This is a genomic window from Psychrobacter sp. JB193 (genome assembly GCF_002285555.1).
Taxonomy (GTDB): Bacteria; Pseudomonadota; Gammaproteobacteria; order Pseudomonadales; family Moraxellaceae; genus Psychrobacter; species Psychrobacter alimentarius.
Genome location: NZ_NRGY01000002.1, coordinates 1 through 461,373 on the forward strand (window position 1 = coordinate 1; position 461,373 = coordinate 461,373).

Here is a 461,373-nt window from a genome sequence, read left to right on the forward strand (position 1 = left end):
CGTAGCGCCAATGGTAGTGTGGTTCGCCCATGTGAGAGTAGGTCATCGTCAGCTCTCTATTCTGACTAGCCCCTTGATACTAACGTATCAAGGGGCTTTTCTTTGCGCGTCTTTTTCAAGCATTTAAACACTCTACGTATTAGGTTCTATTCAGACGAAATAGCTAAACTGAACAATGATGTGAAAGAATTAACTAAACAAAACTCTATTTTATCCAACAAAGTTGGTCAGTATACAAAGGTAACTAACTCGTCTGAATTTGATGAACTAGAAAAAATTCTTAATTCAATAGAGGTGAAAATTCCACCTAATATTATCGATGGGCGAGAAAATGTAATTCAAACTTTATTTGTTCTATTTGAAACTGTTCAAGAGACTCTTGTTACTGGTGTAACAAATCAAAGTCAGCAACATGAATCAGTATATTTTTTATATAATAACGTCTGTCCTAAGCTGAAAATTCATGGGCTAGTTCAGAATGAAAAAGTTGCTAGCGTACGATGGAGAAGATTTTCTATCACTAAAAAGGGACAAGATTTTTTAGCATATTTAGAGAAGAAAAAGTTAACTAGCTGATAGAAACTCAATCGGATGTTTGAAAGTATAAAACTACCTGACTATTATTACTTCGTTTGGAATATTTAATTATATTTCTATTGAATAGAGAAAAAAGTATGGAAAAAACATGGGCGTCTGGAGCTTTAGAGCTATTAAAACACGCTGATTCGCATATTGAGCTTAATACAGCTTTTGACAGTAGAATGGCATTCATTAGCATCGACAACTCTGTCGAAACATCAATTCGAGTATTTATGTCTCTACCTGAAAAAATATCAGGCATAAAATTCCAAAGAAAAGAAGTAGAAGAAGCTGGAAATAGCTTTCCTAAAATGGTGGAGCTAGTTTTTCACAGAGCTCAATCTAAGCTTTCTGGTTTAAATGATAGTGATATAGAGCACTATCATAGAATAAGAAACCAGCTATATCATAATGGTACTGGCTTAGGAGTGGATCGCCGTTATCCTGTTGCTTATAGACAAATAGCAGCGGTTCTTCTAGATAATCTTTTCGGTATAAAAGCGGTGTCAAGAGAAGCCGAAGCAACACTCGAAAACCTAATTTTACTTTTTAATGAAGTAGAAACGTTAGTTCGTGAAATATTTAATTATTCTAATATTGACACTGATCATACCTTTAAATGGGAAATGGCTATGAGAGCTGGTGTTTTAGAAATTACAGATATTAATCAATTGACAGAGCTTAGGATAATTCGAAATACACAAGTTCATTCAAAAGCCGAAAATATTGATAGAGAGAGAATTAAGTTGGGTGTGCAAATAGCAGAAGACTTAATACAGAAATTAAAATCTTGATCTATCCTTTCAACTACGAGTTCATTATATTTATTCTTTAACATAGGGTTTCTAGGAATATTTTTTATTTGAAACCATATAAATCCTCAAAACAACTCACCCACCTCAAACTCTTCCTCAAAATCAAATCCTAACTGCTCATTTTTACGCTGTCTCATTTGCTCAATACGCTGTTTACGACCTACAATAAGCCGTAATACCTCTCGACGCTGTTCTGTCGTCATTTCATGCCAAAATTGGCGCTCAGGACGACTGCGCAAGCAACCAAAGCAATAGCCTTTTTTATTGCTTTGACAGACACCAATGCAAGGGTTGTCTATGTCAAACAGCTCAAACTGTGGGTTCATGGCGGCTCCATCGCTATTACGGTCATTCCTTTGACTGGCGCAAACTATTGTCATAGTCCTATTATGTCGCAAATACCGAATAATAGTGTGCCGTTTTATTGTTACTATGTTTACTGGGCGGATGTTATGCTGACGTCACAGACATTATAAAACAATCACAATAAGTCGAATAAGCGAGATGATATATGAACCTCATTTATATTCATGGATTGGACAGCGATGCCAATTCTACCAAAGGCAGATTATTAGAAGCGTATTGTCAGCAGTATTATCCTGATATCCCCGTATTACGCCCTGATTTGAATCAAGCGCCTGAGCACGTTTTTGAGCACATACTATCATTAATAAAAAATGCCACTAATAAAAACCAAAGTATTGAAGGCGCACCATTTGCGTCTAACAACACCGTACTAATAGGCAGCTCGTTAGGTGGATATTTTTCTACCTTGGTCAGCAATCATACGGGTTGCCCAGCACTATTATTAAATCCCAGTACGCAGCCTCACATCACGCTACAACGATTTGCCAATGAAGCTATACCATCTAATAGTGACGCCAGTGGTAGCAAAGATACATCGTTCGACGATTATGTTCTACATTCGACGACAGGTGGCTGGGATATTACCAATGCTGATTTGCAATGGTTTGCGAATCATCCGTTATCGACGGTGAATCATCCAGACAAAGTGGCGGTACTGATTAAAGAAGGTGATGAATTGTTAACTCCTGAGTTGGCCAAAGACTTCTATCAAGAGCAAGGTGCGGCAGTGACGGTGCAGGCGGGCGGCGATCATCGATTTAGTGATTTTGGTGAGCAATTACCGATGATACTTAAGCTGATACAGCAGTTGGTCTAAAATCGCATCAAATAAATAGACGACATTATATGACGTGAGCGACTGACTATTACCGTTAAGGTCGCTATTTTTCGTTATAATGGTTCAATAGAATCAATCGCACATGAACAATTAAGGATGCATTTGTGAGTCAATATAATGCGCAATCGTTAGAAGTTTTAGAAGGACTTGAGCCAGTTCGTCGTCGTCCCGGTATGTATACCGATACCACACGCCCAAACCATCTAGCGCAAGAAGTCATTGATAACTCGGTCGATGAAGCATTGGCAGGTTATGCCAAAACCATCAAAGTCCAGCTGCACGCTGATGGTTCATTGTCTGTCGAAGACGATGGTCGCGGTATGCCGACCGATATTCACCCTGAGTTTAATCAATCTGGTATTGAGTTGATTTTGACCCGCTTGCATGCGGGTGGTAAGTTTTCGACTTCCAATTATGAAGTCTCAGGTGGTCTACATGGCGTAGGTATTTCGGTCGTCAATGCGCTATCGACACGCGTCGAAGTGACGGTATGGCGTGACAGCACGCAGTTTGATATGGCATTTGAGAATGGCGCGCCCGTGACACCTTTGACGGAAGCGGTCAGTTCAAACAAACGCAAACGCGGTACCAGAGTCCATTTTTGGGCCGATGGTAGCTTCTTTGATACGCCCAAATTTAATGTCAAACAGCTTAAGCATAATTTAAAGGCCAAAGCAGTTTTGGCGGCTGGGCTGACGATTGAGTTTGTGGATGATATCAACGATGAAAAAGTCGTTTGGCAGTTTACCGATGGCGTGGTTGAGTATCTAAACGAGCAACTAGATGGGCTTGAAACGTTACCGCAAGCGCCGTTTTATTATAATCATGAAGCCAAAAACGGCGCACGTGCAGGCATTACTTTTGCGTTATCTTGGTTGCCTGAGGGCGGTACACCGATACAAGAAAGCTATGTGAACTTGATCCCAACGGCGCAAGGTGGTACGCACGTCAATGGTCTGCGCACGGGTATCTTGGAAGCATTGCGCGAGTTTTGTGATATCCATAACTTGCTGCCTCGTAGTGTGAAATTGACGGCAGAAGATGTGTGGGACGGGGTGAATTATATCTTGTCTTTGAAGTTTTCAGAGCCGCAATTTTCTGGTCAAACCAAAGAGCGCTTGTCTAGCCGTGAAGCAGCTGGCGCGGTACAGACACTGGCAAAAGACGCGTTTAGCTTGTGGCTGAACCAACATGCCGATATGGGGACGCAAATTGCCGAGCTGGCGATTAACAAAGCAGGTCGTCGTCTCAAATCTGCCAAAAAAGTCGCCCGTAAAAAAATCACGCAAGGTCCTGCGCTACCGGGTAAATTGGCCGATTGTCGCGGTGATCTACGCGATGGTGCTGAGCTGTTTTTGGTCGAAGGTGACTCTGCTGGCGGTAGTGCCAAACAAGCTCGTGATCGTCATTATCAGGCGATATTACCCCTGCGTGGTAAGATTCTTAATACGTGGGAAGTCTCGTCAGATACGGTTTTGTCTAGCCAAGAGATTCACGATATCGCCATTGCAATCGGTGTTGACCCAGCCTCTGATGATTTGTCAGAGCTGCGCTACGATAAAGTTTGCATCTTAGCCGATGCTGACTCTGATGGCTTGCATATTGCTACACTGATTTGTGCATTATTCGTCAAGCATTTCCCAGCATTGGTGGATGCAGGTCACTTATTTGTCGCTATGCCACCGTTGTACCGAGTAGATGTGGGCAAAGATGTGCATTATGCATTGGATGAGTCTGAGCTTGAGCAGATTTTGGCAAATGTACCGGGCAATAAAAAAGCACAAATCACGCGCTTTAAAGGGCTTGGCGAAATGAGTGCCGATCAGTTACGTGAGACCACCATGAACCGTGATACACGGCGTTTGGTTCAGTTGGACATGGACGATATGGTATTAACCAATGGCATTATGGATATGCTATTAGCAAAGAAACGCGCGGCTGATCGCAAGACATGGCTTGAAAGCAAAGGCAACTTAGCAGATATATCATAAGTACGATTAGAGGCCTGTTTTTCATTCGCTTACGACTGATAGGTGTTGAGTGATTTAACCTAGCGTTCCATAAACCAATGAATAATAAAACCTATAAAATTCAAGGTAGTAGTTTAGGCTTGATGGTATGATACAGTTATCTTTTACTATATGGTGCCATCATGACATCAAAGGTTTTGAAACGTTCTAAAGTATTGCCTAAGCTCAGTAGAGCGCAGTTGGGCGATAAAATTCCCAAACGTGGTGGCAAAGTGACACCAGTGGTCGCGTCTGCCTTACAAAAAATGGCTGGCTGGCGCAATGTGGGTGAGATTCCAAATATTCCGCAAGCAGTGGTCTTGGCGCTTCCTCACACCTCTAATGTCGATGGTATCTATGCGATTCCAGGTTTGTTTGCCTTGGATCTGAACATAAGTATTATGGCGAAGCATACCTTGTTTAAAATACCCGTCTTCGCTCAGCTCTTACATTGGGTAGGAGTCATTCCTATCAATAGAGGCAATAAAGGGTCAGTACTGCAAGCAAGTATTGATAAATTTAAGACAGGTAAACCCCTGTTTTTAGGATTGGCACCAGAAGGTACGCGCCAATATACTGAAAACTGGAAAACAGGATTTTATTATTTGGCAGTCGGTGCAGGAGTGCCTATTTTACCAGTGGCATTGGACTACAACACCAAAGAAGTTCGTTTTTTATCGCCTGTCTATCCTAGTGGCGATATCGATGCTGACCTACCAAAAATCTATGCTCAATACAAAGGGGTTATACCCAAGCACCCTGAGCGTTTATCGCAGCCGCTACAAGATATGAATAACTCGCCTGATTAAAAAAGATGGCTACGGCGTTTCATAGCAGTGATTATGTAGTTGTGAATTGCTTATTGTCCAATCGGTAAAAAAAGCCCTTGATATCATAAGATCAAGGGCTTTTTTATTAGATCTGCTTTGTTTTGATCATCAAAACTTGAGCAACTTGCCTAAAAATTTGGCTGACCATTTGAAGCACTTACCCCGCCATCAACAGGCAGATTGACACCTGTAATCATAGAAGCGTCATCGCTGGCTAAGAAAGTAATGACTGCTGCGATGTCTTCGGGCGTTGCCAAACGACCAAGAGCCGAGCGAGCGAAGAACTTATCCTGTTTTGATTCGTTGTCTTGAATTGCCGTGGTCATATTCGTCTTAGTCACGCTTGGATTGACCGCATTCACACGAACGCCGTCAGGGCCATGATCTAACGCTAGAGTACGCGTTAGGTTGGTAACGCCAGCTTTGGCAGCATTGTAGGCAGCCATGTTCCAATCACCACCCATACCTGACAGTGAGGAGACATTAACGATATTGCCTTTGGTGGCTATGAGGTGCGGCATGACTGCTTGAGAGACATAAAAATTCCCGTTCAAATTGATATTGATGGCAGTATTCCAATCTTCAGTAGATAAATCTGTTATCTTACCTTGTATGGCTTTGCCAGCATTATTGACCAAAATATCGATTTTTTCAAACGTATCTATCGCGGCTTGCACCATTTCTTGCACTTGGCTTTGTACGCTGATATCACAGGTAACGCACAAATAATTATCAGTATGAATCCAAGTATGATCTTCTGGAAACTCTTTGGCGGTTTCCTTTAACGTTTCAGCTGTGCGCCCTACCAAAACGACGTTCGCGCCTTCTTGGGCGAAGCGGATGGCGGTTGCACGACCGATACCCGAACCCGCTCCTGTTACGATCACGGTTTTTTCTTTAAAACGCTTCATCATTGTCAATCCTTGTTATTATATGGTATTCGTGAAATAGGCTTAATAAATGTACCTGAAAAAAGGGCTTGGGCGCAGTTTATAATCTGTAAGTCTGCATCCGATGTGTATTATTCTCACACTATCATAGCGATGCACTCTTATAAAGGTGACATTGTTCCATAAAACTGAGGCATTTTAACTTTTAAGCTTCTGGCAAGCGCGCTATAGTCATTAAGGCAAGCTGGTCAAACAGGGCGCTTCATGAAGCAGCTATAAGCATAGTACGTAATATAGTCTCTTGCTTACGCCATTACCTACAAACTAACGTGTTTATTTGACAATAAAGGGTTGAAAACGTGTCTTATTCGACTACTGCGATATCTGATCAGTATGATATCGCTAAAGAGTTGACTTGCTATTTGCAGTCAACTGCCATTGAGATTTCTTTGGTCAATATGGATACCATTGAGCGTCAGTACGGTGCTCACTATGTTGCTCGGCAATACTTGTACCAGTTATTATCAGGCAAGCTGTCGGTGCTTGAAGTAACCTTGTCCCTACCTTTGGACAGTAGTATTGCAAAGATTGAGGCTGCCCGCTTAGCAACGCTAAAAGCCGCCACAGTTTGGCAAAAAAGACAGAATAAGCAGAGCGAAACGGCCACTCATGCTGTTTTGGTTATGGACATTCATCTGACTGATGACAACAGAGAAAATGAGAATGGGATTAGTGATGACCAAAAATATAAAAATCAACGCGTCAAACATCATTTTGGTGCGCGCTATTTTATGGAGCAGTTGGTTTTAGATACAAACGATAGCGTACAGCGACTACAAGTTTTTAACTGGCATGATTGGCACTCAATATTGGAAGCACTACAAGCACCATGTGAGTTGTGGCGATTTTTGGATTACCATTTAGATCAGCTAGAGAACGCTATCAATGGTCAAGTATCAAGCTTTGAAACAGAAACAGCGCTCGTCACCCAGTTCTTAAACCGTCCTGCCCTATTTACCCCAGCAATCGTGCTAGACAATGCACTCATTAAATATAATATCCAAGATGAACCCAATCCAGCTTTGACCTCGATGACGCTTGCTTATAAAAATCAAAGCGTAACCGTACAGATGTATCATCAGCACTTACAACAAGCAGCACATCTATGGTCGCAGCTTAGTGCCCAGATGATAGAAGCGTCAAGAGAAAAACATATAGGCAATGATGATAAAGCGGTCTTAGCTAATGAGGTTACCCATTGGCAACAACAGTTGTTGGACGAGTCGTTATTTTCGCGTCATGAATTGGTTCGTACCTTGTATAAACACCCAAAACAAGAACCAAGACTGCAGCAGACAGGGTATGTGGTGCATCAACATTCTTACGAAAGTTTGGGGCGACATTATGTATTGATCTTTTATGGACAAGATGCAGAAGGGCACCACAGTAAAAAAACGATTCAACCAAATCTTTCAAAGATTGCTCAAGATGTTGCAATCCGTTTGCCAATCGCTGAACTTCATCATGTCATTGTGCTTGGTATCGAGTTTATTAAGGAAGCTGAGGATACTTTTATAGATATTGATTTGTGGATTCAACCCGTCAATGCCATGACTCAGCGCGAGCGTCAATTAACCAAGCAGCTACAGCAATTTAAAAAGCAAACTCTTAAATAATAAAGTTGAATGTGACGATTTACTTTAAAGACATTTGAACTTCTCTCTACCCATAAAAAAAGACAGCCTAAGCTGTCTTTTCCGTATTTAGTAGTAAAAATAGCAAATGCTTATTTGTTATTAATATCGTCATCAAGACCGTTATTAGGCAATAAGTGATCATCACCAACGATATCATTATTAACGGTATTGTTGTTACCGATAGTCGTGTTATCAAGGCTGCTATTACCAAAGCCACTAGTACCAATATTGTCATTGGCGATATCATCAGTATTTACGTTTGTAGTATCAACGATATCTGTGTGTACATTGGTAGTCGACGTACTTGTCGTAGAGGCAGACAGCGTATTTTCACGAACTGACTCAGCAAATTTTTCTTGAGTTGACTTGTTTGTCTGAAGCGTCGATTTTGCTTTTGCTTCGTCTGTTTCTTTATCCATTTTGTCTTGCATTTTGCGTAAGAAACGAGCAGCTGCTTCTTGACCACCAAGACCAAATGACAATGCGAAAGCCACGGCTACAGCGCCTAGTGTTAAACCAAATGCTAGGTTGACGATAGAGTCTGCAATACCCATTGCTTTTAGACCCATGGCAAGTACTAAGCCCATGATCAATACACGTACGATATTCGCTAAGAACTGTGAACCTTGCTCAGAACGCTCAACAACACCAGCGATGACATTGGCAAGCCAAAAACCGATGAAAAGAACAATCGCGCCTAAGATGATATTGGCACCAAAAGCGATAAACATGGTAATGATGCCAGAGATAGCAACAAAACCTAGTAAGTCAGCAGCAGCGATGGCAGCAAACAACATTGCAAAGAAAATGATGGCATAACCAACGAGGTCAGAGACTTTCTGACTGCCCATCGTTTGTTGTAGACCAACTTTTGCAGGTAATTGGTTGATTTCAGTGTTTTCGAGCAGGCCTTTGATGATGTTGGCGACCATACGTACAACGTAGAAGGTCACTACTAAAATGGCTACTGCCATGAAAATGTTTGGTAAGGCTTCCATGATTTTGTTTAGCATGTTCGTCGCAGGACGAGCAATGACTTCGATTTTTAATGCATTTAACGCAGCAATGATAGTTGGGATAATAACGACTAAGAAAGCCAATGAACCAGCGATGTTCGGTAAGCTGTTCTGCTCATTCAAACCTGCTTTTGTCGCAAGTGCTTGTACATCAAAGGTAGAAACTAGGTTGGTCACGATACCGCGTACGATCTTGGCAATGATATAACCAACAACGAAGACGACACCAGCGATTAAGATGTTAGGAATAAAGTTAAAGATTTTATCAACCATATTTGTCAATGGAGCAAAGAGACCGTTAAGCTCTAATTGACCAAGTACCATGGTCAAAACAACCAATAAGATGAACCAATAAACCATGTCAGCAATGGTGCTGCTCATTGGTTTTACGCCAGCTTTTTCGCTTAAACGTTCATCCATTGAGGTTTTCGCCAAAGCTGCATTGATAGCTGTGCGAGCCACAGTCGCCACAACCCAACCAATAACACCAACTGCAATAGCCACAATAAGATTAGGAATAAACATTAATACTTGGTTGACCATGTTTGCAAATGGTGCCGAAATAGAGTTTAAATTTAATTGGCTAAGCGCCCCTGAAATAGCAATGATAAAGATAAACCAGAAAACAACCTTAGAGATAATGCCCTCAAGATCGTAGGTTTTACCCGTTGAGGAGTTCATACGTTGGTTCAAATTGACTTTAGACAATACACCGCGTACAAGTGCTGCAACGCCAAGTGCCACAAGCCAACCGATAATGAAAATCAAGATAGCGCCGATAATGGAACCGATAGGCCCACCAAGATAACCATTGAACGATGTATACATTGGATTCATCTTATCCTCCTTTAATCATCATATAAAAGCTGCCAAACAATATTGCATATTCCATTATTATTGAGCGAATCCATTACATAGATGGTTATGATAAATAGTATTTTTTGAGTTAATTATGCAATGACATTATAATTTTTGAAGATAAAGCTCTATCAGAGAATATTGTTCTACCTTGTGTTAACTGCTTCACTACCAAGACTTCAATAAATAAGATAAAAGCTTACACTCGGTTACTTATCACTTTAACTAATTTAGCTTATCTGATGTATTAGTGGATTTAAAGATAGAAAGCTTAACGTGTTGCTGTATTTGTGTGATAACTTGTTATCGTAAGAAGAAATATTAACATAGACTGTACATTAGCCCGATAATTTCGTGTCAAATATGGCTCCTAAAACGTAGATTTGATATGATGGCAAACAAATTAATAGATACCATTTTATAACTCGAGAAATCCTATGAAAAAAATCACTACTTTAAGCGTTAGTGCCCTTGCCAGTGCAATGTTGTTGATTACTGGTTGTAGCACGAACAATGGCAATCAAGAAACAGCAGCGAAAAGCGTTTCAATTACCGAGCAAAGCCCAGCCACTGAAAAAGTTGGTTATAGTTTGGGTTATATGATGGCGGAAGGTAATAAAGAAGCCGTGCAAGACTTAGATCTTGATACGTTTGAGAAGGGGTTCCGTGACGGCTACGAAGGCAAAGAATCTGCATTGACGCAAGAGCAAATGCAAGAAGTATTGACCGCGTACCAAAAAGAGCAAGAAGAGAAGTTTGTTAAAGACATGGAAACCAAAGCAGCAGAGAACAAAACCAAAGGCGCTGCATTCTTAGCAGAAAATGGTAAAAAAGAGGGCGTGAAAACCACGGCGTCTGGTTTACAGTACAAAGTTATCACGGCTGGTACGGGTAAATCACCAAAAGCGACGGACGTGGTTGAAGTCAACTACGAAGGCAAACTGATTGATGGTACAGTCTTCGATAGCTCTTATGAGCGCGGCGAGCCAATCGAGTTCCCATTAAATCAAGTCATCGCTGGCTGGACGGAAGGTCTGCAGTTGATGAAAGAGGGTGGCAAATACGAGTTCTATATCCCAGCAGATATCGCTTATGGCGAAGCTGGTAACGCTGGTATCGAGCCTAACAGCACGCTTATCTTTACTGTTGAGCTATTAAAAGTAAAATAAAACGCCAATCAGTATGTAGCAAACACAAAAAAGCCTTCATTGTTATGAAGGCTTTTTTATGACTATAATAGTCAGTTCAAAATAAAATCGATACGTTAATAGCAACGTGCTACTGGGTGAATTTTTCTTGTTTGCTGTTTGCTGTTTGCTGTTTGCTGTTTGCTGTTTGCTGTTCGCGGCCGTGACAGAGGCTGCAAAAAATTTACCTCAGCAGCACTGTATCGGTTTTAGAGTAACTCGGCTATAAAATGTTTTATACGCTGACGTCAATTATAGGTTCTTTTGGAACACTTTTGAGTTGCGACCGTTATGATACTTCTCTAAACGTGCAGCTGGCAGCGCACTAGCATCCACTTCTTCAAAGCCTTGTTCAACGAACCAATGAGCAGTACGAGTGGTCAATACAAACAACTTATGCAGACCGTGACTGCGTGCTTGTTGCTCTAAGAATGCCAACAAATCGGCGCCGCGACTACCACTTCTATAATCAGGATGGACAGCGACACAGGCAACTTCTGCTGATGAAGCATCTAGCGGATGCAAGGCAGCACATCCCAAAATCATACCGTCACGTTCGATGACGCTATACTGATCAATCTCTTGTTCCAAGCGCTCACGCGAGCGGCTGACCAAGATTCCTTGCTCTTCTAGCGGTGATAGCAGCTCGATAAGACCAACCACGTCATCAATATCAGCACGACGAATCTCTTCGTAAGGGTCGTGACTGATCAAGGTACCAGAGCCGTCACGTGTGAATAACTCTTCTAGTAAGGCGCCGTCTTTAGCGTAAGAGATGATATGCGTACGATGAACCCCTTGACGACACGCCAAGCTGGCACAATTTAAGAAATAATTGATTTCGCAGTTCAAGTCACGATCTCGTAAAAAGCGATCCACTTCGTTTGGTATCATCTCGCGCAGCAATCGATCATCATCATTGATACCGGTTTCTTCACCTAAGAATATCAACTTATCCGCACCAAGTGCCACAGCAGCACTTAGAGCAACGTCTTCTGCTAATAAATTAAAGACTTCGCCAGTCGCTGAATAACCCATTGACCCCAAAATAACAATATGGTCGTGCAGTAAATTATTTTTAATGGCTTCAACATCGATAGAGCGAACTTCGCCTGTCATCTGATAATCCACACCATCACGAATACCATAAGGGCGTGCGGTCACAAAATTACCTGAAATGGCATCAATGCGTGAGCCGTACATGGGTGAATTGGCCAGTCCCATCGACAGCTGGGCTTCGATCTGCAAACGAATCGCCCCAACGGCTTGTAAGATAGCAGGCATTGCTACCCTTGGGGTAATACGAATATCTTGATGCAGTGGAGAGGCGATACCCGTACCATCTAAATTATTCTCGATTTGCGGTCGTGCCCCATGTACTAAGACGAGCTTAATACCTAAGCTGTGCAGTAAGGCAAAATCATGGATAAGCGTACTAAAATTGGGATGATTGACCGCCTCTCCACCAAACATAATCACGAACGTTTTGCCGCGATGTGTGTTGATATAAGGGGCAGAGTTACGGAACCAATGGACGTAGTCAGGGTTAATTTGTGGCATAGCACTAGTAGTCATAGTAGAGGCAATAGTTGTTTGAATAAAGAAAAGGCGTGGCAAAAAAATGCCAATCGCTAAAGATTTACCATAGCAAAAAACACCGTTATGAGCTATCTTTTATTTCAGTCGTATTCATCAATCTGTATCGCTGATAGACTATATACACAACCGCTACACGGGGTTAGTGTACGTACAAACGCTTTTTGCTATGCTAAACACTATTATTTTGCCGATACCGACCAAACCACAGATCGTCACGTCGATAACAAGGTCTCTACACGGTCCAAAATATATTAAAAGCGATTCAAGCTTCACCAGCCGCGTTTTACCGATATATTAACTAGGGATAATGAAAACCATGAAAAAAAGTAACCAATTTGCTAGTCCATTTAGTGCTTGGAGCGGCCATCGCTTGTTTCACGTTGTTGCTGGTACCCTTATCGGGGCGATGGTGGTGACGCAAGCCTCGGCAATGTTACCAACGCCAGAGCAAGCTGTTGATGGTTCGGTTGCTATGCAATCATCGGCTAATACAAACAGTCGCTCAAGCGCGCAAGCTGTCAATAGTAAGATTACAGCCTCGTTAATTAGCACCGACTCGAATGGTCAAGAAGTCTTGGTTCCTGTTAATGCCAGTACACGATTGCAGTCAGGTAATGTGTTAGAGTATCAAGGGTATTTTACCAACACCAATGCGGATAGAGTCCGTAAAATGACCGTAACGATGAGTATCCCTGAGCAAGTAGAACTACTGCAAACCGTTTCTCCTGATTTTCCTTATGGCAGTGCAGATGGTAATACCTTTGCTCGTATGCCTTTGCGTGGAAAAGTAGACAATAAATTGCAAGAAATTCCACTAAAGTACTATAAAGCAGTGCGCTGGGACCTCGAAGGCGTTGGTCTTAATGACACAGTCGTGGTGAAATATCGTGCGCGCGTTAAATAAATCTAGCATTTGATGTGAGGGTGTATTGCATTGTCATTAACGCTGTACTTACTCAAATATAAAAAGCACCACAGTTTATAGCTGCGGTGCTTTTTTAACACCTAGGCTTTTTAGCTGTTCTGTTGATGAATAGATCAGAGAGTCGCGTATTTGCTTGCTGATTTTTGTTTGATGAGCTGTTTAATGGCGGGAATGTGTGGTGCAGTTGCTTGCATGCCGGCTGTGATCAGTGCACGACGTTGGCTGGTATCAATTGAGCTTATGTGAGAAACCTGAGGAGTGATGACAACATCCGCACGATCACGCTCATGACGCATAGATAAGAGGTGAGTATTACTCGGCTGTGCGGCGATACTATTCTCCATAAACCCCCAAACGCTACTGAGGGAATTTAGTGTGGGCAGTTTGTTGGTACCAGAAGTCTGTTTTTGCGTTTCAACAGCTGTCACGTCAACCGCGATAATAATATCAGCACCCAAATCATGCGCACTATCTACTGGCACTAGGCTCACGACACCGCCATCGATGTATTTTTTGCCGACAGTTTCAGGAATGCGAGGGGCAATAAAAATATTGGGTACGCTACAGGACGCTTGTACAGCGAGACCTGCGTCCCCTGTGGTAAATACCGCTTTTTTTAAGGTGTGTTTTTCGGCAGCAACGGCAGCAAAACGGATGGGGAAGTTTTCGATGGTTTGCCCGCCCACCTTGGTATTGATAAAGTTTTTGAGTTTGATACCTTCGACAAAACCTTGGTTTGATAAGACAAAATCAGTCAATTCGCTATCAGTTGTGGTTATTGCCAAGCGTTCAAGCTGGGCTGGTGTGTAGCCGCTGGCATATAAGCTACCGACCAAACTGCCGACGCTGGTACCGACGATGAGGGTCGGTGTAATGCCTTGCTCTTCTAATGCTTTGATGACGCCAACATGCGCAAAGCCTTTCGCACCGCCACCGCCCAATACCAAAGCCACCCTTGGTGCCTCTGCGGCCTTTATTAAAGACGCAGAATTAGTCGTTGCAGGATCTAGTGTGCTGCAAGCACTCACAGGCAATATTAACATTGCCAGTATACTCAGACGTATTAGCGCTGCATGACGCTGGTAGTGACGATAGATGGGAGCAAACATAAAAAAGACCTTATATAATTGCCATTATGTAGAAAAGAAGGCATCAGTTATTGGTATGATATAAATGACTGATTTGTCTTTGAATATTTATGAAGCAGTATTACTAAATAGGTGACAATAAGCAATCATACTAACCTAAAAAATACGGCCAACAGCATCACATTCGCTTAGTCCATGAATTACGGTAAGATGTATCTTATATAGAAAAACCTATTACCTTTATCCATCATATTGTTAGGATCGTCGATGTCTGTTAGTCACTCGTCCATTCATTCATCAGACTATACTAGGTCTGATTTGCCTGTCTCAGCACTAGACATGCCAGTGACTGCGCTGGCAGGCGTTGGAACAAAAGTCGCTGAACAGTTGGCACAATTGAACATCAAGCGCGTGTTTGATTTGCTACTGCATTTACCTCGGGATTACGAGGATCGAAGCCGCTCGCTGTCCATTGCTGAGGTTGAACATGGGCAATCCGCATTGATTACGGGACGGGTCGTGCATGTCGATAATAAACGCAGCGGAATGACCGTTGTGATAGATGATGATACTGGCACGATCTCTTTGCGGTTTTTTAAAGTATATCCAGGTCTTGCCCAAACGATGAGTTTGGGGTCGCGACTACAGCTGTTTGGCGAAGTTAAGGTAAGCCGTTACGGTAAACAAATGAGCCATCCTGAATATCAAATCATGACGGATGGTATCGCTGTGACGAATACGGGTTTGCAGCCCATTTATCCAAGCGTCAAAGGCTTACATCAAAATAAGCTGCGTACATTGATTAAACTGGCTTTACAAACCGTTCGCAGTCAAGGTTTGCCGATGACGTTGTTAACGGCGGCAGATTTTTCAGTGGTCGCTGATTTGCCATTGGTGCCTTTTGAACCGACGAAGCCATTCGCAATAGAGTCTGAGTATTCAGAAGATATCTTTTCTACATTGGCACGTAGTGTGCCAGACCATAATGTCAATAATATCTATCCTGCGGCTGATGATAGCAATCAAAATATCAATCCTGAAGCGGTTAAAGTAGCCAATAGCAATGTCTATAATTTGACGATATTTGAAGCTTTAGTATTACTGCACACGCCGCCCACTTACACCGATGCTCGCCAACAATATAAGCTGTTGGCACAATTAAGTGCGCGCACGCATGCGGCTTGTCAGCGTTTGATCATTGAAGAGTTGGCGGCCCATCAGCTGAGCTTACTATACCGTCGTCAGCAATTGCACCAACACAAAGCACCTAAGTGCGCGACCAAAAGCGCGCTTGCTGATGCGTTGTTTGGTGCATTGCCGTTTGATCTAACGGGTGCGCAAAAAAGAGTCATGAAAGACATCACTGCTGATATGGCACTCTCAATCCCCATGCTTAGGCTGGTACAAGGTGACGTGGGTGCTGGTAAGACGTTGGTTGCCGCAGGGGCAGCAGGGTATGCGCTTGATAGCGGCTGGCAAGTGGCGGTGATGGCACCAACAGAAATCTTGGCAGAGCAGCATCTGCTCAACTTTAAAAACTGGTTTGAGCCATTGGGCATTGGTGTGGGCTGGCTTGCTGGTAAACAAACGGCAAAGCAGCGCCGCGAAGCATTAGAAGCGGTGAGCGACAACACAGTACAGGTGGTGGTTGGCACGCATGCGCTGTTTCAAGAACAAGTACAGTTTGCCAAATTGGGCTTGGTCATTATTGATGAGCAACATAGATTTGGTGTCGAGCAACGCATGGCATTGACCAATAAGGGCGTGGCCAAAAGTACGCCGCATCAGTTGATCATGACCGCGACGCCAATCCCGCGTACGCTGGCGATGAGTGTTTATGGTGATATGGATACCTCAATCATTGATGAGTTACCACCTGGACGAACCCCAATTACGACGGTCACCATTGATCGCAATCGCCGTGACGATGTGATTGAGCGTATTGCCATTAACTGCGAAGCGGGTAGGCAGGCGTATTGGGTTTGCTCGCTAGTAGAAGAGTCTAGTGTGCTGGACGCGCAAGCGGCTGAAGCGACCTATGAGGATTTAAATGAGCGCTTAGATATTCGCATTGGACTGGTACACGGCAAGATGAAGTCCGCTGAAAAACAAGCCATCATGCAAGCGTTTAAAGCGGGCAGCCTAGATTTATTGATTGCCACCACGGTTATCGAAGTTGGGGTTGATGTGCCCAATGCGTCACTCATGGTCATCGAAAATGCCGAGCGTTTGGGATTGTCGCAATTGCACCAGTTGCGCGGCCGAGTGGGCCGTGGTTCGACCAAGAGCTATTGTGTCTTGCTATATCAAAAGCCCTTGTCTGAGACGGGAACGGAGCGCTTAAATGTGCTGCGTGACAGCACAGATGGTTTTGTCATTGCGCAAAAAGACTTAGAACTGCGTGGACCGGGTGAGCTGTTGGGTAAACGCCAAACGGGTAACGTCGGATATTATTTGGCTGACCTGATTCGTGATGAGCAATTATTTGCCATTGCTCAGCGTCTGGCCAAGCATTTGATTGTAGACCCTACACGCAAAGCAGATGTCAGCCAACTTATTCATCGCTGGATGCCAGAGGCCAGTCGTTATACCAATGCTTAAAATGACTGGCAGTGTCAGTGGCTTATATCAAATGGCTTATATCAAATGGCTGGTATTAAATGGCTGGTACTAAATGATTAGTCGTAGAGTTTTGGTCACTAGGCTACTTCAAAACCCTAGCTCTAATGATCGGTTAGTTTCACATTTTTTGATAATACTGATCAGTGTGTGATGAACAATTATCATCAGTATTGTCTTAATGAACCTAGATCAATTTTACTGACTTCCTTGCAACCCACTAAGTGACTATTGTTATATACTATTTAGACATCTAAAAAGTTTGACTCAATCAATTGATTGATTAATAATAATCCATGACAAAATTATCCGAAATTGACTTTGAAACCGCGCTTGATCGAGTCGAATCTGAGCCGCATAGTAGCGCCGCCTCAATTTTACGATGCGCCGAAACGCTGTTCTCGACGAAAGGCTTTAAAGCGGTTACTACTCGAGACATTGCAAAAGCATCTGGCAAGAATATCTCCACCATCCACTTTCACTGGCAAAGTAAGCAGTCGCTGTATGAAGCGGTCTGTAGAATGCATGCTCGTCAGCTGTTAGCTTTTGTATCCCAAACGGAAGCCGCGATTGCAAATAGCACACTTGAGCCTACCCAAGCGTTAGAGCAGTGGATCGATAAAACTTTGGATTTACTGATTGAGAATCCAGCAATTGCTAAGCTCGCGTCACAGAATATCTCAGTGCAAAACAACCCAGAAATGGTGACTTTATTTGAACATGACATTCAAGTATTGGCACGATTTCAAGGCTATCTGTCCACATTTCTTGGTCCCACTGACGATCATACTAAGCCATTGCGCCTGTTCACCTTGCTTTATTTTACCATCGGTATGTTTACTGACTCGTCGTTACAACAAGCCACGCTTGGCGGTTCGATTTATGAACAACCAGAATTACAACAACAACTTAAATCGTTTGCAAAAAGTTTCGCAATGGGCTTATTGCAAAAAGAAAGCGCGCTAACCCCTAATTTGTAGGGTGTTTTGACCCGTGACTGTTTTTTAGTAATTGTTTAAGTGAGTGTTTAAAGGCTGCTTTTATTATTATCCGTATTTATAGAGAGTGATCATGAGCGATCTTAAAGAACCCAATCCCAAGTCATCATCTGATTCTGAACTACCACCATACCGTCAATCTGATGCCAATACTCACAAGTCTTCTGCAAAGATGCCACTGTGGCTATTACCCGTACTGGTAGGGGTGCTTATTGTTGGCGTTTTGCTTGGCAAGTACTGGGGCGGTAATGATGAAGAAGGAATGGATGGGTCAACAACCTCTGCGACTGAGCAAAATGACGGTTCCAATACCGGCACTGCTAGTGAGGAGCCAGCTGTACTATCGGTAGAAACAGTGATGCCCAATCAAGACGATATTGGCGCGACCTTAAGTGCTGATGGAACGATCAATGCCAAAGACACGGCGAATGTCAGTGCCAAAGTAAATAGTGTTGCCATTGAGCAAATATTGGTTGAAGAAGGTGATCGCGTCAAAGTGGGTCAAGTGTTGGCCATATTTGATACGGAGGCCATGCAGCAGCAAGTCTTGCAGGCAGAAGCTGATGTGGCAGAAGCGGAAGCAACGCTTGCCAATGCTAGCGCTGATGCTGTCCGCGTTCTGCCACTGATAGATATCGACGCGATCAGCAAACAAGAGGCGGATCGTTATCGTACGGCTGAGGTAAAAGCTCGCGCTGCATTGCAGGCGTCAAAAGCGCGTCTGAGCAATCAGCAATTGACACTAAAAAATGCCAATGTGGTTGCGCCTGTCAGTGGCGTTATCAGTGAAAAAATGGCTGAAGTTGGTATGGTCGCTGGTGGTGAGCCTTTATTTACGATTATCAAAGGTGGCGTTCTGGAATGGCGAGCAGAGATTGATCCCAAACTGGTCAGCGACATTCGTATCGGTACACCGGTACGTGTCAGTTTGCCAGACGGTGATTCAGTCATGGGGCAGGTGACTCGTATTGCACCGACCGCCGCTGACAACCGTCAAATTACCATTTATGCCAGTTTAGCCAACAATGCCAAAGTACGTGCAGGCATGTTCCAAACGGGAGAATTCCTATTGGGCAGTACCAGTACGCAAACCATACCGAACAGCGCCATCGTAAGTAATGATGGCTACGATTATGTGATGCTGGTGACCAACATAACGACGCAAAACGGTAAGACCATGGGTCGTATCAAGCAGCAGCGAGTGACGTTGGGCGAACGACTTGGAGACAATGTGGCGATCACAGAGCCGCTACCTAATGATAGCCAAGTGGTGAAGCAAGGCGGTAGTTTCTTAAATGATGGAGACTTGGTACGTCTCATTACCACTATGGGTCTAACCAACAATCAAGCAGATACCACAACCAATAACTCAACTGGCACAGCCACGCAGGCGCGCGTATGAGCTTAAACGTCTCCGCTTATTCAATTAAAAACCCGCTGGTCGCCATTTTGTTGTTTGTGCTGCTGACATTGGGCGGCATCTATGGCTTTATGAAAATGAAGGTGCAGCAGTTTCCAGATATTGACTTGCCAGCGGTCGTGGTCACGGTGACCTTACCAGGCGCTGCCCCTTCACAGCTGGAAAACGATATTGCAAAAAAGGTAGAAAATAAGCTTACCAGTATTGAAGGTGTCAAGCATATCAGAACGACGCTACAAACGGGCGCGGCCACCATGGTCACTGAGTTTGTGTTAGAAAAAGACATTCAAGAAGCTGTCGATGATGTGCGCTCGGCAGTCGGTGAGGTGCGGGGCGATCTGCCCGCAGCTGCCAATGACCCAATCATTACCAAGGTTTCGACTGCCGGGTTCCCTGTAGTGACTTACTCTGTTTCGGCTGAAAACATGAGTGTGGAGGATCTGTCTTGGTTTGTTGATGATACTGTCACCAAGCGTTTGTCCGATATTCCGGGTGTCAGTACGGTCGGCCGTATTGGCGGACTGCAACGCGAAATCACCGTTGCCGCTGATCCAATAACGCTCAGTGGTTTGAAGTTTTCGATTGCCCAATTATCGGATCAAATAGCGGGTATTCAGCAAGACAGTTCAGGCGGTGAAGCTGAAGTGGGCAAAACCACTCAGACCATTCGGGTACTTGGCGCTGTTGAGCGCGCCAGCGAGCTGAATGATTTGCAATTGGCTGTTCCGACAGGGGGCACGCAAGCACTGGGGCGTATGGCACAAATTACGGATGGTGCTGCTGACCCAAGCTCTATTGCCAAGCTGGACGATAAAACAGTGGTGGCATTTAATATCACCCGATCACGAGGGGCGAGTGAAGTTGATGTGATGGCACTGGTCGATGCAGAATTGGCAAAGCTCACGGCAGATGAAGGCAACATCACTATTGAAAAAGTCTACGATCGAGCGACGCCCATTTCTGAGGACTATGAAGCGTCGTTACGTATGCTGATTGAAGGTGGTCTATTAGCAGTCGTGGTAGTTTTCTTATTCTTACGCAATATTCGAGCCACCATTGTAGCCGCCGTTGCGTTGCCGCTGTCTGTCATACCTACTTTTTTGGGTATGTACCTATTTGGCTTTAGTCTCAATATCATATCGCTATTGGCATTGTCATTGGTGATTGGCGTATTGGTTGATGATGCGATCGTCGAGGTTGAAAATATCATTCGCCACCTTCGCATGGGTAAGACGCCTTATGAAGCAGCGATGGAGGCAGCTGATGAAATTGGCCTAGCGGTCGTCGCTACTACCTTTACTCTGATTGCCGTATTTTTGCCAACAGCCTTTATGGGCGGGATTGTGGGGCAGTTCTTTCGCCAGTTTGGCTGGACGGCAGCCCTATCGATTTTTGCGTCACTAATGGTGGCACGTTTAATCACACCAATGATGGCCGCTTATATCCTGCGCCCAGAAAAAAAGCATATTGAAAAACAAAGCGCGCTGATGGGTTGGTATCTTAAAATAGTAGGGTGGACACTGCATCATCGTTGGATCACGATAGGCGCAACACTGATATTATTTGTGGCTTCTTTAACACTGGTGAAGTTATTGCCCACGTCTTTTATTCCTGATAATGATATCGATCAAACCCGTGTGGAGATTGAACTGACGCCTGATGTAGCGTTGGCAGATACTGAGCGAGTTGCTGCGCTAGCAAGCGAGCGTATTTTGGCGATGCCTGAAGTGACGCATATTTTTTCTTCCATTGGCGAAGCACAGGCCACGATGGACTCAAGCTCAAGTGGTGGCAGCAAAGCAGAGAATATCGCAGGATTAGATATTGTATTGGCGCCAAGAGCCGAGCGAGCATCTAAACAAGAGATTGAACGAAAAATTAGTCGTGTGTTGTCAGCAGTACCTGGTGCGCGCTTTACCGTTGGTCTATCAAGTGGCGGTGAGAGTGGTTATAACTTCTCTATGACCAGTACCAATCCGCAGTTACTTGAACAGACTGTTCAGCAAGTTATGTCGGAGATTCGAGCATTGCCTAGTGCAGGTTCAGTGACCAGTGACCGCAGTTTGCCGCGACAGGAGCTTACTGTTACGCCAGACAGGCTTGCAATGGCAGATAAGGGCGTGACCACGCAAGATATCGCAACGACATTACGGATCGCGACCGTTGGTGATTATGAACAGCGCTTGTCCAAACTCAATCTAGACACACGGCAGATTCCTATCGTTATTCGTCTGCCAGATGTTGCCAAGCAAAACGTCAGTCAATTAGAAGGGTTATACGTTCCTAGCGCTGCACCAGCAGGACAAGGTGTGCGTGTAGGCGAGGTCGCTGACCTTGATTTTGGTACAGGGCCTGCACAGATCAGCAGGCTTGATCGAGAGCGTGCGATTAGTATTACGGTTCAGCCGGCAAATGGCGAGCTTGGGGATTTGGTGCAAGCAGTCAAAGCGGTCCCTGCTATGCAGACATTGCCGTCATCGATTACGATTATTGATCAAGGTCAAGCAGAGAACATGGCGGAGCTATTTAATGGTTTTATCATCGCTATGTCGGTAGGGGTGGTTTGTATCTTAGGCGTCCTTATTTTGCTATTTGGCCGTATATTGCAACCATTTACTATTTTAATGGCGCTGCCTCTCTCGATTGGCGGTGCTTTTGTGGGCTTGGTTATTACTAATAGTAGTCTCTCAATGCCATCCATGATTGGTTTTATTATGCTGATGGGTATCGCAACCAAAAACTCTATCTTACTGGTCGATTATGCCCTGATTGCACAGCGTCGTGGTTTGGCACGTTTTGAGGCGATTGTCGATGCTTGTCGTAAACGTGCGCGTCCCATCATTATGACGACCATCGCGATGGGTGCAGGTATGTTGCCATTGGTATTTGGTTGGGGAGATGCTGACCCTACGTTTAGACGTCCGATGGCAGCAGCTGTGTTGGGCGGGCTTGTGACGTCTACCTTATTGAGTTTGGTCGTGATTCCAGTGGTTTATACCTTGATGGACGACCTATCAGGTTGGTTTGCCAAATGGCTTGTGCCAAGTGGAAAACCAAGTGTTACTACCGAAAAATAAGCTAGCTAGAGAAGTGAGAGCGTCAGTAATGCTGGTTCAATTGTAATGACAGGACGATACTTATCAATGAAGTCTGATCCTGTCATTGCTATATAATCAAATGGAGAGACTGACCATCACATAGGATGTGATTGACCCAAACTGTACTACCACAAAGGAATGTCATCATGTACCGATTTTTATCTTTAAGCACTATACGCTTTTATCATAAAGCGCTCACTGGTTTATTACTAAGCGCATGGGTGGTGGGAAGTAGTCATGCTGCTACTATTTACCATATAGATCCCACGCATACTAATGTACGCTTCGCGATCGACCACTTTAAAACCTCTACCAACACTGGCGGTTTTTATAACTTAACAGGTCAGTTAGAATACGATCCAGAGGCCAATATAGGCAATGTCTCGCTTATCATTCCTTTGAACAGTTTGATGACAGGCGACAAAGCCTTTGATATAGCGCTTAAAAGTGCAGATTTTTTTGATATCGAAAAATTTCCACTGGCTCGTTTTGAATCCACCAAATGGCATTTTCAGAGGGATAAAAATCGTCCAGTGGTCACCAAAGTAGACGGTATGCTCACGCTACATGGTCAGACCAATCCAGTGACTTTAACGGCTACAAAGTTTAACTGCTATTTTAGTTATATATTGAAAAAATCGGTGTGTGGCGGTGACTTTACAACCACTATTGATCGGACAAAATGGGGAATCAGTAAATATACCTTGTTAGGTATCACTGAAAAGGTTGATTTGACCATTCAGATTGAAGCAGCAAAGCAGCAAAGCAGTAACTATTAAGCTCACTCATATTGAGCAATATATAAAACATGAAAAAGCCGAGACTTATGGCCTGAGTCTCGGCTTTTTTAGCACATGATAGTGAATTACTTTCTAAACAAATATTTCAATATCAGCAATAAGCCGACTAGTAATTTACATTAACGGTCACCGTGTCAGAGTAGCTGGCAGGTTTAACATCAGCGTTTGGAACAGTCACGTAGACGGTATGCAGTTGCACAGTACCACTGCCTGTACCAAGGAGTCCATTGGTTAACGTATCATAGGTGTTACCGTTATTACCCCATATCGTGTCCGTCGGGTTTGAAAATAATTGATAGGGAAGTTGATGGGTTCCACTTTCGGTATCAATCATAACACCTTGACCATTTATATTGCCATTAGCGGGCGCTAATCCAATATTATAAGGCGCGCCATTGGTACAGGTCATATCAATGGCGCTGTTGTTGCTACCTGTAAAACTGGTTGCGCTTGCTGGATGGCTACCAAGAGTAATATTAGAGGTAGCGTTAATCTTGCACGCATTAACAACAGTAGCCTGTACTTTAAATGGGAACTGACTTTGTTGATAAGATTCTGTTTCGCATCCAATCGGCGTTGAATCGGCGGTGGATTGATATGTTAGTATTGTGTGATTACCGCTAAAATCATTACTATAAACGCCCTGCATGGCTAATGTATTGCCAAAGCCTGGCAACAAAGCGAACTTAATAACGACGCTGTCAGTAAACGTTGCATTGGAAGCAATAAAAAAAGGTGGCGGCTGGTAAACAGAGTCATTATCCTCTCCCCAGAACGAACCATCTGGCAATGTCATAGCAAAAGCCAGCTTAGCATTATTGGATGCAGTCAGATAGCGTGGGTTCAGAGAAGTACCATTGTCATTATTACCAACCCCAAGGCAGACCGAAACATATTTACTCGATTCGGTATTGTTAGTGCAGCTGTAGTTTAAAGTGGCAGTAATTTGGGCATCGTTGGCATTGACTGGAGTAATAGTATTACTGATATTGACAGTATTCGTACTCATGCTTGCTGTGCAAGTAGTGTCAGCCTGTGCATTATTTATCGACAACCACAATATGACTGGTATTACCAAGAAGCTGTAACGCCATTGAAAAATATTTATCATGGTTGTTCCTTTTGACAAATGAAAGGACCAATGAGAGGGATCTCATCACCTTGCTTGAAATAATCGAATCCAACAGTGCAAATCTCACCAGAGGGCGTCGTCACCTCAAGTACATTGTGCTCATCGATCGTGTCGAGATATACCTCGCCATCAAAACCAATAACAGTCGAGGGTACTTCTGTGTTGGTCATCAACCGTACTTGGCTGCCAAGAGGCAGTGGTTGGTTACTACTGTCTGTTAGAAGCACAGAGGCTGCGCGCACTGGCGTGATGCCAAAAGTAACGAATATACCTGCGCGATCTGTAGGTGTGGCATCGATACTCACCTTATCGATACGTAAATCAGCAGGCAGCTCTAAGGGGTTAATACCGATTTTATTGTCTTGGTAAGCATTCAGTGGTGATACCAATAATAAGCCGCGGCTATTGGTCGTACCAATAGGACTGTTTTGCAATAATACTGGCACATTGGCAATGCCTCCTGTTGAGATGACAGCAAAGCCGTTGTTGATTTGACGCGCCGCAAACAGACCACCGCCCATTTTAACCAGCGCACCGCTAGCACTCGCATAGCTTGCACGGTTGTTGGCATTGCTACTGATACCTGCTTGTACTCGGCCATAACGCCCAAGGTAACTTAACTCTGCAAGACCACCTGTACTGTCGTCTCTATCAGCACTCTCTTCTAGACGGTGCTGCGCTTGTGCTCGCCAGCCAAAGCCACTTGCACTTGGCGCAGGCCGTGATATATCAGTTGCAAAGACAGTGCTGTCATCGGTGTACTGCACACTATTATTCAGTGAGATATTACGATCTAGGGAAAAAGAGGCGCTCAAAAAAGCGCTGTTATTATTGGAATCATTGACATCGTGATTATAATTGGCGTTTAAGCTGAGTCGTCGACCAAATGACTTCGACCAATAGGCACTGGCAAATTGTGTGGTCTCGCGCTCAACTTGTGCTACTTGGTTATAACTGACACCAAAACGTCCTAAAGATTGCGTACTATAACCCGCTGAGACTTGCTCACTTCGGCGAGCAGGGGCAGAGCCGTATTGCGTACCCACATCGCGGTAATTGCCGTTAGTACCGGTAGCTCCGAGACCAATATTGAAACGACTATTATTCCATGAATAATTTGCACTGTATTGCAATCCGCTTTGGCTCCGATTTTCGCTGCCTGCTAATGAGACAAACAATATACCGCCTGACCTACCAAGTAACCACGTACCACCAACCCCTGCATTACTGAGACCACTGGTCACTTCGGCATGTGTTTCTGCGGTAAAGCGGTTATTCACGCCATAACGCCATGTGCCACTTGCTGCCACATCATCACTGTAATCAAAAGAATGAATGCCATAGTTCTCACGCACAGCACCAATCTCCACCGACCAGTCAGAAAGCCCAGGTTGCAACAAGCGATGTGCATCATATAAAGAGAAATTCAGTGTTGTAGATTGTCCTAGTGCGTCAGTTACGACTAGCTGAGCAGTACCTGCACCGCTAAAGCTAGGAGCAGTATTGAGTTCAAATGGACCAGCAGGTACGTCACCACTATATTGTTTTAGGCCGTTTACATAGAGTTCTACTGCCGATGGTAATGTGGCTTCACCAAAAAATAAAGGCAATGGCGTGGTTGAGCGGTAGGGTTGAAGATCAAAGTTGGTACCGATTTGTAGACCGCCCAAACGCGTCGATCGTGTCCAGGATAGAGCGCCTGTAAGAATATCACCTGCACGGACGGTGATGAGCTTGTCTGGAAAAGACTGGCTCCAATTGGTATCTAGGCGAACGCTTCGATTATTCCAATCACTACTGCCACTAATGGTTGCCGCGTGATTGGCAGTTGTGAGTGCAGTCGAGCTGAGCACACCATGCTGATTAAAGGCACGTATTTCAGTATAAGCACTAAGACTTTTGGCACTATTCTCAGTTTGCGTACCATAGACATTATAATTGAGTAACATACCAGGGGAAGCAGTGGGCTGCGGACGCTTGTTGATACGCGTACTGCGGACGGTAGTGTCCAAATTGAGCATGGCTAAAGGTGCGACGAGATTGAGTGTTTGCTGGCGAGCATTATAGTCAGCTTTTAGATTAGGTAAGTTATTGAGTGCTATGATGTTGGTGGCATCTGAGGGAATGATAAACCCAAGTTTTTGCAGAATTTGGGTACTTGCCCAAAGCTCATCGTCACGGTAGTAAAAATGCGTTAAACCTGCGCTCGCACCATTTAGCGTGACATCTAGATAGAGATCTAGTCCAGCTTCATCATCAGAATTGTAGCTGTCTAGGTTAAGTTGGGAGAGTTCAGTATTGTCAGTCTCTGTAGGAGCAGTGTCTGTAGAAACCATGTTTGTAGCAGCAATGTCATTCAGTTCTACAGCGTGGCTAGCAGATACTGCCACGCACTGTAGAAAAATTACATTAACGAGTGGACGTATCCATCGTGACGTCTGGCGTTGTCTGAGTACCATTCATCATAACCTTGAATTTACCACCCGATGTCAGGACAGAGGACGGTATATTCAGCGTCCAATTCATAGTGGCACTAGGTAGCACATACCCTAGTAGCCCTGGATTAATAACCGTACTATTACCTGCTGTATCCACAAAGCTTAGACCAGCCAATTGAGCATGGCCATTGCCACGGTTGCTTACACGCAAATTTACCTTTTTGCCATCAGGTTGTAGATGAGTGCTCCACAGCAATTGTGGACTGGTCTCGGTGACGCCCACTGCCTGCACAAAGACGGGTAGAGAATAGCTTAGCGCAAATTGTAATCCCGTCGTTTGTTTATCAGACTTGATGGGTAGCTCATTCACCAAGACACGATAAGCATCCTCTACAGCGCCTGAACCTTGCGGTGGTGCCTTTGCACGGATAATTCGAATAAGTTGTTTTTCACCCGGATTTATCTCAATCATCGGCGGGCTGGCGAGCAGTCCTCGTGAAGGTGTCAACTGATCGCCTTGCTCATCCTGTAACCACTGATACACACGCACTTGCGCACGTACCTTATCGTTACCAGAGTTACTAAGTGTCAGACCACTGGCATTCTCGCGAGCTTGTAAGCTCAAAGAGATAGGGGATACCTGTAAGCCACTTGCTACGGCTAAACTAGAGGACAGTAGCAATGCGGAGATCAGCAAAGGTTTTGCGATATAGCGTAGGCAAAGATTATGCATAAATATTAGTAAGCTACTGAAACTGTGACAGTATCACTATAAACATCTGGCAGAACCGTAGTAATGTCTCCTGTCAATTTTGCATACACTGTAAAGTCTTGTCTTTCAGAGGTACCTGTACCTGTACCACCTGTTGTCTCCTCTCCACCTATTCCCGCAGTCCAAACATTATTGCCATCTGCGTCAGTAGCCAACTGATAGGCTATTGTATTTGTATTAGTCTCAGTATCAGTTGGTTTCAAAGTGCCTGTACCAGAAGCCCCACCTGTTGGTAACATCGCAATACTATAAGGAGTACCTAAAGAACAGGCAACACTTAAGGCACTATTTCCAACTGGAGCAATAGCGTCAGCTCTAGCACTTAAGCTAATATTATTGCCTGCTATTACTGTACAGCTCTTTTCAACTGTCATTTGGACCTTGAAGCTACTATCAACGTTAGTATCAAGGGCAGCACTCGCAGAAACAGAGGCAAATCCGCCAATAGTTAGTAGAGCAGCGGTCATTAAGGTTTTATTAAATTGCATGGTAATTCTCCAGTGGGTATCAAGTGTTGAGACAATGATTAAGAAAATATTCAAATGAGGATTAAACAGTGCTATATCGGTCGATAGAAATTACATTAGTCTGATATTTCTAGTCTACAGTTGTAAGTTGTTTATCTATGGGAATTCAGTTTTTATATATAAATGTAAACCGTCTATCCAAAATATTAACCGTTTGTCTGTTTTATTATTCAATTGTAATACAGGCTATACCTAATTGCACGTTAAATATTTGATTTATATTGAGAATATGTACTGAACCAAAGTAGCGCTACATTAGAAGAATATCTAAAATTCAATTATTTTTTTTCTATTAAAATCTTAAAGTTATGAAATATATCTGTCATTACCGTTATATTTATTACCGTATTTAACTTCCTTTATGAAGGACTGAATACTAGATAGTAAAATATAAAGAGAGTGTAAACGACAAACGGTATTATTTTGAGAATAAAAGGACGGCTTTGTAAGAAGTAATTAAAAATTAGCCAAATTATGACCATTAAAAAGTGTTCATTTCTAGGTTTTTAAATAACGAAGATAGGGGGTTCCCAGTAGAGCATTTATGGGCTAAATACACCATCACATATTTTAAGAGACATGTGTAAATGTGCCATGGGGAATGGCATATATAGGTGAATGTTTCTACTAAGCCATCATTATTTCATCAGACAACTTGCATATTTATCATTCATAAAAAAACGGTGGCCATACATAGAGTATGACCACCGCCGGAGAAAACGAATAAGCAGACTTGCGATAGATTAAACAGCAGTCTTCTTAAAGCGCTTACGATACATCTTACGAATAATTGGCATGAATATCATGACGACTACAAGACCCCATAGTGACACAGTGATTGGGCTACTCCATAGAATAGACATCTCACCTTGTGAAATAGAGAGAGCACGACGTAGATTAGACTCCATAAGCTCTCCTAGTACATAGCCTAGAATAAGGGCTGATAGAGGGAAATGCAGTTTACGTAAGAAATAACCAAATATACCAAGTGCTACCATGAATACCATATCAAAAGTCGTGCTATTGATAGAGTAGACACCAACAAAACTGATGGCAGCAATTGATGGAATCAAGATATAGTTTGGTACGTTCAGTAGCTTAGAGAAGAAACCTACCAAAGGAATGTTCATGACCAACAAGATAACGTTACAAATAAACAGAGAGGCGATAAGACCCCAAACGATATCTGGCTGTTCAGTGAATAGCTGTGGACCTGGCGTGATATTATATAAAGTCAACGCACCCATCATCACCGCTGTTGTACCAGAGCCAGGAACACCTAATGTCAACATCGGTACAAATGAACCACATGCTGATGCATTGTTAGCCGCTTCTGGTGATGCAACGCCACGTAGATCGCCTTCGCCAAATTTGCCACTGTCGCCAGCAATTTTACGTTCACTAGCGTAGGTCATTGCACTCGCAATCGTCGCGCCTGCACCAGGCAAAATACCAACGAAGAAACCCATTGCACCACTACGTAACATGGCACCAACGGTAAAGAGAAACTCTTTTAGGTTGAATAAGCTACGCTTACCTTGCGCAACTAATTTACCACCAGTAGTGGTTCTTTCGAGCAAAATCAAGATTTCGCTGACACTGAAGAAACCAATAACGATCGTTGTGAATTGGATACCGTCAGATAGGTTGACTGAATCAAAAGTATAACGATAAATACCAGTCACCGCATCGACACCGACAGTCGCCAGACCCAAACCGATTAACGCTGATACAGCGGTCTTAATAGGTTGATCACCGACCAAACCGCTCAAACAGCAAATCGCGAATACCATCAATACAAAGTATTCAGCAGGGCCAAAAGACACCGCCCATTTAGCTAATAGAGGTGCGAACAAGACCACACCAATAGTCGCAATCGTAGAACCAATAAACGAGGCAACCGCAGAGATGGACAAGGCAATACCTGCCTTACCTTGCACTGCCAGCGGATTACCATCCAATGAAGTCATAACCGCTGCAGCAGACCCCGGTACGTTCAGTAGAATGGCAGAAATACGACCACCATACTCACAACCAAGATAAACCGCTGCCAGTAAGATAAGCGCACTCTCTGGTGGCAGACCAAGAGCAAATGCGAAAGGTAGTAGAATTGCCACACCATTAATCGGGCCAAGGCCAGGCAACATACCCACAACAGTACCAATAAAAGCGCCGATCAGCGCAATCAGTAAGTTTTTGGGCAACATCGCTACGCCGAAACCGTGCATCAAAAAATCAAAAGTTTCCATAATAGCTATCCCATTATTCCTGATAATATCCCAAGTGGCAGAATGACGTCCAAAGCCATGTCAAATAAGACATACAGGGCGATACTGATCACAACTGAAAAGATAAGGCTTTTAACAGGGTTGCCAGCAAATAATAAACCAACCGCAAAACACATCAGTGTGGTAGCAACAACAAAACCTAAAGGCTCAAATATCAAACTATAGATCAGCAATACGCTGACACACAGAACAAGATTTCTAAGTACGACCTTGTTATAGCCTAAATCGATGATTTTGGTAAATCGCGCTGGACGAAAGGCAATAACTAAGGTCAAAAGTGCCATCAGTGAAAAAATTAAAATAGGATAGGGCCGAGGGCCGATGGGATCATAGGCAATAGGAGCAACGTAACCAATAGCTAAATAGACCAAAAATAAGCTAAATAGTCCCATTAATCCAGAAAATGCACGTTCCATTGTCATAGAGGTATTCCTTAAATTCTAAAATAAGAAGGTTGAGAGATGTCTCATCTGTCAACCTTCGATAAATACTATAAAATTCAGTATTCAATCATTAAGGGGATATAGTCTGAGTAGTGCTACTTAGCTGCAGCATCAACAAGACCGTACTCAGCAGACAACTCACGCAGCTCACCTGTACGCTTATAAACATAGGCTTCAAGCTCTTCACCCGTCATAGAGAAAGGTAGTAGCTCTTGCTGCTCGCGTAATTCGGCAAATTTTGGATCGGCAAGCATCTTATCGAAGCTCGCTTTCCACCAGTCATAAGCAGCAGGGCTGACATCTGGACCCATGTAATAACCACGGACGACTGGCCAAGTAACGTCATAGCCTTGCTCTACGGCCGTAGGAACATCAGCCATACTGCCACCCAATCTTTCATCTGCAAACACAGCCAATACGCGTAATTTGCCAGCAGTGGCTTGTGGCATGATCTCAGCAATACCTGCACTCACAACAGTAACATGGTTGCCCATTACCGCTGTGATGGCTTCACCGCCACCTTCCATCGCTACATAAGTCATATCGCTTGGGCTAACACCAACGGCTTTGGCCAAAATTGCCGTTTGCATCCAATCCTGACCGCCAACACTACCACCAGCGGCAAAACTAACTGCTTTTGGATTTGACTTAAGCTCAGCGACCAATCCTGCTAGATCTTTGATAGGTGATTCAGCATTGACAGCGATAGCGCCGTAGTCAGTACCAACACCTGCTAGCCACTTCACGTCTTTTTCAGTAAATTTACCGAATTTTCCTTGCGATAAATTAAGGATAGAGCCAGTAGAGAAGGCAACGATAGCGTCTTCATTGCTGCGGTCATTGGCAACAATTTTGTTGTAAGCAACAGCACCAACGCCGCCTGGCATATAAGTGACTCGCATTGGATCTGTCAAGATGCCAGTGTCTCTAAGGCCTGCTTGAGCAAGTTTACAAGTCAAGTCAAAGCCGCCACCTGGTTTTGCTGGTGCAATACATTCTGGACGTGAAGGACCAGAAAACTCATCTGCGCTTGCAGTTTCGTTTGCATTGTTACAGGCGGTAAGAGTTAGTGCAGAAAGGCCAAGAGCCAGATAGGATAGTTTGTTCACACGACACTCCTTGTGTGTATTTTTTCAGTAAAAATCAATAAAATTTTGATTCAGGCAGGAAAGTTATTACATAAAATCTTAATGCAAGATTCATTTGGATTAACAAATTTTGTGACAAGATAACTTTCAATGTTATGCAAAAGTAACAGAATATTTTACGAATGACAAGAAACATATGTATGTATGTATGAATATTATTTATAGGGAGTCAATCGAAAAGTGAAACAACCCAAGTCATTGAACCATTCAATAATGGTCAAAATAATTTACTTTTTCTATATGATATAAAGCACAAGAGACTCGTCAATCATTATAAATGTATTTTAAATCAGTTATTTACGACTGATGTGCTGAAAAAATGCACAATGCAATGACGGTATTTTTTGATACTGATTGGTTTGCAATTAGTGGTAGGATACCGCGATTGAGTATGGGACTATAGACGACATGACCTGTAAACTGGCAGTTACTCTAATTTTGAAGATGCTAAGATAGCAACAGCCAACCAGTTTAGAATGTAAACAAGTTGGTGTTATTGGTGGTCAATATCTGTGCTGCCAATTCGTCGCAATTTATAATTTTTTTGAAAGTGGTCAGCGCTTTGGTAAAGTTGATTTGGCTCTCATTTTGAGTATGAGGCCAATCACTACCCCAAATCAGATGATTTCTCATATTACGTTGCATTAATAATTTAAGAGCGTCTTTAGCGTTTTGGATACCTATCTCATTTCCCAACCGATAATATCCAGATACTTTGACCCAGTGCTTCTCAGGCTCAAGCATATCTAACAGTTGAAGGAATTCCTGATCTTGTACACCTTTGATAGGATTAAATCGACCAAAATGATCAATCACAATATTGAGTCTGTATGGCTTCAGTATTGGTAATAACTGGATCAAATAAACAGGCGGTGCCTGAATCTCTACTTGCCAATTTATGTCGGCCAACTGTGATAAAAAAGCTTTCCACTGCGGACTAGTGAGATCAGGACAAGTGATGCCAAACAGGTTGATACGTATGCCAACAATGCCTTGCTTATCTAGTGATCGCAATGTAGAAGCGTCTGTGGTGTTTGATAGTACAGCAATACCTCTAAGACGCTCAGGATACTTTGAAAGAGCGGTTAACATATAACTGTTATCCGTGCCCAAAAAGCTTGGCTGAACCAACACTGCTTTATGAAAGCCATGTCTATCGAGCTGTTCAATATAACTTTCTACGCTGGCCGTATAAGTGGGTCGATAGCGCGCAGTCGTTGGAAACGTATCATGGTGTAAAAATACATGTGCATGAGCATCCATGTAATCCATATAAATCTCTTTTTTAGTAGCAGTTAAAACACGATTTGGATAAATAAAATCGCTATTATGCCAACAACAATATCTAAAGGTACGGCTTTAAACAACAAAATATGTAAAAGCTTATTTTTATCGATGTGTACTTGTGCTGCTCCTAATATTAGACTGCCGCCTGATGAAAAAGGCGAGATCGATGAGCTTTGAGCCCCTATTACGATACAGATAAATAAGAAAAAAGGGTTTAAACCAGAGGCCACAGCCAAGGCTGGTACCATAGGAAATAGCGTAGGAGCAACGACCCCAAGCGTACTGGCAAATATCGACATAATTGCACTAATAATGAACAATAAAGTGGGTATCAACCAAATAGGTACGTTGGTACTGAGCCATTCTGTTAGCTCGTAAATTACCCCTACCTCCACACCCAAACTGATTAACATACCAACGCCGCAAATCATAATGAGCGTATGCCACGGTATTAAGGCAATCACTGTTTTTTCATCACCCAGCTTCAAAACCAAACTTACTAAAGCGAAAAAAATAGCGATAAAACCAATATCTATTCGAGCGTTCAAAAACTCAATCGTGTCTACATTTGGTATGAGTAGGTTTGAAATAGGCACAATAAGTACCGTGGCCATCATAATGAAAATTAGCATGATAGATTTTTTTTGTTTGCTATCGAAAGGTTTTGGTACGATGGTTTGAATTGCTATTTTGCTAGATTTGGCATTGATAGAGCTATAAATACCCAATAGAACCACAGGCATCAAAAAGGTTGCAGCAAATATTCCTAAACCGTAAGTAAAGGTATTGTCATTTGCCACGCCAGCGCCACTCATAAGCTCTCGAAAAATGACACCGCTCTGTGAGGTAATAAAATTGGCACCTGCGAGCGCCCCATAGTTCACCGACAAGGTGGCAATAATAATATTTAAATTGGTTCTTTGAGATAACAATAAAATCATTGGCGCCATAGTAGCGAGCACGGTGTAATAGCCGGCTCCCAAAGCTGCTACAATCGTGGCGGCAAAGAAAATAGCCAACGGCAAAAATGCCGGAAAATGTCGACATTTATATATCAAATGTTCACACAGTTTTTCCAAAGCACCATTGGCAAGAGAGAAGTTGTAGAAGAGAGTCACTGCCAAAATAACGAAGAAAATTTTGAGTGGCCATAGTTTAATAACTTCATAAGCACTTAGCTGCATACCAAAGCAACCGATCAGGTATGAAAATACGATAGCAAATAAGCCAATATTGATTTTCGTTTTGTAGCCGAGCGCAATAGATATCACAATGGCGGCTATAATGTAGAGAGTCATGACTACTCCTTGACCTTAACTGTATGAATTCTATAAAAATCCATAGCAATTTTTATGGATTAAAGAGCATCACGATAATATTGACAAATAGCGTTCTAGATTAGAAAATCGTACAAGCTTTAAAAGTGCTATTGATTGAGTGAAATAATAGCAAAAAAGCACACGTTAATTAGATAAGATTGCCTATAAAAACCCAATCGAGTATTAACATTAAAATGATACATATTAAATTTGTTTAGGGCTTAAGATAGTGTCATCAAATAAGTTCTACTTTTGGGATTCTAACAACGCTCAACGAGATTAAGCAGCCTTTAATACTCTCTTTATTGTGGTGGAAAAAATGTTAACAAACTTCAAACAATTCAAGATGCCACGGTATGAGCAAGTACGCTGGCATATTCAGACTTTGCTAACAGAAAGTAAATGGGATGAAAATACCGCACTACCTACCGAACAGGAATTTGCAGATAAATACCAAGTATCGGTAGGAACGGTTCGTAAAGCCGTCGAGAAGCTGGTAGAAGAAGGGGTCCTCATGAAGCAACAGGGCAGAGGTACTTTCTTAAAACGACCAAATTTTGAAGGTTCGTTATCAAGGTTTTTCAAATTCCGTGATAAAGATGCTTGCTATGTCGTACCCACGGGTGTGGTCAAAAAGGCTGTAACAATAGAAGCTGTCGATGCCATCAATAAAAAATTAAACATCAGTAAAAACAAAGAACTCATTTATATAGAACGTGTACGTATCGTCGAAAATACGGTCATGTTGAGTGAAAGAATCTGGTTACCCAAAAGTATGTACCAGCCTTTTGTAGGCTTGGCGCCCGAAGATTTTGAAAATCTCTTATATCCTTTTTATTACAAAACGTGCGGACAGTTTGTCTCGTCTGCTGTCGAAAAACTCTTTTTTATCACCGGGCATGTCGATTCTTATTTAGGCAATGAGGCACAAGAAAATTTGGTTAAGGTATGCCGCGTTGCTAAGAACCTAAAGGGTGATCCAATCGAATACAGAGAGTCGTACGGATTGGCAAAAGATTTCAGTTATGAAATAAATATCAACTAGTCATAGTCAACTATAATGCATTGGATATGACTTGATCACCAGTATGATCCTAAGTTTATAACTGGACAGCTTAGGGCAGGATTAAAATAACTAATGACACAAGATACCTATTAATATGAGTTATCTTGCTGCCTTTTGTTATAAATAAGCGATTACTGACTATTATTTCTTCTACATTCTATCTTTAATCAGATTTTTACTCCTCAAATACACTGTCGATACCACTCTGATTTTCACGCTACCGAGTTTAACTTTATTTCTAACATGAATTGTATTCATCTTTAGTTAAAGTTAAGTCGTTTTTATTCATGTATTGATTCAGGCATAATTCCCTTATACAAAAATTTGGTTTCATATTTGATTATAAGGTAGTGAATTGCCATGAGTAACAATTTTACTTGTTCAATTTCGAGCATCCGTTTTGATGAAGACTATCATCCTGCAGACAGCACACGTTTAACCACGAACTTTGCCAATTTGGCTCGCGGTGAGCACCGTCAAGAGAACCTACGCAGGACGCTTAGAATGATAAACAATCGTTTTAACGCGTTGGCGCATTGGGATAATCCAACAGCGGACCGCTATTCTGTAGAAGTTGATATTGTTTCTGCAAACATGGACATCGAGGGCAATGGAGATACTTTTCCTGTCATTGAGACGCTGAAGACGACCATTGTTGATCATAAAGACAACAAGCGTATCGACGGTATGATTGGCAATAGCTTCTCGTCTTATGTACGTGATTATGATTTTAGCATCGTACTGCCAGATCATTTCGACAAAAACCCAACCTCACCGCCACCTGAACATTTCGGTGACCTTCATGGCAAGCTATTTCAGTATTTATTGAACTCAAAGGCTTACCAAGCCAATTTTAGTAAAAAGCCTGTGATTTGCCTGAGTGTTTCCACCAGCAAAACCTATCACCGTACCAACAATCAGCATCCTGTATTGGGGGTGGAGTATAGACAGGACGAATATTCGTTGACGGATGATTACTTCCACAAAATGGGTTTGACCGTTCGTTACTTTATGCCTACGGGCAGTGCAGCGCCGCTCGCGTTTTATTTTGCAGGCGATTTGCTGAGTGATTACACCGATCTTGAGCTGATTAGTACGATTAGTACGATGGAGACGTTTCAAAAAATCTATCGCCCTGAAATCTACAATGCCAACTCTACTGCAGGTGAAGTGTATCAACCCAGTCTTAAGTATCAGGATTATTCACTAACGCAGATTGTGTATGATCGTGAAGAGCGCAGCCAATTGGCGGTGAAGCAAGGAAAGATTACTGAAGAGCAGTTTATCAAGCCATACCAGTCCATTCTTGAGCAATGGGCGGCAAACTACTCTGTCGAAAAAGAGAGGGTTAAAAAGCACGCTGCTTAATACGCCAAAGTGGCCGAAATAAGACACTCCCAATATATAAAAAATAAATAGATAAGAGATACATTGAAAATGAAAATATTATTACCGACGTCGACCGCTGGCAGCTTACCGAAACCCTCTTGGCTTGCCGAACCTGAAAAGATTTGGTCACCTTGGGCTTTAGAAGGTGAGCAATTGGTTGAAGCCAAGCAAGATGCGTTACGTTTGTCACTGCAAGAGCAGTTGCATGCAGGCGTCGATATCGTCAGTGATGGTGAGCAGACCCGTCAGCATTTTGTCACCACCTTTATTGAACATCTCGATGGCGTCGATTTTGAAAATCGTGAGACGGTTCGCATTCGTAACCGTTACGATGCCAGTGTGCCATCAGTCGTTGGTGACGTAAGTCGCCAAAAACCTGTATTTGTAGACGATGCCAAGTTTTTACGTCAGCAGACCGACAAGCCAATCAAATGGGCACTGCCAGGTCCAATGACGATGATTGACACTTTGTATGATGGGCATTATAAAAGCCGTGAAAAATTGGCGTGGGAGTTTGCTAAAATTTTGAATCAAGAAGCCAAAGAATTAGAAGCGGCTGGCGTGGATATCATTCAGTTTGATGAACCTGCGTTCAATGTGTTCTTTGATGATGTAAACGACTGGGGTATTGCCACATTAGAGCGCGCCATCGAAGGCTTAAAGTGCGAAACCGCTGTGCATATTTGCTATGGTTACGGCATTAAAGCCAATAACGATTGGAAAAAAACGCTGGGTTCAGAGTGGCGTCAATACGAACAAGCATTTCCCAAGCTGCAACAATCAAAGATCGATATTGTGTCACTTGAGTGTCAAAACTCTCATGTCCCAATGGATTTGATTGAGCTTATTCGTGGCAAAAAAGTAATGATTGGTGCCATCGATGTGGCAACCAACACCATTGAAACACCAGAAGAAGTGGCAAACACGCTACGAAAAGCCTTACAATTCGTGGATGCAGATAAGCTTTACCCGTCGACCAATTGCGGCATGGCACCGTTGTCTCGCGACGTGGCACGAGGCAAGTTAAAGGCGCTAAGCGCTGGTGCTGAACTGGTTCGTCAAGAGCTGGCGCGCTAAGCGTACGATGCGCGATAAATTTAGGACATATATGATGATTGAAGCCAGTGATTTTAGAAATGCGATGGCGCGGCTTGCGACAGCGGTCAGTGTGATTACCACAGAAGGGGAGTCAGGCGCACACGGTTTTACTGCCTCCGCCGTTTGTAGTGTCAGCGATAACCCGCCAACCTTACTGGTCTGTATGAATCAGGCGGCGCGCTCACATGGTCATTTCGTTGATCATAAAACCTTATGCGTTAATGTGCTGAGCGCGAGGCATGAGTCGCTATCCAATACTTTTGCGTCCAAATTATGCTCTAAAGAGCGATTTGAACAAGGCGTTTGGGGCACGTTGGTCACAGGCGCGCCCGTTTTAGCAGACGCGCTGGTCAGCTTTGATTGTGAGATTGAGCAGGTGCAGGCAATGGGCACGCACAGTATTTTTATGTGCCGCGTCGTTGCTATCAAACATGCTGAGCGAGAAGGCGAGGCAGACGAAAGCTTGGTCTATTTCAATCGCGCATATCATCAAGTGGGTCAAGTCGAAAGCGCTTAATCACACCTTTTCATCCTCTAACCAAAAGTAACGATTCTGTGGAACTTATCATCTTTTTAATCATTGGAGCAGTAGCAGGCTTTGCAGCGGGCCTGTTCGGAGTGGGCGGTGGCACGATCATCGTGCCACTGTTATTCATCGTCTTCACCCAAATGGACTATAGTCCCGATACCGTCATGCATTTGGCGCTAGGCACCTCGCTGGCAACCATCATCGTCACCTCTATCAGCTCGCTCATGGCGCACAATAAAAAAGGCGCGGTAATGTGGCCTGTGTTTAAAAATCTCACACCAGGCATGGCGATTGGCTGCTTTTTTGGGGCAGGTATTGCAGGCGCACTCTCAGGCACTCATCTTCAGCTCATCGTAGGTACATTTTTACTTTGGGTGGCATTTAACATGTTCACTGGCGGCAAAAAGCGATTGGCTACTGATGTCAGCGCTGCCGATACTTTATTGCCGTCAACGCCCAAGCAACTAGTGGCTGGAGCGGGCATTGGTGTAGCGTCGGCTATTTTTGGTATTGGCGGTGGCAGTTTAACCGTGCCGTATCTCACGCGTTATGGCGTGGTGATGCAAAAAGCAGTGGGCACGTCTGCTGCTTGCGGTCTACCCATTGCCATTGCAGGCGCACTTGGTTTTATGGTCTTTGGAATGAAAGATCACGTCGATATTCCCAATGCGATCGGCTTTGTACATATTTATGCTTTTTTTGGGATCAGCGTCATGAGCTTTTTCACCGCAAAAGTGGGTGCAAAAGTCGCGCATCAATTATCGCCAACATTATTAAAAAAATGCTTTTCGGTACTGCTTATGATGGTGAGCTGCTTTTTCTTATATAAAGGGTTGTTTTGAGTATTTCGATACGTGTATTTCAAACCCGAAGACTGCTAAAAGCATTGTACTGCTAAGAATTATTTATAGCTTGAATTGATTAATAGCACAAACTGGATGGTTCCCTTAAGCTATAGACTATTGAAACTGATTTCAGCGAGTTAAAGTATTGATACTGTAGATCCAATATTTCGACTACTTTGAAATAAATTTTTAAGACAAATGCTAAATTTTACGCTGCTTAATCTTTAGCACTCTCTACCCAAGAAAAAGCTTCCAGTATACGCATCCATTGATTGTCCAACCCCGCTTTTAGCAATAATGGCTCACCAGTGACGGGATGATTAAGTGCCAAGGTCTGAGCATGTAATAGCATGCGCGTACAGTCATAGTGGTTACGAAAAAATCGTGTCTGCCGTATATCGCCATAACTGGTATCACCGATGAGAGGATGAAAGACATGTTTCATGTGCCGTCGCAGCTGATGCTTTCGTCCAGTCTCAGGCCTCAAGCGCACAAGGCTATAGCGGCTCGTATCATGTTTTTTTGATACCGAAAATGGCAGCTCAACTTGTGCCAAGCTTTGCCAATGAGTGACGGCTTCTTGAGCAGGCTTGTCCCAATCGGCAAATTTATCAGCAATGGCATCGGGTTGAAAGCTTAATGCATAGTCAATGCTACCTTGCTCTGGCATAAAGCCGCGCACCACGGCTAAATAGTGCTTGGTAACGCTGTGTTCGGTAAACGCCTCGGTCAGGATACGCGCCACGGCTGAGCTTTTGGCAAACAACAGCACGCCTGATGTTGGCTTGTCTAGACGATGTACCGGAAATACATGGCAACCGACGGCATCACGAGTGAGCTGCATCGCAAAGCGCGTCTCGCCTTTATCCAGCCAACTGCGATGCACCAATAAACCTGCTTCCTTATTGATCGCGACCAAAAATTCGTCTTCATAGATGATTTCTATTTGGTCGGCGCTATCGTTTTCGATATCTATATTTCCCGTGCTCATGCTGTCGCTGCCATAATGATATAAATAATTGATATTTTGCCCATTCGCCATATACAAAAAATCCTTCGTCATCTTGGAACATCAGATGGCGAAGGATTCATCACAGTACAGTAGTATGACAGACAATCACTCAGTAAGACAAGTCATTAATTTATAAAAAATATATGAAAATCAATAACTTATACTATTCGACCGTCACTGACTTTGCCAAGTTACGCGGCTGGTCAACGTCCGTGCCACGCATCACTGCCACATGATACGATAATAGTTGTACGGGTACGCTGTAGACAATAGGCGCTAGCGTTTCGCACACATCAGGCACATGCACCACGTGCAAACGGTCTTCTGCCACCATTTGACTGGCTTCGCTAGCGAATACAAACAATTCACCGTGACGAGCATGTACCTCTTGCATGTTGGCTTTTAGCTTATCAAACATGCTGTCTTTAGGCGCAAGCACAACGATAGGCATATCTCTGTCAACCAACGCCAAAGGACCATGTTTTAGCTCGCCTGCGGCATAACCTTCTGCATGGATATAAGAGATTTCCTTAAGCTTTAACGCGCCTTCTAAAGCGATCGGGAACTGTAATCCGCGACCTAAAAATAAGCAACTTCTCTTATCTTCAAAGTGCTCACTCATCGCTTGAATAGGTGCATCTAGGTGTAAGCTGGCATACAACTGACCTGGTAGCTGCTGTAACTCATCAATCAGTGTCGTTAGATGCTCTTGAGTCATACGCTGCTGAGTTGACCCTACTTTTAAGATTAATAGCATCAAAGCGACTAATTGGGTTGTAAATGCTTTGGTCGAAGCGACTCCAATCTCCGGGCCGGCAAGCGTTGGTAAGAAAATATCAGTCTCACGCACAAGCGACGAGGTAGGCACGTTACATAATGCCAAACTGACCAAACCTGCTGGCGTATGCTTTTGAATATCACGTAAGGCTGATAAAGTATCCGCTGTTTCGCCTGATTGTGAAATACAAATCACCAGTGAATTGTCAACCACAACTGGATTGCGATAACGGAACTCACTGGCCACTTCAACCGAACAAGGCACACGGATCAGGCTCTCAAACCAGTATTTTGCAACCAAACCTGCGTGATAGCTGGTGCCGCAAGCAATAATTTGTACGTTACGGATACCTGATAGCTGCGCTTCATGGCGCTGCAAAAAATCATCGCGCAATTTGACTGTTTCGCCATTGTCTACCGCCATCTCGATAGTACGAGCGACTGCATCTGGCTGCTCATAGATTTCTTTGAGCATATAATGCTTAAATTCACCTTTATCGGCATTATGCTGTGTCGCGTCAATTTCATGTATTTGACGTTTCACTTCCACACCATCGGCAAAGATTTGAATGCTTTTACGAGTCAGCTTGGCAATATCGCCTTCTTCTAAATACATAAAGCGATTGGTGACAGGCAGTAACGCCAATTGATCTGAAGCAATAAAGTTCTCGCCAATACCCACGCCAATGACTAATGGTGAACCAAGACGTACGGTAATCAGTTCTTCAGGACAGTCAATATGTACAATACCTAGGGCAAAGGCGCCATGTAACAACGGAATGACCTTACGAACCGCTTCTAGTAAGTCAGGCGTTTGCTTATAAATATCATGAATCAGATGCGCAACGACTTCGGTATCTGTCTGTGAGGTAAACTCGTAGCCTTTAGCCACTAATTCTTTTTTAAGCTCAGCGTAGTTCTCAACAATACCATTGTGAACCACAGCAATTTTACCTGAAACGTGAGGGTGTGCGTTACGCTGCGCTGGTTCACCATGAGTCGCCCAGCGTGTATGAGCGATACCAATATGACCGTCGAACAGTTCTGGATTGGTAGCTACCGCATCAACTAGAGCCTGAACTTTACCTACTTGACGTTCGCGATGCAGTTCGCCATCACGGATGACAGTCAAACCGGCAGAATCATAGCCTCTGTATTCCAGACGTTTGAGACCTTCTAGTAAAATATTGGCGATATTACGCTCAGCAACTGCCCCTACAATTCCGCACATGGCTATTCCTTACTTTTAATTTTCGATATATAGTGATGAGTCAGTCAATAAATCGTATGAATGATTATTGGGTATCAATAGAATAATAGTTCTATAAAAACGATGAAGCAGCACCACAAAGATTGCCGTACTGCTTAACTGCCAACTGGTATTAATGTCGTGATTAATGACCTAGCTATTTTTTAGCTGGTCTTTGATAATGCTCTTTTTGAGTTTGACGAGCGCGCCCAAATGCTAAGGCGTTAGCATCGACATCTTTGGTAATCACTGAGCCTGCCGCTACTGTCGCAGTTTCACCAATCGTCACTGGCGCAACCAGACTGGCGTTAGAACCGATAAACGCATTGTCGTTAATAAGAGTGGGTGATTTGTTAATACCGTCATAATTACAAGTAATCACACCTGCACCGATATTCACGCCTGTACCAACGGTAGCATCTCCAATATAGCTGAGATGATTTACCTTACTACCTTGACCAATTATGGATTTTTTGATTTCAACAAAGTTACCGACTTTACTGTTATCGGACAATACTGTCTGAGGACGTAAGTGGGCAAACGGACCAATATCGACACCTGCACCTATATCGGCACCATCGATGACACAATAAGGTTTGAGGTGACACGCATTGCCAATTTGGGCGTTTTTAATGATACAGCCGGCTTCTATATAGACATTGTCGCCTAATGTACAATCGCCTTCGAATACCACACCGACATCTACAAACACGTCTTGGCCTGCAGTCAACGTCCCTCGAATATCAACACGAGTAGGGTCAGCAAACTGGACACCCGCTTCTTGCAAATCAGCAACCAACTTGCTTTGCCAAGTGCGCTCCAAACTGGCAAGCTGTTGACGGTTATTCACGCCTTCAATCTCAAACGTATGCTCAGGCTCGATCGCAGCAATAGTAATCCCATCAGCGACGGCCATTTTGACAATATCTGTCAGATAATATTCTTGCTGGGCATTGTCGTTAGACAGTTCCGGTAAGTATTTATGCAATAAAGCATTATCGACACAATAGATACCGCTGTTAATTTCTTGAATGTTTTGCTCATCAGCGTCAGCGTCTTTTTGTTCGACGATAGCCGTGATATGCCCTTCTTTATTGCGTTTGATACGGCCTAATCCAAATGGATTATCTACCGTCAACGTCAGCATAGACATACCGTCAGTATTAGCAGTTTTCAATGCGGATAAGGTTTGACAGCTTACTAATGGCACATCACCGTATAGAATCAGACTTTGGCCCTCTTGTGGCAAGTCAGACAAAGTAACTTTGACGGCGTGCCCCGTTCCCAACTGTTCGGTTTGAGCAACCCAAGTAATGGAAGAATGCTCATATTGAGTGGTGATTTCTGATTTTACTTGGTCACCACCAAAGCCATGGACAATGATCGTCTCATCCACCGTCAGCTTGTGGCAAGTGTCTAATACATGACCAAGTAATGATTTGCCAGCCAAAGTTTGAAGGACTTTTGGCTTGGCCGACTGCATGCGTGTGCCTTTACCAGCCGCTAAAATAATTACAGAAAGGGGAGATGTCATAATAACTCTTATGAATGTAACAAAATATAATATTCGATTATAGCGCAAATGTTTGTTTGGAATGATGTGATGACGTTCAAGCTTTGTAACTTAGCACTATAAAAAAATGTATGTAGCAATACTTAAAATCATCAAACTTATTCGTATCTCATAACCACTAAAGAGAAAAAACCATCATCACAATTATCCACACGATGAGCGCCATCACTCCTGCAATAATATCATCGAGCATTACACCCAGACCGCCAGCGACCTTTCTATCAGCCCAACCAATTGGTGGCGGTTTAATGATATCGAAAAAGCGAAAAAGTACGAAAGCCAAGAGCAAAGCAGCAAGGGAAGACGGCTGCGAAATATACTGCCAAAAATTATCAGCCGTCACGCTCATATAAGAAAAAGGTAATAAGGTAAGCCACATGCCTGCCCATTCATCCCAAACAATATGAGGGTCATCATGCCCTTTCATCAGCTCAGAAGTACGGCCACAGATCCAAATACCAATAAAGCAAGACAAAACAGTAATCAGCAAAAATGGTAAAAATCCAAGGCTTAATAGAGGTATGGCGACAATCAAACCCCCTATCGTTCCCCAAGTACCAGGTGCACGGCGGGGCAGACCACTACCTAAACCAAGCCCAAGCCAATAGACCATACGATCGAGCATGCTGGCATTTCTTGGGAGAGGCGGGCAGTCATTAGCTTTACGAATATCGGGCTTAGATAAATCATGGTCGATCATGGGTTAACCTGTAAAGTGTTGGTAACCAGTAAGCGTAGGCCATGTGGTAAATGGCGCAGGATGGGTTGGGGTGACTGATTGCCCTTGATAATAAAGCTCAGGGCACATAGGTATTTTGGCGTCTGCAGTAGCGCCTACGTCATCTGCTATTGCGATAACATCACCAATATAGGTAACAGGGACGGTGCTGGCAGGAGGAGTAACATGAGCTGGCAACGTAAAAGCCAATTCATAATCGTCACCACCAGCCAATTGACACAGTAAACGCTCAGATAAATCAATGGCTAATAAGGACGTGCTACTGGGTAACTGCTCTAGGTTTAAACGGATATTAACAGCGCTTTGCTGACAGATATGTCCAAGGTCTTGGTATAGACCATCAGAGATATCTATCATCGCAGTGGCACCGATTTTTGCTAAAGCAGCTCCCAATGCAATGCGCGGCATCGGCATGTGCAGACGATGTGCCAATGCCATGCCCTGAGTATTATCAGGATATTGCAAGGCATAACTGGCGTCGCCTAAAGTCCCTGATACATATACTTTATCACCAACCTGCGCCCCTGAGCGGTAAACAGCTGGCGTATCTTTTGCTAATACGCCTTGAGCGCTGACACTGAGTACTAGGCTATCGCTGCGCGTGGTATCACCACCGATTAGGGTAACTCCAAATAGCTGGCAGGCATGAAACAAGCCTTTGGCAAAGTCACTTAACCATTGTTCATTTGCAAGTCGTTTAGGCAAGGCCAATGCGAGTAAAATACTGTGCGGCGTTGCACCCATGGCAGCAATGTCTGAGACATTAACCGCCACTGCTTTATAACCAATGGCAAAGGCAAGCTTATCAATTTGATCCCAGTCAGCACTAAAGTGTCGACCTTGAACGAGGGTGTCAATGCAGCTGACCAAACGCGAACCTGTAGGCAATGCCATGACGGCAGCATCATCACCAATACCTTTTTCAAGGCCACTTGATAGGGGCTGTGCCGCTTGCATCTGTAAAAATATGCGCTCAATCAGCTCAAACTCATTCATAATCAGTCTTGGCTTTTGGCGTCAGCGTCTTTTTTATTCGCTTTAAATTCACTGATATTGGCACTGGCTTTGCTAGCGCTATTGCGTTTGACGCTGGCATTATTGGCGCTGATACGCGGTTTGTTGGATGCCGTTTGTTGGTTGTCGCTATTGGTTTCAGTGGCTTCTTCTACAGCCGCTGTTTCAGGAGTATCGACTGTTTGAACTTCAGCCTGTTTAGCAGCTGCTTTTTGCGACGTTCGCAGATTGGCTTTGGTATCGGCTTCTATTTCAATGACGCGCAGTTCCACGGCCATTCTATCAAGTACAGCATTGATCAATTTGTGTGCATCAGTGGCACCAAAATGATTGTTCAATTTCATTGCTTCATCAAGGATGACTTTATAAGGAATCTCAAAGCGATTCTGTAGCTCATAAGCACCAATAAGCAAAATAGCGTGCTCAACCGTATCTAATTTGTTGATGTCACGATCAAGATGTTGGCTAATGAGCGCATCCAGCGTCTCAATTTGCTCTGGGATATCGCGCATCATTTCATGATAGTAGCCGATATGTACCGTGTGCATGGCGTTGGTCGCACGTGTACGGGCAGCGATATCGTGTGGGGCATTGGCTTTCCAACCAAGCTTGCCATCTATGTCGAAGCGGCGATCAGTAACAAGCCATTCGTATAGACCTTGCATGGCAAAACGTCTTGCCTTACGGATAGCGGTGTGACTGGTCTTGTAAGAAGACTCACTCATATCAAAGGTTTGATCACCCGCACTGCTGCTGGCTATGCGAGTAGCTTCAGCTTGTGGATCGTTGTCTTGTGCGGTTTTTGCAGCGCTGATAGCGCGCTTGAGTTGGTCAGTCATAGGGGGTCTGTACCTAAATTTTGAGATAATACCTATTTAAAATATAAATCAACAACGTGCGTCATCATGGTCGGCAAGCGTTCCACTCATAGTACTTTTACTGATTTGAGTGAGGTCTTTATATTTTAAAAAAGGATAGAAATACGGTGAAAATTCAATAAACAACCAGTTGTTAGTGCTGGCTAATGTTATGTGAATGCGGCTATTATCAAAAAGCCGCATCAGTAAAATTTACATCAGACAATATCAATCTTATTAAACATATAATCTTGTTCTCAATAAAGATGACTTTATTCAAACAAACTAAGCGACGTCGCTCTCATCGTCAATGTCTAACTGTGACAATACGGCAATCATTTCTAAAACAACCATAGCCGCTTCTGAGCCTTTGTTACCCGCTTTGGTACCAGAACGCTCAATGGCTTGCTCGATACTGTCAGTCGTCAAAACACCGTTTGCGACGGGGATATTATAATCAATGGCGACACTGCTCAAGCCTTTTGCAGACTCGCTTGCAACAAAATCAAAGTGCGGCGTGCTACCACGGATAATCGCGCCTAAAGCAATAATGGCATCAAAACGATCTGATTCAGCAGCGCGCTGGGCAACCAACGGCAACTCAAATGCGCCCGGCACACGGATAACCGTAATATTGCTACCCAAAACGCCATGACGTAGTAACGCATCAATGGCACCATCTACCAGTGATTCGACGACAAAACCATTAAAACGACCGACCACGATACCGATACGGGCATCGGCATTTTGATGCAAATTACCATCGATATGGGTCACGTCATTGCGTTGCTGTTGTAAATTTGACATAAAAAATCCTTTGCCTGATTGGCGTTCAATGGAAATATAAGAGGGAACAGAGCGTTAAATATAGTAATAGATTCAAATAGCTTGTTTGATTGTCTGGTCATTCATGAATGAGTCGTCGCAAAAACAGGCAGTTAAATGAACAAAAATAAGTGGTTAGTACTATGATAACATTTTTTATGATTTATTGGCATTTTACCAATGTCTTATAAGCGCATCTGTATGCCTTGCGATGCCATATACTGTTTGGCCTCTAAGACCGTATATTCACCGAAGTGGAAAATACTGGCGGCAAGCACGGCATCTACGCCGCCCTCTAAGACGCCTTCGGCCAAATGTTGTAAATTACCAACGCCGCCCGAGGCAATAACAGGGACATTGACTTGGCTGGTGATGTGTTGCATGAGCGCCAAATCATAGCCTTTTTTAGTGCCATCGCCATCCATTGAGGTGACCAACAATTCGCCCGCACCCAGCTCTGCCATTTTGCGCGCCCAAGCGACGGCATCAATGCCTGTGGGTTTGCGTCCGCCATGGGTAAAAATCTCCCAACGTGGCATGACAATACCATCAACAGTTATATCCTCGACACGCTTGGCATCAATCGCCACCACGATGCATTGATTGCCAAATTTTTGCGCCGCTTCACCAACAAATTCAGGCGTAAACACAGCGGCTGAATTGATCGCGACCTTATCCGCACCAGCATTCAACAAATTGCGAATGTCAGCGATTTTACGTACGCCGCCACCGACGGTCAGCGGAACGAATACCGTCTCAGCCATGCGCTCGACAGTGTGATAGGTGGTGTCACGCTCATCGTTGGTGGCAGTAATATCCAAAAAAGTAATCTCATCCGCGCCCTGCTCGTTATAGCGTTTGGCGACTTCAACTGGATCCCCTGCGTCTTTGATGTCGACAAATTGGACACCTTTGACCACGCGGCCATTATCCACATCAAGACAGGGAATGATACGTTTTGCTAGCATAAAACCGCCTATTAATTCGTGCAAGAATACAAAGATGAATCGTATAAAATGCTATGATACGCGTAACTATTTTACAAAACAAATGCAAAGGTTGCTTATGTGTCAACTGCTCGCTATGAACAGCAAAAATCCTGCTGATATTGGTTTCTCTTTTGCTGGTTTTCGGGCTCGTGGTGGACTGACCGATGATCATATTGACGGCTTTGGAATCGCTTATTTTGAGCCGACAGGATTGCGCCTTTACTACGACAATCGTGCGGCGATGGACTCTCCGCTTGCCGAATTGGTCAGTCAAACCCGAGTGAAGGCGGCCAATACTATTGTCCATATTCGTAAGTCAGATGATCAATTGTTATGTAATGCGCATCCCTTTACCCGCGAGATTTGGGGCGAGGCTTGGGTATTTTCTCACAACGATAAAATGACCATTAGAGATGCCTCAGATAGCGACCCCATTAATCAAGCAACAGGCAAACAAGGTAAATCTGGTCATTATATTCCAGTAGGCGATACCGATTCAGAATTTGCCTTTTGCTACTTACTCAATCAGCTCAAAGACCGTTTTGAGCATAAGCCTGATTCACAAACGCTGTATGTGTTTTTAACAGAGCAGTGCCGTTTTTTGGCGAATTACGGATTGTTTAATTGTCTGCTGTCCAATGGCGAGTGGATGCTTGCTTATGCCGATACCCTATTGTTTCATATCACTCGTCAAGCACCATTTGGTTCAGCGTCCCTCATCGACGTAGATGTAACCATGGATTTTGAAACGGTCAATGACGCCGATGATGTTATGACAATCCTTGCCACTACGCCGCTCACAGATGATGAGGAATGGCAACAGCTTGCCGTCAACGAGTGCATCATTTTTGCCGATGGTCATAAGGTTTACCAAGACTTGCCTAAATCGCCTGTTTATTTGTCGATTGAAAAGGGCTTAGAGATTGCAAAAAATGCCTAGTCTATGTGCCAGCTAACGTAATCATGGCTTATCGCCATTTTATGTAGTATCAACCAAATTATATAGGGTAGGTGGTTGCCAAAGCATCTTATTGATATTTAAAATTTGCTTATCAGCGACGTAATGGTCACTATTGCCATCTGTCGCCACGTTTATTTTATCCAAATTGAATGTATTATTTTACGCGCTATTTTTACCATTTAACTATTTCTACCATTTAACGATTACAAGTGAGATGTTATGTCTGTCTATACCCAGTTAACCGATGACCAGTTTGCCGCCTTTTGCCAAAGCTTTGGCGTGTCGTTTGCGCGTGCCATTCCTATTACGCAAGGTATCAAAAACTCTAACTGGTTTATTCAGACGACTGACGATGTAGATGGCCAGCACTCCTACGTATTTACTTTATTTGAAGAGCGTCCACCTGCTGATATCGAAAAGATGGCCGTTATTCTCAATCAGTTGAATGGTAAGTTACCTGTGGCCGCGCCATTGGCTGTTATCGAATTGGATGCTGCTAAAACGGATAACGATAAACGCTATGTCATCCATTATGAAGACAAGGCCATTACGCTTGTTCCTTGCTTGGCGGGCACGCACCCAGAGCAAACCACGCAAGCGATGTGCCATGAGATTGGAGCCGCTCTAGCGTTGCTACATGAGACATTGCAAGCACTACAACCGAGCGAGCAATATGGCGTACCTTTGTATCCATGGGCGGATGTACGCGACCGTGAACGTCAGTTTATGCCAAGTGACGAAGCCAAATTGATGAGTGACATTTGGCGCGCTTATACAGACTTACCGCTTGCAACCTTGCCAAAAGGCTTGTGTCATCTGGATATGTTTGCGGATAACACGCTTTGGCATCTACAAAAAGGGGAGTCTCGTCTGACAGGACTGTTGGACTTTACTGAGGTTAGTTCCGAGCACTACGTCATGGATATTGCCATTACTATTAATGACTTTTGTACGACGTGGGGCGATGCCGAACAAGGCGAGTCGGTGAATTTTGATCGCAGTAAAATGGCGGCGTTTTTACAAGGATACGAGTCCAAGCGACTACTTGGTGATGATGAAAAGCGTGCCTTACCAGTGATGCTAGCCAAAGCGGCGGTTATCTTTTGGTTATTGCGCCTAAACGTCATTCATTACAATCGTACTGAAGGACGCACTGGCGATAATATTATGGTCAAAAATCCAGACTTGATGAAACGCCTTGCGGCTTATCATTGGTCACATGTGGAAAAAGCGCAAAATACGGTTTTTGTTCTTGAACATGCGCTCTATAAAGACGATGACAAAAATAATGATGTTGAAGATTATAAATTAATAGGTGTATTTGCGACTGAGCAACAAGCGCAAACCGCAATGTCTCAGTTAAAAATGCAGCCTGGTTTTAAAGACTATCCCAATGGTTTTCATATTGATGCTTACCCACTTGGTCAGATTAATTGGTCACAAGGGTTTAATTTTTATTAAAGAACTTGTTTTTTAAGCAATCGTTTTCAAAGAATTTAAAAGGATTTTATCATGACCGATCAAATTGATAACTGGCACAAATTGGCGCGCTACGATACCAATATGCAAGGCGAGCTGCATGCCAACTTGCTGCGTAATAATGATATTACGGTGTCGCTACAGCCGCTTAGTGCCATGCCCGGCATGAATTCAGGCATCGTACTATGGGTTCAGGACACTGAGCTGGCAGAGGCTCAGCGTATTTTGAATAGTATTGATACAGAGGGAGAAACGACTCCCTATGAGATGTTTGATGAGTCGACAGAAACTGCTCTAAACGCGACTGTGAATCCTGCAAAAGACAATAACAACGGCGGTACTCCATAAATGTGTCAACTCTTAGGAATGAACTGTAATACGCCAACCGATATTGGGTTTAGCTTCGCAGGTTTTCGCAAGCGCGGCGGTATGACCGACAGTCATGAAGATGGCTTTGGTATTGCGTTCTTTGAGCGTAGTGACTGCACTAATAATAATGATTCGACAAATGCGTCAACGGGATTGCGATTGTTTCACGACAATCGTCCCAGCCATGAATCCCCTGTAGCCGATCTGGTTAATAACTATCCTATTAAAGCAATGAACGTTATCGCGCATATTCGTAAAGCAACTCAAGGCCAAAACTGTTTGGCAAACACGCATCCTTTTGTCCGTGAAGTGTGGGGCGAGCAGTGGGTATTTGCGCATAATGGGCAAATGAATAGCGACTTCATTAAACGCTGTCAACGTCTGCAAGACAACGGCAATGCGTCACATTGCCAACCCGTTGGTTCAACCGATTCTGAAATGGCGTTTTGTTATCTGGTCAATCGTTTAAAAAGCAGCTTTAAAACCCGTCCTGACGATCAAACGCTGTTTAATTTTTTGACCACACAATGCCGCTATCTGTCTGCCAATGGTTTGTTTAATTGCCTGATATCTAATGGCAGATGGCAAATGGCGTATGCAGGCAGCTTATTGTTTTATCTCACACGTAAAGCGCCATTTGGCGAAGCCAAACTCGCTGATGATGATATGGCGATTAACTTTGGCGATGTGACCACAGACACGGATAAAGTGACTATCTTGGTGACTGTCCCACTGACTGAAAATGAAAAATGGCAGCAATTGGCCGTCAATGAGTGCTTAATATTCCAAGATGGCGATGTGATTTATAAAGACAGCCCAAGCCAGCGCAAGTTTTTGACCATTGAGGAAGGTATTGCGATTGCACGAGCCGTTGGGGCGAGTGTTTAGGTAGGTTGTTAACCCAAATACTCCCCACAACAGCGCTTAAACTTCTCACCAGACCCACAAATACACGGCTGTTTTTGCGTGACCGTCATTGCAACCGTAGGATCTAAAAAATACCAGCGCGCATCATTAGTAGCTTTGTCTTTCACCTTTACAAAGGCAGACAGTTCATGATGCGCCTGCATGCCATCTACAGTATTAAAATACGCCTTAAACTCAACCTGTGCGTGTCTTTTACCTAGCTTTGGTGTGTGCTGCACAATCTCCAATCCTGCCCAGTTTGTCTCTTTTGCCCAATTCTCAATCGACTTGATACTCAGTAATGCTTGCTGCGTGGGTAGTGTGGTTTTGACGATATAATCTGGCTTGACCAATACAAACGCACTGTAGCGCGTGCGCATGAGACGCTCGGCAGTCTCTGCCTTTACCGCGCCTAATTCGTCCATATCTGCATTAGAAAACGCATCATGATAAGGCTGACAGCATTCTTGATACGTGAGCGGCGAGCCTATTTCTAATAACGGATTGATTTGGCAAGGGCAAGTTTGGGTAGAAGATGGTGTAAAAAGTGACATAGCGTACTCTAATGATTCGTATTTATATGGTTGATTTATTCTATAACAGCCACGATGTAACTATGGTCAAAATATCTCAAAAGCGCTACGGTACTGCTGATATCAATGTTTGCGGCCTATGTCTGCGCAGGCACAGCAAGCAAAAAAAATGATATTAGCAGTGCATGATGTTTTGATCGTCAAGCATCATCATGGTCTCTCACGCAGCATATCTTCTACGATGTCAGGCAGAATGCCCACTTTTAATTGTGTCCACGGTGCTGGATCTCGCAGCTGTTGCCAAAAAGGTTCAAAGGGCGGCGTCAGATACAGCAGCATAGCCAGTACGGTATAGATTAATAAGTACCACCACTTATCTTTATGCTGATAAAACTTCATCGCCGTACCGGATGAGCGCTTCATTTTCATGTTGGATAAATTGACGCTATACAGCTCATCTAATAACAAATGTACCAGCGCACCGCCAAATAAAAATAAACCATAAAACCAGCTGGCAGCCAGGGGAAGCTGCAGACCATAATAGCTAAGACAGGTGAGTCCCAGTCCCAGTATCGCCATATAAGGCACAGAATGGATCACGCCTCGATGCACCGTCATATTGGTAAAAACAGCAAAAACGGTATAACGCATAAAACAATAGCCAGCCAGCCACAAAACAATCAATGACAATAAACTCAGCTCACTGCGCCAATGCATAACTAGACCAAAGGCAAAAATAAAAGAAGTAATATTAAAACCAAGTTTAATCGGTGTTGAGTTGTCGGAATCCAAATCGGGCAAAAGCCCGCCGATGGTACCCAGCGCCACGCACATCAAAAATCCTGAATCGTCAACCAACCCTGCTTTATAAACCGTTAAACTCAGCGTACCACTCACCATAAATGCGGTGTTTAAATGGGTATTAAAATTTGCCATAGACACTCATCAATAAATAGCGCTCAAAAAGACCTTTCGAGCGGCTCATCTAGCTGTAAAAAAGCGCACCATGATACCATAGACCAGCCATACGTCTAATAGGGATCGCTCATATGACCGCGACTGATTTACCTTTCAAAATACCTTCTCATACCTCCTTTAGTCATTTACCTATACTTGATGAGCAATTTGCTGAGATTGATTGGCAAGCGCCATGGCTCAGCCACTTAAACCAGCTAAAGTATATTGGCGATGCGGTAAAAGGTTTAACTGAGACAAATGGACAAGACAGTCCTACCGCGCGTGATGGTCAGCCAATCGACATCATCGCTGATATATTAAATAATTCCTTGATGCTGCGCTGCGACGGCGTACAAGAGGATTTGCCGACCACCAAACCAACTCAAAACGCACAAGTGCAAACGCTCACATTCGTCTCACAAAATGCGTTACCTGAAGGCGAGGCTTATGAGCATTTTATCGCGAAGACAGGCAATATACCCACGCGTGATAATTTGCATGACTTGTTTAATGGCAGTATTTGGCTCACGTTTCCGAAGACCAAAGCGCTGCTAAATCACTACCACATGCTAGAAATTGCCGCGCAGGGTATTGGGCATAGTCGAGGACGGGTACGCGATACTATTACTGTCTTTGATGAAAATGGCGCAGTGCTGGTCACGTCTGATAGACGCATTGGTAAAGGATTAAAAGCGTTTGATTGGCAAGCAAGTTTGGTTGCGTCGCGTGCGCAGTGGGACAATCCAACACAAGTGAATCGCCATGCGCAAGCGGCTGTCTATGTTTTTGGTCATGCGCTGCTGGAGCAGTTGGTACAACCCCGCAAGCCCTTATGTGCGCATAGTCTCGTTATTTATGTGACACAGGGTTTCTTTGCATTGCCATTGTCTGAACGCATGAATTATTTAGACCGTACACTGGCTCAGCAGATGGATGAGTTACTATCGCATAATGAGGTTACGCCGCGTCATTTATCTCCATTACCGATCTTGGGTGTGCCGTATTTTTGCTCTGAAAACGAGCACGCTCACTTTTACGATGACGCTTATGTCTTTCGCAGTGGACGTCGCCAAAAAAGTAAAAGGTAAAGCCTCTAAATACTTATCAAAAAAGTGTTAAACCATTGTACCGTTTACGATTGTGCCACGATTTGACAACGTCTAAGCGTTCACAAAGTATGGGATGTTTGTTATGGTAAATAGAGGTATCGTTAAGCACTAATAAGTACGTTTGTGGTATTACTGCAAACGCCTATCTCTATTTTAAGTAATGCTCTGTCAATTACTAAAAGTCATTTTTAGTAAGCAACAAAGTCTTTAGCTATATAGCCACCAATCATCCGCATAAATGCCTCACGGTTTATGTGCAGAATCCATAACAACGATAAGGAAGCTACCATGAGTGATATTTTTAATGTAAAAGATACGATCTCGGTCGATGGCAAGGAACATGCCTATTACAGTTTGCCAAAGCTGACCAAAAACTTTGAAAACATCAGCAAACTGCCGTTTTGCATGAAAATCGTCTTAGAGAATTTATTGCGCAATGAAGATGGTGGTCAATCTGTCGGTGAAAACCATATCGAAGCGGTTGCAAATTGGGATGCAGGTGCCGAAGCGTCAAAAGAGATCGCCTTTATGCCAGCCCGCGTCGTATTGCAGGATTTTACGGGTGTGCCATCGGTCGTCGATCTGGCAGCCATGCGTGATGCGGTGGTCGAGCTGGGCGGTAAAGCCGAGCAAATCAATCCGTTTATTCCAAGTGAACTGGTCGTTGACCATTCTGTACAAGTAGATGCTTATGGCCGCGAAGATGCGCTAGATTTAAACGAAAAAATCGAATTTAAGCGTAATAATGAGCGCTATGAGTTTTTGCATTGGGGTCGTAATGCCTTTGAAAACTTCGTTGTCGTACCGCCAGCGACAGGTATTGTCCATCAGGTCAACCTTGAGTATTTGGCACGTGTCGTAATGGCAGCAGACGTAGACGGTGAGCTGACAGCGTATCCTGATACGGTATTTGGTACGGATAGCCATACAACGATGATTAATGGTATCGGTGTGCTTGGTTGGGGCGTGGGCGGTATTGAAGCGGAAGCGGCGATGCTTGGTCAACCCTCCTCAATGCTCATTCCACAAGTAGTCGGTTTTGAATTGACAGGTAAGCTGACCGAAGGGGTCACAGCAACAGATTTGGTATTGCGTGTGGTTGAGATGCTGCGTGCCCATGGTGTGGTTGGTAAATTTGTTGAGTTTTATGGTGAAGGTCTACACAGTATGCCGCTTGCCGATCGTGCTACTATTGCTAATATGTCGCCAGAATACGGCGCCACTTGTGGTATTTTTCCGATTGACCAAATGGCCATCGATTATTTGCGCCTGTCTGGACGTGAGGAATCTCAAATTGAGCTGGTCGAAAAATATGCCAAAGCGCAAGGCTTGTGGCATGATGCGGATACGCCAGCAGCGACGTATTCAAGCAAGCTAGAGCTGGACTTATCGTCTGTCCAGCCAGCACTGGCAGGTCCTAACTTACCGCAACAACGTATCAACCTGTCTGATATGCACGAAAAATTTGGCGAAACGTTAGCAAAAATGACCAAAGACCGCAAATCAGAAGTCGAAGGTAAAGTGCGTTTCGACCAAGAAGGCGGTGAGCAAGAGCAAGCCGAAACTTTGGCAGCGAAGCCAAAAATGGATAATAGCCAAGATGAAGGTTATCAGCCTGCAAAAGGGGTGTTTTCTACCGTCAGTATCAACGACAAAGACCATAAGCTACGTGATGGCTCAGTGGTGATTGCCGCGATTACCTCTTGTACCAACACCTCTAACCCAGCAGTTATGATTGGCGCTGGCTTGGTGGCAAAAAAAGCGGCGGCAAAAGGACTCAAAGCCAAACCTTGGGTCAAAACCTCATTAGCGCCTGGCTCTAAAGTGGTGACTGATTACTTAGAAAAGACTAAGTTGATGGATGAGCTGGAAAAAACAGGCTTCTACTTAGTTGGTTATGGTTGTACGACTTGTATCGGTAACTCAGGGCCGTTGCTTGAAAGTATCGAGCAGGGTATTGAGGAAAACGACTTGGTTGCTGCTGCCGTACTGTCTGGAAATCGCAATTTCGAAGGCCGTATTCATTCACATGTCAAAGCCAGCTATCTGGCGTCACCACCGCTAGTGGTTGCTTATGCGCTGGCAGGTACGGTCGATATCGATATGACAACGCACCCAATCGGTCAAGATCAAGAGGGCAATGATGTCTATCTAAAAGACATCTGGCCAACGTCAGAAGAGATTAACGAGCTGATAGCCAATAATATTGATGCCGATATGTTCCGCAAAAACTATGGCGAAGTATTTGAAGGCAGCAAAGCGTGGAACGCCATCAGCTCAGCTGACAGCCAGCTGTACCCGTGGAGCGAAGAATCTACTTATATTAAAAACCCACCGTTCTTTGACGGCATGACTATGAAGCCAGAAGGTATTCCAGATATCGAAGGTGCACGCATCTTAGGTCTGTTTGGTGATTCGATCACCACCGATCATATCTCACCTGCTGGTAATATTGATCCTGACTCTCCAGCAGGTAAGTACTTGAAAGAGCGAGGTGTGATGCAAGCTGATTTTAATAGCTATGGCTCACGTCGTGGTAATGATGCGGTCATGACACGTGGTACCTTTGCCAATATTCGTATCAAAAACACCATGATGAATGGTAAAGAGGGCGGTTATACCTATTATTTCAAAGGTGACAGTGCCACGTTGCAAGATGGTAAAGAGATGGCCATCTATGATGCAGCAATGAAGTACAAGGAAGATAAGTGTCCGCTAGTAGTATTGGGCGGGGCTGAGTACGGTTCTGGCTCTAGCCGTGATTGGGCGGCTAAAGGTACGATCTTGCTTGGCGTAAAAGCCGTATTGACCAGCTCGTTTGAGCGTATTCACCGCTCTAACCTCGTCGGTATGGGGGTATTACCATTGACCTTTAAAGAGAGCGAAAATGCTGAGACTTACAAGCTCGATGGCTCAGAGGTGCTCAGCATCACAGGCCTCGACAATGGTGAGAGCAAGACCGCAAGCGTCACCGCTACCCGTGCTGATGGTTCGACCGAAACGTTTGACGTCAACGTCATGCTACAGACGCCAAAAGAGCGCGAGTACGTACGTCATGGCGGCGTATTGCACTATGTGCTACGTCAACTAGCGGCCGAGAGTAAAGAAGCAGTGCAATAGTTCATCAAACTTCATATAGATAAAAGGCCTCGATCATCATGATTGAGGCCTTTTTTATAACGCACGCTTTTGTCTCTGATTACTTCAGTACTCAAGCCTTCTCAGTCAATAACTTAATTCCTAAGCCAAAAAAGACAAGTCCGCTTACTTTATTTAATATGGCTTCAATAGAAGGTTTTTCTCGTAATTTTTTGCTGAACCGAGCTGCCAATAATGCCAAACATGAGCACCATATAAAACCCGTGGTCGCAAAGGTCAGTCCCAATATTAAAAATGACAGCATGCCATAAGCGTAATTAGGATCAATAAACTGAGGAAAAAAAGCGATAAAAAATAAGGCAACCTTCGGATTAAAGACGTTGGTCAAGACCCCTTGTTTATAAATTTGCCAACCCTCTATCTTGCTCTGCCTAATGACATCTTTGTCTTGAGGCAGACTGCTTGCTATCGAGGAGGATTGTTTGCTAGTAAGCATTTTGAATCCTAAATAGCATAAGTAACCTGCACCAAGATATTTGACAATCATAAAGACAGTGGGAGAGCTGGCCAATAAAACGGACAATCCTAACGACGCCAACAAAGTATGGATCAAACTGCCCGTGGTGATGCCCAAAACAGAATAAAGCCCCGCACTTTGTCCTTGAGAGACACTACGAGTAATGATGTACATACTATCTGTGCCAGGAGTAAGGTTGAGTAAAATAGCCGCGAGGATAAACCCTAGATAGTTTTCAATACCGAACATAGCCAACCACATCCTTAATAGCGCCAATCGTCATCATTGTTTAAGACCTGAGAATACGAGTCATAAAATCTCCAATTGTATCGATAGTAACGAGTATTAAATGAGTTGGCAATAAGGTTTATAATCATGGATTACTGAAAGTAGAAATAAAATATATGCTAAAAATAATAACCATAAAAAAGCCCAATCACCAATGATGATTGGGCTTTGCTTTATTTTCAGTGAATACGCTATCAGTGTCGCTTTGATTTTTTACCAAATATCTTAGCGAACGTTGTCATTTAGCGTAACCATAGGCTTGGCTAAGCGATATTTTGAAGCGGCACTTCTTGCGCCCATAGTGGCAGCAATGAAGGTCAACAACGTGCTGATTAACCAAAATAGACCACTATATAATGCTGCTTTACGGGCAACATCTTCAGCTTGCTGTAGTCTTTGCTCAGCTGCTTGTCTTGCTTCTGCAATCGTCTGCTCAGTTTTCATTTTGTATTCGTTAAATGACTGTTGGACTTCCGTACGAACCTGAATCGCTTCTGCTTCACTCAAACCTTCTTGTTGCAAACGAGCGATAAATTCAGGACCTTCTAAAGTCTGTTCAATAGATTCCATGCGTTGTTTTGCATAGTCATCAATGTTGCGCCATGTATCTAGATCAGTGAAGTCCATTTCAGCAACTTCATTTTTAGTACCATTTACGAGATCTTCGACCACACGACTGGTCGCTGCAACCTGCTGTTGATCTAAATTTTGCGTGTTTTTTGCAACCATAGCTTGGATATCTTGTTCGCTGATATCACCTGATACGCGCTGGTAAATCTCTTGTGCTTTTTGTTGTACGCCTTCATTTTGTGACGCTTGACCAGCGGCTGCTGTGCCAGCGGCAGCAGCGCCACCAGCTGTTTTAGCGACTGTACTCACGGTACCACCTACGACATTACCTGCTGATGCCAAAATACCAGTGGCACTACTGAGTGTGAAAAAAGTGGTCAATAAGACGATTAAAGCCGCCGTCAACATACCCGTTAGCGTAGCATCTTTTGGATCAATGTCTGTACCATCGCCAAATAGAGCTTCAGGCGCTGAAAACTTGATCGCAAAATAACCTGCCACAAACGCACTGACCAATGCGGTAATAGCTGCATAAATACCACCAGCAATACTAGTACCTTTTAAATCAAACGGTAAAAATGAGCTGAGTACCAAAGCGAGAGCAATCATCGCCATGACGACAATCATTCCCATGACAAGACCGGCGATGACACCGCGCCACGATGGACGACGTTGAGGGGTATAAGTAGATAACATAACCATTCCTTTTAAAAATCACTAATTATTCGTTATTTGTTTAGATTTTTTACTATATAGACAACAAAATTTTTTATAAATTCGGTTTTGCCAAATATTATCCATAGTGAATATAGGGCAATCATAAGGAAAAATTAATGAGATTAATAATGCTATTGAGTAGGAAAACACAAGTATTTTGTAGTGGATTGTTAAACTAGGTGAAAAAATCGACGGTATGTAAGAACGTGTAAATTACCTAAATAAGGTATTTAAACGACTATTGACAACTATGGACAGTCGTCTAGGAAATTAAAGAGAGTTAAAATGGGACTGTACAAATTTAAGCCATAAAAAAAGCCCAGTCACAAAATATGTGACTGGGCTTTTTTAGTGTTCGCTTACTAGTCTTATCTGATGCAGAGCAAAAGTGCTAACAAGTGACGCCGAATAGTGGCGTCCCCAGGGGGATTCGAACCCCCGTTACCGCCGTGAAAGGGCGGTGTCCTAGGCCTCTAGACGATGGGGACGCATAGAGTGTCATAACCAATGGTTATAACGGTACTTCACAATATCAGATAGCTTATCTATTAATAGAGCAAGCCTTGCCTAGGTGCTGATACTGTTCTACTAGCGAGTATTTATGATGACGCTTCAGTAATACTGAGCGTTGCTATAAATAAGTATGGTGGAGCTAAACGGAGTCGAACCGTTGACCCCTTGCATGCCATGCAAGTGCTCTACCAACTGAGCTATAGCCCCTCGCTAAGAGTGAGCACATTTTAGGGAAGTAAGGGGGGTCTGTCAACACTTATTTTAAAAAAAGTCATAAATATGCAAAAAAAAGTTTTTTAGCCTATTTCAACTGCTCGATAAGCTGAAATTAGCGTGGATTTTGCTTGAGAGCGATCTCTTTAATGGCTTTATCGGTGTAAAACTCTTCTTCGCTGCCATCAGAAAAAATAATGGCACCGCATTCAGTTGGCATATATTGACCACCCTTTTCTCGGATTGTTCTTATACCTTTGAAGCCAATGATGTCATATTCGCCTAATTTATCTAGATTATGCTTGGTGTAGCCGCAGTAAGTGCTGTATATCCATTTTAAGTCTTCAAAATCCTGACCCTCTGTCAGAGTAAGTTTTGCATCATAAAGCTCCTTTACGATGGCATCATAGTATTTCTGCGCTTCTTTGAGCGTATTAAATACATAATCTTTACTTTCTATCGTGACGGTTTTGGCTGCCATATTTGTTTCCAGTTAAAAGGTTTGATAAAAGATGTTTAATAATATGAGGGTAATAGTTACTAACAACGAAAAAAGGGTCAGAGATGGCCTGACCCTTTTAAATACGACAAGTTTAGCTAATTGATTATTTAGCAGATCAATTATTCAGCAGCTGCCAAAAAGTCTGGCAACTCTGCTGCTTGCTTCTCTAATTTTTTCAGTTTCTTTTTGCCAAGACCGCCCAGTATATCAACAGCATGACGCAAGCGAGTCAGGGTCATATCAGCACCAATTATCGCCATAGAGTTCATGACGGGCGTTGATGACGTGTTACCAGCAATCGCGATAAAGAACGGCGCCATAAAGTCACGCATCTTAATATCAAGATGGGCGGCTAGACCTTTTAAAGTGGCATAGATATTTTCTTCTGACCACGTTGGTAAGGTTTCAAGTTGCCAAAGTGCTAATTGTAGCGTCTCGACGATTTGCTCAGGCGTCAGCGTTTTATGCGCAAAGCTCTCAGCAGTGATCTCAGGTAAGTTTTGGAAATAAAAGCCACCCCAGTTGACGGCATCAGACAGTAGCTCAATACGTGGTTGAATCGCGGCGGCGATAGCGGTCAATTTATCGCTGTCATTGGCCCAAGCAAGAATTTTATTTTTGAGCTCTTCAGGGGTGAGGGCGCGTAGCCACTCGCTATTTACCCAGTTGAGTTTTTCGATATCGAAGATAGGGCCGCCAAGCGATACACGCTGAATATCGAAGCTCGCAATCATCTCATCTAAGGTGAATTTCTCAGCTTCATCAGGCATCGAGTAGCCCATACGACCAAGGTAGTTGAGCAATGCCTCAGGCAATACGCCTGCATCACGATAGTAAGTGATGGAGGTTGGATTTTTACGCTTAGACAGTTTTGATTTGTCAGGGTTGCGCAGGAGTGGCATGTGGCAAAGCGTTGGCATCTCCCAGCCAAAATACTCATAAAGCAGTTGATGCTTGGGGGCAGAGTTGAGCCATTCTTCGCCGCGCATCACATGAGTGATTTCCATCAAATGATCATCGACGACATTAGCCAAGTGATACGTTGGCATACCATCGGTTTTTAGCAGCACTTGCATATCCACTTGTGTCCAAGGAATCTCAACCGTACCGCGAAGCATGTCTTGTACCTGACAAGTGCCTTCGGTTGGCACACGCATACGAATGACGTGTGGTTTGCCCTCATTGACCAACTGTGCGGTTTTCTCTGGGGCAAGGTGGGCACAGCGACCATCATAGCGCGGCGTCTCGCCATTAGCCATTTGCTCAGCGCGCATAGCGTCTAGCTCTTCACTGGTACAAAAACAGCGGAATGCATGATCCTTTTCTATTAGAATCTCAGCGTGCTTTTTATAAATATCACTGCGCTCGCTTTGGCGATAAGGGGCATGTGGGCCACCGATATCTGGGCCTTCGCTCCAATCCAGACCGACCCAATGTAGGGCATCTAAAATCATTTGTTCAGACTGTTCAGTCGAGCGAGTTTGGTCAGTGTCTTCGATACGCAAAATAAACTCACCGCCATGCGCTTTGGCAAAGGCTAAGTTGAAAAGAGCGATGTAAGCTGTCCCTACATGCGGAAAACCAGTAGGCGATGGGGCAATACGAGTACGGACAGGACGCTTGCTGTTAGTAGTAGATGGTGTCGAGGTTTGCATCATAAAAATCTCAGAATATGGTGATTAAAGAAAAGTGACAAATAAAACGATGAATAAGGAAGATGACTAAAAAATACAGGCGAAAGAATAGAAGTCAACGTGAAAAAATAGCGTAAAATATGCCGTTAGTATAACAGACAGATGGGATATTTTTAACGAAAAGCCCGTCTAGCGCTTGACTACCTGCGTATCCTTGCGATAATAATGCTCAGTAAGTCATAACTTGTTTATTTTCATCTGATTTTTTACTATTACTGGCCAATATGGTCATCATCTACTGAGTTGTTTGTGTCCCTATCAAAGTCTAAATCAAATACCAACGCCAATCCTTCCTTAGTCACTGATCATTCTGAGTCAGAGGCCAGTCCGTCTGCTGTCGAAAAACAGACGGATCACATGCTGATTCAAGCGTCGATTCAAGACCCAGCCACATCTGACGAGGTGGATTTTGTCCACGATGCTGTGCTACTGCCAGAAACCGTCGCAGCGGTATTGGGTGTCAAATCCTTACCGACGCAAAAAGATGAGTCAAAACCCCAAAAAAGCTTACAAGTAAGCGGCGTCTATGTGGATGCAACGTTTGGGCGAGGTGGTCACAGTCGCTTACTACTCAGCCAGCTTGCAGATGATGCACGGTTGATTGTTTTTGATAAAGACCCGACCGCCATCAGCGTTGCCAACGCGCTGGCAAGCGAAGATAAGCGCGTACACGTGGTGCATGACAGCTTTGCGACATTGACGACCAGTTTGGCAGCTCTCGGTATCACACAAGTCGATGGATTGATGGCGGATTTGGGTATTTCCTCTCCGCAAATCGATGACGGTAGCCGAGGTTTTAGTTTTATGCGGGATGGCGCGGTTGACATGCGTATGGACACCAGCCGCGGTCAATCCGTTGCTGAGTGGCTTGAGTATGTCGATGAAGAAACCTTAGCCAATGTGTTGTATGAATTCGGCGAAGAGCGTCATAGTCGCCGTATCGCTCGTGCCATCAAACAGATGGAGAGCTATGACTCAACGCTTGCACTCGCAGAAGTGATCAAGGTGGCGCATCCTAATTGGCAGCGCGGCAAACATCCGGCCACGCAGAGTTTTCAGGCCATGCGTATTTTTATCAATAATGAGCTTGGCGATGTTGACGACTTTTTAGCACAAAGCATACCGCTTTTAAAAGCAGGCGGACAGCTGGCAGTGATTAGCTTTCATTCATTAGAAGATCGCCGTATCAAGCAGTTTTTGCAGCGTCATAGCAAAGGTCAGTATCCAGAAGATGAGAATTTGCCAATGCCGCCTAAACGGCCGCGTTATTTTAGTAAACCCAAACGCGTGGGCCCGAGCAAGGCTGAAACCAGTCGAAATTCGCGCGCTCGAAGTGCTTGGTTACGAATGGCAACTCGTACAGACAGTGATTATGTCATCGACGATGCACCATAAACCGTCAATAAATTAACTGACGTAATGGACAGTTGGTTTTTTATGAGTGGTATATGCCTAAATGTTTCAATGATTACGCTGCTGTTAAAAAGCTGTAAACATTATCTGCTAGGCTCGGCGTTTACTTTTGCATTTGGCTGTATATGTATTGATGGTGCGGATAACTGACAAGGGTTCTTGACTCGCAACTGGTTATCGCTTTTTATATTTTAAGTTCACTTTTTTGAGATCGTCATGGCAATATCTGACAAAACCACAAACCGTCGCGCCGCAATACCTCCTAATGCCGATATTGGCGAATTATTTGTGCGCCGATTCAATATGGTCAGTATTTATGTCGCCATATTATTGCTGCTAGCGGCGGCTATTATTTGGAGTGGAATTAAAACTGCCGAAGGCATTCAGCAATACCATCAGGATTACAAAGCCTTGCAAGATATGAAAAAACAAGAGCGAAAACTGCAAATCGAACACCAGCGCCTATTGATTGAACAGCAAACGTTTAGTGCAACTCCGCAAATTGCCAGTCGTGCCGTCGCTGAGTTGGGTATGTTCTCTCCTATGCTCGAAGATAAGTTGATTATCCAGCCAGGCGTGGCAGGCGTAGTAGCACCAGCCGAGACGACAGAATCTACCGAGGTGGCGACTAATGATTCAGATATCGTTGGCGAAGGACGAGTAAGCAATGTACCACCTGCTGTACCTGCGGAGACGGGGTCTGCCGAGACAAATGATGTAACATCTGAGGTTGCTCCAAGCGATGCCGACCTAACGGAGGCAGGACAATGAGCGACAAAAAACCCAATACCAATAATAGTAAAGCTGCCTCAAAAAACACCAGTAAAAAAGCTGCCAGTGGTAAAGTTATTAAACCTTTGCGCCGTACCAATGCTGCTAAATCTGGTCAAGCAGGCGGTAAGTCCGGTCCTAAAGCCACCAATAGCCGTAAAGAAAGATTATTTGGTCGTCTCAAAAAAGATGATGAACAGGGCGCCTATACCAGTGTCAAAAACCAAAAAAGTAAAAGAGGGTTTTTGGGTAAAGCGTCTGGTGCCTCTTCTCGTGGCGGCTTTGAGCAGGATAAAAACCGCTTTCGCATGATTTGGGTCATCTCTTTGGTGATTTTGGGTTTGCTCATCGCCCGTGCTTACTATTTACAAGTTGCCAATGCTCAGTTTTATCAAGACAAAGGCAATGAGCTGATCACTAGTGTGCGTACGCAAAAATCCTATCGCGGTATGATTACCGATCGCAATGATTTACCATTGGCCATTAGTGCGCCTCTTGCGACCGTGACATTTAGTCCGCACGATTACGCACGCGAATACTATGAGCTCAAACGCATTATCCTGACCAATCCTGATAGTCCAAAACTGGTCGCGCGTATGCAAAAACGATTAGACAATATGGATTTAACCAAATTGGCAGCGGCGGCTAATATTTCGGTCGAAGAGCTAAAAAAAGTCACTGCCATCGATACCAGTGTCGATGTGACAGATGAAGAGGCGGTCAAAGCTGCCTTACCAAAGGGTGCTGGCTCTCATTATCTGCCCCTTTTGAACAAGGTGACGCCAGAGATTGCTCAAAGCGTCAGCTCGCTTGATTTCCCTGGTGTCTATGAGAAAAACTTCTTCCAGCGTTATTACCCACAGCCGCAACCAAACTCTCAGCTTTTGGGTTTTATGGGGCAAAACTCTACCGATCCTGAAGGTGGTTACGAAGGACGCGCAGGGATAGAACATCAATACGAAACAGATCTGTCAGGCTCAGACGGTAAAGTCTTGGTACTCAAAGATGCCAAACAAAACAGCCTAAAAGAGCTGAAGCAGATTGAACCTGAAATTGCTGGCAAAGATGTGGCATTGACCATTGATTCACGCTTGCAGTATTTGCTTTATAAAGAGTTAGAAAAGGCAGGACGTGTCCAAAAAGCGCGTTGGTCTACGGGTATGATCGTCGATGTACAAACGGGTGAGGTACTGGCTTTATCTACATGGCCATCATTTAACTCTAATAATTTGAATGAGATGACGGGTGAAAATCAGCGTAACCGTGCACTCCTCGATGTTTTTGAGCCAGGTTCGGTGATGAAGCCGTTTACCGTTGCGACAGCCTTAGATTCAGGTAAGTATACGACGACCTCTTTGATTGACACCAATCCAGGCTCTATTCGTGTTCGTGGTTACACCATTCGCGATCATAACAATTTGGGTCGTATTAACTTGGCAACCTTGTTACAGAAATCCAGTAACGTGGCGTCAACCAAAATTGCTCTATCGCTACCACCCGAAGCCATCACCAATATGCAAAGACAGTTTGGTTTTGGCAAAAAAACACCGCTACAGTTTCCAGGTGAAGGTAGTGGGCTTATTGTCACACCAAAAGAGAAAGAGACGTCAAGACGGGCGACAGTCAGTTATGGATATGGCCTACAAGTGACGCTGGCACAAGTAGCACAGGCTTACTCAGCACTGGCTGCAGGCGGCGTTATGCATCCATTGACCCTCATAAAAGATGACAAGACCAAGCCGAGCAAACGTATTATGGCCCATGAGCAGGCGATGTCTATTGTACAGATGATGGAGAGTGTCACCGAAACAGGTGGTACGGCCAAAGCCGCCGCTATTGATGGCTATCGGGTGGCGGGTAAAACAGGCACATCGCGCCGTATCAACCCAGAGGGTGGCTATTATTCGGATCAATATCGTAACGTCTTTGCCGGTATGGTGCCTGCATCAAATCCAAGATTGGTGGGTGTGATGTTGATTGAAGACCCACGTGGTCAAATGTACGCAGGTCTAACTGTCGCACCCGTTTTTCATAATGTGATGAAAGAAGCACTACGTTTATATAATGTGCCGTTGGACAAACCGTTAGAAACGAAAGCCAAGTAGGTATTGGTAGTCGGTTTTTAAATGTTTAGCCATTCATTCTTTGATTTGTTTCAACTGTTTAGGATTTGCCAATGACCGTGTCTACTTCATCGCTAAACCGCACTACTGTCACCTTGCAACAATTGGCCGAGTCCAGTAATAAACACAGTTTGCAGCAAACCCTAACAGCGATGATCGCCGCATTCGTGCAGCCTCCATTGGCACAGACATTATCGACACAAACTCGCCGCAATCCACAAGAATCAATTGCGGCTATTCCCTTCCATAAGTTTTGTTTGGACAGCCGTCAGCTCAAAAAAAATGATGTGTTTGTCTTATTAAAAAGCCAAACACTACACAGTCAAAAAAGTCGTGACTATCTGATACAAGCGGCCAACAGTGCCGCATTTATCTTATCTGAAATCGATCCTATTGCTTTACTGACAGCAACCGATATAAATACGTCTTCACTAGCAGATGATTCGCAATCGGTTGCACAGCAGCAACTCATCGCGCTGCCTTGTCCCGTCTTATACGTGCCCAATATTAGAGATTTTTTTGGCGATTTGATTCAGGCGCGTTTGCAGTATCAGCAACCAGTGGCTTTGCCAGCAGTTGTAGCCGTTACGGGCACCAACGGTAAAACCACCATCAGTCAACTGGTCGCGCAATTGGCGCAATTGATGGGCATGAGTAGTGCCGTCATGGGTACAGCGGGCAATGGTAAGCTTGGGGCGTTGGTGCAAGCCAGTCACACGACAGGGGATGCGTTAGCCGTCCAGCAGTTTTTATACCAAATGGGGCAAGAAAATGTTGATCTATTGGCGTTGGAAGCGAGTTCGCACGGTCTTGATCAGCAGCGCTTACAAGGTATGCCGGTGTCAGTGGCGATTTATACCAATTTGAGCCGTGATCATTTGGATTATCATGCGGATATGGCAGAATATGCTGCTGCCAAAGCTAAGCTGTTTGATAAAACACATTTTCCAGAGTTGACCCATGCCATTATCAATCTTGATGATGAGCATGCACAGATTATGCTAGATATGGCGTACACCAGTGCTTTAACCGTCTGGACATACAGTTTAAACCCTACTAAAAACGCAACCTTTGTCGCCGCTACTATCAATCCGAGTTTACAAGGGGTTGAGATTGCTGTGCGCTATCACGTCAGTAATAATACTGGTGATGTTCATCTTGATAGTACGGGTTCTAATCAGGACCAAACCAACACCATCACTGTCGTAAGTCCATTGTTGGGCCGCTTTAACGTGGCCAATTTGCTGGCAGCCATTGCCGCAACAGTGGCGCTTGGGTCAGACATTGACCATGATATCAAGCGTATCGCAGCCGTTGTACCGCAGTTACAAGGCGCTGTTGGGCGTATGCAGCGCGTACCATCCAATCAGGGCTGTTTTATTGTGGATTATGCGCACACGCCTGACGCTTTACAACAAGTACTCGCCAGTCTTAAAACCCATTGTGATGGTCAGCTATGGGCGGTATTCGGTTGTGGTGGCGACCGTGACGCTGGTAAGCGCCCATTGATGGCGCAAGCGGGCTTGGCAGGTGCGGATCAAATCATACTCACAGCGGACAATCCTCGTACTGAAGATCCGAATATGATTTTGCAAGACATGCAAGCTGGCATGAGTGCTGAGCAATATCAGCGCACGCATATTGAGCCTGCACGCCAAAAAGCGATTGAGTACGCTGTCCAACAAGCCGCCGCCGCCGATATTGTAGTCATCGCTGGTAAGGGACATGAGACTTATCAAGAAATCAATAACGTGCGTTATGATTTTGATGACAGTGTTGTCTTACAAAATGCACTTCAGCAAGCGGGACGAGTATAAATCATAGCGGTTGCAGTTGCGTTTTAATTTTTTCTAGAACACGCCCATTACATGCAAGTCAGTACATACAAATCAGTACATTCAAATATAAGAAACAAGTAGTCATCATATAAGGTAACCACTATGACAGCCGACAACGATAACACCATCCAGTCACAAGGGCTGTATGTTTGGCAGGCAGACAATTTGCTTGCGGCCACACAGTCGCTTAATGGACATTGGCAACTACCAGAAGTCCAAGTAAACGCAGGTCACGCAGAGTCAGCAAACCACGGAGCAATCAGTAATCGCATTGCCACTGATACGCGTACCATAAAAACGGGTGATATCTTTTTGGCATTAAGTGGTGACAATTTTGATGGTCATCATTACATCAATATGGCAGCATCAAAAGGGGCGGTCGCTGCTATTGTCTCTCGTCCTATTTCTACCAGTATTCCACAGCTGGTTGTGAGTGACACACGATTGGCACTTGGACAACTGGCCGCTTATCGTCGTCAGCAGCACAAAGATTTGACCGTTATCGCCATCACAGGCTCTAGTGGCAAGACGACTTGTAAAGAGATGCTTGGTAGCATTTTTGGTCGATTGGCACCCACATTGATTACCCGTGGCAACCTAAATAATGATTTAGGTGTGCCGATGATGCTCCTTGAGTTATCAGATCATCATCGTTACGCTATTTTAGAGCTGGGTGCCAATCATATTGGCGAGATTGCTTATACGACTGAGATTGTCCAGCCTGATGTCGCTTGTATCTTGAATATTGGCACGGCACATTTGGGTGAGTTTGGCAGTCGTGAAGGTATTTGCCAAACCAAAGCAGAAATTTATCACACCTTAACAGACACGCAGTTTGCTATCGTTCCTGATAAAGACGATTTTACCAACCAGTTACGCCGTATCGCTGAACAATATACTTCACATGTTATCGGGTTTGGTAATACCGATGTGAGTGCCAGTCATTTGGACGTAGAGCCTGAACGCAGTGAATTTAAGCTACATATCGGTAACCAATTGCATGACATCAATTTGCCACTCGCAGGCGAGCACAATGTCAATAATGCGCTTGCTGCTGCTGCCTGTGCTCATGCATTAAACATTGATGCAAAAGATATCGTCATTGGCCTTGAGAATTCGCGCCCTGCCAAAGGTCGTTTGAACAGCCAGCTGCTTGGTATGCATCGCTTGATCGATGATACTTATAATGCCAATCCTCATTCGGTACGTGCCGCTGCAAAAGTATTAGCCGCGCAGACGGGTATACAAGTCATGGTATTGGGTGATATCGGTGAATTGGGTGAGGCGGCAGTGAGTGAGCATCAGAGTTTAGGTCGTACCATTGCGACCACGGGGATAGATGTATTGCTTTGTGTGGGTGAGTACGCGCCTTACACAGTGGCAGGGGCGCAAGAGATTGCCAATATCAATGCACATGCGTTCGCTGATAAAGACCATTTATTACAATATTTGCAGCCGTATTTGCAAGCGCAGCAAGCTCAGACTTGTACCGTGTTATTCAAAGGCTCTCGTTCCATGCAGATGGAAACCCTTATCAATGCGCTAGTCGAGGAGTAGGCGGTGTTAGTTTGGTTGTTTGGCTGGCTTGGTCAGTATTATACGCCGTTTTCGGCAGTTTCTTCGTTGACGCTACGCGCGCTACTCGCGGTTATTACCGCACTTGCCTTTAGTATGATCTTTGGCGGACGTGTCATTAAGCATCTACGCTCGCTCAAATACGGACAGGCGATTCGTGACGATGGCCCGCAGTCGCATTTGGTCAAAACGGGTACGCCAACCATGGGCGGCGTGTTGATTCTCAGTGCCATCGGTATATCGACGTTGCTTTGGGCACGCTTGAACAATCCCTATGTGTGGATTTTGCTGGTAGTGATGGTCATTTTTGGGGCAGTAGGTTGGGCAGATGATTGGCTCAAAATCAAATACAAAGACCCCAAAGGCTTAATCGCCCGCAAAAAATATTTTTGGTTATCGATAGGGGCGTTATTTGTTGGCGTGTCTTTATACTATATTGCCACACTACAACCTGATATCAATACCACGCGCGAGATGCAGGATCTGTTATTACCGATCTTTAAAGATTGGATGATTCCATTTTCAGTCGTACCCTTTGGTATTGGTTTTATCATTTTTACGTATTTTGTGATCAATGGTGCGTCCAATGCAGTGAACTTAACTGACGGTTTGGATGGCTTGGCTATTTTACCAGTGGTACTGGTGGCAGCTGGTTTGGGTGCCATGGCATATGTGTCAGGTGACGTGCGTTTTGCTGATTATTTACACGTGCCTTACATCGCTTACAACTCTGAGGTAATCATTGTTTGTGGGGCTATGATTGGAGCAGGATTGGGCTTTTTGTGGTTCAATGCTCATCCAGCACAAGTGTTTATGGGTGATGTCGGTGCATTGGCACTTGGTGCGATGCTAGGTACAATTGCGGTCATGACACGCCAAGAAATTGCCTTTGCGATTATGGGTGGTTTGTTTGTCGCCGAAGCCTTATCAGTGATGCTACAAGTGGGTTCGTATAAGCTACGCAAAAAACGTGTCTTTCGTATGGCGCCGCTACATCATCATTTTGAAGAAATTGGCTGGAAAGAAACCCAAGTGGTGGCACGATTTTGGATCATCGCCATCATACTGGTTATTCTTGGCCTAATGACGTTAAAACTGCGTTAAAAGTGCCTCACCAATACCGTCTAGATTGATAAAAAATCGACAGTGATATCGGTTATTTAAAAGCCGCCTCAATCAGCATTGAGGTGGCTTTTTTTATCCACGCTTTTATTACTTAGGTCGCGCAAATTTTGTTAAAATGCCAGCCATATTGCTACGATTTTGAGATGCTTGTGTCCTTATTTACCTGTCCCCTTTGTCACTCTCCTATGCAGCCTGCACCAAATACTTGGCGCTGTGACGGTAGCCTAAATCCCAAACAGACTGCCCATACTTTCGATGTGGCACGGCAAGGTTATGTCAATCTATTACCAGTACAACAAAAAAAGTCCAAAGCGCCAGGTGATAGCCAAGCCTCTATCGAGGCGCGTAAACGATTTTTGAACGCTGGGCATTATCAAGTATTGCAGGCTTTGATTGGCCAACAGATGCAACAGCTATTGGCAAAAAGGGGAGTAGGAGATGAAACGGGTAAAACCCCTGTCAATTGGTTAGATATTGGGTGCGGTGAAGGCTATTACACTCAGGCGATGACACAACTGGAATCAGGTCTCATCGACAATTTGATCGCCGCTGATATCAGTAAGCCTGCATTGGTTGAGCTTGCCAAGGTAAGTAAGACAATAGGTAAGCTTTGGTATCAGCAGGATAAAGACACCTCTGCTAGCACAACCATTATTTATCCATTGGTGACAAGCGCGGCAAACCTACCGCTCAGTGCTCATAGTATGAAAGGTATCAGTAGTATCTTTAGTCCAATCTTACCAAGAGCATTTGCTGAAGTATTAAGTGATGATGGCTATTTGATCATTGCAAAACCAGATGCAGGACATTTGGCATCGATGCGTGAAGCATTATTTGATGACGTGCGTGAGCATGACTCTGACAAGTTTTTACAAGAGCTGTCTTCTGAATTCACTCTCATACATACGCATCGTGTCAGTCATGAGCTGACTTTATCCGCCAATGACTTAAGTGATTTAATGACAATGACGCCATATGCTTATCGTGCTAAAAGCGAAAAAAGACAAGCGCTATTAGACGTTGTTGCAAGACAAGCATTTAGTACCGAAGCAAAATTTGTGGTTTACGTTTTGCAAAAAGCACCTAACCTATCAGACACTATTACGTATTTATCATAATGGTGCGTCCTATTTTTCATAATGTATGAATCTTACCGTTTATGATATTTAGCCATAAACGATAGCACTACAATTTTGTTCAACGAAGTCTACATTTTGAAAAGTGGCAAATAATTCGGCTACTTTTTAACATATCTGTAAAAGGTTCAACGCTGCAAACGATACATTCGTTACGTTTTATTAGCATAAATCACTTAGACATCAAGATTAACACTGTGTCATCATCCTAATCGAAATAAACATTTTATTAAGAGTGTCATTACTAATTCATGACATCATTTAACTGAATAATTGTCTTCAAAGGATATTTGGAGACCTATTAGGATACTATTATGAAAAAAACATCGATTATGAAAAAAACATCAACGTTAAAAAAATCGCTAGCGGTGGTACTCAGTGTCGCAACCATTAGTATGGCTTCTGTTTCAGCCAGCCAAGCGGCTACTTCTATGAGCGAGATTGCCGCTGCTTCACAAAGTAAGATCAGTCTAGAGCAGGCACTTACCCTTGCTAATAAAGCAGTTAAAGGCGACATTATTAGTGTAGATTTTGATCAAGAAGATCGTGCAGAAAACAGTCATTATGACATTAAAATGATTGCCAATAATAATGAACAAGAAGTAAGAGTGAATGCCAATACAGGAAAAGTCACAAAAGATGAGACAGAGCGTCTAGATAAAGAAGATTTGGCCGAATATAACATCATGAAACAAGCAAAAGTCAGCTTATCTCAAGCCATAAAGAACGCCAATAAAACGTTGAAAGGAACGGTTCTTGAAGCTGAATTCGACATGGATTTTGGCAAGCCCGTTTATAAGATTGAGATTGGCAAAGGCAACCAAGTCCATAAAGTGGTTGTCGATAGTATGACTGGTAAGATTACGAGCAGTCAGGTCGATAATGACGATTAATACTTAACGGCTCATATTGCTTACGGATTGCCCCAAACTGCTTTTACGAGTGGTTTGGGGCTTTTTAGTGTCAGCTTAACGATTCTGTCTAAACACATGATCGATACTATACTATTTAAGTCATATTTAACTTAAGTCACATTCAACGAAACAGCATCTAATCAAAACTTATCTAACCAAATGATAGTTAAAGTAGGTTTATGTGTCCGCCTGAATTGCTGTTTTAAGCTGACGAATGACTGAGCTGAGTAGCATCTCATCAATATCAGTCATAGCGTTCAACCCATAATCATAAGTCTTTAGGATCATTGCTTGTTGGTCTTGTGATAAATGGACAGTGACATCTTTACTGACGACCAGATGCCTATAGTCTTCTATGGTCTTTTTGTCATTACTCATTGTTAGCTCCTATTTCTCATTTGAAACTTTGCTTTATCCTGATATTTTATGATTTTTTTAGCAACATATTAGCTGAAACTTTATTAAACTCTGATGACATGAGTCAGTATTTTTTATGAGTGGCGATGCATCTCTATCGAGGGTGTTTAAAAAATTTAAGCAGTTATATTGGCTGTCACAATGACGATGCTTTACAACCATCTTAACTGATAAATATTTAAGAGCACGATATTTTTTACGTTTACAGTAAGAGAATATTAAAAAACTGATATGTATGACGGCATCGAGTCAGTTAATTCTGTAGGCTTTTTAAGACGCGCAAATCTCTTAATAAGCAAAACCTTTTAACAAGCACCATCACGAGATCAGCTCAAGCTGCTAGCAACAATCGAAACCTTTCTTCATCTTTCATAAATCTAATTAACGCTCAAATCACTTATCATTTTTGTTGTGGATAGAGCCGCGCTTTATCGCGATACGTTATTTTATTTAAGAGTAAATAACGCATCTTCAACCACCATTCATACCAATTTAGATGGAAATAACAATGAAAAAGATAATGATAAGTTCACTTTTAGCGATCACTACGTGTTTGACAATAACTAGTCAAGCCAATGCTGCACCGCACTTTACTGACCATCATACCGAGCAGGTAAAGCACCAAAAAGCGGGTGCAGGAGTCAATAACAAGTACAAACATGTCAAACATAAACCAGCTGTCTCACACCATAATCCAAAAAAAATAAAAGCAGCGCACAGCGTAAAAAGCAAATATCAAGGTAAACATATCGAAGGGCATCGTACCTAATCGTTAAATATAAACCATAAAAAATGGCCCCTATTTAAGGCGCCATTTTTTATTTTATTCTTAGTTCAAGGTTTTATGGGGGTAAACAGTATTGATGACAGCTATAGTAAGAATTATCTGCTTGTAAAGGTCACTGTGTTCGTCCCATTATTAGAAGGTTGGCTGATCGTCACTTTACTGGCTAAAATATCGCCTTGAGCATTTATTTTGTAGCATTCTGATGAGGTACCTTCAGGATCCATATCAAGCAGCAAATTGCTCGACGTATCTATACAGAACCACGCCGTATTATTGCTATCCCGCGTTAGAGACCAGCCTTGGTTATAGGTGCCTATCTTTTTGCGCATGCTGCGATCAGCGTAAACGTTTTCGGTAATTAGTGGACTAGAAGCACCAACCGTTGCCATTTTTGGAATGGCTGTCGTTTGGTTTGATAGGGAGTATTTGCCTGTACTGTCAGTAAAACCGTGGAAGACTAATGGGTCTACCGTAAAGTAGTTGATAGCGACAGACTGATTCGTCACTTGGTTGTTTACCTTATTAATGGTATTAATTTCCGTGCCTTGCACAGTCTTATTATTGTATGTCATCTGACCTTTGGGAGTGACTTTAATGTCTGCTGAAGCAGTTTGGTTGCCGACGGTGGCGACCAAACTTTCACTGCGTGCTTTGGTATAAATATTAAGCAGCGTAGCCTCTACGGGGTATTGAGTCACTACGTTATTTTGATTATTGCCCGTTGTTCCGCCATTCATACCTGTTGCACAAGCACTCAAGCTCAAGGCTGCCAGTGTAAATAATCCAAGTGTTTTCATGATTTGATTCCTCAGTGCGTTTAAATAAATATTATCAATATCCACTATAATCGAATTCATGAACGATGACATCTGCCAAGCACTTTAGACATTGCTATTATTACATCACTATAACAACCAGTAATTTTTCAGTACTTTAAGGCAGCGTAAACATCTATCAATTCTGTCAATCAGGCCATCACTATATCTTTATGACATAACTATTGGATTAGGTAGACGCGTTGAAGGTAGAAAATTAATCAAGCCAAAGAGAAGCCATAAGCTTTATGTCGAAAGAATTAAAGAAGTATGAGATAGAGGATAAAACAAGAGAGAATAGCAGAAAATATAAGATTGGCGGTGAAGGAGGAAGTCGTACTTTTTGTATAAGTATCTGATTTTAAAGGAAATTTTATTTATATTTATTGGTATAGACCAACTATTAGACCAACACTTTCTAAGTATTGGATGCGAGACAAATAACGGGATTTATATCTTGACTAAGTGTAACTAAATATTTCTAGGACGATATTTGGTTTTAAACGTATACTATCATTAAAAAAGCGTTTTTTGCTTCATGATATTTTAATATATCATTAATATATGAATTGAGCTACAGCACTAATAGAGCATACTTTCAACAGTAAAGTGATAGAAAAATTCAGGTTTAACCTTGAGTATGGATCTCGTATTGTGTACGGATAAAAAATTACTTTACTGATTCTATCCTCAACGCTGATGCTATAAAGGACTCATACTGCGTTAAAAGTCTTGTTAAGGTATTAATCTTATCCTTAATTTAAGCAGTATCTAGAAACATTTTAGCCATCAGCAGTATCTATTTTTTCATTCTATATAGTCTTCAATAAGCTTGCCGCCAAAAGAAATCCTCTACAAGAAAAGACATTAAGAAGTTCATTATTATCAAAAAATTAAGTCTTTTCTACAACTGAGATTAGTATTAGGTTCAGCTTTGTAAAGGCTCAAAAAACATTACACTCGTTTCAGTAGGTGCATAAGGCTTATTGTCAATATTCTTAGGAATAACGACCATTTCTCCAGAATTTACTTCTACAGTCTTGTCTCTTAATATAATAAATAATTGTCCTGATAATACATAAAATAACTTGTCCTCATGTTCATGACGATGCCACTCGTATTCGCCTTCTAATTTGGCTAGCTTGACGGTTAATTGATTAAACTGTGCGATATCAGTAGGTTTCCAGACCTCTTTAATATTATCAAGCTCGTTTTTTATATTAGCTATCAGCAGACTCATTATTACTCCATATTAGTAGGTTAGTTACAGCTATTTATGTATAATTGATAATCATTTACATTAAAATGATTGTTTGTTGCTATTTACTTTAAGATTCAGTAACCCACTATTTATCCAAATAAAACGATTCTTATCTGGATATATCATAAAACGTCTACTATCTACTCGCTTAAACCACCTACTAAAACATCGTGATTATATTAATATGGCAGACCTAAATAAATTTTATGATCATTATCAGGATAAATATTGGGCTTTTGATCGCTCTGATTCTGATTATTTGATTAAACGTCCAATCTATAATGGAGGTTTTGGCTATGGCGATCTATTGAGCTTACATAACGGTATCGTGCTAGGTCGAAACTGTATTACTAATAGCCAACCTTTGGCTGAGCCCGCTGCACCATTTTCTTGTGATGTGGGTATGCACTTGATTGTAGATGCGAACTATACTTTGCATGCTAGTAATTTACGTGCTGATACAATCATTCACTCACAGCAAATTTGGCGACGATCAGGAGATTTTGGCAATATAAGCTCTACTGTTGATACTGAGTATTTGCAAAAACCATCCATAAATAGTCATGTAGTATCGATCGATTTCAATCAAGACTTATTATCACGTTGGGCAGAAAGCTTCGCTCTACCGACATGGCTATTATCATCTAACCAAGATCCTGAAATGATCCAAGTTAGACTATCAAATCAGCCACGCTTACTTGCTCGTGCTGCTTATATTCTCTCATTACCTTGCCGTACGTTGAGTGATCGATTAACTTTAGAAAGTCAAGCCTTACTCCTCTGCCAAGATATACTAGGCATACAGGATACATCAGGCCAATTAATGAACCAAAGAAGTCAAATTGATCAGGCAGTCGACATCATTCGCCAAGAGTACAGTAATAAACTAACAATCTCCTTGTTGGCCCAACGAGTGGGTATAAATGAGTGCTACCTAAAGCAACAGTTCAAACAACAAACGGGTAAAACAATTGGTAGCTTTATCCGTGAATTACGTATGCAAGAAGCAATGCGTTTGTTGTTAGATGAATATAAGAGCGTTCAAGAAACTGCATGGTATGTTGGATATCATGATCCTAGCAATTTCAGTAAGGCTTTCGCCAAATTTTATGGCGTTACACCCACACAACTTATCTAGTCAAACTATTTCTGTCAAGCCGCTACTATTCCCAAAAATCCGCTAAATAGCCATTAGCTATATACAACTTATTTAAGCCAATCCTATATTGCGCTTGAGCTCATCTAATCTTTTAACTTTAGTAAATGATTAGGTGCCGTTCTGAATAATTTCCTTTATTCACGGTATAACTTCCCAGTTTCACCTTATATTCAACTTACCTATTCAAATAAGCATAGTATGATTGATTCTCATTTATATGTTGGTGACAAAAATTCTAGCAACGAGTTTTATAGACTGTTGATGATATGTTGCAGCGTAATAAAAAGTTATTCGTATCCATATAAGTAAGAAGAATCTCAATAATGCGCTCACTATTTCTGTTGCTTATTTTACTCTGTGTCACTTCTTTAATGTTGGGGTCAAAGCAGACATCAATTATCGCGCTTTTTAATTTATCAAGTGACGCATGGTTGACTCTAATGGCCAGCCGTATACCACGGTTAATTGCGCTCATACTGACAGGGGTAGGTTTGTCTGTCAGTGGGGTTATTTTGCAGCATATTGTTCGTAACAAATTTGTTGAACCAGCAACTTCAGGCGGTTTGGATGCAGCCAAACTTGGTATTTTGGTCTCGCTTACTATGCTCCCTAATGCTAGTACGAGCAGTAAAATGATCTTTGCGATGATTTTTTGTTTTACAGCAAGCTTACTTTTTATTCTTATTATTAGCCGTATCAAATTTAAAAGCTCGGTACTCATTCCTGTCCTTGGTTTGATGTATGGCAGTGTGCTGAGCTCAGTAGCGGAATTCTATGCCTACAGAAATAATATTTTGCAAAGTATGCAGGGATGGTTATTGGGAGATTTTTCAAGGGTTGTGCAAGGTCATTACGAGCTGATTTATATTATTTTACCCATCATTATTTTGGCTTATGGTTATGCTCATCGCTTTACCGTCTTGGGTATGGGTGAGGATATGGCTGCAAGTCTGGGACTGGGTTATGCATCAACAGCCGCCTTAGGCCTTGTATTAGTCTCAGTCACGGTGGCCGCTTCAGTCATTACCATCGGTGCCATACCTTTTGTGGGGTTAGTTATTCCAAATCTGGTCGCTCTAAAGTACGGAGAAAACCTGTCACGGACATTGCCAATTGTCGCCTTAGGTGGTGCTTGCTTATTACTGATATGCGATGTTCTTGGAAGATTGATTATTTATCCTTTTGAGGTTCCCATTGGTCTTACGGCTGGCGGGGTGGGCGGTTTGATATTCCTTGTGTTAATCATGAGGGGTGTCAAATGAGTGCAACTGTGAAGATTCGAGTAACCTTGATACTCATTATATTGTTGGCTTTTGTTTTTTTGTTTATAGGATCTGGGCTAGATTTTGACTACTTAATTCCTAAGCGCTTAATGCGCCTAGCTACTATCGTTCTCGGAAGTATTTGTTTGGCTTTTTCAGCTGTCGTTTTTCAGACCGTTGTTGGTAATCGTATTCTGGCACCTTCTGTAATGGGCTATGAGGCCGTTTATCTACTATGGCAAGTGTTGCTACTTTTCGTGATGGGCACGAATGGTCTGATGATCTTGGGTGTCAGTGGTAACTTCATCGTATCAATTATATTGATGCTGATATATTCGTGGGTACTCCATCACTGGCTCTTTCCGCAATGTAAAAATGATGTCTACACATTGTTGTTATTTGGATTGGTATTAACGATGGTCATCGGTACGATTACGCAATTCATTCAACTTCGCATTAGCCCTGGTGAGTTTTCGATTTTTCAGGGCTTAAGCTATACCTCATTTAACCGGTCTCAGCCACAAACCTTGCTTTATGGAACGTTAGCGGTAACCACCGTACTTTGGGTTAGCCGTAAAACCTTACCTGTCTTAGATGTGATGGCTCTCGGCCGTGAGCAGTCGCTGTCTCTTGGGGTAAACCACCCTAGATACGTCAAATTATATCTGGCTTTAATTGCTATTTTGGTGGCTGTTTCAACAAGTTTGATCGGCCCTACGGTATTTATGGGCGTGTTCGTTGCCAATATCGCTTATGCGCTTGCAGGAAGTAATCATCATAAAGTCACATTACCCATCGCTTGTGCCATTACTATTGCCATCTTTCTAATGGCGCAAATCTTGGTTGAGCATGTTTTTAATTATAAAACCAGTGTCAGTATTCTCGTCAATCTTGTAGGTGGCATATATTTTCTCGCGCTGACAGTCCGCACTAGAGGCTTTACATGATTACCATTAACGATGTCCATAAAAGCTATGGCAAAAAAACGGTTCTTTCTGACATCAGTCTAGAATTTGAGGCAGGCAGTGTGACTTCTTTGATTGGTCCTAATGGCGCTGGAAAGTCCACCTTGTTGATGATAATGGCTAGGTTGTTGGAGCCAAGTAGTGGTCATGTGGCCTTTAAAAATTGCAACATTCGTGATATTCGCACTTCTGAATATGCACATCATGTGTCAACACTGAGGCAGTCTCCAGGTTTCAACCTACGATTGACTGTGGAGGAGCTGATTTCCTTTGGACGCTTTCCCTATAGCCGTGGTGCCTTAACTAAAGAAGATCGAAACATTATTGATGAAGCTATTGATTTTTTGGCATTAGAACCATTGCGCCATGCTTATTTGGACGAGTTGAGTGGAGGTCAGCGACAAATGGCCTTTTTGGCGATGACCATTGCGCAACAGACGGATGTGTTGCTACTAGATGAGCCGCTAAACAATCTTGATATGAAGCATGCGGTACAAATCATGCAAGCCTTACGTCGTTTATGTGATGAACAAGGACGGACGGTAATTTTAGTGATTCACGATATCAATTTCGCTGCCAATTATTCTGACCATATTGTGGCTTTGAAAAATGGTGAGCTGAGCTTTAGTGGGTTGTCTGAACAGGTCGTGACAGAGTCCAATTTGAGGGAATTATACGATCTTGATTTTGAAATTATTCGTAGTGAACGTGGTTGCTTATGTAACTACTTCAATTTATCAGGGGTAAAAGTATGAATTTAAATAAGAGAGGCTGGGTTTGGATAATAGCTATTTCGGCAGCTGTATCAATGCAAGGATGTGAAAAACCATCTAATGAACAGACACAGGCGTCACAAAAGCTTGAAAGACCTATCACGATTGAGCATGAGCTTGGGACGACAGTGGTTACTAATCAGCCACAGCGTGTCGCGGTATTAGATATGAATGAAGTTGATTTTTTGGATCAACTGAATGTTCCAATTGCAGGAATGGTCAAAGATTATATTCCTCACTTTCTTGCTCAGTACAAAGAGGATGCCTCAGTAGAAGATTTGGGCGCTATTGTTCAGCCAAATATGGAACGTATCCATGCGCTACATCCTGACCTGATTTTAATGACGCCACTTCATGCCGCTAATTATCAAGAGCTGTCAGAAATTGCACCAACCCTACATTTTGATGTGAATTTCAATAACAGTCAGCAGCATATAGCCACTATTAAAAGTCACTTACTAACACTGGGTCGTATTTTTGATAAAGAAGTGTTGGCGCAAGAAAAAGCTACGCAGCTAGAGACGAGAGTCAAAGAAATTCAAGATTTCACGAAAAACCGTCCGGAGAAAGCATTGGTTGTTTTACATAACAATGGAGCTTTTAGCAATTTTGGGCTGCACTCACGCTATGGTTTTATTTTTAACGATTTGGGTGTCAAACCCGCGAGTACGATTGTAGAGACTAGCCTACATGGACAGCCGATTTCTAGCGAATTTATACAGCAAGCAGATCCTGACATCATCTATATCGTCGACCGTACTGCGGTTATGGAGCATCGCGCGACCATCAGCCCTGATGACGTGAGCAATCCGTTACTGCGTCAAACCAAAGCATGGAAAAACGGCCACGTTGTGTTTGTTGATGCCGATGCATGGTATATCACTGCAGCCAGTCCGACCTCGTTGAACATTATGATGGATGATGTGTTAAAGGGTTATCAGACGACCTCTTAAAGACATCAATGTATCACGGATACTATCGTTGATCTAATTTAAGAGTGGTACAAGGCAACTGAGTACAGATGTATATGTCATATTTCAAGCGAGGTTAACGCTGTAACGCTTTTATAGTGGATTGACTATATCAGATAATTAGTATTGCCAAGAAAGGCAGGCAAGTTGCTCAATCGAAGCTAAAATAAGTTATTTTTTAGCTTCTTTATGTAAATAGTTATCATTTGTATTTTTATTATCATTATTTTTTATTAACTTAATACTTATTTGTTTATCAAAACGACAGGATATCGCTATGTCTCAACTTCAACAACATTCAAGCCAACACCCCAACGTCAAGCAATCTTTCACAGAGCACAAACCATTTTTTGTTCTCAATTATTTTGTCTCAGCAAAACTGGCACTTTTATGTGGGGCAGCTGCTGGTACTGTATTTTTGGGTATGCCCGCCGCTTATGCCCAGACCAACGGTACGCCAGTCAGTAGTACACAAGCCACTGATATGACCATTACTGCACAAAACCAGAGCACAGAAGCGGATCAAGACCTACCAACGGTCACACTACCAGCAATCACGGTTGAAGCTGACGTTGAGGAGAACTCTAACTATGCTGGCGGGCAGGTGACATACACCAATAATATGGGATTTTTGGGTAATAAAGACTTTTTAGACACGCCATTTAGTGCCATCAGTTACACCGATAAATTCATCGCTGACCAACAAGCGGTAGATATTACCGATGTTATTGCTGCAACGGATCCCGCTGTTTATACCAGCGGTGCCAGTGGAGAGAGTCTTGAAAGTTATTATATTCGTGGTTTTGCGTCGAGTAGTAATGATGTGACCGTCAATGGATTGACTGGTATGGCACCTTACTATCGTAGCTCACCTGAAATGTTTGAGCGTGTTGAGGTGCTCAAAGGTCCATCAGCAATGCTCAATGGCATGTCTCCCAACGGCTCTATCGGCGGTTCTGTCAACCTAGTCACCAAACGAGCAGGGGATGAGCCGCTGACACAGCTGACCACTAGATATCTATCAGACTCACAATTGGGCGCGCATGTCGATATAGGTCGCCGCTTTGGTGAAGACAAGCAATTTGGTGTTCGTATAAATGGGGCTTATAGAGAGGGTGATAGCGCCGTTGATGATCAAGAAAAGCAAGCGCAATCAGCAGCTATTGCACTGGACTGGCGCGGTGAGCGTGCACGAGTATCCGCCGACCTTTATACGACAACAGACCATGTGGATGGGCCGACTCGAGGAGTTACATTAGCATCAGGTGTTGATATTCCTAGTGTTCCAGATCCAGATACATTATTAAATCCCAGTTGGGCCTATTTTGAGACTCAAACCAAAGGGGCCATAGGACGCGCTGAATTTGATATCAATGACCAATTGACAACGTATGCCTCCATGGGGGTAACCAAATGGAATTATGACGGACTCAGTGCAGATAATGCTCAGATATCTAATACTGATGGAGATATCAGTACCACCGTTGGATACGTAGGCGATGACAACGAAAGACAGTCGTTCGAAGTCGGCTTAAATGGTCAATTCCAAACGGGCAATATTGGACACCAAATAGCAGTCAATGCCACCCGCTATGAAGAGGAATACAATTTGTATGCAGCAAGATTCCGTGGTGTCAGTGTTGATACCAATATCTACGACCCTGTGTGGGGATCCAGACCTGATTTAGATCTGAATCCGCCACTTTTAACTGCGACAGACACCGAATTGACCAGCTATGGCATTGCAGACACGTTATCGTTTGATCAGGATAAATACCAACTCACCTTAGGGGCTCGCTATCAACAGCTAAAAACAGAACAAACAGGCGGCATGTTATCAACAGGTGCCAAATATGATGAAAATGCCGTAACGCCGTCAGTGGCGCTCTCAGTAAAGATAACCGACCAGACGTCTTTGTATGCAAATTACATAGAAGGACTAAGTAAAGGAGATACAGCACCAACAGATGCAGAAAATGCTGGCGAGATATTTGCGCCTTATAAGACCAAACAAAAAGAAGTCGGTATAAAAATCGATCTTGGTAATTTCTCTCATACTCTAAGTGCTTATGAAATCGAAAAACCCAACAGTTATACCGATACCGATACCAATATTTTTTCTTATGCTGGTGCTCAGCGTAATCGAGGCCTGGAGTGGGGCGTGTTTGGCTCGCCTGCTGAAAATGTACGCTTAATGGGTGGTATCAGCTATATTGATGCTAAGTTGACTAAAATGAGTGATGGGGTTAACGAAGGCAACCAAGCGGCAGGTGTGCCAAAGTGGCAATCTAAAATCGGCGTAGAGTGGGATTTACCTCTCGTAGAAAATTTGACGCTAACAGCAAATGCAAATGCGGTGTCTAAACAATATCTCGAAAATGACAATATACAGTCCCTACCAGGTCGCACTATATATGGTGTGGGTGCGCGCTATTTGACTTCTGTTAATGACAAACCACTGACACTGCGCGGTAGTGTCGAAAACGTGATGAATAAGGCCTATTGGACAACGGCACATTACAACGATTTGGCCATAGGTGAGCCGCGTACGTTCTTGCTGTCAGCAACGATGGATTTTTGATTTATCGAATATCCATCTAATTGTTTAGGGTATGTCCTTATTTTTAATAATATTGATGAAAATGAGGATATGCTTTCTTGCAAAGTCTGTCTCTGACGCTATTATTCACTCATATAAGCTATTATCTCAAAACCATCTGGTGTGGAGTAAGTAAAATTCAACTCACTGTTTAATAAATCACCTTTACTATTAATTCTATAATATTGATCGACTGTGCCATCAGGCTCGCTACCGACTAACAGGTTCTCTGAGCTTGTAATACGAAGCCAAGCAGTATCTCTAGTCGCTTGTGTTAACGACCATGCTTGAGTAAATTTTTCCACTTGTTGGCTTTTACTACTATCCGAATAGACGTTTTCTGTAAGATAAGTACTTGAATCGCCAACACTTGCTACCTTGGGGATAGCCGCGCTTTGAGTCGCTATAGAATACTCGCCTGAATCTTTGGTAAAGCCATGAAAAACCAATGGATCTAAAGTAAAATAGTTTACGCCTACTGATTTATCAACGACCTGTCCTTCGACTTTACTAACCGTAACTACTTCGGCACTCTGTACCTGCTGATTATTGAATACAGCTGTACCTTTGGGCATGACTGTAAATTCTTTTGCCATTTTTAGACCATACATAACAGTAGACAGATCTTCACTACGCGTTTTTGTATATATGTTATTCATTGCAGTCTCAACCGGAAATTCAATCACGGTTTGATTGCTGTTATTACTCGTTATCCCTGTACTCATTGCTGTTGTGCAAGCGCTTAAACTTAAGATTGCCACTATCAATAATGATAAATTTTTCATTATCTAATCCTTAAATTATAAATAGGTAAATGTTATATAATTTTAATTAAATTACATAAAAAAATAGCGCCTACGTTAGGCGCTATTTTTTCCATTGCTTTGTAAAAAAGATAACAATTATTCTTTAGTAAACGTGAACTGATATCAAAATTAGGTGTTAGCTATATACACAGCTAACTTTAATAATTGGTTTTGATTTGTGCTTCAAAGAATTTAGTCGCTACATCGTTATATAGATTACAGTAGACTTCTGCGATATCAGGATTTGTGTTTTCTTTTTCTTGAACACCTTTCTGATGATAAGAAGCATCATAAATTAAGCCTTCGTATAGAACAGCAGCAACGATATCGCCATCCTCATTGGTATATCTTACTGCTTGCAATTCGTTGTTGTTTCCGACTTTTTCTTTGACGAGATCGGTAACAGTCTGATTTTTTCTCTCCTTAGCAATCCACTGCTCAATGGTCATACTACCTTCATCATCGCCATCATCAAAAGTATAGAAGTCTTGATCAGGGGTTTCTTGCAATATGTAGCATTTAGAGCCACTAGGAAAAGTAGCATTAAAGTTATCAGGAAAATAATCTAAATCAGTGGCTATACCGGTTGTCGCATCGCGTGGTTGCTTGCCTATACCAGTAATATCAAGCGTCATAATGTCATAAGTAGAATTGAAAGTTGAACCCTTTGACTGGACTTTTAGCTTAAACGTATCGCTATCAACGAAGTTGATTTTATAGAACTTACTGTCGAATTCTTCAGGAACATCGGCAAATAAGTTTTTACCGATATAATACTCTATGTAAGTGTCGCTTCTGCTGTCTTGGTAGGCAGTAGGCGAGCTTCCTAAAACAGTAGAGATTGTTGCAATTAAGCCGTCGTTACTGATTCTGTAGGCAAGCTTTCCCCAACCCGATTGATATTTATTATTTATCACTTCACTGAAAGGATCAAAAGTTGCATATTTCAACTCATTATTGACGATAGGACCATCGTTGTTGCCATTATCTGTGCTTGAATTTGAGTCGTCATCGCCGCACCCTGTCAGTATTAAGGTACTTGCCAAGACTATCCCCGTATACAGCTTATTCATTTTCATATTGTTACCTTTAGTTAGATTGTAGTAATAATTGAATCATAAACAAAGTCAGGTTTTATTGCAAAACAAATATTTAGTTTTAACAGCAAAGTCACAATGCCATCTAGCTCTGCTCAATATCCAATCTTTTACCAAGAAACCTTACGTCAATCATTCATTTTATTATTAGCCACTAATTACTGCCGACTGTGACTTATTCGCTTCGGTAATGTACGTTATACTCCTAGCAAAGCGAATTGATTGTAATATCCTCAATCTATATAAAAAATCATACCCTTTAAAGTATCTAGGAATCATCAATGCCCGCCAGCCAAATCAATCAAGACGATATTAATAAAGCCGTATGGAACGCCTGTGACACCTTTCGTGGGGTCATCAGCGCCGATACTTATAAAGACTTTATCTTAACCATGCTGTTTCTCAAGTACTTATCAGATGTTTATAAGGATGAATACATCAAGCTGGTTGAGCAGTTTGGTGACAACCCAGAACTAATCCACGCCATGATGTCCAAGCAGCGTTTTGTATTGCCTGAAGGAGCAAGCTTTTGGGACTTATACGAGCAGCGTCATCAGCCAGGCAATGGTCAACGTATTGACGAGGCGTTACACGCGATTGAAGAAGCTAATGGTACTAAGCTCAAAAACGTCTTCCAAGACATCAGCTTTAACACTGATAAACTGGGTCAAGAAAAGCAAAAGAATGAGCTACTACGCCATTTATTAGAAGACTTTGGCAAAGACATCCTGAATCTAAGTGCTGAGCGTGTCGGTAGTTTGGACGTGATTGGTAATGCTTATGAGTACCTAATCAAGCACTTTGCCGCCAGTAGTGGCGCGACAGCTGGTGAGTTCTATACGCCACCAGAGGTATCGAACTTACTAGCGACTATTCTTGAGCCTGTCGAAGGTGATGAAATCTGTGATCCTGCCTGCGGTTCGGGTTCGCTACTCATCAAGTGCGGGGCGATGGTACGCAAAAACTCAAATTCTAAGAAGTACGCGCTATACGGTCAAGAAGCCATCGGCTCGACATGGGCACTGGCCAAGATGAATATGTTCCTACACGGTGAGGACAACCACCGTATCGAGTGGGGCGATACCATCCGTAATCCGCTGCTACTGGACAAAGACGGCAAGCACTTATTACAGTTCGATGTGGTGACGGCTAATCCGCCGTTTTCACTGGATAAATGGGGTCATGACGATGCCAGCAGCGATCCCTATGGCCGCTTCCATCGCGGTGTGCCGCCCAAGACCAAAGGCGACTATGCCTTTATCAGTCATATGATTGAAACGTTGAAACCCACCACTGGTCGTATGGGTGTGGTCGTACCGCATGGCGTGCTGTTCCGTGCGTCTAGTGAAGGCAAAATCCGTCAACAACTCATCGAAGAAAACCTGCTCGATACGGTAATTGGCTTACCCGAAAAGCTGTTCTTTGGGACGGGTATTCCAGCCGCTATTTTGCTGTTCAAAAAGAATAAAACCGATGACACCGTACTGTTCATTGATGCCAGTAATGAGTTTAAATCCGGCAAAAACCAAAACCAGCTTACTGATGACAATATTGCTAAAGTCATCGAAACCTATAAAGCGCGGGAAAGCGTTGATAAATACGCGTATCTAGCGAGCTTTGATGAGATAGCGGATAACGACTTTAATCTAAATATTCCACGTTATGTTGATACGTTTGAGGAAGAGGCGGAGATTGATCTGGACGCGGTGCGTAGTGAGCGTCTGGAGTTAAAGGTTGAATTAGAGAGTTTAGAAACTGAGATGGCAGAGTTTTTAAAGGAGTTGGGTTATGGTGCCTAATGGTTGGGAGAAAACTGACCTTACTCACTTAATTAATATTAAGCATGGGTTTGCATTTAAGAGTGAATATTTCCGAGAAACAGGTGACCACATACTTTTAACACCTGGTAGCTTCTATGAAAAAGGAGGCTTTAAAGATCAGAAGGATAAAACTAAATATTATATTGGTGAAATTCCTGATTCATACCTACTTTCTAAGAATGACTTATTAATTGCTATGACCGAGCAAGCTTCAGGTTTGCTCGGTAGTGCTTTATTTGTGCCTGAGCAAAACATCTATCTTCATAATCAGCGACTAGGTAAGATTGAAATTAAAGCAAAAGAACGAATAGATTTAAACTTTCTATACTTAATGTTCAATTCTCCCCTTGCTCGTAAACAAATATCGGAGCAGTCTACAGGTACTAAAGTTAAGCATACTTCACCTGATAAATTAAAATCTATAATTTGTTTGCTTCCGCCTTTCCCAGAACAACAAAAAATCGCCAAAATTCTATCCACTTGGGATAACGCGATTGGCGCGACTGAGCGTTTGATTGAGAATAGTACCCAGCAGAAAAAAGCGTTGATGCAGCAATTGCTGACGGGTAAAAAGCGCTTACTTGACGAGTCAGGGAAAAGGTTTGAGAGTGAGTGGGAAGAAAGAGCAGTTTCAAGCTTGGGCAAGATTTATTCAGGAGGTACGCCTAGTACATCAAATACTGGATATTGGGATGGCGATATAAACTGGATTACACCCACTGATATTACCAAACAAGATAGTCGTTATATAAACTCTAGTCTAAGAAAAATAACGCTAGAAGGGCTAGAAAATAGCTCAGCTAAGCTAGTGCCAGCAGGTTCATTGCTTATTTGTACCCGTGCAACAATTGGTGCAATGGCAATTACTTCTCATGAGATGTGTACTAACCAAGGCTTTAAAAATATCGTTCCTAATAGCAAAACCAATATTGAGTTTGTATATTACCTTCTAACGTATAACAAGCACAGAATGATAAGCAAAGCGAGTGGTTCAACCTTCTTGGAGCTTTCGAAAACTTCATTTGAAAGTATGAAGTTTAATATACCAGCCATCAAAGAACAACAAAAAATCGCCACCGTATTAACCAATACCGATAAAGAAATCGAGTTGCTTAAGCAGCAATTGGCTGATTTGCAGCAAGAGAAAAAGGCGTTGATGCAGGTATTGTTGACGGGTAAGAAGCGGGTGGTGGTTGATGGCTAGTATTACTGAGCTGGGTATAAATGGTATTGCAGAACACTATGAGCAATATGGCTTTTGGGTGACTTTATGTATTATCGCTATAGGAATACTCAGTCCTATATTATTTAACCCTCAAAAACTTAAAGAGTTTTTTGATGTATTTTCTTATATAAGAAAAGGCAGCACTAGAGATAAAGAGAAGGCTTTAGAATCAAGCTACTTAGACCCATTAACACGAAAAAGTATTCAAGAGAAATTATCTGAAGATCACTTTTATCAGGCAGTAGGCTTGAGAGTTGACTATTATCTCCGCCATGTGCTTCTAGCCCTGTGTGAGTATTCACAAGGTGAAATTACCTTATCTAATATCAAGAGATCGAGACTAAATCTATCTTATAAGAATAATAAGCTTGAAGTATCTATATCAAAAATAGAAAGAATTGAACCGCCCCGAGATTGTCGGAGACTCAACTTTCTGAGAGAATACGACAATGAAAACACGAAACTATACCCCTGAAATGAAAGAGCGTGCGGTTCGCATGCTCATTGAAGCCAAAGACGAATATCCTTCCACATGGTCTGCAATTCAAGCCATTGCCCCTAAGATTGGCTGTACGCCTGAAACCTTGCGGTCATGGTATAAGAAGCACATCGATCAAACCATACCTGCTAATGTTCAAGCTCAAAGCCAAGCCGAGCGCATCAAAGCGCTTGAACGTGAGAACAGAGAATTAAAGCAAGCTAATGAGATTATAAGGAAAGCAGCTGCTTTTTTCGCCCAGGCGGAAATAGACCGCCCACCGAAGTGATGATCAAATTTATTGATGAGAATAAGTCAGAATATGGGACCCAAGCCATTTGTAGAGTCTTGCCGATTGCTCCATCAACCTATTACCGTGCTAAAGACTTGGAGAGCTGCCCTGACAAGCGCTCATTACGCAGTCAACATGACGACTTCTACATCAGTGAAATCAGGCGCATCTGGCAGGACAGCAAGTGCCGCTACGGTGCGCGTAAAGTCTGGCAGCAAATGAAGGCTGACGGCAGTCATGTGGCTCGTTGTACGGTAGAGCGGTTAATGAAGCAGCATAGCATGCAGGGGGTTTGGCGCGGTAAAGGTAAGATAACCACCAACAGCCGTGATGACCAGAAGCGCGCTGATGATTTGGTCAATCGCAACTTTAGCGCACGCCACCCTAACCAGCTGTGGGTGGCTGATTTTACCTATATCAAGACGACAAGCGGCTGGGTTTATACTGCTTTTATCATTGACGTGTTTGCTCGCGCTATCGTGGGCTGGAAGGTATCTAATCGTATGAACACCGATATGGTGATGGCAGCACTAAACCAAGCAATAGCAGATAGAAATAATCCAAAAGATGTGATTCATCATAGTGATCGCGGGGTTCAGTACTTGTCTATCCGCTATACAGACAAAATGACAGATTCTGGTGTGATCGCCTCTGTTGGTACAACGGGTGATTCATACGATAATGCGTTGGCTGAAACGGTTAACGGGCTGTATAAAACGGAGGTGATTGATTATTTAAAACAGCAGTGGCAAGGTGTGAATGATGTTGAATTAGCAACCCTTGAATGGGTGGACTGGTTTAATAAAAAAAGGCTGCATAGTGCGATTGGCTATGTGTCACCTTTTGAGTTTGAGAAGCGGTATTATGATAATCTTAATCTGTTAGGCATTGCTGCTTAACTTGAATAAACAGTCTCCGATATAGTCGGGGCGGTTCAAATATTTAGTAAAATTTCTTTTATAATTTTCATTATATCTACTTTGTCTATCGTTGCTTTATTTTTATATACTATATTTTTAATAATTAATACAGGTGTTTATGTATTATTTACTGAGTATACATCTGTTTTTTATACCCTCTTGCTTTATATTTTTTTAATGGTATTTACGTCCTTTAATTCTTTGGGTACCTATTTGGAATTAAAGAGTTCGGAAAAAATAGAAAAATACTTAAAAGAAAACCCGATTTTTAATAGCGAACATTTGGTCAGATATCCCTTTTCAGCTTTGACAGTAGAACAAAGCGATACAGGAAATTAAGGTCGCTAGTATTAAATGTAAATATCTTAATCAAATTCGCCTGCAACTTCCATGCTATAACTTTTGAATAGCTAGACGGTTTTTTTGCATTAGCTTATTAGATTAGCTGATTATGATAAGACTAAATAAGTTGCTGCTATACTGGCTTCAATGCCGTTTGCAAAGACACATCATACAATCGTGGATGATAAAAATGGAAATACAAAAGCTACAGCTAACCAACTTAGGACGTTTTGATAAACTAGAGGTAGACTTTGCGCCGACTGAAGATTATCCGTCCAATGTGACGGTATTCATTGGCAATAATGGTGCAGGCAAGACCTCAATATTGGATGCATTAGCGACTTCGTTGAGCTGGTTTGTTGCTCGGTTACGTACTGAAAAAGGTAGCGGTACGCCCATTGATGAGCTAAATATCATCAATAATGCGCCAGCTGCGAGTATTTCATTGCAACTTTGTGATGATATTCAAGCTAGAAGTGAAGCAATGCTTTCATCGTATCAATGGACACTCGTTAAAACTCGAAAAGGGCGTAAAAATGAGCGTGCCAGTAACTTGAGCCAACTCTCGAAGCTGGTAGATAAGTATCGCCAGCAGCTTACTGACAGCGATGGTGCAAGCCTGCCTTTGATTGCTTATTATCCCGTTGAGCGCTCAGTGTTGGACATTCCGTTAAAAATTAAGAATAAGCATAACTTTGATCAAATAGATGGCTACGACAGTGCGCTCAATCAAGGCGTAGACTTTCGACGGTTTTTTGAATGGTTTCGTGAGCGTGAAGATATTGAGAATGAGGAGCAAAATAGAAGTTCTAGCAGAGTTATAACAGAATATATTGAAGACTTTGCTAAGGTGGAGGATATGGTTTTTGGTAATAAAGAGAGACTCGACAGTTTAGATAAGGAAGATATAGAGTCTGTCTTACAAAAGTTTGAACGCATAAATAGATTTTCAACTTCTTTAAAGAAAATAGAATATGAACACCAAGACAAACAACTAAATGCCGTTAGAACCGCTATTACCGCGTTTATGCCTAACCTTAGCAATATTCGCGTACAGCGTAAGCCGCGTCTACATATGGCTGTTGATAAAAATGGTCAGTCGCTAAACGTTCTACAGCTCTCGCAGGGGGAGAAGTCGCTGATGGCATTGGTGGGTGATATCGCTCGGCGGCTAGCAATGATGAATCCTGAACTGGATGATCCACTGCAAGGTGATGGTATTATCTTAATAGATGAAGTCGATATGCATTTGCACCCTAGCTGGCAGCGCAATCTGGTACAGCGCTTTACAGATACTTTCCCTAAGTGCCAAATAGTATTAAGCACGCATTCACCTTTAGTGATTAGTGACCAAAAAGACATCTTGGTGTATTTGTTGAATAATGGTGAGATTGGCGCGCTGCCTCCTTTATATGGAGAAGATGTCAATACGGTATTGCTAGAGGTGATGGATACCGACATTCGTGATCATGACATTAACGAACAGCTTGGTAACCTTTTAGATGCCATACAGGATGCTGATATTGTCACTGCAAAGACCTTGATAGAGACGTTAGAAAATGAGTTGCCATCAGGAAACATGGAGCTTGCTAAAGCAAGGTTGCTACTTCGCAAGAAGGAGTTGCAAATTGCGAAAAATAACTAAGCAAGTAGGATTTGAGCCACAAAGTCTTACTCGCTGGAAGCGCGCAAACCCTCAAGGAAATTACAACGATTTGACTAAAGTAGAAAGAAAAGATATTCGATCTGCTTGTGCAATAGAGCAGTTTTACCTCTGTGCCTACTGCTGCAAACGTATCTCAGGGGATGGCAAAGACTGTATGAATGAGCACGTCTTAGCCAGACGAATCGCACCGAATCGAAGTCTTGATTACACCAATATTGTTGCTAGCTGTAAAACACCCAAGCAATGCGATGATGCGCACGGTTCGCAGCCATTACCGCTTACGCCGTTTGATGCTGAATGTGAAACAGATATTAGATTTAAGCTAAGCGGAAGAGTTGAAGGGGCGACTGCTGATGCCACAGAAACCATTCGAGTATTACATTTAGGCAATGATAATAAATCTTTGGTCGAGCAAAGAAGACAGTTTGTGCAAGCCTTATTATTAGGAGGTGGCATCGACCCTGATGATGTTATAGACGATAGCGACTTGATCCAAATGGTGATTGATGATTTAGCACAGCCACAAGATGGCAGACTTGAAGCCTTCGCACCGATTGTGATAAATGTTTTGCGCCAATGGGTGGCTTAATAACTAATAGTACGATCAACTTCTAAAAGGAATTTGTCTCAAAAATTCATATTTTAAATTTGCTGACCACGCTGGACTATAAGTTTATACCGTAGAAGTTGTTGACGGGTAAGAGGCGGGTTTTAGTTGACAGGGAGTTTGCTTGATGGAAGATAGTCCTCGAATAAGTAATGAAATACTAGAGAAAAATTTAGAGAGAATAATAGGCTTTGTTGCGAACTGTGATAGCAAAGTATCCTACTTACTCTCTGCTGTAGGAATTATTCTTACTATCCTATTTACTGTAAAGCCTACAAATCTCAACTTTCTGAAATCAGCTCTAAATAGTGATGAGACGAATGTACTCATTGGATTTAGTGTATTAACAATTATCTTGTCTTCATTTTATTTTCTACAAGGGGTATATCAATTATCACAAGCATTAACAGCACGAACAAAAATACATTCTGAGAATAGCAGCTCTATGATCTTCTTTGGTGCGATATCAGCTCAAGCAGGTAGTCATGACTACCTACAGAATATCGAGAAGAATGAGTATAGCTATAGAGAGGATTTAGCTTGTCAGATATATATTAATTCCAAAATATGCACAGAGAAATTTGAAAGATATAACAAAGGCTTCAAACTTATTCTTTTTAGTCTACCGTTCCTTGTAATTTCTTGGTGTTATCTATTTTAAATTAGGAGAAAACATTGTCTGAATATGATTATAAGCAGGGAAAGAATAGAGTTGATTCTATCCTCGATAACTATATGGAAATAGAGGAAAAAGATAGGCTTCCGAGTGATGATAACTTTACTTTTGAAAATGGTTACATCTCATGGGTAACTGCCATATTTGTTGATATAAGAGACTCCACTTCTTTATTCTCAAATAATGACGAACCTACTGCGAAAGTAGTTAGAGCTTTTACCTCAGAGATTATCGAAATTCTTAGAAATGATGAAAATATTCGCGAAATAGGTATTCGTGGTGACTGCGTTTATGCTATTTACACTACTCCTAAACAATCCGATATTTTAGAATGTGCTAACAAAACTTTTTATGTAAATACCTTCATTGATATGTTTAACAAACTACTTAATGAAAGAGGTATGAAAAAAATACAAGTAGGGATAGGTATAGCTACAGATAAAGAATTAGTAGTCAAGACTGGTAGAAAAAATACTGGTATCAATAACAAAGTGTGGATAGGCAAAGCTGTAACTGTTGCTTCTAACTTATCGTCTCATGGTGACAAGGATGGATACAAACGTTTAATGTATTCTAAAATTACCTATAATAATATTATAAAGGGATTACAGGGTAAAAATGCAGATAAAGATGTGGATAGCTGGTTCACTTACAAAAGCGAGTTAAACGCCTATGAAGCAGGAGTTGTTAAGAAGAAATTCAATGACTGGATAAAAAATGACTTTGGTGAATAAGAATTGACCTACGTGAATGCATTCAACTTTCAAGCAGAAATCAGCTCAAAGCTTCCTACTTTAATCCCAATCACTAGTGCTGGACTGTTAGCTTATATCTCAGAATCTATTTAAAAGGTAAAAAGCGGTTGGTGGTTCAATAGCAATATAAACATAGAATACGGTTGGTTTTTATATCTCACTTAAAAGGAAATTAGTAAATGGCTCAAGTTAATTTTGTGATGGTCAGAAGCCCTAAACTTATTAAAAATAATCAGATTGGCTATGGTTGGGCGAGCGTTAATTTTTCTCAATTTGAGACTGTCAAAGATTTAATTGAGCAAGGGTTTCAAGGCATCGATAGAGGTCGACAAACCAACCAAATAAAGCGCTATTTTAATCTTAAGCAAGGTGACTATGTGATTGTTCCTTTTTCTGGAGCAGTTGCTATTGCGGAAATAGCTGGTGAGAAAAGTTATCAACCTGTTACCGAAGGCATTCAATATGGGGAAAATAGAATATCTGTCAGATATCTAAAGCATAAGGATGGTTACTTTATCCCTAGAGGTAACTTATCAACTGCCCTCCAAAACAGACTTAAAATACGCATGACTGTTTGTGATTTGAATGAGTTTTCGGACGAGTTATACAAGCATATAGAATCGGTTAAGAACGACAAGCTATATACATGGAACAACGAACAAGAACTTAAAATACAGCAAAATACTGAGAAATTTAAAGTTGATCTACTATCTAGATTGCGCAGTAATAAAGATATAAACCTTCAGTCTGGTGGCATTGGTCTTGAACACCTTATTAAGGAAATCTTGGAAGCTAAAAACTACACTGCACGTATACCTGCGAAAAATGAGAAATCGGGCATACAAGATGTCGATGTCATTGCGACACGTTTTTCAGAGTTCTCAGAAAAGAAGGAAGGCATTTTTATCCAAGTAAAACATCATGAAGGTACAACAGGCAATCGTGGTATCAGACAAGTGGCAGAGTACGAGATTAATGAAGATGACTATACGCACATTGATAGAGTTCTCATCACAACAGCGGAATTTAAAAATACCGATTTTGCAGAGTTGCATGATGTAACGGTGCTAGCAGGCGCAGATTTCGTAAACTGGATATACGATAATCTTAATCTGTTATCAGATGACAGTCTCTCATCACTCGGGATATCGAACCTACCTACGTTGCTATAACAAAGATAAAAGGTATGTGCGACATGGGTTGTATAAACCGTCATAAGTATTCATAGATATCGAGTGATCGTACGGATGTCAGTCGCTAATGTTAACTTCTAATAATAATTTATTAAGTTCAATCAAAGGAACAGTGAAATGGATATGGACATTACGGCAAAAACATTCGATGGACAAGGTGGGCGTGATGAGTTTCAACGTAAAAGTATCGCTGATAAAGCTATTAAGCTTTTAAAGTCTGATATAGATATTTCACCAATGGTTATCGATGGTAGTTGGGGAACAGGAAAAACTGAGTTTTGCCATAAACTGATCAATCTAATGAAGGAAGATGAGACACATAGCATAATTTATATTGATGCTTTTAAAGCTGATCATATTAATGAACCTTTAATGACTGTACTGGCAGAAATCATTAAAACCTTACCAGAAGATTCTAGACGTGAGGGTTTTATAAAAAAGATATTACCTGCTGTAAGGTTTGGTATTAAGGCGCTCGCTAAAGCTGGTGTATCTCACTTACTCAGACAAGACTTTGCCGATGTGGCAGAAGACTTTACTGATGAAATTGAAGAAGCGACTGATAAAGCAATCGATGCTACGGCTGAATTAATATTAAAAGAACATATAGAAGCAGAGAAAAATCTAAAGACTTTACAAGCTGCTTTGACAGAAATTGCATCTAATAGCCCAATTGTTATATTTATAGATGAACTTGATCGCTGTAGACCTAGTTTTGCAATTGATATGCTTGAAATTATTAAGCATACGTTCGATGTAGAAAATGTTAGTTTTGTGCTTATTACTAATACTCAGCAACTCAAAGCCTCGATTAATCATTGTTATGGTCAAGCAGTGGATGCACAGCGTTATCTAGATAAGTTTGTAAAATTTAGGTTTGAGTTATCCTCTCTTTCTAGTAGGAGCTATCATTCTCCTGTTTTAGCTTCTAAACAGCATTTTTTCAATCTAGCGTCAGAAAAAGAATGTTTACCTAATGAATATTTAAACGATAATTATTTTCAGGATGCTATTGAAGACTTAGTCCGATCTCGAAGTCTATCTCTTAGAGAGATAGAGACACTGATCCTACATATACAAATTGTACAAAGCCTTTCTGAATCAGAAACATTTTCTGAAAGAAAATATTTTGGTTATAAGCTGCTTCGATTAATCGGTGTCTTATTAGTATGTTATAAGCCAGAGCTATTAGATCAAATTAAAAAAGGGGTTGTTGATGCAAAGTCATTGGGTGAATTCTTAGGAGTTAAAAAGCTTCCTACTTTTGAATCAGGCAGAGGTGTACCAAAAGCCTTTGAGGTTATTATGTTTATTCTAGCTAAGGAAAGTACTGAGAACGCTGAACAGTACAAACCATCGGAAGAAAATGAAGTGTTTTGGAATTCCTTTGAAAATAGATTTATGGGAGACCACTTTGTTCCTCAGAGAGCAATTAATCAAATTATAGAAACAGCAAATATAATGGCTTTTGAGTAATAGGTTTGAATTATGGCTACATTGAATTTCCAAGAAGAATTCAGCTCAAAAATCCCTGCCTTAACCTTGCTCACCACGCTGGGCTACGAATTTATCCCACCAAGCCAATGCAGTGCCATGCGCTCAAAAGTGGCTTCAAATAAGGCCACCAATCAAGTAGTGTTATTGCCTATTATGCGTGCGTTTTTAGCCAAGCAAACTTTTACATTTGAAGGTCAGGCGCATCCTTTATTAGACAGCGCCATTGATAAAATCATGCACGAGCTAAACCCAGCGATGAACTTAGGGCTGCAGGCAGCAAACGAGGCGCTTTATAACGCCATGCTTTATGGCGTGACCGTGACTGAGTTTATCGACGGTAAAAAAACCTCACAAACTATTGCTTTGATAGACTGGAATCATATTAGCAATAATAGTTTTCACGTTACCGAAGAGCTGGTGGTACTCAATAGCGAGGGTACAAACAGCCGTAGACCCGATATCGTCTGCTTTGTGAATGGTCTACCGCTGGCAGTGATCGAAGCCAAACGCCCTGACTCCAGTAGAGAGTGGCAATCGACCAATGCTCAAGCGGTGTCCCAGCATATTCGCAATCAAAAGCAAAAAGAAATTCCACATCTATTTGCCTATAGCCAGTTATTGCTAGCGGTCAATGGTAATGACGGTCTGTATGCCACCTGCGGTACGCCTGAGAAGTTTTGGGCAAAATGGGTTGAGGAAGAGATCTCTGAGCCTGAGTTTGCCCGTTTAAAAAACCAAACGCTCAGTCCTGAGCAGATTGAGAATCTGTTCGCTCATCGTCCTGTCTCTATTACAGATGAATATAAATCACTGATTGCTGGCGGTGATCTGGTCGTTACCGATCAAGACCGCCTAATTGTTAGCTTATTACAGCCACAGCGTTTGCTTGAGATGACACGCCTATTTACCTTGTTTGATAAAAAGGCTGGCAAAATTGTTGCCCGTTATCAGCAAGTCTTTGGCATCAAAGCCTTGATTGATCGCATTAGTATCTTTGATGAAAAGGGCAGTCGTGAGCTATGCTGAAAAAACTATAGAACCAAACTTGGTAAACTAAGTGTATTCACAGGAGTTTATCATGACTAAGAAAGTCAGAACCTACAGTGCAGCTTTTAAAGCTGAAGCCGTCAAAAAGATAGCAGATAATAATGGCAATGTTTCAGCGACTGCAAAGCAGCTAGGTATAGCGATGCAGACCTTATCTAACTGGCAGAATAAAGCGAATGAAGGCAAGCTTGTCGGCACTAAGCAATATGATCCTGAACTCATGGCCATTATAGAAGAGAATAAACGTCTTAAACGTGATCTCAAGGTTGCTCAGGAGGAGCGAGACATTCTAAAAAAGGCGACGGCGTACTTCGCGAAGCACAGTTGATGAAGTACGTCTTTATCAAGGATAACCAGAAAATATTTAGCATCACCTGCATGTGTCACGTATTAGATGTTAAGCCATCAAGCTATTACAACTGGATAAATCGTGGCATCAGTAATCAGCAGATCCATCGCAATCAGTGTGAGTTGCTAGTCAGAGTGGCTCATGATGAGACTAAGCAGCGCTATGGCTATGAGCGACTGTATGCTTACCTTACAGGGCAAGGATATGCCATAAGTAAGTATATGGTTAGACGTATAAAGGAAGAATGCGGCATTAAATGCCGTCGTCACAAGCGCTTTAAAGTCACCACCAACTCTAATCACAACAAGCTGGTCTATCCAAACCGTCTAGAACAGAAATTTAATGCCAATCGTCCTAATGAGGCTTGGGTCAGTGACATCACTTATATTTGGACAAATGAAGGTTGGCTATACTTAGCAGGTGTTAAAGACCTATATACTAAAGAGCTCGTCGGCTATGTCATCAATAAGCGCATGACCGCTGATTTGGTATGCCGTGCACTTAATATGGCAATCAAAAACAAGCGACCTAGCCAAGGGTTGATTTTACATTCTGACAGAGGCAGTCAGTATTGTAGCAATGAGTATCATAAGATCATTAAGTGCCACCAATTTACAGGCTCGATGAGTGGTAAAGGCAACTGCTTTGATAACGCGCCCATAGAGAGCTTCTGGGGCATATTAAAGAATGAGCTGGTGTATCACCAAGACTATAAAACAAGATTCGAAGCCATCAACGATATCACTAAATATATTGAGCTTGAGTACAACCAAACTAGAATTCAAAAGGGCTTGGGCTATAAAACGCCAAGACAGGTGTGGTTTGACTATTATCGTCAGGCTGCGTAATTAAAATCTCCCAAGTTTAGTTGTACGGATTTGACGGCAGGGGTCAATATTCTCATCAGTGAAAAACAAGCAAGATGGACAAGCATTAAGACAAGTGCTTGCACCAAAAATGCAGGAAATCGATGGCAGAGTAGTCGATACCAAGCTCAAAGAACGTGACGACTTTTATGCGGTTTTGACCACGTTTTCTAACGCTATGAAAGTTGCCTTGCAGTCAGCGTCTTTCTTTGAAGATGCCTCGTTTGGTGGCAAGCGTGATCGTTATAAACAAGATCTAAAAGCTTTCATCAATTTACGTAAGCAAGTACGCGCTGATGCCGACGAAACCATTGATTATGATGAGTATGAAGCAGATATTTGCAGCTTACTCGATAAGCATATCGCAGGGCTTGAGGTTAGCGAAGCCAAAGGTGTTTACCTAGTAGACAATTTAGGAAAAAATGCTAAGCCTGAGGCGATGAGTGATGATGAAGCGCGTAACCAAACAGATAAAATTACTGGTCGTGTGACCAAGATGATTGAACAAGATCTTGCGGGTGATCCTTATGCCCAAGAGTATTTTTCAAAATTACTTAAGCAAGCAATTGCTGATGCCAAAGCCATGTTTGATGCACCAGTGAAGCAGTACATGATGTTTGCTGACTTCGAGCAAGCCGTAAAAGACCGCGACGTCGCTGATGTACCAAATAGCTTTATCGATGGTAATGGCAAATTAAACAAACATGCTCAGGCGTATTTTGGTTTGTTTAAGCATTTGTTTGATGCTGATTTCTTAGTGGATAAAGCGTTAGATAACGATAAGCTTGTCACTTACGCCTTTGAGATTGATAAGATTGTTAAGACAGCAGTGGCTGAGTATTCTATTAATCCAGCAGAAATTGAAAATGCGATTAATAGACGCTTATTGCCAATGTTATTTGCTGACCTAGGTATCGATAAAGCGCAGCAGCTCATTGAAGCAGTACTAAAGATTACCCGACTTGGGCTTTCAAGAGAAACAAAAAGCACGAGAGAGGCAAGCCGCTCAAAAGCAGACAGAGGGTAGGTAGTAGGCAATGACTGAGAATGGCATTTTTTATTATGGTCAAGATAAAATTGACTACGAAATCGTGCGTAAAGAAGTAACGTATAAAGCAACAGCATGTCAGTCTAAAGCTGACATTCTGACCACTGAAAAAAGCAAACCTCGCAAAATTGTGATTAAAGTACATCCTGATCAGCGTGTGGTCGTTACTGCGCCTATTGATGCTATAGATGAGATGATACATGACGCGATGATGAAGCGTGCGCGCTGGATATGGCAAAACCTACAGGACTTTGCTAAGCAAAAAAGCCATGTACTGCCTAAGCGTTATGTCAGCGGTGAGACTCAGTTTTATCTGGGTCGTCGTTATGTGTTAAAAGTGATAACCGATGCAAAAACTAACGATAAAATAAACAGTACGGTGAAGCTCAGTTGCGGTAAGTTACATGTAGAATTGTCTCAAAGTGATTCTGAATTAGACGCTGAAAAACGAGCGGTTCTCGTGAAAAGCTTGATTGATAAATGGTATAAAGATAAATTCACTTCGGTCTCTAGAGAGAGGTTTGAAGCCTTAATACATAAGGCCTCATGGGTAAAAAATAATCCTTCATTGAAGTTAATGATCATGAAAAAACAATGGGGAAGCTGCTCAACTAAAGGCAATTTAATCCTTAATCCGCACTTAGTCAAAGCGCCAAAAGAATGCATTGATTATGTGATACTGCATGAGCTGTGTCATATCGCCGAGCACAATCATAGTGAACATTTTTGGCGCTTATTAACGCAAGTAATGCCGAATTGGAAAGAGGTAAAAGCGAGGCTTGATGGGATGGCTGAGCTGTATTTGAATGAGTAAAATTTGGGGTTAAATAAAAACTAGGTCAAAATAATTCAAGGCGATTCTTTAGGCAGGTATCCAACTATATAAACGAACTTTACAGAAATTTTGCAATAAGCTATCAAAAATTTACTTGAAAGAATAGTCTAATCATTTGATACTAACTCCTTATTTAATGGATATAAGGAGATTTTAATGAGTGGCCCATATGACGATGATGAAGAATTAAGTATTGAAGAGCAACAGTTGAGAAATGACATTGCTCAAAGAAAGGCTGAGCAATCTGTCTGCGAGGATTTCGAATATGATGATAGGACTTTCGCTGACACAGAAAATAGATAAATTATTATAGTGTTTACATTAAACCTCATACAAACTCAGTGAGATTTTAAATTGTCACTTTTTTAATAATTTAAATGGAGTGAGGAAGCTTACTGAGGTTTGGATTGGGATCTATAATAATGAAAGATCTCACGATTCGCTCAATGATATGATACGTTTTGAGTACAGACAGGTGGGTTAACCATTCTATGATTATTTTGTTTTAAGAATGAAGGGTTTACAAAAAATGTTTGATGAGTTTAATAGAAAAGTTAACCCTATTCATAAGCTAATGTATAAAAATGTTACAGAGAGTCAAAAATTAGTTGAGATTAGAGACTGGCTTCTTCCTATGCTAATGAGAATGGTCAGGTGATGGTACCCGACACTTAAGTACTAATATCAAAAAATACAATTTTACTGTATTCAATCATGATTCTGAATACAGCTAAGATCCTTTCTATGAATTATTCCAACTTATTACATGCGGAACGGTATTCAAAAACTGCTTAATTGCTTCAGGCAGTTTAGCTAGTAAGTAGCTATCTATATAGATATAGTCGAGATTTTTAAGATTGCAAATAGTAAGAGGCAATTCAGCTAGTTTATTATTCCCAAGATGAAGTTCTTTTAAACTTGCAAGCTGACCAATACTATCGGGTAGCTCAACTAGTTGATTGTTGCATAAAGTTAGCTTTTCCAAATTATGTAATTTACCTATACTGTCAGGTAAGGTGGTTAATCGATTGTCATATGCAATGAGCTCTTTTAAGTTACTTAATGCACCAATACTTTCAGGAAAATTAATCAAAGCATTCTCGCCTAATTCAAGCTTTTCTAAGCTGATCATCTTTCCAATGCTTTGGGGGAGTTCCGCTAAGACATTGTATTCAATATTTAGATCTTTTAAATTAATCAGCTGACCAATACTCTCAGGTAGTTCTTTCAGTTTATTAGACTTGACTACTAGCCATGTTAAGTTAATAAGCTCTCCAATGAAGTCAGGTAGTTCAGAGAATTTATTATCTTCAATATCCAATCCCTTTAGTTTGCTAAGCTGTGCTATCTCTTCGGGCAGTTCAGTCATGAAGTTTTCCGTCAAAATCAAATACTCAAGATTTCTTAGCTGACCTATATTCTCATTTAATCGCACAAGCCAATTATATTGAACAGCAATACGATTTAGGCTAGGTAGCTCAGTAATGACTTCAGGCAAATAGGTAATGACTGGTGAATACGGATTCCACATTTCATGTCTATAGATATTCAGGGTATCTAATTCGAGCAAATCTTTTTTATTCCGTGGTACTTCGTCCTCAGTTAATTGAAACTTGTCAGCCCATTCCCAAATCTGCTCAATCCAGCCTTTCTCAGTAGTAGGATCGTCAATAATAACGTTAGACTTACTTATAAACTCATCAGCAAGTTTATAACACTCATTTACAGTGATACTCTTGGTTTTTAGTAGTTCGAAAGCTATATATTCGCGTTTAGTGAGTTGCATAATTTACTAATCTCAGTATAGCTAAGCAGCAAGGTTTTTTGGTGGATTTTGCTACTTGCAAGATTTAATTATTTATTAGGTTCTATATGCTTAAAAATCTGAAAAAATTTATAGGCTGTTCTAAGTGAGTACATAGCGGTAACTAGAGTAGCACCAATAGAGATTAAGAATATAAAGGATTGTCGAACTGTAACCATCAATGCTACTAGATAGATGGCTATACTAATGAAATACAGTAATGACAACAACTTACTACTCATCAAGAGGTTATTGTAATGACCTGATTTCACCATATTTTTAATCAAACGCTTGTCTATTAAGCTTATAACAATTGCCATTAGAGTAAGAACAAACCCTAACATTGTGCCAAATAGAGTAATCAAAGTTTTTAACACTTCATTTATCATTACAGAAGAAGTGCTAAGAATTTCATTGTATAAAAAAGCACATAAAGCAACTGAGATGACTAAGCTCAGAGCTAACCATTTTATTGTTTCAGCATACTTGTTCGATTTCATCTAGCTTCCCTAGATAAGCAGTCACGATCTTATCGTATATAACACTCGGTTGAAGAGCGTCTTTAGTGTACGAATAGGTTTCATCTTTATAGACTATTTTATCAGCAATAAGATCTATTAAATCGTATTTTCCGTCAATGTCTTGAGTCTTTACGACAGCTCGTGTCGGGTTGAATGATAATAGATTACTAATATTTTCAGAGGCTTTTGAGATCATTCCACGCTCGCTTTTACGTAAGTCAAGACCGATTTGCATTTTTAAAATGTCTCCTCCTGAATCATCAACAGCTTTCATTGCTTTATCAGACCATAGTTGGCCGTTGTTTGTTGCTTGAGCTGAACTAATAGGCACAGAAAAATCTATTGCTACTACTGTTCGGTTCTGAAGTATTTGGTTGAGAGAGCCAGCAGTTATTAATGGTGAAACTATAACATCCCTACAAAATGCTTCTGACAAACAGCTTTCTAGTCTTTTATAATGATTAGCGTGTACGTTTCTTATATAGCCAATTACGCTATATTTAGGAAAGAAAACAAGGTGGTTGGTTTCTAATTTACCTTCACCTTTGGTATAGCTTAATTTTTTAGCAGCTGCTCCAACCTTACCAGTCTCAATGATCTCATCAGTTCTTATTTTTCTGAAAGAGCCACCGTAGTATTTTGCTTGTATCAGATTAAAATCGTAAAAATCTCTATCATACTGATCTTTAAACCCAAAAGACTTACTCACTATTGAAGCGAAATAATCTTTCAAGGTTTTAGAGTTTTGTGACTCTTCTTTTTTGAAAGTTACTTTGTAGAATTCAACTGAAGTAGCCATATTTACCCTTTATCTGATTTAACATCTATTTTTTAGTTGATGATATTCTTACGAAAAATTGTTTGGTACAAGATGTGCTAGCTTAGCATAAACAAAACCAGCCAATACACTGCTTTCGCACAATTGACAGCGTATAATGGATAAAACAAAACTATTCAAGCCTAACTAATTTTAGCGTTCCTACTATGCCTAACCACTATCAAAATCTTGTCCTAAAGCTTATCCAACAACCAACCGAACAAGAGTGGCTTGAGTTTAAACATAACTTTCATAGTCCTGATGAGATCGGTAAGCGTATATCTGCGCTTGCCAATGGCGCTTGTTTGGCTGACAAGAAGTTTGGCTACTTGGTGTTCGGGGTGGAGGATGGCACACATAACATTATGGGTACAAACTTTAGCCCGAAGACAAAAAAAGCCAAAGGCAACGAAGACTTAGAGCATTGGCTAGTGAGCCGTTTAAGCCCCAAGATCCATTTCACCATCCATGAGCTAAGGATTGATGGTAAAGCGGTAGTACTATTCGAGATTCCAGCAGCTACCGATACGCCCATTAGTTTTTTGCATGAGCCTTACATTCGTATTGGTAGCTTCACAAAACTGCTTAAGCAATACCCAGATCAAAGCCGTAAGCTGTGGCAAAATCGAGCGGATGACTGGAGTGCTGAGATTTGTCACGATGCAACGCTTGAAGACCTTGATCCTACAGCCATTGTTGTGGCCAGACAAGTCTTTGCTGATAAGAACAAACGTTTGGCTGAGGACATAAAAGGATGGGATGACATCACTTTTTTAAATAAAGCCAAAATTACCATTCGCGGTCAGATCACCAATACCGCTATCATTTTATTAGGGCGTTACGAATCCACGTATTTTTTAAGCCCAGCGCAAGCGCATATCACTTGGATTCTAAAAGGCATTGATGGCATTGAAAAAGACTATCAACATTTTGAACCGCCGTTTTTGTTAGCCTTGGATGAGGTTTATAACAAAATCCGTAATCTAAATTACCGCTACATGCCTACTGGTACGCTATTTCCTGAAGAGGTGCAGCAGTACGATCCTTATATCATCCGTGAAGCATTAAGTAATGCCATTGGTCATCAAGATTATCGACTAGGCGGACGTATTACGGTGGTCGAAAAAGAAGACTCAACGCTGGTGTTTCAAAATAGTGGCGAGTTTATTCCTAAAACCATCGATAATGTCTTATTGCAAGATGCGCCTGAGGCGAGCTATCGCAATCCGTTTTTGGTCAATGCCATGGTCAATTTAAATATGATGGATACCATCGGTAGTGGCATCAAAAAAATGTATCAGATTCAATACAAGCGTTTTTTTCCTTTGCCAGATTATGACTTAACCCATGAAAGAGTACGTGTAAAATTCACAGGTAAAGTGCTTGATCAAGAGTATGCCAAGCAGCTAGCCACAGTCGATAATCTTGCATTACACGACATTATAGCGCTTGATAAAGTACAAAAAGGTCAAGCGATCACTGAAGACGAAGCAGAAGCACTACGTAAAAAATCACTGATAGAAGGGCGTAAAAATAATTATATGATTGCTGCTGATGTGGCGAGGCATACAGAGCAGCAGGCAGAGTATATGCAGATGCGTGGCTTAGATGACATGCATTATCAAAGCTTGATTATAGAGTACCTCAAGACGTTTGAACGAGGTAGACTAGCTGACTTTGATAAGATGCTGACTAATAAATTACCACAAGTATTAGATGACAAACAGCGCAAACATAAAGTGCGTAACCTATTACAGAAAATGCGCCGCGATGGTTTAGTTATATCTAAGAATCAAGTCTGGTACCTTGCAGCTAAACCTAGCTAGATGCAGCTAAACCTAGCTAGATGCGGCTAAACCTAGCTAGATGCGGTTAAAGATAGCAAAAAAATAAGCCGCGTAGTTCGGCTTATTTTCTATCCTTGATCAGTGAATCCGAGCAGCTATCTTGCTCTCAATCCATTCAGCGACTTCACTTTCAACCCACGCTACACGACCTTTTGAAAGCTTTACTTGGACAGGGAAGGTAGGATCGTAGCGTTTAGATCTCTTGTCTAGCATATCGTAAATCGTAGTACTGCTAAGCGCTGTATAATGCATTACCTGCTTGAGCGGTACCATGCGAGGTATCTGTAAAGTTCTAGATATTGATACGTTTTTCGGTATGCTCTCGTTCGAATTTTCCATTACTTGCTCCTTATAAGTTAATGAGAAATTTTTTCTCATACAGTTACGGAGTCCCATATTTTTTTACGGCATCCCATACCGTCCGGCTTCTAACTTTGACTCAGACAATAAAAAAGAGCGGAATCAATCAGCTCTTCTTTATGTCGCATATCCGTACAATTGCTTTAACTTACCGCTGTCACGCTTTTTCGTAGTCCGTGCTCGATGCTCGTTATGTTCTGAGTGGCTAACCCATTTTGATAGTTTCCCTGCTGAGTACTACTCACATTCTCTGTCTCCATCGGATAAAACTCTTCAGCCACATCCAGCAGACCATCGCTATCAATCTCAAAGCATGAGTTTACGTAACCTTGTTTGGCGGCTGCCTCCAATGCCGCTTGATCAAAGCCGTGTTCGCTAAGCTCACGATCAATGACCCCAGCATCTTGTACGGCTTGCTTTAAAGTCACATCATCACGTAGCGTTAGATCGACAAAGTAGATTGGCGTACGATAGCTTTGCGTGGTGCTTTTGCCTCGTAAGGTGAGTTGTAGTGGTAGACATGACAGCTTATTGCCTGATACGGCGGCAAAGTAACTTAAGCGTGCTGCCAGCGTTCTAATACTATTAAAGCCAGTCGTGCGAAAGATAAACGTACCAAGCTCATCGTCCTCAGATAAATTCACGTAAAGACGGCCATAAGGCTTACAAGCACCTCCCTGTGCCAGTGGACAACGGTCAGGTGACGCACAAGGAAGCGTTTCGATCCCTTGGCTGGTTCGACGTTGACAGCTCTCACCATCGCCCACACATAGTGGCCGACCTGTTTGTCTGTCAAATAGCGTATATTCTGCTCTAAGATTAAGCTCAGGATCGTTAAACAACATACGCACTGGTATTTGTCTGAGCTTACCGTCGTTATTTGCACGCAGCTTTTCATCAAGTGGATGGTTGACCCAGCCATCTTTGTTTTGAACTTGGCTAGTAATCGTAAATTGATCGTCTTTAGCAGGGAGACGCTTGCCATCTTTTTCAATGACACGGCCAATGCTGATGCGACCTAATACGGGCGGGGTAATCGTTAGACCTTTAATCATGGTGATATTCCTTATGTGTTTAATAGATTGTGTTTAGCCATAAAAAAGCCCACCTGTGATAGGTGGGCTTTATGTGCTTGCTTGATTCGATTTGATTGGTTGATTGCTGTGTTGATGATTGAGTAACTGATGGCTTAGTCATTAAGAATGACAAAGCGTCTGTTACCTTGCTTGGTTTTACCAAACTGCGCGAGCAATTCAGGATGCGCCTTGATGACAGCCTTGCTATCAAGACCGACACTGTCTTTCGAGCGCTTCCATGAGATCGCACCTTTATCAAAGACAGCGACTTCATTATCGGCAATTAGCGTTTGTAGCTGATGCTTGACTTGATCATGACGTTCTCCTAGCTCTTGCATGTAATCACGGTAGCTAAGCAATTGCTCAAACAACTTGTTAGCGCCAGCGTCTTCGCGCAGATCAACCTTGCTTGAGGGTTTAGGATTTGGATAAAGCAGTTTTAATGCTCTCGCTGCTGACTCAGAATGATCAGGGGTTGGCGGAGTGTCTGTTTCTACGTATTGCCAGAACAGACGCTCATGCTCTATGATAGATTCAATCAAGCGATCGTCACGATCAACTTTATAAATCTTGGCCTCGTGGCCACAAAGCAGTACACAGATATGAGCAGCAGTTTTGCCTGTCACTGCCAATTGATGCTGAACTTGGCACGTGACGTACAACGGCACGCCATGTTTCCATAGCTTGGCCCCATGTTCACCTGCGGTTTTACACTCCAGAATCTGTACCTCGTCATTGCCTGTAATGGCATAGTCTAAATTCGCCAGCATAAAAGCTTTATCAAGATCAGGATGCTGCAAGACAGCATTGACGCGGCGTACTTTATTGCCTGTCTGCTCTTGATAGTATTTCGCGACCATGGGTTCAAGCGTATTGCCCCAGTAGAGTGGCGAGTAGCCCTCGATGCCGTTATTACCACTGGTATCAATGTTTGAGTCCATGCGTCCTGTTTTGATCATCCATAATTCCAGCATGGACAAGTAAGGATGGATACCACAAGCGGCAGCAGCATCAGAGCTGCCAATGCCTTGCTTGCGTACCTCAAGCCAATCTTCACGGCTTAAGTCTTTGGTGTTGACCAAACGCTTAGCGGTGGTTGATGTCTTTGGTTGAGCAAGTTTACTAATGACTTCATTTTGCTTTAGCATGACTTCTGCTGGTTTGCCCTTGGTTTTAGGTTTAGCAGTTCGAGACGCTTTACCTGTCATGACTGAACGTTTGGGTTTCGGCTGAACCCTATTTGTATTGTTTAATGCGATCAGGTTCATGGTGAACTCCTTTAGTAGATTTATTCTTGGTGATCTGTATCTGTAAATGTGCCTTGCTTAATTGACGGCATAAAAAAACCACGCGCAAAGGCGTGGTTGATTTAAGAGATAGGTAGAGTGGCTAAGCGACTAGGCAATCAAGCGTAGTGCTTCCTCTAAGCTTTTGTCTTTAAGCTTAGCACCAGCCCCAAACCATGCTGAGTCAAGGCGATGATCTTGCGACATCGCACGGCGTTCATGATCAACAAACTCTGTCATCGCATTCAATAAACCATAAGCCGTGTCTTTAGCTGACGACAGATCCGCACCGCGACCTTGACCATTAAACATATTCATCACCTGATTCATCGCTTTAGCATTAGGAACAGCATCCTTTTCTTTCTTGGCCGTATTAAACAGAATCAAGCCATCATCTTTGACATCATTAAACACACGGTTTAAGTAGTTGGCTGCTTCTGCTTGCGTGACGCGCCTATTGGTTAATTGCTTCATCTCATAGTTAAACGCATCCCATTGGCTGACGGACACGCCTAATTGACGTTTGACCTTTTTTGCATCAAAGGTCGTACTATGCGGTACTTTCACCACACCGCCATTACCATTAGCCAAGCTGATCGCTAAGGTGTTATTACACACCACGCGAATATTAGTGAACTGAGCTGTGGTCGCAAGCGTGCCATCACAAGCGGTTGCAAGGAGCAGATAGCCATGACTGACATCACCGCCACGTAGTGTTGCTGATTGTCCCGTACGAGCGAGTGCCCAGAACTTACGTCCTTCTTTAAGCACACCTGCGGTTTCTAACTCAAAGTCTGCTTGCTCTGTCAGATCACGATAAAACTCTAAAATCTCACTTGGTTGCACTTCTTGGTAGCGCTGACTCACCACTGATAACGGCTCAAGCGTGTCTGAGCGATACAGCACCTTGTTATTGTCATAAGGCATGATCAGGTTTTGACCTTTATCATTGGTTGCCATGTAGCTCACATCTGAGGACTCAATACGCCAATCCATTCCAGCCTCACGTGCCCAGACTTCAATAGGCTGCTTGGGGGATAACTTGTTGCCAAGACCGTGCCATGGTGTTTCTCCAACGTATGCCATACTTTCGATTAAATGTGCCATGAGTATTGCTCCTTTATGGTTCGATAAAATAAGTGGTTTGATAATTAAGTGAGTAAATAAATGAGAATGTCAGACGCTAAAGGTATGCTGACAGGTACTGCACAAATAGCGCGGCATAATAGGCGCTTTCAGTAAGGGCGGCTGGACCAGCCGTTGTTGTGTCAGATTGATCACGGTGGCAAGTGCGCCACCTGCAACCATGCCTATCATTGGATTGATCTTGTAGTACTTGCAGACGCTCACGCCCAGACTGACTAATAGCTTGGGTGAGCACAGATGCTCTGACATGCTTTGCATACTGGTATCTGTATTCTCTAAAACGTGTGCTGAATGACAATGGGGACAGATAGGTTTCATAGGATCTCCTTGATAGTGGCGCATAAAAAAGGCCTGCTATAAGCAGACCTTGATTAGGCATTTAGAGGTAGACGGATAAATTAGCAATGGCTACTTATCTCATCTCATGGCGATACTGTATATCTAAAATTATTTTACTATTGGTGGTAAGCCTCTACGTTTCGATGTTCTATAAACACCATGACCGAAAGTACGCATATTTGGTAGCCACAATTTAAGCTGCTGCTCATTCTTGTTTGGCTTCGTTAGGTATAAAGCTGACGCTACTGCGTTTTCTACTTCCTGAGGATTATCACGATGAATCATCCCGATACCTAATTTGCCATATTGCTTATACTTCTGCTTACGCTTTGGATCGTGATAGCTATAGTACTCACCTAGACCACCAGTGATGGCTTTCCATTTCTCACCCACTTCTTTGGCAATGTGCCAGTCGTTCTGTCGCTTCGATCCATCATACATAAGTAACAAATGACAGTGTAGTCCACCATTGATTCCTCCTTGCTCAAGAGCCCAAGCATTGCCTTGCAGATGCTCAAAGCAACCCTTTGTTTTACCAATAAGCTCTCTCAACTTGTTCATGTGACAGTAGAAATCCTCAAGACTAACGAGATGGCTCGTTTCTTGTGCATATTTTAAATCTATACGGATAAATAGCAGCCTTGAATAGTGGGTGATCAGATTATTAACGTAGCCATGTAACTTTCTTTTATTTTGAGATTCTTGGTAAGTGAACGCATTTCGTTCATTCTCAATATCGTTTTTATAACATGACAGCGTGGCGATGAATCGCTGGGTTTTATCATGATCCCAAATCACATTTTCTGGATAGGTATCGCCAACGACAGCTTGCGTACTACTAAAAAATGCCACGACTGCTTGTGAATAAATTAGATCAGAATTTAGATGATTCATGAACGGGTAGTACAACCCGTTCAGTTTATCCATGATCTCGTTAAAACTGATGATGTTTGCCAGTATGTCCGTGACCAGATTATGAACGTTTGCGACAACTAGCGGCTGGTTTAGGTGTGAGTAAGACATGATAAGGTTCCTATGAAGTTGGTTTCATAGGGTGAGGTAAGTCTGTATTTTTATATTTCGATGGGTAGATGGATCAGTGCTAAGCGATAGGCGCTTAGCTGGAATAATTAGATAAGCTTAATAATAATATACATTACCCATTAAGAGCGGGCTGCTAGAGAGCAGACTTTTTCTTGTGTGCTTGGAGTGTTTTTTTTAGATCCGATAGCAGATCCCTGTCTGCGTTGGAGATTTTTTCAGGTGGAGTTAGCTGACTGTGGATGTTGAAACGTGTCATCAAGTGTCCTTATTTAGTGCTGAGATTATCTGTTCCAACGAGCATAGGTAGCGCTTAAACGCAGTGTTGATGTTGAGATAAAGCAATCCAAATTTAGTGCTAGGACGAAGTTTACATACAAGGTATAGTTAAAGCGGAAAGTGAAAGAATAAATTCAGTCTATTTTAAGGTAAGAAAGGACATAGGACTGCTCACGCCCCTACATTAGGGAGTTTTAAAGTACCAGATACGTAGTTTTTTCCTACTAAAACAGACTATATACCTACTTTTTAAGAGTTTTTTTGAAGGAAATTTGGCTATGACAGACGCTAATGACACAAATTATAATGATGCAAACTTCGTTTGTACTGATGATCAGTTTAACGATGACTCCGAAGTCTCAGTCGAAGAAAGTGGAGAAGGTACTACAGCTTTAGCCACTACAGTTGATAATAATGAGGTCGTAACAGAAGACCATCATCAGTCAATTAGCAGATTAAATCAGGAATTGTTAAACCAAGCTAATGCATATCATTTGGCCCAACAATATAAATTTAATACTGATTTATATTTTTATCATTTAAACCAAAACTGGAAAAACTCAGAGGACTTTTATAAGACGATTGGACGTTTTAATGAGGAAGAGTGCAAGAGCTTGGTATTTGCGCACAATATGTATTTGGGGAATTTATCAGCTAATATTGATTTAGATAAAGGGGCCTTCAAGTCTATTTTGCTAAGTATCTTTGAATCCCAACAATATCCAATCCCATATTTTCATGAGTTGATGCGGTTTAAAATTAACAATCAACTACCAGATAGTTTGCTCAACTGGATCAAAGATGATCTCCGTAGCGCTCTGCATATTGCTTATTTAGTTCAAGGTATTCTTTACAATAAGACTATGGTTGGAGGTAATGAATTAGTTGCACACATTTTAAATTATTTAAAGTATGAGATCATTCATTTCAATTACATCCCACTCATTTTACCGTATTATGCAAATCATGTAGACGTAAACAGCTATCCGTTGATAGGTACTATTGAAACAGTTAAGTCCAACTATTTTAGAAATCGTACTGATAGAGAAATTAAGTGGCTCAAGGATGATGATAGCAATCAAATTGAATGGGCTTATAATTATCTGAGCTCAGACAAGAGAGACTATCTTGTACTTCAGAATATTTTCATACCCACCTCTCTAGAAGACAAGTACAATTTAATCTTAGCGAGTCTTGATGTCCTATCAAATGTAGAATACACATATGAGACTTATACTCAAGATATAAATATAAACGACTCTACAATTGATCTTGAGTCAATAGCAGAAATATCATATAGAGCTAAAATCATAGAGAACATGAAAGACGCATGGAATAAATTTTCAGCGAGCAACAAGAACGAAGACCTAAGTGAGGTCAAGATATATAAGAAAAACCAAGATCAATTGGACTCTATTATGAAAATCAGAGGCACAACGGCCACTAAGGTTATCAATCAGCTCGTTGAAGATGATTACAAAAAAAAATTCAACAAAGTCTAAATGGATTTAGTAGGTAAAGCCACTCGATTCGATGTAGTTGTTGAGTATTTTATATAAACAGCAGTTATACAGCATCTGGGATGGTATTAAATTATAATAGCTCTTGTAACTCTGTTTTTGTCATACCTTTATTAATGAGTGCTTGAATAAGTTGTTGTTTATTCATTGCTTCAAGGCTGTCATATTGATGATTGACTAACGACTGCTCAATTTGCTGCCTAGCAGTTTGAAAGTCTACTACCTCACCTTTGTCTCTGAGCAGATCTAAAAAATCAGCCCAAACTTGCATGATCTTACGGCGCTCTTCTAAGTGTTGCGCGTGGTTATAAACTGCGCGAATGCTGCTTTTTTTATCATGGGCCATCTGCTTTTCGATGGCATCTCCCATATAGCCAAGCTCATTTAGGTTAGTGGATGCGATATGACGGAAACCGTGTCCGGTCTGTCTACCAGCATATCCTAGTATATCTAGCGCGTTATTGATGAATTCTTCGCTATAAGGCTGGTGCATACCAGTATGATAGAACACATATTCGTATTGGCCTGTGATGGGTCTCATCTCTTCTAACGCTGCTAGCATTTGGTCTGACAAAGGAACAACATGCTTACGTGCAATCTTAAGGTTATCAATATCGACACGCCATAGACGGTTGGGGAAGTCGATATGTTCCCATTTCATCATACGTAGCTCGATAGTACGACAGAATGAATAGGCTAAAAATTTCATGCCCAATCGAGTTTGGTCATGACCATGATAGCTTTCAATATCTTGCAAAAGCTTAGGTAGCTCACTAAGCTCAACATGTTTCATGTGCTTAGTCTTGGCTTTTGGATATAGCTCTTTTAACCCTTCAGTATGATTTACCTCGATTAGACGCTCTCTCTTAGCTCTTTTAAGAATATTAGCAACGAGATCAATAGTGCGTCTGGTTACTTCTCGTGGTGGTGTCCCTTTTTTAGCTCTACTTTCAATATTATCTGCCATTGACTTACAATCTTCGAATGTCACATCTTTTAAAGCGATACCTTTAAAGCTCGGCAGCACGTCTTTGTGCATTCGGTTGTAGTCTTGCTGATAGGTGCGAGGTTTCACGTTGCGTTCACGCTCCTCTAGCCATTCAAGCGCATATTCATTGAACATTTTAGCTTGCTCGTTGGCAAGCTTATCTTGACGTTTTTTATTCTTTGGATTGACCCCATTAGCTACTAAAGCCTTGATATCAGAGTTAGCTACTCTCGCTTCTGCTAAGCCCATCTGCGGGTATGTACCTAAAGTAGTCTTCTGCTGCTTACCATCGAAGCGATATGCACTTACCCATGTTCGCGTGCCTGAGCTACGTACCAGTAACTGCAAACCTTGCTGATCGCTATATTTATCTGGCCGAGAAGGGGTGCATTTATCAGTGGGTTTGAGCTTACGAATTTTAGTATCACTTAACATGTTGGTCTATTTCCTATACCTACGAGCTATATGTTTAAAGCGTTAAGACGATTACGTTGGTCTAAGGCATATAAAAATAGATCGAATGTTGGTCTAATTGATGAATATATAGATAATAGACCAACGAATAGACCAACACAAGAAACGGGATAGGTGGGTTATGTTCGGATAGCTTGGGAAAACAGTAGACATAAAAAAAACGCTAGAAGCGTTATTTATAAAGGTTTCAAGGGGTATTTAGGATAGGGTGGGACAAGATAGGAAAACTGAGGTTTTATAAGATTGGCGGTGAAGGAGGGATTCGAACCCTCGATACGCGATTAACGTATACACACTTTCCAGGCGTGCGGTTTCAACCACTCACCCACTTCACCGTTTTGAGACGAGTTAGTATAGCCGATAGCATTTAAAATGTCACGACTTACGCCTTATCTTTCTTTATTTGCAGACGCCTGCTACGATAGCGTACACGTAATGATACGCATAGATAGATGGTTGATAGTTGCATGATAAGTCTTGGCAGGCTCAAACACAGTTTCAAAAACAGCGTCATGATGACAGTGATGGCTATGGCAATCCCTTTAGCGTCAGCATATGCTCATGATTTTAGTCAATGTAGTCAGTCTTTTTATGGCGGTATTTATCCTGAGTTTACGAATACCAAATTAAATAATAAGACGCAGGCATTGTGTATGGATGGTTTTGCAGTGATGTACTCTGGTGTATCACGTACACCACTATGGTCAGCAGAGTATTTGGATCGTACCCGTCTACAACAAGCCAAGCAGATAGACCGCGAAGATAGCTTTCATGAAGAGAGTAGATTACCAAAGTCTATGCGCGCCTCATTATCCGACTATTCAGGCTCTGGCTATGATCGCGGACACTTATCGCCAAATGGTGATATGGCAACGCGTAGCCAGCAATATGACAGCTTTAGTCTGGCCAACATTGCTCCGCAGTCGCCACGCAACAATCGCTATATCTGGCGCAATATTGAATCGGCAACTCGTTACTTGACTCAGCAGTATGGTGAGGTTTATGCGGTAACAGGGGTGGCATTTACCGACAAAAAAACCAAGCAACTGGCGGATCGAGTGCTTGTACCCAGCCACTTCTATAAAGCTGTTTATATTCCAGCAATTAACCAAGCAGGTGTTTATTACGCGCCCAACGACGAGTCAGAGCGTATACAAATTATCAGTGTTGATGAGTTAATGGACAAGACGGGTATCGATGCGTTACCTGTGCTTGATACCGAAACTAAGGCACAGGCTTTTGATTTGCCATTGAAGGCAGGAGAGAGTTCAGACGTGCCTGAGGCATCACAAAAAGAGCCTGAGTGGATGCTATTCGTTTGGGCAATTATTGATTGGATATTAACGCAGCTACAAGCGTAAAGAGAGAGCAAACCAAGGAGGTATTGATTTCATGGTACCCTGTTTTAAATAATGATTTAGGAAGCCGTTGATCAGATACTGATTGGTCAAAGGCTGTTTGGTAAACAAATATAAGCAAAAGACTGTCAATAAAAAGGATGATCAGATGATTGAACCATTTGCCAACAACCACCAAAGCATGCAAATAGGTGAGCTTGTCATTGAGAATCAAAAAGACAAAATCATTATGTATGGCGATGTCGAGTTGACGCTAGACGCTGCTGGGTATGAGCAAGCGCAGCAGTTGCAGGAGCTAGCGAATAAAATTGTCCAAGCGTTCGAAAGTTATAGTCTCTATAGTAAGCAAGAGGGTAAGTCAAAAGAAAAAGATGACCAATTGGACAAAAATATCGACAACCCCTTTCTGTAACTCTTTGATATGGTTTTGTTTTATGGAAATAATAATGCGTAAAAAAATTACTAGGCAAACGCTAAAAATTGCTTATAATGAATTCAAGACATCGCTTATGTCTTTGAAAAAACTAGCAGGCAAACACGATAAATATCTTTCACATTATATAAAATCGCGGTGCCTATAGTAGGAAATTCTAGCAAAGGATAAGCATAGAAATCAGAAACATCATGTTTCGAGCAATCATTGTATGAAGGGAGTCAATCTATGAAACTATTTACAAAAACCACATTAGCTGTTGCCGGTATCAGTATTGCTAGCATGGCATTTGCCGCTGATCCATTAGCCAATACCACTTGGCAGACGTTTGATGAAGGTCAGCCAAAAGGTACTGTAAAAATTACTGAATCTAATGGCGTGTTGACTGGTAAGCTTATCGCTGCTAATACGGAAAAGGGTAAACAATATATTGGTACGACAGTCATCAAAGGCCTGAAATCTGATGGCAATGGCAAATATAGTGGCGGTACAATTACTGACCCAGCAAAAGGTAAAGACTATCGTATGACAGCTACCTTAAGTGGCAACACCTTGAACATCAAAGGGTATATCGGTCCATTTTCACGCAGTCAACAGTGGAAAAAGAAATAAGCTGATCGTATATTTTTTATAAAGTTAAAACTAATAAAAACCCGCAGAACCTTTTGGCTCTGCGGGTTTTTTGTTGGATGAGTATTTAGTAAAACATTCTCATATTATCTGACAAACTCTGGATACGCTTCCATACCACACTCAGCGATATCCGCGCCTTCATACTCATCTTCTTCAGAGATACGTAGACCAATCACTAATTTGATAATCGACCACACGATTAAGCTGGCAACGAACACCCATACAAAAATCGTGGCAGCACCAGCGAGTTGTCCGACAAACGTGACGCCTGAATTGGTAATCGGTACAATAAGTATGCCGAACAGACCTACCACACCGTGAACTGAAATAGCACCAACTGGATCATCTATTTTTATTTTATCCAATGCTAAAATAGACAGTACCACGATGACACCAGCGATCAAACCAAATAGAGTGGCTTGCAGGGCAGAAGGTGTAGAGGGTTCTGCGGTAATTGCGACCAAACCTGCAAGTGCACCATTTAAGAGCATGGTCAAATCTGCTTTGCCAAAAATTAAGCGAGCGATTAGTAGTGCGCCAATAGCGCCGCCTGCTGCTGCTGCGTTGGTATTCAAAAATACCACAGCGACTGAGTTGGCACTGGCAATATCACCAAGTTTTAATACAGAGCCGCCATTGAAGCCGAACCAGCCCATCCATAAGATCAGTGTACCAAGGGCCGCGAGTGGTAAATTTGCTCCAGGAATAGCACGTATCTCACCATTAGAGCCATATTTACCTTTACGTGCACCTAGTAGCAAAACACCTGCCAAGGCTGCTGCTGCCCCTGCCATATGTACAATACCAGAACCGGCAAAGTCAGAAAAACCCATGTCGCCAAGATTGTATAAGCCAAAGACATCATTACCGCCCCATGTCCAGCTTCCTTCCAACGGGTAAATAAACCCAGTCATAATGACCGCAAACAATAAAAAGGACCATAGCTTCATACGCTCAGCCACTGCACCTGATACGATGGACATACAGGTCGCAACAAACACCACTTGGAAAAAGAAGTCAGACGCAGCGGAGTAAACAGAATCACCACCAAAGCCATTTTCTGCTGAAGCAGCCAAAGCATCTTGTACCAATGTCTCACCGCCTGCGATACCGCTTAAGAAAAACTCGCCACCATACATAATCGCGTAACCGCATACCATGTACATGATACTAGCAGTAGCAAAAAGGGCGACGTTTTTGGTTAAGATTTCAACCGTGTTTTTTGAACGAACCAGACCGGCTTCTAGCATAGTGAAGCCCGCTGCCATCCACATGACTAGCGCCCCACATATTAAAAAGTAAAAGGTATCAAGTGCGTACTGGAGCTCGAAGATTTGGTTTTGCATGTTAATTCCCCCTTGAATTGATGCAATAAGCTATCGGTATGACTGTTATGGTCTATCTATAAATTGGTCTGATGCGTTAGATAGCATCAGGACCTGTCTCGCCTGTACGTATACGGATGACTTGCTCAAGCGCTGTGACAAAGATTTTGCCATCACCGATTTTACCTGTACTAGCAATGCGAGTAATGGCTTCGATTGCAGGTTCAACCATCTCATCGATAACAGCCACTTCAACCTTTACTTTAGGTAAAAAATCCACCACGTACTCTGCGCCACGATAAAGTTCTGTGTGACCTTTTTGGCGACCGAAACCTTTGACCTCAGTAACAGTGACACCTTTTACTCCGATGTCAGAAAGCGCTTCACGTACATCATCGAGCTTAAACGGTTTTAAGATCGCAGTGATTAGCTTCATAAAAAATTCCTTATTTGTGTGATGCCGCAGGTTGATAGAGACATTAGGATATATCGTATCGCTGCCTTGCTTACTATTAGTCATTCAAGAACTGTGCCAATTTACTCAAGGGGGGAGGTAAATCGGATATATTTTCTAAGAATGATGACAGTTGTGGCAAAAGATACTGACTCTGCTACAACGGTAAAAGCCATTGTAGCCAGCATAACTAATGTCTATCGACCTTTGGCGTGAACCAACGAAAACTTTATTATAACCAACTTTTTAAGTGCTTGGGGAGGCTATCCCCTTATTTCATGTGATGTTTTGCTAACTTGATTTAATAAGGCATTATTAGAATTTGATAAAGAGAGAATGAAGAGATGAGCGCAACAAAGACAAGCAGCAGAGCCTGATGTTACTCATACTCTGCGCTTAGATAGAGGAGACTTGGGTCTAAGACTACGCGTAATCTTTCGGTAAAAGAAGGTAAGGTGTTTTAGTACTGTGTAGCAGTTTTTTGGTATCGCTGCCTTTTAGTAGGCCACGCAGACGAGATTGGCCAAAAGCACCTGTCATCAAAAGCCCGATATTGTTTTGAGTTTGATAGTAATTCAAAGCCGCAGTCACATCACGGCAGTCTAATAGGGCTTTTTTAGATTTGATACCCGCCTGCCTGAGACGCGCATAGGCTTCACGTAGCGCATCACAATTCTCAGAGTTCTCTTTGCCTACCATGACAATGTGAACCGTCAAAGCACGAACAAGGGACGTCTTGCACAGCCAATTAAGGAGTTTGTGAGAAGTTGGACTATTATCGAAGGCGAATAAGGCCGTAGTAGGGGGCAAAAATGGTGCATGAGTCACCAAAATGGGGCAATGACTGACTCTAATCAGTTGGCCCAATGTTGATCTGCAGGTCACATGATGACCGATCACAATCAATTGTGCTTCATCATCGACATAATCGATACTCTCACTCAAGTTTTCGTGGCGATGTAAGGTATAAGTCTTAAGTTTATGGCGCTGCTGTTCGCAGTAGGTGGTGGCTTGATGTAGCAGCAGTTTGCCTTGCGATTTTAGTTCACAATTACCCAAATGCTCTGTGGTTGTGAACTGCTCGAGCAAAGTGTTTTCATCATCGATATTCAGGCAGCCTGAATAATTGACAGCGGCTTTTTGTTGCAAGCTAGGTACAGAATGTAGCAATCCCACAGGTGCTTGCATACGAGTAGAAGCCCACATACTTGCCTCTAATACGGCTTGTACATGATCTGGGCAGTCCAAGCAGGCGATCACACTATCGGGTTTTAAATTACTCATAAGACCACTCTATCATTGCAGTAATAAGATGCAGCTGCTTGCTTCAACTAAGGGCAGTCAGATTGATACCCAGTTTTTATACCAATACAGCTGTTTATTCAACCGTTTATTGATGATCGACATCTGAGGTCTGTTCGATCAATAAATGTAGCGTTGATTAATCGAGCAAACCAATCTCGCGAAGATCATGGACAGAAAAGCGATCAATCAAGGTTCGACTTGCATGATTGAGTCCCACCACTTTGACATCTGTGCCTTCACGTTGCAAGCGCATAACCAGCTTATCCAACGTATCGACGGCACTGATATCCCAAAAATGTGCTTGGCTGACGTCGATCTGAACGTTGTCCAATGCTTCTTTGGTATCAAAACTGCCTAAAAATTGTGTCGTAGACGCAAAGAAGACTTGCCCTTGCACATAATAATAGCGCGTGTTGCTGCTTTCATCATACTCACTAAATATGGTTAAAAACTGACCAATCTTATTGGCAAATGCCAAGGCGGAGAACAACACACCCACGCCGACGCCATAAGCCAAATTGTGTGTAAACACGGTAGTCAAAACGGTCGCTAACATCACAATATTGAATGACATAGGATGCGTTTTAAACTCGCGAATAGATTGCCAATTAAACGTACCGATGGAGACCATAATCATCACTGCAACGAGGGCTGCCATTGGGATTTGGCTGACCCACTCACTTAAAAATACCACCATGATGAGCAAAACCGCCCCTGCGATCAAGGTAGACAACCGTGTCCGCCCACCTGATTTGACATTGATCATGGACTGACCAATCATCGCACAGCCCGCCATACCACCGAAAAAACCAGAAACGACGTTTGCCATACCTTGGCCGCGACATTCACGGTTTTTATCACTTGGTGTGTCTGTCAGTTCATCGACAATCGTGGCTGTCATCATAGACTCTAATAAACCAACGATGGCAAGCGCGATGGAATAAGGGGCAATGATAAATAGCGTGTTTAGGTTCAATGGAATATCAGGCATCAAAAACATCGGTAGTGAGTCAGGCAGATCGCCCATACTGCCAACATTACGAATATCAAGATTCATATACATCGCAACAGCGGTTAACCCAACAATACAGATAAGGGGTGAAGGAATGACACGCCCAACCTTAGGAATGAGCGGGAACAAGTAGATAATCGCTAAACCCACTGCGGTCATGATATAAACCGTCATACCGACGCCTTCAGTCATCGGGTTTAGCTCTGGCAGCTGAGCGGCGAATATCAATATTGCCAGCGCATTGACAAAGCCAATGACCACTGAGCGCGAAACAAAGCGCATCAAATTACCAAGCTTTAAAATGCCCATCACAATCTGAAAGACACCGCATAATAGAGTCGCTGCCAGTAAATACTGTAAGCCATGCTCGGCAACCAAATCGACCATCACCAGCGCCATGGCCCCTGTCGCTGCCGAAATCATAGCAGGACGACCTCCGACAAAACTGATGACCACAGCGATACAAAACGAAGCGTATAGGCCAACTTTGGGATCAACCCCTGCGATGATAGAAAAAGCAATGGCTTCAGGAATTAAGGCCAGTGCAACGACCAAACCTGATAAAACATCACCGCGTACATTGGAAAACCACTCATCACGTAAGTTATCAATAAAAGATGTCATAAGTAAACTGTATAAGGTTGGAGGCAAAAAGAGTAATCATTATTCACTGATAAAATGATTGCGTCGCTATAATCATAGCGGTTCATTTTTACAACAACGTGAGCTGTGTCGCGTTGTGGCATTAAATTATTAAGGACCAGTACAAAATATGTTTACTCACATTACGCATGCGCTCAACAATCATCAACACAAGGATAAATGCTGTGAGGTTACCTAAAATCATGTTTAAAATAGGATGCGTAAAGTCAGGTATTAAAAATAGCGTATATAATAACGAATAGCGTCAGCAGTGAGTTGCTGCGTTAGAGAGTGATAAATAACCTGTCAGATGACAGCGACAGTCTGATATACCGTTATCACAACATGGACTTTGGCTAAAGAGATGACAATAGCGCGCCAACGGTGACAACATGATAAACTAAAACGGGTGGATTAATACCCAGTCATATATAAATCAGAATGACTATTATAACATTAGCTTCTGTATATAAAAACAGGCGCATCATAGCATAAAGTCATAAAAAAGCAGTACCGAAATCTAAGCGATACCGTTATGATGCTTCTCATCTGAATAGTATCGTTTTGCTTATTGCCACCCTAGGTTTGTTTGATGCCATTTCGCGCATTTAATAGAAGGAATAGATATGACCACCAGTACTGCAGCAGACGTTTTACTTCATAAAGGCAGTGGTCTACAAGTCGTGGTCGGTTTGGGACAGTCGGGGCTATCGGTCGCGCACTATTTGGCCAATCAAGGCTATCAGGTAGCTGTCACAGACGCGCAAGCTGCACCCAAGTTAGCCAATCAGTTACCTCCTGAGATTAGCATTCGCCAGTTTGGTAGCATCGACGCAGAGCTATTACAACAAGCGGCACGTATTATTATTAGTCCTGGTATCTCTCTTGATACTGGTGCTGTGGCGGCTGCACGGCAAGCGAACATTCCTGTCGTCAGTGATATTCAGCTATTCTGTGAAGCTTGCACTGTACCAATAGTAGCGATAACAGGCTCTAACGCCAAAAGTACAGTGACGACATTGGTGGGACAAATGGCAGCGGATGCTGGGGTGAATGTTGGTGTCGGAGGTAACATAGGCGTACCAGCATTGACCCTACTTGCCAATGACGATATGGAACTGGCCGTGCTTGAATTGTCCAGCTTTCAGCTAGAAACGGTGACCAATTTGGGAGCACAGGTGGCCACGGTACTGAATATGTCGCCTGATCATTTGGATCGCCATGGCGATATGCTTGGCTATCATCAAGCAAAACATCGTATCTTTCAAGGTGCCAAATCTGTGGTCATTAACCGAGAAGACGCACTCACTCGCCCGCTGGTTGCCGATAACCTACCTAGAGTGAGCACCAGTATTCAGGCTCCTGATAAGGGGCAGTATGGTCTTATCATTGATTCTGAAGGTCAAACTTATCTTGCGCGCGGTACAGAAAGGCTACTGTCGGCAGACAAACTGTTGATTAAAGGTCGTCATAATTTGCTCAATGCCCAAGCTGCATTGGCATTAGGTGAGCTTGCCGGTTTGCCACTTGATAGTATGCTACAGACTTTGCAACAGTTTTCAGGACTTGATCATCGCTGTCAGTACGTCGCCAAAGTTGCTGATATCGATTATTTCAATGATTCGAAAGGTACTAATATTGGTTCGACCATAGCCGCTATTCAAGGACTCGGCGAAGTCTATGCGCCAAAAGATGGTAAGCTATTATTGATTTTAGGCGGGCAGGGTAAAGGTCAACAATTTGGTGAGTTGACGCCTTTTATCAATCAATATGTCAGTCATGTACTGATGATTGGAGAAGATGCCAAAATGATCGAGCAGCATCTTCGATCAGCTAAGCTAAGCGAGGATGTCGCACTCTATCAGTGTCAGACGATGGAGAATGCTTTTGCCACTGTACCACAAGTGACTAAAAGTAGCTTATCACAAGTGCAGGCTGTGTTATTGTCACCAGCTTGTGCCAGCTTTGATCAATATAGCGGTTATGCTGCCCGTGGTGAACACTTCATTCAACTCGTTAATCAGTTGAGTATGGCCAATCAGGTGGTCTGATTAAGTAGACGCTTGCATTTTCTGCATAAATGATTGTTTTGGCTATAGATTACTGCTACTGTCAACCATGATTAGCCTATTGGGTAGTAGCCTCTATGGTTCGCTCAACGATATGTTGCATATTAAGGCTGTATTGAACGGGGAATAGATGTTGAGTACGACATTATTCCTCTATCAGGATTGGGCCGTACTGTCGGCATCTGATTCGATTTACTGCTTATTTTTCAAACGGTGGCGTTTAATAGACGCCGTGTTTTTTCGTTCGTTAGTGTATATAAAATTATGGCGCTCTCTTCCTTGTTTCGTTCCTCATCTCAGCCAAAACCAGCCTCAGGTACAGATGGTGTGCTATCTATACCGTCAGCCCGTGCCATCTTAATCTCAAGCGTCGGCTGTATGATGGTGCTAAGTTTATTGATGGTTGCTTCTGCATCCATTCCTTTTGCGCTCAGTCGCGGTATGACAGAGCTATACTTTTTTGATAACCAGCTTCTATATATGGCCATCGGTCTGATAATTGCGGCTATCCCTTATTATGGCGTGTCCTTACGAACCTTATATAAGACTGAAACTCAGTTTATGTTATTGGGCATCACTGGCTTATTATTAGTAGCCACCTTGTTTAGTGCGCCAATTAATGGTTCTAAACGCTGGCTAAATTTGGGCGTTTTTAATTTTCAGGTGGCAGAGCTGGCCAAATTGGTCATGATTGTCTTTGTCTCGGACTTTGTGGTGCGACGCTCGTTTGAAGTACGTAATGGCTTGGATGGCTTTTTGCGGATTATGTTGGTGGTTGCGCTGATAACTATCTTGTTGTTGTCACAACCAGATTTTGGTTCCTTCGTTGTGATTTTAGGTACCATCTTTGCGATTTTTTATATCGCTGGTGCCCCTTATAAGCATTTTTTAGCATTGGGCGCAGCCGCCATTGGTGGTGCCGTTCTGATGGTGACAACGGCACAGTATCGATTGGTGCGTGTGCTGTCGTTTGTCGATCCTTTTGACGATGTGCAAGATACCGATTATCAGTTAGCACGCAGTTTGATTGCTTTTGGTCGCGGAGAGTTTGCCGGGGTGGGTTATGGTGAAAGCATACAAAAACTCTCGCATCTACCAGAGGCGCATACTGATTTCTTGTTGGCCATTACGGGTGAAGAACTGGGGTTTGTTGGTGTCGCTATGGTATTGATACTTGAGGCACTGATTATCGGTAGTGCGATGCGTATCAGTTATAACGCGCTAAAACGTCGACAGATGCGTATGAGCTATACCGCGTTTGGGATTGGTGTGGTGTTCATCGCGCAGACAATCATTAACGCTGGTATGAATATGGGTGCGCTCCCAACCAAAGGCTTGACCATGCCATTCTTCAGTTACGGCGGTTCTTCTATGCTGATTAGCTTGGTGATGGTGGCTCTACTATTAAAAATTTATAAAGAAAGCCCTGAGATTGAAAAGAGTCAGTGCCGTTATTACTAGATGAAAATTGAAAGCGCTACGCCAATAACGAGGTAAGACTGGGATGAATTTTACTCGCTTGCTGCGTGTTTGACACGTCAGAGGCTTCGAAAAATTCATCCCAGTCTTATAGTAGCATTCATAGTAATAATGGTCTTAATAAGTGAATTTTGAGTTTGTTAAAGTGTCGCTAATGGTGGCGCTTTTTTGTGCTTATTACTCAATAGCGCTGAGCTGTTGTTTGCCTTGTAGAGGCGTATTATCCCACTGAGCAATCGCCTGTTTGAGCATATTGGCGGGTGTGTCTTTGTCAACGACAGGCTGCTGTAATAGCTGGAGCGCTTTAGCAATTAAACCACTAGGGTCACGTGTGTCGATGGGCTGAGCAAGGTTTTGTTTAGAGAGTTTTTGCCCATCTGGGTTGCAAATCAGTGGTAAATGATACCAATGGTCGACGGCTGGCAGCTGAGCGGCATGCATGATACTGACTTGTGCTGTTGTCATTGGCAAGATATCCAAGCCTCGCATGATATGAGTGATTTGCTGCAAACCATCGTCGATACTCGCTGCCAATATATAGTTAATCATACCATCTTGGCGACGAGCCACCATGTCCCCCAATGTCTGCTGAGGATTGTCCCATTGTATGCCTTGAATGCCGTCGTTAAAGCCAATCCAATAATCTGGTAACTGTATGCGTAGCTTATGCTTCTGCCTATCTAGCTCTTTAGAGACACAGCAGCGTGGATAATGCGTTCTATTTGGCTGTAATTGATGGGTTTCATCCAAAGCGTTTGCCTGCTCTTCCTTTGCCCAATACTGCTCCAAATTCTTACGTGAGCACTCACAACCGTAAGTTAAAGGACGCAGAGCAGAGAATAAGTAATCATTATAAATATCGATGCGTTCGGACTGATAAATAACATCGCCATCCCAATGCAGCCCAAGCGCTTCTAGGTCTATTAGGATTTGCTCAGTAAATTGCTGGTCGCAGCGCTCGGTATCCGTATCTTCAATGCGTAATAGCCATCGACCACCCAATGATTTTATGTGGCAAAAGCTGGCAAGGGCGGTCGTTAATGAGCCCAGATGTAACTCACCAGTTGGTGAAGGAGCAAAACGACCAATAGGCGGGGGTGTGATTGACGTTGGCATAAAGATTTGAGTGACTTGTAAAATAAAAGATGAGTGATAAAAGAGATATATGACTAGAATAATAAAGAAGGCGGCAAAAAGATATGCATAAACTAGGTCTATTTTAGTTAGATTTAGTTCATCATGCGTATCAGCTGTCTTTACTCTAGCGCAGAAAAGACAATTACTTATGATTGCTAGTCAAAATTGCATAGTATGAAACGCAACGAGCGACCAATAGCATGGTCGCTCGTGTTTTTACTTAACGCATCGTATTATGTGAGAAAGTCTTTTAAGCGCCCTGATTTTGACGTTCTTTGATCTCAGACAGTGTCTTACAATCAATACATTGGGTGGCTGTCGGACGAGCTTCAAGACGGCGTAGACCAATCTCTACCCCACAAGTCTCACAAAATCCATAGTCGTCATTTTCAATCTCTGCCATAGATTTGTCGATTTTGCGGATCAGCTTACGTTCACGGTCACGCGTACGTAAAGCCAATGCAAACTCTTCTTCTTGAGTGGCACGGTCATTGATATCTGGCATGGCACTTGATTCGTCTTGGATATAGGTCTTAGTACGATCCGCTTCGCCAATCAATTGGTTTTTCCAGTCTAATAAAATAGCCTTGAAGTGCTCTAGCTGCGCATCAGACATATACTCTTCGCCTTCGGCAGGCACATAAGGAGTAAATTTCACTTCACTCGGGTTTGTGGTCAGGGTGCTCATATAGGTATCCTACTTTTCTCAAATTAATTCAATAAAACGACGTATCAAAAGACAAGACGCTATCAATTTACCAACGCTAAGATTTGTCCCTTTACTAAACGTTTTACCACTTGGTGACACAAGTAACACAGCTGATCTAATAGTACGGTATCTTGATGTGCTGACATTGACACATGGCTAGTCAGGTATATTGTTGTATATTTTTTTATTTAAATAGCATCGTCTATACAATGCTACAAATTGTTGACTGTGAAAACTTAGCTTGTGGTCGGTCAAGCCATCCTAGCTATTATAATTCTGCCCAATATCCAATATCAGGTAGTCCTCGTTTTATTCTATAAGTTGTATCATTGTTTCTAAAAATAATGAAGTGATTTTTCATATTACCAACCTCTTTACCTCGTGAAGCCTTCCACATTTAACCAAAATATATGGGCTAAAACCATAGCGCACAAGGCCTAGACTCATTAGGTTGTCAATAAATCTGGGCATCAAGTATCCAGTCTTTCAACCCAGCTTGCAACCTTTCCATTGTTGGCTAATTGCAACCAGCGATAACCAGGCTGAGTGCTTTTATCATAAGCAAAATCGTTTTCAAAAGGCTTAAACTGGTAACAAGTAGAGGGCGTGCTGTAGACCGTCACCCCTTGACGATGACGAATCTGATCTTGGTGAGTATGACCGCTGATAATGACCTTTAAATGTTCATATGCTGCCATATGTTGCCAAAAGTCTTCGGCGTTTTCTGTCATATGACCATCAATCCAAGCAGAATCTACTGGTATTACATGGTGATGTAGAGCAATTAAAGCAGGTTTATCGCAGCTCTCTAGTCTTTTGCACAACCAAACAATATCCGCAGGCGTCACTTCACCTGCCACTTTACCTGTGATAGACGAATCCAATAACAACAACTGCCAATAATCTGTATCAATAACATGTCGACTCAGTAAACGGGCATCGGTTGGCTGAGGAATCAATTGACGCTGTAAAAACGGTAAATCGGAACCTGCTTCATCGGTGACATCATGGTTGCCAGCAATACAAGCAAACGGGATACCAGTTGCGTGTAGTGTCTCAAAAATATGATCATAAATCGTGGTCTTAACTTGATTGACCAAGTCGCCAGTCACAAGAATCAAATCACAACGAATTTTTGTACTTAATGCTTGGTGTAGAACGGTCTCAAAGCAATCTTGACAAACAGCTGCTTTATCATCGCCATCCGTTATAGACGTCAGAGGCGTTGATAAGTGCAAATCTGTGATCTGTAGTATGTTTACCTGTTTATCTACTGTACTGATTTTATGAGCCGGATAGGTTGGCATTGGATGAGCCCCTTATCGAGTCAAAACAATGAATGTTGTTAAAATAAATAAGTAAGCGCCTTCTATCGTTTACTGCCGTTATGCGTCGCATCAATGAGCATCTTCAACGAAAGTCTAACGTGGTTGTCAATAATGCTAAGAAAAATTTATAACATAAAGCCCATGAAAGCTCTAGCATTATTGATAAAATAAAGTTGAATTAGAAAGTAGGGCAAAACAATAATGCTTGGCCCTATATAGCGATTAATGACGAGCAGACCAAAACTTCTTAGCGATCAGTTTTGAGACGATTAGCGCCACAAAGAATAAAATGGCTAGGATTAATACGATAGAGAGTCCAGTCTGTATATCGAGCCAAATGCTACCCCAAACGCCTAATGTGACACCAAGCTGAGCAATAAGCAATGCTATGATTACCATATGTTTCGGTGATTTTGACCATAGACGCGCTGTGAGTGCTGGCAAGACCAACAAGCCACTGATTAATAAACTACCCACCGCTTGTAAGGCAATCGCGCAGAATCCTGCCAGCACACCCATAAAAAATAGTCGCTGACGGGTTGGATTGATGCCCTGAATACGGGCTAACGCTTCATGGGTGGCAAGTTTGATTTGCGCCGGCCATATATAAATAAGCAAGCCCAATCCAACGGCTACGCTGCCAGCAATCAACGGCAAATCGGCCCAATCTAGCTCAAGCAGATTACCAAATAAGAATCCCAGCACATTGGCCTGATGGTCGGTCAACTGAGTCAAGGTTAATAGACCCAAACATAGTAAAGATACCGCCACAACTGCCAATACGGCATCAGATGGCAGGCGCTCATCATCAATCAGTACTAAGCCAAATACCACCACAAGACTGACCAAGCCAATACCAATACCCATTGGTAACTGCCACCATACTGCCAAGGCAACGCCGAGTAAGGTGCCATGTGCCAATGCATCCGCAAAAAATGCCATACGTCGCCACAATACCAAACAGCCTAAGGGTGCTGATAACAGCGCTAAAATACTGCCAGCGATCCAAGCAGGGGCAATGATGGCTAACCAAGCAGTCATAATATATATCCGTAAAATTTTTATAAAGCATAACGCCGAAGGCAAATATTATGCATTCAGCTTAGGTGGGTTTGATGGTAATAATTAGAGCTCAAGCTCACTTGGTGCGCGATGTGTACAAGCGTGAGGCTGATGTACATAGGGCTGCTCGTAGTAATGACCAAAAAGCTTTTGAAATTCTGTGCTAATCGCAAGCTCGCTTGGTTGCCCCTCACAACAAATATGCTTATTCAGACAAATCACTCGGCGACTGCCTCTCATGACCCAATGTAAGTCATGGGATACTACCAACATGGCACAACGCAAGAAGTCTGGTAATTGATCGATGAACTGATAAAGCCAAACCTCAGTGTCAGGATCTAGTCCTTGCATAGGTTCATCCAAAACCAGTAAATTGGGCTTGTCTAGTAATGCTCGAGCCAGCAATACGCGCTGTGTTTCCCCGCCAGACAAATGTAACATTTGTCGCGATAATAAATGAGTCAATGACAAATTATCAAAGATGAACTGGCGCTGCTCAGGCGTTAACCTTGTTTTGTTTGCTTGCCCCAATAAATCGCTTACTCGTAACGGCAGTATGGGCGGTACAGTAAAGCGCTGCGGCACATAGCCAAGCTGCAAGGGTTGATGTGCTTTAATGCCACCTTTGGTTGGATCAATCAGCCCTAAAATCAGCTTCACCAATGTTGACTTACCAGCGCCATTAGGACCGACAAGACTCACTGTTTCATTGACAGCAATATCGATATTAATATCTGAGAGTAACCGCTGTTGCCCAATGTAGTAACTCACATTTTGCAAACTCAATAGCTGCGTTTTATCATCGATAGCGTGAGTATCAGTGGGGGAGACTGATTGTTTATTCGAAGAGAAGGCAGAAGTTTTCATAAGGTCACAGCGACTTAATTAAAAAAGAATAGAAATAAGAAGTATCAGTAATAATACGACTTATCTTGACTGGCATGTCTGACATAAACCACTCAGCTCAATCACACTACGTGCGACAACAAAACCAATGTCTTGTTCAGCAAAACCCATCATCTCTTGTACGGGTAAGCTACTACATTCTTGTACACGTTGGCACTGCTCACAAATCAAAAATGCTGCCGTATGTTGCGCTCTTGGATGACAACAAGGTACATAAGCATTGATAGAAGTCAATTGATGAATCAAGCCTTCACCTAATAAAAACTCCAAACTGCGATAAACGGTCGGCGGTGCAACGTTCTTCGGGGCTTGTTTTTTTGACGTCTCATCTGAGATATCAGATTCCAACGATCGCATTTGCTGCAACTGGGTGATTAAATCGTAGGCACCAATAGGTTTGTTGGCCTCTAATACCAACTGATATATTTGTTGACGCAAAGCAGTAAAGCGTGCGCCAGTTGAGGTACATTGCTCTTTGGCTGCCGCCAAACGTTCAGTCACATCCTGCGGCGTAAAGTCTTGTACATCATGCAAATGTTCGCACATAGATAAACTGTTGGACATACTGCATGCTCCTAAAAATAAAATGGCTCGTTTTATTATAGTATTTTTTGTTTTATCATAGTATTTTTTATTGTTATAGTATAACATAATAAAGTGAAAAACAGAGGAGTTGTCTTAAATTATCTCGACATACCTCTATTTTCAATCATCCAAGTTATACCAAGATATTGATTCATCCTTCTATTATTCAACTATCTAAGAAGTTACTATGATCTCAGTTTCCAAACTTCCCCTATGTTCAAACGTCTTATCAAAAAGATTGCTGATGACAGGTGCTATGCTCTTTGGCTCTTTGGCTCTACAGGCACAAGCAGCAACGGTTAGCGTCAGTAACCATCCAATGGCTCTACTTAGCAAAGCAGTCACTGAAGGCACGCCCGCTGCCAATCAAATCCTACAAGCTGGTGATGTCGGCCATCATGGGAGTATCAGTCCAAGTGATAAAAAAGCCATCAAAGACAGCAAGTATGTGGTTTGGTTTGGTGACGCTTTAGAAAATAGTCTTACAGGAAGTTTAAAGACCGCACCCAATGCCATCGCACTATTCGATTTTAAGACCTTTAATCGTCATCCGCTTCGTGATATCACAGGCGCACCGATTGCAGGTACTCTTGACCCGCATATCTGGCTTGATCCAGAAAACGCTAAAGCCATCACCCGCGCATTGGCAGTTATTCATAGCAACGCCAATCCAGAATATAAAGAAACTTACCAAGCCAACACCGAAAAATTTGCTCAGCGTATGAATGCAGCCGTCGCTCAAATCCAAAAGACCAGACAAAAAGCTCGTCCTTATTGGGCATATCATGACGCGTATCAATACATAGAGGATGCAGCACAAGTAAAGCTGGCTGGCAGTTTAAGCCCAGATCATCACTTGTCTCCAAAAGCCAGTCAATTGCGTTGGTTGAACGAGCATCGTCCTGCCAAACAGATGTGTTTGGTCAATCAGAGCACAGCAGCAAAAGGCCTACTTGCTAAGCTACAGCCAGTCAGCACTACCGTACAAATTGAAGACATGAGTGACAGTCAAGAATTTGTAGAAGGTTGGACAAATATGGCGCAGCAAATCAATCACTGTATCGATGGTAAATAAGATTAAATGCAACCATTGACCAAATAAGTGTTAGTATATGCACAAATCAAGTCAATCAAATGTATATGAGACTTGGTTTTGGTCATGGTTTGATGTTAAATAATTGACAAATTTAATATTATGCTTGCTTAAAGGAGTTAGGCTCCTTATAATAAGTAGCGTTTTATTTTGGTTAAAAAGTAATGATATAGCGTAAGCTGTTTAAGGATAAAAATATCGTACGCATAGGTATACGACATTATCCTGCTGCTATAATGCTATAGGAATACTCATGACCAAGCCTGCTAAACGCACACAAAAAGATAAAATCGGCATCTATATCAAACGCCAAGCATGGATATTATTTATTCTTATCCTGATTGTTTGGACACTAGATACGGTTTGGCTTAACAGTAGTCAGTTGACCATAGCGAAAAGTACCGCGATTGGTGCGCTACTTAGTTTTGTCACTCAAGCAGTATTTGCTTTTTTTATTTTTTGGTATACCGGTTATCGCGCGCGCCAACATATTGTTAGCCAGCTTTACCGAGGTCAGATGGCCAAATGGTTATTGACCGTGTTTGGTTTCGCACTAATTTTTATTACCGTACAACCCCTATCAGCGCCTGCGCTGTTTATCGGTTTTATGGTAATGCAAATTAGTCACAGTTGGATGTTGTGGCATATACGCTAGTGTTGATAAATAATCGCTATTCAGATAATTGATTAATAGCACTTAGCAAGTCACCCTGCCGTCCAGCTTCTCTATGACTAGTTTTATCAAGTCAAAGCATAAAAGCTGTTTGCAAACAGTACCGATGATTTTTGAACCGCTGTATGAGCGTTTGAAACAAACGCAACATGCAATGAATGAGTAATGGAATAGACAGAGGGTTCTGTTCAAGATAATTAAATATTTACAATTTAATTATCCTTACAAAGCTATATTAGTAAACGTTACTAGTGGCTAACTTATTCATACAACGGACAAAAAAATCATAATTGACTTTACACGAATACAACGCTGCATTAATATAAGCGGCTCAATATTCTGCTTATAAGCGCTGCGCTAAGCGCCGGCTGTGAAAACACGGTATTAAGCAAGCACACATATAATAATTTTGCGTATACATGCAAGGGCTATTACTGAATTATCATAAGCCCTTTTTTGATAACCAAAATTTATTTCAAGTTATTACATTTTGCATTAGTAATAGAACTATGGGTTGGATGTTATTGGTTATATGAGCGCTTTAATATAATTTATTTATTTGCTAATTAGTATGATAAATAAATATATCGAACCTCATCAAATGACAACCATATTTTTGGTAGTTGATTAAATCGTTGATTAATAAGAAGCTTACATTATGGCATCCGAACAAACATCATCAGAATATATCTCTCACCACTTAACGAATTGGACGTACGGCTATCTGCCGGGCGAGGGCTGGAAAGTTGCCTATACTGCTGAAGAAGCAGGGCTAATGGGCTTTAAAGCTATCCACCTTGATTCTATGCTATGGTCAATTGGTCTAGGCGTTTTATTTTGTACCATTTTTTGGATGGTTGCAAAAAAAGTCACTTCAGGCGTGCCAGGCAAAACTCAAGCAGCGGTTGAGATGATCGTCGAGTTTGTTGATAGCAATGTTCGTGATTCGTATAGTGGTACTTCAAAATTGATTGCGCCATTGGCGTTAACCATTTTTGTTTGGATCTTCTTGATGAACTTGATGGACTTAATACCTGTTGACTTTATTCCAGGTATTGCGGGTCAAATTGGCGCTGCTATGGGCCACGATCCACATCATGTTTTCTTTAAGATCGTTCCAACGACTGATCCCAACATCACGCTTGGCATGTCATTCTCTGTCTTTGCACTGATTATCTTTTATAGCATTAAAGAAAAAGGTTTGGGCGGCTTTATTGGTGAATTAACACTACATCCATTTAGTGCCAAAAACCCAATCGTACAAGCAATTTTGATCCCTATCAACTTCATCTTAGAAGCAGTTACTTTGATCGCTAAGCCAGTGTCACTTGGCCTACGTCTATTCGGTAACATGTATGCTGGTGAGTTGATTTTCATACTGATTGCTCTAATGCCGTTTTGGATTCAATGGGCGTTATCGGTACCGTGGGCTATCTTCCACATCTTAGTTATTACACTTCAAGCGTTCGTATTTATGATGCTGACGATAGTTTACATGTCGCTTGCATCATCAACTGAACATTAATTAGACATTCAATAGGTAAATGAGGATACATCAATGGATCCAGTATTAGGTGGTTACACAGTTATCGCAGTAGCGCTACTTATCGGTCTTGGCGCACTTGGCACAGGTATTGGTTTTGCTATTCTAGGTGGCAAATTCTTGGAAGGTGTTGCGCGTCAGCCAGAGCTTGGCTCACAATTGCAAACTCGTATGTTCATCGTAGCAGGTCTTCTTGATGCTATTCCGATGATCGGTGTTGGTATTGCTATGCTATTGTTGTTCGCTAACCCTCTAGCAGGTTAATCCGAAAGCTCAGTTGTAAATGTTTGGTACTCAAGTGCTTTCTATTAAATATAGTCAAAATTTGACTGCCAAACATGATCAATGAAACTGATTTTTCATTAACAAAGAGGTGATCACGTGAATATCAATTTTACCCTCGTCGGTCAAGCCATTGCTTTTGCAATATTTGTGATTTTTTGCATGAAATTCGTGTGGCCACCACTTATCGGTGCCATTAATGAACGTCAGCGTAAAATCACTGAAGGCCTGAATGCCGCAGAAAAAGCAAAAGCAGATTTGGCAACCGCGGAGCAAGAGGTCCAGAACGAACTTGATCTTGCAAAGACCAAAGCTGCTGCTTTAATCGAGCAAGCGAACAAGAGTGCAAATCAGCTTGTTGAAGATGCCAAAGCGCAAGCCCAAGCGGAAAGCGAGCGTATTCGTCAACAAGCTCAAGCGTCTATCGACCAAGAAATCAATCAAGCGCGTGAGTCATTGCGTGCCCAAGTCGCTGAACTAGCAGTACTTGGTGCAGAAAAGATTTTGCAAGACAAAGTCGATGTGCAAAAACATGCCAGCATGTTAGACCAACTGGCGGCGAAGCTGTAATTGTGAGGATATAATGGCTGACTTATCAACATTAGCACGACCGTACGCTAAAGCCGCGTTTGACTATGCCAACGAAAACGGGGTAGTAAATGAGTGGGAAGATTTCTTATTTATTGCCAGTACCGTTGTCAATGACAAGTCTTTTAGCACTTGGCTAGACAATCCAGCTGTTTCTGCTGAGCATAAGTCAGCTGCTTTGATCGATCTTTATGATACACAAATAGCTAGTCCTAATGACTCTGCTTTTAAGCAATTGTTAGGTGAGACTCGAGGGGTTCGCCCTGACAGTAATGCCAGCTATCCAAATGTATCAGTAGCACTTAGTAACTTCGTTAAACAGTTATCAGAACAAGAGCGTCTGGCGCTGCTTCCTGAAGTTTATGAGCATTATCGCCGCCACAAGGCAATAAGCTTAAAGCAGCTTGACGCATATGTGACCTCTGCCTATCCATTGACCGACGCCCAGCGTGAAACGCTTCAAACGCGTCTTGCCGCATCGCTAAATGCTAGTGTGGTGATTCACGAGTCGGTCGATCCGAGTCTATTGGCAGGCGCCACCATCAAGGTCGGTGACAAAGTCATTGATGATTCGATGCGCGGCAAGTTACAACAGTTAAAAACACAGCTAACTGCCTAATACCATTTATTAACGTAGTCATATAACAACTACGTAATTATCAGAGTATTTAAGTCAGTGGGCGGGTTATCATAAATTAAAGGAAACAAGGCAATGCAACAATTGAATCCAGCGGAAATCAGTAACCTGATTAAGCAGCGTATTCAAGACCTTGATGCGGGTGCAACTGCAAAGAATGAAGGCACGATTGTCAAAGTATCTGACGGTATCGTGCAGATTCATGGTCTTGAAGATGCCATGTACGGCGAAATGATTGAGTTTGAAGGCGAAATCTACGGAATGGCGCTTAACTTAGAGCGTGATTCTGTCGGCGCGGTAGTACTTGGTGATTACCTAAAGCTGCAAGAAGGTCAAAAAGCCTATTGTACTGGTCGTATCCTTGAAGTACCAGTAGGTCCTGAGCTGCTAGGTCGTGTTGTTGACGCCTTGGGTAATCCTATTGATGGCAAAGGTCCTATCGATGCCAAAATGACTGACAAAGTCGAAAAGATCGCCCCAGGCGTTATCGATCGTCAATCAGTAGATCAGCCAGTAATGACTGGTTATAAAGCCGTTGATACCATGATTCCAATTGGTCGTGGTCAGCGTGAACTTATCATTGGTGACCGTCAAACGGGTAAAACCGCGATGGCCATCGATGCGATCATCGCTCAGAAGTCATCTGGTATCAAGTGTGTATATGTGGCAATCGGTCAAAAACGTTCGACCATTGCTAACGTTGTACGTAAGCTTGAGCAAACAGGCGCCCTAGAATATACCACTGTTGTGGTAGCTTCAGCATCAGAGCCAGCGGCACTACAGTACATTGCACCGTATTCAGGTTGTACGATGGGTGAGTACTTCCGTGATCGCGGTGAAGATGCATTGATTGTATTTGATGACTTATCAAAGCAAGCCGTTGCTTATCGCCAAATTTCACTACTATTACGTCGTCCACCAGGTCGTGAAGCTTATCCTGGTGATGTATTCTATTTACACTCACGCTTACTTGAGCGTGCATCACGTGTAAATGCTGATTACGTAGAAAAATTTACTAATGGTGAAGTGAAAGGTAAAACAGGTTCTTTAACTGCGCTACCTATCATTGAAACTCAAGCGGGTGACGTATCTGCATTCGTACCAACCAACGTGATTTCAATCACTGATGGTCAGATTTTCTTAGAGTCAAGCTTATTTAACTCAGGTATCCGTCCAGCAGTAAACGCTGGTATTTCGGTATCACGTGTTGGTGGTGCTGCTCAGACTAAGATCATTAAAAAGCTATCTGGTGGTATTCGTACGGCTCTAGCTCAGTATCGTGAATTGGCTGCATTCGCTCAGTTTGCTTCTGATCTTGACGATGCGACTCGCGAACAGCTTGATCATGGCGAGCGCGTGACTGAACTTATGAAGCAAAAACAGTATCAGCCGATGTCAATTTCTGAACAAGCTGCTGTTATTTATGCTTCAAACGAAGGGTTCTTAGCTGACGTTCCTGTTGAAAAAATTGGTTCTTTCGAAGAAGCTTACTTACGTTACATGCATGATGAACAAAGTGAATTGATGCGTGAGATTGATGATACTGCGAACTATAACGATGATATCGCAGGTCGTTTAAAGTCAGCTTTAGAGACCTTTAAACAAAATCACAGTTATTAATTTAACGGGTTAAACCGAATTGGTTATAACTGTCGTTTATAAAGTGGCGCGTTGTCTGACCAGATATTTGCGCCACTGTTTTAACCATTGACGGTATTAGATCGCGTAATGCACAAGATATAAAATATTATTCTATAAGATTGATGTTATATATTAAACGATTGTTGCATGCGCCAATGCTTTTTAACCCTCTTATATTGGAATCATTATGGCAAGCTTAAAAGAGATACGTGCCAAAGTCACCAGTATTAAAAGCACCCAAAAAATTACTCGTGCTATGCAAATGGTAGCAGCAAGTAAAATGCGTCGTGCTCAAGAGCGCATGGAAGTGGGTCGCCCGTATGCTGATAGTATGCGCCGGGTTATTTCACATTTGGTGCATGCCTCATCAGACTATAAGCATCCGTACATGGTATCGCGTCCAGTCAATAAGGTTGGCTATATTGTCATTACCTCTGACCGCGGTCTGGCGGGTGGTTTGAATATTAACCTATTCAAAGCTTTATCTAAAAGTATCCAGCAGTATCAAGACCAGTCAGTACAAGCTGAATTTGCAGTCATTGGCGCTAAAGGTGTGAGCTTTTTCAAAAACTTTGGTGGAAAAGTGACGTCAGCAGTGACTGATTATGGCGATAAACCCACGTTTGAACAACTAAATGCACCAGTTCAGGCGATGCTTGAAGACTATAGTAACGGTAAGTTAGACCGTATTTACGTGGTATACAATCAGTTTATCAATGCTATGACACAAAAGCCAACCGTCAATCAGTTAGTGCCTTTACCAGAAGGTTCACTAGATGGTGAAGACAGTGGCATACAGACAGAGCTTAGCTGGGACTACATCTACGAGCCTGACATCAAGACGTTGATTGATGAATTGCTTGGCCGTTATATTGAGTCGATTGTTTATCAAGCGGTAATGGAAAACATTGCCTCTGAGCAGTCCTCGCGTATGGTAGCGATGAAAGCAGCAACAGATAATGCTGGTGACCTTATTAACGATTTACAGTTGGTTTATAACAAGCTGCGTCAAGCGGCGATTACCCGAGAGATTTCGGAAATCGTTGGCGGTGCTGCTGCTGTTTCATAATTGACTACACCTATATATAGAAGTTCAAGGAGAACGCAATGAGTAGCGGTCGTATTGTACAGATTATTGGCGCGGTTCTTGACGTTGAGTTCAACCGTAACGAAGTTCCTCAAATTTTTGATGCCTTGCAAGTTGATGGCACTGAAACCACATTAGAAGTACAGCAACAGCTGGGTGATGGCATCGTACGTACTATTGCGATGGGCTCAACTGAAGGTTTGAAGCGTAACCTACCAGTTACTAATACTGGTGCACCTATTTCTGTGCCTGTTGGTACTGGTACGCTAGGTCGTATCATGGATGTTCTTGGTCGTCCTATCGATGAAGAAGGGCCTGTAGTAGCTGATGAAAAGTGGAGCATCCACCGTAATGCGCCAAGTTATGCAGAGCAGTCAAACAGTACTGAATTGCTAGAAACTGGTATTAAAGTTATCGATCTGCTTTGCCCGTTTGCTAAAGGTGGTAAAGTTGGTTTGTTTGGTGGTGCTGGTGTTGGTAAAACCGTCAACATGATGGAATTGATCAACAACATCGCTCTTAAACACGAAGGTTTGTCAGTGTTCGCGGGCGTTGGTGAGCGTACTCGTGAAGGTAACGATTTCTATCACGAAATGCAAGAAGCTGGCGTTGTAAATACCGAAGACTTTAGCAAATCTAAAGTAGCAATGGTATATGGCCAGATGAATGAGCCACCAGGTAACCGTTTACGTGTTGCTCTGTCTGGTTTGACCATGGCTGAATACTTCCGTGATACGAAAGATCCTGCTACTGGTAAAGGTCGTGACGTACTACTGTTCGTTGATAACATCTATCGTTATACACTAGCAGGTACGGAAGTATCAGCACTGCTTGGCCGTATGCCATCAGCGGTTGGTTACCAGCCAACACTTGCTGAAGAGATGGGTTTATTGCAAGAACGTATCACCTCAACTCAGTCAGGTTCAATCACGTCAGTTCAAGCGGTATACGTACCTGCAGATGACTTGACCGATCCATCACCGGCAACCACGTTTGCTCACTTGGATGCCACCGTTGTACTGAGCCGTGATATTGCTTCACAAGGTATTTATCCTGCGGTTGATCCACTTGATTCTACGTCTCGCCAGTTAGATCCACAAGTCATTGGTGAAGAGCATTATAATGTTGCTCGTGGTGTACAGGTAGTCTTGCAGCGCTATAAAGAGCTAAAAGACATCATTGCTATTTTGGGTATGGATGAGTTATCAGAAGAAGATAAATTGGTTGTTTATCGTGCTCGTAAGATTCAGCGCTTCTTGTCACAACCATTCCACGTAGCCGAGGTCTTCACTGGCGCACCTGGTAAATATGTTGCACTGCGCGATACCATTGCTAGCTTTAAAGCAATCATTGCAGGTGAATACGACGATCTACCAGAGCAAGCATTCTATATGGCTGGTGGTATTGACGAAGTAGTCGCTAAAGCAGAGAAAATGAAATCTACTGCAGCGTAAGTTGTATTAGCATTTGCTAAAGGGCAAATAGGTTTTTATAACCTATTTGCTGGTAGGTATAACGCATCGCAGTTTTGATTGTAAGGAGTTAAGTATGGCAACGTTACAATGTCGCGTCGTAAGTGCTCGCGAAGAGCTGTATTCAGGCGAAATTAGCATGTTAATAGCTACTGGCACCGAAGGCGAGATTGGTGTATTGCCAGGTCACACACCGCTTATTACTTTGCTGAAACCGGGTGCAATGCGAGTGCAAACACCAGACGGTGAAGAAGAAGTAATTTATGTATCAGGTGGTGTGCTAGAAGTACAACCAAAGATGGTAACAGTATTGGCTGATACGGCTACGCGCGCCCACAATCTAGACGAAAGTAAGATCGTTGCAGCACGCCAAAAAGCTGAACAGATGCTAGTCAACCAGTCTGACACGGTACAAACCAATGCAGCGTTGGCATCGTTGGCAGAGTCAGTAGCACAGCTACAGACCATCCGTAAATATAAAAATCGTGCTTAAGATTATTGTTTACAAGGTTGAATCTGATTTTAGACGATAATAAAAGAACAGTCCATTATGGGCTGTTTTTTTATACCTACTATTCACTCTCTTAGCTGTCTTAGAGCGTATCAAACTGAGATATTAATAGGATAGTATCTGTAGTATAGGTGTGATTGAGAGTATTTTTCGCAATATGCATGTGAATAATAAGTGCATAAAACGATATTAAGAAATTATTAAAAATGTTGCTGGCGACAATGATAATATGTCGTTATATTAGATATGATAGATAATAAGTATTGAGTAGGAATCGAACGCGATGTTACTGTAAAAGCTACTAAGCTTGATTACTTCTAGATATTTAAAGAGTGAAAGGTTGATATACCTACTTTGCTCACTGTCATTCACTTAGAGTGCGTAATATTCGGACGTAGACTAAAGTTTTAATGAGTGTAGTTTATAGGTTTTGTTAACGACTATAAGCTATAGTATAGGAAGCTGTAGGTTTAATAGTATACTGTGCTACCAAGTTTGTAACAGCTATACGAACATCAATTGCACCAGTTTATGGTGCTATTAATTTTACCGCTCTTACTTTTACTGCTTTTAAATTAGATGTATTAGAGGATATAACAATGACAACGACTGAAGAAGACAACACCCCCCGAATCTTAATTGTTGAGGATGATGAGCGTCTGGCCATGTTGACGCAAGATTACTTGGTCAAAAACGGTTTAGAAGTAGCAATTGAAACTGATGGTAACCGCGCCATTCGCCGTATCGTCAATGAACAACCAGATTTGGTCGTACTTGATGTCATGCTTCCTGGTAGTGATGGTCTTACTGTGTGCCGTGAAGTTCGCCCTCATTATCAAAATCCTATTTTGATGTTGACTGCGCGTACTGAAGATATGGATCAAGTATTGGGTCTTGAGATGGGTGCTGATGATTATGTCGCAAAACCTGCTCAACCACGCGTATTGCTTGCTCGTATTCGTGCTCTACTACGTCGCTCAGAAAACGCACCATCAGAAGATGTGCCACAGCGCTTAGAGTTTGGTGAATTGGTTATCGATAATGGTGGACGCTCTGTCAACCTAGGCGATGAGTTGGTTGATTTCACCAGTGCTGAATATGATCTATTGTGGTTGCTTGCTTCGAACGCTGGCCGCATTTTATCACGTGAAGATATTTTCGAGCGTTTACGCGGTATTGAATACGATGGTCAAGATCGTTCAATTGACGTACGTATTTCTCGTATTCGTCCAAAAATTGGTGATGATCCAGAAAACCCGAAACGCATCAAAACGGTACGCAGTAAAGGTTACTTGTTTGTGAAAGAGGGTAACTAAGTCTATTTTGCTTATCTAGTATCTTACTGGCTATTACAGTAAAGAAAAAACCAGCCTACACGCTGGTTTTTTTTTGACTAAACTTTAATTTTTAAACTTAAATGCAGCGTTATGTGGTTTAATTAAGCGATTATTGATGAGTGCTGACTAAATAGACAAGATTAGAATGCAGTTTTATGAAGTGGGCACATATCAGGTAGAATATAGCAGCCAAAATGGTCTTTACTCAACAGAGTGCTCCGTATCATTTATAATGTAGCGTTCATTTATAAATAATATGAGCAGTTTTTATTCATTAAGTTGGTCACGGCACGTATGTCATTAGTTTCTTCTTTAAAACATAGTATTTTTGTTCGTATTTATGCTGGACTACTCATAGTCTGTCTGTGTGTAGCATTGTTTGCTCAGCTATTGATGGATACAATCAATAAAGAACGCGTGCAGTCCTACCGTGAAAGTATGGCAAATGGGGCATTTCATCTGGTGAGTGAAGGAATCGCACATCAGGACAGTGAGCAGCAGCGTGAATACTGGTTATCAGATGCCAGCAGCTTATTTGGCTCAAAATTCAGTATTATTCCTATCGATGAAGTAAATTTTAACGGCAGTGAACTGAGACGTTTTGAAAGTGGTGGTACAGTCGTTCGTTATGTCAGTCAGCCTGTCTATGCTGATGTCTATTATCGTCTGCCAGATAAACAGAATGTTTTGACGGCAAGAATCTCGCAAGTGACTGAACAGCAAGTACGAGCAATCGCTGTTTTTTTATTAGATGATTTGTCCTATCACATGACATTGGCAGATAAACGAGCACGTTTGGATCAATTAGAAGAAAAATTTACTTTTCCATTGGAATTAAGAGCAGCAAACACATTAGATCTGGATACGGATCAGATGGCGCGCTTGCGACGTGATGAAGTGGTTATTTCATTACAGGACACCAATAGTAGTAAAAGCAATTCGGCCATTAAGATTGTGGTACCTTCTGAAATCAACGACATGGCAATTTTGATTGGGCCTGTACCATTATTTAATTGGTTTCCTCTCAACCTGATCATCAGTATGATTCTTATCAGTATGTTCTTAATAAGTTTGGGTGTCTATGCACTGATTTTCCCACTCGAGCGCAAACTGCAATTGATCCAAGTTGGTGTTAATGAAGTCAGTAAAGGCAATCTGGATATTCAAGTCCAGGTCATTGGACAAGACGAAATTGCTCGTCTATCGGCAACCTTTAACGCGATGACTTCGCACATCAAACGTTTGATTGAATCACAGCGAGAGCTTACGCGGGCTGTCTCGCATGAGCTACGTACACCTGTTGCTCGTATTCGTTTCGCTGTAGATATGTTGGCGGATACTGACGACGAAGATTCTCGATTTATGCAGCGTGACTATATCGATGAAGATATTGAAGCACTAAATGGTTTGATTGATGAAATTTTGACTTATGCTAAGCTAGAAGAAGGCTCACCAAAGCTAGATTTGGAGCCGGTCAATCTTAGAGAGCTATTGGAGCAAGTCGAACGTGAGACCAATGCCTTAGGTAAGCCGATCAAAATCGTGACTAAATTGCCAAGTGCTAAAGTAACGGCAATTGCAGATCGCCGTTACTTACACCGTGTGATTCAAAACCTTGCTGGTAATGCATTACGGTATGCAGAAACGACGATTATTATTAGTGCTGGGGTCAAAAAAGGTAATGCCTTTGTGACCGTCGAAGATGATGGGCATGGTATTCCTGAAGCAGACCGTGAAAAGGTATTCATTCCTTTTTCACGTTTGGATGACAGTCGCACACGTGCCTCTGGCGGCTATGGCTTGGGTCTATCGATTGTGTCGCGCATCGCTTTTTGGTTTAATGGTGGCATGAAAGTCGATGAGAGTGAAGAGCTCGGCGGCGCACGATTTGTCATGACATGGCCGATCAAACCTCTGACACAAATTCTTGCTGCAGATGAATTAACACAAGAGAAAAGCGAACGTGATTTCGACGCTAAATAAATTCATCATATGAGATGAAAGGTTTGTTTTGGTCAAAAGTAAACATATAGGTTAATCAGATTATGGAATTCTTTGATTAACCTATAAACAGACTATTCATCACTGATAGTGATTTTGAAAACAGCTTGAAAATATAGGAGGGTAAAGGATGCCATATTTATTCGGCGGTTTGGTACTTTTAAATGCGATAACCTTGGGCTATTATCTATTCTTGCAGCAGCCATCCACGACTCAAACCTTAAAAGCAGCACAAGAAGACATTACCCAACCTTTAGCGTTTACCAACAGTGCCAAATATATTCCGCCTATGATTGGGACTAAAGACTAGAAGCTGTATAAAATATGGTCATAACACAGCACCTGACACAGGTTCTCGTCCCTTTTTTTTCATTTAATTTCAGTTTTTTGATTCAGCTCATTATTATTAGTGCTGATGTTTTGTTCTGCATCCGCAGGCACGGTTGTATCGCCCGCTACTTTAGAAAGTAGAGGGATGCGCACGCAGACTTGCAAGCCGCCATCAGGGTGATTGATAGCCTCTACAGTGCCGTGATGCAATCTTGCAATACGATCTACAATGGCAAGACCAAGACCACTGCCTTGTGTGGTACGGGCAGTCTCTCCACGCTCAAACGGCTGCATGATTCGCTCTAGCTGGTCTTCTGCAACACCATCACCGCAGTCGCGCACACATATCAATAGCTGCTCTTGTGCTTCTTTATTAACAACATTTTCACTGACAACATCATCGTCGTCTTCTGCAACAGTTTCTATAAATGTTGGCACGACAGTCGCGGATAGATAAATCGGTGGCTTGCCATAACGTTTTGCGTTGTTGACCAAATTGATGATCAGGCGTTTGATAGACAAAGGACGTATAGGCACCACTTTGTGACACTCTGACTGATAAACAAAAGCCATCGGTGCAAACTGCACCATGATCTCGTTAAATATCGTGTCCAAATTGGTTAGGCTAACAGGTTCATCAGAGCCATCTTTCATAAATGAGATAAATTGCTCCAAAATGGCATCCATATCCTCGATATCATAAATCAATCCTTCACGAAAAAAGTCATCTGGTAGCATCTCAGCGGTCAACCGCATACGAGTTAAGGGTGTACGCAGATCATGCGAAATACCTGCAAGCATAATCGTTCGCTCTTTTTGGGCTTGGTTCAGAGTCGTAAATAGACGATTAAATGCCATATTCACTTGACGTATCTCAGTAGGACCTTTTTGTGTTGGCAGCGTGGTTGCGTGACCAAGTCGAATATAATTGGTCGCTGCTCGTTGTAAGTATCGCAGTGGTCGGTTCAATTGCCGTGCCAGTAGGACAATGGTCAATAGCGATAAAATAGGCAAACCAATGAGAAATAGTACCAGTAATCCTGGACTATATTGTGAGTAGTAAACCACCGGTTCGCGAATCCAAAAGCTATCATCTCGACTGTCTTGTACCCATAGTTGCGGTGTTGGCTTGAATTTAAAATATACCTCAACAGGTCGGCCTAGCTGTGCACTGATTTCACGCTGTAATACGTCAGTAAATACGCCTACAAAGGCTTTATCAGACACTTTTGGAAAGTCATTGGGATTGTTTACCACCACCACATGTGAGTGCTCATACACCCATCGACGTACTTCAGGCTGATCTTTCCAGTCTTCGTTGACGCTAATCATAAGCCGTAACTCGCTGGTAAGATAACGGGCATGGTTTTTGAGTTCGGGCAAGTACAGACTGCGCCAGAAGAATAAGATTGACAAGCTCACACTGATGAGAACAATGAAAGACACCATCAAGGTTGTCAGCCAAGTGTTGGAATAAGAGCGTGCAAGCCAACTTCTGCGGCGAGGTGGTGGGTTTGGTGTGGTCATATGAGTCCAAGGTATGAAGAGGCGTTTTTTAAATCCATTACGAAGCCGATGCCCAACTTATATCGCAAGGCTGACTTTTTTCATTATTATATCAGTGCAACGCTATTAGAATATGGCAGTAGCATGTTGTTATAGAGTAGCACAGTCCTTGAATGACACTTATAGCTTTAGAATATAGTCACTCTACTAAGTCTGATACCTATATACATGATAGTATTTGATTGCTTTAGTCTAAGTCAGAGGGAAATGAGTATAAAAATTGCGGGTCAACTATTAAGGATGGCGAGCAATTGTATTGTACATCGATATGCATTTAAGCTATTGTTAATAAATAATTAAATAAGCGCAGTTTATGTTTTCAATAAATCAAGACTGTGATATAATTATGCCCTTTTTGGTATACCTGCGAAAGAGAGAATTCACATGGTTGTTATTCGTTTAGCACGGGGCGGTGCCAAGAAACGCCCATTTTATCAAGTAGTTGTTGCTGATCAACGCCGCGCGCGTGACGGTCGCTATATTGAAAACATCGGCTTTTTTAACCCACTCGCTAAAGAGTCTGAAGAAGCAGTACGCCTAAATATGGAAGCGTACAATGCGTGGATCGCGAAAGGTGCACAGCCTTCAGATCGCGTTGCTTCATTAGCAAAAGCTTACAACAAGTCAGCAGCTCAAACTGAAGCAACTGCTTAAGTTTTTGTAACTGTTATCAAGATGCCAATGGCATGACTTGATAGACTTTAGAACACATAGCGTAACTGGTCTAACCAGGGTACGCCATTAATTGTTTATCGCTTTTGACTCAATTGTTTTTACAATTGCTGTTTAAATCATCGTTAGGTTAGCTGTTATGTCATCTGTTCCAAACGCTAGTACCCTTATGAAAATTGGTCAGCTTAAGAAGCCTTATGGTATCAAAGGCTGGCTTTGGGTGTTTAGCGATACGGATGATCGTACGGCGATATTCGACATGCAGCCGTGGTGGATGAAGACCGCCACAGGCATGAAACCTTTGACTGTTAAAGCTTGGCGTGAGCAAGGGACAGGAATTGTGGCTCAATTTGAGCAGGTTCCTGATCGTAATGTTGCTGAGACCATGAACGGGGTAACCGTTTGGGTTGAGCAAAACGTTTTGCCAGAGACAGCAGAGGACGAATATTATTGGTCGGATTTGGTCAGCTTGCGCGTTATTAATGAGCAAGATGAGTATCTAGGCAATATCACTGAGATGTTTGAAACTGGAGCCCATGACATTATGCGGGTAACGGCAAATTCAAACAGCTTGGACAATGAAGAGCGCCTAATTCCTTGGCATAAGCAAACTGTAATAGAAGTCGATATGACGGAAAAAACAGTGCTTGTGGCATGGCCAAGTGACTACTAATATAACTTTTGGCTTTATAGCCAAGCGTTTTTAGTAGTAGCTCCGATTTTTTAGCCGTTATTCAAGTAGACATCAGATGTATTGTGCCGTCATTAGTATTTTTCCCGAGATGTTTGCGACGATTCGTGAGTTTGGTATTACGAGTCGGGCAGTGACTCAGGGACAAGTTACGATTGATTGTATCAATCCACGTGATTATACCGCGGATAACTATCGTCGCATTGACGAACGTCCGTATGGTGGCGGTCCTGGAATGGTGATGATGGCTGAGCCATTATCAAAAGCTATTGAGGATGCGCGCTTGCGTGCTGGTCAGTACGGTTGCCGTGTCGACAGTGAGCATTGTCCGGTGATTTATATGTCGCCACAAGGACAAACGCTTAACGAAAGCAGCGTGGTCAGTATGGCTAAGTATGATGGCATGATTTTATTATGCGGTCGTTACGAAGGTATTGATGAGCGCTTGCTGTCACACTATGTCGATATGGAAATATCGATTGGCGATTATGTGCTGACTGGTGGTGAACTGCCAGCAATGGTGTTAATGGATAGTGTGATACGTCGTTTGCCTGATACCATGGGTGATGATAAGTCAGCTGAGCAAGACTCCTTTGTTGATGGATTGCTTGACTGCCCACATTATACTAAGCCTCATGAGTTTGCAGGTATGGCAGTGCCGGAAGTGTTACTTTCAGGTCACCATGCTAATATCGCTAAGTGGCGCTTTAGCCAACAAGTCAGTCGTACGCAAGCGCGTCGTCCAGACTTATGGCAAGCGTTTACACCAACGGTAGAGCAAACAAAATGGTTAAAAGCATTGGCAAAAGCAAATAAAAAGTAGCTTTCATGACGCTGAATTTTTTTAAAAAGTGCATGGAACGTTATTTCGATAAACAGTTAAGTAGTAAAATTTTGAGCAATAATAAAACGGGTCATAACATAATGGCCGTTGGTTATAACCCATTTACGTTGTGTCTCACTATAAAGAGATACGATTAATTATTACAAACAGGTGATATGCGTTAAGCCTCTATTATCTAATGTGAGGAGATAACTCTCATGAGCAACAAGCATCCATTGGTTCAGGTCATCGAAAACGCTCAATTGCTTGAGCGCCCAAACTTTGCACCCGGCGATACCGTTGTGGTTCAAGTAAAAGTACGTGAAGGTGAGCGTGAGCGTCTACAGGCTTTTGAAGGCATTGTAATCGCTAAGCGTAACCGCGGTGTAAACTCAGCGTTCACTGTACGTAAAATCTCAAGCGGCGTTGGTGTTGAGCGTGCATTCCAATTGCATTCACCAATCATTGACAGTATTGAAGTGAAACGCCGTGGTGCTGTTCGCCGTGCGAAACTGTACTACTTACGTGAGCGTTCTGGTAAATCAGCACGTATCCGCGAAAAGCTTCCTGCTCGTTCAGCTCAGAAAAAAACTGACGCTGGCGTACCTAATGCAGTTGACACTGCGCCTGGTATTTAAGCAGCAGCTTATTGCTCTTAGTTGATTGTAAAATTTTCGGTTGACTAAAAGTAAGGTAAAAGTAGATACAAGCCCTTATTCATAGGTTTATTTATAAATAAGCGGGCCATACCAAAAAAGACAAAACCCCAATCTATGCGAATGCTAGATTGGGGTTTTTGTATGTGCAAAGATAATTTTAAATTAAGCGCTCAGCATTAATCTGTATTTTTTAACCCTTCAAGCTAGTCATCTAGATTTTCTATGCGACTGCTTTGGTCTCTAGACTTACTGTACTTACGTAATCGAATATATATTGTCTTAGTAATCGTGGCGATCACTTTTTGTTGATCATCGACGATATCGGCTTGGTATTCACGAAACACAGCATCGCCATCTTTTGCCAGCTCTTGGATAGTCATAATCTCAGAGCTGGGTATCTTCATTCGCGTGGTTACTTTGCTATTACCTGGCGCAATAAATTCAATGTGCGAGCTTTTATCCCAGACCACGTAACTGTTGCCCAGTTGGTGCATGAGTATCAGCATATAGAATGGATCAACCATTGAGTACAAGCTGCCACCAAACTGTGTGCCAACGATGTTTTTATTCAGGCTATTCAATCCCATACTCACCACGCAAAGCCCTTGATCAAGGTCGATATGATCAATTTTGATACCCGCGCCAACATAGGGTGCATACGTATTGATACGCAGCTTGAGCAAATGAGGCGTCAGCAACGGCATGATGTTCTTTTTGGCTTTGCGTTTTAATGTCTCAAAGTTGATGGGTAGTAAACTCATAAATTAATCCTACTATCTTGCTTCTGAATCTTTTGTATTTGCCAGTCGAGAGACGTTTATTAAGTCTTCCAGATCAATGGATAATAAAAGCTCTCATCATAATTAAAAATTATATATGTCGCTAGTCTTAAAGTGGCTAAAGGCAGCAGTACCATAATAATGATAGTAAGCTGAAAAAACGCTTCATCTGATTACTTTCATAGTAACGTATCAGTATCTTATATTCTAATGTTACTTTCAAAATACAGAAACAGCTTTCAAAAAGACAGTCATAAATTTTGAGTGATGGCTCGCCATAATGAACATAATATCTCTAAATGGTTATAAGTTCGTATTTCAAGGTTAGTTGACATACAATAGTCTGCAATTCTTGGCTAGGCCTAGAGATTGGATAAACATTCACATCTCTAGGCTTAATCAACCGCAACCTCAGCCGATATTAGGAAATGTGATGAGTGATACACAGCTTCCCACTTCAGGAGCCAATCCGCAGCACCCAACCCCCTCTGATAATGATTTACACGCAAGCTATGTAGATTTGCATGAGCCCAGTGCACATTTTGAAAATCGTGATGCTTACTTGAACCATGAACTACAGATCATGCAGCCAAAACGCTGGCGGCCTAATTTGCCGTTCCGCGATTATCGTTTTGAGTATGAAGATACCATTCCAGCGATGGCCGCAACCATTGGAAAAGTGGTGATGGTCGGTGCTATTGCGGCAACTTTTGCAGGGCCGTTAGGTTTGAGTGATGCATTTGTTTTAGAAAATGTACGCTATGAGCTTTTGATAGTTTCATTTTTTATAATTTTATTTTCAGGGTTTTTACTACCGACTGCCAACCTTGCTGGTACTCATGGTCCGCTTATCCCACTCATTCCTATTGTCGTTGCTGCGGGTGGTCACCCCATGGCATTTGGTTTGCTCATTGGCGCTTTTGGTTTGCTGCTGGCAATCAGTAAAGGAGGCAGTTTGCTGGCAAACTTGACCAGCAAAGGCGTGTGTGGCGGTTTGCTACTTTATCTGGGTTTTATCGGAACCACCTCTCAAGTCAAAAATCTATTTGCTTGGGCCGAAGGTATTGGCATGGCACATATTGCTTTTGTGGTGATTCTTCTGACGATTATCCTCTATGCGGTGCTAGAAAATTTTCAAAAGCGCTGGCTTGCGGTTCCTCTTAGCTGTTTATTAGGCGGCGGCGTTGCGTTTGCTATGGGGGCACCATTTGCATTTGAAACGGCGCCTGGATTACCAAACATGAACCCAATGTACTGGTGGGGTGAAAATACGGGTTGGATGTTGGGGTTACCCACAGTTGAAAGCTTTATTGTGGTCTTGCCATTTGCGGTACTAGCGGTAGCCATGTGGTCACCAGACTTCTTAGGTCATCAAGTATTCCAAAAAATCAGCTATCCAAAACGTACTGAACGTGTGCTCATGGATATCGATGATACGATGACCAGTGCTTCTATTCGTCAAGTTGCAGGCTCAATACTTGGTGGCGCAAATTTTGCGTCATCGTGGGGAACTTATATTGTACCCGCTGCGATTGCCAAGCGTCCCATTCCCGCAGGAGCAGTTTTGACAGGACTGTTTTGTCTTATCGCTGGTATTTGGGGCTATCCTATGGATTTGGCTATTTGGGAACCGGTTATGTGTGTGGCGTTGATCGTTGGGGTCTTTATCCCGTTGCTTGAGGCAGGGATGGAGATGACACGTGAAGGTAAAACAACGCAGTCTGCTGCCATTGTGGTATTTGCTTCAGCTTTAGTAAATCCAGCTTTTGGTTGGTCGATTACTTTGGTATTAGATAACTTAGGTCTTATTGGTTCAAAAGAGCGCAGTGCCAACCTGTCGAAAATGAGTCGCTGGATTATCCCTGTTGTTACTTTTGTGATCTTAACTGGGGTTATGGCAATCGTTGGCATGTTGCCTGGTATTCCAGCGTTATTATCGAATTTCCGTCACTAGATACTTCGTGTCTTATCCAGAAAGCCAGCCTTGTGCTGGTTTTTTTTGGCGATTGCAAAATCTTACGTTGGCTTGCAAAACCCGTTACGTTGCCCCATAAATGTTGGTATTACTCACATTTTTGAGAGCAAAAAATTCTATGGTCAATGTCTCAGCATCGAGTCCCGTCGACGATAAAAAAGCCCGCCTTAAGCATTTGATTCAACGTCTACCGAACCTACCTGGGGTATATAAAATGCTGGGTAAAAATGGGGATATTTTGTACGTTGGTAAAGCAAAATCCCTAAAAAGCCGTGTGAACAGCTATTTTGCCAAGACGATTGATCATCCAAAAACACGGGCGCTGGTGGCTCGTATTCATAACATCGAAACCATCATTACTCGTAGCGAAACGGAAGCGTTGCTGCTTGAGCAAAACCTGATTAAAGAGCATCGTCCTCCTTACAATGTGCTATTGCGTGATGATAAATCTTATCTTTATGTGTTTATCTCAGCGGATAAGCCTTATCCAAGATTGGCTTATGGTCGCGGCAAAGGTAATCATCAAAAAGGTCGGTTTTTTGGCCCATTCCCCTCAGCCCATGCTGCCAAAGAAACGCTGGTATTGATGCAAAAAATGTTTCAAATGCGTCAATGCACTAATACTTTTTTTAAGCAGCGTAAGCGTCCTTGTCTTGAGTATCAGATCAAGCGTTGCCGTGCGCCTTGTGTGGGTTTGGTGTCACCCGAGGAATATAGCGAAGATGTCAATAACACCATTCGCTTTTTGAAGGGCGATTCTGGTGATATCCATAGCACGTTGATTGAAAAAATGGAGGGCGCTGCTGAAGCATTGGATTTTGAAAAGGCTGTTTTCTATCGTGATCAGCTGTCAATGCTGCGAGAAGTACAAGCGCGGCAGGCGGTTTATACGGTAGAAGGCGAGGCTGATGTGATTGCCATTGCCAGTCAAGCAGGTATGACTTGCGTCAATGTATTGACCGTACGCGGCGGGCGTGTGTTGGGTGGTAAAAATTACTTCCCTGATGTCGATAGTAGCGAGCCACTAGCGGACAACTTATCGGCGTTCATCACCTCATTTTATTTTCAGGTGACCGATGACTTGCCAGCAGAGATTATTTTAAGTCATGAGCTACCTGACCAAAATGCGGTTGGTGAAGCATTGGCGACACATTTTGGCAGTAAGGTGGTCATCAAGACTAGCGTGCGTGAGCATCGGTCAGAATGGTTGGACTTGGCAAAATTAAATACCAACAACGCCCTAAAAACCAAATTGGGCGATTATTTAGAGCTGCATGCGCGTTTTGGTGCGCTAAAAGATGTATTAACCAATGTCACAGACCGTACCATTGATCGGATTGAGTGTTTTGATATTTCGCATACGATGGGTGAGGCTACGATTGGTAGTTGCGTGGTCTTTGATCAAGGGGGCTCGCGTCGTCGCGATTATCGCCAGTACGCCATTCATGACATTCAAGGTGGTGATGACTATGCCGCGATGAAGCAAGTCTTGACACGTCGCTATAAGAAACAACCATTGCCTGATTTGTTGCTCATTGATGGCGGTAAAGGTCAGCTTGGCATCGCAAAAGAAGTGCTGACAGAGCTGGGTATCTTGGGAGATACGCTGCTCATCAGTGTGGCAAAAGGCGAGGGGCGTAAAGCAGGTCTTGAAGTCTTGCACTTTATCGATCATGAGCCGCTCGATTTGCCGATGGACAGTAAGGCATTGCATTTATTGATGCACATTCGTGATGAGGCGCATCGTTTTGCCATTACTGCGCATCGTAAGAAGCGTGACAAGCGCCGCTCGTCGTCAGTGCTGGAGGTTATACCAGGGTTGGGTGAAAAGCGCCGTCGTGACTTACTCAATCACTTTGGTGGTATGCAGCAACTACTTGGCGCATCCCAGCAAGAGCTGGCAGGCGTGCAAGGAATTGGGCCCGTACTGGCGAAGACGGTTTATAAAGTATTGCATGAGTAAGTTTGTATGATTAAAGCTGTATAGCTATTCGACAGTTATTAAATAACTATTAAATAAAAAAGGGTCTGCCTCAGATAATCTTATTTATCAGAGGCAGACCCTTTTTTGATATACCAAAACCTGCTATTCAGCAGCATCTACTTTATAAGTCGTAAACTTAAAGCTTAAAGCGCTTTTGTCATCGTGCATTTGCTCAGACTCTTTTACTGCTTTAAAGCGTTCTGGTAACTCAGGATAAAAAGCGTCACCATCAGTAATATCAGTATCGACGTGGGTCAGCTCAATACGATCGGTATACATCAGTGCATCATTGAACACGCGCTCACCACCAATGACCCAAATCGTCTCAAGATGAGCACCGTGAGCAAGACTGGCCGCTTGCGTTAAGGCATCGTCTAAATTATGCACCACATGGGCGTTGTCTTTGCCGACCAGACCTTTTTGCTCAGCATAATCCATTTGAGTGCTGATGATAAAGCTCACACGTTTTGGCAACGGCTTGCTGCCCATCGACTCAAATGTCTTGCGACCCATAATGACAATACCTTGTATGCCACCATCATTCTTTCTGGTCGTCATCTGTTTAAAATGCTGCAAATCTGCTGAGATATGCCACGGCAACTCGTTGTTCTTACCGATGCAGCGATTGCTACTAATCGCAGCGATTTGGGCAACTTCAGTGTGGGCATAACTCATAATTTATCCTTATTTTTCTTTTTAAAATATAGTAAAAACCACTATTTATACAGCGACTTTTGCTTTGATAGCAGGGTGTGATTCATAACCATTAACGCTAATATCTTCATAGTTGAAAGCAAAAATATCATCAACATCGGGATTGAGCGTTAAGGTTGGCAGCTCATAAAGTGAGCGTGTCAATTGCAACTCAACTTGTTCGCGGTGGTTTTGATAAATGTGGCAATCACCGCCTGTCCAGATAAACTCACCAACGTCCAATCCACAAACCTGTGCGACCATGTGGGTCAAGAGCGCGTAGCTTGCAATATTGAATGGCACACCTAGGAATAAATCCGCTGAGCGCTGATACAGCTGGCATGACAGTTTATTGTCAGCGACAAAGAACTGAAATAGAGTATGGCAGGGCGGCAAGGCGACTTGTTCGGCCTCTCCTGGGTTCCAACCCGATACGATAAGGCGTCGTGAATTGGGATTGCTCTTTATTTGCTCAACAACTTGCGTGATTTGATCGACGCCATCGTTGTGGTAGCTGCCGTCATCAAGCTGGCTTGCACCATAATTACGCCATTGGTGACCATACACAGGACCCAAATCGCCTTCAGGACGATTGAAGCGAGCGGTTTGTTCTGCTGTCGCCCATTCATTCCAAATACGGACGCCATTTTTTTGCAGATAATCGACATGAGTGCTACCACTCAAAAACCACAATAGCTCATAAACAATGGATTTAAAATGGACTTTTTTTGTGGTTAATAAAGGAAACCCTGACGCTAAATCAAAGCGCAATTGCGCACCAAAGTGACTGAGTGTACCAGTACCAGTACGGTCACCTTTTTCTGTTCCTTCGGTTAGTACCTGATGCAGCAAGTTTAGATACGCCTGCTCATTTTTATTATTTAAAGGTTTACTATCAAGGTTACTACTGTTCATAAAACGGCTCTTCTATGCTCTCAAAGCATATTATTAATTTGATACTCGCTAAAAATAACGCTTAATAAGCGGCTTGCTTACCCCAGTCATAAATACCGCGCTTGTAAGCATAAATCAGTAAGGCAAAGCCAATAATGATCATTGGCGCACTTAACATCTGTCCTTTGGTTAGCCATCCAAGCAACACAAACCCTTGGTCAGCGTCTGGCTGGCGGAAGAACTCAATGATAAAGCGACTGATACCATAGCCTAATAAAAATACAGCAGTGACGGCCATACGTGGACGCGGTTTTGATGAATACCACCACAGAAAAAGGAACAACAATAAACCTTCAGCAAACGCTTCATACAGCTGCGATGGATGGCGCGGCAATAGGTATTGTCCGTTTACTTCAACCATCAATTCTTGTAGCTGAGGATTGGCTTGTAGTTGCTGCACATCAAACGGAGCAGCTTGCGGGAAATAGGTCAGCCAGTTATATCCACCATCCGAGACACGGCCCCATAGTTCACCATTGATATAATTGCCGATGCGGCCAAATAACAAACCCGTCGGTACGCAAGGCACGATAAAATCCAGCACTTGAAACGGTGTTTTTTTGTATTTGCGGGCAAAGTACAACATGCCAAGCAAGACACCAATCATACCGCCATGGAAAGACATGCCGCCTTCCCAAACTTTGAACAGATAGGCAGGGTTTTGTAGCAATTCACCAAATTGATAAAATAAGACATAACCGACGCGGCCACCTAAAATAACGCCAAGAGCGCCATAAAAGACCAAGTCAGAGACCATATCAGTCGTCCAATTGTCGCGTTTGGTGCTGCGATACCAAGCCAAACCGTAAGCTGCGGCAAATGCCAGCAGATACATGAGGCCATACCAATGGACTTCGACTGGTCCAAGTGCCAAGGCTACCGGATCGTACTGAGGATGAATCATCATAAGGGCATCATAATATTGGTAATAAAGTGCTAACTATAATAGCAAATTTCATGCGTCGGGCATACATTATTGCTATACCGACAATCAGCGAGGGTGAGTTAACGCATCTGTCTTGTTCCGCATCTTTAGGTTGTTAGGTACGAAAAACAATAAATAAAATGCAGCAGGTATCGGTGATAAGAGCCGTGGTCGGAAAATTTTTTGGGCGAATAGAGGTGGTATTGATAATGGATAAGAGTAAACTATAGTTTTTAGATCAGTCATGTAATAGAGTATGATTTTATAAAGATATTTATGACCAACCATTGTAAAAAATGGCAATCATACGTTTATCTCATGTGAGACGTGCGCTGGCATTATGAGAGATTTCACTTCTAAGATTTCACTTCTAGGAAAAGATATATGAAAGCACGCCCAACCCTCTGGTCTTTATTGACTTATGATGTATGCACATTATCGCCGCTTAGTTTAATGAGTAGATGCTTTGTTTTGCCGCTTGTATTTGGTGGCAGTGCCATATTGGGATTGTCTAGCGCACAGGCGGCAATAAGTAGTATCGAGCAAGTGACCGTTTACCAAGGCTTAGCAAGCGTCACACGGGCATTACCGATTACAGGGAGTGGTGAGCAAACCGTTGTATTTTCGTGCTTATCGCCTTATATTGATAAAGAGAGTCTAAGCGTACAGTCAATGGGTAACGTCAATATTGGTGAAATCAGTATTGAAGAGTTGGCGGGGGAGCAAGCAGCTCAATGTCAATACCAGGGTAATGCTAAGGCTCAGCAAAATACCCTAGCCAGTATCAATGCTGAATTAGAAGCGGCGCGCTTGGCAAAAGCATACTTGCAAAATTTGACCATAGTCACGCAAGTCAATATGGATGGAACTATTGCCAACAACGCACGCGATATAGAGACTCAGGCTGCCAGTCTTAACCAAAAGATTTTGGAGATCGAGCAGCGTCGGGTAAGTGCACAAGACACATTGAATCAGTTGATGACAGGTAACTCAACGTCAATTTCTAATAATGTGACACAGGTGAGTGTACGTACCGCCAGCCGCGCGCCAAGCACTCTTAAATTGCATTATCAGGTGCAAGGCGCAGGTTGGGAGCCGACATATCAAGCACGTCTAAACACCAATAGTGATCAGCTAAATATCACCGCCTCTGCAATCATCGCCCAGCAAACAGGCGAGAACTGGTCCAACGTACCTGTGACACTTAGTACGGTTAATCCCAACCAAAGTACGACAGGACAGCTGCCTTATGTGCCGCGCTTATCACTCTATGAAGAAAACCAAAATGTTGAGCATGTACCACCTATGGCGGATAATACGCCTGTCGTGGTCTCTGGAAGAGAAGAGTATGGCAATGCTATTGCTGGATCATCGCTACCAAGCTTTGCTGTTAGCAGCCAAAATAAAAACGGTCTCATTGAGTATCGGTTGCCACAACTAGTGACTATTCCCAGTGGTGGTAGACGAGTACGTACGGTCATTGGAGAGCAATCTGGCAGTAGTAAGCTGTGGGTTCGGAGCACACCTAGTGTTGAAACCGCTGCCTATTGGTATGCGTCGGCACCATTCTTAACTCCAGATTGGGTAGATGGGTCATTGCAGCTGTACCGTGACGATAACTACGTTGGACAATCGCGTTACAATTATCAGATGCTAAAAGAGCAGGGGATTGGCTTTGGTCGTGATCCAAACATCATGGTGAAAGAGATAATAAATGAAGACAAGCAGGGTGAGAAAGGCGTGCTGAGTCGGCAGCAAATTTTAACAACAACTAAAGCTTATCAATTTGCCAACCAGCATAACCGATCTGTGCGTTTGCAAGTATTAGGCAGTGAGCCCATCAGTCGCGATGACAGTCTAAAAGTTTCGGTCACTCATACACCGCCCGTCACTAAGCGAAATTGGAATGACAATCAAGGTATGGTAGCGTGGGAGTTTGACTTACCAAGTAAGCAGTCACAAGTGATACGCTCGACGTCTCAAATCAGTTATCCTGCCAATAAGATATTGAATGGAAATTAATAAAAAATGATTTTTTAGTTAATTGGCTTTAAAAGATAGCTTTTATTTTTGCTAAAAATCACTCCCATAACAGACTGTTGTAAAAGGAATACTATGTGTATTGTCGCCATTGCTTGGCAATTATTTGATGAGCTGCCTTTGGTATTACTCTCTAATCGTGATGAGTTTTTAGAGCGTCCAACACGAGAGTTGCATCAGTGGTCTGATCAGCCCATCTATGCCGGACGTGACAACCAAAGCGGCGGTACGTGGTTAGGGATTCACCAAGAAGCGCATGATGGTGTATATCAACAAAATGGACGCTGGGCGGCGATCTTAAATTTTCGTGATGGTGTGCAAGCTGGTCGTGATGAGCGCTCACGTGGCGAGCTTGTGACTGAGTTTTTAACCAGTGCTTTAAGTCCGATGGATTTTGCGCGAAATATCAGATTACAAGATTATGCCGGTTTCAACCTGATTATTGGCGATGCAACGCAAGCGGTTATTGTCAATAATCGCGGCCATGCTCCTACACCGTTGTACGCAGGATTGCATGTGATATCCAACGGTCAACCAGAAGACAGTTGGTTTAAAACCGAACGATTACGTGGCAGGCTGCGGCAAGAAGTGCTGCCTCTCATTGCTGAAAATAACTCACCTGAATACTGGCAACAGGCTGCTTTTCACGTGTTGTCCGATACCGTGCAAGCACCCAAAGAGCATTTGCCACATACAGGTGTGGCTGTTGAAATTGAGCACGTCTTATCGTCTGTTTATATTAAGCCGGTTGCTTTTGGCAATGGAGCAAAAGATGTACCAACCTATGGCACACGCACGCAAAGTATTGTGACTTTGACCAAAAATAGTGAAACAAGTACAACTGTCATTGCAGAGATAACCAGTCGAGAATGTGCTTACTCTTCATAAACTGCGTTCATAAAAAATGTCCACGATAAACACTAAGATTTCTAGCGATTATCGTGGACATCTCTTAATACGTTTTTATCAAGCGGCTTATTCCACCAATAAATGGTTGTCTTGCTCAGGAATAATCAGCTCTTGTTTTAGGGGGAGTTCACGCACCAACTCTTGCAAAGCGCGACGATAAACTCCACGTTTAAAGTGAATTACTTGTCCGAGTGGATACCAGTAACTGACCCATTGCCAATGGTCAAACTCTGGTTTCCCTTCATCAAAGCGGATATGTTGTGTATTTGGCTCATCTAAGCGCAGCAAAAACCATTTCTGTTTTTGCCCAATACATAAAGGGTGCTGTCCATGCCGTACATAACGTTTTGGCAGCCGATAACGCAACCAATCTTGCGTCACTGCCAATAAGTCTACGTGACGCGGATGTAAGCCGACCTCTTCCCAGAGCTCTCGATACATCGCATCCATCGGCGTCTCCCCGCGGTCGATACCACCTTGCGGAAACTGCCAAGCGTTGTGACCAATGCGTTTTGCCCACAGTACTTGCCCTTGTGTATTTGCCAAGATGATGCCGACATTGGCGCGAAAGCCGTCTGCATCTATCATGACTAAACCTTTTTAATTTGTTTAAAACATAGCCTATTCAGACAAGACATCGTGACAGCAATCATAATTATTATAGGGTGATTATTATCGACATCCAGTTAGAATAGGATTCATTACCATCATTAAACCAAGAAACAAGCAAAATGTGTAACAGTATTTTGCTATAAAATGTTTCACGAGTTTTACTGTTTAAAATCAGGTAGTTATAATTGGACTTTTGTAAACTTTTTTAGAAAATTTTACGTTAAGGACAGGTTGCTGTTAGAACGAAAAAATGCTGATAACCTCTAACAGACACTATTGATAAAAAATGAACGGCAAAAATAAAAAATTTGAGTTTGTGTTACTTTTACTTTGACGACAGTCTGAGACAAGGGTGCTATAAAACCTCATATTGGCTTGTGCTACACTAGGACAGGTTTCTGCTTGAATTATTATAGCTAGGATAATATTAATAGCTAAATGGCTGAGGAATGATCAGAAAATAATTCAATTGATTGATATTGCCTGTGAGCATCTTTTCAATTGACTCATATTTATTGCATGTGATTATGAAAATCAAAATTAAGGCACGTTTTAACAAGCTAGATCGTTTTTAAAAATAAAAAACAGATAATTTACCAATTACTATAAGGATTATTCGAAATGTCAGAGTTAAGAGCAAGTGTTGCATGGCAAGAAAACAAAGCATTCATGGGCGTGTCACCATCAGGGCACAATGTACAAATGGATGGCGGTAAAGAAAAGGGTGCCAGCCCAATGGAGCTGATATTGTTAGGACTTGGTGGCTGTGCCAGTTATGATGTGGTATCGATTTTACAAAAATCTCGTCAAGAAGTGCAGGATGTACGCTGCGAGCTGACGGCACAGCGTGCTGAGACCATACCAGCGGTGTATACGGATATCCATCTACATTTCATCGTGACTGGTAAAGACATCAAGGATAAGCAAGTTGAAAAGGCTGTGAATCTATCAGCAGAAAAGTACTGCTCAGCCAGTCGTATGTTGGCGCAAGGTGGCGTAAACATCACTCATGATTTTGAAATTGTTGCAGGGTAGGGGCAAAGACGCTAATGAATGCACTCTTTGGAATGGTCTCTGATACAGCCGCATCCGCCATTTGGGCGATGGTAGTGGCAAGCTTACTGCCAGTAACGATGGCAATGTTGGCAAAGGTATTTGGCGGCTTTCATCTGACTGATAACGCGCATCCACGTGATTTTTTGCAACAGACAACAGGTGCGGCTGCCCGTGCAAACGCGGCACAGCAAAACAGTTATGAGACGTTGCCAGTATTTTTAGCTGCCGTATTGGTAGCGATGCTGTTTTTTGTACCGCAATTAATTATTAACACATTGGCGTGGCTATATGTGCTGATTCGGATTGGTTATTGCGCAGCTTATATCACCAATTTGGCAACGTTTCGTTCCATACTTTGGGTGCTGTCTATTGCTTGTTGTTTGATGCTATTTTATTTAGCAATTCGCATCAGCACTTAATTTAACAGCTGTTCTCACCGTCATTTATCAAAAAAAGACAGTTGTTTATTATCGAACACTGGCTTGCAGTGCGTTAATAATGACTGTCTTATTTTTTTCTCGCTTGATCTCTTCCCATAGGGTTTGCGCCTCACTAAACCCTTTGGTAAGCATGCCTAGCCATTGCTTATAACGACCGACCAAGACTATATCGTTCTTTGCTGCACCTTCCAAAAATTTAATCTGATGCGCAATCAAATCTTGCCATAATAGCGTAGCCGTGTTGTCTAGGTTTTTAGCGTTATTATCAACCTGTGCAACCAAATCAGGACGAGTGACCGCGCCGCGACCTAACATAAGATGCTGGGTTGCTGCTTGCTCCATACAGTTTTGTGCTTGCTCTACATTCCATATCTCGCCATTTGCAATGACGGGAATGCTCAGCGTATTAAAATTCTGAATCTTGTCCCAATAAGCAGGTGGTTTGTAGCCTTGGGTTTTGGTGCGTGCATGAATAGTCAGCCAATCAGCACCGCTCGATGCAATCGCACCGCGAATATCATCCATACGACTGGTATCGGTATAGCCCAAACGAATCTTAGCCGATACAGGAAGGTGGTCAGGCACTGCACCGCGCACCGTGCTGATAATGTCATACATGACTTCAGGCTCATCGAGCAAGACGGAGCCACCGCGATGGCTATTCACCGTTTTGGCAGGGCAACCAAAATTGATATCAATTGCAGGCGCACCAAGCTCGGCAGCATAAGCGGCGTTTTCTGCCATCAGCTGTGCGTCACTGCCCAAAATCTGCACATGAATAGGCGTACCAGAGGACGTTTTGGCATCGTGATGCAACTCTGGCACGTATTTATAAAAGACATGCGCCGGCAAGACATGTTGAGTGATACGAATAAACTCGCTCACTGACCAATCATAGGGACGACCCAAGTCTGATGCAATTTGCGTTAGGATTTGGCGCATTAAAGGATCGGTTAAGCCTTCCATCGGGGCGAGGAGACGAACTGGATTGGCAAACAGTTGGCTGACCGTGTTTTTACGTACTTGACATGGCTGATCGGTATTCATGCTTGTGTTTCACTGCTAAAGAGTCGTGATAAATAGAAATTGAAAGTCTGGATAGGTAACTACAAAGAGTAATTAAGTATTGCCAAAAATTACTTTTTTGCCTGTCTGTAATCCTGATATTAAGTCTTTAATATGATGAATATCCAAGTTACTTTGGGCACGTGTACAGGCGACATAAAGCAAGCGTAATTCTTCTGGGCTTATCTTAACGGCATTGGTTGTAACATCATAATAGAAGTCATCATCTAACTGTACCTTGCCCCATTCCAGCCCTTTGGCTTTATGCGCCGTTGAGATGACATAGTCGGCATTTTCGATACTGGTGAGACTATTGACCGCTTGGCTTAATACATTGGTGCCATGATCGTCGACCAGTTTGACCAGTGTTTTTAGATCACTGCCTTCATTGGTTTCAGAGTATTCTTGTACATCGCCCCAATTATAAAAATACGCTAACTCAGGGACGCCGTATGCCGATTTACCGTTTTTTAAGTTTTCTGCCGCCTGACAGAATTTGAGCATACGATCGGTATCTGCTTGCAGCGCCACCCGATGCCCGAGTTTTAGTCCTGTCAATAATTGTGCCATAGCAGCAGCATTGGTACGGCATAGGATGGCATCTTTTTTGCTATGCACCATGCCTTTGTCAGTTGAGGATTGTTTATTGGGATTGCCTTTTAACGGCACTTCTTCTTGTAAGGCCTTTAGTAAGGTATTGGCCACTTCTGCAATGGGTTCACCAAAACGAAACGACTGCGTCAATAAGGTCTGCGGCAGTGGCAATTTTTTCATGGCATTCACAGCACCGCGCCATTCATAAATCTGCTGGTGCGCGTCACCCACATAGATTACCTGCCTTGACTGCTGGGTCAAGATACCCATCATCAATGGATCGGCATCTTGCGCTTCGTCAAATAAAATAAAATCGGCAGGAATGCTGGGTTTGGATAGCGCCCAAAGTTTGAGATAAATATCATGACCAATACCCGCAGGATGACGGGCATCAATCGACTGTAGCCAGCGCTGCTCAACAGCAGGGTATAGCATCTCGCGCAGCTGCTCTGAGTCCGATTCGTCAAGCCAGCTGGGAAACAATAAATGCCTTGGCGCAGGATAGCTGGCATGTGTGCTACAAAAATTGCTGACGGCATCGCTAACAAACCGAGATAACCGTGCTGGTGTGAGCGTAATGTATTTATTGACGCCGTCCATTTGTCGACGTACTTGTACAGGCTGTAACCCCAAATCATCGCCCAAACGCTTGGGTGAAAAGCGTGGCAAAGATAATTTTGCCGTAATATCACGTGCGACGTGACGATAAGCAAGCGAATGAAACGTGCGACATTCTACATGGGGCGGAAACTTCTGCCGTGCGTCATTAGCAATCGCTTTGTTGAAGGCGAGATATAAACCGCGTCCACGCAAGCGCTCACCAATCAATTTGAGCGTCGTCGTTTTACCAGCACCTGCATAAGCAACCACTTTGAATGACTTATGATCCATGGCCATATTCAGCGCGCTCAGCTGCTCATCAGTGGGGTCGCTCATATAAGCTGGCATAGATGCGGACATAATAAAGCTACCTAAAGTACAGAGAGTGATTAAAAACAACGACGGTAAAAAAAGCCACTGCATAGACAATGGCTGATAGATTGTGATGATGCGCAATCATGATAATAAGCATTACGCTTATTGATGGGATAAGAAGAGTCAAACAGTCAAAACTGTATTTTATATATTGACTAGACTCACATCGAGCCAAATGAGGATGTCATTATTTTACTCTTTATTGGTCGTGGATAAAACAGGCGTACGCTCTTCTTTGATTAAAATTTTGGCCAACAATAAACCAAGCTCAAATAATAACCACATGGGAATCGCAAGCATCAGCATAGATACCCCATCAGGCGGCGTCACGACAGCAGCCACTGCAAAACAGCCCACGATAATATAACGACGTTTGTCTTCTAGGCTCTGAATGGAGACAATGCCAGTCAATATCAAGAGCAAAGTGACGACTGGAATCTCAAACGTTAACCCAAATACCATAAACAGCTTTAGGGCAAAGCTCAGATAGCTGTCTATATCTGTCATCGGTAGGACGTTTTGCGGAGCAAACATAATGAAGAATTTCAGCACGCCTTTTAGTACAATAAAATAAGAAAAAGCCACGCCAGCATAGAATAAAAATATAGAGGAGAGTAGTACTGGAATCGCAATTTTCTTCTCTTTTTTATACAAACCGGGTGCTACAAATGACCAAATTTGATACAAAATATAAGGCATTGCAAAAAACGCTGCGACAAATACCGTCAGACGTATCGGTGCCATAAAGTTGGAGGTAATATCTGTCGCAATCATGGTGGAATTGGCAGGGAGTTGAGCCACTAGAGGGTCTGATAAAAAGTTATATAACTCACGCGAAAACCCTGCTAGTGCCAAAAATATCACCAATACTGCCACACATATTTTGATCAAGTGTCGACGCAGCTCAATCAAATGCTCAGTGATCGGCATATCACCCAATGTACTTAACACATCGGTGGCCGACTCCTCATAGGTATTATCTGTCTTGACATTGATATCTAGATCTTCGCTTTCCGTCCCAGCAATCTCTGCATCCATGATTTTTTCTTGGCGGCTTTTTTTACGTTTAAACAATCCCATCAATCAGCCTCCTGTTTTTTGATGAAGGCTGGCTGTTCTAATGAATGAGCGTTTAGTAAGGTGTCCGCTTTGTGGTTCGGTAGATAGGGCGGCATAGGTAGACGACGAGCCTTATCATAGGCACCCAGACGGAACCACATGTTTTCCCACGGTCTGGTAACAATGGGTTGAGGAGGTTGAGTTGTCTGTACAGTAGCGGTGGTCGAAATATCGTCAGTGCTTTGTTCAGTATTTTGTACGGCTATATCATCGCGATCTGTCTTATTGCTTTGACTATCGTCAGTGCTATCCGTTTTAGTCTGGGAGGTTTTTAGGTGCTGATTGTGAGAGTGTGCAAACTCTTTCATATTGCCGCGCATCTCTGCCATTTCACGTCGCATATCCGCCTCAGTTTGACGAATTTTGGCAAGCTCTTTTTGCATTTGTTGCCGTGTTTCAGCCAAGTCTAGCTCTGCTTCTATTTCAGACTGTAAGGTAGAGACGGTTCGACGAATTTTGGCGTACCATTGACCAGCCGTCCGTGCTGCCTGAGGCAGTTTTTCTGGACCCAAGACAATCAGGGCGATAACACCAAAGAGGAGTAATTCAGAAAACCCAATATCAAACATAATGGTTGAATATCACTATTTTAATTGAGACAGGCTAAATGCGATAAACATTATACATTGTGCTTATCGTCAACAGGAGTAGAGTGGGTACTACTAGTATCAACCTTGTTGCTTGTTGTACGCTCGCCCTTATATGCGTTGCCCTCATGATCGAGCACTACCTGCTTTTTAGCGTGTTCTGTGTTCTCGTCTTTCACAGCTTCCTTAAAACCTTTGACTGCACCACCCAAATCTTTGCCTGCATTTTTGAGTTTTGCAGTGCCAAACACGACCACTACCACAACCAATAAAATCAGCCAGTGTGTAATAGAAAAACTGCCCATAATGGTATCCTTTTGACTTGGTTTTCAGTCTTTATCATAAGTGCTTTAAATAGATAGGAGATTGATCTCTTAAATAAAAAGCACCCAAATATAGTATGAAGTAAAAAGACTGTATTATAACCTGCGCTTATGACAAATAGGTGAAACCAAATACAATCCTCGCAGGTAGAAGATTATTTTGTCATGTTGCCCTATTATCTATCGTGCTGCTTTCTCATCAATACCTGAGAGACCAAAGCGTCGACCCAGCTCATTTAATACTGCATCTGATTCTATATCGAACCACGCCAGCCCAACCAAGGTATGAAACCAGACATCTGCCACTTCATAAATAAGCTCATGACGGGCATCATCGTATTGCGCTTTGTCTCTATTTTTATCACAGTTGGCAAAATCTTTAGCAGCGATAATACTTTCTACGCTTTCTTCACCCACTTTTTCCAAAATTTTATTTAATCCTTTGGCATATAAACTTGCCACATAAGAACTATCGGCATCGGCTTGTTTTCGTTCTGCCAATACGTGATCCAGTTGTTGCAGGATAGAGCGCTCATCGACTGAAGTATGATTAGATTCAGTATCTGCATGAATGCTCAAGTTGGTGTTTTGAACAGTCTCACCGTCTGATGTATTTAAATGATAAATATCAGAAGGGTCTTTTAGAACTTTGTCCACGGTTTGCCATTCTGGGCTCTGACCAGATAAATCCAAACGTCGATAGAAACAAGACTCTCGTCCTGTATGACAGGCAATACCGCCCGCTTGAGTGACACTCAGCACAATAACGTCGGCATCACAATCTAAGCGGATATCATGGACAGTCTGAGTATGCCCTGAGGACTCTCCTTTGTGCCATAACTTGGCACGTGAGCGCGAAAAATAAACAGCCGTTTGGGTCTGTGCGGTCAGTTGTAGCGCTTCTGCATTCATCCAAGCCATCATCAAAATACGCCCAGATTTGTGATCTTGGGTAATTGCAGGAATCAAGCCATCAGCATTAAATTTTATGGCAGCGAGCCAAGCAGGTAAAGTCATCATTCATCCGTTTATTAAAGGTGTCGTTATTTGGTCATTCTATTTATATTTTGAGAGAAAAAGCCATGTATAAAAAATATGGTTCATTTGATAAGTACTATTTGTTGGAATAAATAGCACTAATGCTTGCATAAACGTGGGTAAAGCGCTTTTTTAATCGTGCTATCAAGTGCCGTCACTTTATTGAGTCTAAAGTCGTAATTGACAAAATGCTTCCTTGCATGTGCCACCAACTCACCTGTGTGCATCCGAGTAACCTTTATTTCTACATGACCGCCATTGTCATAGGAAGGTTTAATGCCTACTTCAAACAAAAGCTCTTCACGCACTTTGACACGACTGCGAATATTTAGTTGTAACTCATCAATAATCAAACCTTGATAGTCTGCATTGACTTCTTTGATGCCTTGAGCGTACAAAAATCTCAGCCAAGACTCAGTCAGTAGAGCTGTCAATGATTCGAGTGTCAGATACTGATTTGCATCGGTTTCAGTGTAGCGTACGCGCATCACGGTTTCAAAAGCTAAGAATTCGTCGTCAACGTCTAATTTTTGTTCTGACATGTTGTTTCTCCTAGCGATTACAGGTGATGTATTCTGCGTATCATGATGTTAAAGGAGCAAGGTTGTATGGTTGAGCAGTAGGGTAGATAATTCAGAATCATTAGGACTTATATTTTTGGTACTTAGATTATACCAAATGTTAGTGTCTACTAAAGCACAGCTTAAGCTGACATTCAATCTATTTGGCGGTAATTCTTAACATTACTGGGGTTTTGAGGGGGTATGTGAGGAGTCCGCTCATAAGAATGGGTTATTCTCATTGTTTGCTAAAGACGCGTTAAAACTTTGCTTGGCAAAACAACGCACTATCTGCTAAAATAGCGCCTCCCACCTCGAGGCAAATAGAGGTTTAGTTGTTATTTAAGTGACAATTATTCAGTACGACTATTTGACGACCAGGTTCTAACACAGAAAAAGAGGCAAATCATCATGAAAGTTAAGATGAAAACCAGAAGCGGTGCCGCTAAACGTTTCAAAAAAACAGCGAACGGCTTCAAGCGTAAGCAAGCATTCAAAAGCCATATTTTGACCAAGAAATCACCTAAGCGTATTCGCCAGTTGCGTGGTCTTAAGTTGGTGCACAAGTCTGACGAAGCAGCAGTTCGTCGTATGTGCCCATACATCTAATAGCCTATCGTCATTTATCTTTAATTAAACATATTTGACTTTGCAATCTGACAATGATGTTTGTTATTTAACAGCATCATCATTCGCTTAACAGTGATTAAAATATCTTGGAGTAAATTATGGCCCGTGTAAAACGTGGTGTACAGGCAAATCGCCGTCACAAAAAAATCTTAAAGCGCGCAAAAGGCTACTACGGTGCCCGTTCACGTGTTTACCGCGTAGCGGTACAGGCAGTGACCAAAGCTGGTCAGTATGCTTATCGTGACCGTCGCAACAAAAAACGTACTTTCCGTCGTCTTTGGATTGCACGTATCAATGCTGGTGCACGCTTAAATGGCTTAAGCTATAGCCGCTTCATCAATGGCATGAAAAAAGCCAACATCGCAATCGATCGTCGCGTACTTGCTGACATCGCTATGCATGATGCTGCAACTTTCACCGCATTGGTCGAAAAAGCAAAAGCGGAATTGGCCTAAATATTAGCCATCCTTTAGATATTCAGGTTATTAAGTGAGTATTTAAATGGATAGCACTGATATTGATTAATAGTACGATATTAATAGAAGCTACCGCTGGTCGGTGGCTTTTTTTATATTATATGATTTTGCTTGTGGTGCATATAAAACTGAAGTTTAGTACAGGCCACGCTGGCCCCTGTCTAAATATTCAAGCCATTCATAATCTTCAATTTTTATCAAAATGATTGAGTAAATGGTTTGCAATATTTGGTCAAATCCCTACAATTAATAGTCCGTTCAAATCAGGAATGATGCGTCTTATGACTACCCCTGCTGCCACTACCGACTTGTCGGCGCTACCGACTTTATCCTCAGAACTGAATGATCTTAATGAAGCGCAATTGATCGCGTTTACCGATGCGGCTGAAGCTCTGATTTTGCAAGTAACTGACACACGTGTATTGCAAGATTTGCGTGTGCAACTAACTGGTAAAAAGAGCTTGCTCACCAGCTGGTCAAAACAGATGGGCAAGCTAGAAGCAGATGACAAAAAAACCTACGGTGGCTGGTTGCATCAGGTACGTAGCCGCATTCAGCAGGTATTGACCGATCAGCAACAACAGCTCGAAGTCGCTGCGCTAAATGCCAAGCTAGAAGCTGAGAGCATTGACATCACTTTACCTGCTCGTGGTGGCAAAAAAGGCCATTTGCATCCAGTCACGATGATCACCCAGCGTATGCAACAGTATTTTGTACAAGCGGGCTTCAATGTGGCGACAGGCCCTGAAGTTGAAAGTGATTACTACAATTTTGAAGCCTTGAATATTCCGTCACACCATCCTGCACGTGCCATGCACGACACCTTCTATTTTGATGCCCATTATCTGCTGCGTACACATACCAGTCCGGTACAGATTCGTACGATGGAAAAGAATGAGCCACCGATTCGTATTATTTGTCCTGGTCGCGTTTACCGCAATGACTCTGACCAAACCCATTCGCCGATGTTTCATCAGTTAGAAGGACTAATGGTCACAGAATCAAGCACATTTGCAGAATTAAAGGGCTTGATCAGCGAGTTTTTAGAAGCCTTCTTTGCCAAAGAATTAACTGTCCGCTTCCGTCCTTCATTTTTCCCGTTCACTGAGCCTTCTGCCGAAGTTGATATTCTAGATGATAATGGCAAATGGCTTGAAGTGATGGGCTGCGGTATGGTGCATCCACAAGTACTGACCAACTGCGGCATTGATAGCGACAAATACACAGGCTTCGCTTTTGGGATGGGTATTGAGCGCTTTGCCATGCTGTACTATGGTATTGATGATTTGCGTTTGTTTTTCCAAAATGACGTACGCTTCTTAAAGCAGTTTGGCTAGAGGGCTTTTTGTTTATATAAAAGTACTCCTTGTTCATATAACAAATGAATGTGCCAACCTTTACTTCAAAATCTTTATTATAAAATTCTGATCCGAGAGACTTATGAAAATTAGCGAACAGTGGCTACGTCAATGGGTGAACCCTGATAATACCAGTGAACAGTTGGCCGAACAGTTGACCATGGCTGGACTAGAAATTGATGATCGTTATGCAGTTGCTCGTGCCTTTACAGGCGTGGTCGTTGGCGAAGTCATGAGCGTTGAGCAGCATCCTGACGCGGATAAGCTGCGTGTCACACAGGTAAATATCGGTGACGCTGAGCCATTGCAAATTGTCTGCGGCGCGCCGAATGTAACGGTTGGTATGAAAGTACCCGTTGCGACGGTTGGGGCTGTACTACCGAGCGATGATAAACAAGGCTTCAAAATTAAGAAAAGCAAGCTGCGCGGTGTGGCCTCTAACGGTATGCTATGCGGTGCTTCTGAGATTGATTTGGTTGATAGCATTGATGGTTTGCTTGAGCTGCCAGAGGATGCCCCGATTGGTACAGATATCCGTAGCTATTTAGGCTTAGACCATCAGATACTAGATATCTCAATCACGCCAAACCGTGGTGATTGCTTCAGTGTACGCGGTATTGCCCGTGAAATATCAGTACTCAATGATTTGCCTATGCAAATGCCAGAAATTGCTGATAACGTAGTAGACACCGATAGTGGTAAGACGCCCGCCGTGACGGTAACGGCGGTAGAAGCTTGCCCACGTTATTTGCTACAGTCAATTAGCCATATTGATCGTAGCATTGACACGCCAAAATGGATGCAAGATGCATTGGTACAGTCCGGACTACGGTCGCACAATTTTTTGGTAGATGTGACCAATTATGTGCTCATGGAGCTTGGTCAGCCACTGCATGCTTTTGATGCAGATACTATTGTTGGTGACATTGTGGTGCGTTTGGCGCAACCCAAGGAAAGCCTGACTTTATTGAATGAACAAACCATTACCTTAACAGGTGATGAGCTAGTCATTGCTGATGATAAAGGTATCCTTGCGCTTGCTGGTATCATGGGTGGTCAGCGTAGTAGTGTGACGGATAGTACAAGCAATATTGTACTAGAAAGTGCTTTCTTTAATCCTTTAGCAATCGCTGCACGCGCCCGTCGTTTTGGTTTGCACACCGATGCATCGCAACGTTTTGAGCGTGGGGTAGACTTTGAGTTGCCAGCGCTTGCACTAGCACGTGCTCGTGACTTGATTACTAGTGTTACAGCTGGTCAAGCAGGGTCAATCGTAAATGTAGAAAACCAAGAGCAGCTGCCAGCGCGCGCGCCTATTACTTTACCGATTACTAAGGTTCGTGATGTCATCGGTATCGACATTGAGCCTACGGTTATGGTACGCATTTTGACTCAGCTAGGGTTCGCGGTAGAGCAACAAGCGGACGCACTGAGTTGCACGCCGCCCTCGTACCGTTTTGATATGAGTATTAAGGAAGATTTGATCGAAGAAATTGCTCGTATCTATGGTTATGATAATATCCCGAGCGTGTTGCCACATTTGCAAGTCAGCATGGACTACGATGATACCGCAGACCTGACGCACGAAATGAAGCTGGCGCTGGTCGATAATGGCTATATGGAAGCGATCAGCTTTAGCTTTAGTGATGCCAAACTAGAAGCACTGCTCGATGATAAAGCATTGGGGGAAGTGCTGGCATTGGCCAATCCAATCTCTAGTGATTTGGCAGTGATGCGCCGTACTTTATTGTCAAGCTTATTGCCGTGTGTACAATACAATCTAAACCGTCAGCAGCCACGTGTGCGGTTTTTTGAGACAGGGTTAAGTTTTGTTGGTCAGAGTATCAGCGAGTTGGTACAAACACCAAGCATCGCCTTGGTAGCAGTGGGTGATATTTGGGATGAACAAGCCTATCAAAACCGTGCACTAGATTTCTATGACTTAAAACATGACATTGAGCAATTACTTCCTGCACAGATCGATAATACCCGCATCCGCTATGAGCGTAGTGCACTAAGCTTCTTGCATCCAGGCCAGAGCGCTAAGCTATATATCGATGACGTGTACGTCGGCTGGCTTGGACAATTGCACCCTAATACGGCCAAACAGCTAGATTTACCAGCTACTTGGGTCGCTCAATTGTCACTTGCACCATTACTGACGCTTGCACGTGAACAGCATACCATCAGTACGCCAAGTAAGTTCCCACAAGTACGCCGCGACATTGCGATTTTAGTAGACAGTGAGATTAGTTTGCAAACCCTAGAATCAACGATACGCGCTGCCGCAGGTAGCATGTTGACTGATCTTTGGTTGTTTGATGTTTATCAAGGCGATAAAGTGCCAGCAGGTCAGCGCTCACTAGCCTTTGCCTTGATATGGCAAGACCGTCTGCAAACTTTATCTGATGAGGCGGTAAAAACAGCCACGGATAAAGTGGTACAAGCATTAATTGAACAGCATGCTGTGCAGCTGCGTGACAGTTAAAACGTCACATTGAAATACCAGATGCTCTATAGTCTTATTTTTTGACTATGGAGCATTATTATTCATAGCAATCATTATGAATACAAGATATCGTTCTAAAAAATCCAGTTTGAATATAAGTTAAGTCGTTATTAATAAAAGATTTTTATGCCATCTTTGTTAAAAAGACGTCAAAAAAGCTTTATAATAACTGACACTAACCTTCGTAACGCTAAACCATGATATTCGACATCACGACATAGCATAGGAGTCGTACTGTGAGCACCTTAACCAAATCTGACATGATTGAGCATTTGATGAGTCACCTTAACCTAACACGCCAAGAAGGCCGTTGTTTGGTCGAGAACTTCTTTGATGAGTTGTCAGAGAGTTTGATTGATGGCAAAGAGGTCAAGCTTTCAGGCTTTGGCAACTTTGAGCTTAAAGATAAAAATAGTCGTCCAGGACGCAATCCTAAGACAGGTGAGCCAGTGGCCGTATCTGCACGCCGTGTGGTAACCTTTAAAACGGGACAAAAATTTCGTCAGCAAGTTGATGAGAAGTTATTTGATGCCTAGGCATGATGGGTGTTCTTGGCTATCTGACTGCTTTGGCATTTTAAGATAGCTTTGCTACCCTAGTTTACTATCTACCATCGTTTCTTATATTGTCGAAGTATGTTGACGAGAGCATATGTGTGATGCAAGACGCTAACGATGACTGGTCTTTACCATATTTTATTTAATAAATCGCACATATAAAAAGAGAGAGCATACGCTCTCTCTTTTAATTACACTGTTTTTATCTTATAAAAGATAAAATTACTGAGCTGGTTGCTCAACAACAACTTCGTCAGAAGCTTCAACAGCAGCAGTATCAGTAGCAGGAGTTTCGCTAGCCATATCTACGCTAGTAGTAGTACCGTCTACAGGAACTTCAGCGTCCATTTCGTCAGTAGCAGTTGCAGCTTGTGCTTCAGCGATGTCAGCTTCAGCGCCAGCAACAGCAGCGTCAGCATCAGCAGTAACTTCGCCTTCAGCAGCAGCGTCGTCTAGTTCAGCAGAAGCGTCTTGCACTTCTTCTTGCGCGTCAGATAAATCTTCAGCAGCGTTTTCTTTGTTGCTGTCACAGGCAGTTAGGCCCATAGTTGCAGTCATGATACCAGCTAGAGCAAGTAATTTAAGTTTCATAAGGTATTCTCCGGAAAAATGAAATGAGCAGTAGCAGCAATAAAGGTTGAAATCCAAGATACCCCGGAAATCAACTCATCTTAGTCACAGCTACTCAGCTTTCACGCATTCTATATGTTTTTTATTTAAATAGAAATAGCTTGTACAATTAAGTAACAATAAAATGTGAAATAATTTTTTATATTGTTTACACAGTATAATTTTTAATACAGCAATCCTTATTAATCGACGTATAATCAATGACATCACTCTAGTCTCAAGCGCCTGCTATGTCTAGATTTCTGCTATGTTTTTTAGCATTTTATTGTGATGTGATGAGTAAAATCCGAAGTAAACGAGGCATTTGCGGCGTTTCTAATTGCATAAGAAGAAACAAAATATCTAAAGAATTTTCAAAAGATTTGATTTTGCTGTATTAGATGTACATAGCAGAGTAGAGCGTTGAGCGTAAAAGCACATAATATGAATAACTATTGACACGAATAGCAATGTCTATCGTAAGTTTGAGGAATAGCATTATGAAATGGCAAGGTAGACGAGGCAGCACGAACGTACGCTCAAGTAAGGGCGGTGGTAAGATGATAGGCGGTGGTATCGGCGGTATTATCATTGCTGGTATTTTGTGGTTGGTATTTGGTGTAAATCCAATGACCGCTTTGCAAACAGGTCAGGTAATTGCAGGAGGCAGTGGTGGAGAGGCGTCGACTGAACCTGCAACAGAGACTGATAGGGACACACAATTTGTAAAAGTGGTATTGGCAGATACAGAAGAGGTTTGGCATCAGGTCTTTAATGAAGCAGGTAGCACCTATCAAGAGCCGTCACTGATTCTGTTTAATGGACAAGTCAGTTCAGCATGCGGTAGTGCAAGTGCAGCAACTGGTCCATTCTATTGCCCAGGTGATCAGACTGTATATTTGGATACATCATTTTTTGTAGAGATGCGTCAGAACTTAGGTATTACTGGTGATCAACAAGGCTCAGGTGGTGAAGACAATCAAGGTAAGGCTGGTGACTTTGCTCAAGCATATGTCATTGCGCATGAAGTTGGTCATCATGTTCAGACCTTATTAGGGATCACGCAACAAGTCAATGAAGCTGGCCGTCAAGTCACGCGGGCACAAGCCAATAAGTTGTCAGTGCTACAAGAGTTGCAGGCAGATTGCTTTGCTGGCGTTTGGGCACAGCGCAATCAAGAACGTGTACAGTTCTTAGAAGCAGGTGATATTGACGAAGCCATTAACGCGGCAGGTCAAATTGGTGATGATCGCCTAGCAAAAGCGAGTGGTGGAGAAGTGGTGCCAGATAATTTTACTCATGGCACAAGCCAGCAACGTATTGAGTGGTTCACGCGTGGATTAGAGAGTGGCAACATTCAATCTTGTGATACGTTTAGTGGTGCATTGTCATAGGTATTTATTAAATACCTCTAATTATAAAAATTGTCCATTAAAAAAGCCTGCAACATATATTGCAGGCTTTTTTGTATTTTAAGATATCTTTGATTGGCTTAACTACTTCGAATCAAATCATAAAGCAGTAAAGCATCAAGTTCCTAAAATAGGCTTCAGCGATTATCTGCTGTTGTTGAGGATGTAAGCACCTGCGCCACCAACTGCAGCACCACCAAGTGCGCCACGAGCGATGTCTTTACTGTCTCCACCACTTCTGATCAATGCACCAGCAGCAGCACCAGCAGCAGCACCTTTAGCTGTGTTACTCAGACCACTGTTGTAGCCATAGCCACTGTTTGCACAGCCACCCATGATAAGCGCTGAGCTAGTAAGAGCAGTCATTGCGATAGTTTTAGCAAATTTCATAGTATCACCTATTAAGTTATCAATTTGGTTTGTCAAAATCAGGAGACGATATTTTCATTACCCTAGCTGCTTATACCAACATAATGGAGTAAAGCTTGTGGGTAATTATCCTAAAATAATCTATTGTGCTACCGCAAGACATAATAAGGTCTGCATTAGTAAGGATTATTAAGCATAGCAAATATCTCAAAAATACTACTATCGATATCTGATAGCAGAGTATATCTATACTGGCTCTTATGCTAACCCATATTACTATTTCTAGGCGTAGTAAAAGCGCTAAGCTTTGCAAGATGTCTGTAAAATATGTTGCCCCACTGTATCCATAGTAGTCGTTTTGCATAGAGTCATTGTAATCAAATGGATAGTACGATAACTGTTTTGATAAAGACATGCGGTATATTTCTAAATGAGAAAAGTCGCAAACAAAAAGACCGCACAGAGGCGGTCTTAATAAATAACGCTATTTTTACTTAGTCAGCAAGTAAATTCTTGGCTGGTCTTAGTTCTGTGATTTACGCTTCATTTGCTCAAAGAATTCATCATTGGTTTTTGCCTCTTTGAGACGATCCAATAAGAACTCAGTGGCTTGTACGCCATCCATCGGCTGTAGCAATTTACGTAAAATCCAAACTTTACGCAATTTGTCTTCATCTAATAGGCGCTCTTCGCGACGAGTACCAGATTTTTTGATATTGATGGCTGGGAAAACGCGTTTTTCGGCCAAATCACGCTCAAGCGTAATCTCTTGGTTACCCGTTCCTTTGAACTCTTCAAAAATAACGCTGTCCATTTTACTACCGGTGTCAATTAAGGCACTGGCGATAATGGTCAAACTACCACCTTCTTCAACGTTACGCGCCGCACCGAAGAAGCGTTTTGGACGCTCTAGCGCATTGGCATCCAAACCACCAGTCAATACTTTGCCTGATGAAGGAATGACGGTGTTATAAGCACGGGCAAGACGAGTAATAGAGTCAAGCAAAATGACGACGTCTTGCTTATGTTCAACCAAACGTTTGGCTTTTTCGATGACCATTTCGGCAACTTGTACGTGACGCTGTGGCGGCTCATCAAAGGTAGAGGCAACCACTTCACCGCGTACGGTACGTACCATCTCGGTCACTTCTTCTGGACGCTCGTCGATGAGTAGTACAATCAGATAACACTCAGGGTTATTACGAGTAATTGATTGAGCGATGGTCTGTAGTAACATCGTCTTACCCGCTTTTGGGGGTGCGACAATAATAGAGCGTTGACCTTTACCAATCGGAGCAATCAGGTCGATGATACGACCCGTCAAATCTTCAGTGGTACCATTACCAAGCTCAAGCTTTAATTGCTCGGTTGGAAATAGGGGCGTCAAGTTCTCAAAGATAAGCTTATGACGTGAACGATCTGGCGTATCAAAGTTGATTTCACCAACCTTCAATAGCGCAAAGTAACGCTCAGAATCTTTTGGGGGGCGAATCGTACCAGCAATACTGTCACCCGTCTTGAGACTAAAACGACGAATTTGACTAGGGCTGACATAAATATCGTCAGGGCCTGCCAAATAAGAGCCTTCTGAGGAACGCAAAAAGCCAAAACCGTCAGGAAGAACCTCAAGCACGCCGTCACCGTAAATGGCTTCACCATTACGGGCATGGGTTTTTAAGATAGCAAAGATAATGTCTTGTTTACGGCTACGCGCCATGTTGTCAAGACCCATTTCTTTGGCGATTGCCAATAGCTCAGCGATTGATTTTTTCTTTAATTCAGTTAGATTCATAGATAGGTCATTAGCAATTGATCAGATGAGAGATGCCATTAGCAGCACAAGTCACGACATTGATTAAAACAGCGATAGTATAGCGATAGAGGGTGTGTGCACAGAGCGAGAATTTATGTAGTTTTGATTTTACACGTCAGCTTATGTACGGATTGCAATCGTTTGATGCAAGGTAATAAGAAATAAAGGCAAAGAAGGCCACATAAGAGTCTGCGTCAAAAACTCAGTATCAGTAATTGTGTTCAGTCATTTCGTTCAGCAATGGTGTTTATAATGACGATTGTGTTTTTGTTGATAAACACGAGGAGAATAGCAATAAGACACTTAAGAAAACCGTTAGTTTTCTGTTGTCAGCAGACTATACGGTCTTCACAATGACGTTGTCAATAAATTTTGCCAAAAAAGTCATATAATTGAGTTTTTTGCATAAAAAATAAGCAAAAAAGCCATCATCTAAGACAGATGATAGCTTTCTGAAACATAGCATTACGTTGTAAAACGTGAACATCAAACGGGTTGATACTAACGAGTATTAACTTATAAATGCTTGTCTAATACTTTAGCCAATTCCGCTTTTGGCTGTAGACCCATGACTGAATCTACTTTCTCACCGTCTTTGAACACAAACAGTGTTGGGATGTTACGGATACCAAAACGGCTTGCTGCTTGTGGGTTGCTGTCCACATCAACTTTGACGATTTTAACTTTACCTTGGTATTCAGTCGCCAGTTCTTCTAAAATAGGCGCAATGGCTTTACATGGACCGCACCAAGCTGCCCAAAAATCTACCAGTACTGGTACATCTGATTGTAATACGTCTTGGTCGAAATCTGTATCGGTGGTGTTAACAATAAGGTCTGACATAATATTATCTCTCTTGTTTTATTATTTCTGTTAGCGTGTATCTCTCTCTATAGTGGTGTCACAATAGAGGATAAGAAGCCAAAGAATGGTTTAGAATTGGTGAAAATGTGCGATTATATTAACATGTTTGGCAGCGATTGGCAGAGGTATGCCAGTTAAATTGCTCAACAATTACTATTAGCACAATAAATCAAAACATAACAATACAGGTTATGGTTTGTCTGTCACCTATGTTTTCTAGCATTCTCTTAAACTTACATTTATATCTAGTTTTTTCTCCTTAATTCAAGTGCTTACCCGTTTTGTGTTCACCCATAATAACTGGTTCATAACTCAGTACGCTCAAGTCCAACCACATAAGTAGCTCATTTTATGCCTTTTACCGATGAAGAAGTCCTTACTCTAAACGCTCAAGAAAATGCTTATCCGCTTGAATTTTTTCAGACCTTTGCGCAAAACATTACCGTCTACGAAGATGATGATATTTGGGTGGTCGATAAACCCGCAGGACTGCTAAGTGTCGATGGCAAAACGCTCAAGGTGAGCCTGCTTGCTCGGCTTGAACGTGCCAATCCGGCGGTTAAACTGATTCATCGCCTTGATATGGATACCTCAGGGCTGATAATTTTTGCCAAAAATGCTGCTGCGCAGACCCATATCAGTAAGCAGTTTATTGAGCGATTGCCACAAAAAAAATACCAAGCACGTGTTTTTGGGCAGTGGGAGAGTGTGGGTGCCACTGGTGAGATATCTGTGCCAGTACGTTATGAGCCGCTGACAAAACCGCGCCATATCGTCGATCCTGACTGGTCAAAGCACGCGCTGACCTTGTATGAAGTCGTGGCTCATGAAGAGTGCGGTGGTCAACCAGTCACGCGCGTCATGTTGAAACCCGTGACAGGTCGCAGTCACCAGTTGCGCGTACATATGGTACATGTTGGTCATGTGATGATTGGTGATCCCATTTATGCTGAAGGTGCTGCATTAGAGATTGCGCCAAGGCTTAACCTGCACGCGCAGCAATTACGCCTCAAACATCCCACGCTTGGGGCATGGATGGACTGGGAAAGCCCATGTTCTTTTTAGCATGACATAAGTACTCGTAGGTTTGGGTTGTTAGTAATAGTCAATCCAGAACAGAAGTGGTACATACAGTTGTGATGTTCTACTGGTATAAATTTTTCTCACTGGCTGTTCGCAAGCGTGACAGAGGTTTCAAAAAATTCATCCCAGTAGAACTGTACTCTTTTAAAATTGATAGGCTATATAAACATGATTGCTTAACAAAACCATGCAAGGCAAGGATGCATGCCACTACAAGGATAATAAATATGCTTGACATGACTTCTGCCAAACAGGCGCTCAAAAACTGTTTTACCTCTAAAAAACCGTCAAACGTGCCAGTAGATTATGAGGTGCTGATCATTGGAGCAGGTCTTGCTGGCGTTGGTATGGCATGTCGTTTACAGCAGCGACAGCACAAGAATCTATTTGGTCGTAAAGGCGCCAATAAAGCAACGCGTAACCAGTCGCCTAAGAAAAAGACAGCTCAGCGATTTGTGATATTAGAAAAACGGGCAGATTTGGGCGGAACATGGGACTTATTTACCTATCCTGGGGTTCGCTCTGATTCTGATGCACTGACCTTTGGTTATGGCTTTCGCCCGTGGCTGGATCACAGAATGTTGGCAAAAGGCGCGGATATCAAGCGCTATATTGCCGATACCGCGCGCGAGTTTGGGGTGACGGAGCACATTCGCTACCAGCACGAGGTGCAGCAGCTGTCTTGGTCAAGTACGACCCAGCGCTGGACGGCGATGGTAAAAAACCAGAGTAGTGGTGAAGTGTTTACGCTAACCGCCCATTTTGTCGTGGGTGCTACTGGCTATTACGATTATGAGCAAGGCTATAGACCTCATTTTGAGAAAGAAGAGGCGTTTCGGGGTCAGATAGTGCATCCGCAGCATTGGCAAAATGTTGATTACGATGACAAAAAAGTGGTGATTATTGGCAGTGGCGCGACGGCGATGACACTGTTGCCAGCGCTAGTCGATCAAGAAAGCGCGCAATGCGCACGGCATGTGACGTTATTGCAGCGTACGCCAACCTATGTGGCCAGTGTACCGGGCGATGATTATGCGCTTGATTGGCTGTCTGGTAGTCTGTCACCTTTATCAAAAGAGCAAGCTTATACTGTGCTGCGTGCCCGTAATGTACTGATGCAACAAGGCATTTACCGAGCGGCTATCTTTGCACCAAGAGCCATGAAAGCGATATTAAAACGTGGGGTCAAAAAAGAGTTAAAAGGCAGTAACGTAGACGTGGCGCATTTCTTACCCAGTTACAATCCTTGGGATGAGCGCTTATGTGCCGTGCCAGACAGTGACTTATTCAACGCGTTACATCATAAGCGTGCCGATATCGTCACCGATCAAATAGATTGCTTTACGCAAACAGGAATCAGGCTTAAGTCAGGTCAGCATCTAGAGGCGGATATCATCGTCACGGCGACGGGTCTAAAGATACAAATGCTTGGCGGTGCCAGCGTGTATATCGACGGTCAGGCAGTCGATATCGGCAGTCGCATGACCTACAAGGCGACCATGATTGAAGGGATACCAAATATGGTCGCTCTGTTCGGCTATACCAATGCTTCGTGGACACTAAAAATTGATCTGGCGTGTCAGTATGTCATGCGCCTGCTGGATTACATGCATAAGCATCGTTATCAAGTGGCATTACCACAAGCAAAAACCGACCATAGCGAGGCACACATTCAAGAAGATACCGTGATGGGAGCGTTATCAGCAGGGTATGTGAGACGAGCAATAAATGAGCTGCCCAAACAAGGCGATCGCTATCCTTGGTACGTGACCAACAATTATCTTAGTGACCGCGTGATGCTCAAATATCGTCAGATAAAAGACGATTGGTTGCATTTTAGTCGTTAAAAAATACAAGGCGTTATCAGGCAGAACGGGTATAAATTTTTCTTGCTTACTGTGCCTATGGCGACAGAGGTTTGGTAACATTTATCCCGGTTCTGCTAATTCCTTTTATACTAACCTAATGGTGTAAAGACTTGGCCACAACCAAGTCTTTAATACTGAGATTATCAGTTATTTTGACTGCTTATCAATAAAATCAGTCACTTGTTTGCTGAGCATTTGCCACAAGGTTTCCTGCGCGCTTTTGCTGCCCCAAGCATTGTGCGGGCTAAATATCACACGTGGATGATTGGAAAGGGTGAGTAACGGATCATCATTTGCGATTGGCTCTTGTTCAAACACATCGCTGGCATAGCCGATGATTTGCTCATGGTTGATGGCATCGGTCAGTGCTTGACTATCGACAACCCCGCCTCGCGCCACATTGACGATGAGTGGCTGTTTGGTCATTTTTGCCAACGTGTCTTTGTTAATAAGATGCTGAGTCTGTTCATTTAGTGGACAGTGCAGGGTAATGACGTCCGAGCGGGCGAGTACCTCATCAAATGCTGTGTAATCTTCATTACGAGGCGCTTGTCCTTGATGCTCGGCCCATAAAACGGTCATGCCAAAGGCGCGAGCAATATCGGTGACGCGTTTGCCAATCGTACCAACCCCAATGATACCAAGTGTTTTGTCTTCTAAATCAATGAGCGGAATATCAAGCAGACAAAAATTACCATTGGCAAGCCATGTGCCATCAGCGACTTTTTGATGATAGTGAATACCTGCGCGCATTGCCGTTAGCATCAGCATAAAGGTATGCTCAGGGACGCTTTTGACGGCGTAACCAGCGACATTGTAAAGTGCAACATCATGCTTGTCGCAAGCCTCTTTATCGACGTTGTTCATGCCTGTGGCCGTCAGCTGAATCAGCTTGAGCTTTGGCAAGCTTTCGATGACGTCAGCGCCAATTTGGACTTTATTGGTGATGATGATCTCGGCATCTTTACAACGCTCAATAATGGTGTCGGTGTCTTTTGGCGTGTCGTTATATGTGATGTAGTCACTCACGCCTGCTGGTGCGGGTAAGTCAATACCATCAGAAAAAGTGCCTTTGTCTAGAAAAACCGCTTGCATGCGTCATCCTTAGTTATTGTTTTGAGTTTATATTGAAAGCCGTGAGCGTCTTAATGTAGCACGTGACAACGCTTAGTCAAATATCAGCTTAGTACTTAGTTAAATCTCAGCTTAGTCAAAAACGAATCTGCTAAATATCTTATAATATCAATGGCTATCGCACCCCCTCTCTTGAAAATTCAACTTAACGCACTCATCTAGCCGCTAACGTTATATAATGGTTCGGTTTAATGGCTGGTTTGTTTTATGTGAGCGTATCGCGCATCCGAATGTTGATGTGGTGATGCGTGAGTCACTTTAGCCGTATGATAGCCACCATCGCTATTTATTTTCTTATCATCTGAGTACAAAAGACATCGCCCTATGACTATTTCTATTGCTTCATTGCACAGCACCGAATTCGCCGTTGGTCAACGTTATTTATCTGATACGGAGTCCGAGCTGGGCTTGGGTGTGGTCATCGATGTAGACGACCGATGTGTCCATATTTTATTTCCTCAAAGTGAAGAGACACGCGTCTATGCCAAAAACTCTGCGCCTTTATCACGCGTGGTGTTCAAAATTGGTGACAGTATTTATGATCAAGACGGCAAATGCTATACAGTCAATGCGGTTGACGAAGTCATGGGCGTACTTAAGTACGGTGTCGATGAGCACGAAAGAGGCATTATGGAGACCCGTCTTGCGGCCAATATTACGCTAGCAAAGCCGCTTGAACGTCTGCTCGCTGGTCGTATTGAGCGCGGTGATTGGTACGAGCTGCGTCAAGATATCTTGCGTATGCAATCAGCGCTTGCCGGTCACCCATTAAAAGGCTTGATGGGCGCACGTGTCGATATTATCGAACATCAACTCTATATCGCGCATGAAGTGGGCAAACGTATCGCGCCGCGTGTGTTGCTAGCCGATGAAGTTGGCCTTGGTAAAACTATTGAAGCAGGTTTGATTATTCATCAGCAATTACTCACGGGTAAGGCTGAGCGCGTACTGATTTTAGTACCAGACAGTCTACAGTATCAATGGATGATCGAGCTGCGCCGCCGCTTTAATCTGAACTTTGCGCTGTTTGATTTGGTTCGTACTGCTGCGCTTAAAGAGCACGATCCTGAACAAAACGTCTTTGCCACTGAGCAATGTATCATCGCTGGTATGGATCTGCTGCTTGACCATCCTGACTTGTATGACCAAGCGATGGAGGCTGGGTTTGATTTATTGGTCGTCGATGAGGCGCATCACTTGCATTGGGATGAAGCGCAAGGCGGCAATGATAAATATGACCTAATTGCAGACTTTGCAGAAGAGACGCCAGGCGTCATGCTATTGACCGCGACACCTGAGCAGCTTGGCGCGCAAAGTCACTTTGCCCGTTTGCGCCTATTAGATCCTGATCGTTTTGATGATTTAGATGAGTTCATCGATGGTCAAGAAGCATTTGCTGAAACAGCTGCAGTTGCTAGCGTGTTGATAGAAGACAAGCCAGTAAGTGAGGGTCAAATTGCCGCGTTGAGTAGTTTGTTAGACATCAATATTGACGAGCTTGCAGCAATCAACGACGATGAAAAATTGCGAACCTATGCGCTGAATGAGTTACTCGATCGTCATGGTACGGGCCGTATCTTGTTCCGCAATACACGTGAGAGTGTAAAAGGCTTTTATGGTCGTAGCAGTCAACCATACCCACTGCCATTACCTGACGCTTGGAAAGACAGCTATCAAACCAATGGCAAATTGCGTGAGCAGCTATGGGGCGAAGAGAATCAACCTGATGGCGGCTGGTTAGAAGATGACCCACGTGTGCCTTGGTTAATTGACATCTTAAAAGGCGATCTCAAACACAATAAAGTGTTACTGATTGCGCGTAGTGGCGCGACGGTTGAGAGTTTAGAGGCGGTATTGCGCTTACATGCAGGTATTAAGACGGCTATCTTTACCGAGCAAATGACCTTACTTGAGCGTGACCAAGCGGCTGCGTTCTTCGCCGATAGTGAAGGCGCACAGATATTACTGTGTTCAGAGATTGGCTCTGAAGGTCGTAATTTTCAGTTTGCAAGCCAGCTGATCTTGTGGGATTTGCCTGCCAATCCAGATACGCTAGAGCAGCGTATTGGTCGCCTAGATCGTATTGGGCAAACACAGCAAATCATGCTACATGTACCTTATGTACAAGGCACGGCGCAAGAGCGTCTGTACCAATGGTATAACGATGCGCTCAACATGTTTAATCAGATTTCACCAACCGCTCAAAGCGTGCAAGAGCAATATATTCAAGAGCTAAAACCAATGCTTGAGGGTGCGGATACCGATGACAATCGTACCACTTTACAAAATGTCATTGCAGAGGCACTACAGACACGTTTGGGGCTAGAAGCTCAGCTACAAGCCGGCCGTGATCGTCTGCTTGAGTACAATTCGTGCCGTCCGCGCGTTGCAGGGCGTATCGCTGATGCCATGCGTGATTTTGATAGTCACAATTTATTGCCGCAATTTATCGAGCGCTTCTTTGCCTCAGCCAATATCGATCACAATATTCAACGTGATGGCTCATGGGTCATTGCCCCGATTGATAGCACTGAGATCAGTGATTATATCGATGGCTTGCCACTGGGTGACGAAGACGGCATGACGCTGACCTTTGAGCGTGAGCAAGCGTTACAGCGCGAAGATATTGACTTCATCACGCATGAGCATCCATTGATGCGTGCCATCTATGAGCTGGCGAGCACCAGCACCTTTGGTAATACCACGGTTGCCATGCTAAAAAGTGCTGCAGTACCACAAGGCATGGTATTGCTTGAAGTGAATTTTCGTGTGGAAGCGATTGCGCCAAAAGTCCTGAATCTGCCAGCGACATTGACCACACAGAACATTCGCGTCTTTATCAGTGAGCAGGGCAGCGATTTGTCAGCCCGTATCAGCGCCGACATGATTATGCCGCATATTGAGCGTTTGGATAAAAATCGTGCGCGCCAAGTGATTAAAGTGCGCGGGGATGTGATTGAGCAGCGTTATTATGAAGCCGAAGACATTGCTCGTGAGCAACTAACAGAGATTGGTGCGCAGGCAAGCGCGCGCTTTAGCCAGCAATGGTCACGTGAAATCAAACGCCTCAAGCATCTGCAAACCATCAATCCTAACGTACGCCCTGAAGAGATTGAGCGTCTAGAGCAACTAAAAGCGCAAGGAGAGCAAGCGCTCGGTAATTTATCCTTGGTGCCAGATTCTATTCGTGTATTGGTCGCCGTAAAACCTTAAACTTGAAACAAAAAAACGAGATGCCACCGAGTATCTCGTTTTTTATCATCTATATTGCTTGTGTAGACAGGGCGTTTTGTATCATCGCCGTTAAATAAATCGAGCGATACTTGTAAGTAAGCGCTTAGTCTCTAGTCAAAGCAACCAATATTGGGTAATATGTTTACCTTGCCAAATTGTAACACATACCTAGGTAATGAATGCTTAGTGATAGCACTGCTATGACTGTATTTTCTGTTCTAAAATCTCACTTGCGTGTTTTAACAAGTGATTTCATATTATTGTAAATTCAAACGCAACGGATCTGTCGCAATATCATAACCTTATTGATATCGATAGCTGCTGTGCGTTTTTTATAAAAATAAGGAAACATATCGTCATGTCCGATTATTCGCAACTGATTGATGAGCTGCTCGCTACGGTAGCGCTTATTGAAGTGACCCCTGATGTTTTTGAGGGTAAAAGCCATGACTATGTTGGCAGTCGTATTTTTGGTGGGCAGGTACTCGCCCAAGCGATGATGGCCGCAGCGCATACGCTGGATCAAGATAAACCATGTCATTCATTGCATGGATATTTTTTGCGTGGTGGTGATATCAATCAGCCTGTCATCTATCAAGTGCGCCGATTGCGAGATGGTCGCAGTCTGTCAGCGCGTGAAGTGACGGCGATTCAATACAAAGAAGTACGTGGCAAACCACCAGTGGAGCAAGTCATATTTTCGATGATTGCCTCGTTTTCACCGATGGAAGAGGGCCTTGAATATCAAGAAGATATGCCCGTTTATCCGCCACCTGAAGATTTGCTGGCAGAGCAGGATTTAAAAGAAGAATACGTGGGAAAAGTCCCAGATGCGCTCAAAGCACGCTTTATGCGTCGTCGTCATGTGGAGATTAAACCAGTCAAACCGCGTGACCCGATTCATCCAGAGCCTATGAAACCCAAACAAGCCAACTGGTTGCGTATTCGTGAGCTGGGCAATCAACCGGTTGCTATTCAACAGGCGCTTCTTGCGTTTTCATCGGATTTTTATCTGGTCGGTACAGGATTAATGTCCCATGGTGTGAGCTTTATGACCAGTGGTTTGCAAGCGGCCAGTATTGATCATTCGATGCACTTCCATCGTAATTTTGATTTGAACGGATGGATGCTGTACGACATGTGGAGTGATACAACTTCTAATGCCAAAGGTCTCAATCACGGACAATTTTGGCAGAATGGCAAGCTGGTTGCCACCGTACAGCAAGAAGGTTTGATGCGTTTGCGTGTGCCTAAATCTTAGAGTCTAGTCTTAAAATCTAGACGAATATTGTAGAACCTTGAATGATAAAAAGTTCTAAGCCCTACCTTTAAAGATATTTTTAAAAATAGCGCTTAGAGTTTTGCATTAACATCAACGTTTAACTATCGATTCTAGATTTACCGCTCAATAATTTTTTCCATAGCGCGAGGCAGACCCAAACTGTCTCGCGCTTTTCGTTCGTCGAGCCATTTAAAGGCGATCTCAGCCGCTGCCAGTTTATTATTTAGCTCGGTTATTTGTGCCGTATCAACCGTCAGTTTCCGCGGCGTCAAATACCAATGAAAGTGCGTGAGTGAATGCTTGATAGGGTCGTCATCCAGCAATGTGCGACTGGTCGATGCGGCGACTAAGTTGTTTTCTATCAGCCATTCATTGATAATTTGCTCAGCCGTGGTAAATTCTGCCTCATATACTTTTTCATGACTGCGTACATCACTTGCCACACTTGATGGCTTATCCTCGTTATTTTCTGGTTGTTTAATGGCAGTATTGCCATTCATCTTACCATCAACTTTTTCTACAAATTGTAAGGGCAAACTCCACAATCCGCCCCAGATGCCATTATCAGGACGTTGTAGCCAGAGGATGTCACCATCTGTACTTTCAATAAGCAACGCATCGCTAAACTTGCTCGGTTTGGGCTGCTTTTTGGCTTTGACAGGATAATCCGTTTCGCGCCCCTCGGCATGTGCCAAGCAATCGTCTTTTAAGGGACACAAGAGACAAGCAGGTTTGCTGCGCGTACATAAGGTTGCGCCCATGTCCATCATCGCTTGCGCGAACAATCCCGAGTTCTCTTTTGGCGTTAAACGCTCCGCTAGTGCCCATAATTCTTTAGTCGTGGCAGACTTGGTAATGTCACCATCGATGGCTGCCCAACGTGTTAGAACCCGTTTGACATTGCCATCGCAGATGACGCCATAACGGTGCAATCCCATTGCCATAATCGCGCCTGCGGTCGATGGCCCAACGCCAGAAATCGCTTCCCAACCCGCCAAAGTCTGCGGAAAATCTCCTGTCTCATCAATCACTGCAACCAGCTGCTTAGCGCCTTTGTGCAAATTACGGGCACGCGCATAGTAGCCAAGTCCTGCCCAATGCTCGGCAACCAAATCCCAGTCGGCTGCGGCCAAATCTTGCACCGTCGGAAACGTGTCCATAAACCGCGCAAAGTAGGGCAGTACGGTGGTGACTTGCGTCTGCTGAAGCATGACTTCGGATAGCCAAACGATATAAGGATTTGGTGTATCAGTCTGGTGCTGTTGCCATGGCAAATCATGGCGACCATTTTCGGCAAACCAGTCGAGGAGACGCGGGGCGAAGGAGTTTAGAGAAGGAGTGGCGTGGTTAAAGATTGTGTCTAATGGAGTAGCGTTTGAATTGACAGTTGGCTGGGTCATAGGCTCTATTATTTAGTTTTTTGAAGGTGTTTAATTATACCTGATATGCGTATTTGCTACGACCCAACTTTGACGTAATGCTATGAAATAATATAATAAAAATAACTACTTAACGATAGATGGAGGCTGAAAATTATTTATAGCATAAGTGTTAGCGCAAAATTTGATTAAAGCAAAATACGAAAAAGCCCATGAGGGCTTTTTTATAGAAGATAATTTTTTAAGAAGCAAGTTTTAAACCAAACCTACTTCCGATTCTGCCTTGTACGCTTTTTGCGTAGACGTTTTTCTTCTTCTTTTGCTTTGCGTTTCTCTTCTGCGGCGATGCGCTGCTCTGCAACGACGATTTCTTCCGCTTCAATCATCGCTGGGGTTTCAAGCGTGATACGCCCGATCTTCGCGCTACGCAGTTCATTGATGAGAATCTCAGACATGCGGTAGGTATCGACTTGGTTGCCCGAACGCACACAGCCACGATTGCGACCCGCTATTTCAAAAAACTCCCAGTCGGTCTTGGGTAGCTCGTCAATTTTATAGCGAGTCTTTAGCAGCTCAGGATAGGCGTGCATCAAATACTCAGCGGTGTAGCTTGCCACATCAGCGAAATCAAACGCGGTATCGCGAATACCGCCCGTCGCGGCTAAGCGATAGCCAGAATTTTCATTTTCAACCTTTGGCCATAGCATACCAGGCGTGTCGTAGAGCATGATGTCATCGTCAAGTTTAATCAGCTGCTGAGATTTGGTCACCGCTGGCTCATCACCCGTCTTTGCCACAGCGCGCCCCGCCAAGGTATTAATCAAAGTAGATTTGCCCACGTTTGGAATACCCATAATCATAGCTTTGATTTGACGGCCTGTGCCTACTTTATTGGGAACAAGGTGTTTGCAGATGGCGATGATGCGTTTGACATCGTTTGCCTTGTCGGTATCGCACGCAATCGCTTTAACACTGGTTTGCTGCTCAAGGTGATCCATCCACGCTTGGGTCAGCTCAGGGTCAGCAAGGTCAGCTTTGTTTAGGATTTTGATGACGGGTTTTTCGCCGCGCAACGCTGCGACCATTGGGTTTTCACTACTATAAGGAATGCGCGCATCAATCACTTCGATGACCACATCCATCTGCGGCATGATTTCTTTGATTTCGTTGCGGGCTTTGTTCATGTGCCCAGGGAACCACTGAATACTTGCTCTCTTATCCATCTGACTTCATAACCTTTTATAAAAAATGCTAAAAGTAAAACAATGAACGTTTACTTTCTAATGATGCCAGTTTACTACAGAACCCGCATGCTCACGACACAATTTCACACGGGCACGACGTAAAGCCACTCTTGAGACTGATCTATAGTGAATCCTAAATAAAAAAGGGGACAAACTTAACGTTGGCAGCACTATAGTTATATTGGGTTGACTACACTTGCTCTTTATCGGCTGGTGGCAGTGGCGCCAAATATCCAATCAATAGTATTAAACTGCCCGCGCCAAGGAAAGATATTACCCGCCAAATCGCTTCGGTCTGTGACAAATCGACCAAGACCAGTTTGAGTACGACAATGCCGAGTAGCCCAATCCCCATAAACCAAAGTGCGCGTTGCCAGTAGCGACTGGCAATAATGGTGGCAACCAATGCGAGGAGTGTCCATAAAATCGTCAGCCCTGTCTGCACTTGCTCGCTGTTCCATGCGCCGCCCTGAGCGCCGTCCCACAGTGGTGTACCAATAAAGGCATGTAGCGTTCTGATTAACATACTAGATATCAGCCAAAAACTGATCAATCCCAAGATAATGAGCAAATTTTCCGTGGTTAATATTTGCTGGCGTTTGGCAATCGTATTTGAGGCAGTTAAAGGGTCAGCGTGGCGATGTTGGTACAGGTAATACAGACTAAAACCAGTCAAGAGTATCAGCCACGAGGTGACATCATATAAGTTCAACAGTGAGAAATAGGGCAAATTCCAAATCACACCATCATACGACCAGTTGGTGATAATGACCCAAAGTAATGCAATCGGAGTGAAAACAGCCGCGCAGTTGAATAGAGCCTGTTGCAAATCAAACCAGTACAACCATCCGTGAGGCTGCACATCATTTACTTGCGTATCTTGCTTATGATTATTGTCAGAACGATTATTACCAGAATAATTATTAATAGAGCGATAGCCGAACCACAATCCTGCCAATATTAAAACAGCAGGGATTAAGAGAGCCATGACGCCATCAGAGTCGGGTAGTCCATAGTGAGCGCCAGCTGCGATAAGTAAGATCCCTGTGCCAAGCCAACTTGCTTCAGAATAGCGTGATATATCACCAGCAGCATGCCACGTCTTTAACCAAAGCTGACCGGCAATCAACCAACCAGCTACTAGAATTGCAAACACCAGCCATTGTGTTGTCGTCCACAGTAAATCCTGCTCAAACTTCTGCGGCAGTTGTAGTACCAACATCGCATAAAACAGCCATGATAACGAGCGGCTCAGATGTCTAATCTCTGACCATGATTGATACCGATCAATCAGCCAATAAGCCGACACACTTATGAGCGCGGCTAGCGCCATGAGCGTTGTTGTGGACTGCCAAATATCAAACCAATGATCCCAATCAACCATCAAAACATATAGCATCCAGACCACTGCCGTAAAGGTCAAAAATGAGATTACTTTAGGACTGTGCCACACAAATTTGAATACTTGGCTTTGACTATCGATTGAGCGCAACCATTGGTGAGCGGCACTTGTGCTGATGCCTAAAGAATCAGCATAAGTAGAGATAGTAGCTGACGCAGGTTCTGATGCGTTGTCAGATTTGACAGTGAATACCGTCGGTGAGTTGCTGGCGCGTAAGATAAAAACAGTCGCCAGATAACTGAGTGCCGAAATACTCAAGGCCAATACAGGATAGTCTTTACCCGTAAATACGGCTGTCGTCACAAGCATGCCAATGCTAATAAGCTGCAATAATAGACCAAACAATACGGACCATGCGCGTAATGAGCGCCTACCAAACCAAACCAGTGCCAGTCCTTGTATGGACCAACCAAAAGCAATCCATTCTGCATCAAGCACCAAAGGCACGACCAATGCTAAAAACCCAAACCCAAGTGCCAACATGCCTTCTGTAATTAAGGCATAACGCTGACTGCGCTTGATAAATATCCACCCCAAACCAAAATAAACAGCCGCAAAGATTGTACTGGTCATCGATAAAGCATTGGGAATATCATCTAGTAAGGCCGCAAACAATCCAAAAGCAAGCAGAGGCACGGAAAATAATAAGCCTGTATCGATAGGAAACAGATACGTCGTCTGTTCCTTATCCGAATTTTTTAGAGTGTCTGTTGGCTCATCGGTTGGGTGAGTGCTATTGAATGCAGATTCATTGGAGGTGTTATAGCTGATAATTTGCTGCGCGTAGCGAATGACGACGAAGAGGTATAGAAGCCAGTGTAACGCGACTAGCAGCACCAATGACCAGCGCTGTGATTGAATGACAGCTGTTAAATTTTCACTTATGCCCCAATAGTAGGCCAGCCCAAAGGTCACGCCCGCCCCAAACAGATTCAATATTTTCCAAGGTCGATAATGAGCAATCACCGCGATGGTGACATTTAATAAAAGGTAATAGCTGAATAATACCACCAAGCTGCCTGTGTCTTCACTGGTCAAAATAGGGGCAAAAAACCCACCAGACAATGCCAGTAATGCAAGCGGAAAAGCGTTTTGCCGAACTGCCAATGCAATAGTGACAGCTGATAATACGCCGAGTCCAATAAAGCTTGGTATACTCGGAAGAATTTGATAAACGCTATAAGCAAAGAAGGTACTCAGATAAGCAATCGCGAGACCTGTGCCTTGTAAGGTAATCCCATAAGAAAACCGTTTGGCCGTCAGTTTATAGCCAAGTCCTGCCAATCCAAGCCCCGCAACACCAATTGCCATGAGCTTAGTCGCAATAGAAATCTCAATATATTCGCTCAATAACCTTAGCAATAACACTACACCCACCAGCAATACCAAGACGCCAACTCGTACGACTAAATTCCCACCAAAAAACCAATTTTTAATAGAATGAATCAACGATGTGACCATTGGCAATGAACGCTCATCAGGTTCTATGGGCGAGGTCAGTTCTCTATTTTTTGCTGTGGCTGTTGTGGCGGATTGATCGTTGACTAACGGACTGCTGTCTAATGAATCAGCACTAGAAGTAGATGATGCAAGATCGGTTGTAGCAATGGTTGGGCGAGATGGTGGCCATGTAGGTGGCTTAGCAGAGCTATCTACGGATAAGTCTTGTTGATTAAGAAAAGGGTTATCAATGTAATTGTTTGCAACAGAGCCATCGTCTCTATTTTTTTTATCAGCTAAGTCAGCGTGCGCAGACGTTGTATCACGCGTTTTTTGTTGCTCAAGCGCTATTTGTAGTTTTAATACATCGCGGCGTAGCTGCTTGACTTGCTGACTTATCCTACTATATAACGCGACAACCACAATCAGTAAAGCCGTAAAAGCCAACCAGCCCAGCTGCGTTATCAAGAGATATAACATCATCGTCACTCAATCTGTCTCATAATAAAGGGATAATGACGCTATTTACTGAGAAGTACAAGCCTGCCTATGTCACTTGAATCCTCGAATGACGGACAGCAATAAAAAATTGATACTAATAAAAAAAGGTCAGCTTAATGATTAAGCTGACCTCTCATGGATTTCTTATTGGCTCTAATATTACAAAGCAGTTGTTTTATATGCTTGAGCGAAAATTATGCCAAGTTGGTTTTCATGAACTCAAGCATGTTTTCCCAGCTTTGCTTGGCAGCCGCTTCATTGTAGCCAAGATCTATCTCATTTTTGGCAGCCTTTTCGTCTGCATGCGGGTTGGTGAAGCCATGTTTGGCATTGTCATAGACATCAATTGTATAATCAACATCAGCAGCATCTAGTTCGGATTTTAGACCTTCAACCGCGTCCATAGACACCATTGAATCATCACGACCATGAGCAACCAATACTTTTGCTGTGAAGTTTTTATCTGCTGGCTGCTTGGCTGATAGATTACCATGGAAAGTGGCGACGGCTTTTAATGGCATGGCTTCGCGTGCCATATCGAGTACGATTTTACCGCCGAAGCAGTAACCAATTGCGCCCAAATTATTACCATCGACTGCCAGTTGGTCGCTAAAATCATTGAGAATCAAGCGGCAGCGCGCCATTAGCATGTCTTGATCGGCAGTTACTTGCTCCATCCACATGTTTGCCATGGACGCATCAGTAGTAATTTTGCCTTCACCATAAACATCCATAGCCACTGCTGCATAACCAGCTTTGGCTAAACGCTCGGCCACTGATTTTGTATGATCGCTGATTCCCCACCATTCTGGAGCAACTAAAACACCAGCAACGGGATGATCGTCAGAGGCGTTTTCTGGGAGCGCAACATAGCTGATAAGTTCAACATTGTTTTCGGTTGTGCTGATTAATTCAAAAGTCTTGATTGACATATTATTGTCCTTTTTTATGTTATGAGTTTTGGTTATCTATATTATTTATAGTGTCTCGTTTTTTACTTTTACTACCTTAACGCCCATGACAAGCAAAAACAGCTATAATACTGTAACGCTCTTTATCAAAATGCTACTGCACATTTATGACTATCAATTTGTTAAACAAAGACAATACCAATTCGACTACTGAATCAGAGTTTTTATCAAACCCTCACTCAGGTGCTCAGCCAAATATGCAGGTAGAACCATCTGTGACTTTGTTTCCTGAAACCAAAGCCACTGCATCCTTGCGTCCAGAGTTTTGGTCGCGATTTGCATTGAGCGAGTTGAATCACAGTGAGTGGGAGGCCTTGTGCGATGGCTGTGGCAGTTGCTGCTTGATTAAGTACATTGATGAAGACGAAAATGGCGATGTGGATGAAGCGTTGGTTGAATATACCGATGTGACATGCCAGCTGATGGATTGTGCGACGGGCTATTGTCAGCATTACGCCACGCGCCAAGAGCACGTACCAGATTGTATTCAGTTGACCATGGAAAATTTGCCAAGCATGATGTGGCTGCCATCACACTGTGCCTATAAGCGCTTGTATAAAGGGCAGACGTTACCAATTTGGCATTTGTTATTGACCGGGGATGCAGTGCTCACACAGCAGCAAATGCGTGCTGCCAACGTTGGTGTGGCTGGGCGCTGCGTGAGCGAAACGGGCATGAGTGATGAAGAGATGGAGATGCGAGTGGTCAATTGGGTAAACCCTTAACCTGCATGACTTTTCTGTTACTACTCTCCCATTATTTTTCACTATACCTAATCATGACATCCAAGCCCCATACCAAACCTAGCGATATTATTGAGAAATTTGAGCGGTAGATTGTGCATTTGCCTCAGCAGATGCTTGCGAATCGGCAAGTGGGGGAATAGGAATGTCTTGACGAATCTGCTGAGAAAACGCACGGCCATTATCATCAGATGTGGCACCAGATTGATTATCAAATCCGAGTGCTTTTGGATTAATGTGGGTGCGTTCATACCATGTGTCCATCGACCAAGGCTGATTGTCATTTTCGGGCGCTGCATCTAACATACCGACATCATATAGGTAATTGGGTAGCCAACCTGATACCCAAATTCGATAATCCCATGGCAGGCGATCGCCACTAACAATACGTGCCATATAAAAAATGATATTGGTACAGTTACTGAGCAGCGTATTGTACCAGTCGGGCGCAGCATTTAGGTCATCAGCAGCAGTCAAATAAGCTTCAAATAACGATCTCACCTCATGCTGTTGCAAATGACTGACAGGAAACAAATACACTTGCTCACCGCGGGCGTTACTACGAGTATAAATAATGTCGCGCTCTTCGGCGGCAATCAGGCTTAACTCATAACGCCTAAAAAATCCTGCCAACGCAGAAAAAGATTCGCCTTTCTCTTTGCGAATCTCAAACGAGAAGGCAAGTGGTTTATCATTCTCAAAGCGAAAACTGACCAAGGTATGGGCAATGAGTGGTCCCATCCAATAAGAGTTGGTCACATCAACACCAGACAGCTTGGACAAATCGACCGTGCGCGTTTCCCAATGCGCCGTTGCTTCGGTATCTGTACGCCAATCAAAATTACGGACGTTGGTGAGCGTAATTAAATCAGGGTTGGCGGCATCACGCTTATAATCTACCCGCTGACTGACTTCAGCCATCCAGTCACGATCTTGTTTGGGTTCGATAGACAAAAACCAACCAACCCCTGCAAACCAAGTCGCAGCATAAATCCCTGTCAGCCATTTAACACGAGTGCTTTTGTAAGAGTGGCTGTCTGCATTGTGGTACGAGGTAGCGTTTTTTTTAGTAAATAGGGTTTTATCAAAAATTTGAGGCCAGTAACGCGCTGCAAGCAATGTGGCTAACAGTCCAACCACCACAACCGTTGTCAGCCAAGTGATGGCGCTGGCTATCCCAAATTGATACCAAACAGCCAGCAATAACCAGATCGCAGACAATATCAGGGTGAGGGCAATAAAAAATTGAACGATGTAGTGTCGCCATATAGATAACCTGCGTCGATGCCCAAATACCTTATTTTCTCTACCAGGGCTTTGGTTTTCTTTGCCGTGATTTTGGTTTTCTCTGACGCGACTATGTGAACCATGATTTGACTGGCGGTCATTAGAGTGAGAACTAAACAGGCGGGAGAAAAACGAACGTAGCGACATAAGGATTGCTTTGATAGACACAGGTTTTGACCATAGCAAAGTTTATAACACACTGACAATACAATTTGAGTGAATTTGTCGTTGAATGTCAGTCACCCATGCGATAAAGTGAAGCTGATTTATGCTGGTCTATTTATTGTTTAATGATAAAAGATTGGTTTTATTCACGACGTTTGTCCCCATCTACACGTTATCTATTATTTACTTATTATATTTATCATTATTAACCATTGTCATTAACTAAAGAGGTTAAATCACAACACCATGTCTGACGACACTCCCAGCCCGAGTAGTTGGTCGATGCGCGGCTTAAAACGCTGGCTATCGACCGCCCCTGAAACCCGTGATGAACTGGTTCGTTTGGTACAAGACTCGCGCCAGTTTTTAGAACCTGATACCGTTGATATGTTAGAAGGCGTGCTAGATCTGCCAGCGACTCAAGTGCGTGAAATCATGACGCCGCGTCCGCAAGTGATAGGTTTACACGAAAGTACCAGCATCTCTGAAGTGATGGATATCATCCTTGATACCACACACTCACGCTACCCAGTATTTGACAGTCAAGACGACGATGCCGTCATTGGAATCTTACTGGCAAAAGACTTAATTCCTATTCTGGTTCATATGGTTCGCAACCAAGAAGAAAAAATTGACAGCAAACGTCTAAGAGATTTGGTGCGCCAGCCGTTATATATCAGTGAGACCGCACGCTCTGATACCTTGTTACGCTCATTGCAGCGCACACAAGTACATATGGCCATTGTGGTGGACGAGTTTGGTAATTTTGGTGGTGTGGTCACAATGGAAGACCTACTCGAAGAGATTGTCGGCGATATCGTCGATGAGCATGATGACTTTGATGAGGACAGCGACATCAATAACATCATTGCTGACCCCGAAAAATCCAACACTTGGCGTGTGCAAGCCTCTACCGTGATTGAAGACTGTAACGATGAGCTTGGAAGCCAATTTGATGATACCGATGTCGATACCATGGGCGGTTTGGTCATGCAAGCGTTGGGTCATGTGGGAGACTTGGAAGGGGAGAGCGTGGTAATAGACGATTGGAAAATCACCATTACCGATGTGGAAGGACGTTTTATCCAAAACCTAGAGCTGACCAAAATGAATCCAGATCATCAGATATTGATAGGCAGTCATTAATGCGTTACTAGATGAACGATTAAAAGACGACAGGCGACACTCAAAAAACACGATTCGATCGTGTTTTTTTTCTTTTTAGAATTGGGATTTTGCTACGCAATTTTACCCATTCAGTAAGCTAGGCTGGTATCATGGGCGGGTTTAATTTTAGATACAGTATCAAACTGGATACGGTCTACTTTGGCTTGAGTATTACTTCGATACTAAAGCTTTAAATTTTTGAGAAATATGGTTTTGGATAACTGCTATGCGCCTGTCTACTGTTGATTTGCAAAAACGTCTGAACCCTGATAAGCCAAAAGGCTTACCAATGCTTGTGACGGTACTGATTGCGTGGCTGGCAGGCGCAATATTTACCTTGGCGCTTGCGCCTTATGATATTTGGCCGCTTGCACTGGTGTCGCCTGCTATTTTGTACGCCTTGTTAATTCCTGCAATGAATGGCAAACGTGCCTTTTTGATCGGTCAGGCTTATGGCACAGGACTGTGGTGCGTGGGCGCTTTTTGGCTCTATACCTCTATTCACGTTTACGGCAATACGCCTGTATGGCTTGCACTCATTATGATTGCACTCATGGGGCTGGGCATGGGGTTGTTTCATGGATTTATGGCGCTAACATTCAATAAGGTAGTCGGTAAGCAGCCGCTGTCTTTTGCAGCGCTTTGGGTTTTGCAAGAATGGATGAAAACGTGGTTATTTACCGGTTTTCCGTGGTTGTTTGTGGGTTATGCCTTTACCGAGCAGTATTGGCTGTCCTCATTGGCGCCTGTTGCGGGCGTTTTTGCCATCTCTTTTGTCGCGGTCTTATTGGCCGCAAGTGTGGTTGAGCTATTGCGTCGCCGTAGTGGTTATATGATTCCATCATTGGCGCTATTGGTTATTAGTACTGCGTTATGGTTAATCAATCCGCAGTGGACGAAGCCAAAAGGCACGCCAGATTTGTCTGTGTCGCTGATCCAAGGCAATATTCCTCAAGATCTCAAATGGCTCACTGAGTATCAGATAGAAACGCTCAAAATCTATGCAAACTTGACGAGTACCGAATGGGATCGCGATCTTGTGTTGTGGCCTGAATCATCTATCCCTATGTTTCAGACGGAAGCGGTTGGCTTTATCAATGAAATGGTCAAGATGGCCAATGAGACGGATACTACGTGGGTCACGGGTATTCCTTACAAAGATGAAGCAGCGTTTGATGCCAGTACCGATAAATACCCGCCATTTTACAATAGTGTCATTGCGCTAGGCGCAGACGCAGAAGGACTCTATAAAAAACAACGTCTGGTACCGTTTGGCGAGTATATTCCCTTTGAAGGATTGTTAGATATTTTGCCGAATCTGGCAGGTAGCCAAGACATCATGAGTTACAGTCGTGGTAGCGATAAACAGGCACCGCTGCGCGTTCGTGGACACAATTTGGGATCAGCCATTTGTTATGAGGTTGCCTATCCAGATACCACACGCAAAAACGCCATTGGTACGGACTTTTTATTGACCATCTCAAACGATGCTTGGTTTGGTACGTCAGCCGGTCCGTTGCAACATCTACAAATGGTGCAAATGCGCGCGCTTGAAAATGGCCGCTGGTTTATGCGGGCAACCAACACGGGTGTGACGGCAATCATTGATCATAAAGGTCATATTGTCGAGCGCGCGCCGCAGTTTGAACGCACGGTATTACGCGGTGAGGTTCAAGCGCGTGTTGGCAATACCCCCTTTATGCGTTTTGGTCAGTATCCTATCTTATTTATCATCGCGTTATTATTGGTATTAAGCTATTTTGGCAAAGGATCAAGCGCACAGGTTCGTTCTAGCAAGCAGGTATAGTGGGCCGCTATCATTTATCATAAAGGCCATTGAAAGAAGTTGTTGATAATAAATCCTTTAAATACTTAAGGGTTTTAACAAATCAGTATAAATTGCGATATAATAGGTCAATATTTCAAATATTTTGTGCAAGGTGGATAAGGTATGTCAGAAGGTATCGTCAACAACAATCCGAAGAAAGAGCTGCTGTATACTTTGTGCGGCATTGCCTTATTTTTAGGTATTGTCTTATTGATTGGCATTTCTGGATTTTTGCGTCCAGCAGGCGAACATATTAAGGCTGAGACTACCGCAGCATCAGCCGCTGCTGATAAAGCTGAAGCAATTGCTGCTGAAGACGATGCAGCGCCAGCAGAAACTACAGCTGCACCTGCGGCAACAGCAGATGCCTCAATAACGGATACAGCAGCAGATGCGACCGTCACTCCAGTAACAGAAGGTGATAGTGCCGTGGTTGCGGCAGAGTCTGGTACAGCGACAGCCTCTGGTACTGTCAATCAAGCAGCGGTTGGCGATGCAGATTTAACGGCTGAGCAAGCAGATGGTGACTTAGATGCAGGCGATACGACTGATACACCAACGGCTGTACAGTAATATTTTCTAAAAAAGAACTTGTCGTAAAAGTTGCTTTATTGCACATTTACCTCACTAGAAGCGTATTCAAACGTCAAGGCTTTAAAGGGAAGCGCGAGATATTTGCCCTATTTAAAGCTTGAGTGCAATACGCTAAACACACCGTATGGTTGTCGTTAGTATTCATAAAAAAACCCGATCTCATTTTGTGAGCTCGGGTTTTTCTTTGTATGTATTTGTGTAATTCCTAGCCAACTTTTTCTTTACTTGAGTATAACCAAATGAAACAATGACGCGCTTACATGACTGTCTGACGGTAAAGTCAGAGGTCTACTGATGATGAAATCAGAGGCTTGGTCATGATTACAGTGGTCTTTAAAGGAATAAAGTTATGAGCATAGAATCAAAATCAGAGGCGAGGACTGCTGAACTGGAAGCATTAGATAATGGTTTTATGGGACACCCCAAGCCATTGCGTTCTCTATTTTTTACCGAAATGTGGGAACGATTTTCTTATTATAGTATCCGTCCCTTACTCGTATTATTTATGGTAGCGACGGTTGGCAGCGGCGGTTTCGGCTTTGATGAAGTAACGGCTTCTGCTATTTACGGTATTTTTGCAGGATCGTTATATTTGGCAGCAGTGCCAGGTGGTTGGCTGGCGGATAATTGGCTTGGTCAAGAGCGCGCACTGTGGTGGGGTAGTATCATTATTGCCCTTGGGCATTTATGTATTGCCCTGTCTGCCGTATTCGGTATGACGCTGTTTTTTGTCGGTTTGATATGTATCGTATTGGGTTCAGGACTATTCAAAACCTGTATCTCAGTCATGGTTGGTGCCTTATATCCCAAAGGTGATGTCCGCCGTGATGGGGGTTTTACGTTATTTTATATGGGTATCAATATTGGCGCGTTGCTGGCCGCCCTTATCGTAGGTGTCTTTAAAGAAAAAGGCATGTGGCATGCAGGTTTTGGTGTTGGTGGTCTCGGCATGCTTGTATCGCTATTGGTCTATCGCTTTGCAGCACAAAAGAACTTAACACGTTATGCACGCGCCAAAGGCATTACAGCTGAATGGGAAAACGCCAACGGTATTTATAAAAATATAGGACGCTGGGTTGCAGGGTTTGTAGCATTATTAGTGGCAGTGGTGCTTTTGGTATCGACGGGTATGATCTCGTTCAATCCTCAAATGGTCGCAGAGTATATGACCTATATTATTGCAGCGGTCGTTATATTGTACTTTGCCATCATGTTTATCTCACCAAGATTGGATAAGACGGATAAACTGCGTTTACTGATTTGTTTTATTCTAATCATTGGCTCAACGCTATTTTGGTCAAGTTTTGAGCAGCAGCCAACGTCATTTAACTTGTTCGCTGATCGTTATACCGATTTGAATGTTTTAGGTTTTGAGATTCCAAGTATTTGGTTCCAGTCTTTGAACCCATTATTTATCTTAATTTTGGCACCTATCGTCAGCATTGTTTGGGTTAAGCTTGCTAATAAAGGTCTTGAACCAAGTAGTATGGCTAAGTTTGCACTTGGCATGTTACTTGCGGCCGCTGGTTTTGCCTTGATGATCTTTGCTTCAAAAAGCATTTTGACCAATGATGGCGGTTTGGCATCACCATTGTGGTTGGTAGGCAGTTTGTTGTTATTGACACTTGGTGAGTTGGCATTGAGTCCGGTTGGTCTGTCTTCAATGACAAAACTTGCGCCAAAGGGCATGCAAGGTCAGATGATGGGGCTTTTCTTTGCCTCTATCGCTATGGGTAACTTGGTTGCAGCTTTCTTCGGTGGTCATGTATCTGCTGATAAAATCGAAGGTTTACCGACCTTATTTACAACGATGACGGTCTTTTTGGTGGTGACAGCAGTTATCCTATTGGTACTGGCCAAACCTATCAATAATATGCTGAAAAAGAGTGAGCAAGCAGATCAAGTCAGCTAACTATTAGATAGCACCTTTTATCAACTGCTGATTGTACGTATTGCCTAAAGCAGTGATAACTGATGAGACGTGTTACCATGATTTGTAGCACGTTTTATTGTTTTAATTAGCGCAGTATTTTTTATGGGCTATTGAAAGCTTATGTTCTGCCCAAACATCTAATAATATCCAACGGCAATCATCGTGTGCTGACTGTTTTTATATATTTGACTTTGAATATTGAAACCTGTTTACAATCTCTATTTTTGCCAGACTGACTATTCGCATTTCAAGCAGCACGTTGTCCGATTCGAATAAGACGGCTATCCATAGTCGCCTCACCGCTCTATCTAATATTAATAAGGAAGCAATTTATGAATAAACAAATCATCCATGATCGTATTGAAACTCTACGTCAGACCTTAACAGCACAAGACCTCACGGCCATTATCGTGCCATCAGCAGATCCGCATTTGTCTGAATACTTGCCAGAGTATTGGCAGGCAAGACTTTGGTTGTCAGGGTTTACAGGTTCAGTGGGTACATTGGTTGTGACGGCAGATTTTGCAGGTCTTTGGACGGACAGTCGCTACTGGGTACACGCAGCTGACCAATTGCAAGACACAGGTATTAGCTTAGAAAAACTCGCTCCTGGTCAACCAAACCACATTGATTGGTTGGCTGAGCATTTGGTCGAGGGCGATAGTGTCGCCGTCGATGGCAATGTCTTGTCTATCGCTGAGCAAGATCGTCTGTTAAATGCGTTTGATGCTCATGAGATTACTCTAATCACTGAGTGTGATGTACTGGCAGAAATATGGGAAGATCGTCCAGCGCTACCAGATGCTGCACTCTATTCGCACGATGCGTCGTTTGTCGCGCAATCTGCTACTTCCAAACTGGCTGCGGTACGTGCTGGTATGGCAGAAGCTGGCGCCACACATCATTTACTATCAAGCTTAGACGACATCGCTTGGCTCACCAATCTACGTGGCGCTGATGTCGATTATAACCCTGTATTCTTGGCGCATATGCTCATCAGTGAAGACAGTGCCACCTTGTTTGTGGAGAACAGCAAGGTCAGTACAGAGATTGCCAACCATTTGGACGCAAGCGGTATCACGCTGGCGGCTTATGAGGCTGTGCAAGAGGCACTAGGTACATTGACGCCAGAAGATTTGTTACTATTAGACCCAAATAAAGTAGCCGTCGGCACCTTATCAAAAATGGCAGATGATGTGGGTTTTATCGAACAAATGGCGCCAAGTACTTTGTTAAAGTCGGTGAAATCTGATGCGGATATTGACCATGTGCGTGAAGCCATGCGTCAAGATGGTGCAGCATTGTGTGAGTTTTTTGCGACATTTGAGCAGCGTCTTGAGGCAGGTGAGCGTTTGAGTGAGTTGGATGTGGACAGTATGCTGATTGAGGTACGTAGTCAGCAGCCGCATTATGTTTCGCCAAGTTTTCCGACCATTGCAGGGTTTAATGAAAATGGCGCATTGCCACATTACCGTGCAACACCAGAAAAATTCAGCTACCTCGATGTGAATGAAGGGGAAGGCGGATTGTTACTGATTGATTCAGGCGCACAATATCAAAATGGTACGACTGATATTACTCGTGTGGTCGGTATCGGAGCGGTCAATGCTGAGCACAAACGTGACTTTACTACGGTATTAAAAGCACACATTGCCTTAGCACGCGCTCATTTCCCAGACGGTATTGCTTCTCCATTAATCGATGCCATTTGCCGCGCACCATTGTGGCAAGCGCAGATGGATTATGGTCATGGCACCGGTCATGGGGTTGGGTATTTCTTAAACGTACATGAAGGTCCACAAGTCATTGCTTATAGTGCCAGTACGCCAAAAGAGCGTGCCATGAAAGTCGGTATGATCTCAAGTAATGAGCCAGGTCTCTATCGTGAAGGCAAATGGGGTATTCGTATTGAAAACTTGGTAATCAACACGCCAGTCGGCAATCCTACTGAGACAGAATTTGGTGATTTCTTACACTTTGAAACCATCACATACTGCCCAATTGATACGCGTTTGATTGAACCGTCACTATTGGATCAAGTAGAGACTGATTGGCTCAATCAGTATCATCGCCAAGTGTTTGCAGAGTTAAAAGATCGCGTGGACGGTGCCGCACTTGCGTGGTTGACTGAGCGAACGCAAGCCATCTAATCAGACATATCGCCTGTCTGAAAATGAGGACAGACCGCGTAGCGAGCGACTAAGATAAGGTGTTTTACGGCCTTGTATCGTGAATAAAATAAAAAAGCCCCGTCAATCATAGGCGGGGCTTTTTTTTATGCGTTTTTTGGTATTGAGCCGTTGGACTATTTTTAGTCGAAGCTTTTAGTAGAAACGTACTGTCAATCCAGCGCTCGCTGTTAATGAATACTTTTCTTAATGTCCTCTTCTTTCTTCACTGGCATACCTTGATCACCTAAATGCTGAGTGACTTCGGCCCGTAGCCAAGATTTTAGGTTTTCTGACATTAGCATCATCTGATCGCTGAGATAGTCATCAATCTGCATTTCTAGTTCACGAATCAATGCTTGATGATTGGTATTAGCGTTTGTATCTTTTAATGCCAAGCTAATGGCAGCGCTGGCTTTAGTATTAATCGCCTTAATAGCACTGTCGGTTTTGATGCTTGTCTCATTTGTGGTATTGGCAGGTTCACCAATGGTCTTAATGTCTGTGTCAGCTGAGGTTTTGCCAGTATTGTCAGTAGCGTTATTTTCAGTACTTTCGATATTCTTACCATCAATACCTGTCTTATCTGCATCGTTTGCTGCGGTAGATGCATTCGGATTGTTGTTATCCGTCACTAACTTTGATAATGCATTTTTTTCTAATTCTTTTTGCGCGGTTGCTTCTGTTTCAAGACGTCTGTCTTCTTCTTGCTGCTTAGCAGCTGCTATTGCTTGGCTTTTTTCATCTTCTAAGCGTTGTTGTTCATCTGCTGCACGCTCCTTTTCTTGTTTATCGATGATGGCTTTTGCAATGGCTTGCTCAGCTTCATGGTTTTCATACAGCTCATCGACATGAGCATCCAAATCATGCGTGCGAAAAACAAAGCTTTCAAAAGGGGTTTCTGTCTGCAATAAGTTGGTGATATCTTCTAGCTCTTGAGTGATGGCAGCGCGTATCGGTTCAGGAGCACACGTCCAGCGCTGATAAAAATGTTGGGAAAATGAGTAGCTTGACATGGTATCGTCCATAAATGTTCCAAAAATTACCCCTTATCATACGCAAGTACGATAAGGGGCTGCAAGTGGACAAACGTAGCCAATCTGACAACAACGTTACAACGTAAGGATGACTCACGTTGTCAGCGTTTACATCTTACTGATTGATAGGCCAGCGTGCAAAGATTAGTGAGCCATTCGTTCCGCCAAAGCCAAAGCTATTAGACACAGCGTACTGTAGGTTTTCCACTTTGCGTGATTGATTGGCCACATAATCGAGATTACAGTTGTCTTCGACATTATCCAAATTGATGGTCGGCGGCACATGCTGATGCTGTAAGGCAAGTATCGTAAAGATAGCTTCGATACCGCCAGCTGCTCCCAGTAAGTGCCCAGTCATGGACTTGGTTGAGCTCACTAAAATGCTGTCTTTCACTGGTGCAAATACCGTTTCGATAGCAATCGATTCAGCGACATCACCTGCAGGCGTGCTCGTGCCATGCGCGTTGACATATCCAACTGCAGCAGGCTCAATACCTGCATCCTTCAGCGCATTTTTCATCGCTCTTGCCGCGCCGCTACCATCTTCTGGTGGCGATGTGATATGACTGGCATCATCACTCATACCGAATCCGACCAGTTCTGCTAGAATCGTTGCACCGCGAGCTTTGGCGTGAGCAAGGCTTTCTAAGACCACCATACCTGCGCCATCACCAAGTACAAACCCATCACGATCTTTATCAAAGGGACGCGAGGCTTTGGTTGGCTCCTCATTGCGGGTTGATAGGGCGTGCATGGCACCAAAACCTGCCATACCAAGTGGACTGGAGCCTTTTTCGCTACCGCCAGCCAGCATGACATCAGCATCACCATAGGCAATCAAACGAGCGGCAAGGCCCATTGCGTGCGTGGCAGTGGTACAGGCCGTCGATGTGGCAAGATTGGGACCTTGCAATTTGTGCTTAATCGCGACCAATCCTGCCGCCATGTTGACAATAGAGCCTGGGATAATAAAAGGTGAGACTTTAGTTGCACCTTTTTCATGTAGCATATCGCGACTGTTTTCAATGGTTTGGATGCCGCCAATACCTGAGCCTAAGATAATGCCAAAACGCTCTTGATCAACGTCTTTTACAGGACTGTCAGCCGCACTGACTTCATCAATGAAGCCTGCATTTTTCAATGCCATTGCTGAGGCAGCAATACCATAATGAATAAACTCATCATAACGGCGTGCGTCCTTGGCGCTCATATAATTTTTGGCATCAAAGTCTTTTACGACGCCTGCAATTTTCGCACGGTACTCTGTCGCATCAAAATGAGTAATGGGCACAATACCGCTATCGCCTTTGAGTAGGCTTGTCCATGAACTATCCACGTCTAGACCAAGCGGTGTGATAGCACCCATACCTGTGATCACAACTCGCATATCATCAGAGCGTTCGTAATGGGGTGGCTTATGGCGCGTTTTCTGTTCTGGAGCAGCATCAGTATTATTTGCAGCTTGCACGGAAGGTGAATTGCTGTGTTGGCTCATGCGATATATCCTATACTTATGGTCCTAAGAGGATGATGTTTTCCTAATATTTTAATGTGATAACGTTATGTTATTTATAACGCTATCACTATATTTTGGCAACCATTATAAAACACATTAGTTTACGCATGTAAACTTAAATGAACTGGTCAGGCAAAACAAACTTGACCCAGTACCACGCCCTTGTTTGCACCCGTTACTTCGGGCAAATTACCCGATTCACCCATTAGTGTCTGCCTTGACAACCACGCAAAAGCAACGGCTTCTACCCATGTCGGATCAAGTCCTAAACTTGCGGTGGTTGCCACGGTACAATGAGGCAAATTCACCTGCAAACGCTCGATCAAATAATCATTAAGCGCACCGCCGCCACACACGTAGATGGCACCGCAGTCTTGTTTTTCTTTAAGTAAGACTTGCTTGATTTGTATACTAGCGCTGATCGCCGTCAGTTCGGTCAAGGTGGCTTGCACATCTGCTGATGAATAGCGCGTATAAACAGACGCTTGATCGAATTTTTGCAGCTCATCTTGTAGCCATTCTAGATTAAAGTCTTCACGACCAGTGCTTTTGGGATAAGGCTTAGCAAAAAAAGGATGCTCTAAAAGCTGATTCAATAGTGGCTCAACGATTTGTCCTGACTGCGCCCACGCACCGCCTGCATCATAATCTTTGTCGGTATGCAGTGTCGTCCATGCATCTAATAACAGATTGGCAGGACCTGTGTCATAACCGATCACGTGACTTGAGTGATGATTTACCGCCTCATGAGAGACGGCTGGCAAGACGGTTATATTGGCGATACCGCCCAAGTTTAATAGTACACGCGTATTGTCCGTGGCGGTAAATAGCGCTTGATGAAAAGCAGGCACCAAAGGCGCGCCTTGTCCACCAACTGCCATATCACGACGGCGAAAATCACTGACAACGCTAATACCAGTACGCTCAGCAATGATATTGGCATCGACTAGCTGCAAGCTAAAACCCATGTGCGGACGATGGCGGACAGTTTGACCATGACAGCCAATCGCCAAAACCGCTTCAGCCTCTACTTGGGCTTGTTGCAATAAGCTATTGACCACGTTACTGGCAAATTCACCATACTCACGACTTGCCCAGCCAAACCAATCCAACTCACTGCTGGGTTCATCTGTTGCTGGTGTTAATTGACTCACACCATTTGGCTGGCAGAGCGCTAATAATACCTCACGCAGCCGTGGTGGAAAATCTTGGCTATAAGTGGCCAACAATCGCATGGGCTGCTGCGTATCGCTTTCTTGACTAGCTGAGTCGCTAAATTGACAAAGAACCGCATCCATACCATCCAAGCTTGTGCCCGACATCATGCCGATATATAAGCCATCATCGAAGTTTTCAAACACCGTTTGCTCAAGTGCTTCGGTCAAGGTGGCATAATTTAAGTCATCATTATTGTGTACGTGGTCGTCTAAACCACTATTTATACTTAAATCTATATCGGTACTATGAGGGTTATCAGTCATTGATACGGGCTTGGTCATGGCAATTTACCTTAAAAAACGCTAGTATATCTGCCAAATTCTAACATTTTTTGACGGCTACGAGATTCTAAATAGCCCAAGTACTTTCACCATTTTATAAAGACCATTAAGAGATCCCCATGACCACTCAGACCTACACCCTAGAAGAACAGCTTGCCCTTATCCAGCGCGGCACACAAGAAATCCTATCGGAAGAAGATTTGGTTGCCAAGCTCAAGCTCAATCGTCCACTACGTATCAAAGCAGGCTTTGATCCCACAGCCCCTGATTTGCATTTGGGTCACACGGTTTTGATCAATAAGCTCAAGCACTTTCAAGACTTGGGTCATGAGATTTATTTCTTAATCGGCGATTATACGGCCAAGATTGGCGATCCGTCTGGCAAAAACAGCACGCGCCCACCATTGACTGATGAACAAATCAAAGCCAACGCCACCACCTACGCTGAGCAAGTTTTTAAAATCTTGGATAAAGAAAAAACCCGCGTGGTCTTTAACTCAGAATGGTTTAACGACATGACAGCGGCAGATATGATTCAGCTTGCCAGTCAGCAAACCGTCTCACGTATGCTTGAGCGTGATGACTTTTCCAAGCGCTATGCGTCACAAACGCCGATTTCTATTCATGAGTTTCTCTATCCCTTAGTACAAGGGTATGACTCTATCGCACTAAAAGCCGATGTCGAGCTTGGCGGTACCGATCAAACATTCAACTTGCTAATGGGACGTACTTTGCAAGGTCGCTATGGTCAAGAGTCGCAAGTGTGTATCACTGTCCCAATCCTAGAAGGTTTGGATGGCGTGAATAAAATGTCTAAGTCACTCGGCAACTATGTCGCCATCTACGATGCGCCAGGCACCATGTACCAAAAAATTCTGTCAATGCCAGATACTTTGATTCGTCGCTACTTTGAGTTTTTAAGCTTCAAACCAATGGAAGAAGTCGAAGCATTGATGAGTGAGATGGAAGGTGGTCGTAATCCACAAGAAATCAAACGCATTTTGGCGGAAGAATTGATCGAGCGTTTCCATGATGCCGATGCTGCTGCCAACGCGCATAAATCAGCGGGTAACGTATTAGCAGATGGTGAGTTGCCAGTTGATTTGCCAGAAGTGACTTTAACGCTTGAGGATGGTCAAGATGCTTTGTTTATCACGCAGATACTAAACCAAGCAGGATTGACCAAGAACAGCGCGGCGGCAAAAGACATGCTAAAACGCAATGCAGTAAAAGTAGATGGCGAAGAGGTCAATGCTGGCTTTAGCTTAACCTCAGGTCAGACAGTCGTCATCCAAGCAGGCAAAAAAGCCTATGCCAAAGTGACGGTAGGTTAATTTAGATAGCTAATTGGGCCAATTTTTTTTTGAAATAGCGATGGTTTGAGGAGAGAGATATGTTAGACCTTCCTACTTTATCAAGTAACGGGATTATCCTTAAGCCATTAACATTAACTCATGCAAGTGATTTGGTTGAAGCCTGCCAAGATGGTGAGCTATGGAAAATAAATGTGACGTCTGTACCTGAGCCAAATAAGGTCATCGACTATATCAATACCGCTGATTCAATGCCTGACAGACAAGCTTTTGTCGTCATTGATGAGCGTACTGGTAAAGCAATTGGTTCAACCAGTTTTCACGATATTTTACCGCTCACAAAGCGCTTAGAGATTGGCTACACATGGTACGCCAAGTCGTATTGGCAGACGCACGTCAATACGACCTGTAAGCTCATGCTACTTACCTATATATTTGAAAATTTAAAATATCAAACGGTAGGCTGGCGCACAGACATCGAAAACCATCGTTCACAAAAAGCGATTGAACGTCTAGGCGCAAAAAAAGATGGAATCATTCGAGGCAATCGAGTCCGTCGTGATGGCGTTATTTCAGATACCGTCATGTATAGTGTATTAAAATCTGAATGGCCACAAGTAAAGGTTGAGCTGACAAAAAAGCTTAATAAAAGCTACTAACATTCGTAACCAAACTAAATAAGAATCTTATGCCGCACCAAAACCAAAATACAATTATTCAAGGCATTTATCGCCATTACAAAGGCAGCTTATATCAAGTGCTGCATACGGCAACCCATTCAGAAACAGAAGAATCGTTGGTCGTGTACAGGTGTCTGTACGGTGAATATGGCGTGTGGGTGCGCTCCTTAAGCATGTTTGCCGAGACGGTCACCGTCGATGGTAAAGAAATACCACGATTTGAATTGATTCAAGCATTGGCGGACTAGTATTAACTCAAAATAGCATTGATACATTAATCGCTATATGTGACGGGAATGAATTTTCCGCCGCCTCTGTGACAACAGCAAGCAAGGAAAACTTTATACCAGTCGCAGAGCATCGATTTAAAATAAATTTACGATAGTTTTGAGTTATGCATAAATCATTAAGCAAATAAAAAAGCGACTTTTAGAGTCGCTTTTTTTGTGTCATCTTAAAAAACCATTAGCCAATTTAAAAAGCCGTTAGCTATTCAAAAATGCAATCAACACATCATTGAACTCGTCTTTATGCGTGACATTGATACCGTGCGGGCCACCTTGAACAATATGAAGCTGGCTGTCTGCAATCATCTCGTGAGAGCGTTCACCACTCGCTTCGAGCGGTACGATTTGATCGGCATTGCCATGTATCACTAAAGTTGGCACGTCAAACGCTTTTAGATCATCACGGAAATCAGTGTAGCTAAAAGATTTCACACAATCGTAAGTGGCTTTGGGCGAGGCAAAGGCGGCGATATCACGGTTATATAAACGCACGGGTTTACTGACCAACAATGAGCCATCTTTTGGTGTGAAAAAATTCTTAGTAAAGTCGTTTAAGAAAGCGATTCGATCCTCGCGCACGCCATCCAAAAACGCTTGTACGTCAGCATCTTCAAGACCACCATCGGGATTGTCATCGGCTTTGTACAAATACGGGGGAACGGCAGAGGCAAGCACCGCTTTGGCAACACGATCTGAGCCGTATTTACCGAGGTAGCGTGCGACTTCACCGCCGCCCATCGAAAATCCAACAAGGGTGGCGCCATTTAAATCCAGCGTGTCCATCAGCGCTTTTAAATCCTGTGCCAATGTGTCGTAATCGTAGCCTTCCCAAGGTTTAGATGACTGACCAAAGCCGCGTCTGTCGTAGGTAATGACTTGGTAACCAGCTTCTACCAGTGCAGGAAGTTGAGCTTCCCAAGCACGTCCACTTAGCGGCCAGCCATGAATCAGCACAACAGGTTTACCGCTTCCTTGAATCTCATAGTAGATATCGACAGGTTCATTGTCTTGTGTTGCAACTGTAACGTAGGGCATGATTTTATCCTTTTGAAATTATTTTATTTTTATTGCTTATGAGTGATACTTGCTGGTGTCTGTTAACTAGCCTAGTACTTGTTTGGTAAGTACTTATTTAACCTATGACTGTTCAGCTCAATACCGCTTTTTAGTATAAAACTGGTCTAAATCCATTACTATGACAAGTCGTAAAGTTATAGTGGTAATTATGAAGTGGTTGTGTAAAATTCTAGTTACTATTGTAGAAATTCTTTTAGTGTTTTAAAAAACTGAATAGGTTCATCTATAGGTACGGCATGGCCTGAATGCGGTAGAATGACATCAGTGGCATTGGGTAACATCTTTGTGATTTTTTGCTGCCATTTGAAATCGTATAATTCTGACTTGGCCCCGATAAGACTAACGACTGGAATAGTCACATCGGCTGTGACAGCGCGAAAATCATAAGGTATCGCCAAATAGGCTTGTAGGCAGCGCATTTTGTGTTGCCACGTACTATGGTCATAAAATGCCAGTTTATGATCGTTTTGATGAGTCAGTATCTTTACCAAGGCTTTTGAGCGCGGGCGACTTACCGATAGTAAAGAAAACAGGCGTTCAACGTCGGTCACGCAGCGTTTGAGAGAAAACGGCAAGTGCGTGAAGCGCTCAACATGCGCATAGGGCAGCGTCTTATCGATAATCTCTTGAAAAGTCTCAAACAGTGCTTGTTGTCGATCACCAAACAATCCTCCATCCCAATCTGATTGATTGTGAATTACAGGGCTTTGATCGATATTTAAATAACGACTGACGCGAGATACACCAAAATAGGTAAAGTAAGACCACATGACGAGTGCACCCATAGAAATCGCTGCGATGGGCAAGGACTCTACCTTGTGAGCAAGACAAATGTGCTCACAAGGTTGGTATCGTCAGCATACTCACGTACGAAATCAAACTGAGTGAGTTTGATATCCTTTGCCGCGCCAAACCCTCTAAAGTGCGGAAGGTAAAATTGATATTGCCCTGTTAAGGGTAAAATAAATGGCAAAAACTCCCGTGCATCCATCCCATAAGCATGTAGCATCATGATAGGTTGACCGTTGCCAATAACAGAAACTGGTAATTGCGTGCCATCAGCCACCGCGATATATATGGTCTTGAATGGATAATGAGTCGGTAGAGAAAGTCGGTTTATTTTCATATCAAGTCACAGCAAGTCTAAAGTAAATGTAGCCGATTTTATGTCCACTTATTTAGCCAACTATTTTAGGTAACCTGCATCAAGAAAAGACTGCTATAGTTAATTCTAAATAAAAAAGGTACGACAATGATAATCCACTGCCAACGGTATATTTTCGTCGCCTCTATCTGCGAAGGCACAGCAAGCAAATATGACGTTGGCATTGCTGTATTTATTTTAAATTGAATTGACTACATATTAGGATCATTAAAAGAACCATAGCATAAAAACTAGTGGTGGAAATTGCGACGATGGTTAGTAAGTCATCTGTTTGCCAATAAACAAGGAGGTTAGTGCATGAGTAAGTTGACCTTACCACTATTGGATAATAGTCTTTATCCGCAAGTTTGGCAGCAGCAAACCTTTATCAGTCCGCAAGATTTTTTGCTAGCGATGCTGGTAGGACGTATCACACCAGATGCGCAGACATTCACCAACCAGTTGCTTGCAAACGATGTCTATATAGAGTGGGTCAACACCACTGTGTTTGGACGTTACTTGCACAGACAGTTTACAGCGTACTCTCAGCAAACAGAAGACAGTTTCAATACCGATATGCCGGCATTATTTCGTCAAGAGTTGACGCGTCACGCGCAGTATTTGCCACTAGAGCAGATATCATTTTTTGCAGGGGATTTGCCAAAAAGCGTTCGACAAACCAAGCTACTTACTACCACAGTCAATCCAGCCACCGTCATAGCTAATGCAAAAAAAATGATGGAAAAAAAGACTACAAACGGCTCAGAGATGATTATTAATGAAATAAAAATCACAGGTAAGCAAGTATTGGGATTCCCTATACGTCACAACAAACGCACCAGTGAGCGCCTGCGAAATGAGGTTTTGATTTTAGATTTTCAGGATTTACGCTTGGTCAATGAGAGAACCATCGAGGATATAAAAAAAAGCAACATAGAGTCTACGTTTATAGAGACTATGTTGCTTCGGTCTTACGAATTACGTTGATAGGCTTTATCGTAAGATAAAAGTCTATTTGTCTTGCTTGGCAATTGTCAAACCATTATAAGTTTGTGCCACTGGCATTACTTCCAAGCGATTGACGTTGATATGAGCGGGCGATTCAATCAGCCATAATAAAATATCGCCAATATCTTCACCCGTCATGGTTTTAAAGCCATCATATACTTTTGCAGCCTTATCGTCATCACCATGATAGCGCACATTTGAAAACTCAGTACCTGCCACGACGCCCGGTTCAATATTGGTCACACGCACTTGCGTACCGACCAGATCAGCGCGCAAGTTTAAGCTGAACTGTTTGACAAACGCTTTGGTTGCGCCGTAGACATTGCCGCCAAAGTATGGCCAGTTGCCCGCAATCGAGCCGACATTGATGATGTAACCGCTGTCACGATCCACCATCGCTGGCAAGACAGCATGAGTCAGTGCGATTAAACCTTTAACGTTGGTATCGGTCATACGCATCCAGTCATCAAGATTGGCTTTGTATGCAGGCTCTGTACCGAGTGCGAGACCAGCATTGTTGACCAAGACATCGATTTGATTAAAACCGTCCGGCAGATTGGCAATGATATTCGGAATCGAATCAGTATCGCTGACATCCATCACCACAGGTAAAAAGTTCTCGCCCAAAGTCTCTGCCAAGGCATTAAGTTTTTCTAAACGCCTGGCACAACCAATGACACGGTGACCTTTTGCGACCAAACGCTCAGCCAGTGCTTTACCAAAACCAGCACTTGCTCCTGTAATCAATACGTTCATTACTGCTCCTTATCATTGATGCTGTGTGCTTTTTTATAATCTTGATGACGGTTTTTATCTTGATACTAATTATCTATTCGATTTATCTATTTGATAATTGCTTACCAAAGATTTTATCACCCGCATCACCCAGACCAGGAATGATATAACCATGTTCATCCAAATGGCTGTCAAGCGCAGCGGTATAAATGGTCACGTCAGGATGCGCTTCATTGACTAAGCGTACGCCTTCAGGAGCGGCAACCAAAACCAACGCTTTGATATTGGTACAGCCATTTTTCTTTAGCATCTCAATGGTCGCAACCATTGAACCACCCGTTGCGAGCATCGGGTCAATGATAAGTGCAGGGCGTTTGTCCATGTGGCTCACAAACTTTTCAAAGAAAGGCACTGGCTGTAAGGTTTCTTCATCACGTTGTAAACCCACAACAGAAATCTTGGCAGTAGGAATCAAATCGAGCACCCCATCAAGCATGCCAATACCCGCACGTAAAATCGGTACAATCGTCGCTGTCTTACCGATGATTTGCTCACCAGTGATTTCGCCACACCAGCCTTGCATTGGGAAGGTTTCAATCTCAAAATCACGGCTTGCTTCATAAGCCATCAAGCGCGCAAGCTCTTTGGTCAATGTGCGAAATTTATAAGTACTACAATCTTTTTCGCGCATTAGGCTGAGCTTATGACGGACTAGTGGATGATCAATTACCGTAATGTTTAAATCGCTGTTTAAGTCACTCATAAGAACTCTCTTGGTTTTGGTCTGATGCTTGCGCAGTCACTGCGGTTGCTATTAGTATAAAAGATACAAACACTTACCGCACTTTAACGCTATAAATTATGGCCACATAGTAAGATCAAAGCCATAACAGCCAGATTGGCTCAGCGTTATTTTTTCAGCGCCTATAACCACTATAAAAGCCGGCCGTATTTCACTCACTATACTTGGCTATATAAAGCCACTCTAAGTGAGGCAGTGTTTAGGCCTGCTATGATACCAAAAAAACCACTTTTCTGATGAAGAATATCATGACTACACAACCTGCTAATGTTCAAAACCATAATAACTCAGATGCTGAGCAGACAATATTATCCGATACAAGAGCCGCTGCAATAGAAACGCATCCATTTCCTCCTGTGCTGCCAGCGCATGCCACTATTATGATGATGGGAACGTTCCCGCCCACGGCTGATAAATGGGCAATGAGCTTTCATTATCCTAACTTTTATAATGATATGTGGCGGATTTATGGTCGTGTGTTCTTCGATGATGCTGACTATTTTAGGGTAGGCGACGAAAAACGTTTCGATCCTGAACGTATTCGTGCCTTTATGTTTGAGCGCGGCATCGCTTCTTGTCCCACGGTCAAACAGGCCATTCGAGAGACGGGCAATGCTTCTGATAAAAACCTAACAGTCGTTACTCGCGTTGATTTGGACAATATTTTGCCGCAAGTGCCCCAAGTAAAGACTTTATTTACCACAGGCGGTAAAGCAACAGAAGTTTTGATGAGTTTGCTTGAGACCCCACCAGCCAAATCAAAATATCCTAAGACCAATCAAAGTATGGACTATCCTTACCAGTGGCAAACCGATGAGCAAACCAGTTCTGTTAATGACTTAACTTTATATAGGTTGCCATCTACCTCACGCGCTTATCCGCTAGCATTAGACAAAAAAGTCGCTGCTTATAGAGCATTTTTTGAAAAAATGGGAAAGTTATAAAGTGAAAGTATAGGGAGGATTGCTCCAATAGAAAAGAGAGTCTAAAAATAGTAAAAGCCATCTATCTACTGAAACCGATTATTTTTGCTAGGGCAAACTATAATAAAAAACATACCTATAGCTGATCTTTCGATCTATCAAAAATAGTCAAAACCTAAGCTATTGAAAAAATTAGCATTTCCATATTTTGGTAAAATAAATGAAGAAACTTGTATAAAATTGGTTGACAATTCGTTCAAACTCTCTATAATACGCCCTCATCAAGACGGACTAGCAGTGAAGGATGTGTAAATTACACATTACTAACGCCGTTAACCTGATGAAACAAATTATAAAAAAGCTTGACAATTCAAATCATTATGATAAGATAGTCGGCTCGCTAGATAGCTTAACCGGCAACGGGATGAGTAGATAGCGAAAGTAATACCCTATATATCGATGACTGGACGACAGTGATTGAGACTATTTAAAAGCATAACTAAAGAACAACTTGTGTGGATTTTTGCTGATTCAGGATGCTAAAAAATAAAGTTGACTATCTTTTCTTTTCGGGAAGATTATTAACTATAAAAATTATCATTTAAGACAGCAGAAAAACTCAAAGTTAATTCATTACGAACATAATTTTTAGCGATTTTGCCAGATTAGATGAGCCAAGTTTAGAAGCTTCTTTAAAGAGCTTCATAGCAAGATTAAACTGAAGAGTTTGATCATGGCTCAGATTGAACGCTGGCGGCAGGCTTAACACATGCAAGTCGAGCGGTAACATTTCTAGCTTGCTAGAAGATGACGAGCGGCGGACGGGTGAGTAATACTTAGGAATCTACCTAGTAGTGGGGGATAGCTCGGGGAAACTCGAATTAATACCGCATACGACCTACGGGAGAAAGGGGGCAACTTGTTGCTCTCGCTATTAGATGAGCCTAAGTCGGATTAGCTAGATGGTGGGGTAAAGGCCTACCATGGCGACGATCTGTAGCTGGTCTGAGAGGATGATCAGCCACACCGGGACTGAGACACGGCCCGGACTCCTACGGGAGGCAGCAGTGGGGAATATTGGACAATGGGGGAAACCCTGATCCAGCCATGCCGCGTGTGTGAAGAAGGCCTTTTGGTTGTAAAGCACTTTAAGCAGTGAAGAAGACTCTTCGGTTAATACCCGGAGACGATGACATTAGCTGCAGAATAAGCACCGGCTAACTCTGTGCCAGCAGCCGCGGTAATACAGAGGGTGCAAGCGTTAATCGGAATTACTGGGCGTAAAGCGAGCGTAGGTGGCTTGATAAGTCAGATGTGAAATCCCCGGGCTTAACCTGGGAACTGCATCTGATACTGTCAGGCTAGAGTAGGTGAGAGGAAGGTAGAATTCCAGGTGTAGCGGTGAAATGCGTAGAGATCTGGAGGAATACCGATGGCGAAGGCAGCCTTCTGGCATCATACTGACACTGAGGCTCGAAAGCGTGGGTAGCAAACAGGATTAGATACCCTGGTAGTCCACGCCGTAAACGATGTCTACTAGTCGTTGGGTCCCTTGAGGACTTAGTGACGCAGCTAACGCAATAAGTAGACCGCCTGGGGAGTACGGCCGCAAGGTTAAAACTCAAATGAATTGACGGGGGCCCGCACAAGCGGTGGAGCATGTGGTTTAATTCGATGCAACGCGAAGAACCTTACCTGGTCTTGACATATCTAGAATCCTGCAGAGATGCGGGAGTGCCTTCGGGAATTAGAATACAGGTGCTGCATGGCTGTCGTCAGCTCGTGTCGTGAGATGTTGGGTTAAGTCCCGCAACGAGCGCAACCCTTGTCCTTAGTTACCAGCGGGTTAAGCCGGGAACTCTAAGGATACTGCCAGTGACAAACTGGAGGAAGGCGGGGACGACGTCAAGTCATCATGGCCCTTACGACCAGGGCTACACACGTGCTACAATGGTAGGTACAGAGGGCAGCTACACAGCGATGTGATGCGAATCTCAAAAAGCCTATCGTAGTCCAGATTGGAGTCTGCAACTCGACTCCATGAAGTAGGAATCGCTAGTAATCGCGGATCAGAATGCCGCGGTGAATACGTTCCCGGGCCTTGTACACACCGCCCGTCACACCATGGGAGTTGATTGCACCAGAAGTGGTTAGCCTAACCGTAAGGAAGGCGATCACCACGGTGTGGTTGATGACTGGGGTGAAGTCGTAACAAGGTAGCCGTAGGGGAACCTGCGGCTGGATCACCTCCTTATAGACAGCATTCGGTCAGCAAGAATTCACAACAAGTTGTTCTTTAGTTTAAGCTTACGTTTTAGCGAACGTATTGGGTCTGTAGCTCAGCTGGTTAGAGCACCGTGTTGATAACGCGGGGGTCAGTGGTTCAAGTCCACTTAGACCCACCATTTATATGGGGCCATAGCTCAGTTGGTAGAGCGCCTGCCTTGCACGCAGGAGGTCAACGGTTCGACTCCGTTTGGCTCCACCACTACTTTAGTTAAGCTTAGAGTGCGAATAAATAAAATAGGTATTAAATAGAAATAAGTGATTTTAATAAGATTACTTCTTTCTGTTTTATACGGAAATCTATGACTCGACGAGAGCATAGAGACTATTTAAAAACATAGATATGAGTCTGGGTTAGGATGAGCGTGTTCACGCGCACATCTTAACCTTAGCAATCAGCTCTTTAACGACATCAGTTGTTATCCCAGGGGTTGATTGCTAAAAAGAAATAAGAGAACTGAATCAAGCGTAAACATAGGTGATATCGTTATCATTAATTAGAGTGTATGACACTACTTAGTCGAAAGACTACTTGGGGTTGTATGGTCAAGTAATGAAGCGCACATGGTGGATGCCTTGGCAGTCAGAGGCGATGAAAGACGTGACAGCCTGCGATAAGCTTCGGGGAGGCGGCAATATCCTGTGATCCGGAGATTTCTGAATGGGGAAACCCACCTAGCATAAGCTAGGTATCCTAATTTATTAGGAAGCGAACGAGGGGAAGTGAAACATCTCAGTACCCTTAGGAATAGACATCAATTGAGATTCCCCTAGTAGCGGCGAGCGAACGGGGAGAAGCCGATTAGTACTAATGTAGAAGAACAGCGTGGGAAAGCTGACCGTAGTAGGTGATAGTCCTGTATTCGAAACATTAGCATTAACATATTAAGTAGAGCGGGGCACGAGAAATCCTGTTTGAAGATGGGGGGACCATCCTCCAAGGCTAAATACTCCTGACTGACCGATAGTGAACCAGTACCGTGAGGGAAAGGCGAAAAGAACCCCTGTGAGGGGAGTGAAATAGAACCTGAAACCGTGTGCGTACAAGCAGTGGGAGCCCACTTGTTGGGTGACCGCGTACCTTTTGTATAATGGGTCAGCGACTTATATTCTGTAGCAAGGTTAACCGTTTAGGGGAGCCGTAGGGAAACCGAGTCTTAATAGGGCGTCTAGTTGCAGGGTATAGACCCGAAACCGAGTGATCTATCCATGAGCAGGTTGAAAGTGCCGTAACAGGCACCGGAGGACCGAACCCACTGTCGTTGAAAAGCCAGGGGATGACTTGTGGATAGGGGTGAAAGGCTAATCAAACTCGGTGATAGCTGGTTCTCCCCGAAAGCTATTTAGGTAGCGCCTCGGACGAACACCATTGGGGGTAGAGCACTGTTTCGGCTAGGGGGTCATACCGACTTACCAAACCGATGCAAACTCCGAATACCGATGAGTGATATCCGGGAGACACACAGTGGGTGCTAACGTCCATTGTGGAGAGGGAAACAACCCAGACCGCCAGCTAAGGCCCCAAATTCCTAGTTAAGTGGGAAACGAGGTGGGAAGGCATAGACAGCTAGGAGGTTGGCTTAGAAGCAGCCATCCTTTAAAGAAAGCGTAATAGCTCACTAGTCGAGTCGGCCCGCGCGGAAGATGTAACGGGGCTCAAACTAGGAGCCGAAGCTGCGGATTTGAATTTGTTTTCAAGTGGTAGGGGAGCGTTGTGTAAGCCTGTGAAGGTGTGTTGTAAAGCATGCTGGAGGTATCACAAGAGCGAATGCTGACGTGAGTAACGATAATGCGAGTGAAAAGCTCGCACGCCGGAAGATCAAGGGTTCCAGTCCAACGTTAATCGGGGCTGGGTGAGTCGACCCCTAAGGCGAGGCCGAAAGGCGTAGTCGATGGGAAATCGGTTAATATTCCGATACTTGTTTATGATGCGATGGAGGGACGGAGAAGGTTATGCCAGCCTGGCGATGGTTGTCCAGGTGGAAGGATGTAGGTTTATAGCTTAGGTAAATCCGGGCTATTTTATACCGAGATCTGATAGCAAGCTGTACTTGTACAGCGAAGTGGCAAATACCATGCTTCCAGGAAAAGCTTCTAAGCGATAGTCATAAACGAATCGTACCCTAAACCGACACAGGTGATCAGGTAGAGAATACCAAGGCGCTTGAGAGAACTCTGCTGAAGGAACTAGGCAAAATGGTACCGTAACTTCGGGAGAAGGTACGCTGCTGATGGTGAAGGACTTGCTCCGTAAGCTATTGGCAGTCGCAGATACCAGGCTGCTGCAACTGTTTATTAAAAACACAGCACTCTGCAAACACGAAAGTGGACGTATAGGGTGTGATGTCTGCCCGGTGCTGGAAGGTTAATTGATGGGGTTAGCGTAAGCGAAGCTCTTGATCGAAGCCCCAGTAAACGGCGGCCGTAACTATAACGGTCCTAAGGTAGCGAAATTCCTTGTCGGGTAAGTTCCGACCTGCACGAATGACATAATGATGGCAGCGCTGTCTCCAGCAGAGACTCAGTGAAATCGAAATCGCAGTGAAGATGCTGTGTACCCGCGGCTAGACGGAAAGACCCCGTGAACCTTTACTACAGCTTTACATTGAACTTTGACCTGACTTGTGCAGGATAGGTGGGAGGCTTTGAAGCCGAGACGCTAGTCTTGGTGGAGCCAATCTTGAAATACCACCCTGGTCATGTTGGGGTTCTAACTCAGGTATAACAATACCGAGGACAATGTATGGTGGGTAGTTTGACTGGGGCGGTCTCCTCCTAAAGAGTAACGGAGGAGTACGAAGGTGCGCTCAGACCGGTCGGAAATCGGTCGTAGAGTATAAAGGCAAAAGCGCGCTTAACTGCGAGACCCACAAGTCGAGCAGGTACGAAAGTAGGTCTTAGTGATCCGGTGGTTCTGTATGGAAGGGCCATCGCTCAACGGATAAAAGGTACTCTGGGGATAACAGGCTGATACCGCCCAAGAGTTCATATCGACGGCGGTGTTTGGCACCTCGATGTCGGCTCATCTCATCCTAGGGCTGAAGCAGGTCCTAAGGGTATGGCTGTTCGCCATTTAAAGAGGTACGCGAGCTGGGTTTAGAACGTCGTGAGACAGTTCGGTCCCTATCTACCGTGGGCGTTGGAAATTTGAGAGGATCTGCTCCTAGTACGAGAGGACCAGAGTGGACGAACCTCTGGTGTTCGGGTTGTCACGCCAGTGGCATTGCCCGGTAGCTACGTTCGGATGGGATAACCGCTGAAAGCATCTAAGCGGGAAGCCCACCTCAAGATTAGATTTCCCTAAAGAGCCGTTCAAGACTAGGACGTTGATAGGCAGGGTGTGGAAGCGCAGCGATGCGTGTAGCTAACCTGTACTAATTGCTCGTTTGGCTTGACCATACAACACCCAAGTGGTTTGTATCAAGTCTAATTAATCTATCTTGTAAAGCGAAAGCTTTAGAATAAGAAAGAACATTTCGATATCACCGTTAACCTTGATTCAGTTAGGTTATGTGGTACTTATCAAAGTCACACAAACAGACTCATATCTAACCCCCTTTGCTGACGACAATAGCACGATGGAACCACCTGATCCCTTCTCGAACTCAGAAGTGAAACATCGTAGCGCCAATGGTAGTGTGGTTCGCCCATGTGAGAGTAGGTCATCGTCAGCTCCTTATACTTAAAAAGAGTCATCCTTAGCGGGGTGGCTCTTTTTTTTATCTTTTATTCTTAGTGACCTACACAGCAAATCCTATTTAAAGGATTTGCTCTTGCGCTGCCTAGCAAAGCAGTGCTTTGCCTTAACGGCGCTCAGGTCATCGTCAGCTCTCTATTCTGACTAGCCCCTTGATACTAACGTATCAAGGGGCTTTTCTTTGCGCGTCTTTTTAGTTCTATCCATAATATCAATTCCTTCATATCTTTCTTTTTCAAATCATCAACGTTTGAATGCCACTATTGTATCCAAAATATTAGATATTGGGTTTTGTGACCATTATCTTTTTCCTAAGGAATATAGCACTATCTAGGTTTATTAAAATGATTTGACTTATATCGTTTTAACTGATAATTTTAAACAGTCTTTTTATTTAAGTTAATAACATGGAGGTGTTAACTGATTAAATAAAGTAATTTCTATCGAATCAAAGTATTGAATTTACGTGTTGTTCCTACCCCTACAATTATCAAAAGGAATTGATAATGAAGTTAGCTCCTCTTTTTTCAATTGGTGCTTTAGCCGCTATCAGCCTTTTTGGCTGTTCTAACCAGTCAGCTGACACAACTGATGGATCATCTGCAACCTCTCAAGATACGACCGTCTTACGCTTCTCTCATTTTTGGCCAGCGACTTCTTCCATTAGTACAGAAGTTTTTGAACCTTGGGCTAAGCAAATAGAAACAGATTCTAATGGTCGCTTAAAAGTAGAGTTATATCCATCAGCAGGTCTTGCGAAAGCTGACGTCACTTATGAGTCGGCTGCTAAAGGTACCATTGATATCGGTTCACAAGCCCATGGTTATACTAGTGGTCGCTTTCCGCTGACTCAGATTACTGAGCTTCCAGGTTTATCAAATTCAGCCACTCAGATGGGTTGTATGCTACAGACGCTCTATGAAGACGGAACGCTTGCCAGTGAATACAAAGACACGCATATGCTATTTATGTATGGCGCTGGACCAGGCTCTCTGCATACCACTGACAAACTGATTCGTACACCTGCGGATATGAAAGGTATGCGCATTCGTCGTCCTTCGGCAGTCGCTGGTGACATTATTGAAAGTGCAGGCGCATCACCTGTTGGTCTACCTGCAAATGACATGTACACCTCTTTACAGCGCGGTGTTGTTGATGGTCTCAGTTTCCCATGGGAAGCCGTAACGGCTTTTAAAATTGACGAAATTACTAAGTACCATACCAATATTCCTTTTTATAGCTCGGCACTCATGGTGACGATGAATAAAGACAAGTACGACAGTCTGCCTGATGATTTGAAACAAGTTTTGGATAAAAATTCAGGTATGGCCCTTGCTAATAAAGTGGGTGAGGTATTTGATAAGCATGATCAGATGGCCATACAAGCGGCTAAAGATAAAGGTGACGAAATTATCGAGATTCCTGACCCACTCAATGATCCAAATTGGAAAGGCCCGCTTGAAAAGGGTACTAAAAAATATTTGAGTGATGTCAAAGCATTAGGTCTGGATGCTGATAGTGTCTATGAAAAAGCCAAAGCTGCTAGCGCAGCCTGTAAGGTATAGCCTACTGGAGGTATTACATGATCTTTTTAATTAAAATCAGTACCTTCATCTCTAGGCTATGCCAGTTTTTTGGCGGTATCAGTCTTATCATCATCGTGTTAGCGACCATGCTAGATGTGACGGCTCGTTATATTTTTAAGCTCACGGGTGGCGAGTTTGGGTTTACGGTAAAGGGCAGTGTAGAGATTGTCTCTTACTTTATGTTATTTGCTTTACTTGCCGCTTTTGCCGCCTTTGTAGAGCGATCACAAATTATCGTCGATGTATTCACCCAAAAGATGCCTCAGACTATTAAAGGTTACATGATGGGCGTCTTTATGTTGGGCTTTTTCGTTATTGGGATCGTTTTCTCGTGGGGGCTCTATGAAAGTGCAATTGATGCTATGGAGTATGGCAAGGTCACTCAAGATCTTAGAGTTTCAATGATGCCCATTTATATGTTTAGTGCCTTTCTGAGCCTTTTGCTTGCCATTCGCTCGCTGATCGAATCCATCAATATCTTTAAAACGGGCGAGTTCTTTGACGCCGAGGAGACAGGCGCATGAGTCCAGAAATTATTGGTGCCATTGGCTTGCTGGTCATGATTGTATTGGTGGTGCTGCGAGTGCCAGTGGCATTGGCCATGTTGGGCGTGGGACTGGTCGGTTTTGGTGCTGTGACTGCGCCAAGTGGGGCACTGCAAATGCTCAAAGACATTCCAGTGGATGTTTTGGCAAAGTATGATTTTAGTGCCATTCCTTTATTTATTCTAATGGGTGTATTTGCGACTCATTCAGGTATGGCTGGCAAATTGTTTGACGCTACTAGAACTATATTTGGCGGGGTAAGAGGTAGCCTTGGTATTGCAGGTATTGGCTCATCTGGTATTTTTGCTTCTATTTCAGGCTCTTCTTTGGCGACTGCATCTACAATGACAAAGGTCGCGCTACCTCAAATGGAAAAGTATGGCTATCAGCCAGGTTTTGCCTGTGGCGTTTTGGCGGCTGGCGGTACGTTAGGGATTATGATTCCTCCCAGTATTGCATTACTGGTCTATGCTATTTTAACTCAGCAATCTGTCGGTGATATGTTTATCGCAGGTTTTTTGCCTGGCATCTTAGGTATGGTGATGTACTCTATCACTGTTATGATTATGGTACGCTGGAAACCGCATCTCGCACGTCGCGGTGAACCAACGTCTTGGAAAGCAAAGCTACTATCATTGACTGGTTTAATACCGTTCAGCTTCATTTTTATCATTATTATCGCTGGTATTTTCTTTGGGCTATTTACCCCAACAGAGGGCGCAGCAGTTGGCGCTTTTGTATCATGGGCCTATGCTTTTGCCAAAGGTATGCGCTTAAAAGGCCTGAAACAGTCACTCATTGAAACGCTTGCACTATCAGCAGTGGTCTTTTTTATGCTACTTGGTGCAGAGGCATTGGGTTATTTTATTTCCGTATCACGTCTGTCTTATACAATGGCCACTTGGATTGGGACTCTATCGGTCAGCCCGATGATTGTACTGATTTGTATTCTAGTCATGTACTTTTTACTGGGGCTATTTATGGACGCCTTAGCCATGTTGGTTATTACGATTCCAGTGGTTTATCCAATCATTGTGGCACTAGGGTTTGATCCTGTTTGGTTTGGTATTATTGCTGTATTGACGGTAGAACTGGGTTTGATTACACCGCCTATGGGGATGAATATTTTTGTCATTAAAGCGATGGCACCGCACATTAAGCTTAGTGATATGTTTCGAGGAGTCGCACCTTTTATTGTCTCAGATGTGATTCGATTGGGCATTTTGGTCGCTTTTCCAGCCATCTCTTTGGTGTTATTGACGTAAGTTTTATTCGTAGTAATAAACTCACAAGCTAAAAATCCACAGTTTAATAAGCCGTTCTATTTTTTAAGCCATATTGTTGTCATAACGATGTGGCTTTTTTATGGCAAATCAAAAATTTGGTAAACTGAGTTGATATAGCGATGAGCAATTAAAAGATGCCCTACACGACATCTAAAATAACTATAAATAGCAAAAATTGTTTGAGACAGTGTTTGGTTACCAAGGTGGTTTTTGATTACAGTGTATGGCAGGACGATAACTTTTCTTATCATTCTAAAATCTGATGGATGTAGTAAACTGATTGGTATTTTCGTATCCACCCTTTTATATGATAAGTAGAGACAGTCATGGCAGTCGATTTTAGTAACACGCTAATAGTCGCAATTTCTGCAACCGCACTTTTTGATTTAACAGAATCTGAAAACCATTTAGTACAATTATTGGAGCAAAAACCAGCAAGCGCTATCAAAGAATTTCGCGATTATATGACTGAACGTGAGAATGAGCCTTTAAATATTGGCGCTGGTTACCCATTGATCAAAGCTTTATTAAATTTGAACGAATATTGTGCAGATAAGAATGGACAGGATTCAGAAATAGAAGCGCCGTTAGTCGAAGTCGTTATCGTCTCAAAAAGTAGTCCAGACACAGGCATCCAAGTACTCAATGCCATTTTGGCGCATGGACTGAATATTTCACGATCTGCTTTTATTTCGGGTAGTCCAATTGCTCCCTATATCAAAGATTTCAATGTCGACTTGTTTTTGACCACAAACCGTGATGATGCACAGCAAGTTGCAGATGCCAATATCTGTGCTTGCGCAATCTTGGATGCGACCCCTGTCAATACTTATGAGTTGGACACCAATCAGCTACGCATTGCATTTGATGGCGACGCAGTGCTTTTTGATGATTCGGGGGAGCTGCTATATAAACAAAAAGGTCTGCGAGCTTTTCATGATCGCGAAACACAAATGCGTGATTTGCCAATTGAAAAAGGACCTTATGCTGAATTGCTGATTAAATTATCAAACTTACAAGAGCGTCTACCAGCTGGGCTTCAATATTCTCCAATCAAAATTGCTTTGGTCACCGCTCGTAATGCGCCTGCTGACTTGCGAGCGATTAAAACGCTGCGAGAGTGGGGCGTCAATGTGGACATGGCATTTTTCTTGGGCGGTTTAGAAAAAACAGCCGTGCTTAGAACGTTTGCGCCGCATATCTTTTTTGATGATTCGATCCAGCACATCGATGCGGCACGTGACTTCATTCCAACGGCGCTCGTTCCTTATCATTCGACCTCATTGCTACATGGGGACAGTTATTTAACCTCTAAGCAAGATGCGGCATTGTTGGCTTTTAAACCGGTAGAGCGTCCACTTTTTGCTGTGCGTCATTAATTATCTAAAAACTCAATCAAAAGGATAAAGTCGTCTATGAAGTGGCAGCAATTGCTCAACTTGATCATGGTACGTATCAAGCAGGTCATTGGCTTATATGCGTTTGTACTCATACCAATGTGGGGCATGTTTTTTTTAAATGATGTATTGCTATTTGGTATGTGGAACATCTTTGGGATTGTGCCGCGCGCCTTTGATGTAGGAAGTATGATAGGAGTGTTTGCATCATGGACGATGCATGGAAACTTCTCACATTTACTGGGTAATACGTTAACGTTATTACAAATTTTGTTTTTGTTCGGATTGTTTGAAAAAAATGCCTACCGTACTGTACTCAAGCTGATTGTTGCATCGGGACTGGTTACTTGGGTTACTGGCTCACCCTTGTCCATTCACATTGGAGCGTCAGGATTGTGTTTTGCAATGCTCGGTTATATGATCGGTGGGGCAGTATTTGCCCGACGCTGGGGTTACTTACTTGCTTGTATTATCATGGGAACAGGATACTGGTTAACGATCAAACAAGGGCTGATGCCGCAACAAGGCATCTCATTTGCGGCACATTTTGGTGGTTTGTGTGCAGGTCTGCTATTAGGTGCTAACTCAAAACATACGTATTCGGTGACCTCTCAGCGCTATTAAATGCTTAGCATTATGAAACCTGTATCGTATAAATGTCACTGAATCAGGTCATAAATATGCGGGTCACGATAACGTTGCTTCTAAGCAGTAGCGCAACGTTGGTTTTAACTCATGCAAACACTAGTAAATAAAGGATCATCTTTCGCCAACGCTCGCCATGCTGTGGTCTGCTTAACATGCTCATCGATAGTCAGCGTGCTGTCTTTTGCAGGCAATACATAATCTGCCCGAGCGGGGACGCTACAATCTATCACTTGCGAGACTTTTTGCACACCTCTACGTCTCTCGAACAGATACAAATTGACCAAATATACATCTGGGTTATCGACTTGCACAGTAGCATTGCCAATGTCAGCAGCGATAAAACGTAGTATTTGCGGCTTAACGTAAGTCCATGGGCGAAACCATGTACTCTCTTCAATTTTTTTAACGACAGTGACACCTTCAGGAAGTTGCGTAACCTGTTGATCAAACCAGCTATACTCTTGTTGAATTTGGAAGCCAAATATACCGATGGCAGCAAATAATGGGATAAGCCATTTTGGTGCTCTTTTACCTGCCAGTTTGCTGAGGTGAGTTATGATCAGTGCTATCCCAGCCAAACCAAATCCAGCAGCTATGGTAGCGATAAACTCGTAAAGCATAAAATCTTCCTTAATGCGATAAGCGCTTTTAATTAAGCGTCTGTAGTAGAGCAGAATTTAAGAGTTTTTGTAAAAAATAGAGGATAAAAAAATCACTCACAAGCAGCAACTGCCTGTGAGTGATATATATTAACGCAAAATATATCCTCAGTCGTGCGCTTAGTGGTCGACTGCACCGCCAGCGCCGCGTGGAGAGCGAACACTTTCAACCAGTTCTTGAATGTGTAATGGTGGTGCTGGTGTAGCATATGAGACGACAAATGCTACGATGAAGTTAAGCATAGCACCAACCGCACCAAATGATAACGGCGAGATACCAAACAGCCAATACTCTTCTGTATCAGGGAAACTTGCAGTACCACTGATGAAGAACCAACCTTTGAATAAAAAGATATACACTAGGATACTAATCAAACCCGTTAACATACCAGCGATAGCGCCAAAGCTGTTAATACGTTTAGAGAAAATACCCATCATCAGTACTGGGAATAGTGAAGCTCCCGCAATACCGAAGGCGAGTGCCACGACTTGTGCGGCAAATCCTGGTGGATTGATACCTAACCATGTTGCTACTACAATCGCAATACCCATAGTGATACGCGCTACTTTTAACTCGCCTTTATCACTAATATTTGGGTTGAGGTTTCTTTTGATCAAGTCATGACTGATCGCTGATGAGATAGCCAATAGTAGACCTGCGGCAGTTGATAGTGCTGCTGCTAGGCCACCTGCTGCAATAAGACCAATAACCCATGGTGGAAGATTTGCAATTTCTGGGTTAGCTAGTACTAGAATGTCATTGTTTACGTCAAGCTCGTTACCTGCCCAACCTGCGTTTGCAAAGCGACCATCGACTTCTAAATCGTGTGCAGTACGAGCCTGTTCGACAGCAGCAGTAGCAGCGGCAACATCGCCACCATCAGTTTCAGCAGTATTTAGCGCCAACTGAGCGGCACCAAGTCCACTGTCGTTGTACATCTGAATACGGCCATCATTATTGAGATCATTATACTTAATGAGGCCAGTCTCTTCCCATGTTTTCATCCAATCTGGACGTTGATCATAGGTGATAGACTCTGCTTCAACACCTTGTGGATAGATAGTATCAATCAGGTTCAAACGCGCCATCGCACCTACTGCAGGAGCAGTGAAGTAAAGTAACGCAATGAATACTAGTGCCCAACCTGCTGACCAACGCGCATCAGATACTTTAGGTACAGTGAAAAAACGAATAATAACGTGTGGTAGACCTGCTGTACCAATCATTAGCGACAAGGTAAATAGCACCATGTTTAACTTATTTGGTACATCAGCGGTATAAGCAGTAAATCCTAAGTCAGTCACTACCTGATCAAGCTTAGTCAATAAAGGTATACCTGATTCGGTATGGTTTGAGAACAAACCGAGACCTGGAATTGGGTTACCGGTCAGCTCAAGTGAGATAAAGACAGCAGGGATAGTATAAGCAATGATTAGAACGACATACTGTGCAACCTGCGTGTAGGTAATACCTTTCATACCACCTAGTACGGCATAGAAGAAAACAACCACAGCAGCAATAAGAAGGCCAGTCGTATTGTCGACTTCTAAGAAACGTGAGAATGCGACGCCAGCCCCTGTCATCTGACCAATAACGTAAGTAGTCGACGCAATAATCAAACACACGACTGCAATCATAGCGGCAGTCTTAGAGTAAAAACGGTCCCCAATAAAATCAGGAACCGTAAATTTACCAAATTTGCGCAAGTATGGTGCTAGCAGCATCGCTAGAAGTACATAACCCCCAGTCCAGCCCATTAGATACGTTGAGGCACCATAGCCACCAGCGGCAAGAATACCTGCCATTGAAATAAATGATGCAGCACTCATCCAGTCAGCGGCGGTCGCCATACCGTTGACGACGGGATGGACACCACCACCTGCGACATAGAATTCACTGGTTGAACCCGCTCGCGCCCAGATTGCAATACCGAAGTATAGAGCGAAGGATAGACCCACAAAAATAATATTAATTACAAATTGACTCATAGCATTATTCCTCGTCTACGCCATATTGTTTATCTAACTTATTCATACGCCAGGCGTAAAAGAAGATTAAGACCATAAATACTATAATCGCGCCTTGCTGAGCAAACCAAAAGCCCAGATCAGTACCACCGATTCTAATACCTGCTAAGAGAGGACGTAATAAGATCCCAAAACCATAAGAGCATAGTGCCCAAATGACTAGGCAACCTAAAATGAGACGGACATTGGCACGCCAATAACCGGATGAATCGTTGTGGTTTTCCATAGAGCAACTCCTTTTGTCTTACCTAAAATATTATTGTTGGTCTCATCCTAATAATTATGATGGTCTTGCATCTGTAGACGACAACGGCAGTATCTATAGGGTAGTGTTACTTAATAGACAGTCTGTGTTGAATTTTCTAAAACAAATAATGCGAAGAGCAACATAAGAGAGGCGGTGACTATTCCTTATCACTTAACCTGTCATAAAAAACAGAAACATGCGACTTTATAAAATGAGCATTATAAACAATGAGATTAACAGTACGTAATGGCACTACGATGACTAAAAATCATTTACTTTAAAATAATAGCTAAGTTATTAAATGTTGTTTTGGTCACTTTGATCAAAAATAACGTTTGAAATGCACAAAGTGTATCGAGGAAGAAAGAAGGGGCAGGACAATCCGCTGTCTTTTTCACAACTTGTCTTCCTGACAAGCGTTTGAAGTTCTAAATGTTCTAATCATTTATGGTAACATCTAGTCTGGATAAATGTTCAAAAATAAGTTTATCAATATCTGATAAAAGCAACTATAAATAATTATTTATAGATATCATCCACTATTATAAAAAATAGTATAAATTCTCTTAGACTAAATATTAATGTTACTAGAATATTACTAAATTTGTCTAACTTATAATGTTAAATTGTTACTCAATAGATTCTATAGGATATCAAGTACATATAACATTTATTTTATAAATAGCGATTATAGACTGATAAGTAAATGTGATACCGCAGACGGCTGAATATCTATAAAATGCTTATGATATTTTTATGCCAAATTTTTTAAGTAGTCACACTTGTGGTTTAGATATTCTGAAAGTAACGTCTGCAAGACAAACACATAAGCTGTATCAAGTATAAATGAGGAGTCCGTATGACCGAAGGGATAGCTGGTTGGTTCAATAGCATCGTAAATTATGGTGTCAGTATTATTTGGGGAAACAATGAATGGTTGGTTGCTAGCAACCCTTGGTATGGATTATTAATGTTCGTATTGATTGGCGCTGGTCTTTACTTCACTATCGCCACACGCTTTATTCAGTTTCGCCATTTTGGCCATATGTGGAAATTATTACGTGTTTCGAACCAAGGTCGCAAAGATGGTGGTATCAGCTCATTTGAAGCTTTAATGACATCATTAGCCGCGCGCGTCGGTACAGGTAACTTAGCAGGGGTCGCAATCGCGATCTATCTTGGTGGTCCAGGTGCAGTGTTTTGGATGTGGATGACGGCTCTCGTCGGTATGTCGACCAGTTTCATAGAGTCAACGCTAGCACAGGCTTATAAAGTGCCTCATGCAGACAATGTGTACCGCGGTGGACCGGCTTATTACATTGAGAAAGGCCTAGGAATGCGCTGGCTAGCGGTATTTTTCTCGCTATGTTTACTTGTGGCGTTTGGTCTAGCATTCAACGGTGTACAGTCAAATACGATTGCTCAAGCGACTAATGAGGCTTTTGGCGTTCCAACATGGATGACTGGATTGATATTGGTCGTATTAGTTGCGCCAGTGGTATTTGGTGGTCTGCGTTCAGTTGCTCGTATTGCCGGTAAGATTGTACCTGTGATGGCGATTTTATATGTTTTATTGGCGCTATTCATCATTGTTACTAACTTTAGCCAGTTTCCAGCGGCGGTTGCCTTGATTGTCAAATCAGCCTTTGGCTTTGAGCAAGCAGCAGGCGGTGTGATTGGTTACGGCATCGCTCAGGCCATGATCAATGGTATCAAACGTGGTTTGTTTTCGAACGAAGCGGGTATGGGTTCAGCACCGAACGCGGCGGCAACGGCAAAGAGCCATCCTGATCATCCAGCGGTGCAAGGGTTTATGCAAATGCTGGGTGTTTTTCTAGATACTCTTGTTATCTGTACGGCAACGGCTTCAATCATCATATTGTCTGGCGTGGTCGATCCAAACGTTGAACAAGAAGGTATTCAGCTGACGCAGCTGGCCTTATCGCAATATGTTGGTGATTTGGGTGTGACGTTCGTTGCTATTGCGATTTTCTTTTTCTCATTTACGTCTATTATTGCCAACTATAGTTATGGTGAGTCAAATCTTGAGTTTATCTCTGGTGCCAAAAATGCCAAAGTCATGATTATGATATTCCGTTTTATGGTACTCGGTATGGTATTTGTGGGTGCTGTCGCTAGCTTACCAGCAATCTGGAACTTTGCTGATTTATCGATGGGTCTCATGGCATTGGTCAACTTGTTTGCTATCTTGATGCTGTCTCCGGTAGCACTAAGAGTCTTACGTGATTATGAACGTCAAGTCAAAGAAGGCAAAACGGGAGATCAAATAAAATTTGATCCTAATAATTTTGTGAAGTTAAGAGATGAAGCCAATCGCGATGCTTGGACGGATTGATAAAAGCTATTCATATTGTCATTTCAAGATAAGAGTATTGCCTAGAATAAGCATTATTCTTAGATTGAATTGACTATATATTGGTGTAAAAAGATAGATATAAAAAAACCGCCCTTTCGAGAGCGGTTTTTTATTGGCGTGTGATTGAGTGATCAAAACTAAAATCAATGCAACTCTGGTCTACATGTTGGGATAATTAGGACCGCCGCCGCCTTCTGGTGTTACCCAAGTGATATTCTGTGATGGATCTTTAATATCACAAGTTTTGCAATGCACACAGTTTTGGGCATTAATGACAAACTTAGCACCTTCGGCATCTTTTACCACTTCATACACACCCGCTGGGCAATACAAACGCGCAGGTTCGGCATACAAAGGCAAATTGATCGAGATAGGAACTGTAGGGTCTGTCAATTTCAAATGCGTCGGCTGATCTTCAGCATGGTTGGTATTGGAGATGAAAACGGACGATAATTTATCAAACACCAATTTACCATCAGGCTTCAAATAAGTCGGTTTATAGGCGTGATTGGCACGCTCTAGCTGGTCATAATCCGGGAGGTTGTCATGTATAGTGAATGGCATCTTACCTTTCAAGATGTTGTGCTCAAGGAAGATAAACGCGCCGCCCATGAATTGACCCATACGGTGCATCGCAGGAGAAAAGTTGCGTGATTCGTAGTTGTCTTGATAGAGCCATGACTCTTTATACATGGTGCTATAAGCAACAACTTCATCGTGTTGACGCCCAGCCTGTGTGGCTTCAAAGATTGCTTCGGCAGCGAGCATACCTGACTTCATAGAGGTATGTGTGCCTTTAATTTTGGCAGGGTTTAGGAATCCAGCGTCATCACCTACTAATACACCACCTGGAAAGGTGAATTTTGGTAGGGAGTTCAGCCCACCTTTGGTCAAGGCACGGGCGCCGTAAGAAATACGTTTACCACCTTCTAAGACATTTTTGATGACAGGGTGGGTTTTTAAACGCTGTAGCTCATCAAACGGTGACATGTATGGGTTATGGTAAGACAAATCAGCGACCAGTCCAAAGCTGACTTGATTGTTTTCATCAAAGTATAACCACCAGCCACCGGTAGAACCTGTTTCGGTCAACGGCCAACCAAGACCGTGCATGACGACGCCTTGCTCGTGTTTTTCTGGTGCAACTTCCCATAGCTCTTTCAAACCGATACCGTAATGCTGAGGATCTGAGTCTTTATCAAGACCAAAGCGGCTAATCAGGCGCTTGCCTAGATGACCACGGCTGCCTTCAGCAAAGACCGTGTATTTGGCGAGAAGTTCATAACCTGGCTCAAAACTTGGCTTGGCTTCGCCATTGGCGGCCACACCCAAATCACCCGTTAGAATACCTCGAACGGAACCGTCATCGTTGTATAAAATGTCGTCAGCGGCGAAACCTGGGAACATCATGACTTCAAGCTCTTCTGCTTGTACTGCCAGCCAGCGAACCACATTACCAAGTGAGACAATATAGTTGCCATTATTATGCATTGGCGCTGGAATCAAAGCATCTGGAACTTTGGTAGAGCGCGTGGCTGAGTTTAGGTAGTAAAAGCGATCTTCGGTTGCGGGCACGTTTAGCGGTGCGCCTTTTTCTTTCCAATCTGGTATCAGCTCGTTCAAAGCACGTGGCTCAATAACTGCGCCCGATAGAGTATGGGCACCAAACTCAGAGCCTTTTTCAACCACACAAACCATAAACTCATCGTTACCCGCTTCAATAGCAAGCTGACGCAAACGGATAGCAGTAGAAAGACCGGCTGGTCCACCGCCAACGATAATAACGTCAAACTCCATAGATTCACGTTCGACTTCAGGCTCAGCTACGACAGGTGCTACTTCGTCTACAGCGGCAGGTTGGGTCGTTTGCTCTTCTACAGCGACCTCAGCAACCGTCGCTTCTTCGGTCTGCTCTACTTTGTCTAGATTTGCCGTCTCTGTCGCTACTGTTGTATCAGTATTCACAGTGTCACCATCAATGACTGGCTTTTGATTGTCTTGCGCTTGCATACCTACTCCTAAACTTTTAGTGGCTTATCTCAGAGCATCATTAGCTTAACACTTGAATAATCGACTTGCGGCGCTAACTTTACTCAGACATATGGCTGCCCAATAAAAACCGTGTTGACAAGATTAGCCGACTTATTTCTGTCAAAAACAGTTTATCTAAGGATATCAATATATAACGTAAAATGTGGCATTGATACGACACTTACTTTATCAGGGCAATAAAAAACCGTTACTCATTATAAAAGAAAAATCCCACAAACACGACACGCATTTATGAGTAACGGTGTTAAGGTAAACGTGAAATAATACGGGTACTAAAATGATAAAAGCCAATCATACCCTAAACTAAAATTTATAGTAATAATAGATTTGCCAAACTTTGACTACTTAGTAAAGGAATACGTGATGAATGACAATATAAATAATACTATGGCAAATAGTAAAAAGACCACTGAGACCATAAACAATCAGCCCTCCCATTTAAATGATATCGACGCACTCAGTCAATATATAAAGGATACGGCAGGAGTACGTGAGGGGCGCGCCATACCACCTTTAGAAAATTGGCATCCTCAAACTGTGGCAGACATGGACTTACTGATAAAATCAAATGGGGAATGGTGGCATGAAGGTGAAAAAGTGACCAGAGAGTCACTGGTTAGCTTATTTGCCTCTATCTTATGGAAAGAAGACCATGACGGTATGGCTGAGTATTTCTTAAAGACGCCAGTACAAAAACTACGTATCCAAGTAGAAGATGCACCGTTACTCATCAATGATGTGGGTATTGTCAAAGAAGACGATAAAAGTTGGCTAGAATTTACGACCACGACAGGGGATGTGGTACGTTTAGATAATGAGCATCCCATCACATTACAAGCGTATAATCCTACTCTGACTCATAACGCAAATATCAAAGCTGACAACAAGCAAGATCAAACAAGTGAAGTATCCGTAAGACCTTATATGACAGTAAGGAATGGCTTGACTGCGCTTATTGCTCGTCATACTTTTTATCATTTGACTGAGATTGGTGAGTTAACAGAATGCAATGGCGAAACGATACTTACTTTACAGAGTGGCGCTGAGTCTTATCAGATTTCGATGCCAGCCGATTAAAAGTCATTGATATGAGTTTGGTAAAAGTAACCTTGTCACAGCAATTTACTCATTGCAATCCACTTATTAGCTATTATAATTTTACGAATTAAACACTGTATTTGGTAGCGCTCCTAATTGGACAAACATTATTTAGATACATACTACGAATTGGATAAACAGCATGAAGATGACATGTGTATAAAAATGACACGAAAGCGATAATGGATATTACGGCAAATCATTCTATAAATATCGTGAAAGTACGAACAGATACTTTCACAGGCAGTGCGTCTGTAAAAATGAATGAAGTAAATATAAAGGAAGTGGCCACCCAGACAGGGACAACGCCCAACGCCTGTAACTCTCCCATTGGAGTGTTTGACTCGGGTATTGGAGGCTTATCCGTTTATCTACATTTAGCGCGGCAATTACCTGCCGAGCGTTACGTATACTATGCTGATACGTTGAATGTCCCTTATGGCAATCGCGATAGCGAAGATATTGAAGCGTTGACCCTGACCGCAGTGGAGTGGTTATATCAACAAGGCTGTAAGCTCATTGTTATGGCATGCAACAGTGCCTCAGCTTATGCACTTGAAAAAGCCCGACGCTGTTATCCGCAATTATTGATCGTCGGCTTAGTACCAGCCTTAAAACCTGCCGTATTAGCGAGTAAAAGTGGTCTTGTAGCTGTATTGGCGACTAAAGCCACCTTAAATGGGTCACTGCTCAATGATGTCATTGATAATGTGGCAAAACCCAATCATACAGAAGTTGTAAAGTATTTTGATCCGCAACTGGTGCCGTGGGTAGAAGCAGGGATGCCCGAACAGGATGCGACCGCTGAACGCTTGCGTCAGCAATTACAAGCTTTTGCTAACGATGGCATTGATCAATTGGTGTTAGGCTGTACTCATTACCCATTTTTTAAACCATTTTTGTTGGATGAGATCGCAAGGCAACAGCTGTCTATGCAAGTCGTAGATTCTGGGCAGGCCATTGCTGAGCGAGTTAAGCAGCTGTTGGCTATGAACCAACTGTCTGCATGTGCTAATAATGAAGCAGAAGATAACCATTCAGACATTAACGAAAAAACAAATGTCGACATTAAGTATCCATTAACTTTTTATGCCACAAGATATGATGATAAACTAAGTGTTTTGATACAGCGCCTGCTTGGTGAAGAGACAATATTGCAATACTATGTTAAATAGGTGCCTTACTTTTGGTATAGATTTAATCGAAATAAGTTGAGCTCACTTTTACTAGAATATGCTAGCCTGTAAAAAACAAGATATTTGTGCTTTGTCTTACATCATATTCTATTGTGTCACGACCTAAGTCTAGAGGTAATTGTGCCAAACCGCCGCTACCATATCCATGTTATATGCGCTGACAACGATCAATTACTGGCCTTAGACAGACTAGCCATATTTTTTCAGACCCGCGCATTTTTGACTTATGATGTGTCCAGTAAACTGGCAAAAGCATCATTGTATGGGCGACAATGTATCGATTCTTGTGATTATGCATTGATGCTAATCGGGGACAGCTACGGCACAGTACAAAAAACTGGTGTGAGCCAAATGCATTTGAGCTATTTGAATGCTAAAGCCAAAACCAAGCCTTTAATCATACTGATCAAAAACCATCGTCAGGATGCAAGTATCAGTCGTCAGTTGCAAGAGTTTATAAAGTTAGTTGTTAGACAAGACAATCAGCTTTATTATTACGATACAGAAGAAGACATCGATCAACTTATAGTGCAGGCTTACTACAATACATTGAGCCATCACAAAGTGGTAGGAGGCTGGGCAAGAGGCAGTGAAGAACTCATTGAGTTTAGCAAACAGACGGTATCTGAAAGGTTCTCTGATCTTCTGTCTAATAGTAAAGCCATCAAAAAAGATGAGTCTTTTGATAATGATGTCATGACTGACAGTGTTAGCAAACCAATAGCGTTGCAAGAATCTTTCAATATTTATTACAGTGCTCAGGCCTATGAGGGCGGTAATTTGACAGATGTTACTAGAAGCATGATATTAACTTGGCAGGAAGTACTGAACGTGTTGATAAAAATACCGACGACTTTTTCCAGCTATGGACTGCAAAATTTCATTAATCGTTTGATAGCAACCAAAGCTGAACAAGATATCAAACAAGATATGCCAAACGTCCACGCGGTTTCGCGCTGTCAAATTTCTCAAGATGACTTTAATAAGTTACAGCGGCAATTGGTCAGTGCAAATTGGATACAACTCACCACTTATGGCAATCGAGTCTCACAAGAGCTTTGGAAATTGACGTTTTATGCAAAAAGTTTGTTAAATACCGAAGAGTGAGATTATTAGCGTCCCGTACTGACTGTGGGCGGTATCAATGGGTCTTTATAAGAAAGATATCTAGCATAGTATCAATGTATGTATAGCCAAGACTACGTTTTGTAATACAAAGCATACGCGCTGACGGTTGTGAAATGGCGTGAGACTGACGATAATAAAGTTTATAAGGTAGGAGTTTTATTTTATTACTTGTACTAAAATTATAAATGCATCAAACAATACGGACTAGTTAAGGAGAGTGCACCATGAGTAACTCTAAAAATGATGAATTATTAAAAGAATTGGATGGTTTAGAAAAGTCCATGCATGATGCTGAGAAGTTTCATACTTTAGAAGAGCAAATAGCAGATATGAAGCGCCGCGGTATTGATCCAAGCCAAGTGTATAAAGAGTTAGATAGAAAAGAAGAAGATGCCGATTGGGGCGACGCCACTTGGAAAGAGAACGGCAAATGGGAGCCAAAAACGCCAGCCGATTTGGATGAGAAGGCGCGTGAGAATTGGAACGGTGACAATGGCAAACCGAATCCACCACCGATTGTTTAGGCTCTTTTCTGGCTAACCGCCATTCATTACTGATATTTAGAGCTCTGAATCATTAACGTTATAAACCATATAAAAGGCCACGCTTCTATCAGCGTGGCCTTTTTTGTACCCACTAGATCATTTAATACTACGACCCTTCATCCACACGAACCAACTTCACAGCACCACTAGCATCAGTGACACGGCGATAACGCACATTACCAGAGTTTGCTGGTTGAGCCGATGGCTGTGTTGAGTAAGTGTTAGAAGGGGTCGTTTGCTGTTGAATCAGCTGTCCCATACGGTCAGCAGAAGCAGGTTGTAATGGCTGGCTATTTGATGGTTGAGCATATTGATTGGTAGATTGAGCGCCACTAGGTGCAGTATTGCCAACAATGGCACGATAGAACTTTTGACCAGCGCGGCCATCGGCTGGGAATATACCGCGACTAGACTGGTATTGTTGAATTGCTGTGCGCGTACCGTCTCCGATGATACCATCAACACCGCCAATATCGTAACCTGCATTGATTAACGCTTGCTGAATATCTTTGGCTTGCTGACGGCTGATACCTGGGTCATCTGTTGGCCATGCAGTCACAAAGTCGGTTTTGCTGCTGTCTTCGCGCGTGATCAAATCTGATAAGTGCGCGATTGCCAATGCGTAGTTTTCTGATGCATTGTACGAGTAAAACGTATCAAAGTTTTTACCGACCAAAAACGCAGGACCTTCCATACCCGCTGGTAATAATAAGCCCGCGCTACTCAAGTCAGAAGGCAATGGGCTACCATTGGCAAGCGTGATGCCTTGGTTGCGCCAGTGGCTGATAGATTTTTTGTCTTTGCGATTAGAGGCTGCCCAAAAGCCGCTAGGTAACTTGACTTCATAGCCCCAAGGCTCGCCCGTACGATAGCCACGTTTGTCTAAGAAGTTGGCAGTAGAAGCCAAGGCATCAGGCACGTTATTGACCAAATCACGACGACCATCGCCATCAAAATCGACTGCTAATTCTAAAAAAGTGCTCGGCATAAATTGCGTTTGACCAAAGGCACCTGCCCAAGAGCCTGTCATGTCATTCGGTGCAATATCACCGTTTTGTACGATTTTTAGGGCGTTGGCATACTCCCCTTGAAAATAGCTCTGACGACGATCAAAGCAGGATAGCGTCGCTAAAGACTCAAATAAGGGTTTTTTGCCCAAAGTCTGACCAAAGTTAGATTCGACACCCCATACCCCCAAGACATGCTCAGCTTTTACCCCATAACGCGATTCTATTTGACGGAGTGTATCGCGCCATTGACGCTTAGCTCGGATACCATCCTCGACACGCTCTTTATCTACAAGCACTGATAAATAATCCCAAACGTCTTTTTGAAACTCGGGTTGGTAGTTGAGCGACTGAATCACACTAGGATCGGGCTGGGTAGGGCGATAGTTATTAAACGTAGAGCTGTTGACGCCGCTAAATTTGCTAGAGCTTTGCAGTCTATCCAGACATTGTTGAAACTCACTGTTGGATAAGTCTGGTGCTGGTGGCCGCGCAGCTTGTGCTGTGCTGGCAAGACTGAGGCCAACTGCCATACTAAGCAGCGATAAAGTAGAGAAAGGAGTCAAACGCATGAAAATATCCTATAAGCATCGAAATCGTGAATGGAGATAAAAGCGACTAATGGCAGTATGGACTTAGAGTAACCAATCTCAATAATAAAGAAAAGGTATCGCAGCACTCAGTTACTATAAGCTGACGTTACCGTGATATTGTGAGAGGTTTTTGGAAATAGAAAATCTAATAACTACTGGCTTTTTACAGTCTTTTTTGATGAATCACTTGTTTATTATTCACTCAATAACCAAACCTGCTCGCTGACTTTTAGATCAGGCATTGAGCCTATAGAAGCGGGGTCACTTGTCAGCTCAGCAATTTGATAATGACTGCCATAATATTGCTGCACTTGCTCATGATTGATAGAGAAGGGCGGCCCATCCTTTTTACTTTGATCGTAATTGAGCGTTATTAGCAACTGTGGCGCATTGCCGCTAATTTCGCTTATCTGTTCGATATAGTTGGAACGCATATCGGCTGGTAAAGCAATTAAAGCTGCCTTATCGTAGACCGCTTTAATTTTGCCAGTATCCTCTGAGGTTAGCGCAAAGATATCAGCGACCCATAGTTCTACTTTTTGACTTAGAAGCTTTCCTTGATAGCATTTAATATCTGGGTTTTTTGCATGTTGATAGATAGTCGGCTCGATGTTTTGTTCTGCAAAGAAGGCTTGTACAGCCGATTTCACCAATTCAACACCGACCACATCATAACCTTGTGCTGCTAGCCAAACCATATCGATTGATTTGCCACACAAAGGCACAAAGATACGGCTACTTGTTGGTACATTTAACGATGACCAATACTTTATCAACAATGGATTAACTGCAGATTGATTGAAACCAATACGATTTTCTTGCCAGCGATTTTGCCAAAATTCAGGATTCATAATTTACGCCTACCTATAGTTATCTGTTGATATCTTTATAATAACGTCTTATTTGAAAAGGCTGAACCCAATAAAAAGCCAAACACCTATTATCTAAGCGTTTGGCTAGTATCGAACATGATTTTTTAATCACTCATTTAACTTGTCATATACTGACTAAACTCTTTACGCAGTTTGGCAAGCTTTGGCGGTATCGCAAAGTTGCAATACGCTTGGCCTGGATTTCTGTTAAAGAAGTCTTGATGTTCGTCTTCTGCTTCAAAAAACTCAATCGCAGGATGGACTTCTGTGACGATATTAAGACCCATATCGCGCAGTTTATTAATGGTACGATCAACCGTTGGTTTTTGATCTTCGTCTGTGTAAAACACCACACTGCGGTATTGACTGCCGACATCATTACCTTGACGATCCATCGTGGTGGGATCATGGGTGGCAAAGAAGACATCAAGTATGACTTCTAATGGTACGACAGACTCATCAAATTCGACTTTGATGACTTCGACGTGTCCAGTATTGCCACTACAGACATCTTTATAGTTGGCAGAAACCGCATCTCCGCCCATATAGCCAGATACGACAGACTGTACGCCTTTTATAGATAAAAATACCGACTCGGTGCACCAAAAGCAGCCGCCGCCTAATACGATGGTTTGCATAATTTTTTCCTTATTTTTATAAGTATGAGCCAAGTGCCAGTCACTCATTAACTAGTCACTCAGCAATACGCATTTAGCTTAGCAGGGCATCTAGTCGCGATAAGTAACAAACAGTAATGTTATAATGGGCTTTTGCTACGTTCGCCTACTCTTGATTAACGGATTTGGCAAAACACACACCTATATTCTAATGTAAGCTTTATTATCAAAAAACGAGCCGCCTTATGAGCCAACCTGATCCTGCTAAACACGACATCCTATTTACCACGCCATTAGATAAAGCGGCGCGTTTTTCCTTCGATGAGCAAGTGGTGGCATGTTTTCCTGATATGATTCGCCGTAGTGTCCCTGGTTACGGTCAGGTATTGGCCATGCTGCCCATATTTGCCCGCCGTCACTGCAAGTATCGCCAACAGAGCGACAGTGGTCAACGTGTCAGCCGTGTTTATGATTTGGGTTGTTCATTAGGCGCTGCCAGTATGACGCTGGCTGGCGAGTTTGATCCGCAAGATTTGCAAATCAAAGCGATTGATATTTCGCCTGCGATGACGACCGAAGCCACGACGTTATTGAGTGATAATTATCCTGAGCATGATATCGAAGTCATCACCGCGGATATTCGTGACGTTGAGCTTGAGCCGTGCGACATGGTGATTTTAAATTTAACGCTACAGTTTTTGCCAGCAGCCGATAGAGTCGCGGTGTTAGAGAAGATACATACGGCGCTGAGCGAAGGCGGTATATTGGTGTTGACCGAAAAAACGCATGCCTTTGATGAGCAGTATGATGCATGGTTGGTTGAGCGTTATTATGATTTTAAACGCGCCAATGGCTATACCGAGATGGAAATCAGCGGTAAACGCAATGCACTAGAAAATGTGCTGATTACGGATACGCTAGATGAGCATCATGCACGGCTTGATCACGTTGGGTTTAAGCGTCATTTGACATGGTTTCAGTTTCTAAACTTTGTCTCTATTGTGGCGTTTAAATAATGCTGGCGAGGCATGAAAATAACGTTTAACTTTTTAAAAAATAACTTTCATATTGTCTTTGATTCACACGGTAACCTGTTTTTATGCTTAACGACACGATCACGCACGCCGAACGCGAACTGTATTTAACCCTATTAGAACTGGCCCAGCAGCAGCCGAGTGCTTATGAATGGCTGACGCGATTACCCACATGGTTAAATGCTATCAAAGACAAGGCCAATTACGCACATGCACCTGCTTATCAAGCGTCAGTGGCGCGTTTACCACAGTTGCCCGTCAATCACGTCGATCTTAATAGTGATACATTGACGATTGACGCGAGTCTTAATCAGTCTCAGCATAAACAAACGACAGCGTTGTTAAAGCAGCTGATGCCGTGGCGCAAAGGCCCTTTTCAGATTGGTAATGATGAATCGTCGATAAAGATTGATACCGAGTGGCACAGTGATTGGAAATGGCGACGAGTTGCGCCGTATTTGGGTAGGCTTGACGGTCGTCGTGTATTAGACGTGGGCGGCGGCTCTGGTTATCACGGTTGGCGCATGGCTGGTGCTGGTGCTGACACGGTCATCATTATTGATCCGTCTTGCTTGTTTTATCATCAGTTCATGGCGATTAGGCATTTTATCGGTAGTGCTGATGCTCATGAGACTGGCCGCTACCGTACCCATTATATTCCTGTACCACTAGAAGCGTTACCAGAGTATAGCCAGTTATTTGATACTGTATTTAGTATGGGTGTGCTCTATCATCGTCAGTCGCCCTTTGAGCATTTACAGCAGCTAAGAGGACAACTTGTCAAAGGGGGTGAGTTGGTACTTGAGACGTTGGTCATCGAAGGCGATGCCAATACCGTACTGGTGCCACATGATCGTTATGCTCAGATGAATAACGTGTATTTTTTACCCTCAGTCGCAGCGTTAATCGGTTGGTTAGAAAAAGTGGGGTTCTCAGACGTGCGCTGTGTTGATGTGGCGGTAACGTCTGTGGAAGAGCAGCGTCAAACCGAATGGATGACCTATCATTCGTTAGCAGATTTTTTAGATCCCAATGACTCCACAAAGACAATCGAAGGCTATCCTGCTCCGATGCGCGCAACCTTAATTGCCAAAAAATAGCACGTACTGACCTTTCATAAGGAGAATGGACAGTGAAAAAATTAACGATTTTACTCAGCGCTATGATGGGTGTTCTGCCACTAACGTCCATATCAGCTCATGCTGCCTATGGGACACCGTATGAAGGCTGGGGCTTTGTACAGGACGATTGGCAAGTGGTTTGTGATAATACATTGACTTGCCGCGCAGCAGGGTATGCAGATGAGAGTCAATTAGATACGCCAGCCTCGATATTGCTTACAGTATTGCCAAAATTAGCCCTGCCAACAGCACGAGTTCAATTTACATTAGAATCTTCAGAGGATAGCTTTGATCATGCTGAGCTTTGGTTAAATGGTAAAAATTATGGGACTTTACAGCCAGCTGCAAAAGACTCTCTAATATATGATTTATCCGCCAAGCAAACGCAGGCACTGATCAACCATGCTCGTGTCGCAACCAAGATAGAGATCAGAGCGGATGACAAGCAATGGTATATCAGTGACAAAGGGATGTCGGCAGTATTGCTCAAGCTCGATGATGTACAAGGAAGAGTAGGAACACCAATAGCACTGGTCGGTAAAAACAATCGCAATCGACAAACCCCTAAAGCAGCATTGCCAATACCCACCATCAAAAAAGCATTTGCGTATTCAGCAAAGGATAGCAATGCACTAGCCCCATCAAAACTTAAATACTTTCAGCAAAATATAAACAAGTGGGTCGATATTGATTCTGAGCAGCTCACAGGCGCTGGAAATGCGATGGGTGCTTGTGAACTGGTTAATCCAAAAACCGAAGCGTATCAACGGATGTCAGAGTATCGCACTGATAGACTAGACTGGGAATTTACACCCGTAGACGCCACTCATACGTTAGCCAGCCATCTCTGTTGGTCTGGTCCTTATAACTCAAGCACTGGTTATTGGCTCATTAATCATGAAAAACCTAGCAATCCTATGCTTATCACGACAGCAGGCAATGAGTATGAGGCAGGTGAAATCTGGGCAGCTAATAAAGACCGTGGCATCGGTGATTGCTGGAATCATGCGACATGGATTTGGGATGGTAAAACGTTTACCAAAAGCGAAGAGACGAGTACAGGAATGTGTCGCGGCTTTGCTGGTGGCGCTTGGGATTTACCAACCTACGTAAGCGAGATTACAACCAAAGTGGATGACACTCAATAAAGTCGACTTTAATATAAACTGATACGACGCTATCAAATAAGGCTGTTATAAGCTGTCAAGTGAGACAGGCATAAGTAATTACGTTGCTACGCTACGCTGACAGAATAAAATAAAAAAAGACAGGTTATATTAGCCATCTTTTGAAAGCCACTTCCATTATTATCTTAAGTATAAAACCGACAGAGCCTGCGCCCAATGCGACAAATATCCAAAAAGTACCGGCACGACCAGCTTCAGATGTTTTGGAGATGTCCCACATAATAAAGAATAAAAAAGCGATGAATATCGGCAATAAAACGTACAAGCCCCAACTGGTAATAGTACTGGCAGCAATAGCAAACATGGTGTAATCCTATAAAAAAGTAGTAACGCGTCTTCTAGGATTTATCTGGTTTAGAAGCGCAGTACAAACCACTATTATAACGCGGAAGCAGGTAGGTATAAACGACTGCTCAGTATCGAAAAACAGGAACGCTACAATTGGCCTAGCCAGTTATTTAGTATTTACTTGCAATACGAAGTGATAGATAGAATATAACTGAATTTAACATAGTCAAAAGTACAAACCCTTCTTGTTATTTGATAGGTTATTAAGGCTATTTGTCATAAGCGTAAGATTTTAGTGCTAATTTTGGTGCAAATGATGCAATGAAGCGCAAAGATTGCTATATTTACAGGTTATTTGTTTTTATATTTTTTGTCCCCTGCAATATCGGTCGCTATTATAATAAGCAGTTATCGATTGCTCGCATTCGCCACATTTTTGCCCTGTTTTTGTTGTTTATTTAACTGAGTTCAAAACCCTATGTCACAAACCCAAATTGATACACTTGCATCCCTATTTAATGATGCCATTCAAACGCTACAAGCCGACGGTACGCTACCTAATGATTGGCAAAATAACAGCCAAATCACGCGTACCAAAGATCTGAGCCATGGTGATTTTGCCAGCAATATTGCGCTGACTGCGGCCAAAGCTGCCAAAGCCAATCCGCGTCAGCTTGCCGAAAAAATCGTCAACGCGCTACCAGAAAACCAAGACATTCGCCAAGTAGAAATCGCAGGTCCTGGTTTTATTAATGTATTTTTAAACTCGGAAGCCAAGTTTTCGGTATTAGATGATATCTTTACTTTACAGGAACGTTTTGGTCTGAGTAATCAGTTTGACGGTCAAAAGGTACAAGTTGAGTTCGTCTCTGCCAATCCAACGTCAAGTCTGCACGTCGGTCACGGTCGCGGTGCTGCGTTTGGTATGAGTGTCTCAAACCTACTAGAAGCAATCGGCTACGATGTCACGCGCGAGTATTATGTCAATGACGCGGGTCGTCAAATGGATATTTTAGCGACCAGTACCTATTTGCGTTATTTAGAGTTAAATGGTGAGCAAATAACGTTCCCAGTCAATGGCTACCAAGGTGACTATGTCAGTGATATCGCCCAGACACTAAAAATGCAACATGGCGACAGCTACGTCCATGGTTTTGCAGACGTTGCCAAGGATGCGCCAGAAGATGCTCAGTTTGAGATCAGTGCTGATGGTGAAAAAACGGTCGTCTCAGGCGATAAAGAAGCACACATCGACGGTTTGATTGCGGGTAGCAAAGCCCTGCTTGGCGATAGCTACGAGCTATTTTTAAATGCGGCATTGAGCAGTATCTTGGCCGATATCAAAGATGATTTAAATGACTTTGGTGTGAGTTATGAGTGTTGGTTTAGCGAACGATCTATCGATAGCGAGATTGAGCCAGTACTACAAGTTCTAGATGAAAAAGGCTACCTATACGAAAAAGACGGCAATATCTGGTTTAAATCGACCGATTTTGGCGATGAAAAAGACCGTGTGGTACGCCGTGCCAATGGTCAGTCAACGTATTTTGCCTCTGATATCGCTTATCACAAAAACAAGTTCGATCGCGGTTTTGATAAGGTTATCAACGTTTGGGGCGCTGATCACCATGGTTATGTGCCACGTGTAAAAGCTGCTCTATTGGCTTTGGGGATCGATGAAGAGCGTTTAGACGTAGTACTTGTACAGTTTGTGGCGTTATGGCGTGGTAGTGAAAAAGTGCAAATGTCGTCGCGCTCGGGTCAATTTGTTACCCTACGCGATCTGCGTGCTGAAGTGGGCAACGATGCGGCACGTTTTTATTATGTCGCTCGTAAGCCTGAAGTACATATTGATTTTGATTTGGAACTTGCCAAATCACAAAGCAAAGACAACCAAGTCTATTATATCCAGTATGCACATGCGCGCGTCTGCCGAGTGTTAGAAAAACTACAAAGTCATGGTCTTGCGGTAGATGATACGCTTGGTTTGTCACATCAGGACTTGCTGACCGCGCCCAATGAAGACGAGCTGATTAAGTTGTTGGCAGGATATCCGGCGACGTTATTACGTGCCGCGACAGGCTACGAGCCACACGTTTTGACCAACTATCTAAAAGAGCTTGCTGCCTTATTCCACGGCTGGTACGACACCAATCGTATCTTGCCAGTGAGCGTCACCTCAGGTGAAACGCCAAGTGCTGATGAGCTAGACTTAATGCAGGCACGTTTGCGTTTGTCCAAGGCAGTCAGACAAGTATTGGCCAATGGCTTGGGGCTGTTAGGATTGTCTGCACCGTCTAGTATGTAGTAACTTTCTAACATGTGGTAGCTGTCTGATATATGATAGTTTTCTAGCATGTAGAATGAGTATAGACAGCTGATAGCAATAAATTGATGATAGATAGATTCTGTAGGGAGAACCAGATCCATGCTAGCCAAAAAACCTAAAGGCGCAACAGAAAAGCGCAAATCAAGTAGCGTATCAGGCTTATTATGGATGTTTGTCGGTGCGATTTTGACGTTAATGATCGGGGTATTTATCTACCTTTCACCGTTATTCGATTTTAGCCCTGCTAATAGCAGCGCTGAGAATGATCCTGACAGGCAGGTACAGCCACGCGTTGATACAGATACTGATAACAGCGATTATGAGTTCTATGATATCTTACCCAATCAAGAAATGGCCACCATTCCTGATGAAGAGATCACTGATACGGACACTGATCAATCAGATAACATGGGTGCCTTTGAGCCGGACGTTGTTGTGACTCAGCCTGATGATACGGGTAATTTTGGTATCGCTGAAAGTACGACAATTGAGCCAAGTGGTGGTAATAACGCAACAACCAGCAATGGTAGCAACGATATTGTTATCGTTGAAGAAGATGCGACTTATGATGAGGCGCCAGCTACCAATAGCAACAGTAATAATAATACGAGCAATCGGGCAAACAATGCAGGTGCTGGTACGGCAAGTGTGCAGCCAGCTAAGCCTGCTACCTACATTTTGCAAATCAACAGCTTCGGTGATGCAGATGAAGCAGATCGTCGCCGTGCGCAAGTACTGATGGCGGGTGTCGACGCAAGAGTGGTAAAAAACACCACAGGCAATGGCTTACCAATTTATCAGGTCATCTCACGTCCAATGAATAATCGTCAGGCAGTGACCACCGCTCAGCAGCGTCTACAAAACAATGGTATTGATTCTATTATTGTCGAACAGCGCCGTTAGAGTGAAGAACGTTTAGTAGCATTAAAAGTCTGTTTATCAAAAAAAGCGTCGCAATGACGCTTTTTTTGATTCTAATTCTCTATAAAAACCTCTGTCTTTAAAATCTTCTATCTTTTGGTTTATCCAATTTTATTTTACCCTTTATAAAGAGTAAGGCCATGACTGTATCTGACTCAGCAATACCGCCATCCAACACGATCAAAGCTTTTTTTCAAAAGTATTTTATCGATGCGTTCACAGGTATGGCATTGGGACTATTTGTCACGTTGATTGCAGGTCTAATCATCTCGCAGATTGGTGGATGGTTAGGTTTGCCAGCATTGGTGGCAGTTGGCAAGCTGGCCTCAGTGTTGATGGGCGCTGGCATTGGCGTCGGAGTTGCTTATTATCTAAAAGCGCCAACGCTAGTGATGCTGAGCTGCTTGGTAGCCGGTATGCTGGGTGCACATTCTGAAGCATTAATGGCAGGGACGCTTTTTACCTCACAAGTTGGCGGCCCTGCGACATTTGTAGCAGTGCCGGGTAATCCGATAGGGGCGTATTTGACCTCGGTATTTGCCTATCGCGCTGGTACTTGGATTGCTGGCAAGACGAAGCTTGATATTTTATTGGTGCCGTTGCTGGTTTGCGCAGTGGCTTTATTGGTCTGCGCACTGCTCAATCCGCCCATCGTGGCAGGTGTTGCTGCTATTGGGCAAGGTATTCAGGCAGCCACTGAATTACAGCCATTACTGATGGGCATTGTCATTGCTGTTGTGGTTGGTATTTTATTGACACTGCCGACCTCAAGCGCCGCTATTTGTATTGCGATTGGACTTGGCGGTTTGGCGGGCGGTGCCGCAGTTGTTGGTTGTGCAGCGCATATGATTGGCTTTGCAGTTGCCAGTTTTAAGGACAACGGTATTAGTGGCGTCGTCTCTCAAGGTCTTGGCACCAGCATGCTCCAAATCCCCAATGTATTTAGAAAACCTTTAGTCCTGTTACCAGCGGTTATCGCCAGTGCGATTGTTGGGCCGATTGCCACCGTTGGTTTTGGCTTGGCCTGTACGGCGACAGGTGCGGGTATGGGTACGGCTGGCCTAGTTGGTGTGTTTGGTGTCATTGAAGCATCACAAGGCATCATGAGTACGACGCAGCTATGGGTTGCCATTGTCTTACTGATGTTTGTATTGCCTGCGATAATCGCAGGTTTGGTTGCTTATATCATGCGACGTGTGGGCTGGCTGGTTGATGGCGATATGAAACTGCCTTAATAGCTGTATGCTATGGCCAGTCCCAAATAAAATGATGACAAACATGGCAACGCGCTACTAAGATAAATGTTCCTTGTTAGCTCTGTCTGCGCGAATAAAGGCGACATAAAAATTATCTTCGCAGCAAGATATGTATTTTATAGTGGCTTGGCTATATTTGGTCTGATTTGAATGTTCATTATTACTCACGTACTGAGTAAAAAACCCAGCTGTCTAGTTAGCTGGGTTTTTTGATTTTGAGTGCCTACGATAGAACGTCTTTACTTATGACGTAACATCCGTTTTATGATTGTGCTTAGAAGTACGTCGCGGTTTTAGCTTTCGAGAAAATTTGGTGATGTCGTTTAGCACTTGACTATAATGTGCTGGAAAGACCCGCTGAATCGCATCAACCATCTTGGCATCATTGCCAATCAAGCAGCGCTGCTGATTGGTCGCGACGGCATGTAAAATAACCCAAGCTGCTTCGCTGGCATCGAATTTTAATAACTTGTTAAAGCTCCTAATGGCTTTCTCACCAGTAGGCATACCAACCGTACTAACGCTATCATTACCGCGCGCACTATTGGCAATATTGGTCTTAATACCGCCAGGATGCACGCAAGTTGCTGACACACCGCATTGCTGAATATTAAGCTCTTGGCGCAGGCTTTCTGTAAAGCCGCGCACCGCAAATTTACTGGCATTGTAAGCAGAGTAAGAAGGCTGAGCGGTCAAACCAAATAAGCTTGAGATATTAATAATATGACCGTGTTCTTTAAACTGGCGGGGTTGATTGTCTTGATGATCACTCGTCAATTCGCTTTGTTTGACACTGTTTTTGATGAGTGGTAAAAATGCCTTGGTGCCATAAACCACGCCCCAAAAATTGATATCCATTACCCATTCAAGCTCCTCAATACTAGCGCCTTCTATCGTCGAGGAGAACGCCACGCCTGCATTGTTAAAGATAAAGTGCACTTTGCCATGATTACTCATTACACTATCCGCCCATGCTTGCATGGCCTGATTGTCTGAGACATCAAGCACAGTCGTTGTGACGAAGATATCGTAACCGGCCAGCATGTCTTTGGTTTGTGCCAGCTGCTCCGCATTGATATCTGACAAGGCGACATGGCAGCCCATTTTTGCTAGATGAAGCGCAAGCTCGCGCCCCATGCCAGAACCTGCACCAGTGATAGCAGCAACATGATTACGATAATAAGGCGTAGTATCATCGTTCTCATAGTTGGAGGGGGGAAAGGGTAGGTGTTGACGTAATGATGTTGCCAGAGTGGTTATATTATTCAGCATGATAAACAATCCTTTGTTTAATGAGCGATAAGTGAGCAATAGACCAGTAATAATATTAAAAGTTAAATAGGACGATTTAAATAGACTATATACCTTAGCATGATTTATGAGTAGCACGGTTTACGTTTCATAGACGCGGCTGTCACTTCAATCGCTCAATGAATAACTGCTAAAACAGACATAAAAAAAGCGTCTTAGCATAGGATGCCAGACGCTTTTTTGTATAAGCCAGTCGATACTAAATAAGTTCGATCAATTACTAGTTACGTGCAATTGATCTAAATTTTCCTTGCTTACTGCTAAACAGAGGCTACGAAAAATTCATTCCAATCGCACTATGTTGGTAAACGACATTAAGCAATCTTAGGGATCTTACCTTCGTTAATGACATCAGCATCAACCATCACAGTTTTGGCATCTTTCATCGATGGCAGCTCGTACATGGTTTCAAGTAGCGCGTTTTCTACGATAGAGCGCAAACCACGTGCACCTGTTTTACGCTCCATGGCTTTTTTGGCGATGGCATCAAGTGCTTCTTGTGTGAAAGTGATTTCAGCGCCTTCCATATCAAACAAATATTTGTACTGTTTCACCAAAGCATTTTTTGGCTCAGTTAGAATTTGCACTAACGCTTCTTCGTCAAGCTCTTGTAGCGCAGCAAGCACAGGCAAACGACCAATCAGTTCAGGAATGAGACCAAATTTGATCAGATCTTCTGGCTCAACCTGTTGTAGCAAATCTGAGCTGCGACGGCTGTCATCTTTTGAGCTAACATCCGCGTTAAAGCCAATGCCGCCTTTTTCAGTACGCTGCTGAATCACTTTATCAAGACCAGCAAATGCACCACCAACGATGATAAGAATGTTGCTTGTATCAACTTGGATCAGCTCTTGCTGTGGATGCTTACGACCACCGTGTGGCGGAATAGCAGCAACCGTGCCTTCGATGAGCTTTAGTAGGGCTTGCTGTACGCCTTCGCCTGATACGTCGCGTGTGATAGAAGGGTTATCCCCTTTTTTACTGATTTTATCGATCTCATCAATATAGATGATGCCTTGCTCAGCCTTACTTACATCATAATCAGATGCTTGCAATAGTTTTTGCACGATGTTTTCGACATCTTCACCGACATAGCCTGCTTCGGTTAAGGTCGTCGCGTCAGCCATAGCAAATGGCACATCAAGCAGGCGTGCTAGGGTTTGCGCAAGCAGTGTCTTACCAGAACCCGTTGGACCAATCAGCAAAATATTGCTTTTGGCAAGCTCTACCATCGCATCATCCGCGCCGATTTTGGCTTTTCTGCTGTCACGAGCTAGTGTCTGGCTGACTTTTAGACGTTTATAATGATTATAAACGGCAACAGATAAGGCTTTTTTGGCAGCGTCTTGGCCAATGACATATTCATCAAGCTTGGCGCGCAGCTCTTTTGGCGTTGGTAGCTTTTTATTGACCCAAGAGGTATCAATCTCGCTATCGTCGTCATTGTCTTCAGCACTGTCTGCGATTAGATCGGTACATAGCTCAATACATTCATTACAAATATTGGCATCGTCAGCGGCAATCAGCTGCTGTACATCGCTTTTGGCTTTGCCGCAAAACGAACAATGCGGGGTAGTATCTTCTGCCATAAAAGGCGCTCCTAAAATTTAAGCTTATAAGTATTCTAATGATTCACACGAATGCCAGCGCTTATACGCTGAGGTATTCGATGATTAACAAGGCTTTATCTCAATATTACAAAGAGTCAGGGCGACGCTCTAATACTTCATCAACCAAACCGTATTCTTTGGCTTCTTGCGCATCTAACCAAAAATCACGCTCGACGTCTTTTTCGATTTTCTCTACTGGCTGGCCCGTACGCTCGGCCAAAATTTGGTTTAAGCGAGCACGAGTTTTTAGAATTTCACGCGCATTGATTTCGATATCGGTCGCTTGGCCTTGTGCGCCGCCTGAAGGCTGGTGAATCATCACACGCGCATTGGCAAGTGAATAACGTTTGCCTTTTTGACCCGCTGCCAATAAGAATGAACCCATGCTATAAGCACCGCCCATACAGATGGTAGATACTTCAGGCTTGATGAAGTTCATGGTATCAAAAATCGCCAAACCTGCACTGACTGAACCACCTGGTGAATTGATATATAAATGGATATCTTTATCAGGGTTTTCTGCTTCTAAGAATAACAACTGGGCGACGATTAGATTGGCCATGTGGTCTTCAACTTGACCGGTCAAAAAGATCACACGCTCACGCAATAGGCGTGAAAAGATATCAAACGAGCGTTCACCGCGTGATGATTGCTCAACAACCATAGGGACTAACGCGCTCTGGGGTGCCGCTTGCGTATTTTGCACCTCATTGTGCGCACTCATCAGCATATCAAAATGTGGGTTGGCAGTAATGCGATCATAATCTGTCATAAAAATGTCCTGTTTATACGTACATAAGATAAGGGTAAGAAAACGAACGACCAGGCTGTTATCGGTGTTTATCATTATAAGTATTGCCGCTGAGCGATAACACTCACTAGATACAGTGGTACGCTCTAGATGCTGTTCAAAATAATTGCACTAATGGTAACTTTTTTATTGGAGCAATGGTAATTTTTTCATGTGCAAAATGTTTTTCTATCAATAATAGGAGTGACTTCCTATTAATAAGGCGTCGATGCGCGTTTATCAAGGGGATTGCCTATAAACTGTTTATAAAAAAGATATATAAGCCCCAATAAAAATGCCCTAACAAGTTTGTTAGGGCATTTTATTAGAGCATGTTTCGATAACACTTAGCACTGAATGCCAGTAACTAGCAAATTGCTAAGTAATATCCTACTAAATTACATGCCTTGCTGCTGTTGTTGCTGAGCCGCTAGCAAGTCTTGATAGCTAACTTCTTTGTCAGTTACTTTACCTTGGCTGATCAAATAATCTACCACTTGGTCTTCTAGTACTACAGACTCAATGTTCGCGCGCTGCTGCTTGTCATTGGTGTAGTACTCGATGACTTCTGCTGGATCTTCGTAGTTTTCAGCGGCTTCTTTGATGAAGGTTTCAACACGCTCTTGATCTACTTCTAAGCCTTTGGTATCGATGACACGGGCAACGATGATGCCGAGACGGGCAGCACGTAGCGCTTGCTCTTCAAATAGCTCATTTGGCAGCATGTCTTTGTCGAAGCTATCAGCGTTGGCGCCGAATTGCTGAGAGAAACGTTGCATCATCATGTTGCGTTGACGCTCAATTTCTTGCTCTAACATAGCGTTTGGTACGTCAAACTCGTTCTTTTCTAGCAACGCATCAAAAGTCGCTTGCTTCACTTGGCTACGCGCAGCATTTTTGATTTCGCGTTCCATGTTTTTGCGGACGTCTTCTTTCAACTTCTCAACGCCGCCCTCGGTCACACCGAATAGCTCTAGGAACGCATTATCGATTTCAGGTAGCTTAGATTTTTCAACCAATTTTACGTTGATTTTGAACTGAGCTTCTTTACCCGCTAGGTTCTCAGCTTGGTAATCTTCTGGGAAAGTTACGTCGATGACTTTTTCTTCGCCAGCTTTCATGCCTTTGATACCCGCTTCAAAGCCTGGGATCATCTGGTTGCTACCGATAACCAATTTGAAATCTTCAGCTGAGCCGCCTTCAAATTTTTCGCCATCGATTGAGCCTTCAAAATCAAAAGTGACTTGGTTGTCTTTAGCAGCCATGCCCTTTTTCTCAACGAACTCTTCACGTTGCTTTTGTAGGTTTTCGATCATGGTGTCAACGTCTTCTTCACTCACTTGTGCAGTGTGACGCTCAACTTCGATTTCATCAATACCTTGTACGTCTACTTCTGGGAAGATTTCAACAGTGGCTTGATAGACCAAGAAATCGTCTTCAAGTTTCACGTCGTCGATGTTAGGCATGCCAACCGCGCGGATGTCTTCAGATTTGATCGCTTCAAATACAGTATCGCGGATTACATCGTTGATCACTTCTTGTTGAATGCCAGCACCGTACTGAGAGCGGATGTGTGACATAGGAACGTTGCCTTTACGGAAACCGTCGATTTTGGCAGTTTTCGCAACTTGGCGAATACGGCCTTCAACTTTGTTTTGAATCTTTTCGACAGGTACTTTAACCGTTAGCTGAGTCTCTTTATTAGATAGCTTGTTGGTTGTGACTTGTAAATCTGTAGCCATATTCATTACACCTTTAGGATTAAATAGTACGTTTGATTTAGTAGTACTTGGAGTTAAATGGTAATAGACAACCGCGCCTCAAAATATGAGCGTGTACGACGGCTTGCCGTTGGAATAAATAGGGGATAATGATAGCGCACACACTCATTATCGGTGCCAGAAGCAATCACCACTGGTACTAATGGTTGAGAATGTCGAGGTTATAGACGCTATCAAATATCAATCATAAACCGTTAATAAGCCGCATAATAACGTTTTTTGGCGAATTATACAGCCAAATTAGGGCTTTCAACAAAATTTTAAAAGTAGAACAGTATAATCTATCTGCTTATTAAAGTAAAAATTATCTGTTTGCTATGGTCAGTTCAACATGAAAACGATATAGGTATTTTGAGTTCGACTGGTCAGTATTTCTCTTGCTTGCTGTTCGTATAGCGTGACAGAGGCTGCAAAAAATGCTGACCAGTCATTCTATATTGGCGCTAGACAGATTTTATTATTACTTATATAGAAATCTATAACGACAGCTGGGCTAGCAATTGCTGAATTGCTTGACCGCGATGACTGATGCGGTTTTTATCCGCAGGGCTTAGGCTTGCTGCTGTCGCTTGTCGCTCTGGCAACCAAAACAAGGGATCGTAACCGAAACCACCATCCCCATACGGTGCTTCTAAGATTTCACCATGCCACAAGCCTTGTGCGATAATCGGCAGCGAATCATCTGCATGGAGCACCATAGCTAAAACGCAAACGAATATACCTTGAATAGGCTGCTTACCGCGCATCGCCTGCAAATCAGTGACAAGCTTGGCGTTGTTTTTATCATCATTGCCGTGTTCGCCTGCATAGCGGGCAGAGTAAATACCAGGCGCGTTGCCCAGTACGGGAACACACAAACCAGAGTCATCGGCAATCGCAGGTAGACCGCTGATACGGCTGGCATGACGTGCTTTGATAATGGCGTTTTCTACAAAGCTTAAACCATCTTCGACGGCGTCTTCGATACCCAGCTCACCTTGCGGTACAATCGTCACATTCAGATTTGCTTCAGCAAACAACCTTTGAAACTCAGCCAGTTTACCTTTATTATTACTGGCGAGTACCCATTGGTTATCGGGTGCTGATTGGGTAGAGAAAGTTTTAGAGAGTATCGGGGTGTCAATGGTACTCATGGTATCATTCCGTCATGTGGATAAGGATGGTTTTCTGTGCGCTTGTAAGCATGGTCTATAACATTTGGTAACTGATACTCTCGGTCACGTTTGCTATACTAGCCCGCAAGCTACAGTGAATTATATCTTATGGCTTATGAATATTAAGTTAACAAACATATATAAAGCCAGCCACCTGGCGTTGGGGCAAAAGCAATAGCCCAATCAGTTTTGGCTCCATCATAATACGTGATACTGTGTTAAGCAATAACGTGTATTAAGCGATAAAATTTAATTCAAACAATAAACTCAGCCACTTTAGACCGCTATTTTGTGAAGTAAGAACAGTGTAGAATTTAGCTTTTATAATGTAACGGTCAAAAACAGCAAGGATAAAATAACTATGTCAAATATTACTTTACCAGATCTACCATATGCAAAAGACGCACTAGAGCCACATATCAGTGCAGAGACACTAGAATACCATCATGACAAACATCATGCTGCTTATGTGAACAAGCTAAATGAGCTATTACCAGGTTCTGGTTTAGAAGACAAAACATTGCCAGAAATCATCGAAGCAACTGCTAAAGATGAGAGCAAGCAAGGCATGTTCAATCAAGCAGCCCAAGTATGGAACCATACGTTCTACTGGAACTGCATGACGCCAACCAACGGCGGCGGCGAACCTACTGGCGATCTAAAAGGCAAAATCGAAGAAGATTTCGGTAGCTATGACAAGTTCCGTGAAGAGTTCAAAAATGCAGCATTGACTCAATTTGGTTCAGGTTGGGCATGGCTAGTCGCTGACAAAGTCGGTGGCAAATTGTCAATCGCTAAAACAGCTAACGCTGATACCCCACTTGCACATAATCAAGTAGCCGTATTGACTTGTGATGTATGGGAACATGCGTACTATGTAGATTACCGTAACCGTCGTCCTGACTATGTTGACACGTTCCTAGACAAGCTTGTGAACTGGGACTACGCAAACGCAAAATATAAAGGTCAAGACGCTGGCGTTGAAGAGTAATCTTTAACCAAGCATTTGATACAAAAAAGGACACTGAGAGGTGTCCTTTTTTTGGTTTGGAGTTTGATCATAAAAACCAATGAGACAGTAAACATATCGAAATAAGATAGCTGTGCTTGATACTAAAACTACTGACTTTGATAAAGCATGACCCAGACAAATAATGAGATGACAATAATGACAACCATACACACACCGCGGCTCATTTTACGAGACTTTGCAGCACATGACGCTGCTGACTTATTGGCATATCTGTCCAACCCTATACCCAGCTGTTTTATAGGCGATAAAATCACCTCGATTGATGAAGCACTGACAAAAATTGCCAAAAGACAAAAAGACGGTGATTATATTGCCGTATGTCTCAAAGACTCTGATAAGCTGATTGGTGAGATTTTCTTCATCAAAGAAGAGCCTGATACCTACTCTGTAGGCTGGAATTTTAATGAGCAATTTCACGGCAAAGGATACGCCAGCGAAAGTGCGCGTGCGTTTATTGATTTTTTATTTACCGAACAGGACGCCAGACGCATTTATGCGTATGTCGAGGTTGACAATACCGCCTCACAAAAGCTGTGCGAGCGTTTGGGCTTTCGTCAAGAAGGGCATTTTGTAGAGTTTATCTCGTTTATCAAAAATGCAGACGGCACGCCAAAGTACGAAGATACGTTACAATATGCCATTTTAAAAAAGGAGTGGATAGCGAATAACGATGCTGCCAGCTAACCTTTATCAATAAAAACGGTATTGATGGCGTTATGATACAGGCGACACGAACCTAAAATGCAGACAGGAGGATAGGGTGAATAAAGCGCGCATTGCAGTACTGGCCACATTGACACTCTCGGTGCTGAACCTGTGCTTTATGATACTCAGTGTATTGACTAAGACGCGAGTATTTCCCGATTATCCACCGATAGTCATCACTCTATTCACAGTGTTTTTGATCACTCTTGTGGTGCTCAGCATCTGGCAACTGTTTGCGGGGCTGGACGGTCAGGCTATGCGTGGCAAGATACTGCTACTGCTCGCAATGGAGTATTTTGTGGTGTATGTGGCAGGCATTACTAATATCTTCCCGCGCTCGGCAGAGCCGATGGGACAGACGCTGTTTGTCATGGAGATGCTTGGCGCTTTACTGGCGATTCTGTTGTTTATTAGTGCAAGCGGGTATATCAAGACTGCGCCCACGCACACTTCTACGTAAGTAGTTATACAGTAATTGCGGTGGCAAGGTAACGGTGTACTGTTGATTCATATCCTGACTATGTTGATACGTTCATAGAGAAGCTAGTGAATTGGAACTAGGCAAACGCAAAATATAAAGATCAAGATGCTGGCGTTGAAGCGTAGTCTTTAACAAAGTATTTGATTTGAAAAAAGGGCACCGCGAGGTGTCCTTTTTTTGTGGGTTTTAAATAAGACTTCTACAATATCACTTTATTTTCCAATACTTTTTCCCAAAAACATCTCAAAGCAGTAATATAACGCCGAATATCGGTTTCAGATAAAACAACGTCCCCATTTACTATAAGGTGTGGAAAATTCAGTTTCAAGTTTTTTCCAGATTGACCATCGAATCCATGTTTGATTACATTAGCAGCGAGTCTTAACTCTTTATTCAGTATTGCCCAATTTGGACAAGTGCTAAGATCATAATTATCTTTAGCTAGCTGTGGTTTTAATATGCTAGATTTATCTGAGCCTAACACTCTGTTTTTCTGTTTTTCAAATAGATGAAATAACCAAGTTGCTGTAGAGTTTAAAAATTCTTGCCTTAGCTCTTTTTCAATGGAAAAATGATTAACTTCCTCGAAATAAGCATCTTCTTCTATACTTGCTTCATCATCTATATCAGGGTTAAAACTCTTTGATTTCTTTTCAAGAAACTTCCTTCTTTTTTCTGTGGCTTCTAATTCGATATCTCCAAAGCTATTCAATAATCGAGTAAGAGTTGTTCGTTCAAATCCATCTATTTCGTGCTCAATATTTAGCTTTACTATTTCAGGGTACATTAAATTACTCCGCTAAATTAATTCAAATTTATCTAAAGTTTTACTTCTATAAAACTATTTTTTATTGAATGTACTACCTTGCTCAAAGCGAACATGTAAATCACAACACCTCAAACCCAAACTTACCCAGCGCTTCTCGTAGCATCGCAATATTATAATACGCATGCGCGTTGACGGTGTTTTGAAAGAAAATATAGAGCGTATCAAAGTGCTGACGCTGATTGGCAATCGCTTGCGCCCAGTCCTGCATTTCCGCCTCGCTATAGCGATAATCATGACGGTCACTCGCGCTCATAGCATCCCACCAGTTCAGATTGTTGCCATGCATACGCAGATATCCAGTGCGCTCAGTGAATATCAGCCGTGATGGTGGCAAGCCATTTACTTTTGGATAATCGACGCTGCACCAAATCAACCCTTGCTCGCGAAAACTATCGACCACTTGCGGCGTGTGCCAGCCGTTGTGGCGAAACTCAACGGCAAGCGGATAGTCTCTAAACCAGCTGACAAGATTGGCGAGATACAGACGATGCTCGCGAGTACGATCAAAGCCATGCGGGAACTGGAGTAATAATGGCGCTAAAGCATTCGCTTCAATAAGTGGGGTGAGCGCCGTTAGAAAGGCCTCGGCATGCTCGCTTGTGCCTTTACGTGCATGAGTAAAGTCTTGATGGAGTTTTACGGCGAATTTTAGCTGACTGTCAGTTTGCACATAGGCTTTATCAACCATACCCGCAAAGGCTTTTTGCCCGATGGGTGCGTAGAATGTGCTATTAATCTCGACGGCGCCGTATTGTTTGGCGTACTCGCGCAAAAAGTCCGTTTTTTTGGTGCCAGTGGGATACAGCGTACCGAGCAAGTCAGTATCGATATAGCCACCAGTGCCAAGATAGATACGCGGGGTAGGGTTCCTGTCCATGTTGACCACTCGTTATTTTTTATAATTTACTTTTTATGATTCAGTTTTGGCTATTTTTTACGTGCCCATAGCCAGTCTATCAACGCCAGTAGCGCATCATTGTCTTTATTGATGCTGTAATCATCACGGCTTACCCCATCACTATTTGGCTCACGACTGCCTAGCTCACGAATGATCGCGGTGCGTCCGTCATCAAACAGCGATTGTGCATAGGTTTTGGCATTCTCCACACCCATCAATTTTACATAGGTGGATTTGTCCAGCTTTTCGTCGCTACCAGCAGGTTTGCCAAGCGTGTCGGTGCTGGTGGTCACATCCAAGATATCATCTTGGACCTGAAAGGCAAGACCAATGTGCTGAGCACAATCCTGCAATGCCATGCGTTGTAAAGCGGTCGCGCCAGCACAGATACCGCCCATCAGCATGGCCGCTTCAATTAAGGCACCGGTTTTATCGCGGTGAATGGCCTCTAACTCACGTTGCGAGACGCCCTCTTTTGCTTCAGCATTGAGATCCAGCATTTGACCAGATACCATGCGCCGCGCCCGCGGTGCAAATACCGCGAGCAGCTGGCTTGCGATATCAGAATCAAAATGCGCAAAGGTCGGCATCTCTGCTGTCAATACCTCAAAGGCCAGCGTCTGTAGCACGTCTCCTGCCAATAGTGCAGTCGCTTCATCAAAGGCGATATGGCAGGTTGGCTGCCCACGGCGTAGCTCATCATCGTCCATGCAAGGCAAATCATCATGCACCAATGAGTAGGTGTGCAGTAGCTCCACTGCTAGGGCAGCACGGCGACACATATCATAATCTGAGTCGTTCTCTAACAAGGATGCCAAGTCTTCGCTTTGCATGTCATTGGTTATATTGGTAGAGGTAGAGTCAACAAGACCTGATGCATCATCGGATTTTAAACTTGCTTCAGCCTTGTTCGCATTACCACTTATATTGTTATTGTCAGTGACGCTCGCAAAAACACTTGCGACCAATAGGGGACGTACCGTTTTGCCTTGACCGGTCATCACATAACGACAGGCGTCCATCAGCGGACTTGGGAGCTTTGCATACGTAAATAAAACTTCAATGTCTTGCGCCAATTGTGCGCGTACTGCGCGATGGAACTGCTCGGTATTTTTAAAAGACGGAACGCTTGCTGGCATCAAGCTTGGTATAGAAGAAACAGTCATAACCCAACCATTTATCAGAGAAGAATAAAAATACCCTTAGTGTAGCATGATAGGCGATATTCCTTGTATGGCACGTAGACGCGCTGAATTATTTTTTGCCATTCAACAGCAAAATGAAAGGAGATAATCCCATAAGTCCCCGTTACGTATTGGTGATTTAACTTAGTGGTTGAATGTGCTTTGATAATGGAGGAAGCTGAGAGGTTGATAATGACGGTTTACACACTTTGATAAGTTCATTTTTATGATGTTAACAGGCACTTAAAGGACGCCGGGCACGAGGTAAAGGGCTGTTATCAATTTAAGAGTGACTTGTGAGTATGGTATTAGCTTGTGACAGTCAGGGGCATAATCCCCTACACTAATTGGCGTGAAAGTCATCGTCAGACCGACAACTGTAGCAACTAAAGCAGCCGTACTGAAAGCAAGAGTATATAAATGAAGCGCCGTATGATGTTGTGCAACACACTTAAAATAAGTACAGAGCAGTAAAGACAAAAACACGCGCGCTGGATAATAAAGATATTTTGCCTGATTGACTTGCCAGCTGGCTAGTACGATGAATGGTTTGTCTTCATAACGATTTATTGTCATAAAAGGGCAGGCTGACGATGCTATTACCCATTTTTCTAACAATAACGAGTTATGTGATTTGTACCAAAACGTCGCTTTTAAGACGAAAGGTTTGTCGCATGGCTTTTAAGAGCTAGTTTTTATTACATCGTTTTTATTAAATAGCCTTTATGAATAACAAGGAGTTCGAAATGGTATACCAAGGAAATCGCATCACGGTGACAATGCTAGAGGATGGCATCGCCAACATGCACTACAACGCCGAAAACGAGAGCGTGAATAAGTTTGATGCCGAGACCAACAAGCAGTTTGGCGAAGCCGTTAGCGCGTTAGAAAAAGCTGATGACGTAAAAGGCCTTATCGTCACTTCAGGCAAAGGCGTGTTTATCGCTGGTGCTGACATCACAGAATTTGTGGCTTCTTTCAAAAAATCAGAAAGCGAGATCAAAGATTGGGTGGTTCATGTCAATGACGCTTTCAATCGTTTTGAAGATTTGCCATTCCCAAAAGTGGCTGCCATCAATGGCGCGGCAATGGGCGGCGGTTGTGAGATGACCTTGGTGTGTGAATACCGCGTCATGAGTGATAAAGCAATCATTGGTCTACCAGAGACTCAACTGGGTATCTTCCCAGGGTTTGGTGGTACGGTTCGTAGTACCCGTATCATTGGTATCGACAATGCGCTTGAGCTGATCGCCACTGGTACACCAAAAAAACCGCTTGATGCGCTAAAGCTCGGCTTGGTCGATGCAACCGTACCTGCTGATGACTTGCAAGATGCTGCCATTGATTTGGTCAAAAAATGTATCTCAGGCGAGCTTGATTGGCAAGCCAAGCGTGAAGAAAAACTGGTGCCAGTGAAGCTAAACCAGCTTGAGCAAGCCATGGCGTTCAACAGCGCCAAAGGCATGATCTTTGCCAAGGCCAATCCTAAGCAGTACCCAGCACCAGCCCTCGCTATCGAAGCCATCGAAAAACACGTCAATCTACCGCGTGACAAAGCAATTGAAGTTGAAGCTGCTGGCTTTGCTAAAGCGGCTAAAACCCCACAAGCAGAAAGCTTGGTTGGTCTGTTCTTAAACGATCAATTGGTTAAAAAACTGGCCAAACAACACAGCAAGCAAGCGCATGACATCAACGAAGCCGCTGTACTAGGCGCGGGCATCATGGGCGGCGGTATCGCGTATCAGGCAGCCAGCAAAGGCTTGCCAATTATTATGAAAGACATCAAGTCTGAGCAATTAGACCTTGGTATGGGCGAAGCCAGCAAATTGCTTGGCAAGATGGTTGAGCGCGGCAAGATGACCCCAGCGAAAATGGGCGAAACCTTAAGCCGTATTCGTCCAACGCTAAACTATGGTGATTTTAGCGAAACAGATATCGTCATCGAAGCCGTGGTAGAAAATCCAAATGTGAAGCGTAGTGTCTTAAAAGAAGTAGAAGGCTTGGTAAAAGACGATTGTATCCTAGCGTCAAACACCTCAACCATTTCTATCACTTATTTGGCCGAAGCACTTGCGCGTCCAGAAAACTTCGTCGGTATGCATTTCTTTAACCCAGTACACCGTATGCCACTCGTCGAAGTGATTCGCGGTGAGAAATCCTCTGAAGAAGCCATCGCGACCACTGTTGCGCTCGCTTCAAAAATGGGTAAAGTCCCTGTTGTGGTCAATGACTGCCCAGGTTTCTTGGTGAACCGTGTGTTGTTCCCATATTTTGGCGCGTTTGATTTATTGCTCAAGCAAGGTGCTGACTTTGCTCATGTCGATAAAGTTATGGAAAAATTCGGCTGGCCGATGGGTCCTGCTTACTTAATCGACGTGGTGGGTTTAGATACAGGTGTCCATGGTGCCGAAGTCATGGCAGAAGGTTTTCCTGATCGCATGAAGCCTGATTATAAAGGGGCGATTCAGCATCTATACGAAAACAAGCGCTTGGGTCAAAAGAACGGCGTTGGTTTTTATAAATACGAAACAGATAGCCGCGGCAAGCCTAAGAAAATTGCTGATGATGCCACTTATGAGTTGCTACAAGCGACAAGTGACAGTGACAAACAAGAATTTGATGATCAAGCCATCATCGATCGCACCATGCTGGCTTTCTGTAATGAAACCGTTCGCTGCTTAGAAGACAATATCGTGAGCACGCCTGCCGAGGCCGACATGGCCATGATCATGGGCGTCGGTTTCCCGCCATTCCGCGGTGGCCCTTGCCGTTATATCGACCAGATGGGTCTAGATAACTACTTGGCACTGTGTGAAAAATACGCGCACCTTGGCAAAGCGTATGAAGCCCCGCAAAAGATTCGCGATATGGCAGCCGCAGGCGAGACCTTTTACGCCACCGCGTAATAGGCAGTCATTACTAGGATGAAGTGCAGTACGTTTGCCTTTGAGCAAAACAGCCATTGATAGAACCCTATTTTTCAATCGCAAACGTACGGTTATAGTCAGTTCCATTGAATGTTAATACCAGTGCATCAAACGCAGAAGTACCTATCGTACTTTGGGTAAGATTGGCAAGGTAAAAGCGTCAAAGTGAACGGATGACACTGACAATAAAATTGAAAAGGAAGATAGTATGACAACTTTAAGTCCAAAAGATGTGGTCATCGTAGATGGCGTACGCTCAGCGATGGGCAAATCTAAAAACGGTATGTTCCGCCATGTTCGCGCGGATAGCATGTCTGCTGAATTGGTACGAGCGTTGGTTGAGCGTAACGACTTTGACCCACGTGATGTCGAAGATATCATCTGGGGCTGTGTGAACCAAACGCTAGAGCAAGGCTTAAACATCGGTCGTAACATTGGCCTATTGGCTGGTATTCCAAAAACGGCAGGCGGCCAGACCGTCAATCGTCTATGCGGCTCATCAATGCAGGCGCTACACACGGCCGCTGCCCAAATCATGACCAACCAAGGCGAGATTTTCATCATTGGTGGCGTTGAGCACATGGGCCACGTTGGCATGATGCATGGCGTGGATCTCAATCCTGAAGCCTCAAAGCACTATGCAAAAGCCTCGAACATGATGGGCTTGACCGCTGAGATGCTGGGTCGCATGAATGGCATTACGCGCGAAGAGCAAGACGCCTTTGGTCTTGAGTCACATCGCCGTGCGTGGGCTGCGACTTCTGAAGGTCGTTTTGACAATGAAATCATCGGTATCGAAGGTCATGATGCGGCGGGTCGCTTGCAGCTATGCACCGTCGATGAAGTGATTCGTCCAGATGCGACGATGGAGCAAATGCAAAAACTACGTCCAGCCTTCGATCCAAAAGGTGGTACGGTGACGGCAGCGACGTCATCTGCCTTATCAGATGGTGCCGCAGCAATGCTGGTCATGAGCGCTCAAAAAGCCAAAGACTTGGGTCTCAAGCCACGCGCTCGTATTCGTAGTATGGCTGTTGCTGGTTGTGACGCTGCTATCATGGGTTATGGTCCTGTACCAGCTACCAACAAAGCCCTCAAACGTGCCGGCATGAGCATCGATGACATGCAAACCATCGAGTTAAACGAAGCATTTGCAGCGCAAGGTTTATCAGTTCTAAAAGCACTGAACCTAACGGACAAACAAGATATCGTCAATATCAACGGCGGCGCGATTGCCTTGGGTCACCCACTTGGCTGTTCAGGCGCTCGTATCACAGTGACACTACTCAATGCGATGGAGCAGTCAGATACTGAAATTGGTCTGGCAACGATGTGTATCGGTCTAGGTCAAGGTATCGCGACCGTGATTGAGCGCGTTTAAACACTCGAATCGGTAGTCGATTTGTAATATTTAACCATTGTAAATATTTAGATAATAGCCTCTAGTCTTCATGACTGGAGGTTTTTTTTATTAGAATTTAGACAGTTAAGTCAGTTATAGGTAGCAATAAGAGCTACTCGTAAATAACAGAGCAAAATTATGTCCATTGACGCACTTGCCAAACTGTGACTAAATAAGCATTAGTGGAGTCATTATGCTATTGGTACTCACACAATAGTTTTTAATGATAAACGTCAGTTGTACAAGGAGTGTGCTATGTCTACCATGATTACCGATCGTACTTATCGAATTGCTCGTGAAAATACCCAAGCAATGGTCATTGATGTCCAAGAGCGCTTAACGCCGCACATTTATGACCATGAAAACATATTAAAAAAGACAGTCACACTGATAAAGGGTCTACAAGCGCTGAACGTGCCTATTATGCTCAATGAGCAGTACAAAAAGGGTCTAGGCGATACGTTGCCCGAGATCAAGGAAGCACTAGAAGGTAATAATACAAAGAGTTTTGAAAAGGTCACATTTAGTGCCTGTGATAATGATGAAGCATGGCATCATCTGGCCCAGCAGAATCGCAGTGTCGTCATTTTATTCGGTGTAGAAGTACACGTTTGTGTGATGCAGACGGCGCTTGATTTACTTGATAACGGCATGCAACCTGTCATTATTGGCGATGCCGTTGGCTCGCGCTATCCTTATGATAAAAAGCAAGCGATTCGTCGTATTCGCCGCGCAGGTGGTGTTATCAGTACGGTTGAGTCTATTTTGTTTGAGCTGTGCCGCAGTAGCCAAGATCCTGCCTTTAAAACCATCAGCAATTTGATTAAATAGTTGCTGCAACAAAGGGCTGTAGTAAGCGGCTGCCACCATTTTATTTAACCATCGTAAAAACAGCGCTTGATCAGACAGGCGCTGTTTTTTATCTAATCAGAGAGAAGTATGTCTTTAAGTATGCCTAGACCACTGACCAGCCAAATGCTTGTAGCAAGTATCGATGTCAATGATGTCACCCATTTCCTATTGGAACTGGATGCGCTCAAACGTGTCAATCGCCGCAGCTATGTGACCCATACCACACGCCGAGAAAACTCTGCCGAACACTCTTGGCACTTGGCCATGGCCTGCTGGTCGATCGCTGAATTGTTTGAGCTCGATGTCAATCATGAGAGATTACTAAAGATGGCGTTGGTGCATGATTTGGGCGAGATTGATGCAGGAGATACCTTTTTATTTGCCAGCAGTCGTAGCGACGCACACATCGAAGAGCGTGCTGGTATCGCTCGATTACAAGCAGAACGCGGCAATGGGATTGCCAATCTGGTTGAGATTTGGGAAGAACAAGAGACAGGTAGCAGCAAAGAGACCCAGCTGCTCAGAGTCGTTGATCGTTTGTTGCCGTTTTTACTTAATCTAAATACCGAGGGAAAAACGTGGATTGAATCTGACGTCACGCGTTCGCAAGTGGCAGCAGCATTGGCATTTATTGAGCACAGCTTCCCTGTGATTCATGATTGGCTCACAGAAAATATCGCGTATGCAACGCAGCAAGGGTGGCTGATTGACTCATAAATAATACCCTTTATCCTCTTCACATTATTCAACTTACCTATAATTTACCCTTGCTAACATATTGATCATTAGCGTCACAAAAGAGAAGTCAATAAATGAGTCTATCTGTAACTTATAGAAAACTATGCAAATCACTTGTCTTTGTAAGCATGCTGAGTCTTGCGCATATGGCGCAAGCTGCGACGCCTATTAGTGATGGCGATAAATTGGCCTACGATGCCAAAAAACAAATTGGCGTGACCACAAGCTATGATCCTACTTATCGTAAGTTGGATTTTCCGCGAGGTGACGTACCCATAGAAACGGGAGTTTGCACCGATGTCATCATTCGCGCGTATCGTTTGCAAAATATCGATCTTCAACAGCTGGTCAACCATGATATGAAGTCCAACTGGTCAGCTTATCCAAAAAGCTGGGGACTTAAATCGACCGACAAAAATATCGACCATCGCCGTGTACCCAATCTTGAAGTGTTTTTTGAGAGACAGGGACAAACGTTATCGATTACTGACAAAGACAGTTTTCAAGCAGGCGATATAGTGACGTGGCGGTTGCCGAAGGACAGTTTACCTCATATCGGTATCGTCTCCGACAAAAAGGCCGCTGATGGTACGCCATTGATTATCCATAACATCGGACGTGGTACTCAAGAAGAAAATGTTTTGTACTCGTACCCAATTCTCAAGCATTTCCGCTACTAATTGTCATTGATGAACACTTCAGTTATAAGTAAAAGCCCAATGAAACGTCTATTATAAGCAAAAAGCCCAATGAAACGTCGTTATTGACGCCTCATTGGGCTTTTATTTTTTATTATGACAGAGATAAATTACGAATTGGTGACACCCAATAACTGTCCCATTTTTACAAAACTATCGGCTTGCATCGTACTCTCCCAGTCAGCGTTTGCTGCTTTTGGTAGTATGACAATCGCCGTCGACCCTAGGTAAAAACGCCCAAGCTCATCGCCTTTTTCGAAGCGCATGTCATGATTGGCCTCTTGTACATCATCAGTACGGACAATTTTGCCCGTCGCTACGGTTTCGATACCAGCGACAATCATAGCACCTACCATCACCACTGCCGCTTTGCCGTACTGAGTATCAAACATGCAAACCAAACGCTCATTACGCGCAAACAAGTCAGGGACATTAGCCGCAGTGATATTGTTCACCGAAAATAAGGTACCGGGCACGTAGCGAGTTTTGGTCAATGTACCAGCAAATGGCATATGGACACGGTGATAGTTGCTGGGCGCTAAATACACAGTGGCAAAACTACCATCAGCAAAATAACGACCATCTTCACTATCAGCAAGCAGTTGCCCAACGTCATAATGACGACCTTTTGCTTGCAGCATTTTATGGTCATTAATCTGTCCTAACTGCGAGATAACTCCATCAGCGGGACTTACAATACCGTTAGCTGTGGTGTCGATAGGACGAGCGTCTTCCTTTAGCTCACGCGTAAAAAAATCATTGAAGCTTTCATAGGCATTGAGGCTTTGGCGCTCATACTCATCTAAGCTGACATTATATGCTTTTGCAAAGCTACGAATAAAAGTGCGTTTGACATAAGGATGGCGACTGGCGGCCAAACGTCCAGCAACTTTACTTAGCTTCTGTTGTGGGACAAGCTGTTGTAAGGTGGTGAATAAATTCATAATAGGGCTACCAAAATAAAGTGTGGTGTAATAAATAATAGGCAAGTAAATAGCCATATTTTATCATGGACAGCGTATGATTGTATGGCCATAATCTGTAAGGAGTTAGGGAGTGAAAGCACTTATACAGCGAGTACGCAGCGCGAGTGTCGTGGTTGAAGGGTCTAATATCGGTGCCATCGAGCATGGACTTTTGGCTTATATTGGCTTAGGACACGATGATAACCTACAAACCGCGCAGCGCATGATTGATAAAATCCTGACGTATCGTATTTTTGAGAATAACGACGAACCTGCCAAGGTCGGTAAACTGGATAAAAATGTCGAGCAAGTGAATGGCGGATTGTTATTGGTATCGCAGTTTACCTTAATGGCCACAACCGACAAAGGTCGCAGGCCTGATTTTGGTGGGGCGATGGCACCTGAGGCAGCACAAGCCCTGTTTGCTCAATTGATTGAGTATGCAAAGAGTCAGCATCCTATCATTGCTACTGGGCAGTTTGGTGCTAACATGCAAGTTGAAAGCATCAATGATGGCCCATTAAACTTCATATTAGAAGTCCGGTAGTTTATGTCATACTGAATAATAACTGTCATCAAGCTGTCACAATTAATCCGTTTAATAGATAAAAGCTGGCGAATATGTATCGCCTTTTACGTGCTAAACCTTGTACTTAACACTGAGAATGCTGTATGTATAACGAGCAAATTTTGATTGTTGAAGATGAACCTGCGATTCGTGAAATGGTGGTCATGACGCTAGAGATGGCTGGGTTTGATAGTCTACAAGCCGCCGATGTGTCAGAAGCGCATCAACAAGTCGTGGATCATAGACCAGCGCTGATTCTACTAGACTGGATGTTGCCAGGCGATAAGAGTGGCGTGGATTTTTGTCGTATGTTAAAAAACGATGATCTGCTCTCTGAAATACCCGTCATTATGCTGACGGCAAAGAGCGAAGAAGACAGCAAAGTTCATGGTCTTGATGCTGGTGCTGACGATTATATGACCAAGCCTTTTTCGACGCGCGAACTTATCTCTAGAATCAAGGCGGTGCTGCGGCGTAGTAATGCGCTCAGCAGTGATAAATCTATCGAAGTCGGCAAGCTCAGTTTAGACCCAAGAAGTCAACGTGTGACAGTAGCGGGTAAAGTGGTTGAATTGGGCCCTACTGAATATCGGTTATTGGCATTTTTTATGAGTCATCCAGAGCGTGCTTATACGCGCACACAGCTACTAGATCAAGTATGGGGCGGCAACGTCTATATCGAGGACAGAACCATCGATGTCCATATTAAACGTCTGCGTACCATATTAAGACCTTACGGCTGTGATACGTTGATACAGACCGTTCGCGGTACAGGCTATCGATTTTCTAATATCATGGCGCCGATATAGCTTAGCCTAGTTATATAACTTAGCCTAATTAGAAGTCTCATGGCAGTCACAACCTAAGATGACACAGCAAAAAAGTAGTAGGGATGATGAATGAGCACAATAATGACAAAAAATAATCAACAGAGTCCATCAGAATCAGTTTCTCACCAACACGCCTCGGATCAATTGACAAAAATCAGAAGCGCCTTACTGGCTTTACGAGATGCTGTGATTTTGCTCAACCAAGATGACAATGTGGAGTGGTGGAATCAGTCGGCACAAGATTTATTGTCACTACAAGTAGGCGATGCAGGCAAAAGTATTTTTGATTTCATTCGAGTACCTGAGTTTCGTCAGTACTATCAAGCGACCACTACGGCTCTCAGTGAGGGTGTACACATAGAATCTTGGCAAGATCCTAAACGCTACCTGAAATGTGAACTCACGCCTTTTGGTGACCAAAAATTACTGATTATCTATGATGTGACACGCTTGCAGCATTTAGAAGAAATGCGTCGTGACTTTGTGGCAAATGTCTCGCACGAATTACGTACTCCACTAACTGTAATGATGGGCTATTTAGAGAATTTCTCAGATCAGCCAGACATGCCGCCGCATTGGCGACGCGGGTTTGAGCTTATGAGTCAGCAAACGGCGCGTATGAATAGAATTGTGAATGATTTATTGTTGTTGTCTCGAATTGAAATCGAAGAAACTCACGAGCTCAACTATATTGATATGACCAAACTACTGACCCATGTGTATGACGATGCGCAAGCATACAACCAAGCATACGGGCATATCATCCATTTGCAGATAGACACTTATGATGGGTTATATGGTTCTGAGATGTACCTAAACAGCGCCTTATCTAACCTTGTGATCAATGCCATTAAGTACACACCCAAGGGTGGTAATATAACCATTAGCTGGACAAAAACCTCAGAAGGCTGCCGATTTGCCGTGGAAGACAATGGTATTGGTATTGCAGCAGAGCACATCGCACGTCTAACGGAGCGCTTTTATCGCATCGACAAAGGGCGTAGCCGCGCCACCGGTGGTACAGGGTTGGGTCTCGCTATTGTAAAACACGTTTTGTATCAGCACGAAGCCAGTTTGCAAATTGAATCCGTAGAAGGGGTGGGGTCGACATTTAGTGTGGTTTTCCCAGCAGCTTATGTCCGAACAGCTTCTACAGGCTAATGCTATCTATACTATCTGTTACTACCAATAATGTTTGTAGGAACGAACGCTACAGGCATCACTCTTTTTGCATGAGTGGATAGGGGTTCACAGCACTACCATTGATATAAATCCCATAATGAAGGTGAGGTGGGGTGCCTTTAGCATTACCGCTATCACCAACATAACCGATGATATCTCCAGCATTTACCCAGTCATTGGGAGAGATATCGGCATAGTCTTCTAAATGCGCGTAGTAATGTCCTGCACCGCCTGGTCCGACAACGACGACGACGCGACCGCCCAAATTATTATTCCCCACTTTGCTAACAATCCCTTGCGTTGTTGATTGTATTGGCGTGCCCCTCGGAGCAAAGATATCAATACCTTCATGTGTGCGACCTTGACTGCGAGCCGCGCCCCATGTATCAGCCAATCCTTGCTCTGGTAGCGGGTTGGGTAAACTGTTTTCAGCAGGAGGGTCTTGTTGCAAAAGGCTTAATTGCTGCCATTTTGCCATCACAAAAGATTGAGTTTGTTGGCTGATGGTTGGTAATAATCGATCGAATACAAATAATAGCGCCAACAGTACAACCGCTTTAATCAACACGCTGAGGACACGGCTTATCAATGTCGGGCGGGGTGGCTGGCTGTTGTCATTGGGTTGCATCAATACCTCTTATCTTTCTTATATAGTGTTTATACTAGTATAGGGGCCTTAGCGATTTACGTATGTATCGCATTGTTATATCAGCGTTTTAACCCCATAACGGATTGGCGGGTCTCAAAACATGATGATTAAATACAGTTATTAAGCATAGTCGTTAAATACAAGCGTTAAGTACAAGGGCAATTATTTATGGTTCATACTTTATGACAGAGGTTTTTAACATCGCGAACACAGCACTGGTGATCGATACTGAAACCGATCAAGGGCGTGATCCAAGACCAATCCAAGTTGCAACCATCAATGTAATGACTGGTTTTGAGTGGATGAAGTACTTTAATAGCGGTCGCACTATATCGCCTATCGTCATCAAGGTACACGGCATTACCGATGACGATGTTGCAGGGCTTGAGCGCTTTAATTTGGCTGAGTTTGAATTGCCAGAGTATCTGATTGGTCATAATGTGCGCTTTGATTGGCGAGTGATCGGTAGTCCTTCTGCCAAGTTGATTTGTACGGTTAGATTGGCACGCGTGGCTTTTCCAGAATGGCGTGCTTATGGGCAATCTAAATGTATTGAGCAACTACTCGGTAAAGAAGAGGCAAGCCGTATGACGATTGCCGCTCACGACGCGCTCGGTGATGCTCGTATGTGTTATCTGCTGTATCAAGCGTGCTGTGAGCGCTTAGAGATTGCACCGACAGATTTTGCCGCCGCTCATGCGATTGCTAACAAAGCCAATCCCGTCAATAAAATGCCGTTTGGTAAACATAAAGGCACGCCAATTAAAGACGTACCTATTAGCTATGTAAAATGGATGCTCGGTAATATTCATAATATGCAGCCGTCGCTGTATTCTGCGTTGACCAAACGGGTTATGGCAGAAGAAGCAAAGGATAAATAGACGATTCAAAAAGTCATTGTCTGATAGTTGGCGCCTTGTCGTTCAACCAATCCACTGCCATTTGCCATAACTCGGGTGCTTTGGCATAAGTTTTACTACTAAAGTAACGCATGTGCCCGATGCTATCGACACCAAAATCTTTGGGGTCTAAAAAGCGTTTTTCGACAGGCATTGCCGTAAACACTCGTGTCATGTCATCTATGTTCTTACTATTGGCGATGTCGTCATCGCTAAAGCCAAGCCACAATGCTGGCATGTCAAGCTCATCATAAAAATGCGTGTGTATGCTGTTGCCAAACGCTGTCTTTATATAGCCTGCGCCATTGCACCATTCACGCCATTGTCTCGCCACGCCGCGCGGTAACGGCTCACCCATACCGATTTTGTCCGAAGGCGTGTAGCCCAATGTCAGATTGGTCATTGGAATAAAGGCATCCATAAAGCCCATCGCTTTGAGCTTGTAAGGCATGGCCATGTTTTTGATACGACCTGAGGAGCAAGCGACATTGAATACAGAAGTGATACTGTCATAATTGGGCATCAAGCCAATCAGCTGACCACCTGCGCTATGACCAACCAAATGATAAGTCGCCTCAGCAAACTCATCTTGCAACGCATCGAGTACGGCCGGCATGTCATGACGACCCCAGCTAATGAGTGAGGCGTCACATTTTGCCAAATCTATCGATAGTGACTCACCAATCCCCTCATTGTCAAAGGTCAACACGCCAAAGCCATGACTTGCTAAATACGTCGCAAAATTGTGATAAAACTGCCGCTTGATACCGGTTGCAGGGCCGATCATAACGGCTCTTTTTACCTCTGCATTAGGACGATATACTGTCGCTGCTAATGGCTGATTGCGCTCAGTCATGATAGTTAAAGCATAGGTGTCGATATCAGGATTCGTATTGAGAGCGCCATCGTTGATATGATTTTTTTGCTTGATAGAAGATGTTGTGTGCTGGCTGTCCATGCTGTACCTCAATGGTTTGTATCGTTTTTGGGTATAAAGTAGGTGTGTTTATCAGAAATAATGTATTAACAGTTAATGTTAAGATGTCATAATTATGTCAGGATAAATCGTTGATACCATGTGATCATATTGCTTATGTTAAGATAAATGCTGGTCAGCGAAGCAATCAAATATGACTTCCAAGTTCTATAGGGTTTGTCTTTAAAAATAATCCATAAAACTTTAAATGAACACTTATTTTAGACAATAAAAATATGCTTATGCTCTAATAAATACGTAATAATAAGCACACGCACTCAATAAAAGACAATCGAGATAAACACTAAGGAAGCGGTATGCAAATGAACATTAACAATGATACTTACGAAGTAATCACGAGCCAAGACATTCATAATATTGAGCAAGCGGTGGATAAATCGGCATTGTCCATGCCATTGGTAGCGGTCTATTGTGGGTCACGTTTGGGTAATAGCGAAGTCTATGAGCAGGCCGCACGCGAGCTTGGTTTGGCTTTGGCAGAAAATGGCTTAGGTTTGGTTTATGGCGGCGCTAGCATCGGGCTGATGGGTGCCGTCGCGGATGAAGTTATCCAAAACGGTGCACAAGCGGTTGGGGTCATTCCAACGTTTATGCTCAAGCACGAAATCGCACACGAACAGCTGACCCGTCTGCATTTGACGGATACCATGCACACGCGTAAGACCGTCATGGCAGAGTACGCCGATGCTTTTATTACGTTGCCAGGTGGACTTGGCACGCTAGAAGAGATTATGGAGATTGCCACATGGCGTCAGTTGTACCAACACGAAAAGCCAATGATTATTTTGAATATCAACGGCTTCTATGATCGTATGATTGAGCATTTAAAACATACCACAGAGCAAGGCTTTATGAAGCAAGAAGATCTTGACCGTTTGGTGGTTTGTAACACCATTGGTGATGCGATTGATTTACTCAAAACAGTTGTAAAGATACATGACGAAGTGGATACAGAAAAAATGGCAGGTAGCGAAAGCTGATATTTTTTAGCCAATGCCACAGACAATAATAAAAGTCATTGTCTGACTGTGAAATAAAAAATTATGAAATAAAAAAAGGAGTCACTAACCACTGGTTAGTGACTCCTTTTTTATGACTCAATAAAATACTAAGGAGTGCTTGTAGGCATCTCATCAAGAGAAGATGAGTCATCCGACGACAAGTTGTCTAAAGTTGCTTCGCGGATACCATGATTCACATGAGCCATCGCTTGCGGAAAACCACGCTCGCAAGCCAAGGTGCGGGCAACCTTATCAATCGCCAGACTGTCATTGTGTACCAAGTAAGACCATTCATGCGCATAACGCTCTCTGTTTACCTGCGTGTCATTATCAATCAAACCAAGATTTGTCAATTCATCAACGATTTGATCTGCTGCAATCAGGGTTGAGGACGCCTTAACGTTTTCGGCACGCGCATAGCGTATGTTTGAATAGAGGCTAACATCGGCCACTCGCAAAGTATCGTCTTCGCCGGGGATTTGTTGACCGCCATAAAGGGCATTGCCAATGGTGCGCGCGCTATTAAATGTCGGTACAAATTCAGCCACATAATCAATGGCTTGTTGGCTACGCGCTTGGAGTGGTGTTTTGTCCCAGCCATCGTCAATGTAATGCACGTATTGCTCAGGTAACTTAGGCTGGGCGCTTTCTTCACTAGATGCGACCAATCCATCATCAAATAAAGTGATAAATTTACTCATACCATGGATTTGAAAGTAGCCATCTGGATAAGGGGTCAATTGAGCCATACCTTCTGGCGTACCGCGATTGCCGTAGATAATAATTTCTGGTATCTGACCGCCTGTTTCTTTCCAACGGGTAATATAAGAAGATTTGAACTCGACCATGCGTGTTACCTTCACACCGACCATGTCATCAATGACGCCAGTACGGAAGCCGCAAGCATTGATCAAATAATCCACTTCGATGGATTCTAATGCTTCTGGGTCGACCGCTTGTTGATCATGTGTTCGTTGATAGTCGATACGCCATTTGGTGACATGGTGGTCAGCGTTGGTGCAATTCTCACAATCAACGGGCAAGACTTGCTTGACTTGAGTATCCGTAAATACATGCGCATGCTCATAATCTTCTAGTGCCAATTGGGCGGAAGCTGCGAGACGGAAAATATTCCAACCATATTCTTGTACGACAATCAGTGGGAATTTAACTTTGTCTAAGTCCAAATATTTTGCAACCGGTATCATCCATTCATCAACCGTACCGGGTATGGCGACTTGTTCGCGTTCAGACAGTGCAATCAGCTGTTCGTGGCTATACAGCTGATAATAGTTTTCAGGCTCACCCAAGACTTTATTGTTGCTATCTTGAGCAATCAGTTCGCGATATGCGTCTGTTAAAATATCAAGACGCGGTAGCAGATCTTCAGGAGACCCTTCATCACGAGTGGGAACAGCAAACACCGTCGGACGTACATCGATGGTATAAGGATAAAGGCGCAAAATGTCGATGCATTGTTTGAGTAGCGCAACGCAGTCTTTATCAGGGATTTCGCGGTATAAGTTGCCACCTGCATGCAAATGGCACATCGGAGGACCATCAATCAGCGATTTGTTTTTTTCAAATAAGTAGGTCTCAAGCCCTAACGCAGCCAAGCGAATGGCAATGGTGGCACCTGCCGTACCACCACCGAGAATGCCGACGCGTTTTGGAATTGATACAGAGTTTTCAGTCAAAGAGTGAGTCATTATCGTTATTATGTCCTTAATAGCATCTACAGTGGATCATGCTGGATATAGTCATTAATCTGGTTGTTAAGTCGTTCGATTTTTAAGTAGAAAGTTACTGCTGATATGTGTACAAAGAGCGTTGACTTCAACAGATATATTAGAAGTAATGAATATATTTTTATAGTGAAGCTACGCTAAATTTCTATAAGGATATTCTACAAAAAAAAGTCGCCAAAAAGATGGCAAATACGTAAGTGGATACATGAGTTTTGTCAGTGGACTGCTGTAATCTAGGACAAGCTATAATAAGTGGCAAAAAGACTAAGTGGTGAAAAGATAATGAATGCGAAAAGGAATTACAGCGTCGCTATTTTCTAGCCGAAAAGGTCAGTATTTAATTGTTTTGTAAAATATATCCGTTTTTGTAAGTTTGTATCCTGAGAACCATCGTGGTGAAACGCCATATGCTATATTTGTATCGCTTAAGGAAATTCTGGCTTTATCTTTGATTGATGTTCACATCAAAAATGAAAATGCCCGATAAAATCCATTATTAAAATTACAAGGAAGTTGTTATGAAAAATATCATGGTATTATCTGCGTTAACAGGTGTATTAGCATTAACAGGTTGTACGACTCTGAAAAGTGCGGTTGGAAATGACATGTCAGGCACGCATGACGTGCAAGCGACCAACAATAATACAGCACCCGTCGCGAGTAGAAATGGCGTATTGGTCGATGCGACCAATCAAATGACGCTTTATACTTATGATAAAGACGCCAAGAACAAGTCAGATTGCGGCACAACTTGCCAAGTTTTATGGCCTATTTTTATGGCGCCAAGTAACGCTAAAGCATCGGGTCAATTCGCTGCATTCAAGCGTGAAGATGGTAAATATCAGTGGGCAATGAATGGTAAACCGTTATATTTCTACGCCAATGACACAAAAGTTGGTGACAAAGATGGCGATGACAAGTTTGATGTTTGGCATGTTATTCCAACGAAATAAAATGCCATAACATTGGTTTAAAAAAAGCAGCCTTATTTTGAAGGCTGCTTTTTTTTGTTGTTAGTAAACGCTATCAATAGATCAATAGATCAATAGATCAATAGATCTTATTTCGATTTCTTTTCTACCAATTCGCCATCGATTTGGATAGGCACATTGGTGGTAATACCGTCTGCATAAGCAGTCATGCCGTAAGCGGCACGATCAATATTACCAGTAGCACGGAAACCGACGACTGGCTCTTTGGTAAGCGGGCTGTTGGCAACTTTATTCAATGTCACGTCTAGCGTCAATGGCTTGGTTTGGCCAAGCATGGTGAAGTTACCCATGACTTTTGCTTGTTGCGGATTGATAAAAGTGACCTTAGTGGATTTAAACGTCATCGTTGGGTATTTGGCAACATTGAAAAACTCTTCTTTCTTCAAATGCTCATCACGCGCATCCCAATTAGTATCGATGCTATCAGTTGCGATAGTAAAGTTCATATTGGTTTTGTTTGGGGCTTTGATATCATAATTTACCATACCTTTGACATCGCTAAAATGTCCCATGGTGGTTGAAAAACCCATATGGTTTACAGAAAATCCAACACGAGTATGTGAGTCATCCAACTGCCATTGGCTTGGCATTGCTGCACCTGCTAGAGTAGTCACTGCCAGCGCTGAGCTGATTAATAATGTTTTTGCAGTGTTCTTTATTACCATATTGATCATTAGAATATCCTTAAGTTGGCTTGGTTGATTGGCGCGTGTATGGCTGATGCCTGTTTGTAAAATCTTTGTATTGATAAGTTTGTACTGATGAAACCGCCGAGTTCTAAACGGCTGCATTTAAAATCGGCAGTTGAGAATAACGTAGGCGTATAAAAATACTTATCATTGTTAAATCAGGCTACAATAACAGATTTTATTGGTTATTTCAGCTAAATCGATATTATACTCATAAGGCAGATTTCTCTCAATGCTGTTAGCCAATTTTTGACAACTTAACACACATAACCCTCACAACTGCGACTTGCATCAAACATCGAAAACCGTTAAAATCGCGGTTTGATTTTCCCGCTGGGGAAAGGCTAAGTGAGCAGAAGCGTGGTGTTGTGTGCTGGAATGAGCCAGTGACGCAGTTGCCATCCTTATCAATGTCCTTAGTGCCTCAGTTACGTATGTCATCGCTTGGTTGATACCTCAAAAAAGAGGTTAAACAGGCTATTCATACATCGGACATAGAGAGTTTATTATGCGTAAAGATATCCATCCTAATTACCAAGAAGTTTTGTTCCATGACACTAACGCTGACGTGTTCTTTTTGACTCGTTCAACGGTTAAGACTAAAGCCACTCGTGAATACGAAGGTACAGAATACCCATACTACCCACTTGATATCTCAAGTGCGTCGCATCCATTCTATACAGGTGAGCAACGTAAAACTTCTACTGAAGGCCGTGTTGCAAGCTTCAACAAACGCTTTGGTGCATTTGGTGGCCGTAGCAAGAAAGCTGCTGAATAATTCAGACAGATTTGCCACACCAACGCTTGACACAAAAAAACCGCTGATGATTCAGCGGTTTTTTTTGATTCTGAGTAAAGATTAATATCTGAGTAAATGTCGTTACCGATATCTAAGGGTTATTCGGCTTTAGATATGTCCAACAACGCTGACATTCGCTCTGATACTTGCTGTGCCCAATAACCATACATAAGACTACTTGGATGAAAACCATCACTGGCAAACATCACTGCGATATCGATTGGTGAGCCATTAGAGTGCTCCTTTATCATTCGTGCAAAGTCAGTTGCCATATAATTGACACCAGCATGAGTCGCGCACACTTGTTGCAGTATTTGATCAAGCAGTAAGGCTTTAGCGCCCACAAAGTTATTCAAAGGCGCAGGAATCGCAGGCATGTCTGCCATCGGTGGTAGACTTAGAAAAATCAGTTCTCTAACGCCGAATTTACGTTGTGCAATGGCAATAATATCTTCAATCTGCTGTTTCCATTTGTCTATTGCGACATTGGAGGTTGTGTCATTGACACCCACGCTGAGCAGCATGACATCAACCGGTTGAGTGGGCGCTGGTAGAACATAAAGTCTGCGTAAGATATCGAAGCTGGTATGACCAGTCGTGGCTTGCAATGACCAATCTAACATATTAAAGCTTGAATGAGCAGAAAGCTGCTGCGTCAATATGGGGATCAGCTTACCGACCAGCGCTTCTTGCTGCGTTTGACTGCCGACACCAGCGGCGGCCGAATCTCCTACGATCATCAGCTTCAAGGTTGACTTTTCAGAGGCTGGGCCATCAGTAGCAGGATGTAACGAGACAAGTCCACATCTTTCGCCGTCCGGCTCGGGAAGACGAACGGTATCGCGTTTGATTCTGCGACCCTGATGGAAATAAACAGGGGCAAGCAGCACGTCTTTTGCGACAGACGCAATTTTATAAGTGTCTACCATCCAGCACGCTCCCGAATCGTGGTCAGGCGGTCATCCATTAATAATTGACCGTCAATATAAACCTCTCGTAGCAGGTTGTCCACCTCATTAGCCAAATCATCTGCCTTGATGGTTTGTATGGCACCACTATCGTCTTTGACCAATGCTAAACGACCTTTTTTGGAGCGTTTAGAGCGACTGGTGACGGGATCTTTATAAATATCTTTCCAGACGCCATCGATAGAGATTGCGCTGGCTTTCATCGCCCAGCTCATCGTATCGCGGTTGACTTGTTGTAATAGACCACCACCCATACCGAACGTTACGTTTTCAGCGCTAAAGCCGGCTTTCATCACGACTTCAATAATCTTGCTCAAGCTTTGCGGACTGATACCATCGCCTTGAATGATGCGCACGTAATCAGGTAATACTTTATAGCCTTTACTGTTGGTTGTTGTACCGAACTTGACTGCCAATCGCTCCAACGCTTCACGCACCACTTTGGTCGGCTCACCACTGTCTGGTCTAATGACCAAGGTGCCACCCATGTTTTTTACGTCCTCTTTTAGGCTGCCGCCCCAGATATTGTCGATCGCATTCCACAAATCATAGCTGTCTGATACGACTGAAAACGCCTTGTCTTTACCGCCAAACTGCTCAATCATATTGGCGAAGGCTGCAGTCTCACCGTCACGGCCCCATGCAGTCATAGTGCTATGCTCAGCTGCAGGAATAGAAAACGCAGGCATGTCTTTACCCATCTGATACCAGCGGCTGGCCGCAACGAGCGCAGTCATTGAATCTGTACCAGCAAAGTTGACCAAATGCGCCAAGCTGCCGAGAGCGACGGTTTCCTGACTTGACGCGCCGCGCGCACCAAAGTCATGCAAACGAAAGGGCAGCGACGCTGTATTATCGGCGGATTTTTCTAATGCTTGGCGAATGATGCCTTTACAATAATGAGAGACACTGGCCACTGTCGACGGATACCAAATCGCGCGTAATAGCGCTGTTTCGATATAACTTGGCAACCAATAAAACTCAGGGTCAGTATTGATGACTTGGCAGACGACATTGAAGACGGGAACAATGCTGCCTTCTGGTATGGCTTCGATGCGTAATGGTAAGTAGCCGCCGTGTTTTGCGACCAAACGCTCCCAACCAGCACGATTGAAAGTCAAACCATGTGCCTGAATGACCATTTCGGCTTCATCGATGTCTTGGGTCGTGATAGGCGTGCTCAGATACTCTTTGATAAAAGCTTGCAGGCCAAAGAACACTACATCATAGTCGCCTTTACGCGCTTCAATGTAGCTCGACAGATACTCACTACCATTTGGGTATTGCACCCAATGTGAGGTTTTATAGCTGTCACTGTTAAGAATCAAATTGTTTAAATTGCTGGTGTACATCACAGAACTCCTCTGCTTTGAGATGCTACAACTGTTTTGATGAAATAGCAGTTGCGGCGTTTGACCGTTGCCGTCTATCGGCATTGGTGTGAAAATTAAAATAAGTTATATAGCGTAGACTTAAGAGATAATGGATAAACAATGCACCAAATAGTCAATCTATAACATCCTACAACCCGACCATCTTAGTAATAATCGCATAGTGGTCTTCAAACATCATCTTGGCATCAAGCTCTGCCAGCGGTAACCAAAAGGCCTTGATTGCATCATCGCCGCCTTTGACTTTTGGCAACCCTTTTGGATCGTTTTTAAGCTGAAAATAAAACGCTTGTGTGATGGTGCGGCCACGGGCAGAGCGATACGGGTCATCAAAAGTGTGCTGACTGTGGCAAGAGCCGCGTAAGACAGGCTCAGGGACCTTGAGACGTGTTTCTTCGCGTAGCTCACGGATACAAGCGTCAAACAGTGTTTCTTTTGGATTCAAAAACCCGCCTGGCAATGCCCAAAGTCCGCGCCCCGGCAGACTACGGCGCTCAACCAATAAGATATGTCCTGATTGTACAATCAAAGCATCAGCCGTCATAAAAGTAGGGGGGTAAGGCGCAGATTCCCACTGTCTTTTGTATTTATCAATAAAATCTGCCTCTTCGTGCAACTGTTTGTAGTCATCTGTTTTTTTGAACTGATCTAACACATTGCGAGTGGATTCAGGCGTACGCTCAGGCGTTGGTGTGGCACCCATCAGATAGCTGTCACGAATGGGCGTAGCGGATAAATTGTGATAATTGGGTACAGAAACCGAGTCCCAGTTGGGAAATAACGACAGATAATATGATGAGCTGTCTTTTGAATGCCCAATCAAACCAATATCCGTTTGCAAATCACCCGTGACAGATTTGACGCCAGCTTGCACGTATTGTAACCAGCGCGTGTCATTATAAAGCGCATCGTCTAATCCAACACAATGAATGCGCGCCGCTTCTTCGTTAGAGTACGCGTTTTTAATCATCGCGGCACGTTCATCCACGCTAAATGGATTGCGCAAACTGCGAGGTAGGTTGGCTGAACCGATGAGCATAATGACTTCATCTGAGCGCTTTAGGGCTTCATCGATGACTGCTTTGTGACCACAATGAAATGGCTGAAAACGCCCGATAAAAACCAAATAACGATAGCGTTTATGCTCTTGTTTATCTGAGTGGTGCTTATCTGGATGTTGCTCTGATGATACGCTCATATATACCAGTTTCCTACTGCTTATGTTTTATGGGTTAAACACAATTTTTTAATAGTGCCAATACTGACATAGCTCATGACTTTCTGACAAGTGCAAAGATGTTCTATGAGTGCTGATTATTGGCACGTGTTTTAAATACAATAAAAGCCACTCCAAATCATTAGAGAGGCTTTAATATAAAGTTCATAAAAATAGTATAGGTCTGACGACTAAATGCTAAAGCGACTCAATTTTGCTAATGCCTTCTTGGCGTATCACTTCCGTCAATCCAGCGTCAGCCTCAATACGACTTATCAAGGCATTGAAGTTCTTGTAGCTAGAGAGGTCAAGTTCCATTTTTTTCGCCCATGTCAGTATGACATATAGATAGATATCTGCTGTGGTCTTAGTGCCTGTCAGATAGTCCTGTGTGCCAAGCCTTTCATTAGGATACTCAAGCAGGCCAACGATTTTTTTCTTCGCATTGTCTTTTAATTCTGCTTGCGCAGCTGTATCTTTTACGAAGCCATCAGGGCCGAACAGTGGTCCAAAGCTTTTATGGACATCTGAATTGATAAAGGCTAACCAGTGCATGATCTCGGCACGTTGAGCGGGCGAGCTAGTAGCACCGAATATGTTAGCGTCAGGATATTTAGCATCAATATAGGTTTGTACGGCGATATTCTGTGTGACTACGATATCACCATCTACGATTGCAGGTACTGAACCCTGCGGGTTAATACGCAGATATTCTTCTGATTTTACAGAGTCGTGATCTAATATTTCTAGTTCATAATCTGCTTGTGCCCACTCAAGAGCGACATGCGGAACCATTGAACAAGCGCCTGGCATGATATATAACTTCATAAAATATCCTTTTAAATTTATTCTTTTGAATTTATCATTTTGTCGAATTTAGTCTAAGCAACTGAGCCATATAACTCAGTTATATTATGTGAGTTTAGTTTTAAGAGATGTAGCGTTACCTTATCCTTGATAATTTATCTGACAGTCTTAATATAAGCAGTAGTAAACACTGTGTGAATAATTAAAGCGTTTTGCGTCGCGTTATTGGTTTTTTTATATCACCATTAAAAAAACCAATAGTGACTATTAATGATGGTCACAGTTTAATTCGCAGTAGCGTGGTCGGAATTGTCGTGTAAATGCGGTATAATAATGGTTATAAACTTATCAAAATGTTGTAAAAACAACAGTCAACGTCCTAACACGATAAACCGTGTTCATTGACAATTCACACAGATTTTAGCAATCCAAACTAAAGACATAATCCCTTTCACGACACAGTAGCCATGATAAAAATAGCGCTTGTGTCATAACGCGTAGGACATATTATGAGTGAGCAAACCCAAGCTGATAGCCAATTAGACCAGTCTACCGACTATGAGTCAGCACTAGATACCGAGCAAGTTGAAGCAAAAAGCAATATTACGATCACCGAATCTGCTCAAGGGTATTTGGCAGATCTATTGTCTAAGCAAGATACCGATGGTATAGGTGTGCGTATTTTCGTTGAGCATCCTGGTACGCCGCGCGCAGAATGCTGCATGGCTTATAACCAGCCAGGTGAAGAAGACAGTGCTGATTTAAAATTCAGTTATGAGAATTTTTCTGCTTTTATTGAGGCGGCTTCAGTTCCTTACTTAGAAGATGCCGTGATCGATTATAATAAAGACCGTTTCGGTGGTCAGCTGACCTTCCGTGCACCAAACTCTAAAGTACCTAAAGTCGGTGCTGATGCCAGCATCGAAGAGCGTATCAACTACGTCTTGCAGTCAGAGATCAATCCCGGCTTAGCCGCGCATGGTGGTGACGTACAGTTGCTTGAGTTGATTGACGAAGAAGGCATTGGTCTGACTGCCGTGTTGAAATTTGGTGGTGGTTGCCAAGGGTGTTCAGCCGTGGATATGACATTGCGCCAAGGCGTTGAAGTGCAGCTAAAACAGCAAATACCAGAGTTGACGCAAGTGATTGATGACACCGATCACACGCGTACAGAAAATGCTTATTATAAATAAAAGCAAAGTGGCTGATATACAAACGCTTATGAGTATTCGTCATTAAGAGATGAATACTTTGCTGTTCTTTTAATAAAGAAGCTGAGTTATGATGAACTCAGCTTTTTTTATTGCTATGATTTGGCAGACAGTGTCTTTAGGATATTTTTAAATCATACGCTATTCACTAATAATGATTGATCAATACAAAGGAATGTACGATGAGTGATGAACAAGCAGCTGAGCAATCAACCCAAAACTTAGCGCGCACGCAGCGTCTCGAAACTTTAGCGATTCACGCCGGTTATAGTGTGGAGCCAACGACCAAAGCGGTGGCCGTACCTATTTATCATACCAGCTCGTATGCATTTGATAATACTCAGCACGGCGCTGACTTATTTGATTTAAAAGTTGCAGGCAATATCTATACTCGTATCATGAACCCGACCAATGCTGTGTTAGAGGAGCGGGTTGCGGCACTTGAAGGCGGTATCGGCGCGCTTGCAGTGGCTTCAGGTATGGCTGCAATCACTTATGCGATTCAGACCATTTGTGAAGCAGGCGATAATATCGTTGCCGTATCAACCTTATATGGTGGTACTTACAACTTATTTGCGCATGCATTGCCGCGCCAAGGCATCGAGGTGCGCTTTTTTGATCACAAAAACCCAGAAGCCATTCGTGATTTAATCGATGACAAAACCAAAATGGTGTTTGCAGAGAGTATCGGTAATCCATTAGGTAATATTGTTGATATTCAAGCGCTTAGTCATATCGCTCATGAGTACGGTGTCCCTGTAGTCATTGACAATACGGTGGCGACACCTGCGCTATGCCGTCCGTTTGAGTTCGGGGCGGATATTGTGGTGCACTCGTTGACTAAATATATGAGCGGCACGGGCACGTCGATTGGTGGTGCGATTGTCGATAGTGGCACGTTTGCTTGGGGCGATTATCCAGAGCGTTTCTCGCTATTGAACACGCCAGATGCCAGCTATCATGGTGTAAATTTTGTCAAAGATGTGGGTGCACCTGCCTTTATCGCCCGCGCACGTGTGGCACCATTGCGTAATACAGGTGCGGCGCTGAGTCCATTAAATGCTTTTAGTATTTTGCAAGGCATGCAGACGCTGAGCCTACGTATGGAGCGTCATGTACAAAACGCGCAAGCCGTCGCAGAGTATTTGCGCGACCATGACAAAGTTGCTTGGGTGAAATATGCAGGTTTGTCTGACCATCCTGAACATGCGCTTGCCAAAAAATATATGAAAGGCACGCCTTCTGCTATTTTAACCTTTGGGGTAAAAGGCGGTCTGGAAGCTGGTGCGCGCTTTATTGATGCTTTGCAGCTGATTACTCGTTTGGTGAATATCGGTGATGCCAAATCTCTAGCTTGTCATCCAGCGACGACCACGCATCGTCAGCTGAATGGACAGGAACTAGAGCAGGCAGGCGTGACTGAAGACATGGTACGACTGTCAATTGGTATCGAGCACATAGATGACATCAAAGCCGATCTTGAGCAAGCATTGTCTACCACTTAATACGAAAATATACGGATTTAGCCAGTTTATTTAAGTCATTCTAATTCACCAATAAAAAGCCCACATCGATTTGATATGGGCTTTTTTATTTAGGACGAGAAACACGTGTCTCGATTTTAAGCAGAAAGCACGCGTTGAGCAATGTCTTTGTAATCTTGTGAGGCTAAGCGTGGCCCAAACTGCTGAATGATCTGTGCGGATACTTCGCTGGCAAGGCGTCCGCATTCTGGCAAGGTATAGTGTTGAGACAGTGCATACAAGAATGTGCCCGCATAATTGTCACCCGCGCCATTGGTATCAATCACATTGGCCACCACAGGAGTCGCAACCTCATAGACTTCGATATCTGACTCAGTATCAGGCTTATGGGCGATGATGGCACCATTGGCACCATCGGTCACCACCGCTGTTTGGCAATAGTCAAGTAGGGCACGTGCCGCCGCTTTAAGTTGCTTTTTATCCGTGAATAATCTGGCTTCTTCGCTATTACAAAATATCACCGCTACTTTGTTGCCGAGTATATTGAGCAAACCGTCTTTGGCGAACTTTACCACAGCAGGATCTGCAAAGCTCACAGCAATCTTTGCGCCATGAATGCCTGCTTGTTGACGTAATTGTGTCATTGCAGGTTGGATACTTTCAGACATGGCCAGATAGCCTTCTATATATAACCAGTCTGCTTGCGTCAGCGCATCAAAATCCACGTTGTCAGCTGTGATATCGCTTGACGTACCAAGGTAGGTTTGCATGGTGCGCTCGCCATCTTCGGTGACCGCGACCACACAAGAACCCGTCACACCGCCATCATGAATAGACTTATCTGAGGTGGCAACGCCAGCTTCATGCAAGTCTCTGAGGTAAAACGCGCCCTGGTCGTCATCACCAACGCGGCACGCATAAAAAGGTTTACCACCAAGACTGGCAAAAGCATACATGGTATTTGCAGCTGAACCGCCACCTGCTTGTTTTGATGGATCAATCTCAGAAAGTTTGAAGTAAGCAAGCAATTGCTGCTGTTCTTCAAAACCTGCCAGCGTCATATTGCCCTTTGTTAAATCAATCTCTTCTAATGCCGCATCCGACACCAAGTATTCGTGGTCAACCAAAGCATTACCTATTGCCATTACATCGTACATTGCTTACCCCTTTTCAATGAATTTATTTGTCCCATTTTTACATTTTATTGTGAGCAGTGTGGTGCATCATCGTACTAGGCTTGGATTTCAAGCAGACGTTGATACAGCGCATTTTTTTTGACACCTGTGATGTCAGCTGCCAATGCCGCCGCCTTTTTAACCGACAGGTCTTCTAACAGACGCTCTAATAACTTATCATGAACACTGATATCATCGGTATCTTGCGCGACATTCATGCCAGCCACTACCACCACGATTTCACCGCGCTGCTGATTGTCATCAGCTTTTACAAACTCAACCAAGTCGCCAAGTGTGCTTTTACGAACCGTTTCGAACGTCTTAGTCAACTCACGGCAAAAAGTCACCTCACGATCTGCCCCAAATACAGCTTTCATGTCTTCTAAACTGGCAATGATACGGTGCGGTGCTTCATAAAATATCAAGGTTTCGGTACGGGTGTGCAACGCATTGAGCTGTTTTTGGCGACCATGTGTTTTTGCAGGCAAAAAACCAATGAAGCTAAAACGGTCAGACGGCAGCCCTGCCACTGACAATGCGGCAATGGCAGCAGAAGCACCAACAATCGGTGATACCATCACCTTTGCCGCGTGCGCTGCTTGTACCAATTGATACCCTGGATCGCTCACCAAAGGCGTGCCCGCATCGCTGATCAAAGCAACTGAGTGACCTTGCTGGATCATCTCAATAATTTTAGGGGTTTGAATGGCGCTATTGTGTTCATGATAGGCCCAAAGCTTGTGATGTCCTTTTTGTCTTACGCCAGTATCAACATCGGCATCAGGACTCACTGACTCTGTATCGTCCGCTTTACTGCCTCGGGTATCAATACCAAAATGTGACAAGAGCTTGCCTGAAGTGCGGGTGTCTTCGCAGGCAATAATAGCCACTTGTTTTAAAATATCGATTGCATGCGGTGTCATGTCAGTAAGATTACCAATCGGCGTGGCAACAATATAGAGACAAGCTGGCATCGCAGTAGGGGTAGACATGAAAACCTCGAATGATTAAAAAATATTAAAAATAGTAGGCACCGTTAAATCTATGGTTAGCATGGGTTTTTTGTCTCAATAAAATAATGAATGAGCAAATAATATAATAGTCATGGCTAACGTAAGTAGATACAGATGGCGCAAAAGTGGTTAGTTTAGCATGTTGTGCTATGATAATTCTGAAATGTTGATTAGACCCACAACCATTATGGCAAACCACAAGACCTCCTGTAGCACCTTGATTTTAACGTCACCAAAACAACGTCAAGGTGGTCAGTTTGAACAGCAGGCGTGTGCGTTTTTGCAGGCGCAAGGGCTGTGCTTGATTGCCCAAAATTGGCAACAGCCAAAAGTGGGCGAATTAGACTTGGTGATGCTTGAGACAGGCCCTACATGGTCCACAGTGGTATTCATTGAAGTGCGCCAGCGTAAACGTTCAGGTTTTGGTGATGCCGCGCTCAGTATCACTGCCAGCAAACAGCGCAAAGTGATTAAAACGGCCAAATATTTTTTGCAGCAGCATCCCGAGTATGCGCAGTATGACTGCCGGTTTGATGTAATTGCTTATAATACGTCGAGTAAAATGTCGTCCAAAGGACAATTGGTGGACAGTCAACCTGAGTGGCTGCAAGGGGCTTTTGTCGCAAGCGCATGGTGATAGGGGAGTACTATCACTTTTTTTAAAAGATAAAATCGGCCTGACCGTCAGTCACCGTTACTAAAAACCTAACCGCCATGAATAAAAATTCAGTAAAGTAGCTGAGTTAACGCGATAAGTGAGTTCTTACTCGCTTAATTGATTCTCTACAATTCTCACAACCCTGCTCTAAGAGGTAAATCATGAGACGGATGCATTTGCGCCCTGCTATTTTTGGTTCATCACGTCGTACTGCGATAGGCGTTATGCTAGTGGCTACTGTGATTAGTACTGGCTGTACCACCAACTATCTAACCAACAGTACTGAAGGTACGTATGGTGTACCGATGACGGAGCGTACCATACCGCAGCGTCTGCTAGATCGTAGTATCGAACATACGGTCAAAATCAATGTGTACGGTCTAAAAGAAGATCTACAGCAAACCAGTCGCATGGGCATTGATAGCTTCAATAGTGAGGTATTATTAACAGGTGAAGTACCCACTCAGGCGATCAAAGAAGAAGTAGAAAAAGTCGTCAGCTCCATGCCAGATGTACGCCGTGTTTATAATGAGTTGGACGTTAGTGCCTCAAAAGGTTACAGCTCAACAGTCCACGATGGTTATATTACCTCAAAATTAATGGCAAAAGTGGCCTCCAGCGATGGCGTGAAAGCCTCCCAAGTTAAAGCGGTAACCAACGCTGGTGTGGTTTATATTATGGGGCGTGTGACACCCACTCAGCAAAGCCACTTGATTGATATTGCCAATAGTACGGTTGGTGTAACGGAGTTGGTACTATTGACAACGGTCGTGGATGATAGAGGAGTCAAGATAAGCGAAGACGATATTATGTATGAAGACAATTTGGCCAATCCTGCACCAGTGGCAGAAAGATCGGCTGTATCGAATGTGGATAATAGTGCCGTGCCAGAAACCACGAGCACTGCAATCACTGCAACGCCAATCATTGTTACAGAGGAAGGGGCGAGAGTCGATCAGTCGTCATCAAGCGAATATATCGACCTTTATCAGAATCAATAAAATCCAGTCACTGGCGAAAATGGGTCATTGATACAAAACTGTCATGATGTCAAAATCGGCCATGACGGTTTTTTGATTTATTGCCACCTCATTTGTTACCCTGTTGTTTGTTATCAGATCTAGAGCAATATTGTTTTTGAGAGGTTTTTTAATCAGTATTATCAATCTTTTACTGACAATAAGACTAAACACGGATAACAGTAAAAACACGATAAAACGTCAGTCAGAACGTAAAATACGTATGGTAAAAGTAGATGATATGGTCCGAACCAAATAGAACAAAATAATACGTGACCATCGCTCTGCTAATCATCAGTTACATACATATAATGGGAACACTGGTTATGAATGGCGTAAATGAAATTACATCAAAGATTAAAACGCGTACAATCACAAAGGCTGGTATTACAGCGGCGTTCGCGATAGGCGGCGTTGTTTTAGCAACGCAGCAAGCCCAAGCTTTATCGGCACTTGCTGTTGTCAACGGTATCACGACCAATGGTGGTGTTGGGGTAAGTAAAGACATCTTGTATGGTGATGAACCCTTACAGGATTTGGATATCTATTATCCGAAACCGTTGGCGCAAGCAATGAAAGCGGAAAGTGCCATTACTCAGACTTATCCAATGGTGGTTTTCGTCCATGGCGGCTCGTGGGAAAATGGTAGCAAAGAAGAATATGCGTTTGTTGGACAGAGTTTGGCGCAAGCAGGTTATGTTACGGCTGTCATCAATTACCGTAAAGCGCCTAGCCATGTGTACCCTGATTATGTGAAAGACACTGCTCAGGCAATTGCATGGAGCCATAACAATGCCAATAGCTTTTATGCAGATCCTGATCGGTTGGCAGTAATAGGGCATTCAGCAGGCGCCTTCAATGCTGTCGCCGCCATTGCCAATGAGGATTTTTTAGCACCATACGGCATGAAGCCCACAGATATTAGCGCTGTGATTGGAATTGCTGGCCCTTATAGTTATGACTTCCGTAAATTTGATAGTGCAACCGCCTTTGGCCCTAACGCAACACCAGATCAGGTAATGCCAGATCGTCAAATTAAAGGTAAGCAGCCACCGTATTTGTTGCTAACGGCTGAAAAAGACAAAGTTGTTTACGATACCAATGCCATTAAAATGACGGAAGCACTAAAAGCAGCTGGCGTCACAGTCGATAATGGCGTAATCAAAGGAGCAAGTCATGCCACCAGTATCGGTGCGATGGCGCCGCCATTACGCTGGGTTAATGATGTGCGAGCGCAGGTGTTAGCGTATTTGGATAAGAGGCTGTAATAGTCAATTCCTATTAAGTGGCTTACCTAAATATCAGTAACGGAAATTTTGCTGGCCTTACACGCGACTGTTACTACCTATATCGCTGCACAAGACAGTACTGTAAGATACGCAAACTCTTGTTATAATGGCGACTATTCTAAATCTACACTCTATTCTAATTTAAGGCAGAATATTCTATGAGCATGAACGCTGACGATCTGATTGCATTTTTACAAACTCATTTCCCAGACGCTTTTATTCAGGCTGCCAACCAAGGTAATAAGTTTGATGTACGCGTGGTTGATGCCAGTTTTGAAGGCAAACGTACCGTACAGCGTCAGCAAGCGGTTTATGCATTGGTCAACGATAAAATTGCGAGTGGCGATATTCACGCACTCAATATCCAAGCATTAACCCCTGCAGAGTGGGATGTTCAATCAAAAGGCTAAATCGCCACTTATCGTTTCAAACTTTTTAGATCAGCTATTTAGGTAGTTGGTCATAAAGGGTTTGTTTTTCATTATTGTTATACTCATCGCTAGGTTGTCATTTCTATGGATCAATTTTTAATCACTGGTAGTAGTCGTATCGCAGGGGAAGTTACTATTTCAGGCGCCAAAAATGCTGCATTGCCATTGCTTGCAGCCATGATATTGGCTGAGACCCCAACGACGTTACATAATGTACCATCGCTGCAAGATGTGCGAACATTGATTGAATTGATTGGTGGTATGGGTATTAACATCCAAAAGCAGGGCGATACGGTCACTTGTGATACCAAAAATATCGATAATTTCTATGCGCCATACGACTTAGTCAAGACCATGCGTGCCTCGATTTTAGTGTTAGGACCATTGCTGGCACGTTTTGGTGAGGCTGAAGTGTCACTACCAGGTGGCTGTGCAATTGGTTCACGTCCTGTTGACCAACATTTAAAAGCGTTTGAGGCGATGGGCGCTGAAATTAGCGTAGAAAATGGTTACGTCAAAGCGCAAGCACCAAAAGGCGGCAAACTAATCGGCTGTCATTTCTCATTTGATATGGTGACGGTTGGTGGTACTGAAAACGTAATCATGGCGGCTGCCCTTGCCAAAGGTACGACAGTGTTAGGTAACTGTGCCCTTGAGCCAGAAGTGGTTGATTTGGCCAATATGCTGGTTGCGATGGGTGCCAAAATAAGTGGTATTGGTACCGCTACCATGACTATCGAAGGGGTTGAACGTCTTCATGGTTGTGAGTATTCGGTGGTGCCAGATCGTATCGAAACTGGGTCTTACCTTGCCGGCGCGTTAATGACTCGCGGTGATGTATTGACCAAAAAGACCACAGCGTCTTTATTGCATCCAGTACTTGAAAAGTTTGAAGCCATGGGTGCTGTGATTACGACAGGTGATGATTGGATTCGTGCGCAGATGACAGGACGTCCAAAACCTGTTGATATCCGTACTCGCCCGCATCCAGGTTTTCCAACAGATATGCAAGCACAGCTGATGGCAATTTGCTGCTTGGCTGATGGCACTAGTACGATTATCGAAAATATCTTTGAAAATCGCTATATGCATGTTCCAGAGCTTAACCGTTTGGGTGCGTCTATCCAAGTTGATGGTCATACGGCAGTGATCAGAGGGGTTGAGAACTTTACCGCAGCACCTGTTATGGCAACCGATTTGCGTGCATCGATGTCATTGGTCATGGCAGCAGCGACGGCTGAAGGTGATAGCTTAATTGACCGTATCTATCACATTGATCGTGGTTATGAAGATGTTGAAAATAAATTACGTGGTCTTGGTGTGAACATCAAACGTATCAACACTAACGATTAATATTTATAAATCGATTAGGCATTTGATATTTATTGCCACTATATGTTTTTATCATTAAAAAATTAGCAGTCCTCGGTCAGCGGGGACAATCACTATATATGGACACGATGCCATTATGACTGAAGCAACAAAACCAATACCTGCCAGTGGTTTATTAAACGAAGTAAATGATACGTTTTCTGGGTTAACGTTGGCCTTATCTAAAGGCCGTATTTTAGAAGAGACGATGCCACTGCTACGTGCGGCTGGCGTTGATTTGCTAGAAGACCCTGAGGCCTCGCGCAAACTTATCTTTCCGACCTCCAATCCCAATGTGCGTGTATTGATTTTACGTGCAAGTGATGTGCCCACTTATGTAGAGCATGGGGCGGCTGATTTTGGTGTGGCAGGTAAAGATGTATTGCTAGAGCATGGTGCCAATCATGTTTATGAGTTATTAGATTTGCAGATTGCTCAATGTAAGCTGATGACCGCTGGTGTCAAAGATGCGCCATTGCCCAACCGTCGTTTGCGTATTGCCACCAAATACGTCAATGTGGCACGCGCGTATTTTGCGAGCCAAGGTCAGCAAGTGGATGTGATTAAGCTTTATGGCTCTATGGAGCTTGCGCCATTAGTTGGCTTAGGTGATTTAATTGTCGATGTGGTTGACACTGGCAATACGTTGCGCGCGAACGGTCTTGAAGCACGAGACCATATCTGCGATGTCTCTTCACGCCTGATCGTCAATCAAGTCAGTTATAAGCGTAAATTTGCGTTGCTTGAACCAATTTTAGATAGCTTTAAAAACAGTATTGCTAACGCTTCATGAGTCAGTGGTAACCATTGATAATACAAAGCGTTGTTATACAAATTTTTAAACCAGTTTGGCGTTCTATGGTAGACATAGCGTGCTAAACTGGTTTTGTTGTATTTACTTGCCTGAAAATAAAAGCTCAGTATAATCAGAGTCAGATCATAATAAATACATGGGTAAATCGCCCTTATTACTTTCTATTTTTTCCTGAAATTTCATTTTTTATAGTCATATAATAGGCTCAAACACAGGATTCAGTCATGCGCCAACTCAGTACTCAAGACGCCGATTTTGACAGTCAACTGACACAACTGCTTGCTTTTGAAACGGTCAATGATGCCGATTTATTAAAAACGGTTGATGATATCATTGCCCAAGTGCGCCATGATGGAGACAGCGTATTATTGGCATTGACTCAGCAGTTCGATCAGCATCCAGCAACTACCATTCAAGAATTGGAGCTGTCCAAAGAGTCACTGGCCGATGCTTTTGCCAACCTTGATGAGGAAGTCAAAACGGCGCTGACGACAGCGGCAACGCGGGTACAGACTTTTCATGAACGTCAAGTACAAGAAACTTGGCAGTATGAGGACGAGCTGGGCAATCGATTGGGTCAAAAAGTCACGCCGCTTGATCGCGTGGGTATTTATGTGCCGGGTGGTCTCGCTTCTTATCCCTCATCAGTTCTTATGAATGCCATTCCTGCCAAGGTGGCTGGCGTCGCCGAGGTCATCATGGTGGTGCCTGCGCCCAAAGGCATTTTAAATCCCTTGGTATTGGCCGCCGCTCATTTAGCGCAAGTTGATCGCGTCTTCACCATTGGCGGTGCCCAAGCCGTTGCCGCATTAGCTTATGGGACAGAGACGATTCCAGCCGTGGACAAAATTACAGGGCCTGGCAACAAGTATGTGGCGGCAGCCAAACGTGCTGTGTTCGGTCAAGTCGGTATCGATATGATTGCAGGGCCGTCTGAGGTATTGGTTTATGCAGAGGGCGAAACGCAAGATCGCGCTGATTGGCTGGCCATGGATTTATTGTCACAGGCTGAACATGACCGTATTGCACAAGCCATCTTTGTCACCACCAGCGAAGCGCAATTAAAAGCAGTTGCAACTGAGATAGAAAAAGCGTTGGCTGAATTGCCAAAAGCAGATATTGCCCGTGACTCTTTACAAAACCGTGGCGCACTTATTTTGGTCAAAGATCGGACAGAGGGCATGGCAGTGATTAATCGCGTTGCGCCTGAGCACTTGGAATTGTCTGTGGACGAACCGGATGCGCTACTTCATGATATCCGCCATGCAGGTGCTATCTTTATGGGTCGTCACACGCCAGAAGCGATTGGCGATTACTGCGCAGGGCCGAACCATGTGTTACCCACATCAGGTACCGCGCGTTTTTCTTCTCCTTTAGGTGTTTATGATTTTCAAAAAAAATCTTCTCTTATTTATTGTAGTGAAGCGGGGAGTAAGCCGTTAGCGAAGACAGCAGATATTTTAGCCCAGCGCGAAGATTTGGAAGCCCATGCTCGCTCGGCGCGTTATCGTTCTTAATAATATAAGCTAAGCATGTTAAAAATTACTTTTGATATTTAATCGTTTTTGTGGCGAATAGTAGGATAACTTATGAGTGAGTTAAAGATAGACACCAGACTTTGGTCATCTAAAGCACGTAACTTGTCACCTTATGTTCCAGGTGAGCAGCCGCAACATGACAATTTATGCAAATTAAACACCAATGAAAACCCGTTTCCGCCTTCACCAAAAGTAGGGAAGGCAATCGCCAAAGTTTTGGAGCAGCAAGCAAGCGACTTGCGTTTATATCCAGCGCCAGAGTCTGATGATTTACGTAGCGCCTTGGCAAAAACGTACCATCTTGATACCAATCAAGTATTCGTCGGCAATGGCTCTGACGAAGTCTTGGCATTAGTGTTTGCAAGCTTTTTCTTAAAAGAGCGACCTATATTGGCACCTGATATCAGCTATAGCTTTTATCCTGTGTATGCACAGACTTTTGGTGTGGATTTGGTGCAAATTGCCTTGGAAGAAGATTTCAGTATTGACCCAGATGCGTATCGCCAACCGTGCAGTGGCATTATCATCGCTAATCCCAATGCACCCACGGGTCTACTGTTATCGCTCGCCGATATTCGCAAGCTTGCTAGCGAGCACACAAATGCCGTAATCGTGATTGATGAGGCTTATATTGATTTTGCTCAGATAAAGGAAGGTGATGTCGATGCTCAGGTATCAGCTGTGAGTCTTATTAATGAGTATGACAATATTCTTGTCACCCAAACTTTTTCAAAGTCACGGTCACTTGCAGGCTTACGCGTAGGCATGGCCTTTGGTAATGCCTCATTGATTGAAGCATTGACGCGCATGAAAAATAGCTTTAATAGTTTTCCTTTAGATAAATTGGCACAAGCTGGTGCTACCGCCAGTGTCTTGGATGCTGACTATTTTGAACAAATGCGTCAGCAAGTCATCGATTTGCGCCAGTCACTAACGGCTGAATTGACGGCACTAGATTATAACGTGTTGCCATCCCATGCCAATTTCGTTTTTGCTCGTCCAAAAGAAGGCAATGCCAGTGCAGTGGCCAGTGCTTTACGTGAGCAAGGCATTATCATACGTCATTTTAATAAGCCGCGTATCAATGAATACTTGCGCATTACAGTTGGAACAGCAGAACAGAATCAGCGTCTGATCGACGCTTTAAAAGCATTACAAGCGGATGCTGAAGTTGCTACTATCTAGTGTTTGGTCTAACGGTTAACAGCGGATAGCTCAATAGCACACGTGACGTTAATCTTTACCAATGATACAGCCTGCCAATTTTTATTGCGCAGGCTTTATTTTTGAGTTGCTTTTTTATGCAAGTTTTAGATTTATTAGTGGCTATTTTTTTGAGCGAGTATAGAAAGCAAGTTACCCACTTTATCCAAACATTCTTGATACTCAGCCTCACAATCAGAAGCCACCGTGATACCGCCACCTGCCCACAAACTGACATGTCCTTGTTGCTCTGTGTCATTAGCGAATGAATGGTTGGCTTGAACGGTACGAATCAAGACATTCCATTGACCACTGCCATCAAAATTCATATAACCCATGGTGCCACAGTAAGCGCCGCGTGGAGCATTCTCTAGCTCAGAGATAATTTCAACCGACCGTTTTTTGGGCGTGCCTGTGATGGAGCCAGCAGGCAAGCTACCAAATAATACCGCCAATGGATGAGTATCTGCTTTAAGCTCTGCGGTGATGGTGCTGACCATATGATGGACATTGCTAAAGCTTTCTATGGCAAATAGCTGTGGCACTTTTACACTACCGATCTTGGCATACTTGCCCAAATCATTACGCAACAAGTCAACAATCATGACATTTTCAGCACGGTCTTTTTCACTATTGATCAGTTGCTGTTTATAAGCATCGTCTTGTTCAGGGGTGATGCCTCGAGGCGTCGTTCCTTTGATAGGCTTGGTGCGTATATGATGTTTTCCCGTTTTGCGGTCTTTGATAAACGTAAAAAACAGCTCTGGTGAACAGCTTAATAATTCAAAAGTGTTTTTCTGGTTTATAGAATTTGGCAACGGACTATTAATGTCTTTGTCGGCATGAGTTATATCGCCATATTGAACGGTTAAATAACCAGCAAACGGTGCTTGAGTATTATGGTGAAGATTGGGTAAGTAATTAATAAGACTTGATAGAGATTGGCGAGAGTTATCCTGATAGGTAAGGCTACCTTGCCATGCTTGAGTAAGATTGATTTGGTAGCAGTCGCCTTGTTGCAGATAGTCTTGGGTTTGGTCAAACGCCATTTGATAATCGGGCTTAACCCATTGTGCCTTTAAGACCAAAGGCGCAGGCTGTAAGGCTATTTTAGGCGTTGCTTGATCCATATAATGATTAGAGTCAGACAATGTTTTATCAAAAGCATCCAAATAAGAGGTAAGGGCTGTCACAAGCATATTTTTATGCTGACGCTCATCACTTATATCAGAAGTATCGTCCGTTTGCTGGACAGTTAATGTCCAAGCCGATGCAACATCTTGTGTGGCTGGCATTAGATAAATATCATAATGTCCCAATACCGCAGAAGGTTGCGCTGCCAATTGTATAGCAGTAACTGGGCTCAATGCATGAGCAGCAATGTCATAACCAATAAAACCTATCAGACCATGATGATAATTTGGCTTTTGATTGACGGTACCTGATGGTTTTATATCAGTGCTAAGGCTCTCATAGGTTTGACTGTAGGCAATCAATTCATCCTGCCATTTAGTATAGCTCATTTGAGTAGTTTTGATCGCAGCGCTATCAGCAGCGTTATCATTAATATTGATACAAACATCGCGGCAATGTTTCGTCACTTGATAATTGACAGACAACGGGTCAGATAGGGTTTTAAAATTGGGGGTGACCACCCAGCTTGTTTTCGGTAACAACCCAATGACTGGCTGACCATCATTGTCTAGCCAAACCAGCTGCCAGAGCGCCTCGCTATTTTGTGCCAACAAATGCTTTTGTAGTTGCGGTATCAGTTCAGCAGCAGGCAGATCACCAAAACGCCAGCTACGAATGGTAGCTGGCGATGGGGCAGAATCTGTCTGCTCAGTGGTATTGTGATTTTCTACAGGCATCTTTTAAGCATCAAACTTTTTAATGATCAAGGTTGCATTCGTGCCGCCAAAGCCAAAGCTATTACTCATTAGTGTTTCAAGATTGGTTTCACGCATTTGAGTGACAATATCAAAGCCTTCTGCTGCAGGATCCAATTGTTCAACGTTGATACTCGGGGCAATAAAGCCGTCTTGTAGCATCAATAAGCAATAGATCAATTCTTGCGCACCAACCGCACCCAAGCTGTGACCGGTCATCGATTTGGTTGAGCTGATAGGCGGTACTTTACTGGCATCATCTCCAAACACTTTGGCAATCGCTTTAAGCTCAGTGATATCACCAAGAGGAGTACTGGTGCCATGACTGTTGATATAGTCAACACTCTCTAACCCTGCTTCAGCTAACGCTTGCTGCATACAACGAACCGCGCCTTCACCACTTGGGGCAACCATTTCTGCACCATCAGAGCTAGCACCATAACCAACGATTTCGGCCAAAATGTTAGCACCGCGAGCTTGAGCATGTTCAAGGCTTTCTACAACAACCATGGCACCGCCAGCAGCAATCACAAAACCATCGCGATCTTTGTCATAAGCTCTTGATGCGAGCGTTGGCGTGTCATTATATTGAGTGCTTACCGCACCCATGGCATCAAACATGCAAGACTGCGTCCAATGCTCAGACTCACTACCGCCCGCCAATACCACGTCGGCTTTGCCTAGCTGAATCAGCTCAGCAGCATGACCGATACAATGGGTCGATGTTGCGCAAGCAGAAGCGAGAGAGTAAGAAACCCCTTGGATTTTTAAACCAGTTGCCAGTGCTGCTGATACCGAGCTGCCCATCGTTTTTGGCACAGCCATGGCGCCGACACCGCGAAGGCCTTTTTCGCGCATTGCATCTACAGCATTAACGATATTTTCTGTCGATGCGCCGCCCGAGCTCGCTACCAAACCCACACGTGGGTTACTATTAATAGTCTCAAGCGATAAACCTGAATGCTCAATCGCGTTCAAGGCGCTGACATAAGCATAGAGACTGGCATCACTAAAAAACCGTTTTAATTTACGATCAATACCGCTTGTATCAAGCATCGATTGATCGATACTACCGCTAACGTGTGATTTAAACTCATGCTCAGCATAAGATGGATTGAAAGTAATGCCAGACTGTCCTTGTTTCAGAGCAGCAGTAACAGTGGCCAAATCATGTCCGATACAAGAGACAATCCCTGCCCCAGTAATAACAACGCGGCGCATATTTTATTCCTTATGAGTAATGATTTTCTTCATCACTATTGATAATCGTTTTTAAAGATCTACTTTTCATTTAATATCACAAATGCGCCTCTCTTATATAAGATGTTAAAAGAGGCTGCTTGAGTATTAAATGCTTCTTTCATAGCTTTAACTGCTTATAACTTTGACTGCTGTCATCATAAAACATTGTATTGACGATGGCTTCATACAAATGACGTTGCAATCAGGCTATAGCTGATGGCGTATGATAACGTATCAAGCATACAAAATCTTTGCGCAAGTGCAAAATAATGACAAAATAGCAGCTACTATTGCATGCTTTTGAAAAAGTAACTAATGACAGGCAGTGTCAGCCAGTTATTCATCTTGTCAGTATCATTATATCCTTAAAGCAAGTGTAGTTTTGCGCTAAGTAAATTGAAAAAAGTAATTCATCAATGGTGAAAACCATAAAGGAAGTTATACTTTTAGATACAAAATTGGTGAGGGCAATAACATTGTTCGCACTGACATTGACCGCAATGATTCGCTAGAATGGCACACTTATCGTTTTCACAAACTCATTATTAAATAATAAAGTAAAAATAATCATCATATTAAGGACAACACGATGGCAAAGCAGACTTCTTTATCTAAAGGTATCAGTACCGTTGGTTCTTTCACACGTAACAATTTAGAGCGCGTGGGCGCGATGATTGATACCATGAACGCTAAAACCAGCAAACCGCGTCAATATAAAGCGGTCGACTTGGGCGATGAAGACTATCAACAAGATCTGTTTCGTGAACAGACACTAAAAGCGACTCAGCAATTACTTGGTACTCGTTTTGCGACTTATGGCAAATATGCCAAAAAAGTGGTACCGAATAGCTTTTTCCAATCGACGGTCGATGGGGCATTTGCTCAAGTGGCGAAATTGGCCGCTCATTGGAGCCAAATTGATTTGCCCAATCAACATCGTTTTGCCAATATTGCCAATCTTGATGATGAAGAGCGTTATGCACTTGCCACTGATATTGCCAATCAGAACCGTGCTTTAGCAGCCATCGGTGGCTTGACTGGTTTGGCAGGACTTCCAGGCTTACTGGCCGATACGTTGTGGTTGTTATTAGTATCGCTACGTACCGTTTATCAGCTAGCGGCCGTCTACAATAAGCCATTGACTGGTAAGCAAGGTGTGAAAATGGCTTATGAGCTACTTGCGAACGCCGACTTGAGCAAAATGCAAGAAAAGCAAGCATTGCTCGCTGGTATCGGTATCGGTAAAGGCTTGCTAGATAATGCCCAAAGCAGTGGTTTACACAATGAGCTTAAAAACTTAGGTATGAAGAACAACAATGTGAATTTTTATGCTCAACAAATAGATAGTATTGCTAGCCAAGTAGGCATTGATTTGGATCAGATCAACTTATCATGGATACGCCGTTTCCTACCAGCTACAGCAGTTGTGATAGGTGTACGTTATAACAGCCAGTTAATTGATGAGGTCATTGGGGTAGCGCAAGCAACGTTTGCACCAGATGCAAAGCTTGCCAACCGCGCTATTACTGATGATAGTAAGAGCGAGGCTGAGGTCAGTAAATTCTCTAGCAAAGAAGAAAAGCAAAATACTGAAGCCAAGGCTGCTGAGAGTCAGAGCGTGGAAGACAACAATGCTAGTGATAATGACAACAAGGCAGACGAGAAGGATGCTGAAAGTAAAGACAGTAAAAAGAAGGATGAGTCAGCTGACGCAGCTGATAGCAAAAAAGTAAGTAAGACAGATAAAACTGCCGATAAGCAAAAGAAGTAAACATGACACTTCTATTTATTGGGCCTTATCTCTTAATCGCGCAACAGCATTAAAACTTATTTACTTTAATATGGGCGATGTTATCTTATAGCTCTTGAAAAACAAGGTAATGTCGCCATTTAGTCTTTGTGAACTACTCTAGTTACAATGCTGACTGTCGTATTCAAACCATTCATAACCTTACCATTTACTGAATCTCTATTGATATATCGTTTACTCAGAGCAAATACAGTAAGGAAAAGGTAGATGGAATGCATATCTATCAAAAGTTGTAAAGGTCAATCACGCATAAGTGGTTGAATTAGCAACAACAACTCTTTATAATACACTGTCCTAAAAATGGGTGCTCTAAAGTCTGTCATTATTGTCAGATGGACGATGCATTAACCCATTTTTTTGTTTTATACCAAACGGGAGAAGGATGCCTTATGGCAACAACTAACCAATTGATTCGTAAAGGTCGCAAAACCATCAAGGAAAAGTCAAAAGTTCCTGCGTTGGAAGCGTGCCCACAGCGTCGCGGTGTATGTACTCGTGTATATACTACCACACCAAAAAAACCTAACTCAGCCATGCGTAAAGTATGTCGTGTACGTTTGACTTCAGGCTATGAAGTATCAAGCTACATCGGCGGCGAAGGTCATAACCTACAAGAGCACAGTGTTGTTCTTATCCGTGGTGGTCGTGTAAAAGATCTACCAGGTGTACGTTATCACACCGTTCGTGGTGCATTAGATTGCGCAGGCGTAAAAGACCGTAAGCAAGGTCGTTCTAAGTATGGTGCTAAGAAGCCTAAAGTTTAATAGCTAAACGTTATTAACTAAGCTTTTTTGTACTACCCAATAACTGTGCATGGGTTCGGTGTTAGCAGTAAAGCTACTTATATACCAACAATGTTATATCAGCTGTTTATGCTTAAAACATACCACCATGCAGTAAGGCTAACTGACAACTCTCTATTATGTCTAATAGATAAATATAAAGTTGTGAATGTTGGACACTCCTGAAGATAAGGAAATTTATTATGCCAAGACGTCGCGTCGTTGCTGCCCGTGAGATCCTACCGGATCCTAAGTTTGGTAGCCAAACTGTTGCAAAATTCATCAACCATGTAATGAGTGATGGTAAAAAATCTACTGCTGAGCGTATCGTTTATGGTGCACTTGAAACAGTAAGTGAAAAACGCAAAGTTGAAGATCCAGTATCTTTCTTTGAAGAAGTACTTGAAAATGTACGCCCAATGGTAGAAGTAAAAGCTCGCCGTGTTGGTGGTGCAACCTACCAAGTACCAATGGAAGTACGTCCCTCCCGTCGTACTGCCTTGGCTATGCGTTGGTTGGCAGAAGCTGCTGCTAAGCGTTCAGAAAAATCAATGGCTTTGCGTTTAGCAGGCGAATTGAATGATGCTGCCGAAGGTAAAGGCGCTGCTATGAAAAAGCGTGACGAAGTTCATCGCATGGCAGATGCTAACAAAGCATTCTCTCATTACCGTTTCTAAGCTACTCTTATACTCACTGTTTAATAGTAGCCTGAGATTATTGACTCATATCAATTAATCTTACATTGTTGTTTATTCTATTGATTACCGCCATCATTGAAAAAGTTGTGAGTAGGACTTATCTATTAGCAACTGAGATGGCGGATATCTATCAAGATGCCTCTCTAAAAATGTATTGTTTTAATTAGAAAGCGTCCCAAATTTGATACCGCACTATTCTTAGTATTTGCTCTTTTTTTGTCCATATTAGGCTCAATAATCAGTAAGTAATATTACGAAGCTGAACGCTTTGTCATAGAGTATGAGGTAGAGACACAATACATTATTATATACACGACTTTTCCTAGGAAAACACTATGGCTCGTAAAACTCCCCTAAAACGCTATCGCAATATTGGTATCTCAGCGCATATTGATGCTGGTAAGACGACCACTACTGAGCGTGTTTTATTTTATACCGGTGTTAGCCACAAAATTGGCGAAGTACATGATGGCGCAGCCACCATGGACTGGATGGAGCAAGAACAAGAGCGCGGTATTACTATTACCTCAGCGGCAACCACTTGTTTTTGGTCAGGTATGGCAAAACAGTTCGACGAACACCGCATCAACATCATTGACACACCAGGTCACGTTGACTTCACGATCGAAGTTGAACGTTCTATGCGTGTACTTGATGGCGCTTGCATGGTTTACTGTGCAGTAGGCGGCGTTCAGCCACAGTCTGAGACTGTATGGCGTCAAGCGAACAAATACAAAGTACCACGTCTTGCTTTCGTAAACAAAATGGATCGCGTTGGTGCTGATTTCTATCGTGTTATCGAACAGATCAAAACCCGTCTTGGTGGTAAGCCAGTACCGTTGGTTATCCCAATTGGGAAAGAAGATGACTTCGAAGGCGTTGTTGACCTAGTTACCATGAAAGCTATCTATTGGGATGAAGCCTCTCAAGGTATGCAGTATGAAGAGCGTGAGATCCCAACTGAATTACAAGAAAAAGCGGAAGAGTATCGTGAATATCTTGTAGAAAGCGCTGCTGAAGCAAACGAAGATCTCATGAATGAGTATCTAGAAAACGGTGAATTGACTGTAGAGCAGATCCATGGCGCTATTCGTCAGTTGACAATTGATAACGAAATCATCCCGCTTCTTTGTGGTACTGCCTTTAAAAACAAGGGTGTACAAAAGATGCTAGATGCTGTTATTCAGTATCTTCCAGCACCAATGGATGTACCGGCTATTCGCGGTATCCTTGATGACAAAGATGAAACTGAAGGCACTCGTGAAGCGTCAGATGAGGCACCGTTCTCAGCACTAGCGTTCAAAATCATGAACGACAAGTTCGTTGGTAACTTAACCTTCGTCCGTGTTTATTCTGGTGTAATGACTCAGGGTAGCAGTGTTTATAACCCAGTTAAAATGAAGCGTGAGCGTGTTGGCCGTATTGTACAGATGATGGCAAACTCTCAAGAAGAGCTTGCAGAAATCCGTACTGGTGATATCGCAGCTTTGGTTGGTATGAAAGATGTGACCACTGGTGATACGTTATGTGATGAAAACAACGTCATTACTCTTGAGCGTATGGAATTCCCAGATCCAGTTATCAGTCTAGCGGTTGAACCTAAGACTAAAGCTGACCAAGAAAGAATGTCAATCGCTTTAGGTCGTTTGGCAAAAGAAGATCCATCGTTCCGTGTACATACTGACGAAGAATCTGGTCAGACAATCATCAGCGGTATGGGTGAGCTACATCTAGAGATTCTAGTTGACCGTATGAAGCGTGAGTTTAACGTTGAAGCCAACATCGGTGCGCCGCAGGTTGCTTATCGTGAAACGATTCGTAATACTGTTGAACAAGAAGGCAAATTCGTACGTCAAACAGGTGGTCGTGGTAAATTCGGTCACGTTTGGTTACGTCTTGAGCCACTTGATCCAGCGGGCGAAACTGAATACGAATTCGCTGAAGAAGTTGTTGGTGGTACTGTACCAAAAGAATTCCACGGTGCTGTTGACAAAGGTATCCAAGAGCGCATGAAAAACGGCGTACTTGCTGGTTACCCAGTGGTTGGCGTAAAAGCAACTTTGTATGATGGTTCTTACCATGACGTCGATTCTGATGAATTGTCGTTCAAAATGGCAGGTTCTATGGCATTCAGAAAAGGTTTCATGGCAGCGGATCCAGCGCTACTTGAGCCAGTAATGAAAGTAGAAGTTGAAACGCCTGAAGACTATATGGGCGATATCATGGGCGATCTTAACCGTCGTCGTGGTTTGGTACAGGGTATGGAAGATTTACCTGGCGGTACTAAACAGATTCGTGCTGAAGTACCATTAGCGGAAATGTTTGGTTATGCCACTCAAATGCGCTCTATGTCACAAGGCCGTGCAACTTACTCAATGGAATTCCAAAAGTACGCTGAAATTCCAAAATCAGTTGCTGCTGAAATCATCTCTAAGTTCAACTCTAAAGATGATGACGAGTAAATAAACGTCTATTGAATCTGACAATGTAGAGCCTGTTTTTAGGTTGTCAGTAGAGAATCCGCCAATAACTTGTTAAAAGACTTGTTATTGGTCGTGATTTTCTTATAATATCTGCACATTAGTATGTGCGACCTTTTAACAATTATCTTAAAGTGGTCAAGATTGTCTGAGTTATCGTATTGATACGAACCTAGCATTTGACCCCAAAAAAAGAGGAATTACCCATGGCAAAGGCCAAGTTTGAACGTAACAAGCCACACGTCAACGTCGGTACCATCGGACACGTTGACCATGGTAAAACAACCCTAACTGCTGCAATCGCAACAGTAGCTGCAAAAACTTCTGGCGGCGAAGCCAAAGACTACGCGTCTATTGACTCAGCACCTGAAGAAAAAGCACGTGGTATCACCATCAACACCTCACACGTAGAGTATGACACTGAAGCACGTCACTATGCTCACGTTGATTGCCCAGGTCACGCCGATTATGTTAAAAACATGATCACCGGTGCAGCCCAGATGGACGGCGCAATCTTAGTTGTATCAGCAACTGACGGCCCAATGCCACAGACCCGTGAGCACATCTTGCTATCACGTCAGGTTGGCGTACCATACATCATCGTATTCATGAACAAATGTGACATGGTAGATGACGAAGAACTACTAGAACTAGTAGAAATGGAAGTTCGTGAATTATTGAACGACTATGACTTCCCAGGTGACGACACCCCAATCATCAAAGGATCAGCCACTGAAGCCCTAAAAGGTTCAGAAGACAAGTATGGTGAGCCAGCAGTAGTAGAACTACTAGGCGTACTAGACACCTACATCCCAGAGCCAGAGCGTGATATCGACAAAGCATTCCTAATGCCAATCGAAGACGTATTCTCAATCTCAGGCCGTGGTACCGTAGTAACTGGTCGTGTTGAATCTGGTATCGTTAAAGTTGGTGACGAGATCGAAATCGTTGGTATCCGTGACACTCAAAAAACCACCTGTACTGGTGTAGAGATGTTCCGTAAACTGCTTGACGAAGGTCGTGCAGGCGAAAACTGTGGCGTACTACTACGTGGTACTAAGCGTGAAGACGTACAACGTGGCCAAGTACTAGCTAAGCCAGGTTCAATCACGCCTCACACCAAGTTTGACGCAGAAGTATACGTACTGTCAAAAGAAGAGGGTGGTCGTCACACACCATTCCTAAACGGCTATCGTCCACAGTTCTACTTCCGTACCACTGACGTAACTGGCGCAATCCAATTACAAGACGGTACTGAAATGGTTATGCCTGGTGATAACGTTGAGATGGGCGTAGAGCTTATCCACCCAATCGCTATGGACAAAGGTCTTCGCTTCGCTATTCGTGAAGGTGGCCGTACTGTAGGCGCTGGTGTTGTTGCTAACGTATTGAACTAATCCATCAGTCTCAGTAATGAGAACTTGAATTAGTTATAAAAAAGCCACTCTAGAAATAGGGTGGCTTTTTCTTTGAGAGTGGTAAGCTGGTTTGAGGGTATAAGTCTGAATTAAACCATGCTGATTTTAATATTATTTTGTATAAAGGTTTTACAAGTAATAATAGTGAATTTATCTCTTCTTCTATTGTAATCTACGAAATACCTTGTTATATTAGCGCTCCCTCTTATCGTATATTCATATTATTAATCTTTTATAAGGCTAATTAATAAATATAACGACTCTTAATTCAGAGGAAAGCGAGATAAAAAATTATCTCTGAAGGCTTGCATTTTACGATAAATATTGTATAATGCTGTCCTTTACACCCATAGGCGATTGGCTCAATTGGTAGAGCATCGGTCTCCAAAACCGAGGGTTGTAGGTTCGAGTCCTACATCGCCTGCCATCTTCTTATCATATCTTTGTTGTACCCCACCATCTCCGAAGTGAGTTCTTTATGAGCAATAATCAAGATAACCTCGAGACTAAGTTATCTGATGCCAAGGCGGTTACTGGTGGAATGCTGTCTAAAGATAAGCATGTATCAGCGGTCAATACTTCTGCCGTTGAAGTCGCTAAGACTGGCTCAATAAAAGATGTGATTTTGTGGCTACTTGCCGCAGCAGTTTTGATAGGGGCGACTTTAGTCAACCAATATCTACCCGGTTATTGGCAACCAGCCAACGACGTCTGGATTCGTATTGGGATTATCGTTGCCCTTGTTGTATTTGCATTAGTCTGTTTGGCGCTGACGCATCAAGGTCGTGCTTTTAAAATTTTATTAAAAGATGCAGCTGTTGAACTTCGCCGAGTGACATGGCCAAGTAAAGATGAAACCTTTCAATATACATGGCAAGTTATTGTCATGATTGCCATTGTTGGATTCTTTGTTTGGTTGTTGGATAACTTTTTTAACTGGTTCGTTGGTATTTTTATCGGTTAGTAGCACGTATTAGTGACTATTAACGAGAGATTTACCTATAACGACTTATTTATAATGATCAGGAGCGTGATATGCGTTGGTATATTGTTCAAGCGTTTTCAGGATATGAAAAGCAAGTACAACGTTCATTAACTGATCGTATTAACCGTAGTGACTTTGCTGAGTCATTCGGTGATGTATTGGTTCCTACTGAAGAAGTCGTCGAAATGAAAGACGGCAAGAAGCGTAAGAGTGAGCGTAAGTTTTTTCCAGGTTATGTATTGATCGAAATGGAAATGAACGACAACACTTGGCATATTGTCAAAGACTGTCCCCGTATCATGGGTTTTATTGGCGGTACGCCTGAAACACCTGCACCTATTACGCAAGTAGAAGCTGATCGTATTTTAAATCGTCTCAATCAAACTGAAACTGACCCACGTCCTAAAACACTATTTGAGCCGGGCGAAGAGCTGTTGGTTATTGATGGTCCATTTACTGACTTCAAAGGGTTGGTTGAAAAGGTGGATTATGAGAAATCTAAATTACATTTGACCGTAAACGTATTTAATCGACCGACTCAGGTCGAGCTTGAGTTTAGCAAAGTTGAAAAGCTAGACTAAACAGCAAAAAGTTCATCAACCGGGGAGCTGTTAGTCAATTAGGTATATACCACGTTGATTTGGCGCTATTACCCATTTAGGAGAGTATCATGGCTAAGAAGATTGATGGTTACATCAAACTGCAAGTGCCTGCAGGCAAAGCAAATCCTTCACCACCAATTGGTCCAGCATTGGGTCAAAAAGGCGTGAACATCATGGCGTTCTGTAAAGAATTCAACGCTGCGACCTCAGGCCAAGAGCCAGGTCTACCGATCCCAACTGAGATCACTGTATACAGCGATAAGTCTTTTACCTTCATCATGAAGTCACCACCAGCTGCGTATTTACTACGTAAAGCTGCTGGTATTGCTAAAGGTTCAGGTACACCGAATACAGCTAAAGTCGGTAAAGTTGACCGTGCACAACTAGAAGAAATTGTTAAGACCAAAAATGCAGACTTAACTGCTGCTGATCTTGATGCTGCTGTCCGTACCATCGCTGGTACTGCACGTTCAATGGGTATTACCGTGGAGGGTGTATAATGTCTAAGCTAACCAAACGTCAAAAAGAAATTCAAAGCCGTATTGATAACGAAAAGCAATACACTCTTGAAGAAGCAGTTCAAATCCTAAACGATTTGCCAGCACTAAAATTCAAAGAGTCTATTGATATCGCAGTAAACTTGGGCGTTGACCCACGTAAATCTGATCAAGTGGTTCGTGGTGCAACTAACTTACCTGCTGGTACTGGTAAAACCAAACGCGTTGCTGTATTTGCTCAAGGCGCTGCTGCTGAAGCCGCTAAAGAAGCTGGTGCAGACATCGTTGGTTTTGAAGACCTAGCAGAAGAAATCAAAGCTGGTAACATGGACTTTGATGTTGTTATCGCAGCTCCAGATGCTATGCGTGTTGTTGGTCAATTGGGTACGATTCTAGGTCCACGTGGCCTAATGCCTAACCCAAAAGTTGGTACGGTAACGCCAAACGTTGCTGAAGCTGTGACTAACGCAAAAGCGGGTCAAGCACAGTACCGTGTTGATAAAGCTGGTATCATCCATGCAACTATCGGACAGATCGGTTTCACTGCTGAGCAAATCGAGCAAAACGCGCAAGCGATCATTTCTGATCTAAAGCGTGCTAAGCCTGCTACTTCTAAAGGTACTTTCATTAAGAAAATTACCTTGTCTAGCACGATGGGCCCTGGTCTAACGATCGATGCTGTTCCTTATCGTACTGCAAAATAATTAAAGTCTCTATCTTTAAGTTTTTGAACATCAAATATTTTGAATGATGAGCACAAACCATATTTAAAAAATTAGGTCAGCGTAGTTTTTACTACGCTGTCTAAGACCGTAGGTAGAAGGTGGTTCAGCGTCATAAATAACAATTTTCGAATGGTTAAATATGATATTGAGTCACTTTTGTTAATCGACGACAGATGAAAATCTTAGTTGTCCTACGCAGACGGTGGCCCACACAGTTTAAGACACGAGCGAATAGGACGATATGATTGTTTGTACAGTCTTCAAACTATTACTCAACGTCATTCTGATAACGGTGCCGTAATCAGTCGTTACCAGTAGATGCTTTTTTATTAATTGAATCCGCTGGTAATGTGTCGTATCAAGTCAGTCCTAGCTTATAATTTGAACGTATAAAAACTTCGGTTTTTAGCACTCTTATGATAAGCCGATTGATAAGATTAAAGGAGTCAACTTATGGCATTAACGCTAGAGCAAAAACAACAAGTTGTGGCTGAAGTGTCTGAAGTTGCTGCTAATGCTTACTCAGCAGTAGCTGCCGAGTATCACGGAATTGGTGTTGCTAAGCTTACTCAGCTTCGCGAACAAGCTCGTGATAAAGGTGTTGTTTTAAAAGTGGTGAAAAATACACTAGCAAAACGCGCTTTTGAAGGTACTAAGTTTGAGAGCATGTCAGACCGTATGACTGGTCCACTACTTTTGGCTTTCTCTATGGAAGACTTGGGATCTGCAGCAAGAGTCGTTTTCGACTTTAGCAAAGATAACAAAGCTTTAGAGACCAAATTAGTATCAGTCGGTGGTGAAGTTTATGGTCCAGAAGAGCTAGAGCGCGTATCGAAGCTACCAACTCGCGACGAAGCAATCTCTATCTTGATGGCTACTATGAATGCACCAGTGACCAAGCTTGTCCAGACTATGAACGCTGTTCCTGGCAAGTTCGTTCGCACTGTAGCGGCAATCAAAGACGCAAAAGAAGCTGCTTAATTGCTTGTTTTAACGTAACTTTAACATCGCTAATTTTGGTTGAATTTTATTGCCATACCTATTTGAAATTGTGGCAATCAATCAAAGCGATATTAGAATCAATTAATTTTTATCAGATAACGGAGAGTTCTCATGGCACTATCTAAAGATGATGTGTTAAACGCAATCGCTGAAATGTCAGTAATGGATATCGTTGAGTTAATCAGCGACATGGAAGAAAAATTCGGCGTAACAGCTGCTGTTGCTGCTGCTGCACCTGCTGCTGCTGGTCCTGCTGCTGCTGTTGAAGAAAAAGACGAGTTTGACGTTGTTCTTGCTAGCTTTGGCGAGAAGAAAGTTGGCGTAATTAAAGCTGTACGTGAAGCTACTGGCCTTGGCCTAAAAGAAGCGAAAGATTTGGTTGAAAGCGCTCCAGCTCCAATCAAAGAAGGCGCATCTAAAGCTGAAGCTGAAGAGTTGAAAAAGAAACTTGAAGAAGCTGGTGCAACTGTTGAACTAAAATAAGTTTAACACTGTACAAAAAAAGCTGGTAATGCCTTGCATTGCCAGCTTTTTTTTACTATAATTTGTAGCTTGACCTTTTGTGTCTGCCAACATACGTATGCAACAACACGGTGGATACCCATCAAAAGGACAGACGATATACATGCAAGCACACATGCCAGTTTTTGAAATCAGTTAAATAAGCTAAACGTCCGTAGATGTTTGGCATTTTTTTGTGTCTGCATGCTTTCCCATTAACACTATAGTTTATACTGATTCTAAAAGTTATAGTTATCCCAATTATTATTAATTCTGAAAACTGTTGATATTAAATTATCTATTTAGCATGGTTTACTGTCATTGCATAGGCTTAAAGACGGTTCATACCAGCGACGATATCAGTTTTAGTGATGAACTGGCTAAACGATCATGTCAGTTTTGATGACAAATTGTTCAAAATTTTAGTAAAAATTATTTTTTCATAAATATACTAGAAAGTTAAGCCCTAAAGGCAATAGTTTGTATTAGGTTGAATTCTTCGGTATAGGCATCTATATAGATGGGTTCATATACCGATTATAAGATTGAATAAGGTGTGCTAAATACACACTGGTTAGTGAAGTGATAAGTGACAAAAAATATGAGTTGAACACGAACACCTGTTTTGTATTATCGTTTACGTCGCTCAGTTTGCATCGTATTTATGCATGCTGGCCACGCTTTTAATTTGTTTCCACGTTTACTGTAAGGACTCTCGATGGCATATTCTTATACTGAAAAAAAGCGTATTCGCAAAAGTTTTGCTGAATTGCCCACTGTGATGGACATTCCCTATTTGCTGTCTATTCAAGTAGATTCTTACGAGCAATTTTTGCAAGAGCATAAAAAGCCAAAAGCTCGTGAGAATACTGGTTTGCAAGCTGCGTATTCCTCTATTTTCCCAATTGAGAGTCACTCTGGTAATGCTGAGTTACAATTTGTTGAGTACTATTTAGGCACGCCTGAATTTGATGAGCGTGAGTGTATCTTACGTGGTTCAACGTTTGCTGCGCCGATGCGTGTCAAAATTCGTTTGATCATCAAAGACAAAGATAGCAAAGACAAAGATAGCAAAGCCGCTATCAAAGATATCCGTGAGCAAAGCGTTTACATGGGCGAAATGCCTTTGATGACGGCTAACGGTACTTTCATTATCAATGGTACTGAGCGTGTAATCGTATCACAGCTACATCGTTCGCCAGGTGTCTTCTTTGACCATGATAAAGGCAAGTCACACTCAAGTGGTAAAGTGCTTTATAACGCACGTATTATCCCTTACCGTGGTTCTTGGTTAGATTTTGAATTCGATGCCAAAGACTTAGTATTTGCTCGTATTGACCGTCGCCGTAAGCTACTGGCTTCAATCATTCTACGTGCACTAGGTTTGACGACTTCTGAAATCTTAGATTTGTTCTTTGATAAAGTTGCTGTTTATAAAGGCGAAGAGCAGTTCGAAATTGATTTAGTCGCTGATCGCTTACGTGGTGAGATGGCTCAATTTGATATCGTGTCACCTGAAGGTGATGTATTGGTAGAGCAAGGTAAGCGTATCAACGCACGCCGTATTCGTCAGCTTGAAGAAGCGGGTATGACGAAAATTGCTGTGCCTGATGAGTATCTGTATGAGCGCATTTTGGCAGAAGATATCGTTGTTAATGACGAAGTGATTGCAAAAGCAAACACGTTAATTGATCACGAACTATTGGTTAAATTGAACTCGTTTGAAGCGAGTGGTGCTATTAAAGAATTTAGCATCCTATTCACCAATGATATCGATCAAGGTAGTTATATTGCCGATACGATTCGCGCTGATAGCACGTCAACTCGCGAAGAAGCATTGATTGAAATCTATAAAGTAATGCGTCCAGGTGAGCCACCAACGGTTGAGACTGCTGAAAAATTATTTGAAAGCATGTTCTTCAACGCAGACCGTTATGACTTGTCGAATGTCGGTCGTATGAAATTTAACCGTCGTCTTGGTTTAGAATTCGATAACACGGATGATCCTGATATTCAGCGCGAACGCAGCGTATTAACCAATGACGATATCGTCAATGTGTTAAAAGAGCTGATTGAGATTCGTAATGGTCGCGGTGATGTTGATGATATTGACCATCTAGGTAACCGCCGTATTCGTTCAGTTGGCGAGATGGCAGAAAACCAATTCCGTGTTGGCCTAGTGCGTGTTGAGCGTGCTGTAAAAGAGCGTTTAAGCTCAGCGGAATCAGACAACTTGTCGCCACAAGATTTGATTAACTCTAAGCCGGTAGCGGCCGCGGTGAAAGAATTCTTTGGTTCAAGCCAGTTGTCACAGTTTATGGATCAGAACAACCCGTTGTCTGAAGTTACCCATAAACGCCGTGTATCAGCATTAGGACCGGGTGGTTTGACTCGTGAACGTGCAGGCTTTGAAGTACGTGACGTACATGATACGCATTATGGCCGTGTATGTCCGATTGAGACTCCTGAAGGTCCGAACATTGGTTTGATCAACTCGCTAGCGACGTTTGCTAAAACCAACAGCTTTGGTTTCCTAGAAACCCCTTATCGCCGTGTGGTTGATGGTAAAGTTACTGACGTTATTGAGTATTTATCAGCGATTGAAGAAGTAGGTACGGTCATTGCACAGGCTGATTCACCAGTAACCGCAGAAGGCGCGTTGTCTGATGAGATGGTCAGTGTGCGTAGCTATGGTGAATTCGTCCGTATGCCACCAGAAAAAGTGACGCATATGGATGTGTCACCAAGTCAGGTAGTATCGGTTGCAGCAGGTCTGATTCCGTTCCTAGAGCATGATGATGCTAACCGTGCTTTGATGGGTTCGAACATGCAGCGTCAGGCGGTTCCTACGCTACGTGCTGATAAGCCATTAGTAGGTACTGGTATGGAGCGTCACGTTGCTCGTGACTCTGGTGTTTGTGTGATTGCTAAGCGTGGCGGTGTGATCGAAGATGTTGATGCCTCACGTATCGTGGTTCGTGTCAATGAAGACGAGATGACTGCTGGTGAAGCGGGTATCGATATCTATAACTTAATCAAATACACGCGCTCTAACCAGAACACTTGTATCAACCAACGTATCATCGTCAACCAAGGTGATGAAATCGCTTTGGGTGATATCTTGGCTGATGGTCCATCAACGGATCTTGGTGAGCTAGCTCTGGGTCAGAACATCCGCATCGCATTTATGCCGTGGAATGGTTACAACTTCGAAGATTCAATCTTGCTATCTGAAAAAGTGGTTAAAGAAGATCGTTTCACCACCATTCATATTCAAGAATTGACGTGTGTGGCTCGTGATACCAAGCTAGGTACAGAAGAGATCACTGCTGATATTCCAAACGTTGGTGAAGCGGCATTATCAAGTCTTGATGAAGCAGGTATCGTGTATATCGGTGCTGAAGTTGACGCTGGTGATATCTTAGTTGGTAAAGTGACGCCAAAAGGTGAAACGCAACTGACGCCAGAAGAGAAACTACTACGGGCTATCTTTGGTGAAAAAGCGGCTGATGTGAAAGACACGTCACTACGCGTACCGACTTCAAGTAAAGGTACGGTTATTGATGTACAGGTCTTCACCCGTGATGGCGTCGAAAAAGACGCACGCGCAAGAGCGATTGAAAAATCGCAGCTTGATAGCTATCGCAAAGATTTAAAAGAAGAGTTACGTATCTTTGAAGAAGCAGCACGTGGTCGTATTGGTAATCTATTAGATGGCCAAAAAGTCAGCGGCGGTGCTGGTCTAAAGGCTGGTACAGTAATGGCGTTGGCTGATATGAAAGATATGAGCCTTGAGACATTGCTTGATATCCAGCCAGTAGAAGAAGAAATCTCTGAGCGTCTAACGCAAATCGCTGATTACTTGGTTGATAAGCAAAAAGACATCGATGTAAAGTTTGCTGAGAAAAAACGCAAATTGACCGCTGGTGATGACTTACAACATGGCGTACAGAAAATCGTTAAAGTATATCTAGCGGTTAAGCGTCGTATTCAGCCTGGTGATAAGATGGCTGGTCGTCATGGTAACAAAGGTGTGGTATCGCGCATCATGCCAGTTGAAGACATGCCTTATGATGAAAATGGTAATACCGTTGACATCGTATTGAACCCACTTGGTGTACCATCTCGTATGAACATCGGTCAGGTTCTAGAGACGCATTTGGGTATGGCAGCAAAAGGATTGGGCGAGAAGATTGATGGTATGCTCAAATCTCAAGCAGCGATCAAAGAGCTACGTGACTTCTTGGACAAAATCTATAACCAAGTAGGCGGTGAGCAAGTTGATCTTGATAGCTTAAGTGATGATGACATCATGGCGTTAGCAGACAACTTACGTGGCGGTGTACCGATGGGCACAGCAGTATTTGACGGCGCAAGAGAAAGCCAAGTTAAAGACTTGCTCGAGCTTGCTGGTATGGATCGCGATGGTCAGCAGACGTTATATGATGGTCGTACTGGTCAGAAATTTGACCGCAAGGTAACGGTTGGTTATATGTACATGCTCAAGCTTAACCATTTGGTTGATGACAAAATGCATGCGCGTTCAACGGGTTCTTACTCGCTAGTCACTCAGCAGCCACTCGGCGGTAAAGCACAGTTCGGTGGTCAGCGTTTCGGTGAGATGGAAGTCTGGGCACTAGAAGCTTATGGCGCGACTTATACGTTGCAAGAGATGCTGACTGTGAAGTCGGATGACGTTGAAGGCCGTACACGTATGTACAAAAACATCGTTGATGGTGAGCAGTATATGGATCCAGGTATGCCTGAGTCGTTTAACGTACTGACCAAAGAAATCAAATCACTGGGTATTAATATTGAGTTAAAACAAAGCAACTAAACCCATTGTCTAACTTAGTTGTCCACTAAAGGCAGTACGCGTCATTGCTGCTGCTTTTAGTAATTTGTCTCAACCCTATTCATTGCCTTCATTCATCTTATCTGCGTCAACAGATTGCAGTCAGATGATTATAAAGATAACGGAGAAGCAACTTGAAAGATTTACTCGATATCATGCAGAGCCCTGCCGGCAACGGTAACCTAGAGTTTGATAGCATCCAAATTACTTTAGCCTCACCTGACGTGATTAAATCATGGTCACATGGCGAAGTAAAAAAGCCTGAAACCATTAACTATCGTACGTTTAAGCCTGAGCGTGATGGCTTGTTTTGTGCCAAAATCTTTGGTCCAGTAAAAGACTTTGAGTGCTTATGTGGTAAATACAAGCGCCGTAAGTTCCAAGGCGTTATCTGTGAAAAATGTGGCGTTGAAGTCACTACCGCTAAAGTACGTCGTGATCGCATGGGTCATATCGACCTAGCTAGCCCAGTTGCGCACATTTGGTTCTTAAAGTCATTACCAAGCCGCATCGGTCTATTGCTAGACATGACATTGCGTGATATTGAGCGCGTATTGTATTTTGAAAGCTACATTGTGACTGAGCCTGGTTTGACTTCTTTAGAGAAGTACCAATTGCTTGATGATGAAGATTACTACAAAGCGCTTGAAGAATTTGGTGATGAATTTACTGCCAAGATGGGTGCTGAAGCGGTTCAAGACTTATTAAAAGATATCGACATGGATATCGAGATTGATGAGCTGCGTGAAGCGATCCCACAAACAGGTTCTGAGACTAAGCTTAAGAAGATGTCTAAGCGTCTTAAACTGTTAGAAGCATTCCGTGATTCTAATAACAAGCCTGAGTGGATGGTAATGAATATCTTGCCAGTACTACCACCAGATTTGCGTCCGCTAGTACCACTAGAGGGCGGTCGTTTTGCGACGTCTGATCTAAACGATCTTTATCGCCGCGTTATCAACCGTAACAACCGTCTAAAGCGTCTGCTTGAGCTAAGTGCACCTGACATTATCGTACGTAACGAAAAACGTATGTTGCAAGAGTCAGTGGATGCATTGCTTGATAACGGTCGTCGCGGTCGTGCGATTACGGGCAGTAACAAGCGTCCATTGAAATCTTTGGCTGATATGATCAAAGGTAAGCAAGGTCGTTTCCGTCAAAACTTACTTGGTAAGCGTGTTGACTATTCTGGTCGTTCGGTCATCGTTGTAGGTCCAACACTACGCCTACATCAGTGTGGTCTACCTAAGAAAATGGCACTTGAGCTATTCAAGCCATTTACTTATAACAAGCTATTGTCTCATGGGTTAGCGACAACGATCAAAGCTGCCAAAAAGATGGTAGAGCGTGAAGAGCCACAAGTGTGGGATATGCTGGCCATGGTTATCCGTGAGCATCCAGTACTACTTAACCGTGCGCCAACGCTTCACCGTTTGGGTCTACAGGCATTTGAGCCAGTATTGATCGAAGGTAAAGCTATCCAGTTGCATCCGCTCGTTTGTACTGCATTCAACGCTGACTTTGATGGTGACCAAATGGCCGTTCACGTGCCATTGACTCTAGAAGCACAGCTTGAATCACGTGCGCTAATGATGTCAACTAACAATATCTTGTCTCCTGCGAACGGTGATCCAATCATCGTACCATCACAGGATGTGGTATTGGGTTTGTATTACATTAGCCGTTCATCAATCAATGCTAAAGGCGAGGGCATGATTTTTGCCACCGTTAATGAAGCATTGCGTGCGATTGGTTCAAACGATTTGCATGTGAACGCTAAAATCAAAGTGCGTGTTACAGAGACGCATATTGATGAAGACGGTAACCAAACCAAAGAAGTTAGTATGAAAGAAACGGTTGCTGGCCGTTTGTTGATCTGGAACATCATGCCTAAAGGTATGTCGTTTGATGAATGTAACCAAGAGATGACGAAGAAAAATATTTCACGTCTGATCAACTCTTGCTACCGTAAAGTTGGCGTGAAAGAAAGCGTCATGTTTGCTGACCAATTGATGTATCTTGGTTTTGCACAAGCAACGCTATCAGGTGTGTCTATCGGTATCGATGACATGGTCATTCCGCCATTGAAAAAGCAAATCATCGAAGTGGCAGAAGGCGAAGTTCGCGAGATTGAAGATCAATTCGAGCAAGGCTTTGTAACGGCTGGTGAGCGCTATAACAAAGTAGTCGATATCTGGTCACGTACCAATGACAAAGTCGCTAAGGCGATGATGGACAACTTGGCAACAGACAAAGTCATTAACGCACAAGGTGAAGAAGACGAGCAGAAGTCATTCAACTCGATCTTTATCATGTCAGACTCTGGTGCTCGTGGTAGTGCGGCACAGATTCGTCAGTTGGCAGGTATGCGTGGTTTGATGGCAAAACCAGATGGCTCAATCATTGAAACGCCAATTAAGGCCAACTTCCGTGAAGGTCTGACCGTACTACAGTACTTCATCTCAACTCACGGTGCTCGTAAGGGTCTAGCGGATACAGCATTGAAAACCGCTAACTCAGGTTATTTGACGCGTCGTTTGGTTGATGTCGCACAAGATTTGGTTATCACTAGTGATGATTGTGGTACTGAAGAAGGCCTACTCATGAAACCACATATCCAAGGTGGTGAAATCATTGAGAAGCTAGGTGAATTGGTACTAGGTCGTGTCACTGCACGCGATGTGACTTACAACGATGACGAATCAAAAGTCTTGATTCCAGCTGGTACCTTAATTGATGAGCATTGGGTAAACGTGCTTGATAACAATGCAATTGATGATATCTGGGTACGTTCAGTTATTACTTGTGATGTTGAGCATGGCGTTTGTTCACAGTGTTATGGTCGTGACCTTGCTCGTGGTCATAAAGTGAACATCGGTGAGTCTGTCGGTGTTATGGCAGCCCAGTCAATTGGTGAGCCTGGTACTCAGTTAACCATGCGTACTTTCCACGTGGGCGGGGCTGCAAGCTCAGCATCTGTGGACAACAGCATCTCTGTACGTAATGCAGGTCAAGCGCATTTCGAAAACATGAAAACCGTTCAGCATACTGACGGTCATCTAGTTATCGTATCGCGTTCAGCTGAAATTGCTTTGACTGATGAGCTTGGTCGTGAGCGTGAGCGCTATAAAGTACCGTATGGTTCAAGCGTTCTTGTAAAAGACGAAGAGCAAGTTGAAGGTGGCCAAACCATCGCAAAATGGGATCCGCATACGCATCCAATTATCACAGAATTCGCTGGTACAGCACGCTTCAGTGACATCACTGATGGTATGACTGCTACTGTGAAAGTAGATGATGCGACTGGTATGAGCTCGTTTGAGATTCTAGCGACTCGTGACCGTTCAAGCTCAGCCAAAGACTTACGTCCTGCGATTATCTTGAATACGGACGAAGGTAAAGAAGTGGTTTACTTCTTACCAGCTGAAACCATCATTCGCGTCAGCGATGGTGAAAAAGTTGCAGCAGGTTCAATCTTGGGCCGTGTACCACAAGCCTCTTCTGGTACGAAAGATATTACCGGTGGTCTACCACGTGTTGCCGACTTGTTCGAAGCACGTCGTCCAAAAGATCACGCTATCATGGCAGAAATGACTGGTGTGGTGAGCTTTGGTAAAGAGACTAAAGGTAAAAACCGCTTCATTATTACCAATGAAGATGGTGAGGTTCATGAGGAACTGATCCCGAAATGGCGTCAAATCAACGTCTTTGAAAACGAGACAGTAGCACGTGGTGAGATTATTGCTGATGGTCCACAGAATCCGCATGACATCTTACGTTTGAAAGGTCAGACGGCACTTGCTGATTATATCGTTAACGAAGTGCAAGACGTTTATCGCTTGCAGGGCGTAAAAATCAACGACAAGCACATCGAAGTTATTATTCGTCAGATGCTGCGTAAAGTTGAGATTACTGATGGCGGTGATTCAAGTCACTTTAAAGGTGATCAAGTCGAGTATGCTGATATCAAAGCATTGAACGCGAAGCTAGAAGCGGAAGATAAATTCCCAGTACAGTACGAGCGTCAGTTGCTTGGTATTACCAAAGCAAGCTTGGCAACAGAAAGCTTTATCTCAGCGGCTTCGTTCCAGGAAACCACACGTGTACTAACTGCTGCTGCCGTCACTGGTAAAGTAGATGAGCTACGTGGCCTAAAAGAGAACGTGGTTGTTGGACGCTTGATTCCTGCTGGTACAGGTCTTGCTTATCATAAGACACGTAAAGAAAAAGCAGATCAGAAGCTACAAGATAAAGATCTGAATGCCGCTTTCGATATGACTGCAAGCACAGATACTAAAGACTTTGCTAGCTTTGATGAAGCCTTTGCTCAAGAGTTAAATCAAGATAATTAATCGTATTAACTATTTTTGATTCTTTCTTAATTTGATAAAAAAGCCAGCCTAAGATGCTGGCTTTTTTATGGGTGTAAAAAATTAAGAAAGGCATGGTGCTATTATCCAAAAAAATAGTACACTGGAAAACATGCCTTAATTCACTATTCATAGAAGGATAAGTAGCAAATGGCAGGTAAAACTCGCGTTGCCAAATATCAAGCAGATCGAACCAATCAGAAACTTTATTTTTGCCGCCTCTCTTGCCAAGCAGCAGGAAATACCAATGATAAGCAGTTGTATCAAGCACATTGTGAAACAGCGATTTTTCATTTGCATGGTGCTTTTTTGGCATTCATACAAGAGCTGAGCCATTTTTACAGTTTGAGCATGGCAATGCCAACTTTGGTAGATGTGGAAAAAGCATTGGCAGAACGTACTCAAGTCTCTCCTGAAATTCAGCGCTTGCATCAGCTGCGACAGCAAGGTTTTCTTGCGGATGTAGAACGAGCTTACCAGCGCTGTTTATATGCCGTACCATCAGATACGGTGGTGGAAGACAGTACAAACAATGGAAGGGTACAAGCATCTGATCTGATTGTGAATGTGGTCACGCTATCAAATCAGTGGTTGCCAGATGAAGCCACCATACGTGAATGGCGTCAGCAGCTTTTAGAGCTGATTGAGCAATTACGCGCTGGTATGGTCGAGTTTTAAAGAATATTAATAGATAGAAAAAAGCCTGTTTAGTGATTGCTAAACAGGCTTTTTGTGGTGATGCATTAAATCTTAATAGTATGATTTACTCTGGCATCGGAGGCATCTCATCGACTGGCGTCACCGATAAAGGATTCTGTGGCACGCTATCGCCATCACGGTTAGTAGACCATGCTGGTGATGAAGTGTTTGTCTCGTCAGCAGAGGTTTCAACTGGTACTCTACGCTGCTGAGCTTGGGTTTTGACAGGTTTTTCAACAGCGCTGTCCTCAGAGTCTTCATCCGTAATAATGCCATCGTCCGTCATTTCGATAATTCTTTGCTTTTGTTTTTGAGATTTAGAGCGATTGTTGATAGAGACCCATTGGCGAGGCGTGTCTTTAAGTTGAGCTTTCATAAAGTCCATCCATACGGGCAGGGCTGCCACGCCGCCGTATTCTCGGCGACCCATCGTAGAGGGTTGATCAAAACCCATCCACACAACAGTGGCATTGGTAGGATGAAAACCTGCAAACCATGCATCTTTCGCATCATTGGTGGTGCCTGTCTTCCCGCCGATATCATCACGGCCTAGAGCCTTTGCGCGTACCGCTGTACCGCGCTGTACCACATCACGTAAGATGTCTGCCATCTCAAAAGCCACTCTAGGTTTTAGTATGCGCGGCGCTTGTTTTGCTATCGTATACTGTACGGCAGGTGCTTTTAAACGATCCGATTGCGGGCTGGCATCATAAACGCTTGTATTCATGACTTCAGATTTTTGCGACTCGTCATCATTAGACGCTGAATCTTGTTCTTTATCGGTGACTTGATCGCCAGTGGTGCTACTGGCAGTGGCCTGATCATGTTCTTCTACTAATTTTTTATTCAGTGTGTCGAGCTGCTCGTTGAAACACAAAGCGCAGGCGTGACGCGGATTGGCCTGAAATAATAGCTCGTTATTATAGTTATAAATATGCTCAATAAAGTAAGGTTGTATACGATGACCACCGTTGGCAAAGGTAGAATAGGCCGTTGCCATTTGTAATGGCGTCGCTTGCCCTGCACCTAATGCAAGCGATAAGGTGGTCGGTAGCTTTTCTTTATCAAGGCCAAATTCATCTAATAAGTTGCGTACATCAGAAATACCAATAGACTGTAGCAAACGAATAGAGACCAAGTTACGAGATAAGTAGAGACCACGACGTAAGGTAATATCACCTAGGAAACGTGCATCAGAGTTTTTTGGTTTCCAGTCACCTACTTGGATAGGACGATCCGAAACAATACTGTCTGGACGATAACCTTTTTCTAGTGCAGCGGTATATACAAGAGGTTTGATAGTAGAACCTGGTTGACGCCAACCTTGCAAGGCACGGTTAAATTTACTGTGATTAAAGTCAAAGCCACCAACCAATGCATTCACTGCACCCGTTTCTGGGTTTAGCGAAACCAAACTGCCTTGTATTTTAGGAATTTGTCCCAGCTGCCAGTTGCCATTTGCAGTAGGTATCACGCGAACGATGTCATTTTTCTTAACAATTTGGCTGGCATTATCAGGAAGGTAACCAACACGGTCGGCCGAGATATACTTGCGCGCCCAGCTCATACCAGACCAGTTCACAGTCACATTCTCACCAGAAGGCATGGTTGCTTCAAAACTTCGATAGTTGACTTTGGTGACTTTAGCAGGAGACATATTGCTATAGCGACTGAAGTTTTCTAAAGGTTCATCATTCGCTTCTGCACCGCGCCAACCGTGACGATGCTCATAAGCGATTAGACCCGTTAGTATGGCTGCTTCTGCATCGGTCTGTGCTTTGCTATCAACGGTAAGACGGACACGCCAACCACTGTGCATCACTTGCTCACCATAACGCTCAACCAAAGCACCACGTGTCATTTCTGCTAGATAAGGCATATTGACGTCAAGCTTTTCTTGGTACAGATTTATGCCTACTGGTGCATTAATCGCTTCATCACGCTGTGCTTTAGTAATATATCCCAGCTCATGCATACGTCCAATGATCCAGTTGCGGCGAGTCAGGGCTCGAGTAGGATTAGCGACTGGATTGTATTTAGAAGGGGCTTTTGGCAAACCTGCCAACATGGCCATCTCAGCAATAGTCAAGTTGTCTAATGATTTACTATAGTATTTTTTGGCAGCAGCCCTAATGCCATAAGCGCCTTCACCCAAATAAATCTTATTCACATAAAGGGTTAAAATCTCATTCTTACTCAGCTCGTCTTCCATTTTGCGTGCCAAAAAAAGCTCAGTCAGCTTACGATTTAGCGTGCGCTCAGGACTCAAGAAGTAGTTTTTGGCGACCTGCATGGTGATAGTAGAGCCACCTGTCTGCCCTTCGTCATCAGTAACCACTTCAGTAACTGCGCGACCAAGACCTTTAATACTGATACCACTATGTTGAAAAAAGGAGGAATCTTCTGCGGCTAAAAAAGCATGAGTCAAGTCTTCAGGGATTTCTTGAAAAGTGACTGGTAGGGATAGGCGATTGCCATATTGGCCAATGAGCTTGTCATCTCTGCTATAAATCTGCAATGGCATTTCAAGATTTGCCGTTTTTATTTCTTGAGTGCTAGGCAAAGTAGGCGATAGATACATGGCCATACCGTAAAAACCGATGGGCACCGCGAGGGCTAATATAACTGCTAACGCTAAGCAGGCAATAAAAAGTCCCACCAAAAAATGAATGAGACGAGCGGTAGCAGTTTTTTTAATCATAATAAGGCTTATTAAGTAAAATTTGCAACAGGTCAGCTATTATACCTTGAACAAAATACACAGGTCACACTAAATGTGTAAGTTATCCTTCATAGCCAATTTAAACGCTTGAATCTCTCTATTAAGTAAAGTATTGTGTTCAATTATTACAAATAACTATCAAAGTGTACACTTAATATAAGGTATAGAGTTTGTGAGGCTATTTACTTCCAAGAGTCGACATTTGATTGGTGTGGATATTTGTGCCACCTCAGTGAAGTTAGTTGACATACAGCGTCAACAGGGTGCTTTTCACTTAAAGTCTTATGGTATTGAGAGACTGCCGGAAGGTGTGGTCGTTGATAAACTCTTAGTAGATACAGAAGCGGTTGGTCATATTATTGCTACTGTCGCTAGGCGTTGTCAAGTTGGGGGTAGCAATGCTGCAACCGCCGTATCAGGCTCGGCTGTGATTACCAAAATTATTGATATGGATGTCGCGCTAAGCGATGTAGAGCGCGAAGCTCAAATACGTCTGGATGCCGATCAGTATGTTCCTTATCCATTGGAAGACGTCAATTTGGATTTTGAAGTTTTGGGTCCTTCTTTGATAAGCGATGACATGGTGCAAGTATTGCTTGCTGCATCTCGTTCAGAAAACGTCGACCAACGAGTTGATGCCCTAACTTTTGGCGGTATGCAAACCAAGGTTATGGACATCGAGTCTCATGCAATTGAGCGTGCTTTTGGATTAATGGCCGATAGTTTACCAAATTTTCCAGAGTTAGTAGCACTGGTAGATATTGGGCACAATCAAACGACCTTATATATCGCCAAAAATGGTGAGTTTATCTATAGCCGCGAACAGCTATTTGGTGGTGTTCAACTGACAGAAGCCATACAGAATCGTTATGGCCTGTCGGCTGAGGAAGCGGCGTTTAGTAAGCGTGAGCGTACCTTGCCTGATGACTACTACATCGAAGTATTGACACCTTTCATTGAAAATACCATTCAACAAATCACCCGTTCATTACAATTTTATTTCTCTTCAAGTCAATACAGTAGTATCGATCATATAGTGCTTGCTGGTGGCAGTAGCGCTATAGCAGGTCTTGCAGGTATGGCTCAACAGAGACTTGGTGTGCCTGTTAGTGTGGCCAATCCATTTACCAATATGACCATTGCACCACATATTGACAATGAGCAATTGGCCATTGATGCACCAAGTTTAATGGCCGCTTGCGGTCTTGCGTTAAGGAGCTTTGACTGATGGCTCGTATTAACCTTTTACCGTGGCGACAAGAAGAGCGCGAACGTCGCAATAAAGAGTTTATAACTCTGGTGGTTGCCATCACTTTATTGACTCTACTGGCTGCCTTTGCCACGTGGAGTTATTTTAACAATGAACTAGACGAACAGCTGGATGCCAATGCGCTGGTTGAGCAAGAAAACGCTCGCCTGGATGCGGTGTTGACTGAAATCGATGGTCTGGAGCAACGCCGAGAAGATATCATCTCACGTATGCAGGTCATTCAGGATTTACAAGGTCGACGTCCTGTGCCTGTCCGTTTGTGGGATGATCTTGCTAGAGCCATACCGCCTGCACTCTATTTGACCAACCTAAAACGTGAAGGCGATGTTCTGACTTTGACTGGTCTTGCTGATAATCCAAATATCGTATCGAGCTTGATTCGCAATCTTGATAACAGTAAATGGATGGGTAATTCAGCAGTCAGCAATATTCAGCAAAATATTAGCGCTTATGAAACGCCGCCAGCTCTTAACGCTCCTGTGACCACTGGTGATGGCGCGCAGCCACGCCCCGTTTATCCTGAAGACAGTTATGTTCAGTTTGTGGTAACAACGAAAGTACAGTCAGAGTCGGCGGTGCCAGCTGATGCTGATGCCAATACTAATGCTGGGCTTGGAGATGCGTCATGAAGCTTGTCCGCAAAAAAAGCCTAGTCAAAACAAAAAAATCAGATCTGAAACCTAAGAAGCAGTTCGATTTACAAGAGTTCCGTCGAAGTTTTGAGTCGTTAGATTCAGAAAACTATGGTAGCTGGCCAACGCCAGTAAAAGTGACGGTCATCGGACTCATTATTGCTTTTATTGCCGCAATGGCATGGGCGTTACCGATTAGTAGTAAGATCGACGAGATCACGGCGGCTGAAAGTCAACAACAAACCTTGCGTGAAAGCTACCGTGAAAAAGAATCACGCGCGCGTCATCTAAAAGCCTATCAAGCCCAAGTGGTCCAAATGGAAACAGAGTTCAATACCTTACTGGATCAGCTGCCGAAGGATACTCGTGTGTCAGAGCTTGTAGAAGGCATAAACATGACAGGCGTAGGTAGTAACATCCGTTTCCAAGATATTTCAGTAGAACCTGAAATTGAAAACGAATTCTTTATTGAGCAACCTATTCGCATTGCCGCTTTGGGTGAGTACCACCAATTTGGTAGCTTTATCAGTGGTCTTGCCGCTTTGCCACGAATCATCACCATGCATGATTTTGAGGTCAGCAATCCTCAACCGTCACTGGATGTGCTACCGGAGCTGACTTTGGTATTACAAACCAAGACGTACCGCTCAAAAGAGGCTGCTCCTGAGGGCGAAGAAACTGCTTCGGCAGGTGACGCTGCTGCCACACCTGATACTGCTGGAGGCAATTAATGACTATTCAAAAACTGCCCACGCTACTGGCTTTGAGCATTGCTGCTTTATCAATCACAGGATGTACAGATCGTATTGGTATGGCAGAACAAGCAATGGCCGATATACGTAATCAACCTGCACAGCCTATTGAGCCACCACCTAAGGCTGAATTGGTAGAAGACTTTGTTTATAGTGCCAGTGCACAGCGTAGCCCATTTCTGCCGCCGAGCTTGGTCAATGTAGACGGTCCTACCACTTCTATCGATGGCGTGCGCCCTGATATTACAAGGGTAAAACAACCTCTTGAACAGTATGAGCTATCACAACTGATCTTTCGCGGTGTGGTGATTTCACCTGAAGGTCAGCAATATGCGTTGATACAACGCCCTGATGGCTCAGTTGCCAGTGTAAAAGTAGGTGATTATCTTGGATTAAATGACGGCCGTATTGTTGAAATCACGCCGACTCAGATTAACTTGATTGAAATTGTGCCAGACAGCCGCGCTGGGTTTGTTGAAAAACCCCAGTCGCTGGTTTCCCCCATAAGCTAAGTCGGCAGATTTTTTGAGGAATACATAATGACAGTACGCAATAACAAGGTAATGATGATGAGCAACCGCGTGTCTTCTGCTTTTGCCATTTCAGCATTGGCAATTAGTATGGTAGCAGTGAGTAACAGTGCCCATGCTGCACAGCGTATTAACAACATCTCTGTGGTACAAACCGCGCCAGCAGTAACACAAATGCGCTTGGGTTTTGCCGGCACACCCGTATTACCTGCTGCTTACCAGCTTGATGATCCGAGTCGTTTGGTACTAGATTTTGAACAAGTACAAAACGGTTTGGTAAGCCGTTTTAATGAATACAATATTGGGATGGTCAATGAGGTCACGACTTTAAGTAGTGATAGCACCACGCGTCTTATCGTCGGTCTTAAACAGTCAGGCAATTATACGACAGAGATTGAAGGTAATGATCTATTACTAACCATCACAGACCCTGCTCGCCCCGCTATGACTAACGACCCAGTTCAAGACGTACTTAACAACAGTAATAGAATGACCACCACTGCAGTTGTTACGCCAATTGTCGAGACTAGCGTTGCCCCTGTTGCTGTGCGTACAACCAGTACGACGGTAGTAAAAAATGAGGTACCAGCGGATACGATGGTAGTACGAGTTAATCCATTATTAAATCCACAACTTGCTTCTGCACAGGTCAGTAAACAATACAGTTATGATGGTTTGAGCGCAGTCAATTTTTCGGCAGGTAACGATGGCGGCGGTGATGTCAGCATGGTACTTGCTAACGAAGCCATTCCGGTTGATGTGCAACGTCAAGGCAATAAATTGGTCGTACGCTTAACTGGCAGCACTGTACCTAGAAATCTACTACGTCGTTTGAATGTTAATAGCGGTCTTGTGAGTAGCATTGATACACAAAATCAAGGTCAAAATGGTGTTATCACTATTAACATGGCGGACGATTATGAATATCAAGCTTATCAATCAGGTAATCAGTTAAATATTAGTATTAGCAAGCCTGAGCTACTACGTGAACCAACGCTTGAAGAAAGAGTGTATAGCGGTGAGCCACTGTCTATGGAATTCCAAGACGTCGAAATCCGCAGTGTTTTAGATATTTTAGCGCAGTTCACAGAAATGAATATTGTAGCGAATGATTCGGTCACTGGTAATATTACTTTACGACTGATTAATGTGCCGTGGGATCAGGCACTTGATATTATCCTAAAAAGTAAAAACCTAGGCAAACGCGAAAATGGCAATGTTATTTTGGTGGCGCCTGCTACTGAACTTGCTGAGCAAGAAGCGCGTGAACTTGAGGCGCAGCAAGCGGTTGAATCTTTTGCCCCATTGCGTACTGAGTACATTCGTCTGAGCTATGCCAAAGCACAAGATGTATTGACCCTGATTTCTCAAGGGAGTGGAGCGACGGGCGGCGCCAGTAGTAACGGTATTGCAAACCGTGCCAATGACAACAATACATTGCTGTCCGATCGCGGAACAGTAACAGTTGATGAGCGTACCAATACGTTGATTATTAAAGATGTCGCGAATAGTATTGAGAATATTCGCACATTGATTAGTAAGATTGACATTCCCGTGCGTCAAGTCATGATTGAAGCGAGAATTGTGAGTGCCACTGACAGCTTTAGTAAAGAAATTGGTGTGCGTTGGGGCATTTTATCCAATGGCGCGGCCAATAATCGTAGCTTATTGGTGGGCGGTAGTGATCAAACGTTATGGGATTTAAAAGATTTTGATGTAGAAACAACTACAGTCAACGGTCAAACGGTTTCTTATCCTTCTTACGATATTACCCGTCCTGATAATCTAAACGTTGATTTAGGAGTGGCTAATCCAGCGGGCAGCATTGCTTTTGGTTTACTCAGTATGTCAGATGTGATGCTTGATCTTGAATTATCAGCATTGCAAGCGGATAACCGCGGTGAAGTCATTTCTACGCCAAAAATTCTAACGGCCGATAAACAAACGGCAAAAGTGTCTTCTGGTACTCAGATTCCTTATCAAGAGGCGTCAGCAAGCGGTGCTACAACGACGAGCTTTAGAGAAGCAGCACTGAGCTTAGAAGCCACACCAAATATTACCCCTGATGGTAAGATTGGTTTGCAATTGCTTATTACCAACGGCACACCAACTATTATTAATAATCAGGTCGCTATTAACGAAGATTCTATATCCACCAATGTTATTATTGAAGATGGACAAACCGTCGTATTGGGTGGTGTATTTAGGAACCGTACCAACAATGGTGTGGATAAAGTCCCTTTCTTAGGAGACTTGCCATATATCGGCCGCGCCTTCCGTAGAGACGTGCGTAGTAATAATAAAGAAGAGCTGTTAATCTTTGTCACACCAAAACTCATCAATGACGGGGTCAGCCGTTTGAATTAAACGGCTACTGATAGATTTTTACTTAAAAGAAGCAAGCACTGATGCTTGCTTTTTTTACGCATGACTTTTGAGCAGTACGCACAATAATCATGGCTGCTTACTAGCCAGAATATCAATGACGTTGTATCATACCTAATTTAGCTGAGTGAGTATTATGGTGGAGGAATTACCGTCGGTGTTTTTAGTAGGACCGATGGGAGCAGGGAAGACCACGATCGGTAAATTGCTTGCCAAGCAATTAGGGCGCTCTTTTGTAGACAGTGATTGGTATATTGAGTCTCAGACAGGGGCTGATATTGCTTGGATCTTTGCTAAAGAAGGCGAAGCAGGATTTCGGGAGCGTGAGACACGAGCCATTGATGAGTTGACTCAAAGAAACCAAATTGTCTTAGCGACTGGCGGCGGCGCAGTCATGTGTGCTGAAAACCGCGAGTTTCTAAGCCAACGCGGTATCGTGGTCTATTTGAATGCACCTGTTGACGTGCAAATGGCACGTACTGCCAAAGACAAAACAAGACCATTATTACAGCAGCCCAATCCTAGAAAAATCTTGCAAGAACTATACAATAAACGCGATCCATTATATCGCCAAGTTGCCCATATCATTATGCCGACCGGTCATACTTATCCACGTCATATGGTGAACCAGCTCTTACAGCAGCTGGGCGCATTTATTCCTTCTACTTCTAAAGAGCCAGAACCCAAAGAATAGTAAGCTTGACGGACGACTGATGGTAGAGCCATGCGACGTCTTCTGTTTTTACTTTATTAAATACGTTTAGGGAGTATTCAATGTCATTGTTTCAGGATGGCTTAACTGTTCATACGCAAAGCCATGATTATCCCATTGTCATCACTGAAAAAACAGTGACAGAGAACGACAGTATGGCGAAGCAAGTCGCCCCTTATATTGGTGGCCGCCAAGTACTGATTGTCACAAATGATACGGTAGCGCCTTTATATTTAAAAGCATTAGAAGAAGAGCTGGCAGGACAGTTTACAGTCAAGGTATGCGTGTTGCCAGATGGTGAGCAGTATAAGAATCAGGACAGTATCAACCAAATTTACGATGCACTGATGGCTGAGCATTTTAATCGTGATGTCACACTTATTGCGCTTGGCGGCGGAGTAGTCGGTGATATGACGGGTTTTGCCGCGGCAAGTTTTATGCGCGGTGTGAATTTTATTCAGATTCCAACGACGCTATTGTCCCAAGTCGATTCAAGCGTCGGTGGCAAGACTGGTATTAATCATGCCCAAGGCAAAAATATGATTGGTGCCTTTTGGCAGCCACAGATGGTACTTGCTGATATGAGTACGCTGAAAACGTTGCCTGCGCGTGAACTATCTGCAGGACTTGCTGAAGTGATTAAATACGCACTCATCATGGATGATGAGTTTTTGACGTGGCTTGAAGACAACCTACCTGCCATGATGGCACTAGATCTGGCGGTACTTGGTGAGGCAGTAAAACGCTGCTGTCAGTATAAGGCCGATATCGTGGCGCAGGACGAAAGAGAGTCAGGCGTACGCGCATTGTTGAACTTTGGACATACCTTTGGACATGTGATTGAAACCCATCAAGGCTACGGCAATTGGCTCCATGGCGAAGCAGTTGCAGCTGGCATGGTACAAGCAGCTGAGCTGTCACAAAAACTTGGCTGGTTAAGTGCGGAAGAGGTTGCCCGTGTTAAGCATATTTTGACGCTAGCCAATTTGCCCATCACGCCGCCACCTATTGATGTCAAAACAGCTTTGAATTTAATGGGTCACGATAAAAAAGTGAAACACGGACAAATCCGCCTTATTTTGTTAAAATCGTTAGGTAAGGCTGTCTTAACCAATGATTTTGATACCAACCTTTTGACTGACGTTTTGTCGCAACATAGCGAATGATCTATTAAGCGATTAACGAGCATAAATGTTCATTGCGCGTCCCCATTCAACATATATTGGTCGGCCATAACATCAGTTGGACACGCATTTACTTCATGCGGTTACCTATATTTTTACCAAGGATACTCTCATGGCTGCTTTCAGATCGACGCCTCGTACCGCTAGCCAATCATATCGTCGTCAAGCCTTGATATGGCTAGTCGTAACCTTACTACTGGGTGTGTTCACAGCATTAATTTGGATGTTGAGTCAGACGCCAGCGATGGGTGCTAAAATCGAAAATGCCCCGATATCAACACCGCAAACCCTAAGTACTGAGCTTAAACAGCCATTGAAGATTGAATCATTACATGAGCTAGACACAGATGTACAGCCTATCAGTTTTGATACGACGGTTCGGGATTTGCGTAACTATCCTAAAGAGTTTAAAGACAAACGTTATCTGCTGGCAAATAAGGGCAAGTGGACAGTGCAGGTCATGAATGTGGCTGAAAATGACGTGATTGTCAGTTATTTAGAAGGCCGTGACGACCGCGATAAATTTGCTTACTTCCGTTATCTCGATGATGAGAAGCAAGTGCGCTATATGCTGACCTATGGCATCATGAGCAGCCCGCAAGAAGCGATTGGTGCAGCAAAACTCATCGACTTTAAACTGCCCAATAATGTGCGTGTATTACCAGAAGAGATCAACCGTTATGTTGGTATCATCGATAACTATGAGCGTCCTGATCCTGTCAAAGACTTAAGCACCAAGCGCACACGTTCTGTGAACTTAAAGCCTACCAAACGCGAAGTACCTGTGCGTCAGCAAACGCAAGAGGCTAGCGATACGGATAACGATCGAAATACAGGAAGCAACAACGGTCAGGGCAATCAATCATCAACCAGTTATGGTGACGAAAGCATTCGTCAATCAGCCGATACTTCTGAGACGTTATCCGTTACAGAAGAGCGCATCGTTGGTTTTGAAGATCGCGCCACATCAGCACCGTCTAAAAGCGAAGAGGGCGCAACCAAGCCTTCGACCCAAGACAATAAAAAACCGTCAGCATCTGAGACAGATAACGGTGCTGCTAAAAAACCGCCAGTCGTACCAACGCCTAAGCAGCCAACTACCAACGGTAACGCAAATTCAAATAGCACCAGCAGGAACGCCAATGCTGCTCCTAAGACTAACCCTGATAGTATGAAAGCGCTGATTGAAGATAAGAATAATTAGTATGTGATAATTGTTATTTAGTCATAATGAGAAATACGAAGAACCCACTAGTAGACATACTGAGTGGGTTTTTTTGTAGGGATTATTATTTAATCATTGCTGAGGTTGTCTTATTAAACCTGCGAATATGTAAGAATTACTCTATTTGAGGTCGAGAAATATTACTTTGATTTAGTGTCAGATTAGTATTTTCTTTTGTCTCATAACCAATAGGAATACGTAGTCTTACAAAATATGGCTAATGAATTGATAGAAAAGACTAGATTTTTTCCAAATCATTAACTAATATAACTGTGGGCGACGTTCTGTATAGTTATCGTAAAAACTGTATATTTAACAATTATTTAGTAAGCTTTCTGGCATTTATAGAGCATTTTACTAAGACTTGTTGTCTCAAGCGTGACTACTTGCTGTTTAAATTAAAACGCTCACAAGTAGTCCAACCTCTCTTATGGTCGCTCTGATTAGAGTGACTAAAGCGCTTGAATACAGAGCGTCAGATATTCAAAACCAATCGAATGCACTGTCATTCAAAGCCTTGCTTATCAGTTCTAAGCGCTAGGCATGATACAGTGACAAGCGTTACTCAAGATGCGATAGTACATCATTGATGAATGAATAACGGATATACAGGGTCGTATTTCCTCCCATTGTAAAGGGTTACTGCTGACTACCTGTTAATATGCCAATTATCTGTCAAAACATCATCTAATGACTGGAAAGGGCAAGTTTTAATTTTCCTCTCCAGATATGATGTGTATGTGCATCACGCCATTTATTAATGTTGATATACGAATATTAATTATCAGCCCGTTCTGCCTACGGGTGTCAGCTTATGTGCCGCATTGGATATATACGCTACCCGTTTACTTAAAAGGACCAGCTATGTCAATGATTTCCTCGCAAACCCACCTGGCCACGCCAGATGACTTTTCTGATAATTGCGGTTTTGGTTTGATTGCTCACATTGAGGGTGAAGCCAGCCATAATTTGGTAAAAACTGCTATTCATAGCTTGAGCTGTATGACCCACCGTGGCGGTGTTGCTGCTGACGGTAGAACGGGCGACGGTTGTGGCCTATTACTGGCGATGCCAACCAAGTTTTTTAAAAATATTGCCGCCGAGCAGCAATTGACCATTACGGATAATTTTGCCGTGGGCATGGTGTTCGTAAATACGGACGAGACAAAAGCCAAGCATAGCCAGCAAGTGCTAAACGATGAGCTTGTGGCACAAGGACTAGACGTTGCTGGTTGGCGTGATGTACCGCTTGATTTGAGTATCGTCGGCGAGATTGGTCGTGAGACGCTACCAGATTTTAAGCAAGTATTTGTCAATGCTCCCGATGATTTGGCAGCAGATGATTTCAACCGTAAGTTGTTTGTTGCGCGTAAAAAGGCAGAGCAGCGTCTGACTGAAGATGAGTTGTTTTATGTTTGCTCATTGAGTTGTCAGACGATTATTTATAAAGGTCTGGTAATGCCATCAGACTTGCCAGCCTTCTTTTTAGATTTACAAGATGAGCGTTTGGCCTCACACATTGTGGTTTTTCATCAGCGTTTTTCAACCAATACACTACCGCGCTGGCCGCTTGCTCAGCCATTCCGCTATCTTGCTCACAATGGCGAGCTAAATACCATTACAGGTAACCGTAATTGGTCTGAGGCGCGCACACCAAAGCTAAAATCTAAAAAATTGCCTGAGTTGAATCAACTAACTCCTCTAGTAAATAGCACAGGCTCAGACTCCTCAAGCTTAGACAATATGCTTGAAGTACTGATGTCAGGTGGCATGAATCTATTCCACGCGATGTCAATCCTAGTACCACCAGCGTGGCAGAATGTCGATAGCATGGATATGGACTTACGCGCGTTTTATGAGTTTTACTCACAGCATATGGAAGCATGGGATGGCCCAGCAGGTTTGGTCATTCAAGACGGGCGTTATGCTGTTTGTATGTTAGATCGTAATGGTCTACGTCCATCGCGCTGGGTGACGACCAAAAATGGTTATATTACGGTCGCCTCCGAGGTTGGTGTTTGGGATTATTCACCGCAAGATGTATTGGCAAAAGGCCGAGTTGGCCCAGGTCAAATGCTGGTCATTGATACGTTGACAGGTCAAATTTTAGATACTAAAGCCATTGCAACCCTACTTAAAAAGGCACATCCATATCGCAAATGGCTGCGTGAAGAGGCAACACGTATTCGTGATGATGAGCGTTTAGAAGAAACCTTGGCAGCGCAGTCTTGCCGCGGTGATAAGCTAAAAGCCTTACAAAAGATGTATCACATCACCAATGAAGAGCGCACAGAAATCATTCGTCCCAATGCCGAAAATGGTCAAGAGCCAGTGGGTTCGATGGGTGATGATACGCCGATGGCGGTACTGTCGCAGCAAATCCGCCATGTCGGCGACTTTTTCCGTCAGCAGTTTGCGCAGGTAACCAATCCACCGATTGATCCATTACGTGAATCTATCGTAATGTCATTACAAACGTGCCTAGGCGCAGAAACCAATGTGTTTGCGCCCTCAGCAAGAGACGCACATCGTATTATTTTATCGTCGCCAGTATTGTCAGCCAGTAAAATGCAGCAGCTTGAAACGTTGAATGATCCAGCGTTCAAAACCGCTCGTATTGACTTGAACTATGATCGCACCCTGAGCTTGTCTGATGCCATTAAGAGTATCTGTGAGCAGGTAGAGAGTAGCATCCGTGCTGGTAATACGTTGATCGTACTGTCTGATAAAGCCATTGACGCAGATAAAGTGCCTGCCAACGCGATTATGGTGACTGGCGCTGTGCATCACTATCTGATTGCCCGCGGTATTCGTACCGATGCCAACCTGATTGTTGAGACAGGTCTTGCACGTGACTCGCATCAAGTGGCGGTATTGATTGGCTTTGGTGCGACCTGTATCTATCCATACTTGGCCTACGATGTCATTGATGATTTGGTCGCAACGGGTGACCTGCTCGGTGATCCGATTCAAGCGCGAGTGAATTTCCGTAAAGGCTTGGATAAAGGGTTATTAAAAATCTTATCAAAAATGGGCATCTCTACCATTGTGTCTTATCGCGGTGCGCAGCTGTTTGAAGCGGTTGGACTGTCTGAAGAAGTCGTAAACTTGTGCTTTAAAGGGGTGCAAAGTCGTATCAAAGGCGCAACTTTTGAAGATTTGGCAGCCGATCAAGCGCAATTGGCAGCAAATGCCTTTAAACGTCGTGCACCACTCGATCAAGGCGGTTTGCTCAAGTTTGTCTTTAACAAAGAATATCATGCCTTCAATCCAGACGTGATCAACAGCTTGCACACGGCTGTACGCACAGGCGATTATGAAAATTATCGTCAGTATGCAAATTTGGTCAATAGCCGCCCAGTCGCGACGTTGCGTGATTTATTGCAGCTAAAGACTTACAATAGTATTGATATTAATGATGTTGAAGACATCTCTGAGATTTTGACGCGTTTTGATTCAGCAGGCATGTCATTGGGCGCATTGTCTCCTGAAGCGCATGAAGCCATTGCTATGGCGATGAACACCATTGGTGGACGCTCAAACTCTGGTGAAGGCGGGGAAGACCCAGCCCGTTATGGTACGCTGCGCAACTCTAAAATCAAGCAAGTTGCATCGGGTCGTTTTGGCGTTACACCAGCATACCTGCGCTCAGCAGAAGTGATGCAAATCAAAGTCGCTCAAGGCGCAAAACCAGGTGAAGGTGGTCAGCTACCTGGTGGTAAGGTCAATGCGTTGATTGCGCGCTTGCGTTACTCTGTACCGGGTGTGACGCTGATCTCTCCACCACCGCATCACGATATTTACTCTATCGAAGATTTGGCACAGCTGATCTTTGATTTAAAACAAGTCAATCCTGATGCTTTGGTATCGGTAAAACTGGTCTCACGGCCTGGGGTTGGTACCATCGCAACAGGGGTGGCAAAAGCCTACGCTGACTTGATTACCATCTCAGGTTATGATGGCGGTACAGCAGCCTCTCCACTATCGTCTATTCATCATGCAGGCTCACCGTGGGAGTTAGGCCTTGCTGAGACTCATCAGTCGTTACGCGTCAATGGACTGCGTGATAAAGTCCGTGTACAAACGGATGGTGGCTTAAAAACGGGTCTTGATGTGGTAAAAGCAGCTATTCTTGGGGCGGAAAGTTTCGGTTTCGGTACCACACCGATGATTGCGGTTGGTTGTAAATACCTACGTATCTGTCATCTTAACAACTGTCCGACAGGCGTTGCCACACAAAAAGCCATGTTGCGCGATGATCATTTCATTGGCGAGGCTGAGATGTTAATCAACTTCTTCAAGTTCGTCGCAACTGAGACACGTGAGTGGCTTGCAGCGCTTGGCGTTAGTAGTATGGAAGCATTGGTTGGACGTACAGATTTGCTTGAAGTATTAGAAGGAAATACTGATAAGCAGCGTCATCTTGACTTAACACCATTGCTGTTTAGTCATCCAGCAGCAGAGGGTAAAGCGCAAACGTGTCAAGTGACGCGAAATGAGCCGTTTGATAAAGGTTTACTTGCTGAGCAGATGATTAGTGATATGTTATTAAGTATTCGTCAAGGAACAGGCGGCGAATATAGCTATTATGTTGGTAACTGTGACCGATCTATCGGCGCCCGTATTTCTGGCGAGATTGCCCAACTATGGGGCAACCTTGGTATGAGCGATATGCCAATCAAGTTGCATCTGACAGGCACGGCAGGGCAAAGTTTGGGTGTATGGAATGCTGGCGGTTTAAATATTGAGCTTGAAGGCGATGCCAACGATTATGTCGGTAAGGGCATGGCAGGTGGCGAGATTGTCATTTATCCACCGAAAGACTCAAGCTTTAATGCACAAGACACAGCAATCATTGGCAACACCTGTTTGTATGGTGCCACTGGTGGTAAATTGTATGCAGCGGGTACAGCAGGTGAGCGTTTTGCGGTTCGTAACTCAGGTACACATGCGGTTATTGAAGGCACTGGTGATCACTGCTGTGAATATATGACAGGCGGCATCGTTACCATACTGGGGCGCACTGGTCTTAACTTCGGCGCAGGCATGACAGGCGGTTTCGCCTATGTGCTCGACATGGATGGCGACTTCTTTGATCGCTGCAACCATGAGCTGATTGATTTGAACCGTATCTCAAGCGAGCAAACGGAAGAACATCGTATTTATTTGCAACGAGTGATCAGCACGCATGTAGACAAAACTGGCAGTGCATGGGGTCAGACAATACTGGCTGATTTTGAACATTACGTTCGTAAATTTTACTTAGTGAAGCCAAAAGCGGCGAACATTGCGAGCCTTCTTAAAACCACCATGGCTGATCCTCAATAAGGGGTCTGTTATGACTTTGATTGGTCATTTGGCAATAGGTTTTAGAAATATTTTAACTCACAGGTTTTAAGCAGGTAAGTGACAGCAGCTGCCCATGCGTCTTAAATGGTCGTTTGACTGAGTATCGCTGGCTGTCACCGCCCACTATAAAAGAGATTTTTACCATGGCAAAACGCTTAGAAAATAGTTTCCAATTTTTAGATGTACCAAGGTTCGATCCGGCGAAAAAAGACATTGCCACGCGCTCAACGGAATTTGTTGAAATTTACAAACCGTTTGAGAGCGAAGCCGTATCACAGCAGTCGCATCGTTGTCTTGAGTGTGGAAACCCTTATTGTGAATGGAAATGTCCTGTACACAATTATATTCCCAACTGGCTTAAGCTTGCGACCGAAGGACAAATCTTTCAAGCAGCAGAGTTGTGTCATCGTACCAATACGCTGCCTGAGGTTTGTGGTCGCGTTTGTCCGCAAGACCGTCTGTGTGAAGGCGCTTGTACGCTCAATGATGGTTTTGGCGCTGTGACGATTGGTAATGTTGAAAAATATATCAATGACACAGCCTTTGCCTTGGGCTGGCGTCCAGATATGTCGGATGTGGTTTGGACCGACAAAAAGGTTGCCATCATTGGGGCAGGACCTGCAGGACTCGGTTGCGCAGATATTTTAGTCAGAAATGGCGTCAAGCCAGTCGTCTTTGATAAGCGTCCAGAGATTGGCGGCTTGCTAACTTTCGGCATTCCAGAGTTTAAAATGGAAAAAGACGTGATGCGTAATCGCCGTGTCATTTTTGAAGGCATGGGCATCGAATTCCGTCTTGAAACAGAAATCGGTACAGATATCAGTATTGATGAGCTATTGAGCGATTATGATGCAGTCTTTATGGGTATGGGAACCTATACTTATATGCGCGGCGGTTTTGCGGGTGAAGAGCTAGAAGGCGTTTATGATGCGCTAGATTATCTGATTGCCAATGTGAATCGCTGTAATGACTGGGAAAAGAATCCTGAAGAGTATATCGATTTCAAAGGCAAAAAAATTGTGGTGTTGGGCGGTGGCGATACCGCCATGGACTGTAATCGTACCAGTATCCGTCAAGGCGCCGAAAAAGTGGTCTGCGCCTATCGCCGCGATGAAGAAAACATGCCAGGATCGCGCCGTGAAGTGGTCAATGCTCGCGAGGAGGGCGTTGAGTTTTTATTCAATCGTCAACCAACCGAAATCATTGGCTTGAATGGTAAAGTGAATGGGGTCAAAGTCGTCACAACCCAGCTAGGCGCGCCTGATAACCGTGGTCGTCAACGCCCTGAGCCAATTCCCAATTCAGAAGAAATTATTCCTTGTGATGCGGTGATTATGGCCTTTGGTTTTAGACCGAGTCCCGCTGACTGGTTTGAGTCGCAGCAAGTGTCGATGGACAGTTCTGGTCGGGTTTTGGCTCTTGAGTCACAGACCTTTAAGTTCCAAACCAATAACCCGAAAATATTTGCGGGTGGCGATATGGTACGTGGGTCTGACTTGGTAGTTACAGCGATCTGGGAAGGTCGTGAAGCGGCAGAAGGTATCCTTGATTTCTTAGAAGTATAAGTAAAGGCTTTTTACTTAAAGTAGTTATGAGTTTTGACCTCAAACGTCTTTTGTCTTTTAATAGGCAAAAGACGTTTTTTTTGAGAATGGCTTTGTAAATACAGACGTGGCTGCTAGCATGTTCACTTGTAGCTTGTCATTTATCTTCCTGATTCTAACCATCAACTAACAAGAGTGGTTTTGCGTGAAATTACCTATGTGGCAACGATTTACCGCACCGTTTATTGAGCCTTATGTTCGCTATCAGTATGTGGATGTGTTGCATGCCATACGTTTGGGTGTGGCAATAATACTGGCGTTTTTAGCGAACAAACTTACCAATCTTCCTCATGGAGAATGGACAACCATTACGGTCTTTATCATATTGGGCTTGTTACAGTATCAAGGAGCGATCTATACCAAGGCCAAAGAGCGAGTACTTGGTACATTGTTCGGTATTGTTACCGCACTTGGTGTGCTTTGGTTTACTCACAATGTCGGCGCGTGGTTATGGGTAGATTATGCACTCATTGGCTTGCTCAGTGGCATCATTGGCTATTTGGCAATCAGGCAACTTGGGTACACAGGGTTACTGACGGGTATCACTATGCTGATGATTGTCTCAGATTTGGGCCATAGCACTATCGCTCAAGATGGGATTTACCGTGTCCTTAATATTTTAATTGGAACCGGTGTTGCGGTAGCAGTGACGTTGATTCTGCCACTGAAATCCACCTTGATGTGGCGCTTTTTATTGGCCAGTAACCTTGAGGCCTGTGGCAGTCTCTATGCAGGCGTGGGCAATCATATTGATGCTACAGAAGGTACAACTGAGCAGGCTGCCAAGCAACCAGATACCGTCGCTTTTCCCGCCAATGATGTGCCCGTTGATAAAGTGCTGGTCACCTCATTACAGCAGATCAATAAGCGATTACTGGCGGTACGTCCTCATATCGCAGCGACTGCGAGTGAATCAGGCATCAAAAAAGAGACCTTAGAGACCATTCAGCGTACGCATCGTAATATTATTGGAACCATTGATTTGTTGTTAAGTGCGGCACCGCGCTTGGCCAATATTGAGATCGATGACGAAAACCATACGCTGTTGATTCATTATCAGCATGAGCTAACTCAGGCCATGCAACATATGGCAGCCGTGCTGCGTAGTCCAAGTGATGAGATGTTTCGTCCCATTACGCGCATTACTGTATCAGAATACCCAAGCGTCCATCATTTGGCTTTTGAGTGGCAGGGATACTTTTGGTTAACCAAGACTTTGCAAGCGCAGTTGCAACAGTTGAGTGACTTGTTGCAGACCACCAAGCCGAATTGGTATGCCGCTTCAGGTCTGGGCTATCAGCGTCGTGAGCAGCGAAAAATAAAGCAGCAAGGCGGTGAGACAGATTTACATTTATAAAAAAACGCTGACTTTTTAAGTCAGCGTTTTTATTTTTACCGGTATTATTAAGGGTGCAGCAGAAGGGATTAACGCCCCGTTTTTAGCTTATCCCAATACTGCTGATACACTTGCAAGGCTTCGTCACCCACGTCTTCTTGGAATTCAGCTTTGGCCAATATTTCTTTGCTAGGATAAATCGTTGCGTTATTACGCACTTCTTCGTCCATGAGCTCACGTGCAGCGATATTAGGTGAAGCATAGCCAATCTCTTCACTGACGATCTTGGCAACTTCAGGACGCAATAAGTAATCAATAAACTTGTGCGCAGCATCGACTTGTTTGGCATTTTTTGGAATAACGAAATTGTCCATCCACAAGATTGCGCCTTCAGTGGGATATTTATAAACCAAGCTGGTCAAACCTTCATCGTTCGCCATGACCGCTTCGCCGTTCCAGCTCATACCAAGTGCCGTTTCACCTTCAATGTAGGGCATACGCGTTGCATCAGAATTAAAGGTTTTAACATTTGGCATCAAGGTCGTCAGCTTATCATAAGCGGCTTTGATCTCATCAGGGTTGCTGCTATTACCTGAATAACCCAGCGTCAATAATGTCATACCGAATACTTCGCGTACGTCATTGGTCAACATCACCTGACCCTTATACTCAGGACGCCATAGGTCGTTCCAGCTGTTTACCTTGCTAGCATCAACCGTATCACCATTGATTGCCAAACCGGTACTACCCCACATATAAGGAATCGAATATTTATTTTCAGGATCAACTTTGGTATTGGTAAATGAGGTATCTAGGTTTTTAAAATTGGTTAATTTGGATTTATCCAGCTCTTGCAGGAGACCTTCTTTGGCCATCTTTTCGACATAATAGGTCGATGGAATAGCAAGGTCATATTGACTGGAGTCATCGAGCAACTTGAGCTTGGCGTACATGGCTTCATTTGAGTCAAACGTGGTGTAATTCACATTGATACCAGTCTCTTCCTCAAAGCCATCCAAAACCTCTTGTGGCATATATTCTGACCAGTTATACAAGTTAAGCGTCACATCGCTCGCGGCAGCACTACCATCAGCCGATGCATTATCAGAGTTGCTACAGCTGGCAAGTGTCAAACCCACTGTCATAGCCAACAAGGCTTTTGGCAACGTGCGACTGAGAGAGGCAGTAGCGCTAAGGGGTAGGTGGGACGAGGATAAATGGGTCAAAATTTCTCTCCTAAAGAAGGTAGTACAAATGGATAAAAGCTTATGAACAATAAATCAGTAAATACAAGCAAGTAACCCTACTATTATGGTCATTGTTCTTTGATTTTTAAAGGGGCAAAGTCAATAACGCCAGTATGCAATCGTGCTACGATAAGTTCAGACTTAGCTTCAGCCAAATGCTTATCGTTGTACTGGATCCTGTCTTTAATTCAATCGATAGTCATATAAATGGACTAAATTCTGCCAATTTAGCTCTGCTTATGGCCTTTGATTTGAGTGCAGCTATTACTAGGTATTCTATTGCGGTCGATGGTGGTTCGACGATGCCATAGCATTGATTTTGAACGCTTGATAAACCAATGAATGCTCGATATAGTTAGCTCAAAACAAAAAAGATATATTTGAAACGGTTTTCTATTGGCATAAATGTTTGGTGCTTGCTTTATACTTTGTACTATAGGGGCCTCGTACTATTTATCCCAGTATTACCGTACTTTTTAAAATGAATCAACGATAAGCCTTACACAACGAAGAAGACAGTTAATTGATTTTGATAAACGAGAGATGAAATGGACAATCGTAGACTTGCTGGCATGATCACTATTCTTATAGGTCTGTTCGGTATTATCGCCTACCTAAATGCGGGTAATGGAACGCCAGTAGAAAGCTGGCCATTAGAGGCTTATCTTAGTATGGCCGCTAGCATTGAGACACTAACGAGCGTATCGACAACGTTGGTTTATGTTCTCACAGTTGGGCTGTTGTTTTTGATTATTACAAGACTTTATAAAACTGGTATTTGGGCTTATGATCAGATGGCTCGGCGAGCATGAGTGCTAATGCGCGCCTAAAATTTCTACGCTATACAAAACTGACCTAGCACCGCCTGTATGCCAAACTCTTCAATCGTTCCTGTGACAAAATCTGCTCGCTCGATTAGAGCAGGTTTTGCGTCACCCATTGCTACTGCAAATCCGACCAGATCAAACATCTCAAGATCATTCATACCGTCACCAAATGCCATGCACTCGCGCACATCCACACCATAATACGCACACATGTCTTTGATACCGCGCGCTTTGGACGCCTCAATTGGTAGAATATCAGCACCGATATGATGCCAATGTACCAGCTTCAAGTCATATTTCTCAAAATCGACCTCTTGCATTTTGTCTTCTTGGTCGTTGAAAAATACGGAACACTGATAAACCGTATTTGACTTGTAGTACTCTGGGTCAACGATAGAGTTGGGCGTTCTGGCATTATAGTCACGCAAACGCTCGTTTTCATCTGACCATACAATATGCGTCGCTGAGTCAAACTTGTGAATAAGGTTGCTCTGTTGGCAAAGATAAGAAATCTTATCGGTCTGCTCAGCATTCAATGGATAATGGCTAATCATGCCACTGTGATCAAAGCTGTATTGACCATTCATACAAATAATCGCATCCAAAATATCTGCATTCAGTAGTGCCAAAATATCATCAGGCAAAATGGCTTTCGAGCGTCCAGTTGAAATCACCAGCTTAATATCCGTCTCTGCCAGCTGCTCAAGGGTCGCTTTATTATGTTCAGCGATAATCCCATTACGACTCAAAGTATCATCTATATCAAAGAATATAATCTTAGGCGTGGTTATCTTATTCATCATCTCTCTTGCAATCTTATCTTTAATAAACATGATTATCCTTCGTGATTTCCACCCAGGTGCGAGGGTGGTAAAAATGCAATTAGCCACATTTATGGCGTTTGGTTGCTTATCTGTATGGGTTTTATCGTACCGTTTCATCAATTGTAAGTGAAAAAATTTTTGACTAGATTGTGTAACGCATTGACAGCTGGTTGTATTCAGTCAAACAATCACACAGGCTATGGTTGATTTTACCGCCGCTGGCTATATATATATTCTACATATTTGCTTATAGTGTTTTAGTAAATCTAATTAATATTTTCGGATTATCAAACTTTAAGTTGTTTATAAAAGCATTGATGAATCATGTATGAGTGCTGATAAAGAGATCGAATAAGCAAAACCAATTTATAAGGATAATACCATGACAGCCTTTACTCAAAAATTGAATCCTCAAGAAGCCTTATCACCGCGGCATCCTAACAGTCGCCTTCAAGCAGATTGGCTATTTTTATATGACAAACTGCCACCTGCTCAATGGTTCAGCGCAGAGTATGTCTATAAAACGTCTGGCTGGTTAAATATTCATGCTGATATACGTAAACGTCAGCATATTTTGACGCAGATCAGCGATGCCTATCATTCTGGTAGTATTGAATGGTCAGAATATCGTGTGCAACTCTTACCACGAATCAACCAGTATATTATGAAATTGCATCATCACCATAATATCGAGGATCAAGCGTATTTCCCATCGTTTATTCGTATGTACCCGCAGCTAAAATCAGGTTTTGAGATACTGGATCGAGACCACATACACTTGGATGCAATATTAAATGAGCTGCAAGCATTAAACGAGAAGCTTGCGACCAGTGAAGCCGAAGACAAAGCACTGGGGGAGCAATTGCACAAGACCTTGATTGACGTCAGCAATCTATTGTCTCAGCATCTAACAGATGAAGAGGATTTGGTGATTCCTATTTTGGGTTTGAATTGAATGTATGAGTAATCATAGAATAAACGTTCTAATTATTGATATAATATATTCACATATTTTAAAAAGCATTTAGGTGGAATGGTCGAGATGTTATAAAAATACAAAAACATGGCAAAAGACGAAAAAATGTTATTGCGTGTATTTAGTATTAAATAGTATCTTAATCTAAATGAATTTCTTATAAATAGGATTTCTGATGCAGACAGACACTCGCCATACTTCAGAAAAGCATAAGAGAAATGGAGAGCATATTCTCATTAGCCTGACGTATATTGCTAAAAAAACTGACAAAAATTCAGGTGTGGAGTTGGCTCGTGCTCTTGAGCATTGGCGCAGATACTTTGAAAAAAGCGAGATAACCTCAGCTTTGGTCGTTAACGATAATTATTTTATTCAAAATATTCAAGGTTCAAGACCTGCCATCAATCATGCCCTAGCAAAAATAATCAGCGAGTATTTAGAAATCTCACCCAATGTGATCGAAGTTGAAGAAATAGAGGTACGCACGTGGGATAAATTTTTAATTAAGCATCTGACATCGAGCGTTGAAGATGAAGAATATGCGCTACAACATTTTTCAGCAGGTGCTGACTTTAATCCCTATTTAATGAAAAGTACTCAGATTAGACATTTTCTAAATGCCATTTTTGCAGAGGATAAAATTGTATAGTAGCTTAATTGAAGCTAGAGACCGGTTTTGATTAATTACTTTTAATAAGGAGCATTTGATAATTGCACTGTTCTGTCGCCCAACATCGTAGGAATACACCACTCATATCTTTTAATCATTAGCATAACGCTGCTGCCTTGACTGAGCCAGCTTTCTACCACCATTGCCCTATAATAAATCTCACCATATTATTTTTTTAATATAGCCATGTTTCCTTTATAAAAACGCTAATGGCAGACTATAAGACGATCATTAGAATACAAAAACATAGTAAAAGACAGACAAACGTTGTGGGCTATATTCCGCTTTAGACGTTATCTTGATTAAATGAACTTTTTATATAATGGACCCCTTATGCAGACAAACACTCGCCATACTTCAGAAAAGCATAAGAGAAATGGAGAGCATATTCTCATCAGCCTGACATATATTGGTAAAAATAGTGAAAAAAATAACGGCGTAGAGCTGACTCGCATACTTGAACAGTGGCGAAGAAACAATGAACAAAGCGATATAACGTCAGCGCTGGTTATCAATGATGATTATTTGCTTCAAAGTATAGAAGGGTCAAGAACTGTTATTAATGAAGTTTTAGCAAAACTGATTAATGAGTATTCGCACCTTTTACCTCATATCGTTGAAGTCAAAGAAATAGAAGCACGCAAGTGGGATGGTTTTTTAATAAAGTATTTAACCTCAAGCGCTGAAGACGAAGAATACGCCCTGAGAAACTTCTCAGCAGGTGCTGACTTCAACCCTTATCTCATGAAAAGTACGCAAATAACCAGTTTTATAGAAGCAATATTTGCAGATACTGAATCTAGTAAATTTTAAATGGGTAGTATTTGCTTACTATCTTGTCAGCTGCTTTAGCTGATGCAAAGAAGCCGCCTATATAGTATCTATAGGCGGCTTTTTGATGAGTCATAGCTGGACTTTTAACTCAGCTTTGCAAAATTTAGGCACTGAAATTTACTATCCAACCTCAACACTCGTCACATTCTGAAAGCCCCTCGGCAACTGACCACCGCGATTACCACGAGTACCTGTATAGTTGGCCAAGTCATTGGGCTTTAGCGTCACATGACGTTTGCCAGCGGTAATGATTAGGCTGTCTTGCTGACTCAGCGGTGTAATGGCCAATACCTCTTCGTCCTCTTTTAACTTAATCAATTTGTTGCCTTTACCGCGTGCTTGTTCAGGTAAGTCATCAAGCGCAAATATCAATAAGTATCCGGCGTTGGTTACGACAGCGAGATGGTCGGGTGCCGCGTTTGCACGACTGCTGGTTGCTTCACTATTGTCATTACTACTGTTAACCATATCTGCTGGCACATCGATACGCGCAACTGGTAGCAAGCGACTGTCAGTTGTTAAAGTAATGATATTTTTCCCCGCTTTTTGATTGCTGTCCAAATTACCAAGGGTATTGATAAAGCCATAACCTGCTGAGCTGGCGAGAATGATACGTTGATCATTATCACCCGTGAGCAACTGCTCGAAGCTCGCACCTGCTGGTGGCTTCAACACGCTGGTGAGCGGATCGCCTTGACCACGCGCAGAAGCAAGGTTGTGTGCATCAATGCTGTAACTGCGTCCGGTGCTATCGAGCACGTAGATTTTTTCGTTGGATTTACCGCGGACGTGTGCTTGATAACTATCGCCTGAACGATAGCTCATACCAGCCGCATCGACATCATGGCCTTTGGCGGCACGAATCCAGCCTGCTTTTGATAGGATGGCGGTCACAGGCTCGCTTGGCACCAAGTCAGACTCTTTTAGTGCCTGCGCCTCTTCGCGTTCTGCCAATGGTGATACACGCTCGTTACCATGTTCTTTCATATCGGCAGTCAGCTCATCAATCATCAGATTGGTCAGACTGTCTGGATTGTCCAAGTATTCTTGAATGATGGCGCGTTCGGCGGCCAGCTCATCTTGCTCGCGGCGCAGTTCAATCTCTTCTAATCGTGCCAACTGACGCAGACGAATATCTAAGATGGCATTGGCTTGAATGTCAGTCAGATCATAATCTTGCATCAACGTTGCTTTTGGATCGTCTTCTTCACGAATGATACGAATGACTTCATCAATATTAAGATACGCAATTAGCAAACCTGCAAGGATGTGCAAGCGCTTATCGATTTTATCGAGGCGAAATTGCAAACGGCGCGTGACGACAGAGCGGCGGCAAATAAGCCATTCTTCTAAGATTTCTTTCAGGTTTTTGACTTGCGGCTTCCCGTTTAGCCCAATCATATTCATGTTGACGCGGTAATTGCTTTCTAGATCCGTGCTGGCAAACAAATGACTCATCACGCGTTCAACATCGACGCGCGCTGATCGCAACTCAAGTACGATACGGCAAGCGTTTTCGTGATCTGACTCATCATGAATGTCAGTAATCCAGGGCAGTTTTTTGTCGGTCATGAGCTTGGCGATTTGCTCTTGAATCTTGTTGCCTGAGACTTGATAGGGAAGTGCATCAATGATGACAAGGTTTTTTTCTTTGCTATCGATATGGAATGTGGCGCGCATTTTGTAGCTGCCACGGCCGCTCTCATACATTGCTTGCAAGTCTTTTTTACTGGTAATGATTTCGGCTGGCGTTGGCAAGTCAGGTGCAGGTATCGACTGAGTTAACTGCTTGACGGACAGCTCAGGGTTTTTGAGCAAACGAATGGCTGCGCGTACCACTTCATTTAAATTATGCGGTGGAATATCGGTCGCCATACCAACGGCGATACCAGTTGTCCCATTTAGCAATATATTAGGCAAACGAGCAGGTAGGGTAGTTGGTTCTTGCATCGTACCATCAAAATTGTCTTGCCAGTTGACTGTTCCTTGTCCAAGCTCTGCGAGCAAGGTATTGGCATAGTCAGACATTTTGGCTTCGGTATAACGCATTGCCGCAAAGGATTTGGGATCATCAGGACTACCCCAGTTGCCTTGACCAGTAATCAGCGGATAGCGGTAGCTAAACGGCTGTGCCATCAGTACCATCGCCTCATAACACGCACTGTCACCATGTGGATGGTATTTACCCAGTACATCACCAACCGTACGCGCTGATTTTTTTGCTTTGGCAGAAGACTTTAAACCAAGCTCACTCATGGCATAGACGATACGACGCTGTACTGGCTTGAGACCGTCAGCGATATTGGGCAACGCTCGATCCATGATGACGTACATGGCATAGTTGAGATAGGCTTGCTCAGTGAATTCTGCGACTGAGCGGGTATCCATCGGTTCACTTGGAATGATTGGGTCAATCGTATGATCAATAACATCGGACATAAAATAGGGTTCACTTTTGAGTTTTAATAGGTATTAATAAATGGGGCAAGTAGACAATAAGGATAGTGCTATCGTAAAGGATATTGCGGCAATTAAAAAGGTGCAAGTCAGAATAGACGACAATGCATGACGTGCTCATATCGTTTTAAACCATACTCTGAACCGCACTTTAATCAATAGCTTTTAGAAAATAACTTAAGTATAGTTAATCTAAATATTTTTTATCATTTTACTTATGAACGTAAAATCTAGCGATGTGATATAGCCATTTTCTCTACACACCTATTATCTATTTTTTAAAAAATACGGTGTGACTGGGTGGCACAAATTATCATAAATAGATGAATACGGACAATTCATCATTGATCTATGTGACTTATGGAGTATTTGCTATGTCGCCTGTCTGTTTATCACAAAAATATCCTCATTACTTAACAAAAAGTGCGTTGTTGGCCATTATGGTTATCGGTGCGGGGCTGAGTGCTTGTAGTTCATCTCAAATGACTCCGCCAGTATCAGAACCGAGTAGTAGCACGATTAATCAAGAGGCGGCTAATCAAAGCGCTGTTGACTCAATGAGCGTTGTGGCATCAGAGCCTGTCATGACTATGCAAAATGCTGTAAGCAGTAATATGCTGATACGCGCGGCGCCTCAAATGGGTATCCGTTCAGTACCAAGTATCAGCATACCGCCTCAAGAGCGCGACAATTATCAAAAGAGTGAGGCCAATCCTGTACATCGTACGACAGAAATGGCGGTTTCTACTTTATCTATTGATACTGATACGGGCAGTTATGCCAATGTGCGTCGCTATCTGAATGAAGGTCGACTACCGCCTATCGATGCGGTGCGAGTAGAGGAGTTGATCAACTATTTTCAATATCAGTTTGACGATGGTAAACGCCTTAATAATGCGCCCTTTGTGGTGGCAACTGACGTGGTCGATTCGCCATGGGACAGGGCAGATCAGGATAACAAGATTATCAAAGTTGGTATCAAGGCCGTTGATAGTAATTGGTCTAAAAATAGTAATGCGCAGTCGATGCCACCTGCCAACCTCGTATTTTTGGTCGATGTGTCGGGCTCTATGTCCTCTCTCGATAAGCTGCCATTGGCGCAATCCTCTCTCAAATTACTGACAGAGCAAATGCGCGCAGAAGACAGCGTCAGTATCGTCACTTATTCTGGCAGTACCACGGTGGCATTGCCTGCGACCAGCGGCGACCAAAAAACCAAAATACTGGCCGCAATTGAAAGCTTGAACGCAGCAGGCTCCACCAATGGTGAAGATGCGTTGAAGCTGGCTTACAGACAAGCTGAGCAAGCCATGAAAAAGAATGGTATCAATCGTATTATGATGTTGACTGATGGCGACTTCAATGTCGGAATCAGCGATGTCGACGACATGTTAACGCTGGTCAAAGCCAATCGTGATCGTGGTATATCCTTATCGACAGTCGGCTTTGGACGCGGCAACTTAAACGATTATATGATGGAACAAATGGCGGATAATGGTAACGGCAACTACAGCTATATCGACAGTCTGACCGAAGCCAAAAAAGTCTTTGGTGATGAGCTGGCTGCGACCTTTAATACGGTCGCCAAAGACGTCAAAGTCCAAGTTGAGTTCAACCCTGATGTGGTCAGCGAGTGGCGCTTAATCGGTTACGAAAATCGGGTGCTGGACGAACAAGACTTTAATAATGATAAGGTGGACGCAGGAGAGCTTGGGGCAGGAAAAGCAGTGATTGCACTATTTGAAGTGACACCTAAAGGTAAAAAAGGTCTGTATAGCGACCGCCGTTATGGCAGTAACAACAGCAAATCTAGCACCCAAAACACACAGAATGTAAATGAATTAGCCTATCTAAAAATTCGCTATAAAGCACCAGCAGGCGGCGGCTCAAAGCTTCTTAGTCAACCGATTGATAAAACCAGTCGTGCGTTAAATAGTGCTAATATCGATACTCAGTTTGCGGTGGCAGTGGCAGGTTTTGGTCAGCGGTTAACTCAAAATGAATACATCAATGATTGGCAGTATGCTGATAGTAAAAAACTGGCGAGTAGTGTGCTCGCTCGTCAACCAAGCAGTGATAAAGACGGCATACGTCGCAATTTTGTCACCTTAACAGAGCTTGCTACGGTACTTGATAGCAATAAGTCATAAACGGCAATAAGTCATCAATAAAAACATAGGTGCAGGTATGAGATTTATGAAGAGATCATCACTAAAAAGTATGAATATTTTTCTAACTATTAGGAGTGAATAAAGGCGCTATACATAAGATTATTCATCGTCAAATCTGTTTGCGAACGCAAGTAACAATCTTTTGTATTGAGTAGTCTGTATAAAGTGTGTATGTTAATTAGAAGAGGGTTTTTGACCATTATGTTGTTTGCTCATGCTCATACGATAACATGGCGACTTTGCTTACCAGCATAAGCCTAAATGCTAAGTTTTTGTATGTATATCACACTGTGATTATATGAGTAATCGATCGCGTACTATGACTAGGAGAAAAAAGATTATGGAAAATCAGGGCAACCCCGTTCGTCGCAATGATAAAGTATGGCTCAAAACTTACGAAAAACTTGGTATTCAGTATGACATCACGATGCCAGCTGCCAATACCTCTTTAATCGATATACTCGAAAAAAACTTTGTTACCTATGCTGGCAAAACAGCATTTGTGTGTATGGATGTCAAACTGTCCTATGAAGAATTAGATCGCTATAGCAAACAGATGGCAGCTTATCTGCAATCGTTGGGGCTAAAAAAAGGCGATAAAGTGGCGGTGATGATGCCCAATATTTTACAGCTGCCAGTTGCTGTCCTAGGTGTACTGCGCGCGGGCATGACGTTGGTCAATGTTAACCCACTTTATACCACCAAGGAGCTGGCACATCAGTTAGAAGACTCTGATGCCAAAGTGCTTATTTTGCTAGAAAACTTTGCCAAAACCTACCAAGACATTGGTAAAGACTTGGTTGACCATGTTGTGATTACTTCCATGGGCGACCTTATGAGCCCACTAAAAGGCTTTATCGTGACTGCGGTGGTTCGTCATGTCAAAAAAATGGTGCCTGATTATAGTATCAAAGGCAGTGTTAAATTTAAAAAGGCGCTGAATCGTTTTTCTGCTGATCACTATAAGCGTCCTGATAATATCGGCCTTGACGATGTGGCAGTTCTGCAATATACCGGTGGTACAACGGGTGTTGCCAAAGGCGCGATGCTCACACATGGCAACTTAGTGGCAAACCTTATCCAGTGTGATGTTTACTTGGGCGATGCTTTTGATAAATTTGAAAAGCTAGATGAGCAGCCAGTCATCATGACAGCGCTGCCCTTATATCATATTTTCTCATTCACCGTTTGCGGTATGTTTGGCTTGTATCGTGGTTGTATCGGTCTACTTGTACCAAACCCACGTGACTTTGATAGCTTGCTTAAAGCCTATAAAGCATATCCGCCTGCATTCTTCCCAGCGGTCAATACGTTATTTAACGCCCTTGCAAATAGTGAAGAGTTCCAAGCCATAGACCATAGCAAGCTTGAGATGTCTATGGGTGGCGGTATGGCAGTATTAAAAGACACAGCGGCTAAATGGCAAAAAATAACGGGCAATATCATTGTTCAAGGCTATGGTCTATCAGAGACCTCTCCAGTTGCTTCAGCCAATCCAGAAGGCACTAACGAGTTCTCAGGTAATATTGGTCTGCCAATGCCTTCGACCGATATGGCCATTTTGGATGAAGAGGGCAATGAAGTCACCCTTGGTGAGCGCGGTGAGATTTGTGTTCGTGGTCCACAAGTCATGAAGGGTTACTGGAAGCGCGCGGATGCGACGGCAGAAGTTATGACGGATGATGGTTATTTCCGTACTGGTGATATCGGCGTGATGGATGAAGACGGTTACTTTAAAATTGTCGATCGTAAAAAAGACATGATTTTGGTCTCAGGGTTTAATGTTTATCCAAACGAAGTTGAAGATGCCATGTCAGGTCATCCAAAGATTCTGGAGTGCGGCGTCATTGGTATCGAAGACGAAAAAAGTGGTGAAGTACCAAAAATTTATGTCGTACGCAGTGATGATAGCTTGACGGTTGAAGAGGTTCTCGCCTATGGTAAAGAAAATCTGACCGGCTATAAGCGCCCTCGTTATGTTGAATTTATCGATGAGCTACCAAAATCGAATGTGGGTAAAATCTTACGTAAAGACCTACGCGCGCTTGAAGAAAAGAATCACGGCCAATCGTGATTGCTCACACGGTAGAGAGTTATAACGACAGCATATGTAAGAGACTGTAATAGTTATAGGGTCGCGTTAGCTACAAGTGATAAGGTTGCTCATAGGCAGCCTTATCGTTTTTTATTTTCAGCATTTTGAGCGTTTTAACAGTGCTAGTATAGATAGAGAAACTCTAGCAAAACTGCTATAGTGCTCAGCGACGTATTTTTATAAGTATCTAAAAAACGTCGGTGTTACTGTATAAACCATGATGGCAAAAATGATAGCCAATTTGGTTTTGCTAAATGATTGCGCCACCTATCACGGGCCTGATAAGACGCTTTTATTGACCAGCTTATGAATGATAAACCAATTGGATTATTGCTGTATGCATTCATAAGGGTTTGCTGTCACTGATCAATCATAAAAAATGGTGTTTTCGTTAAAATATTCTACATTTTTCATAGTAACGTTTAGGGAAGGTTATGACCGATAATATCAATAAAGAGACAGCAAACGATAAAGCTGCAACCAACAATAAAGACAGTGCTCATAAGAGCAGCGCTGATAAAAACCGTATTCATAAAGACACCGTTTATCAAGACAATATTTATCAAGAAAATGCATTCCCTACCATGCCGACCATCCCTAGCGATAGACCTTGGTTAAGTGCTTATGAGCGCTATGGCATTGATGCTACTATCGATATGCCAGACGACAATACCTCTTTGTTGGAAGTGTTTGAGCGTAATTTTAGCCGCTATGGCAAAAAAACTGCTTATATTTGTATGGGCGCTGAAATCAGTTATAAGCAATTGGATTTATACAGTCGTCAAATTGCCAGCTATCTACAATCATTAGGATTGGTCAAAGGTGATAAAGTTGGGGTCATGATGCCCAATTTGTTGCAGTATCCAGTGGTTGCTTTGGGTATCATCCGCGCAGGTATGGTATTGGTCAACGTCAATCCTTTATACACCAGCCGAGAGCTGTCGCATCAACTGCATGACAGTAGCGCTAAAGCCTTATTCATTGTAGAAAATTTTGCAAAAACCTATCAAGAAGCAGAAGACAAAGGTCAAGTGGAGCATGTGATCGTCTGCAAAATTGGCGATATGTTAGGATCTGTTAAAGGTGCTGTGGTCAACCTTGTAGCACGTCACATCAAAAAAATGATTCCAGCTTATCATTTACCGGATAGTGTGAGCTTCAAGCATGCGCTAAATGCAGTATCGGCCAGTCATTATAAACGCCCTGATTTGAGCTTAAGTGACGTCGCATTGCTGCAATATACGGGCGGTACGACGGGTGTAGCCAAAGGCGCAATGTTGTCTCATGGCAACTTAGTCGCCAACATGCTACAAATCAGCGCCCTTATGAACAGTGCGTTTGAAGATGACGTGGAGGCAGGTGATGTTATTTTGACCGCATTGCCACTGTACCATGTGTTCTCATTTATGGTTTGCGGTATGTACGGCATGTATCAGGGTTATGCAGGCTTACTGATCCCAAATCCACGCGATCTTGATGGTTTGATTAAAGAGATGGGCAAATACAAGCCGTCATTTATCCCTGCAGTCAACACCTTGTTTAATGGCTTGGTGAATAAAGACAGTTTTGCAGAGCTAGATTTCTCCAATCTAAAAGCCTCTATTGGTGGCGGTATGTCAGTGTTGCCAAGTGTGGCCAAAAAATGGCACAACGTCACAGGTCTGCCTATTGTAGAAGGGTATGGTCTGTCTGAGACGTCGCCTGTAGTCGCCTTTAATCCGATGACCATCGCTGAATTCACCAACAAGATTGGTATTCCTGCCTCTAGCACGGACGTGATACTGATCGATGACGACGAAAATGAAGTGGTCATGGGCGATCGCGGTGAGATATGTGTTAAAGGGCCACAAGTAATGATTGGCTATCAAAACCGCCCCAAAGAAACCGCCGAAACCTTTACCGCTAATGGTTACCTAAAAACGGGTGATATCGGTATCATGGATGAAAAGGGCTTCATTAAAATTGTCGATCGCAAAAAAGACATGATTTTGGTCTCAGGTTTTAATGTCTATCCAAATGAGATCGAAGAGGCCATGAGTGAGCATCCAGCGGTGGCAGAGTGCGGTGCTATTGGAGTGCCAAATGAAGAGCGCGGTGAAGAACCAAAATTATTTGTGGTCAAAAAGGGCGAAGTCACAGAACAAGAATTGCTAGATTTTGGTAAAAAACAGCTGACTGGCTATAAGCGTCCCCGTCATATCCAGTTTGTGGATGAATTACCAAAGTCAAACGTTGGTAAGATCCTGCGTAAAGAATTGCGTAAGATGGAAGGCCTAGAATAAGGGTATCACAATAAAGATAAGTAAAAATATGAGCGTAAGGCCGTTAGAGTAATCAGTGCGCCATTTTATGATTGCATCAGCTTTTTAGCAAAACCGCGGCGTTATAGCTTGAGTGAATCTTGCTATTGCGCCGCTGTCACGTTAGGATGGCTGTCTTTTTGAGCATACCAAAACGTCTGTTCATCATTTACTCAGATATATACCAATAACTGATTACTTATCTATTGAGATATATAAACAGCCAAACGGCACCAAATTTGTTATTTTTATGACACTGCTTTTAAAACATTGTACTAGGAATTTTTATGCGTATTGACAATCGTGAGCTTGACCAACTTCGCTCGATCAGCTTTGAGCGCCATTATACTAAGCATGCCGAAGGATCAGTATTGGTAAGCTTCGGCGATACTAAAGTGCTGTGTACTGCCAGTGTCGAATCAGGTGTACCGCGCTGGCTAAAAAGCAAGGGTAAAGGTTGGATCACTGCCGAATACGGCATGTTGCCACGAGCGACCAACACTCGCAACCAGCGTGAAGCGGCACGTGGTAAGCAATCAGGTCGAACGCAAGAGATTCAGCGTTTGATTGGTCGTAGCTTACGAGCCATGATTGACTTGAGCAAGCTTGGCGAAAATACCATTTACCTTGATTGTGATGTGTTGCAAGCGGACGGTGGTACTCGTACTGCAAGTGTGACGGGTGCAGCGATTGCGCTTGTTGATGCGTTAGAAAGTCTTCAAAGAACCAAAAAACTCAAAGCAGATCCGTTGATTGGCTTGGTTGCTGCTGTCTCTGTCGGTATGAAAGATGGCGAAGCCTATTTGGATCTAAACTATGAAGAAGATGCCAGTTGTGACACTGATTTGAATGTTGTCATGACACAAAAAGGTGAGTTCATTGAGCTACAAGGTACGGCCGAAGAAAAACCATTCACCCGTGCTCAGGCTGATGATATGCTCGCAATGGCAGAAAAGGGTATTGCTGAATTGATCAAATTGCAACAAACCGCTTTAGGTTGGTAGTCTGTTTTTTGTATTGAGCATTTTATCAGCCCTTTTAAACCTGCCATAAACTACTTATAGATACTTGGCTTTTTACTCATAAATATCTGACGATAGGTAATAATGCATGCTCAAGCTGACCGATGATGGCGCTAAAATCACGTTGCAAAGTCAGTCGCAAGCGGCTGATAATGGTATGTTTTGGTTCGGGTCAGCGTTGCTGGTAGGCGCAGTAGCGGTGGCTTTGGCCATGAGTTTATTATCAGAGCGCCTCGCTATCGGTGCATTGGCCTTACTTATCGTTGGCAGTTTTATTTTTAATCGACAACGTCAACAACGCAAAAAAGCCATGGCAGGTGTGATTGCAAATGGTGTCTTGTGGGTGCGAGCTGGTGAGCTGGTGCATGACAATCAAGGCAAGCGTGAGCATATCCAGTTGACTGATGGTGATAAAATTATGCTTATTGGCGAGCAATTACAGATTGTCGATGATAAAGATAAGCAAAAGTATTATATTAGTGGTTTTGATAGTCTTCAAGAGGCAACAGCGACCAAAGCTATCTTGCAAGGTCAAGCGCTGACCAAGCGTCATGTCAATATCAAAATGAATAGTGATTCATATGATACTGAGTGAATGATCTGTCTTTATCACTGAGTCAAGACTGTTTTATCCTATCTGTATTCTCATATATATCCTCCTCTTTAAACCATTAGTCTGGGTTTTTATACCTTTTATCTATTCTAAAACTTGAATAGTACTTGCAGATTCCTATCCAAATAGTTTATAAGTAAGCTTGAAAAGTCTAATCATCATTCATGCTATTACTTATATTTTATTGGCAAGGAGTTAGCCATGTCGCGTTTGCCCATTTCGTTGGTTACAGCGTCGTGCAGTTTGTTATTATTTACTTTTGGTTCAATCGGTTCAGCTTATGCAGATAGCATGAGTGCACTCATCGCCCAAAAGTCTGTTCAATCTAATTATTCATCTCCATCATACTCTGTAGTCCCTTCTGCCAAAGTCAGTACTCGCTCTACCATTCAGCGCGCTGGCACCTACCGTAGCAATACTGCCACCCAGCCTATTATCAGTACCAGATATTCAACTGCCCATGCTATCAATAGACCCAGTTACGGCACTCAGCAACCAGCCTATCGTTATCCTAGCGTACAAAATCAAGCACCAGTAGTGCTGCCTGCTTTTTTGTCTGGTAACTACGATAATGTTGATAATGAGTATTTACCGTTATTAAGTAGCGCAGAGACGCAAAGCAGTTTGGCAGCGCGTGAAGTGGTCAGTATGGCTCGCAAAATGGCGCTCAATGAGCGTACGATTATTAAGGGCGGCTGTTGGGACTATCTTAATGCGGTATTTAATCGCGCAGGCGTGAGCCGCGATACCATTCATAAAGGCACCTATAGTCAGGGCCCTTATGCTCGTAGTGATGAAATTGAAGTAGGTGATTGGCTCTATTATATCAACCACGGTTATAACCGTGTCGAGCACAGCGGGCTGTTCGTGGGCTGGGTTGATGAAGCATCCAAACAAGCCTTGATACTTAGCTATGCGGGCGAAAACCGCCGCGAACCTGCACGCTATCGTGTATATGATTTGAGCAACGTCTATCAAATCATGCGTCCTAGCGTGTAGTGCAAAGGCTAAATATTTGAGTGTCTGATGGTATGAGAGCGTTGCCAAACTCACTTAGTTAACGAGAAAAAATGACAAATAAAAAAGCGTCCACCACTTCTATGTGCTGGACGCTTTTTTGTCAAATGGTGTGGCTACTTTACTTACTACTTACGTATCAGTTTCACTCGATGCTTTCTAATACAGCGCTTAAAAAGGTTTTACCACCACCAAAATCACAATAATGACTAACGCAAACACAGGCACTTCATTAAACCAGCGCCAAAACTTATGGGTTTTATAATGCGGATTGTCTATCAGTTTTTTGCGGTAAAAACCACACGCCCCATGATAGCCGGACAACAGTATGACTAATAGCAGCTTGACATGTAGCCAGCCTTGGGTTTTGTAAACCTCCCAGCCCATTCCTAACATCCACAGACCAAAGACCCATGTGGCGATCATCGATGGTGTCATGATACCGCGATACAACTTGCGCTCCATAATAACAAAGCGCTCTTGGCTGATGCTATCATCACTCATCGCATGGTACACAAACAGGCGCGGCAAATAAAATATGGCAGCAAACCAGCAAACCATAGAGATAATGTGCGCGGCTTTGATCCAATTAAAATAATCTGGCATGATGTCTCTCTTATATACACCTAAGCTTAGTTGGGCAGTAAATCATGCGAGCAAGCTTAGCGCAGATTGTCTACTAATGGTAGCGTTAGACACGACTACTCAGCCAATACGACCCTTGATTGATGACCACTCATGGCGTCCAAAACAGGCACTTGCTTTGGGGCGCGCGGCGCGGCAAACTGTTTGGTCAAACCCAGCTCTCGCATCAATCTATCATCGCCTGACTGACTGGCATTGCCTGTGGTCAGGAGTTTATCACCATAAAAGAACGAATTGGCACCTGCCATAAAGGCTAGGGCTTGCTCAGAATCAGACAGACTTTCGCGTCCAGCAGACAAACGTACATAGCTGGTTGGACAGCAAATACGAGCCACAGCAATCGTACGTATCCATTCAAGTACTGATAGCTGTCCTTCTGCCAAGACTTTATCACCAATTGGTGTGCCAGCAATCGGCACCAACAAATTGACAGGGATAGATTCGGGTGCTTTAGGCATTTTGAGTAGCTCATGTACCCAATCAATGCGGTCATCACGACTTTCGCCCATGCCCACGATATTACCACTACAAACATTGATGCCTGAGTTACGCACGTTGGCAAGCGTGTCCAAGCGCTCATCATAACTGCGCGTACTGACCACTTGCTCATAATAACGTCGTGACGTATCGAGATTGTGATTGTAATAATCCAGTCCTGCATCAGCCAATTGAGTGGCTTGGTCGGTATCTAGCATACCAAGAGTCATACAAGTCTCTAGTCCCAACGCTTTTACTTCTTTCACCAGCTCAACCACATAAGGCATGTCTTTGGCGCTAGGGTGTTTCCAAGCAGCACCCATACAAAACCGCGACGAACCAGTGGCTTTGGCACGTTTGGCTGCGGCAATGACTTTATCAATCTCCAAGCGTTTTTCTGCTTGTAATTTGGTCGTATCGCGATGATGACCGGACTGTGAGCAATAGCCGCAATCTTCAGGGCAGTTACCCGTCTTGATAGACAATAAAGTGCTGATCTGTACTTCATTGGGGTTAAAGTTTTCTCGATGAATCGTTTGTGCTCGTAGCAATAAATCCATCAAAGGCAAATCGAACAGTTGCTCAATGTCTTCACGAGTGTATTGTTCAGTGACATCTTTTGTTGCCTGAGTGGCATCATTCACTAGGCTTGCCAAGAAGTCATTATTGGTGTCGTTTTGATTATTCATATCAGTGGGGCTACCGGCATTAGGTTCTGAGATGCTAAGTAATCCTGCCATGGTATAAGTCCTTTTATCATACTATTAAGGTGTATCAGATAATTGCTGATACGCTTATCGTTTTTAAGGTCATAAAAAAGGTTGCGCTATAGTATAACGCAACCTTTTTAGAAAAACAGACCACTACCAAATAAGATTTATAATCGACACAATTATAAACATGAGTAGCAACTATTTAAATGTGGCTATTCAGTCAATAACTTGCGGGTTATTTGCCCATTTTATGCTTTGCCACACCGATCCAATGATTGGCAAAATTTTGTGCTTTATAAGCATACGGCTTGGCTTTTTGGAGATAGGGTTTATATTCTTCTGGGATAGGTGGCACGATATGTTTGGCCAGCTTGTTAAACCACATCATTAGGCTGTAATCACCCTCAATGCTTAGGTTGCCTTCTTGGACCGCTGTCATAAACGAGGGTAGATCGCCTTTGGTCAACAGCTTAACGCCAGTCATAGAGTCTTTAAAATTGATCGTCAAATCTGCTTTTTCGGCATGGCCGCTATGTTGGCTAAATTGACCATCATCAAATCTAAAATAACGAGCAATATCAGACTCGTCGCTTGCGATTTCGATAGTTACTTTACGGTCAGCAAATAGCGCTTTGATGTCTTCATTGTCACTATCAGCAAGCATTGACAAACGATAACCCACGACCGCTAATAATACATCTAACGGATCAGACTTAATATTTAATACAGGCACAGTAAACATAAATAAACTCCTAAAGAATGAGACGCAAATAGTGCGTACTTTATACCAGTTTTATTGACAAATATATAAATAGATTATAAACGATGGACAGGTGGCAATTCTTTAGGAGTTACGTAGAGAGCGTTAAGTATCTTGTAACATTCAATGATGCCAATATACTGGTGACATCCTTAGTGAAAACGCGGTTGATAGTCGTCATCATAGACAGGCGTATGCTCTTTATAACGGGCTGCTTCCAAAGCACGCTGCTGCTGTACAGTGCGACTCACATCTTCGTAACGTATTGCTCGGTACAATACCCAGCCGACCAAAGGCAGCCAGCTGATACCCATCGCAATTACGTAGCTGTGCCATTCCGACAGCTCCGACAGCATAGGGCGAGCGGCGAGTAAGCTCTGGAGCACTTCCACACTCAACCAATAAGCCATACCACCGAATAGGTACCATAGTAGCCAGCGCTGAGAGGACAAAGCAAGCGCCACGATTAAGCCGATTAGTCCGCCATAACCGAGCAATGCAGTGCCACTCAAAGTAGCGATACCAATAAAAGAAAAGACAGTTAATAACATCATTCATCTCGCTATTCATAAGGTGAATTTCAATGTCATCATTATGAAAGTTTGTTGAACAAAGCTAAAGAGGGTAGAGGCGACTTTGCGACAACCGTTGACGTTTGATTTTTTGATGAGTTTTGGGTGTTATTTATCACAGATTTGAAACTAAACGCCATAAAATGCGCGTTTAGTTTTTATGATAAAAAAGTGTTTCAATGGTGTTTGCAGTAGCGATCAAAGAGAGCGATTAAAGGTTAACTTGGGATGAGTTTTGACTCAGTCCGCATTTATACGCGATTGCTACGATGGCCCCACCAAGATAATAGCGATACTAAAACCGCGCCCAATAGCATAAGCCCCAAGGTGGTCAACCACTGTGCACCAGTAGGGTATTGCCACGGCATAACATTGGTGACGGCGGTGCTGTTGAGCGTGCCCAGCGCATCGACTTTCCAAGGCCATACTTTCACTAAAGAGCCCGCGATGAATCCTGTGAGCAACGCTAAGGTCGCTTGATAGTAGCGGGATAACAACCATTTGAGCGCACGAGTAAACAATAAAAGCCCCGTTGCCATACCAGCAATAACCGTAAAAATAATAGTAAAATTCAGGGTGTGTACCGCTTCTAAAGCCGTGTCATAAGCACCAAGCAATAATAGAATAAAAGAGCCCGATATGCCTGGTAGTATCATGGCGCAAATAGCGATTGCTCCTGCAAAAAACAGATAAGGCAAGCTTGGCGTTGCGGTGAGTAAAGGTAAGCTACTGATCATGACTGCGGCGATAAGACCAACAAAAAATAGTACCACCCGCCCTATATTCCAACGTTTTATCTCAGTTAGTAAGATAAGAACAGTTGCTACGACCAAGCCAAAAAAGAATGACCAAATGAGTAGTGGCTGATAATCCAATAAATACTTGATCATGGCAGCTAACGTAGCAAAGCTTGTGGCAATTCCTAATACTAAGAAAAGCAAAAAGGTAGCGTCCACCGCGCGCCATACAGCAAACAATCCTTTGATACCGCCCTGCTGCCGAAATATCTGCCAAAGATTGGGTCCAATACTACTGAGAGCGTTGATCAATCGCTCATAAATGCCAGCAATCAGGGCAATCGTACCACCAGAGACGCCAGGTACGATATCTGCCGCGCCCATAGCCATACCTCTAATATAGATGCCCAATAATTGCTTTGGGCTGTCAGTAATAAGACGGGTATTTTCATCCGGTAATTGCGGCGTTGACGACTCGTTCGGTCGCGGTGATTGTGGTGCCGTCATGGACAAATCCTTTATTATTTAACGATAAGCGCTGAAAATGAATGCCAACAGTCATGCTAAAACAGCAATGCAGTAGATGGCCGTATTAAATCTGATGAGTGTGTCGTAATGTTGTGTCGCATAAAAGCCAGATCAACGATGCCGCCATTAATCTGACTTAAAGGTTCGTTAATCTGGCTCATAGTATGAACTTGAGTATGGAACGATTATTTAGTAGGAGCAAATGCAGGATAACCGAGAGCATAAAGCGTGCCTTCAAGTCCTGTCGCATTAATAGCGGCGTCCGCGCGCGCTTGAACAATAGGCTTGGCGCGATAAGCCACGCCCAAATCTGCGATAGCCATCATTGGTAAATCATTGGCACCGTCGCCAATGCAGACCACTTGTGACATCTCAATCCCCAATCGCTCAGCCGTATGTTCGACAATAGCGGCTTTTTTGGCACCATTGACGATAGGCAACTGCACATGTCCAGTGACTTCCCCATCTTCGATATCTAAGGTGTTGGCGTGTACCTCATCAATGCCAAGTTGTTCCGCGATATAACGAGCAAAATACGTAAAGCCACCTGATACCAGCACCGTATGATAGCCCAGTGCTTTTAGCGCGTTGATTGTGGTACGAGCGCCAGTTGATAGCGTCAAGCGCCCACATATCTCATCAAGCACATCCGTTGACAGACCTTTTAACAGTGCCACTCGCTGCGCGAAGGATTCATTAAAGTCGATTTCACCGCGCATTGCCGCCTCAGTAATGGCCTCAACCTTCTCACCTACGCCAGCCGCTTTTGCAAGCTCGACGATGACTTCTTGCTCAATTAAGGTTGAATCCATATCAAAGCAAGCAAGCTTATGGGTGCGTAGCATGTGACCGACAGATAAGATATGGCAATCGACGACGTCTAATGAGTCGGCACTGTTTGTACGATAAGTATTCTTGTACGATTCGGTTAAATCGCGGCGCAAGCGTGTTGTCAGCTGATCGTCAATAATATGAGCGGCGGCGGTTTTTTTGCCAGGATGCATTAGCGTGTCGGTTACTGGTACTAACAGATAGCGAAAAACTTGTGATTGTGTAAAGGGCAGACGCTGAGCATTTCCTGCCATCGGTTCGGTATCAGACACGGTGATATTGACAAAACTTGCATCTGCATCTTCTGCAACTGTCACCAGATGCCAGTTTGGCTGCTCATCGACCCATGACTGTACATATTGATGAATATCAAGTGTTGATACTCTGGCAGGTAACACAACAATAAGGGCAAACACGGGGAGAGACTGTAGCGCATCAAAATCTTGCAAATTGGTATCGTTCGGTAATAACGACGCAACAGAATCGACGGCTTGTTGCCATGCTTTGCTGTCTTTTGGTAACGAATAAGATGTATTGTTTGGCATGCCTCAATTGTCCCTTGTATGCTCATATAAGATTAGGAATAATACCAGTTTTACTAAGCAGCGCCTATAGAGGGCACGCAAAGTATCATAGTGTCCTAAAAACGACTATTGTCACTCAAAAAGTAGAAGAAGTAACAGGCTCATGTTGTAATAAATTTCTCAAGCCGCTAACGCTATAAGACTTATTATGGTGATATAGTAGCGAATATTCGCTGAGTGTGTGATGGCTCTTGTGACCCGTGTGAACGAGCCAAAATGGCATCAGTTTACGCGAAGTATGGATGCCTAAAACAGTGGTTTTCAGTAATGATGTCTTAGCAGGTTTGAAGAGTGTTACTTGATTTAAGTAACGAGTGATAAAGACACACGCAGTACCATTTTTTTAAATTAGCCAAAAAATGAGCGATAGCCTTGTTTTTTAATTTCTTTTATCCAAAAAAGTTTACCATATCATGACGTATTTAGCGCCGCGGCAAGGGTTGTTTGCCATAATTCTTCTGGTTAGTTTTTGTTTGCAGACTCTGTTATTGGTCATTAGTACTGACCAACAGCTGAGCAATAGTCGTGCGTTAAAAGGCGAGCAGATGGTCGCCCAGCTGATTGATGAAGCGAGGTTGTCTTTAGAAAATAAAGACCGTGTCAGCCTCAGCGTTATTGCCAATCGCTATACCAGCGAGCAAGATGTCACACGGATACTGATTAAAGACAATAAAGATGAGATTTTAGTACCCGTGGGCAATGCGCCCATGCAGCAAGGCGATACCATTCGTCAAATTGCAACCAAAGGGGAGGCGGTCATTGGCAGCGTTGCCTTGACTTTGAAAGATGTGAGTAAAGGCGAAATTATCGCCATGCAATGGCCGTTTGTCATTGGGACTATGCTACTGCATTTATTACTTTGGGTGATTTATGGCTATCTTGCGCGCCCAACCAAAGAACAAATCAATGCCCTTAGCCGCGAAATCCAAAATCTGCATCGTGAGCAATATATGCAAATGGATCCGAGGAACTATGATCGCAATTTTGAACGTCGTTCAGCGGATAGAGAAAACATGGGCACCGAGCGCTCAGATGAAACGGTGACGGGTAGCGAGACCACCACCGTAAAAAAACGTGACATCCATAATGAGGTCAATCAATACTTGAGAAAGCAGCAGAGCCAAGGCACTGCAAGCGAAACGGTTGATATGGCCGCAAGTAAAATGGGTGAGTCAACGGAAGCGAGTGATGATGCACAGAGCGACACCGGTAGCACCAGTCATACGTCAACTAAATTTGGTGGTGCTTCTAGGCTGTCTGCCACACGAGCGTTCGACAGTGTGCGTGTGCAGCTGGTCTTTCACGATGAGTTCAATATGCTCGAGCGTTTGGCACCGTCTCAACGCTTGCCTTATTTAGCATTATGTACGCAGCTATTGAACCAAGCGATAACTGAATTGCTCAAACAACCCTTATTGCTGGGTGTTAGCCTAATAAATGAGCCACGGTTTGAAGACAAAGGCGCTAGTGTGTTGTTAAAAGCAGATAACAGTCATGCAAAAGTAGCACTGGCAGGCGTGATGCTTGGTAAGCTCTACCTAATGCTCAATAAAATCATCCACGATAAGCATATTGAGCTATCACGGTTTGCTTTACCTGCAAAAGCAGGGGTGAGCGACGATGCTCAGTCAGAGGCAATGACACAGTTGTTACACAGCGTTGGTCGCAAAGAGCAAATGTTGATTTTGTTGCCAAACGCTGGTATCAAACAAATCAATCACCATGTTCAAGTGCATAGCATCATGCGCCCGACAACGGTCTATGAGCGCGAGTGTGCGATTTTCGATGGTGGTAATGATGCCATGATACAGCGACTAGCCGATGTTCGTAATGCGGTACTGATGATCGAAAATGACAGCGAATCATCGACGTAATTGTTATTATATTTATATACAATTGTTTATTTTACCGTTATCTTAGTATCGGCTATTAAATCTGTCATCATGATAAAAAGGATTGACAACATTCAATAGAGACTTTATAAGGCATATATATATTGATATGTTTTTAATACCCTTGCTAAAAACGATAGGAGCTTGTCATGAGTGACACAGATATTGACGACGATTTTGATGATGATTTTGTCGACGATGATGATGCAAAGATGGTGGAAGAGGCCGAGACGAGTGTACGTACACGCCTAAGCAGTCTTGAAAAGCGTCGACTAATCGACAATTTGTTAGAAGAGAAGCGTCTGGCCAAAGAACTCAAAGATGATCTAGATGATATCGACAACTTCGACGAAGATGGCGATGACTGGGATGATGATCTTTAGTTTTTAGGCTTAAATGACGACCTAGAGTCAAAAAATAGCGTCATTTAAGCCGACTAAAGCCTTTTAATCGAGATTATGGATTCGGCTGTGTTAAGCTGATGGTATCTTGTTTGTAGTTTTTTTCGGTGCTTAATACCTCGTTTTTATAAAGCTTTTAATTTTATTATGGTTGTTTGGCGACTTATCCAGACAACCTTTGTCTTCAGATTATTCGCTATCCTGCGCTTATTCCATCAGCCATTGCAATTGACGCAACCCCTCTCTTAAGGATCATGACATCATGAGTAACCCACTAAGTTTCGATGAATTACTAGACTATTTGGACAATCAAGAGAGCCAGTTTGTGCTCGATAGCGTTGCCGCGCATGGTTTTTTGACAGCGACGGTGATAGGTCGTCCATTACCAAATTGGATTGATGCGTTGTTTGAAGGCCACACCAGTGAAGTGCCTGAAAACGTCATTGACGGTATCAAGCGCTGGCGCGATGCTATCATGGCTGAGTTAAAAAACGAGACACCCATTGAGTTACCGTTTGGAGAAGACGCTGGTAATGAAGAAGTGGCCGTTGATTTTTCAGATGAGTCGGACATCGTTGCTTGGTCGATTGGCTTTGTAGATGCCATGTATGCTGATGAAGCAAGCGACTGGTTTGAAGATGAAGAGACAGCAGAAGATGTGGCGGTATTGACCTTGCCGATGATCGTGTTAAGCGGTATCGATGACGAAGATCCAGAGCTTGCGGAGATGCGCCGCGATGAGGATAAGCTGGTACAAATGGCCAATAGCATTGAAGGCAATTTGACTGAGTTGTTCTTGTTGTTCCATACCAACGATTAAGCGTATTATTAAAAATAGCCATAAGCAGTACGGTTGAATATCACTTATTATCAGTACTGCTTAGCGTTTTTTGATTCATCCTATTAAGTCACCGATAAGGTCGTCCTATGACTGTGCAACTCTCCAATCTTGAGCACTTACCCAATTACCAAATCACCGAGCGCCTAGATGTGGTGTACGGCAGTACGGTACGCTCAAAGCATGTCGGCAAAGACTTGTTTGCTGGGTTAAAAAATATCGTTGGTGGTGAATTAACCGCTTATACCGAGTTGCTAGAAGAGTCTCGTCAAGAGGCGATAGATCGGATGGTGGTCAAAGCCGAAGCCTTGGGTGCTGACGCAGTTGTAGGCTTGCGTTTTTCGACGTCTAGTATTGCACAGGGCGCCTCTGAGCTATTCGTTTATGGCACTGCAGTCAAAGCCATTCCCATGCCGCAACAAGCCACTCAGCCGCTAAATGATGCTTACGGGCAATCTATGCCAGCCCAAAACCCTGCACCTGTACCGACAGATGATTTGCCACGTTTCAATCCTTTTGGTTGATTAGCCAACGCTCAAAGCATTCTGTCGAAGCATTGATGTTTTTTATATTAAGAGACGTGTCATGAATAACTCTCTCACTCAATTTCTCATTAACTACGCGCCGTTTATTTTATTATTCGCGGCTGGGTGGTTTTTTGGGTCGCGTCATGAGCGTCAGCATTTAGCGCAGCTGCGCGTGTCGGAGCAAGAGTTGGGTCATATTATTGTCTCAAGCGAGCGCTTTTATTGCCCCAAACTGGCGGCTGGTAGCGAGGGCGAGTTGGTACTGGGTAGCGTTGTCATTGCTCAAGATTACTTCAAAATGATCATCGCGCGTGTGTTAAGTCTATTTGGCAAAAACTTGACCACTTACGAGACATTATTGGATCGTGCACGCCGTGAAGCCATTGTACGTATGCGTACCGAAGCCAATGCCAAAGGCTATAACCATATCTATGGCTTACGGATGGAAGTGACTAACATCAATCAATTGGGTAGCATGGTAGAAGCCATTGCCTATGGTACGGCGGTCATCAGTATCGACAGTAACAATACAATTGCTGCTAAACCCTCTATATAAACTTGCTATAGCCAGTTCAACATAACATCGATACAGCAGGTGCTATGTGCGACTGCTATCACTTTTTCTTGCGTGCTGCTAACACAGAGGTAGCAAAAAATCGTCCCAATCGCACTATCTGTTTTTTAAAATAAATCGACCGTATCTGCCACTTTTTACCTGCATGTTTTTATTTCCTCCTAAAACTATCCTTTCCAAAGATACTATTTCTTATTTGACTGATGAGTCGTTAGATAAAGTAAATACAGAGACTTTTAGCACGATATACTGAATTTTCTCGTTCTATCATCATGATAGGGCGTGTTAGTAAGTAGTGTGCAAAATAGTACGGTACAAAAAACACTGTCAGACAAAGAGCATCACAAGAAAACGCTGATGCCGATGGTGGCTTTTACCCAAATAATCAGCAGGATTGGCTGATTGAGCATCACGGCATTGTCATAAACTGACCCAAAGAAGGGTCTTACCTACATGGATGTAGTTATGGAAAGTCTTGAGATAGTCACGTTAGTAAATTCCGTTGTCATTCCTATTTGCTTGTTTTTGATCATGATGGGCATGGGGTTGACCCTCGTCACCAATGATTTTAAACGCGTCTTAAAATACCCAAAAGCCGTCGGTATCGGCTTGACCAATCAGCTGATATTGCTGCCAGTCATTGGCTTTGCCTTGGCAAACATCATGCCACTTGAGCCTGAGTATGCGGTTGGCGTCATGCTACTGGTACTCTGCCCAGGCGGCACAACTTCAAACTTATTTACTTATCTTGCCAAAGGGGATGTGGCACTATCCGTGACGATGACGGCGATTGCCAGCATCATTACTGTGTTTAGTATTCCTGTCGTTCTAAGCTTTTCATTGATTCACTTTATGGGGGCGGGCAGCGAGTTTCAATTGCCTGTGTTAAAGACAGTATTGACTTTGGTATTGCTGACGATATTACCCATCAGTGTGGGCATGCTGATCAAACGCTTTGCGCCTAGGGTCGCGGATAGCTCACAGCGATATGTGTCTAGATTTGGCGTGACATTTTTGGCGTTTTTGGTGGCGTTTTTGAGCTATGTACAAAGAGACATTATCGTTGAGGCGTTTTTTGCCACGGGGCCAGTGTCTTTATTATTGAACTTGTCTACCATGGCGCTTGGTTATTACACGAGTAAATGGTTTGGACTGAACTTGGCACAAAGAGCGTCAGTGACACTAGAGGTTGGTTTACAAAACAGCACCTTGTCGATCTTTATGGCGCTGACACTATTGGCCAATTATAAAATGTCGCTGATGCCTGCCATTTATACCTTGATCATGTTTTTGACCGCTGGGATTTTGGTCAGAATCTTTAGTGCAAAGTATCATAAGCTTAAGAAGTCGGAAGTAAAGAGCGGTATTTTGGCGGCATCTAGAGCTTAGATAGAGGTCATAAAGCAAAGCGCATTACGTTGATGGATGAGGAATCAACTCCCATAAGCAGTTTAAGGTTGTTAAATTGCTTATGGGAAACCAGTGCATTGATTGCTGTGACTCTCATTATGCGCGTTTATCATTCAATATGATTTGCCAAGCACTAAGGCCGACGGATATTTATATGTCGGCTATCATTGGCTCTGTCATCAGCGGTTTGCTCTTTTACTTTTTCGATATCAAACAGGAACGTACGGTTTTTGAGTACGGCAACAAACACCACGCCACCGACCGTATTGCCTACCAATACCACCGCCAAAAATTCTAAGTAGCGCCACAAGCTGACCGTATTGCCATATAGTAAAGCAGAGAATACCTCGATATTACCAACGATACTGTGATGCAAACCCAAAAACCCAATACTGCCTGTGATAATAGTGACTAACACAATCCGGCTAAGGGTATCGCGCGCTGAGGTCACAAGCCACGCTGTGACACCCATCATCCAGCCTGCCAAGATGGCGCTGCCAAATATGACCCACCATCTAAATCCCAAAATATGCTCGGCATAAGTATCGATACTACTTGCGCTAAACAGATGCATATTCAAGCCCAAACCAATCATTAATGCTGCAAACAAACAGCCACCGACCACGTTGCCTGCGATCACAATGCCCCAAAGGCGCAATAGTTTGCTTATAGGTTCAAAACCATTCAATACAGGCAAGCTCAAAAGCGAGGTTTGTTCGGTAAATAACAATGACTGACCAATGACCACAATGATAAAACCAATGGGATAAAGTAGGGAAGCAAGGACGAGCGCATAATGACTTGGTAGCACTTCGCTAAGAAGGGCAAAAGCGGATAAAATCATAAAAAAGCTGATGCCAATCTCAAGCCCAGCGGTAAAAGCACTGGTGAATAATGAGCCAAGCGAACGATCAAAGGTTTTTCGGGCATCCATAGACTGCTCAACCAAGATACTGGCGTGGCTTTTTGCTTGACTGGCGTTGTCATCATTGGCGACTTTTTTGATGGTTTCTTTGTCTTCCTTGCTGATGTCTTCAGAGAAGTCTGCATCTTCTAACTGCTCAGTCGCTTCAAGCTCATCATCCAAAGCAGTATGGTCGCCGTCATCCTCTGGTTCATCTTTTGCCTCGTACGCAGGATGAGTGGCATCATTAATGATAGGCGCACCGTCGACCTTATTGGCATGAGCGTTATTGTTATACTCGGTATTTTGGGACACGGTTGGCTCGCTGTTATCCAGATTGATATTAATAAAAAGACATGGCTATATTCTATAGGGTTGCTCTACCTTATAGCAGCGTTATATTTTAACGCATGCAATGATTGATTATCGTGAGCGTTCAGTTGATTAAGGTTGTTAATTGTTGAATGCCGCTGTTAAGCTCCGATAAATTGCCTTAGCATCTAACAAAATCTGCCTATCTGCGTTAAAATCACAGTATTCATTATATTATCTATTTTTTACATCCATTGTCTGACCACATCCATTATCAATAAAAGACTTTTTTACTATGAGCAATCCCGATACCGATACCAGTACTACTAGCAACGCGAAAACCAATCTGACCCAATCTATCCAAGCGGCTCTCAATCAACTAGAAAACGCCTACAATCCCAGCGAAGTGGAAGCAGGCATGTATCAAGGTTGGGAAGAAAGTGGTTATTTTAAACCAAGCTTTGATAAAGACGAGTCGTTTTCTATTGCGCTGCCACCGCCAAACGTCACAGGCTCATTGCATATGGGTCATGGCTTTAACAATGCAATCATGGATGCGCTCACACGTTTCCACCGCATGGATGGTGACAATACGTTGTGGCAACCAGGTACGGATCATGCGGGTATTGCCACCCAAATGGTTGTTGAACGTCGATTGGAGGCGCAAGGACTTAAACGCCGTGATATGACGCGTGCAGATTTTATCGATAAAGTGTGGGAATGGAAAGAAGAGTCAGGCGGTAATATCACCAGCCAAATTCGCCGTTTGGGCAGCTCGGTCGATTGGTCGCGTGAGCGCTTTACCATGGATGATGGTCTGTCCAATGCAGTTAAAGAAGTGTTCGTTCGTCTGTTCGATGATGGGCTTATCTATCGCGGTAAGCGTTTGGTGAACTGGGATCCAAAATTCCAAACCGCACTGTCTGATCTAGAAGTAGAAAACCATGATGAAAAAGGCAGCTTATGGCATTTCCGCTATCATTTCACCGACACAGAGCTACTGACTCAAGATGGTAAAAACTATCTGGTCGTCGCTACTACGCGTCCTGAGACACTGCTAGGTGATACGGCGGTCGCGGTCAATCCTAGTGATGAGCGTTATACCCATTTGGTCGGTAAAACCATCACCTTACCAATTACCAACCGTGTCATTCCTATCGTGGCTGACGATTATGTCGAAAAAGACTTCGGTACAGGCTGCGTTAAGATTACGCCAGCACATGATTTTAATGACTATGAGCTAGGTCGTCGTCACAACTTGCCGCTGATTAACATCCTTGATGAGCGCGCCAATATCTTGCCAGCGATGGAAGTTTATCCTGACTTGCAAACGCGTGAGCCAGAGCTAGAAACCACGCCAAGTGACTATGCAGGACTTGAGCGTTTTGCGGCGCGTAAGTTCTTGGTTGAGCAAGCAGGCGAGCAAGGCTGGCTAGAAGAGGTAGAGGACTATGCACTAAAAGCCCCACGTGCTGAGCGTGGCGGCACCATCGTTGAGCCGTGGTTGACCGATCAATGGTATGTGGCAGTGAGTAAGCTTGCTAAGCCTGCGATTGACGCGGTAGAAGACGGTAGCATTGAGTTCGTCCCTGCACAATACAAAAACATGTACATGTCGTGGATGACGGATCTACAAGATTGGTGTATCAGCCGTCAGCTCTGGTGGGGTCATCGTATCCCTGCATGGTATGACGATGCGACGGGTGAAATCTATGTAGCGCGTGATGAAGCGGAAGTACGTAGCAAATACAACCTAAGCGCTGATGTGCAGTTGCGCCAAGATGACGATGTACTCGATACGTGGTTTAGCTCAGGTCTATGGACGTTCAGTACGCTTGATTGGGCAGACGTCAACGCGGATCCACGCGTGATGAAAACCTTTCACCCAACCAGCGTGCTCGTGACAGGTTTTGACATTATTTTCTTTTGGGTTGCCCGCATGATCATGATGACCATGCACTTCGTGAAAAACGAAGATGGCACGCCGCAAGTACCGTTTAAGACTGTCTATGTCCATGGTCTGGTACGCGATGGTAATGGTCAAAAAATGTCAAAATCAAAGGGTAACGTCTTAGATCCGATTGATTTGATTGACGGTATTGAGCTAGAAGCACTGGTCGAAAAACGCACCAGCAATATGATGAATCCAAAAGACGCGGCTAAGATTGAAAAGCAAACGCGTAAAGAGTTCCCAGAAGGTATCCCTGCTTACGGCACCGACGCATTGCGCTTTACCTTTACATCATTAGCCAGTACTGGTCGCGATATTAACTTTGATCTTAAGCGTGTCGAGGGCTATCGTAACTTCTGTAATAAAATCTGGAACGCCAGCCGTTTTGTACTCATGAACTGTGTCGATGGTGATAGCAATGCTAAGCCAATTGACCAAACGGCCAATCCTGACGTGTGGGAGCTACCAGAAAAATGGATCATGAGTCGTCTGAACTCTAGCATCAAAGACATTCATCAGCATTTTGCCCAGTATCGTCTCGATATGGTCAGCCAAGACATCTATGAGTTTATCTGGAATGAATACTGTGATTGGTACGTGGAGCTTGCCAAAGCGAGCCTGAATGATGAATCGGTATCGGACGAGCGTAAAGCACAAATCCGCTATGTGCTACTGCATGTGCTTGAAACCGCGCTACGCTTTACGCACCCAATCATGCCGTATCTGACTGAGCAAATCTGGCAGACTATCGCGCCGCTACTCGGTCGTAAAAACACCGACAGCATCGTGGTTGCGAGCTACCCACAAACCGATAACAGTCAAATCAGTGAGCAAACGGAAGCGGATATGGCGTGGCTCCAAGAGCTGATCGCGAGCGTCCGTAATATCCGTGGTGAGATGAAGCTTGGTAATGCCGTACGTCTGCCAGTGCTGCTACAAAACGTCTCTAGCGAAGAAGACGCGCGCCTGTCACGCATCAAAAACCAGTTCAAAGCGCTTGCCAAAGTTGAGAGCTTAGAGATCGTCAAAGAAGGCGATGATGTACCATTGTCATCATCTAGTATGGTCGGTCAGCTACGTGTCCTCGTACCGATGAAAGGTCTGATTGATCCAACGGCTGAGCTGGCACGCTTGGGCAAGTCATATGATAAGTTGAAAGGTCAAGCTGACGGTATCGCGCGTAAGCTAGGCAATGAAGGCTTTGTGAGTAAAGCGCCAGTCGAAGTCGTCGATGCTGAGAAAGCAAAACTGGCTGAGCTAGAAGGGCAGATCGCCGCGATGACCGCGCAAATGGAGCAGTTAAAAGCGTTGTAGTTTCAAAGTAGATATCTATATTAAAGAGAACGCTGTCACAATTGTGATGGCGTTTTTTATTGTCTGTATGGCAATATATCTATCGCTCATAACTTCTCAGCTTTTTAAGCTCGCTAAATTAAGCCCCTCTATTTGAAATAACATTTTAAGGAACGTCATGTTATCTGCTTATCGTCAGGATACTTTTTTTCTTAACCGCGCATTGCCTGTCCTAATTGGTTTGGCTGTTATTTATGGCGCGTTGTGGCTGTTTGCGATTCCAGTCAATGCTGTGGTGCTGGCTATTACGCTGATGGTGGTGTTTTGTCTGATTAAAATCCCCGTGGCCGTTTCCTTAGTATCGGCGGCGTTGCTTGGTGGTCTACACGCAAGAATGACAATGCCAGACATCTTACAAGTGTTAAATGATAACTTGCTAAGCGGCGCACAAGTCGGCATGACCTACATCATGGTTGGCGCGTTTGCCGTTGCACTGGCGAGAAGCGGCATTCTGGATTGGGTCGCACAAAAGATGGCAAGCAGCCTTAATCGTGAAGGCGCTCATGTGCGCCAGCAAGTCAAATGGATGCTGTTTGCGCTGTTTATTGTAGCCTCATTGCTCTCACAAAACCTCATTCCTGTACATATTGCATTTATCCCTGTGCTGATACCGCCGCTGCTTGGACTAATGAACCGCTTACGACTCGATCGCCGTGCCGTTGCTTGTATTCTGGCTTGTGGTATTAGCGCGTCTTATCTGCTGCTGCCGTTTGGGTTTGGTGCGATTTATCTGAACGAAATCTTATTAGAGAATTTTAATAGCGTTGGCGAGGCATCTGGGTATGCAGCGACTGCCAGTATGGCACCAAAAGCGATGTTCTTTCCCGTCATGGGGCTACTCGCTGGCATGCTGTTTGCGGTATTCATCACGTATCGTAAACCGCGTGATTATGTGCAAAATGACGGTCTACAAAATAATTATAGGCAAGCCGTACAAACTGGACAAACCGAAATTGAGCAGAATGGTGCGGTTGCCATGGAAGAAAAAATCGAGATTGGTTTACAGCCGCTGCTGTTTACCGCACTGGCAGTGGTTACGGTGTTGTTGTTCCAGATTTATTTTGATTCGCTGTTTATTGGCGCGATGATTGGTTTTATGATTCTTGGGTTTTCGGGTATTTATCGCTGGCAAGCGCAAGATGATGTGTTTACGCAGGGCGTGCGCTTAATGGCAGAAATCGCCGTTATTATTACCATTGCATCGAGCTTTGGTGCGCTGCTGACCGCCACTGGTGACATCGACCCACTGGTGGCATCAGCGACTCAGTTCTTTGGTGACAATAAGCTGTTTGGTGCGGCAGTGATGCTGGTCGTTGGCTTGTTTATTACCATTGGGTTTGGCGATTCGTTTGCGTCTGTCCCTATCTTAGCGCCTATTTATATTCCGCTTGCGTTTGCGCTTGGATTCTCTCCACTCGCGGCTCTTGCCATGCTGGGTGCAGCGGCGGCATTGGGCGATGCGGGTTCGCCAGCGTCTACAATTACGCTTGGTGCTACTGCGGGTCTAAATGCCGATGGACAGCATGATCATATTAAAGACAGTGTGATTCCAACCTTTTTTCACGCCAATATTGGGATGTTGCTGTTTACGTGGGTGGCGGTGGTGTGGTTGTTGGGGTGATTCTTTAAATGAGCTAGAAACGCAGTTGACGTTGCAGAAGGAAGAGTTAAAGGCGTTGTAATTTAAAAGCAGATATCTATATTAAAGAGAACGCTGTCACGATTGTGATGGCGTTTTTTATTGTCTACTGCTTAGTTAACTAATTAATTCTTAGGCTTGAAAAAAACTCAATATTCGTGTGCTATTATCTTAAGTTCTAATATTGATATTTATCAAGGTAAATATATATGAAATGTAGAGTTGATGGCTGTGATAATCAGGCATTTCAAGATCTTGATGAATGTGCTCTACATTGTAACAAAGATTGTGTCCACGAAGGTTCGATAAATGCTGTCTTAAGCGAATTTAATAGGCTTCTAAATTTCTATATTCTTGATGACGTTTTATCGCGATATATTCCTGATTCAGAAGATGAGAGCTATATAAATGAGATAGCAACATATAGGAAAAATAATAAATGCCTTTATGATTCAATAATATTCAAGCAGAAACTTAGCGAATATAATATACGATTTTACGGTATTTTATTTCCAAACATATTGTTGATTGACTATACAGAGACTTTAAGAATTTTTAAAAACGTATGGTTTGAGAAGTGTGTGTTCTATGTTAATTACTTTAATCTAAAGTCTACGGGAGCTTTTTTTGAGCAATGTATTTTTAAATGTGAGATATATATCAAGCCAGCAGCTTTATTTTTATTAAAGAAAAATTCTATTTTTTATCAATGTGTATTTGAAGATAAAGTGTACATAGGTCGTGAAGGTAGAGATAAATATACTTTTGAAGAGAGCTTGTTCTCAGGTTGTGTGTTTAAGAACTTTATTAAATTTAAAAATGTAATTCTTAAGAAAGAACCTTTTTTAGATATAGATGAAAGAGAACTGAAACTATCCACTCTAGAGATATATGACTGCAATTTCGATGGAGGGTTTAAATTAAATGGTGCATATATCTCATACCTTAGGATTGAAAATACAAATTTTTTGGTAGGGTTTTGGATGCTGAAAGCCAATATCATTACTTTAAATTGTATAAATGTAGTCATAGATGGTTTGTTTGATGCTTCTAATAGTTCATTTGTTCGCGCAAAATTCAACAGGACTAAGTTTCTTGATGTAGCAGATTTTGAGGAAGTTAAGTTTGGCGAAGTCAATGGAGAATACTTAAAATCAAAACAGCACATTAGTATATTTAAGTATGTGACATTTATGACTGCTTCAAACTTTAAACATACTAATTTTTTCTATAGTTTAGATTTTGAAAACGTGGATTTAAGAGAGCAACCTAATTTCTTGAAATCGTATATTAATTCATACAATACTAATCGAGAAACATTTAGAATTATAAAGTATTCATTCGATTCTAGAGGGAATACGCTTGAAGCAAATAGATTTTTTGTTCAAGAGATGAAAGCATTTAAAAATGAGTTGAAGGAAGAAGGGAGTTTCTGGGATAAGTTAATATATAACATGAATGACCTAATATCTGAGTTCGGAAGAAATTATATAAGAGCCATTATTTGGCTAATCATTAGTTTGATTTTATATACAATATTACTATATTTGCATGACTGGTATTTTGATAATTTTGATTATTTCATTTGGGGAAAATTGGAATGGATTTGGATATTCTTAAATGATATAGCAAAAAACTTCCTACCTTTTAGTAGGTTTCTTGAGTCTAAGAGTGGATTTGAGTTTATTAGTCTATTTTTCTACATTTGGTTTGCCATATTAATTTGGCAAATAATTGTTGCGGTCAAAAGGCATACACAACGTTAAGGAATACCATGAACCATCTCACCGTCGGACAACGCGCACCTTTAAACAACCTTGCTATTGACGATACCGCACCCATCTCGCTCAAGTTCACTCGTCAAAGTCCGATAGAGATGGACATCAGCTGCTTTGCCTTAGACTCAGTAGGCAAGCTCATCAATGATGATTACATGGTGTTTTATAATCAGCCAACCTCACCCTGCGGACAAATCAAGCTCACACATTACGAGTCGCAGCCGATGACGAGCAAAGGCATACAAGCTGAGTTTGAAATTAACTTATCCAAACTACCTGCCAACGTTGACAGTTTATTTTTTGTTTTATCCGCCGATACTCCGCTCAACCAAATTCAATCGCTAGATATTGGTATTTGGCAGCAGTCGCAAAAAGCACAAGCAGAGTATCAAGCAGCCGACTTTGCTCAGCAGCAAGCCAGTATGCTCATGCAGATTTATCGTAAGGGCGGTGTTTGGCGCTTAGCGAATGTCGCGCAAGGGTTTAATGGTGGACTTGCCGCAATCGTGCAGCACTTTGGTGGTGATGTAGCGGAAGACGACCGCAATGACGTGTCTCCACAACCTGCGCCATCAACCAAAATCAATACCTCAAAAGTTCCTTTAGAAAAGGTAATGTTAGAGAAAGCGCCCAAGCTGGTTAACCTTGCCAAAAAAGCCACCATCTCGCTTGAAAAACGCCAATTGCAGCAATTGACCGCAAAAGTGGCGCTAGTGCTCGATGCCTCAGGTTCAATGAACAGACAATATAAACAGGGTCGTGTACAAGAAGTGGTTAATCGTTTATTGCCACTAGCCGTGAGCTTTGATGATGATCAAGCGCTAGACTGCTGGGCGTTTGCCCGTGACCCGCAATATTTGGGTGAGATTGGGCTGAGCAACTACGAAGGGTTTATTGACAACGCTCATGGTGGCTGGCGCAAATGGGCACTTGGCCCGCGCATCAACAATGAAGCAGAAGTCATGAAAGCCGTGACTGAGTTTTATCAAAAGGATGGTTTAGATGTGCCCGTTTATATTTTGTTTATCAGTGATGGCGGGGTGAGTGACAATCGGGGCATCACCAGAGTCATGACGGAAGCGGCAAAATTGCCGATGTTTTGGCAGTTTGTCGGATTAGGTGGTCGCGGTTATGGCATCCTGAAAAAACTAGACGACATGACAGGGCGCGTGATTGATAACTGCGACTTTTTTGAACTCGACGATTTGAATGACATTAGCGAAGAAGCCTTGTATGAAAATATGCTAGAAGAGTTTCCAAGCTGGCTAAAAGAAGCGCGTGAGATTGGCTTGATAAGAAAATAGTATCGAGCAACGATTGTCAAAAATAAAAACCGCTATAGCCAATACTGTAGCGGTTTTTTAATATTTAAAATAACAGTTTTTACAACGCCCAAAGTGACTGATATTGCTCATCAGTCAAGGTCACGATATCGATCTCTGCCAGCATCTCGCGCAGTTCTTGCCACTTACTTGCATCGGGCTTAATAGGCGTGATCAATCTGCCCAGCGTATTGTCGATAATGGCATCCATTAGCGCATCCGCCTCGGTTTTACTATACTTATAATACATACGGTGAGCAGCATCTGGATCGCTTTTGCACAGCTCAGTCATCTGGTTGGTCACTTGGATAAAGGTGTCTATCGCGTCTTTTTTCGCACTATAAATCTCAGTAGTCGTGAGAATTTCTAACGCCGAAAAGTTAAGATAGGGTGACAGATTCTGATCGATAAACGTAAAATCCATGCCCTCAAAAGTCGCTTCAACGCCCTCAAAGTTATAAAAGCACAGCCATGCACCATCGAGACTTGGGTCTTGTTGCAGATTTTTTATATGATAAAAGTCTTTTTGCACAAAGGTGACATTGTCGCGGCTGATGCTAAAGCCGTTTTTCTTGGCATAGCGGACTAATATCTCAAAGCCAATACGATTGGTTTTTTCCTCAGCAGCAGGGGTACAAATACGAATCGGCTGATTGTTCTTGAGCTTATCCATACTGGACTGCTGCATCAATATACCGCCATCAGTCTCAAAGAAGCAGCCCAGCGCACGAAGATTGGGCGCGTAATGTTCAAACAAATGAATCGGCTCATTCACATGTAGATCGATGCTTTGATTCTGCAATTCAGCAAAGCCATCATAATGGTCATCTGGTTCGATAATGGTTATATCAAGCCCTGCTTGCTCGTACGCGCCCGTGGTCACACCAGCGATAAAGGGCAAGTGATCAGGGTTTAAGAACCATTCGAGGGTCAGGGTAAGGGTGGTGGTTGGCTGCATCGTTGTTTCCTATTTTATGTGGGAAACAATCAGACTGATACTGTTTAGGTAAAACAAGAAAGGTAAAATCTCAAAGTCAGGTGCGCTATTACATTGACGCATAATCTGGAGATTTATTAAAACGTGTCACGCTTGTTTCCTACGTCAGTGCTAACTGCTTCAGGTTCACGGGTCTATCTCAGCGATGACGTCGGCTGTGTTTACAGCGTCAAATCAAAGCACCCCGACAAGATTGAGTGGTATTACATTATTGTTGATCAGTACTGCTAATGGTTACTGCATCATCATAGACGACTTGCGAGTGGTGATGCAAGGTTTTGAGTAGGCAGATGATTCAAGTTTTCAAAAGGTATGGAATGTAAGAGACGAAGCAGTCAACTTATCTGAGTTTGAATAATGAATGCTTATCGCAGAAGAGAAAAACCAACTCATCATTCAAATGTGAGCGGGTTTTTCATTGAAGAGTTTTGTTGAAAGAAGAATGAATAGTTAATCAACATATAATGGCTCAAACATTTTTTTAGTTTCAAGGCTTGTGCTTACTGGCATCTTGAAAACATTGCCTGCTACCACCCCTGATTTTGACAATTCTATCTGATTAATTTCTAAAATATTTTCAATACCGCTTTTGCCAAATAAGTCAGTAAAAAGACAATTGGTTGATAAATAACGAACACAAAAAAGCAAAAATAACCTTGTACCATTTTCAGCGATATTGCATGCTGATTGACCTATATAGGTCGCTTCTTTATTAAAAATTTAAAGCCACTTAATTTCTACTATTTATATTGCCAAATGACACCAATCTTATGAGTGCTAATAAAAAAGCTTTTTACTATCGTCCAAAAACCAATCAATCCAAAAGTCCAGCGGTGCGTTGGACATTTGTAATATTGGGCTGGATATTTTTTGTATTGGGTATTGTTGGTGCGCTATTACCTGTGATGCCGACCGCTCCTTTTATATTGCTGGCAGCAGGCTGCTGGGCGCGTAGCTCTAGGCGCTTTCACTTTTGGCTCATCAATCACAAGTATTTTGGTAATTTTGTCCGTGATTGGGAAAACAATCACGCCGTACCTTTATATGCCAAATGGCTGGCAACGATCATGATGACCATCTCAACGAGTATGCTGTTTTATCGTCTACCTGCTGATATGCTATGGGTCGCATGGCTGGTAGCCGCCGTTTGTAGTGGAGTAGCAGTCTATTTATTTCGTTTGCCAAACGCTTAAAATCGCTGCAATTAGAGGCAAAAACGGTGATAAATAGACGTCAGTTACACGAAATATGAGATAAGGCTTGCGATGCAAGAATGTTCCCCTTATAATACGTCCAAGCTTAAGAGCAGTTCTGCACCAAATCATTACCTCGTAGTATTAGTTATAATCCTTCGTTTTAATATTTATCGTTCAGTAGCTATTTGCAAGCGTTATCGGTCACTAGACCATTAATAAATTTAAAAGTAGGATTATCAATATGTCAGATACTCAAAAAGGTACAGTTAAGTGGTTCAACGAAGCTAAAGGCTTTGGTTTTATCGCTCCAGAAACTGGCGCAGACGTTTTTGCTCATTACAGCGAAATCACTGGTTCAGGTTTCAAAACTTTGGCTGAAGGCCAAGAAGTTGAGTTCACTGTAACTCAAGGCCAAAAAGGCCCACAAGCACATAACATCGTTGCTATCTAATTTGTCTTTTATAGACAGATAGATAAACAGATGTTTAAAAGACGAACCTTTGGGTTCGTTTTTTTTCGTCTGCACTTTAGCGTTAACGATACACAGAGCCAAAAATGCCTACGACCATAGCGATGGTCGTAGGCATTTTAAATGTTGGATAATGATAAATAGATCAGACGCAGTGATTTAATGTAGTAAGTTCAATATCAAAATGAAACGGCGTGCTGGAATAAATTTTTCGCAGCCTCTGTCTGCGAAGGCACAGTAAGCAAGAAAAATTTATTCCAGTTCAGCGTTAATCTATTTTATTTAGAATCGACTATACATTAAGCTGACCGCAACATTGATCAATCCACCACCAACAATGAGCCAAACAAACATAGTCGCACCCAAAATAAGAGGCTTGATGCCAGCTTGCTTGATAGCGCTTAAGTGGGTGGTTAAACCAAGGGCAAACATCGCCATCGTGAGCAACACATCATCGAGTATGACCATACTACGCTCAAAACCTGCACTCATTGGCACCCACGTATGTAGTAAGACAATAGCGATAAAGATAAACGCGAACCAAGGGACTTGGACTTCTTTTAGGCGTTTTACGATAGAAGGTCGTTCATTACGGTCAGTATCATCGTTCTTACTTTTGGTTAAAGCAAAAGACAAAATAAGCAAAAAAGGCGCTAGCATCATCACCCGTATCATCTTGGTGACGACCGCCGTATCGCCAACCTCAGTACTGATAGCATTACCTGCCACCACCACTTGTGCCACTTCATGAATGGTTGAGCCCGTATAGATCCCGTATTGCTCAGTACTGAGCCAAGGTTGCAGCCAGCCTATGTGATGCAAGAGTGGGTAGAGGAGCATAGCGACCGTACCAAAGACCACGACGGTAGCCACGGCGATAGTGACTTTATGTGCTTCGGCTTTGATTACTGGTTCTGCGGCAATGACTGCTGCTGCGCCGCAAATACTTGCCCCCGAGCCAATCAGTAATGTAGTCTGTCTATCTACCTTTAGCCATCTTGTACCGAGCCAATACGTGAGTAGAAAGGTGGATGTCAATACAAGAGCATCGATCATGATGGCAGGCATACCCACCCCTGATACTTGCGTCAAAGTCAGCTTAAAGCCATAAAGCATAATGGCAAGGCGCAGTATCTGACCTTTGGCGAAGGCCACACCCACACTCAAGCGATCAGACACACTAGGGTAAACGGTATTGCCCAATACCATACCAAGCAAAATTGCCAAGGTTAAAGATGACAGTCCAACCACACGTCCTGCTGTCCAAGTATCGAGACTGGTATTGAGCCATAAACAAAACAAACTGCCGACCAGTACCACTACCAGTCCTGCCAAATGGCGGTTGGTTGGGCAATAATGGTCAACGGTTTGTGCTAAAGCATGCATGAATGACTGTCCTATCATCTATAATCAAAATAAGCATAAGCTTATGATTAGTCAGTATAAAACAGGACAATCTATAATAAAAACAGATTAATGAGATAGAAACTATCGGTTTTTTAGGTTAACGTATACAGCCATGGTGTTAATTTCGCTATAGCTGATTCAGCTCAAAAAATAAAATGACTCCATCTGCTTATACGTCTGAAGAATAAATAATGCACCGCTCCTGAGTATCATCCACTAATATAGTATTGAAATAATGAAAAAGTCGGTTCAGACATTACCAAAAATCACGCTCAAACAGCTGTCTGTCTTTGTCAGTATTTATCAGACGGGCAGTACCAGCCGTGCTAGTGAGGAGTTACACTTATCACAGTCGGCGGTCAGTAGCGCTCTGAGTGAATTAGAGTCGAGGCTACAAATGCCATTGTTTGAGCGTGTTGGTCGCAGGCTCAATCATCATCCCAATGCCCATACCATTTATGTACAGGCGCAAGCAATCTTAGGTCAAGCATTGACGCTAGAGCATTATCATAAGCACCAAGCAGGGCAGATTCGTATTGGTACAAGTACCACGATTGGGAATTATGTGTTGCCGTCGCTGCTGGCTACGCTCTATGAGACGCTACCAGATGCCAATGTGGACATGTATATTGCCAATACCCAAGAAGTAGTCAGCGAGATTGAACAGTTAAATATTGATATTGCGCTAGTGGAGGGCGTACCGCGTCCGACAGACATGAAAACCATTGAGCAACGTGCTTGGCGCACGGATACCTTAAAGGTTTTTGCCAAGCGTGATAGTCAATGGTTGATAGAGCTAGCGTCATATAATGATGATAATGGGTGTTATGATCTGAGTCTGGAACAGTTGGCACGGCTGCCGTTATTGGTACGTGAGGCAGGGTCAGGCACTCGGCAAATTATCGATGAGCAGTTACTAAAGCATTTACCCAATGCTGAGATTGTCATGGCGATTCAACAATCAGAAGCGATCAAGCACATGGTGATGGCAGATATCGGTCTCGGCTGTTTGTCTCAGCATGTGATTGAGAGCGAGCTGGCATCAGGAAAGTTGGTACAGGTAAAAGTGGCGGGCATTGATTTGTCGCGGACATGGTGGCTGGTCTGGCACAAAGCCCGCCATCAAAGTCCCATTTGGCAGACCTTCATTGATATTTTGACAGAGGCATCAATATCAAAGAAACCGCAATAAAAAACGTCCCATAAGCAAATGTGCTACGGGACGTTTTATAAAATAACCTATCTGATTTACGTTATTCGTTGACTGGTTTGTCCAGTCTTACGACCAAGCTATCGCAAGGCACGTTTGGCAGGATGTTGTCTGCGGTAGCGCCGCTGAGCCATGCGGCAATGCCATGTCGGTTGTGACGACCGATGACCAATAGATCAACTTCATGCTTATGGCAATAATTGACGATACCTTCACTGTTAGAGATGGCCGTGGTCACCTCAGAATTGACGTCGTGTAGCTCATTGCGATCCAAAAACTGTGCCAGCTTGGCACGCGCTTCTTGGCAACGTTCATCATCAATCTGATCGTATAAGCTTGAGGCTGGCACCAGCTCATAGCCGAAGCCAACCATGGTGTCTTTCACAATATGCAATACCGATAACTTGGCATTAGGACGATTCTCCACGATGCGTTTGGCTTTTTGGGCGACTATATCGGCATCAGAGAGCAAGTCAGTGACCAATAATATATGTTCGTAACTCATGTGCTTCTCCTTGTGACAGATGATTATAACTATAGCACTACGGCAAGGTGCTGTGAAGTAAAGCTTGACTGTCTTTAGTATGTCAAAGCGACAGCATCTATAAATGACAGACTCAATTACATAGTGAGCAGTACCAATTATTTTTCTACAGGCTTATTAAGCTTGACCACTAAGCTATCACAAGGGACATTTGGCAATATACTATCCGCCGTGGCAGTCACTAACCAAGCGGCGATACCATGACGCTCATGACGTCCAATAATAAGTAAATCAACGTTTTTTTTATGACAGTAATTAACAATACCCTTACTGTTAGAGATGGCAGCAGTTACCTCAGAGTTAAAGGCTTCTAGCTCATTACGCTCAAGAAAGCGCGCAAGTTTAGCACGTGCTTTTTGCCACTTTTCACCATCGATGTCGCCTGTGAGGCTGGACGAAGGGACAAGCTCATAACCGAAGCGCACCATGTCATCTTCAACGATATGCAGCACAGACAATTTGGCATTGGGAGCGCCAGCGAGGATACGTTTGGCCTTTTGCGCAACCAAATCAGCGTCGGACATTAAGTCAGTGACCAATAAAACATGTTGGTAACTCATGAGCAGCTCCTTGTGACAGATGGTTTTCACTATAACACTACTAATGCCCGCTGTTAAGTAACATCATTAAATCAGGAACATTCACTAAACATATTTAGATTTTAAGGTCTAGCTACCTTTCCTATGGCTTTCTGGCCTATCTTTTAGAGCGTACCTTGACTTATTAAATGCTTAGCCCCATCTAATACCGTTAGGCAAATTCCTATTAATGGATGCAACAGTGCCATTACATATACCGCTATGACATACGAATATTACCCAAAATTTTTTGTACTGATTGATATCAATGACAGATAAAACGATTTATCTTGTAGCCATTATCTTGTACTCGTAATTTTTATTCATTATTGGTTTTTACTCAAGTAAAGTAAGAGATGCATAATTTTTACTCGAACCTCACGCTGATACTTACTCAGGTAAAAACACTCTATAAGGAACACTATGACTGACACGCTATTCACTGCTGACCTGACCCTGCATCCAGCGTTTGAGCTGATTGAGCATCGCCATATTGAGGCGCTTTCGATGGATGTGTTGATCAGTCAACATGTCAAAACAGGTGCAATGCATTATCATTTGGCACACCCAAGTGATGAAAACGCTTTTTTGGTGGGCTTTCGTACCCAGCCCATGGACTCAAAAGGTGAGGCGCACATCCTAGAGCATGTCGCCTTATGTGGTTCTGAAAAATTCCCAGTCCGTGATCCGTTCTTTTCGATGATTAAGCGCTCGCTCAATACTTTTATGAATGCGATGACTGCCGCTGATTGGACGGCATATCCGTATGCCACGCAAAACAAAAACGACTATTTTAACTTGCTTGCGGTCTATCTTGACGCGTCATTTTTTCCCAATATTCATCCGCTTGATTTTGCTCAAGAAGGCATTCGTGTTGAGTTGGATAGCGAGGACAAACCGCATTTTAAGGGTATTGTATTTAATGAGATGAAAGGGGCGATGAGTGGTGAGATTGATCAGCTTTATCATGCTGTCGCTCATCACTTATTCCCAACGACGACGTATCATTACAATTCAGGCGGTGATCCTGCTGATATTCCTGATTTGACACATCCTGAGTTGGTGGCGTTTCATCAAAGCCATTATCATCCATCGAACAGCGTGATCATGAGCTTTGGTAATATTCCAGTGGCTGAGACACAGACCAAGATTCATGAAGATGCGTTGATTCAGTTTGAAGCTGGCAAAAAGCACGTCTCACGTCCAGAGCAGCGTCTATCTGCACCGATTAGTGCCACCGATACTTATACCGCTGATGAAGCAGGCCCCGACCAAACGCATCATGTCGTCGCTTGGCTGCTACCGTCTATTACCGATCCAAAGCAGCGTCTGGCGCTCCGTTTATTAGAAGGGGTCTTGGTGGAACATGCAGGCTCACCGCTGCGTGCGTATCTGGACAGCCATCCACTGGGCAAAGCACCAAGTCCATTACTGGGACTCGATGACAGTCATTACGAAATGGTCTTTTATACCGGTCTACGCGGCTCAAACCCTGAGCATGCCGAAGCGGTCGAGCAGGGCATCATAGATTTGCTGACCAAAGTTGCAAGCGCACCAGTTGATGATGAAACCATCGAAACCATTTTGCATCAGATAGAGATTGATCAACGTCATATCGGTGGCGATAGCGTTCCTTATGGTCTAAACCTAATGCTAGAAGGCTTTAGTACCGCTATCCATGATGGCAACCCTATCGATGTTTGGGAAGTGGATGAGCATCTACAATGGTTACGTGAGCAGGTAAAAGATAAAGCGTGGTTGCCCAATTTAATCAAAACCCATTTGCTCGACAACACTCACCGTCTGCGTGTTACCTTGACGCCAGACAGTGAAAAAACAGCTCGTCTGGCTGCTGCAGAGCAGACCCGTTTAGACACTATCGCGATGGATTTGACGGCTGATGATAAAGACATTTTGCATAAGCAAGCGCTCGATTTGGCTGCGCGCCAAGCGGCGCCGGATGATTTGAGCCTATTGCCAAAAGTGGGTCTAGAAGACGTGCCAACGGACATTAGCTTTAAGCAAGGCACGCAAAAAACGGTACGTTTGAGTGGACAAGACAGCACTTTATTTGAATATGAAGCAGGTACCAATGGTATCTACTATTATCAAGTCATCGTGCCATTGACCGATGCCATTGGCGGCGTCAATAGTGACCAGTTGCCAGTAGATGAGGTGATCAATCATCCATTGCTGCCTATTTATCTAAGTTTATTGTCAGAGCTTGGCACCGATTCGATCAGTGCTCATGACATGCAAGCCAAGCAAGCGGCGCATTCTTCAGGAGTCACTGCCCGTATCAGCCAACGTACCGACATTGCCGATAGCCAGTCTATCAGCAGTTATTTTGTGGTCGCGACGCGTGCGCTGAATCGTAAACCTGAAGCGATTGATCTGCTCAAAGAAGTCATGGAACATAGTGTCTTTAGTGAGCATGACCGTATTAAAGAGATTTTGCAGCAGCGTCAAGCGAGCTGGCAATCAAACCTTGCTGGTTCTGGACACTCGTATGCCATGCAGATAGCCAGTCGCGGCATGAGTCGTCAAGCGCAGCTAGAGTATGTGCGAAGCGGTCTTCCCGCCTTGAATGCACTGAAAGATTTCTTAACACATGCGAGTACTGACGATGCGCAATGGGATAAGCTTGCGACCAGTTTGATGGACTTGCATCAGCGTTTGATTAGCTTACCCAAACATGCGGTAATCATTTGTGAAGCCGAGCAAACTGAGCGGTTGAGCGACTTAATTGTCGACAGTTGGAAAGACAGTCAAGCACCAGCGCTTGCAGAAAAATTAACCAACTCTGATCGCGGTATTGATGACAGTGTCCCAAGCGAGTTTGCAGACTTACATCTAAATGATGTTGAGGGTGAATCAGTAGCGGTTGAAGATTTGGCATGGTTGGTTCCGACCAACGTTTATCATAATGCCAGCGCTTATACGGTACCTGCAGCCGATCATCCTGATACTGCTGCGTTGATGGTACTAGCGCCTTACTTACGAAACGGCTATTTGCACAGTGCCATTCGTGAGCGCGGCGGGGCTTATGGCGGCGGTGCTGGCTATGATGCCAATGCCTGTGCCTTTAAATTCTTCAGTTATCGTGATCCTCAGTGTGCTGAGACCTTTGCCCATTTTGATGCCAGTATCGAATGGCTGTTAAATGAGCCGCAAACGGATGAGCAGTTAGAAGAGGCCATCCTTGGTATTATCTCTGGTATGGATAAACCTGGCTCTCCTGCAGGGGAGGCAATCAAAGCCTGCTTTGCTGACTTGCATCGTCGCGGCGCAGACTGGCAGCGCAAAATGCGTGCGGCCATCTTGTCCGTGACCGTTGCTGATTTGCAGCGTGTTGCCAAACAATACTTGCAAAGACAAGAGCATGTACGTGCGGTGTTAGCGCCTTATGACAAAGAAAGTCAGGTAAAAGCATTGGGCTTTAACGTTTGTAAAATTAAGAGCTAATAGCACTGTGCTTCTATAAAGTAAATGAACGATATAAGAAAACCGCCGCTTTCGATGTATGATGAAAGCGGCGGTTTTTTATGGTATTCATTTTTTATGATGTTTACTTCTAATTTGTTATTTCTTTATTAAGTAATTGGCGACTGCTTTAAAAGCAGGAATGGTAGTCGGGTCATTTTTGCTATTACTGGCATCAGGATGCGAGGCAAAACGGACAATGACCATGTCAGCTACTGGATCAATATAAATCCTTTGCCCATGGACGCCGCGAGCCGAGTAGACGGGTGTGGGGTTGTCGTATGACCACCACATGCTTTTATAGCTGCCATTTTTGAGTTGTTTGTAATTTGCCTTGGCAAAAGCAGCCTTGTTACCGCCAGCCTCAATATGCTCTACTACCGCTGCTGGAAACAGACGCTCACCGTTAATCTCGCCTTTATTCAGCATGAGGCTACCAATGCGTGCCATATCATGCAAGCCTGCACTGATACCACCGCCTGCAAATGGCGTACCTTTGGCATCAACCGTCATATAGGCACTTTGTTCAGCGCCGATTTTTTGCCAGATGCGCTCAGAGAGTAGATTATTGACCGCTTTGCCAGTGGTACGCGCAATGATCCAACCCAGCGTATCGCTGTTAATGGTTTGATAGTTAAAGGCATTCCCATGCTCGCCTTTTTTCTTGACCGTTTGAAGGTATTCAAAATAGCCATTAGGCCCGTCATAATCTTTGGGTTTCGGTAGTGGGCTGGCCGCTTCTGAATATTTCCAAATATCCGCATTGGGATCGGCATAGTCTTCGCTATAGTCCAGTGCAGTGGTCATATCCATGACTTGACGTACGGTTGCATCCCCAAAGCCGCTGTTTGCCAGTTCAGGAATAATAGAGGCAACCAATGCGTCATCGTCAAGCTTTCCTTCGGTCACGAGAATCTCTGCCAATAGCCCTGTCATCGATTTGGTCATCGACATTGCAGCATGTTGGCCGAGCTCATTGAGACAGCCATTTTGACGCTCATATACCACCTTACCGTGATGCAAGATCATAATGCCGTCCGTATAGTTGGCGTCCAATGATTCTTGCCATGTCATCGAGCGATTACTACCAGTGGGAGTAAAGGTAATGGCATCGATATTTTTATCCAGCTCATAGTTGAGCTTGGAGGGTGCACCGATACCGCGACTGACTTCAGTGGTCGGCATCAGCTCACGAATGTGACAAACTGTCCAACGTAGCTTTGGAAAACTAAAAAAATCAGAGGACGGCTGCGATATCAGCTTGTCATTGGGCGGCGGAAAACCTTGCATCCAACCAAGCGCCTGTGGATCTGATTGTTTGGCAGTAAGTGGTGTGTCATTTGCATGACTGGTTGTACTGAGCAATGTCATGGCGATGGTCAGTGGCAATAAAGGAGTAAATGATAGTAGCGATAAGGAACGTTGCAACAAAGTCAGCATGATATTCTCGCAAGTCAGATGAAGCGGTTAACGTCAGACAATAAAAAACCATTGATAAGAGTCTATACTAATAACTTAGCATAATTCTTATCAATGGTTTTTACCAACAACTTTTGTATGGTCTTTTGTGCTTATCTTACGAGGTTAATAGCGTTTAATACTTTGATCTTTGCCGATATAGTCTTGATGAACCGGAAATTGAGCATATGTATCGAATGTTTTACGGTCTTCAAAGTAGCTGTTTAGCGTGCGACGTACTGCTTCAAAAGCAATCTCATCCCATGGAATGTCTTCTTCTTTAAACAACGCACAGTCAAGGCTCTCAGAGCCGATACCATACGCGCCGTCTTTTAACTCTGTTAGATAGATACTATAGATTTGACCGATATCAGGAATGTCATACAGACAGTATAAGCGCGGGTTGATAACCACTGCTTCTGCCTCTTCATAGCTCTCACGTGCCGCTCCTTCAGCCATGGTTTCGCCATTTTCCATAAATCCGGCTGGCAAGGTCCAAAGTCCATATTGCGGTTCGATGGCACGGCGACACAGAAGCACTCGGTTTTCATGAATCACAAGTGAGCCACAAATTACTTTTGGATTTTCATAATGAATGTAGTGGCAATTGGGACATACCAAACGCGGTACATTATCTGTGGGTGGTATTTTGCGTTCTGCTTTATGACCGCATTGTAGACAATAGCCCATATTACCTGCCTTATTTTTTATGAATATCGTGTATCCACTTATCTTAAAAGGTTTTTGACCATTCTGATGTTTGCTTTTGTATATAAAGTTCTTCGCAATAAACAGTATTTCGTATAGTACCAAGCGTTTTATTCTTACCCATACTAAGCATCGTCAGGATTATATGAGGCTGCTTTATCTAAAAACCCTGATAGCATTTGTCAATTTCTATCAAGGGTTTTTAAAGTGAGGGATAGGAGCTTATCAATGACGATCAGAGCTCAGCATCTGCATGCGTAAACTGCCTGCTACAGAAGCATAAACAGGCAGTATTGGCCGTTTCAGCCCATGGTATAAAACATCAGCGAGCAACCAGTGACGATGTGTAAGGCTGTCCGTTCAATAGGTAGCAATACTCGGAGGATGTAGCACATCATTGATATCAGCCATTGGTAATCATGCCTCCATTGATATGTAAGGTTTGACCTGTCACAAAGCTACTGTCTTGGCAAGCAAGAAATACATAGGCAGGCCCCATCTCACGTGGCTGACCCATACGACCCATTGGTGAGGACATCGACCCTAAAATATCTTTATCAAAGTCTTTAAATACCAGTTGAATCTCACTCACTACAGGGCCTGGTGCCACCTGATTAACGCGAATGCCGCGACTAAGTAGTTGTTGCGATAGCGCGCGGGTATAGCCGACGATAGCGCCTTTGGTCGCGGTATAAGGTACCAAAACATCATTGCCGACATACGCATTAACGGACGTCGTATTAATGATACTGTCGCCTTCTTTCATGTGCTCAAGAGCGGCGCGGGTCGCATAAAACATTCCTGACATATTGACATCAAAGTGCTGCTGCCAATCCTCATCGCTGACTTCCAATAAATCATGATACGGCTTTTGCATACCAGCGTTATTTACTAATACATCAATGCCGCCCCATTGTGCCACGACCGCTTCTACCGCTTCTTTACAACTGTTACTGTCTGCCGTATCACCTTGCAACACTAGAGCGTCTGCGCCTTCCGCTTCGATGCCTTCACGTGTCTCATTTGCGCTCTCTTCGTCAGAATGATAAAGGATGGCGACTTTGGCACCTTCGCGTGCCATATGAAAAGCAACGGCACGTCCGATACCGCTGTCTCCGCCAGTGATCAAAACGCGTTTTTCAGCCAGTTTGCCAGAGCCTTTGTAATCATCATTGATATATTCAGCAGGTGGCATCATGCTGTCGATTTGGTCTGTCATAACTCGTATCCTTTATCTTATTTATAGTTAATTTATTGTTTGTATGACAAGGCTGTGTGAAGTCCTTTTTATATGGATATGTCAAAATTGATATCTCAAAGTAGATATTCTATATTTATCACAGTCTGTCGGAGCTCATCATAATATCCAGACACCTATTTTGGAATATTGCTGAGTTGAGGTTTGGTAATTTAAAAATGTTGTCGTGTTAACCGATAAGTTAAATCAAGACTGAGTAAGGCTGTGCAAAAATGGTATAGACATATAAAAATATGTCGATCAAAAACAGGTGATATATGGTATAGAGAGTTAAAAGAGCTCGCATAATGACAAAGAATTAACACTAAATTTTGGACATTACCGAGATATATAGGCAGTCGATATAACAAAGGCTGTACACAATGAGAATAAGCATCGGCATTTATACTCACTGTTGCACTTATCAAAAGAGAGTATCTTATATATGCATGGGTAGTATTTTGATAAACATGGCACAATCATTGTATATAGCGATAAGCTGATGAATAAGAAAAGCTGCCACACCATCGACAGGTTATACTGGCATGCTGAGATAGGCACCATCATAAATAATATGATGATGACCACCCATAGGATTTGATAATGACCATACCCAACAATCTTGATGTCTTTAATAAATTTAGCGTGGCTGTACCAACGTTTATTCGCTATCCCACACTCAGAAAATTGGCTGAACGCGTACAGCAAGAAACCGTCACTGCCATCAATCATCCAATACGCCACAACGATTACAACACTTCTTATAGCGCGCGTGTCTTAGACAGTCTATATCAGACACCGATTGCAGATGCCTCGGTATTGGTGGCGATTACTCATGAGCGTCATCCAAAACTGCTACTCACGCGCCGCGCTGCCCATATGAATAGTCATGCTGGTGAAGTGTCTTGTGTGGGCGGTAAACATGATCAGGGTGATGGCAATAATGTCATCACAGCTTTGCGTGAAGCGTGCGAAGAAACCGCTCTACCACCAAGCAAGGTGCAATTGCTCGGTCAGCTACCTATACAAACCTCCAAAAGTGGTCTGACAGTACGGCCAATTGTGGCATTGATTGCACCCGATTTGGTATTGGTGCCCGAACTTGGGGAAATCTCTCGCATATTTTGGGCAGATTTTGAGTCGCTACTCACTCAGCCGACTGTCGAGTATGCCGTTGAATACACCATGCAAGAGCAGACGTCGACCCTGCTTACGCCAAGCTGGCAAGTGGATGGAGAAACCGTTTGGGGTTTGACAGGGCGTGTCATCGCCAGCCTATTAGAAACTGGCTTTGATCGGCAGCTTGATTGGTATTATCGTGTCCAGAATACACGCTTGTAAACGTATTAATGAATAGTCTGTCATAGTACGACGCTTGGAAAGACATTGAGTTTAAGTTGAAATAGTGACCTCATGAACGATGTTTTGCGTCAGTACTTATTTATAGTAGTCATCGTTTTTCTTTAGCCACCAATTCATGTTGTCTTGACGCTGGGCACGAAAAGCTTCTAATTTTTTATCAATGCTGCGATTGTGCTGGCGGGCGGTATCAAGCGCAAACAAGATAGGCACTGAGGACAGGACACCAAACCGTATTTTTGATTTTGGTAAATCTAGTCCGTCACCAATGTCATCGCCGACTAGAGTACGCGTCACGCTGGCATTGACCATCTCAACGAAGCGCCCTCGGCGGTTGTCTTCACCCATGAGCTGACGTGGTAAGTCGTGCAAGGCTTTTGCCAGTGGCTGTCCCATCTTAAAATCAAGCTGCTGAATCGACAGATAAGTATACAACCACTCCCAGCAAGCCGCCTCATCTTTCGGTAAGCGCTGCAAATCAACGCCCATCCAATAGCTGGCCAAATTCCACAGATGCAAAATACCTGCCGCTTCCTCTTTACTAATGCGGGCACCAAGCAGCCGTAGTCCGCGCATAATTAACAGCGAAAACTGCAAATGGGTGGCAATCATATCGGTTTGATTAATCGGCACGCCCCAATATTTTGTGTTCCAGCTGCCATCAGGATTGTGGTGCTGGTCGGCTTCAGTGATGATACCGGTAGCAGCATTGCCTTTACCTTTGAGTAAGTTTTGACGTACTAAGGTATGAATCTGTCGCACTTGGATAGACTGCCGCCAGCCTTCAGAACCAATGGCCAGCACTTGCTCAATTGGTGGACGATTGATGTGCGCGCTCATGTTTGATTGAGGATGCTCAGAGACCGCTAAAATATAAGCGTAGGTACGCATCAGCCGCGGTAGCGCATCATGCATCAGTGCACCAGTCTGAATCAGAGGAAGGGAGAGGGCAGGAATGCTATAGCCTGCCATCAGGGCAACATTACGCAATAGCCAAATCAACATCAGGGGATAACGTCGGTAAGCAACCGCTCCAATGTGTGCAAGCTTGGGATCGAACCAATCAGGATGGCAGCTAAACTGCTCTGTCAATGTCCGAAAATCGGCATTGTTTTTGAGTACATCGTCGCTGTTGTTACTGATAATGTGCTGTTGTAATGGCTTAGCAAAGCGAATGCCATCAGCGGCTAGTGCATCTGCGAGCGGATCACCAATATCGTAACCAGCTACCATCTCGTCTAATAAGTCATGCGAGATGACAAAGTTTTTCGGCAATAAATAGCGTTTGACGCGTTTTAAGACTTGTAGATCGCTATGGTCGTCAAGAGCCGTTGTACGTCCGTGACGCTGATAAGGTTCTGCCGAGCTCTTTTGTTCTGAAGAGGTGGCAGATGCACGATTTGCTTTATTACTGAAATCTGTAGAATCCATATTTATCCATTGCCTTTATGATGAAATCTCTCACAATGCCAACGATATCAATATCTATTCCTGTAATGGCACCAATTTGGTATGACATTTTTATATGATGATAATAAAAATGAGCCACCCATTTGCCAAACGGCATTTGAGTAGCTCATTCTGTCATCAATGTGGACGGGTTAAATCTACAGACGTTCCACTCACATTCTCTTTTAAGCTAAATTTGAGCATGAGGTAACCTGCGATACCAGAAACGATTGAACCCATGATAATGCCTAGGCGCTCATCGAACATTGTGGTGTCGCCTGCGAATGCCAGACCACCGATAAACAAACTCATCGTAAAGCCAACACCGCACAACAAAGCGGCGCCATAGATTTGCTTGAAATTCATGCCTCTTGGCATGGTTGAGATACCAAGCTTAAAGATTAACCAGCACATGATCATAACGCCTAACTGTTTTCCGATGAACAGACCTGCGGCAATACCAAGTGGAACAGAATGGAACAATTCCTCAAGACCAGCACCTTGGAGGGATATGCCAGAGTTTGCAAAAGCAAAGATTGGCAAAATACCAAAGGCGACTGTGTTGTGTAAGTCGTGTTCTAACTCTTCAAGTGGAGAGTGCTCAGGATCGGTGCGGTCAAACATTGGAATAAAGAGTGCTAAAACCACCCCAGCCAAGGTTGCGTGAATGCCAGATTTGAGTACGGCAATCCACATAATCACACCAATAAGCAAATAAGGCGTGATTCTAGTGACGTTACGGCGATTCAAAAAGTATAAAGCAGGCAGACATAAACCAGCTACCGCTAACGATTGTAATGACAATTCGCTGGTATAAAATAGCGCGATGATTAAGATGGCGCCAATATCATCAAAGATAGCAATAGACACCAAAAATACTTTTAAAGAGTTGGGTACGCGGCTGCCCAAAAGACTCAAAATACCAAGGGCAAAAGCAATATCAGTCGCCGCTGGAATGGCCCATCCTTTCCAAAACTCAGGCTCATGGTAGTTAAATAGCAAATAAACAATGGCTGGGAAAATCATACCGCCCAAAGCAGCACCAGCTGGCAGTATGATTTGTTTGACGTTAGACAGCTCGCCGATCAAAACTTCACGTTTAAGCTCAAGTCCAACTAAGAAAAAGAAAATCGCCATCAGACCATCGTTGATCCAGTGGTGTGCATCTTTGGCAATACCGAATTCGCCTATCTGGATGGCGACAGGTGCGTGTATAAATCCTTCGTACCAAACACTCAGAGGGGAGTTGGCAATGATCATTGCAGCAATGGCAGCCAATGCCAAAACAATCCCGCCTGCCGCTTCAAACTCAAAAAATGCCTTAATCCTTCGTATTGCCATATCATCCTCATTTACTAAGTACAAATGTATTAAATAACCTCAAATATCTATCCTGTCACGCGGTTCAACGTCACAGATAGAAAAGCGTAGTTTCTCATACTCTTATTCATATAAACAACAGAATACGCTAACCAAAAGTTATGAGTGCTTCCTGCTATATTCATAATAACGATATTATAAAGGGGATATGACAGACAAAGTAGTTGCAACTCGTTAAATCTTTTGAGGTTAAAGCCGTTTATTCCGAATATTTAATGAGTAATGAGACAAATTTAGCAGACTTTTTTATGTTTTTGGTTTTTTTTATGGTTTTATCCTTATAATGATTGACGTTGTATAAAGCGCAGTGAGCGCTCTAGTACCTATCAGTAATGCCATTGCTTATCTAATAGCAATTTTTTTTAGCCGAATTTTTTGGGCTGTCTCTGTTTTTATTATCTGTTTTGAAGGTCAGTGTCATGGACGTATCCCTCTCTTTAGAGATTATCTTAATGCTTACCGCTGTGGCGGTGCTAGCCGGTTTTATCGATGCGATTGCTGGTGGCGGCGGTCTATTAACCATACCTGCCATGTTACTCGCTAACATTCCACCCGTCTTGACGCTTGGTACCAATAAGTTACAAGCTGCCTCTGGCGCGCTAGCCGCCTCTATTACAATGATTAGAAAAGGGGTGGTTAAGCCTCAACGTATTAAAGTCGCTATCATTGCCGCTTTTATCGGTTCTGTGATTGGTACTATTGCCGTCCAAATGTCACCACCAGATTTGCTTGAAAAACTGATTCCATTTTTGATTGCTGCTATCGGGATTTATACGTTATTTGCCCCCAAGCTTGGAGAAGTAGAAGCAACACCGCGCATCTCAGAAGGGATGTGGCAAAAAGTGGCGGCACCTGTGATTGGTTTTTATGATGGTTATATTGGACCTGGGACCGGAATGTTCTTTGCGCTTGGTAATGTAGCATTACGTGGCCGTCAGATTATTGAGGCAACTGGTGCTGCTAAAGTGTTGAACCTATCTACCAATATTGGCTCATTAATATTTTTTATCTTGGGCGGCAACGTTTTATGGAAGGTAGGATTGGCGATGATGGTTGGACAAGCGGTAGGCGCGTATTTTGGTTCTCATATGGTGGTCAAAGGTGGCAGTAAATTGATTCGACCTTTAATCGTACTCGTGTGCTTGGCGATGATCACCAAATACGTGATGGGATAATGCCGTTAATGACCAAGTGGCGTTAAGCGATAGCAATGAGTGACGATACCTCTATTCTATCGCCCATAAAAAACCTCAGCCCATGAGATGATGTGCTGAGGTTTTTTTATGATAACTTATTCAATATAGATAATTAACGACGACGATCAACATCATCGTACTCACTACCCATTACTCCATCATGGAAGACTTCAGAGAATTCGCGCTCGTTGTCTTCATCAATGTGACCATCGAATACATCTTTGGTGCCTGCATCAGGGTCATTATAAATCGCTAAGTCCATCTTACCTTCTGATTTTGCCACAATAGCAGTTACCGCCGCATCACCGCCGACGTTTACAGCAGTACGTAACATATCAAGGATACGATCCACACCTAGGATTAGGCCGATACCTTCGATAGGTAAGCCCACTTGTGCAAATACCATTGACAACATAATCAGACCAACACCAGGCACACCTGCAGTTCCGATAGAGGCCAGTACCGACATGAGAATCACGACCAGATAATCGGTCACGCCCAAATCAATGCCATAGATATTGGCAATGAAAATGGTTGCCGTCCCTTGCATGATGGCCGTACCATCCATGTTGATGGTCGCACCAAAAGGAACGGTAAATGAAGCAACGGAGTTATCGACCCCCATTCGTTTGGTGACGGTACGTAAAGTAATAGGGATGGTCGCGTTTGAGCTTGACGTACTGAAGGCAAAAATTTGCACTTCGCGCATTTTTGTCAAAAACGTTTTGACAGACAAGCCTGAAAACAGCTTGAGCACAATCATCATGGTGATAAAGAAGTGGAAAGCCAATGAGCCAACCAGTACGGCAACGTAGCCAAGTAATGACCAAATAAGGTCCAAACCAAGCTCTGACATAGCCTTGGCCAATAAGGCAAAAACACCATATGGGGCAAGGTTCATGATAATGGTTACCATCTTTAAGATGACTTCATTAATCAGCTCTAAGCTTTGTACCAAGCCTTTGGCAGGCTTACCAACCATCAAAATACTAATACCGATTAAAATAGCAAAGAAAATAATCGATAGCATGTCACCATTCGCCATCGCACTGATGGGGTTTGATGGAATGATGTTAGAAAACACATCTAACAGAGGCGGCGCTGACTCAGCTTCAAATGCCGCTTCAGTTGCGATGTCCATGCCTTTACCGATACCAAATACAATACCAAGTCCAATCGCAGTGGCAATGGCTAGTGCCGTTGTCATCATATAGATAAAAAACGTTCTGCTACCGATACGACCAAGCAGTCGGATATCACCAATGCCGCAAACACCGCAAATCAGTGAGATCAATACTAATGGAACGACCAACATTTTTAATGAGTTAACAAACAGCTTGCCAATAATAGCGAAGAACCCATTTGTGATATACGTATGAACAAAACTGCCTTCAGTGTTCAGTCCTGAATAGTTTATAAATAGACCCAGTATAATACCGAGCACCATGGCAACAATGATCTTGCCTGTCAGTCCCATATTTTTCCACATAAACTCTATCCTTTTATACACAGCACCCAGTATCAGGAAGCAAACAATATATTACTGATTTATATGCCTTTACCTGAATTCTCTAAGGTTGTAAATTTCACATCTGTGACTTCATGTCAATTTCCTGCACAATATAAATTAATTGTTAAGGTAACTGCAACTTTTTTTATAAATTAAGACGTACTTATTTTTTTAGCTAATAATTAAGGGGGGTGAGTGATGGGCCAAAGAGAGGGAAGGGTCACCAAGTCTATGGTTATCAAATATGGCGATATGCAGTAAAAAAAAAGACCGTCCAAGCTGAACGGTCTTTTTTTAATTCAAATCATAGTAGGCGGTGGTACATTATATTTGCAGTTGATGCTTATATCTCCAAAAACGTACCATCTTTAAGTCTTGTCATTCTCGTCACGACGTAGACCATCTTGCCACTTGCTATCAATGTCATCGGTGGTGCCGGTAGTATTGGCGGTATCGGTGATAGCCGGCTCTTCTACGCGGTTTTTTACCATATCTGATTTTTCAGGCGTGTCGGTTTGCTCTACAGGTTCGATATCATCGATACTGTGTTTATGCATGCTATGATTATTACTCATGCGCTCATTTAAATGAGAGGCAGCATCACGGTGGCGATGATCCAGTGCTTCTGCATCGGGATTGGTGTCACCAAAGTCAGTTTGAGTGCGCACTTCTTCAACTGTGTTTTGTTCAGAAACCATCTCTACATCGCCATCGCTCTCATAACCATGGTTGGGATTGGCATCACCAGTCTTTTTATCAACACTGTCAGTGTCAGACACTGACAGATTGTCTGAGGCAACCTCGCCGTCAGGGATGATACCATTTCTGGTCTGAGCGTCATTTTTTAATTGGGCATAATCAGTGAGTTGATGTACCGCATTATCAAGACTATGGGGGTTACGACGTACTTGCGCTTTCAATAGATGCTTGTCGAATACATCCGTTAGTAGCGAGTCAAAGCGCAAGGCATTGTATTGAATAAGCACTTCTGCTTCTTCTTCCGTGATATCTCCTTTTTGGCTGGCATAAACCACATGGTCTTCAAACGTAAGACCTTCAAAACTGTCTTTATGTTCGGCTTTTTTGAATTTCTGCCATAAGGGTTCGATGCTAACAAGAGCTTGATAAGCATTTTCCATGCGGCCAGTCACATCATCTGCATCAGTATTGTAGTAGACCATGGTTTTGAGATAGTCACGGAAAGGGTTGGCCTCAAAATCGTCCATGAAAACATCCCCTAACTGGCGTTTGAGCTCATCACTTGGCGGCGTAAAGATACGACCACTTGGGAAGGTCACGAAGCTTACCACGCTTGCCGCCATACGATTTGGGAAGTTATCAAAGAGTGATAAGAAAGCTTCTTGAATGGTATATAAGCTGTTTTGTAGCGCCACCTCAGCATGCAAACGTTCAGCTTCTGACTTAGTGCCATGCTGGTAAAACTGCAAGATAGCGGTGCTGATAAATAAGTGCCCATGAATATCAGCCAACCGACCAGACAGCATCTCTTTGCGTTTTAAATCGCCTGCGAGTAAACCCAATGCCATGTCAGCGGTCAAAGCAAACCCTGCACTCAAGCGATTGATGTGCTTGTAATAAGGACGGGTAAAGGTATCAGCGAAACTTGGCGCATGACTGCTACCGCCGACATAGCCTGCGACAAAAGCTTTGGCGCCGCGATTGAAGGTATAGCCTAAATGCTTAAAGAATAAATTATCGAATTGCTTAAGTGCGCCTTCTTTATCTTCACTTTGAAGCAATTGCAGCTCATCAAACAGATAAGGGTGGCAGCGCATGGCGCCTTGACCAAAAATCATCAACGAGCGTGTCAAGATATTGGCACCCTCAACCGTGATAGAGACAGGAATTGCTTGATAAGGCGTCGCCAAAAAGTTGCGCGGACCCATTTGTACGGCACGACCACCGACGACATCCATACCATCATTAACCACACCGCGCATGGTCTCAGTGGCATAATATTTTGCCATGGCTGTCATAACAGATGGCGTACCACCTTGGTTGAGACCACACGTGACCAAATGGCGGAATGCCTCTAGCATGTAAGTGTTACTGGCCATACGGCTGGTCGCGTCTTGAACACCTTCAAACTTACCAACCGAGATTTTAAACTGTTCACGCACTTTGGCAAACGCACCGACAGACAAATACGTCATTTCACTGGCTGATGTGGATAGGGCAGGCAAGGAGATACCGCGGCCAACACCCAAGCATTCCATCAACATACGCCAGCCGCGACCTGCATTCTCGACGCCGCCAATGATGTAATCCAATGGGATAAAAACATCTTTCCCATCGACCGTACCGTTCATGAAAGGTGAGCCAATGGGGTTATGGCGAGGTCCTATCATGACACCTTTATGCTTGGCTGGCACCAGCGCACAAGTAATACCATAGTCGGTCTTTTTCGGATTACCCAATAAACCTTCTGGGTCATGCATTTTAAATGCCAAGCCCACAACCGTTGCGATAGGGGCCAAGGTAATCCAGCGTTTTGAGAAATTCATACGCAGACCCAGCACTTGCTCGCCTTCATGAATGCCATAGCAGACCACACCCGTATCAGGAATGGCGCCCGCATCAGAACCTGCCTCAGGGCCCGTCAAGCCAAAGCAAGGCACTTCATCTCCTTTTGCCAAACCTGGCAGCCAGCGTTGTTTTTGTTCGTCCGTACCATAATGCATCAACAGCTCACCAGGACCGAGTGAGTTTGGTACCATACAAGTCACTGCAGCTGTTGGTGAGCGCGAAGCTATTTTACTCATCACACGGCTTTGAGCGTAAGAGCTAAACTCTAAACCACCGAACTCTTTTGGAATAATAAGACCTAAAAAGCCATTGCTCTTAATGAATTGCCAAGCTTCAGGTGACAGCTCTTTGTCCTCATGCTGAATTTTCCACTCGTCCAGCATGGCGCAAAGCGTTTCTACTTCATTATCAATAAAGCTTTGCTCTCTTTCTGATAGGGTTGGATACGGATATTGGGCAAATGTATCCCAATTGGGTGCACCCATGAATAGCTCTTTTTCCCACCAGCTGGTACCTGCATCTAGGGCTTCACGCTCCGTGTCACTCATACTTGGCATGGCACCGCCCAAGGTTTTATAAACACGCTTGGTGATCAAAGACTGTCGCAGCGGCGTCACAAGAAGAACCAAGCAAAGCAGGGCGATCGGTATACCCAAAAGGAGTGACCAAGGACTGATTATTGCGGTCACAATAACCGTTACGAGCGCAGCAACGCTGCCAGTCACTCGAGACAAAGACAACAAAAAGATGGCCAGAACCACGGCTAATTGAATGATGATTGCCAAAATAAATAAGCCAATGGCCATGACTGTCTCCTTGATGACGCTGAACTAAAAGCGTGAAAAATATATGAATGAGGTTTTTAGATCACGATAGTTATTGTTTTATCTACTGCTTTTCTTCTTTTCAATAAGTAAAAGATACGATTGGTTAACAATATGAAACAGTTAATTATAACTATCAATAGGTGAAATGCTACGCTGTGTCGATAATATGTATCATATTTCGGTGGCTCATAGGAGTAATTTATAAGAATAATTCGTTAGGACCTTATTAATTAAATGGTGCTAAGCCGCTTTCCGCATAAGATAAAGTATCGTTTCGTCCAACAATGATGTGATCGACAAGCGCTATATCCAATAAATCACACGCTTTTTTGAGCTCATAAGTCAATAAGTTATCAGCCGTCGAAGGTTTGGCGTCGGTATTTGGATGATTATGAGCAACAATAAGCTGGCTGGTAGCATGGCTCAAAGCATGACGTAACACATGTTTGATGCAGACAGAACACGATGAAATACCACCTGTAAACAATATTTCAAAATCTAAAAGCTTGAGCCCATTATCCAAACACAAAACGGCAAAGACTTCACGATGCTCACCGCGTAACTGCGTACTAATATAGTCTTTCACTACTTGAGAGCGGCCAAGCGCTTGACCAGTTTTAAGCTTACTGTCTAAGTAGCGTGTACCCATCTCAAGCGAAGCAAGTATCTGTGCATATTTGGCAGGCCCCATACCATGACAACCCAAAACTATGTCTTGAGGCGCTGCTAACAATTCAGCCAAGCTGCCAAACTTTTCGATCAAATGGCGGGCCAGCTCAATGGCGGACTGTGATTGTGTTCCTGTACGTAAAAATATGGCCAAAATCTCTGCATCGGTAAGGTGTGTTGCCCCAAATTTCAGTAGTTTTTCGCGTGGTCTGTCTTCTTCATGCCAGTCTTTAATTGCCATTATTTCTCCTTAAGTGAGTTGGTCACAAATAGCTTGATCAAATACTACCGTTAAATACGCAAAATCTTACCTAACTTATCTCATAATTGTTACTATAAGCGCAATTTTATCTTTCAACTTTTATATTGATGCCACGCTTATGTCCAATATTGTGCTTGCTATCACTGGCGGTATCGCCGCTTACAAATCTGCTATTTTTGCTCGCTTATTAGTTAAGTCGGGCTTTGATGTGCGTGTCATTATGACCACAGGCGCGCAAGCTTTTATCACTCCTTTGACGCTGCAGGCGCTGACGGGTAATGAGGTACATGTTTCATTGCTTGACGAAAAAGCAGAAGCAGGCATGGGACATATTGAATTGGCGAAATGGGCCGACTTAGTTGTTATTGCTCCTGCTTCTGCCAATACGCTTGCTCGACTTTCGATGGGTATGGCCGATGATTTATTGACCACGGTGTGCCTTGCCACGACAGCACCTGTTCTCATTGCACCAGCCATGAACCAGCAGATGTGGGCGCATCCAGCAGTGAATTTGAACGTACAGACATTGCGCGATATGAATTATCAGATCATCCAACCAGCAAGTGGTGAGCAAGCGTGCGGAGATGTGGGTGCAGGGCGTTTGCCTGAGCCTGAACAATTACTGGCTGAAGTTCTTTTATTTACAGCCATGCAGACGACGCCGCAGCTATTGGCTGGAAAAAGAGTTGTGATTACAGCAGGCGCAACGGTAGAAGCCATTGATCCAGTACGTTACTTATCGAATCACTCTACTGGCAAGATGGGTTTTGCACTGGCACGTGCTTGCGTCGCTGCTGGTGCTGAAGTGATTTTAATTGCTGGCGGTAAAGTGGCCCTGCCGACGCCACTGAATGTTAAACGTATCGATGTGTTGTCTGCTAAAGAGATGTTACTTGTTGCACAGCAGTGCGTCGATGGCACCCATCACGAGCTTCAGTTTATGTTTGAAGAGGAACATGACCACGATCACGACCATCATCATGAGCACCACCACGAGCATGATCATCATGACGACTGCGACTGCGATGATGAGCACAGTGAACATAGCGAAGCACATGCAGTTGCTAGCAATGAGAGTGTAAGAGCCGCTGATGTTTTCATTGCGACTGCAGCCGTGGCGGATTATCGCACCGAAGAAGCCGCCCCGCAAAAAATCAAAAAGACACAAGAGGCGATGACGCTCAGTTTGGTCAAGAACCCTGATATCTTAGCCACTATCTCGCTTGCTCATCCTGAGCTGTTTGTCGTGGGTTTTGCGGCAGAAACACAAGATGTTGAGCGTTATGCACGGGGTAAGTTGATCTCTAAAGATTTAGATTTGATTGCTTGCAATGATGTGTCACGAGCCGATATTGGCTTTGCCAGTGATGACAACGCCATGCAAGTATTCTTTTCTGAGCATTACAAGCGCGAGCCAGTCACACTAGACAAGGCAAGCAAAGATCACATTGCTGAGCAATTAGTGACTATCATTGGTGAAGCAATCTGGCAACGCCATGATGATTAATCGTGTCGTTATAGATAGAGATAGTAAGCGTTGAGTAGGCTGTCAGAGATGACGGGACTGTTCGGTGACGAGAGCACGCAGACGTTATTGCTGGTTGCTGTTTTTGCATTGGCGTCCTTGCTACATGGTATCAGCGGGCTAGGTGCGACTTTAGTGACGACCACTGCGCTTGCTAGTATTTATCCGTTGCAACATGCCATTGTCTTGGTTATTTTCCCCTCTTTAGTGGTCAATGTTATGACTTGGCTGGCTGGCGGTGGACGTACGATTTGGCAAAATTTTATTTATTATGGCAGACGTTATTGGTTGCTTGCGTTAACCAGCTTGGTTGGCAGTATTTTGGGCGCAAAGCTTCTATTGTGGGTAGATAGTGCTTATATTTTATTGTCATTAGCCGCTGTTATTGGCTTTTATGTCATCAGTACCTTATTAGGTAAGCAGTTTCGTTTGCCCGATACTAAGCCCGTACTGATCATTGTTGGGTTTAGTGCAGGTGTCATTGGTGGGGCAACCAATGCCATGTCTACTGTGCTGATGATGTACTTGTTGTCTGCCAGCGACGATAAAAACACGATCGCCAAAGTGGGCAATATGTGCTATTTTTTGGGCAAAGTTGCTCAAATTATCGTTCTACGCGAGCCTCTAATGGCTCTAAGTAGTGGGGAATGGCAGCTAATTACAGTGCTAAGCATATTGTCTATTATTGCGCTTTTGGTTGGTATTCGTCTGCGTCGCTATTTACCGCAAGCTCGCTTTCGTCAGCTTATTTTGTTGATTTTGACGGTACTTGGTATACGCGTGGGCTGGCAAGGAATCACCGCTTTTTTCTAAGTATATATGTGCTCAATCGATACATCGTAATGGGCCAAAATTCATATATAAATAGTTTATTTAGCGGTTAAAAATATTTAATAAGATAGTAGCAACAATACTGATAACGATCATAGTAACCACAGGAAAATACACCCGTGTGTTGCCTGAAGTGTGCTTAATATCGCCTGGCATATTGCCAATCCACGAAAACGCACTAGGAAACAACAGCCAAATAACGCCGATAATCACCAGCAGTATGCCCAAACCTATCAGTATTTTTGCCATGTCATCTTGCCTTATGCCGTTATCAGTTAAGCACTTATCATTTATTTCCTAGCCCTAATCAGCCGTTTGCCCAAAGTAAATCTGCTGCGCCAAACGAAACGTATTACAATGCGCTTCCACCACATCTTCGATGTCTTCTGAATAGCCGCCGCCCATCACAATGGCGATAGGAATGTCAGCGAGTTTTGCTTGATGTAGCACATACTCATCACGTGCCTTACATCCCTCTATCGTTAACCCCAGTTTTCCGAGTTTGTCGGTCGCGAGCACATCGACAGCAGATTGATAAAATATCAGGTCTGGCGCAAACTCAGTGATTAAGCGTGGTAGCGTGTCTTTTAAAATCCGTAAATACTTTTCATCACCAGTGTCATTATCCAGTTCAATATCTAAGTCAGATACCTGCTTACGGAACGGATAGTTTTTGGCACCATGCATACTAAAGACAAAAACACGTGACTCGTTTGCCATGATGCTCGCGTTACCATTACCTTGATGGACATCCAAATCCACTACTAAAATCTTTTGTGCCTGTCCGCGATTGAGTAATAAATTGCTGGCAATACAAACGTCATTGAATACGCAAAATCCTTCACCATGATCAGCAAATGCATGATGTGTGCCGCCCGCCACATTCATCGCGACGGCATATTGCTGTGCATACAAGGCACATTCATAAGTTGCATGGGCGATATAGCGGCCGCGTTCTACCAGCGTTGGTGTCATCTCAAAACCAATGGCTCGCGCTTCTTTCCGTGGTAACGTTTGGGTTTTGAGCTGCTGCCAGTAGCCTTGCGTGTGAGTGGTCAAAATCTCGTCTTCACTCAGCCGAGCAGGCGCAAAAAAATTATCGGTAGTGATGGTGCCCTCAGCCAACAGACGCTCAGGAATGAGCGTATATTTTTGCATCGGAAAACGGTGTTTGTCCGGAACGGAATAACGAAAAATGTCAGAATAAGCAATTTTTAGCATAATATTAAATGGGTTCTTATGGAATAAAGGTTGAGAAGTTTTGAGAGCAAAGCGCTGGTAAGAACACCTCTATACATGAGCCTAAATACCAATGATAGACAGTCATATGGCTTTACTGCACGAACTGCGTGGGCAAAAAAAACGTGCGTGAATCTACGTCTTGGCGTAACGTCATCAGTAAAGTTTGCAGGTCTTCTTCTGGATCTTGATTATTGACCAAGTTACTGAACAATTCATGGGCGACTGTCGTCATAGCAACCACGCTTTGTAGTAAATGATCGATAATTTTCTCATCAATACCCGCTGCTTCAACATCGATAGCGTTTTTGTAACGTATCTCACCGTCATTGACGTCCATTTCTAGATTGCCAATCAGCATGTCGTAATTGAGCTGAGTGATTAATAACATTGCAGCGCTCTGATGACTCTCTGGTATCAAAAACGGCAACACACCATAGACGGCCAGCAGTTCGCTCTCTTCTTGAGCGCGAAACAGGTAGCCACAGTTGAGGTCTTTATGACGCATTCGCAGTGACAAATGATGCGATTGCTGACCATCATTGCTTTTGGGTCGATAGTGCGTATAGTGCCATTGCTTTTCATTAAAATAGGTTTTTAAGAAATCAACAATCGGTGTATGGTGAGGCTTATGTTGGTCAGCAGAGGAGTCAGAAGGCATCGTTTGCGAGTGTTTATGACCAGTGTTCATATCAGAGACAGAGTCAATTTCGCCACGGTCATTTTTGTCTCCGTCATCACTATGCCTAGTACTGCGGAATACCTCATGGCTTTTTGAATGTGCCACATCCTCTTTAACGGCAGATGTCGTTGGTTCGTTAGCACCATCAATGACAGATTGCGGTGCGGACGTCGTCAAAAACCGTTTGATTTTTTGCCACAAGCTGAGTTTATTACGTTGGCTCATAATAGGGTGATAAACAGTAGATAATGTGAAATATTGAAAAATACTTTCAAACAGCAAGTCAGCCGTTACTCAGTATTAATCCCTCTTTGATTTTTGGTTGATCATAAAACGCTTGTAGCATCTTGCGAGTGTGCGCTGTAAACCATGGGCTTTCTAGGGCATCGTATACCACAGGCAATAACGCTGTACTAAATTCTGTCATGGCTTGATTATCAATATATAAGCTGGCAGCAACGGTAGCAATACTATCCGTCTGATGATTGGCGTACCATGTATCAATACTCGCTGCTACCAGACTATGCAAATAAGACGACACACGCAAACGGTTGTAGCTTTGTTGAATACCAGCTTCGATATGATCGATACTACTGTTATTAGGCTCATCACGCAGGTAGGTTTGTAGATGACTGACAGGTTGTTCCTTGATACGCGCCCAACCCGTGATGAGTAAACGCGCCACTTCTTCGTTGGATAAATGCGCTTGCGCGTTGGCTTCTGCTCGGTGCGCCAAATCCTTAATGTTACGATGCAAATACGCCTGCAGTTTTTCATCAAGGTTTCTGTTGGTGGCTTTTTCAAAAGAGCTACGCCCAAGCTTCATCAGTTTACCAACGCCGCCCGCTTTTTCTAGCGTGGTTTCCATAAAGTCATTGATGGCGTGATACAGCGTTTGCGTCAATAAGTCTGTGAAGGTCTCATTACCAACTAACGTATGAATTAAGATATTACGCTGCTGTTCGTGACTACCGACATAATTGGCAAGCGTTTCAACTTGCGTATCATCTATCAATTCTGACAAAGGTACATTGTCATTGACGGGATGATAAATAACCGTATGCAAGATGTCGCGAATATCAGTACGCATTGCCTCACTCATTGGCTGATTAAGAAGCCAGTCGTTGATCAAATGCTGCAAATGGTCACGACTAATATATTTGTTTAAGGGCTGCGCACCGAACCATTGCCACGCCTCTATACTCAACGGTTGAGCTTGGTTGCGTAGCCACTGCTGCATAAAATCAACTTGCGCATCAATCAGGCTGTCTATGGTTAAGCTGGTCTCTGATAGGCTTTCTAGAGACTTATCAAGCTTGGTATCTGTCTTATGATCGATATCGGCCTGATGCTCAATGTCTGTTTGAGGCGTTTGGTTTTGGCTATCTTTTGAAGTCTGCATAGGTTTTGAGGTCATAGTAATCGACAATTTGTTATACTGTGTGTTTGTGGTAAGCATAAAGTATTATGCCATGAACATCGTACTTGTTTGTGATGAATATTGACTGCCGCTTGATAAATAACGAGAGGTTTTGATGACGGCTTTGGATACGCCCTTACTTGTGCTTGATGAGCTGACCGTTCAGCGTGGTGAAATTCCGCTATGCGAAGCCGTCACGCTTCAGCTGTCTACGGGTAGTATTTGTCATCTGATTGGTGCAAATGGGACAGGGAAAACGACGCTACTGATGCAGCTGGCAGGATTATTGCCAGTACTGACAGGCGAGGTCAGTTACCAAGGCGTGGCAAGCTTACCTATGCAGCCGTTATATGTATCGCATCAATTGGGTATTCATCCCAATCTCACTGTGGCACAAAACCTGACGTTTTTACTGAATTTGTATGGTATCACGCCAAGTACTGCAGACATTGATGCTGCCCTTACTTGGGTCGGATTGCAAGGATTTGAAACGATCAGTTCAAGCCATTTATCCGCTGGTCAAACTCGCCGTATCACCCTTGCAAGGCTTTATCTTTTGACGCCTGAGGTGACCCAGCTATGGCTGCTTGATGAGCCTTTTACCGCGCTCGATGTCGATATGGTAGCGCGGATGGAAGAGAAATTGTGCGACTTTGCTCATGCAGGCGGCGCGATTTTGATGACCAGCCATCAAACAGTCGGCGTTGCCAATCAAGTACTCGACCTGACAGAGTATATGGTTTAGATACCTTACTAAAAGTCTGTCATGCGATAGCATTCTCAGACTGACCTATCAATACGGTTTTATCCCACTATAATATAAGCGCGATTAGCGAAAGAGCCAATAATGCTACAGACAGGACGATACATGCGATGAAGAAAAGCGCCAATACTATCGAGAACACGTCGCGTGGTATCAGTTTTATGCAGCTATGGGCACGCGAGTGGCAAGTAAAGCAGCAAGGGGCAGTGCAGTGGTTGTATCCTTTGGTACTGTTTTTGGTGATTATTACTTTGTTTCCGCTGGCGGTCGGTAGCGAGCCTGCGCTATTACAGCGACTTGGCGTGTCCGCTGTATGGATTGCGGCTTTACTATCGCTGGTAATGGGTGTGGATGGTTTGTTTAAGCCGGCCCTTGATAATGGCACCTTGGCACAATTGGTTGTTGCCAAAGCGTCACTGCCATTATGGGTACTGATTCGCTTAGCGATTCACTGGGTATTTAGTAGTGGCATTGTGGCCATACTCAGTTTATTAGCGGTGCCTTTGTTTCAGCTGAGCTGGTTTGAGACCATGATATTAATGGCTTCTATCGTCGCTGGTAGCCCAATGCTGCTAATGCTGTCTGCAATCGCCAGTAGCTTGACGCTATCATTGAAGAATGGTGCAGTGCTAGTGCCATTGATTGCTTTACCTATGCAATTGCCTGTTCTTATTTTTGCAACGGGCGCTGTTGATCTATATGCCACAGGTCTCAATGGTCTACCCATATTGGCTTTGTTATTAGCAGGGAGCATCGTTTCAATCTTAGTTATGCCATGGGTGATTGCAATGACTTTAAAAATGGCGTGGCTGAACTAAACATGAAACTGTACTGTCAATATATTGTCAAAACTTCTAGTGTTGGCGCTTCATGCATTAACATCGTGGTGAAAACTGGCAATTTTGTTATAATAGTCAATTAAGTACGTAAGCCGTTCTTTGTAGATTCTATCCAGTGTTTAACGCCAGCAGGTTGGCAGATGATAGCGCTCATAATGTGCTATATCGGTCGTCACCAGTAAGCTGTGTAATAGGTTTATTCCCATGCCCAACCTGAATAATGTCTCATCTCCCAGCCTGTGGCAACGCATTTGGCAGGGCTTCTTAACCACTGTGGGTACCAAACAGTTTTTTCGTATTTTTGCGCCTTGGGTTAAGTGGCTTGCGATATTGGCTAGCATCTGCTTGCTAATCGGTAGCATATGGGGACTTGCTTTTGCGCCCCCTGATTACTTGCAAGGCAATAGCTATCGTATTATCTTTATACATGTACCCGCAGCTAGTCTTGCTATTTCTATCTATTTTACCCTTGCGGTATTGGGTGTGATTTATCTGGTCTGGAAAATCAAGACGGCCAGTTTGGTCGCTCAAGCACTTGCTCCAATGGGGTTCTTGTTATGTGTGATTAGCTTATTGACGGGTTCTATTTGGGCAAAGCCCACATGGGGCACCTACTGGGTTTGGGATGCACGTTTGACCTCTATGCTGATTTTGGCATTTTTATATGCAGGTGTCATGGCCCTATTTGCCGCTTTTGAACACACAGCCAACAGAGGCAAAGCCGCTGCCATTTTATCTATTGTTGGCGCGGTCAATCTGCCCATTATCAAGTACTCAGTTGAGTGGTGGAATACCTTGCATCAAGGCGCTACCTTTACTTTAACGGCTGCCCCAAAAATGTCGGCAGACATGTGGATGCCATTACTACTGATGATTATTGGTAGTTATTTGCTGGTCGCAACATTGACGATTTATCGTACCAACACCTTAATCTTGTATCGCGATCAAGGTAAAGCGTGGGTGAAAGAATACATCCGTGGTCAACTCAAATAACGGCTAGGAAACTATTATGCAGCCCTATTTTTATAGCGTGTCTGAATTTATTGCCATGGGTAAGCATGGGGTCTTTGTGTGGTCTTGTTGGGCAATCACGATTGGCGTAATACTGGTATTTATTATCTACAGCCGTCGCCAAAGACAAGCACTGATTAATCAATTGACCATTCAGCAAGCGCGTCAAGCACAGCGTACCGCCAAAGTACCAACAACTGTGACAAAGACTTCACTCGAGTCTAACAAATAAGAAAATCTTCCTAATATCATAAAGATATGCTTTTTTAAGTCCTCATAAGGCTTATGGATTTGTGCGAAAAATGCTACCATATAGTCACCAGAAGAGTACGATTAGAAAGACATTTTTGGCACGTTTTTCTAATGGTAGTTTCTTCAATATTTTTTGTTTTATAGATTGGTAGTTTGTAAAACAATGAGTCATCAATGAGGTAGTGGTATGAACGCAGTTCGTCGCAAAAAACTGATGTGGGTTATGTTTACACTTGCAGGGGCGGCGATAGCCGTGGTGCTAGTGCTTTACGCCATTGGTCAGCAAACCGATTACTACTTTGACGCGACAGCCATTGCGCAAGGCGAAGCACCGCAAGACAAACGTATTCGCGCAGGGGGTATGGTGGTGGCAGGTAGCGTTCAGCGTGCGCCAAATGATCCACTGAGTATTGAGTTTGCGATTACAGATTTTAAATCGACTGTACCCGTGACTTATCAAGGTATCTTGCCTGATTTATTTGCTGAAAACTCAGGCGTTGTTGCCACTGGCAAAATGCAGGGCGATACGTTTGTTGCTGGAGAAGTATTGGCCAAGCATGATGAAAACTATATGCCACCTGAGGTTGCCAAATCAATGAAAGAAAACAACCGTAGTGGCGTTATTCCTTCTTCTGAACAATATAATCCTGCTGAAAAAGTACATGAGACTCAAACGCTCCAGCAATAAAGACAGAAAAATTGTTTCAATATAAAAAAGCCACCGATAGTATCGGTGGCTTTTTTAGGAATTATCATTTAATAGTAGCAATGCGCTATTAGTCATCCCAAACAGGGCTATAGTCAGGATGTTCAATTTTGCGGCCATCAGAACGCGCTAAGCTACCAAGCTTTTCTAGTTCGTCAGCACTCAGCTCTACCTTAATAGCGTCTAAGTTTCCTTGCAAGTGATCAGGGTTAGACGTTTTTGGAATAGCAACGCGATGCTTGTCAGACAAGATCCAAGCGAGCGATATCTGTGCAGGTGTTACGTTATGCTTATCGGCAATCTCTTTAATAATGTCATTATCAAAGACGTCGCCACGGGCTAATGGAGAATAAGCTTCTAACAAAATATGATGATTATTCAAAAAAGTCTGCAAAGTATTTTGTTTGATAAACGGATGAAACTCAACTTGGTTTACGACAATAGGGACGTCGGCATATTTTTCTGCTTCAATGATATCGGCAATATTAAAGTTAGAAACACCAATATGTCGAGTCAGGCCTTGTTTTTGTAGCTCACACAAGGCAGGAATCGTTTCAGACAATGGAACGCGGTCATCAGGCCAATGCAGTAGTAATAAGTCTACATAATCTGTATCTAGGTTTTCTAAAGAACGCTTAGCCGCTTCTGCCAATTTTTCTGGTTGAAACTTCATATCATCAGGAAAAATCTTAGTGGTCAAAAAGAATTTATCGCGAGCCACACCTGACTGTTTAATGCCTTGTCCGACTTCTTTTTCATTGTCATATGCTTGAGCGGTATCAATGTGCTCATAGCCCATCTCTAACGCTTTTTTTACAACGGCCACACAGTCTTGGCCTGTTGATTGCCAAGTACCTAAGCCAAGTACAGGGATGTTTGCTTTTCCAGCGGTACGCATATTATAAGTTTTAGCACTCATATTATTATCCTTATTTATTGTGGTTTTATCATGTCTTGTCTGCCTTAAAAAATCAACGGATCAAGTTTTTCAGCAATGGTTTAATATCATTAAATCTTAATCTGACCAACGGTCAATATAGCTAAACTTAAGCACGATTAGATCGCTGTAAGCTTCATCCGTATATTCAGCTTGTCCACTATAAGAAAAACTCAGCCAAAGTGAAAGAGTAGGTGACGGTTTCCTACAAAGGACAAACAGGTTGTAACGTCATTTTTAGTATCGGGTTAGCTCTTTTGTAAATACAATGTCAAAATCCGCGCCATAAAAAACGCCCATCGCGTTACACAATGGGCGTTCAGAATCTAAAAGCTATGCTAGCTTCTAGGAGGTTCTAACATAAAAACTTACTGTGCAGGGGCTTCTGCAGGCGCTGTACTTGCAGCAGTATCTGTATGGGCGCTATGATCCGTTCCCCACATTTTTGGATACTTATAACCTGGGAAAGTTTCGTGAGCGTACTTTTTGAATGCTTCTGAGTTATAAGCGTTGGTCACGTCCTCAACCCATTTTTTGCCCACGTCAGCAGACTTGATGGCTGACCAGTTAACATAAGCAAAACTTGGCTCTTGAAATAGAGCGCTTGACAACTCGATACCAGAATCGGTTGCATAGTTACCATTGATAACAGCAAAGTCAACTTCATCACGAGCGCGCGGTAACTGAGCAGCTTCTAGCTCAACGATGTTGATTTCGTATTTACTGTTGTCAGCGATATCCGTTTTCGATGCCGTCAATGGATCGATATTGTCTTTTAGTTTGATCCAGCCAAGATCGTTCATCATAACAAGGGCGCGAGCAAAGTTACTTGGATCATTTGGTGCAGAAACACTCATACCTTTATAGGCTTCATCAAGACTGGTTTTTTTACCAGAGTAGATACCAAGTGGCGCGGTTGGTACTTGGAATGCTTCGACCAGATCAAGATTGTTCTCTTTTTTGAAGTTATCAAGATACGGTTTGTGCTGGAAAATATTGATGTCCAAGTCACCCTCTGCCAAGGCAAGGTTTGGGCGCACATAGTCAGTAAAAGCGACTAACTCAACTTCATAACCTTGTGCTTCAAGTGAGCTCTTAACTTGGTTACGTACCATATCAGCAAAGTCGCCTTCGGTCGTACCGATAACGATTTTTGTATGCTCAGGATCGATATCGCTCGCAGCAGTTTCGGCAGTAGCGCCTTCTGTTACTGGCTCCTTGGTGGCTTCTGGTGCTGATGAGTTGCTGCAACCAACCAATACTAGGCCTGATACGCCAACGGCAGCAAAAGCAGTCGCCAACTGACGGCTGATATCTGTTAATTTCATGGAACTTCCTTAATAAGAGAGAGTAGAAAACAAAATCTGCCCATTAAAAAAGCAACATTATCATAATGCTGCTAAGTTAACGGATGTTAAATTAGTGACAAAATTAAAGGGTCTCAGTAACAAAGTCAAGCATTTTGCTTAGGACAAATGCGCATTAAACCCTCGTATTTATTCATAATAAGAGTATGTTATACCTTCTTATTATTTTTTATAAAGGAGGTTATCGTTTGTCCATGCGGTCAGCTAGCCAGTTGCCAGAAGCTTGAATCGAGATGACCATGATAGATAGCACCAGAACGATAAAAACCATTACTTCCGTTTGATAACGATAATAGCCATAACGAATTGCCAAGTCACCTAGACCGCCGCCACCAATCATACCTGCCGCTGCCGAATAAGATAGCAAGCTGATACAAAGAATCGTTACTGACAATATCAGACCAGAGCGCGCTTCATTTAATAAAACCTTGATGATAGTCAAAGGACGTGCGCCCATCGATTCGGTCGCCTCAATAATCCCGCGCGGTACTTCACGCAAGTTTTGTTCGACCAGACGGGCAAAATAAAACGAACCGGCGATGGCCAAGACTAAGGAGGCAGCGATTGGTCCGATACCAGTACCTACGATGGCTTTGGTGAAAGGACTCATAGCAATCATCAAGATGACAAAGGGGAAGGCACGCATAAAGTTGGTGATACCGCCAAGTACACCGTATAAGGTTTTGTTTTGCAAAAACTGACGATCGCTTGATAAAAACAGAAACACGCCAAACAAACCACCAATGACGATAGCGACTGTCGTTGAAATGCCAAGCATAATGAACGTATCAATAAAAGCATCCACAATCTCTTTGCGCAGCGCAAACAACTTGTCTATAGAGGCGGATAATTCAGTACCAGTTAACATATTTATTTCTCCTGCCTCATTAGTCCTCAACGACTAAGCCTTTGCCAATCTGGGTAGTTGCCTGTATCAAACCATCTCTTACTTCTGCCACTTCTAGCAACTTGCCTTGATGCAATAATGCAGCACGGTCACACAACCTACGAATAACACTCATCTCATGGGTCACAATCACAATGGTCACGCCAAGTTGTTCATTGATATCGCGTAGACAGGTCAATAGACTGCGGGTCGTCGATGGATCGAGTGCGCTGGTTGGCTCGTCAGCCAATAAGACTTTTGGGCTTGGTGCAATGGCTCGGGCAATACCAACGCGCTGCTTTTGTCCACCCGATAGCTGTGCAGGATAATGACCAGCACGATCTATCAAATCGACAATTTCAAGACATTCCATGACGCGCTTATGAATATCACGGCTGGGATAACCTGACACTGTTAAATTAAAAGCCACGTTATCAAAAACGGTGCGATTAGACATTAGGTTAAACTGCTGAAAAATCATACCAATATTGTGCCGAGCAATACGTAATTCTTTGGCAGACAACGTCGTCAAGTCAATTCCATCAATGATGACTTGACCTGAATCTGGACGCTCAAGCATATTAATCAAGCGCAATAGGGTCGATTTACCTGCGCCCGAATAGCCCATTAGACCAAAGATTTCCCCTTGTTTTACAGCGAGAGACGTCGGCTCAACAGCAGTAAACCAATGCGGTTTGCCGTCTTCGTTTTTGATTGATCGGTCGCTTAAAAAACTTTTGGTCACATCGTTTAAGACAATCATGTCATTCATGGAGGGCTCAAAATTCAATAATTTTTTTAATAGTCATGAACGTATTGCCATGCCTCCTTAACAACGTAAAGAAGCCAATTCAATAACAATCGTCAATAACCCTATAATAAGGGGCGTTAATATAGCATATTATTCGGTGTTTTGGATATGCACATCCGTGACTGGCTTATGACTAATCGCTATTAGTGAGGAGTGTTTTGGAGAAGCTAAGGGGCGATGATAGCGTTAAAGAATCATAGATTCGATAACGCCATCCATTAGTTGTGCTGATGATAATGAGGATCGTGTTTGACAGGTATGATAACCAAAAATCTAGTATGACCATTAACCGTATCGGTAAGAATGCGACCTTGATGGGCGGTCACGATTTGTGAAACCAATGATAAACCTAAGCCTGAGCCTTTGTTTTTTTGCTGCAACCGTACAAACGGACTGAACACTTCTTCGCGTTTGTCCTCAGGAATGCCTGTGCCTTCATCAATAACAGCCAGCACGGCATACTTAGGTAACGGACGTTCTGGTTCAGCTTTGGATTTTTTCAAATGTTTAGAAAATAAGCCTTCTTTGCGCGGTGCGCTAGACGCTTCTTCGCCATTCTTAGTCTCATTTTTAGCCACTGCTGAATCAGCGACTGGTTTGTTCGATTTGGGCGTAGTATCAATGTTTTGCGTTTTATCGTTACTTCTGACAATACCATCTTTAGATGTAGTAATCATTTCACCATTTGTGGTAGTTGACATATGGTTGTTTTGAGAAGATGTTTTTTCCTCAGGAACAGCTCTCCACATGACCTTCTTGATTTTACCCGTCAGATCGTTGGTGAAGCTATGATAGTCCGCAATCAGTGACGACGTACTATTGGATTTGAGTGAATTTTTCACTAAAGTTTTAGATGACTCTACATCAGATGCAATGCCTTTAGTAGTAGCATCCGCTGGAACTGTACTGGCGTCAAGATTGTCAGCGCTGTTGTCTACACTCACATCAGTATTGGCATCCTCGTCTAACACAAGACTTTCACCATTTCTATAAAGAAGTGGCGCCGGTAACATCGCCATCGCCTCTGCTGTTTCAGTCTTCACTTTCTCAGTCGTGCTAGACGCGTCATTTTGTTCTGCAGACTCATCGATATGATTGGGTTGCTCATAAGTATCAAAATCAGAACTGTTGTAATCCACAAAGCTGCTGCAAAGCACGGTTTGTAATAGATAGTCAGGAATAACATCCGCTTGATCGACGCTTTGAACGCCATACAGCAATACCGTGACTGGCGGTTTGCCATGAAGCATGGCATTGGTCAATAAGTTACGAATTAAATGAGTCAGCATCGATGGTTGACCATCGATCATAATGTGCTCACCAATCAAAGTGGCTTCAGGATAATGTTGACGCTCTTGGTTCATAAGGTCATACAAATCCAAGCGCTCCACTTGTTGCAAAGCATGACCGGCATCCAAGCGGCTAACCAGCAAAATGCTTTCTACCAAATCATTAAGCCCTGATAAATCCCGATTAATTGCTTGAGCGCGTTTATCAAACTTTGCTTTGATATCGACGGGTAATGGATCCGTCAGCATATCCATCATCTCTATCTGCAAGCGGATACGAGTGATGGGCGTACGCAATTCATGCGAAGCGTGCGCCAATAGTAAATTATTGGCATCGATAAGATGTTCGATCTTTTGAGCAGCTTGGTTGAAACCACGTGCTAGCGAAGCAATCTCATCATTACCTTGCGCGTTTACCCGCACTGTAAAATCACCATCTCCCAATTGTGCCATCTGCTGACTCATCTGATTGATACGCCAAGTAATGGTACGTGCAATCACCCACAGGACGCCTGCCATAATGATGAGCAAGAGCAGCGTACCCGTAAATAAATTTAGGGCAGCAGAAAGTACAGGTTTTTTGGGTGGTAAACGTGATTCATACAGAAGCGTATAACCAGTGCTGCTATATACTTGAGCTTGCTTGGTAGGGGAAGTATCTGCAAACGAAGGAAACACACGGGACAATAAAGAAGGCGGTGCTGGCAATTCAAGTGGTAGGTCACTGTTGTCGGTTTGCATCAACAAACGACCTTCACTGTCATACAAGCCCATCTTTGCTTGCAATGACTCATCAAAAATATCAAAGCTTTTTTTGACCACAGCCAACATAAAGCGTGACTGTAACCTATTGTCTTTGCTAACAGAGATATTTAGCTCATGCAAAAACGGATCGATTTGACCCAAAATCTGCGTGGCTAGGACTTCGGAGCGAATACCTGCATCTTTGTCATGGACAAGTTGTGTCAATAACACCATAGCAACGGCAAACAAGATAAGAGCCAGCATGACACTGGCAAATAGCTTGGCAAATACGGAACGAAATCCCAACTGCTGCATTAAACCATCTCTTTTATCAGATGCTTATACCTGATCTGTTGCAAATTGATAACCAACGCCGCGTACGGTAATGATTCGTTTTGGCTGACGTGGATTGTCTTCAATCAAAGCACGTAAGCGCGAAATATGTACGTCAATGGCACGATCAATATTGTCTGAGCTGTCGTCGTTTGGCATGGCTTGCCAAAGTTGCTCGCGATTCAGTACTTTACCAGAATGCGTGGCAAAGTAATGCAATAATTGAAACTGATGCGTCGTCAGACGAACAGGCTCATCATCGATGGTGACTTCATGGCTATCAGGGAACACGCTCAAACGACCAAACGTTAAGCTATCTGATTGGCTGTCTGCTTGATTGGGCTGTTCGTGCCGACGAATAACCGCACGAATACGTGCCAATAGTTCACGTGGCTCAAATGGCTTAGCGATATAATCATCAGCACCCATTTCAAGACCTAAAACGCGATCGGTCGTATCACCCTTAGCTGTCAACATGATAATTGGCACTTTATTGGTCATGTTGTTTTTGTTACCGCGGATCTTTTGACACACTTGCATACCGTCCATATCAGGCAGCATCAAATCAAGTACAACCAAATCAATTTCACGTTCTTTGGCATCTAATAAGTCAAGCCCCTCCTGACCAAGTCCTGCATGATGTACGTCGTAATAATTCATGGTGAGATAGTCGCTGATTAGCTCAGCCAAATCAGGATCATCTTCAATCAATAAAATTTGCTTGCTCATGGGTTATCCTCTAGTTGTTATAGTTACCAAAAGTGTAATACATCTAAATGCTTTATATATCAAATATTTCATATATAGATAGCTTTAACCAATCAATTGTGAGACTTCAAAACATTTAATAGGTTAAGTCATCTGATAGGTATCAAAACCTTAGATAAGCATCAAGATAGACAAAATATAAAATCTAAATACTCGGTTAATGACATATATAATACCGTTATATTGCCTAATTAGGCTGTTACAAAACAAGAGCGGGTTTGTTAATGTTTCTGTGTAATGTAACTGTCGGTGCTGTTAATTAGGAAACGATAACTTTTTTACCATTAGAATCAACAGGTAAGTCTGCCAAACAAATCAGACTGTCATTACTAATGCCTGCAATTAAATATTGTTTTGTTGTAGGATTATATTCTACTACCTCAATAGGCCGACGCATCAAGCGCTGATCTTGTCCAATAATCCATACATTGGCCGTCAAAGGTCTTAGTGGCTTGTATGGTGGCTTTTGTAATTCTGTCAAGTCAACATCGTGAAGCGCACGCTTGGGTACAATCGTACCCACATCTATTTGACCATAGTCCACACGTCCTATGACTTTCATGTTTGGTAATAATGTGGCACGACTGGCTTTGTTTTCAATCACATCCACATGCACTAAAAGCCTTTTTGGTTGACTCGTTGTGGTCAGCTTGCTGATTTGACCGGTAAAATTGTCTGATTGCCCATTCACTGAAAAATTGACAGTCTGACCAATCGAAAGCTGAGGCTTTGCCTGAATGGGTAACAATGAGACAAAGTGCAACTGCGTCTCATCATTTAGCTGTAAAAGAGGTGTACGAGCTGCGAGCTGATCTTCTGCTTTGACCTGTAACCCTTCTACGCGCCCTGCAAAACTCGCGCGTATTGTGACCAAGTTATACGGTGATTTTGAATGCGTTTCTTGATCGGCACTATCGGTTACGTCGTCTTTGACAGAGACGTTGTCATCATTGGTGGATGAAGATCGTGAAGAGTCTTCTTCTTGTAGATCAGATATTTTGTCTTCAGCTGTTATAGATTTGACCGATTTAGATTTATCGTGATTCTCCGGTAGCTTTGCACCACTGAACTCGCTTGTAAGCTCTTGCTCTTGAGTGCGTTTCGCTGATGTTGAAGGATTGCTTTCTAAAGTATCGGATGAATTTGCTTCGCTGCTATCTGAACGTACACGTCGAACGATGAGCAATGGCATATCTTTTTCTACCAGCTGACCTTCGGTGACCAATACCTCTTCGACAGTCACTGGATGTGCAGTCATGAGCTTGATTTGCTTGACAGGTTCAAGAGTGCCTTGTAGCCCAATACTAGGCTGATAACGCGATGGTTTTATACTTGATATATGGTCTGGAGCCATGGTGACGCTATCATCGGTAATAACAAGAGGTGTATCTACAGTACTACTATCATCGACCATCACAGATTCGTCGGTAGGTGCAGAGGGCTGACAGGCAGCTAGTATCAAAGCACTGATTAAGTAGGTGCTGGTCTTTAAAATTTGAGAAGCTGTCATCGCAGTCACCATAGTCGTCGTCATTGTATTATATAGTAAATAGCAATGAGGGAAAACGACTGCCAAACCCTTATGCCGCTTACGAAGATAGCGCTTTCAACACCGCGGCGCAATCAAAATAATTACGCTGATAGATAAGTTCTACTGCTTTTATTACTGAACAGTACGAATATTGGATCGTTAATATCTGGAAAAAAATTAATAACTGTGCTAAAACAAGCTTAATGAAATATTACGATACATTTGTATTACAAAATAAAATTATTCAGCAATGTATTTTTCGTTTCTATATAATGCAAAAATATCATAGAGTTGTCACTTTTCTGATGTAGGCTTGCAGTCTTTGACAAAAGTGATAGCAAGAAATGATAGTGGCTGAATACAAAATGCGTTAATAGATCTGAAAAAAATACGGCATTTAGAGGCATCAATAGAAGCGTTATTACTCATTTAATAAGCGGCTAATCTGCTTTAATTTAGTAAGATTCTTGAGAGAAAAGTGCGTATAGTAACCTATGTTGAAGCCCTATTTGAGAGGCAGATACTGACAGAAGGTAAGTTGGCTGTCGTAACTCATGGTAATGCAAATTTAGCTGTCCATCGTTGTCTAATAATAAGTAGTAGGGCAGATGGAAATAACCGTTAAAATTTTGTATTGATAGATAGCATTAAGAATAAACAGTCGTTTATAGGACAATATGATGGAAAATAATTTTGATGGCTTAAAAGTAATGGTGATTGATGATTCAAAAACCATTCGCCGTACCGCAGAAACCTTGTTACAAAAAGCAGGTTGTGAAGTAGTGACCGCAATTGATGGTTTTGATGCCTTAGCGAAAATCGTTGATAACAATCCAGATATTATTTTTGTCGACATCATGATGCCGCGTTTAGATGGCTATCAAACATGTGCATTAATAAAGAACAATCCAGATTATGCCAACAAACCAGTCATTATGTTGTCGTCTAAAGATGGTTTGTTTGACAAAGCAAGAGGCCGTATTGTTGGATCTGATGAGTATTTGACCAAGCCATTTAGTAAAGATGAGTTGTTTGAGGCAATTAACCAGTACCGCTAGTTTGAATACCTGCAAGTACTGGTTCGACTGGATATTTGCAGATAGGTATGTAGATACCTATTGATATTGATAAGGTTGTAGGGTCAAGTATTTGGTAGTACTTAACCTGATTCATGATTGCTTAGTATTTAGTCGCAACTGTAAAAAAATTACGTCGCCATTCATTTTTGGCCTGTTATTTCTATGCAGTTTGTCTCAATAAATCTATTAATATATCCCAAAGGATATCTTTGAAAACAAAGGAAATTCCCATGACTACTGTCTTAGTCATTGATGACTCACCATCTGAAATGGCAAAATTCCGCGACATGCTTGCCAGACATAATTTTAAAGTATTAGAAGCAATAAATGGCGAGCAGGGCTGTCAAATGGCGGCGGAACATTTACCAGATGTTATCTTAATGGATGTGGTCATGCCTGAGATGAATGGCTTTCAGGCAACTCGAAAAATAACTCGTGGTAAAACTACCGCTCATATTCCTGTGATTATGATTAGTACTAAAAACCAAGAGACCGATAGGGTTTGGGGTAAGCGTCAGGGTGCTAAAGAGTACATGGCGAAACCAATTGATGAGAATGGTTTGGTGAATATCATTCATAAAGTAATGGGGTAGCTTGTGGCTTCCAAAGGATTCATTGAGCTTCTGCGTCTAGCCGATCTGGCACGTGCTCGCAAAAGTGGCCGTCGCGGTGGACAAGAGTATGACTGGCAAGGTGTGGTCTTTGAGATTGGCGGGCAGCGTTTGGTCGCGCCAATGGGTCAAGTCTCAGAAGTATTGGCCATGCCAGAGTATACAAGCTTGCCTTTAGTCAAACCTTGGATGCTAGGTATCGCCAATATTCGTGGTCGTTTGTTACCCATAACAGATTTGTCTCAGTTTTTACAAGTGCCGAGCCGCTTAGCACAAATGAGCCAGCGTAAAGTCATGGTTATAGATCATGGTGATTTTTTCTCAGGGCTATTGGTAGATCAGGTTATTGGTATTGAGCAGTTTACTCAGGATCAATACCGCGCAGAAGCCATTGAATCAAGTTCGCCCTTTGCTCCTTATAATCATGGCAAATTTTTTAAAAATGAGCAGGACTGGTATGTCTTTATGCCAAGTCTGCTAGCGCAAGATCCGCAGTATGCTGATGCTGCAATATAGCCGTCGATGATAGCCTAATTGGCTATTATATTGATGACAAAATAATGGCGAATGACATGATACGCTTGGATGTCAGCATTCATACAGACTTTGTTGATCACTGTTTCTTTTATAACAGTAAGATTGTCAAAGTCACGATAAGACTTTGACAATTGTCTGAAAGGAATACGTACGATGAGTGATGTTATAAATAAATCTGCAACTGGTACGACCAAAACAGCAGTAGATAGCAAAGATGCGAATGGTATGTGGAGAGTGTTATTAGGCGTTTTTGTTCTAATAAGTGTGGCTTGTCTGATCTGGCTGGTCAATTCATTGTCGTCAGTGAGTCAGTATTTAGTAGATTTCAATCAAGCTGTGGTGTTACCTGTGGCGATATTTGTCGTAGGGGTGCTGGGAACCTTATTTGCTCTTTATAATTTGCTTAAGCAACGCGGTGGCTCGGAGCGGTTACTCATCGAAAAAGAAACTTTACGTCGTCGTCAAGAAGCAGAAGCAGAGTCTGAGCGTGCTCGTCAAATTCAAGAAGAGAACGAACGTAACCAGATAGCTATTCTACGTCTACTAGATGAGTTGGGAGATTTGGCAGAAGGGGATTTGACTGTCAATGCAACGGTATCAGAGGATTTTACAGGGGCGATTGCCGATTCTGTTAACTTCGCAATTGACCAGTTGCGTCAGTTGGTATTGGTTATCAACAATACGGCTGTTCGCGTTTCTCAATCTTCAGATCAAACACAGATGAATGCGGTTGAACTTGCTGAAGCTTCTGAACACCAAGCTCAAGAAATCGCAGGTGTATCAGCAGCTATCAATGAGATGACGGTATCGATTGACCAAGTTTCAAATAACGCGGCAGAATCTGCAACTGTTGCTCAGCGTTCAGTCGCAATCTCTCATAATGGCGCGGCGGTTGTACAGCGCTCTATTGAAGGTATGAATGTCATTCGAGATCAGATTCAAGAAACGTCTAAGCGTATCAAACGCCTTGGTGAGTCTTCACAAGAAATTGGCGATATCGTCGGCTTGATCAATGATATTGCTGATCAGACCAACGTTTTGGCATTGAACGCGGCTATTCAGGCCTCAATGGCTGGTGAAGCAGGTCGAGGCTTTGCCGTTGTTGCTGATGAAGTTCAACGTCTTGCTGAGCGTTCTGCCAATGCTACCAAGCAGATTGAAACACTGGTAAAAACGATTCAGGCTGATACCAATGAAGCGGTAATGTCGATGGAGTCAACCACGTCCGAAGTGGTACGGGGTGCGCGTTTGGCAAAAGATGCTGGTGAAGCACTAGAAGAAGTTCAGAGCGTTTCTAATACTCTAGCCGATTTGATTCAGAACATCTCAAATGCAGCAATGCAACAGGCCGAATCTGCTGGGCACATTTCACAAACCATGAATATCATTCAAGACATCACTTCACAAACCTCATCTGGTACGATGGCAACAGCACGTTCTATTGGTGAGTTAAGTGAAATGGCTGCTGCACTTCAAGAGTCAGTGACAGGCTTTAAAGTATCGAATGATGATGAGTTACTGGATACTGAATTACTCGAGAGAGAGATGTTTTCAGAAAATGTTTGAGAATAAGTCTTCACCTAAGTATGTATAAGAGGGTAAGTGTTTTTCATACTAATGTATTCATCAGCAAGCTGTGCGAGTAGGAATGACGTGCAACTACAAATATAGTAGGTGACGTGAATAATTTGACTCGACCAGACAGCTGTTTACCTGAAACATCAAAATCCGTATTGGCGAGAGCTTTAATGTCAGAAGACTATATTGATGGGCAGCAGTGGCAAAAATATATAGAACAAGAGATTGGCTTTGTTTTACCAGATGTCCAATTGCAGTGGCTGACCAATGCAATTAACCATACAGCGTCATTGCATGGGTTGAGCATTACAAAGCTTTGGGATCAACTACCAAACAATAGCGCAATACGTCAGCGCTTATTGGACAAAGTATTGATTCACGAAAGTCGTTTTTTTCGCCATATGCCGTCTATAGATTTTGTTATAAAGTGCGCTTCAGAGCATCAGCAGCAACTGCTTATTGATAGAGTTCCTAACGAATTGTTTCGAATTTGGAGTGTGGGGTGTGCTTGTGGGCAAGAAGCTTGGTCACTTGCAATGAGCTTGGCATCGGAGCAGCTGACGAACTACTCAATTTTGGGTACTGACGTCAGCCAGCAAGCAATTGCAAAAGCACGATTGGGGCGGTATGACAGTCGACAGCAGTTGTTGATACCACAGCGATACCAGCAGTTTGTTCGGCCATCGAGTACTAAAATTACAACTGATACTCCAAATTCAACTGATTCTGCTATGATCAGAATAAACACCGAGTCCCAGTGGCAAGTTGCACCAGCTTTACAGCAGCATGTAGATTTTGCTTTACACAATGTTATTGAACAACAACCACCCACCTCACATCTTCAACATGTGATTATCTGTCAAAATATGCTGCTCTACTTTCGTAAATTTGATCAGCGAGATATTTTAACCAGGCTATCAGAGCAGTGTGTGTTAGGTGGATATATTATATTGGCTCCCGGTGAGGCGTTATTTTGGCGTCCTTCAAATATGCGCCGCATTGCGCACCCGCAAGTGAATGTGTGGCAAAAAATCAGTGCCTAAATTAGCGCCTAAACGAGTTAGGATCAATCTATGAAAAACCAGCCCAATAACATAGTGACGCTTGAGTGGTTGTTACCACTGTTTAATCAACAATTATCACAGATATCTGATGGCTGGCAATCAGGGACTGATGACATTAATCAAGATCAAATAGTAGAGAGCTATCACCAAGTAAGTGGTGCTCTCACCATGGCTCGTCTTCCTCTACTTGCCAATCTTGCTAGTCATTTAGGTTTATTGGCACAATCTATCGGCCATGAAGGCCTTTCTACTTATCACAGCCGTATTGGTCAGTTCTCTCATAAATTGTTGCAGCGCGAGCTAAACCAATATTCGCATACAGGTAGTTATCATAGTGATTTAATTCAGAAAACAGTGGAAGGGCTCGCCCAAACGCTGTCGAAATTGGGTATAACGACAAACTTGCCTCTGCACTTCATTGGTAGTCAGTATGAGAAAGCATACAGTCACCTTATCGAAGATACTATTTTCGATAGTATTGAGGCCATAATACCAACAAATAGCATGACCGCTGATCTGACTGACCATCATTATCAACAGTTACTTCTAGTCTGGCGAAAGCAAGTACAAACCTTATTGGTGACCAATACCAATCAACCCTCTTTGTTGGCAGTTTTAGAAAAGGTTAGTCAGTACTTGTGGCAGACCACACAGAACAGAGAAGTAAAACACCTCTGGTATCTGACTGAGATATGGTTGAGAGATCTTGCACGCAATAATACGCCTCTACCTGAACACTATGCTGCATTATTAAATCAGCTTGAGCAAGCCATTGCGCCTTTCAATCAACACTCTGATGAAGTGTTGTCTAATTTTATCAAAAATTTGATCATAAACGTCTATATTGAGTTGAGTGGGCTGACAACAAGTAGCGAGCGTACTCAATCAGTATTGAGTCACTTGTCGCAGAATACATCGACAGCGTCACGCTTTTTACCGCGAATCCTCAGCGCCCTTGAAACCCTCATTTTTAATCTCGATGAACCTCAAACGCTCTTACCTTCTTTGCAAAAAATAAAGCATCAACTTGAAGGCCGAGGCTGGACGTATTATGGGTTACAAGTTGAGACACTCATTACAGAGATAGAGCAGGCTTTGTCCTCAGAGACAGGGTTCGTACAAGTACAGTGGCAAATTGAGCAAAAGCTGCAAGCGTTATATGACGCTATTTATAATACAGAACAGACGATATCTCTTAAAATAGGAGGTGCCGCCTCTTTTGTTTCGTCATCTGAATTGCCTTATCGTGTCGATACGCAAGCGCCAGATAGCTATGATGCCAACACTCCTGGTGAAAACTTACGTGAGCTGCGCATCGCGGTAGAAGAAGTAAAGCAAAGTTTTAATGATTACTTGCAACGTCAAAATATTCATTTATTGCCAAGTGAGGCTGAATTTGCTCGTATTGGCGAATCTTTTGCTGATATGGGTTTGCCAACCGTGCGTCAAACCATCGAGGACGTGGCCAGTATATTTACGCAATTGGTCACTCATAATATTGAGGTGCTCAGCTGGGATGTCACGCAGGCATTGGCGGAGGCATTGACTTCTATTGAGCTGTTGCTTGATTACCTTGCCCAACAAGTTTTTGACGAAACAGTATTAACACAAGCGAATGAATATGCCGCTCGAGCTGCACAGCTACTTGCGCTTTACATTGAGGCACCAGAGAAAATTGACGATACCTTTTTGACTCAAAAATCTGTCGCAACTGACGTCCTTCGTTATGATGATAGTGGTGAGATTTCTCCGGTTAGTCATCCGCACTTAACTGCGCAGATTTTAACCGATACAGACGATCAAAGTGTAAAAGAGCAAGACACGTCTGATATCCGCAATAAGACAGAGAGTGCAGCTTTAGCACAAGTTCGCGCAGCCATTAAAGCGGATAGTTTTGAGATGGACGCAGAGATTCGCGACATCTTTATTGAAGAAGTGACGGATGTCATCACTGACCTTACAGACTTTCTGCCTATCTGGCAGCAAGACAAACAAGATTTGACCCCACTTACTGAGGTGCGCCGAGGTTTTCATACCCTAAAAGGCTCAGGGCGTATGGTTGGTGCTTTTAGTATTAGTGAAATGGCTTGGTCAATTGAAAGTTTGCTCAACCGCCTGTTAGACCATACTTTGGCTGTCACAGATAACGTAGTTAATCTGGTCACAGAAACTGTAAGCAGTCTGCCTGTATTGCTCGCAGATTTTGAGGCACAGCGGGCGCCAAGCTTAGATCCAACAGTCATTGTTTTAAAAAGTCAAAATCTAATCGCAAAGCAGCCCATCAATACGGGTCTTGCTATCTCTGATACCATTCTAATAGACCAACAAGTAGAATCAGATGACGCTCCTTTTGGACTAGAAGATGGCTTAGAGTTTGAAGTATCAAATCCAACTGACCATGTAGAAACATCTGAAATACTTAGTGCAGTTAGTGAGTCTCATCTAACAAAGCATGATGAAAGAGATGTGTTAAAACCTTTATCGATTTCTGAGATTCCAGCAGTACTCATGCCTTTTATGCAAGAAGCTGAGCAGTTGCCAGCCGATGCAAGCGATGCAGATCCTGATATTAAAGAAATATTTATAGAAGAAGCCAAGGAAGTATTGGCTGAAATACTTCCTTTGTATGAGTATTGGCAACTGTCTCCTACAGATTTAAGTGGGCTGACAGATATCCGCCGAGGGTTCCATACCTTAAAGGGGTCAGGTCGCATGGTGGGTGCTCACTATACTGCTGAGCTGGCTTGGGCCATAGAAAATATGCTCAATCGTCTCTTAGATCGTAGTATCGCTGTGACAGATGATATGTGTCAGCTGGTTACAGAGGTATTAGCTGCTTACCCGACCATGCTAAATGTATTTGAAAACAACAAGCAAAATTATCCTGCTATGGTACCTCTATGGATTGCTTGTGCGAATGCCTACAGTAAACAGCAAGGTGATGCCTTTAGTTATGCTGAGTTATCTGCCAAGCAATGGGAACAAGCGACAAACGATCTTGAAGATAAAGACAGTAAAGATTCAATATTGTTGGCTGAATTAAAAGAGGATAACGAAGAGATAGATATTGCACTGCAAAACATTAACTTTATGAATGAAATGATCGCAGAAGCTCCCATTGTTCTAATCCCTCAAAGTGAGCAAGAAAAAGCATTTTTTGAGATTTTTATCGACGAAGCAGAAGGATTGTTACGCGATATCGATCGATTCGTTAATGTGCATCAAGATCAAACTCATATTGAAGTCACAGATGATATTGTACGGGCATTTCATACGTTGAGAGGGGCTTCTGGCTCTAGAGCACTGGCTGCTATCAGCGAAGTTAGTGCAACTATTGAGCAGAGCTTAGAGCAGTTGCAGCAACAAGATATAGCCATGAACACTCAGCATTTAGAGGCTTTGGCCAAATCGTCTATGTTGATGAATGGTTATTTGCATAGCTATGAACAAAACTTCCAGATACAAGACATGCAGATGCAAGACACGCAAAGTCAGCAAGACATAGCATCATTGCAAGCCATGCTTGGCGAAAAAGACTCTGTTAAAGAGACGGAAGACATATCTGATAACAAACCGACGATAGCACAGCTATTAGACAACAATATTGACGAGTTGTTAGATGCTGAGTGGGAATTGGACAATGCGCTCAATCATTCTGAAATAGAGCAAGTTCAAGATTATATAGAGCAACAAATATCGCAAATAAAGCATTTATCTGATAAGGCAAAAAACTTTCCAAAATTTACGGCCATCCTAACTGAGCTTGGTCATGCTTATGCCTATTTGCACGATCATCTTAATAAAGTAAAAGATACAGAGACTCAAGCCATACTACATGCTGGACATGCTCAGTTAGTGGGATTGTTCGATGCATTGGCTGGTAGTACCTCATTAAAAATAGACAAACAAGTACTCGAAGATTTGCAAAGTATTTACCAAGCAGATGAGCACAATAATGAAGACGCTTTTATTGTTCGTACTGTGCCAGTACCAGATATACAACTTGAATCTATTGATACCGATGCTGAGCTACTAGAGATCTTTTTAGAAGAGGCGCAGGAGCTGGATACAGCCCTAGATGAAAGCTTTAATAAGTGGCGTACAGATATTAGCAATATCAACGCATTAAAGGTCTTACAGCGACATTTGCACACCATCAAAGGTGGTGCACGAATGGCAGGTATCCGCAGTATCGGCGATCTGACGCATGAAGCGGAAAGTATCTATGAAGCCTTCGTAGAAAACAGAAAAGCGCCAACCGTGCAGTGGTTAGAGATCATGCAACGAGTGCAAGATACCATATCTTTGCAAGTAACGCATATGGTGAATCACAACAAATCATTCTTTACCTCAGAACTTATTGAGCAGCTCCAGCAGTTTGAAAAAGCAAAAGTATTGCCAGAGATAGTAGAACTCATCATACCAAACCCAAAAAACAATCTTGAAGCGGACACTTATAATACAGCTGCTAACCCCGTTCAAAGTATCGATGACGTGTCTGACACTATCAGCTTAGACAGAATGATTAAGCAGTCATGGGCGAATGGTTTGCCTGACCCTGACATTTTGGCGGTATTTTTAGAAGAAGCAGAAGAGTTAACCAACCGCAACAAATATCTGCCTATATTCTTAAAAGATACGAGCAATACCACTGTGATACAGGCACTCCAGCGTGACTTGCATACCATTAAGGGTGGTGCGCGAATGGTGACAGCGAGTGGTATTGCCGATCTGGCTCACGAAATGGAAGCGGTCTACAAGGATTTTGTAGATGGTCGCCGCCCTGCCACTAAAAAGGTGGTTGAATTGTTAGTGGCAAGCCATGATTGGCTTGCAGATGCAGTGTCTGTTCTTAGACAAAATGTCAATCCGCCCATCCCAGGCTTATTAATCGAAGCATTGCAGCTGTTTAGCAAAAATCCTGATGGGTTAAAGCATATCCCGAAAGAGTCATTACAAGCACAGCGAGAAGCGATTCTTATTGCTAAAGAAAAGCAAGATTCCCAGTATTTGGCAAAAGATATTAGCGAGATGCCCTCCATGCTCAGTAGTAGTGTTACTGAGGACGATCAGAGTGTGAGCAGTAATGAGATGATTCGTATCTCAGGCGGTCTGATTGAACATATGATCAATCTATCTGGAGAGTCAGCGATTAACCGCGCTCGTATCGATATGGGTATCAGTAGCTTGACCAACAGTATTGAGGATATGGGCATCACTGTACAGCGACTGGCTGATCAGTTACGCCGAATGGAGATTGAGCTAGAAGCACAAATACTATCGCAAATCGATGATGAGTTGATTAATAATGAAGATTTTGACCCGCTAGAAATGGATCAATATTCGTCTTTGAATCAGCTATCAAAATCTTTGACAGAATCTGCCTCAGATTTGATTGATATTAATCACACATTATTAGAAAAGACCCGTGATAGCGAAAGTTTGCTATTACAGCTATCGCGTACGCAAACTGAGCTGCAAGATGGTCTTATGAATTCGCGTATGGTACCGTTTACGCGTTTGACGCCACGCCTTGAGCGTATCGTGCGTCAGACTGCCAACGAGCTTAATAAGTCTGTCGAATTGAGAATCATCAATGCTGATGATGAGATGGATAGAACCATTCTAGAGCGTATTACCTCGCCACTTGAGCATATGTTACGTAATGCGGTTGACCATGGTATCGAAAACACTTCGACGCGTCTAAAAGCAGGGAAGGAGCGTAGCGGGCATATCACGCTTGAAGTACATCGCGAAGGCAGTGAGATTGTTATTCAACTGATAGATGATGGTCGTGGAATCGATGTAGAAGCGGTACGTAGCAAGGCGATTGCTCAAGGTCTTATTGATGCAAATGACAATAGCCTTACTGACCTTGATGTTATGCAGTACATCTTCAATGCAGGATTAAGTACCAGCACACAAGTGACCCAGATTTCAGGTCGCGGTGTAGGTATGGATGTGGTCATTAGTGAAATTCGTCAACTGGGCGGCGTTGTATCGGTTGTCTCAGAACTTGGCAAAGGGTCGCATTTTACGATGCGTTTGCCGCTGACAGTTGCGGTGTCTGATGCGTTGGTGGTTCGAGCAGCAGATCGCTACTACGCCATACCTTTGGTGCAAATTGAGCGTGTGGTGCGTGTCAATCCAGAGAAGCTTTATGATTATTATCAATCAAATGAAGCCACGTTAAGCTTTGAGGATGTTGACTATCGAGTGCGCTACTTAAATGAGATTTTATCCGGTAATAAACTCAATGAGCTGGTCGTCAACACCAATACCAGTCTACCGCTGATTCTTATTAAGAACCGTACTGGTCATAATATTGCTCTGCAAGTCGATCAAATTGCAGGCTCTCGTATCGAAGTAGTGGTAAAACCTTTAGGACAGCAGTTGTCTCATATACCAGGAATTTCAGCTGCAACTATTATGGGTGATGGCTCAGTTATGCTGATCTTAGACCTGATTGCATTAATGCGTAATGTACAACTAGGGAAAAACCTCTCAAACGCTGATGACTTTAAGCGCGGGCGTATAGAATCTAAGTCAACCATCTTAGTGGTTGATGACTCAGTGACCGTACGTAAAGTAACGTCGCGTTTCTTAGAGCGTCAAGGGTTCAATGTGGTGGTTGCAAAAGATGGTATCGATGCGATTGATATATTACAAGACACGACACCAGATATGATACTACTAGATATTGAAATGCCGCGTATGGATGGTTTTGAGGTGGCAACTCAGGTCAGACACAATAAGCATTTGAAACATATCCCAATTATCATGATCACATCACGTACGGGTGAGAAGCATCGTGAGCGTGCTTTGGAGATTGGTGTAAACGATTACATGGGTAAACCATTCCAAGAACAAGAGCTACTAAATAAAATCCAGAGAATACTGGGTAAAGAGGTCAGCTTGACTCATGAAGGATAGTGCCAGTAGGTTAGAACTAAAAGAAAAAAACAAAGAAAGTGTTAAGGTGATGGTCATTGCAGAAGACCATCACCAGCGCATGGCATTTTCGGATACCGTGCGTAGTTTTGGCCTAATCCTTGTGGGCTGTATGTCACAAGAACAGTTACGAAAAAAAAGCGAGCTTATAGATCCAGCGATTGATATCTGGCTGATAGACAGTGACTACGATGACAATATAGTTGCGGCAACGACGGGCTCCAAAGCGGCGGCTATTTTGATAGGATTTAGCCAAGCACCTTATCTGAATGAGGCATGGCAATATGCCAAATGGCAGCGTAAGCTCAAACGCAAACTGGCGCATACACTGGCTTTACCCACTTTAATCGATGTGCCAGTTCAAAAAAATGAGAATAAAGATAGAGAGTGGCAATACGTAGTATTTTTAGGTGCTTCTATGGGCGGACCTAGTGCGATCAAAGAATTCTTGGATAATTTGTCGCCCATGCTACCCGTTTGTCTGTTATTGGCCCATCATTTTAATAACGCCATGATTGGTACTTTACCACGCGTATTGAATCGCCATAATGATTGGCCTTGTCATATCATTACTTCTTCACAGCGCCTGCGAGCAGGTCAATGTCTTATCGCGCCGATTGATCGACAGATTGTCTGTGATTCGACAGGTCGAGTGATATTATTAGAACAAGAGTGGGTTGGCGAGTACAAACCAGCCATTGGACAGATTCTCAAAAACACCAGTGATGTGTATGGTAGTGAGCTTATCAATATTATATTTTCTGGTATGGGCAACGATGGTTCTCAATATTTAGATCTTATTCAAGACAATCATAGCCAATTGTGGGTGCAAGATCCAAGTTTGAGTGCTTGTCCCAGTCAGCCTCAAGCTATTATTGACTCAGGATATTGCGATTTTATCGGTAGTCCAGCCGATTTAGCGAAAAAATTGACAGATTATATTAGTGAACGGGCAGTGACTGCCTCTTTGTCTTAACTTATGGTGAGCGACATATGAAAAAAATCTTGAAACATTCGTTTGAAGCAGTGAGCTTACTGACCACCAATAATGGAATGCTTGATGTCACAATTGTCCCAGCATTTAACCAACCTGATTGGCTGATTCCTAGTAGTTTGATCTTGAGTGTTGACGACTACGATGAGCGTACTTCGTTGTATGAATGGCAGCAACAGGACGTGGTTGTGTTTCATTTATTACCAAAAAATGAGACACCAGATAAGATGATTGTATTAGAAGGTAATACATCGAGTCATCGCTTGGCATTACAAACGGCAGGCGAGCTTCAACAATTACAAGCCCGTATTGCTGAAGTCAAAGATATTGAGCTGCCAGAATCGTTCAATAATACAAAGATTGCAGATAACTCAGAAGCGATGATACCGCTTGACGAAAACGTTGTGCTATCCTATCTTTTTCAAGCCGTTATGATTGATGATAAAGTGTACTTGGTGCCAGACCTAGATAATATCGCTTATCAATTGATTGATTTGGATAGCTAGTTTCTTATTTAGGTTTGGAATGGTCTTTGCGCCAGAGATCATAGCTCAATCCATTCAATTATTTTTAGCTGTTGAATGAATAATGAGTCGCTGTTTGGTCTATATCATTGATAATAGATAACTAATGATGAGGGTAATAGGACAGCTCATGAGAAACACAGAGGTAAGTTTGTCAAAATGGTCAGTCAGCAGTCGTATTTTCCATTGGATCAGCGCGGTTTTATTACTGGTCACGTGGTCGATGATACTGTTATACGAAAATCTTGATAATGGTTTTTACATCGGATTACACAAAGCGTTTGGTATCAGTTTACTGTGTTGGATGATAGCACGGGTGATTAACCGCCTATTGACCAAAGCGCCACCATCTGTGCCAATGCCGAAGTGGCAAGCTTTATTGGCCCACTTAACACATTTTGGACTGTACGCTCTATTGATTGCGATGCCAATTGCAGGGTTGTTGATGTCGGTTTATGGTGGTCGACCAGTGGATATTTTTGGCTTATTTGAGATCCCCGTATTTGTTACGCCAGATAGAGGTTTGGCGCGCTTTTATAATGATTTGCACACGGGTATTATCTGGCCTGCTATCATTGCGTTTACGCTTGCCCATATCGGTGCGGCTTTATACCATCAGTTCATCAAAAAAGACAATTTAATCGCACGCATGAAATAGTGAATGCTTCATTAGCGACTGATTGACACCTATACTAGACACGCAATAAAAAAGCCCTCAGTATCATACTGGGGGCTTTTTTAATACGTTATCAAAGCATCAATAACGGATACTTTGATAAGCTTATTTTTTGTGTTCAGGTAAGCTGATGTTCATCTCTAAGACATCTAAGCTGTCCTCAGAACGATGATTGATATTCACATCATCTATCTGAACGCCATTCACGTACTTATTGACCACTTCGAGTATTTCACGTTTCATCTTTTCGATACGATCAGCAGTGAGGCGATTGTTCAACCGATTTTCGCTAGCCACGATAACCTTGAGGCGTTCAGTAGCCAAATTAGCACTGCCTGCGCTATTGCTGTCATCAGTACCAAATAGGCTACTCCAAAATCCTTTTTTCTTAGTCATCATTAACCTCCAAACCAGCGCTGCAATAAACTCTTTTTCTTCACGTCAATGTGACGCAAAGGACGTTCTTCGCCTAAGAAACGGGCAACGATATCATCATAACACTGACCAGCGATAGAATCGGTATAATGAATGACTGGCTCACCATGGTTAGATGCTTCTAGAACTGAATGGCTTTCAGGAATCACACCAAGTAAAGGCACTTTCAAGATATCATTAGAAATGGTATCAATATCCATCATTTCATTGGCAGCGGCACGTTCGGCATTATAACGAGTGATGACCAGATGCTCACGGACTGAACCTTGGTTTTCTTCTACCTTTTTTGTCTGGCTTTGCAAAATACCAATGATGCGATCTGAGTCACGCACTGAAGAAATCTCAGGGTTGGTGACAATGATGGCCTCATCCGCATGATACATAGCCAACTGTGCACCGCGCTCGATACCAGCAGGCGAGTCACAGATGATATAGTCAAACTGTTTAGACAGCTCTGTCATAACTTCTGCCACACCTTCATCTGTCAGTGCGTCTTTATCACGCGTTTGACTGGCAGGAAGGATGTATAAATTTTCTAGCTGTTTGTCTTTGACAAGCGCTTGCGACAAACGGGCACTACCAGTGATGACATCAACGAAGTCATAAACAATTCGGTTCTCACAACCCATGATCAAGTCTAGATTACGTAGACCTACATCAAAATCGATAACGACTGTTTTATAGCCACGCAACGCTAAACCGGCAGCAAAAGAGGCACTTGTTGTGGTTTTGCCCACACCGCCTTTACCTGAAGTGATTACAACTATCTTCGCCACAATGGCACACTCCTATGAATCAATGGGGTATCTTTTATATGAATAACGCAATTTACTATTGCTCATACACGAAGTGACGACACATACAATGTATGAGCTATCTGCGAAGCTAGCCTAGCATAAATAAACATAAAATTATAGCAAGTCTATACTAAAGCAAAAAACAACTTATAGATAATTTACAAGGCGTTACTGCCCAAAATTGGTCTGACGATTGGGCATCTTGTAAACAGTAAAATAAACGCTCACGGACTCTGCAAATAGTGGCAGAGCTAGAGATTCATCATAGAACATTTTTGTTAAATAAACTTACTATAATATTGATATAACCATTCAAAAGTTTTTTATCGAAGATTTCTAGCGTATTTTGCTGAAAAATAACTGAAACATCTGCGATAAAGAACAATTTTTTGGTTTAAGCATTGTCCATAACAGTAAATACCAAACCTTCACCCTCGACAAACCTCACTTGTACTGACTTATCAATCACATGCTCAGGTAAGTTGTCTCGCAAACAGTAAGTACCTGCCACTGAAACCAGTGTCGGGTTAAATACTTGACAGAAAATACGAGCATCTTTATCGCCTGTTGCTCCTGCCACTAACCGACCTTGAGCACGGCCGTAAACGTGTAAGCTATTGTCAGTGATGGCTTCTGCGCCACTATTGACACTATTGGTCAAAATTAAATCGCCGCCAACGTGATTTAGGCTCTGACCTGAGCGTAGCATTTGATCATAGAACAGACTGGTAATATGCTCAGCACTCACCAATGTTTCTGCTGTGACAGTCGATATAGTTGTTTCAGAGGCTGCGTCATTGGTTGCAGCAGTGTCATGACTTGTTGTATTGGTCTCGCCACTTTGAATATCTGGCGTTTCGCTGACTCTAGCAGGTGGTTTTTTGTTAGAGACAATACGTTCGATACGTTTGCCATCGGCGGGGAATATGGCCAAACGCTGTGCGCGTGCTTGCTCATCTAAGATACCTGTAACGACGCCAATGGGCTGTAGACCCCATGACCATAATAATTCTACCAACGCCGACAAATCCTGCTCAACGTCACTATCGATTAAAACGGGAATATTGCTCGATTTATTACTCAATGTTTTGGCAAGTTCGGCCTCAATAATACTCAGATCATCTGTACTGAACTGCACGCGAGAAAAGGTCAACATTTTGCCATAAAATGCCAACGCTGTTGCAGCGCTTGAAGTCTGATGGTCATTGGTTTGGATGGTCATATATAAATCCTCAAAGATAATCTTGTCGCTGTGTATTCGGTGGCATTTTTATTTTGAGTCGACGCTATTATTGGTTTTATGGTCGAGTCATATGATCAGCATTATAGGTTGAGCATGTCTTGATGCTTCCAATGCTGTACTTTTACTTGTGCTTCAAATTCGGTCAAACTGTCATCAATGATACTAGAGATTAATGTGTTTAGGGCTGTGTTGTCTGTGTCTATTTTTGCGACACCACTGGCTATAGCCACCATCAGTGAATCGAGGCGCTCAGGGTCAAGAAGGCGCTTATTCAAGGCATTAACGACGTTTTCGCCTACATTATGACCTATATGCTGCAACTGCGATTCGATCAAGCTGCCAGCGATAGGTATCATGCGTAGATAGCGGCGCAATTCAGGGGTATTGGCCAAGCCTTCCTCAATAGCATTACCCACCTCAGTCGCTAAAACACCACTGCCTGAAGAGGCGGTCAATTCTTGAAGTTTTGGTGCAAGCTCTTGGCGCAGGACAGACAATAATGCCGCTTCTATCTCACCACGATTGCGCGCAATGGTAGATTCAATAAATGATTTATGGGTATTGGGGTCAGTCAATTGCTGCCGAAAATTCTGAATGGTCGTTAATATGACGCGATCAGACAGCTCTTCTAACAAAAGGTTGATGTAGAACTTGATGCGGTTGATCCACGGTTGCGGCAATACTTGATAGCCGAGCTGATACAGTCGTCTACCAATAATAACCGCTCGAAACAAGCGTAAGGCTCGCAGTTGCGGAAAGCAGCCCAATACTTCGTACCAATGTACGAAAGGAAAAAAGAACCAGCGATAATAGATTTTTTGTTTAATCGCAACGGCCCAGCGTAGTAGCAACTCAACGATTAAAAAAACGGTAAAAAACCCGCCAGCCGTACGTAAGGGTTCATGCAACGTATTTTGGTACCAATCAAGCGCTGTGCCAATGGTCAGCCAAGCAGCAGCATTGTGGCTAAAATCACTCATCAAGATGGCATCAATACTAATCAATAAGAGATCAATACTGATAGCGATAATCATCACAATATCATAAGTGAGCCGTAACCGACTTGGCTTAGGGCGATTTGGTCGTGGCGGTTCATCATCTGACAGATAAGATGATCGATTTGGCACGGTTGCTGAGTCTAGATGCGGGCTAGTAGTAGAGGAGGCGGGCACAGACAAACCTTATAGAGAATGAATAACACAAAAAATAGCGACGTAAATAGAAACATGGCTATTGAGTAATGAGTGAGCAAAAAATCATAGGTTTATGACTTCTCACATTATCAATGAATAGGGGCAAAAAACAACCTATCTTTTATGATAATTACACATTAGTCCTGATCATTTTAAGCGCCATCATTTAACCCAGCCATGTTTACTATTGTCTAAACCGCCTCGATACTCTCAACTATTAAGCAGTAGGCGCTGTTTCAAACTCAGCCAGCATGTCTGTAATCAATTGATCTTTTTCGCGCCATATTTGTTCAACCCATTCAAACATTTGCGCTTTGATTGCAGGATCATTTTCGTAGCCACCGTTTTGAATACCAGCAAATAAATCATCCGGTATCTTGATGTGTCTGACATCAACCCCCAAGCGCTTGATGTTCCCTTTCCATAGATCGCCATAAGTTGGTACGCCATCCGGATAAACAATGGTCATATCTAGCATGCCATCGATATCTGCTCCTAACGCGTTAATAGCCAGCGATAGACCGCCTGCTCTTGGCTTAAGCAAGTGCGTATAAGGGGACTTTTGTAGATCATGTTTGGTCTTAGTGAAGCGCGTACCCTCTAAATAGTTTAGCAAGGTAAATGGCTTGTCTTTTAATAATGCGCAAGCCCGCTTGGCTTCTTCAATGTCTTTGCCTTTTAGGGCAGGGTTTTTTGCGACGGCTTCTTTAGAATAACGACGCATCATTGGGAAGTCTAAAAAGTAAAAAGCTTGACCCACTATCGGAATATAAATCAGCTCAAACTTGGTAAAAAACCGTGTCAATGGTAAGCGCTTTTCGCTAATGTACTGCACAATGCTGGTATCGACCCAAGACTGATGGTTGCTGACGAGTAGGTATTTGCCATTAGTATTGACGTCATCGGGTAATTGAATGCGCCAGTCTTTTCTTGGCAACATATTATCAATTAACGCATTATTGCTACTAATCCAATGATTGGTGATTTTAATCACAGTTTTATCGGCAATCGATGCGCCAGTCAGTATCTTACCAACACCCATGAACCATAAGGGAATACTACAGCTGATACTATTAGCGGCGATGACCCCTGTTGCTGTGGCAAGTGAGACGGCTTTTCCTAGCTTAGGATTACGTTTGTGTATGTTTTTGATAGTAGATGTCAGTCGCATGCTAGATCCTTTTCGGTCAATCTTATTAGTATATAAACTATCCGTTACGGGTGTTGTATATTACCGCTTTTTATCATATCTAATGCTATAGCGTAATTTTAGCAGAAACCTATCCTAGTGTACGAGTGTAAACGTGACTGATGATAATAAAGGTGTGAGGCGTTATAAATAGGATAAGCATGATGATGTTCTTCAAATTCTGATCGAATGTTTATATATAGATGTTATACATAGATGTGACAAAATATTACACATAATTAGAATGTAATTGCCATAATAATGACTAGTGCATATATGCACCTAGAAGGAATTAATACCAAATATTTATAAAAAGCACATTGTACTTATAACTTAGCAACTATTTAGTTAGTGCCTACCTGTCTATGTTAGTGTCTATCTATTTAGTGTCTATAACTTTTAAGCTTAAGAGGAACGATTATGCGTAATACATTAATGATTGCAGCAGTAGCATCAGGCTTGGCTCTTAGTGGTTGTACTACTGATCCAAACACTGGACAACAGCGTTTAAATAAAACAGCACTTGGTACTCTAGTAGGTGCTGCAGGTGGCGCAACGATCTCTAAAGCAACTGGTGGTGACAAAACTGGTCGTGATGCAGCTATCGGCGCAGCTCTAGGTGCAGGCGTTGGTTATTACATGGAGCGTCAAGCCAAGCAACTTGAGCAACAAATGGCTGGTACTGGTGTATCAGTTGAGCAAAACCCAACCACAGGTAACATCGACTTAGTTATGCCAGGTAGCATTACGTTTGCCTTTGATGATGCAACACTAAACTCATCATTCAAGCCTACGCTTAGCAAGCTTGCACAAACGATGAACCAATACAACAAAACCACGGTAAACATCGCTGGTCATACAGATAGCACGGGTTCTGCGTCTTATAACATGGGTCTGTCACGTGATCGTGCTTATTCAGTCGCTAACTACCTAACCGCTCAAGGCGTTGCTTCTAACCGTATCAATGTGATTGCTTACGGTCAAACCCGTCCAATCGCTAGTAACAACACTGAAAGTGGTCGTCAGCAAAACCGTCGTGTTGAGCTAACCATCAACTCACCACAAAGTGTTAACTAATTTATAGTTTTCTATAATTACCATTTATATAATACCTATCAGTTATATCCAAAAAAGATCAGCAACCAGCTGGTCTTTTTTTATGGGTAACGTTTGACCATCAAATATACTTACCACGCCTTTAGCGTCTTTGAGTTTCTAATGTGATGATGAAAAATCATCAATGATTACAGCAGTGGCTATTAAGAGTATCTATTCATATCTCATATCTAAGTGTTCTATTCTAAACAACAAAAAACTTTGAAGCCAATTAACTATATAAAATAATTTGTTGATAATGATTATCAATAAAACTATAATCTATACACAATTTTTGTTGATGTAATATAAATTAGCTTATTAGATATGGTAACCAGTTAACAGCTTGCTAAGTGTTTATAAGGCCGCAATATTCGATATAGCGACTATTATTCAATCAAATCCAATTTGTTTTTGCTGTCTTTTTGAGGATATGTATGACGATTACTACAGTAATGCGCCGTCAGATTTTACCAACGACTTTGGCGGCTACGCTCGCAGGGCTGTTGATGGTGTCAGGCTGCACTAAGCAGGCCAATGAAGATACGAATGCTGATGCGACCACGCAATCAGAGGTGCAAAGCACAGAGACAACGGATGACACAACGCTATCAGCTGTCGACAAGGCACATACTGATAGACTGATGATCAGCTACGCTAATATGGCGCATGCTGCATTTAAAGACTCACTCGATACTGCCAAAGCATTACAAGTGGCAATTGACACTTACGTGGCAACGCCCACGCAATCCAATTTGGACGCCGCGAAAGCTGCCTATAAAATTGCGCGTCAGCCATACTCGCAAACTGAGATTTTTCGTTTTGATGAAGGCTTTGTCACGCCCAATGATAAACGAGCGATTGCTAGTGTAGATAGTTGGGAGGGGCAGATAAATGCATGGCCACTTGATGAAGCGTTGATTGATTATGTCAGTGACACCTACGAAGGTGAGTACAGTAGCAAAGACAATATTATTAACAGCGAGAGCATCACGGTTGGTAGTGTCAAGCAAGATACCAGCACGATCACGCCTGAGCTGTTGGCAGAGATGAATGAGATTGGGGGAAGTGAAGCCAATGTGACAACGGGCTATCACGCGATTGAGTTTATGCTATGGGGACAAGATACCAATGGGGTTAATGAAGGCGCTGGAAATCGTCCAGTAAGCGATTATGTCACCGAAGCGGGTCAATGTACCAGTGGCGATACGGTCAATGAAGATGCCAGCATTTGTGAGCGCCGCGGTGCATTCTTAAAAGCGGCTGCGCAGTTATTAGTAAATGATCTCACAGCGATGGAAGCTGAGTGGCAGCCTGAACGTGACAATACGCTACGCAGTGATCTTATGGCGCGTAAGTATGATAACGGTCTGCGCCAAGTGATGTACCAGATGGGCAGCTTGGCATTGGGTGAGCTTGCTTCTGAGCGTATGCAGGTTGCTTTTGTCACAGGGTCTACCGAAGATGAACACGAATGTTTCAGTGATTTGACGCATCTAAGCTATGCCAATAATGCTCGCGGTATTCAAAATGTCTTTAACGGCAGTTACAGGACAGTCGCTGGCAAAACAGTGGGTGGTTATGGCGTAAAAAACTATCTGGCTGATACTGGTAATCAAGAAGCGGCTGAAAAGTTGGCTGCCGATTTTATCAAAGTAGAAAATGCCTTTAACGTTATTGTAGAAAAAGGCGAAAAAGAAGGCATCAAGGTTGATCAAATGATTGCTACTGTGGGTCAAGCGAGCAAACAAGGCATTTCTGCCGAAGAACAAAATACCCGACGTGGCTGGATTGAAAACGCTATCACAAGCTTACAAGAGCTCACTGACGGTATCGAAAATGCAGCAAAAGCGGTCGGTATAGAAAACTTAGACGCTGATGCTGGTTCGCAGTTTTAAAGCGATAAATACAAGATAGTGAAACCACCTGTGAATAAGTGACCCGCGTTGCTAGCGGTGGTTGGCAACGTGTTTTTTGCGTAGTATAAAAAACGATTTAGTCGGTGCGTCGTTCTGAATGATTCATCAAAAGCATCACACTTTATAGCACGTTTCTAATGGTTCTAAGCTAGGACTAAGGTACGCTCCATGAACGCCTCACATATTACAAAATCTGAACCGTCTTTCTCATTGTACCTGTCTGCTACCAACAAAACACTGTCCGCAAAACTGACACTTGGTTTGGTATGTGCTTTAGCGATTGGTGGTTGCCAGCCTGCTGATAACGAATCTAATGAAGTTTCTGACAATAAAAAAGCGGCAACCAATGACGGTCCAAACCAAGCGCTTGCGCCTGAGCGTATTCAGGTTATAGAGACGCTCTCTGGTGTGCCCATGCAGCAGCTGGCAAGCTTTGATCCGCAAGAGATTAAGCAGGGCGGCGACACGGGTATCAGTATCAGTAGTGCTGAGAGCTATTCTAAACCTTCCTCAAATCTGACAGCTTCACGTAAAGGGTCATTTTTTATTGGCAATGCGTTTTTTCGACAGCCATGGGTGGTTGCGCCTGCCAGTACAGACAGCCGTGATGGTTTGGGTGCTTTGTTCAATGTCGCGGCGTGTCAGTCTTGCCACATAAAAGATGGTCGAGGTCATGCACCAATGAATGCGGATGACGACGCTGACAGTTTACTCATTCGTCTTGCGATGCCAGCGACCACGAACGAACAACGACAACAGTTGCAAGATTCACTTATCGAAAAAATCGCGCATCCTATGTATGGCGGCCAATTACAAGACCGAGGCATTCAAGGTGTACCTGCCGAAGCAAAAGTGGCGGTACAGTGGGCGGACAAACCCATCACGTTCGCTGACGGTCATGTCGAAACGTTGCGCGCCCCCACTTTTACCTTGGACAACCCAGGTTATGGGACGTTTGATGAAGAACTGATGTTATCACCGCGCATTGCTTTGCCGATGATTGGATTGGGATTGTTAGAGCAAATTCCAGACGAAGATATCAAAAAACAAGCAATCAATCCTAATAAAAATAGCCCAAATGAGGGTATCAGTGGTAAATTTAACTGGGTAATGGATCCGCAAACAGGCAAAAAGGCGCTTGGACGCTTTGGCTGGAAAGCAGGTCAAACCAAGCTCATTACGCAGAACCAAAGTGCTTTTAATGAAGACATGGGATTGACGTCGAACATTCGTCCTCATGAGTCTTGTATGCCGATGCAAACCGCTTGTGTCAATGCGGTGACTGGGGAAGATGAGCAAGGCAATGATAAACCGCCTGTGGAAGTGAATGATGAAGTGGCGAAATTTGTGGAATTTTATACCCGCAATTTGGCTGTACCTCATCGACGCCGTGCGGATGATAAACAGGTACTGGCGGGCAAAAAGCGTTTTTATGAGATGGGTTGCCAAAGTTGTCATACGCCACGATATCAGTTGCCAAAAACCGATGACGACCATTTTGAGCAGCATGGACAAGTGATTTATCCTTATACAGATTTATTGCTACATGATATGGGTGATGACCTTGCAGATCGTACAGTTGCGGGTAAGCTACCGCCAAGAGATGCCCAAGTTGAATTTTTAGCCAACTCTTACGAATGGCGGACGCCTGCGTTATGGGGCATCGGTCTTGCCAAAACCGTCGATCCACAAGCGACTTTTTTGCATGATGGTCGCGCTCGTACATTGATGGAGGCGGTGCTGTGGCATGGCGGAGAAGCCAAAAAACAACAGCAACAAGTCCTAAAGTTGGACAAGCAGGGGCGTGATGAATTGAATGCGTTCTTGAAATCATTGTAAAAACTATTATAAAAATCACTAAACGGGAACTGTATGAAAATAAACCATGCTTTAGCAATGGCCTTATCTGCCCTAAGCGCTGGACTCCTTATCAGCTGCGTAAAGCCTGCTGACGAAAATAAAGCACTAGATGACAGCAGCCAAAAGGTGGCGCAAGATAGTGCTGCTCCTGCCAGTGCAGAAGAAGGGGCGACTGAAAATGCAACTAAAATTACTGCTGTAAGTATCAGCGCCGATACTGAAAAAACCTACTTAATGCATGTGGCAAACGATATCGTCATTCCAGCGTATGCGGATGCAGCCAAGCAAAGCGATGTGCTGCATGATCTGGCGCAAAAGCATTGCCAACAAGCACCAGTAAGCGGCGAGAAGCTACAAGAATTGCGTGAGCAATGGTTGGTATTGGCGCAAGCATGGGCACGGGCTGAGATGGTGAATTTTGGTCCGGCAACCGATAGCATGAGCAATCTGTATATCAACTATTATCCGGATGAGCGTGGATTGGTACATAGTGGCGTCGCTGAGCTTATTGCAGCCAATCCAGAATTGACGGCTGAGCAGCTTGCTAATGAAAGTGCTATCGTTCAAGGCGTACCAGGGTTGGAAGAAGCCTTATATGCCAATGAGCGTTTAGATGCTGGTCAATGCGCTTATGTGATAAGTGCCAGTAGTGCTTTGAGTACACGTCTAAAGGATATTGAGAAAAGCTGGCAGCAAAACGCAACCCAATTATTGGCAATAGATAAAACCGCTGGAAGCGATCAAGGGTTGAACCAATGGTTTAATGCTTTGCTGTCCTTAGTTGAGACCATGAAATCAAATGCTATTGAGCAGCCATTAGGCTTGACAGGGAAAGCCAAAGGTCATCTGCCTGCTGCGACCGCTGGGCAAAGCCGTGCCATCGTCAATGCCAAATTGGCGGCGTTGAATGACACCCTGACAGATCCTGTGTTGACAGCGATTTTGGGCAGTAATGATAAAAATAAAGTGGCGGATAATCTATCGACTGCGCTTGCTGACGCAACAACACTATTGGCGCAGATGCCAGAAGATTTGGCCACTGCTGATAAGGCTACCCAGCAAGAGCTACTGAATCATATGACGACCATTACTCGCTTGATTAAGCGTCAATTGATTCCAGCACTCGGTATTCGGGTTGGCTTCAACAGTACTGATGGCGATTAACCCATGCAAATTATCGACGCAAAGCCTGCGCCACCTCTGCTCGAAACGACCAATCAGTCATCTGGATCTGGCAATAGTCAAGTAAGAGAAGTCATGAAACAGCTGGCGCATGAGCTGCTGGTGACCTCAGCATTGACCCTAATAGGCACCGGGGCACTGGTCGGTATTCACCATCGCTATCGTAAACAGCGCCAGCTGGATGCAAGCGTGCAAGATTATGTGACGGGGCTGCGCTCACAGTTTGGTGTATTGCCGTCAGTATCTAGGTGGCAACTAAAGCGTTTGGGCAACGCTTGTCAGCAGGCAACGATAGCATGGCAACGTGCTTACTATCATGACTCGCTAGCGGATAGCGGTGGCGACAATAGGGTGGTTAGCTCTGACATTAGCACAACACATACCACTACCATACTGTCGCGCCCTGTCTGCTGGGTCAGCGGTGTCGCTTCGATGCCAAAGAATAATACAGTGCTGCAAGACAAATACGATGCCCAAGCTAACAATATCAACGATTTTGGCGTTGTTGGTATTGATGCAGATAGGCAAATCGTTTGGCAAACCACCATGCCTGAACGTGTCCATGATATTGTGGTGCAGCCAATAATTGATGCCCAAGACAGGCTTAGCAACACAGCTCAAAGCCGTGATGTCGTGGTAATGGGTCGTCGCCCTAGTGAGAAATTCTGGGTATTAGAGGCCGCGACAGGCCAAGTAAAAGCCGCTATCAATGCTTTAGACAATCGCCATTTTTATGGTCACGCTTGCTACAGTCTCGATGGTAAGTGGCTCTATGTGACCGAGAATGACACGGTAAGTTTAAATGGTAAAATCGGTCTTTATGACGCCTATGAAAATTATAAAAAAATTGCAGAATTTGACTCGCATGGCATTGGGCCACACGAGTTAATCATGCATCCAGATGGCAAAACACTGGTCATTGCCAATGGCGGTATCAAAACCGAACAAGCCTCACGTGAGGAGCTGAATTTAGATACCATGCGTCCATCGTTGGTTTATCTAGACCGTTATGATGGGTCATTGCTTGAGCAAGTCGAACCTGAACACAATCAAATGAGTGTGCGTCATTTGGCGATGCACGATAATGGCACGGTGATGATTGGCATTCAGTTCCAAGGCGATAAGCACATTAATGTGCCACTGGTACTGACGCATAAACGCGGCGATACTGACTTTTGCCCTTTACGTATGCCACACAATCAGTGGCAACGCTTTCATCAATACATTGCCAGTGTGGCATTGGATAGTGAGCGTAATCAATTATGTGTGACTACGCCGATTGGCGGATGTGCCGCACTCTTTGATTTAAACACTTATGCTTTGATCGACACCATCCGTTTGCCAGATTGTGCCGGCGCTGCCGTCATCGCAGATAACGCAAGCATAGCTGACAGGGCAAGCAATCAGCATAAAAAGTCAGGTTTCATTGTCAGTGATGGACAAGGTCAATTAACCACATTGCGCGTGAATCACGGATCAACGGCTTCATCAAATTTAAATAACATTGATTTTAATCATGAAAGTTTGAGTGAGGATCAAGAGCATGTACAGGTAGATAGACTGCAACATAGAATGTCTTTTGATAACCATTTGCAAGCGTTACTATAGAGTCGATTCTAAATAAAACAGAACCATGATATTGCAACGCGGCACTGGTATAAATGTTTCTTGCGTGCTGTGCCTGCGCAGACAGAAGCTGCAAAAGCCCCGATTCCAGTCCCGCTGTATCACTTCTATATTGAACGCACTATAGCAAACGAGACTGTGATAAACGAGACTGTGACAAGCACGGCAGGAGCAGCCAAATTAGGGAAAAGATGATGTTACAGGACAAGACCTCGATATTAACAGATGCCAAAGCGCGTCTTACCCAAGCAGGTATCGAGTTACACGTGACCAAAAAGCACGTCAAAAACATCAATTTTCGTCTTAAGCCACACACCTTGACGGTCTCTGTACCGAGAGTGATTAGCACCGTACAAATTGAACAAGCAATCGCTAAGCGTGTGCCGTGGGCGATTGCCAATCATGCGCAAGTATTAGAGCAATACAAACGCAAACAACACCGTTCATCAGATGCGTTAAATGAAAACTTAAATAGTAACAGTCCGCTGTTGTTGTGGGGTTGCACGCAACCTTTTGTACTAAACCACGATGAAAAAATGGCGTATTATCGGCAGCAGCTCGCTGACGTACTACCAGCGTTGTTTGAAAAATGGCAGCCAGTCGTTGGCGCTAGTGCCAATGAGATACGTCTAAAAAAAATGCACACACGCTGGGGCAGTTGTAACACAAGAGCGCGGCGAATTTGGCTGTCTACCTACTTGCCAGCTTATCCGCTTGAATGCACAGAATACGTTATTGTTCATGAGTTATGCCATTTGCATCAGGCGAATCATAGCCCTGCCTTTTGGCAAGCGGTGGCGACAGCGATGCCAGATTACCAGCGCTGGCATAATATATTGGCAGGTAAAACGGGACAGTTAGATTAAACAAGACAAGGAAGTCAAATGGAACAGGTCAGTGAAGCCAAATTTTGGCAGCAGCGTTATGAACAAGACAGTATCGGTTGGGACATGGGTGAGGTATCACCGCCGCTCAAAGCTTATGTTGATCAACTACCTGAATCGGCTAAAGACCAAGCCATTTTAGTGGCGGGTGCGGGTAATGCTTATGAAGTTGGTTACTTGCATGAGCAAGGCTTTACTGACGTGACCTTGGTTGATTTTGCGCCAGCACCGATTGAGGCGTTTGCTCAGCGCTATCCTGATTTTCCCACCGAAAATCTAATTTGTGCCGATTTTTTTACCTTGTCAGCTGAGGACCATCAGTTTGATTGGGTGCTTGAACAGACGTTTTTTTGTGCGATTGATCCGTCGCGCCGTGACGAGTATGTCAAGCAGATGGCAGCGCTACTCAAGCCTAATGGCAAACTAGTAGGTCTGTTATTTGATAAAGTGTTTGGGCGAGATGAGCCACCGTTTGGCGGTACAACAGCGGAATATCAACAGCGTTTTGAGAGTCACTTTGAGATTGATATCATGGAACCCAGTCATAACTCGCACCCAGCACGGCAGGGGAGTGAGTTGTTTATCAAGATGCGCGTAAAAGGTTGATTTCATGTTCTATGTTTGAGCGAGCCTGCGTTTCTAGCTGCTGATAATGCTCAGTAAGATACAGGCGTGGGTGCGCCAACAAGGTCTGTAATACCTGCGTGCGCCCCGTTTTATAATCTGTCATAGGTACATGTGCATACTCTTGACGGATGGCTCGTGCATAGTGCTCATACTCAGGCCAAGGCATGCCTAATATGCTCAAATCCATGTCCAGCATATACGCGGCATCGCTGCGTTTATTATAGTCTGCCAACTCAGTCAATTGATGAGTGGCCGTCATCATAATCAAGTCGTAGATATGTTGGCATTGCTGGTCATTCAAATAATGGACCAGTTTATCTGACATATACTCAGCGCTTTTTATCTCGTTGTCTGAGCGCATCGGATTGTATATCACATCATGATAATACAAAGCCAACGCGATGATATGAGGCTGGTGAAGGTGCTGGCGAATGTGTTCAAATTGAAAAAACAGCTGCTGGATATGACGTAAGCTATGATAAGCACGCTGAATCTCATTGTAATGCGCAGCAATATCGAGCCACAGAGTGCGTGACTCTGCTGGCGTAATATCGCTATTGAGCGCAAATAGATGCTGCGAAAAACGATTGCCAAGCTCAATATTTATCTGTGACAAATCTCTCATAATCACCCTGATTATTTATCCATCGCCCTTATGGTCAATCCAATATAAAATACATGCAGGGCTGCCAGCGTCTATTTTCTTGCTTGCTGCGCCTCCGCAGACAGAGGCTACGAAAATATATTGCTGGCAATGCCTTATTATGGTTGTACCTTTTTTATTTAGGATCAACTATATTTATCAGCATCTTTCGATCCGCTCTGAGCCGCATCTTCAAACGCTTGCTTGAATAACTTACCCAGCAGATTAACATCATCGACACGGGCATAGTTTAGACGGGTAACAAAGGCAATGTGACGATGTGGTCCTTCTTCTGCCAGCGGTACTGCAACGGCGTTTTGATCCTGTAAATTGAGCTGATCCAGCGCCATCTCAGGCACCAATGTCGTTCCCATATTGGCAAGAGCCATCTGAATAAGAGTGTTGAGACTGGCATCCGAAAAACTGGACTTCATTTGTGTGCGGTCGAAGTGGCATACGGACAGCGTTTGATCAGTTAGGCAATGCCCTTCACCCAATAGCATCAGATTGGCAGTGGCCAGCTCATCAGAATTGATTGTGTCAAGCTTGGCATGTACGTCATTTTTTGGAAAAACAGCAAAGAAATCTTCGCTCCAAAACTCAAAGCTGTGTAGCCCATCCACTGCATAAGGTAGAGCAATAATAGCGGTATCAATATGACCATAACGCACTTGCTCGAGCAAGCGCTCTGTTTGCTGCTCAACAATGCTCATGCGAAACTCTGGATAGTGTTTTCGTAGAGCAGGCAATACTTTGGGCAATAAATAAGGGGCAATGGTGGGGATAATACCAACTGTCATGGGGTAAGCAAGCGCAGACTGATGGCTGTGTGCTCGTGTGGTCAAATCGTTCACCTCAGAGAATACCCGCTGAGCCCGCGCTAAAATATCTTCACCGATTGGGGTAATCAATACTTGCTTGTTATTACGCTCAAAAATCTGCGTATCCAGTTGTTTCTCTAACTCTGCAATACCTAAGCTCAGCGCAGACTGTGAGATATTACAGTCCTCTGCGGCACGTTTGAAATGTCGGTGTTTGGCCACGGCTAGAGCGAATTCAAGTTGACGTAAAGTAATCATAAGACCTCTTCTATTAATGGGCTTTCGGTGTAGTTTATGATGTTGATCGACTCGGTACAGCGGTTCGAGACAATTATTCGACATCATCGGTTATTAATGTTCTTAATAAAATTGTCACTTACCTATAGTAAACTGAGAATAAAACTAGAGAGAATAGTTTAACAAGTTTAATAAAACAAAACATCACATTAAAAAGTTTTAACTGGATTAACGATAGAATTCGCGTATAGTTTGTCAGGTAGCCCAGAACGTAGAAGGCTTAATAGAAAAACCAGATAAATATGTTCCACTTAACTCAACAATAAAGGAGCCAATCATGGCGTCTATTATCAATCAAGAAATCCCAGAATTTTCAGCAGATGCGTATGTAAATGGTGAATTCAAAACCATCACTTCAGAAGACGTAAAAGGCAACTGGGCAATTTTCCTATTTTACCCAGCTGATTTTACTTTTGTTTGCCCAACTGAGCTTGAAGACATGGCCGCTCATTACGACGAGCTAAAAGGTTTGGGCGTAGAAGTATACTCAGTATCGACTGACACGCATTTCACGCACAAAGCATGGCATGATTCTTCAGAAGCAATCGGCAAAGTAAATTACCCAATGATCGGCGATCCTACTGGTAAAATTACTCGTGGCTTCAACGTCATGATTGAAGAAGCTGGTTTGGCTGAGCGCGGTACATTCTTAGTTGATCCTGATGGTTTGATCCAAGTAGCTGAAATCCATGCAGGCGGTATCGGCCGTAGTGCAAAAGACATGCTACGTAAGGTAAAAGCAGCACAATATGTTCGTGAGAACGATGGTGAAGTTTGTCCAGCAGCTTGGGAACAAGGCGGCGACACTTTGAAGCCAAGTCTTGATCTTGTTGGTAAAATCTAATATTTAAATAATTATCTTATAAAGAGTAGTTATTTTATAAAGATAATAATTGAATATAGTAAAGGCTCTATCAGCGATGATAGAGCCTTTTCTAATGGGCTAAATATGGTTTGTAACACTAGATTTATTATAACAATAGGCTTACGTTTTAAGAAAATAGACGTGGATCACTCGCTCAAAGCGTGTGGTTTGTTTTTCTCAATCACCCTATAAATCTCATCTTTGAGATGCAATTTTCGTCGTTTCATATGCTCTATTTCTTCTTCGCGACTGGCATGTTGTATCACATCTTTTTCAAGCTGGTTGATTTGCTGATCAAGCTCAGTATGCTCATCAAAAATACTCGCAAAATGGCTGTCTTTTTGCTTAAGTTCAGCAATGATCTCTTTATTGTCTTGAAATGTTTCCGTCTTTCTCATCTGGTCATCCTTATTATGAGGCGCAAATTTGCGACAAGCGATCGCGCAGTATGGTTAAGATTCTAAGACTTAAATAGTATTGAAGCAGAAAACTATCTGACTCAATGTCAGCAAAAAAACTTTTAAAGCACACATACAAAAGCCAATTTGCCATAGGGGTAGTGAGAAGTTTTCTCACTACCCTCATTCGATTGTAGCGAAAAAACACCCTTGATACTACGGTAATAAATCGTCTTTAGGTTTATATTTAATTTCATAATTTGATTTACGATTGGTTTTATAAAACATAAGGTTTGGGTTTCTCAGCTTGCTCATACTGCTATAACCTATGATAATAGGGACATTAAAGGGCATTACACCGTTGCCCAAACTGTTTTAAATACAATGACTCACAATAACTGACTAACATTTAAGAACGCAACAAGACAGTTGCCGTTACATATCCAGTAATAATAAGGAACAAACATGATAGATCAAGCTTTATTAGATGCCGTAAAGAGCTATAGCGAAAACATGACTCGTCCTATTACCTTTGTATTGGGTAGTGGCGAACATAACAAGCGTGCTGAATTGATTGATTTTTTAACCAAAATCGCAGGTACGACTGACAAAATCAACTTCGATGCAGAAGCGACTGACGATAGTTTGCCGAGCGCAATTAGTTTCAAAGTAGTCAGTCACATTGATGGAGAATCGGCTGATACAGGTATCGTATTTAGCGGTATTCCTGGTGGGCATGAATTTACGTCATTGATTTTGGCAATCTTGCAAGCTGGCGGTCACACCTTAAAGTTGGATGAAGGTATCCAAAAATTAGTTAAGCGTTTTAATAAGCCGCTACAGTTTCAAACATATGTATCATTGTCTTGCCACAGCTGTCCTGAAGTGGTGCAAGCCTTGAATCAGTTTGCATTACTCAATGACGACATCAGCAACGAGATGATTGATGGTGCATTGTTCCAAGAACAAGTAGAAGCGAACAAAATCCAAGGTGTACCAGCGGTATTCTTAAACGGGAAACCGTTTGCCAATGGTTTGATCGACACGGCTAAATTGATCGGAAAACTACAAGAACAGTTCCCAGATTTGTTGGCAGACGTCGAAGACGATGCTGAGCAACTAGAACAGCAAGATGTCACTATCATCGGTGCTGGCCCTGCGGGCGTTGCCGCAGCCATTTATACAGCGCGTAAAGGTCTTAAAGTTACAATGGTCGCCGATCGTATCGGTGGGCAGGTCAAAGACACGCAAGATATCGAAAACCTGATCTCTGTGCCTTTAACCAATGGTACTGACTTATCGACCAATTTCGTCAAGCATTTATCTGAATACAACATCACGCTAAAAGAGCATGTGAGTGTCAAAGATATCGGCGAGACGGAAGAAGAAAACTACAGCATCAACCTAAATACCGGTGAGTCGTTTGAGACGCGCAGTATTATCTTGGCGACAGGTGCCCAGTGGCGCAAGCTTGGTGTACCGGGTGAAGAAGAAAACATCGGTAAAGGCGTGGCGTTTTGTGCTCACTGTGATGGTCCATTTTTTAAAGGCAAAGACATCTCAGTCATTGGCGGTGGTAACTCAGGTGTTGAGGCTGCATTAGATTTGGCTGGTATCGTCAAGCATGTTACCGTGCTAGAGTTTGCTGATGAGTTAAAAGCGGATCAAGTATTGATTAATAAAGCCAAAGAAAAATCCAATATCGAATTTATCACTGGTGCCGCGACCCAAGAGATCAAAGCGACTGACGGTAAAGTGTCTTCTATCGTTTATCAAGATCGCAGCACAGGTGAGACGCATGAGCGTGATTTATCAGGCGTGTTTGTACAGATTGGTTTAGTGCCAAATACTGGGTTTATCAAAGGTTTTGTCGATTTAAACCGTTTTGGTGAAATTGAGATTGATGAGCGCTGCCGCACGGATCGTAAAGGCATTTTTGCTTGTGGTGATGTGACAACCGTACCATTTAAGCAAATTAATATTGCAATGGGTGAGGGTTCAAAAGCAGCGTTATCGGCATTTGAATACTTGGTTATGCAATAGATTATTTAGATTTAGATTTAGATGAAGAAGCCACCTCAAATTGAGGTGGCTTTTTTGTCACGATTATCCGCTCTTGTTTCGAATCAAAGCAATAACGGGTAACGCCACCACGTACATCAAAACCCCATACACAGCGGCTGGTAGGGCAATGGCTGGTAGCCCCGCTGCTGTACCCATAATAATCGGCGCTAGAGTAATGGCTGTCGTGCTGTTCTGAATACTGGTTTCTATGGAGATGGTTTTGGTATCAAACCAGCTCAGCTTAAATAACTGAGAGGTCAAAATACTCAAGACAAACAAGCCCATAATAATCAATATAAGCTCTACGCCAATATTGGCAAGTTGCGACTGTAGCAACGCCCAGTTAGAGGCAATAGCAGCAAAAACAATCAAAACAAAGAAGATACTGGCTAAGCCGTTTAGAATACCGCTTCTACGTATCATAAAGTTAGTGAACTTATAACGAGCGAGCATACCCAGCGTAACAGGTAATGTCGTCAACAAAAACATTACTAACCCAATTTTTACAGCGCTGATGGAGCCTGCTTTATCTTGCATAAAGTGGTCAAAGGCTACGGTAATAAAGATGGGCAACGTCACGACTGATAACAAACTGACCACGCCTGTGAGTGCAACCGATAGCGCCACATTACCTTTGGCATAATAGGTGAGAATATTACTGGTGACACCGCCTGGACAAAAACTGATTAACATAATGCCAAAAGCCATGGCAGGTGGTGGCACCATGACCAGCACTACCGCCAATGCCACCAGTGGCACGAATATCACTTGATTGACTAAACCCACAAAAAACGCTTTGGGATGACTAGCGATTACCTTGAAGTCACTGGGTTTTAATCCTGTACCTAAGGTAAACATAATGTAGGCAAGTGCCAGTGGAAGTAAAGCGAGGGCAGTGTTATCCATAAAACATTCCTTGTAAAGTGACACTCAAGCTAGGACGATTTTTACATCACTCACATTCCTTGTGACGATATTTTTTAGCGGCTACCTATCGGTTATTTAGGGGCTACAAAACACAATAACATACGACAAGAGAGGTCTTCTAATACTAAGACTGTCGCAGTAGTCCATTTTGCTATCGTTAATCCTAAATAAAAAAGGCACAACAATGATAATGGACTGCCAACGATATGTGTTCGTAGCCTCTGTCTGAAGGCACAGCAAGTAAGAAAATATGACGTTGGCAGCACTGTATTTATTTTATATTGGATCGACTATATCTCATCATTTATGGTGTTTTACAAGGTTAATTCGCTAATACGCCAGCCAGTGAAATGATCTCGCCTGTCTCGTCTTCTGTAATAATCCGCGTCTCTTTTAAAGCAGTTTTGATCCAAGTGTCCATATGCGGTTTGTTTATCATCATCTGACAATACTGCTGAGTCGTTGGTTGTAAAGTTAATCCAGAAGCTTTGGCGTAGGTTTGTAAACGTAGAACCACGGGGGCAAAAAAAGCATCGGCAACCGTAAAACATCCAAATAGGTAGCTGTCTGATGAGCGGTTTTTTAAGCAATCTGCAAAGATGGCTTCAATACGGACGATATCTGCTAAGCAAGCGCTGCTTGGTTGTATCTTAGCCGTCGCTCGAATATTCATTGGCATCTCATTACGAATACCTGTCATCCCTGAATGCATCTCTGCCACGATACTTTGGCAGTAAGCGCTATCTACTCTATGACGATTGTCGCCCTTATTTACCTCAGATTTAATGTTTCCTGTCCAAATGTCTTTGTCTGTCAAAAAACTATTGGCATACATGGCAATCGCTAACGTGTCCCAAACGGTGACTTTTTGATCATCTTGACCGCAGACGAGTACGGGTACTTTACCCGTTGGCGCATGCTCGTTAAGTATGGGCAAGGCTGACGAATCAAACAGCTCGATGGGCTGCTCCTCAAACTCAATCTCAAAGGCTTTTAAGAGTAGCCATGCTCGCAATGACCAAGAGGAATAGTTTTTATTACCGATAATCAGTAGTGGTTTTTGCACAGTCGCATCCTATATTTTTGAGGGAGTAACATTGTAGTATGCTGTCAAACTTGTTTTGAGGCTATGATAAATATAGTACTAATTTTAGGAGGCAGGCGGATATGGTGTTATTCGCGTTTAAATACTTCTTCATGTAGTAACATCAGTCAGTCTATAATTAGCTAAAAAAACCACCTCAAATGAGGTGGTTCTGTTGTAATAGAGAGATGAAGTTTTTTATATGTGAGTCAACGCTTAGATTTCTCAATCTCTTTATGTATATTTTTCCAATGATTTTTAATTTGCGAATCAATTTTGCTGTAACTATTCATTATTTTATGGGCATTTTTAGCATATGTTATATAGTTGCCCCAGTTTATGGCATACTTGTCAGGTTCCCATTGATCTGTAGTACCTCGCTTACGTTTATATTTTATGCAGCGTTTAGCGCCAATATATGAGTATCTTTTATACAGTCTTTTTCTAAAGATTTCACCTCTTGTCTCATTATTTATCTTGCTGCTATAAAATCCACTTCTTCGCACACCTTTTTTCATTTTTCGGTAATAGTTGGCTAGAGAGCTTGTCTTTAGGCGTACATATCCACCGTCAAAACTGAAACCGAGATACTCAAAATTTCTGTTGATACTATTTGGTGTTATTCGGCCATTAAATTCTTGCTTGCAAATTATTCCACCTTCATGGACGGAAAAATGAAAAACTTGAGTTTTTTTCTTGTGAATATTTAGTTCTATTTCTTTGATTTTATTTTCAAAAAATTGGATGATATGTGATTTGTGTTCAACTGGACAGATGACAACCATATCGTCAGAATAACGCCGATAAAGCCCATCAATTTTTGATGTTTCATCATAAATTGCTTCATCAAAGCTCAGCATATATATATTTGCTAATGTTGCACTGATAGCAGAGCCTTGACAAATGCCATCTGTTACAAGTGTGCTGCCAATTCGTTTACTTGATCTTATTAGCCCTTTCTTTCGAATTGTGTGTATATCTTGCATTTTACAATAGGCAATAGCATTTTTATTATATAAATGTTCAATTCGCTTTATTGACTTACTCGTAACTTTTCCGTCATTTTTTCTGATTAAAATACTATCTTTGAATAAATTGAAAAGATGATTTTCTTCGACATAAGAAAATCTAGTGATATTCTTAAACACGTTATAATGGTCTTTTGGTAGGTGGTCTGTATCAAGGACTTCACACCATTTATTTTTAAGAACGGTATGGTTTAAGCTAGGAAAGAAGTTCTCAATATCAAAAGCTATAGCAACAATATCGCTGTCGTAATCTATATTTTTTTTAATATATTCAAAAACTTCGTCTGCGAAGTAAATGTTATTTTTTTTGGGAGGGTTTTGAGCGCGGTTAAGTTCTATTTTTTTAGGTGTCTTTCGGTAAGCAGTAACTACCTTGGTTAAATTTCTATCTTCTAATATTTCTTCATACTTTACGTTTAGTAAATGAGAGTAGTAGGCATAAATATTTGAGTCTAGATTATTAGCATAATAGATATCTCTATTTTTTGTACTCCTATCAGTGCGTTTTCCATTACTTATCAATTTTCCATCATTATCATACTCTTTTCTATACCGATTCGTAGATATAACTTTATGAATGAACGGAGCGAAACCATGGACAGCTACTTTATCTTTATTTTTTATATGGGATATGGTCTGTCGACGATTTTCAGAAGGTAGTCCAATATGAGGATATCTCTTGATTTTATACCAGCTATCTTGGTCTTCTTTATTTTTCATATATTTATAATTTATATTAGAAGTGAGGGAACGGGGCTAGCATTTTTGCGCTTAGAGCGATTAATAAAAACGTGATAAAACTGTCCTACCGTTACCATAAGAGATAACACCCCTTTTATTGGAAATAATTACTTTCATGCTTAAGGAAATTGTCACTATGTTGCTTCAATACCTTGTTACACTAATCGTACATAATCTATGTGCTAACTGCTCACAATATGATATTTGCTTAACTAAGCAGCTTTCTACTTAGCGGTGACCTTTGCAGGTACCTAAATACAGGACCAAACTTAGATTAATTGCTTTTTCCCTCACAATACCGAATTTAGCATACTCCTTATTTGTTGTAAAATTATTTACTAATGAAATGCAGTTCAATATAGCTAAGAAAACAAGTAAAAACGCCCATCCAAAATCTGGACGGGCGTTTTTTAGCGATGATATGTTTTTTAGTACTATATTAGTCGTCTAACAAATCCATTTGCTTAGCGGCTTCGTAGATACCGTTTGAGCGATTGCCTGTACGGCAAAAGATAAGCATGGGCTGCTCGGCTTGGTTAAAAAAGTCTGCAAATGCTTCAACGTGGGTTTGATTGAGCTCATTACCCGCAAAAGAAATCTCTTTATAAGCAAGGCCAGCTTCTTTAGCAGCCGCTTCAATCTCAGCGCTGGTCGGTTGATTTGGCTCTTCACCATCTGGACGGTTATTGATGATGGTTTTAAAACCATTTTCGGCGATCATCGGTACTTGGTCTGGGGTGATTTGTCCAGTAAAACTGACTTGATGACTCATAAGTGATCCTTATTATTTTCTATAGTAGGAAAAGATAGGTTGGTATAAAAGCACAATGTCTAAGCATAAGTGAAATGGGTCGCTTTCTAAAGGCAAAGAACGTAAACAATAACAACATTGTCTCAGCCGTGATCACAGTTCCTATCGTTAACCTTTATATATCCAATCCAAGATAAAAGTAGCATGTACGATCATCATATTCTACAGAGATAAATATCATTGCTGGCTGCTTGCAAGAATGCCAGAGGCGACAAGGACAGTTGCCTCAGTAGAACCGTATGCTTTTTAAAATAGAGTGATTATAGTAACCCTTGCATCAATGCGCTTTGATACAGTAATTTGGCGCGAGCACCCGTGCCACAAAACATCAAGATGGGTTTTGGCATTGAACGATAAAACGCGGCAAACTGCTCAACAGTGGCCATACTCAGACGCTCATCATCGAAGGGCAGATAATGATAAGTCAAGTTGGCTTCTTTAGTGGCATGACTAAAGTCAACGCTATTTGGCTGAGTTTCTGTTTCGGCATCAGGGCGTATATTGAGCACGGAGCGATAGCCAAGCTCTGCAATTTTGAGACATTGGCTTGGGTAAATTTGCTTGTAAATAGTTAAATTATCAGTCATAAGTAAGGTCATTCGCGTATATGAAAAGGCATTTGACTCAAGAATGGGGGTAGCCAATAGTATTTTTTGAGACTATTAGGTACTGTCTTTTAGTACGATTTTCTTAAGTCCATTATGTCTAAAGCTTATAAGGATTTAGCATAACACAGCTTGCATGATATCGGTATTTTGTCACAGACAATAATAATTCTTAAGAATGTAACAACATGAGGTTTATAAAAATTTTAAGTGTCTTTAAGCGCATCCACCGCATCCATG

At 43.1% G+C, this 461,373-nt stretch carries 381 protein-coding genes, 6 tRNA genes, 3 rRNA genes, 3 pseudogenes, 1 riboswitch and 1 other annotated feature (1 of these 395 only partly in view); of the genes and pseudogenes, 229 read left to right on the plus strand and 164 right to left on the minus strand.

Annotated features, from left to right (window positions below; genetic code table 11):
- Positions 1-180: 180 nt before the first annotated feature.
- Entirely contained in the window at positions 181-576 is a 396-nt protein-coding gene (locus tag CIK80_RS07740) for a hypothetical protein (RefSeq protein WP_143516790.1), read from the plus strand.
- 98 nt (positions 577-674) lie between these two features.
- A complete protein-coding gene (locus CIK80_RS07745) occupies positions 675-1,373 on the plus strand; it encodes a hypothetical protein (protein ID WP_095569567.1) in 699 nt (232 codons plus the stop codon).
- An 86-nt stretch (positions 1,374-1,459) separates the two neighbouring features.
- On the opposite strand, the gene CIK80_RS07750 is transcribed toward CIK80_RS07745, so the two are convergent.
- Complete coding sequence (locus CIK80_RS07750) at positions 1,460-1,720, minus strand: DUF1289 domain-containing protein (RefSeq protein WP_095569568.1); 261 nt, start codon at positions 1,718-1,720, stop codon at positions 1,460-1,462.
- A gap of 185 nt (positions 1,721-1,905) precedes the next feature.
- Between CIK80_RS07750 and CIK80_RS07755 the strand changes: the two genes are divergently transcribed.
- From CIK80_RS07755 to CIK80_RS07765, 3 genes are all read left to right on the plus strand, one after another.
- Positions 1,906-2,577, plus strand: coding sequence for a YqiA/YcfP family alpha/beta fold hydrolase (locus CIK80_RS07755; protein WP_095569569.1), 672 nt, complete (start codon positions 1,906-1,908; stop codon positions 2,575-2,577).
- Positions 2,578-2,702: 125 nt separating this feature from the next.
- Complete coding sequence (gene parE, locus CIK80_RS07760; protein WP_095569570.1) at positions 2,703-4,589, plus strand: DNA topoisomerase IV subunit B; 1,887 nt, start codon at positions 2,703-2,705, stop codon at positions 4,587-4,589.
- A 161-nt stretch (positions 4,590-4,750) separates the two neighbouring features.
- A complete protein-coding gene (locus CIK80_RS07765; protein WP_095569571.1) occupies positions 4,751-5,416 on the plus strand; it encodes a lysophospholipid acyltransferase family protein in 666 nt (221 codons plus the stop codon).
- A gap of 149 nt (positions 5,417-5,565) precedes the next feature.
- Here the strand turns inward: CIK80_RS07765 and CIK80_RS07770 are convergent, their stop codons facing one another.
- On the minus strand, positions 5,566-6,351 hold the full coding sequence (locus CIK80_RS07770; RefSeq protein WP_257011716.1) for an SDR family oxidoreductase: 786 nt from the start codon (positions 6,349-6,351) through the stop codon (positions 5,566-5,568).
- Positions 6,352-6,686: 335 nt separating this feature from the next.
- Here CIK80_RS07770 and CIK80_RS07775 point away from each other — a divergent pair, with 335 nt between their 5' ends.
- On the plus strand, positions 6,687-8,003 hold the full coding sequence (locus CIK80_RS07775) for a hypothetical protein (protein ID WP_095569572.1): 1,317 nt from the start codon (positions 6,687-6,689) through the stop codon (positions 8,001-8,003).
- A 110-nt stretch (positions 8,004-8,113) separates the two neighbouring features.
- Here CIK80_RS07775 and CIK80_RS07780 read toward each other — a convergent pair whose 3' ends face one another.
- Entirely contained in the window at positions 8,114-9,877 is a 1,764-nt protein-coding gene (locus CIK80_RS07780) for a mechanosensitive ion channel (RefSeq protein WP_095569573.1), read from the minus strand.
- Between the two features lie 458 nt (positions 9,878-10,335).
- On the opposite strand from CIK80_RS07780, the gene CIK80_RS07785 reads away from it, so the two are divergent.
- Positions 10,336-11,067 (plus strand): FKBP-type peptidyl-prolyl cis-trans isomerase, encoded by a 732-nt coding sequence (locus tag CIK80_RS07785; RefSeq protein ID WP_062845708.1) that lies wholly within the window; start codon positions 10,336-10,338, stop codon positions 11,065-11,067.
- A 270-nt stretch (positions 11,068-11,337) separates the two neighbouring features.
- Here the strand turns inward: CIK80_RS07785 and argA are convergent, their stop codons facing one another.
- Entirely contained in the window at positions 11,338-12,660 is a 1,323-nt protein-coding gene (gene argA / locus CIK80_RS07790; protein ID WP_062845707.1) for an amino-acid N-acetyltransferase, read from the minus strand.
- A gap of 340 nt (positions 12,661-13,000) precedes the next feature.
- Between argA and CIK80_RS07795 the strand changes: the two genes are divergently transcribed.
- Positions 13,001-13,588, plus strand: a complete 588-nt coding sequence (locus CIK80_RS07795) for a hypothetical protein (RefSeq protein ID WP_095569574.1) — start codon at positions 13,001-13,003, stop codon at positions 13,586-13,588.
- A 134-nt stretch (positions 13,589-13,722) separates the two neighbouring features.
- Here the strand turns inward: CIK80_RS07795 and CIK80_RS07800 are convergent, their stop codons facing one another.
- Positions 13,723-14,718 (minus strand): patatin-like phospholipase family protein, encoded by a 996-nt coding sequence (locus tag CIK80_RS07800; protein ID WP_095569575.1) that lies wholly within the window; start codon positions 14,716-14,718, stop codon positions 13,723-13,725.
- A gap of 246 nt (positions 14,719-14,964) precedes the next feature.
- Here CIK80_RS07800 and recG point away from each other — a divergent pair, with 246 nt between their 5' ends.
- From recG to CIK80_RS07825, 5 genes are all read left to right on the plus strand, one after another.
- Positions 14,965-17,298 (plus strand): ATP-dependent DNA helicase RecG, encoded by a 2,334-nt coding sequence (recG, locus tag CIK80_RS07805; RefSeq protein ID WP_095569576.1) that lies wholly within the window; start codon positions 14,965-14,967, stop codon positions 17,296-17,298.
- A 314-nt stretch (positions 17,299-17,612) separates the two neighbouring features.
- Positions 17,613-18,296 carry a TetR/AcrR family transcriptional regulator gene (locus CIK80_RS07810; RefSeq protein ID WP_095569577.1) on the plus strand — a complete coding sequence of 228 codons (684 nt, stop codon included), beginning with the start codon at positions 17,613-17,615 and terminating at the stop codon, positions 18,294-18,296.
- Positions 18,297-18,387: 91 nt separating this feature from the next.
- Positions 18,388-19,716: an efflux RND transporter periplasmic adaptor subunit gene (locus CIK80_RS07815; RefSeq protein ID WP_095569578.1), complete on the plus strand. Its 1,329-nt coding sequence runs from the start codon at positions 18,388-18,390 to the stop codon at positions 19,714-19,716.
- Positions 19,713-22,811: an efflux RND transporter permease subunit gene (locus CIK80_RS07820; protein ID WP_095569579.1), complete on the plus strand. Its 3,099-nt coding sequence runs from the start codon at positions 19,713-19,715 to the stop codon at positions 22,809-22,811. Before CIK80_RS07815 ends, CIK80_RS07820 begins: the two co-directional genes overlap by 4 nt.
- A 167-nt stretch (positions 22,812-22,978) precedes the next feature.
- Positions 22,979-23,611 carry a YceI family protein gene (locus tag CIK80_RS07825; protein WP_095569580.1) on the plus strand — a complete coding sequence of 211 codons (633 nt, stop codon included), beginning with the start codon at positions 22,979-22,981 and terminating at the stop codon, positions 23,609-23,611.
- Positions 23,612-23,738: 127 nt separating this feature from the next.
- Here CIK80_RS07825 and CIK80_RS07830 read toward each other — a convergent pair whose 3' ends face one another.
- From CIK80_RS07830 to CIK80_RS07870, 9 genes are all read right to left on the minus strand, one after another.
- The gene (locus tag CIK80_RS07830) at positions 23,739-24,743 is read right to left on the minus strand and encodes a spore coat U domain-containing protein (RefSeq protein ID WP_095569581.1); all 1,005 of its coding nucleotides are present in this window, start codon (positions 24,741-24,743) and stop codon (positions 23,739-23,741) included.
- Positions 24,740-27,223: a fimbria/pilus outer membrane usher protein gene (locus CIK80_RS07835; protein ID WP_095569582.1), complete on the minus strand. Its 2,484-nt coding sequence runs from the start codon at positions 27,221-27,223 to the stop codon at positions 24,740-24,742. Before CIK80_RS07835 ends, CIK80_RS07830 begins: the two co-directional genes overlap by 4 nt.
- Complete coding sequence (locus CIK80_RS07840) at positions 27,174-27,935, minus strand: fimbria/pilus periplasmic chaperone (protein ID WP_095569583.1); 762 nt, start codon at positions 27,933-27,935, stop codon at positions 27,174-27,176. The genes CIK80_RS07835 and CIK80_RS07840 overlap by 50 nt, the downstream gene beginning before the upstream one ends.
- Before the next feature lie 5 nt (positions 27,936-27,940).
- Positions 27,941-28,462, minus strand: a complete 522-nt coding sequence (locus CIK80_RS07845; RefSeq protein WP_095569584.1) for a spore coat protein U domain-containing protein — start codon at positions 28,460-28,462, stop codon at positions 27,941-27,943.
- A 782-nt stretch (positions 28,463-29,244) separates the two neighbouring features.
- Positions 29,245-30,750 carry a tripartite tricarboxylate transporter permease gene (locus CIK80_RS07850; protein ID WP_095569585.1) on the minus strand — a complete coding sequence of 502 codons (1,506 nt, stop codon included), beginning with the start codon at positions 30,748-30,750 and terminating at the stop codon, positions 29,245-29,247.
- Positions 30,751-30,755: 5 nt separating this feature from the next.
- On the minus strand, positions 30,756-31,205 hold the full coding sequence (locus CIK80_RS07855; RefSeq protein ID WP_257011717.1) for a tripartite tricarboxylate transporter TctB family protein: 450 nt from the start codon (positions 31,203-31,205) through the stop codon (positions 30,756-30,758).
- Between the two features lie 122 nt (positions 31,206-31,327).
- On the minus strand, positions 31,328-32,341 hold the full coding sequence (locus tag CIK80_RS07860; protein ID WP_095569586.1) for a tripartite tricarboxylate transporter substrate binding protein: 1,014 nt from the start codon (positions 32,339-32,341) through the stop codon (positions 31,328-31,330).
- Between the two features lie 510 nt (positions 32,342-32,851).
- On the minus strand, positions 32,852-33,652 hold the full coding sequence (locus CIK80_RS07865; protein WP_095569587.1) for an amidohydrolase family protein: 801 nt from the start codon (positions 33,650-33,652) through the stop codon (positions 32,852-32,854).
- A gap of 23 nt (positions 33,653-33,675) precedes the next feature.
- Positions 33,676-34,965, minus strand: a complete 1,290-nt coding sequence (locus tag CIK80_RS07870; RefSeq protein ID WP_095569588.1) for an SLC13 family permease — start codon at positions 34,963-34,965, stop codon at positions 33,676-33,678.
- 340 nt (positions 34,966-35,305) lie between these two features.
- Between CIK80_RS07870 and CIK80_RS07875 the strand changes: the two genes are divergently transcribed.
- From CIK80_RS07875 to CIK80_RS07895, 5 genes are all read left to right on the plus strand, one after another.
- On the plus strand, positions 35,306-36,031 hold the full coding sequence (locus CIK80_RS07875; protein WP_095569589.1) for a GntR family transcriptional regulator: 726 nt from the start codon (positions 35,306-35,308) through the stop codon (positions 36,029-36,031).
- Positions 36,032-36,412: 381 nt separating this feature from the next.
- Positions 36,413-37,420: a DUF1852 domain-containing protein gene (locus CIK80_RS07880; protein WP_095569590.1), complete on the plus strand. Its 1,008-nt coding sequence runs from the start codon at positions 36,413-36,415 to the stop codon at positions 37,418-37,420.
- 69 nt (positions 37,421-37,489) lie between these two features.
- Positions 37,490-38,518, plus strand: coding sequence for a methionine synthase (locus CIK80_RS07885; RefSeq protein WP_095569591.1), 1,029 nt, complete (start codon positions 37,490-37,492; stop codon positions 38,516-38,518).
- Positions 38,519-38,552: 34 nt separating this feature from the next.
- Entirely contained in the window at positions 38,553-39,056 is a 504-nt protein-coding gene (locus CIK80_RS07890) for a flavin reductase (protein WP_095569592.1), read from the plus strand.
- 38 nt (positions 39,057-39,094) lie between these two features.
- On the plus strand, positions 39,095-39,910 hold the full coding sequence (locus tag CIK80_RS07895; protein WP_095569593.1) for a sulfite exporter TauE/SafE family protein: 816 nt from the start codon (positions 39,095-39,097) through the stop codon (positions 39,908-39,910).
- Between the two features lie 220 nt (positions 39,911-40,130).
- Here the strand turns inward: CIK80_RS07895 and truC are convergent, their stop codons facing one another.
- The 8 genes from truC to hisF all read right to left on the minus strand — a co-directional run bounded on the left by truC (position 40,131) and on the right by hisF (position 48,927).
- The gene (gene truC / locus CIK80_RS07900) at positions 40,131-40,904 is read right to left on the minus strand and encodes a tRNA pseudouridine(65) synthase TruC (protein ID WP_095570357.1); all 774 of its coding nucleotides are present in this window, start codon (positions 40,902-40,904) and stop codon (positions 40,131-40,133) included.
- A gap of 184 nt (positions 40,905-41,088) precedes the next feature.
- Complete coding sequence (gene glmS / locus CIK80_RS07905) at positions 41,089-42,933, minus strand: glutamine--fructose-6-phosphate transaminase (isomerizing) (RefSeq protein ID WP_095569594.1); 1,845 nt, start codon at positions 42,931-42,933, stop codon at positions 41,089-41,091.
- Positions 42,934-43,108: 175 nt separating this feature from the next.
- Positions 43,109-44,485: a bifunctional UDP-N-acetylglucosamine diphosphorylase/glucosamine-1-phosphate N-acetyltransferase GlmU gene (gene glmU / locus CIK80_RS07910; protein ID WP_095569595.1), complete on the minus strand. Its 1,377-nt coding sequence runs from the start codon at positions 44,483-44,485 to the stop codon at positions 43,109-43,111.
- Positions 44,486-44,642: 157 nt separating this feature from the next.
- Positions 44,643-45,224, minus strand: coding sequence for a phosphatidylglycerophosphatase A (locus CIK80_RS07915; protein WP_095569596.1), 582 nt, complete (start codon positions 45,222-45,224; stop codon positions 44,643-44,645).
- Positions 45,225-45,227: 3 nt separating this feature from the next.
- On the minus strand, positions 45,228-46,259 hold the full coding sequence (gene thiL / locus CIK80_RS07920; RefSeq protein WP_095569597.1) for a thiamine-phosphate kinase: 1,032 nt from the start codon (positions 46,257-46,259) through the stop codon (positions 45,228-45,230).
- Between the two features lie 2 nt (positions 46,260-46,261).
- Positions 46,262-47,116 carry a transcription antitermination factor NusB gene (gene nusB / locus CIK80_RS07925; protein WP_257011718.1) on the minus strand — a complete coding sequence of 285 codons (855 nt, stop codon included), beginning with the start codon at positions 47,114-47,116 and terminating at the stop codon, positions 46,262-46,264.
- 303 nt (positions 47,117-47,419) lie between these two features.
- Positions 47,420-47,941, minus strand: coding sequence for a 6,7-dimethyl-8-ribityllumazine synthase (gene ribE, locus CIK80_RS07930; protein ID WP_062845688.1), 522 nt, complete (start codon positions 47,939-47,941; stop codon positions 47,420-47,422).
- Positions 47,942-48,144: 203 nt separating this feature from the next.
- Positions 48,145-48,927, minus strand: a complete 783-nt coding sequence (gene hisF / locus CIK80_RS07935; RefSeq protein ID WP_095569598.1) for an imidazole glycerol phosphate synthase subunit HisF — start codon at positions 48,925-48,927, stop codon at positions 48,145-48,147.
- A gap of 97 nt (positions 48,928-49,024) precedes the next feature.
- Between hisF and CIK80_RS07940 the strand changes: the two genes are divergently transcribed.
- From CIK80_RS07940 to CIK80_RS07955, 4 genes are all read left to right on the plus strand, one after another.
- On the plus strand, positions 49,025-49,888 hold the full coding sequence (locus CIK80_RS07940; RefSeq protein ID WP_095569599.1) for a class II glutamine amidotransferase: 864 nt from the start codon (positions 49,025-49,027) through the stop codon (positions 49,886-49,888).
- 240 nt (positions 49,889-50,128) lie between these two features.
- On the plus strand, positions 50,129-51,370 hold the full coding sequence (locus CIK80_RS07945) for a homoserine kinase (protein WP_095569600.1): 1,242 nt from the start codon (positions 50,129-50,131) through the stop codon (positions 51,368-51,370).
- Positions 51,371-51,421: 51 nt separating this feature from the next.
- Positions 51,422-51,736, plus strand: coding sequence for a hypothetical protein (locus CIK80_RS07950; RefSeq protein WP_257011719.1), 315 nt, complete (start codon positions 51,422-51,424; stop codon positions 51,734-51,736).
- Complete coding sequence (locus CIK80_RS07955; RefSeq protein WP_095569601.1) at positions 51,737-52,645, plus strand: class II glutamine amidotransferase; 909 nt, start codon at positions 51,737-51,739, stop codon at positions 52,643-52,645.
- Positions 52,646-52,653: 8 nt separating this feature from the next.
- Here CIK80_RS07955 and CIK80_RS07960 read toward each other — a convergent pair whose 3' ends face one another.
- On the minus strand, positions 52,654-53,217 hold the full coding sequence (locus CIK80_RS07960; RefSeq protein ID WP_095569602.1) for a YchJ family protein: 564 nt from the start codon (positions 53,215-53,217) through the stop codon (positions 52,654-52,656).
- Positions 53,218-53,406: 189 nt separating this feature from the next.
- Complete coding sequence (locus CIK80_RS07965) at positions 53,407-54,132, minus strand: metal-dependent hydrolase (RefSeq protein ID WP_095569603.1); 726 nt, start codon at positions 54,130-54,132, stop codon at positions 53,407-53,409.
- A 113-nt stretch (positions 54,133-54,245) separates the two neighbouring features.
- On the opposite strand from CIK80_RS07965, the gene CIK80_RS07970 reads away from it, so the two are divergent.
- Together CIK80_RS07970 and acnA are read left to right on the plus strand one after the other, a co-directional pair.
- Positions 54,246-55,241, plus strand: coding sequence for a DUF3025 domain-containing protein (locus tag CIK80_RS07970; protein WP_095569604.1), 996 nt, complete (start codon positions 54,246-54,248; stop codon positions 55,239-55,241).
- 309 nt (positions 55,242-55,550) lie between these two features.
- Positions 55,551-58,382 (plus strand): aconitate hydratase AcnA, encoded by a 2,832-nt coding sequence (gene acnA, locus CIK80_RS07975; protein ID WP_095569605.1) that lies wholly within the window; start codon positions 55,551-55,553, stop codon positions 58,380-58,382.
- A gap of 91 nt (positions 58,383-58,473) precedes the next feature.
- On the opposite strand, the gene CIK80_RS07980 is transcribed toward acnA, so the two are convergent.
- The 6 genes from CIK80_RS07980 to gltX form a co-directional block, all read right to left on the minus strand.
- Positions 58,474-59,127: a LysE family translocator gene (locus CIK80_RS07980; RefSeq protein WP_095569606.1), complete on the minus strand. Its 654-nt coding sequence runs from the start codon at positions 59,125-59,127 to the stop codon at positions 58,474-58,476.
- A 264-nt stretch (positions 59,128-59,391) separates the two neighbouring features.
- The gene (locus CIK80_RS07985) at positions 59,392-60,432 is read right to left on the minus strand and encodes a hypothetical protein (RefSeq protein ID WP_095569607.1); all 1,041 of its coding nucleotides are present in this window, start codon (positions 60,430-60,432) and stop codon (positions 59,392-59,394) included.
- Between the two features lie 433 nt (positions 60,433-60,865).
- Positions 60,866-60,941 (minus strand) — tRNA-Glu (locus CIK80_RS07990).
- 156 nt (positions 60,942-61,097) lie between these two features.
- Positions 61,098-61,173 (minus strand) — tRNA-Ala (locus tag CIK80_RS07995).
- A gap of 121 nt (positions 61,174-61,294) precedes the next feature.
- Positions 61,295-61,660 carry a hypothetical protein gene (locus tag CIK80_RS08000; RefSeq protein ID WP_095569608.1) on the minus strand — a complete coding sequence of 122 codons (366 nt, stop codon included), beginning with the start codon at positions 61,658-61,660 and terminating at the stop codon, positions 61,295-61,297.
- Positions 61,661-61,800: 140 nt separating this feature from the next.
- Positions 61,801-63,339, minus strand: coding sequence for a glutamate--tRNA ligase (gene gltX / locus CIK80_RS08005; protein WP_095569609.1), 1,539 nt, complete (start codon positions 63,337-63,339; stop codon positions 61,801-61,803).
- Positions 63,340-63,732: 393 nt separating this feature from the next.
- On the opposite strand from gltX, the gene rsmH reads away from it, so the two are divergent.
- The 8 genes from rsmH to CIK80_RS08045 all read left to right on the plus strand — a co-directional run bounded on the left by rsmH (position 63,733) and on the right by CIK80_RS08045 (position 74,249).
- Entirely contained in the window at positions 63,733-64,770 is a 1,038-nt protein-coding gene (gene rsmH, locus CIK80_RS08010) for a 16S rRNA (cytosine(1402)-N(4))-methyltransferase RsmH (protein WP_095570358.1), read from the plus strand.
- Between the two features lie 234 nt (positions 64,771-65,004).
- Entirely contained in the window at positions 65,005-65,559 is a 555-nt protein-coding gene (locus tag CIK80_RS08015) for a cell division protein FtsL (RefSeq protein ID WP_095569610.1), read from the plus strand.
- On the plus strand, positions 65,556-67,664 hold the full coding sequence (locus CIK80_RS08020) for a penicillin-binding protein 2 (protein WP_095569611.1): 2,109 nt from the start codon (positions 65,556-65,558) through the stop codon (positions 67,662-67,664). Before CIK80_RS08015 ends, CIK80_RS08020 begins: the two co-directional genes overlap by 4 nt.
- Before the next feature lie 71 nt (positions 67,665-67,735).
- Positions 67,736-69,499 (plus strand): UDP-N-acetylmuramoyl-L-alanyl-D-glutamate--2,6-diaminopimelate ligase, encoded by a 1,764-nt coding sequence (locus tag CIK80_RS08025; protein WP_095569612.1) that lies wholly within the window; start codon positions 67,736-67,738, stop codon positions 69,497-69,499.
- Between the two features lie 123 nt (positions 69,500-69,622).
- A complete protein-coding gene (gene murF / locus CIK80_RS08030; protein ID WP_062845673.1) occupies positions 69,623-71,077 on the plus strand; it encodes a UDP-N-acetylmuramoyl-tripeptide--D-alanyl-D-alanine ligase in 1,455 nt (484 codons plus the stop codon).
- A gap of 3 nt (positions 71,078-71,080) precedes the next feature.
- Entirely contained in the window at positions 71,081-72,199 is a 1,119-nt protein-coding gene (gene mraY / locus CIK80_RS08035) for a phospho-N-acetylmuramoyl-pentapeptide-transferase (protein ID WP_062845672.1), read from the plus strand.
- A gap of 164 nt (positions 72,200-72,363) precedes the next feature.
- Positions 72,364-73,338: a putative RNA methyltransferase gene (locus CIK80_RS08040; RefSeq protein WP_095569613.1), complete on the plus strand. Its 975-nt coding sequence runs from the start codon at positions 72,364-72,366 to the stop codon at positions 73,336-73,338.
- Between the two features lie 332 nt (positions 73,339-73,670).
- Positions 73,671-74,249 carry a PepSY domain-containing protein gene (locus tag CIK80_RS08045; protein WP_257011720.1) on the plus strand — a complete coding sequence of 193 codons (579 nt, stop codon included), beginning with the start codon at positions 73,671-73,673 and terminating at the stop codon, positions 74,247-74,249.
- 198 nt (positions 74,250-74,447) lie between these two features.
- Here the strand turns inward: CIK80_RS08045 and CIK80_RS08050 are convergent, their stop codons facing one another.
- Positions 74,448-74,648 (minus strand): hypothetical protein, encoded by a 201-nt coding sequence (locus CIK80_RS08050; RefSeq protein WP_062845669.1) that lies wholly within the window; start codon positions 74,646-74,648, stop codon positions 74,448-74,450.
- Between the two features lie 592 nt (positions 74,649-75,240).
- On the opposite strand from CIK80_RS08050, the gene CIK80_RS08055 reads away from it, so the two are divergent.
- Positions 75,241-75,456: a hypothetical protein gene (locus CIK80_RS08055; RefSeq protein ID WP_143516791.1), complete on the plus strand. Its 216-nt coding sequence runs from the start codon at positions 75,241-75,243 to the stop codon at positions 75,454-75,456.
- 113 nt (positions 75,457-75,569) lie between these two features.
- Here CIK80_RS08055 and CIK80_RS08060 read toward each other — a convergent pair whose 3' ends face one another.
- Complete coding sequence (locus CIK80_RS08060; RefSeq protein WP_095569615.1) at positions 75,570-76,271, minus strand: hypothetical protein; 702 nt, start codon at positions 76,269-76,271, stop codon at positions 75,570-75,572.
- Positions 76,272-77,217: 946 nt separating this feature from the next.
- Positions 77,218-77,529: a cupin domain-containing protein gene (locus CIK80_RS08065; RefSeq protein WP_095569616.1), complete on the minus strand. Its 312-nt coding sequence runs from the start codon at positions 77,527-77,529 to the stop codon at positions 77,218-77,220.
- Positions 77,530-77,734: 205 nt separating this feature from the next.
- On the opposite strand from CIK80_RS08065, the gene CIK80_RS08070 reads away from it, so the two are divergent.
- The 6 genes from CIK80_RS08070 to CIK80_RS08095 all read left to right on the plus strand — a co-directional run bounded on the left by CIK80_RS08070 (position 77,735) and on the right by CIK80_RS08095 (position 85,261).
- Positions 77,735-78,688: an AraC family transcriptional regulator gene (locus tag CIK80_RS08070; protein WP_095569617.1), complete on the plus strand. Its 954-nt coding sequence runs from the start codon at positions 77,735-77,737 to the stop codon at positions 78,686-78,688.
- A gap of 344 nt (positions 78,689-79,032) precedes the next feature.
- Positions 79,033-79,971, plus strand: coding sequence for an iron chelate uptake ABC transporter family permease subunit (locus tag CIK80_RS08075; protein WP_095569618.1), 939 nt, complete (start codon positions 79,033-79,035; stop codon positions 79,969-79,971).
- A complete protein-coding gene (locus CIK80_RS08080) occupies positions 79,968-80,918 on the plus strand; it encodes an iron chelate uptake ABC transporter family permease subunit (RefSeq protein ID WP_095569619.1) in 951 nt (316 codons plus the stop codon). The genes CIK80_RS08075 and CIK80_RS08080 overlap by 4 nt, the downstream gene beginning before the upstream one ends.
- The gene (locus CIK80_RS08085; RefSeq protein ID WP_095569620.1) at positions 80,915-81,691 is read left to right on the plus strand and encodes an ATP-binding cassette domain-containing protein; all 777 of its coding nucleotides are present in this window, start codon (positions 80,915-80,917) and stop codon (positions 81,689-81,691) included. The genes CIK80_RS08080 and CIK80_RS08085 overlap by 4 nt, the downstream gene beginning before the upstream one ends.
- Entirely contained in the window at positions 81,688-82,662 is a 975-nt protein-coding gene (locus CIK80_RS08090; protein WP_095569621.1) for a siderophore ABC transporter substrate-binding protein, read from the plus strand. Before CIK80_RS08085 ends, CIK80_RS08090 begins: the two co-directional genes overlap by 4 nt.
- Positions 82,663-82,957: 295 nt before the next feature.
- Positions 82,958-85,261, plus strand: coding sequence for a TonB-dependent siderophore receptor (locus CIK80_RS08095; protein WP_095569622.1), 2,304 nt, complete (start codon positions 82,958-82,960; stop codon positions 85,259-85,261).
- Positions 85,262-85,362: 101 nt separating this feature from the next.
- Here CIK80_RS08095 and CIK80_RS08100 read toward each other — a convergent pair whose 3' ends face one another.
- Both CIK80_RS08100 and CIK80_RS08105 read right to left on the minus strand, forming a co-directional pair.
- Positions 85,363-86,064, minus strand: coding sequence for a hypothetical protein (locus tag CIK80_RS08100; RefSeq protein WP_095569623.1), 702 nt, complete (start codon positions 86,062-86,064; stop codon positions 85,363-85,365).
- Between the two features lie 179 nt (positions 86,065-86,243).
- Entirely contained in the window at positions 86,244-87,164 is a 921-nt protein-coding gene (locus CIK80_RS08105) for a hypothetical protein (RefSeq protein WP_095569624.1), read from the minus strand.
- A gap of 299 nt (positions 87,165-87,463) precedes the next feature.
- Between CIK80_RS08105 and CIK80_RS08110 the strand changes: the two genes are divergently transcribed.
- The 15 genes from CIK80_RS08110 (at position 87,464) to CIK80_RS15335 (ending at position 103,101) form a co-directional block, all read left to right on the plus strand.
- The gene (locus CIK80_RS08110; protein WP_095569625.1) at positions 87,464-88,981 is read left to right on the plus strand and encodes a type I restriction-modification system subunit M; all 1,518 of its coding nucleotides are present in this window, start codon (positions 87,464-87,466) and stop codon (positions 88,979-88,981) included.
- On the plus strand, positions 88,971-90,206 hold the full coding sequence (locus CIK80_RS08115) for a restriction endonuclease subunit S (protein ID WP_095569626.1): 1,236 nt from the start codon (positions 88,971-88,973) through the stop codon (positions 90,204-90,206). Before CIK80_RS08110 ends, CIK80_RS08115 begins: the two co-directional genes overlap by 11 nt.
- A complete protein-coding gene (locus tag CIK80_RS08120) occupies positions 90,199-90,702 on the plus strand; it encodes a hypothetical protein (protein ID WP_095569627.1) in 504 nt (167 codons plus the stop codon). The genes CIK80_RS08115 and CIK80_RS08120 overlap by 8 nt, the downstream gene beginning before the upstream one ends.
- Positions 90,677-91,896, plus strand: a protein-coding gene (locus CIK80_RS08125) for an IS3 family transposase (protein ID WP_095568366.1) whose coding sequence is annotated in 2 segments (ribosomal slippage) — positions 90,677-90,953 and positions 90,953-91,896 — 1,221 coding nt in all. Because the reading frame shifts where the segments join, the coding sequence is not laid out codon by codon here. Before CIK80_RS08120 ends, CIK80_RS08125 begins: the two co-directional genes overlap by 26 nt.
- Positions 90,952-91,068 (plus strand) — a sequence feature (AL1L pseudoknot). Its footprint overlaps the gene before it by 117 nt.
- A gap of 553 nt (positions 91,897-92,449) precedes the next feature.
- Complete coding sequence (locus CIK80_RS08130) at positions 92,450-93,904, plus strand: AAA family ATPase (RefSeq protein ID WP_095569628.1); 1,455 nt, start codon at positions 92,450-92,452, stop codon at positions 93,902-93,904.
- Positions 93,888-94,514: a TIGR02646 family protein gene (locus CIK80_RS08135; protein ID WP_095569629.1), complete on the plus strand. Its 627-nt coding sequence runs from the start codon at positions 93,888-93,890 to the stop codon at positions 94,512-94,514. The genes CIK80_RS08130 and CIK80_RS08135 overlap by 17 nt, the downstream gene beginning before the upstream one ends.
- 145 nt (positions 94,515-94,659) lie before the next feature.
- The gene (locus CIK80_RS08140; RefSeq protein WP_095569630.1) at positions 94,660-95,193 is read left to right on the plus strand and encodes a hypothetical protein; all 534 of its coding nucleotides are present in this window, start codon (positions 94,660-94,662) and stop codon (positions 95,191-95,193) included.
- Between the two features lie 14 nt (positions 95,194-95,207).
- Positions 95,208-95,942 carry an adenylate/guanylate cyclase domain-containing protein gene (locus CIK80_RS08145; RefSeq protein WP_095569631.1) on the plus strand — a complete coding sequence of 245 codons (735 nt, stop codon included), beginning with the start codon at positions 95,208-95,210 and terminating at the stop codon, positions 95,940-95,942.
- A gap of 200 nt (positions 95,943-96,142) precedes the next feature.
- Positions 96,143-97,135: a restriction endonuclease gene (locus CIK80_RS08150; protein ID WP_095569632.1), complete on the plus strand. Its 993-nt coding sequence runs from the start codon at positions 96,143-96,145 to the stop codon at positions 97,133-97,135.
- Between the two features lie 138 nt (positions 97,136-97,273).
- Complete coding sequence (locus CIK80_RS08155) at positions 97,274-98,632, plus strand: KAP family NTPase (protein ID WP_095569633.1); 1,359 nt, start codon at positions 97,274-97,276, stop codon at positions 98,630-98,632.
- Positions 98,633-98,644: 12 nt separating this feature from the next.
- Entirely contained in the window at positions 98,645-99,679 is a 1,035-nt protein-coding gene (locus tag CIK80_RS08160; RefSeq protein ID WP_095569634.1) for a type I restriction endonuclease, read from the plus strand.
- A 52-nt stretch (positions 99,680-99,731) separates the two neighbouring features.
- Positions 99,732-100,897 (plus strand): IS3 family transposase gene (locus tag CIK80_RS08165; protein ID WP_095568611.1). Its coding sequence is split into 2 segments (ribosomal slippage): positions 99,732-99,990 and positions 99,990-100,897, totalling 1,167 coding nucleotides; the frame shifts between segments, so codons are not numbered across the junction.
- Positions 100,898-100,955: 58 nt separating this feature from the next.
- Entirely contained in the window at positions 100,956-101,942 is a 987-nt protein-coding gene (locus CIK80_RS08170) for a hypothetical protein (RefSeq protein ID WP_218830325.1), read from the plus strand.
- A 10-nt stretch (positions 101,943-101,952) separates the two neighbouring features.
- Positions 101,953-102,777: a SprT family zinc-dependent metalloprotease gene (locus CIK80_RS08175; RefSeq protein ID WP_095569635.1), complete on the plus strand. Its 825-nt coding sequence runs from the start codon at positions 101,953-101,955 to the stop codon at positions 102,775-102,777.
- Between the two features lie 177 nt (positions 102,778-102,954).
- Positions 102,955-103,101 (plus strand): hypothetical protein, encoded by a 147-nt coding sequence (locus CIK80_RS15335; protein ID WP_179288355.1) that lies wholly within the window; start codon positions 102,955-102,957, stop codon positions 103,099-103,101.
- Between the two features lie 439 nt (positions 103,102-103,540).
- On the opposite strand, the gene CIK80_RS08180 is transcribed toward CIK80_RS15335, so the two are convergent.
- The 3 genes from CIK80_RS08180 to CIK80_RS08190 all read right to left on the minus strand — a co-directional run bounded on the left by CIK80_RS08180 (position 103,541) and on the right by CIK80_RS08190 (position 105,922).
- Positions 103,541-104,584, minus strand: a complete 1,044-nt coding sequence (locus tag CIK80_RS08180) for a leucine-rich repeat domain-containing protein (protein ID WP_095569636.1) — start codon at positions 104,582-104,584, stop codon at positions 103,541-103,543.
- A 68-nt stretch (positions 104,585-104,652) separates the two neighbouring features.
- On the minus strand, positions 104,653-105,102 hold the full coding sequence (locus tag CIK80_RS08185; RefSeq protein WP_095569637.1) for a hypothetical protein: 450 nt from the start codon (positions 105,100-105,102) through the stop codon (positions 104,653-104,655).
- A complete protein-coding gene (locus CIK80_RS08190) occupies positions 105,080-105,922 on the minus strand; it encodes a hypothetical protein (protein ID WP_095569638.1) in 843 nt (280 codons plus the stop codon). The genes CIK80_RS08185 and CIK80_RS08190 overlap by 23 nt, the downstream gene beginning before the upstream one ends.
- Before the next feature lie 185 nt (positions 105,923-106,107).
- On the opposite strand from CIK80_RS08190, the gene CIK80_RS08195 reads away from it, so the two are divergent.
- A complete protein-coding gene (locus CIK80_RS08195; RefSeq protein WP_095569639.1) occupies positions 106,108-107,766 on the plus strand; it encodes an RNA-binding domain-containing protein in 1,659 nt (552 codons plus the stop codon).
- Between the two features lie 99 nt (positions 107,767-107,865).
- On the opposite strand, the gene CIK80_RS08200 is transcribed toward CIK80_RS08195, so the two are convergent.
- The 6 genes from CIK80_RS08200 to CIK80_RS08225 all read right to left on the minus strand — a co-directional run bounded on the left by CIK80_RS08200 (position 107,866) and on the right by CIK80_RS08225 (position 113,017).
- Positions 107,866-108,126, minus strand: a complete 261-nt coding sequence (locus CIK80_RS08200; protein ID WP_095569640.1) for an AlpA family phage regulatory protein — start codon at positions 108,124-108,126, stop codon at positions 107,866-107,868.
- A 164-nt stretch (positions 108,127-108,290) separates the two neighbouring features.
- Complete coding sequence (locus CIK80_RS08205) at positions 108,291-109,202, minus strand: hydrolase or metal-binding protein (protein ID WP_095569641.1); 912 nt, start codon at positions 109,200-109,202, stop codon at positions 108,291-108,293.
- A gap of 134 nt (positions 109,203-109,336) precedes the next feature.
- Complete coding sequence (locus CIK80_RS08210) at positions 109,337-110,371, minus strand: YqaJ viral recombinase family protein (RefSeq protein ID WP_257011774.1); 1,035 nt, start codon at positions 110,369-110,371, stop codon at positions 109,337-109,339.
- A 249-nt stretch (positions 110,372-110,620) separates the two neighbouring features.
- Positions 110,621-111,616, minus strand: coding sequence for a DUF932 domain-containing protein (locus CIK80_RS08215; RefSeq protein ID WP_095569643.1), 996 nt, complete (start codon positions 111,614-111,616; stop codon positions 110,621-110,623).
- A 69-nt stretch (positions 111,617-111,685) separates the two neighbouring features.
- The gene (locus CIK80_RS08220; RefSeq protein WP_095569644.1) at positions 111,686-111,973 is read right to left on the minus strand and encodes a hypothetical protein; all 288 of its coding nucleotides are present in this window, start codon (positions 111,971-111,973) and stop codon (positions 111,686-111,688) included.
- 129 nt (positions 111,974-112,102) lie between these two features.
- Positions 112,103-113,017 carry an inovirus-type Gp2 protein gene (locus tag CIK80_RS08225; RefSeq protein ID WP_095569645.1) on the minus strand — a complete coding sequence of 305 codons (915 nt, stop codon included), beginning with the start codon at positions 113,015-113,017 and terminating at the stop codon, positions 112,103-112,105.
- 575 nt (positions 113,018-113,592) lie between these two features.
- Between CIK80_RS08225 and CIK80_RS08230 the strand changes: the two genes are divergently transcribed.
- Positions 113,593-114,816: a hypothetical protein gene (locus tag CIK80_RS08230; RefSeq protein ID WP_087040895.1), complete on the plus strand. Its 1,224-nt coding sequence runs from the start codon at positions 113,593-113,595 to the stop codon at positions 114,814-114,816.
- A 91-nt stretch (positions 114,817-114,907) separates the two neighbouring features.
- On the opposite strand, the gene CIK80_RS08235 is transcribed toward CIK80_RS08230, so the two are convergent.
- Both CIK80_RS08235 and CIK80_RS08240 read right to left on the minus strand, forming a co-directional pair.
- Complete coding sequence (locus tag CIK80_RS08235) at positions 114,908-116,257, minus strand: integrase arm-type DNA-binding domain-containing protein (RefSeq protein WP_095569646.1); 1,350 nt, start codon at positions 116,255-116,257, stop codon at positions 114,908-114,910.
- 283 nt (positions 116,258-116,540) lie between these two features.
- Positions 116,541-116,631: transfer RNA gene (locus CIK80_RS08240), tRNA-Ser, on the minus strand.
- Positions 116,632-116,826: 195 nt separating this feature from the next.
- On the opposite strand from CIK80_RS08240, the gene CIK80_RS08245 reads away from it, so the two are divergent.
- From CIK80_RS08245 to CIK80_RS08255, 3 genes are all read left to right on the plus strand, one after another.
- Positions 116,827-117,657: a DNA/RNA non-specific endonuclease gene (locus CIK80_RS08245; protein WP_257011721.1), complete on the plus strand. Its 831-nt coding sequence runs from the start codon at positions 116,827-116,829 to the stop codon at positions 117,655-117,657.
- A gap of 145 nt (positions 117,658-117,802) precedes the next feature.
- Positions 117,803-118,066 (plus strand): hypothetical protein, encoded by a 264-nt coding sequence (locus CIK80_RS08250; protein ID WP_095569648.1) that lies wholly within the window; start codon positions 117,803-117,805, stop codon positions 118,064-118,066.
- Positions 118,067-118,315: 249 nt separating this feature from the next.
- Complete coding sequence (locus CIK80_RS08255) at positions 118,316-118,699, plus strand: DUF2147 domain-containing protein (RefSeq protein ID WP_062845652.1); 384 nt, start codon at positions 118,316-118,318, stop codon at positions 118,697-118,699.
- A 104-nt stretch (positions 118,700-118,803) separates the two neighbouring features.
- Here the strand turns inward: CIK80_RS08255 and CIK80_RS08260 are convergent, their stop codons facing one another.
- The 4 genes from CIK80_RS08260 to CIK80_RS08275 all read right to left on the minus strand — a co-directional run bounded on the left by CIK80_RS08260 (position 118,804) and on the right by CIK80_RS08275 (position 123,440).
- Entirely contained in the window at positions 118,804-120,066 is a 1,263-nt protein-coding gene (locus CIK80_RS08260; RefSeq protein ID WP_062845651.1) for an ammonium transporter, read from the minus strand.
- Positions 120,067-120,142: 76 nt separating this feature from the next.
- Positions 120,143-120,481, minus strand: a complete 339-nt coding sequence (locus CIK80_RS08265) for a P-II family nitrogen regulator (RefSeq protein WP_010197981.1) — start codon at positions 120,479-120,481, stop codon at positions 120,143-120,145.
- Positions 120,482-120,922: 441 nt separating this feature from the next.
- On the minus strand, positions 120,923-121,783 hold the full coding sequence (locus tag CIK80_RS08270; RefSeq protein WP_095569649.1) for a universal stress protein: 861 nt from the start codon (positions 121,781-121,783) through the stop codon (positions 120,923-120,925).
- Positions 121,784-121,940: 157 nt separating this feature from the next.
- On the minus strand, positions 121,941-123,440 hold the full coding sequence (locus CIK80_RS08275; protein ID WP_095569650.1) for a SulP family inorganic anion transporter: 1,500 nt from the start codon (positions 123,438-123,440) through the stop codon (positions 121,941-121,943).
- 644 nt (positions 123,441-124,084) lie between these two features.
- Between CIK80_RS08275 and murD the strand changes: the two genes are divergently transcribed.
- Positions 124,085-125,509, plus strand: coding sequence for a UDP-N-acetylmuramoyl-L-alanine--D-glutamate ligase (gene murD, locus CIK80_RS08280; RefSeq protein WP_095569651.1), 1,425 nt, complete (start codon positions 124,085-124,087; stop codon positions 125,507-125,509).
- A 282-nt stretch (positions 125,510-125,791) separates the two neighbouring features.
- Positions 125,792-126,988, plus strand: a complete 1,197-nt coding sequence (gene ftsW, locus CIK80_RS08285) for a putative lipid II flippase FtsW (RefSeq protein ID WP_167541803.1) — start codon at positions 125,792-125,794, stop codon at positions 126,986-126,988.
- Between the two features lie 195 nt (positions 126,989-127,183).
- On the opposite strand, the gene gluQRS is transcribed toward ftsW, so the two are convergent.
- The 6 genes from gluQRS to CIK80_RS08315 form a co-directional block, all read right to left on the minus strand.
- A complete protein-coding gene (gluQRS, locus tag CIK80_RS08290; RefSeq protein ID WP_179288357.1) occupies positions 127,184-128,122 on the minus strand; it encodes a tRNA glutamyl-Q(34) synthetase GluQRS in 939 nt (312 codons plus the stop codon).
- Between the two features lie 271 nt (positions 128,123-128,393).
- Positions 128,394-128,831: an RNA polymerase-binding protein DksA gene (gene dksA, locus CIK80_RS08295; RefSeq protein WP_062845646.1), complete on the minus strand. Its 438-nt coding sequence runs from the start codon at positions 128,829-128,831 to the stop codon at positions 128,394-128,396.
- A 491-nt stretch (positions 128,832-129,322) separates the two neighbouring features.
- The gene (locus CIK80_RS08300) at positions 129,323-130,159 is read right to left on the minus strand and encodes a metallophosphoesterase (RefSeq protein WP_095569652.1); all 837 of its coding nucleotides are present in this window, start codon (positions 130,157-130,159) and stop codon (positions 129,323-129,325) included.
- A 243-nt stretch (positions 130,160-130,402) separates the two neighbouring features.
- The gene (locus CIK80_RS08305; RefSeq protein ID WP_062845644.1) at positions 130,403-131,221 is read right to left on the minus strand and encodes a metal ABC transporter permease; all 819 of its coding nucleotides are present in this window, start codon (positions 131,219-131,221) and stop codon (positions 130,403-130,405) included.
- Between the two features lie 84 nt (positions 131,222-131,305).
- Positions 131,306-132,109, minus strand: a complete 804-nt coding sequence (locus tag CIK80_RS08310; protein ID WP_095569653.1) for a metal ABC transporter ATP-binding protein — start codon at positions 132,107-132,109, stop codon at positions 131,306-131,308.
- A gap of 60 nt (positions 132,110-132,169) precedes the next feature.
- Complete coding sequence (locus tag CIK80_RS08315; protein ID WP_095569654.1) at positions 132,170-132,712, minus strand: transcriptional repressor; 543 nt, start codon at positions 132,710-132,712, stop codon at positions 132,170-132,172.
- Between the two features lie 208 nt (positions 132,713-132,920).
- Here CIK80_RS08315 and CIK80_RS08320 point away from each other — a divergent pair, with 208 nt between their 5' ends.
- The 13 genes from CIK80_RS08320 to CIK80_RS08380 all read left to right on the plus strand — a co-directional run bounded on the left by CIK80_RS08320 (position 132,921) and on the right by CIK80_RS08380 (position 145,908).
- Positions 132,921-133,808 carry a zinc ABC transporter substrate-binding protein gene (locus CIK80_RS08320; RefSeq protein WP_095569655.1) on the plus strand — a complete coding sequence of 296 codons (888 nt, stop codon included), beginning with the start codon at positions 132,921-132,923 and terminating at the stop codon, positions 133,806-133,808.
- A 271-nt stretch (positions 133,809-134,079) separates the two neighbouring features.
- Entirely contained in the window at positions 134,080-134,481 is a 402-nt protein-coding gene (locus CIK80_RS08325) for an ATP synthase subunit I (RefSeq protein WP_095569656.1), read from the plus strand.
- 676 nt (positions 134,482-135,157) lie between these two features.
- Positions 135,158-136,024, plus strand: coding sequence for a F0F1 ATP synthase subunit A (gene atpB, locus CIK80_RS08330; protein WP_062845640.1), 867 nt, complete (start codon positions 135,158-135,160; stop codon positions 136,022-136,024).
- Between the two features lie 33 nt (positions 136,025-136,057).
- The gene (gene atpE / locus CIK80_RS08335; RefSeq protein ID WP_010197960.1) at positions 136,058-136,306 is read left to right on the plus strand and encodes a F0F1 ATP synthase subunit C; all 249 of its coding nucleotides are present in this window, start codon (positions 136,058-136,060) and stop codon (positions 136,304-136,306) included.
- Positions 136,307-136,423: 117 nt separating this feature from the next.
- Positions 136,424-136,894: a F0F1 ATP synthase subunit B gene (locus CIK80_RS08340; RefSeq protein ID WP_062845639.1), complete on the plus strand. Its 471-nt coding sequence runs from the start codon at positions 136,424-136,426 to the stop codon at positions 136,892-136,894.
- Positions 136,895-136,907: 13 nt separating this feature from the next.
- Positions 136,908-137,531 carry a F0F1 ATP synthase subunit delta gene (locus CIK80_RS08345; protein WP_062845638.1) on the plus strand — a complete coding sequence of 208 codons (624 nt, stop codon included), beginning with the start codon at positions 136,908-136,910 and terminating at the stop codon, positions 137,529-137,531.
- 93 nt (positions 137,532-137,624) lie between these two features.
- On the plus strand, positions 137,625-139,169 hold the full coding sequence (gene atpA / locus CIK80_RS08350) for a F0F1 ATP synthase subunit alpha (protein WP_062845637.1): 1,545 nt from the start codon (positions 137,625-137,627) through the stop codon (positions 139,167-139,169).
- A 208-nt stretch (positions 139,170-139,377) separates the two neighbouring features.
- Positions 139,378-140,259 (plus strand): F0F1 ATP synthase subunit gamma, encoded by an 882-nt coding sequence (gene atpG, locus CIK80_RS08355; RefSeq protein ID WP_062845636.1) that lies wholly within the window; start codon positions 139,378-139,380, stop codon positions 140,257-140,259.
- A gap of 38 nt (positions 140,260-140,297) precedes the next feature.
- Positions 140,298-141,731, plus strand: a complete 1,434-nt coding sequence (gene atpD / locus CIK80_RS08360; RefSeq protein WP_062845635.1) for a F0F1 ATP synthase subunit beta — start codon at positions 140,298-140,300, stop codon at positions 141,729-141,731.
- Between the two features lie 94 nt (positions 141,732-141,825).
- A complete protein-coding gene (locus CIK80_RS08365) occupies positions 141,826-142,242 on the plus strand; it encodes a F0F1 ATP synthase subunit epsilon (protein ID WP_062845634.1) in 417 nt (138 codons plus the stop codon).
- 617 nt (positions 142,243-142,859) lie between these two features.
- Positions 142,860-143,576 (plus strand): response regulator, encoded by a 717-nt coding sequence (locus tag CIK80_RS08370; protein WP_010197939.1) that lies wholly within the window; start codon positions 142,860-142,862, stop codon positions 143,574-143,576.
- Positions 143,577-143,891: 315 nt separating this feature from the next.
- Positions 143,892-145,580: an ATP-binding protein gene (locus CIK80_RS08375; protein ID WP_095569657.1), complete on the plus strand. Its 1,689-nt coding sequence runs from the start codon at positions 143,892-143,894 to the stop codon at positions 145,578-145,580.
- 148 nt (positions 145,581-145,728) lie between these two features.
- A complete protein-coding gene (locus CIK80_RS08380; RefSeq protein WP_062845632.1) occupies positions 145,729-145,908 on the plus strand; it encodes a hypothetical protein in 180 nt (59 codons plus the stop codon).
- Positions 145,909-145,967: 59 nt separating this feature from the next.
- On the opposite strand, the gene CIK80_RS08385 is transcribed toward CIK80_RS08380, so the two are convergent.
- Entirely contained in the window at positions 145,968-147,455 is a 1,488-nt protein-coding gene (locus tag CIK80_RS08385) for an ATP-binding protein (RefSeq protein WP_095569658.1), read from the minus strand.
- Between the two features lie 423 nt (positions 147,456-147,878).
- Here CIK80_RS08385 and rpsP point away from each other — a divergent pair, with 423 nt between their 5' ends.
- The 4 genes from rpsP (at position 147,879) to rplS (ending at position 150,318) form a co-directional block, all read left to right on the plus strand.
- Positions 147,879-148,148 carry a 30S ribosomal protein S16 gene (gene rpsP, locus CIK80_RS08390; protein ID WP_021812802.1) on the plus strand — a complete coding sequence of 90 codons (270 nt, stop codon included), beginning with the start codon at positions 147,879-147,881 and terminating at the stop codon, positions 148,146-148,148.
- Positions 148,149-148,305: 157 nt separating this feature from the next.
- Positions 148,306-148,839: a ribosome maturation factor RimM gene (gene rimM, locus CIK80_RS08395; RefSeq protein ID WP_095569659.1), complete on the plus strand. Its 534-nt coding sequence runs from the start codon at positions 148,306-148,308 to the stop codon at positions 148,837-148,839.
- 76 nt (positions 148,840-148,915) lie between these two features.
- Positions 148,916-149,680 carry a tRNA (guanosine(37)-N1)-methyltransferase TrmD gene (trmD, locus tag CIK80_RS08400; RefSeq protein WP_095569660.1) on the plus strand — a complete coding sequence of 255 codons (765 nt, stop codon included), beginning with the start codon at positions 148,916-148,918 and terminating at the stop codon, positions 149,678-149,680.
- A gap of 218 nt (positions 149,681-149,898) precedes the next feature.
- A complete protein-coding gene (rplS, locus tag CIK80_RS08405) occupies positions 149,899-150,318 on the plus strand; it encodes a 50S ribosomal protein L19 (RefSeq protein ID WP_062845628.1) in 420 nt (139 codons plus the stop codon).
- 224 nt (positions 150,319-150,542) lie between these two features.
- Here rplS and CIK80_RS08410 read toward each other — a convergent pair whose 3' ends face one another.
- Complete coding sequence (locus tag CIK80_RS08410) at positions 150,543-151,100, minus strand: DUF4442 domain-containing protein (RefSeq protein ID WP_095569661.1); 558 nt, start codon at positions 151,098-151,100, stop codon at positions 150,543-150,545.
- Positions 151,101-151,551: 451 nt separating this feature from the next.
- Between CIK80_RS08410 and CIK80_RS08415 the strand changes: the two genes are divergently transcribed.
- On the plus strand, positions 151,552-153,072 hold the full coding sequence (locus CIK80_RS08415) for a DUF3360 family protein (RefSeq protein ID WP_095569662.1): 1,521 nt from the start codon (positions 151,552-151,554) through the stop codon (positions 153,070-153,072).
- Positions 153,073-153,211: 139 nt separating this feature from the next.
- Positions 153,212-155,056, plus strand: a complete 1,845-nt coding sequence (gene uvrC, locus CIK80_RS08420) for an excinuclease ABC subunit UvrC (RefSeq protein WP_095570361.1) — start codon at positions 153,212-153,214, stop codon at positions 155,054-155,056.
- 123 nt (positions 155,057-155,179) lie between these two features.
- Here the strand turns inward: uvrC and CIK80_RS08425 are convergent, their stop codons facing one another.
- The 3 genes from CIK80_RS08425 to lgt all read right to left on the minus strand — a co-directional run bounded on the left by CIK80_RS08425 (position 155,180) and on the right by lgt (position 157,631).
- Positions 155,180-155,752 carry a dihydrofolate reductase gene (locus CIK80_RS08425; protein WP_095569663.1) on the minus strand — a complete coding sequence of 191 codons (573 nt, stop codon included), beginning with the start codon at positions 155,750-155,752 and terminating at the stop codon, positions 155,180-155,182.
- A gap of 45 nt (positions 155,753-155,797) precedes the next feature.
- Positions 155,798-156,685, minus strand: a complete 888-nt coding sequence (locus CIK80_RS08430) for a thymidylate synthase (RefSeq protein WP_062845624.1) — start codon at positions 156,683-156,685, stop codon at positions 155,798-155,800.
- A gap of 61 nt (positions 156,686-156,746) precedes the next feature.
- Positions 156,747-157,631: a prolipoprotein diacylglyceryl transferase gene (gene lgt / locus CIK80_RS08435; protein WP_062845623.1), complete on the minus strand. Its 885-nt coding sequence runs from the start codon at positions 157,629-157,631 to the stop codon at positions 156,747-156,749.
- Positions 157,632-158,033: 402 nt separating this feature from the next.
- On the opposite strand from lgt, the gene CIK80_RS08440 reads away from it, so the two are divergent.
- Positions 158,034-159,671 carry a DUF4139 domain-containing protein gene (locus CIK80_RS08440; RefSeq protein ID WP_095569664.1) on the plus strand — a complete coding sequence of 546 codons (1,638 nt, stop codon included), beginning with the start codon at positions 158,034-158,036 and terminating at the stop codon, positions 159,669-159,671.
- A gap of 93 nt (positions 159,672-159,764) precedes the next feature.
- A complete protein-coding gene (locus tag CIK80_RS08445) occupies positions 159,765-160,577 on the plus strand; it encodes an NRDE family protein (protein WP_095569665.1) in 813 nt (270 codons plus the stop codon).
- A gap of 87 nt (positions 160,578-160,664) precedes the next feature.
- On the opposite strand, the gene CIK80_RS08450 is transcribed toward CIK80_RS08445, so the two are convergent.
- Positions 160,665-161,186, minus strand: a complete 522-nt coding sequence (locus CIK80_RS08450) for an RNA pyrophosphohydrolase (RefSeq protein ID WP_062845620.1) — start codon at positions 161,184-161,186, stop codon at positions 160,665-160,667.
- A gap of 645 nt (positions 161,187-161,831) precedes the next feature.
- On the opposite strand from CIK80_RS08450, the gene CIK80_RS08455 reads away from it, so the two are divergent.
- Positions 161,832-162,245 carry an OsmC family protein gene (locus CIK80_RS08455; RefSeq protein WP_095569666.1) on the plus strand — a complete coding sequence of 138 codons (414 nt, stop codon included), beginning with the start codon at positions 161,832-161,834 and terminating at the stop codon, positions 162,243-162,245.
- Between the two features lie 14 nt (positions 162,246-162,259).
- On the plus strand, positions 162,260-162,685 hold the full coding sequence (locus tag CIK80_RS08460; RefSeq protein WP_095569667.1) for an MAPEG family protein: 426 nt from the start codon (positions 162,260-162,262) through the stop codon (positions 162,683-162,685).
- A 48-nt stretch (positions 162,686-162,733) separates the two neighbouring features.
- On the opposite strand, the gene CIK80_RS08465 is transcribed toward CIK80_RS08460, so the two are convergent.
- The 7 genes from CIK80_RS08465 to CIK80_RS08495 form a co-directional block, all read right to left on the minus strand.
- Complete coding sequence (locus CIK80_RS08465; protein ID WP_095569668.1) at positions 162,734-163,753, minus strand: tRNA-dihydrouridine synthase; 1,020 nt, start codon at positions 163,751-163,753, stop codon at positions 162,734-162,736.
- A gap of 72 nt (positions 163,754-163,825) precedes the next feature.
- Complete coding sequence (locus tag CIK80_RS08470) at positions 163,826-165,325, minus strand: UvrD-helicase domain-containing protein (protein WP_062845616.1); 1,500 nt, start codon at positions 165,323-165,325, stop codon at positions 163,826-163,828.
- 207 nt (positions 165,326-165,532) lie between these two features.
- Positions 165,533-166,420 (minus strand): twin-arginine translocase subunit TatC, encoded by an 888-nt coding sequence (tatC, locus tag CIK80_RS08475; RefSeq protein WP_095569669.1) that lies wholly within the window; start codon positions 166,418-166,420, stop codon positions 165,533-165,535.
- Positions 166,420-167,028, minus strand: coding sequence for a Sec-independent protein translocase protein TatB (tatB, locus tag CIK80_RS08480; protein ID WP_062845614.1), 609 nt, complete (start codon positions 167,026-167,028; stop codon positions 166,420-166,422). The genes tatC and tatB overlap by 1 nt, the downstream gene beginning before the upstream one ends.
- A gap of 50 nt (positions 167,029-167,078) precedes the next feature.
- Positions 167,079-167,351 carry a Sec-independent protein translocase subunit TatA gene (tatA, locus tag CIK80_RS08485; RefSeq protein ID WP_095569670.1) on the minus strand — a complete coding sequence of 91 codons (273 nt, stop codon included), beginning with the start codon at positions 167,349-167,351 and terminating at the stop codon, positions 167,079-167,081.
- 198 nt (positions 167,352-167,549) lie between these two features.
- Complete coding sequence (hisIE, locus tag CIK80_RS08490; RefSeq protein WP_095569671.1) at positions 167,550-168,386, minus strand: bifunctional phosphoribosyl-AMP cyclohydrolase/phosphoribosyl-ATP diphosphatase HisIE; 837 nt, start codon at positions 168,384-168,386, stop codon at positions 167,550-167,552.
- Between the two features lie 119 nt (positions 168,387-168,505).
- Positions 168,506-168,949, minus strand: coding sequence for a thioesterase family protein (locus CIK80_RS08495; RefSeq protein ID WP_095569672.1), 444 nt, complete (start codon positions 168,947-168,949; stop codon positions 168,506-168,508).
- A 429-nt stretch (positions 168,950-169,378) separates the two neighbouring features.
- Here CIK80_RS08495 and rpmI point away from each other — a divergent pair, with 429 nt between their 5' ends.
- From rpmI to CIK80_RS08520, 5 genes are all read left to right on the plus strand, one after another.
- Positions 169,379-169,576, plus strand: coding sequence for a 50S ribosomal protein L35 (gene rpmI, locus CIK80_RS08500; RefSeq protein WP_062845610.1), 198 nt, complete (start codon positions 169,379-169,381; stop codon positions 169,574-169,576).
- Positions 169,577-169,695: 119 nt separating this feature from the next.
- A complete protein-coding gene (gene rplT / locus CIK80_RS08505) occupies positions 169,696-170,052 on the plus strand; it encodes a 50S ribosomal protein L20 (protein WP_011281252.1) in 357 nt (118 codons plus the stop codon).
- 302 nt (positions 170,053-170,354) lie between these two features.
- A complete protein-coding gene (pheS, locus tag CIK80_RS08510) occupies positions 170,355-171,410 on the plus strand; it encodes a phenylalanine--tRNA ligase subunit alpha (protein WP_095569673.1) in 1,056 nt (351 codons plus the stop codon).
- A gap of 103 nt (positions 171,411-171,513) precedes the next feature.
- Positions 171,514-173,919 carry a phenylalanine--tRNA ligase subunit beta gene (pheT, locus tag CIK80_RS08515; protein WP_095569674.1) on the plus strand — a complete coding sequence of 802 codons (2,406 nt, stop codon included), beginning with the start codon at positions 171,514-171,516 and terminating at the stop codon, positions 173,917-173,919.
- A 257-nt stretch (positions 173,920-174,176) separates the two neighbouring features.
- Entirely contained in the window at positions 174,177-174,476 is a 300-nt protein-coding gene (locus tag CIK80_RS08520; protein ID WP_062845608.1) for an integration host factor subunit alpha, read from the plus strand.
- 243 nt (positions 174,477-174,719) lie between these two features.
- Here CIK80_RS08520 and CIK80_RS08525 read toward each other — a convergent pair whose 3' ends face one another.
- Positions 174,720-175,088, minus strand: a complete 369-nt coding sequence (locus CIK80_RS08525; protein ID WP_062845607.1) for a hypothetical protein — start codon at positions 175,086-175,088, stop codon at positions 174,720-174,722.
- Between the two features lie 518 nt (positions 175,089-175,606).
- On the opposite strand from CIK80_RS08525, the gene CIK80_RS08530 reads away from it, so the two are divergent.
- Positions 175,607-176,500 carry a neutral zinc metallopeptidase gene (locus CIK80_RS08530; protein ID WP_095569675.1) on the plus strand — a complete coding sequence of 298 codons (894 nt, stop codon included), beginning with the start codon at positions 175,607-175,609 and terminating at the stop codon, positions 176,498-176,500.
- Between the two features lie 162 nt (positions 176,501-176,662).
- Here the strand turns inward: CIK80_RS08530 and CIK80_RS08535 are convergent, their stop codons facing one another.
- The 3 genes from CIK80_RS08535 to trxA form a co-directional block, all read right to left on the minus strand.
- Entirely contained in the window at positions 176,663-176,908 is a 246-nt protein-coding gene (locus CIK80_RS08535) for a hypothetical protein (protein ID WP_095569676.1), read from the minus strand.
- Positions 176,909-177,410: 502 nt separating this feature from the next.
- Positions 177,411-178,679 (minus strand): transcription termination factor Rho, encoded by a 1,269-nt coding sequence (gene rho / locus CIK80_RS08540; RefSeq protein ID WP_025651526.1) that lies wholly within the window; start codon positions 178,677-178,679, stop codon positions 177,411-177,413.
- 537 nt (positions 178,680-179,216) lie between these two features.
- A complete protein-coding gene (gene trxA / locus CIK80_RS08545) occupies positions 179,217-179,543 on the minus strand; it encodes a thioredoxin (RefSeq protein ID WP_062845604.1) in 327 nt (108 codons plus the stop codon).
- A gap of 372 nt (positions 179,544-179,915) precedes the next feature.
- Between trxA and CIK80_RS08550 the strand changes: the two genes are divergently transcribed.
- Both CIK80_RS08550 and CIK80_RS08555 read left to right on the plus strand, forming a co-directional pair.
- Positions 179,916-180,629 (plus strand): RluA family pseudouridine synthase, encoded by a 714-nt coding sequence (locus tag CIK80_RS08550; RefSeq protein WP_095569677.1) that lies wholly within the window; start codon positions 179,916-179,918, stop codon positions 180,627-180,629.
- 245 nt (positions 180,630-180,874) lie between these two features.
- Positions 180,875-182,494 carry an NAD(P)/FAD-dependent oxidoreductase gene (locus CIK80_RS08555; RefSeq protein WP_095569678.1) on the plus strand — a complete coding sequence of 540 codons (1,620 nt, stop codon included), beginning with the start codon at positions 180,875-180,877 and terminating at the stop codon, positions 182,492-182,494.
- 168 nt (positions 182,495-182,662) lie between these two features.
- Here the strand turns inward: CIK80_RS08555 and CIK80_RS08560 are convergent, their stop codons facing one another.
- Positions 182,663-183,610 (minus strand): D-2-hydroxyacid dehydrogenase, encoded by a 948-nt coding sequence (locus CIK80_RS08560; RefSeq protein ID WP_095569679.1) that lies wholly within the window; start codon positions 183,608-183,610, stop codon positions 182,663-182,665.
- 363 nt (positions 183,611-183,973) lie between these two features.
- Between CIK80_RS08560 and rapA the strand changes: the two genes are divergently transcribed.
- Positions 183,974-186,862: an RNA polymerase-associated protein RapA gene (gene rapA / locus CIK80_RS08565; protein WP_179288358.1), complete on the plus strand. Its 2,889-nt coding sequence runs from the start codon at positions 183,974-183,976 to the stop codon at positions 186,860-186,862.
- Between the two features lie 379 nt (positions 186,863-187,241).
- Positions 187,242-188,144 (plus strand): acyl-CoA thioesterase II, encoded by a 903-nt coding sequence (locus CIK80_RS08570; RefSeq protein WP_062845599.1) that lies wholly within the window; start codon positions 187,242-187,244, stop codon positions 188,142-188,144.
- A 137-nt stretch (positions 188,145-188,281) separates the two neighbouring features.
- Here CIK80_RS08570 and mutY read toward each other — a convergent pair whose 3' ends face one another.
- The 4 genes from mutY to CIK80_RS08590 form a co-directional block, all read right to left on the minus strand.
- Entirely contained in the window at positions 188,282-189,565 is a 1,284-nt protein-coding gene (mutY, locus tag CIK80_RS08575) for an A/G-specific adenine glycosylase (RefSeq protein ID WP_095569680.1), read from the minus strand.
- A 245-nt stretch (positions 189,566-189,810) separates the two neighbouring features.
- Positions 189,811-190,767 carry a ribosome biogenesis GTPase YlqF gene (gene ylqF / locus CIK80_RS08580; RefSeq protein ID WP_095569681.1) on the minus strand — a complete coding sequence of 319 codons (957 nt, stop codon included), beginning with the start codon at positions 190,765-190,767 and terminating at the stop codon, positions 189,811-189,813.
- A gap of 211 nt (positions 190,768-190,978) precedes the next feature.
- Positions 190,979-194,113 carry a DUF2339 domain-containing protein gene (locus CIK80_RS08585; RefSeq protein ID WP_179288359.1) on the minus strand — a complete coding sequence of 1,045 codons (3,135 nt, stop codon included), beginning with the start codon at positions 194,111-194,113 and terminating at the stop codon, positions 190,979-190,981.
- Between the two features lie 212 nt (positions 194,114-194,325).
- Positions 194,326-195,063, minus strand: a complete 738-nt coding sequence (locus CIK80_RS08590) for a dienelactone hydrolase family protein (protein ID WP_095569682.1) — start codon at positions 195,061-195,063, stop codon at positions 194,326-194,328.
- A gap of 236 nt (positions 195,064-195,299) precedes the next feature.
- On the opposite strand from CIK80_RS08590, the gene CIK80_RS08595 reads away from it, so the two are divergent.
- On the plus strand, positions 195,300-195,827 hold the full coding sequence (locus tag CIK80_RS08595) for a YcgN family cysteine cluster protein (protein WP_257011775.1): 528 nt from the start codon (positions 195,300-195,302) through the stop codon (positions 195,825-195,827).
- Between the two features lie 87 nt (positions 195,828-195,914).
- On the opposite strand, the gene CIK80_RS08600 is transcribed toward CIK80_RS08595, so the two are convergent.
- Positions 195,915-197,279, minus strand: a complete 1,365-nt coding sequence (locus tag CIK80_RS08600; RefSeq protein WP_095569684.1) for a DUF4105 domain-containing protein — start codon at positions 197,277-197,279, stop codon at positions 195,915-195,917.
- Positions 197,280-197,543: 264 nt separating this feature from the next.
- Between CIK80_RS08600 and CIK80_RS08605 the strand changes: the two genes are divergently transcribed.
- From CIK80_RS08605 to CIK80_RS08625, 5 genes are all read left to right on the plus strand, one after another.
- Positions 197,544-198,443, plus strand: coding sequence for a transporter associated domain-containing protein (locus CIK80_RS08605; RefSeq protein WP_062845593.1), 900 nt, complete (start codon positions 197,544-197,546; stop codon positions 198,441-198,443).
- Positions 198,444-198,690: 247 nt separating this feature from the next.
- A complete protein-coding gene (lnt, locus tag CIK80_RS08610; RefSeq protein ID WP_095569685.1) occupies positions 198,691-200,271 on the plus strand; it encodes an apolipoprotein N-acyltransferase in 1,581 nt (526 codons plus the stop codon).
- 144 nt (positions 200,272-200,415) lie between these two features.
- Positions 200,416-200,865, plus strand: coding sequence for a hypothetical protein (locus tag CIK80_RS08615; protein WP_095569686.1), 450 nt, complete (start codon positions 200,416-200,418; stop codon positions 200,863-200,865).
- 370 nt (positions 200,866-201,235) lie between these two features.
- Positions 201,236-202,798 carry a peptide MFS transporter gene (locus CIK80_RS08620; RefSeq protein WP_062845590.1) on the plus strand — a complete coding sequence of 521 codons (1,563 nt, stop codon included), beginning with the start codon at positions 201,236-201,238 and terminating at the stop codon, positions 202,796-202,798.
- A gap of 353 nt (positions 202,799-203,151) precedes the next feature.
- Positions 203,152-204,969: an aminopeptidase P family protein gene (locus CIK80_RS08625; protein WP_095569687.1), complete on the plus strand. Its 1,818-nt coding sequence runs from the start codon at positions 203,152-203,154 to the stop codon at positions 204,967-204,969.
- 209 nt (positions 204,970-205,178) lie between these two features.
- On the opposite strand, the gene CIK80_RS08630 is transcribed toward CIK80_RS08625, so the two are convergent.
- The 3 genes from CIK80_RS08630 to CIK80_RS08640 all read right to left on the minus strand — a co-directional run bounded on the left by CIK80_RS08630 (position 205,179) and on the right by CIK80_RS08640 (position 209,039).
- A complete protein-coding gene (locus tag CIK80_RS08630; RefSeq protein ID WP_095569688.1) occupies positions 205,179-206,015 on the minus strand; it encodes a hypothetical protein in 837 nt (278 codons plus the stop codon).
- Between the two features lie 124 nt (positions 206,016-206,139).
- Positions 206,140-207,411 carry a beta-ketoacyl-ACP synthase II gene (gene fabF, locus CIK80_RS08635; RefSeq protein ID WP_257011776.1) on the minus strand — a complete coding sequence of 424 codons (1,272 nt, stop codon included), beginning with the start codon at positions 207,409-207,411 and terminating at the stop codon, positions 206,140-206,142.
- A 257-nt stretch (positions 207,412-207,668) separates the two neighbouring features.
- Positions 207,669-209,039 (minus strand): anhydro-N-acetylmuramic acid kinase, encoded by a 1,371-nt coding sequence (locus CIK80_RS08640; RefSeq protein ID WP_095569690.1) that lies wholly within the window; start codon positions 209,037-209,039, stop codon positions 207,669-207,671.
- 119 nt (positions 209,040-209,158) lie between these two features.
- Here CIK80_RS08640 and tyrS point away from each other — a divergent pair, with 119 nt between their 5' ends.
- From tyrS to CIK80_RS08655, 3 genes are read left to right on the plus strand one after another with little or no spacing between them, the layout of a single operon-like run.
- On the plus strand, positions 209,159-210,373 hold the full coding sequence (gene tyrS / locus CIK80_RS08645; RefSeq protein WP_095569691.1) for a tyrosine--tRNA ligase: 1,215 nt from the start codon (positions 209,159-209,161) through the stop codon (positions 210,371-210,373).
- 59 nt (positions 210,374-210,432) lie between these two features.
- Positions 210,433-211,011 (plus strand): GNAT family protein, encoded by a 579-nt coding sequence (locus CIK80_RS08650; RefSeq protein ID WP_095569692.1) that lies wholly within the window; start codon positions 210,433-210,435, stop codon positions 211,009-211,011.
- Between the two features lie 29 nt (positions 211,012-211,040).
- Positions 211,041-211,280 (plus strand): DUF1653 domain-containing protein, encoded by a 240-nt coding sequence (locus CIK80_RS08655; protein WP_095569693.1) that lies wholly within the window; start codon positions 211,041-211,043, stop codon positions 211,278-211,280.
- Between the two features lie 237 nt (positions 211,281-211,517).
- Here CIK80_RS08655 and CIK80_RS08660 read toward each other — a convergent pair whose 3' ends face one another.
- The 3 genes from CIK80_RS08660 to CIK80_RS15505 all read right to left on the minus strand — a co-directional run bounded on the left by CIK80_RS08660 (position 211,518) and on the right by CIK80_RS15505 (position 213,522).
- Positions 211,518-212,354, minus strand: a complete 837-nt coding sequence (locus tag CIK80_RS08660; protein ID WP_095569694.1) for an alpha/beta hydrolase — start codon at positions 212,352-212,354, stop codon at positions 211,518-211,520.
- Positions 212,355-212,572: 218 nt separating this feature from the next.
- Positions 212,573-213,202, minus strand: a complete 630-nt coding sequence (locus CIK80_RS08665) for an alpha/beta hydrolase (RefSeq protein ID WP_257011722.1) — start codon at positions 213,200-213,202, stop codon at positions 212,573-212,575.
- Positions 213,203-213,207: 5 nt separating this feature from the next.
- Positions 213,208-213,522: an alpha/beta hydrolase gene (locus tag CIK80_RS15505; RefSeq protein ID WP_257011723.1), complete on the minus strand. Its 315-nt coding sequence runs from the start codon at positions 213,520-213,522 to the stop codon at positions 213,208-213,210.
- 336 nt (positions 213,523-213,858) lie between these two features.
- Between CIK80_RS15505 and CIK80_RS08670 the strand changes: the two genes are divergently transcribed.
- Positions 213,859-214,527, plus strand: coding sequence for a hypothetical protein (locus CIK80_RS08670; protein ID WP_095569695.1), 669 nt, complete (start codon positions 213,859-213,861; stop codon positions 214,525-214,527).
- A 24-nt stretch (positions 214,528-214,551) separates the two neighbouring features.
- Here CIK80_RS08670 and CIK80_RS08675 read toward each other — a convergent pair whose 3' ends face one another.
- Together CIK80_RS08675 and upp are read right to left on the minus strand one after the other, a co-directional pair.
- Positions 214,552-215,304, minus strand: coding sequence for an SDR family NAD(P)-dependent oxidoreductase (locus CIK80_RS08675; RefSeq protein WP_095569696.1), 753 nt, complete (start codon positions 215,302-215,304; stop codon positions 214,552-214,554).
- An 82-nt stretch (positions 215,305-215,386) separates the two neighbouring features.
- On the minus strand, positions 215,387-216,046 hold the full coding sequence (gene upp / locus CIK80_RS08680; RefSeq protein ID WP_062845579.1) for a uracil phosphoribosyltransferase: 660 nt from the start codon (positions 216,044-216,046) through the stop codon (positions 215,387-215,389).
- A gap of 419 nt (positions 216,047-216,465) precedes the next feature.
- Here upp and CIK80_RS08685 point away from each other — a divergent pair, with 419 nt between their 5' ends.
- The 11 genes from CIK80_RS08685 to CIK80_RS08735 all read left to right on the plus strand — a co-directional run bounded on the left by CIK80_RS08685 (position 216,466) and on the right by CIK80_RS08735 (position 228,429).
- A complete protein-coding gene (locus tag CIK80_RS08685; RefSeq protein ID WP_343286958.1) occupies positions 216,466-217,029 on the plus strand; it encodes a DNA glycosylase in 564 nt (187 codons plus the stop codon).
- A 694-nt stretch (positions 217,030-217,723) separates the two neighbouring features.
- A 16S ribosomal RNA gene (locus tag CIK80_RS08690) occupies positions 217,724-219,262 on the plus strand.
- A gap of 74 nt (positions 219,263-219,336) precedes the next feature.
- Positions 219,337-219,413: transfer RNA gene (locus tag CIK80_RS08695), tRNA-Ile, on the plus strand.
- Positions 219,414-219,420: 7 nt separating this feature from the next.
- Positions 219,421-219,496 (plus strand) — tRNA-Ala (locus CIK80_RS08700).
- A 342-nt stretch (positions 219,497-219,838) separates the two neighbouring features.
- Positions 219,839-222,693 (plus strand): 23S ribosomal RNA (locus CIK80_RS08705).
- Between the two features lie 161 nt (positions 222,694-222,854).
- Positions 222,855-222,968: ribosomal RNA gene (gene rrf / locus CIK80_RS08710) — 5S ribosomal RNA — on the plus strand.
- Together the 16S, 23S and 5S rRNA genes with 2 tRNA genes alongside form the textbook arrangement of a ribosomal RNA operon.
- Positions 222,969-223,497: 529 nt before the next feature.
- On the plus strand, positions 223,498-224,556 hold the full coding sequence (locus CIK80_RS08715) for a TRAP transporter substrate-binding protein (RefSeq protein ID WP_062845577.1): 1,059 nt from the start codon (positions 223,498-223,500) through the stop codon (positions 224,554-224,556).
- 17 nt (positions 224,557-224,573) lie between these two features.
- The gene (locus CIK80_RS08720; RefSeq protein ID WP_095569697.1) at positions 224,574-225,101 is read left to right on the plus strand and encodes a TRAP transporter small permease subunit; all 528 of its coding nucleotides are present in this window, start codon (positions 224,574-224,576) and stop codon (positions 225,099-225,101) included.
- Positions 225,098-226,387 (plus strand): TRAP transporter large permease, encoded by a 1,290-nt coding sequence (locus tag CIK80_RS08725; protein ID WP_062845575.1) that lies wholly within the window; start codon positions 225,098-225,100, stop codon positions 226,385-226,387. The genes CIK80_RS08720 and CIK80_RS08725 overlap by 4 nt, the downstream gene beginning before the upstream one ends.
- A 347-nt stretch (positions 226,388-226,734) precedes the next feature.
- Entirely contained in the window at positions 226,735-227,787 is a 1,053-nt protein-coding gene (locus CIK80_RS08730; RefSeq protein ID WP_062845574.1) for a 5'-nucleotidase, read from the plus strand.
- A gap of 36 nt (positions 227,788-227,823) precedes the next feature.
- The gene (locus CIK80_RS08735) at positions 227,824-228,429 is read left to right on the plus strand and encodes a rhomboid family intramembrane serine protease (RefSeq protein ID WP_095569698.1); all 606 of its coding nucleotides are present in this window, start codon (positions 227,824-227,826) and stop codon (positions 228,427-228,429) included.
- Positions 228,430-228,533: 104 nt separating this feature from the next.
- Here the strand turns inward: CIK80_RS08735 and CIK80_RS08740 are convergent, their stop codons facing one another.
- The 3 genes from CIK80_RS08740 to CIK80_RS08750 form a co-directional block, all read right to left on the minus strand.
- Positions 228,534-229,073: a hypothetical protein gene (locus tag CIK80_RS08740; RefSeq protein WP_062845572.1), complete on the minus strand. Its 540-nt coding sequence runs from the start codon at positions 229,071-229,073 to the stop codon at positions 228,534-228,536.
- Between the two features lie 159 nt (positions 229,074-229,232).
- Complete coding sequence (locus tag CIK80_RS08745; protein ID WP_095569699.1) at positions 229,233-231,101, minus strand: sodium:solute symporter family protein; 1,869 nt, start codon at positions 231,099-231,101, stop codon at positions 229,233-229,235.
- Positions 231,102-231,105: 4 nt separating this feature from the next.
- The gene (locus tag CIK80_RS08750; RefSeq protein WP_062845570.1) at positions 231,106-231,366 is read right to left on the minus strand and encodes a DUF4212 domain-containing protein; all 261 of its coding nucleotides are present in this window, start codon (positions 231,364-231,366) and stop codon (positions 231,106-231,108) included.
- 880 nt (positions 231,367-232,246) lie between these two features.
- Here CIK80_RS08750 and CIK80_RS08755 point away from each other — a divergent pair.
- Positions 232,247-233,743: an alanine/glycine:cation symporter family protein gene (locus CIK80_RS08755; protein ID WP_095569700.1), complete on the plus strand. Its 1,497-nt coding sequence runs from the start codon at positions 232,247-232,249 to the stop codon at positions 233,741-233,743.
- A 180-nt stretch (positions 233,744-233,923) separates the two neighbouring features.
- Here CIK80_RS08755 and CIK80_RS08760 read toward each other — a convergent pair whose 3' ends face one another.
- The gene (locus tag CIK80_RS08760; protein ID WP_062846017.1) at positions 233,924-235,561 is read right to left on the minus strand and encodes an electron transfer flavoprotein-ubiquinone oxidoreductase; all 1,638 of its coding nucleotides are present in this window, start codon (positions 235,559-235,561) and stop codon (positions 233,924-233,926) included.
- A gap of 618 nt (positions 235,562-236,179) precedes the next feature.
- On the opposite strand from CIK80_RS08760, the gene CIK80_RS08765 reads away from it, so the two are divergent.
- From CIK80_RS08765 to CIK80_RS08780, 4 genes are all read left to right on the plus strand, one after another.
- On the plus strand, positions 236,180-236,893 hold the full coding sequence (locus CIK80_RS08765; protein WP_095569701.1) for a DUF1285 domain-containing protein: 714 nt from the start codon (positions 236,180-236,182) through the stop codon (positions 236,891-236,893).
- Positions 236,894-237,096: 203 nt separating this feature from the next.
- Positions 237,097-238,089, plus strand: a complete 993-nt coding sequence (gene murI / locus CIK80_RS08770; RefSeq protein ID WP_095569702.1) for a glutamate racemase — start codon at positions 237,097-237,099, stop codon at positions 238,087-238,089.
- Between the two features lie 141 nt (positions 238,090-238,230).
- Complete coding sequence (locus CIK80_RS08775; protein ID WP_095569703.1) at positions 238,231-239,217, plus strand: DUF4062 domain-containing protein; 987 nt, start codon at positions 238,231-238,233, stop codon at positions 239,215-239,217.
- Between the two features lie 245 nt (positions 239,218-239,462).
- Positions 239,463-239,762 (plus strand): hypothetical protein, encoded by a 300-nt coding sequence (locus tag CIK80_RS08780; protein ID WP_062845565.1) that lies wholly within the window; start codon positions 239,463-239,465, stop codon positions 239,760-239,762.
- A 127-nt stretch (positions 239,763-239,889) separates the two neighbouring features.
- Here the strand turns inward: CIK80_RS08780 and CIK80_RS08785 are convergent, their stop codons facing one another.
- The 3 genes from CIK80_RS08785 to msrA all read right to left on the minus strand — a co-directional run bounded on the left by CIK80_RS08785 (position 239,890) and on the right by msrA (position 242,893).
- Positions 239,890-241,362 carry a lytic murein transglycosylase gene (locus CIK80_RS08785; protein WP_095569704.1) on the minus strand — a complete coding sequence of 491 codons (1,473 nt, stop codon included), beginning with the start codon at positions 241,360-241,362 and terminating at the stop codon, positions 239,890-239,892.
- 215 nt (positions 241,363-241,577) lie between these two features.
- On the minus strand, positions 241,578-242,234 hold the full coding sequence (tmpT, locus tag CIK80_RS08790; protein WP_095569705.1) for a thiopurine S-methyltransferase: 657 nt from the start codon (positions 242,232-242,234) through the stop codon (positions 241,578-241,580).
- Positions 242,235-242,371: 137 nt separating this feature from the next.
- On the minus strand, positions 242,372-242,893 hold the full coding sequence (msrA, locus tag CIK80_RS08795) for a peptide-methionine (S)-S-oxide reductase MsrA (RefSeq protein ID WP_095569706.1): 522 nt from the start codon (positions 242,891-242,893) through the stop codon (positions 242,372-242,374).
- 224 nt (positions 242,894-243,117) lie between these two features.
- On the opposite strand from msrA, the gene cmoA reads away from it, so the two are divergent.
- From cmoA to CIK80_RS08810, 3 genes are all read left to right on the plus strand, one after another.
- On the plus strand, positions 243,118-243,888 hold the full coding sequence (gene cmoA, locus CIK80_RS08800) for a carboxy-S-adenosyl-L-methionine synthase CmoA (protein ID WP_095569707.1): 771 nt from the start codon (positions 243,118-243,120) through the stop codon (positions 243,886-243,888).
- Positions 243,889-243,971: 83 nt separating this feature from the next.
- Positions 243,972-245,006: a tRNA 5-methoxyuridine(34)/uridine 5-oxyacetic acid(34) synthase CmoB gene (gene cmoB, locus CIK80_RS08805; RefSeq protein ID WP_095569708.1), complete on the plus strand. Its 1,035-nt coding sequence runs from the start codon at positions 243,972-243,974 to the stop codon at positions 245,004-245,006.
- 32 nt (positions 245,007-245,038) lie between these two features.
- Positions 245,039-246,175, plus strand: a complete 1,137-nt coding sequence (locus tag CIK80_RS08810; RefSeq protein ID WP_095569709.1) for a DUF1176 domain-containing protein — start codon at positions 245,039-245,041, stop codon at positions 246,173-246,175.
- Between the two features lie 124 nt (positions 246,176-246,299).
- On the opposite strand, the gene CIK80_RS08815 is transcribed toward CIK80_RS08810, so the two are convergent.
- Positions 246,300-246,518: a DUF2788 domain-containing protein gene (locus CIK80_RS08815; RefSeq protein WP_062845557.1), complete on the minus strand. Its 219-nt coding sequence runs from the start codon at positions 246,516-246,518 to the stop codon at positions 246,300-246,302.
- 462 nt (positions 246,519-246,980) lie between these two features.
- Between CIK80_RS08815 and argS the strand changes: the two genes are divergently transcribed.
- The 3 genes from argS (at position 246,981) to CIK80_RS08830 (ending at position 250,987) form a co-directional block, all read left to right on the plus strand.
- A complete protein-coding gene (gene argS / locus CIK80_RS08820; RefSeq protein WP_095569710.1) occupies positions 246,981-248,810 on the plus strand; it encodes an arginine--tRNA ligase in 1,830 nt (609 codons plus the stop codon).
- A 120-nt stretch (positions 248,811-248,930) separates the two neighbouring features.
- Complete coding sequence (locus CIK80_RS08825; RefSeq protein ID WP_095569711.1) at positions 248,931-249,734, plus strand: SPOR domain-containing protein; 804 nt, start codon at positions 248,931-248,933, stop codon at positions 249,732-249,734.
- Positions 249,735-249,892: 158 nt separating this feature from the next.
- Complete coding sequence (locus CIK80_RS08830) at positions 249,893-250,987, plus strand: PTS sugar transporter subunit IIC (protein ID WP_095569712.1); 1,095 nt, start codon at positions 249,893-249,895, stop codon at positions 250,985-250,987.
- A gap of 264 nt (positions 250,988-251,251) precedes the next feature.
- Here CIK80_RS08830 and CIK80_RS08835 read toward each other — a convergent pair whose 3' ends face one another.
- The 5 genes from CIK80_RS08835 to rdgB form a co-directional block, all read right to left on the minus strand.
- Complete coding sequence (locus CIK80_RS08835; RefSeq protein WP_095569713.1) at positions 251,252-252,280, minus strand: SDR family NAD(P)-dependent oxidoreductase; 1,029 nt, start codon at positions 252,278-252,280, stop codon at positions 251,252-251,254.
- A 353-nt stretch (positions 252,281-252,633) separates the two neighbouring features.
- Complete coding sequence (gene clpX / locus CIK80_RS08840; RefSeq protein ID WP_062845553.1) at positions 252,634-253,908, minus strand: ATP-dependent protease ATP-binding subunit ClpX; 1,275 nt, start codon at positions 253,906-253,908, stop codon at positions 252,634-252,636.
- A 106-nt stretch (positions 253,909-254,014) separates the two neighbouring features.
- Positions 254,015-254,653, minus strand: a complete 639-nt coding sequence (gene clpP, locus CIK80_RS08845; RefSeq protein ID WP_179207239.1) for an ATP-dependent Clp endopeptidase proteolytic subunit ClpP — start codon at positions 254,651-254,653, stop codon at positions 254,015-254,017.
- 464 nt (positions 254,654-255,117) lie between these two features.
- On the minus strand, positions 255,118-256,461 hold the full coding sequence (gene tig, locus CIK80_RS08850) for a trigger factor (protein WP_095569714.1): 1,344 nt from the start codon (positions 256,459-256,461) through the stop codon (positions 255,118-255,120).
- A 515-nt stretch (positions 256,462-256,976) separates the two neighbouring features.
- The gene (gene rdgB / locus CIK80_RS08855; protein ID WP_095569715.1) at positions 256,977-257,633 is read right to left on the minus strand and encodes an RdgB/HAM1 family non-canonical purine NTP pyrophosphatase; all 657 of its coding nucleotides are present in this window, start codon (positions 257,631-257,633) and stop codon (positions 256,977-256,979) included.
- A 382-nt stretch (positions 257,634-258,015) separates the two neighbouring features.
- On the opposite strand from rdgB, the gene CIK80_RS08860 reads away from it, so the two are divergent.
- From CIK80_RS08860 to CIK80_RS08870, 3 genes are all read left to right on the plus strand, one after another.
- Entirely contained in the window at positions 258,016-258,645 is a 630-nt protein-coding gene (locus CIK80_RS08860) for a superoxide dismutase (RefSeq protein WP_062845550.1), read from the plus strand.
- A gap of 177 nt (positions 258,646-258,822) precedes the next feature.
- Positions 258,823-259,371: a GNAT family protein gene (locus CIK80_RS08865; protein ID WP_095569716.1), complete on the plus strand. Its 549-nt coding sequence runs from the start codon at positions 258,823-258,825 to the stop codon at positions 259,369-259,371.
- A 76-nt stretch (positions 259,372-259,447) separates the two neighbouring features.
- Positions 259,448-259,852 (plus strand): hypothetical protein, encoded by a 405-nt coding sequence (locus CIK80_RS08870; protein ID WP_095569717.1) that lies wholly within the window; start codon positions 259,448-259,450, stop codon positions 259,850-259,852.
- A gap of 220 nt (positions 259,853-260,072) precedes the next feature.
- Here the strand turns inward: CIK80_RS08870 and CIK80_RS08875 are convergent, their stop codons facing one another.
- The 3 genes from CIK80_RS08875 to CIK80_RS08885 form a co-directional block, all read right to left on the minus strand.
- A complete protein-coding gene (locus CIK80_RS08875; RefSeq protein ID WP_095569718.1) occupies positions 260,073-260,660 on the minus strand; it encodes a hypothetical protein in 588 nt (195 codons plus the stop codon).
- A 100-nt stretch (positions 260,661-260,760) separates the two neighbouring features.
- Positions 260,761-261,579, minus strand: coding sequence for a DUF72 domain-containing protein (locus CIK80_RS08880; RefSeq protein WP_095569719.1), 819 nt, complete (start codon positions 261,577-261,579; stop codon positions 260,761-260,763).
- Positions 261,580-261,629: 50 nt separating this feature from the next.
- Positions 261,630-262,766, minus strand: coding sequence for a polyprenyl synthetase family protein (locus tag CIK80_RS08885; RefSeq protein ID WP_095569720.1), 1,137 nt, complete (start codon positions 262,764-262,766; stop codon positions 261,630-261,632).
- 764 nt (positions 262,767-263,530) lie between these two features.
- On the opposite strand from CIK80_RS08885, the gene fadB reads away from it, so the two are divergent.
- The 5 genes from fadB to CIK80_RS08910 all read left to right on the plus strand — a co-directional run bounded on the left by fadB (position 263,531) and on the right by CIK80_RS08910 (position 269,383).
- Positions 263,531-265,690, plus strand: coding sequence for a fatty acid oxidation complex subunit alpha FadB (fadB, locus tag CIK80_RS08890; protein WP_095569721.1), 2,160 nt, complete (start codon positions 263,531-263,533; stop codon positions 265,688-265,690).
- A gap of 229 nt (positions 265,691-265,919) precedes the next feature.
- Positions 265,920-267,092 carry an acetyl-CoA C-acyltransferase FadA gene (gene fadA, locus CIK80_RS08895; RefSeq protein ID WP_062845543.1) on the plus strand — a complete coding sequence of 391 codons (1,173 nt, stop codon included), beginning with the start codon at positions 265,920-265,922 and terminating at the stop codon, positions 267,090-267,092.
- Between the two features lie 276 nt (positions 267,093-267,368).
- Entirely contained in the window at positions 267,369-267,944 is a 576-nt protein-coding gene (locus CIK80_RS08900) for an isochorismatase family protein (protein WP_062845542.1), read from the plus strand.
- Between the two features lie 108 nt (positions 267,945-268,052).
- Positions 268,053-268,682 carry an HD domain-containing protein gene (locus CIK80_RS08905; RefSeq protein ID WP_095569722.1) on the plus strand — a complete coding sequence of 210 codons (630 nt, stop codon included), beginning with the start codon at positions 268,053-268,055 and terminating at the stop codon, positions 268,680-268,682.
- A gap of 95 nt (positions 268,683-268,777) precedes the next feature.
- Complete coding sequence (locus CIK80_RS08910; RefSeq protein ID WP_218830326.1) at positions 268,778-269,383, plus strand: DUF1287 domain-containing protein; 606 nt, start codon at positions 268,778-268,780, stop codon at positions 269,381-269,383.
- Between the two features lie 128 nt (positions 269,384-269,511).
- On the opposite strand, the gene asd is transcribed toward CIK80_RS08910, so the two are convergent.
- Positions 269,512-270,345: an archaetidylserine decarboxylase gene (asd, locus tag CIK80_RS08915; protein ID WP_095570366.1), complete on the minus strand. Its 834-nt coding sequence runs from the start codon at positions 270,343-270,345 to the stop codon at positions 269,512-269,514.
- A gap of 112 nt (positions 270,346-270,457) precedes the next feature.
- Here asd and dtd point away from each other — a divergent pair, with 112 nt between their 5' ends.
- From dtd to phoR, 3 genes are all read left to right on the plus strand, one after another.
- Positions 270,458-270,913: a D-aminoacyl-tRNA deacylase gene (gene dtd / locus CIK80_RS08920; RefSeq protein ID WP_095569723.1), complete on the plus strand. Its 456-nt coding sequence runs from the start codon at positions 270,458-270,460 to the stop codon at positions 270,911-270,913.
- Positions 270,914-271,038: 125 nt separating this feature from the next.
- On the plus strand, positions 271,039-271,743 hold the full coding sequence (gene phoB / locus CIK80_RS08925) for a phosphate regulon transcriptional regulator PhoB (RefSeq protein ID WP_095569724.1): 705 nt from the start codon (positions 271,039-271,041) through the stop codon (positions 271,741-271,743).
- A gap of 102 nt (positions 271,744-271,845) precedes the next feature.
- Entirely contained in the window at positions 271,846-272,925 is a 1,080-nt protein-coding gene (gene phoR / locus CIK80_RS08930; protein ID WP_257011725.1) for a phosphate regulon sensor histidine kinase PhoR, read from the plus strand.
- 58 nt (positions 272,926-272,983) lie between these two features.
- On the opposite strand, the gene CIK80_RS08935 is transcribed toward phoR, so the two are convergent.
- On the minus strand, positions 272,984-273,574 hold the full coding sequence (locus tag CIK80_RS08935; protein WP_095569726.1) for a M23 family metallopeptidase: 591 nt from the start codon (positions 273,572-273,574) through the stop codon (positions 272,984-272,986).
- A gap of 203 nt (positions 273,575-273,777) precedes the next feature.
- Between CIK80_RS08935 and CIK80_RS08940 the strand changes: the two genes are divergently transcribed.
- Positions 273,778-274,476 carry a DUF3820 family protein gene (locus CIK80_RS08940; protein ID WP_095569727.1) on the plus strand — a complete coding sequence of 233 codons (699 nt, stop codon included), beginning with the start codon at positions 273,778-273,780 and terminating at the stop codon, positions 274,474-274,476.
- A 13-nt stretch (positions 274,477-274,489) separates the two neighbouring features.
- Here the strand turns inward: CIK80_RS08940 and CIK80_RS08945 are convergent, their stop codons facing one another.
- Entirely contained in the window at positions 274,490-275,452 is a 963-nt protein-coding gene (locus CIK80_RS08945) for an alpha/beta fold hydrolase (RefSeq protein ID WP_095569728.1), read from the minus strand.
- A gap of 335 nt (positions 275,453-275,787) precedes the next feature.
- Here CIK80_RS08945 and CIK80_RS08950 point away from each other — a divergent pair, with 335 nt between their 5' ends.
- Positions 275,788-276,471 (plus strand): TIGR00730 family Rossman fold protein, encoded by a 684-nt coding sequence (locus CIK80_RS08950; RefSeq protein ID WP_062845534.1) that lies wholly within the window; start codon positions 275,788-275,790, stop codon positions 276,469-276,471.
- Positions 276,472-276,599: 128 nt separating this feature from the next.
- Here the strand turns inward: CIK80_RS08950 and CIK80_RS08955 are convergent, their stop codons facing one another.
- Positions 276,600-278,201 (minus strand): FAD-dependent oxidoreductase, encoded by a 1,602-nt coding sequence (locus CIK80_RS08955; protein WP_095569729.1) that lies wholly within the window; start codon positions 278,199-278,201, stop codon positions 276,600-276,602.
- Between the two features lie 557 nt (positions 278,202-278,758).
- Here CIK80_RS08955 and CIK80_RS08960 point away from each other — a divergent pair.
- Positions 278,759-279,193, plus strand: coding sequence for a hypothetical protein (locus CIK80_RS08960; protein ID WP_095569730.1), 435 nt, complete (start codon positions 278,759-278,761; stop codon positions 279,191-279,193).
- A 107-nt stretch (positions 279,194-279,300) separates the two neighbouring features.
- Here the strand turns inward: CIK80_RS08960 and CIK80_RS08965 are convergent, their stop codons facing one another.
- The gene (locus CIK80_RS08965; protein WP_095569731.1) at positions 279,301-279,906 is read right to left on the minus strand and encodes a YceI family protein; all 606 of its coding nucleotides are present in this window, start codon (positions 279,904-279,906) and stop codon (positions 279,301-279,303) included.
- 523 nt (positions 279,907-280,429) lie between these two features.
- On the opposite strand from CIK80_RS08965, the gene CIK80_RS08970 reads away from it, so the two are divergent.
- A complete protein-coding gene (locus CIK80_RS08970; RefSeq protein ID WP_062845530.1) occupies positions 280,430-280,699 on the plus strand; it encodes a type B 50S ribosomal protein L31 in 270 nt (89 codons plus the stop codon).
- 119 nt (positions 280,700-280,818) lie between these two features.
- Here the strand turns inward: CIK80_RS08970 and CIK80_RS08975 are convergent, their stop codons facing one another.
- The 4 genes from CIK80_RS08975 to CIK80_RS08990 all read right to left on the minus strand — a co-directional run bounded on the left by CIK80_RS08975 (position 280,819) and on the right by CIK80_RS08990 (position 285,123).
- The gene (locus tag CIK80_RS08975) at positions 280,819-281,649 is read right to left on the minus strand and encodes an SGNH/GDSL hydrolase family protein (protein ID WP_095569732.1); all 831 of its coding nucleotides are present in this window, start codon (positions 281,647-281,649) and stop codon (positions 280,819-280,821) included.
- Positions 281,643-283,040 (minus strand): nicotinate phosphoribosyltransferase, encoded by a 1,398-nt coding sequence (locus CIK80_RS08980; RefSeq protein WP_095569733.1) that lies wholly within the window; start codon positions 283,038-283,040, stop codon positions 281,643-281,645. The genes CIK80_RS08975 and CIK80_RS08980 overlap by 7 nt, the downstream gene beginning before the upstream one ends.
- A gap of 169 nt (positions 283,041-283,209) precedes the next feature.
- Positions 283,210-284,277, minus strand: coding sequence for a bifunctional nicotinamide-nucleotide adenylyltransferase/Nudix hydroxylase (locus CIK80_RS08985; RefSeq protein ID WP_095569734.1), 1,068 nt, complete (start codon positions 284,275-284,277; stop codon positions 283,210-283,212).
- Between the two features lie 216 nt (positions 284,278-284,493).
- Positions 284,494-285,123: a glutathione binding-like protein gene (locus CIK80_RS08990; protein WP_095569735.1), complete on the minus strand. Its 630-nt coding sequence runs from the start codon at positions 285,121-285,123 to the stop codon at positions 284,494-284,496.
- Positions 285,124-285,611: 488 nt separating this feature from the next.
- On the opposite strand from CIK80_RS08990, the gene nfuA reads away from it, so the two are divergent.
- On the plus strand, positions 285,612-286,295 hold the full coding sequence (gene nfuA, locus CIK80_RS08995; RefSeq protein WP_062845525.1) for a Fe-S biogenesis protein NfuA: 684 nt from the start codon (positions 285,612-285,614) through the stop codon (positions 286,293-286,295).
- Positions 286,296-286,495: 200 nt separating this feature from the next.
- The gene (locus tag CIK80_RS09000; protein WP_095569736.1) at positions 286,496-287,818 is read left to right on the plus strand and encodes an aminotransferase class I/II-fold pyridoxal phosphate-dependent enzyme; all 1,323 of its coding nucleotides are present in this window, start codon (positions 286,496-286,498) and stop codon (positions 287,816-287,818) included.
- 116 nt (positions 287,819-287,934) lie between these two features.
- Here the strand turns inward: CIK80_RS09000 and CIK80_RS09005 are convergent, their stop codons facing one another.
- Together CIK80_RS09005 and rsmI are read right to left on the minus strand one after the other, a co-directional pair.
- On the minus strand, positions 287,935-288,954 hold the full coding sequence (locus CIK80_RS09005) for an adenosine kinase (protein WP_062845523.1): 1,020 nt from the start codon (positions 288,952-288,954) through the stop codon (positions 287,935-287,937).
- Positions 288,955-289,028: 74 nt separating this feature from the next.
- Positions 289,029-289,964, minus strand: a complete 936-nt coding sequence (gene rsmI / locus CIK80_RS09010; protein WP_095569737.1) for a 16S rRNA (cytidine(1402)-2'-O)-methyltransferase — start codon at positions 289,962-289,964, stop codon at positions 289,029-289,031.
- Positions 289,965-290,124: 160 nt separating this feature from the next.
- Between rsmI and CIK80_RS09015 the strand changes: the two genes are divergently transcribed.
- The 8 genes from CIK80_RS09015 to hisC all read left to right on the plus strand — a co-directional run bounded on the left by CIK80_RS09015 (position 290,125) and on the right by hisC (position 298,290).
- The gene (locus tag CIK80_RS09015; RefSeq protein WP_095569738.1) at positions 290,125-290,622 is read left to right on the plus strand and encodes a YraN family protein; all 498 of its coding nucleotides are present in this window, start codon (positions 290,125-290,127) and stop codon (positions 290,620-290,622) included.
- 182 nt (positions 290,623-290,804) lie between these two features.
- Positions 290,805-291,644 carry a BON domain-containing protein gene (locus CIK80_RS09020; protein WP_095569739.1) on the plus strand — a complete coding sequence of 280 codons (840 nt, stop codon included), beginning with the start codon at positions 290,805-290,807 and terminating at the stop codon, positions 291,642-291,644.
- Between the two features lie 344 nt (positions 291,645-291,988).
- Positions 291,989-292,930: an alpha/beta hydrolase gene (locus tag CIK80_RS09025; protein WP_095569740.1), complete on the plus strand. Its 942-nt coding sequence runs from the start codon at positions 291,989-291,991 to the stop codon at positions 292,928-292,930.
- Positions 292,931-293,109: 179 nt separating this feature from the next.
- The gene (locus CIK80_RS09030; protein ID WP_095569741.1) at positions 293,110-293,361 is read left to right on the plus strand and encodes a BolA/IbaG family iron-sulfur metabolism protein; all 252 of its coding nucleotides are present in this window, start codon (positions 293,110-293,112) and stop codon (positions 293,359-293,361) included.
- 105 nt (positions 293,362-293,466) lie between these two features.
- Entirely contained in the window at positions 293,467-294,735 is a 1,269-nt protein-coding gene (gene murA, locus CIK80_RS09035; protein ID WP_095569742.1) for a UDP-N-acetylglucosamine 1-carboxyvinyltransferase, read from the plus strand.
- A gap of 115 nt (positions 294,736-294,850) precedes the next feature.
- Entirely contained in the window at positions 294,851-295,546 is a 696-nt protein-coding gene (hisG, locus tag CIK80_RS09040) for an ATP phosphoribosyltransferase (RefSeq protein WP_062845516.1), read from the plus strand.
- A gap of 245 nt (positions 295,547-295,791) precedes the next feature.
- On the plus strand, positions 295,792-297,084 hold the full coding sequence (gene hisD / locus CIK80_RS09045) for a histidinol dehydrogenase (RefSeq protein WP_095569743.1): 1,293 nt from the start codon (positions 295,792-295,794) through the stop codon (positions 297,082-297,084).
- A gap of 72 nt (positions 297,085-297,156) precedes the next feature.
- A complete protein-coding gene (hisC, locus tag CIK80_RS09050; RefSeq protein WP_095569744.1) occupies positions 297,157-298,290 on the plus strand; it encodes a histidinol-phosphate transaminase in 1,134 nt (377 codons plus the stop codon).
- Positions 298,291-298,424: 134 nt separating this feature from the next.
- Here hisC and CIK80_RS09055 read toward each other — a convergent pair whose 3' ends face one another.
- Positions 298,425-300,179 (minus strand): anthranilate synthase component I family protein, encoded by a 1,755-nt coding sequence (locus CIK80_RS09055; RefSeq protein ID WP_095569745.1) that lies wholly within the window; start codon positions 300,177-300,179, stop codon positions 298,425-298,427.
- Between the two features lie 3 nt (positions 300,180-300,182).
- Positions 300,183-301,418, minus strand: a complete 1,236-nt coding sequence (locus CIK80_RS09060) for a beta-ketoacyl-ACP synthase II (RefSeq protein WP_095569746.1) — start codon at positions 301,416-301,418, stop codon at positions 300,183-300,185.
- Between the two features lie 610 nt (positions 301,419-302,028).
- Here CIK80_RS09060 and CIK80_RS09065 point away from each other — a divergent pair.
- From CIK80_RS09065 to CIK80_RS09135, 15 genes are all read left to right on the plus strand, one after another.
- Positions 302,029-303,210, plus strand: a complete 1,182-nt coding sequence (locus tag CIK80_RS09065) for a DNA-directed RNA polymerase I subunit RPA34 (RefSeq protein ID WP_095569747.1) — start codon at positions 302,029-302,031, stop codon at positions 303,208-303,210.
- Positions 303,211-303,638: 428 nt separating this feature from the next.
- The gene (gene rpsL / locus CIK80_RS09070) at positions 303,639-304,013 is read left to right on the plus strand and encodes a 30S ribosomal protein S12 (RefSeq protein ID WP_011281154.1); all 375 of its coding nucleotides are present in this window, start codon (positions 303,639-303,641) and stop codon (positions 304,011-304,013) included.
- A gap of 221 nt (positions 304,014-304,234) precedes the next feature.
- Positions 304,235-304,708 carry a 30S ribosomal protein S7 gene (rpsG, locus tag CIK80_RS09075; RefSeq protein ID WP_062845510.1) on the plus strand — a complete coding sequence of 158 codons (474 nt, stop codon included), beginning with the start codon at positions 304,235-304,237 and terminating at the stop codon, positions 304,706-304,708.
- Between the two features lie 356 nt (positions 304,709-305,064).
- On the plus strand, positions 305,065-307,191 hold the full coding sequence (gene fusA / locus CIK80_RS09080; protein ID WP_062845509.1) for an elongation factor G: 2,127 nt from the start codon (positions 305,065-305,067) through the stop codon (positions 307,189-307,191).
- Positions 307,192-307,415: 224 nt separating this feature from the next.
- Positions 307,416-308,606 carry an elongation factor Tu gene (gene tuf, locus CIK80_RS09085; RefSeq protein ID WP_062843867.1) on the plus strand — a complete coding sequence of 397 codons (1,191 nt, stop codon included), beginning with the start codon at positions 307,416-307,418 and terminating at the stop codon, positions 308,604-308,606.
- A gap of 372 nt (positions 308,607-308,978) precedes the next feature.
- Positions 308,979-309,054 (plus strand) — tRNA-Trp (locus CIK80_RS09090).
- Between the two features lie 51 nt (positions 309,055-309,105).
- Entirely contained in the window at positions 309,106-309,591 is a 486-nt protein-coding gene (gene secE / locus CIK80_RS09095; protein ID WP_062845508.1) for a preprotein translocase subunit SecE, read from the plus strand.
- A gap of 71 nt (positions 309,592-309,662) precedes the next feature.
- Positions 309,663-310,193 (plus strand): transcription termination/antitermination protein NusG, encoded by a 531-nt coding sequence (nusG, locus tag CIK80_RS09100; RefSeq protein ID WP_095569748.1) that lies wholly within the window; start codon positions 309,663-309,665, stop codon positions 310,191-310,193.
- Positions 310,194-310,282: 89 nt separating this feature from the next.
- Complete coding sequence (gene rplK / locus CIK80_RS09105; protein WP_058025423.1) at positions 310,283-310,714, plus strand: 50S ribosomal protein L11; 432 nt, start codon at positions 310,283-310,285, stop codon at positions 310,712-310,714.
- Entirely contained in the window at positions 310,714-311,415 is a 702-nt protein-coding gene (gene rplA, locus CIK80_RS09110; RefSeq protein WP_062845507.1) for a 50S ribosomal protein L1, read from the plus strand. Before rplK ends, rplA begins: the two co-directional genes overlap by 1 nt.
- A gap of 474 nt (positions 311,416-311,889) precedes the next feature.
- Positions 311,890-312,417, plus strand: coding sequence for a 50S ribosomal protein L10 (gene rplJ, locus CIK80_RS09115; protein WP_025652244.1), 528 nt, complete (start codon positions 311,890-311,892; stop codon positions 312,415-312,417).
- Positions 312,418-312,549: 132 nt separating this feature from the next.
- Complete coding sequence (gene rplL / locus CIK80_RS09120; RefSeq protein WP_062845506.1) at positions 312,550-312,921, plus strand: 50S ribosomal protein L7/L12; 372 nt, start codon at positions 312,550-312,552, stop codon at positions 312,919-312,921.
- A 736-nt stretch (positions 312,922-313,657) separates the two neighbouring features.
- Positions 313,658-317,776, plus strand: coding sequence for a DNA-directed RNA polymerase subunit beta (gene rpoB / locus CIK80_RS09125; RefSeq protein ID WP_095569749.1), 4,119 nt, complete (start codon positions 313,658-313,660; stop codon positions 317,774-317,776).
- A 152-nt stretch (positions 317,777-317,928) separates the two neighbouring features.
- Positions 317,929-322,146 (plus strand): DNA-directed RNA polymerase subunit beta', encoded by a 4,218-nt coding sequence (rpoC, locus tag CIK80_RS09130; protein WP_062845504.1) that lies wholly within the window; start codon positions 317,929-317,931, stop codon positions 322,144-322,146.
- A 168-nt stretch (positions 322,147-322,314) separates the two neighbouring features.
- Complete coding sequence (locus CIK80_RS09135) at positions 322,315-322,842, plus strand: DUF6586 family protein (protein ID WP_095569750.1); 528 nt, start codon at positions 322,315-322,317, stop codon at positions 322,840-322,842.
- Positions 322,843-322,927: 85 nt separating this feature from the next.
- Here CIK80_RS09135 and CIK80_RS09140 read toward each other — a convergent pair whose 3' ends face one another.
- Positions 322,928-325,564, minus strand: a complete 2,637-nt coding sequence (locus CIK80_RS09140) for a PBP1A family penicillin-binding protein (protein ID WP_095569751.1) — start codon at positions 325,562-325,564, stop codon at positions 322,928-322,930.
- A gap of 193 nt (positions 325,565-325,757) precedes the next feature.
- Between CIK80_RS09140 and pilM the strand changes: the two genes are divergently transcribed.
- The 11 genes from pilM (at position 325,758) to CIK80_RS09195 (ending at position 342,585) form a co-directional block, all read left to right on the plus strand.
- Entirely contained in the window at positions 325,758-326,813 is a 1,056-nt protein-coding gene (gene pilM / locus CIK80_RS09145) for a type IV pilus assembly protein PilM (RefSeq protein WP_095569752.1), read from the plus strand.
- Positions 326,813-327,484: a PilN domain-containing protein gene (locus CIK80_RS09150; protein WP_095569753.1), complete on the plus strand. Its 672-nt coding sequence runs from the start codon at positions 326,813-326,815 to the stop codon at positions 327,482-327,484. Before pilM ends, CIK80_RS09150 begins: the two co-directional genes overlap by 1 nt.
- On the plus strand, positions 327,481-328,218 hold the full coding sequence (pilO, locus tag CIK80_RS09155) for a type 4a pilus biogenesis protein PilO (protein ID WP_095569754.1): 738 nt from the start codon (positions 327,481-327,483) through the stop codon (positions 328,216-328,218). Before CIK80_RS09150 ends, pilO begins: the two co-directional genes overlap by 4 nt.
- Positions 328,218-328,751 carry a pilus assembly protein PilP gene (locus CIK80_RS09160; RefSeq protein ID WP_062845498.1) on the plus strand — a complete coding sequence of 178 codons (534 nt, stop codon included), beginning with the start codon at positions 328,218-328,220 and terminating at the stop codon, positions 328,749-328,751. The genes pilO and CIK80_RS09160 overlap by 1 nt, the downstream gene beginning before the upstream one ends.
- 27 nt (positions 328,752-328,778) lie before the next feature.
- On the plus strand, positions 328,779-331,136 hold the full coding sequence (gene pilQ, locus CIK80_RS09165) for a type IV pilus secretin PilQ (RefSeq protein ID WP_095569755.1): 2,358 nt from the start codon (positions 328,779-328,781) through the stop codon (positions 331,134-331,136).
- Positions 331,137-331,290: 154 nt separating this feature from the next.
- Positions 331,291-331,848, plus strand: a complete 558-nt coding sequence (gene aroK, locus CIK80_RS09170; RefSeq protein ID WP_095569756.1) for a shikimate kinase AroK — start codon at positions 331,291-331,293, stop codon at positions 331,846-331,848.
- 80 nt (positions 331,849-331,928) lie between these two features.
- Entirely contained in the window at positions 331,929-333,032 is a 1,104-nt protein-coding gene (aroB, locus tag CIK80_RS09175; protein ID WP_095569757.1) for a 3-dehydroquinate synthase, read from the plus strand.
- 130 nt (positions 333,033-333,162) lie between these two features.
- Positions 333,163-334,254, plus strand: a complete 1,092-nt coding sequence (locus tag CIK80_RS09180; protein ID WP_095569758.1) for a hypothetical protein — start codon at positions 333,163-333,165, stop codon at positions 334,252-334,254.
- 885 nt (positions 334,255-335,139) lie between these two features.
- On the plus strand, positions 335,140-339,603 hold the full coding sequence (gene gltB / locus CIK80_RS09185) for a glutamate synthase large subunit (RefSeq protein ID WP_095569759.1): 4,464 nt from the start codon (positions 335,140-335,142) through the stop codon (positions 339,601-339,603).
- A 164-nt stretch (positions 339,604-339,767) separates the two neighbouring features.
- Positions 339,768-341,189 carry an FAD-dependent oxidoreductase gene (locus CIK80_RS09190; RefSeq protein ID WP_062845492.1) on the plus strand — a complete coding sequence of 474 codons (1,422 nt, stop codon included), beginning with the start codon at positions 339,768-339,770 and terminating at the stop codon, positions 341,187-341,189.
- A 184-nt stretch (positions 341,190-341,373) separates the two neighbouring features.
- Positions 341,374-342,585 carry an FUSC family protein gene (locus CIK80_RS09195; protein WP_257011726.1) on the plus strand — a complete coding sequence of 404 codons (1,212 nt, stop codon included), beginning with the start codon at positions 341,374-341,376 and terminating at the stop codon, positions 342,583-342,585.
- 68 nt (positions 342,586-342,653) lie between these two features.
- Here CIK80_RS09195 and CIK80_RS09200 read toward each other — a convergent pair whose 3' ends face one another.
- Positions 342,654-343,790 (minus strand): extracellular solute-binding protein, encoded by a 1,137-nt coding sequence (locus tag CIK80_RS09200; RefSeq protein ID WP_095569761.1) that lies wholly within the window; start codon positions 343,788-343,790, stop codon positions 342,654-342,656.
- A gap of 569 nt (positions 343,791-344,359) precedes the next feature.
- On the opposite strand from CIK80_RS09200, the gene CIK80_RS09205 reads away from it, so the two are divergent.
- The gene (locus tag CIK80_RS09205) at positions 344,360-344,623 is read left to right on the plus strand and encodes a hypothetical protein (RefSeq protein ID WP_095569762.1); all 264 of its coding nucleotides are present in this window, start codon (positions 344,360-344,362) and stop codon (positions 344,621-344,623) included.
- A gap of 23 nt (positions 344,624-344,646) precedes the next feature.
- Here CIK80_RS09205 and CIK80_RS09210 read toward each other — a convergent pair whose 3' ends face one another.
- Positions 344,647-345,471, minus strand: a complete 825-nt coding sequence (locus CIK80_RS09210) for a Cof-type HAD-IIB family hydrolase (RefSeq protein WP_257011727.1) — start codon at positions 345,469-345,471, stop codon at positions 344,647-344,649.
- 373 nt (positions 345,472-345,844) lie between these two features.
- Here CIK80_RS09210 and CIK80_RS09215 point away from each other — a divergent pair, with 373 nt between their 5' ends.
- From CIK80_RS09215 to CIK80_RS09225, 3 genes are all read left to right on the plus strand, one after another.
- Positions 345,845-346,417 (plus strand): hemerythrin domain-containing protein, encoded by a 573-nt coding sequence (locus tag CIK80_RS09215; RefSeq protein ID WP_095569763.1) that lies wholly within the window; start codon positions 345,845-345,847, stop codon positions 346,415-346,417.
- A gap of 196 nt (positions 346,418-346,613) precedes the next feature.
- Positions 346,614-347,087 carry a BLUF domain-containing protein gene (locus CIK80_RS09220; RefSeq protein ID WP_095569764.1) on the plus strand — a complete coding sequence of 158 codons (474 nt, stop codon included), beginning with the start codon at positions 346,614-346,616 and terminating at the stop codon, positions 347,085-347,087.
- Positions 347,088-347,441: 354 nt separating this feature from the next.
- Entirely contained in the window at positions 347,442-347,921 is a 480-nt protein-coding gene (locus tag CIK80_RS09225; RefSeq protein WP_179288360.1) for a BLUF domain-containing protein, read from the plus strand.
- A 141-nt stretch (positions 347,922-348,062) separates the two neighbouring features.
- Here CIK80_RS09225 and parC read toward each other — a convergent pair whose 3' ends face one another.
- Complete coding sequence (parC, locus tag CIK80_RS09230) at positions 348,063-350,381, minus strand: DNA topoisomerase IV subunit A (protein ID WP_095569766.1); 2,319 nt, start codon at positions 350,379-350,381, stop codon at positions 348,063-348,065.
- Positions 350,382-350,773: 392 nt separating this feature from the next.
- On the opposite strand from parC, the gene CIK80_RS09235 reads away from it, so the two are divergent.
- The 6 genes from CIK80_RS09235 to CIK80_RS09260 all read left to right on the plus strand — a co-directional run bounded on the left by CIK80_RS09235 (position 350,774) and on the right by CIK80_RS09260 (position 359,599).
- Positions 350,774-352,549: a VWA domain-containing protein gene (locus CIK80_RS09235; protein WP_257011728.1), complete on the plus strand. Its 1,776-nt coding sequence runs from the start codon at positions 350,774-350,776 to the stop codon at positions 352,547-352,549.
- Positions 352,550-352,910: 361 nt separating this feature from the next.
- Positions 352,911-354,644 carry an AMP-binding protein gene (locus CIK80_RS09240; RefSeq protein ID WP_095569768.1) on the plus strand — a complete coding sequence of 578 codons (1,734 nt, stop codon included), beginning with the start codon at positions 352,911-352,913 and terminating at the stop codon, positions 354,642-354,644.
- A gap of 455 nt (positions 354,645-355,099) precedes the next feature.
- Entirely contained in the window at positions 355,100-356,947 is a 1,848-nt protein-coding gene (locus tag CIK80_RS09245) for an AMP-binding protein (protein WP_095569769.1), read from the plus strand.
- Between the two features lie 305 nt (positions 356,948-357,252).
- The gene (rph, locus tag CIK80_RS09250; protein ID WP_095569770.1) at positions 357,253-357,969 is read left to right on the plus strand and encodes a ribonuclease PH; all 717 of its coding nucleotides are present in this window, start codon (positions 357,253-357,255) and stop codon (positions 357,967-357,969) included.
- A 106-nt stretch (positions 357,970-358,075) separates the two neighbouring features.
- Complete coding sequence (locus CIK80_RS09255; RefSeq protein WP_095569771.1) at positions 358,076-358,582, plus strand: hypothetical protein; 507 nt, start codon at positions 358,076-358,078, stop codon at positions 358,580-358,582.
- A 219-nt stretch (positions 358,583-358,801) separates the two neighbouring features.
- On the plus strand, positions 358,802-359,599 hold the full coding sequence (locus CIK80_RS09260) for a hypothetical protein (RefSeq protein WP_095569772.1): 798 nt from the start codon (positions 358,802-358,804) through the stop codon (positions 359,597-359,599).
- 189 nt (positions 359,600-359,788) lie between these two features.
- Here CIK80_RS09260 and hemJ read toward each other — a convergent pair whose 3' ends face one another.
- The 6 genes from hemJ to serB form a co-directional block, all read right to left on the minus strand.
- Positions 359,789-360,223 carry a protoporphyrinogen oxidase HemJ gene (gene hemJ / locus CIK80_RS09265; RefSeq protein ID WP_062845478.1) on the minus strand — a complete coding sequence of 145 codons (435 nt, stop codon included), beginning with the start codon at positions 360,221-360,223 and terminating at the stop codon, positions 359,789-359,791.
- 95 nt (positions 360,224-360,318) lie between these two features.
- Entirely contained in the window at positions 360,319-361,479 is a 1,161-nt protein-coding gene (gene bioB, locus CIK80_RS09270) for a biotin synthase BioB (protein ID WP_095569773.1), read from the minus strand.
- A gap of 208 nt (positions 361,480-361,687) precedes the next feature.
- Positions 361,688-362,194, minus strand: coding sequence for an SCP2 sterol-binding domain-containing protein (locus CIK80_RS09275; protein WP_062845476.1), 507 nt, complete (start codon positions 362,192-362,194; stop codon positions 361,688-361,690).
- Positions 362,195-362,364: 170 nt separating this feature from the next.
- The gene (gene aciT / locus CIK80_RS09280) at positions 362,365-362,766 is read right to left on the minus strand and encodes an AciT family ciprofloxacin tolerance protein (RefSeq protein WP_257011729.1); all 402 of its coding nucleotides are present in this window, start codon (positions 362,764-362,766) and stop codon (positions 362,365-362,367) included.
- Positions 362,767-363,035: 269 nt separating this feature from the next.
- Complete coding sequence (locus CIK80_RS09285) at positions 363,036-364,028, minus strand: DUF368 domain-containing protein (RefSeq protein WP_095569775.1); 993 nt, start codon at positions 364,026-364,028, stop codon at positions 363,036-363,038.
- Between the two features lie 206 nt (positions 364,029-364,234).
- Positions 364,235-365,425 (minus strand): phosphoserine phosphatase SerB, encoded by a 1,191-nt coding sequence (gene serB / locus CIK80_RS09290; protein WP_095569776.1) that lies wholly within the window; start codon positions 365,423-365,425, stop codon positions 364,235-364,237.
- A 452-nt stretch (positions 365,426-365,877) separates the two neighbouring features.
- Here serB and CIK80_RS09295 point away from each other — a divergent pair, with 452 nt between their 5' ends.
- From CIK80_RS09295 to CIK80_RS09320, 6 genes are all read left to right on the plus strand, one after another.
- Complete coding sequence (locus tag CIK80_RS09295) at positions 365,878-367,338, plus strand: hypothetical protein (RefSeq protein ID WP_095569777.1); 1,461 nt, start codon at positions 365,878-365,880, stop codon at positions 367,336-367,338.
- Positions 367,339-367,505: 167 nt separating this feature from the next.
- Positions 367,506-367,739, plus strand: coding sequence for a hypothetical protein (locus tag CIK80_RS09300; RefSeq protein WP_062845472.1), 234 nt, complete (start codon positions 367,506-367,508; stop codon positions 367,737-367,739).
- 280 nt (positions 367,740-368,019) lie between these two features.
- Positions 368,020-368,577, plus strand: a complete 558-nt coding sequence (locus CIK80_RS09305; protein WP_087039653.1) for a YecA family protein — start codon at positions 368,020-368,022, stop codon at positions 368,575-368,577.
- 107 nt (positions 368,578-368,684) lie between these two features.
- Positions 368,685-369,119 carry a YbjQ family protein gene (locus CIK80_RS09310; RefSeq protein WP_095569778.1) on the plus strand — a complete coding sequence of 145 codons (435 nt, stop codon included), beginning with the start codon at positions 368,685-368,687 and terminating at the stop codon, positions 369,117-369,119.
- A gap of 61 nt (positions 369,120-369,180) precedes the next feature.
- On the plus strand, positions 369,181-369,678 hold the full coding sequence (locus CIK80_RS09315; RefSeq protein WP_095569779.1) for a heavy metal-binding domain-containing protein: 498 nt from the start codon (positions 369,181-369,183) through the stop codon (positions 369,676-369,678).
- A 471-nt stretch (positions 369,679-370,149) separates the two neighbouring features.
- The gene (locus tag CIK80_RS09320) at positions 370,150-371,085 is read left to right on the plus strand and encodes a bile acid:sodium symporter family protein (protein ID WP_257011730.1); all 936 of its coding nucleotides are present in this window, start codon (positions 370,150-370,152) and stop codon (positions 371,083-371,085) included.
- A 154-nt stretch (positions 371,086-371,239) separates the two neighbouring features.
- On the opposite strand, the gene CIK80_RS09325 is transcribed toward CIK80_RS09320, so the two are convergent.
- The gene (locus CIK80_RS09325) at positions 371,240-372,325 is read right to left on the minus strand and encodes a formate/nitrite transporter family protein (protein ID WP_095569780.1); all 1,086 of its coding nucleotides are present in this window, start codon (positions 372,323-372,325) and stop codon (positions 371,240-371,242) included.
- 292 nt (positions 372,326-372,617) lie between these two features.
- On the opposite strand from CIK80_RS09325, the gene CIK80_RS09330 reads away from it, so the two are divergent.
- The 4 genes from CIK80_RS09330 to CIK80_RS09345 all read left to right on the plus strand — a co-directional run bounded on the left by CIK80_RS09330 (position 372,618) and on the right by CIK80_RS09345 (position 380,347).
- Positions 372,618-375,587 (plus strand): valine--tRNA ligase, encoded by a 2,970-nt coding sequence (locus tag CIK80_RS09330; protein WP_095569781.1) that lies wholly within the window; start codon positions 372,618-372,620, stop codon positions 375,585-375,587.
- 157 nt (positions 375,588-375,744) lie between these two features.
- The gene (locus CIK80_RS09335; RefSeq protein ID WP_095569782.1) at positions 375,745-377,247 is read left to right on the plus strand and encodes a Na+/H+ antiporter NhaC family protein; all 1,503 of its coding nucleotides are present in this window, start codon (positions 375,745-375,747) and stop codon (positions 377,245-377,247) included.
- A gap of 227 nt (positions 377,248-377,474) precedes the next feature.
- Positions 377,475-379,031 (plus strand): hypothetical protein, encoded by a 1,557-nt coding sequence (locus CIK80_RS09340; protein ID WP_095569783.1) that lies wholly within the window; start codon positions 377,475-377,477, stop codon positions 379,029-379,031.
- 8 nt (positions 379,032-379,039) lie between these two features.
- On the plus strand, positions 379,040-380,347 hold the full coding sequence (locus CIK80_RS09345; RefSeq protein ID WP_095569784.1) for a VWA domain-containing protein: 1,308 nt from the start codon (positions 379,040-379,042) through the stop codon (positions 380,345-380,347).
- A 79-nt stretch (positions 380,348-380,426) separates the two neighbouring features.
- Here the strand turns inward: CIK80_RS09345 and CIK80_RS09350 are convergent, their stop codons facing one another.
- Positions 380,427-381,323: an ABC transporter substrate-binding protein gene (locus CIK80_RS09350; RefSeq protein ID WP_095569785.1), complete on the minus strand. Its 897-nt coding sequence runs from the start codon at positions 381,321-381,323 to the stop codon at positions 380,427-380,429.
- A gap of 119 nt (positions 381,324-381,442) precedes the next feature.
- Positions 381,443-381,559: riboswitch (TPP riboswitch) on the minus strand.
- Between the two features lie 573 nt (positions 381,560-382,132).
- On the opposite strand from CIK80_RS09350, the gene CIK80_RS09360 reads away from it, so the two are divergent.
- Entirely contained in the window at positions 382,133-382,555 is a 423-nt protein-coding gene (locus CIK80_RS09360) for a YbaN family protein (protein WP_095569787.1), read from the plus strand.
- Positions 382,556-382,799: 244 nt separating this feature from the next.
- Positions 382,800-383,009: a cold-shock protein gene (locus CIK80_RS09365; RefSeq protein ID WP_010201661.1), complete on the plus strand. Its 210-nt coding sequence runs from the start codon at positions 382,800-382,802 to the stop codon at positions 383,007-383,009.
- A 300-nt stretch (positions 383,010-383,309) separates the two neighbouring features.
- Here CIK80_RS09365 and CIK80_RS09370 read toward each other — a convergent pair whose 3' ends face one another.
- Positions 383,310-384,413, minus strand: coding sequence for a YeiH family protein (locus CIK80_RS09370; protein ID WP_095569788.1), 1,104 nt, complete (start codon positions 384,411-384,413; stop codon positions 383,310-383,312).
- Positions 384,414-384,669: 256 nt separating this feature from the next.
- On the opposite strand from CIK80_RS09370, the gene CIK80_RS09375 reads away from it, so the two are divergent.
- Positions 384,670-385,626, plus strand: a complete 957-nt coding sequence (locus CIK80_RS09375) for a LysR substrate-binding domain-containing protein (RefSeq protein WP_095569789.1) — start codon at positions 384,670-384,672, stop codon at positions 385,624-385,626.
- Between the two features lie 61 nt (positions 385,627-385,687).
- Here CIK80_RS09375 and CIK80_RS09380 read toward each other — a convergent pair whose 3' ends face one another.
- Complete coding sequence (locus tag CIK80_RS09380) at positions 385,688-386,149, minus strand: universal stress protein (protein WP_062845458.1); 462 nt, start codon at positions 386,147-386,149, stop codon at positions 385,688-385,690.
- 137 nt (positions 386,150-386,286) lie between these two features.
- A complete protein-coding gene (locus tag CIK80_RS09385; protein WP_095569790.1) occupies positions 386,287-386,748 on the minus strand; it encodes a universal stress protein in 462 nt (153 codons plus the stop codon).
- A gap of 441 nt (positions 386,749-387,189) precedes the next feature.
- Here CIK80_RS09385 and CIK80_RS09390 point away from each other — a divergent pair, with 441 nt between their 5' ends.
- Positions 387,190-390,231 carry an insulinase family protein gene (locus CIK80_RS09390; protein ID WP_095569791.1) on the plus strand — a complete coding sequence of 1,014 codons (3,042 nt, stop codon included), beginning with the start codon at positions 387,190-387,192 and terminating at the stop codon, positions 390,229-390,231.
- A gap of 117 nt (positions 390,232-390,348) precedes the next feature.
- Here the strand turns inward: CIK80_RS09390 and CIK80_RS09395 are convergent, their stop codons facing one another.
- The 3 genes from CIK80_RS09395 to CIK80_RS09405 form a co-directional block, all read right to left on the minus strand.
- A complete protein-coding gene (locus CIK80_RS09395; protein WP_095569792.1) occupies positions 390,349-391,689 on the minus strand; it encodes a serine hydrolase in 1,341 nt (446 codons plus the stop codon).
- Between the two features lie 144 nt (positions 391,690-391,833).
- Positions 391,834-392,397 (minus strand): NUDIX hydrolase, encoded by a 564-nt coding sequence (locus CIK80_RS09400; protein ID WP_062845454.1) that lies wholly within the window; start codon positions 392,395-392,397, stop codon positions 391,834-391,836.
- A 421-nt stretch (positions 392,398-392,818) separates the two neighbouring features.
- Entirely contained in the window at positions 392,819-393,634 is an 816-nt protein-coding gene (locus tag CIK80_RS09405; protein WP_095569793.1) for an SDR family oxidoreductase, read from the minus strand.
- Between the two features lie 621 nt (positions 393,635-394,255).
- Here CIK80_RS09405 and CIK80_RS09410 point away from each other — a divergent pair.
- On the plus strand, positions 394,256-394,993 hold the full coding sequence (locus tag CIK80_RS09410; RefSeq protein WP_095569794.1) for a CoA pyrophosphatase: 738 nt from the start codon (positions 394,256-394,258) through the stop codon (positions 394,991-394,993).
- A 96-nt stretch (positions 394,994-395,089) separates the two neighbouring features.
- Here CIK80_RS09410 and CIK80_RS09415 read toward each other — a convergent pair whose 3' ends face one another.
- Together CIK80_RS09415 and nhaA are read right to left on the minus strand one after the other, a co-directional pair.
- A complete protein-coding gene (locus CIK80_RS09415) occupies positions 395,090-396,442 on the minus strand; it encodes an oxygenase MpaB family protein (RefSeq protein WP_095569795.1) in 1,353 nt (450 codons plus the stop codon).
- A gap of 156 nt (positions 396,443-396,598) precedes the next feature.
- Positions 396,599-397,801, minus strand: coding sequence for a Na+/H+ antiporter NhaA (gene nhaA, locus CIK80_RS09420; RefSeq protein ID WP_062845450.1), 1,203 nt, complete (start codon positions 397,799-397,801; stop codon positions 396,599-396,601).
- A gap of 458 nt (positions 397,802-398,259) precedes the next feature.
- Here nhaA and CIK80_RS09425 point away from each other — a divergent pair, with 458 nt between their 5' ends.
- Positions 398,260-399,015: a TSUP family transporter gene (locus CIK80_RS09425; protein ID WP_062845449.1), complete on the plus strand. Its 756-nt coding sequence runs from the start codon at positions 398,260-398,262 to the stop codon at positions 399,013-399,015.
- Between the two features lie 133 nt (positions 399,016-399,148).
- Here CIK80_RS09425 and CIK80_RS09430 read toward each other — a convergent pair whose 3' ends face one another.
- The 3 genes from CIK80_RS09430 to radC form a co-directional block, all read right to left on the minus strand.
- Positions 399,149-400,525 carry a dicarboxylate/amino acid:cation symporter gene (locus CIK80_RS09430; RefSeq protein WP_095569796.1) on the minus strand — a complete coding sequence of 459 codons (1,377 nt, stop codon included), beginning with the start codon at positions 400,523-400,525 and terminating at the stop codon, positions 399,149-399,151.
- A gap of 389 nt (positions 400,526-400,914) precedes the next feature.
- Positions 400,915-403,899, minus strand: coding sequence for an acyl-CoA dehydrogenase (locus CIK80_RS09435; RefSeq protein WP_095569797.1), 2,985 nt, complete (start codon positions 403,897-403,899; stop codon positions 400,915-400,917).
- A 247-nt stretch (positions 403,900-404,146) separates the two neighbouring features.
- Positions 404,147-404,830 (minus strand): DNA repair protein RadC, encoded by a 684-nt coding sequence (radC, locus tag CIK80_RS09440; RefSeq protein ID WP_062845447.1) that lies wholly within the window; start codon positions 404,828-404,830, stop codon positions 404,147-404,149.
- Between the two features lie 139 nt (positions 404,831-404,969).
- Between radC and coaBC the strand changes: the two are divergent.
- The 3 genes and pseudogenes from coaBC to CIK80_RS09450 all read left to right on the plus strand — a co-directional run.
- Positions 404,970-405,752 (plus strand): annotated as a pseudogene (coaBC, locus tag CIK80_RS15575) (bifunctional phosphopantothenoylcysteine decarboxylase/phosphopantothenate--cysteine ligase CoaBC); the annotation flags it as partial.
- A 162-nt stretch (positions 405,753-405,914) separates the two neighbouring features.
- A pseudogene (locus CIK80_RS15580) lies at positions 405,915-406,358 on the plus strand (phosphopantothenoylcysteine decarboxylase); the annotation flags it as partial.
- 48 nt (positions 406,359-406,406) lie between these two features.
- A complete protein-coding gene (locus CIK80_RS09450; protein WP_095569799.1) occupies positions 406,407-407,189 on the plus strand; it encodes a sulfite exporter TauE/SafE family protein in 783 nt (260 codons plus the stop codon).
- A gap of 60 nt (positions 407,190-407,249) precedes the next feature.
- Here CIK80_RS09450 and CIK80_RS09455 read toward each other — a convergent pair whose 3' ends face one another.
- The 4 genes from CIK80_RS09455 to CIK80_RS09470 all read right to left on the minus strand — a co-directional run bounded on the left by CIK80_RS09455 (position 407,250) and on the right by CIK80_RS09470 (position 410,530).
- Complete coding sequence (locus CIK80_RS09455) at positions 407,250-407,456, minus strand: DUF2905 domain-containing protein (protein WP_095569800.1); 207 nt, start codon at positions 407,454-407,456, stop codon at positions 407,250-407,252.
- Between the two features lie 54 nt (positions 407,457-407,510).
- The gene (locus CIK80_RS09460) at positions 407,511-408,428 is read right to left on the minus strand and encodes a histone deacetylase (RefSeq protein ID WP_095569801.1); all 918 of its coding nucleotides are present in this window, start codon (positions 408,426-408,428) and stop codon (positions 407,511-407,513) included.
- A 112-nt stretch (positions 408,429-408,540) separates the two neighbouring features.
- Positions 408,541-409,353 carry a YbjN domain-containing protein gene (locus CIK80_RS09465; protein WP_095570368.1) on the minus strand — a complete coding sequence of 271 codons (813 nt, stop codon included), beginning with the start codon at positions 409,351-409,353 and terminating at the stop codon, positions 408,541-408,543.
- Between the two features lie 58 nt (positions 409,354-409,411).
- Positions 409,412-410,530, minus strand: coding sequence for a hypothetical protein (locus CIK80_RS09470; protein WP_257011731.1), 1,119 nt, complete (start codon positions 410,528-410,530; stop codon positions 409,412-409,414).
- Positions 410,531-410,663: 133 nt separating this feature from the next.
- Between CIK80_RS09470 and ccmA the strand changes: the two genes are divergently transcribed.
- The 5 genes from ccmA (at position 410,664) to ccmE (ending at position 414,101) form a co-directional block, all read left to right on the plus strand.
- A complete protein-coding gene (gene ccmA / locus CIK80_RS09475; protein ID WP_095569802.1) occupies positions 410,664-411,293 on the plus strand; it encodes a heme ABC exporter ATP-binding protein CcmA in 630 nt (209 codons plus the stop codon).
- Between the two features lie 179 nt (positions 411,294-411,472).
- Positions 411,473-412,129, plus strand: coding sequence for a heme exporter protein CcmB (locus tag CIK80_RS09480; RefSeq protein ID WP_179288391.1), 657 nt, complete (start codon positions 411,473-411,475; stop codon positions 412,127-412,129).
- Between the two features lie 225 nt (positions 412,130-412,354).
- On the plus strand, positions 412,355-413,143 hold the full coding sequence (gene ccmC, locus CIK80_RS09485; protein WP_095569804.1) for a heme ABC transporter permease CcmC: 789 nt from the start codon (positions 412,355-412,357) through the stop codon (positions 413,141-413,143).
- 16 nt (positions 413,144-413,159) lie between these two features.
- On the plus strand, positions 413,160-413,393 hold the full coding sequence (gene ccmD, locus CIK80_RS09490; protein ID WP_095569805.1) for a heme exporter protein CcmD: 234 nt from the start codon (positions 413,160-413,162) through the stop codon (positions 413,391-413,393).
- A gap of 207 nt (positions 413,394-413,600) precedes the next feature.
- Positions 413,601-414,101 carry a cytochrome c maturation protein CcmE gene (gene ccmE / locus CIK80_RS09495; protein WP_095569806.1) on the plus strand — a complete coding sequence of 167 codons (501 nt, stop codon included), beginning with the start codon at positions 413,601-413,603 and terminating at the stop codon, positions 414,099-414,101.
- Positions 414,102-414,189: 88 nt separating this feature from the next.
- On the opposite strand, the gene CIK80_RS09500 is transcribed toward ccmE, so the two are convergent.
- The 7 genes from CIK80_RS09500 to CIK80_RS09530 all read right to left on the minus strand — a co-directional run bounded on the left by CIK80_RS09500 (position 414,190) and on the right by CIK80_RS09530 (position 422,764).
- Positions 414,190-415,038, minus strand: a complete 849-nt coding sequence (locus CIK80_RS09500) for an aldo/keto reductase (protein WP_095569807.1) — start codon at positions 415,036-415,038, stop codon at positions 414,190-414,192.
- Positions 415,039-415,424: 386 nt separating this feature from the next.
- Positions 415,425-416,384 carry a MetQ/NlpA family ABC transporter substrate-binding protein gene (locus tag CIK80_RS09505; RefSeq protein ID WP_062845436.1) on the minus strand — a complete coding sequence of 320 codons (960 nt, stop codon included), beginning with the start codon at positions 416,382-416,384 and terminating at the stop codon, positions 415,425-415,427.
- Positions 416,385-416,604: 220 nt separating this feature from the next.
- Positions 416,605-417,291 carry a methionine ABC transporter permease gene (locus CIK80_RS09510; protein ID WP_095569808.1) on the minus strand — a complete coding sequence of 229 codons (687 nt, stop codon included), beginning with the start codon at positions 417,289-417,291 and terminating at the stop codon, positions 416,605-416,607.
- Positions 417,292-417,310: 19 nt separating this feature from the next.
- Complete coding sequence (locus tag CIK80_RS09515) at positions 417,311-418,081, minus strand: methionine ABC transporter ATP-binding protein (RefSeq protein ID WP_179288361.1); 771 nt, start codon at positions 418,079-418,081, stop codon at positions 417,311-417,313.
- A gap of 257 nt (positions 418,082-418,338) precedes the next feature.
- Complete coding sequence (locus CIK80_RS09520) at positions 418,339-420,468, minus strand: sensor histidine kinase (RefSeq protein ID WP_095569809.1); 2,130 nt, start codon at positions 420,466-420,468, stop codon at positions 418,339-418,341.
- Positions 420,469-420,492: 24 nt separating this feature from the next.
- Positions 420,493-421,215 (minus strand): response regulator transcription factor, encoded by a 723-nt coding sequence (locus CIK80_RS09525; RefSeq protein WP_062845432.1) that lies wholly within the window; start codon positions 421,213-421,215, stop codon positions 420,493-420,495.
- Positions 421,216-421,513: 298 nt separating this feature from the next.
- A complete protein-coding gene (locus tag CIK80_RS09530) occupies positions 421,514-422,764 on the minus strand; it encodes an HlyD family efflux transporter periplasmic adaptor subunit (RefSeq protein WP_095570371.1) in 1,251 nt (416 codons plus the stop codon).
- A gap of 701 nt (positions 422,765-423,465) precedes the next feature.
- Between CIK80_RS09530 and pilG the strand changes: the two genes are divergently transcribed.
- The 9 genes and pseudogenes from pilG (at position 423,466) to CIK80_RS09575 (ending at position 436,781) form a co-directional block, all read left to right on the plus strand.
- Complete coding sequence (gene pilG / locus CIK80_RS09535; RefSeq protein WP_021813722.1) at positions 423,466-423,843, plus strand: twitching motility response regulator PilG; 378 nt, start codon at positions 423,466-423,468, stop codon at positions 423,841-423,843.
- Between the two features lie 251 nt (positions 423,844-424,094).
- The gene (locus CIK80_RS09540) at positions 424,095-424,457 is read left to right on the plus strand and encodes a response regulator (RefSeq protein ID WP_062845430.1); all 363 of its coding nucleotides are present in this window, start codon (positions 424,095-424,097) and stop codon (positions 424,455-424,457) included.
- Between the two features lie 3 nt (positions 424,458-424,460).
- Positions 424,461-424,991, plus strand: coding sequence for a chemotaxis protein CheW (locus tag CIK80_RS09545; protein WP_062845429.1), 531 nt, complete (start codon positions 424,461-424,463; stop codon positions 424,989-424,991).
- Positions 424,992-425,489: 498 nt separating this feature from the next.
- Positions 425,490-426,578 (plus strand): annotated as a pseudogene (locus tag CIK80_RS09550) (methyl-accepting chemotaxis protein); the annotation flags it as partial.
- A 113-nt stretch (positions 426,579-426,691) separates the two neighbouring features.
- Entirely contained in the window at positions 426,692-427,633 is a 942-nt protein-coding gene (locus CIK80_RS09555) for a CheR family methyltransferase (protein WP_257011732.1), read from the plus strand.
- 30 nt (positions 427,634-427,663) lie between these two features.
- Positions 427,664-434,587, plus strand: a complete 6,924-nt coding sequence (locus CIK80_RS09560) for an Hpt domain-containing protein (RefSeq protein ID WP_095569812.1) — start codon at positions 427,664-427,666, stop codon at positions 434,585-434,587.
- On the plus strand, positions 434,577-435,581 hold the full coding sequence (locus tag CIK80_RS09565) for a chemotaxis protein CheB (protein ID WP_095569813.1): 1,005 nt from the start codon (positions 434,577-434,579) through the stop codon (positions 435,579-435,581). Before CIK80_RS09560 ends, CIK80_RS09565 begins: the two co-directional genes overlap by 11 nt.
- Before the next feature lie 17 nt (positions 435,582-435,598).
- Positions 435,599-436,105 carry a hypothetical protein gene (locus tag CIK80_RS09570; RefSeq protein WP_095569814.1) on the plus strand — a complete coding sequence of 169 codons (507 nt, stop codon included), beginning with the start codon at positions 435,599-435,601 and terminating at the stop codon, positions 436,103-436,105.
- A 148-nt stretch (positions 436,106-436,253) separates the two neighbouring features.
- Entirely contained in the window at positions 436,254-436,781 is a 528-nt protein-coding gene (locus CIK80_RS09575; RefSeq protein ID WP_095569815.1) for a cytochrome b, read from the plus strand.
- A gap of 123 nt (positions 436,782-436,904) precedes the next feature.
- On the opposite strand, the gene minE is transcribed toward CIK80_RS09575, so the two are convergent.
- From minE to CIK80_RS09600, 5 genes are all read right to left on the minus strand, one after another.
- On the minus strand, positions 436,905-437,195 hold the full coding sequence (gene minE, locus CIK80_RS09580) for a cell division topological specificity factor MinE (RefSeq protein ID WP_062846006.1): 291 nt from the start codon (positions 437,193-437,195) through the stop codon (positions 436,905-436,907).
- A 2-nt stretch (positions 437,196-437,197) separates the two neighbouring features.
- The gene (minD, locus tag CIK80_RS09585; protein ID WP_062845422.1) at positions 437,198-438,010 is read right to left on the minus strand and encodes a septum site-determining protein MinD; all 813 of its coding nucleotides are present in this window, start codon (positions 438,008-438,010) and stop codon (positions 437,198-437,200) included.
- Between the two features lie 415 nt (positions 438,011-438,425).
- On the minus strand, positions 438,426-439,253 hold the full coding sequence (gene minC, locus CIK80_RS09590) for a septum site-determining protein MinC (protein ID WP_062845421.1): 828 nt from the start codon (positions 439,251-439,253) through the stop codon (positions 438,426-438,428).
- 101 nt (positions 439,254-439,354) lie between these two features.
- Positions 439,355-440,446, minus strand: a complete 1,092-nt coding sequence (locus tag CIK80_RS09595) for a hypothetical protein (RefSeq protein ID WP_095569816.1) — start codon at positions 440,444-440,446, stop codon at positions 439,355-439,357.
- 238 nt (positions 440,447-440,684) lie between these two features.
- Positions 440,685-441,638, minus strand: coding sequence for an acyltransferase (locus CIK80_RS09600; RefSeq protein ID WP_062845419.1), 954 nt, complete (start codon positions 441,636-441,638; stop codon positions 440,685-440,687).
- 438 nt (positions 441,639-442,076) lie between these two features.
- Between CIK80_RS09600 and CIK80_RS09605 the strand changes: the two genes are divergently transcribed.
- From CIK80_RS09605 to CIK80_RS09635, 7 genes are all read left to right on the plus strand, one after another.
- Positions 442,077-442,733, plus strand: a complete 657-nt coding sequence (locus CIK80_RS09605; RefSeq protein WP_062845418.1) for an OmpA family protein — start codon at positions 442,077-442,079, stop codon at positions 442,731-442,733.
- A 455-nt stretch (positions 442,734-443,188) separates the two neighbouring features.
- Positions 443,189-444,649 carry an imelysin family protein gene (locus tag CIK80_RS09610; RefSeq protein WP_095569817.1) on the plus strand — a complete coding sequence of 487 codons (1,461 nt, stop codon included), beginning with the start codon at positions 443,189-443,191 and terminating at the stop codon, positions 444,647-444,649.
- 189 nt (positions 444,650-444,838) lie between these two features.
- Positions 444,839-446,509, plus strand: coding sequence for a di-heme oxidoredictase family protein (locus CIK80_RS09615; RefSeq protein ID WP_095569818.1), 1,671 nt, complete (start codon positions 444,839-444,841; stop codon positions 446,507-446,509).
- Positions 446,510-446,542: 33 nt separating this feature from the next.
- Positions 446,543-447,694, plus strand: a complete 1,152-nt coding sequence (locus CIK80_RS09620) for an imelysin family protein (protein ID WP_095569819.1) — start codon at positions 446,543-446,545, stop codon at positions 447,692-447,694.
- A 3-nt stretch (positions 447,695-447,697) separates the two neighbouring features.
- Positions 447,698-449,320: a DUF1513 domain-containing protein gene (locus CIK80_RS09625; protein WP_257011734.1), complete on the plus strand. Its 1,623-nt coding sequence runs from the start codon at positions 447,698-447,700 to the stop codon at positions 449,318-449,320.
- 212 nt (positions 449,321-449,532) lie between these two features.
- Positions 449,533-450,204, plus strand: coding sequence for a YgjP-like metallopeptidase domain-containing protein (locus CIK80_RS09630; RefSeq protein WP_095569820.1), 672 nt, complete (start codon positions 449,533-449,535; stop codon positions 450,202-450,204).
- A gap of 18 nt (positions 450,205-450,222) precedes the next feature.
- Entirely contained in the window at positions 450,223-450,828 is a 606-nt protein-coding gene (locus CIK80_RS09635) for a methyltransferase domain-containing protein (protein ID WP_095569821.1), read from the plus strand.
- Here CIK80_RS09635 and CIK80_RS09640 read toward each other — a convergent pair.
- Both CIK80_RS09640 and CIK80_RS09645 read right to left on the minus strand, forming a co-directional pair.
- Positions 450,806-451,474 carry a hypothetical protein gene (locus CIK80_RS09640; RefSeq protein ID WP_095569822.1) on the minus strand — a complete coding sequence of 223 codons (669 nt, stop codon included), beginning with the start codon at positions 451,472-451,474 and terminating at the stop codon, positions 450,806-450,808. The two genes, CIK80_RS09635 and CIK80_RS09640, sit on opposite strands and share 23 nt — an antisense overlap.
- Positions 451,475-451,638: 164 nt before the next feature.
- Positions 451,639-452,571 (minus strand): hydrogen peroxide-inducible genes activator, encoded by a 933-nt coding sequence (locus tag CIK80_RS09645; protein ID WP_062845410.1) that lies wholly within the window; start codon positions 452,569-452,571, stop codon positions 451,639-451,641.
- A 316-nt stretch (positions 452,572-452,887) separates the two neighbouring features.
- Between CIK80_RS09645 and ahpC the strand changes: the two genes are divergently transcribed.
- On the plus strand, positions 452,888-453,454 hold the full coding sequence (ahpC, locus tag CIK80_RS09650) for an alkyl hydroperoxide reductase subunit C (RefSeq protein WP_062845409.1): 567 nt from the start codon (positions 452,888-452,890) through the stop codon (positions 453,452-453,454).
- 167 nt (positions 453,455-453,621) lie between these two features.
- On the opposite strand, the gene CIK80_RS09655 is transcribed toward ahpC, so the two are convergent.
- Entirely contained in the window at positions 453,622-453,873 is a 252-nt protein-coding gene (locus CIK80_RS09655) for a DUF465 domain-containing protein (RefSeq protein ID WP_087039718.1), read from the minus strand.
- 465 nt (positions 453,874-454,338) lie between these two features.
- On the opposite strand from CIK80_RS09655, the gene ahpF reads away from it, so the two are divergent.
- Positions 454,339-455,916: an alkyl hydroperoxide reductase subunit F gene (gene ahpF / locus CIK80_RS09660; protein ID WP_095569823.1), complete on the plus strand. Its 1,578-nt coding sequence runs from the start codon at positions 454,339-454,341 to the stop codon at positions 455,914-455,916.
- A gap of 63 nt (positions 455,917-455,979) precedes the next feature.
- On the opposite strand, the gene CIK80_RS09665 is transcribed toward ahpF, so the two are convergent.
- From CIK80_RS09665 to CIK80_RS09690, 6 genes are all read right to left on the minus strand, one after another.
- Positions 455,980-456,843: a bile acid:sodium symporter gene (locus CIK80_RS09665; protein WP_095569824.1), complete on the minus strand. Its 864-nt coding sequence runs from the start codon at positions 456,841-456,843 to the stop codon at positions 455,980-455,982.
- A 343-nt stretch (positions 456,844-457,186) separates the two neighbouring features.
- Positions 457,187-457,930, minus strand: a complete 744-nt coding sequence (locus CIK80_RS09670; protein WP_095569825.1) for a glutathione S-transferase family protein — start codon at positions 457,928-457,930, stop codon at positions 457,187-457,189.
- A gap of 227 nt (positions 457,931-458,157) precedes the next feature.
- Positions 458,158-459,696 carry a reverse transcriptase domain-containing protein gene (locus CIK80_RS09675; protein ID WP_095569826.1) on the minus strand — a complete coding sequence of 513 codons (1,539 nt, stop codon included), beginning with the start codon at positions 459,694-459,696 and terminating at the stop codon, positions 458,158-458,160.
- Positions 459,697-460,156: 460 nt separating this feature from the next.
- Entirely contained in the window at positions 460,157-460,489 is a 333-nt protein-coding gene (locus tag CIK80_RS09680) for a TIGR01244 family sulfur transferase (protein ID WP_095569827.1), read from the minus strand.
- A gap of 299 nt (positions 460,490-460,788) precedes the next feature.
- Entirely contained in the window at positions 460,789-461,115 is a 327-nt protein-coding gene (locus CIK80_RS09685; RefSeq protein WP_062845400.1) for a sulfur transferase domain-containing protein, read from the minus strand.
- 224 nt (positions 461,116-461,339) lie between these two features.
- Positions 461,340-461,373, minus strand: partial view of a SulP family inorganic anion transporter gene (locus CIK80_RS09690; RefSeq protein ID WP_095569828.1) — the 3' end only. It continues 1,676 nt past the right edge of the window; 34 of the gene's 1,710 nt are visible here — the last part of the coding sequence; its start codon lies beyond the right edge, outside the window; the stop codon is at positions 461,340-461,342.

Coding starts and splice junctions, on each gene's coding strand:
- CIK80_RS07745 (WP_095569567.1), top strand. CDS start 675: ATGGAAAAAACATGGGCGTCTGGAGCTTTAGAGCTATTAAAACACGCT.
- CIK80_RS07750 (WP_095569568.1), bottom strand. CDS start 1,720: ATGAACCCACAGTTTGAGCTGTTTGACATAGACAACCCTTGCATTGGT.
- CIK80_RS07755 (WP_095569569.1), top strand. CDS start 1,906: ATGAACCTCATTTATATTCATGGATTGGACAGCGATGCCAATTCTACC.
- CIK80_RS07765 (WP_095569571.1), top strand. CDS start 4,751: ATGACATCAAAGGTTTTGAAACGTTCTAAAGTATTGCCTAAGCTCAGT.
- CIK80_RS07770 (WP_257011716.1), bottom strand. CDS start 6,351: ATGATGAAGCGTTTTAAAGAAAAAACCGTGATCGTAACAGGAGCGGGT.
- CIK80_RS07780 (WP_095569573.1), bottom strand. CDS start 9,877: ATGAATCCAATGTATACATCGTTCAATGGTTATCTTGGTGGGCCTATC.
- CIK80_RS07785 (WP_062845708.1), top strand. CDS start 10,336: ATGAAAAAAATCACTACTTTAAGCGTTAGTGCCCTTGCCAGTGCAATG.
- argA (WP_062845707.1), bottom strand. CDS start 12,660: ATGACTACTAGTGCTATGCCACAAATTAACCCTGACTACGTCCATTGG.
- CIK80_RS07795 (WP_095569574.1), top strand. CDS start 13,001: ATGAAAAAAAGTAACCAATTTGCTAGTCCATTTAGTGCTTGGAGCGGC.
- CIK80_RS07800 (WP_095569575.1), bottom strand. CDS start 14,718: ATGTTTGCTCCCATCTATCGTCACTACCAGCGTCATGCAGCGCTAATA.
- recG (WP_095569576.1), top strand. CDS start 14,965: ATGTCTGTTAGTCACTCGTCCATTCATTCATCAGACTATACTAGGTCT.
- CIK80_RS07810 (WP_095569577.1), top strand. CDS start 17,613: ATGACAAAATTATCCGAAATTGACTTTGAAACCGCGCTTGATCGAGTC.
- CIK80_RS07815 (WP_095569578.1), top strand. CDS start 18,388: ATGAGCGATCTTAAAGAACCCAATCCCAAGTCATCATCTGATTCTGAA.
- CIK80_RS07820 (WP_095569579.1), top strand. CDS start 19,713: ATGAGCTTAAACGTCTCCGCTTATTCAATTAAAAACCCGCTGGTCGCC.
- CIK80_RS07825 (WP_095569580.1), top strand. CDS start 22,979: ATGTACCGATTTTTATCTTTAAGCACTATACGCTTTTATCATAAAGCG.
- CIK80_RS07830 (WP_095569581.1), bottom strand. CDS start 24,743: ATGATAAATATTTTTCAATGGCGTTACAGCTTCTTGGTAATACCAGTC.
- CIK80_RS07835 (WP_095569582.1), bottom strand. CDS start 27,223: ATGGTACTCAGACAACGCCAGACGTCACGATGGATACGTCCACTCGTT.
- CIK80_RS07840 (WP_095569583.1), bottom strand. CDS start 27,935: ATGCATAATCTTTGCCTACGCTATATCGCAAAACCTTTGCTGATCTCC.
- CIK80_RS07845 (WP_095569584.1), bottom strand. CDS start 28,462: ATGCAATTTAATAAAACCTTAATGACCGCTGCTCTACTAACTATTGGC.
- CIK80_RS07850 (WP_095569585.1), bottom strand. CDS start 30,750: ATGGAAACTTTTGATTTTTTGATGCACGGTTTCGGCGTAGCGATGTTG.
- CIK80_RS07855 (WP_257011717.1), bottom strand. CDS start 31,205: ATGGAACGTGCATTTTCTGGATTAATGGGACTATTTAGCTTATTTTTG.
- CIK80_RS07865 (WP_095569587.1), bottom strand. CDS start 33,652: ATGGATTACATGGATGCTCATGCACATGTATTTTTACACCATGATACG.
- CIK80_RS07870 (WP_095569588.1), bottom strand. CDS start 34,965: ATGACTCTCTACATTATAGCCGCCATTGTGATATCTATTGCGCTCGGC.
- CIK80_RS07875 (WP_095569589.1), top strand. CDS start 35,306: ATGTTAACAAACTTCAAACAATTCAAGATGCCACGGTATGAGCAAGTA.
- CIK80_RS07880 (WP_095569590.1), top strand. CDS start 36,413: ATGAGTAACAATTTTACTTGTTCAATTTCGAGCATCCGTTTTGATGAA.
- CIK80_RS07885 (WP_095569591.1), top strand. CDS start 37,490: ATGAAAATATTATTACCGACGTCGACCGCTGGCAGCTTACCGAAACCC.
- CIK80_RS07890 (WP_095569592.1), top strand. CDS start 38,553: ATGATTGAAGCCAGTGATTTTAGAAATGCGATGGCGCGGCTTGCGACA.
- truC (WP_095570357.1), bottom strand. CDS start 40,904: ATGAGCACGGGAAATATAGATATCGAAAACGATAGCGCCGACCAAATA.
- glmS (WP_095569594.1), bottom strand. CDS start 42,933: ATGTGCGGAATTGTAGGGGCAGTTGCTGAGCGTAATATCGCCAATATT.
- glmU (WP_095569595.1), bottom strand. CDS start 44,485: ATGACATCTCCCCTTTCTGTAATTATTTTAGCGGCTGGTAAAGGCACA.
- CIK80_RS07915 (WP_095569596.1), bottom strand. CDS start 45,224: ATGATCGACCATGATTTATCTAAGCCCGATATTCGTAAAGCTAATGAC.
- thiL (WP_095569597.1), bottom strand. CDS start 46,259: ATGAATGAGTTTGAGCTGATTGAGCGCATATTTTTACAGATGCAAGCG.
- nusB (WP_257011718.1), bottom strand. CDS start 47,116: ATGACTGACCAACTCAAGCGCGCTATCAGCGCTGCAAAAACCGCACAA.
- ribE (WP_062845688.1), bottom strand. CDS start 47,941: ATGTCAAATTTACAACAGCAACGCAATGACGTGACCCATATCGATGGT.
- hisF (WP_095569598.1), bottom strand. CDS start 48,927: ATGCTAGCAAAACGTATCATTCCCTGTCTTGATGTGGATAATGGCCGC.
- CIK80_RS07940 (WP_095569599.1), top strand. CDS start 49,025: ATGTGTCAACTGCTCGCTATGAACAGCAAAAATCCTGCTGATATTGGT.
- CIK80_RS07945 (WP_095569600.1), top strand. CDS start 50,129: ATGTCTGTCTATACCCAGTTAACCGATGACCAGTTTGCCGCCTTTTGC.
- CIK80_RS07950 (WP_257011719.1), top strand. CDS start 51,422: ATGACCGATCAAATTGATAACTGGCACAAATTGGCGCGCTACGATACC.
- CIK80_RS07955 (WP_095569601.1), top strand. CDS start 51,737: ATGTGTCAACTCTTAGGAATGAACTGTAATACGCCAACCGATATTGGG.
- CIK80_RS07960 (WP_095569602.1), bottom strand. CDS start 53,217: ATGTCACTTTTTACACCATCTTCTACCCAAACTTGCCCTTGCCAAATC.
- CIK80_RS07965 (WP_095569603.1), bottom strand. CDS start 54,132: ATGGCAAATTTTAATACCCATTTAAACACCGCATTTATGGTGAGTGGT.
- CIK80_RS07970 (WP_095569604.1), top strand. CDS start 54,246: ATGACCGCGACTGATTTACCTTTCAAAATACCTTCTCATACCTCCTTT.
- acnA (WP_095569605.1), top strand. CDS start 55,551: ATGAGTGATATTTTTAATGTAAAAGATACGATCTCGGTCGATGGCAAG.
- CIK80_RS07980 (WP_095569606.1), bottom strand. CDS start 59,127: ATGTTCGGTATTGAAAACTATCTAGGGTTTATCCTCGCGGCTATTTTA.
- CIK80_RS07985 (WP_095569607.1), bottom strand. CDS start 60,432: ATGTTATCTACTTATACCCCTCAACGTCGTCCATCGTGGCGCGGTGTC.
- CIK80_RS08000 (WP_095569608.1), bottom strand. CDS start 61,660: ATGGCAGCCAAAACCGTCACGATAGAAAGTAAAGATTATGTATTTAAT.
- gltX (WP_095569609.1), bottom strand. CDS start 63,339: ATGATGCAAACCTCGACACCATCTACTACTAACAGCAAGCGTCCTGTC.
- rsmH (WP_095570358.1), top strand. CDS start 63,733: ATGCTGATTCAAGCGTCGATTCAAGACCCAGCCACATCTGACGAGGTG.
- CIK80_RS08015 (WP_095569610.1), top strand. CDS start 65,005: ATGGCAATATCTGACAAAACCACAAACCGTCGCGCCGCAATACCTCCT.
- CIK80_RS08020 (WP_095569611.1), top strand. CDS start 65,556: ATGAGCGACAAAAAACCCAATACCAATAATAGTAAAGCTGCCTCAAAA.
- CIK80_RS08025 (WP_095569612.1), top strand. CDS start 67,736: ATGACCGTGTCTACTTCATCGCTAAACCGCACTACTGTCACCTTGCAA.
- murF (WP_062845673.1), top strand. CDS start 69,623: ATGACAGCCGACAACGATAACACCATCCAGTCACAAGGGCTGTATGTT.
- CIK80_RS08040 (WP_095569613.1), top strand. CDS start 72,364: ATGCTTGTGTCCTTATTTACCTGTCCCCTTTGTCACTCTCCTATGCAG.
- CIK80_RS08045 (WP_257011720.1), top strand. CDS start 73,671: ATGAAAAAAACATCGATTATGAAAAAAACATCAACGTTAAAAAAATCG.
- CIK80_RS08050 (WP_062845669.1), bottom strand. CDS start 74,648: ATGAGTAATGACAAAAAGACCATAGAAGACTATAGGCATCTGGTCGTC.
- CIK80_RS08060 (WP_095569615.1), bottom strand. CDS start 76,271: ATGAAAACACTTGGATTATTTACACTGGCAGCCTTGAGCTTGAGTGCT.
- CIK80_RS08065 (WP_095569616.1), bottom strand. CDS start 77,529: ATGAGTCTGCTGATAGCTAATATAAAAAACGAGCTTGATAATATTAAA.
- CIK80_RS08070 (WP_095569617.1), top strand. CDS start 77,735: ATGGCAGACCTAAATAAATTTTATGATCATTATCAGGATAAATATTGG.
- CIK80_RS08075 (WP_095569618.1), top strand. CDS start 79,033: ATGCGCTCACTATTTCTGTTGCTTATTTTACTCTGTGTCACTTCTTTA.
- CIK80_RS08080 (WP_095569619.1), top strand. CDS start 79,968: ATGAGTGCAACTGTGAAGATTCGAGTAACCTTGATACTCATTATATTG.
- CIK80_RS08085 (WP_095569620.1), top strand. CDS start 80,915: ATGATTACCATTAACGATGTCCATAAAAGCTATGGCAAAAAAACGGTT.
- CIK80_RS08090 (WP_095569621.1), top strand. CDS start 81,688: ATGAATTTAAATAAGAGAGGCTGGGTTTGGATAATAGCTATTTCGGCA.
- CIK80_RS08095 (WP_095569622.1), top strand. CDS start 82,958: ATGTCTCAACTTCAACAACATTCAAGCCAACACCCCAACGTCAAGCAA.
- CIK80_RS08100 (WP_095569623.1), bottom strand. CDS start 86,064: ATGAAAAATTTATCATTATTGATAGTGGCAATCTTAAGTTTAAGCGCT.
- CIK80_RS08105 (WP_095569624.1), bottom strand. CDS start 87,164: ATGAAAATGAATAAGCTGTATACGGGGATAGTCTTGGCAAGTACCTTA.
- CIK80_RS08110 (WP_095569625.1), top strand. CDS start 87,464: ATGCCCGCCAGCCAAATCAATCAAGACGATATTAATAAAGCCGTATGG.
- CIK80_RS08115 (WP_095569626.1), top strand. CDS start 88,971: ATGGTGCCTAATGGTTGGGAGAAAACTGACCTTACTCACTTAATTAAT.
- CIK80_RS08120 (WP_095569627.1), top strand. CDS start 90,199: ATGGCTAGTATTACTGAGCTGGGTATAAATGGTATTGCAGAACACTAT.
- CIK80_RS08130 (WP_095569628.1), top strand. CDS start 92,450: ATGGAAATACAAAAGCTACAGCTAACCAACTTAGGACGTTTTGATAAA.
- CIK80_RS08140 (WP_095569630.1), top strand. CDS start 94,660: ATGGAAGATAGTCCTCGAATAAGTAATGAAATACTAGAGAAAAATTTA.
- CIK80_RS08150 (WP_095569632.1), top strand. CDS start 96,143: ATGGCTCAAGTTAATTTTGTGATGGTCAGAAGCCCTAAACTTATTAAA.
- CIK80_RS08155 (WP_095569633.1), top strand. CDS start 97,274: ATGGATATGGACATTACGGCAAAAACATTCGATGGACAAGGTGGGCGT.
- CIK80_RS08160 (WP_095569634.1), top strand. CDS start 98,645: ATGGCTACATTGAATTTCCAAGAAGAATTCAGCTCAAAAATCCCTGCC.
- CIK80_RS08175 (WP_095569635.1), top strand. CDS start 101,953: ATGACTGAGAATGGCATTTTTTATTATGGTCAAGATAAAATTGACTAC.
- CIK80_RS15335 (WP_179288355.1), top strand. CDS start 102,955: ATGAGTGGCCCATATGACGATGATGAAGAATTAAGTATTGAAGAGCAA.
- CIK80_RS08180 (WP_095569636.1), bottom strand. CDS start 104,584: ATGCAACTCACTAAACGCGAATATATAGCTTTCGAACTACTAAAAACC.
- CIK80_RS08185 (WP_095569637.1), bottom strand. CDS start 105,102: ATGAAATCGAACAAGTATGCTGAAACAATAAAATGGTTAGCTCTGAGC.
- CIK80_RS08190 (WP_095569638.1), bottom strand. CDS start 105,922: ATGGCTACTTCAGTTGAATTCTACAAAGTAACTTTCAAAAAAGAAGAG.
- CIK80_RS08195 (WP_095569639.1), top strand. CDS start 106,108: ATGCCTAACCACTATCAAAATCTTGTCCTAAAGCTTATCCAACAACCA.
- CIK80_RS08200 (WP_095569640.1), bottom strand. CDS start 108,126: ATGGAAAATTCGAACGAGAGCATACCGAAAAACGTATCAATATCTAGA.
- CIK80_RS08205 (WP_095569641.1), bottom strand. CDS start 109,202: ATGATTAAAGGTCTAACGATTACCCCGCCCGTATTAGGTCGCATCAGC.
- CIK80_RS08210 (WP_257011774.1), bottom strand. CDS start 110,371: ATGCTAAAGCAAAATGAAGTCATTAGTAAACTTGCTCAACCAAAGACA.
- CIK80_RS08215 (WP_095569643.1), bottom strand. CDS start 111,616: ATGGCACATTTAATCGAAAGTATGGCATACGTTGGAGAAACACCATGG.
- CIK80_RS08220 (WP_095569644.1), bottom strand. CDS start 111,973: ATGAAACCTATCTGTCCCCATTGTCATTCAGCACACGTTTTAGAGAAT.
- CIK80_RS08225 (WP_095569645.1), bottom strand. CDS start 113,017: ATGTCTTACTCACACCTAAACCAGCCGCTAGTTGTCGCAAACGTTCAT.
- CIK80_RS08230 (WP_087040895.1), top strand. CDS start 113,593: ATGACAGACGCTAATGACACAAATTATAATGATGCAAACTTCGTTTGT.
- CIK80_RS08235 (WP_095569646.1), bottom strand. CDS start 116,257: ATGTTAAGTGATACTAAAATTCGTAAGCTCAAACCCACTGATAAATGC.
- CIK80_RS08245 (WP_257011721.1), top strand. CDS start 116,827: ATGGCAATCCCTTTAGCGTCAGCATATGCTCATGATTTTAGTCAATGT.
- CIK80_RS08250 (WP_095569648.1), top strand. CDS start 117,803: ATGATTGAACCATTTGCCAACAACCACCAAAGCATGCAAATAGGTGAG.
- CIK80_RS08255 (WP_062845652.1), top strand. CDS start 118,316: ATGAAACTATTTACAAAAACCACATTAGCTGTTGCCGGTATCAGTATT.
- CIK80_RS08260 (WP_062845651.1), bottom strand. CDS start 120,066: ATGCAAAACCAAATCTTCGAGCTCCAGTACGCACTTGATACCTTTTAC.
- CIK80_RS08265 (WP_010197981.1), bottom strand. CDS start 120,481: ATGAAGCTAATCACTGCGATCTTAAAACCGTTTAAGCTCGATGATGTA.
- CIK80_RS08270 (WP_095569649.1), bottom strand. CDS start 121,783: ATGAGTAATTTAAAACCCGATAGTGTGATCGCCTGCTTGGACTGCCCA.
- CIK80_RS08275 (WP_095569650.1), bottom strand. CDS start 123,440: ATGACATCTTTTATTGATAACTTACGTGATGAGTGGTTTTCCAATGTA.
- murD (WP_095569651.1), top strand. CDS start 124,085: ATGACCACCAGTACTGCAGCAGACGTTTTACTTCATAAAGGCAGTGGT.
- ftsW (WP_167541803.1), top strand. CDS start 125,792: ATGGCGCTCTCTTCCTTGTTTCGTTCCTCATCTCAGCCAAAACCAGCC.
- gluQRS (WP_179288357.1), bottom strand. CDS start 128,122: ATGCCAACGTCAATCACACCCCCGCCTATTGGTCGTTTTGCTCCTTCA.
- dksA (WP_062845646.1), bottom strand. CDS start 128,831: ATGAGCACCCTGACCACAAACCCGAGTGAAGTGAAATTTACTCCTTAT.
- CIK80_RS08300 (WP_095569652.1), bottom strand. CDS start 130,159: ATGCCAACCTATCCGGCTCATAAAATCAGTACAGTAGATAAACAGGTA.
- CIK80_RS08305 (WP_062845644.1), bottom strand. CDS start 131,221: ATGACTGCTTGGTTAGCCATCATTGCCCCTGCTTGGATCGCTGGCAGT.
- CIK80_RS08310 (WP_095569653.1), bottom strand. CDS start 132,109: ATGAAAACTTCTGCCTTCTCTTCGAATAAACAATCAGTCTCCCCCACT.
- CIK80_RS08315 (WP_095569654.1), bottom strand. CDS start 132,712: ATGTCCAACAGTTTATCTATGTGCGAACATTTGCATGATGTACAAGAC.
- CIK80_RS08320 (WP_095569655.1), top strand. CDS start 132,921: ATGATCTCAGTTTCCAAACTTCCCCTATGTTCAAACGTCTTATCAAAA.
- CIK80_RS08325 (WP_095569656.1), top strand. CDS start 134,080: ATGACCAAGCCTGCTAAACGCACACAAAAAGATAAAATCGGCATCTAT.
- atpB (WP_062845640.1), top strand. CDS start 135,158: ATGGCATCCGAACAAACATCATCAGAATATATCTCTCACCACTTAACG.
- atpE (WP_010197960.1), top strand. CDS start 136,058: ATGGATCCAGTATTAGGTGGTTACACAGTTATCGCAGTAGCGCTACTT.
- CIK80_RS08345 (WP_062845638.1), top strand. CDS start 136,908: ATGGCTGACTTATCAACATTAGCACGACCGTACGCTAAAGCCGCGTTT.
- atpA (WP_062845637.1), top strand. CDS start 137,625: ATGCAACAATTGAATCCAGCGGAAATCAGTAACCTGATTAAGCAGCGT.
- atpG (WP_062845636.1), top strand. CDS start 139,378: ATGGCAAGCTTAAAAGAGATACGTGCCAAAGTCACCAGTATTAAAAGC.
- atpD (WP_062845635.1), top strand. CDS start 140,298: ATGAGTAGCGGTCGTATTGTACAGATTATTGGCGCGGTTCTTGACGTT.
- CIK80_RS08365 (WP_062845634.1), top strand. CDS start 141,826: ATGGCAACGTTACAATGTCGCGTCGTAAGTGCTCGCGAAGAGCTGTAT.
- CIK80_RS08370 (WP_010197939.1), top strand. CDS start 142,860: ATGACAACGACTGAAGAAGACAACACCCCCCGAATCTTAATTGTTGAG.
- CIK80_RS08375 (WP_095569657.1), top strand. CDS start 143,892: ATGTCATTAGTTTCTTCTTTAAAACATAGTATTTTTGTTCGTATTTAT.
- CIK80_RS08380 (WP_062845632.1), top strand. CDS start 145,729: ATGCCATATTTATTCGGCGGTTTGGTACTTTTAAATGCGATAACCTTG.
- CIK80_RS08385 (WP_095569658.1), bottom strand. CDS start 147,455: ATGACCACACCAAACCCACCACCTCGCCGCAGAAGTTGGCTTGCACGC.
- rpsP (WP_021812802.1), top strand. CDS start 147,879: ATGGTTGTTATTCGTTTAGCACGGGGCGGTGCCAAGAAACGCCCATTT.
- rimM (WP_095569659.1), top strand. CDS start 148,306: ATGTCATCTGTTCCAAACGCTAGTACCCTTATGAAAATTGGTCAGCTT.
- trmD (WP_095569660.1), top strand. CDS start 148,916: ATGTATTGTGCCGTCATTAGTATTTTTCCCGAGATGTTTGCGACGATT.
- rplS (WP_062845628.1), top strand. CDS start 149,899: ATGAGCAACAAGCATCCATTGGTTCAGGTCATCGAAAACGCTCAATTG.
- CIK80_RS08410 (WP_095569661.1), bottom strand. CDS start 151,100: ATGAGTTTACTACCCATCAACTTTGAGACATTAAAACGCAAAGCCAAA.
- CIK80_RS08415 (WP_095569662.1), top strand. CDS start 151,552: ATGAGTGATACACAGCTTCCCACTTCAGGAGCCAATCCGCAGCACCCA.
- uvrC (WP_095570361.1), top strand. CDS start 153,212: ATGGTCAATGTCTCAGCATCGAGTCCCGTCGACGATAAAAAAGCCCGC.
- CIK80_RS08425 (WP_095569663.1), bottom strand. CDS start 155,752: ATGAGTTATGCCCACACTGAAGTTGCCCAAATCGCTGCGATTAGTAGC.
- CIK80_RS08430 (WP_062845624.1), bottom strand. CDS start 156,685: ATGAACAGTAGTAACCTTGATAGTAAACCTTTAAATAATAAAAATGAG.
- lgt (WP_062845623.1), bottom strand. CDS start 157,631: ATGATGATTCATCCTCAGTACGATCCGGTAGCCTTGGCACTTGGACCA.
- CIK80_RS08440 (WP_095569664.1), top strand. CDS start 158,034: ATGAAAGCACGCCCAACCCTCTGGTCTTTATTGACTTATGATGTATGC.
- CIK80_RS08445 (WP_095569665.1), top strand. CDS start 159,765: ATGTGTATTGTCGCCATTGCTTGGCAATTATTTGATGAGCTGCCTTTG.
- CIK80_RS08450 (WP_062845620.1), bottom strand. CDS start 161,186: ATGATAGATGCAGACGGCTTTCGCGCCAATGTCGGCATCATCTTGGCA.
- CIK80_RS08455 (WP_095569666.1), top strand. CDS start 161,832: ATGTCAGAGTTAAGAGCAAGTGTTGCATGGCAAGAAAACAAAGCATTC.
- CIK80_RS08460 (WP_095569667.1), top strand. CDS start 162,260: ATGAATGCACTCTTTGGAATGGTCTCTGATACAGCCGCATCCGCCATT.
- CIK80_RS08465 (WP_095569668.1), bottom strand. CDS start 163,753: ATGAATACCGATCAGCCATGTCAAGTACGTAAAAACACGGTCAGCCAA.
- CIK80_RS08470 (WP_062845616.1), bottom strand. CDS start 165,325: ATGTCCGCATCTATGCCAGCTTATATGAGCGACCCCACTGATGAGCAG.
- tatC (WP_095569669.1), bottom strand. CDS start 166,420: ATGGGATTGTTTAAACGTAAAAAAAGCCGCCAAGAAAAAATCATGGAT.
- tatB (WP_062845614.1), bottom strand. CDS start 167,028: ATGTTTGATATTGGGTTTTCTGAATTACTCCTCTTTGGTGTTATCGCC.
- tatA (WP_095569670.1), bottom strand. CDS start 167,351: ATGGGCAGTTTTTCTATTACACACTGGCTGATTTTATTGGTTGTGGTA.
- hisIE (WP_095569671.1), bottom strand. CDS start 168,386: ATGACTTTACCTGCTTGGCTCGCTGCCATAAAATTTAATGCTGATGGC.
- CIK80_RS08495 (WP_095569672.1), bottom strand. CDS start 168,949: ATGTCAGAACAAAAATTAGACGTTGACGACGAATTCTTAGCTTTTGAA.
- rpmI (WP_062845610.1), top strand. CDS start 169,379: ATGAAAGTTAAGATGAAAACCAGAAGCGGTGCCGCTAAACGTTTCAAA.
- rplT (WP_011281252.1), top strand. CDS start 169,696: ATGGCCCGTGTAAAACGTGGTGTACAGGCAAATCGCCGTCACAAAAAA.
- pheS (WP_095569673.1), top strand. CDS start 170,355: ATGACTACCCCTGCTGCCACTACCGACTTGTCGGCGCTACCGACTTTA.
- pheT (WP_095569674.1), top strand. CDS start 171,514: ATGAAAATTAGCGAACAGTGGCTACGTCAATGGGTGAACCCTGATAAT.
- CIK80_RS08525 (WP_062845607.1), bottom strand. CDS start 175,088: ATGAAACTTAAATTACTTGCTCTAGCTGGTATCATGACTGCAACTATG.
- CIK80_RS08530 (WP_095569675.1), top strand. CDS start 175,607: ATGAAATGGCAAGGTAGACGAGGCAGCACGAACGTACGCTCAAGTAAG.
- CIK80_RS08535 (WP_095569676.1), bottom strand. CDS start 176,908: ATGAAATTTGCTAAAACTATCGCAATGACTGCTCTTACTAGCTCAGCG.
- rho (WP_025651526.1), bottom strand. CDS start 178,679: ATGAATCTAACTGAATTAAAGAAAAAATCAATCGCTGAGCTATTGGCA.
- trxA (WP_062845604.1), bottom strand. CDS start 179,543: ATGTCAGACCTTATTGTTAACACCACCGATACAGATTTCGACCAAGAC.
- CIK80_RS08550 (WP_095569677.1), top strand. CDS start 179,916: ATGCCTTTTACCGATGAAGAAGTCCTTACTCTAAACGCTCAAGAAAAT.
- CIK80_RS08555 (WP_095569678.1), top strand. CDS start 180,875: ATGCTTGACATGACTTCTGCCAAACAGGCGCTCAAAAACTGTTTTACC.
- CIK80_RS08560 (WP_095569679.1), bottom strand. CDS start 183,610: ATGCAAGCGGTTTTTCTAGACAAAGGCACTTTTTCTGATGGTATTGAC.
- rapA (WP_179288358.1), top strand. CDS start 183,974: ATGACTATTTCTATTGCTTCATTGCACAGCACCGAATTCGCCGTTGGT.
- CIK80_RS08570 (WP_062845599.1), top strand. CDS start 187,242: ATGTCCGATTATTCGCAACTGATTGATGAGCTGCTCGCTACGGTAGCG.
- mutY (WP_095569680.1), bottom strand. CDS start 189,565: ATGACCCAGCCAACTGTCAATTCAAACGCTACTCCATTAGACACAATC.
- ylqF (WP_095569681.1), bottom strand. CDS start 190,767: ATGGATAAGAGAGCAAGTATTCAGTGGTTCCCTGGGCACATGAACAAA.
- CIK80_RS08585 (WP_179288359.1), bottom strand. CDS start 194,113: ATGATGTTATATCTCTTGATAACGCAGCTGGGCTGGTTGGCTTTTACG.
- CIK80_RS08590 (WP_095569682.1), bottom strand. CDS start 195,063: ATGTCAATCAAGACTTTTGAATTAATCAGCACAACCGAAAACAATGTT.
- CIK80_RS08595 (WP_257011775.1), top strand. CDS start 195,300: ATGCAGGTAGAACCATCTGTGACTTTGTTTCCTGAAACCAAAGCCACT.
- CIK80_RS08600 (WP_095569684.1), bottom strand. CDS start 197,279: ATGTCGCTACGTTCGTTTTTCTCCCGCCTGTTTAGTTCTCACTCTAAT.
- CIK80_RS08605 (WP_062845593.1), top strand. CDS start 197,544: ATGTCTGACGACACTCCCAGCCCGAGTAGTTGGTCGATGCGCGGCTTA.
- lnt (WP_095569685.1), top strand. CDS start 198,691: ATGCGCCTGTCTACTGTTGATTTGCAAAAACGTCTGAACCCTGATAAG.
- CIK80_RS08615 (WP_095569686.1), top strand. CDS start 200,416: ATGTCAGAAGGTATCGTCAACAACAATCCGAAGAAAGAGCTGCTGTAT.
- CIK80_RS08620 (WP_062845590.1), top strand. CDS start 201,236: ATGAGCATAGAATCAAAATCAGAGGCGAGGACTGCTGAACTGGAAGCA.
- CIK80_RS08625 (WP_095569687.1), top strand. CDS start 203,152: ATGAATAAACAAATCATCCATGATCGTATTGAAACTCTACGTCAGACC.
- CIK80_RS08630 (WP_095569688.1), bottom strand. CDS start 206,015: ATGGACGATACCATGTCAAGCTACTCATTTTCCCAACATTTTTATCAG.
- fabF (WP_257011776.1), bottom strand. CDS start 207,411: ATGCGAGTTGTGATCACAGGTATGGGTGCTATCACACCGCTTGGTCTA.
- CIK80_RS08640 (WP_095569690.1), bottom strand. CDS start 209,039: ATGACCAAGCCCGTATCAATGACTGATAACCCTCATAGTACCGATATA.
- tyrS (WP_095569691.1), top strand. CDS start 209,159: ATGACCACTCAGACCTACACCCTAGAAGAACAGCTTGCCCTTATCCAG.
- CIK80_RS08650 (WP_095569692.1), top strand. CDS start 210,433: ATGTTAGACCTTCCTACTTTATCAAGTAACGGGATTATCCTTAAGCCA.
- CIK80_RS08655 (WP_095569693.1), top strand. CDS start 211,041: ATGCCGCACCAAAACCAAAATACAATTATTCAAGGCATTTATCGCCAT.
- CIK80_RS08660 (WP_095569694.1), bottom strand. CDS start 212,354: ATGCCCTACGTTACAGTTGCAACACAAGACAATGAACCTGTCGATATC.
- CIK80_RS15505 (WP_257011723.1), bottom strand. CDS start 213,522: ATGAAAATAAACCGACTTTCTCTACCGACTCATTATCCATTCAAGACC.
- CIK80_RS08670 (WP_095569695.1), top strand. CDS start 213,859: ATGAGTAAGTTGACCTTACCACTATTGGATAATAGTCTTTATCCGCAA.
- CIK80_RS08675 (WP_095569696.1), bottom strand. CDS start 215,304: ATGAACGTATTGATTACAGGAGCAAGTGCTGGTTTTGGTAAAGCACTG.
- upp (WP_062845579.1), bottom strand. CDS start 216,046: ATGAGTGACTTAAACAGCGATTTAAACATTACGGTAATTGATCATCCA.
- CIK80_RS08685 (WP_343286958.1), top strand. CDS start 216,466: ATGATGATGGGAACGTTCCCGCCCACGGCTGATAAATGGGCAATGAGC.
- CIK80_RS08715 (WP_062845577.1), top strand. CDS start 223,498: ATGAAGTTAGCTCCTCTTTTTTCAATTGGTGCTTTAGCCGCTATCAGC.
- CIK80_RS08720 (WP_095569697.1), top strand. CDS start 224,574: ATGATCTTTTTAATTAAAATCAGTACCTTCATCTCTAGGCTATGCCAG.
- CIK80_RS08725 (WP_062845575.1), top strand. CDS start 225,098: ATGAGTCCAGAAATTATTGGTGCCATTGGCTTGCTGGTCATGATTGTA.
- CIK80_RS08730 (WP_062845574.1), top strand. CDS start 226,735: ATGGCAGTCGATTTTAGTAACACGCTAATAGTCGCAATTTCTGCAACC.
- CIK80_RS08735 (WP_095569698.1), top strand. CDS start 227,824: ATGAAGTGGCAGCAATTGCTCAACTTGATCATGGTACGTATCAAGCAG.
- CIK80_RS08740 (WP_062845572.1), bottom strand. CDS start 229,073: ATGCTTTACGAGTTTATCGCTACCATAGCTGCTGGATTTGGTTTGGCT.
- CIK80_RS08745 (WP_095569699.1), bottom strand. CDS start 231,101: ATGAGTCAATTTGTAATTAATATTATTTTTGTGGGTCTATCCTTCGCT.
- CIK80_RS08750 (WP_062845570.1), bottom strand. CDS start 231,366: ATGGAAAACCACAACGATTCATCCGGTTATTGGCGTGCCAATGTCCGT.
- CIK80_RS08755 (WP_095569700.1), top strand. CDS start 232,247: ATGACCGAAGGGATAGCTGGTTGGTTCAATAGCATCGTAAATTATGGT.
- CIK80_RS08760 (WP_062846017.1), bottom strand. CDS start 235,561: ATGGAGTTTGACGTTATTATCGTTGGCGGTGGACCAGCCGGTCTTTCT.
- CIK80_RS08765 (WP_095569701.1), top strand. CDS start 236,180: ATGAATGACAATATAAATAATACTATGGCAAATAGTAAAAAGACCACT.
- murI (WP_095569702.1), top strand. CDS start 237,097: ATGGATATTACGGCAAATCATTCTATAAATATCGTGAAAGTACGAACA.
- CIK80_RS08780 (WP_062845565.1), top strand. CDS start 239,463: ATGAGTAACTCTAAAAATGATGAATTATTAAAAGAATTGGATGGTTTA.
- CIK80_RS08785 (WP_095569704.1), bottom strand. CDS start 241,362: ATGCGTTTGACTCCTTTCTCTACTTTATCGCTGCTTAGTATGGCAGTT.
- tmpT (WP_095569705.1), bottom strand. CDS start 242,234: ATGAATCCTGAATTTTGGCAAAATCGCTGGCAAGAAAATCGTATTGGT.
- msrA (WP_095569706.1), bottom strand. CDS start 242,893: ATGCAAACCATCGTATTAGGCGGCGGCTGCTTTTGGTGCACCGAGTCG.
- cmoA (WP_095569707.1), top strand. CDS start 243,118: ATGAGCCAACCTGATCCTGCTAAACACGACATCCTATTTACCACGCCA.
- cmoB (WP_095569708.1), top strand. CDS start 243,972: ATGCTTAACGACACGATCACGCACGCCGAACGCGAACTGTATTTAACC.
- CIK80_RS08815 (WP_062845557.1), bottom strand. CDS start 246,518: ATGTTTGCTATTGCTGCCAGTACTATTACCAGTTGGGGCTTGTACGTT.
- argS (WP_095569710.1), top strand. CDS start 246,981: ATGTCACAAACCCAAATTGATACACTTGCATCCCTATTTAATGATGCC.
- CIK80_RS08825 (WP_095569711.1), top strand. CDS start 248,931: ATGCTAGCCAAAAAACCTAAAGGCGCAACAGAAAAGCGCAAATCAAGT.
- CIK80_RS08830 (WP_095569712.1), top strand. CDS start 249,893: ATGACTGTATCTGACTCAGCAATACCGCCATCCAACACGATCAAAGCT.
- CIK80_RS08835 (WP_095569713.1), bottom strand. CDS start 252,280: ATGCTGAATAATATAACCACTCTGGCAACATCATTACGTCAACACCTA.
- clpX (WP_062845553.1), bottom strand. CDS start 253,908: ATGGCAGAAGATACTACCCCGCATTGTTCGTTTTGCGGCAAAGCCAAA.
- clpP (WP_179207239.1), bottom strand. CDS start 254,653: ATGAGTGCGCACAATGAGGTGCAAAATACGCAAGCGGCACCCCAGAGC.
- tig (WP_095569714.1), bottom strand. CDS start 256,461: ATGGCTACAGATTTACAAGTCACAACCAACAAGCTATCTAATAAAGAG.
- rdgB (WP_095569715.1), bottom strand. CDS start 257,633: ATGAGTACCATTGACACCCCGATACTCTCTAAAACTTTCTCTACCCAA.
- CIK80_RS08860 (WP_062845550.1), top strand. CDS start 258,016: ATGTCAAATATTACTTTACCAGATCTACCATATGCAAAAGACGCACTA.
- CIK80_RS08865 (WP_095569716.1), top strand. CDS start 258,823: ATGACAACCATACACACACCGCGGCTCATTTTACGAGACTTTGCAGCA.
- CIK80_RS08875 (WP_095569718.1), bottom strand. CDS start 260,660: ATGTACCCTGAAATAGTAAAGCTAAATATTGAGCACGAAATAGATGGA.
- CIK80_RS08880 (WP_095569719.1), bottom strand. CDS start 261,579: ATGGACAGGAACCCTACCCCGCGTATCTATCTTGGCACTGGTGGCTAT.
- CIK80_RS08885 (WP_095569720.1), bottom strand. CDS start 262,766: ATGACTGTTTCTTCTATACCAAGCTTGATGCCAGCAAGCGTTCCGTCT.
- fadB (WP_095569721.1), top strand. CDS start 263,531: ATGGTATACCAAGGAAATCGCATCACGGTGACAATGCTAGAGGATGGC.
- fadA (WP_062845543.1), top strand. CDS start 265,920: ATGACAACTTTAAGTCCAAAAGATGTGGTCATCGTAGATGGCGTACGC.
- CIK80_RS08900 (WP_062845542.1), top strand. CDS start 267,369: ATGTCTACCATGATTACCGATCGTACTTATCGAATTGCTCGTGAAAAT.
- CIK80_RS08905 (WP_095569722.1), top strand. CDS start 268,053: ATGTCTTTAAGTATGCCTAGACCACTGACCAGCCAAATGCTTGTAGCA.
- CIK80_RS08910 (WP_218830326.1), top strand. CDS start 268,778: ATGAGTCTATCTGTAACTTATAGAAAACTATGCAAATCACTTGTCTTT.
- asd (WP_095570366.1), bottom strand. CDS start 270,345: ATGAATTTATTCACCACCTTACAACAGCTTGTCCCACAACAGAAGCTA.
- phoB (WP_095569724.1), top strand. CDS start 271,039: ATGTATAACGAGCAAATTTTGATTGTTGAAGATGAACCTGCGATTCGT.
- phoR (WP_257011725.1), top strand. CDS start 271,846: ATGACAAAAAATAATCAACAGAGTCCATCAGAATCAGTTTCTCACCAA.
- CIK80_RS08935 (WP_095569726.1), bottom strand. CDS start 273,574: ATGCAACCCAATGACAACAGCCAGCCACCCCGCCCGACATTGATAAGC.
- CIK80_RS08940 (WP_095569727.1), top strand. CDS start 273,778: ATGACAGAGGTTTTTAACATCGCGAACACAGCACTGGTGATCGATACT.
- CIK80_RS08945 (WP_095569728.1), bottom strand. CDS start 275,452: ATGGACAGCCAGCACACAACATCTTCTATCAAGCAAAAAAATCATATC.
- CIK80_RS08950 (WP_062845534.1), top strand. CDS start 275,788: ATGCAAATGAACATTAACAATGATACTTACGAAGTAATCACGAGCCAA.
- CIK80_RS08955 (WP_095569729.1), bottom strand. CDS start 278,201: ATGACTCACTCTTTGACTGAAAACTCTGTATCAATTCCAAAACGCGTC.
- CIK80_RS08960 (WP_095569730.1), top strand. CDS start 278,759: ATGAAAAATATCATGGTATTATCTGCGTTAACAGGTGTATTAGCATTA.
- CIK80_RS08965 (WP_095569731.1), bottom strand. CDS start 279,906: ATGATCAATATGGTAATAAAGAACACTGCAAAAACATTATTAATCAGC.
- CIK80_RS08970 (WP_062845530.1), top strand. CDS start 280,430: ATGCGTAAAGATATCCATCCTAATTACCAAGAAGTTTTGTTCCATGAC.
- CIK80_RS08975 (WP_095569732.1), bottom strand. CDS start 281,649: ATGGTAGACACTTATAAAATTGCGTCTGTCGCAAAAGACGTGCTGCTT.
- CIK80_RS08980 (WP_095569733.1), bottom strand. CDS start 283,040: ATGTACACCAGCAATTTAAACAATTTGATTCTTAACAGTGACAGCTAT.
- CIK80_RS08985 (WP_095569734.1), bottom strand. CDS start 284,277: ATGAGCGTATCATCAGAGCAACATCCAGATAAGCACCACTCAGATAAA.
- CIK80_RS08990 (WP_095569735.1), bottom strand. CDS start 285,123: ATGAAGTTATATATCATGCCAGGCGCTTGTTCAATGGTTCCGCATGTC.
- nfuA (WP_062845525.1), top strand. CDS start 285,612: ATGAGTGAGCAAACCCAAGCTGATAGCCAATTAGACCAGTCTACCGAC.
- CIK80_RS09000 (WP_095569736.1), top strand. CDS start 286,496: ATGAGTGATGAACAAGCAGCTGAGCAATCAACCCAAAACTTAGCGCGC.
- CIK80_RS09005 (WP_062845523.1), bottom strand. CDS start 288,954: ATGTACGATGTAATGGCAATAGGTAATGCTTTGGTTGACCACGAATAC.
- rsmI (WP_095569737.1), bottom strand. CDS start 289,964: ATGTCTACCCCTACTGCGATGCCAGCTTGTCTCTATATTGTTGCCACG.
- CIK80_RS09015 (WP_095569738.1), top strand. CDS start 290,125: ATGTTGTGCTATGATAATTCTGAAATGTTGATTAGACCCACAACCATT.
- CIK80_RS09020 (WP_095569739.1), top strand. CDS start 290,805: ATGAGACGGATGCATTTGCGCCCTGCTATTTTTGGTTCATCACGTCGT.
- CIK80_RS09025 (WP_095569740.1), top strand. CDS start 291,989: ATGAATGGCGTAAATGAAATTACATCAAAGATTAAAACGCGTACAATC.
- CIK80_RS09030 (WP_095569741.1), top strand. CDS start 293,110: ATGAGCATGAACGCTGACGATCTGATTGCATTTTTACAAACTCATTTC.
- murA (WP_095569742.1), top strand. CDS start 293,467: ATGGATCAATTTTTAATCACTGGTAGTAGTCGTATCGCAGGGGAAGTT.
- hisG (WP_062845516.1), top strand. CDS start 294,851: ATGACTGAAGCAACAAAACCAATACCTGCCAGTGGTTTATTAAACGAA.
- hisD (WP_095569743.1), top strand. CDS start 295,792: ATGCGCCAACTCAGTACTCAAGACGCCGATTTTGACAGTCAACTGACA.
- hisC (WP_095569744.1), top strand. CDS start 297,157: ATGAGTGAGTTAAAGATAGACACCAGACTTTGGTCATCTAAAGCACGT.
- CIK80_RS09055 (WP_095569745.1), bottom strand. CDS start 300,179: ATGCCTGTAGAAAATCACAATACCACTGAGCAGACAGATTCTGCCCCA.
- CIK80_RS09060 (WP_095569746.1), bottom strand. CDS start 301,418: ATGCGCCGCGTTGTTATTACTGGGGCAGGGATTGTCTCTTGTATCGGA.
- CIK80_RS09065 (WP_095569747.1), top strand. CDS start 302,029: ATGGCAAAGCAGACTTCTTTATCTAAAGGTATCAGTACCGTTGGTTCT.
- rpsL (WP_011281154.1), top strand. CDS start 303,639: ATGGCAACAACTAACCAATTGATTCGTAAAGGTCGCAAAACCATCAAG.
- rpsG (WP_062845510.1), top strand. CDS start 304,235: ATGCCAAGACGTCGCGTCGTTGCTGCCCGTGAGATCCTACCGGATCCT.
- fusA (WP_062845509.1), top strand. CDS start 305,065: ATGGCTCGTAAAACTCCCCTAAAACGCTATCGCAATATTGGTATCTCA.
- tuf (WP_062843867.1), top strand. CDS start 307,416: ATGGCAAAGGCCAAGTTTGAACGTAACAAGCCACACGTCAACGTCGGT.
- secE (WP_062845508.1), top strand. CDS start 309,106: ATGAGCAATAATCAAGATAACCTCGAGACTAAGTTATCTGATGCCAAG.
- nusG (WP_095569748.1), top strand. CDS start 309,663: ATGCGTTGGTATATTGTTCAAGCGTTTTCAGGATATGAAAAGCAAGTA.
- rplK (WP_058025423.1), top strand. CDS start 310,283: ATGGCTAAGAAGATTGATGGTTACATCAAACTGCAAGTGCCTGCAGGC.
- rplA (WP_062845507.1), top strand. CDS start 310,714: ATGTCTAAGCTAACCAAACGTCAAAAAGAAATTCAAAGCCGTATTGAT.
- rplJ (WP_025652244.1), top strand. CDS start 311,890: ATGGCATTAACGCTAGAGCAAAAACAACAAGTTGTGGCTGAAGTGTCT.
- rplL (WP_062845506.1), top strand. CDS start 312,550: ATGGCACTATCTAAAGATGATGTGTTAAACGCAATCGCTGAAATGTCA.
- rpoB (WP_095569749.1), top strand. CDS start 313,658: ATGGCATATTCTTATACTGAAAAAAAGCGTATTCGCAAAAGTTTTGCT.
- CIK80_RS09135 (WP_095569750.1), top strand. CDS start 322,315: ATGGCAGGTAAAACTCGCGTTGCCAAATATCAAGCAGATCGAACCAAT.
- CIK80_RS09140 (WP_095569751.1), bottom strand. CDS start 325,564: ATGATTAAAAAAACTGCTACCGCTCGTCTCATTCATTTTTTGGTGGGA.
- CIK80_RS09150 (WP_095569753.1), top strand. CDS start 326,813: ATGGCTCGTATTAACCTTTTACCGTGGCGACAAGAAGAGCGCGAACGT.
- pilO (WP_095569754.1), top strand. CDS start 327,481: ATGAAGCTTGTCCGCAAAAAAAGCCTAGTCAAAACAAAAAAATCAGAT.
- CIK80_RS09160 (WP_062845498.1), top strand. CDS start 328,218: ATGACTATTCAAAAACTGCCCACGCTACTGGCTTTGAGCATTGCTGCT.
- pilQ (WP_095569755.1), top strand. CDS start 328,779: ATGACAGTACGCAATAACAAGGTAATGATGATGAGCAACCGCGTGTCT.
- aroK (WP_095569756.1), top strand. CDS start 331,291: ATGGTGGAGGAATTACCGTCGGTGTTTTTAGTAGGACCGATGGGAGCA.
- aroB (WP_095569757.1), top strand. CDS start 331,929: ATGTCATTGTTTCAGGATGGCTTAACTGTTCATACGCAAAGCCATGAT.
- CIK80_RS09180 (WP_095569758.1), top strand. CDS start 333,163: ATGGCTGCTTTCAGATCGACGCCTCGTACCGCTAGCCAATCATATCGT.
- gltB (WP_095569759.1), top strand. CDS start 335,140: ATGTCAATGATTTCCTCGCAAACCCACCTGGCCACGCCAGATGACTTT.
- CIK80_RS09190 (WP_062845492.1), top strand. CDS start 339,768: ATGGCAAAACGCTTAGAAAATAGTTTCCAATTTTTAGATGTACCAAGG.
- CIK80_RS09205 (WP_095569762.1), top strand. CDS start 344,360: ATGGACAATCGTAGACTTGCTGGCATGATCACTATTCTTATAGGTCTG.
- CIK80_RS09210 (WP_257011727.1), bottom strand. CDS start 345,471: ATGTTTATTAAAGATAAGATTGCAAGAGAGATGATGAATAAGATAACC.
- CIK80_RS09215 (WP_095569763.1), top strand. CDS start 345,845: ATGACAGCCTTTACTCAAAAATTGAATCCTCAAGAAGCCTTATCACCG.
- CIK80_RS09220 (WP_095569764.1), top strand. CDS start 346,614: ATGCAGACAGACACTCGCCATACTTCAGAAAAGCATAAGAGAAATGGA.
- CIK80_RS09225 (WP_179288360.1), top strand. CDS start 347,442: ATGCAGACAAACACTCGCCATACTTCAGAAAAGCATAAGAGAAATGGA.
- parC (WP_095569766.1), bottom strand. CDS start 350,381: ATGTCCGATGTTATTGATCATACGATTGACCCAATCATTCCAAGTGAA.
- CIK80_RS09235 (WP_257011728.1), top strand. CDS start 350,774: ATGTCGCCTGTCTGTTTATCACAAAAATATCCTCATTACTTAACAAAA.
- CIK80_RS09240 (WP_095569768.1), top strand. CDS start 352,911: ATGGAAAATCAGGGCAACCCCGTTCGTCGCAATGATAAAGTATGGCTC.
- CIK80_RS09245 (WP_095569769.1), top strand. CDS start 355,100: ATGACCGATAATATCAATAAAGAGACAGCAAACGATAAAGCTGCAACC.
- rph (WP_095569770.1), top strand. CDS start 357,253: ATGCGTATTGACAATCGTGAGCTTGACCAACTTCGCTCGATCAGCTTT.
- CIK80_RS09255 (WP_095569771.1), top strand. CDS start 358,076: ATGCTCAAGCTGACCGATGATGGCGCTAAAATCACGTTGCAAAGTCAG.
- CIK80_RS09260 (WP_095569772.1), top strand. CDS start 358,802: ATGTCGCGTTTGCCCATTTCGTTGGTTACAGCGTCGTGCAGTTTGTTA.
- hemJ (WP_062845478.1), bottom strand. CDS start 360,223: ATGCCAGATTATTTTAATTGGATCAAAGCCGCGCACATTATCTCTATG.
- bioB (WP_095569773.1), bottom strand. CDS start 361,479: ATGGCAGGATTACTTAGCATCTCAGAACCTAATGCCGGTAGCCCCACT.
- CIK80_RS09275 (WP_062845476.1), bottom strand. CDS start 362,194: ATGTTTACTGTGCCTGTATTAAATATTAAGTCTGATCCGTTAGATGTA.
- aciT (WP_257011729.1), bottom strand. CDS start 362,766: ATGATGTTATTAACTGTCTTTTCTTTTATTGGTATCGCTACTTTGAGT.
- CIK80_RS09285 (WP_095569775.1), bottom strand. CDS start 364,028: ATGACGGCACCACAATCACCGCGACCGAACGAGTCGTCAACGCCGCAA.
- serB (WP_095569776.1), bottom strand. CDS start 365,425: ATGCCAAACAATACATCTTATTCGTTACCAAAAGACAGCAAAGCATGG.
- CIK80_RS09295 (WP_095569777.1), top strand. CDS start 365,878: ATGACGTATTTAGCGCCGCGGCAAGGGTTGTTTGCCATAATTCTTCTG.
- CIK80_RS09300 (WP_062845472.1), top strand. CDS start 367,506: ATGAGTGACACAGATATTGACGACGATTTTGATGATGATTTTGTCGAC.
- CIK80_RS09305 (WP_087039653.1), top strand. CDS start 368,020: ATGAGTAACCCACTAAGTTTCGATGAATTACTAGACTATTTGGACAAT.
- CIK80_RS09310 (WP_095569778.1), top strand. CDS start 368,685: ATGACTGTGCAACTCTCCAATCTTGAGCACTTACCCAATTACCAAATC.
- CIK80_RS09315 (WP_095569779.1), top strand. CDS start 369,181: ATGAATAACTCTCTCACTCAATTTCTCATTAACTACGCGCCGTTTATT.
- CIK80_RS09320 (WP_257011730.1), top strand. CDS start 370,150: ATGGATGTAGTTATGGAAAGTCTTGAGATAGTCACGTTAGTAAATTCC.
- CIK80_RS09330 (WP_095569781.1), top strand. CDS start 372,618: ATGAGCAATCCCGATACCGATACCAGTACTACTAGCAACGCGAAAACC.
- CIK80_RS09335 (WP_095569782.1), top strand. CDS start 375,745: ATGTTATCTGCTTATCGTCAGGATACTTTTTTTCTTAACCGCGCATTG.
- CIK80_RS09340 (WP_095569783.1), top strand. CDS start 377,475: ATGAAATGTAGAGTTGATGGCTGTGATAATCAGGCATTTCAAGATCTT.
- CIK80_RS09345 (WP_095569784.1), top strand. CDS start 379,040: ATGAACCATCTCACCGTCGGACAACGCGCACCTTTAAACAACCTTGCT.
- CIK80_RS09350 (WP_095569785.1), bottom strand. CDS start 381,323: ATGCAGCCAACCACCACCCTTACCCTGACCCTCGAATGGTTCTTAAAC.
- CIK80_RS09360 (WP_095569787.1), top strand. CDS start 382,133: ATGAGTGCTAATAAAAAAGCTTTTTACTATCGTCCAAAAACCAATCAA.
- CIK80_RS09365 (WP_010201661.1), top strand. CDS start 382,800: ATGTCAGATACTCAAAAAGGTACAGTTAAGTGGTTCAACGAAGCTAAA.
- CIK80_RS09370 (WP_095569788.1), bottom strand. CDS start 384,413: ATGCATGCTTTAGCACAAACCGTTGACCATTATTGCCCAACCAACCGC.
- CIK80_RS09375 (WP_095569789.1), top strand. CDS start 384,670: ATGAAAAAGTCGGTTCAGACATTACCAAAAATCACGCTCAAACAGCTG.
- CIK80_RS09380 (WP_062845458.1), bottom strand. CDS start 386,149: ATGAGTTACGAACATATATTATTGGTCACTGACTTGCTCTCTGATGCC.
- CIK80_RS09385 (WP_095569790.1), bottom strand. CDS start 386,748: ATGAGTTACCAACATGTTTTATTGGTCACTGACTTAATGTCCGACGCT.
- CIK80_RS09390 (WP_095569791.1), top strand. CDS start 387,190: ATGACTGACACGCTATTCACTGCTGACCTGACCCTGCATCCAGCGTTT.
- CIK80_RS09395 (WP_095569792.1), bottom strand. CDS start 391,689: ATGCTGACTTTGTTGCAACGTTCCTTATCGCTACTATCATTTACTCCT.
- CIK80_RS09400 (WP_062845454.1), bottom strand. CDS start 392,397: ATGGGCTATTGTCTACAATGCGGTCATAAAGCAGAACGCAAAATACCA.
- CIK80_RS09405 (WP_095569793.1), bottom strand. CDS start 393,634: ATGACAGACCAAATCGACAGCATGATGCCACCTGCTGAATATATCAAT.
- CIK80_RS09410 (WP_095569794.1), top strand. CDS start 394,256: ATGACCATACCCAACAATCTTGATGTCTTTAATAAATTTAGCGTGGCT.
- CIK80_RS09415 (WP_095569795.1), bottom strand. CDS start 396,442: ATGGATTCTACAGATTTCAGTAATAAAGCAAATCGTGCATCTGCCACC.
- nhaA (WP_062845450.1), bottom strand. CDS start 397,801: ATGGCAATACGAAGGATTAAGGCATTTTTTGAGTTTGAAGCGGCAGGC.
- CIK80_RS09425 (WP_062845449.1), top strand. CDS start 398,260: ATGGACGTATCCCTCTCTTTAGAGATTATCTTAATGCTTACCGCTGTG.
- CIK80_RS09430 (WP_095569796.1), bottom strand. CDS start 400,525: ATGTGGAAAAATATGGGACTGACAGGCAAGATCATTGTTGCCATGGTG.
- CIK80_RS09435 (WP_095569797.1), bottom strand. CDS start 403,899: ATGGCCATTGGCTTATTTATTTTGGCAATCATCATTCAATTAGCCGTG.
- radC (WP_062845447.1), bottom strand. CDS start 404,830: ATGGCAATTAAAGACTGGCATGAAGAAGACAGACCACGCGAAAAACTA.
- CIK80_RS09450 (WP_095569799.1), top strand. CDS start 406,407: ATGACGGGACTGTTCGGTGACGAGAGCACGCAGACGTTATTGCTGGTT.
- CIK80_RS09455 (WP_095569800.1), bottom strand. CDS start 407,456: ATGGCAAAAATACTGATAGGTTTGGGCATACTGCTGGTGATTATCGGC.
- CIK80_RS09460 (WP_095569801.1), bottom strand. CDS start 408,428: ATGCTAAAAATTGCTTATTCTGACATTTTTCGTTATTCCGTTCCGGAC.
- CIK80_RS09465 (WP_095570368.1), bottom strand. CDS start 409,353: ATGAGCCAACGTAATAAACTCAGCTTGTGGCAAAAAATCAAACGGTTT.
- CIK80_RS09470 (WP_257011731.1), bottom strand. CDS start 410,530: ATGCAGACTTCAAAAGATAGCCAAAACCAAACGCCTCAAACAGACATT.
- ccmA (WP_095569802.1), top strand. CDS start 410,664: ATGACGGCTTTGGATACGCCCTTACTTGTGCTTGATGAGCTGACCGTT.
- CIK80_RS09480 (WP_179288391.1), top strand. CDS start 411,473: ATGCAGCTATGGGCACGCGAGTGGCAAGTAAAGCAGCAAGGGGCAGTG.
- ccmC (WP_095569804.1), top strand. CDS start 412,355: ATGCCCAACCTGAATAATGTCTCATCTCCCAGCCTGTGGCAACGCATT.
- ccmD (WP_095569805.1), top strand. CDS start 413,160: ATGCAGCCCTATTTTTATAGCGTGTCTGAATTTATTGCCATGGGTAAG.
- ccmE (WP_095569806.1), top strand. CDS start 413,601: ATGAACGCAGTTCGTCGCAAAAAACTGATGTGGGTTATGTTTACACTT.
- CIK80_RS09500 (WP_095569807.1), bottom strand. CDS start 415,038: ATGAGTGCTAAAACTTATAATATGCGTACCGCTGGAAAAGCAAACATC.
- CIK80_RS09505 (WP_062845436.1), bottom strand. CDS start 416,384: ATGAAATTAACAGATATCAGCCGTCAGTTGGCGACTGCTTTTGCTGCC.
- CIK80_RS09510 (WP_095569808.1), bottom strand. CDS start 417,291: ATGTTAACTGGTACTGAATTATCCGCCTCTATAGACAAGTTGTTTGCG.
- CIK80_RS09515 (WP_179288361.1), bottom strand. CDS start 418,081: ATGAATGACATGATTGTCTTAAACGATGTGACCAAAAGTTTTTTAAGC.
- CIK80_RS09520 (WP_095569809.1), bottom strand. CDS start 420,468: ATGCAGCAGTTGGGATTTCGTTCCGTATTTGCCAAGCTATTTGCCAGT.
- CIK80_RS09525 (WP_062845432.1), bottom strand. CDS start 421,215: ATGAGCAAGCAAATTTTATTGATTGAAGATGATCCTGATTTGGCTGAG.
- CIK80_RS09530 (WP_095570371.1), bottom strand. CDS start 422,764: ATGACAGCTTCTCAAATTTTAAAGACCAGCACCTACTTAATCAGTGCT.
- pilG (WP_021813722.1), top strand. CDS start 423,466: ATGGAAAATAATTTTGATGGCTTAAAAGTAATGGTGATTGATGATTCA.
- CIK80_RS09540 (WP_062845430.1), top strand. CDS start 424,095: ATGACTACTGTCTTAGTCATTGATGACTCACCATCTGAAATGGCAAAA.
- CIK80_RS09560 (WP_095569812.1), top strand. CDS start 427,664: ATGAAAAACCAGCCCAATAACATAGTGACGCTTGAGTGGTTGTTACCA.
- CIK80_RS09565 (WP_095569813.1), top strand. CDS start 434,577: ATGAAGGATAGTGCCAGTAGGTTAGAACTAAAAGAAAAAAACAAAGAA.
- CIK80_RS09570 (WP_095569814.1), top strand. CDS start 435,599: ATGAAAAAAATCTTGAAACATTCGTTTGAAGCAGTGAGCTTACTGACC.
- CIK80_RS09575 (WP_095569815.1), top strand. CDS start 436,254: ATGAGAAACACAGAGGTAAGTTTGTCAAAATGGTCAGTCAGCAGTCGT.
- minE (WP_062846006.1), bottom strand. CDS start 437,195: ATGACTAAGAAAAAAGGATTTTGGAGTAGCCTATTTGGTACTGATGAC.
- minC (WP_062845421.1), bottom strand. CDS start 439,253: ATGACCATCCAAACCAATGACCATCAGACTTCAAGCGCTGCAACAGCG.
- CIK80_RS09600 (WP_062845419.1), bottom strand. CDS start 441,638: ATGCGACTGACATCTACTATCAAAAACATACACAAACGTAATCCTAAG.
- CIK80_RS09605 (WP_062845418.1), top strand. CDS start 442,077: ATGCGTAATACATTAATGATTGCAGCAGTAGCATCAGGCTTGGCTCTT.
- CIK80_RS09610 (WP_095569817.1), top strand. CDS start 443,189: ATGACGATTACTACAGTAATGCGCCGTCAGATTTTACCAACGACTTTG.
- CIK80_RS09615 (WP_095569818.1), top strand. CDS start 444,839: ATGAACGCCTCACATATTACAAAATCTGAACCGTCTTTCTCATTGTAC.
- CIK80_RS09620 (WP_095569819.1), top strand. CDS start 446,543: ATGAAAATAAACCATGCTTTAGCAATGGCCTTATCTGCCCTAAGCGCT.
- CIK80_RS09625 (WP_257011734.1), top strand. CDS start 447,698: ATGCAAATTATCGACGCAAAGCCTGCGCCACCTCTGCTCGAAACGACC.
- CIK80_RS09630 (WP_095569820.1), top strand. CDS start 449,533: ATGTTACAGGACAAGACCTCGATATTAACAGATGCCAAAGCGCGTCTT.
- CIK80_RS09635 (WP_095569821.1), top strand. CDS start 450,223: ATGGAACAGGTCAGTGAAGCCAAATTTTGGCAGCAGCGTTATGAACAA.
- CIK80_RS09640 (WP_095569822.1), bottom strand. CDS start 451,474: ATGAGAGATTTGTCACAGATAAATATTGAGCTTGGCAATCGTTTTTCG.
- CIK80_RS09645 (WP_062845410.1), bottom strand. CDS start 452,571: ATGATTACTTTACGTCAACTTGAATTCGCTCTAGCCGTGGCCAAACAC.
- ahpC (WP_062845409.1), top strand. CDS start 452,888: ATGGCGTCTATTATCAATCAAGAAATCCCAGAATTTTCAGCAGATGCG.
- CIK80_RS09655 (WP_087039718.1), bottom strand. CDS start 453,873: ATGAGAAAGACGGAAACATTTCAAGACAATAAAGAGATCATTGCTGAA.
- ahpF (WP_095569823.1), top strand. CDS start 454,339: ATGATAGATCAAGCTTTATTAGATGCCGTAAAGAGCTATAGCGAAAAC.
- CIK80_RS09665 (WP_095569824.1), bottom strand. CDS start 456,843: ATGGATAACACTGCCCTCGCTTTACTTCCACTGGCACTTGCCTACATT.
- CIK80_RS09675 (WP_095569826.1), bottom strand. CDS start 459,696: ATGAAAAATAAAGAAGACCAAGATAGCTGGTATAAAATCAAGAGATAT.
- CIK80_RS09680 (WP_095569827.1), bottom strand. CDS start 460,489: ATGAGTCATCAAGTCAGTTTTACTGGACAAATCACCCCAGACCAAGTA.
- CIK80_RS09685 (WP_062845400.1), bottom strand. CDS start 461,115: ATGACTGATAATTTAACTATTTACAAGCAAATTTACCCAAGCCAATGT.